Raw genomic sequence first — 429,910 nt, forward strand, 5'->3', positions numbered from 1 at the left:
CATTTGGTTTCGGCCGCGCATTCGCCTCGCCCCATCCGCCGGGGAGGCGCTGCCTCCCCGGACCCCTCCGGAGTATTTTCTGACAGAAAGTGAAGGCGGCGACCCGCATTGCCACTTTCTGTCCGGCAGATAGTCCCACCGGAGGCGATCCGAGTCACCCCGGCCGCGTCCGGGGCGACGCGACCTGTCTTGATCCGGAACGGGCCTCCACGTCGAAGTCGCCCGGACCGTGAGATGTCGCTTTCCGGCTGGACGCGGCGGCGCAGCCCGGATAGCGGAGGACCATGAACCCGACCGACCGCATCCTGACCGGCGTCGTGCTGATGATCGGCTTTTGCATCTTCGCGCCGCTCATCGACGTCGCCTCGAAGCTCGCCGCGCAGGAGGTGCCGGTGGGCGTCGTCACGCTTGGCCGCTTCATCGTGCAGGCTGCGCTTATGCTGCCAGTCGTGTTGCTGATGCGGCTCAGCTTCCGGCTGACGCCGCAGACGCTCGGCCTGACTGCGATCCGGGCCTCGCTCGCCATCGCCTCGACCTATTGCTTCATCGCCGCCGTCAAGGTCATGCCCATCGCCGATGCGCTTGCCATCGTCTTTGTCGAGCCTTTCATCATCCTGCTGGTCGGCAAGCTGGCTCTGTCCGAACAGGTCGGGCCGCGGCGGCTTGGGGCGGCTGTCGTCGGTTTCGGCGGCTCACTCCTGGTCATCCAGCCGTCTTTCGCCGCCTTCGGCGCGGTTGCGCTCTTCCCGCTCGGAACGGCGGTGTTTTTCGCCTTCTACATACTGGTCACGCGCCATCTGTCGCAACGCATGCATCCGGTGACGATGCAGTTTCACACGGCTGTGGTCGCGGCTTTTCTCTGCCTGCCATTTCTTGCAGCAGGTCAAAGCCTCGGCTGGGCGGCGTTGGATTTCATCCTGCCCGAGGGGATCTTCTGGCTCTGGTGCTTCTCGGTCGGCCTCGCCGCCACCATCAGCCATATGGCGATGACCTATGCGCTAAAATTCGCGCCGTCCTCCACCCTGGCGCCGCTGCATTACCTTGAAATCGTGACCGCAACGCTCTTCGGCTATCTCTTCTTCGGCGATTTCCCCGATGCGGTGACCCTGACCGGGGTCGCGATCATCGTCGCCTCCGGACTCTATGTCATCCACCGCGAGCGTCAGGTGGCCCGCGCCGCGCGCCTCACGCTCGATCCCCCGGCGCCAGAGCTGCGATAGCCGCAGCGAGGCAATCACGCGGCAGCATCACCAGCATCCGCGCCGCGTCGAATTCCAGGTCAACGGGGCCCGTCGCCCGGTTCGACGTGCCGATGCGGCCATCGGGGGCAAAGCCGATACCGTCGATGGGCCAGAACAGCCCCTCCGACCGCCCGCTGACCGCGCCCATCGGAAAGAGCGACACCCGCGCGCCCTCGGCCAGGTCAAGGCGAAGCTGCCGCGGCGACAGGAAAACCACGTCCTCCCGCCCCAGAATCAGGCAGCGCCGGTCCGGATAGCGCGCCAGCACCGTCCAGACCGCCGCGACATGATCGAGCCGCCCGCCCGCGAATCCGACGCCAAGGATCAGCGGCGCCGCGATCCGTGAAAGGCATTTCTCGAAATCCGTGCTATCCTGTTCGGCAATGTGCCAGAGTCGGTCGCCGGGAACGGCCGATCGGGTTTCCGCGCTGATCGAATCGAAGTCGCCGATCACGACGTCGGGAACATGACCGGCGGCAAGCGCCACATTCGCGCCACCATCCGCGGCTACAAGAAATGGTGCGTAAGCAAGGGCTTCGGCAAGACAGCCACCCGTCGAGTCGCCGGCACCGAGAAGCGTAACAGGTGAATCGGCCCGGACGACTTGATCATACATGGCGCATTGATGACGATTTTGAAGAAATGACACAATATGGGCCGAAAATTATCCTTCAATTAACCTCTTTTTATCCACGTATTGAAACATGGTCGGACTGATCAAATTGGCAGGCAAGGCAGAAAGCAGGTAATCCATGGTCGGTGCAAGCAAGATCCTCACGGTCTCGTACGGCACATTCTCCTGTACGCTGGAAGGGTTTGACGATCCTTTCACCACGATGAAGGCAATCGCGGAATATTTCCGCGAGTTGGCCGCCGATGACCGGTTTTTCGGTGCCGAGCCGCCCACGCCGGATGCCAACATGCTGCACCGTATTGCCGAGCGTGAGATTCAGCGCCGGGTGGAGGCAAAGGTCAGCGACAAGGGTGTCGTTCTGCGCGCCGAACGCGCGCCGGACACGACGGCTGCGCAGGCCGAACCCACCGCTTCCACACGACGCCCCGCGATGGACCTCGCCGCAGTCCTTGCTGCCCGCGCCCGGTCCGTGGCTCCGGCCGCCGCGCCTTCTTCCACCACAGACACCGATGCTGACAGCATCGCCGCGAAGCTCAACCGCATCCGCGCCGTGGTCAACACCGAGCACGATGTCACCGACGCCGCCGGCAGCGCGTTCGAGGATGACGACCAGACCGGCGATCTTGCCGTGGCGGACCCCGAACCGGCAGGTGATTTTGATTTCGAGATCGACCTCGGCGATGCCGTAGCACTCGACGCGGCTGCGGCCATTGACGAGACCGTGGCAGAGACCGACCCCATCGGGGGCGATCAGACCGAGGATGAGGGTTACGCAGCCGAGGTTGCCGCCGACACAGCAGAAATCGACGCGCCCGAAGCGCCCCCCGTCACCGCGGGTGCGGAGGCCATGGAAGCCTTGGACGAAAGCATCGACTCGGAAATCGACGATCAGGCAGATGTCGCTTTGACTGCCGGGGAAACCGCCGAAGCGGATGTCGCGCTTGAGATGGAGGCGCGGATTGCCGATATCGAAGACTCGCCCGCCGCCGGGGCACTCGAAGCCGTGCAGGCAGAAGACGCTGTTGCCGAGGGTGTAACTGCCGAGGATGACGGAATCGCGGAAGAACAAGCCGGGGAGGCGACGGCGAGCACCGACGGCGTACTCGATCTCGGCGCGTGGCGGATGGATGACGACGCGCCCGACATGACCGGCGCAACCCCGGAAGCTGCCCCCGCCGACGAAACGCCCGCCCCGAAGGGCCGCGTCTTCAAGATCGAGCGCGCCGACACGGCCCCGATCGCCGAAGCAGCGGAAGACACCGCCCAGGCAGACGAGGCCGCCAGTGCCGAAGATCAGAGCCGCACCGCAATCTTTGCCGCGCTCGCCGAAGATATCGGTGTGGACGAAGAAGAGCAGACCAACGAACCGCAAAACGAAGAGCTGGAGGCGACCGAGGATAACGACGATGCATTGCTCGCCGGAATCGGCGCCGCAATCGGCTCGAGCGGTCTTGAACCGGATGCCGAAGATGCGCTGCTGCGCGAACTGGCCGCGGTCGCCCGCGAGGCCCGCCGCGACGCCCATGAGGGCCGCGCCATCCTTGAAAGCACATCGCGCGATGACGGTGCGTCGGTCGAACGGCTCATGGAAGAGGCGAAGTCCAAGCTTGAGGGCGACGAAAACCGCCGCCGCTTCTCGGCAATCTCTCATCTGAAAGCCGCCGTGGCCGCTACCGTCGCCGACCGGCAGATGAAGTCGCAGGGCGCACAGGCCGAATTGCCGCACGACGACCGGACCGACCTCGACCGCTACCGCGACGATCTGTCCAAGGCCGTCCGTCCACGCCGGTCTGAGACCGAGCAGGCCCCGGCTGCCGAGCAGGCGCCTGCGTCAGAACAGGCCGCACCGGAAGCGCGGCCGGCGCCGCTGGTTCTGGTTTCGGAACAGCGCATCGACACGCCGCAAAGCGACAACACAAGCGGCGCCGTGCGCCCCAGCCGTGTCGACACTGCCAAGTTCATGCGCGATGAGGAGAGCGATCTGGACGATATCTTCGTCCCCGTCGCCGAAACCCCGGTCTCGCCGGGCGACGCCAAGAACTTCGCGGAGTTCGCTGAACGACTGGGTGCGACCAGCCTGCCCGAGCTGCTTGAAGCCGCCGCTGCCTACACGGCTACGGTCGAAGGCCAGCCGCATTTCTCGCGCCCGCAGATCCTGCGCAAGGTGGCGCATGTCTCGGAAGATGCCGATTTCAGCCGTGAAGACGGGCTGCGCTCTTTCGGGATGCTCCTCAGAGAAGGCAAGATCCAGAAGATCAGCCGTGGCCAGTTCATGATCACGGAAGGCTCGAAATTCCTGTCGGAAGACCGGACAGCTTCCCGTTAGCATCGCCCGCTAATTGAGAAGTGCCAGCGGAGCGGCCCTAGGACCGCTCCGTTTTCTTTTCCGTATCCGGATTGGGCTTGCCAATGCCACGGAACACCGCCCTGAAAGGCAGGATCCAGAGGAACCCAAGGACAACATAGATCAGCGCCTCGGCCCAGATTGGCTGTCGTCCCCAGGTCGCATCCATCCAGTTCACCGCCGTGATCGCGACGACCAGATAGGCGGGCAGCCCGACCAGCAGGATCAGAAGCGCAAGGCGGCGGCGGGCGCGATAGCTCAGCATCAGTCGGCAAACGGGTCGGTGACGAGGATCGTGTCGTCGCGCTCGGGGCTGGTTGACAGCATCGCCACCGGGCAGCCGATCAGTTCCTCGACACGACGAACATACTTGATCGCTGCGCCTGGCAGATCGGCCCAGCTCCGCGCCCCTTCAGTCGATTCCTTCCAGCCCTCGATTTCCTCATAGACCGGTTTGCACCGGGCCTGCTGGTCGGCGGCGGTGGGCAGGTAATCCAGCATGGTGCCATCGAGATCATAACCCGTGCAGATACGGATCGTGTCGAAGCCATCGAGCACGTCGAGTTTCGTCAGCGCGATGCCATTGATCCCGGAAATCGCGCAGGTCTGGCGCACCAGAACCGCGTCGAACCAGCCACAGCGGCGCTTACGCCCCGTCACGGTGCCAAACTCGCGCCCCCGCTCGCCCAGCCGCTGGCCATCACCATCGAAAAGCTCGGTCGGGAACGGCCCCTCGCCCACACGGGTCGTATAGGCCTTGACGATACCAAGGACGAAGTCGATCGCATTCGGGCCAAGACCCACACCGGTCGCCGCCTGACCGGCAATGACATTCGACGAGGTCACAAAGGGATAGGTGCCGAAGTCGATATCCAGAAGCGAGCCCTGCGCCCCTTCAAAAAGGATACGCTTGCCGGACTTCCGCGCCTCGTTCATCACTTTCCAGACCGGCGCCGCATAGGGCAGGATCTCAGGCGCGATGGCACGCAGATCGGCCAGCAGCGCGTCGCGGTCGATGGGGCCGAGCCCGAGACCATTGCGCAGCGCATTGTGGTGAACGAGTGCCCGGTCAACGCGCAGTTCCAGCGTCGCTTCATCGGCAAGATCCGCAACCCGGATCACCCGGCGTCCAACCTTGTCTTCATAGGCCGGGCCGATGCCGCGCCCCGTGGTGCCGATCTTGGCGACCGAGTTCTGACCCTCGCGCGCCCGGTCCAGCTCGCCGTGGAACGGCAGGATAAGGGGCGTGTTCTCGGCGATCATCAGCACGTCGGGGCTGATCTCCACCCCCTGCTCGCGGATCGAGGCGATTTCCTTGACGAGATGCCAGGGGTCGAGCACGACGCCATTGCCGATGACCGAAAGCTTGCCGCCGCGCACCACACCCGAGGGCAGCGCATTCAGCTTGTAGACCTTACCGTCGATGACCAGCGTATGGCCCGCATTGTGCCCGCCCTGAAAGCGCGCGATGACATCGGCGCGCTCGGAAAGCCAGTCGACGATCTTGCCCTTGCCCTCGTCGCCCCACTGGGCTCCAACCACCACGACATTGGCCATCCGTCACGCTCCCTAAAAGGCAAACCCGGCACGGTATAGCGGGCTGTGCCGCCGGGCGAAACCGGATTCTTGCCCGCAGGGCAGAACGGCCGGGCAAAGGAAGACTTTTCAAAAAGTCTTCCGACGGAAGATCATTTTCGGTCGGCCCGCTGGACAGGCCGGGCGCAAGGCGGTAGCCCAAGAAAAAAGGGAGGCCGATCATGGGATTTCTTCTGCGCTGGCTCGCCGCATTCGGGCTCCTGTCGGCCACCTATAACCCGACCGGATGGAGCTTCATCCATTGGGCGCGGGACTCGTTTTCGGGCCAGATGCCGATGATCGTCCTCGCCGGGCTGCTGCTCTTCGTGGGCTACGTTATCTATCTCAGGGCCACGATCCGCTCCATCGGCGCTTTCGGCATGCTTCTGGTCACGGCTCTCGTGGCGGCCCTTGCATGGGTGCTGATCGATCAGGGTCTGCTCCGGCTCGACAATCCCTCGCTCAATGCCTGGCTCGGCATCCTCGCGCTGTCGGTCGTTCTCGGCACCGGGCTGAGCTGGAGCCATGTGCGCCGCCGCCTCTCCGGTCAATCCGACATGGACGATCTCGGCGACTGAGGGGTTGCGGTGCCGACAGGTTGCGCCTAGATAGGCGCGTCACGACGATATTTGGATACCGGGCCCAGATGGAAAACGTTCTGCTCACCGTTCTGCTGATCCTCGCGCTCCTGCTGATTGGGGTCGTGCTGCTGCAGCGGTCCGAAGGCGGCGGTCTTCTCTCGGGCGGCGGTGCGATGTCGGCACGGGGCGCGGCCAACGCACTGACCAAGCTGACCTGGCTTTTCGGCGCGGGCTTCATGGCGACCTCGCTCGCCCTGACGATTATCTCCGCGCAGAACAACGGGGGTGGGTCGATCCTCGACACTGCCGGTGACGCCCCGGCTGAAAGCGCCGACGCACCGGCCCTCCCGGCCCTGCCCGAGGGCGATCTTCTGCCGCCGACCACCGGTGACGCCCCGGCCTCTCCGCCCCCGGCTGAATAATCTGACCACCACGATTTGACCTCAAGGTCAAAGACCACCACAACACCTTGCGGTCTGGTTGCGGGCAGCTCGCGAATCTGTTACTTGTTAAATCCCGTGATGCAGCGTCGCGAAAAGACGCCGCAAACCCAAGAAACTTGAGGCACTCACGGGGAGTTTTCACCAATGGCGCGTTACGTATTCATCACCGGCGGTGTGGTCTCCTCGCTTGGCAAGGGGCTCGCCTCGGCCGCCCTCGGGGCGCTCCTGCAGGCGCGCGGCTATTCGGTGCGGCTGCGCAAGCTCGACCCCTATCTGAACGTCGATCCCGGCACCATGTCGCCCTTCGAACATGGCGAGGTTTTCGTCACCGATGACGGGGCGGAAACCGACCTCGACCTCGGCCATTACGAACGCTTCACCGGTGTCCATGCCCGCAAGACCGACTCGATCTCCTCCGGCCGCATCTATTCCAACGTCTTGGAGAAGGAGCGTCGCGGCGACTACCTCGGCAAGACGATCCAGGTCATTCCCCACGTCACCAACGAGATCAAGGACTTCCTGAAGATCGGCGACGATGAGGTCGATTTCATGCTCTGCGAAATCGGCGGCACCGTCGGCGATATTGAGGGGCTGCCGTTCTTCGAGGCCATCCGCCAGTTCATCCACGAACGCCCGCGCGGCCAATCGATCCTGATGCACCTCACGCTGCTCCCCTATCTCGCGGCGTCGGGCGAGTTGAAAACCAAGCCCACCCAGCACAGCGTCAAGGAACTCCAGTCCATCGGCCTCGCCCCCGATGTCCTCGTCTGCCGGTCTGAACATCCGATCCCGGAAAAGGAACGCGCCAAGATCGCGCTTTTCTGCAATGTCCGCGAAGAGGCGGTCATCCCCGCCTATGACCTGAAGACAATCTACGAGGCGCCCCTCGCCTATCACCGCGAAGGGCTCGATCAGGCGGTTTTGGACGCCTTCGGCATCGCGCCCGCGCCCAAGCCCAACATGGACCGGTGGGAAGACGTGATGGACCGGCTGACCAATGCCGAGGGCGAGGTCCGCGTCGCCATCGTCGGCAAGTACACACAGCTTGAGGACGCCTACAAGTCGATCGCCGAGGCGCTGACCCATGGCGGCATGGCCAACCGCGTGCGCGTCAAATCCGAATGGATCGATGCCGAGATCTTCGAACGCGAAGACCCGGCACCTTATCTTGAACGCTTCCACGCGATCCTCGTCCCCGGCGGCTTCGGCGAACGGGGCACCGAGGGCAAGATCAAGGCCGCCCAGTTCGCGCGGGAAAAGAACATCCCCTATCTCGGCATCTGCCTCGGCATGCAGATGGCGGTGATCGAGGCCGCGCGGAACAAGGCTGGCGTGACAAAAGCCGGGTCGGAAGAGTTCGACCACGAGAAGGGCGCCAAACGGTTCGAGCCGGTCGTCTATCACCTGAAGGAATGGGTGCAGGGCAACCACATGGTCCAACGCAAGGCTGATGACGACAAGGGCGGCACGATGCGGCTCGGCGCCTATACCGCGCATCTGAAAGAGGGCTCCAAGGTCGCCCAGGTCTATGGCGACACGGTGATCGAGGAACGCCACCGCCACCGTTACGAGGTGGACGTGAAATACCGCGAGAAGCTGGAAAACTGCGGGCTGGTCTTTTCCGGGATGAGCCCCGACGGACGGTTGCCCGAGATCGTCGAATGGAAGGACCACCCGTGGTTCATCGGCGTCCAGTTCCACCCCGAACTAAAATCCAAACCCTTCGCGCCCCATCCGCTCTTTGCGGATTTCGTCCGGGCGGCGAAGGAGGTTGAGCGGTTGGTGTAGATAATTTGCACCCCGGCGACGGTGACAATCCCAATCCGCACCCAAGTTCGTTCAGATTCTCGGAACGAAAAAGATGGAATAGTGCCGGTGTTTCCCTGCACCATCACGAAAGAATTGACAACCTCCGCTGGTCGGCTAACAAAAATGTCAGATCAAAGTTAAGATAGTTTAAGTTGTCACGACCTACCGGTTGGCGACAGAATCCTCGGAAGATTGATGGTCGCATGCTGATCGGGGTACAGTACCTACGCGCTGTCGCGGCCAGCCTCGTCGTAGTTTCTCACATTACCTATCTAGTCCCGGGCGGGAAGTGGCATTTCAATGGCAACTTCGGCGTCGATATTTTCTTTCTGATATCAGGATTTGTTATCTGGGTGTCTGGTGCCAAAATTCCGGCCGGTGCATTCGCGCTACGACGTATCATCCGGATCGTACCGATTTACTGGATGGTAACACTCTATGCTTCATTGGTTGACGTAAGGAATGGGCTTGAATTCGGTTTCTGGCCGGAAACGGAGGACTTTTTACGCTCGCTTTTGTTCATTCCATATCAGAACGCAGAGCGGGGGGGCGACATATCACCAATATTAGGTGTCGGCTGGTCGCTGAACCTGGAGATGTATTTCTACGCGTTGTTCACGGTCGGCATTTTTGTCGCGCGAAAGCACCTTCTTGCCTTTGTTGTCTGCATACTTTGCCTGGTTCCAGTGCTCGTAAATCTTGGCGGAACAACCGATATCATTTTTGCCTTTTATTCGCGTAACATTACGCTGGAATTCGCGGGCGGCATGATTTTGGGGGCAACTTATGTGTCAAGGGGCCAACTCGGTGGGCCAATTCATGGGGCAACAGCACTCTTCATAGCATTTGCGCTTCTTGCCTTCGCGCCTTCCGTCGGCTTTCGTGCCATCGACTCTGGCGTTCCGGCAGCCCTCATCTTGATCGCTGTGATCGCGCTTGAGCCACTATTCCGGATACGCCCTCAAAGGTGGGGAGTGTTGCTGGGCGACAGCTCCTATTCGCTCTACCTACTTCACGGCCAGGTGCTTTTTTTCTTCGGCCCGTTGGTAAGCATGGGACTATTGCCGAGGATTGGCTGGGTCACGCGCCCTCTTGCATTCGTCGCATGTGTTCTTACCGCGATAGCGCTACATCTGATGTTCGAGAAACCAGCGACCCGCCTGTTACGTCACATGCTCGCGAGGTGGAAACGCAACGGCGATGGAACTGAGGCCCGCGATCGCGCGTAGTCGCGACGCACAGCGAACCGTAGGGTGCTTGCTCGTACGCACCGTATCTGCACATTCCCCCACCGCCTCCCCCCTCACGATTAGACCCCCGGCAAGTCAAGGCACTGCCTCAACGACCACGCCTCCCCTCACCCTCGTGGGGAGGGGATGGGGGGGGCAGCGAGCCGCAAGATAGCCGCGTAGGGTGCGCATTCATTGCGCACCGCTGTTACCCCCCACGCGCTTTGCAGAATCCGTTCAAAGACCGCACGCCGCCATCCGAACAGCCCATCCCGGCCCCATTGCCGCCTCTATTCAACAATAGGTTTCCCCAACGGAAACGGATGAGATCGGCATGAGATATGTTCAGGCCCTCATTTCGCTCGGCCTTTTCGGCTGGCTGTCATGGTCGGTCGCGACCGGCGCCTTTCCCGGCGGGGATGGCGGGTCGTCGAAGACACGGGCGCTGAAATCCATGGTCGGCTCGGCCACGGACAATTTCGGCGTGATGCCCACCGCAGCAGGCCTTGCCGTCATCGGAATCGGGCTGGCGCTCTTCTTCCTTCTCCGTCGCGGAGAGGAAGCAGAGGCCTGATCCGGCCCCGGGCGGGTCCGTCTGGCCGACATGGACCCGCCCGCACTCCCCACAGCCGTTCATCCGGAATTCACATATTTTCCCGACCTCGCCCCGGCTCTTCCCAAATCCCGCCACATTGCAGGCGCCCAATGCTTGTCAGGGGATAGGACGAAAGGGGCCGACATGGTCATCGGGGCCGTCATCGCAGGAACAATCGCCGGCATCGCCGCCGCCATCGTCGCCGTGATGGGCTTTGGTCTTCCGGTCTGGGCGGGAATTCTGATCTGGTCCGGCTTCGGATCGCTCGTGACGCTCCTGCCGCTGATCGCGCTCGCGCTCCTGCCCGAGGACGATATGCCCGACGAGGCGCTCGCCACCGCCTGACCGGCAGGTCCGACGCTTGCCATACGTTTTGCCGACATTTCGCATGCGCTTTGCAGACCTCTGAAAACCAGCCTATATGGCGGGCATGTTCGGACGTCTCCTCACCCAGTTACTCACCCCGGAACCCACCCCCCTGCCCGCACCCGAGGCGCGGCTGGCGCTGGCCGCGCTTCTCGTTCGTCTGGCGAGGGCGGACGAACACTACACCGATCCAGAACGCGCCCGGATCGACCGGGTGCTAGCCAACCGCTACGGGGTCTCCCCCTTCGAGGCGGCAAAGATCCGCGCCGAGGCCGAGGTGCTGGAGGCCGAAGCCCCCGACACGGTCCGCTTCACACGCGCACTGAAGGACGCCGTGCCCCATGAGGACCGGATGAGCCTGATGGAGGCGCTGTGGTCCGTGGCGCTGATCGACAACGACCGCGACCCGCGCGAGGACGCCATGATCCGTCAGGCGGCCGATCTTCTGGGCGTGTCTGACATGGACCGCGCCATCGCCCGCCAAACAATTGAGAAAAAACAGAAATGATCGCCAGCCTCGCGATGTATGACTGGCCGCAGGTCGCGGCCGAACATGACCGCCTGTGGTCTCTGATCCGCGCAGCCCTCGCCGATGAGGGGATCGACGCGCCAGAGGCGCTGACCCGCAACGGCAGCCTGTGGGATATCTGGGAAAGCCCGGACCTGCTGCTCGGCCAGACCTGTGGCATGCCCTACCGGACCCGGCTGCATGGCCATGTGACGCTGGTCGGAACGCTCGACTACGCCCTGCCCGACGCGCCGCCGGGCTACTATTATTCGCAGCTCATCACCCGCGCGGATGAGCCGGGCGACGTTCTGGATTTCATCGACCGGACGCTCGCCTTCAACGGGCAGGACAGCCAGTCGGGCTGGGCCGCGCCGCAGAATCACGTGGCGCCCCTGATCTTCAAACACACCCGCCATACCGGTGCCCACCGCGACAGCGCCCACGCCGTCGCAACCGGCCGCGCCGACATCGCCGCAATCGACGCTGTGACCTGGCGGCTTATCGGGACCCACATGCCGGAGCTTGCCGCAAAGCTTCGCGTCATTGGCCATACCGCGCCCACACCCGGCCTTCCGCTGATCACCGCCGCCCACCGCGATCCCGCGCCGATCGCCCGCGCGGTGACGAATGCCGTGACGTCACTTTCGCCTGCGGACCGCGACATGCTTGGCCTTTGCGGCCTCGTGATGATCCCGGCAAGTGCCTATATTTCCGTGCCAACCCCACCGCCGCCATCGCAAGATGTGCCGGTGAACTGAGCGGATCGCCGGGAATTTCCTGCAAGACCGATCAAAAAGCGCGTTGTAAAGCGGCAAAATTTCCGCACTACTCTCCGCCGGGGAGTACCGAACGTGACAGAACAAGAAATACCGGTCATCGAAATCCGGAACCTGCACAAGGCGTATGGCAATCTTGAGGTCATCAAGGGGGTTTCGCTTGCCGCGCATCGCGGCAAGGTCATCTCGCTTATCGGGTCGTCAGGATCCGGCAAATCGACCATCTTGCGTTGCTGCAACCTTCTGGAGGACAGCCAGCAGGGCGATGTGATCTTCAAGGGCGAGAAGGTGATCTGGAAGGGCGAGGGGTTGGGACGCCATCCCGCCGACCGCGAACAGATGATCCGCATCCGCACGAATCTTTCGATGGTCTTCCAGCAGTTCAACCTTTGGGCCCATATGACGATCCTTCAAAACGTCATGGAAGCGCCGCTGACCGTCCTGAAGCGAGACCGGGCAGAGGTTGAGGCGGCGGCACGCAAATATCTCGACAAGGTCGGCATCGGCGACAAATGCGATGTCTATCCCGCGCAGCTTTCCGGCGGCCAGCAGCAGCGTGCTGCCATCGCGCGGGCGCTCTGCATGGAGCCGACGGCACTTCTTTTCGATGAGCCGACCTCGGCCCTCGACCCTGAATTGCAGCAGGAAGTGGTGAAGGTGATCAAGGCTCTGGCCGAAGAACACCGCACAATGATCATCGTGACCCACGACATGCGGCTAGCGGCCGACGTCTCGGACCACGTCGTCTTCCTCCATCAGGGCAAGATCGAAGAGGAAGGCCCGCCTGCCGAGCTTTTCGGCAACCCGAAAACCGAACGCCTGCAAGGGTTCCTGAGCGCGACCGTTGCGGCCTGACCAACCAAAGCAGCTCAATAAGAAACTGGGAGTAACCTAATGAACAAGTTGATCCTTTCCGTCGCCGCACTGGCGCTTAGCGCCGGACTTGCCTCGGCCCAGACCGTGCGCATGGGGACCGAGGGCGCCTATCCTCCGTACAACTTCATCAACGATGCGGGCGAAGTGGACGGGTTCGAGCGGGAACTGGGCGACGAGCTTTGCGCCCGCGCCGAACTGACCTGCGAATGGGTGACCAACGACTGGGATTCGATCATTCCTAACCTCGTCTCGGGCAACTACGATACGATCATCGCCGGCATGTCGATCACCGACGAGCGCGACGAAGTCATCGATTTCACCCAGAACTACACCCCGCCGGCCGCTTCGGCCTATGTCGGGCTCTCGGCCGATGCTGATGTTACCGGAATCGTCGCCGCGCAGGCCGCTACTATCCAGGCCGCCCATGTCGCCGAAACCGGCGCCACTTTGCTCGAATTCCCGACGCCGGACGAAACGATCGCCGCCGTCCGCAACGGCGAAGCCGATGCGGTTCTTGCCGACAAGGACTTCCTCGTCCCGATCGTCAACGAATCGAACGGCGAACTGGCCTTCGTCGGCGAGGATGTGCCGCTCGGCGGCGGCATCGGCATGGGTGTGCGGGAATCGGACGGTGAACTGAAGGGCAAGTTCGACGCCGCGATCCAGTCGATGAAAGATGACGGCACGCTGAACGCCATGATCAAGAAGTGGTTCGGCGACGAAGCACTCGTCTTCTGAGGATAATGGGCGGGGTTCGTGAGGACCCCGCCCGATATGACCCATGTTCAGCTATTGCACCGATCCCGGTACGCTTGAGGGCCTGACCTGGCTCAGCTGCTACCTGACAACAGGCAAGCACCAGTCGATCTATTGGGCCGTGGGAACGGTGCTGCTGCTACTGGCGATCACCGCCCCCACAGCGCTTCTTTTCGGCTTCGGCGGCGCCTCGGCGGCCCGCAGCCGGTTCGCGCCGCTGTCATGGTTCGGCAAGATCTATATCTCGGTCGTACGCGGCGTGCCCGATATCGCCTTTTTCCTCTTCTTCGTCATCGCGCTGGACCAGGCCTTCGAATGGGTTCGCCACAAGGTGAAATGCCCCGACTGGGATCAGGAAGTCTGGCAGGGCAACGATTTCGTGGTCTGCGCCGAGGCCAAACTGCCGCTCGGCAATGCTGCGCAATGGGTGCATGAGACTTATGGGTTCTTCCTTGCCGTCCTGACCTTCGCCATCGTCTTCGGCGCCTTCGCCGCCAACGTGCTCTACGGCGCGATGCAGGCCGTGCCGCGCGCCCAGATCGAGACGGCCGAGGCTTATGGGATGAGCAACCGGCAAGCCTTCTGGCGCATTCTCGTGCCGCAGATGTGGGTCTATGCCCTGCCCGGCCTTTCCAACCTCTGGATGGTGCTGATCAAGGCGACGCCCCTGCTGTTCCTGCTCGGGGTCGAAGACATCGTTTATTGGGCGCGCGAGCTTGGCGGGTCCAAGACCGCACAGTTCACCGACTACCCGCATCCCGACTGGCGGATGTGGTATTTCGCGGCACTTCTGATCTTTTATCTCGGCTTCACCCGCGTCTCTGAAATCGTCCTCGACAAGATCATGCGGCGTCTGACCAAGGGGCAGGCGACGATGGCTGGCGAGGCACAGCGAAAGGCGGCGGCATGAGTTGCTGGGACACGATCGCGGATTACGGGCTGCGCAGCCTTGGCCACGGCGAACGGCTGCTGCCGCGCTCCGACTTCACGCTCTGCCAGCAGTTCACGCTGATCGGCTCGGGCATGATCTGGAATATCTATTTCGGTACGCTGGCGCTGATCTCGGGTTTCGTCCTGGCCACGGCTGTCGCCATGGGAAAGGCTGCGCGCAACCCCTGGCTGCGCAAGCCCGCCGAATGGTTTGTCTTTGTCTTCCGCGGTTCGCCTCTCTTCATCCAGTTCTTCTTTGCCTATTTTCTGTTTCTCAGCCTCAAATCCACCTATCCGGTCTTTTCTCCCCTGACGGCCGCGGCTTTAGGCGCGCTGATCGTTCTCTTTCTCAACACCGCCGCCTATTCGGCCGAGATTTTCTACGGCGCGCTGCAATCCATTCCCAAAGGCGATATCGAGGCCGCTGACGCTTATGGCATGTCGGGTTGGAGCCGTTTTCGCCGGGTGATCTGGCCGACCATGCTGCGGCTTGGCTGGCCCGCCTATACGAATGAGGCGATCTTTCTCTTCCATGCCACGACGCTTGTGTTCTTCTCGGGATTCCCGACGATCAAGCAGAAGGGCGACGCGCTCTATTACGCCAGCTATTTCGCGGACAAGACCTTCAACCCGTTCATCCCCTATCCGATCCTTGCCTTCTACTTCATCCTGCTGACGCTTGCGGTCATCTTCCTCTTCGGTCGCGTGAATGCGCGGCTCAACCGCCACCTGCCTCAGGAAACGCGCAGCAGAATTCGCTTGCGTCCACAGCTGATCCGGTAGTATCTCTTATTTGATCAAATTATTGGCGCGAGCGGCGGCCCTGTTTTCCGTCACTTGGCGGCGCACAAAGCCCCCCGCCTGTGATTTGATCATAAACAGCTAAGGCCCAAGGGCATGGGCCGATGCTGCCGGGCGGACTGACGTCCCAACCAAGGCGGTTTCGGAACCACGGCTCGGACCCGTTCAGGTGAGACGATGAAGAACTGGCTCAGAAAACACCCCGAGGTGCGCACGATCCGTGTGGCCGCCGCGGACCTCAATGGACAGCCGCGCGGCAAGCGCGTGCCGGTCCGCTTTGCCGATACCGTTGTTGAAAACGGCACCCGCTATCCGATGTCGGTCCTCAATCTCGACATCTGGGGTGAGGATATCGAAGACAGCCCGCTGGTCTTCGAATCGGGCGACAAGGATGGCATCCTGATGCCCACGGAACGCGGCTTCATGCCAATGCCGTGGCTCGACAGCCCCTCGGCGCTTCTGCCGATCTGGATGTTCCGAGAAAGCGGCAAACCCTACGAGGGCGATCCGCGCCACGCGTTGTCACGCATCGTCAAGCGCTACAAGGCGCTTGGCCTGACGCCAGTCTGCGCGATGGAACTGGAATTCTTCCTGATCGACGACAGTGGCAAGACGCTTCAGGTTCCGACTTCGCCCCGTTCGGGCAAGCGCCGCAAGGCGGCCGAGATCATGTCGATCCGGGCGCTCGACGCCTTCGACACGTTCTTCACGGACCTCTATGACGCCTGCGAAGAGATGGACATTCCGGCCGACACCGCGATTTCCGAATCCGGTCTCGGACAGTTCGAAATCAACCTGATGCATTGCGACGACGCGTTGCGAGCCGCAGACGATGCGTGGCTGTTCAAGATGCTCCTGAAAGGCATGGCCCGCCATCATGGCTTTGCCGCCAGCTTCATGGCCAAACCCTACCCCGAATATTCGGGCAATGGGCTGCACACCCATTTCTCGGTCATCGACAAGGACGGCGACAACGTCTTCGACAACGAGGGGCCGGAAGGCTCGGACATGCTGAAACATGCCGTTGCTGGCTGCCTCGCCGCGATGCGAGACTGCACGCTTCTGTTTGCGCCTCATTCCAACAGCTACGACCGGCTTATCCCCGAATCGCATGCCCCGAACGCCATCTGCTGGGCCTATGAAAACCGCACCTCGGCGCTGCGTATCCCGTCCGGGAACCCCAAGGCGCGACGGATTGAACATCGTGTGGCAGGTGGCGACGTGAACCCCTACCTCATGCTGGCCGGCATCCTCGGAGCCGCCCTGATCGGCATCGAGGACCAGATGGAACCGCCCGCACCGATCACCGGCAACGCCTATGCGATCGAGGATCTGCCGCTTCTTTGTGAGACCTGGGAAGAGGCCATCGACGCGTTCGAGAACAGCGAGATGGTCGCCCGGATCTTCCCCAAGGAACTGATCCGCAACCTCGTCATGACAAAGCGCCAGGAACTGCACTACATGGCGGAACTGTCGCCCGAGGAGAAGACCGAGATCTACCTCGACACCGTGTGACCCGCACGGGCCGCTTGCAAAGCCATGCGGCCCGGCGCACCCTTCCCGACAAACCCGCGAACCAAGAGACCAAAATGCGTATCGGCATCCTTCAGACCGGCCAGGCCCCCGACATCCTTCGTGAAAAGATGGGCGACTACCCGGACATGTTCATCCGGCTCCTGGCCGGGCGCGGGCTCGACTTCACGTCCTACCATGTGGAGGGGATGGAGTTTCCCGAAAGCGTCCATGACTGCGACGGCTGGCTGATCACCGGGTCGCGCCACGGCGCTTACGAGGATCATCCTTTCATCAAGCCTTTGGAGGATTTCATCCGCAAGGCCTATGCCGAAAAGGTGCCAATGGTCGGCATCTGTTTCGGTCACCAGATCATTGCGCAGGCATTGGGCGGCAAGGTCGAAAAGTTCAAGGGCGGCTGGGCCGTGGGTCCGCAGGACTATCAGTTCAACGGCGAGACGGTGAATCTGAATGCGTGGCATCAGGATCAGGTCGTCGAAAAGCCCGCCGTCGCCGAAACCATCGGCACCAATGCCTTCTGTGAACATGCAGCACTTCTCTACGACGACCGCGCCTATACGGTTCAGGCCCATCCCGAATACGGCAACGACTTCATCGACGGGCTGATGACAACGCGCGGCAAGGGCCTTGTCCCCGAGGAGATCATGGACGCCGCCCGCGCCCGCTTTGCCCCCACCAATTCATCCGCCGCGATTGCCGACCGGATCGCGGATTTCTTCAAGCAAACCCGAAACTGAAAGCAGTGTGACTCATGTCCGACTGGACCCAGAAACTGCCCGAAGCTGCCCAGGAATACATCGCCGGCCGCCGTCTGGATGAGGTCGAATGCCTCGTCTCCGACCTTGCCGGCGTGGCCAAGGGCAAGGCGATGCCCGCCTCTAAATTCGGCAAGCAGAAATACTTCCATCTGCCCAATTCGATCTTCGCCCAGACGATCACGGGCGATTATGCCGACATGCCGGATGAAAGCGAGTTTACCGAGCCCGACATGGTGCTGGTGCCCGATTTCTCGACCGCGACGGCAGTGCCGTGGACGGCGGACTGGACCTTGCAGGTCATCCATGACGTGCTGGACCAGAAGGGCGAGCCGGTACCAATGGCCCCGCGCAACGTCCTTAAGCATCTGGTTAAGCTCTATGCCGATCAGGGCTGGCGGCCCATCGTGGCGCCCGAGATGGAGTTTTACATCGTCGCGCGCAACATCGACCCGAACCAGCCGGTCATTCCGCCGATCGGCCGCTCGGGGCGCCGGGTGATGGCCAATCAGGCCTATTCGATGTCGGCCGTCGATGAATACGGCAAGGTGATCGACGACATCTACGACTTTGCCGAAGCTCAGGGGCTGGAGATCGACGGCATCGTGCAGGAAGGCGGCGCGGGACAGGTCGAGCTGAACCTCAGCCACGGCGATCCGGTCGTACTGGCCGACGAAGTGTTCTACTTCAAGCGGCTGATCCGCGAGGCGGCCCTGCGCCACGACAGCTTCGCCACCTTCATGGCGAAACCGATAGAAGGTGAACCCGGGTCGGCGATGCATATCCATCAATCGGTCGTCGACATCAAAACCGGCACGAACATCTTTGCCGACAAAAAAGGCGAAGAGACCCCGGAATTTATGCATTTCATCGCCGGGATGCAGAACTACCTGCCTGCCGTCGTCGCCCTGATGGCACCCTACGTGAATTCCTATCGCCGCTACGTCCCCGATTTCGCCGCCCCCATCAACCTCGAATGGGGCCGCGACAACCGGACGACGGGCCTGCGCGTGCCGATCTCGGAACCTGCCGCACGGCGTCTGGAAAACCGCCTGCCGGGCATGGATTGCAACCCGTATCTCGGCATGGTCGCCACGATGGTTTGCGGCTATCTCGGCCTGATGGAAAAGAAGATGCCGCGACCGGAGAAATCCGGAAACGCCTATATCGATTCCGACGAACTGCCGACCACGCTCGGTGATGCGCTCGACCTCTTTTCCGAGTGTCAGCCGGTGCGCGACGTCCTGGGGACCGAGTTCTGCGACATCTACGAGGCGGTCAAGCGCAATGAATACAAGGAATTCCTGCAGGTCATCAGCCCGTGGGAACGTGAGCACTTGCTCCTGAACGTCTGATTGCAACATTCCGCTGATTTTAGCAGGCCGCCTTCGGGCGGCCTGTGGCGTTCGCGGTTGGGCTAAGGTAAGGAATAGTGAAATTCGAGATTTCAAAAAGGTGAAACATGGCCACCGCCACCCTCGCCACTCCAAAGGCCCCGGACCCCTATCAGGCCGAGCCGATCCCCGAGGCCGCACGGGTCGAGATCGACCGGCTTCTGACCACGGGTGACCTGTTCCGTTACACCGCGCCCGAAGGTGCGCCGGTGGCGCTCCTGGAGGCTGAATTTGCCGCCTTCATGGGCACGCGGTACGCGCTTGCCGTCTCGTCCTGCTCGGCGGCCCTGTTCCTGGCGCTGAAGGCGCTGGACCTGCCGCGCGGCGCGCGGGTGCTGATCCCGGCATTTACGTTCGCTGCCGTGCCCTCTGCGGTCGTCCATGCCGACTGCATCCCGGTACTGGTGGAAGTCGGATCGAACTTCCGCATCGATCTCGACGATTTCCGCGCCAAGCTCGACGGGGCCGACGCAGTTCTGATCAGCCATATGCGTGGCCATACCTCTGACATGGACGCGATCATGGCCGAATGCGCGACGCGGGGCCTGCCGGTTGTGGAGGATGCCGCCCATTCGCTCGGCACTCTCTGGAACGGTCGCAAGATCGGCACGATCGGCAGGATCGGTTGTTTCTCGTTCCAGTCCTACAAGCTGGTGAATGCGGGCGAAGGAGGCATGTTCGTCACCGACGATCCCGAACTGGCCGCCCGCGCGGTGATCATGTCCGGCGCCTATGAACATAACTGGAAGAAACATCCCGGCCTGCAGAACAGCTTCCTGAACTGGCAGAACAAGCTGCCGCTTTACAACATGCGGATGCAGAACCTTTCCGCCGCCGTGATCCGGCCGCAGATCGGCGAGATCAATGCACGTGTCGCCGCCGGGCGCCGCAATCATGACTATGTCGCAGAGCGGCTGAATACCTCCCCCTGGATCGACGTGCCACCCGCCCTGAAACAGGAAGAGCGCGCGCCGGATTCGCTCCAGTTCAACCTCACAGGCTTCGACAGCGATGATGAGGCCCGCGCCTTTCAGGACGCCGCCAAAATGCGGGGCGTCAGCGTGCAGGTCTTTGGCCTTTCAGCCGACAATGCCCGCGCCTACTGGAACTGGCAGTTCCTCGGCGACCTTCCCGACCTGCCCAAAACCCGCGAGATGCTGATGCGTGCGAGTGATGTGCGCCTGCCCGCGCGCCTGACGAGGCCCGAGCTTGACATCATCGCAGATGCGCTGATCGCAGCCGCGCAGGACATCAAGGGCACCTGACCCGCCCCACTTTCTGTCCCAAAATACTCCCGCCGGAGGCTCCTGACCGGGCCACCGGCGAAACACTCAGAGTTTCGAAAGCTTGGACTGCAACTCGGCAAGCTGCTTCTTGATGGCTTCCAGATCTTCCCCGCCCTTGGGTTTCGCCTTCGACTTCGACGGCGCTTCCTCTTCCTCCGGCTCGGGCCCAGACGATCCCGAGAAGCCGCCCATGATCGACTTCAGGAAGGCCTGCTGCTGGCGCTGAAGCGCATCAAAGCCCGGCATCGAGGCCATGGGATTGGGGAAGGTAGAGAGGTTTTCCAGCATCTTGGACTGGCCCTCGCGTAGCATCTCGAAGCTCGCGGCCAGAAATTGCGGTACGACGCTTTGTGCATTCGTCGTGTAGCTGCGCACCAAGTCGGTCAGTACGTCTATGGGCAGAACGCTTTCGCCGCGACTTTCATGCTCGGCGATGATCTGCAACAGGTATTGCCGGGTCAGGTCGTCGCCCGACTTCAGATCGACGATCTGCACTTCGCGCCCGTCGCGGATGAAGGCGGCGATATCCTCCAGCGTCACGTAGTCGCTGGTCTCCGTGTTATAGAGCCGTCGGCTCGCATAACGTTTAATCAGCAGCGGCTTGGCGTCGTCGGCCATTAGCCATCCTCCCCAGGATCATTCTTTTGCGTTGCAGCGAGATTAAGCCGCGCGGCAGAAAACACAACCAAAAGAAAAGGCGGGCACAATGTGCCCGCCTGAGTGCGGTCTCACCGACAGGGAGGAGTGAGGAGACCGTAAAACTTTACTCGTTACCGAATTCGAACTTACTTCACCGAAGCGGTGGCTTTCTTCGCGGCAGCGGTCACTTCGGCCTGGGCCTTCTTGACGGCAGCAGTCGCGTCTTCCGAGAAGTCCTTGCCAGCGGCAAGCATCAGTTCGACGGTTTCCATCTGGGCTTTCTTCGCGACTTCAGCGAAGGCAGCGAGGTTCGCAGCGGCTAGTTCGGCAGCGGACGAAGCGAAGTCCGAAACGGCTTTCGAATAGTCGGCCGGCTCGTCCTTGACGGCGGTCAGCGTGCTGACCTTGCCGAGCGTTTCTTTCGTCCACTTGGACGAGATCTCGTTCGACTTTTCGGCAGCTTCGAGAGCAACCTTGGCGACCTTCTCACCGAGAACGGCGGAGGTCTTGAACGTGTCCTGTAGAGCTTTCGCGTCGAACGGGAAAGCGGCAGCCATGTCGTTCATGACTTTGGTAAAGTCCTGAGTCTTCTGCATCTGTCTATCTCCTTGCATCGGGCGGGGGGTGCCCTTTCTGCGTCTGTAATGAAGATAGATGCTGCGCCGCAGCATTTCAAGTGTTTTTGCTGCAGTGCAGAAAAAAGTTTTTCGGCTTATTTTTCAGATGATTGGTGTCTCGGTGACATAGGTACCGGGCGCTGGCGCCAGAACTGGGTGCTTCGAATCACCCAAGTCACGCGCCTCAATCATCTTGCCTGCGCGAGGTTTCATCCATGCTTCCCAGCGCGGCCACCAGCTGCCGTCATGGAATGTCGCCGTGGCCAGCCAGTCATCGGCCTCGCCCATTTCAGTATCGTTTGTGTAATGGCCATACTTGTTCTTCGAGGGCGGATTGATGATCCCCGCGATATGGCCGGATTGCGAAACGACAAAGGTCTTGTCCTTCGAGCCATATTGCCGGATGCCGTTGAACGACCCTTTCCACGGCGCGATGTGATCGGCCTCGCAGGCCACAGCGAAGAGCGGGATCTTCACATCCTTTAACCCGATCGTCTCGCCGCAGATCTCGATCGTGCCATCGGCAAGCCGGTTCGCCTGACAGATCCAGCGCAGATATTCGACCGCCATCTTGGCGGGCAGGTTGGTGCCGTCACCATTCCAGTAGAGAAGATCGAAGGCCGGCGGCTTGTCGCCAAGCATGTAGTTGCGGATCGCGGGCGCATAGACGAGGTCATTCGAGCGCAGGAAGGAGAAGGTCCGCGCCATGAAATACTTGTCGAGATAGCCGTCGCGGCCGACCTGTTCCTCGATCCCGTCGATGAAGTCGTCGTCAAGGAAGACCGACACTTCGCCCGGATCGGAGAAATCCGTGAGCGTGGTGAAGAAGGTGGCCGATTTGACCGACTTGTCGCCACGCTTGGCCAGAACCGCCTGCGTCAGGGTCAGGGTCGTTCCGGCAATGCAGTAGCCGACCGCATTGACCTGCTTTTCGCCAGTGATCTTCTTGGCCTCTTCGATGGCCGCGATGAACCCTTCCTCGACATATTCGTCGAGGCCGACATCGGCATAGCTCTTGTCAGGGTTCTTCCAGCTGACCACAAACAGCGTATAGCCCTGATCGACGATCCACTTGATCAGCGAGTTCGAGGGCTTGAGGTCCATGATGTAGAACTTGTTGATCCAGGGCGGGAAGATCACGATCGGCGTTGCATGCACCTTCTCAGTCGTCGCCTTGTACTGGATCAGTTCGATCATCCGGTTGCGATAGACAACCGCGCCTTCGGTCGCGCCGATATTGTCGCCGAGCACAAAGGCATCAGGATCGGCCAGTCGCACCAGGAAATCGCCGTGATTGCTCTCGATGTCGTGGACGAGGTTCTCGAGCCCCTTAACAAGGCTTTCGCCATCCGTCTCGACCGCACGTTCCAGCGCATCGGGATTTGTGGCGAGGAAATTCGTCGGCGCCAGCATGTCCATCAGCTGATGCGCGAAATGCTCCACGCGCTTCCTTTCATGCGGTTCCAGATCATCGATATCCGACAGCGCCATCTCCATCGCTTCGACATTGCGGAAATACTGCTGCTTGACGAAGTTGAAATAGGGATGGGTCTTCCACAGCGGGTTCGAAAACCGCCGGTCGGTCGGCGTGTCGTCGTCGGGCGCGGTGAATTTTCCCGAGGCAAGCGCATGCTGCGCGTCGATATAGTGCTTGAGCGTCTTGCCCCAGAGCGTGGCCTGCTGTTCGATCAGCTTGCCGGGGTTTTCCATCGCCTCTTTCCAGTAGGCGGTTACCGCATGGGTGAACAATCCCATCCCGGGCGCTTCCACGGCGGGATTCGGCGTGCGCTTCTGCGACACGGCCTGGACCAGACGCTGAGTCAATTCTTCCAATCTGGTGAGATTTGACGCCAGTTTCTCAAGATTCTCGGAAGGGACGTTGAGATCGGTTGTCATATTAACCTTTCCTTCCTACTCTGTTGCAGTGCAGCATAACGATGTTGCGACCGCAGGAAAAGCGACGATTCGGTAACGGTGCCGGCAAAGGAGACGCCATCATGAAGAGTATGTTCTCTTACGACCTGATGGAAAGTGCCCGCAATACCAATGAATGGCTGGGCGCTTCGGCCCGCGCCATGGCCTCATACCCGGTCTGGGGACTGGTGCCGCATCCGATGTTCAAGGTCATGTCCGCCTGGGGCCGGGTGACCGAACGCAGCTTTGCCCGCATGGTGATCAAGCCAGACTGGGGCATCCGCACCGTGGTGGGCGAGGATGACCGCGATCATCTGGTCGAGATCGAGACCCTTGTCGACCGCCCCTTCGGCAGCCTCATTCATTTCAAGGTCGTCGGCCGCGATCCGATGCCGCGCCGCGTTCTTCTGGTCGCGCCGATGTCGGGCCACTATTCCACGCTGCTGCGGTCGACCGTTAAAAGCCTTCTGCCCGATTGCGACGTCTATGTTACCGACTGGCACAATGCCCGCGACATTCCCGTCAGCGCCGGAAAGTTCGATATCGAGGATTATGCCGCCTACCTCGTGGACTTCATGCGCCATCTCGGCCCTGACATCCACGTCGTCGCGGTCTGCCAGCCGGTTCCGATCACGCTCGCCGCGACCGCGCTTCTGGCCGAAACCGACCCGGCCGCGCAACCACGGACCCTGACGCTGATCGGTGGCCCGGTCGATCCGGATGCGGCGCCGACCGAGGTCACGGATTTCGGCCGCCGCCTGACCATGGGTCAGCTTGAACATCTCGCGATTCAGCGGGTGGGCTTCAAATATGCCGGGGCCGGACGTCTGGTCTATCCGGGGCTGTTGCAGCTCGCCTCCTTCATCTCGATGAACATGGACCGCCACGCCCAGGCATTTTCCGACAAGATCACCGCCGCAGCGAAGGGCGAAGACGGCGAACGCGACGCCCATAACCGGTTCTATGACGAATATCTCTCGGTCATGGACATGACGGCGGAATTCTACCTCTCGACGGTCGAACGTATCTTCAAGAACCGCGAGATCGCGCAGAATACCTTCTCGGTCGCCGGTCATCAGGTTGATATCGGCAAGATCACCGATGTGGCGGTGCATGTCATCGAGGGAGAGAAAGACGACATCTCAGCCCCCGGCCAGTGCCTTGCAGCACTTGGCCTCTGCACCGGCCTGCCAGAGTCGAAAAAGGCGAGCCACGTAGAACCCGGCGCAGGCCATTACGGCATCTTCGCGGGCAAGTCCTGGCGCAATAATATCCGGCCGCTGGTGCTGGATTTCTTCGACGCCAATTCCAGCGCTCCGCGCCGCCGCTCAGCCGCCAAAACGGCCATTCGCGCCGTCTGAAAGGTCAGGCTGCCTCACCGATCCGCTGGATTACCTTCAGCACGCTGAGCTCGATCAGCTTCAGGCATTCGGGTGTGGAAAACCGGTGGTCGGCATCCTTGACCAGTGTCAGCCTGATATCCGGCCCCGTCGCATGGTCGATCAGCCGCACCGCGACCGAGACCGGCACATCTGCATCGGCCGTTCCCTGCAGCATCCTGACCGGCATCGGCAGAGTGAGGGCTGAGCGCAGCACCAATCGCTCACGCCCCTCCTCGATCAGCCGCTTCGTGATGATATAGGGCTCATCGGAATAATCCGACGGCAGGGCCACCTGCCCCGCCTCGATCAGCTCCTGCCGCTGGGTATCGGAAAACTCCTCCCACATCCCGTCCTCGGTAAAGTCCGGGGCGGCGGCAATCGTCACCAATCCCGCAACCTTTTCAGGGCATTCCCGCGCCATCAGCAGCGAAATCCAGCTGCCCATCGACGATCCCACCAATACCTGCGGCCCTTCGGTCAGTTCCAGAATCGCGGCCCGCGCATCCTCGAACCAGTCACCGATGCACCCGTCGAGAAAATCGCCCGAGGATTGCCCGTGCCCGGAATAGTCAAAGCGCAGGAAGGCGCGGCCATGGCGCTTCGCCCATGCCTCCAGTGCCAGCGCCTTGGTGCCTTCTTTGTCCGATCGGAACCCGCCCAGAAACACCACGCCCGGCCCGGCGCCTTCTATGCGGTCATAGGCAATATCGCGGCCGTCAGGCGTCTTCAGCATCTCACTCATCGGCGTCCCCCTGCTTCTTCTGTTCCCAAATACCTCCGGGGGTCCGAGTGTGGAACCCCCGGCCGTTGACTTCCCGCACGCGATCTACCAATAAGCCCAAGACATAACCCGCAACCGGGCGTTCCGTGGGCGCCAAACCGACGAGGAGCTGGGCCATGAGCCAGATTTCCCTGACATTCCCCGATGGCAATGCGCGTGACTACGCCAAGGGCGTGACCGCCGCCGAAGTGGCGCAGTCCATTGCACCGTCGCTCGCCAAGGCCGCAATCTCGGCCAGCATCGACGGCCAGCACTGGGACCTTCAATGGCCCATCGAGGTCGACGCGAAAATCGCCATCCATACGATGAAGGACGACGCGCAGGCGCTGGAACTCATCCGCCACGACTTCGCCCATGTCATGGCGCGCGCGGTGCAGAAACTCTGGCCCGAGGTCAAGGTCACGATCGGCCCGGTGATCGAGAACGGCTGGTACTACGATTTCGACCGCGATGAACCCTTCACGCCCGAGGATCTCGGCGCGATCGAAAAGGAAATGAAGGCGATCATCAACGAACGCGACCCGGTCCGGACCGAGGTCTGGGACCGGTCGCGCGCGATCAAGCACTATGTCGAGAAGAAAGAGCCCTTCAAGGTTGAACTGATCGAGGCGATCCCGGGCGATGAGCCCCTGCGCATGTATTGGCACGGCCATTGGCAGGACCTCTGCCGTGGCCCGCATCTTCAGCATACGGGCCAGTTGCCCGCCGACGCCTTCAAGCTGATGTCGGTGGCCGGCGCCTATTGGCGGGGCGATCACACCAAGAAACAGCTTCAGCGCATCTACGGCGTCGCCTTCAAGAACCGCGACGATCTGAAAGCGCATCTGACGATGCTGGAAGAGGCCGCAAAGCGCGACCACCGCAAGTTGGGGCGCGAGATGGAGCTGTTCCACCTTCAGGAAGAAGCCCCCGGCATGGTCTTCTGGCATCCGAACGGCTGGACCATCTACCGCGAGCTTGAGGACTATATGCGCCGCCGTCTGCGCACGGCGGGCTACAAGGAAATCAAGACCCCGCAGGTCGTCGATCGTGTCCTCTGGGAACGGTCGGGCCATTGGGAGGCCTACCGCGAAAACATGTTCATCGTCGAGGTCGAAGAGGAACACGCCAAGGAAAAGCGCACAAATGCGCTGAAGCCGATGAACTGCCCCTGCCATGTGCAGGTCTACAATCAGGGCCTGAAGTCCTACCGCGACCTGCCGCTCAGGCTAGCCGAATTCGGCTCCTGCCACCGTTACGAATCGTCGGGCTCCATGCACGGGCTGATGCGGGTGCGCGGCTTCGTGCAGGACGACGCGCATATCTTCTGCACTGAAGATCAGATCGAACAGGAATGCGCGGGCTTCATCGGGCTTCTCTCGTCGATCTACAGCGACCTCGGCTTCACCCAGTTCGACATCAAGCTCTCGACCCGCCCCGATGTGCGGGTGGGCAGCGACGAGATCTGGGACAAGGCTGAAACCGCGCTGGAAAGCGCGGTCCGAAAGGTCACGAATGATTACGAGGTCGATCCCGGCGAAGGCGCCTTCTACGGGCCGAAGCTCGATTTCAAGCTGACCGACGCGATTGGCCGCGAATGGCAATGCGGCACCTTCCAGGCCGATTTCAACCTGCCGGTCCGACTCGGCGCGGAATATGTGGGCGAGGATGGGGCCAAGCACCGCCCGGTCATGCTGCACCGCGCGATCCTCGGCTCGTTCGAGCGTTTCCTCGGGATTCTCATCGAGAACTATGCAGGTAAGCTGCCCTTCTGGCTTGCCCCCCGTCAGGTCGTCGTCGCCTCCATCGTCTCGGATGCGGACGATTACGTGGCCGAGGTCGTGGCCAAGCTGCGCGCGGCGGGCATCCGGGCCGAGGCCGATACGCGGAACGAGAAGATCAACTACAAGGTGCGCGAACACTCGGTCGGTAAAGTCCCCGTGATCATGGCCATCGGCATGAAGGAGGTCGAGACCCGGACTGTTTCAGTCAGACGGCTCGGCGAGAACCGGACTGAGACGATGGACCTTGCCGCGGCGCTTGATACCTTTACCGCCGAGGCGACACCGCCGGACCTGAAAAACAAATAACAACAATATTTTACGGGCGTTCCTTCGGGGACGCCCTTTTGGTTTTCGGTGATTTCCCCCCAGCCAAAAGTGTTTCAAAACATCACGCAGCTGTGGCCCCACAGCTTCGTGAATGGCCAAAGACAGACCCATCCAGCTACGTTCCTGACTGTCGCAAGAACGACAATCTGAACATTAACAAGGGAAGTACCCATGTCTCACTCGATGAAGACCCTCGCCGTTGCCGGTTCGCTCGCCGCCGCTCTCTCCGCGCATTTCGTGACGCCTGCCGCAGCTCAAGACGACAAGGAAAAGTGCTTCGGTGTCGCACTCGCCGGTCAGAATGACTGCGCCGCGGGCCCGGGCACGACCTGCGCCGGCACCTCGAAAGTGGACTATCAGGGCAATGCCTGGAAACTCGTCCCGGCTGGCACTTGCGCCACGATGGAACTGCCGGATGGCCGCATGGGCGCACTCGAAGCGCTTGACCGCGACCTGCCGCAGGGCTGAGACTGATCTGGCGCCTCCGGCATATGGCCGGGGGTGCCCACCACGACCCAAGACCAAAGCTGACAAAGGGGGGGACACCATGCTCGACCAATCCGCCAAGCGTGAGCTGCCGCCCCGGCCCGGCATCGGTTACAAGCCCCAGCACTTTTCGAACATTTTACAGGATGCAGAGCCGGTGAAATGGCTCGAAATCCATGCAGAAAACTACATGGGCGACGGTGGCCGCCCGCTTGCGCAGCTTCGCCATCTCGCCGAACGCTTTCCAATCTCGGTCCACGGCGTCGGCCTCTCCATCGGCGGAGAAGGCCCCCTGAACCGAGATCACCTCGCCCGCCTGAAGCATCTCTGCGACTGGCTTGATCCGGCTAGTTTCTCCGAACACCTCGCTTGGTCCACACATGGTGCGGAGTTCCTGAACGACCTTCTTCCCCTGCCCTACACGCCCGAGACGCTTTCCCGTGTCGTGGATCATATCGATGAGGTGCAGGATCATGTCGGTCGCCGGATGCTGCTCGAAAACCCCTCGGTCTATGTGAACTTCACCGAGACGAATATGGGCGAGATCGAGTTTCTGACCGAGATCGCGAAACGCACCGGCTGCGGTCTGCTTCTCGACGTCAATAACGTCTATGTCTCCTGCACCAACCGGCAGACGAATCCTTACGACTATATCGACCGCTTCCCGCACAATCTGGTGGGTGAAATCCATCTCGGCGGACATGACGAGGACACCGACGACATGGGCGCGCCTTTGCTGATCGACGCCCATGGCAGCGAAGTCGTTGATCCGGTCTGGCAACTCTACGCCCATACGATCACGAAATCAGGTCCGAAGCCGACACTGATCGAGTGGGACAATGACGTGCCCGACTGGCCCGTCCTGGCTGAAGAGGCCAACCGCGCCGCCCGCATTCTCGACAAGGTAATCGCATGAGCCAGACCGAGTTCCGTGCGGCATTGCTGGACCCTGAACGTCCGGTCCCGGCAGGTCTGACCGACCCGCAGGGCCGCCCCGCCGGGCGCCGCTTTGATGTCTACCGCAATAATGTCACCGTCTCGCTGACCGAGGCGCTTCGTCAGGCCTTCCCGGTGATCCGCAAACTGGTCGGCGAAGAGTTTTTCACCGCAATGGCGCGCGAGCATGTCCGCGCCCATCCGCCAACCTCGCCCATGATGATGCATTACGGCCGCAACATGCCGGTATTTCTGGAAAACTTCCCGCCGGTGCAGCATCTTGGGTATCTGCCCGACATCGCGCGGCTGGAACTGGCCTTGCGTGAAAGCTACCACGCCACCGACGCCGCCCCCGTCCCCGCAGAGGCGCTTCAGGCGCTTTCCGCCGATGTGCTCACGGCGTCGCGACTCATGCTCGCCCCCTCGATCCGGCTGATCCGTTCGCGCTGGCCGATCCATGCGATCTGGTCGGCGAATATGCGCGGCACCGACGCGCCAAAGGCGGCCGTGGCCGAAGATGTGCTGATCGCGCGGCCGGACTATGACCCAGAACCGCATTGCCTGCCCGATGGTGCTGCCCCCTTTATTGCCGCTCTCATAGGCGGTGAAACGGTGGCCGACGCGCTGGAGGCGGGGCCAGAATTCGACCTGATCGCGATGCTCGGACTGCTGCTCGCAACCCGCGCCATCGTTGAAATCACACCGGGAGACAAGACGTGATCGCCCTTTATGACCGCCTCGCCAACGGCCTTTCGCGCCTCGCCCCTGTCGCCTTGCCGACGCTCGCCCGGCTGACCTTTGCCGGCGTTCTCCTGATCTATTTCTGGAACTCCGCCCGCACCAAGTTCGGCGAGGGCTTTGCCGGGCTCTTCACCCCGTCTGACGGGGCCTATTACCAGATTTTCCCCAAGGCGATCGAAGCGGCGGGATACGATTTCTCGCAACTGACCACGTTCCACTGGGCCGTGGTCATGGCCGGAACATGGGCCGAGGTGTTTCTGCCGCTCTGCATCATCATCGGGCTGTTCACCCGGCTCGCGGCACTCGGTATGATCGGTTTCGTCATCGTGCAAAGCCTGACTGACATCTATGGCCACGGGGTCGGTGGCGACGACCTCGGCCGCTGGTTCGACGCAGCCTCGGGCGCTCTCATCCTCGATCAGCGGGCGCTCTGGATCACGCTGCTCATGACCCTCGTTCTGATGGGGGCGGGTCCGCTGTCTCTCGACCGTATCCTCGCCAGCAAACGGTCCTGAACCCCCTCTCCCGTCAACAATCTTGATTTTTTAAGGGAATCGCTCATCATTCGGCGTGCGTGACCGCAGACTTTCCTACCGCCTCCCTCGATCATGGGGCAGCCGGAAGACCCGAAAGACCTGGCTGCACGACCCCGGCAATGGCGCCGGGGACTTACGACGGAGGAGAAACGGATGGCCACTGGCACCGTGAAATGGTTCAACACCACCAAGGGCTTCGGCTTCATCGCGCCGGACGATGGCGGCAAGGATGTGTTTGTACACATTTCCGCCGTCGAACGCGCCGGTCTGAAGACGCTCGCCGACAATCAGAAAGTGTCCTACGAGATGCAGTCGGGCCGCGATGGCCGGTCCTCGGCTGGCGATCTCAAACTGCTCTGAGCCCTCGGGATCAGGACCATCGAGGCCCGCGCTTGTCGCGGGCCTTTTTCATGCCAGCAGGTCGGCCTGCACATCCTTGCCCCAGCCGAGCGTAAGGTGACCGTCCCGCTCGATCACCGGGCGTTTCATCAAGGCAGGGTGCGCGGCCAGCAGCGCCTCGGGCGGGCCGCCGCGTTCGGCCTCGGACAGCCCGCGCCAGGTGGTGGAGGCGCGGTTGATCAGGCGGTCTCCGAAGGCGGATTGAAAGACCGCGATCTCGGCCTGTGACAGCGGGGTGTCCCGGACATCGCGGAACGTCACCTCATGCCCCGCCGCGGCAAGCGCCTTCAGCGCCTTGCGGCAGGTGTCACAGTTTTTCAGCCCGTACAGGATCATCGCCAGCCCCCTCAGTCCCCTATCCGTAGACACCGAAACGTCGCGTAACACAACCACTGGGCGGAACTTTGCCAGTCGGGGCTTGATGGGCCGCCCGGATCGGCGGAAATCCGATCACCGTCGGCAGCTTTTCGTCGTTTCCGTGATGTCAACATTTCGTGCCATTGCGAGAATCTTCATGGCGTTTTAGCAACAGTACAGGTGGGCAGTACGAGTCTCGTTTCACAGCAACTAAGGACGAAATGCGTTCCGCGCCCCTGCCCTCACGGGGTGCGCGGAAGGGGGCACAATGACAGTATCAAATGACCTGATCGAGCGGTTGTCGACCGAGACCGGACGCCGCATGATCGACACGGCGCGGCAGGGGCGGCGCCGGGCTCTGGCGACGATTTCGCATATCTGCGTGACGGTTACGACCGACGGGCAGACCACGCGGGAAGAACTTTTCGACGAGAGGCCGACCCTTGGCCAGATCGTCGACCGGGTGGGGCCCAAGGCCTATGTCGTCTCGATCACGCTGAAGCGCAAATCGCTGCGCGACCGCATCCGGCTGGCGCTTCTGGCGGCCTGAAAACCGCGTCGGATCCGCGTCTGCAAAACGTATGGCAGGCGTATGGCATCCGTCCCGACAAAGTCAGTCGCCGGTTTCCGGCGGGTCGGTGCGGACGATCTCGATCTTCACCTTGGTGACGAAGGCGGCAAGCGCGCCGATCACCGCCAGAAGGGGTGCTGCCAGCACGACCGCGCCCCCGGCCAGCGCGCCGATGGTCAGTGGCACTTCCAGAACCAGATCGCCATCGGGTTCGGTGATGCGGATGCGCTTGACCTCCGCCTCGGCGGCAAGCTCCTTCACCCGCGCCACAAGCTGATCGCCCGCGACCTCGATCTCTTCGGTCCAGGTCCGCTTCTTCGGGTCTTTGGGGTCGGTGTCGGGCATGTCTCTGCCTCCTCATGATGGCTGGCGGCAGGTTGGGCCGAGTCGGCGCGGCTGTCGTTGACGGGGATCAAGAAGAACGCGCCTCCCATCCCGAAGAGAGGGCACGGGTATTGCGGTTTACCTGCCATTAACCCTGCAGCGCCGATCATCGGCCATGTCCCGCTACCGTCGCCCGACCATCCCCGGCGCCACGGTCTTCTTCACCGTCGCGCTCGCCGACCGCCGCTCGGACCTTCTGGTCCGCGAGATCGGGACGTTGCGCAAAGCCGTGCGGGCGACACGGGCGGAGCGGCCCTTTGCGATCGATGCATGGGTGGTCCTGCCCGATCACATGCATTGCGTTTGGACCTTGCCGAAAGGCGACGCGGATTTTTCGACGCGCATGGCCGCGATCAAGGCCCGGTTCACGCGTGACATCCGTAGGTCGGGGTTCACCCCGACTCCGCCCGCCAATCCATATGGTGCGAGGGCCGGACGGAAGAGAGTCGGGGTGAACCCCGACCTACAAAAGGATGAAGCGCCGGTTTGGCAGAAACGGTTCTGGGAACATCACATCCGGGACGAGGCGGATTATCAGGCGCATGTCCGGTATTGTTGGATCAACCCCGTCAAACACGGATTGGTCGAACGGCCCGAGGATTGGCCGTATTCGTCATACCACCGCGACGGCGGTGTAATCCCGTAGGGTGCGCATTCATTGCGCACCCGGGGTGATGGGAAGCGGGGGCGGGGATGACGGAAAAAAGGGGCAAATTTGGAAGCGGTCCCGAAGGTGTGGTGCGCAATGAATGCGCACCCTACGGCTGGCTACGGCTTGCTCTCACGAGCCAAGCAGCTTTCTTGCGATTCCGACAAACTCAGAGACCCCAACATTGCACTTTTTGTCGTATGTATTCCAAGCGGTTAGAGACATTTTCCGATCTTTCGATTCAAGCGCAATATCCTTATCGACTAGGGAGCTGTGCATCGCGTCCGCCACGTCGCGCAGTTTCGAGTAGATTTCTTCGGGGAAGAAAAGTTCGTTACGACGAACCAAGGCATCAAATTTCGTAAACGCCGCGATGGCTTCACTCAATCGCAAACGGTCAATCATTGCCGTAAAGGCTTCTTGTATGTTTGTAGATCCGAGTACTTCCTTTTTTTGCCACGCTTGGAGCGCAAAGGAATCCATGTACTCTTCTCTCGCGTCGTTATCCATCTTTCTTAGGTCGGCGTATGACTGCAGCGGGGAAAGGCTCGCGACAATCTTAGTTTGCGCGTCTTTGAGGGAATCCCAAATATCTCGAAGTGACTCGAATTGCCTCTCCTGAAGTCGGACCTGCGCCTTCAGGCTTCCGTCAATTTCAGCGCGTAGCTTCTCAAGGTCTTTTGCATTCGAGTGTCGAAACATCTCAAGCTTTTGGGAGAACTTGGAATCGAGCCACGTTTCCCCGAAGTGCCTGAAGACATAGTAGGCGACTACCGCACCGCCGCCGCCAGCGCTGACAATTGCCCAAAAGAGTTTTGCGACATCAACGTCCAAAACTCACCCCCAAACGCCCTCAAACTCGCGCCATTCGCCCTTGGACATGCCGGAGTTTTCCTGCGTCACGACCTCTCCGGCCAGCCGACGCTTCAGCACCTCGACCCCCTTGCCCGACAGGTTCACCCCGCCCATCCGGTAGTCCTCGAACGCGCCGTAGGCCAAGGGCACCCAGTCGCGGACGATGTCGCACATCACCTCGGCATAGGCGCGGATTTCGTATTGGGCGTGGGTGTCGGCGCGCAGGCGCAGGAAGTGGAAGAGGTTGTGCAGGTCCACCTTCCAGTACCATTGCGTATAGACATTGGCGGGCAGGTTCATGCGGGCGAGTTCGCGGGCGAGGCCCTTCTGGCCCTCCTGGCTCAGCATATCCTCGTAATGGTCATAGGCCCGCGTGGCGTCGTCGCGCAGGATGTCGAGGACGCGCTGCGCCTCTTCGCCCTGCAAGAGCTCCCCCCGCCCCTGATTGTTCACCGTCGATTGCGCCGCCAGATGCTCCGGCGCGGGGATGTAAAACTCGCGGTCGAGGATCGAGTAGCGGGCGCTGTATTCGTTCACATTGGCGGTGCGGTGGCGGATCCACTGGCGGGCGACGAAGACCGGCAGCTTGACGTGGAACTTGACCTCGCACATCTCGAAGGGCGTCGAGTGCCAGTGGCGCATGAGGTAGCGGATGAGGCCTTCGTCATTCGTGACATGCTTGGTGCCCTTGCCATAGCTGACCCGCGCGGCCTGGGTGATGGCGTTGTCGTCGCCCATATAGTCGATGACGCGGACAAGGCCGTGGTCGAGCACTTCGTGGGCCACGTAGAGGCGCTTTTCCATCCCCTCGGAGGTGACGCGCAGCGTCGGTCTGGTCTCGGCGCGGGCCTCTTCGATCTCGGCCTTCTGTTCGGGGGTGAGTGTCATGGCGTCCTCCGGCATCTCGAATCGTCACCCACTATATCTATGGGTTGGCCGGGCGGTAAACGCGATAGAGTGTATCAGGGGCACATTTTCTGTCCGGTCACGATTTTCTGTGGATCGGGCCGCTTGGCGGCGGGGTAGCGGGGCTGTTAGGCTGCGGAAAAATAAGGGAGCGACGCATGGGCCTGAAATATCTGCACACGATGGTGAGGGTGAAGGATCTGGACGCCTCGATGGCGTTTTACCGGCTTCTGGGGCTGGAAGAAACGCGGCGCTGGGACAATGAGGGGGGTCGGTTCACGCTCGTGTTCATGGCGCCGCCGGGGCAGCCGGAGTGCCCGGTGGAGCTGACGTATAATTGGGACGGGGATGAGGGGCTGCCCTCGGACAGCCGCCATTTCGGGCATCTGGCCTATGAGGTCGACGACATCTATGCGACCTGCGCCCATCTGAAGGCCAATGGCGTCACGATCAACCGGCCGCCGCGCGACGGGCGGATGGCGTTCGTCCGCTCGCCCGACAATGTGTCGGTGGAGCTGTTGCAGGCGGGGGAGGCCAAGGCGCCGGCGGAGCCCTGGGCGAGCATGGAGAATACCGGTCATTGGTGAGGCTTTCGCTGACGCTGGTTCTGTGTCTGACAGCGTGGCCAGCGATGGCCGCCTGTCGGCTGGCCCTGCTGCTGGCGCTCGATGTCTCGGCCTCGGTCGACAGGGACGAGGACCTGTTGCAAAGGCAGGGACTGGCGCGGGCATTGCTGGCCCCGGCGGTGGCGGACGCATTCCTGGCGTTTGGCGACGAACACGTGGCGCTCGCCGTCTATGAATGGAGCGGGCGGCATCAGCAGGATCTTCTGCTGGACTGGACTTTGGTCACGGGGCCAGAGGATCTGGCGGTGGTGGCGGCGACGGTGGCCACGAGCGAGCGGGGCCATGACGACATGCCGACGGCGCTTGGCTATGCGCTGGGCCACGCGGCGGGATTGTTCGAACGGGCGCCGGATTGCGTGGCATGGAAGCTCGACGTGTCGGGCGACGGGCGCAACAATGAAGGCTTCGGGCCGGATCTGGCCTATCGCGAGTTTCCGCTGGACCGGGTGACCGTGAACGGGCTGGCGATTTCCGAAAGCGACCGGGAGATCGCGGATTATTACCGGCGGGTGCTGATCCGGGGGCCGGGGGCGTTTGTCATCGAAGTGACGCGGTTCGAGGATTACGAGGCGGCGATGACGGAAAAGCTGCTGAGGGAGCTGGAAGGCCCGGTGATCGGTATGCTGATCCCGCAGGCGCCCGGATGATCCGGGCTGCTCTTTCGGCCTTTCTACTGGCCACAGCTCCGGCGCATGCCGCCTGCCGTCAGGCGCTGGCCATAGGTCTCGACGTTTCCGGTTCGGTCGATCAGCGGGAATTTGTCCTGCAGGTGCAGGGACTTGCCGCCGCGCTTACATCGGATACGGTGCGCGGGGTGCTCTTGGAGGCACCGGGCTATCCGGTCGCTTTGGCGGTCTATGACTGGTCGGGGGCCGAACACCAGCGGTTGATCCTCGACTGGGTGGAGATCACCGACGAGGCTGTGCTTGAGCGGGTGGCGGGTGTGATCGCGACGGCGGTCCGGATCGAACGGTCGCCCGCGACCGGCGTCGGCGCGGCAATGCTTTACGGTGACGCGCTTCTGGCGCAGCGGCCCGATTGCCCGCGCGCGGCGCTGGATCTGACGGGTGACGGGCTGTCGAATTCCGGGCCACAGCCGCGCGATGTCGTGCTGCCGGGCCGCGTGCCCGAGGTCACGGTCAATGCGCTGGTGATCGGGGTGAACCGGGACGAGGGCTGGGATGGCGGCGATCCCGGCGTGGCGGAACTGACCGCGTGGTTTACGTCGGAGGTGATCCGGGGGCCGGATGCCTTTGTCGAGGTCGCCCTGGGATTCGAGGATTTCGCAGCGGCGATGGAGCGGAAGCTCTTGCGTGAACTTGCCGGGCTGACGGTCAGCGCATTTCCCGGGCCGGATGACAGGGTGGCGCTCAGCAATCGGGGCGCCGCCCCGCGAATATTCCGGGAACGATGAATGTGGCGCTCAGTAGATGTACCGGATCTGGTCGGTCCAGAACCGTTCCATCCGGCGCAGGAGCGCGTTCATCTCTTCAGTCGCGGCGAACCCGATGACACCGCGCGCCTGCATCACCTCGGCATGGCGAGCGAAGAGATCGGCAACGGCGTCATGCACCCTTCTGCCCTTTTCCGTCAGCCGCACCCGGACCGAGCGGCGGTCGGCCTCGCAGCGTTCGTGATGCATGTACCCGGCATCAACCAGCTTCTTCAGATTGTAGCTGACATTGGAGCCCTGATAGTAGCCGCGCGACTTCAGCTCGCCCGCCGTCACCTCATGTTCGCCGATATTGAAGAGCAGGAGCGCCTGCACCGCGTTGATCTCGATCTGGCCGAGCCGCTCGAACTCATCCTTGATCACATCCAGAAGCAACCGGTGCAGCCGTTCGACCAGCCCAAGCGTTTCGATATAAGAACCCAGGAGGCCTTTCTGCCGGGTCTCGTCGACCTGAGCGTGAACCGTCATCTCTTTCTCCGCCGTTTCTGCTGCTGGCCACAGCGTCAACGGAAAGAGGAAAATTTCGGTTAAAAGCGAACGAGTTCAGGACCGGGCGCGGTTCCGGTCCTGGGCAAACCCGGAGATGTCCGCAACCAGGGACGCAAATCTGCCCGGCGCAGGCGCGGCGCCGGTCATCCATTGGTAGAGATCCTGATCGTTCTCCCCCAGCAGCGCGTCGTAAAGCGCGAGGCGCTCGGTCGGCATGGTCGCCAGATGAGCATCGGCATATGGCCCGAGGATCAGATCCATCTCTTTCGTGCCGCGCCGCCATGACCGCATGGCGACGCGCTTCAGCCGGGCTTCAGGTGTTTCGCTCACGCGGCACCCTGTTCGAGCCCGTGGCGGAGCTTCTTTTCCAGCCGTCCCAGGCGTCCGGTCATCGCGGTCATCGCGGCGCGCAATTCGCGGATTTCGGCAAGCACGCCCTTGACTTGCGCGCTGTCGTCGCCGTCTTCGGTCATCTCGACGCCATCGCCCTCGCCGGTCAGCAGCCACATCAGCGATACGCCCAGCATACCGGCCAGCATCTGCAGCCGGTTGGCGCGCGGTTCTTTCGCATCGGCCTCCCAATGCTCGACGACCCTGGTTTTCACGCCCAGTCTCTGCGCCAGGTCAGCCTGACTCAAACCGGCGGCCTCACGCGCGGCAGCCAGCCGGTCACCGAAGGTCGCAGCCTCGTTGCTGTACCAGTTCTCGGCGGTTTCTGCTGTCTTTTCGAGCGTATCGGCGGTCATCTCAATTCCTTTTCGAAGTCGCTTGCGGGAGAAGAGGGGTCTATCTATGACATGGGCCCGGCAATTACAAACCGGAGTTCCGAAAAATGCCCTTCATTTCCGACACGCTGGCCCGCGTCAAACCGTCGCCCACCATCGCGGTGACCACGAAAGCGCAGGAATTGAAAGCCGCCGGGCGCGACGTGATCGGCCTTGGCGCGGGCGAGCCGGATTTCGATACGCCCGACAACATCAAGGCCGCCGCCAAACGCGCGATCGACGAGGGCAAGACCAAATACACCGCCGTCGATGGCATTCCTGAACTGAAAAAAGCGATCTGCGCCAAGTTCGAACGTGAAAACGGCCTCAGCTACAAGCCGAACCAAATCACGGTGGGCACCGGCGGCAAACAGACACTCTACAATGCGCTGATGGCGACGCTGAATCCCGGCGACGAAGTGATCATCCCCGCGCCCTACTGGGTCAGCTATCCGGATATGGTGCTGCTGGCCGGCGGCACACCGGTGCCGGTGGCCTGCGGGATCGAGAGCCAGTTCAAGCTGACGCCCGCGCAGCTTGAGGCGGCAATCACGCCGAAGACCAAGTGGTTCATCTTCAACTCGCCCTCGAACCCCACCGGGGCGGGTTACAGCCGGGACGAGTTAAAGGCGCTGACCGATGTGCTGATGCGCCACCCGCATGTCTGGGTGATGTCGGACGATATGTACGAACACCTCGTCTTCGACGATTTCGAGTTCGTGAGCCCCGCGCAGGTCGAACCCGGCCTCTACGACCGGACGCTGACCTGCAATGGCGTCTCCAAGGCCTATGCGATGACCGGCTGGCGGATCGGCTATGCGGCGGGACCGGTGGAACTGATCAAGGCGATGGGGACGATCCAGTCGCAATCGACCTCGAACCCCTCGTCAGTTTCGCAATATGCGGCTGTAGAGGCGCTGAACGGGCCGCAGGATTTCCTGGCCGAGAACAAGGTGACCTTCCAGCGCCGCCGCGATCTGGTTGTGTCGATGCTGAACCAGGCCAAGGGGATCAACTGCCCGCGCCCTGAAGGCGCGTTCTACGTCTATCCCGATATTTCGGACTGCATCGGCAAGACCTCGGCCGGGGGTACGAAAATCACCGATGACGAAGCCTTCGCCACGGCACTGCTGGAAGAGACCGGCGTCGCCGTCGTCTTTGGCGCGGCCTTCGGGGTTTCGCCGAACTTCCGCGTCAGCTACGCTACTTCGGACGCGGCGCTGGAAGAGGCCTGCCGCCGGATCCAGTCCTTCTGCGCGGGGCTGAACTAGGGGGAAACCATGGCGGGCGATCTGCCGGACTATTACTTCCGCATCCGCGAAAATGGTGCTGCGGTCTTTCGGGTGGATACCGAAAACCGCCAGCGGCGGATCGAGATGGACCAGATCGCCGTCGTCAATGTGAAGAACGGCGAGATCAAGCCGCAGGGTGACCGCAAGCTGTCGCCCGAGGACATGGCGACGATCCGCGACTGGCTGGAGGCGCGGCGGGCATTGCTGGCCCGCCGGGATGTCGACGATATCCTCCGCGCGGTCGATCACCTCAACCTCACCACGCAATGGGCGCAGTCAAAGGCGACCGATGCGCAGCTGGAGGACGTGACCGACGCGCTCCTGCTTGCGATGCATGACCTGCGGTCGGTGCTGGTGCGCAAGAAATCCGAGCGGGTCCTGGCATCGCAGGGCGACAAAGCGACCGGCAGTTCCTGATCACGCTGTTTTCAGATTGTGGCGCCCGTTCCGGGCGCCAAGACATATCTCGCCCCCGCAAGAGCGGGGGCTCGGGCCTGCCTCCGGCGGGAGTATTTCCGGACAGAAAGTAACAGTCCTTTATCCACTTTCTGTCGGAAAAAAACTCCGGGGTTTGGGGCAGCGCCCCAACCGGCCGCGCCGATGCGCGGCCCCAGTAAAGGAATGGCCCGGAACGGGCCGCCTTGGGATCAGGCCAGTTCCACCTGCCCCCAACGCCCCCAGAACCGCCACATCAGGAGGATTGCGGCGACCGCAAGCCCGACGGTGAGCCCCAACCAGAGCCCGGCCCCGCCGAAGCCCATAGGGAAGGCCAGAAGATAGCTCGCCGGGATGCCGATCACCCAGTAGCTGATCACCGTGATCCAGAGTGGACCGGCCGTATCCTGCACCCCGCGCAGAAGCCCAAGCGCCATGACCTGTGCGGCATCGAACATCTGGAAAAGCGCCGCGAAGGCCAGAAGCACGGTTCCGAACGCGACGATCGCCTCCACCTCCGGCTTCGCCTCGTCGAGGAAAAGCCCGATGATCGGCCCCGGCAGGATCAGGAAGACCGCCACGACGACAAGCCCGAAGAGAAGCGACATCGCGATCGCCGCAACGGCCCCGTCGCGCAGCCCGACAAAGTCGCCCCGCCCCTCGGCATGGCCGACCCGCACGGTCGCGGCATTGGAAAGCCCCAGATGCACCATGAAGGCCAAAGCCGCGACCTCGATCGCGATGCCATGGGCGGCCAGTTCCACCGTGCCGACCCAGCCCATCATCAGCGCCGAAGCGTTGAAAAGCCCACCCTCGGCGAGCCCCGTCAGCCCGACCGGCCAGCCGAGCCGCCAGACCCGTTTGAAGGCTGGCCAGTCCGGCCGCCAGAACCGCTGGAAGAGGTGGAACCGCCTGAGATCGGGTTGCCGCGCTGCGTAAAGTGCCAGGAGGAGCGCCGTGACGCTCTGCGTCACCAGCGTCGCCACCGCCGCGCCGCGCACGCCAAGCTCGGGCGCGCCCCAGTTGCCGAAGATCAGCATCCAGTTGAGCGCCACGTTGACACAGGCCCCCGCCATCGTGGCCCACAGCACCACCCCGGTCCGTTCCAGTGCCGACAGATAGCCGCGGAACGTATTGACCAGCAAAGCCGGGATCAGGCCGAAGCCCGCGATCCTCAGGTAATCCTGCGCCAGCGCCGCAAGCTCCGGCTCCTGCCCGAGTGCGGCAAGGACCGGGCCGGACCACCACATCACCGGCAGAACCGCCACGCCGAAAAGGATCGAATGCCACATCGTCATGCGTGTATCGCGGCGGACCTGCGTCTCGTCCCCCTTGCCGAGCGACGAGGCCACCATGCCCATCATCGCGATGGAATACCCCGCACCGAGAATGAAGAGGATGAAGAAAGTTGAGGCGCCAAGGACGACCGAGGCCAGAGCCTCGACCCCGTACCAGCCCAGCATCACCGTATCGGTGACATGCAGCACCATCTGCGCAAGGTTCGAGCCGATGAGCGGCAGTCCGAGCGCAAGAAGCGCCCGCATATGGGCGCCGTATGTAAGCCGTTCCGTCATCCCCGAGCCTTACGCCCGACCGGGGGTAAGGTCCAGAGGCTGTCTCAGGCTGCGATATGCGCCGTCACGACAGCCGGATCACGCTCCGGCAGGCGGATGAAACCCGCCCGGTCGGAGATCCTCCGGATCGCGGTATTGGTCCTCAGGAAATGGATCCAGATGTCACGCAGCCCGCGCCGCCGCGCCTCGCCCACGACGCCGTCAAAGAGCGCACCGCCGATTCCGGCCCTTCGCGTGTCCTCATCGACCGAAAGCGCGATCTCCGCTATCGGATCGCCGCCCTCGCCGATATGCAGTTCGGCAAGGCCGCACAATCGCCCATCAATCCGTGCCCCGAGGATGAGTGCCGGACGGGTGGCTGCCGCGTAGCGCATGACGGCCGCGTCCGAGGACCAGACGAGGAACCGGTTCAGCCGCGATTCCGGGCCAAGATGCAAAAGATGGGCCCGCAGGACGGGTCGCCACACCGGGTCGTCCTGCCGCCAGGCGTCAAAGTTCAGCCGGGATAAAACTGGATCGGACATCCTGCCCGCCCCTGATTCTGCGCATGCATTGCCGCAATGCAGCATCAAGATGGGGCTTCAATGGCGTCAGGGGAATACCCAGTAACCGCAATTCCGGTCTGCAGGGCAAACAAGTCACGCCCCCTGCGCCCGGTTCATGCCTTGCTTGTCGCGGCAGCCCTCCGCCTTGGTGCCGGCTTCGCGGCGGTTTCAGCCGCTACCGGTTCCTTGCCGTTCTGACCGGGTTTGCGGCGCAGATTCGGATGCATCGACGCGCCGAGGATATGGTCTGAGCCGTGGACGACATGGCTCGCCCGGCCGACGATCAGGGGATCGGGTGCGCCGACAACCTCATTGTCCTTGTCGGGATAGTCGAGCGAGGCGAGGAAATGGCGCATGCAATTGAGCCGCGCCCGTTTCTTGTCATTCGACTTGATGATCGTCCAGGGCGCATCGGCAGTATCGGTGTAGAAGAACATCGCCTCTTTCGCCTCGGTATAATCGTCCCACTTGTCGAGCGATGCCTTGTCGATCGGCGACAGTTTCCAGCGCTTCAGGGGATCGGTTTCCCGCGACTTGAACCGGCGGCGCTGCTCCGTTTGCGTGACCGAGAACCAGTATTTGTAAAGCCGGATGCCAGAACGGACGAGCATTCGTTCCATCTCGGGCGCCTGGCGCATGAATTCGAGGTAATCGGTGGGCGAGCAGAAGCCCATCACCCGCTCCACGCCTGCCCGGTTGTACCAACTCCGGTCATAGAAGACCATTTCGCCCGCCGTCGGCAGGTGTTCGATATAGCGCTGGAAGAACCACTGGCCGCGTTCCTCGTCTGTCGGCTTGTTCAGCGCCACGACGCGCGCGAAGCGGGGGTTGAGATGCTCCATGAACCGCTTGATCGTGCCGCCCTTGCCCGCGGCGTCGCGGCCCTCGAAGAGGATGACGAATTTCTGACCCGTCTCCAGCGCCCATTTCTGGACCTTCAGCAGTTCAGCCTGAAGCCGGGCTTTCTCGGCCTCGTAATCGCGGCGGATCATCTTGCGGGAATAGGGATAGCGGCCGCTTTCAAAGGCGTGCCGGATCGCGTCTGCATCGACGACAGGAAAGCTCTTCAGCCCAGGTTTCCGCTCGACTGGATCAGACGGCACATCCGCGCCATTACCCGCCTCAGGCGTCGTGGCAGGGGTTTCAACAACGGTTTCAACAAGGGCTTCCTGTTCGGTCATGCCGGTCCTCCGTCCTGTTCGATGATCTGCGGATTCTAGATGACCTGCCAACCGCACGCCTTGACCCGTGTCAAAAACCCTGAAGGAATCCTTCCCCCTGCCCCAAGGTCGCGCTACCGATAGGATCAGCAATCCCACCGGAGGCCCCAATGCTCACGATCTACGGCGTCTATCGCAGCCGCGCGTCGCGCAACTTCTGGCTGCTGGAGGAACTGAACATGGAGTTTGACCATGTTCCGGTGATCCAGGGCTACCGCCTGCCCGATCCCGAGGCAGCGGACGCGCCCTTCAACACGCTCTCGCCCGGTTTCGTCGCGATCAGCCCTGCAGGTGCCGTGCCAGTTCTGAAGGACGGCGACTTCGTGCTGTCGGAATCGCTCGCGATGAACCTTTACATCGCGCGCAAGGCGGGCGGGCCGCTCGCCCCGGCGGATGCCCGGGAAAACGCGCTGATGGAGCAATGGGCGCTTTACGGCATGACCGCGATCGAGACCCATGCGCTCGCCATCATGTACGCCCATGCCGAGGGACGGGCGAAGACACCGGCAGGCGAGGCCGAGATCGCGATGGAGACGGCCCGCCTCCGCCGTCCGCTCAAGGTCCTCAACGCGCATCTGCGCGAAAACGGCCATATGGTCGGCGACCGTTTCACCGTCGCGGACATCAACATGGCCGAGATCATCCGCTACGCACAAGCCGAGCCGGGGTTGGTCGACCAGTTCCCCGCCATCGCGGGCTGGATGTCAGCCTGCCAGGACCGGCCTGCGTTCAAGTCGATGTGGGCGAAACGGCTGGCCGAACCGGCGTGAGGCGTTGCTGGCTTCAACCCGAAGCGGGCCTTGGTTCCGGACCGAGTTCGCACCGAAACAGAGATCACTAAGGCGTTGTGTGTTCCAGCATCAAGATTTTTGCCGGATCTTCTTTGGTGCGGTGATAGAACCAACGATCCATGGTTCGGGCCAGAAGCGCGTCACCACTCAGAAAGAGCCGACCGGTCTCAATCTCGCGGGGGATAGTTGTCCGTCCCAGCAGAATTGAAGAAATCGAAAATCGATCGGTTTCGATGAACAGGTCAACGTCAAAACCGGGGATCGACGAACAGATTTCTATCGGCAATCCGGGGCGGATAAGCACCCAATATGTATCATATTCAAGACCCGGATCGCTAAACCGGAACTGAATGACCACCTGACGCTTTGGCAGTTCGTCCAAGTCGAAGTAATTCCGCATCTGCCACATCAGGTTGGAGACAGAGAGTTTTTCGAGCGCCTGTCGGGCCTCGATGTTGCACTGTGCCCAGTTCCCAAGTGCGTCCAGCGCGGGTTCCAGATCGATCGCGCGTTGCGTGCGCACGTAGTGCACCTCGCCCGTCGCCCGGTCCTCGAGCCTCTCGACCAGCCCGTGCGCCTCAAGTTCCTTCAGACGTTTCGACAAAAGGGTTGGTGAGATACTGCCGACCCCGCGCTTGATGTCGTTGAACTTGGTCGATCCGCCCCACATCTCGGTCAGGATCGGGATCGTCCAGCGCGGCTCCAGAATTTCGCAGGCATGTGATATCGGGCAGATCAGTCCATAAGGCTTGACGCTCATCGGGCAAATTCCTCCGGAATTCAGCCTAATGAAGGCTTGGCCTTTGGGTCCAGTACACAATCTGTATTGGGTGTGGTTCTCTTTTTATACTACCCGGTCCTCGCTTTGTACTGGCAGCATCTGCAAATCACCGAAGTTGCGAAGGCAGATAGCCAGAGAAAGGAAGGATGATATGCGTCGATTTGTTATTGAGCGGGAGATCCCGACCGTCGGAAGTTTTGATCGCGGCCAGCTTCGCGACGCTTCACGGACATCTAACGATGCTTTGGCCAAGCTTTCGCCGAAGGTTCAGTGGGAACACTCCTATGTCGCTGATAACAAGACATTTTGCGTCTATCTTGCTGATGACGAGGACGCCATCCACGAACATGCCAAGCTGAGCGGGTTTCCGGCAAACCGCATCACGCCGATTTCGTCGGTTATCGATCCGACGACAGCCAACTGACGTGGTAGATTTGGCCGGTGTGCTTTCTCCCAGCCACCGGTCAAATACCGATGCGTCTCAAAAGCGCACGTGCGCTGTCTCCTACATTCGCACTGTTCGTCTGTCTTATCTGAGCCTGTCTGGAATCTCGCAGACCGGAATCGGCACCATCTTGTGCTGGTTGGCCCGGTTCAGGCGGCGGTAGATCGCCATGACCTCGGCCTGCCTGCCGGTCAAGGCGGCCTCGTCACCCGTGAAGCTCATCGCCCATTCCAACTCGGGATAGCTCGCGCCGATCTGGTCCTCGTCGGTGCGGCTGTCACCCCAGAGCCCATCTGTGGGTGGCGCGCCGAGAATGGCGTCATTGACGCCCAGCGCCCGGCCGATCTCATAGACCTCGGACTTCATCAGATCGGCAATCGGGCTCAGGTCCACCCCGCCATCGCCGTATTTGGTAAAGAACCCGACGCCGAAATCCTCGACCTTGTTGCCAGTGCCGACAACCAGACGGCCATGCTGGCCAGCAAGGTAGTAAAGCGTGGTCATCCTCAGTCGCGCACGAGTATTGACCAATGCCATCTCGCGCGCGGCACCCTGCGGTTCCCCAGGCAATGCGGCGACAAGACTGTCGAAGACGCCGGTCAGCTCCACCTCGACACCGTCAACCGCCGGATGCCGCGCCTTCAGCATTGCGATATGGTCGCGCGCCCGGCTGACCTGATCCTTGCTTTGGTGGATCGGCATCTCAACCACCAGGGTCGGCCGTCCGGTCCGTGCCGCAAGCGCCGAGGAGACGGCGGAATCGATCCCGCCCGACACGCCGACGACGAAACCCTTCATTCCGGCCCGGGCGCAATAGTCCTCAAGCCAGCCTGTGATGTGGTCAATGACCGCCTCGGTCTTCATCTAATTCTCCCTTCAGGGTTCATCGATATGGCGTCCCCGCCTGAATTCAAGCAGCGCCCGGCTTTCGCGCCACGAAATCAATCAGCGCCGAGCGTCCCGAATGCCCCGTGCCTTCGTCGACATCGGCATCGAAATCCTCGGCCCGCAGCACTTCATACCCCGCGAAGGCGTCGTGCAGGAGGTCGAGCGTATACATATTCGCGGAATCGGGCGGGCCACCCGTGCCGTAGCCCACCTGACGCGGGGCATAACCGTGAAGCAGAAGCAGCCCGCCCGGCTTCAGCGCCCGGTCGATGCGGCGGAACAGCTCCGCCCGGTCGGCGGGGCCGACGAACTGGATGAAGATGCCCGCGACGGTGTCGTATTGCCGCGACCAGTCCCAGCCATCGAGATCGGTCACATGAAAGGTGACCTCAGCCCCTTTTGCCGCTGCAAGAAGCCGTGCCTTGGCCACCGCGTTCTCCGCCGGATCGAAGGCGGTGACGCGCATCCCCTGACCGGCCAGCCAGACTGATTTCCGCCCCTCTCCGTCGGCGATGCAGAGCACCTCGTCGCCCGGCACCAGCCAGCCTGCCGCGCGATGCAGGAAATCCGCTGGTTCCGTGCCGAAGAGATAGTCGTCGCCCGCATAGCGTTCATTCCACATCCCGCTCTCCTTGGTGGCGCAACTTTTCCCGACCGCAATATTTCGTGGATATCCGCCCGGCGCAAGGGCAAGCCCGCTTGCCCCGCCGCCCCCCGCATGGTCTAATCGCCGACCAATCAAGAAGACGAGCAGCACCATGGCGAACGACATCTTCTCCGGCCAGCCGGACGACTACAACGCCTCTTCGATCGAGGTGCTTGAGGGGCTGGAACCCGTCCGCAAGCGGCCCGGCATGTATATCGGCGGCACCGACGAACGGGCGCTGCATCACATGGTGGCCGAGATTCTCGACAACTCGATGGACGAGGCCGTCGCGGGTCATGCCAACCGGATCGAGGTCGAACTCAACGCGGATTTCGCCGTCACCATCCGCGACAATGGCCGCGGCATCCCCATCGACCCGCATCCGAAATTCCCCGGCAAGTCGGCGCTGGAGGTGATCCTCTGCACGCTGCACGCGGGCGGCAAGTTTTCCGGCAAGGCCTATCAGACCTCGGGCGGCCTGCACGGCGTCGGCGCCTCGGTCGTCAACGCGCTCTCCGATTCCATGGTGGTCGAGGTCGCCCGCAACAAGGAGCTTTACGAACAGCGCTTCTCGCGCGGCCTGCCCCTCGGCCCGATCAAAAAGACCGGCGCGACCCAGAACCGGCGCGGCACCACGATCACCTTCCATGCCGATGAAGAGATCTTCGGCCATCACCGCTTCAAACCCGCGCGGCTTTTCAAGATGGTGCGGTCCAAGGCCTATCTCTTCTCGGGCGTCGAGATCCGCTGGAAAAGCGCCATCGATGACGGCGAAACCCCGGTGGAGGCCACGTTCCACTTCCCCGGCGGCCTTTCCGATTACCTTTCCGAACAGCTCAACGGCTCCACCACCTATGCCGACCGCCCCTTTGCCGGAAAGGTCGGGTTTCAGGAGAAATACGGCGAACCCGGCAGCGTCGAATGGGCGATCAACTGGACCCCCTCGCGCGACGGCTTCATCCAGTCCTATTGCAACACCGTCCCCACGCCCGAGGGCGGCACGCATGAGGCGGGCTTCTGGGCCGCGATCCTGAAGGGCATCCGCGCCTACGGCGAGTTGGTCAACAACAAGAAGGCGGCGCAGATCACCCGCGACGACCTTCTGACCGGGGGCTGCGCGCTCGTCTCCTGCTTCATCCGCGACCCGGCCTTTGTCGGCCAGACCAAGGACCGGCTGTCGACCGAGGCGGCGGCGAAGATGACCGAAGGCGCGGTACGCGACCATTTCGACAACTGGCTGGCGGCGGATACGAAATCCGCGGGCGCCATCCTCGATTTCCTCGTCCTGCGCGCCGAGGAACGCCTGCGCCGCCGGCAGGAAAAGGAAACCGCGCGCAAATCGGCCACCAAGAAACTGCGCCTGCCCGGCAAGCTCGTCGATTGCTCCGCCACGGCGCGCGAGGGCACCGAACTCTTCATCGTCGAAGGCGACTCGGCGGGCGGTTCGGCCAAGATGGCGCGGGACCGCAAGACACAAGCCCTCTTGCCCCTGCGCGGCAAGATCCTCAACGTGCTTGGCGCCGCCTCATCGAAACTCGGCACCAATCAGGAGATCAGCGACCTGACCCAGGCGCTCGGCTGCGGGCTGGGGACACGGTTCAATATCGACGATCTGCGCTATGACAAGATCATCATCATGACCGATGCCGATGTCGACGGCGCCCATATCGCGTCCCTCTTGATGACCTTCTTCTTCACCCAGATGCGGCCGATGATCGACAAGGGGCACCTCTACCTCGCCTGCCCGCCGCTCTACCGGCTGACCCAAGGCGCCAAACGCATCTATGTGGCCGATGATGCCGAGAAAGAGCGCATGATGGCCAAGGGCCTTGGTGGCAAGGGCAAGATCGACGTCCAGCGCTTCAAGGGTCTGGGAGAGATGGACGCCAAGGACCTGAAAGACACGACCATGAACCCCGAGACCCGCAAACTGATCCGCGTCTCCATCGACGACGAGTTCCCGGGTGAGACCGGAGACCTCGTGGAGCGGCTGATGGGCAAGAAGCCGGAACTGCGGTTCCAGTATATCAGCGAGAACGCGCGGTTCGTGGAGGAGTTGGATGTTTGAGTGAAAATGTCAAAAGACGCACGAACTCCTTAGGATGGATCGGAATTCTCTCATCTCTTTGTTACGTCGTAGCGGTCGCCTTCTTTCAATGGGAAAACCTGCTCGGGATTCGACAGCTTCAACTCAATGAATTCGGCGATTTCCTTGCAGGTATTTTTGGGCCACTTGCGATATTCTGGCTAATACTCGGATTCTTTCAGCAGGGAGAAGAACTGAGAAACTCAGTCGAAACATTGAAACTACAAGCAAAGGAACTTGCAAACTCGGTCGAGCAACAACGTGAATTAGTTAGCGTGACCAGGGAAACTCTCGAACATGAACGGAACATGTTGGAGGAAGAGCGAAAAACTCGAAAAAGAAGCATTCAACCAAGGTTTGCCGTCATTAGCGCAGGCGGTTCACAAAGTGGTGGCAAGTACACCAACCGAATTCACATAACGAATACAGGAAATGAAGTGTCACTCGTTTCTGTATGGATGGAACCAGCGCCAGAAGATGGATCTACAATTAGACGAGATCATTGGCCGAATGGACTTAGGCAAGAGTGGAGCGTTCGACTTGAAGAGATTGGTCCAAACTCCCGTGAACGCGTTTTGTTCATAGAATTCAATGACCGCGATGGCTCGGTGGGCAGGTCATCATTTAAAGTTGCAGTGGCAAAAGAAGACTCGCCATTCCAACTTGATTGCGAAGAACTTTCCAGCGGGCTGTAGGGTGCGCTTCAATGCACCATCCCGCCGCGTTGACCACACCCAACGCCTACTCTTTCTCTCGACATCACCATTCCCCCGCCCGATTTGTCCCGCGACAAGTCGAGGCACTGCCTCGACGGCCGCGCCTGCCACCCGGCCCGCCCGACGCGGGCGGGCGTTCGACCGGGGTGAGGAGGACAAGCAAACGCTCCGGTGGAGCGTTTGCCCGACGAACGTCCACCGGACCGTTTCTGATCCGGTCTCACCCCCCGGCAGGCGCGTTACCGCGCCCGCCAAGTCAGGCGCGCCCCGGTTTACAACCGATGGAGCCAGCCGCACCCCCCTTTGCCCTCCGGCTCGCGCCTCCGGGCAATCGGACCTACCGAAGGTCCACTGGACCTTCGGCTGACGGTCCTCGGACGCTTCCGCCGCCCTATTTCTTCAACAATGTCGCCCCGGTTTCGGTCCTCAGGATCTTGCCGTCCTTCAGCGTATGGACCCCCATCACCGCCTCGCTCGTGCCGTCGGGGAAATCCATCACTGAATGCTCAACGAGAATGTCGCCGTTTTCATAGATCAGCCGCTGGTCGCGGATCGCCATCTTGTCGCTGGCCATCATCCGCCGGACCATCTCTGCCATCGCGGCCTTGCCCATCGTCTCGCCGCTCTGGTGGCGAACGAAAGTGAAGTCGTCGTGCATGAGGTCGATATAGGCCTCGGCGTCACGGGCCTCCATCGCCTTATCGAGCATCTGGTAAAGTGCCATCGCATCCTCCCTCGCTGTGCCGATGTCCAAGGGTGAACCTCGGCCGCCCGTGGGGCAAGGAGAAAGGCAAGTGTACGACTCGCCCGCCCCTCGTGCGAGGGAGGGTGTCTTCCCCAAACGCCCACAAGTCGATTTCCGCACAGGACCCGCACATCCCCCTTGCGGACCACCACAGCCGCACTAGATTCCCCTTGCAGGCCCGGGCCACGACGCCCCCTGCTGCCCATCGGGATCATCGCCCTGTCCGACAGACAGGCTCCCCTGCCCCCCTGAGCACCGATCCGGACGGCATCAGCCGCCCGGTCCTCACGCGATAAGGGAAGACAAATGTCCAAGGAAAAAAGCCGCGGTAACCGCGAAGCCAAGAAGCCGAAGAAGGAAAAGCCGAAGGTGCTCGCCACCGCCAATTCCGGTGCCGCCAAGGCCGACACCGTGATCGCCGGCAAGAAGGTCAAGTGACCCCGAGGCGGGCGGGCCTGCCCGGCCCGCCCCCTCCGATTGCATTGCCGCCCGCCTTGGCCGAAACTGCCCCTCGAACGCAATCAAGGGGGCAGGCATGACCGAGGTCACCGGCGGATGCCAATGCGGCGCGGTGCGGATCGCCGCGCGGGGGGAGCCTCTGCGCGTCGGCATCTGCCATTGCCTCGACTGCCGCAAGCATCACGGCGCGCTCTTCCACGCCTCGGCGATCTTTCCCGAAGCCGCCGTCACGGTGACGGGTGAGACGCGCGCCTATAAGGGCCGGCATTTCTGCCCCACCTGCGGCTCCTCGGTCTATTCCCGGTCGGGGGACGAGATGGAACTGCATCTCGGCATGTTCGACGCGCCCGACAGGTTCCGCCCGACTTACGAGCTCTGGACCATCCGCCGCGAGGGCTGGCTGCCATCCTTCCCGACCGACCGCCTGTTCCCACGCAACCGCGAGGAGTGACTTCACTGTAACGACATCTGTCGGGACGGAGGCTGTACGCAGGCCATACGCTTGCGGTACGGATACCATACCGGGTTTGCGGCAAGACGGGCGGGCATCATGGATTTCATCACCGACAACCAGCTGCCGCTGATCCTGATGTGTTTCGTGGTCGGCTGCCTTTTCACCTCTTACCTTTTCCGCCGCCATGTCTCGCAGAAAGCGTGGAAAATCGCCGATCTGGTGTGGATCTGCCTCGGCGGGATCGGGGCATTAACCGCAGTGATTGCAGGGGTTTACGCCGAGGATTCGTCCCGCCTCTCGCGCCAGATCGACATCGCCTATGCCACCACCCGCGAATTCGACCGCGACGCCGCAAGGTTCCGGCTGGCCCATTGCGAGGTAAACCACCCCGCCGCCACCTTCCGCACCGCCATCCGCGACCTCTGCGACAAGGTCGAATTCCTCTCCGCCTCCACCGCCGGCAACGCCCAGTTACCGCTCTTCATCGCCGTCACCGAACGCGCCGCGCCGCTGCAGGGGTTGAACCTGTTTTTCGGAAGTAAATCCAGTGATATGGAGGACGAAGTTGAGAGCTTTGATATGGCTGAATTCCTCGCCTTTGAACCGCGCGACGCCATGACAGAGGCGGCTGTGGCGCTGCTTCGTCAGGCCCCCAGCGTCGCTGGGATCGCCGCCGAGTTTCAGGTCATCGCCAAGGCCTATGAGGACCTGATCGGCGAGGTCATGCATCTGAGGGATGAATGGCAGGTGCTGGAGGACAGTGCGGGCATCCTGACGCTTCAGATCCTCGCGCTCTGTCTCGTCGCCTTTGCGGCCCCCTTCCGGTTAGGCAAATCCATCGTCGATCTGATCTGAACTTATTCCTGCAAGCCCTTTAGATAATTGGCTAATGCCACGAGATTGGCTGGTGTGGGCGTCGCGATCCCGTCGCCGGTATCGACCCGCACCAGAGGCCCTTCCTGCAAGGCAACGCCCAGTTCCGGCATCACCGAACTGCGGTCGCCGCGTCGGGAATAGCCGTCAATAACCGACATCACCTGCGCCATCGGGAAAGTGCCGCCATTGCGCGCCGAGATGGTCGTCAGGTCAGCCGGGGCCTTGCCAAGCCCCTCCGCCGCCGGACCGTCACCCCGACCGCCCGCCCCGTGGCAGGACAGGCAATAGTCCTGATAGAGCGCCCGGCCTGATACCTGCCGCTCGGGCGCGCAGGCCGTTAGTGCGCAGGCTGCCGCGATGGGTATGAGGATCCGGATCATGGTTTGTCCTTTCGTGACGGTGTCGTCATTCTTCCACCTGTATCGCAGCCAGATAGTCTACGACAGCCAGAACCCGTTCGGAGGTGATGACCGGCGTGCCGTCACGGGCATCGGCCACGGAGGCATCGCCCGCAAAGACCGTGCCGAACAGAGGCATCGGCCCACCATGGCCACGCAGACCAGTGCGGCCGTCGATGATATGGACCACCTTCAGCCAGGGGAACTCCCCGCCATTGCGCGCGGCGATGCGGGTCAGATCGGGAACCGGTATCGTGATCAGATCGCGCATTGGCCCGTCACCTGTCGCCTTTTCCCCGTGACAGGCGGCACAGGCACCGGCAAAGACCTCGGCGCCAAGCGTGATGTCGGTTGCGGCTTGAGCCGGGTATGCGAAGAGGCAGAGAATGAGGACGAGGGGGCGCATTTCGCGGTCTCCTGTTGCGTCGGTCCCATCCTGCGGCGGGCCTGACGCCTGCACCTTGATCAGGATCATATCGGCCGCTCAGAGCGGTTGCAGTCCCGCCGGATCATAGCCGTTGAAGCGCAGCACATCCCGCGCCGCCTGCATCAGGTCGGGCCGCACCTCCGGCGTGCGCGACAGGATGCGGGCAAAGTGCCGCGACGGGGTACCGATCACTGCAATCCGGTAATCGGCATCGGTCCAGAGCACCCAGAGTGCCTCAGTTCCCTCCGGCATCCGTCGCTCTATACGGCCGGGGCCGGTGACCGCCGCTTCGGTCGCGAAAGTCCGCGATCCGGACGGCCCGCAGACCGTGCCGGTGACGCGATAGCGCCCCGCGCCGGTCACGTCCCAGGTCTCCGCGTGCGGACCGCAGGCCGGGTCGCCGATTGTCGCCGCGACATGCCAGACATCCGCGAACCGTCCCGCGTCGAAAAAGGCCGCCGAGGACATTCCGGGGGGCTCCGGTGCGGGCGGCGTCCGGTCGCATCCGGCAAGCGCAGCCAGAACAAGAGGCAGCAGCACGGCAAGATCTGTCAGGCGGGGCATTCAAGGAGTTCCGGGCGAAGGGGACGCCTCGTCACCCTTATCGAGACCGGCCCGATGCGCAAGGCGGCTTGCCGGCCAGAGCTTGACCGAATACGAAACGAATTGATGAAACGCGAAAAGCCGATCTTTGCCCCGGACCCCGCGCCGCTCGACGTGGCGGTGCTGGTCATGGCCGATACCAACGCCCTGTCGCTCGCCGCCGCGGTCGATCCGATGCGGGCGGCAAATCGCCGGGCGGGACGAACGCTCTTTACCTGGCGCTATTACAGTGCGGCGGCGGGCGCGATTCCGGTGACGACCGGGTTCCGGATCGACGCGGACGCGCTGCCGGACCGGATCGAAGCGGACATCCTGCTGATCGTCGCGGGCTTTCGGCTGATCGAACAGGCAACGCCGCCGCTGCTGGCCCGGCTGAGGCGTCTTGCCCCGCGGCTCAGGGCGATGATCGGGGTCGATGGCGGTCCGTGGTTCCTTGCGCTCGCGGGGCTCCTAGATGGGCGGTCGGCGACGGTGCATTGGGAAGACCTCGAAACCTTCGCCGACCGGTTTCCCGCCGTCGACGTCCGTCAGGACCGCTACGTGATCTCGGGGCCTTTTGTGACCACCGGGGGGGCGGCGCCCTGCCTTGATATGATGCTGGAACTGATCCGCACACGGCACGGCGCAGAACTGGCGCTAAGGGTCGCGGGGGCCTTTCTTTACGAGCCGGTCCATGCCGCGACCGTGCCGCAGCAGGCAGTGTCGGCCGCAAGGCTGGCCAAGGGCGATCCCGCACTTGGCCGCGCGATCGCGCTGATGGAACGAGGCGTGGAGAACCCGATCCCCATTGCCGCCATTGCCCGGCGCATCGGCCTGTCGCAACGGCGGCTTGAGATGCTATTCGCCGAAAGGCTTGGCACCAGCCCGGGCCGGTTCTTCCTTGACCTCAGGCTTGACGAGGCGCGGCGCATGGTCGTCGATACACGGCTTCCCCTGCAGGAGGTCGCGCTCAGAACCGGGTTTTCCAGCCAGATGGCCTTTGCCCGCGCTTTCCGGGCGCGGTTCGGCGCACCGGCCTCGGCGCTCAGACGGTCAGCGGGGGCGGTTCAGGCAAAGACACCCTGACAGAACCAGCCGCCTGACACTGCCCCGCCATGGGCGTAGTAGAGCCAGAGCCTTTCGCCCGTCGTCACCTCCACCCGCCAGTAATCGCGGGTGCCCGAACGCCAGCCGGGTTCATCGAGCCACCATTCCGGTGCGATCCGTTCCGGGCCGGTGGCCGAGGCCGTCACCAGAACGCGTCGGCGCCAGCGGAAGCGGGCGGGCACCATCGGGTCGTCATGGGCCTGAACCGGCTCGCAGCGGAAAAGCACGACGGGCCGGGGGTTGCGGGGCGGCGGCCATATCTCGGCCGGTTTCGACCAGGCGACGGGCAGGATTTTCGCGGTCTTCTCGGGGATATGGGTATCGACCGGGACGAGCCGGGTGATCGCCTCCATCCCGACCCGGGTCCCGAGCCGCGAGACCAACCTTTCGAACTCCTCCCCTTCGGGGCAGCCCTCGACCGGGTCATAGGGGCCGCGATGCTGACGGGCTTGGACCGGTTCGGTGACATGCGCCTCCAGCCGGAGCGTGTCGATGCCGAACCCCGCCTCCACCCCGGCCAGCTTCAGCACCAGAAGCGGGCGCAGCATGGCGGGGTCGGCGCTGGCCCGGGCCAGACCGATCTCGATCTCCTGCATCCTGTGATCGGCGTGGAAAAGCTGCAGCCGGACCCGCCGCGCGCCCTGCCCCCGCGCCTTCAAGCGATCGCAGAGCGCAGGCAGAAGCCGGTCGATCCCGGCCATGATGTCCTCGGTGAGCCCGATCGGATCGGGCAGCGTCAGGCGCACCGCGAAATGCAGGGGTGGACGGGCGGGCGAGACCGGCTCCTCCTCCAGCCCCAGGGCCTGATCGAGACGGCGGACCAGTTCGCGGCCAAAGCGCCGCGTAAGAGGCGCGCGCGGCGTGCCGAGGACATCGCCGACATGGCGCAGGCCGAGGCGCGCAAGCCCGTGGACTGTCTTCTCATCGATGCGCAGGGCTGCGAGCGGCAGGGGCGCCAGCGCCTGCCGGGTCTGGCCCGGCGCGGCAACGCGGGCGACGGGTGCGGGCGGGGCGATGGTGACCGGCGCGGCCCCGCCCCTGATCCAGTGCCGTTTCGCCGAGCGCGACCGGGTCGCCCGCGCCTCCTGATCAATGGCATCGCCGTTGCGGGTCACCGCACCGGGCTTGCCGGCATACCGCGCAAGCCCCCAGGCAGTGCCGACCGTATCGGCGATACCTGCCTCCACCGTCAGCCCGAGACCCTCGCAATCCGCGGCCACGGCCGCAAGCACGCCCTCCTCGCCGCCGAAAAGATGGGCGGCGCCGGTCAGGTCGATGACCAGCCCGTCTGGCGCCTCCTCACCCACCCAGGGGCTGAACCGGCCCGCCCAGCGCCGAAGCGCGGCCAGAAAGGCCGCCTCCACTTGCGGATTGCGGATGCGGGTGACAAGGTCGGGGCACATCGCGCGCGCATCCGGCAAGGGCTGACCGAGATAAAGTCCCTTCGCTTCCGCCTCCGCGCTCAGTGAGGTCAGGACCTGACGGTTGGCCTCTTCCCCGACAATGGCGAAAAGTTCAGGCGGCAGGCCACGCATCCGCCGCAGCAGACATTCCGCCCCGAGGCGGGGGAACCAGAGGGACAGAATCCGGCGGCAGCGCATAGCAGAATGTTCCTGATATGTTCCACTCTATGCCCCTTCGGCCGCCGAGTCGAGTCGCCCCGGAAAGCCGGAACGTAAGGTGAGTTTAAACCCACCTTACCCGGGAAACCCTCAACCGCAGCGGATCGCGGCGATGCGACCTTCCGCGTCGATTTCGACATTCAGGCGTTGCAGGCTGAAGTCCATCGTGACCGCATCACCGGGATGGATGACACGGACGGGTTCGTCGAATCCGCTTGGGTCAAAGGCGGATTCCGGTTGTCCGACAAGATGTTGCAGCCCTTCGGCCGAACAACTTGCAATTGGTGGATCAGGTCGGTCCGCCACGTCCTGAACGCAACCGCACAGCCCGACCAGAACCGAAAAAACGGCAAAAGCTTTCATTTTCATGTCGTTTCCCGAATTGCATTGCGAGCCACTATCGCACAGGGTCGATGAAAGAGAACGAAGGAATTGGGAGGATCTCTTATGCGCACCCGTGCCGCCGTGGCCGTTCAGGCCGGCAAGCCCCTGGAAATCATGGAGGTGAACCTCGCAGGCCCCAAGGCGGGCGAAGTTATGGTGGAAATCAAGGCCACCGGCATCTGCCATACCGATGAATTCACGCTGTCCGGCGCCGATCCCGAAGGGTTGTTCCCGGCAATTCTCGGCCATGAGGGCGCAGGCGTCGTGGTTGAGGTCGGCGAGGGTGTAACGAGCGTGAAGAAGGGTGACCATGTGATCCCGCTCTACACGCCGGAATGCCGGACCTGCCCGTCCTGCCTTTCCCGCAAGACCAACCTCTGCACCTCGATCCGGGCGACGCAGGGCCAGGGCGTGATGCCCGACGGCACCTCGCGCTTCACCACATTGGATGGGGATCCGATCCTGCATTACATGGGCTGCTCGACCTTTTCAAACTACACGGTCCTGCCTGAAATCGCGGTGGCGAAGGTCCGCGAGGACGCGCCCTTCGACAAGATCTGTTATATCGGCTGCGGCGTGACCACGGGCATCGGCGCGGTGATCAACACCGCGAAGGTGGAGATCGGCGCGACGGCGGCCGTCTTCGGCCTTGGCGGTATCGGCCTGAACGTCATTCAAGGCCTGCGGCTTGCCGGGGCCGACAAGATCATCGGCGTCGACATCAACCCCGACAAGAAGCCGATGGCCGAAAAGTTCGGCATGACCCATTTCGTCAACCCGAAAGAGGTCGAGAACACGGTTCAGGAGATCGTCAACATCACAAAGACCCCCTTCGACCAGATCGGCGGGGCCGATTATTCCTTCGACTGCACCGGCAACGTTAAGGTGATGCGCGATGCACTGGAATGCACCCATCGCGGCTGGGGCCAGTCGATCATCATCGGTGTGGCACCCGCAGGTGCGGTGATCGAGACGCGGCCGTTCCAGCTTGTCACTGGCCGGGTCTGGAAAGGCACCGCCTTTGGCGGCGCGCGGGGCCGGACGGATGTGCCGAAGATCGTCGACTGGTACATGGACGGCAAGATCGAGATCGACCCGATGATCACACACACGCTGAAGCTCGATGACATCAACAAGGGCTTCGACCTGATGCATGCAGGTGAATCGATCCGCTCGGTCGTCGTTTACTGAGCCACGGAGACACGCAAACGAAGGGGCAAGGCGGTGGCCTTGCCCTTTTTCGTGGCGACGCGTCCTTCGCGCTGCAATCAGGTCCGCCAGAGGCGGCTATCATCGGAGCCATTGAGGTTCCATTATTGGAAACTGCGGGTAATCTGGTCCCATGGGGAACAAGACCAGCTTCACGACAACAAAGGATCGGGTCTGGTCTGCATATGCCGTTCTCGCCGGATGGCTGGCGCGTCAGCCTCAGCTTGTCCGGAAACTCGGCTATAGTCTTTTCGGACTGGCCCTTTGGATCGCTTACCTGCTACCGGGAAATCTGGTGCGACCGACATTCGCCGCTTTGGCAAAACAGACGAAGGCCGGGAATGCTCTGCGCCTTTTCGCAAGGTACGTGCGCGAGTTCTGCCGAGGCATAGACAGGCTCGAGCAGGTGCGGCACGGCCGCACCGATGCGATCGACCGTATGTTCCGGATCCCCGAGGAACAACGATTCCGGACGATCACGGCAGAACGTGGGTGCATTCTGGTGCTTCCCCACACCCAAGCCGGTTTTCCCATGGGCCGCGGGTTCTCTGCGCGCTACCCGCTTCTGGCCCTGGTGCGCTCGGCGACGGACAAGCGACGTGCCGCGGCCGAATGGGAGGTCTATCAGCACCTCGACGCCGAGGTCCTGGATGTCCGCGTGGAACAACAGACGACCGTCGCGCGGAAGGTTCTTGGCACGCTCAGGCAGGGAAAACTGGTGCTTGGTGTGGTCGATCGCATCCGAACGGCGCCACCGCCTGAAGCACCGGTAGATCCGTCAACAGATACTGTACGCGCCACCGCCTTCGGCCAACCCGTCGGGATCACTGGCTGGCCCGCCCGGTTCGCACGCAAGGCCGGTGCGCCCATCCTGCCCGCCATGGTGGTGCAGACGAAGGATGCGATTTCGCTGCAGATTGGAGCCGCCATAGAACCCGGCGTCGATCTGGTGGCCACGACGCAGGCTTGGCTTGCGGAGATGGAACGGCTGATCAGGGAATATCCGGAAGAGTGGACCTTCGCGCTCGACAAGCACTGGTCTCGGGTCCTGCGCGCAGATGCTGACAGCTGAATGGCCAAAGCCAAGAACCTGGCTGTATGATCCTGTCTATTCAGAATCCAAATAGTCGCGGCAGAAAGCAAACCCCATCAGCCCACGCCCGGCCATCTGCCTCGCAGACCTGTCTTCCCACATATCGCAGCCCGATCAATAAGGCATCGGGTGCGCCTTGTGCGCCTCCGCGATCTCGGCCAGCACCTCGTCGGTGAGCTTTATCTCCACCACGTCCAGCGCCGGGGCAAGCTGATCAAGCGTTGTCGCGCCAAAGATCGGCACCGTCGGGAACGGCCGCGTCAGCGTCCAGGCCAGCGCCATCTGTGCGGGGTCGAGCCCGTGGCGATGCGCGATACCGAGATAGGCCGAAACCGCCTCCCAGACCCGCGGCGAGATGCGGCCGCCCAGCGCTGGGTTCGCCTCGCGCCGCGACCCGGCCGGGATTACGTCGCCTGCATATTTTCCAGTCAGGAGCCCCGCACCCATCGGCGAGAAGGCGAGGAGCGTCACCTGCTCGTTATGGCCAAGCTCCGCCAGGTCGGTGTCGTAGAGGCGGCAAAGCAGCGAATATTCGTTCTGCAGCGAAACCGGACGCGGCCCCCTGCCCTCATCCGCCAGCCGGATCCATTGCGCCATGCCCCAGGCGCTTTCATTCGACAGACCCCAATGGCGGATCTTGCCCTCGGTGACGAGCGCGCAGAGTGTCTCCAGACACTCCTCCATATTCGCGATCACCGCCGCCCGGTCCTGTTTTGATGGATCAAAGCGCCAGTTCTGGCGGAACATGTAGCTGCCGCGATTGGGCCAGTGAAACTGGTAGAGATCGACGTGATCGGTCCGGAGCCGCCGCAGCGAGGCTTCGAGTGCCTTGCGGATAGACCGCCCGTCGATCACCTCGCCCTTATCGCGCGCAATGGACCCTTCGCCGGCGATCTTGGTCGCAATCACCCAGTCGCCGCGATTGCCGCCCTTCGCGATCCAGTTGCCGATGATCTCCTCGGTCCGGCCCAAGGTCTCCTTGCGGACCGGGTTGACCGGATACATCTCGGCCGTATCCATGAAATTCACGCCGCGTTCGGAAGCCATGTCGATCTGGGCATGGGCCTCGGCTTCCGGCGTCTGGCTGCCCCAGGTCATCGTCCCAAGGCAGAGGGCGGACACCTCAAGGTCGGTCGCTCCCAATGTGACGCGTTTCATGATGCCTCCTTGCGCTGACCCGGCGGACCTTGGCCCGGTGGGGGGCGGGCGTCAAGCGATGGCGGATTGAGAACATAAAGAGAACACGTTATTCTTTCCCCATGACGACCCAGGATCTCGCCCGACTCATTTCGCGCCAGAACCGGCGGCCCCGCCCCGGCCTGCCCTTTCTCGGCGCGCTGTCGCTTGCGCGGGCGCGGGTGCATGAATTTTGCGGCCCCGCGCGGCGGGTGCTGGCGCTGATGGCAGCTCGCGGGACGCAAGGGCCGGTCCTCTGGCTGCGGCCCGGCTGGCTGCCCGAACGGCTTTTCCCCGAAGGGGTCGTGCCTTTCATAGAGCCGGGGCGGCTGATCTTCGTTACCCCGGGCCGGATCGAAGACCTTCTGTGGTGTTTCGAGGAAGGCCTGCGCGCCGGAGCCACACCCCTCGTCGTTGCCGAACTGCCCGAACCACCGCGCCTGACCCCGGTGCGGCGGCTGCAACTGGCCGCCGAAACCGGCGCCGCCGAGGGCAGGATGGTGCCGACCGGGCTGATGCTGACCCCCGGAGCGGGCGGCGCGCCGGGGGTTGAAAGCCGCTGGTCCCTCGCGCCCGATCACGGGATGGGCCGGACCCGCTGGCAGCTCGACCTGCTGCGCGCCCGCGCCGACCCGCCGCAAAGTTGGGCGCTCACCACACGCACGGACGGGGCGGGGTTTGCCCTTGCCCGGGTGAAATCCCAATATCCCGATCACGGGGAAATGAGCGCGACCGGACAAGGGCAGGTATAGACTGGGCCGGACGCCATGACCCGGAGCCCGCATGCGCCACGCCCGAAACCGAACGGCATTGCTTTTTCTCTTCGCACTGCTTGCAGCCTTGCGGCTTTGCAGCATCGCAACCGGCCATTCCCTGATCCCAGCCGCCCATGCGGCGGCCCTGACCTACGTGCTCGACAGGGAAGGCTCCGCCGTGGGATTCGAGACCGATTTCGGCCAGACCCCGATCCGCGGCCGGATGCCGGTCACATCGGCCGATCTCAGCCTCGATTTCGACCGGGCGGCGGCCAGCCATGTCGAGGTCACGCTGAATGCCGATGCCGCGCGGGCAAGCTTTCCCTTCGCCACACAGGCGATGAAAGGAGGGAGCGTTCTCGATACAGGCCGCTACCCCGAGATCCACTTCGAAAGCACGCGGGTCCGCCCGACCGATACCGGCGCTGCCGTCACCGGGCTCCTCACGATCCGGGGCGTAACGCGCGAGATCACGCTCGACGCCCGGCTCTACCGGCCCGAGGGCACGGAGGTGGGCCATCGCGAAAACCTCTCAATCCTGCTCACCGGAAAAGTCAGCCGATCCGATTTCGGCGCGACCGGTTTCGCCGATATGGTCGGCGACGAGGTGCGGCTGAAGATCCTCGCCCGTATTCGTCGCGCGGGCTGAGCCGCCCGCGATCCGATTGAGTGCCCACGAAACGCGGGCACACGCCTTCTGGCACTTCGTTCAGTTCAGCTCCGCTCGGGAGGTATTTAAGAACGGAAGAAGTCAAAGGGCCTATCTGCTTCTCCTTTTCTCAAAGACCTCCCGCCGGAGGCAATCCGAGTGCCCGGTGCCTTGCACCGGGTACGAGATATATCTTGCGCCCGCTTGCGGGCGCTCCGCCGGATCACACCTGGCCAAAAAGCACACGGCGCGGTGTTTTACGCTGGGCTTTCCCGGCCCGGGAGGCCAAGGTGCCGGTGACATTCCGGACCTGTCCAATGCGCCTTCTGATCTCCTTCGCTGCCCTGTTTCTGTCGGTCGTCCTTTTGCAGCTCGGCACCGGCGGCGTGGCGCCGCTCGATGCGCTTTCGGGTGTGGAGCTTGGCTTTTCCACTGCCGAAATCGGCACACTGGGTTCAGCGCATTTTTTCGGCTTTTTCATCGGCTGCTGGTGGGCGCCCCGGCTCATGGGCACTGTCGGCCACTCCCGCGCTTTCGCGGCCTTCACGGCCGCCGGCACGATCGGGCTTATCGCCCATATGATGATCGTCGACCCCATCGCATGGGCGCTTCTGCGCATGGCCTCGGGCGCTTGCGTCGCGGGCTGCTACACGATCATTGAGGCCTGGCTGCAGGCCAAGGTCACGAACGAGACGCGCGGCCGGGCGATGGGTATCTACCGTATCGTCGATGTCGGCGGCTCGCTCGCCGCACAGCTCGTCATCGGGGTCCTGAGCCCCGCTACCTATTTTTCCTATAACCTCCTTGCCATCATCTGCTGTGCCGCCCTTCTGCCCCTCACCGTCAGCCGCGCCGAACAGCCGGACACGCCCGAGGCCCCGCGGCTCAGGCCTTCAATGGCCTGGGCAAAGTCGCCGCTCGCCGCCGCCGGTGTCATCGTCTCCGGCGTCTCCACCGCCGCCTTCCGCATGGTCGGCCCGATCTACGGGATCGAGGTCGGACTTTCGGCCGACATGATCGCGCTTTTCCTTGCCGCCTTCGTCCTTGGCGGCGCCGTGGCGCAGTTCCCGGTCGGCTGGCTGGCCGACAAATACGACCGCCGCACGGTTCTCATGTGGCTTTCGGTCACGGCCGCCGTTGCCTGCGGCACCGCCGTCGCGCTGTCGGGCCTGGGCATCGTCGCGATCTTTCTTACGGCAGGGTTCTTCGGGATAACCACGATGCCGATCTATTCGGTTTCCACCGCCCATGCCCATGACTTCGCCACCGACGAGGAACGGGTGGAGCTGTCGGCCGCGCTCATGTTCCTTTACGCGCTCGGTGCAATCGCTTCGCCGCTGATCGCCTCCAGCCTGATCGCATGGTTCGGCCCGGCCTCGATGTTCGTCTTCATCGCGACGATTCATCTTGGCCTTCTCGCTTTTGGCGCGCTTCGCATGCGCGCGCGCCCCGCACCCTCCGACCGCACCCGCTATGTCTACACGCCGCGCACGAGCTTCCTGATCGGGCGGCTCCTGAAGCGGAACGGCGAGGACTGAACCCTCTGGCCCTTGCCGCCCAAAGCCGGTAAATCGGCCCGGCGACGGACGGAAAGGCGACAGATGGCTCGGATTCTCATCACTTCGGCAATCCCTTACATCAACGGGATCAAGCATCTCGGCAATCTCGTGGGGTCTCAGCTTCCGGCTGACCTTTATGCCCGCTACATGCGGGGACGCGGCCATGAGGTGATGTTCATTTGTGCCACGGACGAACACGGTACCCCGGCCGAGCTTGCCGCCGCCAAGGCGGGCAAGCCGGTTGCCGAGTATTGCGCCGAGATGTGGCAGGTGCAAAGCGATCTGGCCAAGGGGTTCCGCCTGTCCTTCGACCATTTCGGCCGTTCGTCATCGGCGCGCAACCACACCCTGACCCAGCATTTCGCGAAGAAACTCGCCGAAAACGGCTTCATCGAGGAAGTGACCGAAAGCCAGGTCTTCTCCGTCGCCGACAACCGCTTCCTGCCCGACCGATATATCGAGGGCACCTGCCCGAATTGCGGGTACGACAAGGCCCGCGGCGATCAGTGCGAGAACTGCACCAAGCAGCTGGACCCCACCGATCTGATCGAACCCCGCTCGGCCATCTCAGGTTCGACCGAACTGGAGGTGCGCGAAACCAAGCATCTCTATCTCAAGCAGAAATCGCTGAAGGGTGAAATCGAGGCATGGATCGACAGCCAGCAGGACTGGCCGGTCCTGACCACGTCCATCGCCAAGAAATGGCTGCATGACGGTGACGGGTTGCAGGACCGGGGCATCACCCGCGACCTGAGTTGGGGTGTGCCGGTGCAGTTCGAGGGCGCGCCGTGGACTGGCATGGACGGCAAAGTCTTCTATGTCTGGTTCGACGCCCCCATCGAATATATCGCCGGCACCGCCGAATGGGCCGATGCGAACGGCAAGACCGAGGCCGACTGGGAACGCTGGTGGCGCACCGACAAGGGCGCCGAGGATGTGCGTTACGTCCAGTTCATGGGCAAGGACAACGTGCCCTTCCATACGCTCAGCTTCCCCGCGACGATCATGGGGTCGCGCGAGCCGTGGAAGAAGGTCGATTACATCAAGAGCTTCAACTACCTGAACTACGATGGTGGCCAGTTTTCCACCTCGCAGGGGCGCGGCGTCTTCATGGATCAGGCGCTCTCGATCCTGCCCGCCGATTACTGGCGCTGGTGGCTGCTCAGCCACGCACCCGAAAACTCGGACAGTGAGTTTACGTGGGAGAACTTCCAGGTTTCGGTCAACAAGGACCTCGCCGATGTGCTGGGCAACTTCGTGAGCCGCATCACCAAGTTCTGCCGCTCGAAATTCGGCGAGGCTCTGCCCGAGGGCGGCCAGACCGGCGAACGGGCGCAGGCGCTGATCGAGGAGCTTGAGGCCCGTGTCCGCGTCTATGAGGCGCATATGGAGGCGATGGAGATCCGCAAGGCCGCGACCGAGCTTCGGGCGATCTGGGTGGCGGGCAACGAATATCTGCAATCGGCGGCCCCCTGGTCGGTCTTCAAGGAAGACCCCGACCGCGCGGCGGCGATGGTGCGGCTGGGCCTGAACCTCGTGCGCCTCTACGCGATCCTGTCGGAACCCTTCATCCCCGACGCCTCGGCCACGATGCTGAAGGCGATGGGCTGCGGGGATAAAAGTTGGCCCGGACCCATCGCCGAGGCGCTGACGGCCCTCAAGCCCGGCCACGCCTTCGAAACTCCTGACGTTCTCTTCGCCAAGATTGCCGATGAGGACCGCGAGGATTGGCAGAAACGGTTCAGCGGCGTACGGGCTTAGAGCGGGGTTTCACTTCGCCGTCACTCTGCACCGTGCGGGCGAATGACTTAACTGCGGGACGAAGCAGCCGTTGAAGTTTCTGGAGTTGAGGTCAACTTCGCTTCTAAGGTGGCCTTGACCAAGCCTTTCCGCCGCCGCGCTACTGCTGGTCAGGCTGGACTCTCGCTACTGTTAGAAATCTGAAACTGATGGCAAATTGGTGAGATGCGCGTCTTCTTGGTTGCCGCAATTCTTACTTCCCAAACCATCGTATTTCGCGGTTCTTCGCGAAGGCTTCTTTATGCTTTCGCCCTTCAAGCGAGGGTGGATTGTAAACAACTTTCAGCTTTGGCCCGCTAAGGAAATCTGCATCGGCCCAACTGACACGACCGTCCCCGAGTTCGACCTGACATTCTCCACTGCCCGTGTTGGGCTTTGGAGCTACGCCTTTGATTCTTGAAAGAATGCCGCTGGCAACTGCGCTGGCCTGACTTTCGGCAAATGAACCGGCTTTGGGCAAACCAGTTTTGGCAATGTCGCCAATCGCATAGACATTGGGAAAAGCCGTTTGCATTGAAGCGAGGTCAACCGAAACCCAATCACCGTCGGTCAAGCCGCTGTCGCGGACCACTTGTGGTGCGGCATGCCTTGGCACCCCAAGAAACAGGTCAAACGGCAACTGCTGCCCGTCATCCAGAGTGGCAACGCCACCTTCAACGGACGTAACCATTGTTTTTAGGAAGACTTTCACACCGGCTTCATCGCAGGCGTGCATCAAATCATCTGACAGCTCTTGCGACACAGGGGTCAGGATTGAAAGAGGCGAAACCAAAGTAATCTCGCAGGCATCCCGTAGGCCACGCCGACGCAAATAACTATCTAAGAACAGAGCGCACTCGGTTGGAGCGGGCGGGCATTTGTAGGGAAAGCCACAAATGCCGATTATGGCATGGCCCTTCTTGAAATCAGGCAGCGCCGCGCAAACACGTTCGGCCCCATCGACGCTATAAAAATGTGTGCCAATCTCTGCCAGTCCTGGCGTTGCGGCCGGTATGACTTCTGCCCCGAGCGCAACCACCAGATATTCAGCTGTATAGCTGCCATTTGCGGTCGTCACCTGACGTGACTCGGGATCTATGGCTGTAATCGTATCGTGCACCAGTCGCACGCCGGGCTTGTGGAATTCCCTGTAGGGATGGCGGACATCTTCTAGGGTTTGTTTGCCGAATGCGATCTCCAGCTTGGAAAAGCCAAAAACGAAGTTCTCTCCCTTGTCGATCACAGTTACGTCAGCCGCCTCGCCCAGCGCATCAGACAGTTGCGTGGCAAGTTCCATGCCTCCGAAGCCGGCCCCCAAGATCAAAACTCGTGAAAGCATGGCAGTCCCTTCTCTGTTCACCTGCAACACTTCAACAAGGCCGTCGCTCGAACAAGGTTTTTCATTACTTGGTTCTTCCGCTCATGCCGCATTTTCGCGCTGAGATCGCAACCAACAGGAACTCACAATGATAATATTGGGCTCAAAGCCGCCATTTGCTGCGACAGCGCGAGAAAACCCATCCGATGCCTCTTGCAAAATGATTGCCCCCTTCCCCTCGGCGCACATCCTGCTACGCTTCCGCTGCCAAACCGGAACCGTCACATGCTCCAAAAGACCACCTTCCCCATCGACCGCGTCCGGGTGCCCGTGAAGCGCGCCAAGACGCTCGATCCGGCCAAGGTCGCCCAACTTGCCGAGAGCATTCTGGAAGAGGGGCAGCTTACGCCGATCCGGGTCCGGGCGGATGGAGAGAACTTCGTGCTGGTCGAGGGGCTGCACCGGCTGGAGGCGCTGAAAGCCCTCGGCGAGGAGACCATCGAGGGATATCTGACACAGGCGCGGCTTCACTGACCCTATCCTGAGGGTTTCAGACGTCCTGCCACTCGACACACGACCGATCCCACGTTACACGGCGGGGGATTGCTGTAGACACGACGCCCCGCCCGACCCGGCGGAACCTGTGAAAGTTCGATGTTGCGGCGCAGGGTGGCAGCCAGAAGCTCACCTCAGATGGAACGATGCCGCACGAATGAACAGCATGCCACAAGAGACGACCGTCGCTACCGACCCAAAGGACTGGGTCCGCATCCTGGCGGCCTATCGTGACCCCGACCCGCTGCGCAGCACTTACGAGCTCCTGGTCAGCGTCATTCCCTTCCTCGGCCTCTGGGCCGTCGCCTGGTGGGCGGTGTCGATCAGCGGTTGGCTGGCCCTCACCATCGCGGTCCTGAATGCAGGTTTTCTGGTCCGCCTCTTCATGATCCAGCACGATTGTGGCCATGGCGGATATTTCCGCAGCAGAACGCTCGCAGACTGGGCCGGGCGGGCAATCGGTGTCCTGACGCTCACGCCATACGATGTCTGGCGGCGCACACATGCGATCCATCATTCCTCGGCCGGCAATCTGGACCAGCGCGGCGTTGGCGATATCCATACGATGACAGTCCGGGAATACCGGGCATTGTCGCCGCTGGGGCGGTTTGGCTACCGGCTCTACCGCAACCCGATCACCCTGTTCGTGATCGGGCCGATTTATATATTCCTCTTTCAGAATCGCCTGCCCGTGGGCCTCATGCGCGGTGGCGCACAGTACTGGGTCAGCGCAATGGGCACCAATATCGCACTCGCCGCGATCCTCACCGCGATCATCTATTTCGGCGGGCTGAAAGTCATCGCACTGGTCTTCCTGCCGACTGTACTGGTCGCAGCCTCGGCCGGGGTCTGGCTCTTTTTCGTCCAACACCAGTTCGAGGAAACCCATTGGGAGATGGGTGACGAGTGGCAGTTGCACGACGCTGCCCTGCACGGCAGCTCGCACTATGTTCTGCCACCGGTCCTGCGCTGGTTCACCGGAAATATCGGCATCCATCACGTCCACCATCTGTACAGCCGTATCCCCTTCTACCGGCTGCCTGAGGTTCTGCGTGATCACAGCGCGTTGGCGACCGCGAACCGGCTGACCCTGCGCGAAAGCCTGTCCTGCGCGCGACTGCACCTTTGGGACGAAACGGGGCGGCGACTTCTGTCGTTCGCCGAAGCGCGCAAGCTGCCCTGATGTCATGAGGCTTCGGGGGCCGGGTCGAATACGGCCGAGCCCCGGAAACCTCACGTCAACCTATTGAACGGAAAGCGTCTGGCGAGGTCGTCAACCATGGCCCGGTCAGTGTCGTCCTCTGGCCCGTGGACGCCCGGGCGGAACCGCAAACGGAAGGCGGCCAGAACCGCATCCGGCGCCACATCCGGGTAGCCGAACGTACGGGCTGAGATCCCGAAATCAGCACTGGGATCGCCCTCAGCCCGCGGCCATATGGCAAGTCCGCTTCGCGCCAGCCGCTGCCAGTCGAACCGGGGACCGGGATCGCGCTTGCGCTCGGGCGCCATATCGGAATGACCGATAACGCCTTCGCGATGGATCGCCCAGCGCGCCATGATCACGGCAAGCAGCCGTTCCAGCGCGGCCATCTGCGGTTCGGGAAACGGCGCATCGCCGGGATTGGCAAGTTCGATCCCGATGGAGTGGGAATTCACATCCGTTATACCACCCCAAGCCCCTGCCCCGGCATGCCAGGCGCGCCGGGCTTCATCGACCAGTTGGTCGCAGGTCCCATCCTCGGCGATCAGCCAATGCGCCGACACCTCGGCCGCAGGGTCGCAAAGCCGCGCACGCGCCTCGGCGCAGGTCGGCATCGCGGTATAGTGGATCACGATCAGGCTCGGCCGCGCCCCTTCCCGCCTGTCGCCGGAATTGGGCGAGGCAAAGGCCAAAATTCAGCCGCGTGCGTTCTGGAACGGCGTCGGATCCCACCGGCAGGCGAAGCCGTCGCCATCCGGATCGAGGTTCTTCGGATCGCGCTGGGGTCCGCCGGATTTCAGAAAGGCCTCTTGCGCGGCTTCCGGATTGTCATAGCGGCCGCAGGCGCGTTCGTGATTGGCAAGCGCGATGGAGGAGCGGCGGTAGATCGCCTCGCCCAGACGGTTCGGGGCTTTTACCGCATATTCGATGATCAGCGCCGCGTTGCCGCCGCTGCGCGTGGGCAGCGCCCCCGGTTGAATCTGCTGATACTGAGCCCGGTTCTGGGCAATCCGCTCCTTGTCGGATTCGATCGTCTCGCGGGTCGAGACGGCGGAAAAGTCCTGCTCGTCCGAAATACCGGCGCTGTTGACCGCAGGGGCCGCGTCAGGAACGGTCGCGGGCGCAGGGGTCACCGCAGCGGTCTGGGGATAAATCGGCTGCTGCGGTGCCGCCGTGATCTGGCTCTGCGCTAGGGGGGCCGCGCCGCTGACGCCGGCTTGGGCAAGCTCGGCCGCGGTCGGCGCGCCGGTGCCGCTGGACGGGAAAGGCACGGCTGGATTGGCCACCGGCCCCTGCACGGTCTGCGTCGAAGCGTAACGCTGCGCCTGCAAAGCTGCCTGCTGGCGCTGGTATTCATCGTAGTCGCCAAAACCGACCCCGCCGCCACGAGCAGCAGGCTCGGACGGGACGCAGGCAGTGACAAGCAACAGGGCAAGGCAGGGTAACAGGTAACGCATCCGGAACTCTCCGATCCTTTTAAGCGGCGCCACTTACCACCATTTCGCGGGTTTGGAAACAAATCCTGCGGCGCGCTCCAGCACATAGGCGTGATTCAGCAGATCGCCTTCTTCCCACGGACGGCCGATCAGCTGCAATCCAAGCGGCAGACCCTGACGGTCAAGGCCGGTGGGAACCGCGACACCCGGAAGGCCCGCGAGGTTGACCGTCACAGTGAAGACGTCGTTGAGATACATGGCGATCGGGTCGGAATCGGCCATCTCGCCCAACCCGAAGGCGGCCGAGGGGGTCGCCGGTGTCAGGATCGCGTCGATGCCCTCGGCGAAGACGTTCTCGAAGTCGCGCTTGATCAGCGCGCGGACCTTGCGGGCGCGGTTGTAATAAGCGTCGTAGAAGCCGGCGGAGAGTACATAGGTGCCGATCATCACCCGGCGCTGCACCTCATGACCGAAGCCCTCGGCGCGGGTCTTTTCGTACATCTCGGTGATGCCGTCGCCTTGGCTGAGCTTCGCCCGGTGGCCATAGCGCACCCCGTCATAGCGGGCGAGGTTCGACGACGCCTCGGCGGGCGCCACGACGTAATAGGCGGGCAAGGCGTATTTCGTATGGGGCAGCGAGATATCGACAATCTCGGCGCCCGCATCCTTCATCATCGCGGTGCCGTCTGCCCAGAGCTTTTCGATCTCTTCGGGCATGCCATCCATGCGGTATTCGCGCGGGATGCCGATCTTCTTGCCCCGGATGTCGCCTGTCAGTGCCGCCTCGAAATCCGGGACGGGCAAGTCGGCGCTGGTGGAATCCTTCGGATCATGACCGCACATCGCACCGAGCATGATCGCAGCGTCGCGCACATCCTTGGTCATCGGCCCCGCCTGATCGAGCGAGGAGGCAAAGGCGACAATGCCCCAGCGCGAGCAGCGGCCATAGGTCGGCTTGATGCCGGTGATGCCGGTAAAGGCGGCGGGCTGACGGATGGAGCCGCCGGTATCGGTGCCGGTCGCGGCAAGGCAGAGGGCGGCGGCAACGGCTGCCGCCGAACCGCCCGAAGATCCGCCCGGCGTAAGCTGGGCAACGTCATTGCCCCGCCGCCAGGGATTGACGGCGTTGCCGTAGCACGAGGTTTCGTTCGACGAGCCCATGGCAAACTCGTCCATGTTGAGCTTGCCGAGCATCACGGCGCCCGCATCGGCCAGTTGCTGGCTGACGGTGGATTCGTATTCCGGCCTGAAGCCCTTCAGAATGTTCGACGCAGCTTGCGAGGGCACGCCTTTGGTGCAGAAGAGGTCCTTGATGCCCACGGGGATGCCGCACATCGCGGGCGCCTCCTCGTCGGCTTTCAGCCGCTCGTCGGCCGCCTTCGCCCGTTCGCGGGCGATCTCGGGCGTCTTGTGGACGAACGCATTGAGCGCCCCCGCGCCGTCGATGGCTGCCAGGCAAGCCTCGGTCAACTCAACGGACGTGACTTCACCCTTGCGCAGAGCGTCGCGCGCAGCAGCGATGGTCAGTTTGTTCAGTTCGCTCATTCGACCACCTTCGGCACTGCAAAGAACCCTTCGCGCGCGTCCGGCGCGTTCGACAGGATCTTGTCGACCATGTTCCCGTCCGTCACCACGTCCGCCCGCCGCTTCAGCCGCATGGGCGTCACCGACGTCATCGGCTCCACGCCCTCGACATCTACCTCATTGAGCTGTTCCATGAAGGCGAGCACGGCGGACAATTCGCCTGCCAGCGCCGGAAGGTCATCTTCCTTCACGGCAATCCGCGCCAGATGCGCGACCTTGCGCGCGGTATCGGTGTCGATGGACATCGGGCTGTACTCCGTCCTTGGATCGGGGCAGGGTTTACCCGGAGGGCGACCGGCCCGCAAGGGCGGCAACACGCGGAGGATGCCATGAAAATCACCTGGCTTGGCCATTCAGGCTTTCGTATCGAGATCGAGGGAGCTGTGATCCTTCTTGATCCGTGGCTGACCGGCAACCCGATGTTCCCGGATGAAAGGCGGGCCGAGGCGATTGCGGGCGCGACCCATGTGCTGATCACGCATGGCCATGGCGATCACACCGGCGATGCGGTGGGGATCGCGAAAGATGCCGGCATTCCCGTCGCCGGCATCTACGACCTGATCTCGCATTGGGAGGCAGCCGAGGGGATATCGGGTATCGGTTTCAACAAGGGTGGCACGGTCGATCTGGGGGGAGCGAAGGTCACGATGGTGGCGGCGAGCCATTCCTCCTCGCTATCGGGCCGTGACGGGCCGATCTATGCGGGACATGAGGCAGGGTACATGATCGCAGGCGATGGTCACGTCATCTATGTCTCCGGCGACACTGATATCATGGCCGATATGGTCTGGATGGGCGAGTATCACACCCCCGATATCGGCATTCTTGCCTGCGGCGGACATTTCACCATGGACATGAAAAGGGCAGCCTGGGCGGCGAAGAAATATTTCGCCTTCAGAACCGTTATTCCCTGTCATTACAGAACCTTCCCGCTGCTGGCTCAGACAGCGAATGAGCTGAAATCTGGCCTGCCGGGCGTGAATGTGATCGAGCCCGAAGTGCTAAGCCCGATCACGTTCTGACCACGACGCGACGGCCGGGGCATCGTTGCCCCGGCATCACAATTCCCAATAGGCACGGCCCCGCGACAGCGGCTCCAGTCCGACATCGCGCCGGATATGATCCGACAGGTCGGCGTCAAAGCGCCACCTGTAGCGGCGCCTGCGGAAAGCGAGGTTCACCGCCGCCAGGATAACGGCATAGACACCGTAGCGGTGGACGAGCACGGCCACGGCCCGGACATGGGGCCGGTCCTCGGGGCGGACAGGTATGAAATGTGCGTTCATTGTATCACTCCGCCAGGCGCCATTCGGCACACTGGTTCCTTTGGATTAAGTCAGGTTTGGAATACGCGAGACGTCCTTCGCGGACGGGCCGGTCTCCGATTACGGGTTCAGGAAAAAGAGGCGAAGAAACTCGCCTGATTTCTGACTGTTACGAGGCGCTCTGATAGCAACCGCGGGTCAGTGGGCGGGCGGACACAGCCATCCCCCAGACGCCGACACGGGTGCGGAGCGCAGCGAGATCATAATTGTTCATCCAACGCCTCCTTTGTTCGTGTGTCGGGACGGCGCGACAATACACCGATTCAGACGGACAGGAACCGCGGAATTGTACCTTTGATGCGATGAGGATTGTATGTGTCGAGCCCGACACAATCCCGGGGTCACGCCGCGACACATCCCCATTCCAGCCAGCGCACATCCTCCTCCGGCAACAATTCGCGGATGCGCCGGTCGTAAAGGGCGACTTCGTCGGGTGTGAGGTGTTTTTCCCACTTGTTGTTGGTGCCGCTCGCGAAAAACGTCTCGGCATTGTCGAGTACCGATTTCTGGTCCTGAACAGCTTCCCGGGCATTTGCCTTCATCGTGTCGAAACGGGCACCTTCGACGATTTCATCAATCAGGCTTTCGGGATGATCGCAGCAGAGGATGTCCGCGATCCGCAGCACCTGCCCCTTCAGGTCGCGCTTGAGGTCCGCGTAGTGGACGAGATGCACATTCGGCAGATGCGCCCAGCGCCGGAAGGACCGGTAGTGATAGGTGATCGAGTCAAGCGTCATGTCGTCGTTGCCGCCATCTTTCGAGGCATCTTCCAAGTACATGCGGAAGCCTTCGGATATCTTTTCGGGGAAGCGATCCGTCATCAGGTCGACATTCATCGCCAACGCGAAGCGGCGCATGGAGAAATGCACGTCGAGCGGATGGCGGTAGACCGCGAAATAGGTGCAGGCAGGGCCATAGGTAATTCCGTCCAGCGGCGTGTGCGACTTGATGCAGCGCCGGTGGGTCTGGGCGGTCATTGTGGCCGCGCGCTCGTCAACGTCGCGAAACCCGCAATCGACCCAAAGCGATATCTGGTCCAGCACCTTGTCCATGCCAGCTCGCCCATGAATCAGCATCAGGACGATGGCCTGAACCCAGGTGGTGCCGCATTTCGGCGGCGTCACCACCAAAGTGTCATCGGGCCGGAGAGCGAAGCGGTCCCATATGGTCGAATTGGTGATCCGACCCTGATAGACCTTGGAGCGTGTCTGCAAGGCACCTGTCATGTCCCCGTCCCCCTTCCCCGAAAAGGCTACCTCTGAGGGGGATTTCGACCAAGCTTTATGTCAGCCGCGGCGCCCGGCGAAGAAATCCTGCAATATCTGCGCGGCCGCTTCCGCCCCGATCCCGTCATAGACCTCGGGCACATGGTGGCACTGCGGATGGGCATAGACGCGCGCGCCGTGGGTGACGCCGCCGGATTTCGGGTCTTCCGCCCCGTAATAAAGCCGCCCGATCCGTGCGAAGGAAATTGCGGCGGCACACATCGGGCAGGGTTCGAGCGTGACATAGAGGTCGTGCTCCGGCAGCCGTTCAGCCCCGACAGCAGCGCAGGCGGCGCGCAGGGCAAGTATCTCGGCATGGGCGGTGGGATCGTTCAGTTCGCGCGTGCGGTTGCCCGCCGCCGCCACGACCCGGCCATCGGGCGCGACCACGACCGCGCCCACCGGCACCTCGCCCCGCGCCGCCGCCGCCCGCGCCTCGGCCAGAGCCTGATCCATATGGCTGCGAAATCCGCTCATGGCCTCTCATGCCCTGCCCCGCGTGCTCACGCAAGCGCTTCCCCCGGGCGGTGATTCTGTATAGAGGGAGCGCTTTAGTGCCATACCCGGGGGCGGACCCATGAGCGACGAGAAATCCAAGGGCGAACGGATCGCCAAGGCCATGGCGCGTGCGGGAGTTGCCTCGCGCCGGGACGCAGAGAAAATGATCCTTGAGGGTCGCGTCTCGGTGAACGGGAAAAAGGTCGACAGCCCCGCGCTTGACGTCGCACCTGCCGACAAGGTGACGTTGGACGGCAAGCTGATCGACGAACCTCAGCCTGCGCGGCTCTGGCTGTATTACAAACCCATCGGGCTTGTGACCTCGGCCAAGGACGAAAAGGGCCGTCAGACCGTCTTTGACACGATGCCAGAAGGCATGCCGCGGGTGATGAGCGTCGGGCGGCTCGACCTGACCTCCGAGGGATTGCTTCTATTGACCAATGACGGCGGACTGAAGCGGCAGCTGGAACTGCCCTCCACCGGCTGGCTGCGCAAATACCGGGTTCGGGTGAACGGCCGCCCGAACGACGCGACCTTCGACCCCCTCCGCCGAGGCGTGACGATCGAGGGCGAGGAGTTCCAGCCGATGGAAATCACGCTCGACAAGCAGCAAGGCGCCAACGCCTGGCTTACGGTGGGCCTGCGCGAGGGCAAGAACCGGGAAATCCGTCGGGCGATGACCGAGGTCGGGTTGATCGTGAACCGGCTGATCCGCGTCAGTTATGGCCCGTTCCGGCTGAACAAGATGAAGGCCGGCGATGTGGTCGAGGTAAAGGCCAAGGTGCTGCGCGAGCAGCTTGGCGGGCTGATCGGCGAGGAACCGGCTGACGAAAAGCGCAAACCGCGCGACGGTGACGCACCGCGCGACCGCAAGCCACGCACGCCGCGTAGTGGCGACGCCAAGGGTCCGCAGAAACCCCGGGCACCGCGCCGGGCCGACGAGGACGGCGGGGCGAAGGCCCCTCGCTGGACGAAACGCCCCGATCGCGACGGCGATACGGGTCCAGCGCGGCAACGGGACGACCGGCCGAAGGGCGGCAAACCCCGGTTCCCGCGCGCAGAGGACAACGCAGCCCCGGGCGAGCGCAGATTCTCCAAACCCCGCCGTGACGGCGAACGGACGGAGCGCGACGGGGACCGCAAGTTCGGGAAACCCCGTACGAAGTCCGAGGGTTCCGGGACGGATGGCGCGCGCAAGTTCTCAAAACCCCGTTCCGAGGGCGATCAGGGTGAACGCCGGTTTTCAAAGCCGCGGTCGGAGGAAGCACGGGGCGGGCGCAAGTTCCAGAAGCCGCGCGACGAGGGTGGTCGCAGCGAGGGCGCACCGGATCGCAAGTTCGCCAAACCGCGCTCCGGCACGGCGGCGGCCGAACGTGGCGGTGAACGCAAGTTCTCCAAACCCCGCGATGGCGGACCTGCGGGTGCCAAAGGGGGCAAACCCGGACCACGGCGCGACAACAGTCAGGGGCGTGACCGACCGAAGACCGGCGGGCCGCGCAAGGGGCCGCCGGGACGCAAATAACGCTCCAGCGAAACGCGAATTCTTGCCCAGCAGCGTGTTCGGCGGCGGGATGGGCTTGGCGCGCAGCCCTGGGCATGCGAAGCTCAGTCAAAGCGGTGGGTCCTGAACCGGCACGCAACCTTTTGGGAACGCAAGAGGGGACGTGGCGATCGGATATTCCCCCGTGTTCGATCCGTAAGGAGGCCGGTCTGACCACCCGTTCCACCCTGCCCGCCCAGACCGCCTGAGCCACCATGCGCTTTCATTTATCCTGGTCCGTTCTGTACCTCTCGATCCTGACGGTCGGACTGTCGGCCTGCACCATGACAGGCCCCGGTCCTGAGGCGACTGGCACCGCCCCTTCCGACGGGCCGCTAGTCACCGCACCCTCGCGGCAAAGCCAGGTCGAGAGGGCCTATTACGCGCGGGTGGAGGCGAACTATCTGGCCCAGGATCTTCTTCGGGCTGACTCGGGGGCCGAGGATGCCCCCTTCGGCCCACGTGAACTGGCCGAAAACTTCCTGCGCATCGCTTTCTTTGACGAGTTCACCGAACGCGGTGGCCAACTGGTTGCGGAGGCCAGCGAAAACCGGCTGCACCGCTGGCGTCAACCCGTGCGGATCGGTGTGGAATTCGGCGCGTCCGTCCCGCTTGAACAGCGGCGTGCCGATGAGGCGGTGATCAGCGACTTTGCCGCGCGGCTGGCGCGCCTCACCGGCCTGCCGATCCGGGTCAGCGACTGGCGTCCGAACCACGTCGTGATGATCGTCAATGCAGATGAGCGCTCCGGGGCCGTCGACCGGATCCGTGCTTTCGCACCCGAAGTGTCGGAGGCCGCGCTTGACAGCGTGGCCCACATGCGGCCCGACACCTATTGCACGGTCTTTTCTTTCACGCCGGGACAGAGCGCGTCCTATTCCGGCGCGCTGACGGTGATCCGGGGTGAGTTGCCGGAGCGGTTGCGGCTCTCATGCATTCACGAGGAACTGGCCCAGAGCCTCGGCCTTGTCGCTGATCACCCCCGGGCGCGACCCTCGATCTTCAACGACAATGAGGAGTTTGCCCTGCTGACGCGGCAGGACGAACTCATGTTGCGCATGCTTTACGACCGGCGCCTCAGCCCCGGTATGACGCTGGCCGAGGCGCGGCCCATTGTCGAGGCGATGGCGGCGGAACTGCTACCCGGCGGAAGCTGATCCCCGCCGCCAAAGGATCACGCCCTGCCTATCGGCACCTTCCGGGCTTTCGCGACCTCGGGCGCCGCGCGCGCAACGGTCAGCGTCAGTACACCATCCTTCAGATCGGCGCTGATCTTTCCGGCATCGGCGTCGGCGGGCAGGCGGAACGAGCGGCTGAAGCTGCCATATTGGCGTTCGCTGAAGTACCAGGTTTCGCCCTTCTCCTCGCGGCTCTCCTTCTTTTCACCCTTCACCGTGACCATGCCGTCATCGACGGTGATATCGATGTCCTTTTCATCGACACCGGGCAGTTCGACGGCGATCCGGTAGGTCTTGTCGTCCGACGAGGCTTCTGACGCAGGCGCCAGCCATTCGGAAAGCCGTGCGCCGAAATGGCGGAACGGCTCGTAGAAGCTCGGCCAGAAATTGCTGGTGGCGGGGGTTTTCTCAACCATGATGATGCTCCTCATTCTTGGAACTTGGTAAGTCTGCACCTATTGAACTTTCCGCGCCTTGACGTGCGTCAACTTCCGGCGTCACCGGCGTTGCTCCGCTGGCCGGACTCGGTTAAGGAGGGGCCTGTTTACGCTAACATTAACCGGGGGCCAGGATGATCCTGAGTTGCGGCGAGGCGCTGATCGACATGTTGCCCCGAAAGACCGAGGCGGGCGAGGATGCCTTTGCGCCCTATCCCGGTGGTGCGGTCTTCAACACCGCCATTGCGCTCGGTCGGCTTGGTGCACCATCCGCGTTCCTTTCGGGTCTGTCGACGGACCTTTTCGGCGCGGTCCTGACCGATGCGCTGACCGCCTCGGAGGTTGACAGCGCGCTTGCCGTTCGTTCGGCCCGACCAACGACGCTGGCCTTCGTGCGGCTGGTGAACGGACAGGCGAGTTATGCCTTCTATGACGAGAACACCGCCGGGCGGATGCTGACGCCCGCCGACATGCCCGCCCTGCCCGATACGGTAGCGGCGATGTTCTTCGGCGGCATCAGCCTTGTTGGTGACCCCTGCGGCAGTGCCTATGAGGCCCTGATGACGCGCGAGGCGGCGTCACGCGTCACGATGCTCGACCCCAATATCCGCCCGGGCTTCATAACAGATGAATTAGCCTATCGCGCCCGGATCGGACGGATGCTGGCGCTGTCGGACATCGTGAAAGTGTCGGACGAAGATATGCGGTGGCTGGAAGGTCCGGGCGACATTGGCGAAGTCGCCGAACGGCTCCTTGCCCGTGGCCCCAAGGTGGTTTTTGTCACCGAGGGCGCTGAGGGTGCGCATGGGTTCACCGCGCGACATCAGATCTTTGTGCCGGCACGTAAGGTCACGGTCACCGATACGGTCGGCGCAGGTGACACGTTCAATGCGGCCCTGCTTGCGGCACTGCACCGTGACGGCTTGCTGACCAAACCCGCCTTGGCGGAGTTGACGCCCGATGCGTTGGAGGCTGCCCTCACGCTCGGTTGCGCCGCCGCTGCGGTCACGGTATCCCGCGCCGGGGCCAATCCGCCCTGGGCGAGGGAGATCGACTGAGATGCGGGCACTTGTTCAACGGGTCAGCGAAGCGCGCGTAACCGTCGCCGGGCGCGTGACGGGAGAGATCGGGACGGGCCTGATGATCCTTGTCTGCGCGATGCAGGGCGACACGGATGCTCAGGCCGATCAGCTTGCCCAGAAGATCGCGAAACTGCGGATATTCAAGGACGAGGCGGGCAAGATGAACCGTTCCCTCGTCGATACCGGCGGCGCAGCCCTCGTGGTCAGCCAGTTCACCCTTGCCGCGGACACGTCCCGCGGCAACAGGCCGGGTTTTTCCACGGCCGCGCCACCGGATGAGGGCGAAAGACTTTACACCTATTTCTCCGACCGGCTGCGTGCGCTTGGGGTCACGGTCGCCAATGGCGAGTTCGGCGCCGACATGGATGTGAGCCTCGTCAACCAGGGGCCAGTGACGATCTGGCTGGAGGTCTGAGCGGGTTCAGCCCTGCGGCGTCATGGCCCGGCGCTGGCGGTCGCGTTCGAGGCCAAGCTGGCGTTCGCGCCAGATGATCAGGATACCTGCCAATACAACAAGCGCCGCGCCGCCCAGAACGATACGCGTCGGCACTTCGTCGAAGACGACATAACCGACCCCGAGCGCCAGCAGCATCGAGGCGTATTCAAAGGGCGCAATGACCGAGGCGTCGGCATAGCGGTAGGACGAGGTCAGCAGAACCTGCCCCAAACCTCCGAACAGCCCCGCCGCGACCAGCATTGCCGCACTTGCAGGATCCGGCACCGTCCAGCCGAAGGGCAGCGAGATCAGCGACAGAAGCGCGGAGTTGACCGAGAAGTAGAAGACGATGGCGCTGACCTTCTCCTCGGCCACAAGGCGACGCACAAAGACCTGCGCGAGCGCGGCAAAGACCGCCCCCACAAGAACCACGATTGCGCCAAGGGCCTCGGTCGCGCCAAGCTCACCCGCCGAGAGCGCCGTCAGGCGCGGCGAAAGGATGATCAGAACACCTGCCATACCGATCGCGACGGTAAAGATGCGAAACAACCGGACATTCTCGCCCAGGAACATCGCCGCGAAGACGACCGTCAGAAGAGGCGCCGCATAGCCGATGGCCGTGACCTCGGGCAAGGGCAGAAGCCCGAGCCCGGCAAAGCCGAATCCCATGGCCACCGTGCCCATCAATCCGCGCCAGAAATGGCCCAGCGGATTGCGGGTGGCGAGGCCGGATTTCAGCCCGCGCGTCGCGATCAGCCAGATCAGGATCACCGGTATGGCGAAGGCAGAGCGAAAGAACACCGCCTCGCCGGGCGGAACCGCGTCCGAGGCCGCCTTGATCAGGCTCGCCATCGTCATGAACACGGCGACTGAACAGAGTTTGAGAATGATGCCGCGCAACGGATTCATGAGCGCCTTCCTTCGAGCAAGAGAAAGCCGGAGCGGCTGCGAAGTGCAAGATCAAACCACTTGGCCACTCATGACAGCGGCTCAAAAACGAAAAGCCCCGCCGAAGCGGGGCAAATCCATCACCGTTCAAGGGCAATCAGGCCGCGGCCTGCGCCTTTGCGATGTCTTTCTTGATCTTCAGCGCCTTGGAAGACAGCTCTTCGTCCTTCGCCTTGGCGAGGAAAGCGTCCAGACCGCCGCGGTGATCGACCGAGCGCAGGGCAGCAGCCGAGATGCGCAGCTTGAACGACTGGCCGAGCGAATCCGAGATCAGGGTGACATCGTTCAGGTTCGGCAGGAAACGGCGGCGCGACTTGTTGTTCGCGTGGCTCACGTTGTTGCCCGACATCGGGCCCTTACCGGTCAATTCGCAAACGCGCGACATGGTTTCGTTCCTTGTTTCTCGGGCCTCCGGGCCCGTCATCCACATATCATCTACGGGCCCCGCACGGCAGAGCCCCGAATTCCGTCCGCGCCATTTACGGCCTATGCCGGGCGGCGTCAAGCGATTCATCCCCGCCATCACCCCGGCGCGTCGCGCGCGTTCTAGCGACAAATTACCCGCAGCGGTGCCAGGTCTATACCGGTGAATTCAGCGGTCCATTCCGTGCCCGGCGCAACCGGCTGAGCATCGGTCAGGGTTCCGGTAGAGACGATCTCTCCCGCCTGCAAGGGGGCCGGGTGAGGCTCGTCAGCGATCGTCTCGACGAGAAACCGCAGCGCCGATACCGGCCCACCAAGGACGTTCGTCGCGTGCCCCGTCTCTACGCGACTACCGTTCCTGTTCAAGGTCACGGTGAAATCGCCGAGCTGCTTCCCCCATGCCATGCGGTCGCTGCTTATGTCCTGCCACCAGCCGATTGCCAATGCCCCGTGCAACCCAAAGGCCGCCGCCGATTGCGGCGCGCTGAACTTCCAGCCGGGATAGACCGACTGGACAATCTCGAAGCCATGCGCGACGCGGTAGATGCAGCCGAGAAGCTCGTCCTCACTCATGCCGGGTTCCGGGGCCGAGGCCAGGTGCAGTACAATTTCGGGCTCGATCCTAGGTTCGGGAACTCCCTGTAAATCGACCACGGCTTCGCCATCAGCGGTGGCAATTAGGGTCGTGTGCCAGACATAATTCCACATCGGCCGGTCCACGCCGTAAATCGGCCAGATGGTCCGGTTTGAAAACCCGATCTTTCGCCCGATGACGCGTTCGCCGCGGGCTTCGCGCAGCGTCCGGACATGCGCGCAGATCCGGTTGGCGGCTGTCATGTCCGGAACCTCGATATCCTGACTTTGGCGCCCGGATCCGAGCAAGTCGAGAAGCGTCCTCGCCGTCCGTTTCTCTGCCTCTTCGGTCGCCATGGAATGCCTGCCTGATCGTTGCGCGATGTCCCTCAACATCACACCCGAGTGCAGCGAAGCATGCAACAGCGATTCAGAGCAACTGCATCCGCGAAGCCCGCTGGACTTGGCAGCCAACCCTGCGCATCATGCCGTCATGCCGCATGATCATCCAGACCACCCGCATTCGCTACTGCCCTCTGACCCCGCCCTCCGCGTGAAGGCGCTGGAGACGATCCTTGTCCGCAAAGGGCTGGTCGATCCGGCAGCGATGGAGGAAATCCTCGACACCTACGAACGGAAGGTCGGCCCGCATCTGGGTGCCAAAGTCGTGGCGCGTGCGTGGAGCGATCCGGCCTTTCGTGACCGGCTGCTGGCCGATGCCACCGCCGCGATTGCAGAACTCGGCATCTCAGGTCGGCAGGGGGAACATGTCGTCGCGGTGGAGAATACGCCCAACACCCATAACATGGTCGTCTGCACGCTCTGTTCCTGCTATCCGTGGCCTTTGCTCGGCATCCCGCCCGCCTGGTACAAATCCGACGCCTACCGGGCGCGCGCGGTGCGCGAACCGCGCAAGGTGCTGGCCGAGTTTGGCGTCACCCTGCCAGACGGCCAGAAAGTGCGTGTGTGGGATTCGACGTCCGAGGTCCGCTATCTGGTTGTGCCGATGCGCCCCAAAGGATCCGAAGGTCTGGACGAGGCGGCGCTGGCCGACCTTGTCACCCGCGATTCGATGATCGGAACCGGTCTTGCGGGGGCGTCCAGATGAGCCGGGTGCATGACATGGGCGGGCGCTATGGCGATCCTGCCGTTATCCCCGAACCGCAGGGCATCGTGCCCATCGGCCCTGAATGGCACCGCAAGGCGCTGGCGCTGACGCTTGCTGCAGGAGGGCTTGGCGCATGGTCGATCGACACGTCGCGCCATGCCCGCGAAAGCCTGAGCCCCAAGGACTATGCGCGGTTTTCCTACTATGAGAAGTGGATGGCGGCCTTGGCCGATCTTCTGGTGGCGAAAGGGCTGGTCACAGAGGACGAGCTGGCCGCAGGCACCGCCGATCCTGCGGAACCCCATCCGAAACTCTTCAGGGCTGAGGCTGTCGGTCCGGCGCTGAAACGGGGCAGCCCCTATGCTAGGCCCGGCGCCGAACCGGCTTTTGCGCCCGGTGATCGGGTGCGCACCCGCCTGCCCGCCCGCAATACAGATGTCCCGGGCGGCCATACAAGGCTACCCGCCTATGCCGCCGGTCAGACCGGGACCGTTATCCTCAGCCACGGCGCGCATGTCCTGCCCGACGCCAATGCCCACGGGCTCGGCGAACGGCCGGAGCCGCTCTATACCGTCGCCTTCGCCGCCGCCGATTTGTGGGGCGAGGCGGAGCGCGCAGGCGACGAGGTCACGCTCGACCTCTGGCAAAGCTATCTGGTCCCTGCATGACTCCGCCGTCCCGCTTCGACGAACCTTGGCAGGCGCAGCTTTTCGCGCTGACCGTCGCGATGAGTGAGGCCGGACATTTCACCTGGAGCCGATGGGCCGAGGCTTTCGGCGCGACGCTGAAGGCGATGGGCGCCGACCGGCCGCTTGATGGCGGGGCGGATTATTACGCCGCGTGGCTCACGACGCTTGAAGGATTGCTCGACCGTGCGGGCCATGCGCCCGTAGACGAAGCGGAGGCCACAAAGGCCGCGTGGGAGCGGGCCTATCTTGCCACGCCCCACGGTCAACCTGTCCGGCTGCCCGGCTGATCGCGACTACCGCAGCGACCGGAACGCCCCGGGCAGGTTGTTCGCCGGATAGGAACTGCCAACGAGGAACTGCATGCGCGGATTGCCGTCCTCGTATTGCGGGTCGAGCACCTGAACGTTGAAGAAGCAGGCCGGCGCCTTGCCATCCGACCCCTCACTTCGGCCGCAGGCGGTGCGGGTACCGACCCGCACGCGCAATGCGATTGCCTCGCCGCCCGGAATGTTCAGCGAGACATCGACCACCTTGTTGGGATCGGAACTGTCGGTTCCGCCAACGAAGAGCGATGAATCGTTCGCGCGGATCACGGATCGCACCACGACGATCCGGAATTCATCCTCGCGCGGGTGAAGGATGAGGTCGGGATTGTTGCCCGCCGTCACCTGTTCCTGCACATAGTTGGCAAGCGCGGTGATGGTGTTGTTGTAGTCTTCGCGCAGCGCCCCCTTGGCCACGAATTGCGACTTGGCGCCGATTGATGCCTTGATCAGCCCTTCCTTGCCAAAGAGCGATTCCGGCAGGCCGGAGATGCCCATCTCGGCCACGTTGGTCGAGGAGACATCACCCGCCGAAACGCCACCCGGCGTGGTCGGCGTCAGCGCCAGTGTATCGAGGAGTTCCAGCCGGTTGGTAGAGATGTTCCACAGGAAGGTGGAGCCGGGTTCATAGAGACCGGCATTCTGGGTGCCGAGCCCTGCGGCGTTCGAGAACTGGAAATTCGCGCTGACCATAGACGGGTCGTGCCGACAGGCCGAAAGCGCGAGGGCTGCACAGAATACGAGCGGGAAACGGGTCAATGTCATTGGAACCATCCATCAATTTTTTCAAAAAACCGATGGTAGGGTAGCACGAAATCGCCAATTCGTCTTCTTACGGGATTCCCGCCCTTCCGGGCCTATTCCGCGATCCGGAACACCTTGTCGCGGGCGGTTTCGCCACGGATCAGGGTCAGGCGTGACTTGGAAACGCCAAGCGCCTTGGCCAGGAGCTTCACGACAGCGGTGTTGGCCTTGCCGCCCTCCGGTACAACCGTGACATAAACGCGGATCGTGCCATCCTCGGTCACGATGGCATTGCGCGACGCCTTCGGGGTGACACGCACGGTAATCTCGGCGCCGGGCCGCGACAGATGGCTGAGCTCGCACATGCCTTCTGTTAGCCGCTTCGCGCGCCCTGTACCAGTTGTCGCCAAAGCCGCTTGACCCCGCCGCCGCTCTGGCCAAGTGTGCCGCCCGTAACGAACGGAGGCCACAATGCCCGTCCCCAATCCCGCCGCGATGGAGTTCTTCCTGACCCGACGGTCGCGGCCCGCCAAGATCCTGCGCCCGCCCGTGCCGACGCGCGAGGAACTCGCACCGATCCTCACGGCGGCGGCACGGGTGCCTGACCATGGCAAGCTGGAACCGTGGCGTTTCATCGTGCTGGAGAAAGCCGCGCTGACGCGGCTTGCAACGCTCTCCGAAACCCGTGGTGCGGCGATGGGGCTCGACCCCGACCGGGTGACCAAGGGCGTGATGCAACTGGCCGATGCCGATCTGGCCATTGCGGTTGTGCATGTCCCCCGCACGACCGAGAAAGTTCCTGAAATCGAGCAGATCCTGTCAGCGGGGGCGGTCTGCCTGACGCTGGTGAATGCCGCTCTCGCCTCGGGCTGGGGGGCTTCGTGGCTGACCGGCTGGCATATGCATGACCGAGAGTTCTGCCGCGAGGGGCTGGGGCTTGCCGAAGGCGAATGGGTGGCGGGCCTTATCCATATCGGCACTGAGGCCAACACGCCGCCGGATCGTCCGCGCCCTGACATCGCGGCCATAACCACCTGGGTAAGCAAATGATATTCGGAGATTTTCTCAAGGCGTTGGGGCAGCTTGGCGACCGGCGGTTCCTCAAGGTCGTCGGCCTCGGTGTCCTACTGTCGCTGGCCTTGTTGTTCGGGGTCTATGTACTCTTCGTTCAGGCGCTGGACTGGATCACTCCCGATACGCTGACCCTGCCCTGGTTGGGTGAAGTCGCGTGGGTGGATAGCCTGATTGGCTGGGGTTCGTTCTTCTTGATGCTGGGACTATCGGTCTTCCTGATGGTGCCCGTGGCTTCGGCCTTCAGCGGGCTGTTCCTCGACGATGTCGCCCAGGCGGTGGAGGACCGGTACCATCCGGCGTTGCCCCGCACGCCGCGCCTGCCGATCATGGACACTTTGATCGACAGCGTGAATCTCTTTGGCGTTCTGGTCGCGGTGAACCTCCTCGCCCTTCTGCTTTACGCCTTTGTCGGCCCCTTCGCGCCTTTGATGTTCTGGGCTGTGAACGGCTATCTTCTCGGGCGGGAATATTTCCAGATGGTCGCGATGCGGCGGCTGGGACGGCAGGGCGCGCGCGACCTGCGCAAGCGCCATGCCGGTCAGGTCTGGATCGCGGGGATGCTGATGGCGGCCCCCCTGTCGATCCCGCTTGTCAATCTGGTGATCCCGGTTCTGGGCGTGGCGACCTTCACGCATCTCTTTCACCGGCTGAAGAACCAGCGCGGCTGAGCGCATCAGCCGCCCGCGACCTCTTGCTGAAGCGCGATCAGGATCTGCATGGCCTCATCGGCCCTGTCCGACGGGACGAAAACGTGATCGTGGTGAAAGGCCGCTACCATATTGCAGGGGATGCCCTGCCCTGCCAGCGCGTCCGCAACCGCTGCCGTCAGGCCGACACCGTCTAACGCTGAATAGACCTTCAGCGTGATACAGCGCATCGGATTGCCTGCATCGAAACCGGCGCCTTGGGCGATCGACGCCGGCAGGATCAGCGACAACCCCTCATCTTCCCGGTGGGTCGCAATCGCCTTCGGAGCGAGCGCCTGACCGAGAGCTTCATCCGGCGTCGATACAAACACGTATTCGCCGTCCCGCAGAAGCGGCGCCATGTTACCGATCATGTCTTTTGCCGTGTGCGATATAACCGGCATGGCGACCTCCCTCTGTATTACGCCAGCTCGTGAAGCCCGAGTATTCCTTTATGGCAAAAGCAAAGACCGCAGAGGCTGGCCTCTGCGGTCCGTACTTTAACGCTTCAAAATATCAGGCTGCGCGCGACAGGAGGACGTCGTCCACCTTCTTCTGCGCACCGGCCTCATCGACGCCCGACACGGCGGCGACTTCACGGGTCAGACGCTCAAGCGCGGCTTCGTAAAGCTGACGCTCGGAATAGGACTGTTCACGCTGGTCATCGGTGCGGTGCAGGTCGCGCACAACCTCGGCAATCGCCATCAGGTCGCCGGAATTGATCTTCTGCTCATATTCCTGCGCCCGGCGCGACCACATCGCGCGCTTGACCTTGGCCTTGCCCTTCAGCGTTTCAAGCGCCTTGGTCACGAGGTCAGGAGAAGACAGCTGACGCATGCCGATCTCGGTCGCCTTGTGCGTGGGCACACGTAGGGTCATCTTGTCCTTCTCAAACGAGATGACGAAAAGCTCGAGCTTCAGCCCGGCGATTTCCTGCTCCTCGACCGCCATGATCTTTCCGACGCCATGGGCGGGATAGACGACGAAGTCATTCGGGCGGAAATCGGATTTCTTGCTCTTGGTCATATGGGCCTTTCCTCGCACGGTATCTGCCATCGCGGCGAAAAACACTGCCGGGGTCATAGAAGGCTCCGGTCAATGTCCGAAATTTCACCTGTTTTCCCCAATGCTGCGAGGTGGTCGCAGCGGCAATGGTCCAGATATCCTCATCCAGTTGTAACAATAATATAGCAGAAAATGCGCATATCTGAAAGGGTCGCCCCAAGGCGCTATGATCAAATGCGTCATGCATTAGGCTCATAACGCGCTTGCGCGTTACGAAAACCCGGTTTTTTCACGCTGACCGAAAGTGATTCGGTCAGATTTCGCGAATCAGTCGCCCTCGCCCGGCGATTCGGAGAAATACTTCTCCAGCTTACCCGTTTCGCCGTCGCGTTCCTCCGCTTCCGGCAGCGGGTCCTTACGCTGGGTGATAACCGGCCATTTTTCGGAATATTGCCGGTTGAACTCCACCCATTTTTCCAGATCCGGCTCGGTATCCGGGCGGATCGCGTCGGCGGGGCATTCGGGTTCGCAGACGCCGCAATCGATGCATTCATCCGGATGGATGACCAGCATGTTCTCGCCTTCATAGAAGCAATCCACCGGGCAAACCTCGACGCAGTCGGTGTATTTGCAGGCGATGCAGTTGTCGGTGACGACATAAGTCATGGGCGGCGTCCGGGCTTAGGGTCCTGCCGCTACCTAGCCCCAAGGCGGGGATCATTCAAGATAGAGGGCGGCGGAAAGACCAAAGGCGTGAACAGTTCAGCCCGGAAAGGACGATCATTCCCGTGTGGTGGCGTCAGGGGGCACAGTTTCGCCTGATGCGATGTCTTCGTAGAGCAAACGCGCCTCTGTGGCTGGCCCCCGGCGCATACCGCAGGCGAGGATGCGGACAACACGGATTTCGCTCGCCTGCCGGAAGGTCAGCACGTCGCCCGGCCCGACGGCCCGGCCGGGCTTGGCGGTCTTGTCGCCGTTCACGCGCAGATGCCCCGCCGTCACCACCCCGGCGGCAAGGCTGCGGGTTTTGAAGAACCGCGCCTGCCAGAGCCATTTGTCGATGCGGATGCGATCCTCGGCCAAGCCCGCCTCAGATCTTGTCCTTGAGCCCCATCAGCGCGGCGGCGAAGGGGTTGTCGGGATCAATCCGGTCCTTTTTCGGGGGACGGGATTCGAAGTTGCGCCCACCCTGATCGTCACGTTTGCCCTTGGCACCATGCTTGCCTTTCGGCCCCTTGCCACCGCCACGCTCACCCCGGTCGCCGCGCGGCTTGCCGTCGCGACGGTCACCGCCCGGCTTGCCCTCGCGGCGTTCGCCGCGCTGCGGGCGATCTCCTCGCGGTGCACGCGGTTTCGGCGCCCAGGTGAAGGTATAGAAGACCTCCATTTCGGTCACGGTCTGAAGTGCCGCTTCTTCTTCGGTGATGGGATTGGAACTTGCAGCTTCCTCGGCGGGTCTCGCCACGGGCTCGGACCGCACCTTTTCGCGCTCACCCCGCTCCCCCTTGTAGCCAAGTCCGGCCATCAGGTCGGCGAACTGTTCCAGTGTCATGCCGGTGATCGAAAGCATGTCGGGGTTCGCCTCGAACCCAGCGCGGCTGTCCATCGTCCGTAGAATATCTGCCAGCCGTTCCAGCATGTCGATGCGGATCGCGCGGGCGCCCGCCGGGTGATAGCCCGAAAGCGTATAGTAGCCCTTGGGCACATCCGGCAGGTTCGGCACCGTCACCAGCCCCGGCGGCGGGCTTTCGGGAAATTCGTCGAGCCCCTCGTTCAGCGACCAGAGCACCAGACGCAACCGCGTCGGTGCCGGCTTCAGAAGCAGCGGCTGGAAGATCGTGTATTGCCCGAACCGGACGCCGTGCTTGCGCAGTAGCCCCCGCATGTCCTGATCCAGCGCCTTGACCTCATCGGCCACGCCTTCACGCGGCAGAACGCCGAGCGATTCCGCAAGACGGAAGGCGAAACCGCGGGCAAGTCCCGTCAGCGTCTCGTCGCGCTGGAGGTTCAGAAGCGGCTCGAAGAGTGTCGCCACCTTGCGGTCGATGAAATGCTGCAAACGGCGGCGCACCTTCTCGCCCACGTCAAAGCCAGCCTCTTCATCGACGAAGGCTTCGACCTGCGGCTTCATCACATCAGCGCCCTTGACGAGCTTGCCGACAGCCGAGTTGCCCCACATCAGACCACCCTGCTCGGTGAAATCCAGCTCGGTGTCCGGCGCGTTGTAGAACCGGTCAGCGCGCAAGTGGAATTCCGGGCGCAATGCCTCATAGGCCGCCTGTTTCAGCGTCTTTGCCTGATCGGGCGATGCGGTTCCGTCCTGATGGAAGCGAAATCCTTCCAGACGGCCGACGAATTCGCCCTCAACCGTCACTTCGCCCTTGTCGTTCACCTCGGCCACAAGGCTCTCCTTCTGCTTGAGCCGGCGAAGGAGGACACTCGTCCGCCGGTCCACAAATCTTTGTGTCAGCGCGTCATGCAGCGCGTCTGACAGGCGGTCTTCTACAGCGCGCGTTTCCTCGCGCCAATGGCTTTCGTCGGCGACCCAGCCGGAACGCTGCGCGACATAGGTCCAAGTGCGGATATATGCCAACCTTTTCGACAATGTGTCGATGTCGCCCTGAACCTTGTCGATCCGACGAATTTGTGCCGCTAGCCAGTCATCGGGCACATGCCCGTCTTGGAGGAACCCGAAGATACGCTGCAATAGATTGGCATGTTCTTGGGCCGAAATCCCTTGAAAATCGGGGATTCGGCAGACATCCCACAAAAGCCGCAGATCGCGCGGATGGCGCAGCCGGTCGCGGATATGCGGCAGATCTGCGAGTGCCTTCAGCGCCTTCAGATCGTCGGCCTCACGCCCGCGCATCAGCCGTTCCTCGGCTGGCGCGGCCTCCAGCGAGGCGATCAGCCGGTCAACGCCGCCGAAATCCAGATCACTCGCCCGCCAGTTGATTCGGTCAATCGGGCGGAAACGGTGGTTCTCGATCGAGGCAATTACCTCATCGGCCAACGGTACGGCTTCCCCCGTCACGCCAAAGCTGCCCGCTGCGGTGTGACGCCCGGCCCGCCCCGCGATCTGGGCCAGTTCGTGCGGGAAAAGATCACGCATGCGCCAGCCGTCGAACTTCGCTGTAGCCGAAAAGGCGACGTGGTTGATATCGAGATTGAGCCCCATGCCGATGGCATCGGTGGCGACGAGGTAATCGACATCGCCGTTCTGGTACATCGCCACCTGCGCATTGCGGGTGCGTGGGGACAGCGCCCCCATCACCACAGCCGCACCGCCCTTCTGACGGCGGATCAGTTCGGCGATGGCATAGACATTTTCAGCCGAAAACCCGACAATGGCCGACCGTGCGGGCATCCGGCTTATCTTTTTCGAACCGGTGTAACTCAGAGTTGAAAACCGCTCGCGTTTCAGGAACTGCACCTTTGGCACGAGGGCGGCAATGGTGCCGCGCATTGTGTCGGAGCCAAGAAACAGCGTCTCAAACAAGCCGCGCGCATGGAGCAAGCGGTCGGTGAAGACATGCCCCCGCTCAGGGTCGGCACAAAGCTGAATTTCGTCCACGGCGAGGAAGTCACAGCCGATATCGGTCGGCATCGCCTCGACCGTGCAGACCCAGTATTGGGCGCGGGCGCCGACAATACGCTCCTCGCCGGTAACCAGCGCCACAACCGCAGGCCCGCGCGCGGCAACGATCCGGTCATAAACCTCTCGGGCGAGCAGGCGCAGGGGCAGGCCGATGACCCCGGTGCGATGCGCCAGCATCCGTTCGATCGCGTAATGTGTCTTGCCTGTGTTGGTCGGTCCGAGGACCGCCGTGATCCTCGTCTCCGCCGCCATGGGACTGCCCTCAGAGTTCGGTGCCGGTGGTCTTCTGCTCCAGCCGTTCGAGCGCCTGCTTTATCCCCTCCTGATGGGGATGTATAGCAAGCGCCGCGCGATAGGCCGCGATGGCCTTGTCCTCCTGCTCCAACGCCTCAAAAATCTGGCCGAGCCCGGAAAGCGCCCCGAAATGGTGGTCGTTCAGCGCAAGCGTATGCTGGATGTCGGCTATGGACGGCCCGAACTGGCCATTCAGAAAATAGGCTGTCGCCCGCGCATTCCAGCCTTCGGCGAATTCTGGCGCATGATCGACGAGGGCGGTGAAATGCTCGATCGCGGTGGCCAGATCGCCCGCTTCCATGGCCTCCTGCCCCCGTTTCAGAAGCAGATCCATCGACGGCGAGCCCGACTTTGACCACTCTCGCAGAATGTCGGATTGAACCCGACGCCACTCAGGGTTGTATGGATCGGCCAATTCCGCGTATAGATTGTCCAGATATTCAGACGCCGCGAAAACCGGCGCAGACAGAAATAACGCTGCGGCACATGCAGCGAACACGGGATTGAGAAGGGTGGCACACATCCGCATTACAAGGCAGAGTGTAGCCGATCCGCGCCGGAAAGCGAGAGGCTTGGCGCTCACATTTGGAGGAAGAATGAGTGATATTGTAACCGCGGCCGTTGCCGCGCTGAGCGAAAAACTGTCCGGCGGCATCCCTGGCACTGCAAAGTTCGTGATCGAAGGCGAAGGCGCATTGATCATTGACGGATCGGACGTGCGCGCGGGCGATGATGAGGCCGATGTGACGCTGACGGCTGACCGTGAAACCTTCGAGGGCATTCTTTCCGGCGACGTAAACCCCACGGCCGCCTTTATGCAGGGCAAACTGGCCGTTGACGGCGATATGGGCCTTGCCATGCAACTCGGCGCAGCCCTTTCCTGAGGATGGACCGCGCCCCCTTCTACGACGACGTTGCCGATGCGCCCGATGGCGCGACCTGCGTCTGGCTGACGGCTGCTGACGGGGTCCGCATCCGAGCGGCCCATTGGCGCGGCGGCGAGAAGGGGACGGTGCTGCTGTTTCCCGGGCGGACGGAATATATTGAGAAATACGGCCCCGCGGCGGGGGAATTTGCCGCGCGGGGCTATGCCATGGCGACTCTCGATTGGCGCGGTCAGGGCATTGCTGACCGGCTACTCGACGATCGCGCACCGGGCCATGTCGAGTGCTTTTCTGACTACAGCCTTGATGTTGCGGCGTTCATGGCCTGGGTCGAGATGCAAGACCTGCCCCGCCCCTTTTTCCTGATCGGCCATTCCATGGGGGGCTGCATCGGGCTGCGCGCCATCCATGACGGTATTGCCGTCAATGCCGTGACGTTCTCGGCGCCGATGTGGGGCATCCTGATGCAGCCGGTTGTGCGTCCCGTCGCATGGGGCCTGTCATGGCTTGCAACGGTCTCCGGGCAGGGTCACCGGATGGTGCCCTCGACCTCACCCCTGACCTACGTGCTGGAAGCGGAGTTCGAAGGCAACGTGCTGACCCGCAACCGCGAGATGTGGGAGTTCATGCGCCGCCAACTGACGGTGCATCCCGATCTCGCCATCGGGGGGCCGACGATGCAGTGGCTTTACGAGGCGCTGAAAGAAACACACGCGCTGCACCAGATGCAATCACCCGACCTGCCCTGCCTGACGGTTCTGGGGGCAGAGGAACGCATCGTTCATGCCGCCTCGATTCACGACCGAATGTCGCGCTGGCCGGGCTCGGAATTCGATCTTGTCGGCAGCGCAGAACACGAGTTGATGATGGAGGGGCCCGAGACACGGGCCAAGTTCTACGACCGCGCCGCGGCCTTGTTCGACGCCAGTCGGGGGTGATTATCCCTGCACATGCAGCGGGATTTTAGCGAAGCTCGACCTCAGCGCCTTTGACCAGCCGTCACTCATACGCCGGAAATCGGCGTCGCCAGGTTCGATCCGGCGCTGAAAGCCAACCTTGCATTCGTCATTGTGGATAACGGCAAGGTCCAGCGGCATACCGACCGACAAGTTCGACCTGAGCGTCGAGTCCATCGACAGAAGCACCGCCTTCTCGCCATCCTCGATTGAGGTTTTCGGCCGCACGATCCGGTCGAGGATCGGCTTGCCGTATTTATGCTCGCCGATCTGCAGGAACGGCGTGTCCTCGGTCGCTTCGATGAAATTGCCTTCCGGATAGACGAGGAACATACGCATCCGCCCGCCCTTGCGCTGCCCCGCAACGATCATTGAGGCCGCGCCAAACTGGCCGTTCGTTTTCAGCCGCTGATCGTTGGCATCGCGCACAGACCACAAAGTCTCGCCCACAATCTCGGCCACTTTCAGCATCGTCGGCGCCATAAGGATCGAGCTTTCCGGCGTCGCCTCGGGGTTCTCGATCGCTTCCTGAAGTTTCGCCAGCGTCGCCTGCGTGACCGACAGGCTGCCCGCCGTCAGGATCGCTATCACCCGTTCCCCGGGCACCTCGAACGAGAACATCTTACGATAGGATGAGATGTGATCGAGGCCCGCATTGGTGCGGGTATCGGACAACAGCACCATGCCAGCATCCAACAGAAGCCCAACACAATAGGTCATGATCGCCTGTCCTTTCCCTAGACCGCGCCACAGTAAGAGGCCTCGCGAGCGCCCGCAACTGGGCCGATGACGGGGAAATCATCCACCCACCCTTGCCATGCCACCCTGCCCCTGCCATCTCTGTGCGACAGATTTCGAAGGAGTGCCCCATGCCGATCCGCTTGCCCCGCCCGGTCTTTGACGCCAATGCCTCGTCCGGCGGGCTTGGCAATCTGCCGGAATGGGATCTGAGCGACCTTTACGCCGCTCCCGACGCGCCCGAAGTGTCGCGCGACATGGACTGGCTTGAAGAGGCCTGCGCCGATTTTGCAGGACGCTACGAGGGAAAGCTGGCGACGCTGAACGCCGACGCGATGCTCGACTGCATCCACGCCTATGAGAAGATCGAGGCGATTGCCGGGCGCATCATGTCCTATGCAGGCCTGCGCTATTATCAGAACACCATGGATGGCGGCAGAGCCAAGTTCATGTCGGATTGTCAGGACAAGGTGACGGCATTCACCACTCCGCTCGTCTTTTTCTCGCTTGAATTCAACCGGATCGAGGATGAAGTTTACAAAACTGTCTTCACCGCCAATGCCGATATCGCGCGTTACAAGCCGGTCTTCGACCGCATGCGCGCGATGAAACCACACCAGCTGTCCGACGAGTTGGAAAAGTTCCTGCACGACCAGTCCACGGTTGGCGCCTCGGCCTGGAACAAACTCTTCGACGAGACGATGGCAGGGCTCGAATTCGCGGTCGAAGGCGAGGCGGAGCCGATGAACCTGGAGGCCACGCTGAACCTCCTGTCCGAGCAGGACCGGTCACGGCGCGAGGCTGGTGCAAAGGCTCTGGCAATGGTCTTCGGCGAGAACGTCAAGCTTTTCGCCCGTGTCCACAACACGCTCGCCAAGGAAAAGGAAATCGAGGACCGCTGGCGGAAGATGCCCACCCCACAAACGGGGCGGCACCTTTCGAACCATGTCGAACCCGAGGTTGTCGAGGCGCTCAGGAACGCCGTCGTCGCCGCGTATCCGAAACTGTCGCACCGCTACTACCGGCTGAAGGCAAAATGGATGGGGCTGGAGAAACTGCAGGTCTGGGACCGCAATGCACCCCTGCCGATTGAGGAAAAGAAGACCGTGAACTGGGACGAGGCGCGGGAGACCGTGATGTCGGCCTATATGAGCTTCGCCCCGGAAATGTCTGATATTGCAAAGCCCTTCTTCGACAATGACTGGATCGACGCGGGCGTGAAACCCGGCAAGGCGCCGGGCGCCTTCGCCCATCCGACCGTGACCGACGTGCATCCCTACATCATGCTGAACTACCTCGGCAAACCGCGCGACGTGATGACGCTGGCCCATGAACTCGGCCATGGCGTACACCAGGTTCTGGCCGCACCGCAGGGGGAAATGCTGTCATCCACCCCCCTGACGCTGGCCGAAACCGCGTCGGTCTTTGGCGAGATGCTGACCTTCCGCAAGCTTCTGGCACAGGCAAAGACGCAAAACGAACGCAAGGTCCTGCTGGCGGGCAAGGTCGAGGATATGATCAACACGGTCGTGCGCCAGATCGCCTTCTACGATTTCGAATGCAAGCTGCACGCTGCCCGCCGCGCGGGCGAACTGACGCCCGAGGATATTAACGCGCTATGGATGAGCATTCAGGGCGAAAGCCTTGGGGACGCTTTCGAATTCATGGATGGGTATGAGACCTTCTGGTCCTATATCCCGCACTTCGTCCACTCGCCCTTCTACGTCTATGCCTACGCCTTCGGCGACGGGCTCGTCAACGCGCTCTATGCGGTCTACGAGGAAGGCCTGCCGGGCTTCGAGGAGAAGTATTTCGAGATGCTGAAGGCTGGAGGATCGAAGCATCACAAAGAGCTTCTCGCACCATTCGGCCTCGATGCCAGCGATCCAAAATTCTGGGACAAGGGTCTGTCCATGATCGCCGGAATGATCGACGAGTTGGAAGCGATGGAGGGATGACCCCCGCGACGGCGCGCCGTCGCGTCCCACACCTCGGAACCCATTCACATAGTCTGGCGGGCCGATGCGGCCCGGCCTGATCCTGCATGTGCCGCTACATATGTTGGCGTCGGATGGGGTGGGGCTTCCGGGTTTCTTTCAGAAAATCCGATCCGGTTTTATGGCTCGCGGCGCCCGTGTCGAAGTGCGCTGGCGCGACACGGATGTTCTGACGAGCATGGGCGAAACCGAAGACATCCACCTTGTACACAACGGTCGCATCCATCATCCCCGCGTTCTGAACACCGGCTTGGCCTATGTCTTTCCGTTCTGGTACTGCGATCCTGTCGGAAATTACGGTGACTCCAGTCTCGCCACCGGGACCTTCCGGCCCGACTTAGTCGATCCAGATCAAGCGAACATGTTCCACACGCGTCTGTCACGCCGCCTCGTGGACCGGCGACAAAGCCGGTACGATCAGCCGCAGGACCGCCGGACATTTCCCAAAAGCGCGATTGCGATTTTCCTTCAGGGCGACAGCGATCCGGTAAACCGCGCGCGATACATGTCCGAACGGGAGATGTTTGCCGCTGTTCTTGCCGCGCGCGGCGAACGGACGGTGATCGTGAAGCCGCACCCGCGCAATCTGACGGGCGACACCACTCACATTCTTGCGGTTGCCGGGCAAAGCCCCGGAGTAGTGGTCACCGATGCAAATGTGCACGATATCCTGGCCGCTTCGGACATTACGGTGACGACAACCTCGGCCACTGCGCTGGAATCGATGATCCATCGTGTTCCGGTGGTGCTTTGCGGTCGCAGCGACTTGCATCATTGCGCGATAACGGTTCGGCACCCCGATGAAATGCACGGCGCCCTGTGCGCGGCTATGAATGCTTCCTTCCCTTTTTCCACGTTCCTCTATTGGTTTCTCGTCCAAAACACACTGAATGCCGGCAGCGCGACCTTGATCGATGACACACTCGCCCGGATGACGCAGCACGGAGTGGATACAACCGGTTTTGTGCTGGACGGTTGAAGGGATCGCACCCGCGCAGAAGAGTGATGTCGCATTAGGGGAGATACACGAGATGATCCGGATCATACTGAAACTAATCGGATTCTTGTTGGTTGTTGGTATGTTCGGGTTCCTTGCGCTGGGGCCCGAAATCGCCGACCGGATGCAGAACCCTGTTACGAAGCATGACCCCTGGCCAGTGACCCAGGCAGCGCAGGAAATGCATGAACGGCTGATCATCGGCGACATGCATGCCGACACGCTGCTCTGGGATCGGGACCTGACCAAGCGTCAGACACGCGGACATGTCGACCTGCCGCGGCTGGCTGAGGGCAATGTTGCGCTGCAGGTCTTCACCACGGTGACGAAAAGCCCCTCGGGCCTGAATTACGAGAACAACGCTGCCGAGGCGCGGGACGACATCACACTTCTGTATATCGGCCAGCTTCGCCCCTTCCGTGCCTGGCTTGATCTGACCGAACGCGCGCTGGAGCAGGCGCGCCAGTTGGCGATTGCCGAGGAAAATGCGCCCGAGGCGCTGAAGATCATCCGCACCGGCGCCGATCTGGCCGAAGTGTTGCGCCGCCGCGCCGCAGGTGAGCAGGTCGTGGGGGGCATTCTCGGGGCCGAAGGGGGCCATGCGCTTGGCGACGAACAGGCCAATCTCGGCAAGCTATACGATGCGGGATTCCGGCTCATCGGGCTCACGCATTTCTTCGACAACGAGATTGGCGGTTCGCTGCACGGCGAGGCGGGCACCGCGGCCGGCCTGACGCGGTTCGGACGGTCGGTCGTGGAGGAGATGATCGGGCGGCATATGATCATCGACCTCGCCCATGCCTCACCTCAGACTGCGCGCGACGTTCTCGACATGACCGATATGCCGGTCGTTGTCAGCCACACCGGCATCCGCAGCCATTGCGATACTGTCCGAAATTTTCCCGATGACCTGATGCGGGCAATCGCGGCCGAGGGGGGGCTGATCGGCATCGGGTTCTGGGCCGACGTGACCTGTGACGACACGCCTGCCGGCATTGCCGGGGCGATCATTGCCGCGATTGGGGTCGTCGGCGAGGACCATGTCGCGCTCGGCTCGGACTTCGACGGAGCGGTGCGGACAACATTCGACGCATCGGAACTTTCCGCCCTGACGCAAGCCCTGATCGACCGGGGATTGCCCGAGGAGGTCATCGCAAAGGTCATGGGCGGCAACATGGTACGATTTCTTCAGGCCGCACTGCCGACAGAGTGATCAGGCCAAAGCGGGACAATCCCTTTAGATGAACGACCTTGTGAATGGGAAGCGGCATCTCGAATGAAATCGTCGTGGCGACGTTGAGGCTTCCTGAGCGACATTCTTAATTCATGCCGCCGAGCACCATTCTTCAGAAGGCTTCGCTCAAACCGGCTCACATCGGTTGGATGTCCGCAAAGTGGCGCGGCAGGTCCTGTGCCGCCACCTTCACGAGGTCCTTTGCCAGATCGGCATGCAGCGCCTGCGCCGACGCCCCGGTCAGCCGCGACCGCAATACGCCGAGCATTTTTGGCCCTGCCGCGATGATCAACCGGTCGGGCTTTATACGAGACCATTCACGGTCCAGTTCCTCCATGACATAACTCGCAAAACGCGACCGTCCAGCCTCATCGGCCTTCTCTCCGGGATCGAAGCCGTGCCGTGCTACGCCACCCGGTCCACCGGTCTGCCGCCCCGGCCGGTCGTCGTATTCGATCTGGGCATCGAGGAACTGTGCCGCCGAAAGCCCAGCCACCTCCTTCAACCCCTTGCCGATACCTTCGTTGATCAGAAAACGCGCCGTCTCGTCGTCGGCGACAAGCACAAGTGTACGGATCGGTTTCATGGCAAACCTCCTGTGTGGCCTGCCATAGATATGGGGACTGAATGCAGGTGCCGCCATGACCTGCGTCAACACGGACCTATCCGGCGGCCAGAACCCGGTCGATCATCGCTTGCGTACCCTTCGCATCCTCGAGAGTCCACGGATACGGCGTACCGTTACGGATCGTCTTCCCCAAGGCCTCGACTTGGTTGCGGTATTGCCGCGCGCCGGGAAAGCGTTCGATGTGATCGGCCTTGTCTTGCCGGAACATGTGCAGTTGCGCCTCGCCGAAGAGGCCCGCATTGAAGGGCGCGGTCAGCCGGATCAGGCCCGTTTCGCCCTGAAATACCACCTCTTGCCGGGGGAAAAGCCGCATCGAGGTCATCGCGTGGTAGGTGAAGCGGCCGCCCGGCCCCTCCATTTCGCCGAAGACGCGGGCGAAGACATCGACGCCGTTCTCGCGCGTGATCTGTGCATTGATCTCCACGGGCTCCGCGCCGGTCGCCCAACGGACAGACCCGTAGGTATAGACGCCGATGTCGGCGATGGAGCCACCGCCCGTTTCGGGTCGGTTGCGGATATTGCCGGGGTCAGAGCGGTTGTCATAGCTGAAATGCGCATCCGCATGCAGGATGCGACCGATGGCGCCCTCCTCTATCAGGACCCGGGCGCGCTGCCATTGCGGGTGGTGAACGATCATATAAGCCTCGGTCGCCAGCAGTCCGGTCCGGTTCCGTGCCGCGATGAGAGCGTCGATCTCATCCGCCTGCATCGCGATGGGCTTTTCCGTCAGCACATGCTTGCCCGCCTCGAGCGCTTTCAACGTCCATTCGACATGGAGGTGGTTAGGCAGCGGTATATAGACCGCCTCTATGTCCGGGTCGGCGAGCAGAGCATCGTACGAGTCATGCACCTTGAGGTCCGGGCAGAAGGCCGCGAATGGTGCAGCTTTCTTCGGATCGGATGTCGCAAGCGCGTGGAACCGCGCGCCTTCGGCTTCGTGTATAGCCCGCGCCATGTGCTCGCGCGCGAATTTCGCAGCGCCGAGCACCCCCCAATTGACCGGTTTCATGCCGCCCCCATGTTCAAGATTGCGCTAACATCTACGCTCCTTGCGGCCGGGGGAGCAAGCCGCAAGGGTAGATTTCGTCGGCTCAGGCGGGGACAACCATGCCTTTTTCGGCGGCCAGCTTGCGCATTTCCGCCTGAAGTTTCTCAAACGCGCGCACTTCGATCTGGCGGATGCGCTCGCGGCTGACATCATACTGCCCGGACAGATCTTCCAGCGTCACCGGCTCATCGACCAGACGACGCTGCATCAGGATGTCGCGTTCCCGGTCGTTCAGCACCGCCATGGCCTGTTCCAGAAGTTCGCGGCGCACCGACAACTCATCGGCCTCGGCATAGTGCCCGGCCTGGTCGGCATCCTCGTCCTCCAGCCAGTCCTGCCACTGGGCGGTACCGTCCTCGGCGCCGACGGTAGCATTCAGCGAGGCATCGCCGCCCGACAGACGCCGGTTCATCGCGATGACCTCATCCTCGGTCACGTTGAGGTCGGTCGCGATCTTCTGCACATGTTCGGGGCGCAGATCGCCTTCCTCCAATGCGCCGATCTTGGACTTGGCCTTGCGGAGGTTGAAGAAAAGCTTTTTCTGCGCCGAGGTGGTGCCAAGCTTCACAAGGCTCCACGACCGCAGGATATATTCCTGAATCGACGCCCTGATCCACCACATCGCATAGGTGGCCAGCCGGAAGCCTTTTTCGGGGTCGAAACGCTTCACGGCCTGCATCAGCCCGACATTCGCCTCGGAAATCACTTCGGCCTGCGGCAGACCGTAGCCACGATATCCCATGGCGATCTTTGCAGCGAGGCGCAGGTGTGAGGTAACCATCTTGTGGGCGGCGGAGCTGTCCTCATGATCCACCCAGCGCTTGGCCAGCATGTATTCCTCTTCCGGCTCCAGAAGCGGAAACTTGCGGATTTCCTGCAGATAGCGGTTCAGCCCCTGTTCCGGGCTCGGCGCGGGAAGGTTTGCATAGTTCGACATCGGCTCTGACCCTCTCTTTCCGGTCGAGGACCCCGAAATCTATTCGCTTGGCCCCCGCTCTGCAAGGCCGTGGCCATAGCAGCGTTTGTTTAACGTCAGATGAGTATGTTTCCGTCGTTTTGCCAGATTTGTGACAGACGCCTCACATCCTTGTCAGGAAACGCGATCAGCAAGGCCCGGTTCCCTGCGCAAAAGGTTAAGGAGCGTCTGGAAATCGTCAGGCAGCGGGCTTTCGAAATCGAGTCTCTCGCCGGTGACCGGATGATCGAAGCCAAGGGTTGCGGCATGAAGCGCCTGACGGGGAAACTTCGCCGCAGCCTCGGCAGCTTCCGCGCCAAGTGCCTTCGCAGCGGGCTTACGCCGCCCGCCATAGACCGGATCGCCGATCAGCCCATGGCCGACATGGGCCATGTGGACCCGGATCTGGTGGGTGCGCCCTGTCTCCAGCCAGCATTCGACAAGGGCCGCGGCAGGCGGGGTGCCGAACCTCTCCACCACTCTAACCCGCGTCACCGCATGACGCCCGCCATGAAACAGCACCGCCTGCCGCTGACGGTCTGTCTTGTGGCGGGCAAGTTGTGTGGTGATCTTGAGGATACCGCCCGTTTCGAAATTCGTGCCCTTCACCCCGTGCAGACGCGGGTCGGCAGCATCCGGCACGCCGTTGGCCAGTGCCAGATAGCGGCGGGTTACCGAGTGTTTTTCAAACTGTTTCGCAAGCCCGTGATGCGCCCGGTCGGATTTGGCGACGACCAGAAGGCCCGACGTATCCTTGTCGATCCGGTGCACGATCCCCGGACGCCTTTCGCCGCCGACGCCGGACAGCGTATCGCCGCAATGGTGCAGAAGTGCATTGACGAGTGTCCCGTCGGCAGAACCCGGCGCGGGATGCACGACCATGCCTGCGGGCTTGTCGATGACGATGAGATCGGCATCTTCCCACACGATGTTGAGCGCGATTGGCTGTGCGACAGTTTCTACCGGCTCCGGCGCGCCGAGCGCGATGGCAAACACGTCGCCCTCCGCCACTTTGGCCTTTGGGTTTTCGACCACCGCTCCGTCCTGCGTAATCGCTCCCTCGGCCAGAAGCTTCGCCAGCCGCGACCGCGACAATGCGGCTTCTTCTGGCACATCGCGCGCCAGCGCCTTATCAAGGCGGTCGGGCGGGTTGGCCCCGATCACCACTTGCAAGGTACGGCTTTCAATGTCCGACATGAACGAGGCTCCGACTGACGCCGAACAGGGCACCCCGCCCGAACTGCGCTTTCTCAAGGTTCTGGTCACGACGCTGGCCGGGACCATGATCCTCGGCCTGATAACGATCATCTTCCTCTTTGTCACCCGGCTGCCGGATGCCTCAGCGCCGCGCCCCGCGCTTCCCGACGGCATCACGCTACCCGATGGCGCAGAGGCGGAAGCCGTCACGATGGGGCGCGGCTGGATCGCGGTGGTGACGAACGCGGATGAAATCCTGATCCTCGACGCCGAATCCGGCGAGTTGCGGCAGACGGTGAAGATCAACGCCGGAAAGTGAGTGCGAGGGGATGGTACCGACGCCCCGGCTCGAACGGGGGACCCCTAGATCCACAATCTAGTGCTCTAACCAACTGAGCTACGTCGGCACTCGGGGGCCATTTAGACCCGTGCCAACGCGAATGCAAGTCCCGGATTGTGCTTGTCGCGGCATTGCGCTTCTTGCCTCGCCCCCCGGTTCCGCTATAGCCAAGTCGGAGTATGAAACGGAGGCCGATCATGGGGATCGACAAGGAAAGCGACATCTCGGCGAATCTGCAGATCGGGCCGACGACGCTCGGCATGGTGCGGATTTATCTTGAGGCCGACGGGCTGGAACTGCCGCTCGATTTCGACCCGGAAGAAGCCGAGGAGATCGCCGAGGAACTGCGCGCCGCGGCCGAAGCCGCGCGGAGTATGGGCAGTCCTAAGGGGAAATCCCCGAAGCGGTGACGCCCGGATCGCGAAAGCCCTGCAGGCGCAGGGCGGCGTGGCGGGCAAATTTTTGCAGCATCACTTTGCGACGCGCCCCGGCCAAAGGCTCCTCAGGTCCCATACGCACAATCTCGGCATCATAGGCATCCGCGAGGATCAGACCGGTGCCCTCGGGCAGCAGCTCCACCGGGAAATCGGCATCCACGGCCCAGAAAAACCGGTCGCCCCATTCCAGATAGTTCTGCCACTTGCGGTCCGAGGTGAAATCGACCCGGCTCGACTTGCATTCGACGATCCACAGCTCTCCCTTCGGCCCCAGCGCAAGCACATCCAGCCTCAGCCCGGAGGTCGGCACCAACTCCTCCACCGTGACAAAGCCATGGTGCAGAAGATGGCGACAAACGCCGCGCGCGAGGAGTTGTCCGGGCATGAGATCGTCCTGCATGGGCGAAATATGAACATAAAGTGAACATGTGTCCAGAGGGGGCACCGCCCCACCGCGAAATGCCGGTTTGTTGGGTTCTGCAACCGGAGTTGTATGGCGCGGATGACCCGACCCGTGCTTCGCACGCGCAGTCAGAGCGAGGAGAGTCGGATGCTACTTGGCGATCACATGCAGCGAACGGGGCAGAGCCTCTTTCGTTGGCGCAGTTATGTACTTCTGGCCTTCGTACCCTTCATCGCCCTGACGCTGTTCAACGGTGAAGCGATCGAACTGCGCTTCGGTGAGGGGTTCGGCGATCTTTACGAAAGCTTTTGCATAGCGCTCGTCGTGCTTGGCGAGGCGATCCGGATCCTGACTGTGGGTTTCGTTCCGGCGGGGACATCGGGGCGCAACACGAAGGCACAGATCGCCGAGGCGCTGAATACGACCGGCGCCTATTCGCTGGTGCGCAACCCGCTCTATCTCGGGAATTGCATGATGTACGTGGGTGTCGTCGCCTACACTCAGAATGTGACCCTGACGCTGGTCTTTGCGCTGGTGCTGATGCTCTATTACGAGCGGATCATCGCGGCCGAGGAAGGCTTCCTCGCCCAGAAATACGGGGCCGCTTACCGAGACTGGGCGGCAGAAGTCCCGGCCTTCATTCCGCGTGTGACCGGCTGGCAGCGCCCCGCCTTGCCGTTCTGCCTGCGCACCGTGATCAAGCGCGAACACGCCTCGATCTTTGGCGGGTTCCTCGCGCTCTGGCTGGTCGATGCCGGGCTGAATGCGTTGTCGCCCGAGCCTGAAGGCATGGGCATGGCCGAGTTCTACATTCTTGGTCTGGCGATGGTCGCTGAACTGACGGTACTGATGATCAAGAAGCGCACGCCAATTCTGCGTGTCGCCGGACGCTGAGAACCCTTGCCGACGGGCCGTGTCGGCCCTATCTGTGGGAACGGCGGGTTCTGCCCCTCTCGTGCGTGGCCCTTTTCCAGTGGCCGATAATCTCTTCCGAGGGAGCTGGCTCTGCCGGGATCGTGGTCCCGGTATCCGGCGCCCACCTGGTTCAGCCAGGCTCTCGGGAAATTCACGCCGCCACGGTTGCCGCGGTTCCCGCCACTACTAAATTGCACAAAAACGTTGTGCGATGGACCAACGGGGTAGATTTGCAAGCCCCTAACGCTCCATCGCGCCCTTTCCAGAAATGATCTTGTCGCGAAATTTCTCGATACGGGCCATGCGTGTCGCGGATTGCTTGGCCTGGTTGAGGTTGAACATGTAACTTCTCTGGCGCCCCGGCGTCAGCGCGTGAAACGCCTCTGCCAGTTCCGGATCGGCATCCAGCGCCTCGGCCAGTTCATCGGGCATGTCAATCTCGCGCACCACTTTCACCGGTTGCGTACCTGCCTCGGCATGATCCATCAACTGACGCAGATAGGACCGGATCACGGGCCCCAATGGTGAGACCTGCCCGACATCCGTAAATCGGATCGTTCCCGGTGTGAGGCTGTTCGGCCCCTGCGGAACCAACACGCCTTCTGTATCGTTCAGAAGGCTCGGATTCATGAAGCTTAGTCGGAAGTCGTCCCGGAAAGCGCTAATAAGAGCTATGTTGCGGCCAGCATGCATGTAAGTTGGATGCGCCCATTTCACGACTTCATCCAATCCCATGTCCAGACAGATGCGGCGCAGATCGTTCAATCCGTCGGTCCACAGGCGAGTCGAACAATCAAGCGTCGCGAACCGGACGCACCGACCACAGCCCTTGCTGAAGAATTCATCCGCGTTGCTGATCATCGCCATAGTCGCTTTTCCCGTCAAACCTAACGCTCATGCTGGCACCGCGCGATGAGATTTATGTGCGGGAAAGGACTACCTGCGCGTCTTTACCGTGACCGGTATGGCCACAGGCTCTACCTGAACAGTGGAACGGCGACCGCCGCCCGGCCCGTCATTGTGTCCGAGCCGCATGACCGCGATCGCGAACTGAACGCCGGCAAAGACGATGCCGTTGAAGACGACGAGCATCACGACCGCGATCCAGCCCTTGGGCGAGGACGAGATGAGGTGCCAGAGATTGGCGACGTTCAGCCACATGAGCAGGCCCACGAAGACCGCCGACAGCAGGAAGCCAATGATCACATTGCGGATGTAAAGGCGGACGAGTGCGGGCATGGGCATCTCCCTTCCCCTTCAATCTAGCGTCGTCCTGTGGATTTCACAGGGACATGCTGTCGCATCGGCTCATGTCAGCCAGACGAATGCAAGCCCGATGAGCGCGGGCAGCGCCTGCACGTAAAAGATACGCCGGGCGGCGGTCAGCGCGCCAAAGATCCCGGCAATCGCGACACATGCGAGGAAGAAGGTGGCAATCCGGGGGGCGGTCGCCGCGTCAGCGAGGAGCGACCAGATCAGCCCCGCGGCGAGGAAGCCGTTATAGAGCCCCTGATTGGCCGCCATCACCTTGGTCGGCGCAAACAACTCTTTCGGAAAACCGCGAAAAACCTTCGGCCCCCGGCTTTCCCAGGCGAACATCTCCAACCAGAGGATGTAAAGGTGCAGGGCCGCGACAAGACCGATCAGGATTTGTGCGGCGATGCCCATCAGAACGCCTCGGGCCGGGCTTCGCGGGCCATGTGATCGAGGACGGCGTTGACGAATTTCGGTTCCTTGCTATCGGGGAAGAAGGCGCGGGCGACATCGACGAACTCGGTGATGATCACCTTGGGTGGGGTCTTTTCATCCGTCAGTTCGGCGCCTGCAGCACGGAAGAGCGCGCGAAGCACCGGGTCGATGCGGCCGATCGGCCATTTCGCCACCAGCGCCCGGTCGGTCATCTGGTCTATCTTGGCCTGCCAGTTCACCGCCTCTTCCACGATCTTGCGGAACAGGTCCGGGTCGCCCTCGGCCATCTCGTCGCCCTCATAGACCGCTCCGAAGCGGAAGCTTTCGAACTCGCGCCGCACCTTGTCGACGGTCTGGCCCGAAGCCTCCATCTGGAATAGCGCCTGCACGGCATAAAGCCGCGCGGCAGATTTCATCTGGCGCTTTTCGGCAGTGGTCGGTTTCGGGGTGGCGTCGCTCATGCGGTCTTGGGTCCTTCGCTGTCGCCGGCGATGCGGAATTCCTCGCCCTGCGGCTTGAACCCGATGCCTTTCGTCCGGCGCGCCCATTTGCGGGAAAGCGAGACAAGATGCAAGGCCGCCGCTGCGGCACCGCCCCCCTTGTTCTGATCGGCCGGATCGGCCCGGACCTCGGCCTGTTTGCGGTTCTCGACGGTCAGAATGCCGTTGCCGACCGCCACGCCCGAAAGGCCGAGCATTGTGAGACCCCGCGACGAGTCGTTGCAAACCGTGTCGTAATGCGTTGTCTCGCCCCGGATCACGCAGCCAAGGGCGACGAAACCGTCGTAATCTGCCATGCGGGAGGCCATGCCGATGGCTGTCGGAATTTCCAACGCGCCGGGCACCTCGACCAGATCGACCTCGGCGCCCGCCTCTTCGGCAACGGCTTTCGCACCCGCGATGAGGTTGTCCGCGATGTCCCTGTAATATGGCGCAACGACAATCAGAAGCCGCACCTTCTTGTCAAACTTGGGCAGATCGAGAATGTAGTGTTGTTCCTGCGCGGCCATGTCTCAGCTTTCGGTGATCGGGCGGGTGCCCGTGATATGCAGATCATAGGCGTCAAGGCCCAGATAGCGCGTCAGCGGCGAATCCGTCAGCAGGATCAACTGCTTCAACCCCATGGAAGACAGGATCTGCGCCCCAAGCCCGGTCTGCTTGATCGTGCGCGGTCCGTCCTCTTCCTCTGCCACCAGCTTCGCCTTCGGGTCGCGGAAGAGGCAAACCGCTCCCCGCCCTTCTTTCGCGATGATCTTCATCGCGCGTGCCAGTTCGCCTTCGGGCGACGGGCCGAGCGCCAAGACGTCTTCGAGAATATTCAGTGCATGGGTACGGACCAGAACCGGCTCGGCCGTGGTGATGTCACCCTTGGTCAGAACGACATGTTCGGTACCTTCGGTCTGATCGGTAAAGATACGCATGGTCCAGTCGCCGCCATGGGCCGAAGTGACAGTTCGGCTGCCAGTTTCGCGCACGAGGTTATCGTGGCGGCGGCGATAGGCGATGAGGTCCGAGATGGTGCCGATCTTAAGGCCGTGTTTCTGCGCGAATGTCACCAGATCCGGCAGCCGCGCCATGGTGCCGTCTTCGTTCATGATCTCGCAGATCACGCCCGAGGGGTTAAGGCCCGCGAGCCGTGAAATATCGGTCGCGGCTTCGGTATGGCCGGCGCGGACCAGCACACCGCCATCGCGGGCGCGCAGCGGGAAAATATGGCCCGGCGTCGCGATATCCTGCGGGCCCTTCGAGGGGTCGATGGCGGTCGCCACGGTCAACGCCCGGTCATGGGCAGAAATGCCGGTCGATACGCCTTCCCGCGCCTCGATGGAGATGGTGAAGGCGGTTTCGTGCCGGGAAGAGTTCTTGGCCGACATCAGTTGCAGGCCAAGGGCCTCGATCCGGGCCGAGGAAAGCGTCAGGCAGATCAGGCCGCGCCCATGGGTGGCCATGAAGTTGATCGCATTCGGGGTGCACATCTGCGCGGGGATGACCAGATCGCCCTCATTCTCGCGATCCTCGTGATCGACAAGGATGAACATGCGGCCATTGCGGGCCTCGTCGATGATCTCCTCGGTCGAGGAAATGGCGGCTGTCAGATCGTCGGTCATGTGATCGGCCCCGGTGAATTCTCCCCGCGAGGCGATAGACGAATGACAGGGCTTTGGCCAGCCCGCAGGCGACATTCACCCCGGCAAGCGCGCCATTTCCGGGCTGATTATATCGCGCCGGAACAAAGCCCGCCGACACTTGCCGGGCAGCGCCCGACCGCGGGTGGGCGCCGTAAGGGTCGTGATAGGCACTTTATGGTGCCGCCAATTCCAACGTGGTTTCCCTTCGCAACGTCGCGGAGAGCCCGCCCATGGGGCGGTCGGGCGCTGCCCGGCGGCGCGCACGCGCGCATTCATTCCGGGCGGTCTTGCACCGGACCTCAGCCCTGCCCGCCCCATTCCCTCAGACGGGCGACATAGCGGGCCAGCGTGTCGATTTCGATATTCACTTGGTCGCCGACCTTGGCCTGCCCCCAGGTGGTGACCTCTTTCGTATGCGGGATGATGTTCACGCCGAACTCTGCCCCGTTCACCTCGTTCACCGTCAGCGAAGTGCCATTAAGCGCGACCGAGCCCTTGGGCGCGATGAAGCCCGCCAGAGCCTCAGGCGCGCGGAAGGTGAAGCGGGTGCTGTCGCCCTCGTCCTTCATCGCCACGATCTCGGCCACGCCATCGACATGGCCCGAGACGATATGGCCACCGAGTTCGTCACCGACTTTCAGCGCCCGCTCAAGGTTGATGCGGTGCCCGACGGTCCAGTCGCCGATATTGGTCTTGGCAACACTCTCGGCCGAGATATCGACGTCGAACCAGCCGCGCGGATCTGCGCCGGTCGCGACGACGGTCAGACAGCAACCGTTGCACGCGATGGATGCGCCAAGGTCGATCCCCTCCACCGGGTAAGCGGTCGCGATCCGAGCGCGCAGGTCACCCTTCTGCTCCAGCGCAAGGATCTCGCCGATATCGGTGACGATTCCGGTGAACATGGGACGCCTCCTTTGCCCCTAAAAGCTCCGTCCTGCCTATCCCGCCCCCCGCTCCGGGGCAAGAGGATCGGCCATTTCGTAACGTCGCCCGCATTCCGCCAACTGGCCGCCGCAATAATGCGTGACAAGAGCGCAGAAACGGCCACAATGGCCTGAAACCGAGCGAGAAACGGTCGAGCAGCATGCCGGTCATCGAAATGCAACCCAGCAGTTCGCGAAAGGTCCTGATGCTTCAGGGCCCGCATGGGCCGTTCTTCCGTCACTTGGGCGACATGCTGTGCCGGGCGGGGGCCGAGGTCTGGCGCGTCGGCTTCAACCGGGGCGACGAGTTTTTCTGGCGGCGCCCGGGTTACATCCCGTTTCGCGGCAGGATCGAGGACTGGCCGGATACGATCAACGAGCTTTTCGCCGACCACGCGATCACCGATCTCATTCTCTATGGTGACGCTCGGCCGGTTCACGCCGAAGCCATCGCAGCCGCGAAACGGCACGGCATCACGGTGCATGTCTTCGAGGAAGGCTACCTGCGCCCCTACTGGGTGACCTACGAACGCGGAGGGTCAAACGGCCATTCCCGCCTGATGTCGATGCCTGTCGCCGCGATGCAGGCGGCCCTCGCGCGGTCGGAAATGGAACAGCCCAAGGCGCCTTCCCATTGGGGCGACATGCGCGAGCATATCTTTTACGGCGCGCTCTATCACTTCATCCTCCTGGCCCTGAACCAGCGTTACTGCAATATGCGGTCGCATCGCAGCATCACGGTATCGGAGGAGTTCCATCTTTACCTGCGTCGGCTGCTTCTGATGCCGCTGCACGCATTGGAGCGACGTATCGCGACCTGGCGTATTCGCGGCGGCGGCTTCCCATACCACCTGGTCCTGATGCAGCTTGAACATGATGCGAGCTTTCGGGCCCATTCCGATTTCGCCTCGATGACAGAGTTCCTAACCCTCTGCCTTGAGGAATTCGCGCGCGGGGCGCCGACGCATCACCACATCGTTTTCAAGGCCCACCCGCTTGAGGACGAACGTGCCTCGGTCACGCGCACCATAAGGGAAACCGCAAGGCGGCTCAGGATCGGCGACCGTGTCCATTTCGTGCGCGGCGGCAAACTTGCGCAACTTCTTGACGGCGCTCGGAGCGCGGTCACCGTGAATTCCACCGCAGGCCAGCAGGTGCTGTGGCGCGGACTGCCGCTCAAGGCGTTCGGTCGCGCTGTCTACAATCAGCCGGAATTTGTCTCGGATCAGCCGCTTGCGGAGTTTTTCGCCAGCCCCCGGCGTCCGGACAGCCGCGCCTATCGCGACTATCGCCACTATCTGCTCGAAACCTCGCAGATACCGGGCGGCTTTTATTCCGCGCGCGGACGCCGACACCTGCTGCGGCAGGTGACCGACATGATCCTGGCCGACGAGGACCCGTATGATGCGCTCGTCGCGGGCAAAGCGGCACCAAGGCAACAGTTGGTCGCGGTGGAATAGCGCGTCTGGAATTGGACGAGCGCATTCAGTAGGCTGCCGCAAAACCAGAGGCAGAAGTCCCGGCGGAGGAGCCGATCTTGAGACCAGTTTCGTCACGCATCACCGCAGCGATGGCCTTGTTTGCAGTGCTTTCCGGCGTTTCTGCCTGTGGCTTGCCGCGATCGGGACCGACGAAGGGAGAGATTCGCGCCGGCTCGGTCGAAGAGCAGGGCGATACATTCATCATCCCCGTCACCGCGCAGGTTGCACGCGCGACCGCCATGGTTCCGCCGCTCGGTTTCACCAACGGGTTTCTCGGGGCTGGTGTCATCGGTTCTGATGGTATTCGCCCGGGTGACGTTCTTGGCCTGACGATCTGGGAGAACGTCGACAACGGCCTTCTGGCAGGTCCGGGCATGAATTCGACTGCATTGCAGGAAATGCAGGTCGATGGCGACGGCTTCATCTTCGTGCCCTATGCGGGCCGGATCAAGGCCGCCGGAAACACGCCCGAAGGTTTGCGCCGAATCATCACGGAAAAACTCGACGCCCAGACCCCCGACCCGCAGGTCACCGTGGCGCGACTCGCCGGGGACGGCGCGACGGTTTCCGTCATGGGCGGGGTTGGCGGCCAGGGTGTCTATCCGATTGAACGTCCGACGCGAACCCTGTCGGCGATGCTGGCCAAGGCTGGCGGTGTGGCCATCGAGCCCGAGATCGCGCAGATCGTGGTGACCCGTGGCCACCATACGGGGCGTATCTGGCTCAAGGACCTTTATTCCAATCCCCAATTCGACATCGCGCTGCGTCCGGGGGACGTGATCCTCGTCGAGAAGGATCAGAGGAATTTCACCGCGATCGGCGCGACCGGGGCGCAAAACCGCGTGCACTTCGAGACCCAGGAACTGTCTGCAATCGAGGCGATTGCCCAGGTCGGCGGCCTGTCGACGAACGCCGCCGACCCGACCGGTGTCTTCGTCCTGCGCGATGAGGACCCGGCGACTGCCAATATCGTACTGGGCCGAACCGATCTCATCGGACCGCAGCGGATTGCCTATATCCTCGATCTGACGGAACCTTCGGGCCTCTTCAACGCCCGGGATTTCATGATCCGCGACGGCGATACCGTGTACGTGACCGAGGCCCCCTATACCCGCTGGCAGAAACTGCTCAGCGCGTTGACCGGAACAGCGGGCTCGGCCAATGCGCTATCAAAGGCCACCGGGAACTGATGGACGGGACGGGGAACGTCCCCCGGAAGCTCTTCGTTTTTTCCGGTGGCTTCCTGACCCAGCCGCGCATCCGGCGTATTCTCACACTCGCAGGCTATGACGTTCGGGTTGGTCGACCGGCCGGGCCCGATGACCGCATAGGTGTCTGGGGTCGCAGCCCCACCGCACCACGCGGGGAAAAGGTGTCGGACTGGACGGATACGCCGGTGGTCCGGGTCGAGGACGCCTTCCTGCGCTCAGTCCGGCCCGGACGCGCGGGCGGCGAACCGCCACTAGGGCTGATGATCGACGAACAGGGCGTGCATTTCGACAGCGCAACCCCCTCTGCGATCGAACAGATCCTTGCCACGCATCCGCTCGACGACACTGCGGTCCTCGACCGCGCGCGGGACGGGATAGCCCGGCTCAAAGCGGCGCATCTGTCGAAGTACAACAATTTCGATCCAACCCTTGCGGTGCCCGATCCCGGCTACGTGCTGGTGATCGACCAGACCCGCGACGACGCGTCGATCCGCCATGGCGGGGCGACCGCCGCGACCTTCCGCGAAATGCTGGTTTTCGCGCAGGAGGAACATCCCGGCGCGCGCATCGTGATAAAGACCCATCCCGATACGCAGGCAGGTCACCGGCTTGGTCATTTCAACGAGGGTCACGCCCATGGCCTAATCTCGGTCGTAACGGCGCCGGTTTCACCCTGGACCCTGATGGAAGGTGCGGTCGGCGTCTACACCGTCTCGTCCCAACTAGGGTTCGAGGCGATCATGGCGGGCCACAAGCCGCGCGTCTTCGGCCAGCCCTTCTATGCCGGTTGGGGTCTGACCCAGGACGAAAACCCCGTCGCGCGGCGAGAACGCCGCCTGACCCGCGCCCAGTTGTTCGCCGCCGCGATGATCCTCGCACCCACATGGTACGACCCCTGCCGCGACCGGCTGTGCAGTTTCGAAGAGGCGGTGGACTATCTAGAGGCGCAGGTTCGCGCGTTCCGCGAAGACCAGGGCGGCCATGTCGCCCTCGGAATGCGGCTTTGGAAACGGGCACATCTGCAAAAGACCTTTGGGCGGGACAAGCGGCTCAGGTTTCAGGAGGATCCGGGCCGCGCCGTTAGCCGCGCGAAGGCCGAGGGGCGCGGCCTGCTCGTCTGGGCCGGGCGCGAGCCCGACAGCCTTTCGGCGCTTGCCCAAAACACTCCAGTCCGACGCGTGGAAGACGGGTTCCTGCGCTCGCGCGGCCTCGGCGCCGAACTCGTGCCACCGCTGTCCCTCGTCGCCGACCGACGGGGGATATATTACGACCCGGCGCGCGAAAGTGATCTGGAGCGGCTGGTCGCGGCCGGACCGCCACAGGGAGGCGAGGTGCGGGCGGAACGTCTGATCGCCCGGCTTGTCCGGTTCGGGCTGTCGAAATACAACCTCGACGCCGGCGCGATGCCGGACCTGCCTAAAGGCCACCGCATTCTCGTGCCGGGTCAGGTGGAGGACGATGCCTCGATCCGTCTTGGCGCGGGCAAGGAGCATACCAATGCTGCCCTCCTCGCCCGGGTCCGCGCCGAGAACCCCGATGCGATCGTGATCTACAAGCCGCATCCGGATGTCGAGGCGGGGCTGCGAACCGGTGCGGTTCCAGAAACCGAGGCGATGTCCCATGCCAACATGATCGTCCGCGGGGCCAGCCCGGCGGCTTTGATCGAAGCGGTGGACGAGGTCTGGACCATCACCTCCACGCTCGGGTTCGAGGCGCTTCTGCGTGGCAAGCCCGTGACCTGTCTTGGCATGCCCTTCTATGGCGGCTGGGGTCTGACCCGTGACCTCTTCCCCACCCCGGCGCGGCGCAAGGCACGCCCGACACTCGCCGCCTTTGTCCATGCCGCCCTGATCGCCTATCCGCGCTACACTGACCCGTTGACAGGCCTGCCCTGTCCGCCCGAGGTCATCGTCGACCGCCTCGCCCATCACGAGATTCCGGCACCCGGCAAGGCCAACCGGCTGTTGTCCAAGCTTCAGGGCCTTTTCGCCAGCCAGTCCTGGCTTTGGCGGTAGCCTCTGTGACCATGGGGACGTGCGTGAAAAGATGCGTTTTCCTTAACGGTGGAACGACAGAAATGCGGGACTTTTCTGCAACTCTTTCGGACCTGCTCGACTGTCTACCCCTACCGTCCGGCCCGAACCGCGGAAACAACAACTGACGGAGCTGGGACAAGATAACCGGCGCCATTCCTCTTTCCCTGCTTGCGCGTTCGTGCAGCAAGGTACTCTCGAATGGCGTCCCTTTGGGGTGAAGACTGTCCCCCAAGCAAAGAAGCCGCTCGGACTGCGCCTTTGTCAAAAACATCAAACAGGGCTTCCGGGCGTTCAACACGCAATTGGGAATTCACTTCCGAGACCTGGACATCAACGAAGCCAGCCGATGTTACGATAGATTTGGCATTTTTACTGTCGGCAAGAAGGTGCGCGTCAGGCCCGTCAGGCAGGATTACAGAAGGATCTCCCAACCGACCCACAGCGTCAAAAAGCCAACCGAAAGCCCCATCAGACCCTTTCCCATGCCAGATCGAAAACGCTAAGTTTCCCCCGGGTTTCAGTACGCGGGCGACTTCGCTCAAACCAGCCAGAGGGTCAGAGAAGTGCGGGACGCCGAAACCGATGGTAACGGCGTCAAAGCTCGCATCGGGAAAGTCCATCGCCATGGCGTCGCCCCGTACAAATCGGGCCTGCGGAACTGCAGAGCTCGCCAATTCGATCATGGCATCGGAAAAATCCAACCCTGTAACAGCCGCGCCGCGCGAGACAAGTCTTGCCGCGACGACGCCATGCCCGGTGCAAAGATCAAGCACTTGCATTCCCGGCTCTGCCGAAACTGCATTCGCAAGTTCTTCAGCCACCAGTGCAGTGGCAAAGGCGAACCCATCCGCATAACCACTGGCGATGTCAGGATTGCCCCAGCCATCGAACTCCATCTTCTCAAAGTCAGCCGTATCAGCCATTCCCCCCCCAGTCGCTCCGACATGAAGTCTACAGCGATGCATCCTGAGAAGGAAAGCAGGGCACTCAGCTGTCCTTCTCTTCGATCTCGTAGTCCCGGAACACACGCCCCTGCGCCATAAAGAAAAGGAAGATCGCCGCTGTCAGGCCGAATGTCTTGAAGTTTACCCAGGCCTGATCGGACATCGTGCGCCAGATCACCTCGTTCAGCACCGCAAGGCTTAAGAAAAAGACCGTCAGGCGGCGGGTCAGGATCATCCATCCCTCATGCTCCAGCGGCATCGCATCCTGCAGCACCAGCGCAAGGTAGGATTTGCCCTTCATGAGTCCCCAGCCCAGCACGCCTGCGAAGATGAGGTAGATGAGCGTCGGCTTCATCTTGAAGAACCGCTCATCGTTGAACCAGACCGACAGCCCGCCAAAGACGACGACCAGCACAAGCGTCGCGATCTGCATGGCTGACAGTTTGCCTGTCAGCCGCCACAGGATCAGCGTCGACAGGACCAGAAGCGGCACGAACCCCGCCGTGGCAATGATGAAGCCGCCATAGTCGGTGCCGCCAATGGTCACCGTCTGATCCTTCAGCCGGACAAAGGCCACGAAGAACGCGATGACAGGGCCAAGCTCCAGCCCCAGCTTCAGCCACGGATTGATCTTCTTTCCGGCCATTGGCCCTACCCCGTCAGTTTCACGATCACAGCGCCCGCCGCAATCAAAGCCATCAACGTCAGCCTGCGCGGCCCGACCCGGTCACCGAGCATCAGCCAGGCAATGAGGGCGGCAAAGACTGTCGAGGTCTCGCGCAGCACCGCCGCCTCCCCCACATTATCGAGCCGCGTGGCCAGAAGGATGGCCCCGAAGCTGAAATAGGCGGTGAAGGCCCCGATTACACCCCGCGTCATCAGCGGCACGATCTCGGACGACGGCAGGCGCCGCCAGCGCCGCCACGTATAGACCGGCATGAAGAGCCCGTCGATGAGGAAGAACCACGCGAGGAAGGTGAACGGGTCCGCGGTCGCGCGGATGCCGTAGGCGTCGTAGGTCGTGTAGAGCGCCACGAACATGCCGGTGACAACCGCCCAGAAGAGTGCGGGCACCATCGTTTCGCGGTCCACGGTGATGGTGCGCAAGTTGTAGACGGCAAGCCCGAAGATGCCGGTCAGCAGAACCGCGACACCGGCCCACTGACCGGCGGTGAAGTGTTCGCCGAAGAGAATCCCCGCGCCGATGACCGCGAAAAACGGCCCCGTGCCGCGCACGACCGGATAGACCACCGCATATGCGCCCCGGCTGTACGTCATGGCCTGCGAAAACTTGTAGCCGATATGGATCACGAATGCGCCCGCGAAGATGAGCCACATATGCGGCTCGGGCCAGGGCACGACAAACAACGCGAAGGGCAGCGCGATGACCGCATAGGAGATGTCGATTGCCGCCCGGCTCAGCCAGGGATCGTGACGCCCCTTTTGCAGCGCACCGAACAACGCATGGGTGAAGGCGGCGAAGAGTGCGAGCCCCATCGCCACCTGACTGCCAAGGTCCGTGCCTTCAATCGAGCCGAGCCAGGCGGTCATCCGCGCGGTCAGCCGTCACTGCCGACAAGCGCACGGGCAAACTCCTCGGGGTCGAAGGGCGACAGATCGTCGATCTGCTCACCAACGCCGATTGCATGGATCGGCAGGCCGAACTTGTCGGCGAGCGCGACGAGGACGCCGCCCTTGGCGGTACCGTCGAGCTTGGTCATCACAAGACCCGAGACATCGGCGATCTTGCGGAAGATATCGACCTGGCTGAGCGCGTTCTGTCCCGTCGTGGCGTCGAGGACCAGAAGCGTGTTGTGCGGTGCGTCCGGATCTTTCTTGCGGATCACCCGGACGATCTTGGCCAGCTCCTCCATCAGGTCCTGCCGGTTCTGCAACCGCCCGGCCGTGTCGATCATCAGAAGGTCGGCACCCTCGGCCTGCGCCTTCGTCATCGCATCGAAGGCAAGGCTCGCGGGATCGGAGCCTTCGGGCGCGGTCATGACCGGGACCCCTGCCCTCTCTCCCCAGACCTGCAATTGTTCGACGGCGGCGGCGCGGAACGTGTCGCCCGCAGCGATCACCACCTTCTTGCCCGCGGCACGGAACTGGCTGGCGAGCTTGCCGATTGTCGTGGTCTTGCCCGAGCCGTTGACGCCGACGACCAGCACCACTTGGGGTTTGGTCTTGTAAAGCGGCATGGGCTTGGCGACCGGTTCCATGATCCGGGCGACCTCGCCGGCTAGCAGATCCTTGATCTCGGGCACCGAAAGCTTGCGGCCCATCCGCCCCTCAGCGAGGTTCGCGGCAACGCGTAGCGCGGTGTCGACGCCCATATCGGACTGGATCAGCAGTTCCTCAAGGCTTTCGAGCATCGCGTCATCGAGAACCCGGCGCGGCGCGGACGGGGCGGCAGGACGCTTGAACAGGCGGCCAAGGAAACCCGGGCGTTCAGCAAGGGGCTCGTTCGACACCGAAGGTGACGGCGACGGGATTTCGACGGGGGCAGGTTCCGGCAATTCGACCGGTGCGGGCTCCGGCAGTTCCGGCGCTGCTGGCGGTGCCTCCACCGGGGGTGCCGGTTGCACTTCGGGCGCGGCTGGGGGGAGTTCGACCGGGTCCGGCACAGGGGCTGGTTCGGGTTCAATCTCCGGCTGAGGTTCCGGCTCCGGTTCGGGCTCCGGTTCAGACTCTGGTTCGGGCGCCGGGATCGGCTCGGGTTCCGGCTCCGGTTCGGGTTCGGGGATCGGCTCGGGTTTGGTCGTGGGCTCCGGCTGCGGCTCGGGTGTCGCGGCCTGCGCTTCCACCTCCTCCTCAGCCCCTTCGGCAACAATCGCCTCCAGCCCCTCTTCAAGCTTCGAGGAGGATTTAAAAAGCTTGTCCTTGAGCTTCTTGAAGAACGACATAAGCGGCCCCGGCTGGTGGTCTTGTCCCCACCTAGTCGTTTCGCGCTCTCGATGGAAGGGTCAGAAGGGCGGGTTGGCGGCCATTCCCAGAAGGATCAGCGCCTGACCCGACCAGTAGGCCGCCCAGAGCGCATGGCTCAGGAGCCGGTTCAGGCCGGGGCTTTTGACCACGAAGAGGTCAAGCGACAGAAAAAGATCGGACAAGACGAAAAGGACCGCGCCCCACAGCGTGACCTGCCGGTCCTGGCCGAGCGTCAGGGCCGCAAGCGCCATGAGGGTGATGACACCCACATAGGCCCGGACCGGCCAGCGCAGCGCTCCGGTTCGGGGTGCGAGCCAAAACTCGGTCGATATGCCAAGCGCCAGAAGCACCAGCGCGGGAACAAGGGGCGGCAGCGTGCCCGGCGTCCAGAACTCAGCAGCGTAGGCGAGGTGGCCGGCAGCGAAGGCCGCCATCCCGGCAAGGAATGCCTTTTCCCCGGGGCGCGAGAGAAAGAAGTCGCCCAGCGCCCCAAGGGCCAATCCCGCGACGATAAGCATGGGGGCGGCGAGACCCGGCGCGGCGAGGGCCAGCACCGCGACCGAGCCCGTTTTGATCACGCTCTTAGGCCAGGAGGTTTCGCGCCAGCAGAAGGCGATTTCGTAAAGGGTGGCCAGAAGCGCGGCGAAGATCAACAGGGTGGTCGCGGTCATGGTTCCTCCGGGTTTGGCAGGAGAAGGTCATGGCACCCGGCCCCGGTCAACCGGTCACGGGGTCTGACGTGGCGGCACGAACAGGGGTCGACGACGGCGGCGGGATTTGCCAGATTTGCGCCTGCAAGGATGTATCGCCCATGGTTCTGAACCCGCTGTCCCGACTGACCCGACGCCGTACCGGTGACAACCCGAAGCGGCCGGACATGGACGACCAGTCTGGCGCAGACGATGCAGCGATCGCCTCGGTCCTTTCGGCCCTCTCAGAGGACACCGCTCCAGCGACCTCACAAGAGCGAAAGATCGAACCGGAACGACTCGAGCCCGCTCCGGCCGGTCCGGATGCAGATGCGCGGCCCCACCCCGCCGCTGCTTCATCCGAGACCTGGCAGCAGAAGCTGAAGACCGCGTGGGCGCCATGGCGTCCTTTGCGTCCCTTCCTGCTGGCAACGCTCGCGCCGGTGACTCTTCTAATCCTTGCCGCCGTTCTGGGCGGGGTTTGGAGTCTGCCTGCCCTGCTGTCGATGACCCTTGTTCTTCACGTCGCCGACGAAGTTGCCCGGGAACGTGGACAGACTGGGCCCGAGCCAAAGAGCGTCGATGTGGCCGACCGGCTTTCAGTCCTGCTCGCTGCAGTGCATTTCCTGCTCCTCGTGATCGGCCTCTGGGCGCTTTCCGGTGGATCGGGCCTCGGCCTTTTCGACGGTATCGCCACTTTCCTCGCCTTCGGCCTCTGGTTCGGGCAGGTGTCGAACTCGAACGCGCACGAACTCATTCACCGCTCCGACCGGCGGCTCTTCGGGTTGGGCATGGCGGTCTATATCTCGCTTCTCTTCGGCCATCACACATCGGCCCACCGTTTGGTGCATCACCGTTTCGTGGCAACGCCTGACGACCCGAACACCGCCGCCGAAGGGGAAAACTTCTATGCATTCGCCGCCCGCGCCTGGCCGGGTGCCTTCGTGGCGGGATATGAGATGGAAAAAAACCGCCGCGAAAAGGCGCGGCTGACGGGGCTTGCTGGCATTAACCCATATTCGATCTACCTCGGCGGCGCGGCACTAGCGCTAATCTTGGTGCTGTCCCTCTTCGGCATTGACGGGCTTCTGGCCTATCTGCTGCTCTGCGCCCATGCGCAGGCGCAGCTTCTTCTGTCGGACTACGTGCAGCACTACGGCCTTTTGCGCCGCGAACTACCCTCCGGCGCACTGGAGCCTGCGGGACCCGGCCATAGCTGGGACGCACCCCATGCCTTCTCGGGCATGATGATGCTGAACGCCTCGCGCCATGCCGATCACCACGCCCACCCCGCACGGCCCTATCCCGAACTGGGGCTGAACCCGGTGACCGAAACACCTCGCCTTCCGCATTCACTACCGGTCATGGCCACGATCGCGCTGATCCCGCCGGTCTGGCACCGGCTCATGGACCGGCGGCTTGCAGCCATGCGCCGCCGTATCGAGGCTTGAGCGCCACACTGGCCTAAGCATGCGCTTTCTGGCACTCTGGCGCGGCAGATCGAAAGGCCCCGGAATGACCCACCTGCCACGGATCAGCGGAACCGCACTTGCCCTGTTGCTGGGAACGGCGCTCATCGCGGCCGAGCCCGGCGGGCCACTGACGGCGGAGGAGTTCGAGGCGGCGACGGTGGGACGCACGCTTTTCTACAATTCCGGCGGCGAACCCTACGGCGTCGAACAGTACCAGCCGGGCCGTCAGGTGGTCTGGGCCTTTCTCGGCGACGATTGCCGCAAGGGTGAATGGTACGAGGATCAGGGCTTTATCTGCTTTGTCTATGAGGACAATTCCGAGCCGCAATGCTGGACGTTCTGGCAAAGCGATGAGGGTCTTCTGGCCAAGTTCCGGGGCGATCCCTTCGGCCTGCCGCTGATCGCGGTCGAGGAAAGCCCCGAACCGATGGCGTGTCTGAACCCCAATCTCGGGGTCTGACCGGGTCGGAGCCTCCGCTCTGTTCCAGACCGTCAGACCTCGACCGCGATCACCGCGACACAGTCGCCCGCCTTGACGAGGCCGGGGAAGTGCCGTGCAGTCAGAAGCCCCGCACGTTTTGCCGAAATCGTAACGGGCGGAACGCCGGTCCTGTCAGGAGCCCATATCCGGGCCAGCGGTTGGCCCCGAGCGACGGCGTCGCCCAGATCCGCCATCGGTTCGATCAACCCGTCATCTTCGGCGAAGTGGAAGCAGTCGCCATCCGGCATGTCGAGGTTCACCGTCGGCCCGGTCTCCAGCGTGCCCTTCAAGATACCGGCATGGATCAGGAGATTGCGCACCCCCTTCTTCGCGATACCGATCGTGCGCGCGGTGGCTGTGCCACCGCCGCCGAGCTCAGTCGTGACAAAGACCTTGCCTTGTTCCTCCACAGCCGTATCGAACATACCAACCGCGTCGATCTCCAGCATCATCATCGACCAGGGCGCATTGAAGGCCTGCATCGCGGCGACTGAGGCCGCCTCCTGCGCCTTGTCCTCTAACACATGGACAGCGGCGAAAGGCAGGAAGTCGAGCGTTTTGCCACCCGAATGGTAGTCGAGGACGATATCGGCCAGCGGCACCAGCGTGCGCTGGACATAATCCGCGATCTTCTGCGTCACGCTGCCATCGGGCGCACCGGGGAAAGACCGGTTCATATTACCCTTGTCGATGGGCGAGGTGCGGGTGCCCGCGCGGAACGCCGGGTAGTTGAGGGCGGGCACGATGATCACCCGACCCGTGACCTCGGCCGGGTCGAGCGTTGCCGCCAGATCCATCAGCGCCACCGGCCCTTCATATTCGTCGCCATGATTGGCGCCGGTCAGAAGCGCGGTCGGGCCATCGCCGTTGCGGATCACGGTGATGGGCATCATGACAGACCCCCAGGCGCTGTCGTCGCGGCTGTAGGGCAGGCGCAGGAAGCCATGGTGGGCACCGTCCTGATCGAACGGAATGGTGGGCGAAATGGGGTTCGGTTTCATGGGCTATCCCTTCACCACCATTTGCCGGGGCACATCGGCCAGAAGCTCGGGCGCGCCCTTGCCGATGACGATGCTTTCGGTGATCTCAAATCCCCAATCCTCCATCCAGAGGCCGGTCATGAAGTGGAAAGTCATATTCTCTTCCAAGACGGTCTTGTCGCCGGGGCGGAGCGACATGGTGCGCTCGCCCCAGTCGGGCGGGTAGGAAATGCCGATCGGATAGCCGGTGCGGTTGTCCTTGGTGATCCCGTATTTCTTCAGCACTCCGAAGAAAGCGTGCGCGATGTCCTCGCAGAGGTTGCCCGCCTTCGCGGCCTCGAGCCCAGCCTCCATCCCTTCCAGCACGGCCTTTTCCGCATCGAGGAAGGTCTGCGTCGGCTTGCCCAGGAATACGGTGCGCGACAGCGGGCAGTGATAGCGGTGATAGGCCCCGGCGATTTCAAAGAACGTGCCCTCGCCCGACTTCATCGGCTTGTCGTCCCAGGTCAGGTGCGGCGCGGATGCATCCGCGCCCGAGGGCAACAGGGGCACGATGGCGGGATAGTCGCCGCCCGCGCCGATCCCTTCGTCATAGCGCAACCCGGCATCGTAGATCTCGGCCACGAGATCGCATTTGCGCATCCCCGGCTCGACCGTCTCGAAGATGCGCCGGTGCATCTTGCTGACGATCTTGCCGGCGACACGCATGTAGTCGAGCTCCTGCTCGGACTTCACCGCACGCTGCCAGTTCACAAGGGCCGTCGTGTCGGTGAAACGGGCGTTTGGCAGGTGCTTCTGCAAGCTCGCGAAGGCAGCAGCCGAGAACCAGTAATTGTCCATCTCGACACCGATCCGGGCCCTATCCCAGCCACGCTCAGCGATACGCTCCGACAGGTAATCCATCGGGTGCCGTTCTGTCGATTGCACGTAGTGATCCGGATAGCCGATGATATCGTCATGGGACATGAAGACGGTGCGCTTCGCCCCGTTCGCGTCCTGCCCGCGTCCGAACCAGACCGGGTCGCCCTCCATCCCCAGGAGCACGCATTGATGGACGTAGAAGGACCAGCCGTCATAGCCCGTCAGCCAGGCCATGTTTGACGGGTCCGAGACGATGATGAGGTCGACCCCCTTCGCCGCCATCGCCTTGCGCGTCTTGGCGATGCGGGCGGCATATTCCTGCCGGGTGAAGTAAAGCGTGGCCATGGTCATCTGAGGCTACTTTCGCGGTTAGCTGTTGAAATCTGTGCCGATGCCCGCCTTGTCGGCACGTTGGCGGGCAAAGGTGGCGATGGCGGTGTCCTGAACGCCGGTGCCGGTCAGGTCGGCGATGGTGATCTGATCGGGCGAGGTGCGGCCCGGGGCCTTGCCCGCGACGATATCGCCAAGCTCGGCGAAGGTGCGGTCGGGCGGGATCAGCCCGGCCTCGATAGCGGCGCGAAGTTCGCCCATGGTCGCGGTCTGGCTCTGGCGGTCGGGCACGTAAAGATCGGCACGGATCAGGCAGGCGGGGTCAAGCTCTGCCTTGTGATGCTGGTCCGAGCCCATCGCGGTCACATGCTGGCCGGGGCGCAGCCAGTCGGCCTTGATCAGCGGCTCGGCGGCGGGGGTCGTGGTCACGATCACATCGGCACCCGAAACCGCGCCGGCAAGATCGCCCGACGCCGTGACCGGAAAGCCAAGGTCAGCGGAAAGCTCCTTCGCCGCTGCAGCAGCCTTGGCCCCGTCCCGCGCCCAGATCACTGCCGAGGTGATCGGCCGGACAAGGCAGAGCGCCTTCAGCTGAAGCCGCGCCTGCATCCCCGCGCCGACGATGCAGGCGGTCGCGGCGTCCTCGCGCGCCAGCGCCCGGGCCGCGACGGCCCCGGCGGCGGCAGTGCGCACTTCCGTCAGATAGCCATTGTCCAGAAGCAGCGCCTCGACCTGCCCGGTCTTTGCCGAGAACACCACCATGATCCCGTTCGTGGTTGGCAGGCCGATCGCGGGATTGTCGTAAAATCCCGGCGACATCTTGATCGTGAAGCTTTCGGCCCCGGCAATATGGGCGGTCTTTACATCGACCTCGCCGTTGTTTTCCCGAATGCCCATGGACAGGATGGGAGGCATCTCGACCGTGCCGCCCCCCAGCGCGGCAAAACCCTCCGCCACGCAGTTCACGGCCGCAAGATCGAGCGGAATGGCCCGCCGCAGTTCCGTTTCACTCAGTATCCGTATCCCCGGCATCTCTATCCTTTCGCCACGTCGACATCCTCGCCCGAAACTAGGCGGTGATGCAGGCCCATGTCGATATTGCCACCCGAAAGCAGCACCACTGTCTTGCCCGAAGGCCGTACCTTACCGGCCAGCAGCGCCGCGATCCCGACCGCGCCCGCGCCCTCGACGATCTGGCGTTCCTTCCAATAGGCGTGGCGGACACCTTCGGCGATCTCCGCCTCGGACAGAAGCACGACTTCATCCACCAGATCGCGCACCATCGCGAATGTGTGGCGGTTCTCCAGCCCGATCCCGCCGCCAAGACTGTCAGCCAGCGTCGGCAGTTCCTCCACCTCAACCGGGCGGCCCGCCGCCAAAGACGCCTGCATCGCCGCCCCGCGTTCCATTGAGATGCCGATGACACGAATACCGGGCCGCATCCCCTTCAGCGCTGCTGCCACGCCTGCGATCAGGCCCCCGCCGGACAATTGCACCAGAACCGTCTCCACGTCAGGCACCTGTTCCAGAAGTTCGAGCCCGAGTGTGCCCTGCCCGGCTATGATATCGGCATGATCGAAGGGCGGCAGCATGACCATGCCCACCTCAGCCACCAGCCGGTCAACCTCTTCCTGCGCATCGTCCTGCGAGTGTCCGACAATGCGGATCTCGGCGCCGAGCGCGCGGATTGCCTCGACCTTGTTCGCGGGCACAAGGTTGGACATGCAGATGACAGCAGGCAGACCGGCCTCGCGCGCGGCATGGGCTAGCGCCCGCCCGTGATTGCCGGTAGAGGCCGCGACGACCCCCTTCGCCCGGTCTGCCGGGGCCAGACGGCGCACGGCATTGGTGGCGCCCCGCAGCTTAAAGCTGCCGGTGATCTGCTGGTGCTCCAGCTTCAGATGAACCGGCACGCCCATCATCTCCGACAGGCTCGTCGACATCTCGATCGGCGTCCGGCGCAACGCCGTCCCGATCCGATCCCGGGCGGCAAGTATTTCGTCGAGCGTCACGGACGCGGAGGACATCTCAGCAGCCCTTTCCGAATTTGACCTTGGACCTTCGCACCGAAGTCCAATATGTCTGACCTCCACGGTAACGTGACCGGGAGGCGGTGTCTTTGCTGAAACTCGACAGGCGGGATATCGCCATACTGAAGGTTCTCTCGACAGAGGGCCGCATCACCAAGGCTGAACTCGCGTCACGCATCAACCTGTCCCCCACACCCTGCTGGGAACGGCTGAAACGCCTTGAAAAGGCGGGGATCATCGAAGGCTATCACGCGGCCATCTCGCTCAGAAAGCTCGGCCCCAACGTGACCGTCTTCGTCACCGTCGAACTCGCCGATCACGGCGCCAAGGCGCAGCGCGACTTCGAAGAAACCACCCGCCGCCATGACGAGATCACCGCCTGCTGGGCGCTGGGGGGCGGATTCGACTACCTTTTGCAGATCGTCACCCGTGATATCGACGCCTATCAGCACTTCATCGACGACCTTCTGAACGGCGATGCCCGCATCGCCCGCTATTTCACCTATGTCGTGACCAAACCGGTCAAGGGGCCCTCGGTGCCGCCCATCGAAGCTCTGGTCGAAGGGCTCGGCTGACCCCGGCCGCCCGGCAGAACCCTAGAACAAACCGACCCAAAAGTTTGACTGAAATTGCAACCGATTTCAGATGAATCGTCTGCCAGAACCGGGAAATTCAGACCCGGTCCCACCCGCTCCCGGGCGATACTGCCCTCCGTAAGCCTGACCGGCACACGGTTGACGTCGGCTGGAAACTGCGGAGCACCGAAGATGAACGACATAAGCGCCATCGGCACTGACCTGCGGGCGGACACATCCCTCCTGCGAACCTCCTCCTATGTCGGCGGCCAGTGGATAGAGGCCCGCGACGGCGCGACCTTTCCCGTCACCGATCCTGCCACCGGACAGGTCGTCGCCAGCGTGTCGAAGCTGACAGGGGCTGACGCGATTAGGGCAGTCGATGCGGCTGCCCGCGCCTTTCCGTCCTGGGCCGCGCGCCTGCCGCAGGACCGGTCGCACCTTCTGCGGCAATGGTTCAACCTGATCACGGCCCACCGCGAAGAGCTTGCGCGGATCATGGTCGCCGAGCAGGGCAAACCGCTTTCCGAGGCGCGCGGGGAAATCGACTACGCCGCCTCCTTCGTGGAGTTCTATGCCGAAGAGTCCAAACGCCCGAATGTCGAAGGCGTCACCTCGCACCTTGCCGATGCGGAGGTGGAGGTCTGGCGCGAACCAGCCGGGGTGGCCGCCCTCATCACGCCGTGGAACTTCCCCGCCGCCATGCTGACCCGCAAGGCCGCCGCCGCGCTGGCCGCAGGCTGCACAATCGTCGCGCATCCCTCGGCCGAAACGCCGCTGTCAGCGCTGGCACTGGCCGAACTGGCCGCCCGCGCTGGCCTTCCCGCAGGCGTCTTCAACGTCGTCACCGGCGACGCCCCCGAGATCGTCGGGCCGTGGACCGAAGACCCGCGTGTGCGTGTCCTGTCGTTCACCGGCTCGACCGAGATCGGCCGGTTGCTCTACCGTCAGTCTGCGACAACGGTAAAGCGTCTGGTGATGGAGCTTGGCGGCCACGCGCCGGTCCTCGTGTTCGCGGATGCCAATCTTGAGATCGCGGTGGCCGAGGCCATCAAGGCGAAATTCGCCACCTCCGGGCAGGATTGCCTTGGCGCGAACCGGATATTCGTCGAGCGCCCTGTTTATGACGCGTTCTGCCGCAGCTTCACGGCAGCGACGCAAAGCCTTTCCATCGGGCCGGGGCTGGAGGATCGCGATATCGGTCCGCTGATGAACGAAAAGGCTGTCGCCAAGCAGGAAGAGCAGGTTGCGGACGCGCTGTCCAAGGGCGCGACGCTCGCCTGCGGCGGCAAGCGCCATCCGCTCGGCCCGCTCTTCTATGAGCCGACCGTCCTGACCGACGTGCCCGCCGATGCCGCGATCCTGCACGAAGAAACCTTCGGTCCCGTCGCCGCCATCGTGCCTTTTGATACCGAAGAGGAGGCGCTGACCCGCGCCAACGACACTGAATACGGGCTGGTCGCCTATGTCCACACGCAGGACCCGCGCCGCATCTACCGTGCAAGCCGTGCGCTTCAGTTCGGCATGGTCGCAGTCAACCGGACCAAGGTGACCGGCGCGCCGATCCCCTTCGGGGGCATGAAACAATCCGGCCTCGGCCGCGAGGGATCGCGTCTGGGCATGGAGGAATTCACCGAAATCAAGTACGTCTGCCGTAACTGGGCATGAGAAGGGAAAGACCGATGCTGACGAATGACCAAATCGACCGCTGGGACCGCGAGAACTTTTTTCACCCTTCGACCCATCTTGCCCAACATGCGCGCGGCGAAAGCCCGAGCCGGGTGATCAAGACCGCCTCGGGCGTGCATATCGAGGATCGGGACGGCAACCGCCTTCTGGACGCGTTCGCCGGGCTCTATTGCGTGAACGTGGGCTACGGGCGACAGGAGATCGCCGAGGCGATTGCCGCGCAGGCAAAGGAACTGGCCTATTACCACTCCTATGTCGGCCACGGCACCGAGGCCTCGATCACGCTCGCCAAGATGATCCTCGACCGGGCGCCGTCGAACATGTCCAAGGTCTATTTCGGGCTCGGCGGGTCCGACGCGAACGAGACGAACGTCAAGCTCGTCTGGTATTTCAACAACGTCCTCGGACGGCCCGAGAAGAAAAAGATCATCTCGCGCTGGCGCGGCTATCACGGCTCTGGCCTCGTGACCGGCTCGCTGACCGGGCTGGAACTGTTCCACAAGAAGTTCGACCTGCCGCTGGCGCAGGTCATCCATACCGAGGCGCCCTATTACTACCGGCGCAAGGACCTCGCCCAATCCGAGGCCGATTTCGTGGCCCATTGCGTGGCCGAGCTTGAGGCTCTGATCGAGCGCGAAGGCGCGGACACCATTGCCGCCTTCATCGGCGAACCGGTTCTGGGTACGGGAGGCATCGTGCCGCCGCCCGCAGGCTACTGGGCGGCGATCCAGAAAGTGCTGAAAAAGCACGATATCCTGCTGATCGTGGATGAGGTCGTGACCGGCTTTGGCCGTCTCGGCACCATGTTCGGGTCGGATCACTACGGGATCGAGGCCGATATCATCACCATCGCCAAGGGCCTGACTTCGGCCTATGCGCCGCTATCGGGCTCCATTGTCTCGGACCGGGTCTGGAAGGTGCTGGAACAGGGTACGGACGAAAACGGCCCCATCGGCCATGGCTGGACCTACTCCGCCCACCCGATCGGCGCGGCGGCGGGGGTCGCGAACCTTCAGCTCATCGACGATCTGAACCTCGTGCAGAACGCAGGTGAGGTCGGGGCCTATCTGAAAAAGACCATGGCCGAGGCGCTGGCCGATCATCCCCATGTCGGCGATATCCGCGGCGAGGGCATGCTCTGCTCGGTCGAGTTCGTCGAGGACAAGGCCGGGCGCGGTTTCTTCGACCCCGCAAAGAAGATCGGCCCGCAGATTTCGGCCACGCTTCTGGCGCAGGACAAGGTCATCGCGCGGGCCATGCCGCAGGGCGACATCCTCGGCTTCGCGCCGCCCTTCTGCCTGACCAAGGCCGAAGCCGATACGGTCGTCGCGGCGACTGCGCGGGCGGTAAAAACCGTTCTTGGCTGATCCGGCGGAAGCAGGCAGCCAGAAGGCAGAGGCTGAAAGTGGCTAGAAGAGACTGCCCTGATCGGGCGGTGGGTCGGATTTCTGGCGTTTCGGTTTCGTTGGGCTGCCTGCAAGTACAGGCAATTTGCCGTCGTAGAACTCGATATCGAGGGCGGCGGCGCTTTCAGCCGCAGCTTTCGTCGTGACGACTGCGCCTTCGGCCCGGATCACCGCATAGCCGCGTTTCAGTGTTTCGGTATAGCCGAGTGTCTGCCGAATGCGGTCGGTTGCCGCCAACCGTTCGATCAGCGCATCAAGGCGCTGGCGCTGAGCAGCGGCGAGACGCTGGGTGATTGTATCGAGGTCGGCGCGGCGGCGACTGTTTTCTCGGTCCGCATCGCGGGTCAGGCGGGCCAGCGCGGGGGCGAGGCGCTCGGCGAAGGTGGTGAAATGCCGACGCTCACGGGCAATGAGGCCGGTAAGTGTGGCGGGATGCAGCCGCCCGGCGACCGTGTTGAAACCCGCGCGTTTGCGGGTGGCGGCGGCATGGAGTGCCGGGCCAAGCCGGTCGGACCACTGGTCGAGGCCCTGCCTTGCCGGGTCCAAAAGCGTCTCCGGCCGTCCCAAGGCGCGGGAAAGGTCGGCAAGCCGCTGGCGGCGTTGATCGAGGCGCTGGGTCAACGCGCGGGAAAGACGCGCGCCCTGATCGGCGGTCCAGCTCAGAAGTTCCAGCCGCACCGGCACCGCCTTTTCCGCCGCCGCTGTGGGGGTCGGCGCGCGGTAATCGGCCGCGTGATCGATGAGTGTCGTGTCGGTTTCGTGGCCCACAGCCGAGATCAGGGGGATGGCGCTGTCGGCGGCCGCGCGAACGACCACTTCCTCATTGAAGCCCCAGAGGTCTTCCAGCGAGCCGCCACCGCGCGCCACGATGATCAGGTCGGGACGTGGCACCGACCCGACGGGTGTCAGCGCGTTGAATCCCCGGATCGCGGCTGCAACCTCAGGGGCGCATTTCTCCCCCTGAACCGCGACGGGCCAGATCAGGACCTTACGGGGAAAGCGGTCGCGCAACCGGTGCAGGATATCGCGGATCACGGCGCCCGAGGGCGAGGTGACGACGCCGATGACCTCGGGCAAATAGGGGATCGGCTTCTTGCGGTCCGGCGCAAAAAGCCCCTCCGCCGCAAGCGCCGCCTTGCGTTTTTCCAGCATCAGCATCAGGGCACCCATGCCCGCAGGCGCGATATCCTCGACGATCAGCTGGTATTTTGACTGGCCCGGGAAAGTGGTGAGGCGACCCGTGGCGATCACCTCCATCCCCTCTTCCGGCCGAACCGACAACCGTGCCGCCTGTCCCTTCCACGAGACGGCGGCGATGACCGCGCGGTCGTCCTTCAGATCGAAATAGAGATGCCCCGAGGCGGGCCGCGAGACGCGGCCGATCTCGCCCCGAACGCGGACATGACCGAACTCGCCCTCGATCATACGCTTCACCGCGCCGGAGATTTCCGAGACGGTGAATTCATGGGCATTGCCGCCCGGGGCGCTGTCTTCAAAGATGTCCATGGGCCTGCTTGTATCCTCTGGTCCCCGACCTTAGAACGCCCGGCAAGCGAGGCCAAGCGGGGGACGGCGATGAATATTCTCATTCTGGGCGGCGGTGGTCGGGAACATGCGCTGGCCTGGGCGGTGAAGCAGAACCCCAAATGCGACCGGCTGATCGTGGCGCCGGGCAATGCCGGGATCGCGATGCTGGCCGAATGCGCTGATCTCGACATCATGGACGGGACAGCAGTGGTGAGCTTTGCCGAGGAAAACGCGGTCGATTTCGTCATCGTGGGCCCGGAAGCTCCCTTGGCGGCAGGTGTGGCCGATGCCCTGCGCGCGGCAGGCATCCTGACCTTCGGTCCTTCGGCCGAGGCGGCGCGGCTGGAGGCGTCAAAAGGGTTCACCAAGGAAATCTGCGACGCGGCGAAGGCACCCACGGCAGGTTACGCGCGCTTCAGCGAAAAGGCCGCCGCAGCGGCTTATGTCCGGGCCGAGGGTACCCCGATCGTGGTCAAGGCCGACGGTCTGGCCGCCGGCAAGGGCGTGATCGTGGCGATGACGGTCGAGGAAGCTTTGGCCGCGCTTGATGACATGTTCGGGGGCGAGTTCGGCGACGCGGGCGCCGAGGTGGTGATCGAGGAGTTCATGGAGGGCGAAGAAGCCTCACTCTTCGTCCTTTGCGATGGCACGGATGTGCTCGCCGTCGGCACCGCGCAGGACCACAAGCGGGTTGGCGACGGCGATACCGGGCCGAATACCGGGGGGATGGGCGCCTATTCGCCCGCACCCGTCCTGTCGGACGCGGTCATGGCGCAGGCGATGGATCAGATCGTGCGTCCGACCGTGGCCGAGATGGCCCGGCGCGGCACGCCGTTTCAGGGCGTACTTTATGCCGGGCTGATGATCCTGGACGGGCAGGCGCGGCTCGTTGAATACAATGTGCGTTTCGGCGACCCGGAATGTCAGGTCCTGATGATGCGGCTGGGTGCGCAGGCCTTCGATCTGATCCATGCCTGTGCCGAAGGGCGGCTGGGTGAAGTGCAGGTCAACTGGGCCGAAGATCACGCGCTGACCGTGGTGATGGCCGCCAACGGCTATCCCGGGGCTTATGCCAAGGGCTCGCAGATCCGGGGGCTGGAGGAGCTGCCCGAAGATTCGTCGCACATGGTCTTTCATGCCGGAACGGTGGAACGCGACGGGTCGGTCGTGGCCTCGGGTGGCCGCGTGCTGAACGTCACCGCGCGGGGAACGACGCTTTCCGAAGCGCGGGACCGGGCCTATGCGATGGTCGACCGGATCGACTGGCCCGGCGGATTCTGCCGCCGCGATATCGGCTGGCGGGCACTTTAGAGTTTCGTCCCGCCTTCGGCGGGCCGACCCGCCGGGGAGGCGCTGCCTCCCCGGACCCCTCCGGAGTATTTTCAGACAGAAAGTGAACCGGTGGTCAGTTGCAGTTGACAACCCGGTCGAAGCTCGACTGTCCCTCATACGGTGCGATGTCACGGCTCTTGAGTTTGCCATCCGCGAGCGTCGTGCCGGTAATCCGGGTCCAGTCGGCATTGGCTGTGAGGATGGTCAGGCGACCGGCGCAGGTGGCTATGCGGCCCTGAATGAACGGATCGCCGATCCTGTGGTTGGTCAGGCCATCGCGCGATGCGATCTCGGTCAGGCGACCGGCGCTGAAGCGCCACACCCGCAGCGTCTTCGCAAGGTGCGGACGGTCGATATAGACGATCTCCACCGCACCGTCACCGTCGAGGTCGGCCTCGCCGACAGGCGCAAGCCAGCGGTGGCGGCGGCCGATAAAGGGTGTGGCCGCGACGAGCCCCTCTTCGTCGTAGATGGCGAGGCGGGCGCCAGCCTGCAGATCCGATTCAACGGTTATCACTTCGGGTGCGCCATCGCCATCGACATCGGCGAGGCGGGGGGCGATGTCTTCGAAGACGCGCGACGGCGGCAGGGTGATACGGCGCGAGGGCCCTGTCTTCACCTTCAAAACAAGCGCCCCGTATTCCACCGCGTCACCGAGCACGCCGTGGTCGTAGCGCATGGTTGGATCGTCGTAGCGCGCGGCGACAATCTGCGCCTGCGCGGCACCGGCCACAGCCATCAGGGCTGCAACAAGCACCGATCGGAGAACCATCAGATCTGCTTTTCCGGCATGAAGACCTTCAGACCGTCCAGCGCGTCCGAGACTTTCAGCTGGCAGGTCAGGCGCGAGCGGGCCGGGTCGGGCTCATAGGCGAAATCCAGCATGTCCTCTTCCATCGCGTCCTTGGCGGGCAGCTTTTCCACCCAGGCCGGATCGACATAGACATGACAGGTCGAACAGGCGCAGGCGCCGCCGCAATCGGCCTCGATTCCCGGAATGCCGTTGTCGCGCGCGCCCTCCATCACCGTGAGCCCGTTCGCCACATCGACGACATGCTCGGTTCCGTTGAATTCGACATAGGTGATCTTGGCCATCGACTCGTTCCATCCCGTTCGGAGTTTCTGCGTATCTAGCCGCTCCGTGCGACATGCTCCACCCCTTTGGCATTTCCGTGTTAACCTGTGGAAATTCTGCAAGGGTGAGGGGAACATGCTGAAAGTGATCGGGGCCGGGTTCGGCCGGACGGGGACGGATTCGATGCGCGAGGCGCTGAACACACTGGGGGTGGGCCCCTGCCACCATATGTTCGAGGTTCTGCCGGATGACAGGCAGCGAAAGATGTGGCTGGCGCTGGTGCGCGGGGCTGCACCGGACTGGCCGGAAATATTCAGGGGATTTGCGTCCTGCGTGGATTGGCCTTCGGCGGCTTACTGGCGCGAACTGGCGGAGTTCTACCCGGAGGCCAAGGTTATCCTGACCTGGCGGACGGCGGAAAGCTGGTGGGCCAGTTTCGAACGCACGATCCTGACCGTCATTGATGCTGGAAATCCCGACTCGCTCGGCGCGGCGATACTTGCCGAACGCGTGTTCGGCGGGCGTCTTGGCGACCGCGACCATGCCATCGCGACCTATGAAGCCCATGTCGAGGAGGTGAAGGCGACGATATCGCCGGAGCGGCTTTTGATCTATCCTGTCGGGTCCGGATGGGAGCCTCTGTGCCGGCATCTGGACCTGCCCGTGCCGGATGCGCCTTTCCCGAGGCGCAATGCGAGCGATGATTTCCACGCTGCGGTCGAAGCGGCCGAAAAGCGATAACAGGATTGCGGCATCCCCATAATGTTCTACTATTGTTCTCATGTTGAGCGACTACACCCCTCGGAAAGACTGGCCGCGCCCACCTGCCGCCCTGCCGCATGCGCGGCTGAACGAACCGCCTTCGGGGGCGCGGGTCACCGTGGCGGGGCTGGTGCTGGTGCGGCAGCGGCCGGGCACCGCGAAAGGGGTGGTCTTTGTCACGCTGGAGGATGAGACCGGGGTGGCCAATGTCGTCGTCTGGCAGAAGGTCTTCCAGCGCTTCCGCCGCGCGGTCGTGGCCGGGCGGCTTTTACGCGTGACCGGGCGGCTTCAGCGCGAATCGGAGGTCGTCCATATCGTCGCCGAGACAATCGAGGACATCACCGATATGCTCGACGACCTGCTCGCACCGCCGACGCCCAGCCATGATCGAACGGATCAGGAGACCGGCGTCAGATCGCAGACGATCGCCGTCGCGGGGGCGTCGGTGCGGTTATAGAACCAGTGCACCGTATCGCCATCCTCGATGATCGCGTCCGCGCCATCCTCTGAAAACTCCGTCTCGCCCGTCGCGCGGCCTTCGACCGTCGCCCCGGCGATGATCTTGACGAGGCCCGGGCGTTTTTCGTGCGAATGCTCGGCGATCTGGCCGCCCGGCGCGATGGTAATGGCACGAAGCTGCATGAAATAGCCCTCGAGCCCGGTCTGACGCCGCAGCATCTCCTCCTCGATCACGCCAAGCTTGTCGACGGTCAGGCCCTGATGCTCGGTCGGGCCGGACATCTGCGCAAGCGCCGCTCCGGCAACCAGACCAAAGATGACACATCCGGTCGCCGGGACAAAACCGATGCTCCGGCCTTCCGTGTTGCGGTTACGCTCGGTCATTTGTTCCCCCTGATTTTGCGAATTTCCTTCATTCAGCGTAAAATCGAAGCCGGAGCGCCTTCAAACGAAGAGATTTCACCCGGGGCTGAAGGAAATTCACGTCGATGAAACGCAAGCTGCCGCCGTTCCCCGCGCTGCGCGCCTTCGAGGCGGCGGCGCGGCTTGGCAGCTTCAAGGCGGCGGCAGACGAGTTGTGTGTCTCTCCCTCGGCGATCAGTCATCAGGTCCGCCTGCTGGAAACCTATCTCGGTCGGCCGATGTTTTCGCGCGGTCCTCAGGCCGTCCGCCTGACCCAAGCCGGGCAGCGCTACCTGTCCCGCATCGGGCCGCTTCTTGATGACATCGACGCCAGTACGCGCGAGATCACCGGCGATGCCGCGCGTGGCCAGCTGCGGCTGAAGATGACCGAGTGGTTCGCGAAAAGGTGGCTGATCCCGCGACTGCCACGGTTCATGAGCGTTTGCCCCGAAATTGATCTGAAGATCGAAACCGGGCTGCCGCCCACCGACTTTCGCAATGGCGCGCTTGACGTGATCATTCACTGGGGCGATGCGCCGGTTGAGGGCGTGGTGATAGAGCCCTTTTTTGCCTCGACCCGCACGCCCGTCTGCAGCCTGGCCTATCGTGCAGCGCATCCCGAACTCAGAACACCGACGGACCTTGCCGGCCATGTCCTATTGCGCGACGAGACGGATGACGGCTGGGCTGAGTGGTTCGCCGCCGCCGGCTGCGCCGAGGCCTGTCCGGAACACGGGCCGGTCTTTTCCCATTGCGAACTGTCAACGGCTGCGGCCTTAAGTGGAACCGGCGTGGAGCTTGCCTACCGCGAACTGCTGATCGACCTGATCCGCGGCGGCGAACTGGTCCAGATCTTCGATATTGTCTCACCGGTCCGCACCATCTACTCACTCGCCTACGTGGCGAACCGGGCGACCGACATGCATATCCGCATGTTCCGAAGCTGGCTTTTCACGGAAATTCTGCTCGATGCCGCGGCGCAGGATAACGTGCTGATGCCGCTCACGGCGGCGCAGTAGCGCGTCAGGACCATGGACAGCAGGGCTCCGCTCGCCTAGCCATAGGACAAATCACCCCGGAACTCGCATGATACGCCATCCCTTATTCGGCCTCGGCCTCGCCGCCTTCGGGGCGCTTATCCTGACGCCGGACACGATGTTCATGCGTTGGTCTGGACTCGAGGGTTTCGCCATGCTGGCCTGGCGGGGCTTGCTGATGGGCAGCCTTCTGATCGCCGTCTGGTTCGTGACGGCCCGGACGCGGCGGCGCGACCTTCGCGCGATGATGTGCGTCTCCGGTTTCGGCGTCATGTGTTGTCAGGCGGTGAATGGCACCCTCTTTTCACTCGGCATCGCGCATGCGCCGGTCGCGATCGTGCTTTTTGGCGTGGCGACGATGCCGGTCTTTTCGGCCCTCCTGTCGCGCTGGCTGTCGGGCGAACAGACCCGCGGTACGACGTGGATTGCGATGGCGGCCGTGATGGGCGGCATCGCGATCGCCGTATTCGGCGACGGGGCCGAGGGTTTGGGTTTCAACCGCGCCTCGCTTCTGGGGGCTCTGGCGGGGTTGGGCGTGGCAGCGATGCTGGCGCTCGGCTTCGTGCTGATGCGCCGGGCGCGTGACCTGCCGCTTCTGCCAACCATCGGCACCGGCGCGCTGATGGCCGGAACGATCGGGTTTGCCCTGTCCCCGGTCGGCACGCTTGCCGCGGGCAATGTCTGGGCCATCGCCGTGACAGGCGCGGTGATCCTGCCCGTCTCCTTCCTCGCGCTCAGCTATGCCTCACGCCATACCGAGCCCGCCAATGTCAGCCTGCTGATGCTTCTCGAAACCGTTCTAGGCCCGGCCTGGGTCTGGGCCGGGGCGGGAGAGGCAATGACGGTGCCTATGATGCTTGGTGGCGCTGTGGTGGTGACCAGCCTCGCACTTTACATTCTGGCGACCGGCCGGCGGAGCCGGACGCCACCTGCGGGACACATCTGACCCGTCCGACCGCCCTGCCATTGCGATGTCACAATCTTCGCTATCCTGCGCCCCATGCGGATACTGACCCAAAGCGATGACCAACTGATCCTTGAGGAAAAGCCCTGGTTCTGGGCGCTGTGTTTTGTCTTCATGACTTTGTCCTGTGCCGCCTGGGTGATCGACGCCTTGTCGAAGGGTAACCTCTTGATGACCGGCGCGGCGGTGGCTTCAGCACTTGGCTGCCTCACGCTGACCGCCTTCGCGGTGGAGCGGGTCTGGCTGATCCTCGACCGGCGCGCCGGTACGGTGGAGCTGCGCCGCCGCAACTGGCGGGGATTTCGCAGCGAGACCTTTCCGCTGAGCGATCTGGATCCGGATGGTGTCCTGTTGCAAAGCAACGACGACATGTGGCGCAATGCCCTGCAATTCAGCTCGCGCGAGAAACCTGTGCCACTGACCGGTTACTACCAGACCGGCACCAGTACCCGGCGTTGCGCCGAAACTGCGCGAAAATGGCTGGGACAGGTGGCCTAGAGCGCCGCGGCAATCGTCGCGACGAAACGCTCAATCCGGTCGGCTGTGGCATCGGCAAAGCCGGTCACGAGGCCGTGGTGGCCTCCGGTCAGACTGTAGCCTGACAGGGCGGCAGCCCCGAATCCCGCCCGTCCAAGCGCGGCGAGGGCGGCGCTTTCCTCTGACCCCGTCTCAAGCCGTATCGCCAGTTGCACGCCGCCATCTGGCAGAGCCACACTAGTCCGGTTGCCAAGCCGCGCCTTCAAGGCGGCGACCAACGCCTCACCCCGCTCGCGGTTGAGCCGCGCGATGCGCCGCAGATGCGCGCGGTACTGGCCCGACCGCATCAGATCGGCAAGGGCCGCCTGCGCGTGCAGATTGGCCGCAAGGCCGAGGTTGCGTTGCGCCACACGCATCGCTGCGACCAGTGCCGGGGGCAGCACCATCCAGCTTAGCCTGAGGCCGGGCATCAATGCCTTTGCCGCCGTGCCGAGATAGATGACCTCGCCCGCCTTTGCCTCGGCCTGCATCGCCGCAATCTCCTGCCCGCGCCACTGAAACTCACCGTCATAGTCGTCCTCCAGCACCACAGCCCCCACCGCGCTTGCAGCGGCGAGAATGGCCTGTCGGCGGCCAAGCGGCAGCCGGGCGCCAAGCGGGAACTGGTTCGATGGCGTCAGGTAGATCAGCCGCAAATCGCGCATAGCGGTCAGCGCGGACGGGTCGGCCCCCTGATCGTCTACCGGCAGCGGCTGCAGGCGCAGCCCGGCCCCAAGAAATGCCGCCCGCGCCCCGAAATAGCCCGGCTCCTCAATCGCCGCTGTCTGGCCGGGATCGGCCAGCGCGGTGGCGGCCAGCGTCAGCGCCGCCTGCGTGCCCGGCAGAACCAGTATCTGATCCGCATCCACCGTCATGCCGCGATCCATGGCCAGCCGCTCGACCAGTTCGGCGCGGAGCGCGGCGAGCCCGTGAAAGTCGCCATATCCAAAGCTGGCCCCGTGGCGATGCCGCGCGGCACGGCGCAGGGCCCGCCCCCAGAGTTCGCCGGGAAACTCCGTCTCGTCCGGGCAGCCCGGCGCCATCACAAGGGTGGCCGGGCCACGGTCCCGCGCAGGCGCCGAGAGGGCCGCGCCTCGCGTCGACAATCCCGGCCCGGCGGCCGCGACCGGCACAGGCACGGCAACTGGACGATATGTGACGACCGGCGCCCGGCCCGGATGGAGCGCGACCAATCCGTCGGCGCGCAGGAGGTCATAGGCGGCAATCACCGTATTTCGCGACACATCCAGCCCCTCGGCGGCCTTGCGCGAGGATGGCAAGGCGCGACCATCGGCCAGCCGCCCCTCGCGGATCGCGGCAGCAAAGGCGCGGTAGAGCCGGGTGACAAGCGCGCCCTCCCCCTCTTTCGCACCCTCCGTCCAGCCGATGGCCCGCCGCCAAACTGGTTCCATGATAATCTCCAGAACTGGAGCTTCTTTGGAACCATATCGACTGCTATGCCACGAGCACAAGCGAAAGAGAGAGCCATGCCGCGCAAGACCCCGCCCCAGCCCGCCTACAACCGTGTCCGCAATCCCAAGCGGGCAAGCTATGACCGCGCGCGGATCGACCCGATCCTCGATGCCGGGCTCGTCGGTCATTTCGGCTTCGTGGCGGAAGACCGGCCGATGGTGATCCCGATGGCCTATGCCCGCGACGGTGACGTGGTCTATCTGCATGGCGCGACTAAGACCCGGGCGATGAACAGAACGGACGGTCTGAAGGCCTGCCTCACAGTGACGATCCTTGACGGAATCGTCGCCGCGCGCTCGGCCTTTCACCATTCGGTCAATTACCGCTCAGTCGTCATTCATGGCACCGCCCATATCGTCACCGACCGCGCCGAACGCGACCGGGCGCTGCAACTGATCACCGAACACCTGCTGCCGGGGCGGTATGAGGAGGTGCGGCCCATAACCCCGCAGGAAGACAAGGCGACCGGCGTGCTGGCCCTTCATATCGAAGCGGCAAGCGCCAAGATCCGCTCCGGCCCACCCGTGGATGACGACGTCGACCTGTTGCTCGGTCTCTGGGGCGGGGTCCTGCCCATCACCACCGCTCTTGGCCGGGGTGTGCCCGACGGTCACACGCCCGAGGGGATGGCCGAACCACCCTCTTTCGCCGAGGCGCGCGTCCGGTTCGCCCGTTAACGCGTTTCGGGATCAGGGCGAGATCACCGTCAGACCGAGAAGCCGCCAGCTTTGCATTCCGCCGCGATAGTAACGAATGCGTTCGGCCGGATAGCCGAGCCCGACCATCACCCGGATCGCTGATGGCGACTGCCCGCACCAGAGCCCGTTGCAAAAGAGCGCGACCTCCTTCGCACCGGCGCAGTCCCATCCATCGAAATCCGGCTCGCAGCCGAGGTCACCCAGCCTGTCGGCGATTTCGGTATAGGGTATGTTGATGGCACCGGGGATGGTGCCGCCGCTGAACCAGTCCGGGGTTCGGCTATCGATGACCACGGCTTCGCCGCCTTCCAGAAGGTCGAGAAGTTCCAACTCCCCGATCGGCGTGACCCCGTCTGCCGGCACCATCGGTTGGATGCAGAAAGGCGGGCATTCGCGTGAGGTCAGCGCCCAGTCGCCCTCAAGCACCGCGCCGGTATCCTGGTTCCGGGTGATCGTTACCGGCCCCTCTTCGGTGACGACCGTGACAGAGGGACGGTCGGGGCCGATCCCGACCTTGACCTGCTGCGCCCCGGCAGTGGCGACGGCGGCCCATATCAAAACAACCGCTCCGGCAATTCCCTGACGCAGCATGACACACCTCATTCATCTTATTGAATATGTCTTCACATTGCCTGCCGGGTCCCTGTCACGCAAGTCCACCCGCTGCATTGGCCCGAACTGCGACAATTGGCGCAGCGTCATTCGCGCGTGGGGAAGACTTTCACCATCAGGACGAGGTCCAGCCAGCGCCCGAACTTTCGCCCAGCCTCGGGTAGCCGCGCGACATGGGCAAAGCCCATCCGGGTATGAAAGGCGACACCGTCCGGATTTTCGCCCGATATTCCGGCAAAGAGCGTATGGGCGCCACCGGCGCGGGCGTGATCCTCAATCCGCGCCATCAGGGCCCGGCCTGCCCCCCTGCCCCGCGCTTCCGGCGCCAGAACGATCGTATGCTCCATCGCATGGGCATAGCCGTTGCCGCCCCGAAACTGGGCATAGGTCGCAAAGCCCATGAGCTGCCCGGCCTCCTCGGCCAGCAGGAACTCGCGCCCAGCCGCGCGCCGCTCGTCGATGATCCGGGCGAGGCTTTCGGGCGTCTTCTCCTCGCTTGAGAAGGTAATCGTCGTGTCGCGGATCACCGGGTTCCAGAGGGCGATGAGCGCGGGAATATCGGCATCGCAAGCCGGGCGGATATTCATGTCAGCACCCTTTCCCCATGCGGTGTGGCGATTGTGGCGCGCATCTCCTTTGCCCCCGGGACCACAACGATGCGCGGATCGGACAGCGGCAGCGCGGCGCCAAGAGCCTCCGCTTCGGGATGCGCAATCTCCAGCCGGATGAGGCGGCATCCGCTGTCGGTCAGACGGTCGGCGGGATGCGCGCTTTGCCATTCGATCAGTGCCGGAAAAGAGTTGTCATAGGGCAGATACCCGTCCTCCGGCACCGCGAAGCGCCAGCGGAAATCGCCCCGCGCCAGATCGGTCGGCCGCCCCGCGCCTCTCGGCGCTCCGGCAAGGGCGGCGTTGAGATCGTCGACCCTTACGATCCAGTTCGTCAATCGTGGCACGCCCGCGAAATCATCCAGCGCAAACCAGCGCGGATGGGCGGGCTTCGTCGCGTCGGGGTCGATTGCGATGACCTCGAAGTACTCCCCGGACCCAAGGCTCAGGAGCCGGTTGTGGGTGCCCATATGCGGGTGTTTTCCACCCACTTCCAGCGAAACGCCCAGGATTTCCTCGACATGGGCCACGCCAGCCTCAAGCGTTTCAGCCGAAACCGCGATATGGTCGAATGCCGCCATCTGGCCCCTCCTGCCGCCTGAGCGGCATCCTAGAGGCACCATTCGCCCCCGCAAGTGCCGAAATCGGAACACGAAAACTTGAAAGCTGCTAATAAGGCCCCATCTGGACCCCAAAGATAACGAAAACAATCGGGATTGATGAATGAGCCTTGCGCGCGCCCTTGACCGCTTCTTCCGCCATGACGCCGCCGGGGGCGTCCTTCTCATGGCCTCGGCCCTACTGGCGCTGATCGTCGCGAATTCCGCCCTGTCGGGCGGCTACCACGAGTTGCTTCTGAAGAAATTCTCGATCCTGCTGGATGGGGAAGGCCTGTCGAAGCCGCTGATCCTGTGGATCAATGACGGGCTGATGGCGATCTTCTTCTTCCTGATCGGGCTGGAACTGAAGCACGAGATGGTCGAGGGCAAGCTGAAGAACCCGCGCGACGTGATGTTGCCGGGCATGGCGGCGGTGGGCGGCATGGCGCTGCCCGCCCTGGTCTTTCTGGCCTTCAACTTCTCCGATCCTGTCACGCGCGGTGGCTGGGCGATCCCCGCGGCAACCGACATCGCCTTCGCGGTCGGCGTTCTGGCGCTGCTGGGCAAACGGGTTCCCGCCGCGCTGAAGATCTTCCTGCTGACACTGGCGATCCTTGATGACCTTGGCGCGATCCTGATCATCGCGCTTTTCTACACCAAGGAACTGCATGTCGATTACCTCTATGTAGCGCTTTTGCCGCTTGCCGGCCTGTTCCTGCTCAATCGTGCGGGGGCGCACCGCATCGCACCCTTCATCCTGCTCGGAACCGTGCTGTGGGTTCTGGTGCTGAAATCCGGCGTCCATGCGACGCTTGCGGGCGTGGTCACGGCCTTCTTCATCCCGCTCAAGGACAAATACGGCAAATCACCGCTGCATGCGCTGGAACACGCGCTGTCGCCCTATGTTCTCTTCCTGATCGTGCCGGTCTTTGCCTTCGCCAATGCCGGTGTCGTGTTGCAGGGCCTGACCTTTGCCGACCTCTTCGCGCCCCTGCCGATGGGCATCGCCGCCGGTCTGGTGATCGGCAAGCAGCTGGGTGTGTTCGGCGCGACCTGGCTCGTGGTGCGGGCAGGCTGGGCGCGGTTGCCCCATGCGGTGACCTGGGCGCATATCTACGGGCTTTCCTGTCTTGCCGGGATCGGCTTCACCATGTCGCTTTTCATCGGCGGGCTAAGCTTTGATGATCAGGCGCATATGAACGCGGTGCGGTTGGGGGTTCTGGCGGGATCGGCGATCTCGGCGATCATCGGCTATGCGGTCCTGCGCTTTTCACCCGCAGATCAGGAGGATAGCGAAAGCACAACTCCGGCGGTGGCCGAATAGCGGCGCGGCGCGGTGGCCGGTTGACCAGCCGCCGCGCCTGATTCTAGGCTCGCTTTCAGGATTGGAGGCCATGCCATGGCAGGCGGTTGGGCGCGCGACGGTGCGGTGAACGAACAGATCGACGCCTCGATTGAGGATGAGCTGAAGCGCATGAAGGCGCGGCGGCGGCCCGAGGGCGAGAGCCTTGCCGAATGCGCCGAGTGCGGCGAAGCCATCCCCGAACGGCGGCGGCAGGCCATTCCGGGTGTCAAGCTATGCGTCGACTGCCAGAACGAACGCGACGCCCGCCCGACCTTGCGCGGCGGTATCAACCGGCGCGGCTCGAAGGACAGCCAGTTGAAGTAGGTGCGTACCGGGCAGCGCCCGACCGCGGGTGGGCGCAGTCACATCAGTGTCGGGCACTTTATCGCGCCACCACATCGGACGGCAGTTCAGGGTGAAACGTTGCAGGAGCGCCCGCCCAGGGGGCGGTCGGGCGCTGCCCGGCGGCGCACGTTCCGCGCGCCTTGATTCCGGGCGGGTTTTCCCTTCGCCCCTTGGTCACCCCCCCCGCGCCGCGCGGATCAGGCCGAGGATGTCCTTTGCCGCTGCCGGGATATTCGTGCCCGGCCCGAAGATCGCCTTGACGCCGGCCTTCTTCAGGAAGTCGTAATCCTGCTGCGGGATGACCCCGCCGCAGATGACGATGATGTCGCCCGCGCCCGCGGCCTCCAGCGCCTCGATCAGCTTTGGCGCAAGCGTCTTGTGGCCCGCCGCCTGAGACGAGATGCCGATCACATGCACGTCATTGTCGACCGCATCCTGCGCGGCCTCCTCCGGCGTCTGGAAGAGCGGCCCGACATCCACGTCGAACCCGATATCGGCGAAGGCGGTGGCGATGACCTTGGCGCCCCGGTCGTGGCCGTCCTGCCCCATCTTGACGACCAGCATCCGGGGGCGGCGGCCCTCTTCCTCGGCGAAGGCCTCGACATCCTTCTGGATCGCGGCAAAGCCCTCATCGCCCTCATAGGCCGCGCCATAGACCCCAGCGAGCGTCTTCACCTCGGCCCGATGACGGCCGAACACCTTTTCCATCGCCATGCTGATTTCTCCTACGGATGCCCGTGCCCGCGCGGCCTCCACAGCCGCTTCCAAGAGGTTGCCGCCCTCGCCCGCGCGCCGCTCCAACTCGGCCAAAGCCGCGTCGCAGGCCGCCTGATCGCGGGTTCCCCGGATGCGTTCCAGCCGCGCGATCTGGGCGTCGCGCACCTTCATGTTGTCGACATCGAGAATGTCGATCGGGTCCTCATTGTCCTTGCGGTACTTGTTGACGCCGACCACGACCTCCTCGCCCCGGTCGATCATCGCCTGTCGCCGGGCCGCACTTTCCTCGATCCGCAGCTTCGGCATACCGGAGGCGACGGCCTTGGTCATGCCGCCCATCGTCTCGACTTCCTCGATCAGCGCCCAGGCCTTCTCAGCCAGTTCGGCCGTCAGGCTCTCGACATAGTAGGAGCCCGCTAGGGGGTCGATGACCTTCGTCACACCCGTTTCTTCTTGCAGGATCAACTGGGTATTCCGCGCGATCCGGGCCGAGAAATCCGTCGGCAGCGCGATAGCCTCATCGAGCGCGTTTGTATGCAGCGACTGGGTGCCGCCCAGAACCGCACTCATCGCCTCATAGGCCGTGCGGATGACGTTGTTGTAGGGGTCCTGTTCCTGCAAGCTGACGCCCGAGGTCTGGCAATGGGTGCGCAGCATCGACGAGCCCGGTTTCTTCGGATTGAACTCCGACATGATCCGGTGCCACAGCATCCGCGCGGCGCGGAGCTTCGCGGCCTCCATGAAGAAGTTCATGCCGATGGCGAAGAAGAAGCTCAGCCGCCCGGCAAAGGCATCCACATCCATGCCTCGCGCGATGGCGGCGCGGACATATTCACGCCCGTCGGCCAAGGTATAGGCGAGTTCCTGCACAAGGTTCGCGCCCGCCTCCTGCATGTGGTAGCCGGAGATGGAGATGGAGTTGAATTTCGGCATCTCGGACGCGGTGTATTCGATGATGTCGGCGACGATCCGCATCGAAGGTTCGGGCGGGTACACATAGGTGTTCCGCACCATGAATTCCTTGAGGATGTCGTTCTGGATCGTGCCCGACAGAAGCGCCCGGTCCACGCCCTGCTCCTCGCCCGCGACGATGAAACTGGCAAGGATCGGGATCACCGCGCCGTTCATCGTCATGGAAACGCTGATCTTTTCCAGGGGAATGCCGTCGAAAAGGATCTTCATGTCCTCGACCGAGTCGATGGCCACGCCCGCCTTGCCGACATCGCCCACAACGCGGGGGTGGTCGCTGTCATAGCCGCGATGGGTTGCAAGGTCGAAGGCGACCGAGACGCCTTGCTGCCCGGCGGCGAGGTTGCGGCGGTAGAAGGCATTGCTTTCCTCGGCGGTCGAAAACCCGGCATATTGCCGGATCGTCCAGGGTCGGCCCGCATACATCGTGGCGCGGGGGCCCCGGGTGAAGGGCGCGATGCCGGGCAGCGTGCCCATATGGTCCAGCCCCTCGGTATCCGCCCCAGTATAGAGCGGCTTGACGGCAATGCCCTCCAAAGTATCCCAGGTCAGGCTGTCCGGGGTCTCGCCCCTCAGTTCCTTCTCTGCCAGCTTGCGCCAGGCCCCGATCGCGTCCGTCATTCCACTTTCCTTTCGTCCATCGCCGAAAAGCCGCCATGGGCTTCGGCATAACCCTTTGGTGATCCGTCTGTTTCACCTATATCTGAGGCAAAGGAGATCACATGAAATCCGCCATCGCCCTGATCCTGACCCTCTGTCTCGCACCGGCCGCGCTGGCGGATGACCCCGCCGCAACCGTTCTGGAGCCGGTTCCGGCGACCGAAGTGACGCTGGCCGACCTGCTCTGGCTCAAACGGCCGATCGTCGTCTTTGCCGACAGCCCGAACGACCCCGCATTCCAGACCCAGTTGAGATACCTCGCCGAGGACCCCGGTGAATTGCTCAAGCGCGATGTCGTCATCCTGACCGACACCGATCCCGCCACCCTGTCCGAAGCCCGCCGCAAGCTGCGTCCGCGCGGCTTTTCCATCGTGTTGCTGGACAAGGACGGCGACGTGAAGCTGCGCAAACCGCTCCCATGGAGCGTGCGCGAGATCGTGCGGGCGATCGACAAGTTCCCGCTGCGTCGGCAGGAAATCCTCGACCAGAGGCGTGGTTCGGGTGGGTAGGCGCTGCTCATTCCACACCCTCCGCTGCGAATTCGGGTTCCGCTGTGACGCCGGTGATCTCACCTTTCCGCAACGCGGCCCAATCCGACTCATAGGCGGTGGAAAGACGTGCCGTCTCAGCAGCCGAAAAGGGATTGTTGAGCGGTTTTGCTGCCTTTCTGTGCGCGGCGATCCTTGCGGTACGCGCAGGCCCCGCTGGCACTGCCGCGATATCGGCCAAAGCCTCAGGCCCGAGCGAGGCGTTACCCGTCGTCCCGGCCTGCATATCCACCGTGAGCATGTGTCCCAACATGGCCGCACTCAGCCGCCCCACTATCGCATTTTCATAGTGCATCACATTGATCGGAGTATCGGCAAAGACAGTCCGAACCGCCCGCAGGAAAGGCAGCCAGCTATTGCCCTCTGACGCCGCCAGCCGTGTGCTGTCGATGCTGCCCCGGACCACGCCCCTCAAGGCAAGATGGGCGTGAACCGATCGCCAGTAACCGGCGAAATCACGGATCGTGACGAAGATCGCAGAGGGTTGCTCGGGCACAAGCTCGGCCACAGCGGACAGGCGGACCAGTGCATCGGGATAAAGCGCGGCTTGGGCATAGTTGACCCGCATGGCACCGGCGAGGTTCTCATCACTGATCACAACCTTCCCGCAGCCATGGGCTGTCCGGACATGAAGGGCCAGCGCGGCACGCGCATTCGCCAGGCCGGTAAGGGGCGCCTGCCCCGCAACGTGACTGGAAACGAAATCCTTCAGCCCGGCCGAGCGCATGACATCGGGCCCCCAGAATGCGACGCCTGCCTGACGAAGCCGCGCCTGATGGCGGACGAACAACTGCTGCATGGCCGTCGTCCCGGTCCGGTGTGCGCCGATATGCAGGATGTAGTCCAACCTTCGCCGCGCCCCGCTTATTCGAATTCCATGATCACATCATCGACCTTGAGGCTCGCGCCTGCCGCCGCGTTGATCTTTTTGACGACGCCCTTCTTTTCGGCGCGCAGGATGTTTTCCATCTTCATCGCCTCGACGGTGGCCAGCGCCTGACCTTCCTGCACCTCCTGCCCTTCCTCGACGCTGATCTTCACGATCAGGCCGGGCATGGGGCACAGAAGAAATTTCGACGTGTCGGGCGGCAGTTTTTCCGGCATCAGCCGCGCAAGCTCGGCCTGACGCGGGGTGCGGACATAGACCTTCAGGTCGGCTCCGCGTGTGCGGATACGCTGACCCGCCGGGATCTTGTCGACCTTCAGGACGACCGGCTCGCCATCCACCTCCAACCGCGCCAGCGACTGGCCCGGCGTCCAATCCGATGTCACGCGATGGGCAACGCCATCAGCGAAATGCACCGTTGCACCATCACGGTCGGCGGCAACTTTCACCGCAATCTCTTCGCCCTGAAGGACCACCACCCAGTCGTCGCCGACATGGCGTTCATGGTTGCCAAGCCGCCCGGTGATGCGGGTGCGGCGGATCTCGGCCACCCGGTTCATCGCGGCGGCACAGGCCGCAACCCGGCGCAACTGGCCTTCCGAAAGCGTCACGCCGTTGAACCCATCGGGGAACTCCTCGGCGATGAAGGCCGTCGTCATGTCGCCCGAGACGAATTTCGGATGATCCATCACCGCCGAACAAAACGGCAGGTTATGCCCGATCCCCTCCACTTCGAACGTATCGAGTGCGACGCGCATCCCCTCAATCGCCTCGCCCCGGGTCGGTGCCCAGGTGCAGAGCTTGGCGATCATCGGGTCGTAATACATGCTGATCTCGCCGCCCTCATAGACGCCGGTATCGTTGCGCACGACGCCCGTCGAAGTGGCCGCCTCAACCGGTGGGCGGTAGCGGGTCAGGCGCCCGATGGAGGGCAGGAAGTTGCGATACGGGTCCTCGGCGTAAAGGCGGCTTTCGATGGCCCAGCCGTTGATCTTCAGGTCCTTCTGCGTAAAGGGCAGCTTTTCGCCATCCGCCACGCGGATCATCTGCTCCACAAGGTCCACGCCGGTGATGAGTTCGGTAACGGGATGCTCCACCTGCAAACGGGTATTCATCTCAAGGAAGTAGAAATTCTTGTCGCCGTCGACGATGAATTCCACGGTCCCGGCGCTCGTGTAGCCCACGGCCTTGGCAAGCGCGCAGGCCTGTTCACCCATCGCCTTGCGGGTCGCCTCATCAAGGAAGGGACTTGGCGCCTCTTCGATGACCTTCTGGTTCCGCCGCTGGATCGAGCATTCGCGTTCATGCAGGTAAACGCAGTTACCGTGCTTGTCGGCCAGCACCTGAATCTCGATATGGCGCGGCTGGGTCACGAACTTCTCGATGAAGATGCGGTCGTCGCCGAAGGAGTTCGCGGCCTCGTTCTTCGAGGATTGGAAGCCGTCACGCGCCTCCTCATCATTCCAGGCGATGCGCATTCCCTTGCCGCCGCCCCCGGCCGAGGCCTTGATCATCACCGGATAGCCGATCTCGCCCGAGATCTTCACCGCCTCATCCGCGTCCTCAATGAGCCCCATATAGCCCGGCACGGTGGAGACATTGGCCTCCTGCGCCAGTTTCTTCGAGGTGATCTTGTCACCCATCGCCTCGATCGCCGGTGACGGCGGGCCGACGAACACGACGCCTTCCTTCTCCAAAGCCTCGGCGAATTTCATGTTTTCCGACAGGAAGCCATAACCGGGATGCACTGCCTCCGCACCGGTCTGGCGGATCGCGTCCATGATCTTGTCGATCACGATATAGGACTGATTGGCGGGCGGCGGGCCGATATGAACGGCCTCGTCAGCCATCTTCACGTGCAGCGCGTTGCGGTCGGCGTCGGAATAGACGGCCACCGTCTGAATGCCCATCTTGCGGGCCGATTTGATGACGCGGCAGGCGATCTCGCCCCGGTTCGCGATCAGGATCTTCTTGAACATTATTGTCCCCCTTCAGGCCGCGCCGGGTTGGTCCCGGTCGTGCAAAACAAAAGACCACCGCGGCACGGGGCCACGGTGGTCCGATTGATGGCATCGTGGGCCGCAGAAGCAGCCCGGATCAGGTAATCAGTTACAGACGCCGACGTCGTCGCAGAAGACGCCAGCCGCGCCGCCGACGACCGCGCCGGTAAGGGCGTTGCCGCCAAACGCATCGGCCACGACCGCGCCACCGGCAGCACCGGCGAGGCCGCGCTCCGTGTCCGTGTCAAGGCAGGCCGAGAGGGCGAAAGTGGCGACTGCCGCCGCAAGAATGGTTCTGATCGACATGTAGTTGTTTCTCCGCAGTTCAGGGTCGTGACAAGTGCCCGGTCAGGCTCTGTCAGACCGCCTTGATAGGCAATAACGTCAGTAGCTGCGCTGGCAAAGACCCACGTCGTCGCAAACCGCGCCGCCGGCCGCACCGATGGCCGCACCGGTGACGACACTGTTGTCTGTTGCATCAGCGATAAGCGCACCGGCTGCGGCACCGGCCAGCGCCCGTTCGCCATCGGTCTGCATGCACCCGGCCAGCGCCGCCGCAGCGACCAGGCCGAGAATGATCTTGGAAATACGCATTCTGCTCTTCCTCCAGCAAGGTTTGTTTTATGCGCGGAGTCTAGCGAAAACGCGGGGACGTAAAAGTGAATTCGACGTGATTTCCGGGCTTCGGCAGGGCATTGCCGACGGCCTGAAGCGCCGGCTCCACAACCTTGCATACACGAGAAAAGTGGCCTGACCCCTGAAGGGCCAGGCCGTAGAGAAGGGGAAGGGTAACGGTTTTGACAAATCGGGGCGTTATGCTTGCTGTAGGGTGACGCCCCACACTCAGCATGTGCGCTCAAAACGTCCATGGCAAACCCAAAGTTTCCGTATGGGAAACTATCGGCGGGATCGCGCCCAAACGCCCAATGGTTGCGCAAAAACATGCCTATTCGCCCTCACCAAAAGCTTCAGGAAAGGCGGCTTTGGCCTTGGCCAGATCGATTCTGAGCAACGCTTCGTAACTCTCTGGGTCAAAATCATCTTCCGCCGGAATCACTTCGCGACCGAAAAGCCAGCTCAGCCGACCGGCGTCGAGATTGCCGCGCTCAAAGGGTTCTTCGCCAAAATGTTCCCAAAGGGCCGCCATAAAGCCCAGGTCGGCACGACGGTCGACCGCGCCACGGTCGCGAAAGCGTTCGCGCGCGATGAGTCGGGTGACACCCTTGGGGTTGCCGCGCCGGATTGTGAACTGAAAATCGGTGCCCGGAAGGCGGCCCGGAAAGCCGCGATGTTTCAGCATGCCACACCCTCCGGGAGAAGGTGCGGGGCTGGAGGGGTCGATCCGCCAAGGCGGATCGACCCGAAAGCATTAGCTGCCGTACTTGCCGGTGAAGACGGGCTCTTCCGAAACCGGCTGCTCGACGACAACTTCTTCCTGCTGGGCGCAAGCAGCCGCGAAAGCGACGAGGGCGCATGCGAGAAGCACTTTATAGGACATCTGTAACTCCTGCTCAGATGGGCGGGCGAACGGTCTTCCGTATTGAGCCGCCACAGTTTTTCAAGTTCGGCGGCCCTGCGGCCACCTGCGATAATCATAGTGCATGCCACATTCCTGGCCCATCGCGCCATAGTCAAGTTCACGAATTGTGGCAGGCCCGCATCACTTTTGGGCAGGTATCCGCCTACAGACACAACCTGTTGTGGTTTCATCAGAACGCCTCCCAATAACATGTGGCGTCCTCGACGCTGAAGGCCTCGAAAAATTGTGTTGCTTCGGGGGCTGGCGCGCCAAATTCCACGGGCCTGTCCGACAGCGAAATCACCACTTGTTCCGGTACGGGGCCGGTCGTTGGCAAACGCGGCAGCGCGTAGTGCTGACAAAGCCACTCCATATCCTCCTGTGCGGCCTCTGCCGTCACCGTTCCGCCCGCTCTGGCAATCGCGGGGGCGACGAAGCGGAAACGGATAGTCAAGCCTTGCGAACCGGGCGCTGTCTGAATCGTATCGAGATAGGTCACGACCTGTCCGGACGGCACCGGCAGCCCGCCAGTCGCGACTGGCGCCTCCGGCACCGGTCGAAACAGCATCCATATGGCCACAGCGGCCATGCCCGCAAACCCTGCAATGATCCAACGCAGCATCCCCCTCATCGGCTCAAAGCGGAATATTGTCGTGCTTTTTCCAAGGGTTGGACAGCCTCTTCGTCCTCAGAGACGCGAAGGCCCGCGCCACCCGCTTGCGCGTCGAATGCGGCATGATCACTTCATCGATAAAACCCTTTTCGGCGGCCACGAAGGGGTTGGCAAATCGGTCCTCATAGTCCTTTGTCCGCGCCGCAATCTTCTCTTTATCGTCCAACTCAGACCGATACAGGATTTCCGTCGCACCCTTGGCGCCCATCACCGCGATTTCTGCCGTTGGCCAGGCATAGTTGAAGTCACCGCGCAGGTGTTTCGACGCCATAACGTCATAGGCGCCGCCATAGGCCTTGCGGGTGATCACCGTGACCTTTGGCACCGTCGCCTCGCCATATGCAAAGAGCAGTTTTGCCCCGTGCTTGATGACGCCGCCATATTCCTGGCTGGTGCCCGGCAGGAAGCCCGGCACGTCAACCAGCGTCAGGATCGGAATTTCAAACGCATCGCAGAAGCGCACAAAGCGCGCGGCCTTGCGGCTGCTGTCGATGTCCAGACAGCCCGCCAGCACCAGTGGCTGGTTGGCGACAACACCCACGGTCTGCCCCTCAAGCCGGATGAAGCCGGTGATGATATTGCCCGCGTAATCCTTCTGGATCTCGTAAAAATCGCCCTCATCCGCGACCTTCTGGATCAGTTCCTTCATGTCATAGGGCTGGTTCGGGTTGTCGGGGATAAGTGTGTCGAGGCTGTCTTCCATCCGCGCGACGTCGTCGAAGAAGGGCCGCGTCGGCGCCTTGTCGCGGTTGTTGAGCGGCAGGAAATCGACCAGCCTACGGACCTCAACGAGCGCCTCGACATCGTTCTCGAACGCACCATCGGCGACAGAGGATTTCTTGGTATGCGTCGACGCGCCGCCCAGTTCCTCGGCCGTCACCACCTCATTCGTCACGGTTTTTACGACATCAGGGCCCGTAACGAACATGTAAGACGTGTCCTTCACCATGAAGATGAAGTCGGTCATCGCGGGGGAGTAGACCGCGCCACCGGCGCAAGGCCCCATGATCAGGCTGATCTGAGGGACTACGCCCGAGGCCATTATGTTGCGCTGAAAGACCTCGGCATAACCGGCAAGCGAGGCGACGCCTTCCTGAATGCGCGCACCACCGGAATCGTTGATACCGATGACCGGCGCGCCGTTCTGCATCGCCATGTCCATGATTTTGCAGATCTTTTGCGCATGGGTTTCTGACAGCGAACCGCCGAAGACGGTGAAATCCTGGGAAAAGACATAGACCATGCGGCCATTGATCGTGCCCCAGCCGGTGACGACACCGTCACCCGAAGGCCGATCCTTTTCCATCCCGAAATCGGTGCAGCGATGGGCGACGAACATGTCGAATTCCTCGAACGAGCCTTCGTCGAGCAGAAGTTCGATCCGTTCGCGCGCAGTCAGCTTGCCCCGTGCGTGCTGCGCATCGATACGGCGCTGGCCTCCGCCGAGCCGGGCCGTGTTGCGGCGCGATTCCAACTGTTCAAGGATGTCTTTCATGATGTCGCCCTCCAAGTCGCTGGCAACCTAGCCTGCGCACCGCTTCGCGCAAAGCGGATTTGCGAAAATTTGCAACATTAATGCCGATACATCTGTGCAAATTGAATATTTGCGAAGTTCATCTGAGGAAACGCACAGCGACGCCGGTCTGAACGCGCCGGAACGTCCGCTCCACACAGCTTGCGAACCCCTTTTCGGATTTCGCACGCTGGAGTATCAGCAACAAACCTTCCTTCGCGAGCACCCCCATGACATGGCTGCCTGTTCCCGTTGTCACGATCGGCCTTCTCATCGCGTCGAATGTCTTCATGACTTTCGCATGGTACGGCCATCTCAAGTTCAAAGCCGCCCCACTCGTAGTCGTGGTCCTCGCGAGTTGGGGCATTGCGCTGTTCGAATATCTGCTGCAGGTACCCGCGAACAGGATCGGCCACGGTTATTTCAGCGCGGCTGAGCTTAAGTCCATCCAGGAAGTCATCACTCTCGTTGTCTTCGCGATCTTCTCGGTGACCTATCTGCGGGAAAGCCTCGGCTGGAACCATGCGGTCGGATTCGGCCTGATCGCACTCGGGGCGTTCTTCATTTTCCACAAATGGGGATAGGGACCGCACAGAGCCCTGTGCATATGCGCCGCTGGACAAGCCGCAACTTCGCCCATAGGCGATGAGGATGAGCCAGCAGTATCAGCCCCCGGCAGTCCGTTTTCTGAACCGGTCGACGCCGCCCCATATCGTGACGCTGGTCATGGTCACGGGGCTTTCGACGCTGGCGATGAACATCTTCCTGCCCTCCCTGCCCCGGATGACCGAATGGTTCGGCACAGAATATCGGGTGATGCAGCTCTCGGTATCGCTCTACCTCGGCTTCAGCGCGCTTCTTCAGATCGTGATCGGGCCAATTTCTGACCGGTTTGGGCGGCGCCCGGTTCTTCTGTGGTCGGTCGTCCTGTTCCTTGTCGCCACCCTCGGCACTTTGATCGCGCCGACGGTTGGGGTCTTTCTGGTCTTTCGCATGCTTCAGGCGGTGATCGCGGCGGGCATGGTTCTCAGCCGAGCAGTCATCCGCGACATGGTGCCCGGCGAACAGGCCGCCTCGATGATCGGGTATGTGACAATGGGCATGTCGGTCGTTCCGATGATCGGCCCGGCCATCGGAGGCGTATTGGATGAGGTCTTTGGCTGGCAGGCGAATTTCGCCCTGCTCGTCGTATTGGGCGGAATGGTCCTGTGGCTGATCTGGGCCGATCACGGCGAAACTGCCATAGGCCGCACCGCACGTTTTGCCGATCAGGTCCGGCACTATCCCGAACTGCTGACCTCGCCGCGGTTCTGGGGTTATTGCCTGGCCGCCGCGTTTTCATCCGGCGCTTTCTTTGCCTATCTCGGCGGCGCGCCTTACGTCGGGTCTGAGATCTACCATATGTCATCCGGCATGTTGGGCATCTACTTCGCCGCACCGGCCTTGGGATACGCCTTCGGAAACTTTGTGTCCGGGCGGTATTCGGTCGCAATCGGCCTAAACCGGATGATCCTGACCGGCACGGTGATCACCGCATTCTGCATGGGGCTGCTGGCGCTGCTCGATTTCGCCGGACTGACCGGACCGAACCTGTTCTTCGGTCTGATCATCGCCGTCGGTCTTGGCAACGGAATGGCACTGCCCAACGCCAATGCCGGGATGCTCTCGGTGCGGCCGGAACTGGCGGGTACCGCCTCGGGTCTTGGTGGCGCCATAATGATCGGTGGCGGTGCAGGCCTGTCGGCGCTTGCTGGCTGGGCCCTTGGATTCGGCGGCGGAGCCCTGCCACTCACACTCCTGATGTTGATCTCTTCGGTCTTTGCCGTCATCGCCATCGTCTTGGTCATTCGCCGCGCAGGACGGCTTGGACTCTAGTGCTCCAATGACTTCGCTCTGCGGCCCAGAGCAGAAATTTGCGCGCGAAAACATTATATGCCATTCATGAAGGACGCTCCGACCGTCCGATAGGAACGCCTCGAACTGATCGCAGACGCTTGCAAGGCACAACAGAATGAACGATCCGAAGATCCGGAACATGGAAGAATTCGCAAGCGCCAGCGGGATCTCGCGGCCGACGGTTTCGAAATACTTCAACGATCCGCAAAGCGTGCGGGAATCCACCCGGCAACGCATCGAGGCGGCGCTGGAGCAGTACGACTATCGCCCCAACATCTATGCGATCAACCAGAACCGGCGCCTGACCAAGAACATCGGCATTGTCGTGCCCTATCTCGCCGATCCGTTCTTTGCCGAGATCGCCCGCAATATCGAAAACCTTATTATCGCCTCTGGCTTCCGCACGATCCTGCTCAGTTCACATGGCGATCCCAAGCAGGAGTTGGACAACCTCGACTTGCTGCGATCCATCAAACCGGCAGGTGTCCTGCTTGCGCCTCTCGGGCGCGCTTCGGATCCGGCTGCGGTGAAGGCTTTCTGTGACGATGTGCCAACGGTTCTATTCGACTGTAATATCAGTGATTTGGGCGAGGCTTTTATAGGGCACAACAACGTACAAGCGACGGAGCAGATCTGCGAATACCTGTGCCGGACCGGGGAACCGCCGGTCTTCTTCGAGATGCGCACCCCGCCCAATCCCAACGCCTATCGCCGCCGCAAAGCCTATTGCGAAGTCATGGAAAAGCTCGGCTTTCCTACCCAGCTGATCCAGGTTGACGGAGAGGGCTGGAACTTCGAGGAGATCGGCTATGTCGAAGGCAAGCGGGTGATCTCGCAACGCCTGCTAACCACGAACACCGTACTGTGCAGCAACGACCGCCTCGCCATCGGCTTTTTGACCGCCGCCTTTGAGACGGGACAGCGCGTCGGTCGCGGCGAAGACTGCGCGCTGCGGGTCGCCGGTCACGATAACCACCCCTACTCACGTTTTACCTGCCCACCGCTCACCACCATCTCGCATGACTATGTGCTGATTGCCGAAAAAAGCGTCGAAACACTTCTGTCCTTTATCGAATCGGGCGAGCGGGCGCAAAGTCGCGAAACCACCCTGTTCGACGGCAAGCTCATGATGCGCAGTTCCGCGTAAGCGATTGGTTTCCCCTCGCTTCCATTTTTCTTTACGCGCGTAAATTTTTAATTTGACGGAGCGACAGGATTCTCGTTATCGTTAACAGGTCACATCCAATTACAGGGAGGAGTCGGATGTACCTGAGGAACGCACTTTGTGCGGCAATGGCGCTTACGCTCGCAGCGGGCGGCGCGGCACAAGCCGAAAGCATCACGATCGCGACCGTGAACAACGGTGACATGATCCGCATGCAGGGTCTGACCGAGGATTTTACCGCCAAGACCGGTCACACCGTCGAATGGGTCACGCTGGAAGAAAACGTCCTGCGCCAGCGCGTCACGACTGATATCTCGACCAACGGCGGTCAGTTCGACATCATGACGATCGGCATGTACGAAACGCCGATCTGGGGTAAGAACGGCTGGCTCGTGCCGCTTGACGATCTGTCGGCCGACTACGATGTGGCCGATATCCTGCCGGCGATGTCCGGCGGACTTTCCTACGAAGGCACGCTTTATGCCGCGCCCTTCTATGGCGAAAGCTCGATGGTCATGTATCGGACCGACCTGATGGAAAAGGCCGGTCTATCCATGCCCGAGGCTCCGACCTGGGAGTTCATCCGCGAAGCGGCTGCAGCGATGACCGACCGCGACAACGACATCAACGGCATCTGCCTGCGCGGCAAGGCCGGTTGGGGTGAAGGCGGCGCCTTCATCACCGCGATGTCCAACTCGTTCGGCGCGCGCTGGTTCGACGAAAGCTGGAAGCCTACTTTCGACAGCGAGGCATGGGCCAACACGCTCAACTTTTACAAGGGCATGATGGATGAATCCGGCCCGGCCGGTTACGCCACCAACGGCTTCAACGAAAACCTGTCGCTCTTCCAGCAGGGCAAGTGCGGCATGTGGATCGACGCCACCGTCGCGGCCTCTTTCGTGACCAATCCGAACGACTCCACGGTGGCCGACAGCGTCGGCTTTGCGCTGGCGCCGGATAACGGCCTCGGCAAGCGGTCGAACTGGCTCTGGGCCTGGGCACTTGCCATCCCGGCCGGCACCCAGAAAGAAGCTGCTGCGAAAGAGTTCATCGAATGGGCGACGTCAAAATCGTACATCGAACTCGTCGCCGCCAAGGAAGGCTGGGCCAACGTGCCCCCGGGCGCCCGGACCTCGCTCTATGAGAACCCGGACTACCTGGCCGTTCCCTTCGCCAAGATGACGCTCGAGTCGATCCTCTCGGCTGATCCGAACAACCCGACGGTCGACCCGGTCCCCTATGTCGGCATCCAGTTCGCCGCCATTCCGGAATTCGCGGGTATCGCGACCGATGTGAGCCAGGAATTCTCGGCCGCCTATGCCGGTCAGCAGACCGTCGAGGAAGCCCTGGAAAAAGCCCAGGCGATTGCCACGGACGCAATGGAAGCCGCCGGCTACTGAGCCCCGGCACGTCTGATCCAGAGGGCGGCAATCCGCCCTCTGGCACCCCATAAATCCTTGCCAGGCCAAAGTCACCGCAAGCACTGTGCTTCGTGCACAATCAAGGGAGGTTTGCCCGATGGCCACGAAAGCTTCACGTTCCGCTGCCCGGATCATGATGGCCCCCGCCGTCATCCTGCTTCTTGGCTGGATGCTCGTCCCCCTGATCATGACCCTGTGGTTCTCGTTCCGCACCTATCTGCCGCTCCGCGGCGGTGATCTGGGATTTGCCGGTATCGACAACTACATCCGCTTTGTCACCTCGTCGGCCTTTTGGCCTGCAGTTGTGGCGACCATGACCATCGTCGTCGGTGCATTGCTGATCACGGTTGTCTTCGGCGTGCTTCTCGCGCTTCTGCTTGACCAGCCGATGTGGGGTCAGGGGATCGTGCGCATCCTTGTCATCGCGCCCTTCTTCGTCATGCCGACCGTCTCGGGCCTTGTTTGGAAGAACATGTTCCTCGACTCGGTCAACGGCCTCTTTTCTCATGTTTTCAAGTTCTTCGGGGCGACGCCGGTCGAATGGATGATCGACAAACCCTTCTTCAGCATCATCCTGATCGTCAGCTGGCAGTGGCTGCCTTTCGCCACGCTGATCCTCCTGACCGCGATCCAGTCGCTCGACAGCGAACAGCTCGAAGCCGCCGAGATGGACGGCGCGCCGCCCCTGAAGCGGTTCTGGTTCATCACCATCCCGCATCTGAGCCGCGCGATTACCGTCGTCCTCCTGATCGAGACGATCTTCCTGCTGTCGATCTTTGCCGAGATCTTCGTCACCACCGCCGGTGCATTCGGCACCAAGACGCTCACCTACCTGATCTTCCAGCGCGTGCTGGAAAGCCAGAATGTGGGTCTCGGTTCCGCCGGTGGTGTCTACGCAATCGTCCTTGCCAACATCGTTGCCTTCTTCCTGATGCGCATCGTCGGCAAGAACCTGGACGCGTGAGGTAAATCATGGCCCGTGCAGTCACCAGCCGCCGCAAGACGATCAACACCGCCCTCGCCTGGGGTGTCGGCCTGATCATCTTCTTCCCGATCCTCTGGACGATCCTGACCAGCTTCAAGACCGAGGGCGACGCCATCGCCTATCCGCCGAAGTTCCTGTTCTTCGACTGGACGCTGGAGAATTATTCCGTCGTGCAGGAGCGTTCGGACTACATGCGCTATCTGTGGAACTCGGTGATCATCGCCGGAGGGTCCACGCTGCTCGGCATCATCATCGCCGTGCCTGCCGCATGGTCGATGGCCTTCGTGCCGTCGAAGCGGACCAAGGACATCCTGATGTGGATGCTCTCCACCAAGATGCTTCCGGCCGTGGGTGTGCTCTACCCGATCTACCTGATGTTCATCAAACTCGGGCTTCTCGACACCCGCATCGGCCTTGTCATCGTCCTGATGCTCATCAACCTGCCGATCATTGTCTGGATGCTTTACACCTATTTCAAGGAAATCCCCGGTGAGATCCTTGAAGCTGCGCGGATGGATGGCGCAACGCTGAAGGAAGAAATCCTGCACGTTCTGACGCCGATGGCGGTACCGGGCATCGCCTCGACCATCCTTCTGAACGTCATCCTTGCATGGAACGAAGCCTTCTGGACGCTCAACCTGACCGCCGCCAAAGCCGGTCCGCTCACGGCCTTCATCGCCAGCTATTCCAGCCCTGAGGGCCTTTTCTACGCAAAGCTCAGCGCGGCCTCGACCATGGCAATCGCACCGATACTGATCCTCGGCTGGTTCAGCCAGAAGCAACTCGTACGCGGCCTGACTTTTGGCGCAGTGAAATAAGGACGACTGATATGGGACGCATCGTACTTGAGAAAGTCACCAAACGTTTCGGCGAGGTGGAGGTCATTCCACCCCTGGACCTGACCATCGAGGATGGCGAGTTTGCAGTCTTCGTTGGCCCGTCGGGCTGCGGCAAGTCCACGCTCCTGCGGCTGATCGCGGGGCTGGAGGACGTGTCGAGCGGCAACATCGCCATCGACGGGCAGGACGCGACCAGCACACCACCGGCCAAGCGCGGTCTGGCCATGGTGTTCCAGTCCTACGCGCTCTACCCGCACATGTCGGTGCGCAAGAACATCGCCTTCCCGCTCAAGATGGCCAAACTCGATCAGGCCGAGATCGACAAGCGCGTGAACGGCGCGGCCTCGGTTCTCAACCTGTCGGATTATCTCGACCGTCGCCCCGGCCAATTGTCAGGCGGTCAGCGTCAGCGTGTCGCCATCGGCCGCGCCATCGTGCGGGAACCGGCGGCATTTCTCTTTGACGAACCGCTGTCAAACCTCGACGCGGCGTTGCGCGTCGGTATGCGGCTGGAGATATCCGAGCTGCACAAGCGCCTTGAGACGACGATGATCTATGTCACCCACGACCAGGTCGAGGCGATGACCATGGCCGACAAGATCGTGGTTCTGCGGGCTGGCAATATCGAACAGGTCGGTTCGCCTCTGGAACTGTACCACTCACCCCGGAACATCTTTGTCGCGGGTTTCATCGGGTCGCCCCGGATGAACTTTATCGAAGGCGATGTGGCCGCGAAATACGGCGCACATACAATCGGCATCCGCCCCGAACATATCGCTGTGTCGGAGAGCGAGGGCACATGGTCCGGCACCGTCGGTGTCGCGGAGCATCTCGGCTCCGACACCTTCTTTCACGTCCACCAGACCGGACTGGCCGAGACGATGACCATCCGCGCCGACGGTGAGGTCGGCTTCCGCCACGGGGACCGTATTCACCTGACCCCGCGCGAGGACGTCATCCATAAATTCGACGCGAAGGGCCTTCGGATCGCATGAAACGGCTTGACGGCAAAACCGCGCTGATCACCGGCGCTGCGCGCGGCATCGGTCGCGCCTTTGCCGAAGCCTATATCGGCGAAGGCGCCCGCGTCGCCATCGCCGATATCGACTTCGCGCGGGCCCGGGAAACAGCGCGGGACCTTGGCGATGCGGCGATCGCGGTCGAACTGGACGTGACCCGGCAGGACAGCATTGACGCCGCTGTCGCCGCCGCCGCTGACCAGCTTGGACAGATCGACATCCTGATCAACAATGCTGCGATCTTCACCGCCGCACCGATTGTCGAGATCAGCCGTGCCGACTACGCCCGCACCTTCGAGATCAATGTCGCAGGCACGCTTTTCATGATGCAGGCCGTCGCCCGCCACATGATCGACCGCGGTATCCGCGGGCGCATCATCAACATGGCCAGCCAGGCCGGCCGGCGCGGCGAAAGCCTCGTCGCCGTTTATTGCGCCACCAAGGCCGCCGTCATCAGCCTGACCCAGTCAGCCGGGCTGAACCTTATCCGCCACGGGATCAACGTGAACGCCATCGCGCCGGGCGTGGTCGACGGCGAACACTGGGACGGTGTCGACGCCTTCTTTGCCAAATACGAAGGCAAGGCCCCCGGTCAGAAAAAGCGCGAGGTGGGCGAGGCCGTCCCCTATGGCCGCATGGGCCGCGCCGGGGACCTCACCGGCATGGCGATCTTCCTTGCCAGCGACGAGGCCGAATATGTCGTGGCCCAATGCTACAACGTCGATGGCGGCCAGTGGATGAGTTAATGAACAGCATGATGCGGGAACCCCGACCGATGAAACTCTCCAACGCGACGCTTGCCTCCCTGCCCGATGGCGTCGTGCGGCCGAATTACGATCGTGCGGGCCTGACGCCGGGCATCGTGCATATCGGCCTCGGAAACTTTCACCGTGCACATCAGGCCTGGTACCTGCACCGACTCATGCAGGAAGGACGCGCACTGGACTGGGCGATCATCGGCGCCGGTATCCGCCCCTATGACGCTGCCATGCGTGACAAGCTTCTCGCACAGGATTGTCTGACCACGTTGATCGAACTGGCCCCCTCGACACGGTCGGCCGAGGTCACCGGAGCAATGATCGACTATCTGCCCGTGGAAGACGGCAACGGACCCCTGATCCGCGCAATGGCCGACCCCCGAATCCGCATCGTCTCCCTGACTGTGACCGAAGGGGGGTACTACGTCGATCCGGCGAGCGGCGAGTTCGACACCAGCCATCCCGATATTCAGCATGACATCAATCATCCTGACCGACCTTGCACCGTCTTCGGAACAATGGTCGCGGCCTTGAAGAAACGCAGGGCAGCGGGGCATCCCCCTTTTACCTGCATGAGCTGCGACAATCTCCAGGGCAACGGCAACATCCTGCGCCGCACACTCGTCCCTCTCGCCCGCCTTACGGACCCGGGGCTGGCAGACTGGATCGAGACCGAGGGGGCGTTTCCGAACTCCATGGTCGATTGCATTGTCCCTGCAACCGGCACCCAGGAGGTCGCTCTGGCCCGGTCGCTCGGCATTGATGACGCGGCGCCTGTGACCCACGAACCCTTCCGGCAATGGGTGATCGAAGACCGTTTCTGCGCTGGACGCCCCGATTGGGACAGTGTCGGTGCGACGTTCACCGACCGTGTGCATGACTACGAGGCCATGAAAATCCGCATCCTCAATGCCGGTCATCAGGTTCTTGCCAATGTGGGCGAACTTCTTTCGGTCCCGACGATCAGCGGCTGTATGGCGGACCCCCTTATCAGCACCTTTTTCGACAAGGTGGAGCGGGAAGAGATCCTGCCCTATGTCTCGCCCGTGCCGGGAATGACACCTGCGGTCTATCTTGACCTGATCAAAAGCCGCTTTGCCAATCCGGCGATCCATGACACGACCCGTCGGGTCGCGTTCGACGGATCGTCCCGGCACACCGGTTTCGTGCTGCCGATCCTGCGCGATGCGCTGGCCGCCGGGGGACCGGTCAAGGGGCTCGTCCTTGTCGAGGCGCTCTGGGCCCGGATGTGCGCGGGTGTCCGCGAGGACGGCAGCCGGATCGAGGCAAATGACCCCCACTGGGCGGATCTTCTTGCAGCCGCGAACGCTGCCCGGACGTGTCCGCGGGCATGGCTTGAACAGAGCCAGTTCTACGGTGATCTGACAGACGAGGCCGGCTTTGCCGATGCCTTCGACGGCTGGCTCCGCCTGATCTGGAGCGAGGGTGCCAGCGCCGCGCTTGCGAAGTACACCGCCTGACCCGCCCCCTATCGCCCGATCCCGCTCGCGCATATAAGATCATCAGCGCGAGGACGCGGCGACGAACGGGCAGCAGATCTTGAAACAGCAATCCCCCGATATGCCCGAAAAGGGTCCGGCCCCGGCCGGGCTCGACGGGCTGATCGCCTGCCCAACCTGCGATGCGCTTCATAACATCGCACCGGTTCCGCCGGGATCAAAGGCGCGTTGCCATCGCTGCCACACGGTCCTGATGACCCCCCGTCAGGGCGCAATGACCCGGATCGTCATGCTGGCGGCGACGGCGGCTGTCCTGATGATCGCCGCGATCTTTTTTCCCTTCCTCGAACTGCAAGTCGGCGGCCTCAGTCGAAAAAGTTCGGTCTTTGACGCGATCACCGCGTTCAGCGCAAGCGGCATGCTGCCGCTATCCATCGCGGTTGCCGCGCTGATCGTCGTCCTGCCATTCGCCCGGCTCGTGGCCATCGCCTATGCGCTGGGGCCGATGGCACTTGGCTGGCATCCGGCGCCACAGGCCGCGCGGGCCTTCCGCTGGGCCGAGGCGACCCGGCCCTGGGCGATGGCCGAGATCTTTATCGTCGGCGTTGCAGTCGCGCTGGTAAAAATCACCGGGCTTGCCAAGGTCACGCCCGGCCCGGCATTCTGGGCCTTCGCGGCCCTGGTTCTGGTCACCGTCCTCAAGGACTCGTTCATGTGCAGGCTGACAGTATGGAAAACGCTCGAAGAACGCAGTCGGTCCTGACCGCGCGCCGGGCGGGGCTTGTGGGCTGCACGACCTGCGGGCGCGTCCATGCGCGGCAGGCGGTGGTCTGCCACCGCTGCGGCAGCCGGCTGGCCAGCCGTGACACGGGCAGCCTGCAACGGGTCTGGGCGTGGCTTTTCGCCGGGATGATCGCCTACATTCCGGCCAACCTTTATCCGATGCTCGTCACCTCAACCTTTGGCAAGACACAGCAGAACACCATCGTCGGCGGTGTAATCGAGCTCTTTGAGCACGGCTCTTGGGGCGTTGCACTGATCGTTTTCGTGGCGTCTGTGCTGATCCCGATCGGCAAGTTCATTGCCATCGCCTATCTGGCAGTGTCGGCCCGCTCCGCCGTGGTCATCCGTGGCCACGGTCGTCAGCACCTTTACGAAGTGGTCGAATTCATCGGCCGCTGGTCGATGATTGATGTCTTTGTCGTTGCGATCCTCGCCGCCCTCGTGCAGCTCGACTTCGTCGCCACCGTCCACCCCGGTATTGCCGCCGCGAGTTTCGCGCTTTCGGTTGCCTTCACCATGATTTCCGCGCAGAACTTCGATCCCAGACTTCTCTGGGACGCCTATGAGGCTGACGACACGTGACCGATCCGAAACCCGCCGACCTCGATATCTCCACTTCGCGTCCGTCGTTCTGGCGGAACCTCTCTTTTGTCTGGCTGGTGCCGGTGCTGGCGCTTGTCATATCGCTTGGCCTCGCGTGGCAGAGCTTTTCCGAGCGCGGCGTCGCGATTACCATTTCCTTTCCCAATGCGCCTGGCGTCACCCCGGGTGAAACCACCCTGCGCTACCGCGACGTGGTGATCGGAACGGTCGAAAACGTCACCTTCAGCGACGACCTGTCGCGTGTGGTTGTCCATGCCCGGGTCGACAAGGACGTGGCCCCCTTTATCGACGACAAGGCACAGTTCTGGATCGTCAGCCCCAAGGTCTCCACGCGCGGCATCACCGGCCTGTCGACGGTCCTTTCCGGCGTCTATATCGAAGGCGCCTGGGATCAGGAGCCGGGGGCGGAGCAATATGCCTTCGTCGGGTCCGATGGCCCACCACTGGAACAGCCCGGCCGGCCGGGGCGGCGCATCACGCTCATGACCACCGACGGCAGGCTGATCTCCGAAGGGGCACCGGTCTACTATCACGGCGTTGAAGTGGGGCGCCTGGAAAAACCGCGCCTGACGGTCAGTTCCGACGCAATCGTCGTCGATGCCTTTATCGAGGCCCCGCATGACCGGCGGCTGAACTCGGCCACCCGGTTCTGGGACACGTCGGGCTTTTCGGTCTCGCTCGGCGGTCAGGGCCTGACACTCGATTTCGACTCCATTGCCTCGGTCGTAGCCGGTGGGGTCAACTTCGATTCGGTCTATGAAGGCGGCGAGCCGGTTAACACCGGCCATGTCTTCACGATCTATTCGGATGAGGCAGAGGCGCGGCGCAATCTCATTGCCCGCTCGACCGCCGATGCGGTCTCCATCGCCGCCGAATTTGGCGAATCCGTCTCGGGCCTCGAGCCGGGGGCACCGGTCCAGTATGGCGGCTTCAAGGTTGGCGAAGTGTCCGCCATTTCTGCCGATATTCAGGAAACCGATACGGGGCCGCAAATCCGGCTTCTGGCCAATCTGGCCATCGAACCCGACCGGCTCGGCCTAGCCGCCGGTGCCGGGCCGGACGAGGTGCTCGATTTCTTCGATGCTGCCGTCGAACGTGGCCTGCGCGCCCGCCTTGCCGCCGCCAACCTCTTCAGCGCCGCCCTTGTGGTGGAACTCGTGGAACTGCCCGACCTGCCGCCCGAAAGCTTCCAGCGCGAGGCAACGCCGCTGCCGATCCTGCCCAGCGTCGAGTCCAACCTGCCCGATTTTACCGCGACAGCCGAAGGGATGCTGGAACGCATCAACTCGCTGCCGATCGAGGAACTTCTGGATCAGGCGATCAGCCTGATGGCCTCGATCGAGGCCGTGGCCTCGGCCGAAAGCACCCGCGCCGCGCCGGATGCGGTCGTGGCGCTTCTCGAAGACACCCGCGCTCTGGTCAATGACGAGGCGACACGCGCCCTGCCCGCCGATATCCGTGCCGCCGTCGCCGATCTGCGCGGGGTCGTGGCCGAACTGAAAGAGGCGGGGGCCTTCGACAATCTCGCCGCCGCCCTGAAACGCGCTGACGAGGTGGCAACGAATTTCGCCACCGCATCGCAGGAATTCCCGGCTTTGGTCGAGGATCTTCGCGCGGTCGCGGCCAAAGCGAATTCGCTGGAGGCTGAGGAGCTTGTCGCCGCCGCGACACGGGTCCTCGACAGCGCCGACAAGGTGATCGGCACCGAAGCCGCGCGCGATCTGCCACCAGCGATCAATGCCGCCCTCGGCGAGATCCGCGCGAGCCTTGCCGAACTGCGCGAAGGCGGCGCGGTGGAGAACGCCAACGCCACCATGGCCTCCGCGCGCGAGGCCGCCGATGCGGTGGCCGAGGCTGCGGCTGGCCTGCCTGAGCTTTCGGCCCGGCTCGAACGGCTGGTGGCGCAGGCCGAAGGCCTGATCGCGGCATACGGCGACCGCTCGCAGTTCAACGACGAAACGCTTTCTGCCCTGCGCGAAGTACGGCAGGCGGCGCGCTCGGTCAGCCAACTGGCCCGCGCAATCGAACGCAACCCGAATTCGCTTCTTATGGGACGGTGATGTGATGCGGTATGCTCCGGTGATTCTTCTTCTGGCCCTTACGGCCTGTGGCGCAAGCAACGAGGCACGGTTCCTGATCGACCCGCCCGCCGCCAGTGCCGAAATCCCGGTCCGGGTCTCGACCATCGAGGTGCGCGAGGCATCGCTGCCGGCCTATGCCGCGGCGGTGGAAATCGCGCAGGCCGATGAGACCGGCGCCCTGCGCAATATCGAAGATACGCTCTGGGCAGACGATCCGGTGCGCGGGGTGACCATGGCCTTTGCCCGCAGCCTGGACGATGCGACCAGCGCCACCGTTGCGGCCGAGCCATGGCCGCTTGCGGAACCGGCGCAGGCCCGGATCGAACTCAGGGTCGAACGCATGCTGGCGAAAGCCGACGGAATGTTCGAATTCACCGGCCAGTATGCGATTGCCGCACCTGATGGCGCTCTGCGTGAGCGGGTGCGGCGCTTCGCCATCCAGACGCAGATCGACGGGACCGGCCCAGCGGCCATTGCTGCGGCTTCGGGCCGGGCCATCGCCGAGCTTGCCCAGACGGTCGCGGCCGAACTTCGCCGCTGACCACCGGCCTCATGGCCAGTCGGGCTCTGGCGGGCCGCAGTCCGGCCCGTCCGTTTCCCCCTCTTCCATGCCCGGAGCATAGATCGTGCAGCGCGCACGCCCCCTGCGCTTCGAGGCATACAGCGCCGCGTCCGCATCGTGCAGCATCCAGTCAGCATCCGGCCGGTCGTAAAACCGCGACAACGTCACACCGATACTTGCCGACACCCGGCAAGTCTGACCCTCGAACACCACCGGCTGTTCGATATCGTCGATCACCCGCCGGGCGATGCGCGTGATCATCGCCTCGTCGATCGGCCCCGGCAGGATTAATACAAACTCATCACCGCCGACCCGCGCGATGATATCGTGTCGCCGGGTCGCCGCGCGCAGGGCATTGGCGACTAACGTCAGAACCAGATCGCCTGCCCCATGGCCAAGCGTGTCATTGACCGACTTGAAATAGTCGAGGTCTATCTGCATCAGAGCGAAGCCCGCGCTGCCCCGCTCCATGCCGTCAATCGCACGCTGAAGTTCCTGATCCAGCGCGCGCCGGTTTGCCAGGCCGGTCAGCGCGTCGGTCAGTGCCTGCGCCTCCGCCGCGCGCTGCGCGACCTGAAGGCGGCGGTTCAATGCAGCAAGTTCCTCCATCACAGCGGCCTTTACCTCGGTGAGGTAAAGCAGTTCTACCGTGAGGTCGGTCGGCGCGAAATCGGCATTGGTCAGCGCATGTTCGCGAACCGCATCGGCGACCGCGATCCCGAAAGACAGGTTGACGAGCACGCCCTGACCCTCCTGCAAAGGCACAACCAGCCCCCGCAGCGGGGTGCGCGGTGGTTCGCGCAAGGCCAGATGCAGCCGCTGCCCAGCAAGCGCCCGCAATTCCTCCATCGACTGAACCCGCGCGGGCTTGCGGATCTCGAAAACCTCCAGAAACCGCATGCCCGTCAGGGCGAACCCGTCGCAAAGCTTCGCCAGCGTGCCGCCGACCGACCGGATATGCCCGCTGGGCGCGACCCAGAGATACATCGGCATCAGGCGGCCAAGATCGGTATCGGCCAAGAGCGCCGTATCGCTGTGCGGATTGCCGTCCATCATGACCGCGCGGGCCCCGCGAGGTCGAAATGCCGCCCGGCCGCGAAGCGCGCTTCCAGCAATTCGATGCTGACACTGGCGGGATCGCTTTCCTCCGTCCCCGCCTCGATCAACACGAGCGCCCCATAATCATCCGCCATCGCCCGCAGAATACCGGCGAAAACCGCCGCGAAACCGCTATGGCGTGCCCGGCATGTCAGCGTATACCGCCCTGCGCCCGCAGGGGTCAGGACCAGATCGGGAATATCGAGTTCCGGCACCGCGAGCCGGACCCGTTCGGGCAGTTCGTCCAGCGATTGCAGGAAATCGACATAGTCGACCCCGCCGAACCGCAGCAACCGGCGCAAGGGTTCCAGCCCGGCAAGATAGATGCCGACATCCTCCAGCAAGGCCTCGCGCGGTTTGCCGAGTCGCCGCGCGGCAGCGACGATGACCGCGTCGGTCAGACCGTCATCATAGCTGAGAAGCGCCTCGAACCCGGCAGCCGGAATTGCTGCCTCGGACGCCACCTTTACCCAAAGCTCCGCGCCGTACGTGTCCCTCAGGAAACACTGGATCGACCGGTTCACCAGACCGTGCATGCTAAGCCTTTCCCTAGTCCCGGGTCAGGCTATGCGCAGTCGAGTTAAGAATTGGCGAAAAAACCCAGTGCGCGGGTCCGGCCCGCGCACATCACGTGGCCGGATCAGTAGTCAGTCGGTGCGCCGCCCTCGGATTTGCGACGGTCGACGAACGCTTTCAGTTCCTCCTGCGCGCCCGCATCCATCGGCGGCGCCTCGAACTCCGCGATGATCGACTTGAAGATGCGATGGGCGCGCTCAGCCGTCCAGACAGCGCCATCGAGTTGCCAAGCCTCATAGTTACGCCAGTCCGACGCGATTGGCTGGTAAAAGGCAGTCGTGTAGCGGTCCTGCGTGTGCTGACAGCCGAAATAATGACCCTCGGCCCCGACCTCGGCGATGGTGTCAATGGCGATCTCGTCCGGCCCCGTCGCCCAGACCTCGGGCTCCATATAGCGCTGCATCATCTGCAACACCTCGCAGTCCATCACGAACTTCTCAGGCGAGGCGATCAGGCCGCCTTCCAGCCAGCCCGCCGCGTGATAGACCATGTTGGTGCCCGACTGCATCGCCGCCCAAAGCGAGTTGCAAGTCTCCCACATCGCCTGACCGTCCGGCACGTTGGCCGCGCAAACGCCCGACGAGCGCAGCGGCAACTTGTAGAACCGCGCCATCTGGCCGGTCATCTGCGTGGCTCGCATGTATTCCGGCGTACCGAAGGCAGGCGCGCCCGATTTCATGTCGACGTTTGACGTGAAAGTGCCGATCCCCACAGCGGCCCCTGGAGCGACGTATTGCAGAAGCGCGATCGCGGCCAGGGCCTCGGCGATTGACAGGGTCACTGCGCCCGACATCGTCACCGGCGCCATGGCCCCCGCCAGCGTGAAGGGTGTCACGATCACCGCCTGCCCGTTCCGCACAAGCCTCAGCGCCCCGTCGATCATCGGGAAATCGTGTTTCAGCGGCGAGACGGAGTTGATGTTGGTATACATATGCGGGGCGGCGCGGAATGCCTCCTGCGAAAGCCCACCCGCGATGCGCACCATCTCCATCCCGTCCTCGACGCGTTCCTTACCCAAGGCATAGGCATGGCAGACCTTGTCGGTCAGCGTCAGCTTTTCATAAAGACAGTCGAGATGGCGGACCGAGGCATGAACGTCCACCGGCTCCACCGGATAGCCGCCCGCGAAGTGGATGCAGTTGAAATACTGCGTCAGCTTTATGAAGTCGCGGAAGCCCTCCATGAACCCCGTGACCTTGCCGCGCTCCAGATCCCAGTAGTTCGGAGGGGAAGATACGTTACCAAACAGGATATGCTTGCCGCCGAAGGGCAGCCTGCGCTCCGGGTTCCGCGGAGTAACGGTGAATTCGGCGGGTGCGCGGCCCACCATCTCCATCACGAAATCTTCGTCCATACGGACGGTATCGCCATCGACCTTGCAGCCAGCCTTCTTGAAAAGCTCCAGCGCCTCGTCGTTCAGAAACCGGATGCCGATCTCGCTCAGGATGCGCATCGCGCCTTTGTGGATGGCCTGAACCCCCTCCGGGCCCATCGGCTCGATCGGGCGGTCAGGGTTGACCGGAATGCGCCACGGCATCTGGTCTACGGCCTTGACCCCGGCCCGTTCGGCATGGCCTGCCCGGCCACCTGCCCGCTTACGCCTGATTTCGCTTGTCATGGTCGCGTCCCCAACTGTCGTTACCGATCACAATCGGATCGGCGGCAACGGGAATCGCATCGCTCCGCGACATCGGGCGTCGTTTTTACACCGCCGCCTTCAGGTCTCGGCCATCGCTTGTCGGTCGATCCAGTCCGGCAGATGACCGATATCGGGAAGCACAGCATCGGCAAGGGGGGCAAGTTCCTCCTTCCCGGCCACACCAGTCAGAACGGCAACCGTCCGCATCCCAGCCTCGCGACCGGCAATCAGGTCGTGGCGGCTGTCGCCGACCATTACGACCTCATCCGGAACCAGCCCCTGCGCCCGCGCGAACGCCAGTAGCGGGCCGGGATCGGGCTTGGCCCCGTATCCGCTGTCAAAACCGGAAACGAAGTGAAAGAACCGACCGACCCCCGCGCTTGCCAGATGCGCGGTCGCCGGTTCCTCGGCATCGTTCGTTGCAAGTCCAATGCGAAGACCGCGCGCCGTAAGGCGTTCGAAGAGGTCCTCCAGCGGCACTGCGGCCACCTGCTCGGTCGTGGCCGAGACGGCATTCATCCGCGCGACCAGCACCGCGCGGTCGGCCCCCGGCAGATGCTCCAGAAGATAGGTGGAAATCTCGGCTGGGGTCCCCGCTATCACCGGGCTGTCCGGCGCAAAGACGCCTGTATCGAGATCGAAGCCCACAGCGCGGCCAAGCACCCCGGCAAGCGCCTCCGATCCCCCGGCAAGTTCGGTCAGCATCACGCGGGCCCAGTTGCTCCAGGTCGCGTTGAAATCGAACAGGGTTCCGTCCTTGTCGAAGACAAGTCCTCGTATCTCAGCCATGGGTATCGTTCCGATCCGAAATGAAGCCAGACACTGCACCAGGACAGGCACCGAAGGCAACGGCGTGTTTCAGGTCCAGTGCGTCTCGGCACCGCCCGGCAGGGCCTGACGCGCAGCCATCGGTTCGGTATAGGCCAGCTCCTCGGCGTCGCAAAAGGCCACCACCCAGGCATCGTCCATCAGGATGAAATCCAGCACCGAGGACAGGAAGACCGGGTCGGAGGCGCGGTTACGAAGGTCATCGGGCGCCGTTCCGCTGGCACCGAGGAAGACCGGAAGAAGGTCTTCATTGCCGACAAGCCAGCTTAGCGCACGCAGTGCGATCGTGTCGGCGATATCCCGCCTGCTGTCCGACTTATTTCCCACGTCCTGCCCCACTCGAAAGTTTTTCTTAACCATTGCAAACAAATGATGAGGGCACCGGATGACGAAGTAAACACGATGGAGCGTCTCGTGGCTGGTAAGGTCCTGATCGTTGATGATGTCGCGACGAACCGCATTGTCCTCAAGGTCAAGCTGGCGGCGGCATTTTACGATACGATTCAAGCATCTGGCGGAAAAGAGGCACTGGATATCGCACGCAAGGTCCGGCCCGACCTCATCCTTCTCGACGTGGAACTGCCCGATCTTGACGGAATCGCCGTTTGCGAGAGTCTTAAGAACGATCCCGCCACCAGCGACATTCCCGTCGTGATGGTCACGGCCTTTCGCGACATGAACCGAAAGATGGAAGCCTTGCGCGCCGGGGCCGAGGATGTGTTCTGGAAACCCCTCGACGAAACCGTCTTGCTTGCCCGTATGCGTAGCCTGCTCAGGGCGCGCGAAACCGCGCAGCAACTCGGGCTGCGCGACAGCACCTATCGTGAACTGGGCTTCTCCGAACCGGCGCAGACCTTTGCCGGGCGGGCGCTCATCGGTGTCGTTGCGGACCGCCCCGAAATCGCGCTACCCCTGAAACGCGAACTTTCGGCCTTTCTCGATGACAGCTTCGTTGTGCTGGACCGCGAAACGGCGCTGGCGCCGCGCCTGAACGGGCCGGTCCCCGATGTGTACCTTATCTCAGCAGACCTCGACCGTCCGGGGGAGGGGTTGCGGCTCTTGTCAGAACTGCGCTCGCGTGCCTCCACCCGCTATTCGTCTGTCTGTGTAATCCTGCCCGCCGAAGCACGCGAGGCCGCCGCGATGGCCTTGGACCTTGGCGCTTCCGACCTGATCGAAGCATCGGCTGACCCCGAGGAAATGGCGTTGCGTGTCAAGACCCAGATCGTTCGCAAACGGCAATCCGACCGGCTCCGGACTTCGCTCGCTGACGGGTTGCGGCTGGCGATGACCGATCCGCTGACCGGGCTGCACAACCGGCGCTATGCCCTGCCGCATCTGGCGCGCATCGCGGACCGCGCGGCAGGGGCCGGGCGTCAATTCGCGGTCATGGTGCTGGACCTCGACCGCTTCAAATCGGTGAACGACACCTACGGCCATCCCGCCGGTGATGCGGTGCTGGTCGAGATCGCCGGACGGCTGCGCTCCAATCTCCGCGCCGTCGACCTCCTTGCGCGGATTGGCGGCGAGGAGTTTCTCGTCGCCCTGCCCGACACGACGCCCGAAGCCGCGCAGGCCACCGCCGAACGCCTGCGCCGGGTGATCGGCGAACGCCCGGTTCCGCTGCCCGGTGGCGCCGGAGCCATTCCGATCACGATGTCGATCGGCCTCGCCCTTGGCCCCGGCCGCCCCGGCGGCACTGTCGAGGACCTGATCGGCCTGGCCGACCGCGCCCTTCTCGGCGCGAAGGCCGAGGGGCGCAATCAGGTCACGGTCGGGCTCAGCGCCGCGTGACCGCTCTTACCGCCGCTTGCGGCGCTGCAGCTCGGCATCAATCCGGTCGGCAAGGGCCCCGCGTTCCGCCGCACTCATCGCCGCGATACGGTCACTGATCAGCCGTCGCCCAAGGTCGAAGCGCTCCGTCATCCGCGCGGAATGCTCGGCGATTAGCGCATCTACGGCAGACGGGTCCCACGGCTCAGCCCGCAAACCCTCGGCCAGCCGGGCCATGTCCTCGCGCGTCTGGGCGCGGTGATCTCGATAACCGGGTTCCGCCGCCATGAAGGCATCGCGCAGCGCCCGCCGATCCTCCCGTGTCAGAACTTCTGTGAAAATCCCCGCGCCGATATCACCATGAGGCCGCCAGCGGTGATGTTTCAGCGCTGCGCCGGCAACCACCGCGACAATGAAGAGGTTGAAGGCAAGCGACAGGATGAGGGTGATCTTCAGCCCCCGCCCCGTGCCTTTCGCTTTTTCGGTCGGCTCTGCCATGCTCATTCCTCCAACTCTGTCGCCAGCGCGAACAATTCGGCCTCCGGCAGCAGGTCGACAACGTCACCAGTCGCGACCAGCCCGCCCGTCAGCAGATCGGGATCGGCGAGCCCCGCATAGCCGAACCAGAGCCCCGCGACAGTCGCCGTGGCCAGCCCGCCCAGCCCCTGCCATCCGCCAAGCAGATCGCCGATCCGCGACAGCAGACCCGGCCCACGCACAGGCGCAGGCTCCGGCCGTGCGGCTTGTGCATCGGCCAGCACTCTTGCCATCAGCGCCTCCGAAGGTTCTGGCGGATACGCACGCGCAGCCGAGAAGAAACCTTCCAGCCCGTCATCATCATGCTTGCGATCAGTCATCGTCATACCCCAGTTCTGCGCGCCGCCCTGCCAAAGCCGCCGTCAAACCACGTTTTCCTCTTGCCGTCAGGCTTTCGACCGCCTCAACGCCCACGCCCATGATCTCGGCGATCTCGGGGTTCGACAGCCCTTCGAGATGGCGCAGGATCACCGCTTCGCGCTGGCGTTCCGGCAGGGTCATCAGCGCGGCATCCAACGCCGCCGCCCGCTCAGCCTCGATCATCCTGCCGACCGCGCCGGGCGTCGTCTCCACCGGTTCCGGCGCCTCGTCCAGGGGCAGGCCGCGCCGTTTTCTCAGGCGGTCTGTGGCAAGGTTGACCGCGACGCGGTAGAGCCAGGTCGTGATCCTCGCCTGCCCGGCCTGCCAGTCCGGCGCCTGACTCCAGAGCCTTAGCATCGCCTCCTGCGCCACATCCTCGGCCTCGGCCCTGTCGCCCAGCATCCGCGCGGCCACGCGAAACGCCAGCGGGGTCAACCGAAGCGTCAGCACCCGTGCGGCCCCGGCATCGCCGCGGCCGTAAAGCGCCAGAAGCGCTTCATCCGATCTGTCATCCTCGGCGTCAAAGGCCATGGCCATCGTTCCCAAGACCTATAGCGTTCAGGCACGGCCCGCAAATTCACCTTTTCCGGGACGGCGCACAAGCACCGTCCCGTCCGTCACTTTCGCAACGCTCACTCGGCGTCCTCGTCGTCCCAGCCGAACCACTGGCCCATGCCTTGCCCCATGCCGTGACCATGACCCTTTCCGTGGCCCTTGCCGCGCATCGACTGGCGGCCTTCGCGCATCTCGGACATCCTGGCCTGCATCGCCTCGGCCTCTTCCGCGCTCACCGCGCCGTCGCCATCTGCATCGGCCCGGTCGAACATGCGGTCATGTGCTGGCGGGGCCAGCATCTCGACCGCACTGATCTTGCCGTCGCCGTCCAGATCGCGCATGGCGAACTGCCGGTCGACCATCGTGGTCACATGCTCCTGCATCTTTGCTGTCATGAAGGCGGTCGCCTCGTCCTTCGAGATCATCCCGTCCTTGTCGCCGTCGAGACCCTCGACCGCCGCCTTGCGGTGTGCGTCCAGTTCTTCCTTCGTGATCTTGCCGTCACCATCGGCGTCGAACTCGGCAAAGTCGAAGCCACCCCCCATCATTCCCGGCATCATCATACCGCCGCCCATCATGCCGCCGCGCATTCCGCCGCGATCATGGGCCGATACGATGGCCGGCACCGCGAGAAGCGCCGCGCCGGAGAAAAGTGCGACGAGCGCATATGATGTCTTGGAAGCCATGTCGTGTCCTTTCGGTTAATCCCGGCGGTGTCCGTCGCCGTCTAATCGTAAAACGGGCACGGCCCCGAATTCCGTCGCCGCCCACCGCAATATCCGCGACATTTTTTCACCCGGCCCGCATCTGCCTTCGCTTTCGCGGTCCGAAATGCTACAGGACAGGCAACAGGAGACGCCCATGACCGATACGCTTGCCCTCCCCGAGGATGACCGCCCCGTACGCCCCGCCATGTGGCGCGGCTGGCGCCTGCGCTGCCCGAATTGCGGCGAGGGGCGGTTGCTGCACGGATATCTGAAGGTCAATGACCGCTGCTCTGCCTGTGGCGAGGACCTGCACCACCAGCGCGCTGATGACGGGCCCGCCTATATGACGATCCTGATCGTCGGCCACCTGATGGCACCGATGATCATGTGGGCCTTTGTCAAGTTCCGCCCCGATCCGCTTGTTCTGTCTGCGGTTTTCGCCATCGGCTGCATTGCGCTGTCGCTCTTTCTCCTGCCGCGGATGAAGGGGATTCTGGTCGCGATCCAATGGGCCAAGCGCATGCATGGCTTCGGCACGGATTCCAATGGCTGACACCGGCGAGGCGACCCCGATCCGCGATGCCTCGACGGTGCTTCTGGTGCGCCGCGACGGCGAAACCGGTCCCTCGATCCTCATGGGGCAGCGTGGCGCGGGCGCGGTCTTCATGCCGAACAAATATGTCTTTCCCGGCGGTGCGGTGGACCGGGGGGATGCCGATATCCCGCTGGCCGCGCCGATCGGGCCGGTCTGCACCGCGCGGCTCGGGCTCGACGCCACCCCGGGGCTGGCAGGCGCGCTGGCTGCAGGGGCGATCCGCGAGCTTTGGGAGGAAACCGGCCTGATCCTCGGGCAGAACGGTGTCTGGCCCGGCGCGGTGCCCGACGACTGGCAGGACTTTGCCGGATCGGGATACATCCCCGCCGCCGCCCCGTTAACCTTCGTCTTTCGCGCGATCACGCCGCCCGGCCGCCCGCGCCGCTTCGATGCGCGGTTCTTCCTTGCCGACGCGACCCATGTCGCGGGCGATCCCGATGATTTCTCGCGCGCTTCAGATGAACTGTCACATCTGCACTGGGTGCCTCTGACCGAAGCGCGGCGGCTGAACCTGCCCTTCATCACCGAGGTCGTTCTGGGCGAGGTGTCGGCCCTCCTGGACCACAATGGGCCACCTGACAGCGTCCCCTTCTTCGACAATTCCGGACCTGTTCCCCGGTTTCGCAGACTGCAGTGACGTCTCAGGCGAAGCTGAGGACAATCATCAGGACTGAGAGCACGACCAGCGCGATCCCCGCCATCTCGCGCGTCAGCAGCCGTTCGCGAAAGACCAGAACCGAGGCGATCATGGTAAAGACGATCTCGGCCTGCCCAAGCGCCCTCACATAGGCCGCATTCTGCAACGCGAAGGCCGCGAACCAGCCGAGGGAACCTAGCATTCCGGTTATCCCGACCAGAACCGTCCTGCGCCAGCGGGTGAGGACACGGGCCAGTTCCCCCGGCTCGCGCCATACCAGCCATGCCGACATCAGGACCGTTTGCAATAGCGTCGCGGCGGCAAGCGCCACCAGCGCCCGGGTGAAGAACGGCAGGGGCAAAAGCTCCAGCGTCGCGCCGCGATAGCCGATGGCCGAAAGGCCAAAAAGCCCTCCAGCCAGAAGGCCGAAAAGAACGGGTCGCCCGACCAGCTTTGCACCGGGCTCCAGCCCGCGCGACAGAATGATCACACCGGCAAAGCCGATCCCGATGGCCAGCCATCCCGCTGGGCTCACCGCCTCGCCAAGGATCACGGCGGAAAACAGCGCGACCTGCACCGTCTCGGTCTTGGTGAACGCAACACCCACCGCGAAGTTCCTTAGCGAGAACAGCGCGACGGTGAGAAAGGTCGCGACGATCTGGGCAATGCCGCCAAGGGCCACGAATGCCAGAAAACGCGGGCTGATCGCGGGTAAAGGGTCCCCCGTCGCCCGCAGGACCAGTACGGCCAGCGTCAGGGCAATCGGTGCTGCGAACAGAAACCGTGAAAACGTCGCCCCGCCGGTCGACAAACCCGCGCCCTTCAACTGCTTTTGCAGCATGAAACGCACGGTCTGCATGGCGGCAGCGGCCAGAGTGAAGATGACCCAGAGGCTCATGCGCCCCTTCTGTCACGCCGGAAGGGCAGAGGAAAGATCAGTTCCCCGGGCGCAACGGATGCGGCACCGGATCCTTTGCCTTCAGGAAATACTGGCGGAAGATCTCGCCATAGGATCGGTACAGATACCCCTCGTTCCGGCGCAGGAACTCCTCACGCCGCTCGGCATAAAGCGCAGGCAGCCTGTACCAGGCAACACCGGGCTTTGCATGGTGCACGGTATGCAGGTTGTTGTTGAGGAACAGGAAGGACAGCACACCCCGCCCCTCGACGATGACCGACCGGCCCCGCGCCAGATCATGGGCGCGGTGTTCAAGGAAGGTGCGGATCTTCAATATAGACATGCCGGCATAGGCCGAGGCGACATAGGCAAGTACCGGCATCTCGGCAGCGGCGATCCAGAGCCCGACAAGGATCAGCCCGGCCACGTGCAAGGCCCAGTCGCGGGCGATCGCGCGATCTCCGTCAAGGATCGCGCGGGCATCGCCGGAATAGAGCGCGTGAACCGACAAAGCCGGGCCGATCAGCATCCGCCCTAGAAGCGTGTTGTTCGCCCGCAAAAGGCGTTGCCGCCAGCGCGGCAGACCTGCCCAGACCACCGGGTCGAGGTAGTTCGATTCCGGATCGTCATAGGGATCGGTCAGCCGCTCGTCGCGGTGATGCTCAAGGTGCAGATCGCGGAACCGGCCGTAGGGGTAGAAAAGCCCGATGGGCAGAAAGACCAGCGCCTCATTCAGCGCCTTCTTGCGGAACGGATGGCCGTGCAGCACCTCATGCTGAAGCGAGGAATGTAGCGTCACCGACAGGATAAGGACCGCGATGCCGAAGGGCAGCCAGAGCGCGGCAAGAACCGTGGTCGCAAGCGCACAGGCGAGGTAACATGCGGCGAGCAGCGCCAGCGTCGGCCATTCAATTGCGGGACGGTTCTCAGACATGCCCGCCCCCGATGCGTCCCCAGGAGATACGGGACCAGACGCGCTCGTAGACGATGTAACAGGTGAGGCCGATCAGCGTGTTGGCAACGGCCATTCCCCCGCCAAGCGCCACCGAACCGGTCATCAAGAAGCCGACAAGCGCCATTGAGGCGAGGCCGAGCAGGTTCCACAGAATTGCCTTCAGAAATGTCCGTTTACGCGTATCCATTCACATCCCTTTCTCCTCAGACCAGCTAAGCGAAGACCGGGAAATTGCGAATTCCGAATATGATTAACAATTCTCATCATTTGTGATTTAATTAACATCATGCGCAAAAATATCGACAAACGCGACCGCGCCGGCCTGTTTCGTGACCGTCTCGTGCAGGCTCTGGCCGAAAAGGGCGAAAACCAAAGCAGCCTCGCCCGCCTGGTGGGCGTGGACCGCTCCACCATATCCCAGCTTCTGACCGGTCAGGGCGCCCGGCTGCCGAACGCGCAGGTCGTGGCCGAATGCGCCACCGCGCTTGACGTTTCGGCCGACTGGCTTTTGGGCCTGACCGAACGGCCTGAACGGCTGGCCGATCTCCTCGCCACCTCGATGACCATGACCGAAGCGCCCCGCGCGCTGATCGACGAAACCATCTTCGGCTGGCATCAGGAGGCGGCGGGCTACAAGATCCGTCATGTCCCGGCCACCCTGCCCGACATGCTGAAGACCCGCGACATGCTGCGCTGGGAATACGAGCCGCAACTGGGCCGCACCGCCGAACAGGCCATCGGCGCGTCGGAGGACCGGCTGAACCTCATGGCGCGGTCGGGCTCGGATTATGAAATTGCGCTGCCGCTGCACGAACTGGAGGCCTTTGCCCGCGCCGAGGGCTATTACCGTGGCCTGCCCGCCCACATCCGCGCCGAGCAGATCGAGCGGCTGCGCCAGCTTTACGGCACGCTTTACCCGGCCTTGCGCATCTATGTCTTCGACGCGCGGCGGGTCTTTTCCTCACCGGTCACGATCTTCGGCCCGCTCCTCGCCGTCCTCTATCTCGGCCGCCACTACATCGCCTTCCGCGACAGCGCCCGCGTGACGAGCTTTTCGGCGCATTTCGACTGGCTGGTGCGCGAAGCGGAACTCGGCGCGCGCGACTTTCCGTTTCTGCTCAACCGGTTGGAACGCGAGACAGCCATCTGACCCCGGTCGGTTACCGCACGACTGGCAAGGAGCACTTCACTTCCCGAAAAGTAGGAATAACAAGGGCACAGGCGCCACCGCCACCAGCACCGAAATCAGATAGGGCCAGAACCGGTAGCACCCAGATATTCCGGCAAAGAAGGCAAGGCCCCCTCCCCCGCCTAAGGCAGAATTTCCGGGCATGTTCAGCAAGATCGCGAGAACCACATATCTGTTGCGCATCAATCCTTTGCCGAACCGCCCGGAGATCTTTCCTGACACAAAATCCGGACGGTCCTGCGGAGAGATACCAGAAAGTTCCACAATAAAGTCGGCGGCCCGTTTCAGCCTCAGCCAGCCCGCCAGCCGCGACAGAACATGCAGCGGAACGAACCTGGCGATGCCGTAGGACAGAAGCAGCGCTCCGACCATGCCGGTGTAAACGATGGGGGACGCCTGCCCACCGAAAACGAAAAGCAAGGTCAAGCCGATCTCGGCACCCGGAACGAAGGGGACCGCCGCGGCCAAGACAAACAAGAAAAGCGCCCACATCATGATGCGATGGATCAGCGGTTCGTTCATCGGGCGCATTTCAGGGATGGCGACACCCAGCAGAACCTTTCCTGCGATCCAGCCAAGAGCAAGAAGACCGACATAGAGACCAATGGCACGCCTTGCCGCCCAAAGGCGCTTCAGAACCGGGCGCACAGCGCGTTTTCTTCCGGGTTCATACCGTCCATCTTCAACAGAATCTGCGTCAGCGTCGCCGGCGAGCCAGTACTTGCATCAGCCCCCCGAAAGGCGATGTCGCGGCGAGAGGTCCAGTACCAGCGCTTTCGCTCCCAACGGATTACCACCTCGATTTGTCCGGCCTCGTCGACAAAACCGTCATATTCAAAGCGCCCCCGGCTGTCGCTTTCAAGAACACCTGTGAAGCGTATCCCGCCATCAACCTCATGCGCCGAGTATAGCCCCGGGACAAAACCGCAGCGTGTACAGATGTCGGACCAGAAATGCCCGTCGCTGAAATACAGGCTGTCGGCAAGATCAGGATTTTCGGCAGGTCCGATCAGCCCGGTGAAGACCCGTCCGTCCAGCGACCCATCTGCCAGGGCTGGAACAAGGCAGGCGAACCAGAGGCTCGCCAACAACACCGGGAATCTGACTGACCTGTGCAACGTCTCCTCGCCGCCCTGCCACCCGGCCACTATAGCAAGGCATCACGACAAGGGAAGGCGCAGCCAAATGCTTGGTGCAGGTTGCATGGCTGTACGCTGGGCCTCTGATTAGCGCAGATGCCCGGCCTCAAGCCGGACCACGCGGTCCATGCGCTCGGCAAGCTCCATGTTATGCGTCGCGATCAGCGCCGAGAGGCCGGTCTCCCGGACAAGCTCCATCAGCGCATCAAAGACCTGATCGGCCGTGCCCGGATCGAGATTTCCCGTCGGCTCATCGGCCAGAAGCAGTTTCGGCCGGTTGGCGAGCGCCCGGCAGAAGGCCACGCGCTGCTGCTCGCCGCCCGAAAGCTCCGCCGGGCGGTGATCCGCGCGGTGGCCGACGCCGACCCGCGCCAGAAGGTCGCGCGCCCGCGCATCGGCCCCGGCCCGTGCCAAGCCATTGGCAAGCTGCGGCAGGACGATATTCTCCTCGGCACTGAATTCGGGCAGCAGGTGGTGGAACTGGTAGATGAAGCCTACATCCTGCCGCCGCGCCGCGGTCCGCGCCCGGTCGGAAAGCCCGGTCATCACCTTGCCGCCGATGGCGACCGTGCCCGTGTCCGCGGTATCCAGTAGCCCCGCAATATGCAGCAGAGTCGACTTCCCCGCGCCAGAGGGCGCGACCAAGGCCACGACCTCACCCCGCGCGACCGTCAGGTCCAGATCGGACAGCACCCGCACTTCGCCCGGCAGGCCCCTGAGATAGGTCTTGGCGACGCCCTTCAGCTCCAGCACCGTCTCACTCATAACGCAGGGCCTCCACCGGGTTCATCCGTGCCGCACGGCGGGCGGGGAAGATGGTGACGACGAACGAGAGAACGAGCGACAGCGTCACGGCGCGGAAGATGTCCCAGCCGCGCAGGTCGGCGGGCAGCCGGTAGATACCGCGCACCGACGGGTCCCATGCGCCGCCCCCGGTCGCATAGTTGATCGCCGACATAATGCCGTCGATGTTGAGCGCCAGAAGGCAGCCAAGGATCACCCCGGCGATGGTCCCGATCACACCGACAAAGGCGCCGCAGAGGAAGAAGACCCGCAGGATCGAGCCTTCGGTCAGGCCCATCGTGCGCAAAATCCCGATATCGCGGCCCTTGTTCTTGACCAGCATCACAAGGCCCGAAGTGATGTTCAAAGCCGCGATCAGCACGATCAGCGCGAGGATCACGAACATCACGTCATCCTCGATGGAAAGCGCGTTCAGGAAGGCGCTCGACGCATCCTTCCAGGTCCACAGAAGCGTGCCATCGCCGCCCGTCTGATAAAGCGCCGGAGCATAGCCTTCGATCGCCTCGGGATCGGTGACGAAAACCTCGATCTCATCGGCGCCGCGTTCGCGGTTGAAGAAGGGTTCAGCCTCGGCATAGGGCAGGTAGATGCGGGTGCGGTCGATATCCCAGCGGCCTGCGCTGAAGATATAGACGACCTCATAGGCATTGACGCGCGGGCTGGTGCCGAAGGCGGTCTTGTTGCCGTTGGGCTGGATCACCTTCACCCGGTCGCCGACGGCAAGCCCCAGATCGCGGGCGATGCCAAGGCCAACCGCCATCCCCTCATCGAAGCGCCCGATATCGCCCATCGCCTCTTCCGAACTGGCAATGCGCGGGATCGCCTTCAGATCGTCGAGCGTGATGCCATAGATCTCGGCCACGTTCGACCGGTCCCCCGCCGTCACCATCGCCTGTCCGCGGATGATCGGCGCGGCGCGGGTCACGCCGGGGATCTCGCGGATTGCGGCGGCAAGGTTCCCGGCCTCGGGGATCGCCCGGCTGGCCACACCATCCTCATCCACCCATGTCGCCCGGCTGACCGAGACATGGGCATTCGCGCCAAGGATCGTATCGACGAACTCTGCCCGGAACCCCGCGCGCACGGCCAGCGTCGCGACAAGGGCCATCACGCCCAGCGCGATGCCGACGAGCGAAATCCACGTCATGACGCTCACGCCCCCCTCGGCGCGGCGGGCGCGCAGATAGCGCCAGGCGATCATGATCTCAAAACGGGAAAACGGCGCTGTGGCCACGCTCTGCTCCTGTCCTCTTTGGGCGGGAGACATGCGCCGAAAGCGGGCGCGGGTCAAGGCGCGGGGTCCTGCCAGGCCGGTCCACACTCACCCGAACGTGATCGTTGCGTGGGGCCAGAGCGGGCATCATGGCACGATAACAGAGGAGAACGACATGAAACGCATCACCCTCTCGCTCGCCGCAGCGCTTGCCCTGACCACCTCGGCCATGGCGCAGGACGCGACCCGCGCGTTCGAGAATGTCACCGGCGATGTCTACCGGTTCCAGAACAACTTCCACTACGCGCTCGTGGTGCCGACATCCGAAGGCACCGTTGTGGTCGATCCGATCAATGCCGAGGCCTCGGGCTGGCTGACCGAGAACCTGAGCCAGATCACCGACCAGCCGGTCACGCATCTGATCTATTCCCACTCGCATGGCGACCATGCCTCGGGTGGTGCAGCGCTCGGCGCCACCACCATCATCGCCCATGACAACGCCCCCGCCGAGATCGACGGCGTGACACCGACCGAACGCTTCGCTGACACCCACACATTCGACCTCGGCGGCAAGACCTTCGAACTCACCTATCTCGGCCCCGGCCATGGCGAGGACATGATCGCCATCGTTGTTCGTCCCGAGAATGTCGGCTTCATCGTCGATGTCGCCTCGCCCGAAAGGCTGCCCTACCAGACGTTCGGCGGCGCCAATATCGACGACTGGATAGGACAGGTCGCCAAGGTCGAAAGCCTCAATTTCGAAACCTTTGCCCCCGGTCATGGCCGGGTCGGCACACATGATGAGGTTGCCCCCAACCGCGAATATATCGAAACCCTGCGCGCGGGCGTGCTCACGGGGCTGAAGGACGGTAAATCGGTCGAAGAGATCACTGCCGAACTAACCATGGACGACTACATGGGCTGGAGCCAGTACGAGGACTGGCGGCCGATGAACATCCAAGGCATGGCCGAGTACCTGACCAATGCGGGGCTCGTAAACTGAGCCGGTCTGCCCGGTCAGTACCGCGCGCGCCGCCGGAACGGTGCGAAGATCAGCGACAAAAGCCCGCCGATCGCCGCCCAACCGCCGACAAAACCCGCGCCTGCGGTCGACAGGCCCGCCGTCGTCACCGGCATGGCCGGTTCGAAATCGGTCCAGGTCGCCTGCAAAAGTGCGGTATCCGTGAACCGGTGCGGCAGCAATATCCGCTCATACGGCCCGGCCTCGCGCAGAAGCGCGAGGTCGGATGACAACCGGTCGAGCCGGGTGAAGGCGCGGCGCATATCCTCCTGCCGGTAGCCGAGGAATTCGGTCCCGCTCATCGAGGCCAAAGCCTCCTCGCGGCTCAGCCCGGCCTTGGTGGCCGAGGCATCAAACTCCGTCGTGACCTCGGTCAGCGCATCGACCTGCCCGGCCAGACGTTGCAGATATTGCTGCGAAAACTCGGGAAATTGCGACAAACCGGCCGCCCCGGCCAGCCCACCCGCGAGGCTCATAACCTTCAGCACGATTTGACCCTTTCCGTCACCATCCCGGGCCCTACTCTGCCCCGGTTGCCCGCCTTGCCGCAAGAAGTTCCGCAACAGGGCCGTGGTGGCGGTTTCAGATGCCCTCGTAGATCGCCTTGATGCGTGCGACGGCGGCCTCGGGCGTCATCTCTTCGCTGTCACCCGTGCGGCGCGATGTCAGTTCCACCTTGCCCGCAGCCAGCCCGCGCGGACCGACGGTGATGCGCCACGGCAGGCCGATCAGATCCATAGTCGCGAATTTTGCGCCCGCGCGTTCGTCGCGGTCGTCGTAGAGCGGCTCCAGCCCGGCCTTGACCAGCGCAGCATAGATCTCGGCGCAAGCCCCATCGGTCGCGGCATCGCCCTGCTTGAGGTTGACGATCCCGCAATGGAACGGCGTCACGCCCTCGGGCCAGATGATGCCCTTGTCATCGTGGCTGGCCTCAATGATCGCGCCGACGAGTCGCGATACGCCGATCCCGTGTGAGCCCATATGGACCGGCACGCGTTCGCCCTTGTCGTTAACGACGGTCGCCCCCATCGGTTCGGAATACTTGGTGCCGAAATAGAAGATCTGGCCAACCTCGATCCCACGCGCGACCCGGCGGCGCGCCTCGGGGATCTGGTTGAAGACCGCCTCGTCATGGGTCTCATCAGTGCGGGCATAGCGCGAGGTGAACTCCTCCAAGACCGCGCGGCAGGCCGCATGATCGTCATAGTCGATATCGCGGTCGCCGAATTTCAGATCGGTGATTTCGCTGTCATAGAAGACCTCGCTTTCACCGGTCGAGGCGAGGACGAGGAATTCATGCGTATCGTCGCCGCCAATGGGCCCGCTGTCCGCCCGCATCGGGATGGCCTGAAGACCCATGCGCTCATAGGTGCGCAGGTAACTGACCAGATGGCGGTTATACGCGTGCAGCGCGTCCTCCTTCGTCAGGTCGAAATTGTAGCCGTCCTTCATGTAGAACTCGCGGCCGCGCATCACGCCGAAACGCGGGCGGATCTCGTCCCGGAACTTCCACTGGACGTGGTAGAGCGTCATCGGCAGGTCCTTGTAGGACCCGACATGGGCGCGGAAGATGTCGGTGATCATCTCCTCGTTCGTGGGGCCGTAGAGCATGTCGCGCTTGTGGCGGTCGGTGATACGCAGCATCTCCTCGCCGTAATCGTCATAGCGCCCGCTTTCGCGCCAGAGATCGGCGGGCTGCAGGGTCGGCATCAGCATCGGGATATGGCCCGCGCGGATCTGCTCCTGATGCACGATCTCTTCGATCCGCTTCAGCACCTTGAAGCCCATCGGCAGCCAGGAATAAATCCCGGCGGCCTGCTGCTTGATCATGCCGGCGCGCAGCATATAGCGGTGGCTGACGATCTGCGCCTCGGCGGGGTTTTCCTTGAGGACGGGCAGGAAATAGCGGGAAAGGCGCATCTCGGTCTCGGATCCTTGAAATTCGGGTTGCCCACCGCTTATGCCAAAGACCGGGTTCAGGCAAGCGGGCCGGTTGGCCTGATCCGGCGGAGACGCCTTCGGCGTCACATCTTTGGTGCGTCCGCGCGGCAAGCGCGCGGACAGTTGGGGGCTGTCAGCCCCCAAACCCCCGAGAGTATTTCCGGACAGAAAGTGAAGCGGCTGCCGGTTTGGGGTCTAAGGGGCTGCCAGCAGCGCCCGTGCGGCATCGCGCGCCGCCTCGGTGACGTTTTCGCCCGAGAGCATACGTGCGAGTTCGTCCACCCGCGCCCCGGGCGCGAGCGGCAGGACGGTGGATGTTGTCACCTCGGCCACGACCTGCTTTTCCACCCGCCAGTGATGCGCGCCTCGTGCCGCAACCTGCGGCGAATGAGTGACAACGAGGATCTGCGCGGTCTCGGCCAGCCGGGCGAGCCTGCGGCCCACGGCATCCGCCGTTGCCCCGCCGACGCCCCGGTCGATCTCGTCGAAGATCATCGTCAGCGCCTCGCCGCCCCGCGCCAGCACCACCTTCAACGCCAGGAGAAAGCGCGAAAGTTCGCCGCCCGAGGCGATGCGGTTCAGGGGCCCCGCAGGCGCGCCCGGGTTGGTGGCCACGGTGAACTCGACCTGGTCCACGCCTTCGGGTCCTGGCTCAGCCTCGGTGAAGGAGGTCGCGAAATGCGCGCGTTCCATCTTCAGCGGCGCCAGTTCGGCGGCAATCGCAGCGTCAAGACGGCCCGCGGCCTCCCATCTCTGGGCGGACATGGCTGAGGCTGCCGCGTCATAGGCGGCATCGGCCGCCTCAACCGCATTTGATAGCGCCCGGATATTCTCCGCACCGCCATCAAGCGCGGCGAGCCGGTCGCGCAAGCCCTCGGCAAAACCGCCAAGATCGTCGGCCAGAACGCCATGTTTGCGCGCCAGCGCACGGATCGCGAAGAGGCGTTCCTCGACCGCCTCCATCTCGCGCGGATCGAAGTTCAACCGCTCAAGGCAGGTCTCCACGCCCTGCGCCGCCTCGCCGAGCTCGGTGATCGCCCGGCCAAGTGCCGCGATCGGTTCATCGAGCGCGCCCTCGGCCTTGTCCGCCGTCCCGTCGAGCCAACGTGCAGCATCGGCCATCAGCCCCTCCGCTCCATCCGGGCCAAGCACCTGCGCGGCGCGGGCAATATCCTCGCGGATGCGTTGACCGGCCTGCATCAGGCGGCGGCGGGCGTCGAGGTCCGCCTCCTCGCCCGGCTGCGGGTCGAGCTTGTCCAGTTCCGCCACGGCATGGCGCAAAAACTCCTCCTCGGCGCGCATCTCGGCCAAAGACGCCTCTGCCGCCGCCAGCGCCTTACGCGCCTCGGCACGCGCGGCCCATGCCCGCCGCAAGGGCACGGGATCGACCCCGGCGAAGGCGTCGAGCAACTGGCGATGGCCGCGCGGGTTCAGGAGCCCCCGGTCGTCATGCTGACCGTGAAGCTCGATCAAAGTCTCCGACAGCGCCCGCAAGACCTCGCCCGACGACCGGCGGTCATTGACCCAGGCGGTCTTTCGGCCATCGGCAGAATTAACCCGGCGCAGGATCAGTTCGTCCCCTGCCTCCAAGCCGGCCTCGGCCAGCACGGCGCGCGCCGCATGGCCTGCTGGCAGATCAAAGGCCGCCGTCACCTCGCCCTGATCTGCACCCGCGCGCACCAGTTCCGCCCGGCCCCGCCAGCCCAGAACGAAGCCGAGGCAATCAAGAAGGATCGACTTGCCCGCCCCGGTCTCGCCGGTCAGCACATTCAGGCCCGGCCGGAACTCAAGGTCCAGCCGGTCGATGATCAGCATGTCGCGTATTTCGAGCGAGCGCAGCATATCCGCCCCGTAGGGTGGGGTTTTACCCCACCGCCCCCATCAAAGCCACTCGCCCTTGATCACCTGACGATAGACCTTGGCCAGCCAGCTGTCGCCCTTCGCCTCGGGCTTCAGACCGTGGCCGGTCAGCAGCGCATAGCTGTCCTCGTACCAGTCGGTGGACTGGAAGTTATGGCCAAGGATCGCGCCCGCCGTCTGCGCCTCATCGGTCAGGCCGAGCGACAGATAGGCCTCCACCAGACGGTGCAGGGCCTCGGGTACATGGGTCGTGGTCTGGAAGTTCTCCACCACGACGCGGAAGCGGTTGATCGCGGCGGTGTAATGCTTGCGTTTCAGGTAATAGCGCCCGATTTCCATCTCTTTCGCGGCGAGATGGTCGAAAGCCAGATCGAATTTCAGGATCGACGAGCGGGCATAGTCGCTGTCGGGATATTCCTCGATCACCGCACGCAAGGCCTGCAGCGCTTGGAAGGTCAGGCCTTGATCACGGCCGACCTCATCAATCTGGTCGTAGTAGGAAAGCGCCAGCAGATACTTGGCATAAGCCGCGTCCTCATCGGCGGGATATGTGTCGATATAGCGCTGCGCGGCGGCGCGGCTTTCCTCGTATTCGCGGTGCTTGTGATAGGCGAAGGCCTGCATGATCAGCGCCCGCTTGGCCCATTCCGAATAAGGGTAGAGCCGTTCGACCTCCGAAAAATACTTGACCGCCTCTTCGCTCTTGCGGCTGTTTTCCAGTTGCCGTTCACCAAGCCTGTAGATCGCCGCCGCATCGAGCTGTTCCAGATCGACCTCGCGGTTGCCACCGCCACAGCCCGCAAGAAACGCGGTCAGCACGAGGCCACCGACAAGCTTTGCCGCTTTACTGCCCCGAACCATTGCCCGCCTACCCCGTTTCTGCATTACATTCCCGGCCCTGGACAGACCGCATCCGAACCCGGTATCCGCCTTCGTCTAGCACAGAAAAATCCGGGGCGCAAAACGCGTTTAGCGCGTGGGAGGGGCTCAGGCAACCGCAGGAATATCGGCGCGGTTGACGCCCGAGCCGGGCAGGCTGCGGCGCGTCGCTTCGTCGCAATCGACGATGCGATAGGCCGAAGGGTCGGCAAAGAGCGCCCGCAACAGGCGGTTGGTCATCGCGTGACCCGCGCGGATACCGGTATAGCGGCCAAGGAGCGGCGCACCGGCAAGAGCGAGGTCACCGAGCGCGTCCAGCATCTTGTGGCGCACAGGCTCATCCGTGCGGCGCAGGCCGCCGGGGCTGACCACCCGGTCGCCATCGAACACGACCGCGTTCTCACCCGGGTTGCCGCCAAGCGCCAGCCCGTTCGCCCGCATCGTCTCCACATCTGCCTGACGGCAGAAGGTGCGGCAGTCGCTGAGTTCGCGCAGGAAGGTGCCGTTGCCCATCTGAAGATGCTTCTGCTGATGCCCGATCGCGGCATCCTCGAAGTCGATGGCAAATTCGATTTCAAGCGCCCGTGCCGGTTCCAGCCGGGCGACTGCCTCGCCATGGCGCACCTCGACCGGCTTCAGGACCTCGAAGCAGCGCAATGGTGCATCCAAAACACGGATGCCGCGCGCCATGATGCCCGACGCGAAGGGCGCCGAAGATCCGTCGAGGATCGGCACTTCCGGCCCGTCGATTTCGATCAGCGCATTGTGGACGCCGCAGCCCGCGAGCGCGGCCATGATATGCTCGATCGTGGAGACCGATGTTCCGGCGGCGTTAGAGACAACCGTGCACAAAGTTGCGTTGCTGACCGAGGCCCAATGCGCCTGAACCATCGCGTCGCGGCCGATCACGTCCGTGCGGCGAAACCAGATGCCGTATTCGGCCGAAGCCGGGTGAATCGTCATCCGCGCCCGCAGCCCGGAATGAAGGCCGACGCCGTTGAAGGTCACTGCGGATCGTATCGTCGTTTGCACGGTTTACCCCGACTTGGCCATGGTTCGGCCTTTTGATAGCGTGGAGGTAATCGTGACCGTCGTGAAAGCCAACTCACTCTTTGCAACGGACTGTAACAATCGTTGCAATTGTCGGCAAAGCGCCGCCTGTGCTCGATATTCTGTCTCTAACTCGTTGCCCTACAAATAAAAAGGGGCGGCTGCCGCCGCCCCTTTTCTGGGAAAATGTTACCGGTTCTCAGTTGGCCTGACGGCGCAGGAAGGCCGGAATCTCGATCCGTTCCTGATCCGGATCGACGTCGTGATCGTCCTCGTAGCTGGCTTGCGTGGTCGGCTGCTGACGCATCGGCGGCATCGTCCGCTCACGCTCCTCGGCCGGGTGGCCGGTCATGCGGTTCAGAAGCGTGTTGATGCCGAAACGCGGTTTTTCGGCTGTCCGCTGCACCGGCTGCGGCCCGCGTGCGGCGGGCTGGGCCACCGGACGCTGCGCCTGTTGCTGGACAGGCGCGCGGTTGACGGCGGCCTGAAGCCGGGCAAGCGCCTCGGGTGACGGCGTGCCCGGCGCGCGGGGACGCGGCGCGACGAAGCTTTGCGGGTCATCTTCGACATGCAGGTTCTGCACATTCGCATTGCGCTCGGGCTGATAGGCGGGCGGCGGCAGGTCGCCCCCGGCCGAGGTCGCATCAAAGAGCGTCCGCTCTTCCTCACGCGCGGCCACAGGCTCGCGGCGCGGCTCTTCCCGGCGCGGTTCCGGCTGGGCGGCAACCGGCTCGGGCGCACGTTCGGCCCGGACCGGCTCCGGTGCGCGAACCGGCTCCGGCTCGGCCACGGCGGCAGGTTGCAGCGGCTCGGCCAGACGACGGCGCGGCGTCGGGATTTCGGTCTGCGCGACATTCGCATCGATGCCAGTCGCCACGACCGACACCCGCATCGTGCCCTCCAGCGAGTCGTCGAGCGTGGAGCCGACGATGATGTTCGCGTCGGGGTCCACTTCCTCGCGAATACGGTTCGCCGCTTCGTCCAGCTCGAAGAGCGTGAGGTCGCTGCCACCGGTGATGTTGATCAGGACACCCTTGGCGCCCTTCAGGCTGATCTCATCGAGAAGCGGGTTGGCAATGGCCTTCTCGGCCGCCTGCACCGCGCGATCCTCACCGGATGCCTCGCCCGTGCCCATCATCGCCTTGCCCATCTCGTCCATCACCGCGCGGACATCGGCGAAGTCGAGGTTGATCAGACCCGGACGGACCATGAGGTCGGTGACACCCTTCACACCCTGATAAAGGACGTCGTCGGCCATGGCGAAGGCCTCGGTGAAGGTGGTTTTCTCATTGGCCAGACGGAACAGGTTCTGGTTCGGGATGATGATCAGCGTATCGACGACCTTTTGCAGGGCCTCGATCCCGTCATCGGCCTGGCGCATGCGCTTGCCGCCCTCGAACTGGAACGGCTTGGTGACGACGCCGACGGTCAGAACGCCAAGCTCGCGCGCGGCCTGCGCGATGATCGGCGCTGCCCCGGTTCCGGTGCCCCCACCCATACCGGCCGTGATGAAACACATATGCGCACCGGCGAGGTGATCGACGATCTCTTCGATCGTCTCCTCGGCGGCAGCCGCGCCGACCGACGGACGGGCGCCCGCGCCCAGACCCTCGGTCACTTTCACACCCATCTGGATGCGCGATTTCGAATGGCTTTGCTGCAGCGCCTGGGCGTCGGTATTCGCCACAACGAATTCCACGCCTTCAAGCTGCTTCTCGATCATGTTGTTGACCGCGTTGCCGCCAGCCCCGCCCACGCCAAAAACAGTGATCCGTGGCTTAAGGTCTTCACGTTCACTCATCATCAGATTCAATGCCATTGATTATCCGCCTGTTTGTCCCCGGCCTGAACCAGCCGCTTTTTTCCGCATTAGTGCGATTTTAGTCACAGAATCGCCGGAGGTCACGAAAAAAACGCAAAAACGCTACAAAATCTGGGGGTTAAATATACGGCATTCAGCGGTATTTCGCCGACACATCAAGATAATGCGGTTACCAGTTGTCTTTAAACCATTTAACCGCGCGACGCAGCGACCGGGCCGGGTAACGTTCGGCCGGAATCTCGAAATCCCACCACTCGTCTTGCGGGTGTGCGGCAAAGAGCGAAAGACCGACGGTTGACGCAAATGCGGCGCCAGTCGCCGCCTGCGGCAGGCCTTGAACGCGCAAGGGGCGACCGAGTCGCACGTTCTGTCCAAGGATTCGCGCGGCCAGCATATCGAGGCCGGGGATCTGGCTCGCGCCGCCCGTCAGGACGATCTGCTGGCTCGGCAACTGGTCGAACCCGGCCGCATCCAGAAGTGCCCTGACCTCCTCCAGAATCTCCTCGACACGGGGCCGCATGATGCCGATCAGTTCCGTTCGGCTCACCTGCCGCCGGTCCTTTTCCCAGTCGCCGCAATCCGCGCCGATCTCGATCATCTCGCGGTCATCCATGCCGGTCGCATGAACCCCGCCATGGATCGTCTTGATCCGCTCGGCGGTGGCCAGCGGCACCTGAAGACCCTTGGAGATATCCGAGGTGACATGGTCACCGCCCAGCCGCACAGAGTCGGCAAAGATCATGTGCTTCTTGATGAAAATCGACAGCCCGGTCGATCCGCCGCCCATGTCTATACAGGCGGCACCCAGTTCCTGCTCGTCCTCGACGAGGGACGACAGCCCGGACACATAGGCCGAGGACGCCAGCCCCGCGATCTCCAGATCGCAGCGCTTGATGCAGTAAAGCAGGTTCTCCACCGCCGTCGTGTCGATCGTCAGCAGATGCATGTCCGCCGACAGCCGGTTGCCGACATGGCCGCGCGGATCGCCAAGGCCCGACCGGTGGTCGATCGCGAAGTTCACCGGATGGGCATGCAGCACCTCGCGCCCCGCGCCGAAATCCGGAACGTCGCAGGCGGCCAATACCCGCGCCACATCCTGCTCGCTGACCTGACCGTCATGCAATTCTATATCGCCCGCCAGCCCATAGCTGCGCGGGCTCGCGCCGGAAAAACAGGCAATGACGTGATCGACCCGCGTCTGCGCCATCTTCTGGGCGGCCTGCACGGCGGTGCGGATCGCGCGCTCGGTCTCGGCCATCGCATCGACCTCGCCGAACCGCACTCCGCGCGAGCGGGTCGTGGCGGCACCGATCACGCGGAACTGCGACTGCCCGGCAAGCGAACCGAGTCCGTCCTCGCGCATCTCCTCAGGCCCGTCGAAATGCAGGACCAGACAGGCGATCTTCGACGTGCCCACGTCAAGGATCGCGACAACGCCCCGTTGCATCGCCGCACGGCGCATGTTCCGCATCGCGCGCTGGGACTGGTAAAGATCGGTCATTGCCCTGTCACCCCGGTTTCAAGACTTGTCAGTTCGGCATTGGCATCGGCCGCGATCCTGATCGTCGGCCGGTTCTGATTGCGCAGATCCACAATGGTCAGATCGCGGCCCAGCATGTCCTCGGCCTGATCGAGCGCGATGACCCGCTGTACGGCCTCGATCGCCTTCGTCTCCGGCAAGAGGATGCGCTGATCGCGGTCCAGCACGATGTCCCAGCGCCGCTCACCGACGCGGACCAGCCCGCGGATACGGTCCCGGATCGGCTCAGCGGCATCTAAAAGCGCCAGCGCCTCGCCCACGCGCGCATCCGCCCCCTCGCCCGCGATCACCGGCAGATCAGGCCGCGCCGCGCGGTTCAGAAGCGTCGCCACCCGGTGGCCGGTCGCGTCCAGCATCTCCAGCCCGGCCTCGGTCCGCCACAGGATCGCCGGCTGACGTTCACGCACCGTGACCTGAAGAATGCCGCCCTTGCGGATATGCAGTTCGGCCGAGGCCACCGCATCGACCTGTTCGATCTCGGCGCGCAAGGCCTCAAGGTCCAGCCGGAAGGATGAGGCAGGCAGCGCCACCGGCAGCATCTTGCGGATCGCGGTCGCGACCGGGGCCGAGGCCCCATCGATCGCCATGAGCTTGACCATGAATTCCGGCCGCGTCTCGACACTTTCACGCAGATCGGCCAGCGATTTCGCGATGCCCGCGCGCCGCGCGTCGTCGGCGAGGTAGCCGCCGACCAGCGACACCGCCAGAACAAAGGGCAGGCCGACGCGCACTGCCAGCCGGAACATCGGCGTCAGCCACAGCCGGTCCATCCGGTAGGCGAGCCGCGACGGCGCCGGATCGCGGCGCACCGGCTCGGCCTGTTCGGCAAACCGCCGTTCCGCCCCGCCTAGCGACCGCATGACGCGTCCTCCACGATCCAGGCGCAAAGCTCGGGGAACGACATGCCCACCGCCGCCGCCTGTTCCGGGCTGAGCGATGTGGGCGTCATCCCCGGTTGGGTATTGGTTTCCAGAATGAAGAGACCCTCCAGCCCCCGGCTGTCATCCCAGCGGAAATCCGACCGCGACAGGCCCCGGCAGCCAAGCGCCCGGTGGGCGCGCAAGGCATAGTCGCAGGCCGCCTTGGCAATCTCGGCGGGAATGACCGCGGGGCAGCTATGGGTCGACCCGCCCGGCGCGTATTTGGCATGGTAGTCGTACCAGCCCGAGGTATGGATCTCGGTCACGCCCAGGGCCCGGTCGCCGAGAACGGAGACGGTCAACTCACGCCCCGGCACATATTCCTCGACCATCGCAATCTCGGGCATCTCCTCACCCAGGTGCGGCGGCGAATTGGCGTCCTTCGCGACGATATAGACCCCGACGGACGATCCTTCGGCATTCGGTTTCACCACATAGGGCGGCGCCATCACGTGCCGCGCCATGACCGCGGCCTTGGGGGCCAGCAGGCTCTCCACCACCGGCAGCCCGACGCCGCGATAGATGTCCTTGGCCCGCGTCTTGTCCATCGACAGGGCCGAGGCCAGCACGCCCGAATGGGTATAGGGAATGGCCAGCCATTCCAGCATGCCCTGCACGCAGCCATCCTCGCCCCAGCGGCCATGGAGTGCGTTGAAACAGACATCGGGTCTGATCTCGGCCAGACGTGCGGCAATATCGCGGCCCGCATCGACCTCGATCACCGTGAATCCTGCCTCCCGGAGCGCTGCGGCGCATTCACGCCCGCTCGACAGCGACACCTCCCGCTCTGCGGAAAGGCCGCCCATCAGTACCGCCACTCTGGAGGCTTGTCTGCTCGACTTGCCTGCCAATTTTGCCTCGAACGGGGCCTTTTCCGGCCCCTTGTCTTATGGTTTCTGCGCGACTGCCTCAGGCGATGTTACGCCCACGCGCATGATTTCCCACTCTAATGTCAAACCGCTGTTTTTGAAAACCCTTTTTCTGACCTCTTCGCCCAATCCTTCAAGGTCTGCAGCCGTCGCGCCGCCGGTGTTGATCAGGAAGTTCGGATGCTTCTCGCTCATCTGCGCGCCGCCCTGCCGCGCGCCGCGCATCCCGGCCTCGTCGATCAGCTTCCAGGCCTTCAGGTCATGCACATCATCCGCCTTGCCGGTCGACGAAAACCCCGCCGGATTGCGGAAGGAGGAGCCTGCCGAGCGGTCTTTGACCGGCTGGGTCGCGTCGCGCTTGGCCAATTGCTCCTCCATCCGCGCGGCCAGTTCCGCCGGATCGGCCAAGGGCCCCTCGAACACCGCCTCGGTGACGATGGCCCCCTCGGGCAAGGACGACGAACGATAGGCAAAGCCCATCTCATCCTTCGTGACCGTCCGCACGGTCCCGTCGCGCGCCACCACCGTCGCCTGAACGAAGTGATCGGCGGTGTAGGACCCATAACAGCCCGCATTCATCCGCACCGCGCCGCCGATGGCGCCGGGAATGGTGCGCAGGAAGGTCAGGTCCACCCCCGCCTCGGCCGCCTTCCGCGCGACATGGGCATCCAAGGCCGCCGCCCCGGCCGTCACCCGGTTGCCTACGACGCTGATCCCGTTGAACCCGCGCCCAAGCCGGATCACCACGCCCCTTATGCCGCCATCACGCACGATCAGGTTCGACCCGACCCCCATCGGAAAGACCGGCACGTCTTCCGGCAGGGCCGCAAGGAAGGTGCAGAGATCGTCGAGATCGGCAGGCTGAAACAACCACTCCGCCGGCCCGCCAACGCGCAGCCAGGTCAGATCGGCCAAAGGCCTGTCAGGGGTCAAAGCCCCCCGGGGAGAGGGAAGGGTCAAACTCATGAGGTGACGGTTAATCCGGCAGGACGACAGGGGCAAGCCTCTCCCGAGGAACGCCCCACAAGAAACCGCACCACCAGATCGCGAACACCTTTCCCCAAAGCGCCTCCCCTCCCCCTCGTGGGGAGGGGATGGGGGTGGGGGCAAACCAGACCCGACACGAGATCAAGCCGGGCAGCGCCCGACCGCGGGCGGGCGCTGCTACGCCAGAGTTGGGCACTTTATGGCGCCGCCACCTCCAACGCCCGTTCCCCTCGAAACGGTTCAGGAGCGCCCGCCCAGGGGGCGGTCGGGCGCTGCCCGGCGGCGCGCAAGCGCGCCTTGATTCCGGGCGGGTTGAAACGGAAACTCCGATTGCATTGGAAGCTCAGCCCAAGCCGCCGCCGTTCCCAAACCAATTACCGGACATGATTTCAGAAGCGACCCAGTGGCCGAAATCCCAAATCTCGCTGGCGTTTTCCTGCGCCACATCGACAATCTTGTCGCCCGCAACGGCAATATCGGCGACGTCCTTGATCTTCTTGGCAACGCCACCCTCTTTCGCCGACTTACGCCCCTCTTCGAAACGGATCGCGGCATCGGCCCCGCGCGGCAACACAGCCGCAAGAAAGTACCACGCGCTTTGCAATTCTTCCTTGGGTCGGCTGGGGTCCTTAATCGTCTTCAACGCCCACGCGGTCGCAACGCGCAGATATCCGCTGCTCCGATCATGCAGGCCCTGACCAAGCGTCAGCGCCTGACGCAACTCTGCTTCGGTGAACAGTTTCACCTGAACCATGGTCCGCCTCCGGATCATTTCCAGAAGCTCCGGGCAGGTTCCGCAAAGATCGGTTTGCTGCCGTGTCCAAGCACCGATCAGGCGTTGCAGCACCGGTTCAGACTGAACGCCTTCCCGCCGGGCAGATGCGACGACCTCCTGAATGGCATCGCCGATTGCATCGTGCAGCTTTAAAGGAGAATCTGCGTATCTCTTCAGGTCACGCCGCAACTCCTTGACGGCTGGGTTCACCGTTTCGCGCAGGGCAAAACCGGGCTGGTTCCCGGTCATCATACCCGCTGTGCGCCGGGTAAAATCGCGCATGGAGGCTGCGACCGCGTCGATGATGTCCGAAAGATCGAATTCTCGAAGTTCATCTGCGACCAGGCTCGCCGACCCAGCATCAACGTCGATTCTTAGAGCGAATGGGTTTTCCCGAATTGCCTCAGCGAGTGCTATTTGAGGATGTGTTAGAAGTGGCCGGTCAATGCCAGCAATTGCCTCCGCAATCGCATCCGGCCCCTGCTGCCATACTACATCGCGTATACAAACTACGTCTCTTTGAAACAAATAGTTGACTGGCTTACCTGCACTAACGCCGTCCCACCATCGCCCCCAAAAACCCCAGGTATCAGGTTTAAGCTCCCATAGCCTGCGCATCGCACGTTCGGATTCGACAAACCAGCTGGGCATTCGCTCAATAGTCCACAAACGTTGGAGGTAGAGCGAGGCTCCTGTGGCCATTGAGTCTGCATCGGCTCGAAGCTGTGCCATAGCCCCGGGGCCAGCTAGAGATATTTCTGAAGCCATACGTATTACTTTTGCGGCGTCATGGCGCGCAGATCGGGCGAGTTCAGACGCTGTCGCGTTGGAGATTTGAAAAGAAGCCGCGGCGTCTGCTGCGTCCGCTGCAACTCGCGCCACATCAACCACTCTTGCAGCGCTCATGCGGTTGGCGGTTTCTGCAATCTGATAAAGAGCCTTTTCCGCCCTAGGGTCTGGAGGTTCAACATACGCATAGCTTGGTGCCTGTTCGTGCACCATGACCATTCCCCATAGACCAAGCCGAAGCGCTGGCAACATCGAAGCATTATTTGCGTTCACCCAAGGCTCAGACATTGCAGCGCCAAGTAGCGGCATCAACCGCAGCACTGCTCGAAGCGCGATGATGGCCGCCTCTTCAGGATGGCGTGTTTCCAGCCACTCAATAAGAGCTTCAACATCTCGGATTTCGTTGGGTTGCGTCATGCTCTCAAGCTGACCGAAACAGCCCTCCCCTTCAAGCACCCGTGTCGGGACGGAAGCCATACGCTTGCCATACGTTTTGCAGACGCTTTGCCGACGGGCTCAGCGGGCCCGTTTCCGCCGCAGCCAGCGCCAGAGATAGATGAGCGGCCAGCGCAGGATCGAGGCGCCTGCGGCCAGCACGATCAGCCCCACCCATGGGCCGTTCTGATAGGTCACATAGCCAAGGATCGGGATGCCCACCGCGATCAGCACATAGGCCGCGCGCCAGTGGCGGTCGCGCGACGGCAGCATGGCGATCAGGGTCGCGGTGATGGCCCAGAGACAGGCGAGGAGGATCGAGATATTCATCCCGTCTGCCCCCCCTGCCCGCCATATTTCTCTTGTACTGCCAATGGCTTACCCTCCGAACCGGGCAGGCAGCGCATTGGCCCAGGCCGAGATTGTCCCCGCCCCCAGACAGACAACCATATCCCCCGGCCGCGCCTGTTCGCGGACCAGCCGTTCCAGATCATCTTCGCTCAGCAGCGCGCGGGCATGGCGATGGCCATGGGCGATGAGGCCAGCCACCAGATCGTCGCGGCTCGCCCCCGGGATCGGCTCCTCACCGGCGGCATAGACCTCGGCGATGGCGACCACGTCGGCCTCGTTGAAGCAGGTGCAGAAGTCCTCGAAAAGACTGGATAATCTGGTGTAGCGGTGGGGCTGATGAACGGCGATGACCCGGCCCTTCGTGGCCTGTCTCGCGGCCTTCAGAACGGCCGCGATCTCCACCGGGTGGTGGCCGTAATCGTCGATGATCGTGACCCCGCCCAAGACTTCGCCCACCTTGGTGAAGCGCCGGTTGACGCCGCCGAAATTGGCCAAAGCCTCGCGGATCTCATCCTTCTTCATGCCCAGATGACGGGCGACGGCGACGGCGGCCAAGGCATTGGAAACGTTGTGATCCCCGGGCATCGGCAGGGTGCAGCCCTCAATGACGGAACCCTCATCCTCTCCGCGCAGGGCAATATCGAAATGAGCAACACCGTTTTCATAACGAAGGTTCACCGCCCGCACATCTGCCTGCGCGTTGAAGCCAAACGTGATGACCCGCCGGTCTGTGACACGGCCCACCAGCGTCTGAACCTCTGGATGATCGGTGCAGCAGACGGCGGCACCGTAGAACGGGATGTTGGAGACAAAGTCGTAAAACCCCTGCCGGAGCTTATCGAAATCGCCCCAATGCTCCATATGTTCCGGGTCGATATTGGTCACGATGGCGATGGTCGCGGGCAGGCGGTTGAAGCTGCCATCGCTCTCATCCGCCTCGACCACCATCCACTCCCCTGCCCCGGCGCGGGCGTTGGAGCCATAGGCATGGATGATGCCGCCATTGATCACGGTCGGGTCAAAACCGCCCTTGTCGAGCAGGGTCGCTACCATGGTCGTCGTGGTCGTCTTGCCATGCGTCCCGCCGATGGCGACGTTCGAGCGCATGCGCATCAGTTCGGCCAGCATCTCGGCCCGGCGCACCACGGGCAGGCCGCGCTTGCGGGCCTCTTCAAGCTCGGGATTGCCCTTCTTGATCGCCGAAGAGATCACGACAACCGCCGCTTCACCGATATTTTCGGCATTCTGACCTTCGAAGAAGGTCGCGCCCAGCTTGACCAGCCGTTCGGTGATCTTCGAGGCCTTCGCATCCGATCCCTGCACCCGATAGCCCAAAGTCATCAGCACCTCGGCGATGCCCGACATGCCGATGCCGCCGATACCGACGAAATGGATGGGGCCCAGCTCTCCGGGCAGTTTGGTGGCGGCGGCGTTCATGTCGTCTCTTTCACGGGCAGGGCCTCGACCATCTGGACCAGACGGTCGGTGGCGTCGGGGATGCCATAGGCAAGGGCCGCCTTGGCCATGCGGGTCGCGGCGGCGGGGTTTTCCAGAACCGTGGCGACATGGCCCGCGAGCGTGGCGGCGTCAAGCCGGGATTCGGGGATCAGTATCGCGGCCTCGGCTTCCACCAGCCCATGAGCGTTCGCGGTCTGGTGGTCGCCGGCAGCCGCAGCGAAGGGGACGAGGATCGACGGGCGGCCGATGATCGAGATATCCGCGACCGAGGAAGCACCCGCGCGGGAAATGATCAGCTGCGCCTCAGAAAAACGGCGCGGCACGTCGTCGAAGAAGGGGCGCACGTCGGCGCGGATGCCCGCCCCGGCATAGGCGGCGACGACGCGGTCGACATCCTCGGGCCGGGCCTGATGGGCGACACGGATGTTGTCCCGAAGTGCTTCCGGCAGGGCTGCCATCGCCTCTGGCACTCGGTCTGAAAGGATACGTGCGCCCTGCGACCCGCCGATCACGACGACGCTCATCGGGTAATCACCGGGTGGGATATACGGCGCACCGGCGCGGTCGAGCACGGCCTTGCGGACGGGATTGCCGGTGTGATGACCCTCGACCCCTTGGGGCAGGGTCGTCGGCCATGTGCCGCAGGCCACCCAGCGGACGCGCTTGGCGAAAAGCTGGTTCACGCGGCCAAGGATGCCGTTCTGTTCGTGGATCATTCGCGGGATGCGCAAGGCGACGGCCGCGGCAAGGGCCGGGATCGTCGGATAACCGCCGAACCCGATCACCGCGTCAGGCTTGTCGCGCATCATGCCGAGGATGGCGCCAGCCACGCCGCCCGCGATCCGGAACGGCACGGCAAGTTTCGCGGCAACACCGCCGCGCGCGAAGGTCGCTGCGGTCACTGTCTCGACCGTTACCTCTTTCGGATAGCCGCCCGCATAACGCGCACCACGTTCGTCTGTGGACAGCTTCACCCGCCAGCCACGGCTCAGCATCGCCTCTGCCAAGGCCTGCGCAGGAAACATGTGCCCGCCGGTTCCCCCGGCTGCAATGAGAAGCAGAGGCGCCGCCATCAGCGCCCCCGTTTGATCAGGTAATCACCGATCTTGCCCTGCGGCCGCGCGCGGGTGAACGCCAGAAGCATGCCGAGCGCGATGCCCGAGGCGATGACCGAAGAGCCGCCATAACTCACGAAGGGCAGCGTCATCCCCTTGGCGGGCAGAAGCCGCACGGCAACGCCCATATTAATCAGCGCCTGCACCCCGAAAGCGCAAGCCAGCCCCGTTCCCGCAAGCCGGATGAACGGGTCACGTTCCCGCATCAGACGGAAGAGCGACCGCGCGGTGATCGCGCCGTAAAGCGCAATGATTACGAGGACGAGGACAAGCCCGTATTCCTCGGCCGCGACCGCGATGATGAAATCCGTATGGGCGTCAGGAAGCGACCATTTGACAGTGCCCTCGCCGACGCCGACACCGAAGAAGCCGCCTTCCTGAATGGCGTTGGTGGCGTAGCCGATCTGGGTTCTGGGGTCGATATCGGCCGCGAGGAACCCGTCGATACGGCGGGCAAAGTGTTCCGACACGTCATATGCAAAGATGCCGCCCGCAACGACGAGGCCACCGATCACGGTCAGAAGCGTAATCGGGGCGCCCGCCACGAAATACATCACGCCCCAGGCGAAAAGGATCAGGCAGGCCTGTCCGAAATCGGGCTGAAGCGCGAGGAAAAGGACGATGACGATGGTGAGGACGAAGGAATAAAGCCGCCCCGGGGGGCCGTTGATCTCCTGCGCCGCCGCCATCAGCCAGGCCGAGATGATGACGAAACCGGGCTTGAGGAACTCCGATGGCTGGAAGCTGGCGAAGCCCAGCGAATACCAGCGCGTTGCGCCCTTGCCGAAATCGGTCCCGAAAACCGGCAGCAGCATGAGTGCCACGAAGGCCAGCAGAAATCCGATGACTCCGAGGCGACGTACAAGATCGGGCGACATCATCGAGGTGAACATCATCGCGGCCAGGGCCATGACGCCGAAAAAGCCCTGCCGCGTCACATAGTAGAAAGGATCGAGCCCGTTCTTTTCCGCCAACGGAACCGAAGCGGCGAGGCCCAGCAGGAGCCCGATCCCGAAAAGCACCATCACGCCAGAGAGCGACCATTTGTCGATCGTGCGCCACCAGCGGGGGAGAACCGGCTCACCTGCCCGCGCGGGGATGGAGCCATAGACCATTTCAGTCATGGGATACCGCTTTCACTGCCTCGAACCGCCCGTTTGCCGGGTCTGACAGGAAGTGTAACGAAGATCGCGCCTCAGTGCCAGTGAAAGAAGGGCAACAGGCGGAATTTCCGCGTATTTTCAAAGCGCGGTGATGCGCACGATTGAGCTGTCACCCAATGGGTGGATCGACCGCCTGTGTCGGACAGAATGCGCCTACAGCAGGAAGATATCGTCGATGTAGAACTCGTCCCCGGCTCCGGCGATCACGCTGAACTGGATCACATCGGTGGCGTTGGTGAAGCTCAGGACGCCATTCGCATCGAGATCGGCGGATGTGACCGTCACCTGCCCGACCGCATTGCCGTTGACATCCGAGAAGACGATGGTCGCCGTTTCCCCCGGATCGAAACCGGTCATGGTGAAGCCGCCGAGATCGAAGGGCGAGTGATCCTGATGGGTGACGTTAATTTCGTGCGTGTCACCGTTCGGATCCGTCCAGACGCGGAATTCGTCGTCACCGTCACCGTCATAATCGAAGCTCGCCGCCCCTGCGTCGCGCTCCTCGAAATAGTTCGTCGCCGAGGAAAGCTGGCTGATCCAGTATTGGCCGTTGGGCCCGTCCTGATAGATCCAGATACCGGTGATCGCCGCTGTGATGGGATCATAGACGCTGGTCATATTCTCGAACTCGATATCGCCCACCGGCGCCGGATAGGTCACCTGGAAGGTGACGTCGCCATAGGCGAAATTGCCCGCACCGTCGGTCGCCTCATACCAGAATTGGACGACCGGTGTGGTGCCGCCTGCCGTGTCGTAAACGCCATTCGGATCCCAGGTCAGCGTGCCGTCGGGATTGAGCGTCAGGATCGACCCGTCATTCAGCAGCCCGCCACCGGTGTAGTAAGACAGCGGCTGGCCATCCGGGATCAGGTCGACATCGTTGATCCCGTCCTGGTCGAGGTCGATCTGGACGTCGACGATCGCCGACAATGTAAGCCCCGCGCCGGGTTGCCCGCCTTCGACGTAGTCGTTGGCCAGCGGATCGAGTGTCACCGTGCTGTCGAAGGCAACCAGATCAAAGTCGCCCTGCGTGATGATATCGCCCGCTGAGGGCAGTTCGACGAAGATCAGCTCATCGACATTGGTGATGATATCGACATCGCCCGACCCGTCGAGCGCGGTCACGGTGAACCCCGTGACCACGGTCTGCTGGTTCTTGCCCTTGCCGACGGTCGTCGTCTGGATCGTATAGTCGTAATCGACGCCAACCTCGCCGTAATAGATCACCGTGTCGATACCGCCGCCGGTGCCGCCGTCGATTGTATCGCTGCCCGCGCCGGCGATGATCACATCGCTGCCGTCGCCGCCATTGATGACGTCGTTGCCCGCACCGCCATAGATCGTGTCGTCGCCCGCACCGGCCTCGATCGTATCGTTGCCGTCGCCGCCATGCACCTCGTCATTGCCCTCAAGGCTCCAGATGACGTCGTCAAAGGGCGTGGAAGCCGGAGAGGTCAGATCATTGATCAGATCGTCGCCCGACGTTCCGACAATGGCGCCTGCGGGCGGTGTCGGCGTGGTGTTTTTTCCACCACCTGAACCGGAGGGTTTCGGCATGACATGGCCTCCTTGTGAGGGCCCCGAGGCACTTCAATGGGGCCGGATGATCCTGACTTCACGTCATTTGAGACCATTTCCCGGCGGAAGCGCGAATATTGCGTGGCATTGAACCATGTCGGGGCGCAATGCGCGCTAGCGCCCAGAACTGTGGGGCCACGCGCAACAATTCCGGATACGTGTCGCGGAAATTACCCGATCAGGGCCTGCACGCGCGCCGCGAAATCCTCACCGCGTTTTTCGAAATTGGGATACTGGTCGAACGAGGCCGCTGCCGGGGCAAGCAGCACGACCTCACCCGCCTCGGCCTCTTCCGCCGCGCGCGCCACGGCGCGCTCCATCGTCTCGCAGATCTCATGCTGGGTATCGCCGAGTTCCAGTGCGAAATCCCGCGCCGAATGACCGATGAGATAGGCCTTCACGACCGACCCGAGATGGGGTTTCAGGCTCGCGATCCCGCCATCCTTGCCGAGCCCGCCGGCAATCCAGCGGATCTTCGGGAAGGCCTGCAATGCCTTGGCCGCGCTGTCGACATTCGTGGCCTTGCTGTCGTTGACGAACCGCACCCCGTCCTTCTCGCCCACAAGCTGGCTGCGATGCGGCAGGCCTTCGAAGGAATGCAGCGCCTCTTCGATCAGCTTCGGCGCAAGGCCGAGCGTGCGGGTGGCGGCATAGGCGGCGCAGGCATTCTGGTGGTTGTGGGCGCCGGGCAAACCCCTGACCTCGCGCAGATCAATGGAGGCGACCTGTCGCCCCTTGCGCCATTCGGCAAGGAAACCCTTGCGGGCAAAGACCGACCAGCCCGGCCCTTCCAGCTTCGCCCCCGAAGAAATCCGGATCACCCGGTCGCCCCCCGCGCCCTGCGCCAGTTGATTGGCCAGAAACCGCCCCTCGACTTCATCGACGCCGATGATTGCGCGGTCAGGTCCACCTTCGGCAAAGAGCCGGCGCTTGGCCGCGAAATAGCCGCCCAGCCCGCCATGGCGGTCGAGATGATCCGGCGACAGATTGGTGAAGACGGCGATATCCGGCGTAAGAGAGCGCGCGAGTTCGGTCTGGTAAGAGCTGAGTTCCAGCACCAAGACCTCGCCGTCCTGCGCTGGCTCGATATCCAGCACGCCCCGACCGATATTGCCCGCCATCTGGGTGGGCCTCCCCGCGACCTGTAGGATGTGGTGGATGAGCGCCGTCGTGGTTGACTTGCCGTTCGATCCGGTTACCGCGATCACCTTCGGCACCTGATCCATCTCGTCCCAGTCGGGCGTGGACCACGAGCGGAAGAAAAGCCCGATATCGTTGTCGACCGGCACCCCCGCCGCCATCGCCCGGGCGATGAGCTTGTTCGGTTCGGGGTAAAGATGCGGGATGCCGGGCGAGACGATGAGCGCCGCCACCCCATCCCAGGCAGTGGCGCGGGTCAGGTCGGTCAGCGTGAACCCCGCCGCCTCGGCATTTGCGCGGGCCTCGGGGCTGTCGTCCCAAAGGCAGGGTTCGGCACCGCCCGCGATCAGCGCCCTTGCGGTCGCGAGCCCCGACCGGCCGAGGCCCAGCACGGCGACCTTCCTGCCTTCATATCCCCTGACCGGAATCATGCTGCCCCCATTCCCTTCGCGCCCGCGACAATGCCCTGCCCCCCGCGCGCCTGCAAGGACCCCGCCTTTACGCCTACGCCTGTAGCGTCTAGGGTCGGGCCACGAGAGCACCCGCGAGAGACGCGGCCTCAGAATTCATCCCCCATCCCGAAAGGACGCCATGACCCAGGTAAAAACGGGCGATAAGGTAAGCATTCACTATCGCGGCACGCTGAACGACGGCACCCAGTTCGACAGTTCCGAAGGGCGCGACCCGCTGGAATTCACCGTGGGCTCAGGCCAGATCATCCCGGGCCTCGACAAGGCGCTACCGGGCATGGCGGTTGGCGACAAGAAGTCAGTGCCGGTGCCTGCTGCCGAAGCCTACGGCGCGCACAATCCCGATGCCCGGCAAGCCATTCCACGTGACCAGATTCCCGCTGACATCCCGCTTGAGATCGGAACCGCCCTGCAGATGCGCACACCGAACGGACAGGCGATGCAGGTCACGGTGGCCGAGGTTACGGCCGAGACAGTGACACTCGACGCCAATCACCCGCTGGCGGGCAAGGACCTGAACTTTGACATCGAACTGGTGTCGATCGGCTGAGCTACCAGTCGAAGGGCCGACGGTCGCGGAAGAAACCGCCCGTCGGTCCGTCCTCCGGCAGAAGCGCCAGCCAGATTGCGGTGTCGGCACCTTCTTCGGGACTGCGGTCGGCACCGTCTCCGCCCATTCGGGTTCTGACCCAGCCCGGGCACATCGCATTGACCTTGACGCCCGCGGGCAGGTCGCGCGGCAGCGCTTTCGTCAACGCGTTGAGCGCCGCCTTGGCCACCCCATAAGCACCCGGCCCAGCAAGGCCATGGGCGAAACTGCCCCAGTCGGACGACAGGTTGACGATCCGGCCCCAGCCGGTTTCCCGCCAGTGCGGCAGGTTGAGCCGGATCAGGTCGAGCGGCGCTGACACCATCACCTGCATCGCATCGTCGAAATCGCTCTTGGGGCTCAGCAGCGAGGCGTCGCTGAGGATACCGGCATTGTTGACAAGGATGTCAAAGCCCCCCGCCCCGGTCATGGCGGCGAAATAGCTGTCCGGATCGGTGAGATCGAGCGGAAGAAAACCGCAGCCCAATTCCCCGGCCGCCTTGCGACCAGCGCCTGTATCCCGTGCGCCGATCGTCACCGCGCAACCCTTCTCGGTCAGCCCGGCCGCGATGGCACGGCCAATGCCGCGATTGCCACCAGTGACAAGCGCGGTCGGGCAAGAAGGTCTGTTCATTGGGGCATCCTCGATCATCTGCTGGGTCTTTTGCCGACACGGCCACGGTTTTGCGCCAGCTTGGCCGCATTAATGCTTTATTTAGCAGACACATCCATTCTATGGAAATGTCTGCATCGCCTTCCATTTTGGCCCGTCTGGCCCGGCGCCTGCACCGTGAAACCCGGCTCCTGGGGTTCGTGATCAGCCTCTCGTTCCTCGCCGGGTTCGTGATGTATGTCCGCTATGACGTGATGGTTTTCGGAATGCCGATGCCACTCTTCACCGGTTTGTTATACGCCGGGTTCGTCGGCACCGCCGCGACGCTTGTCAGCCTGCTCCTGCCTGCGCTCCGCGCGATGATCGAGGCGGCCGCAATTTCCCGGCTCGGCATCGCCTTGGCGGCCTACGGTGTGCCGGAATTCGGGCTGAAGCTGGCAACGTCGCCACTACTGAGCGCGACGGTGATCGTTGTGGGCGCGGTTCTCGTACGCAAACTATTCGGCACCGCCACCTTTGCGCACTGGTCGGTCCTGGCGCATGAGACCAGCTATGAAGCGAGCGGCGGCGGCAGAACGGCCGAGGCCAGTTAGTCCGGGCGGACCCGCTCCCCCAGCGCTTCGACGGCACCTTTTGGCGTCAACGTGTAGACGCCGCGCTCCACCCGTTCGAACCAGCCGTAATGATCGGCGCGAAACATTTGCCCGGCGCGTTCGACACCTGTCGTTTTCGCAACCTCGGCGGCCGTGCTCGGCCCGTGGGCGGCCAGATGCGCCGCGCAGAGCAGTGCATCCTGCCGGTAGGCGGTCATGCGTTTGATCCCTGTCGTGCCGCCGGTATTCGGATCGCCGACACGCCGGTCGAACTCGCGGATCAGACGGCCCGCCTTTCGGGCGTTCAGGCGCGGCTGATAGGGTCCGGGATCGAGATGGGCCTCGACCCCGCCATGCTTTACCGCCAGAAGCCCGAGGCCAAGGCGGCGGCAGAGCCGGATAATATCCTTGTAACGCAGCTTCCAACCGCGATCCGACGATACCGGCACCGCCAGATAGACGTGATCAAACATCGTCTGACGCGCGACGCCCTGCATCACCAGCGCCAGCGAAAAGGTCAGCTTCATCTCCACCACAACCGGCGGTTCCTTACCCCTGCGGGCAAGCACATCGCAGTCGCCGATCTCGGCTTTGACCTCATAGCCCTGCGCCTCCAGAGGCGCCTTTACGGGCGCGTAGAGGTCCGCCTCGCGCATCAGCGCAACTTCAGCGTCGCCAGCCCGATCAGCGCGAGGATCAGCGAGATGATCCAGAAGCGGATGACGATCTGCGGCTCGGCCCAGCCCTTCTTCTCGAAATGATGGTGGATCGGCGCCATCAGGAAGACCCTTCGGCCGGTGCGTTTAAAATAGGCGACCTGGATGATGACCGACAAAGCCTCCACCACGAAAAGGCCGCCGACGATGGCCAGCACGATCTCGTGCTTGGTCGCGACCGCGATGGCACCCAGCGCGCCGCCCAAGGCCAGCGACCCGGTATCGCCCATGAAGACCGCCGCCGGGGGCGCATTGTACCAGAGAAAGCCGAGCCCGCCGCCGATAAGGGCCGCGGTGAAGATCAGGATTTCACCTGTGCCGGGCACATAGTGAACGCCAAGATAGTTGGTGAAGTCGGTCCGGCCGACCGCGTAGGCGATCACGCCCAGCGTCGCCGCCGCGATCATCACCGGCATGACCGCCAGCCCGTCGAGCCCGTCGGTCAGGTTCACGGCATTGGCCGCGCCAACGATGACGATCATCGCGAAGGGCACGAAGAAATAACCGAGGTTCAAGAGCGCATCCTTGAAGACCGGGAAAGCCAGCTGGTTGGTGAGGCTGGCCGGGTGGACATAGGCCGCCATCCCGCCCGCAAAGGCCGCGATCACCAGCCCCAGCAACAGTCGCATCCGCGACGACACGCCCTTGGTGTTCTGTTTCGTCACCTTGGCATAATCGTCGGCGAACCCGATCAGCCCATAGGCATAAGTCACGAAAAGCACGATCCAGATATAAGGATTGTCGAGCCGCGCCCAGAGAAGCGTCGCCACAAGGATCGCCGAGAGGATCAGCAAGCCCCCCATCGTCGGCGTCCCGGCCTTGGAAAAATGGCTCTGCGGTCCGTCATCGCGGATCGGCTGACCCTTTTTCTGCTTGCGGCGCAATAAGTTGATCAGCGGTTGGCCGAAGAGAAAGCCAAATACCAGAGCCGTGAAAAACGCCGCCCCCGCGCGGAAGGTAATGTAGCGGAACAGGTTGAAGACATCGCCGCCTTCGGCCAATCCGGAAAGCCAATACAGCATCTATTCAGTCCCCCGTGCCTCGCCCGCACCCGGCTGCCCGAGCTTTCTGAGCGCGTCAACCACAAGGCTGACCTTCGATCCTTTTGATCCCTTCACCAGCACCACATCACCGGCATCCGCAAGGTGATGGGCGCGCTCGGCCAGTTCCCCGGCGCGGTCAAACCATTCGCCACGCTGACGTTCCGGCAGCTTCTGCCAGAGCGCGCGCATCCTTGGCCCGACGCAATGAACAACGTGAAACCGCGCCATCGCCGGGTGGTCCGCCACCGCCTCATGCATGGCGCCCTCGTCGGGGCCAAGCTCCAGCATATCGCCCAGAACCGCGATGCGGCGACCTTCGAGTTTACGGCCGATACCGTCGCGGGGTTCGGTGACCGCGAGAACCTCCAAGGCGGCGGCCATCGAGGCGGGGTTGGCGTTGAAGGCATCGTCGATCAGGTCGAAGCTCAGCGCCTCATCGACGATGTCGAGATAGATGCGCTCGCGCTGGCCCCGGCCTGCTGGCGGGCGCCACTGGCCGATGTCGCAGGCCGCAACAGCAGGGTCCGCACCAACGGCATCGGCGACGGCAAGCACGCCCAGCGCGTTGGCGGCGAAATGGCGTCCTGCCGTCTGGACCTTGAAGAGTACCGGCTCGCCTGCCCTTGTGGCCCGCACAATGGTCGTATCCTGTGCCAGCTTGACCTCGTCCAGCCGATAGTCGCTGTCCTTGACCGGGCCGAACGTGATTACACGGGCGGCCGTCGCGGCGGCACCGGCAAGAATCGGGGTCACATCCAGGCCCGTCGGGATGACGGCCACGCCATCCGGCTCCAGCCCCTCGAAGATCGAAGCTTTTTCGCGGGCGATGCCCTCGATATTCTCGAACGCCTCCAGATGGGCAGGCGCGATCGTGGTGATCATCGCGACATGGGGCCGGGCGAGGCGGGCAAGGGGCGCGATCTCTCCGGGATGGTTCATGCCGATCTCGATCACCGCGAAATCGGCGTCTTGGGGCATTCGGGCCAGCGTGATCGGCACGCCCCAATGGTTGTTGAAACTCGCCACGGCGGCATGGACGCTGCCCTGCCCGGCCAGCACTGCGCGCAGCATCTCCTTGGTGGAGGTCTTGCCCACCGACCCCGTCACCGCAATCACCCTCGCCCGCGTGCGCACCCGACCTGCCGCGCCAAGCGCGGTCAGTGCGGTCAGCACATCCGGCACGACCAGCAGGGGATCGGCTTCCGAGCAACCTTCGGGGTTACGCGATACCAGCGCGCCCGCCGCGCCCTTCTTCAATGCGTCAGCGACGAAATCGTGGCCGTCACGCACATCCTTCAGCGCGACGAACAGATCACCGGGCTGGATCGAGCGGGTATCAATGGAAATCCCACTGGCTTCGAAAGCCTTCGCCGCCTTACCGCCAGTCGCGGCTTCGACCTCGGCCGATGTCCAGAGCACGCCCATCAGATGCGTCCCTCAAGCGCCGCGACCGCGACAGATGCCTGTTCGGCATCGTCAAAGGGATAGACGTCGGTACCGACGATCTGCCCGGTCTCATGGCCCTTGCCGGCGATCAGCAGCGCGTCGCCCGGTTGCAGCGCATCGACGCCGCGCAGGATTGCCTCGGCCCGGTCGCCGATCTCGGTCGCCTCGGGGCATCCCGCCATAACCTCGGCACGGATCGCGGCGGGGTCCTCGGTGCGGGGATTATCGTCGGTGACGATGACCACATCGGCAAAGGCCGCCGCGGCCTCGCCCATTAGGGGACGTTTCAGCCGGTCGCGGTCACCGCCCGCACCGAACACCACAACGATGCGGCCCATGACATGCGGGCGGAGCGATTGCAGGGCCGAGGCGAGTGCGCCCGGCTTGTGCGAATAATCGACAAAGACCGTCGCGCCATTGTCGCGCTTGGCGGCAAGCTCCATCCGCCCCCTAACGGTGACAAGACCGGGAAGCGTCCCGAAAACGGCTTCCGGCTCCTCCCCCGCAGCCATGACGAGGCCGGCGGCGGCCAGAACGTTTTCGGCCTGAAAGCCGCCGATCAGGGCAAGACGCACCAGATGCGGCTTGCCGTCGAAGGTGAAGCGCAGGTCCTGCCCCGTCGCATCGAAGCGCTGAGATGTGATGCAAAGGTCGGCGACCGGATTGCGGCCAATGGTCAGAAGGCGCTGGCCGCGATGGCGCGCGATCTCCAGCATCTCGCGCCCGCGTGCATCGTCGATGTTGATGACGGCCGTGCCCTCTTCGGGCAGGACACGGGCAAAGAGCCCCGCCTTGGCCGCGAAATAGTCGTCAAAATTGGCGTGGTAATCGAGGTGGTCCTGGCTGAAATTCGTGAACGCCGCCGCGTCGAGCCGTACCCCGTCCAGTCGCCCCTGATCGAGCCCGTGGGACGAGGCCTCCATCGCCGCATGGGTGACACCGGCATCGGCCATCTCGCGCAGCACGCGGTGCAACGTGATCGGTTCGGGCGTCGTGTGGGCGAGGGGCGCGGTGAAATCGCCCATCACGCCCATCGTGCCGAGATTGGCGGAAACCCGCCCAAGCGCCTGCCATATCTGCCGGGTGAAGGTCGCGACCGAGGTCTTGCCCGACGTGCCGGTCACCGCGACGACGGTTTCGGGCTGACGCTCGAACCACAGGGCGGCGGTGTAGGCCAGCGTCTGGCGCGGGTCCTCGGTGACGATCAGCGCCGCGTCGGAAGCGTTAAGCTCGGCCCGGGCGATCTCCACACCCTCGCGGTCGGTGAGGATCGCACCTGCCCCCATGCGCAAAGCATATTGAATGAATTCAGCACCATGCATCCGGCTGCCGGGAAGAGCGGCGAAGAGATGCCCCTCCTTAACCTGACGGCTGTCGACGGAAAGGCCGGTGATGCGCGCCTCGCGTCCGCCCTGGGCAGTCAGGCCAAGTTCACCCAGCGATTTGGTCCCGGCCATGAAATTCGTCCCCGCCACATGTCTGCCCTCAGTTGCGGACGCGTATTACCCCGGCCTCTGCCACAGGTTCAAGCTCGGGTCTCAACCCCAGCAAGGGTGCTGCGCGACGGATGATCTCTGCCCCCACCGGCACTGCCGTCCAGCCCGCCGTGCGGCGGGGTTCGGTGCCGGAGGTTTCGACCGGCTCGTCCAGCGACACGACCAACACATATTTCGGATCGTTTGCGGGGAAGATCGAGGCGAAGGTCGCGATGACCTTGTCCTTGTGATAGCCCTTGCCATTGGCCAGCGGCTTGTCGGCAGTCCCGGTCTTGCCGCCGACAGCATAGCCCGGCACCTCGCCAAAACTTGCCGTGCCCCGCACCACGACCTGCCGCAACATGTCCCGGATCGTGGCCGATGTCACCTCGGACACCAGACGCGCGCCGGTTTCCACCTTGTCGCGCTTCAGGATCGTGGGCGTGATCCGCGTGCCGCCATTGACGAGCGAGGCATAGGCCGAGGCCAGATGCAGCGGGCTTGCCGCGACGCCATGGCCGTAGGACACGGTCAGCGTGGTGATCTCTGGCCATTTCGCAGGTCTAAGGGGCTTACCCGTAGGAGCCTCGACAAGTTCGATCGACGTCGCATCGAACATCCCGAGGGCTTGCAGAAACTGCTGCTGCCGCTCGCCGCCGATCAGCTGGGCGATATGTGCGGTGCCGATATTCGAGGACTTCACGATCACATCGGTGACGGAAAGTTGCGGCCCGTAATTGTGGAAATCGCGGATCTTGAACTTGCCCCAGAACATCGGCCCCTTGGTCTCGACCATCGTCGTGGGAGCGACCAGACCCAGTTCCATCGCCTGCGCCACAGCAAAGATCTTGAAGGTGGAGCCCAGCTCATAGACCCCCTGTACCGCGCGGTTGAAAAGCGGGCTGTCAGAAGGATCGCCCTTCAGCAGCGGCGCGGGCCGGGTGTTCGGATCAAAGTCCGGCAGTGAGGCCAATGCCACCACTTCGCCGGAATGCACATCCATCAGAACCGCCGTCGCACCCTTGGCGTTCATCAGTTTCATGCCGCCATAGAGCACATCCTCGACGGTCGACTGGATCGTCAGATCGAGCGAGAGCGCCAGCGGCGCACCGCCATTCGCGGGGTCGCGCAGCCATCCGTCGAACGTCTTTTCAACGCCCGCAACACCAACAACCTCGGCCGAATGCACACCTTCACGCCCGAAGCTCGCACCGCCCAGGACATGGGCCGCAATCGCGCCGTTCGGATAAAGCCGCATCTCACGCGGACCGAAAAGAAGGCCGGGATCGCCGATCTCATGCACGAGCTGCATCTGCTCGGGCGAGATTTTCTTCTTGACCCACAGGAACTTGCGCTTACCGCCGAAGTCGGCTTTCAGGCGCTCCTCGTCGAGGTCGGGAAAGATTGCGACCAGTTCGGACGCCGCGCGTGCGGGATCGACCATGAGCTGCGGCTGGGCATAGAGCGAATGGGTGACGAGGTTCGTCGCCAGTATGCGCCCCTTCCGGTCGGTGATATCGGCGCGCTGCGCGATGATCGATGCGCCGGTCGCGGCCGTCTGCGGTTCGGCCGGTTCGGTCGAGGCCAGAACCCCCATACGGGCGCCGACGGTGATGAAGGCCGCAAGAAAGGCGAGGCCCAGGAGCAAAAGCCGCCCCTCTGCGCGGACACGTGCCTTGTCGCGCATCGCCTCATGCCTGAGGCGGATATTCTCGCGTTCAATCGCGTCCGGGTTCTCACCCTTTTCACGGGCCGACAGGATGCGGGCAAGCGGGCGAAGCGGTGTCCGGGTCATTGTGCGACCTCACTAAGCGCGACCGTATCTACGGGATCGGTAATCGGCGGCAACGCGACTGCAGGATAGCGCACTTCAGATATACCGCCGAACTGCCGGGGATCGAGCGGTAGAAGACCAAGGCGTTCGAAGTTGATATCCGCCAGTCCGCGCAACCGGTCGGGTCGGTTGAGATAGGCCCATTCCGCCCTCAGAACGCCAAGGCTTTCGCGATACTGACCAATTTCGCGCTGAAGCTCGCGTATCTCGGCAAGTTCGGCCTGGGTCCTGTAGTTTTCACGATACGCCCAGAAGGCAAGCGCCATGACGGCGGCGGCGGCAAGGACAACGATCAGGCTGCGCATCAGTTTCGCCCTTCAAGCGCGGGTTTCGGAAGGCCGAGCGCGGCGCGGTCGACTGAACCGGCGGGCGCGTCGGTACGGATGCCGACGCGCAGTTTTGCAGACCGCGCGCGCGGATTTTCTGCAAGCTCGTCATCGTCAGGCCCGGCGGCTTTGCGGGTCTTGAGCGTGAAGGCCGGGGTCACCTGCTCACGCGCAGGGGCATAACGGCTGCCCTGCCCCTTGCCGCCCGAGCGAAGCTGGAAGAATCGCTTGACGATGCGGTCCTCCAACGAATGGAACGTGACAACGGCAAGCTGCCCGCCGGGCTTCAGCGCCCGTTCAGCCGCCTCCAGCCCCTCGGCTAACTGCCCAAATTCGTCGTTCACTGCGATCCGAATCGCTTGAAAACTGCGCGTTGCGGGATGGCTCTGCCCCGGCTTCTGGCGCGGCAGGCACCGTTCGATGACCGAGGCCAGTTCCAACGTCCGCGAAAACGGCCGCGCAGCGACAATGGCGCGGGCGATCCGGCGCGACGCGCGTTCCTCACCATAGTGATAGAGGATATCGGCGATCTCGGACTCGGAAGCCTCGTTCACCAGGCCGGCCGCTGTCGGGCCGCTATCGCCCATGCGCATGTCAAGCGGGCCATCTTTCTGGAAGGAAAAGCCCCGCTCGGCCTGATCGAGCTGCATCGACGACACGCCGAGGTCGAGGACGACGCCATCGACAGGTTCACCAGCCAAGCGGTCCATATCGGAAAACGTGCCTTCGACCAGTTTCAGCCGGTCGCCATATTGCCCGGCCCAGTCTTCGGCCATGCGAAATACCATCGGATCGCGGTCGATGCCAATGACCCTGTCCGCCCCTGCCTCAAGCAGTCCGCGCGAATAGCCTCCCGCGCCAAAGGTGCCGTCGATCCATGTGCCGGAGACGGGTGCGACCGCCTCTAGGAGCGGCCGCAACAAAACCGGGATATGGGGGGCGTCTGATATGCGGGCGGCGGCAGCAGCCATCTCTCACCCTTTCGGCAGGGATGGCAGGAGGCTTCTTGGGTCGAAGTCCTCGGGATACTGATCAGCGAGCTTCGCGCTCCGCCGTGCGGCCTTAGCCTCGTAGGCTTCGGGATTCCAGATGCGGAAATAATCACCGGCCGAGATGAAGAACGCCTCACTCGTCAGTCCGATCTTGTCGCGGTATTTCTGCGGGATGGTCAGGCGGCCGTCATCATCGATCTGGGCCTCAAACGACTGACCGTACATCAGTTCCTCAATCATCAGACGTTCGGGCGAGCCGCGCTGCATCAGGCCGATCTGGTCGTCCATCTCGTGGATCGCTTCCATGGAGAAGACGTCGAGCCAGTTCTGGCTTTCCGGTCCGTAGACAATGACGATGTTGGGGCGGAGGCCCTCAGTCCAGTCGGGGTCGGAGGCCTCGATCACGCGGCGGAACGGCGCGGGGATGGAAACGCGACCTTTCGCGTCCACCTTAAACGTATCCGATCCTCTGAACCTGCGTGCCAAGGGCCCGCGCTCCTTACCTGTCCCCTCCCCCCGAAATCCGCCTTTGGACCCCTGAAACGACAACGGCGGATTGGGCTGCTGCCACTGCCCAATCCGCCGCCCTCGTCCCATCTCTGGGTTGTCCGGCTGCGCATGCCACCTGGGGGGATGTCTGCTCGCTCACGCGCCGGATCTTTGGTTCGATGAAAGCGGGTGCCTGTATGAAACCTGACTTTCGCCTTTTGGGTCTTGATGCCCTTGAGCCCGTCCTCATCGGTGTATTAGGGATGCCATGGGAATTTACGGGAAGCAAGAAAAATCTTACCTCGAAAGGCACCAGAAGTTGCGCCAGGGATTGCTGCAACGCAACAATTAGTAGGAGATGCCCTCGAATTTATCCTACAATTTGCTGAGCAGCTCACAATTGGCGCTATATATAGACATCAAGGCCTCTAGCACCCAGATCCCATAATATCCCAGAAAATTTCACTGATGTCGAAGATCGATTGAAAAACATAGTCCGACGCCGCATTGAGCAGCCAGAATCACGCTGAAACACGAGAAATCACAGCCCGTTGATTCGTTTCATGGTTGGATTTCGACGTTACTCCCATCCATTCCCATGGAGCCGCCAACGGTCCCGTGAATTCCCAGATCAGGCCATGCCGCCCGCGACAAGCCGCTGGGCAAGACGCGCATAGGCCTCGGCGATCGGTCCCTCGCCCGCCGCGATGGGCGTTCCGGCGTCCCCCGCCAGCCGCACGTCGAGACTGAGGGGAATCTCGCCCAGGAACGGAACGCCAAGCTTCTCAGCCTCGGCAGCGACCCCGCCGTGCCCGAAGATATGCGCCTCGTGCCCGCAATTGGGGCAGACATAGGTCGACATGTTTTCGATCAGGCCGAGGATCGGCGTCTTCAGCTTGCCGAACATGTCGATGGCGCGGCGGGCGTCGAGAAGCGCCACATCCTGCGGGGTAGAGACGATGAGCGCGCCGGTCACATGGCTTTTCTGGCAAAGCGTCAGCTGTACGTCGCCTGTACCGGGCGGCAGGTCGACGATCAGAACGTCAAGTTCACCCCAGGCAACCTGACCCAGCATCTGCTGAAGCGCGCCCATCAGCATCGGCCCGCGCCAGACCACGGCCTCATCCTCTTTCAGCATCAGACCGATGGACATGAAGGTGACGCCATGGGCCTGCAGGGGGATGATGGTCTTGCCATCGGGAGAGGCGGGGCGTTTTGACAGCCCCATCATGCGTGGCTGCGAGGGGCCGTAGATATCAGCATCCAAAAGTCCAACGCGGCGCCCCTGCCGCGCGAGCGCTACGGCGAGGTTGGACGACACGGTGGATTTACCCACCCCGCCCTTACCCGACCCCACGGCCAGGATGCGATCCACACCGGCGATCTTGGCGGGCCCCGCCTGCGGCGTCGGATGACCGCCGATCTTCAGCGAAGGCGGCGCGGGTTTCGCGGCAGGCCCATGCGCGGTCAGCAGGGCTGAGACCGTCTCCACTCCGGGCAAAGCCTTCACTGCCGCCTCGGCCGCCTGACGCACCGGCTCCATCCGCCGCGCGATCTCCGGGTCCGGCGCTTCGATCACGAAGCGGATGCTGTCACCCTCGATCGTCAGCGCCCGAACCAGATCGCGCGAGACGAGATCTCCACCATCGGGCAAAGCGAGACGGGATAGAGCGGCGAGAACGGTGTCGCGAGTCTGTGTCATGATGTCTGTCCTTCAGGTCGGACCCAACATGCCCGCTTTCCGGGCAAGGACAAGGGGGACATTGCCGCTTCTTTACGCAGACCCGTAAGCTACCGCTAGGGAAGGTAAATTTCCCGTGATGCGCTATGCAATTGCTGCATGGCAGCATTGATCGCGGCAGGTATTGTGCAATTGCAGCATGGGGTCCATGTTAACGGCAACGGCGCCACAGACGGTGCCAATGATCCGAATGATGAGGCAAGAAAAATGGCTTATTCAACTGTTACCCGTGGCACCCATATCGGCCTCGCCGACCGTGTCGCCGCTTTCTTCACCGCGCTCCGCGACAGCCGTCAGCGTTACCGCATGTATCGCCAGACCGTTAAGGAATTGTCGGTGCTGAGCGACCGCGAACTGCACGACCTCGGCCTGCACCGCTCTTCGATCGACGCGATCGCGCTGGAAGCGGCCTACGGCAAGTAAGTTTCTCTGCGGGCCTCCTCCTCCCCCGGTCTGCGGAACATGCGGCGGCTCCTCCTCCCTGAGGCCGCCGCAGAGATCGGACCCGAAGGGTCCACGACGATGCGCCTCCCCCTCCTCCTCCCTGGGGTTGGCGATGTGAAATGCGGCGGTGGCGTCCTCCTCCCTGCCACTGCCGCATCTTCACCCTGATCCGGCTGACCCACCTCCTCCCGGGACAGCCGCGATGAAGATGGGCGGCGCCCCTCCTCCTCCCTGAGGCGCCGCCCGTTTTCATCCGGATTACGACGGTCCCTCTCTCCCCCTTGGGATCGTGGTTGCGACTGGCGGTGCCTCAGCGGCACCGCCTTTTTCGTTTCACGGATTTAGAAAAATGCGGCCCGCGAAGCGGGCCATTTCCCCTGTCTCGCCTGCGCGCTTGCGCGCTTCGGCTCGGGCTGCCTCCGGCGGGAGTGTTTCCGCGATGAAGAAGCTCAGAACGGAATGTCGTCTGCCGCTTCGGCGCTGACGATGAAGCTTGCCACGACATGTTTGGTGCCCGCCTTGTCGAAGGCGACCTCCAGCTTGTCGCCCTCAATCCCCTCGACGATGCCGTAGCCGAATTTCTGGTGGAAGACGCGGTCGCCCTCGGTGAAGATCGAAACCGCATCAAGGTCGATCACCACACCCCGCGCCTCGCGCGGCTGGCTGACGGGGCGGGTCTGGCTGCGGCTTTGCATGCGCTTCCAGCCGGGCGAGTTGTAGACATCGGCCCGTGCGGCGCGATCCTCGATCCCGGCCGACATGGCAGCGGCCCCGTAGCCGCCGCCATAGAGGCCGGGTGGCGTCAGTACCTCGACATGTTTCGCGGGCAGTTCGTCAATAAAGCGTGAGGGCATCTGGCTTTGCCACTGCCCATAGACCCGCCGGTTCCCTGCGAATGAGATCGTGCACAGCTCTTCCGCGCGGGTGATACCCACATAGCCAAGGCGGCGCTCCTCTTCGAGGCCCTTGAGCCCGCTTTCGTCCATGCTGCGCTGGCTGGGGAACAACCCGTCCTCCCATCCCGGTAGGAACACGACCGGAAATTCCAGCCCTTTCGCGGCGTGAAGGGTCATTATGGTGATCTTCTCCTCGGCATCCTCGCTTTCATTGTCCATGATCAGCGAGACATGTTCGAGGAAGCCTTGCAGGTTGTCGAAGCTTTCCAGCGCCTTCACGAGTTCCTTGAGGTTTTCCAGCCGCCCCGGCGCTTCGGGCGTCTTGTCGTTCTGCCACATCGCGGTGTAGCCGGATTCGTCGAGGATCGTTTCGGCCAGCCGGACATGGTCGTAGTCCGCGACCAGCGTCGCCCGGTGCCAGCGATCGATGTTTTCGACGAAGGTCCGAAGCTGCGCGCCGCCCTTGCCACCGATCTGACCCGAGGCAACGCAATAGCGCGCGCCTTCCAGAAGGCTCACCCCATCTTCCCGTGCCTGACGCTGGATCGTCTGCTGCGCCTTATCGCCAAGGCCCCGCTTCGGCGTGTTGACGACCCGCTCGAAGGCGAGGTCATCGTCGGGCGACACGGCGAGGCGGAAATAGGCCATCGCTTCGCGAATCTCGAGCCGTTCGTAGAAGCGCGGGCCGCCGATGACGCGGTAGGGCAGACCGATGGTCAGGAACCGGTCCTCAAAGGCGCGCATTTGGTGAGAGGCGCGGACGAGGATGGCAGTTTCATTTAGGCTAAAGCGATCAAGCGGACTCTCGAGTACCCTCTGATACATGCGAGAAGAGTTGGCGTCTTTGCTAAGAAGCCACTTTATGAGTTTCTCGACACGCGGATTGTTGTAGGCGCTTTTAGTCTTGAACGCGTTCAGAATAAATTGGCGGCGTGTTGGACGCCCTAAACCTGCTCTGGCAAGTTGCGCAAGCTCCTCATGAATGCCCATTGAGCGCAGATTCAATCTCTCTCTCGCCGCACGGTGCGTGCCAGATTGTAGCCCTCCAACTTCCTCCCCAATCCACCGCGCCTCTTCCTCGCCGTCCCAGAGCCCGATGAGGCGCACCTTCTCGCCGCCGTCGGCCTCGGTCCACAATGTCTTACCGAGCCGCCCTGCGTTGGCCGCGATCAGCCCCGAAGCGGCGGCAAGGATATGTTCGGTCGAGCGGTAGTTCTGTTCCAGCCGGATCACGGTCGCGCCGGGGAAGTCCTTTTCAAACCGCAGGATGTTGCCGACCTCCGCGCCACGCCAGCCATAGATCGACTGGTCGTCATCACCGACGCAGCAGATGTTCTTGTGCTTTGCGGCAAGCAGGCGCAGCCAGAGATATTGGGCGACGTTCGTATCCTGATATTCATCGACGAGGATGTAGCGGAACCAGCGCTGGTATTGTTCGAGAACATCAACGTGGTTCTGAAAGATCGTCACTACATGCAAAAGAAGATCGCCGAAATCGCAGGCGTTCAGCGTCAGAAGCCGCGCCTGATAGGCGGCGTAAAGCTCGGTGCCGACATTGTTGAAGGCCGAAGCCTCGGCCGAAGGCACCTGTTCCGGCCCCCAGGCGCGGTTCTTCCAGTTGTCGATCAGCCCCGCCAATTGCCGCGCGGGCCAGCGCTTTTCGTCGATATTCGCGGCGGCGATGATCTGCTTCATCAGCCGGATCTGGTCGTCGGTGTCGAGGATGGTGAAATTCGACTTCAGCCCCACAAGCTCGGCATGGCGGCGCAGCAATTTTACGCTGATCGAATGGAAGGTGCCCATCCAAGGCATCCCCTCCACCGCATGGCCCATCAGCCGCCCCACCCTTTCCTTCATCTCGCGTGCGGCCTTGTTGGTGAAGGTCACCGCCAGAACCTCATTCGGTCGCGCCACGCCACGCGCCAGCAGATGCGCGATCCGTGCTGTCAGTGCCCGGGTCTTGCCCGTCCCCGCCCCTGCCAGCATCAGGACCGGGCCGTCCAGCGCTTCCACCGCCTGCCGCTGCGCCGGGTTCAGGCCGTCGAAATAGGGGACCGGGCGCGCGGCCATCGCGCGGGCGGACAGAGATGCGCCTTCGAAGGCGTCGGTATCGTCGAAACTGCTCATGGGTGGCAATCTAGCCGCATCGGGGAATGAATTAAAGAGAAGTTCACACTCTGTTCTGGCCCTGAAGCTGGACTTTTTCCCCGCGCACCGGAACAACTTCCCCATGGATCTGCATCAGCGTTACCCCGCGATATCCGACCTGAAGGCCCGCGCAAGGGCCCGCATCCCGCATTTCGTCTGGGAATATCTCGACAGTGCGACGGGGACAGAGGCGACGTTGAAGCGCAACCGGGCGAAACTGGACGAGGTTCTGTTTCGTCCCTCGATTCTGCATGGAGAGTTCACACCCGACCTGTCCACCAGACTTTTCGGCCATGACTTTCCTCTACCCTTCGGCATCTCGCCCGTCGGCATGTCCGGCCTGGTCTGGCCCGACGCCGAGCGGCTCTTGGCCTCGGCGGCGGGCACGCTGGGCTTGCCCTATTCCATGTCGACCGTTGCCAGCCAGACACCGGAATTCGTGGCCCCGGTGCTCGGGGATCACGGCTGGTTCCAGATGTACCCGCCGCGCGATCCGGAGATTCGTGCCGATATGCTGAAGCGGGCGAAGGAGGCGGGTTTCTCTGCCCTCATCCTGACCGTCGACGTGCCCGTGGCCAGCCGCCGCGAACGCCAGACCCGATCGGGCCTGACCCAGCCGCCGAAACTGACCCCGCGGCTGATGGCGCAGGTGGCGATGCGGCCTGCCTGGGCGCTGGGGACGCTGCGGACGGGGATGCCGCGGATGCGGCTGATGGATGGCTATGCGGACACCAAGGTCAGCCTCTCCTCAACTGCCCATATCGGCTATCTTTTGCGCACCTCGCCCGATTGGGACTATGTGAAAGCCTTGCGCGACGCGTGGGAGGGGCCGCTGATCGTCAAGGGCGTGCTGCGCCCCGACGATGCCGCCCGGTTGCAGGACGAGGGCGTCGACGCGATCTGGGTGTCCAACCATGCGGGCCGCCAGTTCGACGCCGCCCCCGCGACGATCGAGGCCCTGCCGCAGGTCCGGGCGGCGACCACCCTGCCCGTCATCTTCGACAGCGGGATCGAGGGTGGGCTTGATATTCTCCGCGCCCTCGCCCTTGGCGCCGATTTCGTGATGCTGGGCCGGGCCTGGCACTATGCGCTTGGCGCTCTGGGTGCCGAGGGGCCTGCCCATCTGACAGATATACTCGCCAAGGATATGGCGGCGAATATGGGCCAGTTGGGGGCAAAGGCGCTTTCCGATCTGCCGGGTTGCCTGCTGCAAGCCTGAACGTCGCTTTCGGCATAATTACTTCGTTTGCGCATCAGATCGTAGCGCTACGGGGCATATAGGGAACGAAACGTTACCGAATCCTGACGGATCGGCCGTTTGGGGGCTTGCGCTGCAGCGCAGCATCCCTACAGTTCGCGCCGCGCCACCCGGGGAGGGACCGATGACCGAGTTCAAGAAAATCCTTGTCGCAAACCGTGGAGAGATCGCGATCCGCGTCATGCGCGCCGCGACTGAACTGGGTAAGCGCACCGTGGCAATCTATGCCGAGGAAGACAAGCTGTCACTCCACCGCTTCAAGGCGGACGAGGCCTACCGGATCGGCGAAGGCATGGGACCGGTTCAGGCCTATCTCTCGATCGCCGAGATCATCCGGGTCGCAAAGGACTGCGGCGCGGACGCGATCCATCCGGGTTATGGCCTCCTCTCCGAAAACCCGGAATTCGTTGAGGCCTGCGCTGCCAACGGCATCACCTTCATCGGTCCGAAGGCCGAGACGATGCGGGCGCTTGGCGACAAGGCGTCTGCCCGCCGGGTTGCGATCGCGGCCGGTGTTCCGGTCATCCCGGCGACCGAGGTGCTGGGCGACGATTTCGACGCGATCAAGAAGGAAGCCGCCGAGATTGGCTATCCCTTGATGCTCAAGGCGTCCTGGGGCGGTGGCGGTCGCGGCATGCGCCCGATCACCAAGCCAGAGGAACTGGTCGAGAAGGTCCGCGAGGGACGGCGCGAGGCCGAAGCCGCCTTTGGCAATGGCGAAGGCTATCTGGAAAAGATGATCCTGCGCGCGCGCCACGTCGAGGTGCAGATCCTCGGCGACCAGCACGGGTCGATCTATCACCTCTATGAACGCGACTGCACCGTCCAGCGCCGCAACCAGAAGGTCGTCGAACGTGCGCCCGCGCCGTATCTGACGGAAGAACAGCGTGCCGAGGTCTGCGAGCTCGGCCGCAAGATCTGCGCCCATGTAAACTACGAATGCGCGGGCACCGTCGAATTCCTGATGGATATGGATGACGGCAAGTTCTACTTCATCGAGGTGAACCCCCGCGTTCAGGTCGAGCATACCGTCACCGAGGAGGTGACCGGCATCGACATCGTGCAAAGCCAGATCAAGATTGCCGAGGGCAAGACGCTGGCCGAAGCGACGGGCATCGCGCGGCAGGAGGATATCCAGCTCAAGGGCCACGCGCTGCAATGCCGGGTCACGACCGAGGACCCGCAGAACAACTTCATCCCCGATTATGGCCGCATCACCGCCTACCGCTCCGCGACGGGCATGGGCATCCGTCTGGACGGTGGCACCGCCTATTCAGGCGGCGTCATCACCCGCTACTACGATTCGCTTTTGGTCAAGGTCACGGCCTGGGCCCCGACGCCGGAACAGGCGATTGCGCGGATGGACCGGGCCTTGCGCGAGTTCCGTATCCGGGGCGTTTCGACCAATATCGCCTTTGTCGAGAACCTCTTGAAGCACCCGACCTTCCTCGACAACACCTATACGACGAAGTTCATCGACACGACGCCGGGGCTTTTCAACTTCAAGAAACGCCGCGACCGGGCGACGAAGATCCTGACCTATATCGCCGATATCACGGTGAACGGGCATCCCGAGACGGCAGGCCGCCCGAAACCCCATGCCGAGGCGCGCGCGCCTAAGCCCCCCGCCCTCCGCGCGGCTCCGGCTAAAGGCACCCGCAACCTCCTGGAGGAAAAGGGTCCGCAGGCCGTAGCCGACTGGATGGCGTCGCAGAAAAAGCTGCTCTTGACCGACACGACGATGCGCGACGGGCACCAGTCGCTGCTGGCGACCCGGATGCGGTCGATCGACATGATCAAGGTCGCGCCCGCCTATGCGGCGAACCTGCCGGAACTGTTCAGCGTCGAATGCTGGGGCGGCGCCACCTTCGACGTGGCCTACCGCTTCCTGCAGGAATGCCCCTGGCAACGCCTGCGCGATCTCAGGAAGGCCATGCCGAACCTGATGACGCAAATGCTGCTGCGCGCCTCGAACGGCGTTGGTTACACCAACTATCCCGACAACGTGGTGCAGGAGTTCGTCCGTCAGGCCGCGACGACCGGCATCGACGTCTTCCGCGTCTTCGACAGCCTTAACTGGGTTGAGAACATGCGCGTCGCGATGGATGCGGTGGTCGAGAACAACAAGGTCTGCGAAGCAGCGATCTGTTATACCGGCGACATCCTGAACCCCGACCGGGCAAAATACGACCTGAAATATTATGTCGGCATGGGCAAGGAACTGAAGGCCGCAGGCGCGCATGTGCTCGGCCTGAAGGACATGGCGGGGCTTCTGAAGCCCGCTTCGGCACGCGTTCTTTTCAAGGCGCTGAAAGAAGAGGTCGGCCTGCCGATCCATTTCCACACCCACGACACCTCGGGCATTGCCGGGGCCACGATCCTCGCTGCCGCCGATGCGGGCGTAAGCGCCGTCGATGCGGCGATGGACGCCTTCTCGGGCGGCACCTCGCAGCCCTGTCTCGGCTCCATCGTCGAGGCGCTGGCCCATACCGACCGCGACACCGGACTCGACATCGGTGCGATCCGCGAGATTTCGAACTACTGGGAAGGCGTTCGCCACCAGTATGCCGCGTTCGAAAGCGGTCTCGAAGCGCCCGCCTCCGAAGTCTACCTGCATGAGATGCCGGGCGGCCAGTTCACCAACCTCAAGGCGCAGGCCCGCAGCCTTGGCCTTGAAGAACGCTGGCACGAAGTGGCGCAGGCCTATGCCGACGCCAACCAGATGTTCGGCGATATCGTCAAGGTGACGCCCTCTTCCAAGGTCGTGGGCGACATGGCCCTGATGATGGTGGCGCAGAACCTTTCCCGCGCGCAGGTGGAAGACCCCGCCACCGACGTCGCCTTCCCCGATTCCGTCGCCGACATGATGCGCGGCAATCTCGGCCAGCCGCCGGGCGGCTTCCCGGAAGGGATCATCCGCAAGGTGCTGAAGGATGAAAAGCCCAATACCGAACGGCCCGGCAAGCATCTGAAACCCGTCGACCTCGAAGCGACCCGAGCGAGCGTCACGAAAGAGCTTCTGGGTTTTGCCGTTGATGACGAGGACCTGAACGGTTACCTGATGTATCCCAAGGTCTTCCTCGACTACATGGGCCGCCACCGCATCTATGGCCCGGTGCGCACCCTGCCCACCCGGACCTTCTTCTATGGCATGCAGCCGGGCGAGGAGATCTCGGCCGAGATCGACCCAGGCAAGACGCTGGAAATCCGGCTTCAGGCGGTGGGTGAGACCAATGAGGAAGGCGAGGCCAAGGTCTTCTTCGAACTCAATGGCCAGCCCCGCGTCATCCGGGTGCCAAACCGGGCGATCAAGGCCAAGACCGCGGCCAAACCGAAGGCCGCCGAAGGCAACCCGAACCATATCGGCGCGCCGATGCCCGGCTCGGTCGCCTCGGTTGCGGTCAAGGCCGGGCAGACCGTCAATGCGGGCGACCTTCTTCTCACCATCGAGGCGATGAAGATGGAAACCGGAATCCATGCCGACCGGGCCGCGACCGTGAAGGCGGTGCTTATTCATCCCGGAAGCCAGATCGAGGCCAAGGACCTTTTGGTGGAACTGGAATGATCCACCCGTGAGGGGCGCGGCCATGACGACGCCGGAACTCCGTGTGATCCGGCGTCGGCTCTGACTAGACGAACGTATGCGGCCAACGCAGAGTTACGGTGACCACGTGGCCCGGGCAATTCCAGCCCCTCGGCTGGGAACAACGCTTTAGTTCCGCATTAACCCGTCCCCCCTAGAGTCTTCCGGGACAGAGCGGGGTGACTGATGCCAGATGCGGTAAGACTTGGGCTCGAACAGTTTCTCGTCGAGGATGTGATCCTGACACTGGGGAATATCCGTAGGACCTTCCGTTGGGTCCGCGAATCCGGTCCCGGCGCTGATCCGGCAGAGCTTTACGAGCGACTGGACCGGCTTGACCGTCTTATCGACGTGGTGGAGACGCGGGCCCGTGATGTCTGTCACCGGCTGCACACCGCCGGTGGCCAGCTTGCCCGCTGTTCCCGGGCATCATATCACGAGGAAATCCCGATCTCGGTGGCAATTCTCGATGCTTTGGTCGGTGACGAAGAGCCTCCCCTGTTCCGCAGCCAGCGGCGCTGACAGGCGAAGCCAATGCCGCGCGCAACCCATTGCCGACTGGTGATGCGGCGGTCGAAAAATCTGCCTGCGACATACGATTTTCCTCTTGCAGCCGGTCCTGAGGTCTACTAAATCGCTCCCACCCAAGGACGCGGGCGTAGCTCAGGGGTAGAGCATAACCTTGCCAAGGTTAGGGTCGTGAGTTCGAATCTCATCGCCCGCTCCAAAAAACACGGGGCACCTTCGGGTGCCCTTTGTTTTTTCGCGGCTCTGTCCCTTCGCCATATCGGTGCCGCAATCCTCCGAACTACCGGATTTCCAGCCTTTGCAGGCAAAACCGAAAAATCTAAGATAATCAGCATTCTTTGCAATCAATGCGGAAACTGTTCGCGAGTTTTTGGGACGGTGGCCACATTTGGGACATAGTTGAGACGCTTTTTTGACTTGATGGTCGGCAGGTGCGACCTTTGACCCAGTTCGGTCCCGGCAGCATATCAGCCGACTTTGCCAACGCATTTTTGAAAGGGTGGACAAATGAAACTCGTAACCTTTGCAGCATCCAGACAGGTAATTGCAGCAGTGGCTTTGGTACTACCGGGGCTGGTTGCAACGGGTGCATCCGCACAGTCGGCTGCGCCGTCTCAGGAAGAGCTTCAGGCTTTCTGCGATCGCACCAAATTTACCCGAAGCGAAATCCGCCGCATTCAGCGTGGCAGGTATTTCGACGATATTCTTGAATACACGCTCGAAAACTGTCCGTTCGTTACCGCCGCTCTCACCAGTATCCCGACGGCGACAATTGACGCCGACCCCGAAGAAAAGCGTGACGACAAGCCGCGCCCGCAGCCGACCGGCGGCGGCGGCGGCGGCGGCGGCGGCGGCGGCGGCGGCGGCGGCGGCGGCGAGGAAGAAGAAACAGAAGAAGAGACCGGTGGCGAGGGTGAAGGCGAATCCTGTGGCGAATGCCAACGCGAACCCGGTGGCGAAGGCGAAGGTGAGAAATAGATCGCGCCGGTCGCCAATCTGATTCCACCGGCTGAAAAAGCCGTGGTGCATCGCGGACCGCCCGGAAAGGGCGGCCCGCAACCTGATCTCAACGAAAGACGCCGCCGGCCAGTGCCGCGCTCCATTTGGACGGCGCATCCGGGTTTTGGATTCGAAGGAAGCTGTATCCTGTCTTCCACCATGGAAGAATCTGGTTGCGGACATTGTCGAGGACAAGGTCGCCACGATCTGTGCGCAACACCAGAACCGCGTGGGATGCCTTTCGCCGATCGAGAACGGTGGCAATCAGCAGTTTCCCGGGTGCGACACCGTGCCGGATCAGCTCCATCTTCTTCAGCAAGACAAAGTCCTCGCAATCGCCACCGCGGGCGGTTGGCAATGCCCAGACTTCGTCGTCACCATATTGTCGTCGGTCCGAAATTGACCGGGTCTTCAGGTTGACGGTCCGGTTGACCTGCCTGGCGAGTTTCAGTTCGTCAAGACCCGCGCGTGTCATCACGTTGTCCCGTGCGCAAGCCCACTGGTAACGGTCACATATTCCCGCAAAACCTGCCGGGGCGGCGATTGGTTTCTTCGTGTTTATGTAGGGCTCAGTGGCCGTATTGGCCCGGACTTGCGACGACATCAGGACTGCTGCAACACAATAGAACATCATGCGAGCCGACGCGCCTCTACGCCGTCTCGACACCGCCGCACCAGTGCCTGCAGACCCACAATCCCTGTCCCTGCACCCGACAGGGTGTCGCGCAAATCCTCCGATCATGCGGCAGCCTTTACTGTTCTCATCCCCGAAACTGACTGCCACAAAAGGGCCGTTTGATCATGATATCAAGATTTTTGTTCATGACGCCGCGTAAGCGTGCGGATCGCCGCGCATCTCCTCCCCCTTTTCAGGCGATGCGTCGCCGCCTATAAGCGCCCGGCACGAATGCGGAGGCAGCGATGCGCAAAGCGACGATCACGCGGAAGACCGCCGAGACGGACATTTCTGTCGAGATCAATCTCGACGGCAGCGGCAGCTATTCCAACCAGACAGGGGTCGGTTTCTTCGACCACATGCTGGACCAGCTTTCGCGCCATTCGCTGATCGACATCGCGGTCAACGCCAAGGGCGATCTGCACATCGACGACCACCACACCGTCGAGGATTGTGGCATCGCGCTGGGTCAGGCGCTGACACAGGCGCTTGGCGACAAGAAGGGCATCCGCCGCTATGGCCATTTCGCGCTGGCGATGGATGACGCGCAGGTCACGACCGCGCTTGACCTCTCCGGGCGGCCTTACCTTATCTGGAACGTGGATTTCCCGACCGCGAAAATCGGCACGTTTGATACCGAACTGGTGCGCGAGTTCTTTCAGGCGCTCTCGACCCATGGCGGGATCACGCTGCACGTTGACCGCATCCACGGGATCAACAGCCACCACATCGCCGAGGCCGCGTTCAAATCGGTCGCAAAGGCTTTGCGCATGGCGGTGGAGCCTGATCCGCGTGCGGCAGGCGTGCTGCCTTCGACTAAGGGGGCGCTGTGAGCCTGACGGTCCTTGTCGACTACGACAGCGGCAACCTGCATTCGGCCGAGAAAGCGTTTCAGCGCATGGCGACCGAGACAGGGGCCGGGTCGGTCCTCGTCTCGTCCCGGCCTGAGGACGTGGCCCGCGCCGACAGGGTCGTGCTGCCGGGCGACGGGGCCTTTCCCTCTTGCCGCGCCGCTCTTGACCGGTTCAGCGGACTTTTTGAGGCGATTGAAGATGCGGTGACGGTAAGGGCCCGCCCCTTCCTCGGCATCTGCATCGGCATGCAGATGATGGCCACGCGCGGGCTGGAATACCGCGAAACCCCGGGCTTTGGCTGGATCGGTGGTGAGGTGGTGCGGATCACCCCTTCGGACCCATCGATGAAGGTGCCGCATATGGGTTGGAACGATCTGATCGTCGACCATCCGCACCCGGTTCTCTCAGGCATCAAAACCGGTCAGCATGCCTATTTCGTGCATTCCTACCATTTCCGCGTCGCCGACCCGGCCAATCGCCTTGCCCATTGCGATTACGGCGGCGACATCACCGCCATCGTCGGACGCGACAACATGGTCGGCATGCAGTTCCACCCTGAAAAGAGCCAGGCGACCGGCCTGCGCCTGATCGCCAATTTCCTCAACTGGCGGCCATGACCGATATCCCCACGATCCTGCGCGAGATCCTCGATACGGTCGGGCAGAGCGCAGATCGCGGGCAGGTTGCGGACTATATCCCCGAGCTTGCCAGCGTCGATCCCGCGCGGTTCGGCCTGTCGGTCGTGCTGGCAGATGGAAGCCAGTATTCGGTGGGCGATGCGGGCGTACCGTTCTCGATCCAGTCCGTCTCCAAGGTCTTTGCGCTGGCCTTGGCGCTTGGGCGCCTTGGCGACCGGCTTTGGCTGCGGGTCGGGCGGGAACCATCGGGCCTTGCCTTCAACTCCATCCTCCAGCTGGAGCATGAGCGCGGCAAACCCCGCAATCCCTTCATCAACGCCGGTGCCATCGTCGTGACCGACGCAGTTCTGGCTAGCCACGCGCCACGGGAATACCTCGGCGAACTTCTGCGCTTCATCCGCGCGGCGGCCGAGGATGACGATATCCATATCAATGAGGATGTCGCCCGCTCGGAAACCGAAACCGGCCACCGCAACTTCGCGCTGGCGCATTTCATGCGCGGCCATGGCAATCTGGAGAATCCGCCCGACCTTACGCTCGGCGCCTATTTCCACCAATGCGCGGTCGAGATGAGCTGTGACCAGCTTGCCCGCGCAGGCCGCTTCCTGATGGGAGCGCCGGATGCGCCTCGGCTGGTCTCGCCCGACCGGGTGCGGCGGATCAATGCGCTGATGATGAGTTGCGGGCACTATGACGGTTCGGGCGAATTTGCCTATCGCGTGGGTCTGCCGGGGAAATCCGGGGTCGGCGGCGGTATCCTCGTCATCGCGCCCGGGCGCGCCTCCATCGCGGTCTGGTCGCCGGGTCTGAACGCTCAGGGAAACTCAAAACTCGGCACCGAGGCGGTTGAGATGCTTGCCCGCCGCACCGGTTGGTCGGTCTTTGGGTGACATTACTCTGACCGGTCAATGTCGGCGGAATGGGGAGCCGATTTCTTTTAAAGAAATCGGACCGGAAACTTAGGAAGTTTCCGGCTCCCGATATACGCACCACCCCGCGCCTGGCGGGTTTGCGCCGTGACACAGCCTAGCGCAACCTCTGCCACATCTGCCCGTCGCATACCTTGCCAACGCAGCCAAGGACCCTCAGCCGGTCGCCCGACAGCCGTGCCCTAGCATTGTACTCCCGGTCGAAAAGCGGAACCCAGACCCTTCCGCCGCCGTAATTGCCGCCGCCAAACGCCCGCAGCCCCCAAAACAGGTCACGCCCCATCGCCTTGGTGACAACGCTTTTCCCGTTGCGGTCATGGACCTTCATCACCCGGCCGCAATACGCCTCGCCGCAACGGCGGATGACCACCTGCCCGACCTGGCCCTTGTGATCGGGCTCGACCTGCCATGTGCCGAGAATGGGGTCGGCTGAGGCGGGGCCTGGCCAGACCTGCAGTGCCGCCAGAAGTGCCGCGAAGAGCAATGGACGAAACGCCATCCCGACCTCCATCCGCACCGGGCGGCCCGCGCCGCCTGTCTGACCCTGAAGGTAGGAAGGAAAACGCCCGCGCTCAAGCGCGGGCGTGACAATTTCATCGGTGCGAGAGGGTCACTTCACCCGTTGCCAGCTTTGCTTGGAGCAGAGTAGCCCCCCGGCTATGCAGCCCGCCAGTTTCAGGTTGTCGCCGTTCAGCTGGATCTTGCCGACATAGATCTTGTCGTTCGACGGCCGCCAGACCTTGCCGGCATAGTTGCCCTCGCCGTTCGGCACCATGTCGATGACCAGTGTCTTGCCGAGATTGGGAGAGGCGTATTCGCCCTCCGCCTTGAAGGTGCGCGAGATGACGCCGCAATAGGCCGCGCCGCAGGGCGCGATGGTGATATGGGCATAGGAACCGTCATCGGGTTCGGTCTGCCAGACCCCTTCGACCGGGTCGGCCATGGCGGCTCCGGCGGTAAGGGACAGCAGGGCTGCGATGGCGAGTTTCTTCATGGTGGATGTCCTCCCTGACAGTTGCGCCGGATCATCCGCGAAGCCTTGTTGCCCGTCCAGTGTGACGTGACGTTGCAGCGCCTTTGCAATCCCCTGCGGGCTGTGGCAAGAGGCGCCCGCAACCGGCCGGAGACCGCCCATGATCCTCTATCCCGCCATCGACCTGAAGGACGGAAACTGCGTCCGCCTCCTGCATGGCGAGATGGACAAGGCCACCGTCTTCGGCGACGACCCGGCGGCGCAGGCGGCGAAGTTCGAGGCGGCGGGATGCGAATGGCTGCACCTCGTGGACCTGAACGGAGCCTTCGCAGGCCAGCCGGTCAATGCCGCGGCGGTCGAGGCGATCCTGAAGCGGGTGAAGGTGCCCGCCCAGCTTGGCGGCGGCATCCGCGACATGGCGACGATCGAGACCTGGCTCACGAAGGGTCTCGCCCGGGTCATTCTCGGCACTGTCGCCGTCGAAAACCCCGATCTGGTGCGCGAGGCGGCGCGCGCCTTCCCGGGCAAGGTCGCCGTCGGGATCGACGCGCGGAACGGGCACGTCGCGACCAAGGGCTGGGCTGAGGAGACCGACGTGATGGTCACCGATCTGGCCAAAAGCTTCGAGGATGCCGGGGTTGCCGCCATCATCTACACCGACATCCTGCGCGACGGCGCGATGCAGGGGCCGAACATCGCCGCGACCGAGGAGCTTGCCCGCGCGGTCACGATCCCGGTCATCGCCTCAGGCGGGGTCTCCACCCTCGCCGACCTCACCGCGCTCCGCGACACCGGCGTGATCGCCGGGGCAATCTCGGGCCGAGCGCTCTATGACGGCGCGATTGATCTTGGTAATGCGATTGCCGCGCTCCGCGCCTAGCCGCCTGCCGCCAACCCCGTCAGCTTGGCCAAGGCCCCAGTCATCTTGCCGATGACCTCGGCGTCCTCGGGCACCGCCAGATCATCGAAGGTTTCGGCGGGCGACTCATAGACCAGCCAGACCCCTTCGGCATCCTCGTAGACCAGCACTTTCAGCGGCAGGTAGAGCCCTGCCAGCGGATCGGCTTGAATGGCCGGGGTGCCGAGTGCGGGGTTGCCGAAGATCAGAAGCTGCGAGGCCCCGATCGGCATCCCCACCTTCTCTGCGCCCGCACCATGATCGACCCGAGCGAAAACCGTGGCACCTGCCCCGGTCACGGCGGTCTCCAGCCGGTCCATGACCTCGGCGACGCTGCCGCTGGCAGGCACGCGTGTCACATCGTCTTCGTCCGCTACCGCCGGTACGGCCAGCGCGGCGGCCATGATCACACCTGATATCCACTTCATCATTGGCCCTTCCCTGTTGACTTGGCGATACGGCAATGGTCTGGCCTTCTCCTGCCCATGCCAATAAAACATGCCGTGATCGGCAACGGACCGCCTGAACATGCTCAAGACCCGGATCATTCCCTGCCTCGATGTCGCCGATGGCCGCGTGGTCAAGGGCGTCAATTTCGTCGATCTCATTGATGCGGGCGATCCGGTCGAGGCGGCCAAGGCCTATGATGCGGCAGGGGCGGACGAGCTTTGTTTCCTCGATATCCATGCGACGCACGAAAACCGCGGCACGATGTTCGACCTTGTCACACGGACGGCCGAGCAATGTTACATCCCCCTGACCGTGGGCGGCGGGGTGCGCAGCCATGAGGATGTCCGGGCGCTTCTGCTGGCCGGCGCCGACAAGGTCAGCTTCAACTCCGCTGCTGTCGCCAACCCCGATGTCGTTGCCGACGCCGCCGACCGGTTCGGCAGCCAGTGCATCGTGGTCGCCATCGACGCCAAGACGGTGGAGCCGGGCCGGTGGGAGGTCTTCACCCATGGCGGGCGCAAATCCACGGGCATCGACGCGGTGGAGTTTGCAAAGACGGTCGAGGCGAAGGGCGCGGGCGAGATCCTATTGACCTCAATGGACCGCGACGGCACGCGGGCGGGCTTCAACCTGCCCTTGACCCGCGCCATTGCCGATGCGGTCGATATACCGGTCATCGCCAGCGGCGGCGTCGGCACACTCGACCACCTCGTCGAAGGCGTGACCGAAGGCCATGCGAGCGCGGTTCTCGCCGCCTCGATTTTCCATTTCGGCACCTTTACGATCCGCGAGGCCAAGGAACACATGGCCGCGGCGGGCATCCCGATGAGGCTCGAATGACTACGCTGGAAAAACTCGCCGCCACCATCGCCGCGCGCAAGGGCGCGGATCCCGACACGTCGTGGACCGCCAAGCTCTTGTCCAAGGGGCCTGAGAAATGCGCCGAAAAATTTGGCGAAGAGGCCGTTGAGGCGATCATCGAGGCGGTGAAGGGCGACCGTGCGCGGCTGACATCGGAAGCGGCCGATGTGCTTTACCACCTTCTCGTCATGCTCGCGTCCCGCGACGTGCCGCTTTCCGAAGTTCTGGACGAGCTGGAGCGGCGCGAGGGCACGTCTGGCATCGCCGAAAAGGCCGGACGTTAGGCCCCGGCGGCGCCGGGAACCGAAATCTGGTTCAGGTGCCCGGTCTTGATCCAGACCTGCGCCCCGTCGGGACCGGCCTTGGCGTCGATCACTCCACCCGGCGGAATGCGCACCCAGCTTTGCTTGCGCAGGGCATCCCCGTGTTCGGTGGCTGAACCCTCCAGCACCAGAAGTTCCGCGCCACCCGGCACATCCTGACGAAACGCGGCATGTGCCGACCAGTGTTCCAGCCGCACCGACTCGCCATAGCCGTCGTAAAGCGGCACGGTGGCGGTTCCGGGCCGGGCCGGATCGGGCACGGGTTCCGCGCGGTTCAGATCGACATGAACCTCATCCCGGTCGGAAGGGTCGAACTGCCAGAGCTTGACGAAGATCGTGCAGCCGGGCGCGGAGGCGGGCGTATGGCGCGAGGTTGGCGGGTTGCGGACGTATGAACCCTTGGGAAAATCTCCTGCCTCGTCCTGAAACACCCCGTCGAGCACGATATATTCCTCGCCCCCGCCATGGGTATGGGCGGAAAAGGCGCTGCCCGGCGCGAAGCGCACGATCGTGGTGGCACGGGCGACCTCTTCGCCGATCCGGTCGAGCGGGCGGCGCTCCACCCCGGCCATGGGCGAGGCGAGCCAGTCGATTTCGTCGGCATGAAGCACGACGCGTTTGGTGAAATCGGCGTTGATCTTCATCTGGGTCTCCCGTGCGGACTGGTCGCGAAATCGGTGGTTCGGGACGCAGACTAGCACGGCCGGACGCGGGCACGCCATTCACAGAACCTGTGCGCAGCTTACGAGTTCGGAACCGTCCGGCATTCTGCAAGGCCATGGCAAGGTTGCGCTGCACCGGTCCGAGGCGCATCATTCCCGCGATATTCAGGAGATGACAGATGCGCCCGATTGCCGTTTTCCTCGCCGTCGCCGCTTTCGCGACATCAGGTTTCGCCCAGACCGCAACCGACACCGTCGCGCCCGAGAGCGGGACGTCCACGACAATCACCGCGACATCGCCGGACATCGCGTCGTCGCTCGCGGCAAAGGCGGCGGGGCTGCCCGTTACCGCCGATAACTGGATGGTCGCCGCCGCCAATCCCTTGGCGGTCAGCGCCGGGGCGCGGGTTCTGCGCGAGGGCGGCACGGCGGCCGATGCGATGGTCGCGGTTCAGGCGGTGCTGGGGCTGGTCGAGCCGCAAAGCTCGGGCCTTGGCGGCGGGGCGTTCCTTGTCTGGTACGATGCGGCGAGCGGGAATCTTACGACGCTCGACGGGCGCGAAACCGCGCCTTTGGCGGCAACGCCCAAACTCTTCCTCGACGAAACCGGCCAGCCGCTGAAATTTTTCGATGCCGTTGTTGGCGGGCTCTCCGTCGGCACACCCGGCACGCCGCGCCTTATGGAAGTCGCGCAGAAACGCTGGGGCACGTCCGACTGGTCCGGGCTTTTCGCCGAGGCCATCGCTTTGGCCGAGGACGGGTTCGAGGTTTCGCCCCGGCTTGCGGAACTGGTGGCAGAGGATGCCGAGCGGCTCGGCCGTTTTCCGGCGACTGCGGCTTATTTTCTGCCGGGCGGTACGCCCATTGCTGCGGGCGACAGGCTGAAAAACCCAGCCTATGCCGCCACGCTGAAAGACATCGCATCGGGTGGCGCGGACGCGTTCTATTACGGACCCATTGCCGAGGATATCGTCGCGACCGTGACGGGGGCCGAGGGCAATCCCGGCAAGCTTGCCCCCATCGACCTTGCCACCTACCGGGTGGTGGAACGTGAGCCAGTCTGCGTCGCGTACCGGGCGCATGATGTCTGCGGCATGAGCCCACCCTCCTCCGGCGCGCTGACGGTCGGGCAGATCGTCGGGCTCCTGCGTGGCACGGATCTGGCTGCGCTTGGTCCCACCAGCGCCGAGGCATGGCGGCGCATCGGCGATGCCTCGCGCCTCGCCTTCGCCGACCGGGGCCGCTACATGGCCGACAGCGATTTCGTGCCCATGCCCGGCGGACTGACCGCCGATGCCTATCTGGCCGAGCGCGCGAAACTTCTCGACACCGGCACAGCGCTGGAAGAGGTCGCGCCGGGCGAGCCCGACTGGGATCACGCGATGCTCTGGGGTGACGATCAGTCCATCGAGTTCCCCTCGACCAGCCATATCTCCATCGTCGACGGCTATGGCAATGCGCTGTCGATGACCACGACCATCGAAAATGGTTTCGGCAGCCGCCTGATGACCGGCGGTGGCTTCCTTCTGAACAACGAGCTGACCGATTTTTCCTTTGCCACGCATGAGGATGGCCGACCCATTGCCAATCGGGTGGAGCCGGGCAAAAGGCCCCGATCTTCGATGGCGCCGACCGTCGTGTTGAAGGATGGCAAGCCGGTTCTGGTGATCGGATCGCCGGGCGGCAGCCGGATCATCGGCTATGTCGCGCAGGCGATCATCGCCCATCTCGACTGGGGCATGGATGTGCAGCAAGCGGTCGCGATGGGCCACGCCCTCAACCGGTTCGGCACATTTGATCTGGAGGCGGGAACCGGGGCCGAGGCCCTCGGGCCGGAGCTAGAGGCGATGGGATTCGAGGTTAAGACCGGTGATCTGAATTCCGGTCAGCATGCCATCGCAATCGGTGACGGACTGACCGGCGGCGCCGATCCGCGGCGCGAGGGAATCGCGCTCGGCGGTTAGACTGCTGTAAATGTAAGACAAAAGAAATGTCGCTTTCCGAGCGAGAATCGCGCAAGCTTCGAAGGCGACCAACCAACGCGGAGATCAAGAAAACGCAATTCCACCCGTCCAACCCGGAGGAACGAAATGAATTTGAGACCCGATCCCACCTTTTACCCCTCGGCCAAGCTTGCCATGGAAGGCCCGCCCGAAAAGCTCGCCTTCACACTGATGCTGAGCCCCGACGGATCACAGCCTGATGGCCTTGCCGTCGTCGATGTCGATCCTAAATCCAAAACCTATAGCCAGATCGTTCACAAGGTGATTATGCCCAACAAGGGCGACGAGTTTCACCATTTCGGCTGGAATGCCTGCTCCTCGGCTCTGTCGCCCCTGACCGGTCACGCCTTCCTTGAGCGGCGCTACCTGATCATTCCCGGCATCCGGTCTTCCCGCATCTACGTTGTCGATGTGAAAGAACCGCTGAAGGCCAAGATTCACAAGATCATCGAACCCGAAGAGGTTTTCGCCAAGACCGGCTATTCCCGCCCCCACACCATCCATTGCGGGCCCGAAGGCATTTATGTCTCGACCCTTGGCGGTGGCGGCAAGGACGGGACCGACGGCCCGCCGGGCATCTTCATCATGGATTGCGAGACCTTCGACGTCATCGGCCGGTATGAGATCGACCGGGGCAGCCAGGACAAGCAGTACGATTTCTGGTGGAACCTGCCGCGCGATTACATGGTCAGTTCCGAATGGGGCCTGCCGCCGCAATTTGAAAACGGCATCGTGGCCGAGGACCTTCTGTCCAACAAATACGGCCACCGCATCCATTTCTGGAACCTGCGCGAACGCAGGAACGTCCAGACCATCGATTTCGGCGAAAACCATCAGATGGCGCTGGAAATCCGGCCCGCCCATGATCCGGTCAAGGAATACGGCTTCTGCGGCGTCGTGGTGGACACGACGAACCTCGAAGGTTCGATCTGGACTTGGTGGCGCGAGGGCGGCAAGTGGCATGCGAAAAAGACAGTGACGATCCCGCCGCAACCCGCCGATCCGGATGACCTGCCGGACCTGTTGAAAGGCTTCTCGGCCGTGCCGCCGCTGGTGACCGATATCGACCTCAGCCTCGACGACAAGTACCTCTATGTCGCCTGCTGGGGCACGGGCGAGATGCATCAATACGATGTCTCGGACCCGATGAAGCCGACGCTTGCCGGCAAGGTCGAACTCGGTGGCATCGTCGCCAGACATAAGCACCCCAATGGCAAGGACTTCGGCTATGGTCCGCAGATGGTCGAGATCAGCCGCGACGGCAAACGGGTCTACTGGACCAATTCGCTCTATTCGACCTGGGACGATCAGTTTTATCCGGGCGAACGTGGCGGTGCGATGGTCAAGGCGGATGTCGGTGCCAAGGGCGGACTGACGCTCGACAAGGATTTCTTCGTTGAATTCCCGAAGGGATACCGCAGCCACCAGATCCGGCTGGAGGGCGGCGACTGTTCGACCGACAGCTTCTGCTACCCCTCGGCCTGACCTTTGGGGGACATGATCGGCACCACGGCGGGCCTCTGGCTCGCCGTGGTGGCAAGCGGGCTTTATCACGGGGTCAATCCCGGCATGGGTTGGCCCTTGGCCGTCTCCGCCGCGCTGATGGAGCGGCGGACTGGTGCACTCTGGCGGGCCCTTGCGGGACTGGCGGCGGGGCATCTCGTGGCGATGGTCGCGATCCTGATGCCTTTCGCGGTGATGACCCTGCTGATCGACTGGCAGCGTGAGATCCGTATCGCCGCCGGGATTGTGGTGATCGCACTCGGGCTCTGGATCTTCGTCACCAAGCGCCACCCCCGCTTTCTGGCGCGCGTGAAACCTACGCGCCTTGCGCTCTGGTCCTTTCTCGTGGCGCTCGCCCATGGCGCGGCGCTGATGCTGGTGCCGATCTATCTCGGCCTCTGCCGTGCCGAAGACCTCGATACCGCCCATCGCGCCGCCGAGGCGCTGATGTCGCGCAATCTGACCGTGGCGCTTGGCGTGGCCCTGATCCACACCGCCGCGATGATCGCGGCGGGTGGGGCGGTGGCATGGGGCGTCTATCGCTGGCTCGGGCTTAAGTTCCTGACCCGGGGCTGGTTCGACCTTGAACGGGTCTGGGCGGCGAGCCTGATCCTTGTCGGGGTGCTCGCGCTCGCCACCGCATGACCCGTCAGGTCAGAAGCGTCGACAGATGCGACCCGCGCCGCTTCAGGAAATCCAGAAGTCTGGCGGGATAATCCGTCGCCACCGCACCGCGGACCGAGGCCCGCCCGGCAAGCGCCGACCGCCAGCGGCTGAGCTTCGGCAGGCCCGCAAGTCCGGCAACATCGCCGATCCGGTCAAGCGTGTCGAAATAGCGAAAGACCGGGGCGAAGACCGCATCGGGCAGGGAAAGCCCCTTTGGGTCAAAGGTTTCACCGCCCGGCAAGCGTTCCTCTACCCGCGCGAACTTTGCCCGAAGGGCCTCGGTCTTAGTGGTGAAGGCGCTGGCGTCCGGCGCGTTATAGAGCCCGGCAATGTCGTTCAGGATCGACGAGCCGTATTCCATCCAGCCGCGATGGTCTGCCCGGTCGAGAACGTCTGAGGGATGCAGCGGATTGGGGCCGACTTCTTCCAGATATTCGAGGATCACCGAGGATTCGAAAATCGGCCGCCCGTCCACGACCAGAACCGGGGTCTTGCCCGTGGGCGAGAGTTTCAGGAACCAGTCGGGCTTGTTGGTGAGGTCGATGTCGATCCGTTCGAAATCCATGCCCTTTTCGGCCAGCGCGATCGCGACGCGCTGCACATAGGGGCAGAGGTGATGGCTGATCAGCGTCAGTTTCGGGGTCATGTCGCGTCCTTTCGCAGATAGATGCATATGCATTTATGTAGATTGTAACCGCACCCTTTCAATCCGCATGCAGATGCATATATGTTCAACCATGCACAGCAAATCTGCCCCGAATCCACATGCCGAAACGGTCTGGACCCGGCTGGTCCGGGCCTCCACCCGCGTTCAGGCTGAGATCGAAGCCACGCTGAAGGCGGCAGGTCTGCCGCCGCTCGACTGGTATGACGCGCTGTGGGAGATCGAGAAGGCGGCGCCTGACGGGCTCAGGCAGTTCGCATTGCAGGAACGGTTGCTTTTGCCGCAATACGGGTTGTCGCGCCTCATTGGCCGGATTGCAGAGGCGGGGCTGATCACCCGCACCCCCTGCCCCGAGGATGGCCGCGGCCAGATCCTGGCCTTGACCGAAGCGGGCGCGGCTGCACGCAAGGCGATGTGGCCGGTCTATGCGGCGGCGATGGAACAGGCCATTGGCACGCGGCTAACCGGGGACGACGCGCGCCGCCTCGCCGACATGCTGGCGCGTCTCGTCTAAGTGTCGCCGTCTTTCTTTCGCCGGTCCCCCTGCTGTGCGGCCGCCCAACGGTTCAGCACCGCAAGACCGATCAGCGACAGGCCGAGCGCGAGGAAGGAAAAGACCCGGGTCAGGCCGGACAGCCCGGAAATGTCGATCAGGAAGACCTTGGCGATGGTCAGGGCGATCACGCCCATCGCGATCCGGCGCAGGGTTTGCGACCGCCTTGCGATGGCCTGATAGAGAAGGGCGGCACCCACCGCCATCATCGCGATCGTGTAGCTGTAAAGCTCGGGCTGCGTGACACCCGGCAACGACAGGTCATCACCGCGCCAGAAGCGCCGGATTTCCAACACCGCGTAAAGTGCCAGAAGCGCCGACCCGATGGCGGTCAGCCCCCAGCGCAGGACCTTATGCAGGTGGGCAAGCCGGGTGAGAGCCACCAGCAGCAACAAGCCTGGCAGCGCATAGGCGACGAACAGCGTATCGATGACGAGCGGGCCGTAGACCAGTTCTTCCTTGCCGCCGATCAGACCGACGACGGGATTGGCGGGCAGCACGGCCGCCAGCAGCCCGCCAAAGCCGATGAGACCCGCCACGACCGCGATGGCCCAGCGCAGCCAGCGTAGGACGCCGCCCAGTTGCAGCCGGTAGAACTGCGCCAGCATCAGGATCAGCCATGGCAGTGCGTTGAGCGTCAGCGCCCAGTGCGCGGCGACCCAGTCGCCCCCGCTGTCGACCAGTTGCCGCGTGATCAGCACGTTGACGAAAAGCGCGGCATAGGCCGCCCCTGCGCTTTCGAGGAACACCCGTGCGGCGCGGCGCTCCAGCCCGGCGATCAGCCAGAGCCCCGCCGCCATCGCTGCTGCTGCACCACCATAGGAGGCGATGACCTCCCACAAAGCCGCATCCTCGACCGCCCAGATCAGGCCCGGGTCGACCACCAGCCGCCACGAGATCACGAGGACCCCCGCTTGAATGAACCAGCCCATTTCGGGCAGGCGGAAGCGGCGGTCGAGCCCCGCCGCAACGATCACCAGCGCCGCGAGTGCCAGCGTCAGGGCGCCCTTGGTGGTCAGGAGGAAAAGCGCGAGCGCGATCAAGGAGAGGGCCGACAGCGTCGCATAGGCCGCGCGCCGCATGTCACCGCCGTCCTGACGCGCGAACATCGCGGCCAGCCCGACCATCAGCGCGGCCAGACCGATCACATGCAGCGCCCAGCCATAGGCCCCGATCACGGCAGAGGGGTTCCAGAAAAGCTCCAGCACCAATGCGGTCAGGGGCGCGACCAGCGCCGCTCCCGCCGCCCAGAAGGGCTTCAGCCGCCCCGCCCCGGAACTGGTGAAGGCCGCCATCAGCGACATCGCGGTGGCGAGCGCCAACAGCAGCGCCGCGGTCATCGGTCCGGCGGTTTCGGGTTCGCGGAGATCGATCGCCTTTGCTGCGAAGTCGCGCGCCAGTGGCCAGCGGTCCATCCCCTCGAATCCCAGCCGCAACAGGAATGCGGCTGCGGGCAGGACGGTCAGATCCGAAAGCGCGGGTGCGTCCTTGCCTGCCCAGAGGGTCAGAAGGAGCGTCAAAGCAGCCAAACAGAGAAAGGCCACCGTGCTTTCTGCGGCATTGTCTGCCGGAAGATAAAGAAGCCCTACCGAAGAGGCCGCAACCGCCCCGGCGGCCAGCAGGACCGGAAAGATCGGCCTTTCCGCCTTGCGGGAGCGGAGCGCCGTTACGAGCATCGACCCCTGATGGTCCGGCATGATCCCCCGTGCGGGGATGCAGATCGCGAAGGCGGCAAGGCCGACGAGCGTGAAGGCGAACCATCCCGCCCCACCGGTTCCGGCCAGCACCATCCCTGCACCGGCATAGCCAAGAACCAGCGCCAGGACTGATACCCAGGCCCAGCGCCGCACGGTGTCGATGAAGAGGCCGGAGGCCGCGATGACCGCATAATAGGCGTAAAGCCAGTAGGGCGCGTCGCTTTCGCCGCCGACGAGAAACGGGGCGGCAGCCGCGCCGATCAGGCCGACCGCAGCCAGGAACGGCCCATAGAACCAGCCAAGCACGATGGCGAGAATGGCCGTCGCCACGAGCCCCGCCAGCGCTGCTTCGGGCCCGATCAGGTCATAGAGCTGCCGCCCGGCGATGATGCCGCCGAAGATCGACACCAGCCCCGCGCCGGAAAGCGTCGAGGGCAGATAGGCCGTGAACTCGTTTTCACCGTCGCCCCAGCGGCGGCGGACCCATTCGCCCGCCGCGATCAGGGCAAGGCCGAAGAGGATTGCCGCCATCACCCGCACCGGTGGCGGCAGAAGCCCCTTCTCGATCCCGTACTGGACAAAGAATATCCCCGCGAGCGCCAGCGAGACGGCCGAAACTGCGTAGACCCAGTTCTGCACCAGCCATTCACCCAGAACCGATGTGCGGCTTGGACCGGCAGGCGGGTGCGGGGCGACGGGGCGGGCGGGGTCGGACCACGGACCGCCTGCTGGCATGGCCGATTCCGGACTGTCTGGAACATCGCCCTCGACCCGGACCGGGCTTTCCGAAACGGCTTCGGAGACGGGCGCCACGGGGGTGGGGAGTTCCTCAACCGGCGGTGCTTTGCGCGCCGGGGGCTCCGCCGGCTTCGGCTCTGCGCTCGCGCCACTGGCCAGTCGCCGCAACGTACTGCCGTGCGACGCCAGATCGCTTTCCAGCCGCGCGACCTTGGCCTTGAGGTTAGAGACCCATACCAGAAGAACGATCACCGCAATCGGCGTTGCGATGACGATCAAGCCAGCGATCACGGCCAGAGTCTCAAGCCCGTACATCCGTTACTCCCTCTCTGTCCTGCCCGTCTGCCGGGGCCTTCAGCCTATTCATAGCGCAGGAACGGCGCGGGGCCAGTCAGGATTTCCCGTCGGTATCGTCTGCTTTTGCAGCACCGAAGAGACCGGCGAGGCCACGGCTGACCAGATTTGTAACGCGTGGCTTGGGGAGGGCCGTAAAGGGCAAGGGGCGGCAGACCTCGATCGCGGCGACGCCCACGCGGGCCGTGAGTGCGCCGTTGATGACCCCCTCACCGAAACGGCGCGAAAGTTTCGATAGAAGGCCGCCGCCAGCGACGGACTGGATCAGATCGTCGCCCACAGCAACGGCCCCGGTGGCGACAAGATGGGTCAGGACGGTGCGCAAAAGCCGCCAGCTTCCGAACGCACCCGCCCGACCGCCATAGATCTCGGCAATCCGCCGGATCATGCGCAGATTGGCAATGAGCGCCGCCGCGACATCGGCCAAGGCCAGCGGCACGATGGCGGTGACGGTTGCAACCTGCCGTGCCGCGCCTTCGATCTCGGCCCGCGCGGCGCGGTCGAGGGGCGCCATGAGTTCCGCCTCGGCAAGCGCCAGAAGTGCATCGGCGTCAAAGACATCGCCGCGCCGTTCGGCCAGCCGCGACCGCCCCCAGGCGGTTTCCTCGCGCGCCGCATAGAGCGATGCGAGGTTGTCGACGACGCGGCCAGCCGCTGTCATATCCCCCGATCCCGCCGCCCTGACCGCCGCCGCATGGACCCGGTCAAGGCGGGCCAGCTGCGCATAGGACACCCATTCGCGCAGGGCGATGAGCAGCGCCGCAAAGACGAAGAGACCGACGAGCAGTGCCGCCGTCCAGCCCAGCACCGGGTTCGCCGCCAGAAGCCCCACAACAAAGCGCCAGGCCGCAACCGAAATGATGAAGCCGATAAGGGCGGTCGCCGTCGCCCAGAAGAAGCGGCCGAGCCGTGATCGCGGGCGCGCGCCGAACCCGATCACCGCCTGCATTGCCCGCCCCTCGCCCGGCGCTGGGATGACATCGGGCACCGGCGCTGCACGGTCGGGCCCCTCGGCCACCGGTGCGTCCATCTCGATCAGGACCGGCTTTTTCGGTTTCGTCATTGCCGGGGTCTCCGTTTCATCTGCACCCTCACATCCGGTCCCCGATCAGGAACTCGGCCGCCCGGTCGAGCCGGATGTGCGGCGGCCCCTCGCCGGGTTTGAGGCTGAGCCGCGCGGGCGCGAAGCTCATGATCTCATAATCGGCATCAAGCCACGCAGTCGCACCTTCCCGCGCGGTGGCCAGAAGCTGCCCCGGCGTGTCGGGCAGTTCACCGGGATAGAACGCGGCCTCCTGGCCCGTGATCAGCCGCCCGCGCACGCAGTCGAGCGTGTCGCCATTGTGGCGCACCGTCTCTTCGACCGTGGCGCGGAGCGCGGCGATGGACATCGCCGCCGTTTCGGCCCCGGCAAAATCGGCCCGGTCCTTCGCCTCGCGCATCAGCGCGGCGATGATCTGGGTCAGGCGCGTGTGCTGCGAATGATGCAGATGGTCGGCCTTGGTCGCGGCAAAGAGGATGCGTTCCACGCGGCGCATGCCCAGAAGTCCGGTCAGCCAACCAACCCGCCCCGGCCGGAACGCATCGAGAATGGCCGCCATCGCGCGGCGCATATCCTCAACCGCGCGGGGGCCGGCATGGATCGCGCCCAATGCATCGACCAGCACGACCTGCCGGTCGATCTTGGCGAAATGATCGCGGAAGTAGGGTTTCACGACCTTGGCCTTGTAGGCCTCGAACCGCCGTTCCATCTCGCGCCAGAGCGACCCGCGCGGGGTGGCGGCGGGCTTCGGGATCGGCGCGAAGGTCAGGACGGGCGATCCGGCCAGTTCGCCCGGCAAAAGGAACCGGCCCGGCGTGCAGTCGGAATAACCCGCCGCGCGGGCAGCGGTAAGATAGGCGGCGAACTGGTCGGCCAAGGACTTCGCCTGCGGTTCGTCGAGCGGCGCCGTTCCATCCACATCCTTCACTGCGGTCATGAACCCCGCCGCCTCGGCCCTTGTGGCGATCCTTTCCAGCACCTCCGTCGCCCAGTCCGCATAGTCGCGGTCCATCAGCGCGAGGTCCAGAAGCCACTCGCCGGGGTAATCGACGATATCCAAATGTAATGTCCTTGGGCCCCGGAAAGTGCCGAACATGCCCGCCTCACGCAGCCGGAACGAGAGGCGCAACTCGCTGACGGCGCGGGTGCTTTCGGGCCAGCGCGGTTCGGGACCGGTCAGCGCCGCCAGATGCGCCTCATAGTCGAAGCGCGGTACGGTGTCGTCAGGTTGCGGCTGAAGGAAGGCGGACAGGATGCGCCCCTCTGCCTCGGCCCTCAACCCCGGCATCCGACCCCGATCCATGAGATTGGCGACAAGCGAGGTGATAAAAACGGTCTTGCCCGCACGCGAAAGGCCGGTGACACCAAGCCGGATCACCGGGTCGGAAAACGGCGCGGCCATGCCGCTGCCAATGCCGCCCAGACCGCGCAACAGATCATCCGCGATGTCAGTGATACCCAATCTCTGCCCCTTGCCTTTGGCTAAAAGATAAGCACCCGCGCACGGACTGTGTAGGGGCGATTGCCAAGGTGATGCTTGGCCGCTAGGGAAAGCCATGCCCCGCTACGCGCTGAAAATCGAATATCACGGCGGCCCGTTTGCGGGCTGGCAGAGGCAATCCGGCCAGCTTTCGGTACAGGAGGCGGTGGAAACCGCCCTGCGCAAGCTCGAAGCCGATGCGCCGGGGATCGCGGCGGCGGGGCGGACGGATGCCGGGGTGCATGCGACTGGGCAGGTCGCACATTGCGACCTCTCCAAGGACTGGGACCCGTTCCGGCTGTCGGAGGCGCTGAACTGGCACCTGAAGCCCGCACCGGTTGCGATTCTGAAGGCTGCACGGGTGGATGACGAGTTCCATGCCCGATTTTCCGCCATCGAACGGCGCTATCTGTTCCGGCTTATCTCACGCCGCGCGCCGCTGACGCATGACGCCGGGCTCGCGTGGCGGGTGCTTGGCACCCTGGACGCGGATGCGATGCGGGCGGGTGCGGCCCATCTGGTCGGCCAGCATGATTTCACGACGTTCCGGTCGACCATGTGTCAGGCGCAAAACCCGGTAAAAACACTGGACGAGATCACGATCACGGAACACGAGATCGACCATGGCACCGAATACCGCTTTGTGCTGCGGGCACGGAGTTTTCTGCACAATCAGGTCCGCTCCATCGTCGGCACGCTGGAGAGGGTCGGCGCAGGATCATGGAAACCCGACACGGTCCGCGCCGCGCTGGAAGCGAAAGACCGGGCCGCATGTGGGCCGGTTTGCCCTCCTGAAGGCCTCTATCTAACGGGTGTTGAATATCCTCATTCTCCCTTCGTCTGATCGGTGGATGTGCAGCGTGAATTGCGCTGGAATGCCAACATCTCGGCTCAGTCCCACCAGCGTTCAGCCGATCACATTCTTGGCGTAGACCGGATGCAACCGTGTTTATGCGAAGAACGGCGTTCTAAAGCTTAACCGCAACCGGTGGTGGCGTTACCACCCGCCGCTTAATCTGCGCCTCGCGCCAGGTCATGTAGCTGATCGCGGCGATAATTATGCCGCCCCCGACCAGAACCAGCGGATCCACTGCCTCGTCGAAGACCAGCCAACCCAGAAGCGTCGCCCAGACCAGTTGCAGGAATGTTACCGGCTGCGTCACCGTCAGAGGTGCTGCCACAAAGGCCCGGGCCATCGTGTAGTGGCCGATTGTCGCGAATGCCGCCACTACACCAAGCCAGCCCACCTGCTCCAATGTCGGCGGCACCCATACAGCCAAGGCGAGCGGTGCCAGACCGATGGTGACCATCAACGACAGAAGCGCGATGATCGCGCCGGGTGCGACCAGCACCGACATGCGCTTGGCAATGAGGTAGGAGAGGCCAAAACAGATCGCGGCCCCTAGCTGACCAAGGTGGCCCGGCATCACCTCTCGAAATCCCGGTCTGAGGATAATGATGGCCCCGACGAGCGCGATGGCAATGGCCGCCAAACGCCGGAACGCCAACCGCTCGCCCAAAAACAGCGCCGCACCGACCGTCACCACGATCGGGTTGAGATAGCCGATGGCCGTGACCTCGGCGACCGGAATGCGGGCCATGGCGAAGAACCACAGGATCACCGCCATCACATGCAGCACGCCCCGGCCCAGGGCGAGTTTCCAGACCTGCGGCGATATCCCCCGCTTCAAAGCCGGAAGCAGCGTCGGCGCGAGGAAGACGATCCCGTATAGAAAGCGGATGAAGGCCGACTGCGCCGCGGGCAAGCCCGTGCCGAGATGGCGCACGACCCCGGTGACGACAACAAAGCATAGCCCTGTGACCAGCATCCAGAGGATGCCGACAATGGGACGGCTTTGATCAGGCGCGGTCATGGCCGTGACATGACCCGATCCGATCGGCGGAGGCAAGGTCAGAAGAGAGAGAGCCGGATCGCAATACCCGCCATGATCAGTGCGACGATCCCGTCCAGCACCCGCCATGCGGCAGGCCTGGCAAAGACCGGCGCCAGAAGCCGCGCACCATAGCCAAGCGAGAAAAAGAAGGTGAAAGAGGCCAGCACCGCCCCCGCCCCGAAGGCTGCCTCGCGCCCGGGATATTGCGCCGCGACCGAACCGATCAGCACCACCGTATCGAGATAGACATGCGGGTTGAGCCAGGTGATCGCCGCAAGCGTCAGGACGACCCGCAGCACTGCCGCCGTTCCCGCTGCCCGGGGTTGCAAGGCCTCGCCGCCCCGGATCGCCGCCCATGCGGCACGCAAGGCATAGGCCGTGAGAAACGCCACCCCGCCCCAGCGCAGCACCTCGCCCAGCCATGGGGCAGCGGCACTGGCCATCGCGAAGCCTGCAACGCCTGCGCTGATCAGGATCGCATCGGACAGCGCACAGAACAGCACCGAGATCAGCACATGTTCGCGCTTCAGCCCCTGCCGCAGCACGAAGGCATTCTGCGCCCCGATGGCAAGGATCAGCCCGAGGGAGAGTTGAAAGCCCGATAGCCCGGCAGCAAGCATGACGTTTCCTTTCGCGACTTGCGTAGCGGGCCGGTTCGGCTTAATCAAATTAAAGATCATTGCGTGAATTAAGATTGTCTAATGATTGATCCGGCCCAGCTTCGAACCCTCTCCGCGATCCTCGACGCCGGTTCGTTCGAGGCTGCCGCCGCGCGTCTCGGTGTTACCCCCTCGGCGATCTCGCAACGGCTGAAGGCATTAGAGGACCGTCTCGGCACTGCTCTTATCCTCCGTGAACAACCTGCACGAGCGACCGAGGCGGGTCTGCGCCTCGCCCGCCATGCCGAGGATATGCTGCTTCTGGAACAGGGGCTGATGGCTGATCTTGGTGCTGGACTGGCGGTGGATCGGCCCGTGGTGCGGATCGCGGTTAATGCCGACAGCCTCGCGACCTGGGTCCTGCCCGCGCTGACTGCGGCACCGGATCTGCTCTTTGACCTCGTCATCGACGATCAGGACCATTCCGCCGACCTGCTCAGACGCGGCGAGGTGCAGGCGGCCGTCACCGCCCATGCCGCCCCGGTTACGGGCTGCGATTGCCATCCGCTCGGCGCGCTGCGCTACATCGCCACTGCCAGCCCGGACTTCGTCGCACGCTGGTTCCCGGACGGAATCACTGCGGACAGCCTTGCCCGCGCCCCGGCGATGACCTTCAATCGCAAGGACCGTCTGCAACGCGACTGGGCCACGGCCATCACCGGGAAACGCGTCACTTTACCCAGCCACCACCTCGCCTCAAGTCAGGGGGTTGTCGAAGGTGCCCAGCTCGGCCTCGGTTGGGGCATGAACCCCGAACCACTCGTGCGCGACGACATCGCCCAAGGCCATCTTGTAGCGCTCGCCCCTGACAATCCGCTCGACACATCCCTTTACTGGCAGGTGAACCGCCTGACCACCCGCGCGCTGACTCCGCTCACATCCGCGATCCGCAAGGCCGCAAAAACCAGCCTCCTCCCCGCGCCTTAAACTTCATCTTGCCGAAAATGCTTCCGCTGGAGGCAAAACGGACCGCCCCTTGTGGCGGCCCGCAAGATAAACAGCGACGCCGAAGGCGTCTCCACCGGATCAGGCCAGCTGCGCCGCGACATCCTCGGGGATGTCGAAGTTCGCCGTAACCGTCTGGACGTCGTCGTCGTCCTCCAGCGTGTCGATCAGGCGCATCAGTTTTTGCGCGGTTTCCAGATCAACGTCGGTGCGGTTCTGCGGCTTCCAGATCAGCTTGGCTTCCTCGCTTTCGCCGAGCGCGGCTTCGAGTGCATCCGACACCGCCGACAGTTCGGTATCGGCGCAGTAGATCCAGTGACCGTCCTCGTCGGATTCCACATCATCCGCACCGGCCTCGATCGCGGCCATCATCACCGTGTCAGCATCTCCGACCGTGACCGGATACATGATCTCACCCACCCGGTCGAACATGAAGCTGACCGAGCCGGTCGTGCCAAGATTGCCGCCGAACTTGGAGAAGGTTGATCGCACGTTCGACGCGGTGCGGTTGAGGTTGTCGGTCATCGCCTCGACAATGATCGCGATGCCGTTCGGCCCGTAACCCTCATACCGGATTTCGGTATAGTCCTCGGCATCACCCCCGAGCGACTTCTTGATCGCGCGGTCGATCACGTCCTTGGGGCAGGAAACCGCCTTGGCCGCCTTCACCGCAAGGCGCAGACGCGGGTTCTTTTCGGGATCGGGATCACCCATCTTAGCGGCGACGGTGATTTCCTTCGCCAGCTTCGAGAACAGTTTCGAACGCGCCGCATCCTGCCGCCCCTTGCGGTGCTGGATGTTGGCCCATTTTGAATGGCCCGCCATGACCTTCTCCGTCGGTATTTCCGTTTTCGCGCCTCTATATGTCAGCCCTGCCCCCGCCCGCAAGCCCGGCCGGGTGCTTGCATTGCCGGCGCTGCACCGTTTCACTGTGCGGTGAAAGGCAGGCCCCGACATGACGCAGGACCAGATCATTCTCTTCTCGCTCTTCGGGCTTGTCTTCGCGGCGCTGATCTGGGGGCGCTGGCGCTATGACCTTGTGGCCTTCACCGCGCTGATCTCCGCCGTCGTCCTTGGCGTCGTTCCCGCCAAGACCGCTTTCGAAGGCTTCGGCCATCCCGCAACGCTTGTGGTGGCCTTGGTGCTTGTCGTTTCGGCCGGGCTGACAAGGGCGGGGGTGGTGATGCTCATCACCCGCACCTTCATCGACGCTGGCCGTGGACTTGGTGCGCATATTACAATCATGGGAGCGGTCGGCGGGGTGTTCTCAGCGTTCATGAATAACGTCGCGGCGCTGGCGCTGCTGATGCCCGTGGATGTGGCGAGCGCCCGCAAGGCCGGGCGCAGTCCGGGCCTGTCGCTGATGCCGCTGTCCTTCGCCACCATCCTCGGCGGTATGGTGACCCTGATCGGCACGCCACCCAATATCATCATCGCCACGATCCGAGAGGATTCGCTGGGCGAGAGTTTCGCGATGTTCGATTTCGCACCCGTCGGCGGGGTGGTGGCGCTCGCCGGTCTTGCCTTCGTGGCCCTTGTCGGCTGGCGACTCATTCCACATCGCGGGGACAGCAATGGCGCACGTGAGACGGCGGCCTATATCGCCGAACTGACCCTGCCCGAGGATACGAAACTGGCGGGCCAGGCCATGGGCACGCTTTACGACGAGGGCGACAAGGCCGGGGTCGCAGTCATGGCGCTGATACGCGGCGACAAGCGCCGCTATGGCGCGGCACGTGATACGGAACTGAAGGCGGGCGATGTAATCCTCGTGGAGGCCGGGGCCGAGCCGCTTGACGAATTTCGCGCGGCCCTCGGGCTGGATTTCGCCGACCATCGCCGCAAGCACTATCTGGAGGCGGAAAAGGCAGGCTATGCGATGGTCGAGGCGGTCGTGTCCGCCGATTCCCGTATCCGCGGCAAGACGGTCGAGGGCGTCGGCCTGATCTGGCGCCACCGCACCGCGCTGATGGGTATCTCGCGGCGCGGTCACAAGGTGAAGGGGCCGCTCGGCAAAGCGAAGATCCGCGCGGGCGACATCCTCCTGCTGCTCGCGCCCTCGGACACCGCCGATGATGTCGTCGACTGGCTCGGCTGCCTGCCATTGGCCGAACGCGGGCTGACGGTTACCAAAGAGACACATGGCGCGATTGCCATCGCGATCTTCGCGGCGGCCGTTCTAGCGGCGAGTTTCGGACTGATCGACCTGCCAGTGGCTTTGGGGGCGGTGGCGATCGGTTATGTAGCCGCCGGAGTGCTGCCATTGCCGGAGATCTACGACCATATCGAATGGCCGGTGATTGTGTTGCTGGGCTCGATGATCCCGCTTGGCGCAGCGTTGGAAAGTTCGGGCGGTACGGAACTGATCGCGGGGGCTATCGTTGGACTGACCGCAGGTGCACCAGCCTGGGTCGCACTTCTGGTGCTGATGGTCGTGACGATGACGCTGTCTGATGTGCTGAACAACACCGCGACCGCCATCGTCGCCGCGCCGGTCGGCATTGCCATGGCGGGCGCGCTCGGAGCCTCTCCCGATCCCTTTCTGATGGCGGTGGCGGTTGCGGCTTCTTCGGCGTTCCTCACGCCCATTGGGCATAAGAATAACATGCTGATCCTTGGTCCCGGCGGCTACGAATTCGGCGACTACTGGCGCATGGGCCTGCCGCTGGAAATCCTCGTCATAGCGGTCGGGCTGCCGATGATCCTTCTGGTCTGGCCGCTCTGAAGTGCCGTTTTCTGATTACAAGGGCCAAATCAGCGGGATCAGCGCCGAGGCGAGCAGACCGCAGCTGAGGTTGAGCGGTATACCCACACGCAGGAAATCGGTGAATTTATAGCCACCGGGCCCATAGACCATCATGTTTGTCTGGTAGCTGATCGGCGTGGCAAAAGTCGCGCTGGCCGCCACCATGACGGCAACCACCAACGGGCGGGGATCAACTCCAATCGACAGCGCGAGGCCGATCGCCACGGGCGTGATCACGACCGCGACCGCATGGTTGATCAGCTCCGACAGAACCGAGGTGAGAAGATAGATCGCCCAGACGATCAGAAACGGCGGAAGCCCTGAAAGCTGTGGCGCGATGCTGTCGACCAGAAGATTTATCGCCCCCGAGGTTTCAAGTGCGGTTGCCACAGCAAGCATGGCGAAGATCAGCGCCAGAAGGCGTCCGTCGATGAAGGAAAACGCCTCGTCGGCGTCAATGCAGCGGCTCAGGAACACTGCTGCCATTGCAAGGACCGCCAGGAGTAGGATCGGCGCGACGTCGAATGCCGCCAGCAACACGACCGCGGTCAGAGCCGCGACGGCAATGGGTGCCTGTGAGCGGCGGAACGCGCGCTCGGAAGGTTTCGACACGTCGATCATGTCCATATCGGCGGCCAGCCGCTGGATATCCTCGGGCGCCCCTTCCAGCAGCAGCGTATCGCCGACGACCACGACCAGATCGTCTAGCTGGCGGCCGATATTCTGGTTCCGGCGATGCACGGCCAGCGGATAGACCCCATAGCGTCGCCGCAACCGCAATTCGCCAAGGCTCCGCCCGATCATCCGGCATCCAGGCGAAATGAGCACTTCAACTGTCTCGGTCTGAACCGAACTCAGCTTGTCGACGAGACGGATTTCCTTGTTGTCCTGAAGGCCGAGCAGTTCGGCCATCTCGGTTCTGAGAACCGCCCTGTCACCTGCCTGCAGCTCTACCGAGGCGAGATCGCGGCGGAGCGAGGCATCGCCGCGCAACACGTCGATCAAACGCACGCCCGGCCGCTTGAACAGTTCGACCTCCTGCACATGGCGCCCGATCAGATTGCTTTCGGGTGGCAGTGCTACCTCTGTGAAAAACTTCATCTTTTTACGGTCGCCAAGCATCGACGACATGCTCGACCGTTCCGGCAGCAGGCGCTGCCCAAAGATCCACAGATAGAACATGCCCCAGGCCACCAGAAACACCGCAAGCGGCGTCAATTCGAAAATCGTGAAGGGTTCAAGACCGCTGGCGCGGGCGACACCATCGACCAACAGGTTGGTGGATGTCCCGATCAGCGTCATCGTACCCCCAAGAATGGCGGTATATGACAACGGAATCAAAAGCTTGCTGGCCGACATGCCCAGCTTGTTCGCCAGTTGCACAAAGACCGGAATCATTACGACGACGACCGGCGTGTTGTTGACGAATGCCGAGGCGAAGATGACCAGAACCATCAGCCCGGCAATTGCCAGACGCGGATTGGTATCGGCCTGCGATTCTGCAAGCCGCGTGAACCATTCCAGCGCACCCGTCCTGACCAGGGCGCCCATCACGATGAACATTGCCGCGATCGTCCATGGCGCCGGGTTCGACAGGACGTGCAGCGCCTCATCATAGGGCAGAACACCGAGCGCGAGCAGCGCAGCCGCACCGCCGATGGCGGTGACTTCCGGTGGATAGCTTTCGCGGACGAAAAGCGCGAACATGACCACGACGACCGCCAATGTCAGGAGTGCATCACCGTTCTGCGACACCGCAAAGAAGTCCATCCAGCCTCGCCTCCGCATGTCCTAGGGTTCAACCCTTAACGGGTTTCCGCCCGGCCACAAGCAATTAGGACAATCAGCGGCGAACCATGCGAATGTGTTGTTTCATAGTGGCCAAAAGATCGGGATCATGAAACTCGCCGTCAGTGCAAGCAGGATGTTCAGAGGAATACCAACTTTGAGATAGTCGGTGAAACGATAGCCGCCCGGCCCGTAAACGAGCATGTTGGTCTGGTATCCGATGGGGGTGGAAAAGGCGGCGGAGGCCGCGAACATCACCGCCACGACCAGCCCGCGCGGGTCCATGCCAAGTCTGTGTCCAAGCTCAATTGCGACCGGGGTGAAGATCACGCCGACAGCATTGTTCGATACGATCTCGGTCAGCAGCATCGCCAACAGATAGACCGCGAAGACCACCAACTGCGGCGGCAGATCGGTAAGCGCAGGGCTGATCCAGCCGACAAGCAGGCGCGCCGCACCGGTCTGATCCAGCGCCGCCCCAACCGCGAGCATCGCGAAAATGAGGGCAAGAAGTCGGCCCTCGATGAAAGAAAACGCCTCGTCCGCGTCGATGCACCGCGCCAGCAGCACGATTGCGACACCGGCGACGGACAGGGGCAGGATCGGCGCGACGCCCAGGCCCGACAGGATCACGATACCGGCCAGTACTGCAAAAGCGACCGGCGCCTTGGACCGGCGGTAAGCCTTGACGGCAGGCTTGGCGACATCAACGAGGTCCATATCGGCGGCAAGCCGCTGGATGTCCTCAGGTGCCCCTTCCAGAAGCAGCGTATCCCCAACAACGACGACAAGGTCGTCAAGCTGGCGGCCGATATTCTGGTTCCGGCGATGAACGGCCAGCGGATAGACCCCATAGCGTCGCCGCAACCGCAATTCGCCAAGGCTCCGCCCGATCATCCGGCAACCGGGCGAGATCAGCACCTCAACCGTCTCGGTCCGCACCGATGACAGTTTGTCGACCAGCCGGATGTCCCGGTTTTCCTGCAGGCCGAGCAGTTCGGCCATCTCGGTTCTGAGAACGACGCGGTCGCCTTCCTGAAGCTCTACCGGCGCAAGATCCCGGCGGAGCGAGGCATCGCCGCGCAGGACGTCGATCACGCGCACCCCGGACCGTTTGAATAGATCGACCTCCAGCACGTTCTGGCCGACAAGTTTCGAACCCTCCGGCACCGCGACCTCGGTGAAGAACTTCAGCTTGCGCCGGTCGCTCAGCATGCTCGCCATCGACTGCCGTTCGGGCAGCAGATACCGGCCGACGGTGGCGATGTAGATCATTCCGACGAACACCTGTATCGCGCCCAGAGACGTTATCTCAAAGATCGTGAACGGCTTCAGTCCACTGCTGCGCGCCACGCCGTCGACCAACAGGTTGGTCGATGTTCCGATAAGAGTCAAAGTGCCCCCGAGGATTGCCGCGTAACTAAGCGGTATTAAGAGCTTAGAGGCCGCTATCTTCATCCGTGCAGCGATAGAGACCATGACCGGGATCATCACCACTACAACAGGTGTGTTGTTGAGAAATGCAGATGCCAAGGCAACGAAACCGAAGAGGATCACCAATGTCACAGTCGGGCGATGATCGGCATTGGCCTCGGCGGTATTGGTCAGCCATTCCAGAACGCCGGTTCGGACGAGCGCGCCCATGATCAGAAACATTGCGGTGATCGTCCATGGCGCCGGATTGGTCAGCGCCTGCATCCCCACATCATATGGCAAAAGGCCGAAAACGAGGCACAAGGCCGCGCCCGCAATCGCAACGACCTCCACAGAATAACGTTCGGTCACGAACATCACAAACATCCCCAACACGATCGTCAGTGTCAGGATGGCCTCGCCGTCCGGCGAGAGTGGAAGGTGGATCATTCAATGGTCCTGCATGTCACTCAGCGCGATATTACCCTCGCCCATTGGAAGGGCAAGGACGGTTTGGTCTCGCCGCGCGGGTCGGGGCTGAACCAGAAAGAGGCCAAGGAAAACGACGCTAAGCGCGCCCCAGACCCAGAGCGAATAGCGTTCGCCGAGGATGAGCATCGACCAGAGCACACCTGTCCCGGTCACAAGGTAACTCACCTGCGCAGCAAAGATCGCCCCACCCTGCCCCACGACCCAGACATATCCGGCATAGGCTACCGCATGGATCGCCGCCGTGGCAATCAGAGCGCCATCGGCGCGGCTGAGCGGTAACGCGGGGGTGATCCAGCTATCGGTCAGAAGCGCCAGGATCAGCGCCGGAATCAGCCCTAACAGCGAAGCCCCCGTAAGCAGTTCGACCGGGCCAAGCCCTGCAGTGCCAAGTTTTCCTAGCCCCGTCGCCTCGAAGGCGTAAAAGAACGCGCAAGCCAAGGCCACGGGTACGAAGACCAGAGCCGCGGTGTCCGGCAGGCTTGCGTCGGGCACGACGATCATCAGGATACCGGCGAGACCGGCGAGGATGCCGAGGAAACGGACGGGCTCCGGCCGTTCCAGCCCAAGGACCAGCGCCAGCGGCAGCGCGAACATCGGCACGAGCGCGATGAAGACCGCGACCAGGCCGGCCGGCAGGCCTTCCTGTGCGTAGAAGAAGGCGGCATTGGGCAGGATCGTCCCCATGACGGCAATGAAGGCATAACGGATGAGGGCCGCGCGGTGGAAGGGCAGCGCCCGACCACGAACCATCAGCCAGCCGCCAAGCATCAGGCAGGCGATGACAAGTTGCCAGAAGATGATGCCGAAATGGCGATAACCGCCAAGGATGATGAATTTGGCAAGCGGCGTCGTCAGGCCCCAGCTTGTTCCAATCACGAAGAGCGCGGCAAAAAGCCAGCGGGCCTGCATTAGGGCCGCGCCTCTTCCAGACGCCCGCCGATGCGGACCATCCGCACCCTGGTCGCCTTGCCGGTGCGGTCATCGGTTTCCACATAAGTGCCGCAAAGCGTTGCCTCACCGTTCGCGGGGGTGAAGCGTTCTTTCTGCATACCGGTCACGAAGCGGCGCATCGGTTCCAGCTTTTCCATACCAATGACAGAGTTGTAGTCGCCGCACATACCCGCATCGGACTGGAACGCCGTTCCGCCCGGCAGTATCTGCGCATCCGCCGTTGGAATGTGGGTGTGGGCGCCAACGACAAGGCTCGCGCGCCCGTCGCACCAATGCCCCATGCCCATCTTCTCGCTCGTCGCCTCGCAGTGGATTTCCACTATGGAGGCCTGCACCGCCCCGCCAAGGGGATGAGTCTTTAGAACCGTCTCGATGGCCGAAAACGGGTCGGCAAAAGGCCGTTTCATGAAGACCTGACCCAGCACCTGCGCGACCAGCACTTTACGCCCATTCGTCGCCTCAAAGACTCGCGCACCCTTGCCCGGGGCGGTTTTGGCATAGTTCAGCGGCCGCAGGACACGCGGTTCGGTCTCAATGAAACTAAGCATATCCTTCTGGTCGAAGGCATGATCGCCCAGCGTGACGCAATCCGCCCCCGCCTCCAGCAGTGCCTTGGCATGGGCGGCCGAAAGTCCCGCGCCCGAAGTCGCGTTTTCGCCGTTGACCACGACAAAATCGAGGCCCCAATCCGAACGCAGACCTGGCAGGTGCTGGGTGATCCCCGCGCGACCTGTCCGCCCCACAACATCGCCAAGAAAAAGCAGTTTCATGCGCCCTGCGTAAGGCGCGGCGCGCATAAGGGCAAGGGCCGCGATTGCGCAGGAAGCGGGTCGCGCCACGCGCCGGATCGGACAAAATTCCGGAAAATATCGTCGGAGTTGATGATGGACATTTCGCAGGCGATTGCCTTGGCGGCCTTCCTTTTCCCTCTCGCCTACAGCCCGGGGCCGGGAAATCTGTTCTTCGCGGCAACCGGCGCGCGGTTCGGCTTTCAAAGAACGCTCGCGCCGAGTGCCGGGTATCATATCGCAACATGGTTCGTTACCGCTGCAATCGGTTTTGGCTTCGCGGGTCTACTTGCCAAGGACGCCCGGCTCGGCACCGCGATCCAGTTGGCCGGGGCAGTTTACATCCTCTGGCTGGCCGTCGGTTTTCTTCGGTCCGGCCTGACCGCTGACACGCCCGAGCCACGCCCAGCCGGAGTTGGTACGGGAGCGGTGCTGCTGCTCTTCAATCCAAAAGCCTTTGTGATCATCGGATTGATGTTTTCGCAATTTCTCGACGGCACACAGGGTGACGCGAAACACGTTTTGGCGATTACGACGCTGTTTACGCTGAACAATTTTCTTGCGTTCAGCCTCTATTCGATCGCTGGCGCTCGACTGGGCGCGCTGCTGCGGGTCCCAAAGGCCACACGTCAAATGAACACCGTTTTCGGTGTCATGCTGATCGGCGTAGGGTTGTGGTTTCTGACAGGTCGAATTGGTGGCTAGGAACGTCACCGACCGGGGGCGAACACACCAGCTTCGGTGACGATCAGATCGAGCGGCTGGTCGGTCGCCTCGATCGGAACCTCGTCCACTTCCTGCGCAGAGAAGGCAAAGCCGATGGCGATCACCGGCTTTCGCGATCTGAGCCCCTCAAGCGTCCGGTCATAAAATCCACCGCCGTAGCCCAGCCGGTAGCCGCGCCGGTCAAAGGAAAGGAGCGGCACGATGAGAACGTCCGGCTCCACCCACTCCCCGTTTTCGGGGATGCGTGCGCCGAATTCCCCCGCGATCATCGCCGCGTCCGCGGTCCAGCTACGGAACTTCAGCGGAGTCGCGGCGGCGAGGATCACCGGCACGCCCACCGGCCCGTCATGGGCTTTCATAGCTGGCAGGCAGTCGATCTCGGTCCGCATCGGCATGTAACCCGCCAGGACCTTACCCGCGTGGTCAGCCAGCACCGCTTTCAGCCGGTCGCAATCCGCTGCCGACCGTGCCGCAAAAGCCACTTTGCGCCGGGCGAAAGCCTCTGCCCGCGCGTTCCTCTTGATTTCCGTCAACGTCACAAAAGCACCATCGCCGCCAGTCCGAGGAAGGCGAAGAACCCCACGACATCGGTCACCGTCGTCACGAAAGCGCCCGAGGCCAGCGCAGGGTCCACACCTGCCTTTTCCAGTGCCACGGGAACAAGAATGCCCGCCAGCCCGGCAACGACCAGATTGACCACCATTGCGGCAGCCAGCACCACGCCGATCATCGCCGATCCAAACCAGATCCAGCCGACCGCGCCCATGACGATTGCGAAGATGACGCCATTGACCAAACCCACTGCCGCCTCGCGCCGGACAACCCGCCAGACGTTGGACCCCGTGAGGTCGCGGGTGGCTATGGCGCGCACCGCAACCGTCAGGGCCTGCGTCCCGGCATTGCCACCCATCGAAGCGACGATGGGCATGAGGACGGCAAGCGCCACGATTTGCGCGATCACCCCTTCAAACTGCGCGATGACGATGGAGGCGAGAATGGCGGTCACGAGGTTCACGGCAAGCCAGGGCAGCCGCTGCTTCGTCGTCTCGACCACGCTGTCGGACAAGGACCCTTCGCCCACACCAGCCAGTCGCAGGATGTCTTCCTCATGTTCCTCATCAAGCACGGCCATCGCGTCGTCGATTGTGATGACGCCGACCAGCCGGTCATCGGCATCCACGACCGGGGCCGAGATCAGGTGGTATTGGTTGAAGGCATAGGCGACGTCGCCTTCCTCCTCCATAACGTCGATGGTGCGGAAGCTGTCCTCGGTGATATCGGTCAGCTGCACCGCGCGCTTGGAGGACAAAAGCTTGCCAAGCGTCACATAGCCCGTCGGATGCCAGCGCGGATCGATCAGGATCATATGGTAGAACTGATCCGGCAATTCCTTGGCATTTCTCAGGAAATCAATCGCCTGCCCGACCGTCCAGTCATCTGGCGCCGTCACTACCTCGCGCTGCATCAGACGACCGGCGGAGTATTCCGGATAGGTCAGTGACTGTTCGACCGCGGCCCGGTCACTGTCCTCCAGCGCGCCGAGGATTCGTTCCTGCTGCGGCTCCTCAAGGTCTTCGATCAGGTCGACGACATCGTCGGAGTCGAGTTCCCGCACCGCCTCGGTCAGGACCTCGTGCGGCAGAAGCTCGATCACCTCTTCACGGATGGATTCGTCGAGTTCCGACAGGATCTCGCCGTCAATGCCACGCGACCAGAGACCGATCAGCGCCGCCCGGTCGGTCGATCCGATCTGTTCAAAAAGGTCGGCGATATCGGCCGCGTGAAGGGGTTCCATCAACTCGTCGATGCTCGCCGCATCGCCGGTCTCGACGGCTTCGAGGATCGCATCGACGATCTCGGGATCGAGGGAATAGTCGTCCTCGTCCCGTTCGACGACCTCTTCCTCGATTTCCGCCATGCTGCCCCCTTGCGTGATTACCGCGACATTATCGGAAGGAGTTTCAAAGAAACAGGGGCAAAGGGCGGATTCCCCCGCGCCCGCCAAATGCTTAGACTGTGCGCGCAACGGAAATGCGAAGGCGGGAAAGATGGCGGACCTCCTGATCGGACAGGTGCTGAGCTTCGGGGGTAACCCGATGACCGAGGGCTTGGGCGCGGCACATCACAGGACGCGCGGCGGGGTTCTGGTCGCGGGAGGAAAAATCATCGCTGTTGGCGAGGCTGAAGATCTGCACCGTGCCCACCCACGGGCGCGGGTCACGGATTACGGCGATGCGCTGATCTCGGCCGGCTTCATCGATGCCCATGTTCACTATCCCCAGACCGCGATGATCGCGAGTTGGGGCAAGAGGCTGATCGACTGGCTGCAGAGTTACACCTTCCCCGAAGAGATGAAATTCGCCGATCCGGCCTATGCCGCAGAGATCGCCGCGCGCTACTTCGACCTGACACTTTCGAACGGCACCACAACCGTCTGCTCCTATTGCACGATCCACCCTGAAAGCGTCGATGCCTTCTTTGGCGAAGCACAGAGGCGCGGCCTGCGCGCCTATGCGGGCAAGACCTGCATGGACCGGAACGCGCCCGACGGGCTGACCGATACCGCGCAAACCGCCTACGATGACAGCAAGCGGCTTTTGCAGAAATGGCACGGGGTCGACCGGCTCTCCTATGTCGTGACCCCACGTTTTTCGCCGACCTCGACGCCCGAACAACTGGCGGCGATGGGCGCGCTTTGGGCGGAGCACCCCAGCTGCCTCATGCAGACGCATCTCTCGGAACAGACCGATGAAGTCGCCTGGGTCAAATCGCTTTTTCCCTCTGCGCGCGACTACCTCGACACCTACGAGACGCATGGCCTCTTGGGCCCCGGCGCGCTTTTCGGCCACGCGATCTATCTGGAGCCGCGCGAAATCGACCGGCTGCGCGAGGTCGATGCGAGCCTCATTCATTGCCCGACCTCGAACACCTTCATCGGCTCGGGACTTTTCGACATGGACGGGCTGTCGGCTTCGGGCCACCGGATCGGGCTGGCCACGGATACCGGCGGCGGGTCGTCCTTCTCCATGCTCCGCACCATGGCCGCCGCCTATGAGGTAGCACAACTGCGCGGCCGCCCGCTGCATCCCTCGGAACTCTGGTGGCTGGCCACGCAGGGCGCGGCGCGGTCGCTGCGCGCAGACGACCGGATCGGCAATATTGCAGTGGGGATGGAGGCCGACATCACAGTCATCGACCTCGCCTCTACCCCCGCGATCGCTCAGCGCGCGGCGCGCGCAGGCGATATCTGGGAGGCACTCTTCCCGACGATCATGATGGGCGATGACCGCGCGGTGAGGGCGGTCTGGGTGAACGGCCGCCCGCTCTGACCGGCACAATCACTTTCTGTCGGCAAATACTCCCGGGGGTGAATTGCCGCGCGAGCGGCAAGAGGGGGCAGGAAGCCCCCTCACACCATCAGCCGCCGCGCGAGACGGTTCTGGGTCTCGATAACGCGCGGAAGATCAAGCGTCGCGATATGGCCGTCGCGCACGACCTGCCGCCCCTCGACAAAAAGATCACGCACCCGCGTTGGTCCGCAAAGTAGAAGCGCCGCGACCGGATCCCAACTGCCTGCCGCTTCGATCCCCGACATGTCCCAGATCGCGATATCGGCGCGTTTGCCGGGTTCCAGCGACCCGCAATCCGTCCGCCCCAGCACCTGCGCGCCGCCAAGCGTCGCGATTTCCAGCGCCTCGCGCGCCGACATCGCGTCGGCGCCATTCGCCACCCGTTGCAGAAGCATCGACTGCCGCGCCTCGGCTACCAGATTGCCCGCATCGTTCGACGCCGAGCCATCGACGCCCAACCCCACCTTGACGCCGGCATCGCGCATGGACCTCACCGGCGCAATGCCGGAACCAAGTCGGCAGTTCGAACAGGGGCAATGCGCTACCCCGGTGCGGGACCGGGCAAAGAGACCGATCTCATGCCGGTCAAGTTTCACGCAATGGGCGTGCCAGACATCCGCGCCGGTCCAGCCCAGATCCTCGGCATATTGCCCCGGACGGCAGCCGAACTTTTCCAGAGAATAGGCGATATCCTCGTCATTCTCGGCCAGGTGGGTGTGCAGCATTACCCCCTTGTCGCGCGCCAGCAGCGCAGCCTCGCGCATCAGGTCGCGGCTGACCGAGAAGGGCGAACAGGGAGCGAGACCGACGCGGACCATCGAGCCCTCGGCGGGGTCGTGGAACGCGTCCACCACCCGCTCCATATCCTTCAGAATCGCCGCCTCATCCTCGACGAGACTGTCGGGTGGCAACCCGCCCGCGCTTTCGCCGATGCTCATCGCGCCGCGTGTCGGATGGAACCTAAGTCCGATCTCGCGCGCGGCATCGATCGTATCTTCCAACCGGGATCCGTTCGGGTAGAGATAAAGATGGTCCGATGTCAGCGTGCAGCCTGACAGCGCCAGTTCGGCGACTCCAACAAGCGCCGAAACCCGCATCTCCTCCGGTCCGAAGCGCGACCAGATCGGGTAGAGCGTCTTCAGCCAGCCAAAGAGAAGCGCGTCCTGCCCGCCCGGCACGGCGCGGGTGAGGGTCTGGTAAAGGTGGTGATGGGTGTTCACGAGGCCCGGCGTCACGACACAGCCACGCGCCTCGATCACCTCTCCGGTGGTGGCCAGCTCCTGCCCCACTTCTGCGACGACGCCGCCCCGGATCAGGACGTCGCCCCCGGCAAGCTCGGCTCGCGTGGCATTCATCGTCACCACGGAATCGGCATTACGGATCAGGATTTCAGACATGTGTTCCCCTTGCCACCCCTTCGGCGATGCGGGAACGGCCGGACGACAGAAGGGGGAAGGACTCGCTCCGGCGATCCGGATCATAGACCGGCAGGATTACCCCCGCCAGAGCGCCGGGCGAGAAACGCTTTCAAGATTTTCGGGAAAATTGCCTCAGCGGTTAAGCCGTTCCAATGCCAGTCTGTGGATTTCACCATTTGCGGCGGCAAGCACCCTGCCACCCTGATGGGCCGGTCCACCGGTCCAGTCGGTGACGATTCCACCCGCTGCCTCGATGACAGCGATGGGCGCCTGAATGTCGTAGGGTTGCAATCCCGCCTCGACGACCAGATCGACCTGCCCGGTGGCGATCAGTGCATAGGCGTAACAATCCATTCCGTAGCGGGTCAGCCGGACATCGCCCGACAACCGGTGGAAAGCCGTGCGCTCATCCTCTGTTCCGACCTCGGGGAAAGTGGTGAAGAGGATCGCCTCGCTCAGTGATCGCGACGGGCGCGTCTTCAAAGCCCGGGGCCCATGTGGCCCGGAAAGACCAGCCTGCCCGAACCCGCCCGCAAAGCGTTCCCCGATATAGGGCTGGTCGATAATGCCGAAGAGCGGGCCGTTTTCGTCACCAACCGAGATCAGCACACCCCATGTCGGCGTGCCCGACAGATAACCCCGCGTGCCATCAATCGGGTCGAGTACCCAGGTAAGCCCCGAAGTCCCGGTGCTTGCCCCGTATTCCTCACCAAGGATACCGTCATTCGGCCTGAGCTCGGCAAGGATCGCACGCATCCGTTCCTCAGCAGCTCGGTCGGCAACTGTTACCGGATCGAAATGCGTGTCCACTTTGGTGATGGCCGACAGACCGTCAGAACGAAAATGCTCCAGCGTCGCCGCGCGCGCGGCATCAGCCAGAGCATGGGCAGTCGCGATCAGCGCGGCACGTTCGGTCTCGGAAATCGGGCGCATCGGGGACCTCGGCTGGTTCGCGCCAGCGGTAGCCCCCAAAAGCCCTTCGGGTCAAGCCGCGTCAGGCGACGTCGGACAGAACCTTTGCAAGGTCGAATAACCGGCGGCGCTGAGCCTCGGGGATCGCGTAGTAGGAGCGCACAAGCATCAGCGCTTCCTTGTCCGCGAGAATGTCGCCATCGATCTCTTCGACCAGGTTGGTACGCGAGTCGAGCCCTTCGAAGAAGAAGCTGATCGGCACGCCAAGTGCATCGGAAATGTCCCAGAGCCGCGAGGCAGAGATCCGGTTCATGCCGGTTTCGTATTTCTGAATCTGTTGGAACTTGATGCCCACCTTGTCCGCAAGCTGCTGCTGGGTCATGCCCACCATCCAGCGCCGGTGCCGGACGCGCTTGCCGACATGCACATCAACGGGGTGTTTCATTGTATTCTCCAATATTCCGTCACCACTTAACCAGCAATTTTCTTGCTACATTCACCGTTCACTGACGCCCTCAGCAAAAAACTGCACCATAAGGAATAACTCATCTTAAGGATGTACTCGACCTGTCTTTTTAGACATGACCCGACACTCAATCTGAACGTATTCGTTCAAAATCCGGCTCTCCCGGAGGTTATTTTTCAATTTGCAATGCAATTTGCGACTGTTTGCGTGCTTACATTTACCAATTCGCAATCAGTGACGTAGCGTAACCCTATAGAATCATTTGACCACCCCGGTTAAGGTTCCCATGCGCAACCACACCGCAGCACGACTACCGGAACGGAGAAATTGGATGAAGGCGTTCGGCATCGAGCGGTTTGGCACCGCCCCCTTTCTCAGCGACCGAGCCATGCCGGAACCCGGCAAAGGAGAGGTTCGACTTCGCATCGCCACCTGCGGACTGAACTTCGCCGATCTCCTGATGGTTGAAGGCAAGTATCAGGAACGCCCCGATCCGCCACTGACATTGGGAATGGAGCCGACCGGCTGGATCGACACGCTCGGCCCCGGCGTTGACGGTCCACCTCCGGGCACGCGCGTCGCGGTCTACGCAAATTGCGGCGGGCTGGCCGAATATGGCTGCTTTCCCGCTGCACGTTGCATTCCCCTGCCCGAGGCGATGTCATTCGAGGACGCCGCGGCGTTTCAGATCACTTATGGCACAAGCCATGTGGCACTCGATCACAAGGCGCGGTTGCAACCGGGCGAGACGCTGCTGGTGCTCGGCGCCGCAGGCGGGGTCGGATTGACGGCAGTGGAAATCGGCAAGCGCATGGGCGCCCGTGTAATCGCCTGCGCGCGGGGGGCGGACAAACTGGCGGCAGCGAAAGCCGCCGGGGCGGACCATCTGATCGACAGTGAAGCGGACGACTTGCGAGACGCGATCCGCGCGCTCGGCGGGGCCGATGTTGTCTATGATCCGATCGGCGGCGACCAGTTCGAGTCAGCTTTCCGCGCCACCAAACCCGATGGCCGCATCCTCGTGATCGGCTTTGCAAGCGGCAAGGTGCCGCCAATCCCGGCCAACCACCTGCTCGTCAAGAACATCTCAGTGCTGGGCCTCTACTGGGGTGGCTATCTGAAGTTCCGGCCCGAGGTGCTGACCGATAGCCTATCCACCCTATTCGGCTGGTATGCCGAGGGCGGGCTACGGCCGCATGTCTCTCACATATTCCCGTTGGAGAAGGCGGGTGAGGCATTGGCGACCCTGCGCGACCGCAAATCAACCGGCAAGGTCGTCGTCCGCGTGGCCGAAGCGGAATAGGACTCGGCGATCTCAGTCTTCAGGCACTCCACCACCTCTCCCCGTGTGACCCCGGCATCGTAAAGGCAGATGCCCATGGTGCCGAGCGAGGGCAGTTCACCCGCACCACGGATTTCCGCCGTTCCTTCGGGAAGAAGCCCACGCATCCGCGCTGTCACAGCCAAGTCAGCCGCGACCATCGCCTGAATGGTGTCGTTCGATCGGCCGGAAAACGACATCTCCCACGGGACTCCGGCTTTATCTAGCGCCGCAACGGCGATGGGCCGGAAGCGGCAATTCTCTTCGAATCCAAGCCGCAACGGCCGCTGGTGCCATGCCACACCACCCGGCGCGCCGACCCAGACCAGCGGCAGTTCGCCAATGACACCCCCGCCCTCCCCGGGCGCTTCCTCGGTTGTCACGATCAGGTCGAACTCACCCTTTGCAAATCCCTCCTTCAGCATGTTCGTGAACGAGGAAACGAGGTTGATGCGTGCGCAGGGATAGACCGCGGCAAGCTGCTGCAAGACACGCGGGATCGCCGGATAGACGATATCATGCGGGACGCCGAGCCGGATTTCCGTCCTGCAATCTACGTCCGTCAGCCGCGACAAGGCCTCATCGTTGAGCGTCAGCATACGGCGGGCGTATTGGGCCAGCATCTCGCCTTCCGGCGTGAGTGTCAGCTTTCGCTGAGCGCGGGTGAAGAAGTTCTGCCCCAGCCCTTCCTCCAGCCGCTTGATCTGCATGGAAACAGCGGACTGAGTAAGGTTCAGAAGCCCCGCTGCCCGGGTCACACCGCCGGAATCCGCAACGGCCACGAGGGCGCGCAAAGCCGTCAGGTCCAGATTTCGGGGCATCATCACACTCCTTGATGATTTTCAAAACAATCATTCGTTTTCAGTATCCATCATAGACTGCCATATAAATCAAGTCTCTTGATAGAACGACTTGCAATCATCACGAAACACAAAGGAATGTGACATGGAAAACGCCCTCTCCCGCTCGCATATCGCAGCCCGCCCCGGCCTGATCAGCAAGCTGCGTGCGATGGTGAACCTGCGGCGCCAGCGCCGCGATCTGCACGCATTGAGCGACCACCTTCTCGACGATATCGGCGTCACAGCTGCGGATGCGCGGCGCGAAGCTGAGCGCCCGGTTTGGGATGTTCCGACGCATTGGAAGCGTTAATTGCCCCGGAAATGGTCCGAACCGCTTGAAATCCGTGTCATCCTTGCCGATATTTCCCGCGAGGGGGAAGCGGCATTGCCGTTACCCACAGGGAAACGCATCTGGAGGCTTTGATGGCTGACTTTCAAACGATCCGCACCGGCCAGGTCGGCGCACGGACCGTTGCGATCGACGAGGGGCTTCGCGCCCATATGAACAAGGTCTACGGGCTCATGTCCGCAGGCATGCTGATCACGGCGGCTGCAGCCTGGGCCATCTCAAATCTTGCTCTGACCGCTGATCCGTCCGCCGCCGCAGCCCAGATCGGGGCGGGCCGTTACCTCACCGATTTCGGGCTGACGCTCTACGCATCGCCGCTGAAATGGGTGATTATGTTCCTGCCGCTGGTTATGGTCTTTGCCTTCGGCGCGATGATCAACCGGATCTCGGCGGCCGGCGCGCAGCTCTTCTTCTATACCTTCGCAGCCGCGATGGGCATCTCGATCAGCTGGATCTTCGCCGTCTTTACCGGCTTCTCGATCATCCAGACCTTCCTGATCACCGCAATCGCATTCGCGGGCCTCTCGCTCTGGGGCTACACAACGAAGAAGGACATCTCGGGCTGGGGGTCGTTCCTGATCATGGGCGTGATCGGCCTGATCGTCGCCTCGATCGTGAACATCTTCCTCGGCTCACCGATGATCCACCTCGCGATCTCTGCGATCGGTGTGCTGATCTTCGCAGGCCTGACCGCCTATGACACGCAGAAGATCAAGAACACTTATATCGCCCACGCGCAGCACGGCGATGCAGAATGGCTTGGCAAGTCGGCGATCATGGGGGCGCTGAACCTTTATCTCGACTTCATCAACATGTTCATGTTCCTGCTGCAATTCCTCGGCAACCGCGAGTGAACCGGAACACAGCGAAATAGGAAAGGGCCGCCTTCGGGCGGCCCTTTTCTTTTCTGTTTCTCGTGCGTCCCGCAGTTCTGCGGAATGCGTTCAGGTGAGGTGGATTTGAACCCACCTTACGGCCTACAGCGACCCTTACAGACCTTTCGAGCGATAGCTCTTTGCGACCCGGTCAATGGCGACGATATAGGCCGCCATGCGCATGTCGGTCACGTCGTTGCGGCTGTGCCAGACATCGCTGATCGACTGATAGGCGGCGCGCATTGTGTCGTCGAGACCCGAGCGCACCAGTTCCAGCTCGCCCGCACCGCGCAGGTACTGATCCTTGAAGCCAGGCGACAGCGTCCAGCCCAACCCCTTGTCGGACGAAAGCCGTTCCAGTTCGTCGATAAGAAGCTGGTGGCGGCTTTCTTCCTGACGCCGCTGCATGCGACCGAAGCGGATGTGGCTGAGGTTCTTGACCCATTCGAAATAGGACACAGTCACACCGCCCGCGTTGGCATACATGTCGGGGATGATCAGCGTACCCTTGTTGCGCAGGATTTCATCGGCACCCGCCGTGACCGGGCCGTTCGCGGCCTCGATGATCAGTGGAGCCTTGATGTTCTCCGCATTGGACAGGTTGATGACCCCTTCCATCGCCGCCGGAATGAGAATGTCGCAGGGCTCTTCCAGCACTTTCGCACCGTCTTCGACATAGGTGCCTTCCGGGCAGCCCTTCACGCCGCCATTCGCCGCGATCCAGTCGCGCACCGCCTGAACGTTCATGCCCTTGTCATTCACCAGCGCACCGTCGCGTTCGAGGATGCCAGTGACCAAAGCGCCATCTTCGGTCGAGAGGAAGAGGGCCGCGTGGTAGCCCACATTGCCGAGGCCCTGAACGATGACGCGCTTGCCCTCAAGTTTGCCCGAGAGCCCCGCAGCCTCCATATCCTTCGGGTGGCGGAAGAATTCACGCAACGCATATTGCACGCCCCGCCCCGTCGCCTCGACCCGGCCGGCGATGCCGCCCGCGTTCAGGGGTTTGCCGGTGACGCAGGCCGCGCCGTTGATGTCGGTCGTGTTCATCCGCTTGTACTGGTCGACGATCCAGGCCATCTCGCGTTCACCGGTGCCCATGTCGGGGGCGGGCACGTTCTGGGCCGGGTTGATCAGGTCGCGCTTGATCAGTTCATAGGCAAAGCGTCGGGTGATGAGCTCCATCTCATGCTCTTCCCACTCGCGCGGGTCGATGCAGAGGCCGCCCTTGGAGCCGCCGAACGGCGTCTCCACAAGGGCGCATTTATAGGTCATCAGCGCGGCCAGCGCCTCCACCTCATCCTGATTGACCGAGGTGGCGAAACGTATACCGCCTTTCACGGGCTCCATATGTTCGGAATGAACCGAACGGTAACCAGTAAAGGTGTGGATAGCGCCCCGCAGACGAACCCCGAAACGAACCGTGTAGGTCGAGTTGCAGACGCGGATCTTTTCTTCAAGCCCGGGTGACAGATCCATGACCTTCACCGCGCGGTTAAACATAAGATCTACGGATTGCCGAAAGCTCGGTTCTCCTTTGAAGGCCATCGTTTTCTCCCTGACTTGTCCACGGGCGCTGTTTGATAAATTGGTTTCACGCCGGTCGTCACGGTAGAACAAACGGCCAAGAACCGATCGCCCACCCGATTGCGGCCATGCAACAGCATTACCCTTACGACTTGATTATCAGAGAAGGGTCGAAAGGCAAGCGAGATGCCTGAAGACGATCCGGCTTTCGATCGACCTCGGCGATGCTAACGGCGCAGGAAATACGACTTTGGAGGGCGATTCGGATTGTCACAGGCCCTATGATTGTTTGCCTGTTGGACACGATAGGCGGCATTTTGCACAAATAGGACATCACGCAAGGGCCAATACACGATCCATTCATGTATGCGCCCAAATTTCGCCACAACTTCCACGGTATCTATCCCCTCGGGCCACACACGGGCCTTTTGCTTGTATTGCGCTGCCACCACCAAGCCCGGCGTACGAGGAAGGATAAGGTATGAAACAGCTCGTCAGAGCGCGGTCGAACTCCGCAGATCCCTCTTGCCGTATTCTGGCGCTTCGGTCGGCCATGCAGCGTTTCTCGCGCGAGGAAGATGGGTCTTTGATCATCTTCGGGCTGTTCGCCTTTGTGATGATGCTCCTTCTCGCCGGCATTTCTCTGGACCTCATGCGGTTCGAGGAACGCCGCACACGCCTGCAGGCAACGGTCGACCGGGCTTCGCTCGCAGCTGCTGACCGTCAACAGACCTTGCCGCCCAAAGAAGTGGTCAAGGACTATTTCCGCAAGGCCGGTCTCAAGCCGCCCGCAGACAACGAGATCATCGTGACCGAGGGCGCGTATGGCGAGTTCCGCCGTGTCCAGGTGAATACGTCCGAACAGATGCCGACATGGTTCATGACGCTTGTCGGCGTTGACGAACTGTCGACACCGGCGGCATCCGTTGCTGAGGAAAGCATCGGTCAGATCGAGATTTCGCTAATTCTCGACATTTCGGGATCAATGGGCAGCAACCAACGGCTGGTTAACCTGAAACCCGCCGCCAAGCAGTTCGTGGACCAGATGTTCGACGGGACGGAAGGCGGCAAAGTCTCGATTTCGATCGTGCCGTATTCGACCCAGGTCGCGATGAGCGATGAACTGGCGTCTTACTTCAACCTGTCGAGCGAGCACAGCTATTCGAACTGCATCGAGTTCACTTCAGGCGATTTCACCCGCACATCGCTCGACTTCGGGACAAACCCCGGCGACCGCGTCTATCAGCGCAACGGGCATTTCGATCCGTTCTATAAGAGCCGTCCGACGACCCTCCTGAACTGCCGCAACACATCAAGTGCCGAGATCCTTCCCTTCGGTGGCAACCGTGACGCGCTGAAGGCCCATATCGACGGTCTGAGCGCCGCGGGGAACACCTCAATCGACATCGGCATGAAATGGGGCGCAGCCTTGCTGGATCCTTCGATGGCGGGCGTTGTGGACGGCATGATCGATGCCAACAAGCTCCCGGTAGAATTTTCGGATCGCCCCTATCCGTTCGACACCGAAGGAGGCAACGGCGAGTCCGTCAAGGTCATCGTGCTGATGACCGACGGGCAGAACACGACGGAATATCGGCTCGACGACAACTTCTCCGGCAAGCCGGGTGGCGTTGACAGTCGCCTCTACTCTAACACCTGGTATCAATCCAACCAGCCGGGCGACAAACGGCAGTACTCCTACTACGACCCCAACCGTTCGAGCAGCAACAAGTACTACTCGTTCCACACCCAAAGCTGGCTTGCCGAACCCTTTGGAGACAACAGTGGCGATCTTGGTGATGCAGTCCCCATGACCTGGCCCGAAGTCTGGAACGACATGTCTATCCGGTACTTCGCGGACAATATCGTCTACGACGCTACGGGTTCGAGTTCCCAGCGCAACTACTTCCGCAACGCGCCATACAACGGCTATTCGTCGACCAAGGACTCGACGGTGACGGCAATGTGCGACCTCGCCAAGTCGAAAAAGGTGCGAATCTACACAATCTCGTTTGAGGCGCCGACCTCGGGTCAGCAGCTTCTCCAGAATTGCGCGACCACGACATCGCACCACTTCGCCGTGTCAGGGGCAAGCGGCATCAGTGACGCGTTCTTCAACATTGCGACATCGATTAACAAGTTGAGGCTTACCCAGTGACGATCCGTATAACAGCATCAGTGCGCGACTGGCTCGCGCGCAAGGCCCGGGACGAGGAAGGTTCCTCAACAATCCCGTTCATCATGTTCCTGCCTTTCTTCATGATGCTGATCCTTTCATCGCTTGAGATGGGCGTGCTCATGATGCGGCATGTCATGCTGGAACGGGCACTCGACCTGTCGGTCCGTGACCTGCGCCTTGGAAACTGGAGCAACCCGACACACGACTCATTCAAGAAGGTTGTCTGCAACCGTGCCGGCGTCATTCCCGATTGCATGAACGCCATTCTCGTCGAACTTCGGCCCGTCAGCACGGTGACGTGGCAACCGCTCTCGTCGGGCCCGACCTGCGTGGACCGGGCCGCCCCGATGCTGCCCGAGGATATGCCGGAATTCGACCCGGGCGAAGGCGATGAAATGATGCTGATCCGCGCCTGCATCAAGGTTGATCCCGTATTCCCGACCACTGGGCTCGGGATGCACCTGCCGAAGGACAATACCGGGGCCTATGCGCTGGTTTCGGCTACTGCCTTTGTGAACGAACCGGATCGGGGGACCTGACATGTCAATTTTATCCCGTCTGAAGCTGCGGACATCAAGGTTTGTCGATGAAACCGAGGGCAACATGCCGATCGAGGGGCTTTATGCCGCGATCCTGCTCTTGTGGTGGTATGTCGCTTCGTTTCAGTTCTTCGATGCGTTCCGCCAAAAGAACGTCAACCTGAAGGCCGCTTACACAATCGCGGACCTCGTCTCGCGTCAGAACACGTCGGTCGACGCGGACTATATCGACGGCTTGCACACGCTGTTTGACTACCTGACCTTCTCAAACAAGCCCACTTGGGTACGGGTATCCAGCGTTTCGTTTAACTCGACCGACAACAAATACAAAGTCGCCTGGTCTTACGCGTCTGGCAACACACAGGGTCATTCGGATGCCAGTATCCAGGCCGAAAAGAACCAGATCCCAACAATGCCGGAAGGCGACTTCGTGATCATCGTCGAAACCAACATGGCCTATGAACCGATCTTCAACATCGGGCTCAATGCACACTGGTACACGACCTTTATTCCGACCCGTCCGCGTTTCGTGCCTTGTGTGCCGTTCAACCGCCACGATGGTTCGCTGGAAGCCTGCGTTTACGATACCAGTGTCGACCCGGACGGCGAAGTGCACGATGACGGTGCCATCAACCTGACGGTCGATACGGATGACAGCAGCGGGACCGGCAGCGGAACCTGATCTGACGACCGAAACACGTTTGGCGCCGCCTGCTAAAACAGCGGGCGGCGTTGCCCGTTCAGGAGGCGCCCGCCGCGCCGCGACGCGCTGCAATGATATCGGCCATGGCACGCCCCTCGCTGCCCGAGATAACGCCCCCAACCCCGACCCGCCTTCCCAGACGCCACCAAAGCCCCGGTGCCCAGACCCGCGGCTGCGCGGAGTTCAGACGCAAGACGAAACCGTTCGACGGTTTGAATGCGAAAATACCGCGCTCGACGCTTTCGATCTGATCAAGCCGCGCCACAAGCGTACCGTCGGTGTCCATCAGCGCCTCATCTGTCAGAACCAGCCCGTGTCCGGTCGCCCGGAACATGCGGACGCAACCTGCCAGCGCGATGACGCCGAAAATCACAAGCATGATCTGCAGGCCCGCCGATTCCGGCGGTCGAAGGAAGGCCAACAGTTCCAGCAGCACCCCAAGTGTTGCCATGACACCTGTCGCGAAAAAACGGCGCGGAACTGACGGTGTTATGCTGGCCAATATCTCCGGCTGCCGCTCTTCCATCCGCTTCTCCTCGCGTCGCGCCCTGTGCGCCGAAGCACAAGCCATGTTGAGACCGGGCGCGAAACCCCAATGTGCCGTCGTCGTTTTGCCCCTATATTAGGGCCATCGCAACAGGAGAAGCCCGAATGTCGATCCGTCCCGTTCTCGAAACCCGCGCGGCCCGCCCGACGATGGAAGGCGCAGGCGTGCACTTGCATCGTGCCTTCGGCTTTCAGGACCCGACCGAACTGGACCCGTTCCTGCTGTTTGACGATTTCCGAAATGAGCGGCCGGAGGATTACCTGCGCGGATTTCCATGGCATCCCCATCGTGGGATTGAGACGATTACCTATGTGCTGGCGGGCACCGTCGAGCACGGCGACAGCCTCGGTAATACCGGGCGACTGGGCGCGGGCGATGTACAGTGGATGACCGCCGGGTCCGGGATCATGCATCAGGAAATGCCGCTTGGGAACGCCAAGGGGCAGATGCACGGCTTTCAGCTCTGGGCCAATCTGCCCGCGTCGCTGAAGATGACCGCCCCGCGCTATCAGGACGTGAAATCACCGGATATCCCCGAAATCACCGATGATGACGGCACGGTGGTGCGGGTCATCGTCGGAACTTTCTGGGGTCGGACCGGCCCCGTCGATGGCATAGCCGCCGAACCGCAATACCTCGACATCTCCGTCCCGGCAGGAGTGAAAAAGACATTCAAGGTGGACACTTACCGGCGCGCCTTCGCCTATGTCTTCGAAGGGTCCGGACGCTTTTCTGACGCGTCCCGACCGCAGGGCGTCCTACTGGAAAAGGAGGTGATGGGTGAGGAGGTCAACATCCGCGACATGTCGGGCAATCGTACGCTGATCCGCTTCGGCACCGGCGACGAGGTGACGGTACAGGCAGGCGATCACGGCATCCGGTTCCTGTTGATCTCCGGCGCGCCGCTCGAAGAACCTGTCGCCTGGCATGGGCCCATCGTGATGAACACCAAGGCCGAGCTGATGCAGGCCATGTCCGACCTCAGGAACGGCACATTCATCCGCCCAGCCAAGTAGGGGGAACCGGTGGAAAAGTTATGACCAAAACTTTTCCACCGGACCGGAATAATTTTGATCCAAAATTATTCCGGTCCTTCAGGCCGCAACGGCCTTCCTGACCATGTCCCAGTAGATGTCGCCAACGCTGTCGCGGCTCAACCTTCCGCCTTCCCGGTACCAAGTATTGACCCCGGTCAGCATGGCGATGATGGCGAGGGTCGCGAGTTTTGTGTCCGGAGTTGAAAATGCGCCTGCCTCGTGGCCCGCGCGTAAAATCCGCTCCAGCCGGTTTTCATATTCGCGCCTTAAGCCTTCAATGATTGCGAAATTCTCCTCCCCGAGATTTCGCAACTCCATGTAGGACAGGAAAACCGCGTCCGGCCGGTCGAGATTGAACCGGATATGAAAACGGACGAAGGCCTCAAGCCGGTCCAGTTGCGTCCCGCCAGTCGCCTCCGCGTCCCATGCGACGATCAGATCGTCCATATGGCTTTTCAGAAGTTCGAAAAGCAGCGTCTCCTTGTCGGGCGTGTAAAGGTAGAGCGCCCCCGCCTGAACCCCGACCTCACCCGCGATCTGGCGCATGGACACGGCGGCATACCCATGACGGGCAAATAGCTTCAACGCAGCCGCACGAATGCGGGGACCAGTGATTTCAGAATGCGATCCGGTTTTTCGTGCCATGGCCCTATGTTATATGAACAAACGTTCAATACAAGCGCGATGCGCCACAGGCGCTTGTCCTGAGCGCAGAGCAGAGAGTAAAGTCGCCCCGCCAACCGGAGACCCCGATGCGATCTGTGACCCTTCTCTGCGTTCTCCTGCCCGTTGTTCTTTCAGGCTGCGCCGCGTTGCCCAAACGGGATCGCGCGGCGGCGACCCAGGCGGACTGGCCGGTCCTGCTGACGATCGAGGACCTCACCGCCCCGCCCCCCGCCGAAGCCGACCCGACCGAGGCGCTGGAGGCCCGCGCAGCGGCATTGCGGGCGCGGGCGGCACTGCTCGCCGCCACGGATATCTAGGCCCTAAGGCGCAGTGCGGCACCCGACAGATTGCATGCGCCCGCGCGAAAGGCTAACACCGCGCGACGATTGGCGCTGAGCCGACCCTTTCTGACGGAGTTTCCCATGTCCAACCCCCTGCGTCTTGGCATCGCCGGCCTCGGCACGGTGGGCATCGGCACTGTCAAGATCGTGCAGAACCACGCCGACCTTCTCGCCCGCCGGACCGGACGGGCCATTTCAATTTCCGCTGTCTCGGCCCGCAGCCGCACGAAGAACCGCGATGCCGACCTTTCTGCATACGGCTGGGAGGACGATCCCGTCGCGCTCGCCAAACGCGAGGATGTCGATGTCTTCGTCGAGTTGATGGGCGGTGAAAACGGTGTGGCCAAGGCCTCGATCGAGGCCGCCATTGCTGCCGGCAAAGACGTCGTCACCGCCAACAAGGCGCTTCTGGCCGTCCATGGTCAGGAACTCGCAGTGGCCGCCGAGGCCAAAGGCCGGGTGATCCGATTTGAGGCCGCGGTGGCGGGTGGCATCCCCGTCGTAAAGGCGCTGACCGAAGGGCTCGCGGGCAATGAAATCCGCCGCGTCATGGGCGTGATGAACGGCACCTGCAACTACATCCTTACCCGGATGGAAAATGCCGGCCTGCCTTACGCAGAGGTTTTCGAGGAAGCACGCCAACTGGGCTATCTGGAGGCCGACCCCAATCTCGACGTCGGCGGCATCGATGCCGGTCACAAGCTGAGCCTTCTGGCTTCCATCGCTTTCGGCACCAAGGTGTCGTTCGACGCAGTGGAACTGGAAGGGATCGGCCGCATCTCTATCGACGATATCCGCCGCGCCGCGGACATGGATTTCCGCATCAAGCTTTTGGGCGTCGCGCAGATGACCGGACGTGGCCTTGAACAGCGCATGTCGCCATGCCTCGTTCCCGCCGACAGCCCGCTGGGCCAGTTGCAGGGGGGCACCAATATGGTTGTCCTCGAAGGCGACAGCGTCGGCCAGATCGTGCTGCGCGGTCCGGGCGCGGGCGAAGGCCCGACCGCCTCTGCTGTAATGGCCGATGTCGTCGAGATTGCGCGCGGCTGCCGGGTGTCCACCTTCGGCCAGCCTGCGACCTCGCTTGCCGATCCGGTGCCAGCCAAGGCCACCGCGCCCGCGCCCTACTACCTGCGCATGGAACTGTCCGACAAGCCGGGCGCGCTCGCCAAGGTGGCGACGATCCTTGGTGAGGAAGGCGTCTCCATCGACCGGATGCGGCAATACGGACATGCTGATACTGATGCCCCGGTGCTGATCGTCACGCATAAGACGACCCGCGACTCGGTCAATCACGCGTTCAAACGCCTGCCTGCGACCGGTGTCGTCATCGGCGAACCGGTGGCGATCCGCATCGAAACCGTCTGACGGCGAGTCCCGGGGGCCTTGCCCTGCCGGGCCCTGACCGGCTAGATGCCTGAAACCGATCTTACAGGGACAGACAATGGCCGACGCCCAGGAATTTCACGACCGCATGCTTTCGCTGGGCCTCGCCCGCGTCTCCGAAGCTGCCGCCCATGCTTCCGCCCGACTGATCGGGCGCGGGGATGAAAAGGCCGCCGATCAGGCTGCGGTCAACGCGATGCGCGACCAGCTCAATCTCCTCGACATCAAGGGTACTGTCGTCATCGGCGAGGGCGAGCGCGACGAGGCGCCGATGCTTTATATCGGCGAGGAAGTGGGCACCGGCAACGGGCCGGAAGTGGATATCGCGCTGGATCCGCTGGAAGGCACGACGCTGACCGCAAAGGACATGCCGAACGCCCTGACCGTCATCGCCATGGCTCCGCGCGGCACGCTTCTGCATGCGCCCGATGTCTATATGGACAAGCTCGCCATCGGCCCCGGCCTGCCGAAGAACGTGGTCAGCCTTGAGATGAGCCCGACTGAGCGTGTCGTGGAACTCGCCAAGGCCAAAAAGTGCAAGCCGACCGATATCACCGTCTGCGTCCTCGAACGCCCCCGGCATGAGGATATCGTGACCGAGATCCGCGCCACCGGCGCCGCGATCCGGCTGATCACCGATGGCGATGTCGCCGGTGTCATTCACTGCGCCGAAAGCGAGATCACCGGCATCGACATGTATATGGGCTCGGGCGGCGCGCCTGAGGGCGTACTGGCGGCCTCGGCGCTGAAATGCATGGGCGGGCAGATCTGGGGCCGGTTGCTGTTCCGAAACGACGACGAACGGGGCCGCGCCGCCAAGGCCGGCATCACCGACCTGAACCGCATCTATGCGCGGGACGAGATGGTGCGCGCCGATGTGATCTTCGCCGCGACCGGGGTCACCAACGGCTCCATCGTCCGCGGCGTGAAGCGCGAACCGAACTTCATCGAGACCGAGACGATCCTGATGCGGTCGAAGACCGGTTCTGTGCGCCGCATGATCTATCGTAACCCGATCCGCTGAGCGAGCGGCCCGGCGCTAAGTCCCGCGCCGGCTTAAATGGACCAGGAAGTCGAGGCGGGGCCGGATGGCCCGCATCAGGAGGCGCATGACCGCATTTCTCGGCGTCGAGCAGTCTGCGACCGGTCGCCGCTGGGTCGGCCCCTCGGTGGAGGCTGACCGTCTGGCCGAGGCGATGGTGCAGGAAACCGGCCTGCCCATGGCACTTGCCCGCGTGCTCGTGACGCGCGGCGTGGCGCCTGCGGAAGCGTCGGCGTACCTTGAACCGCAATTGCGCGACCTCTTGCCCGATCCGCGCAAACTGAAGGACATGGAGGCGGCGGCAAGCCGGTTCCTGAAAGCGGTGAAGGGCCGTGAGAAGATCGCGGTCTTCGCCGACTACGATGTCGATGGCGGCTCCTCCGCCGCGCTTCTGATCACCTGGCTGCGCGCCATGGGTCGGCAGGCTACACTCTACATTCCCGACCGGATCGACGAGGGCTACGGCCCCAACATTCCCGCGATGCAGGCGCTGGCGCGGGATCATGACCTTATCCTCTGTGTCGATTGCGGAACCCTCAGCCATGACCCCATCGCAGCGGCGAAGGGGGCAGATGTCGTGGTACTCGACCACCATCTGGGGGCCGAGACCCTGCCCCCTGCCCTTGCCGTGGTGAACCCCAACCGGCAGGACGAGGATAGCTCGCTCGCCCATCTCTGCGCCGCCTCCGTCGTCTTCCTGCTGCTGGTCGAGGCCAATCGGCAATTGCGCGAGGACGGCGTCAAGGGGCCCGACCTTATGGCCATGCTCGACCTCGTGGCACTCGCGACCGTCGCCGATGTCGCGCCGCTTGTCGGCGTCAACCGGGCGCTGGTGCGGCAGGGGCTGAAAGTGATGGCGCGGCGCGAGCGGATCGGGCTGACGAAGCTTTCCGATGTCGCGCGGATGGACCGGGCGCCGACGCCCTATCACCTCGGCTTCCTCCTCGGGCCCCGTGTCAACGCGGGCGGGCGTATCGGGGCCGCCGATCTTGGCGCGCGGCTGTTGTCCACCGACGACCCGCATGAGGCGACGGCGCTTGCCGAGCGGCTCGACGCGCTCAACACCGAACGGCGCGAGATCGAGAACCGGGTGCGGGACGCGGCGCTGGCGCAAGCCGAAGCGCGGGGGCTCGACCAGCCCCTTGTCTGGGCAGCCGATGACGGCTGGCACCCGGGTGTCGTCGGTATCGTCGCGGCAAGGCTGAAGGAGGCGACGAACCGCCCCGCCGTTGTAATCGGTTTCGAGGGAGAGGAGGGCAAGGGTTCGGGCCGCTCGGTCGAAGGCGTCGATCTTGGCGCTGCGATCCAGCGTCTAGCCGCCGAGGGGCTGCTGGTAAAGGGTGGTGGCCACAAGATGGCTGCGGGACTGACGGTGAACCGCGACCGGCTGAAGGCGGCGATGGAACGGCTGTCGGATCTGCTCGCCCGGCAAGGTGCGGACCGTCAGGGCCCGCGAGACCTGCGTCTTGACGGGCTCTTGATGCCCGGCGCCGTGACGCCGGGCCTGATTGAGGAGATCGAGCGCGCAGGCCCCTTTGGTCAGGGCGCTCCCGCCCCCCGTTTCGCCTTTGCTGATATGGTGATCACTCATGCGCGGCGGGTCGGAGAAAGCCATCTGAAGATCAGTTTCTCCGACGGTATGTCGGCCCCAATCGACGCCATCGCCTTCGGTGCATTTGACGGTCCCCTCGGTCCCCTTCTCGACAATCACGGCGGCATGCGATTTCACCTTGCAGGGCGGCTTGAACTGAACCATTGGCAGGGCCGCTCGCGACCGCAGCTCAGGCTGGAAGATGCAGCGCAACGTTGATCTTGGTTTTGCGCAAAATTCTACAAAAACCCTCTTGCGAGTCATCCCGCAACCGCCTAAACACCGCCGCACGCCAAACGTGGCCCGTTCGTCTATCGGTTAGGACGCCAGGTTTTCAACCTGGAAAGAGGGGTTCGATTCCCCTACGGGCTGCCACTTCTCCATGTAAGACATTATTATTCATGGGATTTTCCCGCTTTTCCGTCCAGCGCGTCGGATAGGGTGGACACGCTCGCTAGCTGGGCGAACCCGCTATCTGCCAGTTTCGCCCGGTTCGCCTTCTTTGTGTAAGTGTCAGCCTGCTTCGTATGCTTGTGCGCGAGAAAGGAGGCGATCTCCCAATTCGTGGCACCCGCATCTGCAAGCCGAGCAACACCCGCCTTGCGCAATCCATGAAGGGAGCCGGGCACTTTCGCCTCTTTGCAGCGACCTCGGAACCAATTGTCAAACGTCTCGGGCATGTAACCAATATGACGGGCATCTTGCGTAAGGAACAGAAGCCGGTCTTTCGGCACCTTGGCCAATTCCTCGGCCAGATCGGGCAAGATCGGCAGGTCAGCCGCCACGGAGGTCTTTGCGCGCCGATAGGCGATGCGCGCCCCGCCCTCGGTTTGGCTGGCGTGCTGCCAACCGACGCGACACAAGTCCTGCCGGGATATGCTTGTATTCAGCGCCAGCAAGAGCACAAGACGGGCCTTCGATCCTACCGGATGACGGGCAAGGAAGCGGTCAACCTCGGCGTCAGCTCAAGTACCGACCCCATCGGATCTGCGTGATCTTCGCGAGAACCGCCTCAGATCTGCAGTTCAAAGGTCTCAGCATAAACCGCAGAGCGGAATGCGGGCATTGAACTTGTGAAGCGCGCTAACTGACGACGCTCGCCGGTTGGGAACTTCGGGACTACAAGGAGTTCACAACGACGCTTAACAAGGACATAGTTTCCCAACCTGTCCAAGTGGCGACGCCTCTTGGGCTGTGAATCAGCGGACTTGGAATGGCATTCACCCTCAGACAGCTTCAGTTCTTCGTTGCCGCCGCAGAGCATGGCAGCGTGTCGGGTGCTGCCAAGGCCCTGGCCATCTCACAGTCCTCGGTGACCGAAGCGATAAAGGCGCTGGAAGCCGATCTCGGGATCACGCTTTTTGAACGCCGCGCACGCGGGATCGCCATCACCAATGCCGGCCACCAGTTTTTGCGTCACGCCCGGAAGATCCGGGACGACGTGTCGGACGCCCGCCGCGCCTTCCAGATCGAGGGGGCCGATCGTACGGGGGAGTTGAGGCTCGGGGTTACCTCGCTCGTTGCAGGCTATGGGCTGGCCGAGACCCTGTCGCGGTTCCGGCGAACCTTTCCCGCAGTGACGATTTCGGCGATCGAGGATTCCGGCGAATATCTCGAACACCTGCTGATCGGGGGCGAGATAGACGTGGCCTTCCTTCTGGTCTCGAACCTGCACAACCGCCACGCCTTTCAGGTCGAAAGCATCGCGGCCTCGGCCATGCGGCTCTGGCTGCCGCTTGGCCATCCGCTGGCTGCAAAGGAAGCCATCGAACTTGACGAGGTCGCCCGCGAACCGCTGATCATGCTGTCGCTGGAGGAGATCGAGGAAAGCACCGAACGGCTCATGTCCTCGCTCGGAGCTCGGCCGGAGGTCGCGTTCCGCACCCGGTCGGTGGAAGCGGTGCGCAGCCTTGTCGCGACCGGCGTCGGGCTCGCCATTCTACCCGACCTGATCTACCGGCCATGGTCGCTGGAAGGCGACCGGATCGAGATCCGCGATGTCTCTGGCGATCTGCCAACGGTGCAGGTCGGCATGGCCTGGCGGCGCGGAGCCCCCCTGTCGGAAATCACCCGAGATTTCGTGCGGCTGGCGCAAAGCTCGTTCTGATTTGAGCCGCTGCACTAGGGATATCGGTAAAACCGATAACACTCTTCTGAATTTTGAGTTTGCGAAAATCGCGCAGGAGGGCAGACTTTGCCCAATCCGCGAAGACGGAAAATCCGCGCGCGTTAACACAGCAATCAGGGAGAAATGGGATGTCCGCACGCTTTCTTGTGACCGCGAGTGCTGCTGCGCTGATCGCCGCGCAGCCTGTTCTGGCGCAGATGGCGACCGAGATCGGCGCCGGTGAGGGTCAGGTCGATATCGTCGCATGGCCCGGCTACATCGAACGTGGTGAAACCGACGCCGCCTTCGACTGGGTCACGAAGTTCGAGGAGGCCTCGGGCTGCAAGGTCAACGTCAAGACCGCCAACACATCGGACGAGATGGTGGCGCTTATGAACGAGGGCGGTTTCGACCTCGTCACCGCCTCGGGTGACGCCTCCCTGCGTCTGATTGCCGGCAAGCGGGTGCAGCCGGTCAATGTGGACCTGATCCCATCCTGGGCTTCGGTTGACGACCGTCTGAAAGACGCACCGTGGCACACGGTCGATGGCACCCATTACGGTACGCCCTATATGTGGGGCCCGAACGTGCTGATGTACAACAAGGACGCCTTTGGCGACACGCCGCCGACCTCATGGAACGTGGTCTTCGAAGAGATGACCCTACCCGATGGACAGTCGAACAAAGGCCGGGTGCAGGCCTATGACGGGCCGATCCACATTGCCGATGCGGCGCAATACCTGATGGCGCACAAGCCTGAGCTTGGCATCACCTCGCCCTACGAGCTGAACGAGGACCAGTACAAGGCCGCACTCGATCTTCTGCGCGGACAGCGGGAATTGGTGAACCGCTACTGGCATGACGCTTTCATCCAGATGGACGACTTCAAGAACGAAGGTGTTGTCGCCTCCGGCTCCTGGCCGTTCCAGGTCAACATCCTGCAAAGCGAAGGCCAGCCCATCGCCTCGGTCGTGCCCGAGGAAGGGGCCACTGGCTGGGCCGACACGACGATGATGCATGTCGATGCCGCCCATCCGAACTGCGCATATATGTGGATGGAGCATTCGCTGGCCTCGAACCTGCAATCCGACCTTTCGGTCTGGTTCGGTGCGGTGCCCTCCGTGCCTGCCGCCTGCTCCGACGGGCGCGGAATGCAGAACCAGGAAGGCTGCGACGCCAACGGTCTGGCTGATTTCGAGAAGATCCGCTTCTGGACCACGCCGGTCTCCAACTGCTCACAGGGTGAAGGGGCGTGTGTGCCCTATTACCGCTGGGTCTCTGACTATATCGGCGTGATTGGCGGTCGCTGATCCCGACCGGGGCCTTCCGGCCGTTGTCTCCATCCGGCGAGGGTAAGTGTGGCACGGATCGCCACCACTCAACCCGCATTTTCCCTTCGCACTTCCCTCCCCCAACAAGGGGGAGGGGTCCGATGAAGAACGCCGCCCTTGCATCTCGGAATAGCCAATGTCCTACGCCGTAGAATTCGATCACGTCTCGCGCCATTTCGGCACGGTCCGCGCCGTGGACAACGTCTCTATCGCCATTGAGGAAGGTGGTTTCTTTGCCATGCTCGGCCCGTCCGGATCGGGCAAAACCACCTGCCTGCGGCTGATTTCGGGCTTTGAGCGGCCTACGGCGGGTCATGTCCGTATCTTCGGCGAAACCTCGGAAGATCTGCCGCCGAACCGCCGCCCGGTGAACACGGTTTTTCAGGACTACGCGCTTTTTCCCCATCTGAGCGTGCGCGACAACGTCGCCTACGGGCTGATGGTTCAGGGCATCGACAAACGAACGCGCCACGCCCGCGCGGAAGAGATGCTCGCACTCGTCAAGCTTGACAGCTACGGAGACCGCAAGCCTGCGCAGCTATCCGGCGGGCAACGCCAGCGGGTGGCGCTGGCCCGTGCGCTGGTGAACCACCCGCGTGTCCTTCTGCTCGACGAACCCCTCGGCGCGCTTGACCTCAAGCTGCGCGAGGCGATGCAGGACGAGCTGAAGGCGCTGCAACGGCAATTGGGTATCACCTTCGTCTTCGTCACCCATGACCAGGGTGAGGCGCTGTCGATGGCCGACCGCGTCGCTGTCTTCAACGATGGACGTATCGTGCAGGAAGGCAGCCCCGAGGATATCTACCAGCGCCCCCGCACACGTTTCGTCGCGGATTTCGTGGGCTCGGCCAACGTCCTCTCGCCAGCGCTCAGCCGCAGGGCGGGTGGGCCGGAGGCGTGGCACAGCCTGAGGGCAGAGGCGATGGAAGCGATCGAAGGCGGATCGGGCAGGCTTTCGGGAACCGTCACCACGGTCCGCTACCTTGGCGCCGTCAAGCGGGTCACAGTGGATGTGGGCGGCGACGAACTTACCGTGGCCATTCCCGCCGGTCAGGATGCCCCTGCCGAAGGCGCAACCGTCGGACTGAACTGGACGGCCACCGCAATGCACCGGATGGAGGGAGCGTGATGGAGGCTGTCCGACCCGGCATCGCCGCGCGTCTGTCCGACCTCTTCTGGAGGCGACCGGGAGCGCTTTTGCTGGTCCTCCTGATCCCGCCGCTTCTCTGGCTCGGCGTTATCTATATCGGCTCGCTCGCAGCACTTCTGGTGCAGAGTTTCTTTTCCATCGATGAGTTTTCGGGCCTCATCAATTACGAGTTCACGCTGAAGACCTATGCCGAACTGCTGCGCCCGGCGAATTTCGACATCATCCTGCGCACAACGCTGATGGCCGCCGCCGTCACCCTCGCCGCCGCGGTCATCGCCTTCCCCATCGCCTATTATGCAGCACGCTTCGCCAAGGGGCATATGAAGGCGCTTTTCTATCTCGGCGTGATGCTGCCTTTGTGGTCGAGCTATCTGGTCAAGGTCTATGCGTGGAAGCTGATCCTCGCCAAAGAGGGTATCCTGACCTGGGCCGTCGATGGAGTGGGCGCAAGTGCAGCCCTGAACGCCATCCTTGCCCTGCCGGTCATTGGCGGGGGCTCGCTATCGGTCAGCTATATCGGCACCTTCCTTGTCTTTCTCTATGTCTGGCTGCCCTTCATGATCCTGCCGGTTCAGGCAGCGCTGGAACGGGTGCCCGCGAACCTTCTCGAGGCGTCGAACGACCTTGGTGCGCGGCCCGGCCAGACCTTGCGGCATGTGATCCTGCCGCTCGCCATGCCGGGGATCATCGCGGGCTCGATCTTCACCTTCTCGCTGACTTTGGGCGACTACATCATCCCCCAGATCGTTGGCTCGTCGCGGCTTTTCATCGGGCAGGCGGTCTATGCCCATCAGGGCACAGCCGGGAATATCCCGCTGGCCGCCGCCTTCGCGGTCGTGCCCATCGTGATCATGGGACTCTATCTCTGGATGGCCAAACGACAGGGGGCGTTCGATGCACTCTGACCGCGCGCCCATCGCATTGCAGATCGCGGCCTTCGCGGGGCTTGCCTTCCTGCACCTGCCCCTCTTGCTGATCTTCGTCTATGCCTTCACCACCGAGGACCGGTCCTATCAGTGGCCGCCCCCGGGCCTGACGCTGAAATGGTTCGCCGTCACCTGGAACCGGCCCGATGTTTGGGCGGCGCTCGGTTTGTCGCTGAAGGTCGCCGCGATTTCGACGGTGGTCGCGATGGTGCTCGGCACGCTCTGCGCCGCCGCCGTCAGCCGCGCGAAGTTCTTCGGGCGCGAGGCGGTGTCACTTCTGGTCATCCTGCCTATCGCGCTGCCCGGCATCATCACCGGCATCTCGCTGCGCTCGGCCTTCAGCCTGGGCGAGATCCCTTTTTCCACTCTGACCATCGTGCTGGGTCACGCCACCTTCTGCATCGTCGTCGTCTACAACAACGCGGTCGCGCGGTTCCGGCGGCTTTCGGGGTCCCTCATCGAGGCTTCTGCCGATCTCGGCGCGAATGGGTTCCAGACTTTCCGGCACGTGATCCTGCCGAATATCTCGACCGCGCTACTGGCGGGCGGGATGCTGGCCTTCGCGCTTTCCTTCGACGAGGTGATCGTGACGACCTTCACCGCCGGTCAGCAGCAGACCCTGCCGATCTGGATGCTGGAGGAACTGGTGCGGCCTCGCCAGCGGCCCGTGACCAACGTCGTGGCGATGGTCGTCGTTCTTGTGACTTTCCTGCCCATTCTGGGCGCCTATTACCTGACCCGCGGCGGCACCGACACCGCCGGGGGCGGCAAATGATCCGACCTGCGAGGTATCTGACATGGACACTGAATTCCTGATCAACGGCACGTTCACCGGCGGCACCGGCGCCGCAGAGGCGATCCTCAATCCGCGCACGGGCGAGACGATCCTCGACCTGCCGGAAGCTTCGGCCGATCAGGTCGAGGCCGCCGTCGCTGCCGCGAATGAGGCTTTCGACGGCTGGTCGCGCACCACCCCCGCCGAACGCTCGACGGCACTGCTGCGCATCGCCGACCGGATCGAAGCCGATGCCGAGGCATTCGGCGCGCTCGAGGCGCAGAATTGCGGTAAACCGATCAATGCCGCCATCGGCGACGAGGTTCCCGCCATCGTCGACACCTACCGCTATTTCGCGGGCGCAGTGCGCAATATGCATGGGCCCTTGGCCGGTGAATACATGGAAGGCTTCACCTCGATGATCCGCCGCGATCCGGTCGGCGTCGTCGCCTCGGTCGCGCCCTGGAACTATCCGGCGATGATGATGGCGTGGAAGCTGGCGCCCGCGCTTGCGGGCGGCAATACCGTGGTCTTCAAGCCTTCAGAACAAACTCCGCTGACGGCGCTGAAACTCGCGCGCATACTCGCCGAGGAACTCCCGAAGGGCGTGGTGAACGTCATCACCGGGCGGGGCGAGACGGTGGGCAATACGCTCGTCACCCATCCCGGCATCGACATGATCTCGCTGACGGGCGATGTGGCGACGGGCAAGAAGATGCTTCAGGCCGCGGCGAAATCGGTCAAGCGGACGCATCTGGAACTGGGCGGCAAGGCCCCCGTCATCGTCTTCGATGACGCCGATCTGACCGAGGTGGTGGAGGGAATCCGCGCCTTCGGCTATTACAATGCCGGGCAGGATTGCACCGCCGCCTGCCGCATCTACGCATCCGAAAAGACCTATGAAAACCTCGTCGCCGATCTGACCTCTGCCGTCAGCGGCATCGCCTACGCGCAGGCGGATGACACCACGAACGAGATCGGCCCCCTCATCTCGGCCCGCCAGCGCGACCGGGTGGCAAGCTTCGTCGAGCGTGCGCGCGAGTTGAAGCATATCGAAATCACCACGGGCGGCAGGACGCATGGCGATAACGGCTTCTATTACACGCCAACGGTCATTGCCGGCGCACGTCAGGAAGACGAGATCGTCCAGCGTGAAGTCTTCGGGCCGGTCGTCTCGGTCACACCGTTCAAAGAGGTCGATCAGGCCGTTCAGTGGGCCAATGACAGCGACTACGGCCTCGCCTCATCCATCTGGACCAGGGATATCGGCCGCGCCATGTCCACAGCGGCCCGGCTGCGCTACGGCTGCACTTGGGTGAACACGCATTTCATGCTGGTGAACGAGATGCCGCATGGCGGGCTGAAAAGCTCGGGCTACGGCAAGGATATGTCGATGTATGCACTCGAGGATTACACAGTGGTGCGGCATGTGATGGTGAAGCACTAACCGTTCAGCCCCGGCATCCGGACCGACACGACTCAAGTCGCACTCCGTTTTTTGCCTGTAAGACCGCCGAGGGTTGGGCAGGCTCGGCGGGTGTCGTCTTGGCATCTGCTGACTGACACAAGGAAATACAGTTCCTCCCCACTCCAGAACCTCCACTGAGCTCGGATCACGGGAGTGGAGCGAGTGTGCAGAAATACGCGCTGCGCTACGGCATGACACGTGTGAAGCGGAGGACAGCTTTGGGCCGATCACGGATCGCCGTTTGGTCGCTGGTCGTGTTTCTTTCGCGACGGCGAGCGCGGGTCTGATCACCGAGGCAGCCTGTTCGCGCAGCCAAGGTCGGCAATGCGGAGTGGGGCCGCAGCATCACGATCACCCGCTAAATGTCCGTTCTGGACCGGGAACATAGCCTCAATCGGCAGACTCAAGCTCGCGGTCTTGCCGGGGCGATTTGCCAAACTTGCGCGAGTATTCTCGCGAGAATTGTGCTGAGCTTTCATAGCCGACAGCAAAAGCGATTTCTGAAACCTTGGCGCTGCTCGTCCGCAGGTTGTCTCTGGCCGTCAGCAAGCGCAGGTCTTTCTGGTATTGAAGCGGCGACGTTCCGGTCACCGCTTTGAACTGCTCGAAGAACGATGAGTTACTCATCCCGACCCGATGAGCCAATTCCCCTACTACGATGGCTTCCTGCAGATTTGCCTGAATATCCCGCGTTGCCAGATAGATGCGGCTGGCGGTGCTTTCATGCCAGAGTAGTCGTTGAAGGACCTGAGCATGTTGCCCGATCAGGAGCCGAGCGTGAATCTCGCGGGCCGTGATCGAACCCAACAACAGCCGCGTCTCTTGGTTCTCGCATTGAAGGTAGTAACGGAAAAGCGCGTCGTCCAAGCCGGGATCGGTGTCACACAGGCAGATCGAGAACGGATCGGAGGACGGTCCGTTCAAGACAGGAGGTACCGCAGGGGCTAACGACCTGAGAAGATCGAGATCAAGAGGAAACACCAGCGCCGTGTAGGGCGCCTCGGGGGTGGCCTCTGTGACCCGCGAGATCACGGGCAGAGTATGGCTGACGATCAGCGACTGCCCGGCTCGGACACTCAGTGTCTTGGCGCTGGACCCCACCTGCTTTGCCCCTTGCAAGACCAAACAGAGCAGGGGCCGATAAACGGTCGCATTCAGGTCCGTCGTCGCGTGATGCCGCAGCAGGTGGGTGCCGCTGTGCGCATGATGGACTGCGCCCTCAGCGACGCCTGCCTGATCGAGCAACGCTGTAACTTGCGACAACAGGTTTCGGCTGTTCATTTCGTTGGCCTCCAATATGCCGTTTATCTGTAGCACCCCCACCCTCACTGTCATAACACGAATCCTTAAATCTGGAGGATAAGGCAAGTATTACGGCTAAATATGAAAGAATGATGCCTTCTCTGCGATTAACGTGATCATATCGTAATGGAGGAGACCGACATGCAAAAGGTCATGATCACCGGCATCGCAGGTGGGTTTGGAAAGCCGACTGCGCTCGCGCTGCTTGATAAAGGCTATCAGGTTGCAGGAAGTGTCCGAAGCCGCGAGGGAAAGAACGCCGCCACAGTTGCAGAGCTTGAGACGGCGGGGGCGTCCATCATCGCAATGGACGTGACAGACACGGCCAGTACCGAGCGTGGTATTGCAGAGGCAATCGAACACCTTGGCTGTCTCGACGTCCTGTTCAACAATGCAGGGATCGGCTCCTACGGCATTCAGGAGTTGATGTCGCCCGAGGACATGGCCCGCGTCTTCGACGTGAACGTTATGGGCGTGCAGCGCGTCATGCGCGCGGCGTTGCCTCGTATGCGGGCGCAGGGGCGGGGGACGGTTCTCTATACCTCCAGCCTGATCGGCCGGATCGCGACGCCGTTCTACGGGACCTATTCGGCCTCGAAATGGGCGCTGGAAGCGGTTGTCGAATGTTATCGGACCGAGTTGTCCGGCTTCGGGATTGAGTCCTGCATCATCGAACCCGGGGCCATGCCGACTGCCTTCTTCAACGGCATGGTCGCACCCAAAGACCCGGACCGCGAGGCGCAATTTGGGGAGTTCGCAGCGGTACCCGCAATGTCCGCCACCGGCTTGGCCGAGATGTTAAAGGCGACGCCCGATCAACGCCCTGAGCGGATCGCGGAAGCCGTCGTCGATCTTCTGAAAATGCCATTTGGGCAAAAGCCCTTCCGCACCGTTGTCGATCACGTTGGCGTTGGCCCGCAGATCGAGCGGTACAACGACGTGCTGCACGATGTGACGCGCAACATCATGACCAACTTCGGCATCGAAGACATGCTCAAGCTCAACGCCTGAAGGAGACTTTCCATGAAAACCATTCTGATCACCGGAGCCTCGTCGGGCATTGGAGAGGCCACCGCGAAACACTTTCAAGCCACCGGCTGGAACGTTGTCGCCACCATGCGCAACCCCGACAGCGCCGGTGACCTGGCCGGTCTGGACAACGTCCATGTGGCGCGCCTTGATGTCACCGACGCGGGCTCGATCAATGATGCGGTGGCTGCCGCCATTGACCGTTTTGGCCAGATCGACGTCCTGCTCAACAATGCGGGCTACGGCGCCTATGGTGCGCTGGAAGCCTTCTCGATGGATCGTATCCGACGTCAGTTCGACACCAACGTGATCGGCCTGATGGAAGTGACCAAGGCCTTGCTGCCGCACATGCGGGAGAAGCGGGCCGGTACGATCATCAACATCTCGTCCATCGGTGGTCAGATTACATTCCCGCTCGGCACGCTCTACCACGGGACAAAGTTCGCGGTCGAAGGTTTATCGGAAGCGCTCCATTATGAGCTTGAACCGCTTGGTATCCATGTCCGCATTGTCGAACCCGGTATGATCAAGACCAACTTTGGCGGAAGTTCTTTCGACTTCGCCATGGATGAGGACCTTGCGGACTACGCGCCGATGGCCGAATCCATGGGGCGGGTATTTGGAAAGCTGGCTTCCAGCCCATCCGACCCTGGAACAGTTGCAGAGGTTATCTGGGACGCGGCCAATGAAACCGGTCACCGCCTCCGTTACCGGGCAGGTGCGGATGCAGTGGAGTTGTTGGACAATCGCAAGGCACAGGACGACTCTACCTTCATCGGCGGGATCAAGCAGCTGATGAAGACGTAAGGTTTTGCGAAATCTCAGCGACAGCAAGGTCCGCTTTCGGGAAGCTGCGCTGCGGCATAGCAGGCGTGAATCGGAGGGCGGCTTTGGGCCGCCAGCGGACATGTCGGCAACCGGGCTAATGCGGACTTTGATCGTATCGTCAAGCACTGCAGAGCAGCTTCACCACACCGGCCATTCGTCGCGCTTGTGACATCGTTGGGTTGAACCGCGCTTATAGCTCACGCCGTGCGCTCCGACGAAGTGATCAAACGTCGGATTTCGGGGCGCATTCCCTGCCGCTGCCGGTCGCGCAAGGTGGCGCGGAAGGCGCGAGGGGTCTGGCCGAACTGCTGCTTGAATGCCCGCGAGAAAACCGCCGGATAGGAAAACCCGCAGGAAAGAGCCACGTCCTTGATCGAATATTCCTCATAAAACAGGATGTTCCGCGCCGCCTGTAGCCGGATATGCAGATAGAGCCGCATTGGGGATTCGCCGAAGATCCGGCGGCACATTCGTACTAGAGACCGTTCCGGCATTCCGACTGCCTCTGCGATTTCTTGCAAGCCCAGCGGAAAATCGAGGTTCTGTTCCATCAGGCTGACGATGCGCTCGGCCTGCCTGGCCTGTTTCGACCCGACGCCCGTGTCGCCACGCTGTTCGGTTTCGGACGGGCGGCGGGTGTGGATCAGGGCATTGGCAACCTCATTGGCCAGCGCCTCGTTGTGAAAGCGGGTGATGAGATCAAGCATCATGTCGAGCGTCGCTACCCCGCCCGCACAATGGGCGCGGTTGCCGGAGATGCGGTAGATGCGGTCCTCGGGTTTTGCTGCCGGGAACTCCTCGCGGAAGGAGGCCTCTGCCTCCCAATGCACCACCGTTTCAGGGGCGGTCTCGGTTCCACTCAGCCCCGCCCGCGCCAGGGCAAACGCACCGGTGTCAATGCCGCCCACAATCGCGCCATAACGCCCGGCTTCGCGGAGACGGCCGAGAAGCGCGCGAGAGATGTTCTGCGTGGGCAGGTTCCCTTCGAAAAGCAGATAGACATCCGCCCGCGGCATATCGTCGAGCGCGTGATCGGCCGCGAACCACATCTGGTTGGAGGCGCGGACGGGTGCGCCCGTTTCGCTGACATAGCACCAGCGGAACAGCTCGGCACCGGAATTCTGGTTCGCGATCCGAAGCGCATCGGAGGCCAGAATCAGCGCGTTGAGCGGAAATTCCGGCTGCAGAAGGAAATTGAACTGCGGGATGGCGGCGGATGAAACAAGTGTGCTCATCCCGACAGATTGACGATATTTGGCCGAAAAAATCAACTCGTTGGCTAGAATTATCAATCAATGCGAACGAGAGGGCGCAAGACTGGGGCATCGGGGAAACACCGCGTGTCGTAACCCTGATCCTGAAAATCAAAAAAAGGACCTTTCGGTTCGCGACGGATGACCTGCGTGCTCTCCGTATGTGGAAGAATTGTGCCTTATCAAACGAGGATCGACCGTGACGCCGGATAAGATGAAAAAAGCTCTGGAAGGGTGTTACGTAACGATCCCGACCCCATTCCGGGATACCGCGGCGATGGAGATCGACGAGGCGGCTCTGCGGGCCTATGTGCGCTTTCTCGTCGATGCCGGATTAACGGCGGATTACGCGACCTTCCTTGCCGGCGGCGCGGCGGGCGACTTTTCCACCATGACCTTCGACGAACGCATCCGCGTGGCCGAAATCGTGGTGGACGAGGTCGGCGGCGCCGCACCCGTGGCGATGGGCGCACAGACGACATCGACATTGGAGTTGGTGCGGCTCGCCAAGGCGGCCGAGGCACTGGGAGCCACGTTCATTCAGGTGTCCTGCCCCTTCTACTTCGCTCATACCGAAGCCGATTTTGAAGACTATGTCCGCGCCGCCGCCGAGGCCGCACCGGGTGTGGGGCTGATCATCTACAATACGTTCTGGACCAGCCAGAGCCTGTCGTTCGGCATGATCGAACGGCTGGCTGAGATTCCCAATATCGTCGGTCTGAAATGGGCGACGCCCCGCACCGACGCGATGGAGTTCGAGGATGTGACGTCGAACTTCTCGGACCGTTTCACCATCATCGACAACAACCTTCTGTTCCCCGTCAGCGCCATGCCCGCGCTCGGCGCCCGCGCCTTCGAGGTGCATCACTGCAACTTCTGGCCGGAATGGGGGATCAAGCTGGTCGATGAGGTCAAGGCCGGAAACTATGCCGAGATCGCCCGGATGCTGGTTGAGGAAGGCATGCCCTTCTACAAGCTCTGGGTCGATATCGAACAGAACTACACGTCGGGCGACGGCTATCTCGACAAGCTCTGCATGGAGCTGATCGGCCTGCCGTCGAGCCGCTGCCGCCCGCCGACGCGCGATATCCGTGAACTTTACCGTGACCGCTGCCACGCCATGATGAAAGCCATCGGCGTGCCGCGATTGCTTGAAAAGTGAAATGCAACGACTTCTAGGGAGGAGACTGGAATGACCAAGATAAAAACACTGTTTGCCGCTGCCGTGACGCTGACCGCGTTCACCGGGGCGGCCATGGCCCAGGACGATGTGCGTCTGCGGCTGAACTGGATGTATTATGGCTCCCATGCCGGGTTCGCCTACGGCAAGGATATGGGCATCTACAAGGATGCCGGGATCAACCTCGATATCCGCTCTGGCAACGGGTCTTCGTCGGCCCACCGGCTGGTGGCCAACGGCGACAGCGATTTTGCCTACGGGTCCTGCGGCGCGCTTGTGAACCTCGCCTCGCAGGGGGCCGAGATCGTCTCGGTCGGCGTGATCGACGCGATGGGGTCCGAGGCGATCCTGGTCCGGCCCGACAGCGGCGTGAAGGAAATCGGCGATCTGAAGGGCAAGAAGCTGCTGACCACGGCGAATGCCGGTGTGAACACCTTCTTTCCGATCGTTCTGGCCAATGCCGGGCTGAAGGCAGAGGACATCAACCTGACGAACGTGCCTGACGGCGCGCTGGTGTCGAGCTATCTGCAAGGCGCGGGCGACGCTGTCGGCATATTGGGCGGCATTGACGACAAGCCGGCCGAAATCAAGGCCAATGGCGGCGAGGCGCCGGTGATCTTCCCCTATAGTGATTTTGGGGTGAACCAGGTCGGCTACTGCATCTCGACCCGCAAGGACCTTGTCGCGAACAACCCCGATCTGGTGAAGCGCTTCGTAAGCGCGACGATGAAAGCCTATGCCGCGACCGAGGCAGACCCGGATGCCGCGGTGAACGCCATGGCCGATATCGTCGGCGGCACAATGGCCGAGGACGAGGGCAAGGCGCAGTCGCGTGCCGTGCTCGACGTAACGCTGGGCCTTCTCTACTCGAACGCCAATACCGACCGAAAGATCGGTCTGAACGTGGCGTCCGACTGGGAGGGCATGGTTGCCCTGATGAAGAAATACAACGACCTTGATCCCAACGCGGATCCGGCGTCGTTCTATACCAACGACTTCATCGAGTGACCTATTGCGCCGGGGGCGCGCTCCCTGCCCCCGGCGCCTTCATCAACGGAAATCGGACATGTCGACCCTGATTGATCTCGCCGGTGTGACGAAAGTCTTCGGCTCCGGCGCTGGAGCGGTGCATGCCTTTGGGCCGGTCGACATGACCATCGAAGACGGCGAATTCATTTCGCTTCTGGGCCCTTCGGGCTGCGGCAAGTCAACGCTGATGCTGATGATCGCGGGGCTCTTGGGCATCACCAAGGGCGAAATCACACTCGCGGGCCGCAACGTGACCGGACCGCAGACCGATATCGGCATCATGTTTCAGGACAATACGCTGGTCCCCTGGCGCACCGTGCGCGGCAATATCGACCTGCAACTGGAGATGCGCGGCATCGACCCGGCCAGCCGGGAGGACGATGTCGAGGAACTCTTGCGCTCGGTCCATCTGGAGGATTTTCAGGAGCGCTTTCCACACGAACTGTCCGGTGGCATGCAGCAACGCGCGGCCTTTTGTCAGGCGATGGTGCACAAGCCAAAAACGATGCTTCTCGACGAACCCCTCGGCAAACTCGACGCGATGACGCGTGAAAACATCCGCAAGGACCTGCAATCGCTCTGGATGCAGAAACGGCCCACGGTGGTTTTCGTCACCCATTCGATCGAAGAGGCGATCCAGCTTTCGACCCGCGTCGCGGTCATCACACCAAGACCCGGACGGATCGAGCGGATCATCGACATCGACCTGCCCTTCCCGCGCGACTTCGATGTCAAAAGCTCGCCCGAGTTCACCGCCTATGTGCGCGAAACACAGGAGATTTTCCGCAATTATGGCGTCATCTGACAAACCTTCCCTGCTGATGCGTGCGTCCGACACGATTGTACGGTCGTGGATGTTCATCGCCTTCTTCATCGGCTTTTTCCTGTTCTGGGAATATGCCGTCGTCTGGTTCGACATCCCGCGCTATATCCTGACGCCGCCCTCGCTGATCGTGCAGAAAGGCGCCGCTGACCTCGACCGGCTTCTCTATTACACTTATGTCACGGGGCTTGAGACGGTGCTGGGCTATGTCGTCGCTATCGTTCTTGCCCTGCCCATCGGTCTGGCCATCGCCTTCTCGACGATCCTGCGGCGCACGATCTATCCGTTCCTTGTCTGTATCGAGATGGTGCCGAAGATCGCCTTCGCGCCCTTGTTCATCTCGTGGCTCGGCTTCGGCCTTCTGCCCAAGGTGATCATCGTCTTCCTCGTGTGCTTCTTCCCGATCGTTCTAAACGCCATCCTCGCCTTCAACTCACTATCCGAGGAACTGACCCGCTTCGCCCGCTCCACCGGGGCGAGCGCGTGGACGACGTTCCTGAAGATCCGACTGCCCGCCGCCTTGCCCCAATGCTTCGTCGGGTTCAAATACGCCGCGATCAACGCCACCGTCGGCGCTGCGATTGCCGAGTTCATTGGATCGGACGAGGGGCTTGGCTTCTACATCCAGATCGTGACCGGCAACATGCGGCCCGATCTTGCATTCGCCGGCATCTTTTTCCTGACGCTGCTTGGGCTCGGCCTTTTCGGAATCGTGACGCTCGCCGAACGGCTGCTCATCCCCTGGCACATCTCGGTCCGCCGGACCACTCACTGACAGAAGCGGAGGTTTTCATGTCTCTGACCAAAGCACAGGCGCAGAAAATCGCGTCGGGCCTCAAACCCGAAACCCGCGCCTTCATCGCCGGATCGTTCCGCGACGCCTCAGACGGTGCGACCTTTGCCACGATCAATCCGGCCACAGGCGAGACGCTGGCACACGTCGCCCATTCGACGGGTTCGGATGTCGACCGGGCGGTCGTAGCGGCACGCAGGACCTTTGACGATGGCGCCTGGTCACGCGCGGCGCCAGAAGGTCGCAAGGCGGTCCTTCTGAAACTGGCCGATCTGGTGCGCGAGCATCGTGAGGAGCTGGCAGTTCTCGAAAGCCTCGACAGCGGCAAGACCATCACCGATTGCCTGCACGAGATCGGCAACGAAGTGCCGACCTTCTTCCAGTGGTATGCGGAACTCGCCGACAAGAGCTTTGGCAAGGTCGCGCCCACCGGCGAGGAAAACCTCGCGCTGATCGTCAAGGAACCGGCGGGCGTCGTCGGCCTAGTCCTCCCATGGAACTTTCCGCTACTGATGGCGGCATGGAAACTCGCGCCCGCGCTCGCCGCGGGATGCTCCTGCATCGTCAAACCTGCTGAACAGACACCGCTCACAGCCCTGCGTCTGGCGGAACTGGCGCGCGAGGCCGGGGTGCCGGACGGTGCCCTGTCGGTCTTGCCCGGACTTGGAGAGACGACCGGGCAGGCCATCGGTCGGCACCCCGATATCGACATCGTCTCCTTCACCGGCTCGACCGAGGTCGGCGCCTATTTCCTGCGGTATGCGGGTGAGAGCAACCTTAAGGTCATCGGGCTGGAGATGGGTGGGAAAAGCCCGTTCATCGTTCTCGACGATGCCGATCTGAATGACGACCTTATCGAACACGCCGCCATGTCGGCCTTCTGGAACGGCGGGCAGAACTGCTCTGCCAATATGCGGCAACTGGTCGACGCGACTCTGGTCGAGGATTTCGCAGAACGGGTGATCGCCCGGGCAAAGAATTTCTTTGTCGGCGATCCTCTGGACCCCGAAACATCGATCGGCGCGATGGTAACCGCCGAGCATCAGGATCGGGTCATGTCCTATATCGGCAAGGGCAAGGCCGAAGGCGCGCGTCTTCTGACCGGCGGCGACGCCTTCGGGCCGGGCTGCTTCATCCAGCCAGCCGTCTTCGCGGACCTGACACCTGACATGACGATCTCGCGCGAGGAGATCTTCGGTCCGGTCCTCGGCATCCTGCCGGTCAAGGGCATGGACGAGGCGTTGCAGATCGCCCGGGATTCCGAATACGGCCTGCACGCCTCGGTCTTCACCCGCGACATCGACCGCGCGATCCACATGGCGCGGCGGCTGCCCTGCGGCACCGTCTCGGTCAACGGTTTTTCCGAGGGCAACGTCACCACGCCCTTCGGCGGCTACAGGAAGTCAGGCTCCCTCTCACGCGATAACGGGGCCGAGGCGATGGATCAGTACCTTCAGACCAAGACAATCTGGATCTGCACCTCTCAGCCCGGGGCTGCCTGATGGACATCGCGGTCTGTGTTCCACTGACCGAGGCGCAACAGGTCCGTCTCAGGCGCGGGGCCGAAGACGCGACGCTTCGGCTCTGCGATCCGGCCGATCCTTGCGATGCGCCCATCGTGTTCGGAAATCAGGAACCGGAGGCCATCGCGGCCAATGCCAGCCTGCGATGGCTGCAGCTGGAATCGGTCGGGTTCGGAGAATATGCCGGGCTCGACTGGTCGCGGCCCGGCGGGCCAGCGCAGGTGACAAACCTCGCCGGGTTCTTCGCCGATCCGGTGGCCGAAACCGCCCTTGCCGGCATCCTCGCGCTATGCCGGGGGATCGACCGGCTGACGGGCCTCAGGGCGGCGGGCGACTGGGTCGGCGACCCGATCCGGGCGGAGCTGCGGCTTCTGACCGGGGCGCGGGCGGTTCTCTTCGGACGCGGGGCGATCAATGGGCGTTTGGCAGAGTTGCTGGCGCCGTTCCGCTGCACAATCACCTCCTTTGGCCGCGACTGGACGGAACAGGCGCTCGACGCAGCCCTGGCCGACGCCGACATCGTTGTCGCGACCGTGCCGCACACGCCGCAGACCGCCGGTCTGTTTGATGCCGCGCGGATCGCGCGGATGGCGCTGGGGGCGGTTTTCTGTAATCTTGGACGCGGCTCGCTCGTCGATGAGACGGCGTTGGCCGAGGCCCTGACAGAAGGCCGCCTTGCGGGCGCGGTGATCGACGTCACCCGCGACGAACCGCTGCCGAAGGGCCATGCCTTCTGGTCCACCCCGAACACCATCCTCACGCAGCATTCCGGCGGTGGTTTCGCCGAGGAGACCGACCGCAAGATCGACTGGTTCCTCGACAACCTCACCCGGTTCCGCGCCGGAGAACCGCTGCGCGGGCTTATTGATTTCGCCAGAGGCTACTGATGCACCAAATCACCAATATCCGCTGCATACTCCTGTCCTCGCCCTACGCCGATGCCGACGATCCCGAGATCAAGGAATGCTTTCCCAACGGCCCGAAGCGCACCATCGGCATGGTCGAGGTGACGCTCGACAACGGCGTGACCGGACTTGGCGAAGGCTACCTCGCCGTCTTCGCGCCCAAGGTCTTCCAGTCCATCGTCGAGCTTTGCGCGCCGCAGGTCATGGGCAAGGACGGGTTCGACATCGCCGCGCGGGTCCGGGATCTGCGGTCGCTCTGCGATTACTGGTCATTGCAGGGGGCTGCCCGCCACGTCATCGCCGCCTTTGAGATCGCGCTCTGGGATGCTAAGGGCAAGTCCCTTGGCAAGCCCGTCTACGATCTTCTCAGCGACGGGCCGAAGGCCGACGCAATCCGTATCTATGGTTCAGGCGGCTGCTGCGACCACAAGGAACAGTTCCTGCGCGAACTGGACCTGCTGGAGAGCCTCGGCATCACCATCTTCAAGATTCGCTCGGTCAAGCATGACATCCTGCGCACCGCCTGGGTGCTGGAGGAAGCCGGGCGGCGCGGGATCGAGGTCGGCGTCGACATGTGCCAGAACCTCGCCGATCCGCCGCAGGCTGTGGACGATGTGGTGGGCTTCGTCGAGGCCGTTCATGCGAAGACCGATTTCCGCATGGTTTTCGTCGAGGAGGCGATCGGTCCCGATGCGCCCGAAGGGTTCAAGGAACTGCGTGCCCGCATTGACGTGCCGGTTTGCGGCGGCGAGATCATCACCACGCCGAAGGAGATGATCGAGCGGCTGAACAACGACGTCTATGACTTCGTCCAGCCCGACGCCTCGGTCATGGGCGGGATTACGGCGGTGATGGACGTCTTCGCGGCGGCCAAGGCAAAGGGCACCGATGTGGTCGTCCATGCCTGGGGTGGCGCGGCGGCGATCATGGCCTCCTACCACGCCGCCTTCGCGGCGGGCGGCAAGCTCGTCGAGTTCCCCATGCTCGACTTCCCGCTTGGGCGCGAGATGATGGGCGACCAGGCGCGGATCGTAGACGGTGAACTCCTGCGCCCCACAGCGCCCGGACTCGGCCTGACACTCACGGCAGACATGGAAGCGCGCTATCCGTTCGACGAAACCGCCGTCTATTCCTGCGCGTTGCTGGACTATGGTCCTCCCCCTGACAGCTATTGGTCAGACTAACGACAAGCGGAATAGCGTTGTGGAAGTCCGCCCAAAGACGACCTTGGCGACCGGGTTCGATGCTGTGGCGCAGCTTCCCCGGAGTTGCCGTTGGTAGGGAGTGCAGAAGTCTCGCCAAAGCCGGAGCTTATAGCCGAAACTGCAGTCGCCTGATGTTTCCGTTTCGCGTTGATGCCCTCTGCCGAAACCCTCCGATAGGTTTAGGTGGTAGTCCAAGTTTAGTGAGGCATCGACGAGACCGATTTAGTCGATGTCGCGGTCGCGCCAGAAACCGCAGGGTCACGACAAGTGCCACTAAAAAGCTGCCAAGTATGTTTTCCGTGTCGAGCATCCGCTCCAGCGAGTTTGCAATGTAGTCGCGCCAGCGTTTGCTGACGTCCATTGCGGCGGCGTCGGCCCGGGACAGGTCGAGTTGAAAAACAAGGGGTACATACGTGGATTCCGGGCTGAAAGTCGCACGGTAAGCCCATCAGACACTACTGCAGACACAACAGGATCGAGATCACGTTCCGCGGCTGACCGACTGGCGCAGGATCGCGATCCGCTACAATAGGTGCGCGAATGCCTTCCTCTCCTGCGCCTACTCTCTTCAATCGTCATGTTCTGGCTATGAAGCGAGGAGGCTTCGTTACTCTAGCAAATTCGATTGAACGTTTCCCGAAGCTCTACTGCGGATCACTTCGCTTGGTGGATCACGAAATTTAGGCGTCAACCATCGAAGGCTTACTCCGTTTCCTTCATTCACTTCTATTTTTTGGCAATTCATAAATCTCCTCGCAGTCCCGGCTGAGGTTGCGAAGGTTTGCTTGGCTTCCAGAAGTGAAGCCCGGACGGTATCGCCCGGGCTTTGTTAGAGTACAGTAACCGACGGCTAATTTACTTGAGCTTTTGCACGACGTGGTCCGCGAATGCAGCGATCATCCCGTCGTAGTACTCCTCACTGTCGGTGGTGATTGCGGTAAGGTCAGTTCCCGGCAGGAAGAACGGGCCGGCCTGTTCAAAGGTAACGGTCAGCTTGTAGGCGTCGAACTTCGTGTTGTCGCTGTCATGAGTCACAGCGACGTCTCCAACGAGACGGGAATCTGCCACGCCCATCGCAGACTGGAAACTGTTTGCGAGCTCGACCTCATCGATATCGATCAGGACTTTCGCGCCTTCCTCGCCCGTCATACCTACGAGGTTCGCAACAATTGCATTTTCGAGGTCGTCGGCAAGATTTGTCCAGCGTTCCGCGGCCTCGGCATTTTGAAGCGCATCCATGTCGGCCGTGACTTCGACATCGCGCACGATGGTTTCGGCCGCGACCGGCATTGCGGTGGCAGCAAGGACGAGGGCAGTGATGATGCCTCGGGTCGGGGTCGTGAACATTTTGTTGCTCCTAGACTGTTTCTCGGCGGCGTCAGTGAGCCGTCGTGTGGTCAACGCCACTGGATCACGATGGTTCCGCAGTGACGCTACGTCTCTTCGTTACGCAGCGGATCGTAGCGACCACGGATATTGGAAGAACCGAGGAAACTGCCCAGGACCGACAGCCCGGGCAGATGATCGCAGGTCACCTTGAGGCAGACGAGGAAGGGAACAGCAGTCAGCGCACCGGCAAAACCCCAGATCCATGCCCAGAAAACTACCGTCGAAAAAACTGAAACGGCATTCAATTCAAGCCGCCGGCCGAGAATGACCGGCGTCACGAATTGCCCTTCGACCGATGTTGCAAGAAAGTAGAACAGCGGCGCGAGAAGGGCGTGGCCCAGCGATTCAAAACTCGCGAGCGCGACGGCTCCGCACAGCGCGATACCCGCCGCCGAGCCGATATAGGGGAGAAAATTCAATAGAAAGGCTAGTGTCCCCCAGACCGGCGCCTGCGGCATACCGATAAGCCAGAGCCCGGTGCCGACGGTCAGCCCCAGTCCTGCATTGATGAGTGTGATCGACAGCAGATAATTCGAAATGCTTTGCTCGATCCCGTAAGCAATCTTCAATGCCCGCTTTTTGTCACCAAAGCGGGGGAATGCCTCCACCAGTTTCACATAGAACATGTCGCCTGAGGCCAGCAGGAAGAGTGCGAGGATCAGCGCGACAACAGAGGTTGTCGCGAAGGACGCTATATCCAATACGGTCGAAGTCACGATACCGGGCTGTTCTATGGCGACCTTGACGACATCCGGATCTGATGCCGTTTCCGCGATTTCCTCAACCTGTTGGGACGCATCCTTGACCGAACGGATTGATTCAGTAACCGAACTGAGGCGGGATTCGAGTTCAGAGCGGATTCTCGGCGCATCCTCGATCCATTCCGAAACCGGCCCGCTAAGCATCAGCGCGCCGCTGGCAACCGCAAGTGCCACAGCGCTGATCAGAACGAGTGCGGTCGCAACGGGCGGGATACGATACTTGGCCAATGCCCGCGTCACCGGGCTCAGCGTCAGTGCCAGGAGAATGGCAAGCAAAAACGGCAGTACCATCTGTTTTGCAAAGTAAAGCGCCATACCGGCGCTGATGAAAGCGACTACGGCCACGTATCGCCTAATAGCCGCAATATTCTTGCCAATCGCTTCTCGCTGCGCGTCTTTTTCGGCTTCGGACTGTCGGCTCATCCCAATTCCCCCAAGCGCTGAGCGCCATGCGCCATAACGCGCGACGCACCATTTGGTTCCGTCGCATCACTGCGACCGGGAACCGGAACGGATGAGAGGCGTTGATACAAAAATGGGGGACGAACTGAGGCCATGACTTGGCGGACACCTTTCACGGCGCTCCTGACAGTGCCGGCATCGATTGCCATCTTGATCGGCCTGAGCGGCGCGGGACTTGTTGTATTCGAGCGCGTGGTCGGCACACCGGGCTGGTTGCTGCCGCTGCCGCCCGCAGAGGCGCGGACAATTCTCTCTGCGGTGGCCACCGCGGCTATGACGGCCCTGTCGTTGGCGTATTCCCTGACACTCGTCGTCTTCACGCTTGCGGCGTCAAGCATTGGCCCCCGATTACTGAAACGCTTTACCACTGAACGCGCAAATCAGATCACCGCCGGCCTGCTTGGTGGAACGTTTCTTTATGCGCTGATCGTTCTCGGAACATCAGGCAAGGAGCCCGCCCGGATCGCCACCTTCGTTGCAGGTCTTCTTGCCGCTGCGTCGGTCGTGCAGTTGATCTGGTTTGTCCGAACGGTGGCGCAGTCGGTGTCAATAGACGATGAACTGGCACAGATCGCGCAGCGGCTTAAGGACCGGCTGGCACGCCTCAAACACCACAGCGGCGGCGATGACGATCTGCCAGGCGACAACGAATTCTCGCCTGTGGTTGCGGTCGACAACACCGGCTATCTGGCACGCCTCGACCGGTCCGCGTTGCTTTCGACCGCCATAAAGGATGACCTCATACTAAAAGCGGAACGGAGCGAGGGTGACTATTTGCTACCCGATACCGATGTTCTGAGTGCGAATCGCCCACTCAGTGATGAGTCGTACGTCGCGTTGTGCAAGGCGGTGCGTCAGGAGCCCGCGCGGTCAGATACAGGTACCGTACATTTCTCGATCAATCTGATGGTCGAGATTGCACTTCGGGCGCTTTCGCCCGGTGTGAACGACACGTTCACAGCGCTGGCGGTGTCCGACATGCTGTCTGGCGCCTTGGCCGAAATTGCCAGTTCGGAACCGCGGCCAGAGGTATTGCGTGACCCGGAGGGGCGGACGCGCGTGATCCTTCCGGGCGCCACCTTTCCCATGCTTCTGAACACGGCCTACCATCCCTTACGGCGTGCGGCAGCCGGTAACGTCTTGATGGCCGAAGGTCTGGCACGCGCCCTCTGCCGGCTACATGCAGTTGCGGCACTAAACGGCAGGCGGGCCATTGAGGCGCATGCCCGCCTACTTCTGCAGCAAATGGAACGCGCAGGACACATGCCTGCCGATCTTGACGCCGTGCGCGCCGTTCTGCCGGATACCGCGCTGAAGTGATTTTTTGGGAACCGCAGCCTGCCTTGGACGTTGGCACTTCAAGCGCTGAGGCGCTGGTTAACAATATCGAAATTGGAGAGTATCCCCATGAAAAAATTCATGATTTCTGCCGCTTTTGCGGCACTCGCGACGACGTCTGCAGTGGCTCAGGACGTGATGTTCCGGGCCGAAGGAGATCCGATGGAAATCGCCGCCTCCGACTTCATCGGCAAACGGGTCTATGCAAGCGAAGCCGCCGTCGAGGGTGACGCGTTCGATGGCTTGCAGGACGGATGGGAAGACATTGGCGAGATCAACGATGTGATCCTCTCGCGCGGCGGTTCCGTTGATGCCGTGCTCGTCGACATCGGTGGATTCCTCGGCATCGGCGAACGCCAGGTTGCCGTTGACATGGGCGCCATACGTTTCGTGTCAGACAGTTCGACCGCCGATGACGAGGCCGACTATTTCCTTGTCATGACTGCGGACCGGACGATGTTCGAGGAAGCGCCCGAGTACCACTGGGGCCACGCCTCGATGGAGAAGGTCGAAAACGCTGCGGCGGCGACGGCTGAGGCCGTTGACAATGCAGCCGAAGCGACTGCCGAAGCTGTCGATGACGCCGCTGATGCCACGGCTGAGGCAGCGGGCGAAGCCGCTGACGCCGTCACCCGTGAACCGATCATGCGTGACGGCTACGATCCAGCAGCCGAAGCAGACCTGACCACCGAAATGCTGACCGGTGCGAAGGCATACGACGCGAATGATGAGTGGATCGGCGAGGTGTCGCGACTAATCATCAACGAAAACGGCAAGATCACGCACAGCATCATCGATGTGGGTGGTTTCCTGGGTATCGGCGAGAAACCGGTGGAACTGGCGATGGGCGATGTCGATATCCTTCGCGAAAAGGGTGGCGATGACCTGCGCGTCTACATCTCGATGACCAGGGAAGAGCTGGAAGCTCTGCCGACTTACGACAAGTGATCCGACTTCAGCTCGGTAACGAGTAGCATTCGGCATAACATGCCGAAATCTGGTTGAGTAACAACGGCCCGCCCTTAGTGGCGGGCCGTCGTCCTTCTGACGTAAAGAGCCGGAAATCCGCGCGATGCGATGGAGGGGTTTCGGCAGCCCGATCCCAGCGCTTCTCTTCCATGATTTTGGCGGCGAAGCACCGCATCGTGGCCCTAACGCCTCTTCCCCATCCAACGGCCTCGACCAAACCGGCTTCGGAACGTCCGCGGTCGTCCTTCAGGGTGGAAAACGATAGAGGCCGATACTCTTCACATACCCACTTCGATATGGCGCTGCTCTCTGAAACCGACCTTGTGGCGAACTTCAGAAGTATGAAGGCATAAAGAAAAACCGGAGCAGGTTACCCTGCTCCGGTTCGCTTCTTAGCGCGGGAATACCGCGCTGCGTTGTGTCTGAGCGTGTGTCAAACCGGGGGTTTGCCCTTCGCGGCGCGGGCAATCATCGCGACGACGAAGAGGATAAGGAAGATCACGAAGAGGATCTTGGCGATCCCAGCCGACGCACCGGCAATGCCACCGAATCCGAGGGCGGCTGCGATCAGAGCGATGACGAGAAAGGTAAGGGCCCAACCAAGCATGTCTGTAACTCCTTTGTTGCACTTAAGGGGTGAGTATGCCGGAAGAACGCATAAGCGCTGCTCGAGGTTCCCTCTGCACAAGAAAAGGGAACCAGACCGGCACTTGAGGGTTATTCCCCCGACAACGCGAAAGGAACTTGCCATGGAAATGAACATGCTTTCTCTGTCGGGATTCGGCGGCCTTCTCATACTCGCGCTCGATATCTGGGCGCTCGTCTCCATTTTCGGCTCGACTGCCCCGAATGGACGCAAGGTCCTTTGGGTGCTTCTCGTCTTCTTCCTTCCGATCATCGGCTTCGTGATTTGGCTGATCGCAGGTCCGCGGTCGTCTACCCGTCACGTTTGATCAATACCGGGAACCGGGGCGCAACCTGCGCGTTTTCGCATTGAGCGGAAACGACACGCGACAGTGCCGACACTATCGGTGCGACGCAGGTATTTGACCTGTCACATCTCTTGAAAGAGGCGACACATGACACGCGAGATATTGAAACAGACCATTAAATCCGCAGCAAAAACAACGCGTGAGGCTGGTACCGATGCGCTGAAAGCAGCAACGGAAGAAGCGACAAGCGTGGCATCTTCTGCCACGAAATCGCTGCGTGCCGAGGCGGAAGCCCGCGCGGAAGAAGGCAAGGCGCAGCTTTCGCAGCAGGGAATGAAACTCAACGACGTGCTGCGCAATCGCGCCGAGAATGCTGACTATGAAATTGAGCGGCGGGTGCTCAATGTCGTTGCCGGAAGCGTGGCGGAATTATCGGAGGATCTGCGTAGCCGCAGCATATCGTCGATCATAGATGAGACGGAACGCTTCGCGCGCACCCATCCCGGCGCTTTCGTGGCAGGGGCCGCAATCGCGGGCTTTGCACTCGCCCGCTTCGCGCGGGCCAGCGGTCGTGGACATGCGCATCCGTCGCCAATGCCTGTGGAGACGTCAGAGGCATTGGCCTTCAGCATGGCACCGGGGACGCAAAGCATCGGTGACCAGAGCGGCGGTCTTGAGAAAGAGACGCGGTAGATATCATGGATGCGAATGTCAGATCCACACGAGGCCTGCTATCGGACGCATTCCACGGGATCACGCAGCTCATGCGGGGTGAACTGGCATTAGCGCGGGCAGAGGCCGAGGAAAATATCCGAAGCATCGCAACGGGTGCAAGCCTCGTCCTGTTGGCTGCTACGGTCTTTTTCGTCGGCCTGAATGTCTTGGCCGACGCTGCGGTTGCCGCATTGGCAAACCAAGGTTTCGCGACCGGCTGGGCTGCTCTGATCGTTGCCGCCAGCCTTATTGTAATCGCCGCTGTGTTGGCGGCCATCGGCCGCCATGCATTCTCATCAACCAAAATCATACCTCGCCGCACGGTAATGAACATCCGTCGCGATGCGGACACTTTTAAGGAGGCCATGAGCCATGACACATCACTCTGACGCCCGAATGATCGAAAGCGAACTTGAACGTGACCGCGCCCGCCTTTCGAAGACGCTGGAAGAATTGAACGAACGCGTGTCCGTCGACAATCTCGCGAGAGAGGCGCTGGGCATGATCAAGACGAACGCGGCAGTCTATACAAGTTCCCTCGACAGGGCCGTGCGGTCGAACCCGCTTGCGTTGACAGTTGCGGGTATCGGGCTGGCCTGGCTTATCTTCGGTGGCCGAAAGAACCCGTCCGAACCATCCGCTGCAGTCGTGAACCGCTGGGAAGACGAAGGCGGCAGCGCGATGCCGATCCATGGAGTTGCGGCGGATCACGGTATGGACCCTACCAAGGAATGGTCCGTTAAGCTCGATGCGTTGCGCACGACCGCATCACATGCGCTTCGCCGCCTTGAACAGGACGCGCGGTCCTATGCAGACGATGTCCGCGACTACGCTGCCGATCGCGCTCAGATCATCGCTTCGTTCACGGATGACATGCGCGCGACCTTGCGCGACGGGTTGGACTCGCTTTCCGAAACTGCGCGCGAGCGGGTCGTCAAAGCCCGGGAAGCGGCATACAGCGCCCATCTGCGCACAGCGCAAACGGTGCGGACCGGTGGGCGCGAGGCCGAGCGTCTGATCAACGAGCATCCCATGATCGCTGGCGCGGTGGCGCTGGCCCTTGGCGCCGCTTTTGCTGCCGCGCTTCCCCGGACGCGGGCCGAGGACCGTGCCTTCGGCGAGGAGAGCGATCATTTGATGGAACGCGCGGCAACTTTGCTGAAGGAAGAACGCGACCGCATGACGCGGGTTGCTGAAGGTGTGGCTGACGAGTTGAAGTCCTCGGCCCAGAAAGCGGCGCGCAGTGCGGCCGCGACGGCCGCAGAGATCGGAGAAAGCGTGCGCGAACGCGCGGTCGCCGAAGCGGGCGAAACGCCTTCAAAGACCTAGACACACACCAGACGAGTTAGGCTGCCCGCTTGCCGGGTCGTCCCCTATCCGGCAAGCCTCAGGGCGGACCGGCGGTTGTGAAGCGCAACCGCCGGTTTCGTTTTTTCCGGCGACCGGCTGGGTGAAAATGATGAGGAATCAATAAAAACGCCGCCCCAGGGGCGGCGTTCTCAGGTCACGGAAAGAAGCATGCCAGATGTCAGATGCCGCGCATCCAGTCGTCAACCTCACGTTCGGCCGCTTCCTTGGCATGGCCGTACTTTTCCTGCACGAGACCGACGAGCTCTTCCCGGCGTCCTTCGGCACTGTGCCATTCGTCGTCGGTAATGTCGCCCCATTTGGCTTGGGCCTTACCTTTGAGCTGCTTCCAGTTGCCTTCGATCTGGTCCCAATTCATGAGAACCTCCTTCGATTTGATCTACACGGGAGTGTGCGAGACCAACGTTTCTGTCAGCTCGCGGTTCCAAGAATGTGGGGCCTGATCAGGCTGGCGCGCGGATTTTCGCGGAGGGAACCGAACGGTAGCGTGAGACGTTTAATCCCTGACATATCGGGGGACGATTTTTTTTGGACATGACTACGCGACTTTCCCAGATTTCAATGATCGTCGTCGGGACGATTTCGCTCATAGTTGCGATGAATCTCGGCGAAGACATTCTCGCCCCACTGACACTCGCACTGGTTACTGGCGTAGTGTTGTCGCCGCTTGCCGATTTCTGGGAACGGCACGGCTATTCCGCCGTCTGGGGCGCGCTGATCGGCCTTGTGGCAACCCTGGTGTTGATCGGCGCGCTCATTTTGGCCTTTCACCCGATCATCGCTCAACTCGTCTCGCAGGCGCCCAAGGTATGGGCGGATATGAAGGAAGTGGTGGAAGGGTTCAGAGGCCTTCTGCGCGGATTGTCCGAGGTCACCGACAGCGTCGCAGCCGCCGTCGCGCCCGAGGCGAACGCGGCCCCGGTCACGCAGGTTGCCGAGGACAGCGTTGCGCTTCCCACGGTCACCGACGCACTCATGATCGCGCCGGCGATCCTTTCGCAGGTCTTGATCTTCGCCGGTGCGCTTTTCTTCTTTCTGCTCACGCGGAGTGAAATCTACGATTGGGTGTCGCTGCGTCTGTCGGATCGCGGCGGAAGGGCAGAGCTGGCCCATCGGTTGCGCCGTGCCGACCGCAATGTGTCGCGCTACTTCTCGACAATCACACTTATCAATGCCGGGCTGGGTGCGATAACGGCCGGCGTCCTTCAGGTGATCGGCGTGTCCGACGCGATGATCTGGGGTGTGATCGCCTTCATCGTCAACTTTGTCGTCTACCTCGGGCCGGCGGTCTACGTCGTCACACTGCTTTTTGTGGGAGTTGCCCAGTTCGACGGAGCGTTGTCGCTCGCCCCGGCGGCGTCATTCCTTGTGCTCAACACGCTCGAGGGTCAGTTCGTGACACCTGCACTTGTCGGACGGCATATGTCGGTCAACCCACTGCTGGTGTTCCTGTCGCTGATCTTCGGCCTTTGGCTCTGGGGGCCGATCGGCGGTATCGTCGCGATCCCGCTGCTTCTGTGGGTGCTGGTCCTGAACGACGTGATTGCCGATCGCTCGGTTCCGGACACGGTTCCCGGAGAGACCACTTAGATCAGACCATTTCGGGCGGAACGACCGGAACTTCGGTTGCATCCCGTTCCGCGGCCTTGATGTCGTAGGGCAGCAGAAAGCCCTCCCTCTGGTCAGGTTCTTTTCGGACATTCGCCAGCGCCAACGCGCGCCAGGCCGACACTGCGCGGCCCGGATCGAAATATCCGTCATGCGCGCCATCCGGCAGCCAGTGGCCCATCACCTTGCGACGCAGAATTTGCACCTGGTTCTTGTCGGTCAGAAGCAGGCCCGCCTCGGTGTCCCAGCGCAGGCTCCGGCCATTGAGATTTGCCGAAGATATGATTGCGGCGGAGTCATCAAACACCGACACTTTGGAGTGAATATAGACGATGGGCGCGCCGTGAAGTAAGGCGCGGCCATTTTCGTTTCCGCCGTTCGTGCGTCTTGGCTGCGCCATACCCGCGATAAACAACCGTTTCCCGAAGGCCTTGACCAGAATACGAAGAGCCCGCGCCTGAAGGAACTCTCCGAACCTCGCGTCCAGACCGATCCTCCGCTCGAACGCGATTTCTTCGGGCGCGCCCGGTAGGACCAGAAGCATTGACAGTCCGGGGTTCTCGCTGGCGCGCCGCGCGAGGTAGCGAGCAAAATGCAGGTCGCGGAAGTACTGGGTTTCAAGGTAGATAAGGCGTCGGGCGCGCTTGGCGTAGTGCTCATGCGCAACGGCGATTTCTTCGACAACCGGTTCTGGCCCAAAATGCAAGAGGTTGTTCTTGTGGGGGCGGGACAAGGTTCTCAGGAACCGCCGTTGGCGCGCGGGCTGCCGCCGGCCTGCGGTCACATCGAGAAATGACTCCAGGTGCGACTGTGCCTCGGGAACAGCGGGGCCGGACAGGGTAAGTTGCACATCGTGCCAGGTTTCGTCGGCATTGCGGTCATGAGCCGGGGTGTCGAAGCGCCGCTCATCCAGATCTAGACCGCCGAGGTAGAGCGTCTTGCGATCGAACACGGCCATCTTCTGATGATGGGTGGCGGGATGGAGGGCGGGGATCGGCCAGAGCTTCGGGCGAACCCGACCGTTGGCCGATGTGACAAGGTGTTCTGCCAGACCGGGCATCTCCCTTATAGCGTTTAGACGCTCGGGCTTTGGCCGCAGGTTGAGCCACCGCGCGGCCTTGAACTGCCGGTGCAGGATGGCCGGCCAGAAAAGAAGTCTCGGTAAAAGCCCCGTTCGCGCCGGGTGCATTGCAGCGGTCACATGCAGACGGTCGCTCGCCCCTGCCAGTTCCGCCGCGGCGATCAGCCGCCGCACCGACCGCCAGGTGCCACGATGCAGTGAGGGCCGTGCGACCGGATCAAAGTCAGAGATGACGATATTAATGGCGACCCCACGCGACAAGGTGTGTATGACGAGGTCAAACCAGGTCTCTGCGACACGTTTTGCGGCCACTGATCTGACAAGAGTCGTCAGGTCGAAGACACGAAATCCCGCCCAGATCTCGGACTGTGCATGCAGAAATTCCCGTTCCAGCACAGGGTAAGCCTGATCGGCGGTCAGCAGCACATCGAATTTCGGGGCCGCAACGTATTCGAAGCTCTTTAGCATTCTAATCTAACTGGCGCTTTCCACGTCGGGACAACGCTCACGTCAGCCCGCAGGTTCCAAGGCGGCATCGTCGTCCGGTGCGTGGCGTTGTTCTGCATCTGCCAGCGGCCGGATGACGAATTCGACAGTCAGATCGTGGAAGCCGTCTTCCTGAGTCCGATTGGCCGTGCCGCCGAGCTGCATAGCGAACGCGGAAACAAGCTGGGTGCCAAGTCCGGTTCGCGCCGAAACGCCCGAAGCATCCAATTCGTCCTCAGTCGCGTCGGCTTCATTATCGACAACGGTGTTGCGGACATGAACAACGGCCCGCGTGTCTGAAAGGCGGGTCAGACTGACCGAAAGTTGCGCAGGCCCGCCGTCGGGACCAGCGGCGTATTTGATTGCATTGGTGACCGCTTCAGCGACCAATAGCGCGAGCGGCACGGCCTGATCCGGCGTCATGCGGATGTCGGCGAATTCCGTTTGAACGGTGAACTTGCGATCCGGCCGTTCGGTCATATTGGAGATCTGGCGGACGATGGTCGAGAGCAGCTCATCCGAATGTATGTCTGAAAGCCCGGCCGTCTGGTAAAGCTCACGGTGGATCGTGGCGAGGCTCATCACCCGGTCTTGAAGGCCCTTCAAAGTGCGCTTTGCCTCATCCGAGCGGGTCCGGCGCATCTGCATATTCATGATCGATGCGATAAGCTGAAGATTGTTCTTCACGCGATGATGCACTTCGCGCAACAGGACCTCTTTCTGGTGCACCATGTCCTCAAGCTCCGCCTCGTCGTGCAGGATCGTCTCGGTCATGCTTTCGTAGGCTTCGCCGATTTCGCGGATCTCGATGGCGGCACCCGATACGTTGACGTCACCAACGATCCGGTTTCCACCCGCAAAGGAAATGAGAGAATGCCGCAGCTTACGGATATGGCGAATGACAAGGCGTTCGACGGCCAGCCATGCGACGATTAGACTGGCAAGCCACATGAGTACCGGAAACAGGAAAGGTACAGACGACAGCGAATTGCCGACGCTGCTTGTTCCATCATACGGCCAGGTTCCCAAGGCGTAGAGTTCCCCTCGAACGAGCGGCACGACCGAAAAGACCCGCACCGTGCCGTCGACGGATTTATCGGTGAAGGCTATCGGTTTTTCGCCGGTCAATGCCTTGAGTGATCGATCAACAGGTAGCGCTTCGTCGTAGCCGCTGACCCAGCCCGAAGCGGTCAGGATCTCGCCTTCGGCATCGAAGGTCACTATTTCAAGCGGTCGTTCCGAGAGGCTATCCGCAGGTTCCGGGACAATGAGCGCCTCATGCGGAACCGATACACTGACGGTTCCAAGGCGTTCACCATCCTCTCCGAACACCGGATGCGCGATTCCCAGAATGGACGTGCCGGAAACCGGTGCCCGGCGGTTGACGACAATCATCGGTTCAGGCGATTCATCGATCTGCCGCCAAAGGGAACTGTCAGAGAAGTCATGCGTCTTGCCACTGGATGAACACCGCATGATCCCGTCAGGAGGGATAAAGGCCACCAGCGAGTAACGCGCAGATTCGGTCGCGACCTCGCGCATGATTGTGGAACATGCCTCGACGTCGTCAACAAAGGCGGGAATTGCGCCTGCAAGCGCGGCAACTGTGCCGCGGGCCTCCTGAATGAACTGCAGTTCTCGTGCAGCCGCATGCATAGTTTCGCCGACGAGCGCGGCTTCGGATCGGGCGCGTGCTTCCTTGACCAATGCAGATGACCGTACAACAGACATGGCCGTCAGCGGGAGCAGCACCACCGCAAGAAGAAACGCGATCTGAAATCCAAGTCGTTGCGTTATCCGACTGGTCGGAACTGAGTCAGTCATGCTGCCCGGACTCCGGACGCACTTACCACCGCGATAGTCGCGGCATCTGCGCCGGATATGGGATCTTCACCTTCGGCGAGACCGAGAAGGTCGCACAACCGCGCCCGTGCGCGGTTGACGCGGCTTTTCACCGTGCCGACCGCCACGCCCGTCATTTCGGCAACATCTTCATAGGAAAAACCCGAAGCGCCAGCGAGGATGAGAACCTCGCGATGCTCGGCCGATAGCTGGTTGAACGCGCGGCGAAAGTCATTGAAAGCCAGCCGACCATCATGCGCCGGTTTTTCGCAAAGACGTCCGGCGTGAACGCCATCGGAATCCGCGACCTCGCGTTTACGCTTGCGCCGGATCGAAAAGAACGTGTTGCGAAGTATGGTGAAAAGCCACGCCCGCATGTTCGTCCCGACGGCAAACTTCTCGATATTGGTCCACGCCTTCACGATCGTATCCTGGACGAGGTCATCCGCCGTGGACACGTCGCCGCACAGGCTGATCGCGAACGCACGCAAGGCCGGGAGATGCTCGGGAAGCTCGTCCCTGGGGTCGGGAGCCGAACTCATTTCTTGGCTTCCTTCTGCCGCAACTGATCCAGCAGGTCCTTGAAGCGATCTGGAATGCTTTCTTCCAGCGCCTCCTGATAGACGCGCTTCAGGTTTTCATCGATCTGCGCTTGCAGCTTTGACGTTTGATTGCTTTGCTTCATGTGCCTGCACTTGTCTGGCCAGATTTTTTCACGATCGTATGGAACCTAACGCACTCGAAGCGCGTTGGTTCCCAAGAAAATCGCGATGGGAGAAAAAAATGTCGCCGAACGAAACCTCTGACTTTGCCACATCGGTTGCGGCAAACGTGCCCTTCCTGCGTCGTTATGCGCGCGCGCTGACGGGAAGTCAGGAAAGCGGCGACCGGTTTGCCGCCGCCACGCTGGAGGCCATTCTGCTTGACGACGCTCCCGCAAAGGGCAGGCAGAATGCCAAGATCGGCCTTTTCCGTGCCTTTCATCTGGTTTGGTCGAGTGCAGGTGCACCGGTGGGTGAGGCAGATACGCGTCTGTCGGCGCGCGCGCAGGACCATATGGCAGGGCTGACCGAGAATACGCGCGAGGCGTTGCTGTTGCACGCTATCGAAGGTTTCACTACCGGTGAAATCGGCCAGATCATGGACATCAGTTCTGATGAGGCCGCCGAGCTGATTGATATCGCGCGCCGCGAAATGGAAAGCGCCATTGCCGGCAAGGTCATGGTGATCGAGGATGAAGCCATCATCGCCATGGACATCGTGTCGATCGTGCAGGATGTCGGCCACTCCGTCACCGGCATCGCGCGGACCCGAACCGAAGCGGTGAAGCTTGCATCGTCGATGCGTCCGGATCTGATCCTTGCCGACATTCAACTAGCAGACAATTCGTCGGGCATCGACGCCGTCAATGACATCCTCGCGCAGTTCGACGATATTCCGGTGATCTTCATCACGGCCTTCCCCGAGCGGTTGCTAACTGGCGCCCGCCCCGAACCGGCCTTCCTGATCACTAAGCCGTTTTCGGAAGAGCAGGTGCGCTCGGCAGTCAGCCAGGCGATGTTCTTTTCGTCCACGGAAACGCTCGCGGCCTGAGCGGCCCGAACATAGTGCAACCGGCCGGGTTTTCCCGGCCGATTTTCTTACTCTCAACTATTTCGCGGTCGCTCGCAGCATCCATGCGGCTTGTTCGTGGAAGGCCGACCGCGCTGTGATCAGGTCGGCCGTGACCGGATCATCATGCTCATCGGCAAGTTTGATGACCCTGTGCATCCGCTTCGCGACCGTCTCGTGATCGGCCGCAAGATCTTCAATCATCGCCTGCGCCGAGGGCAGCCGATCAGTATCCTTCACGACTGAAGCTTCGATCACGTCACTCAGCCGCGCCGGTGCGAGTTGTCCCAAAGCGCGGATGCGTTCGGCAATCTCGTCGGCGGCAGCGAACATGTTTTCGTATTGCGCCTCGGTCAGCTTGTGGATCGGATAAAAAAGCGGACCCTCGACATTCCAGTGATAGGCATGTGTCTTGAAGACCAGCCGGTAGGTATCTGCGAGTGCTTCGGCCAGCGACTTGGCGACCGGCTTGACCTTCTGAACCCCGGTTTTGACCGTCTCGGGGGCAGGCACAACATTTAACGCGTCAGTCATGACACTTCCTTTCATCTTGGAACCCATCGGGCGCGTGTTTCAGGTGATCTGCGGGAGCAATTGACGCATCCGCCTCCGGAACCGAACGCCTGACTGAAGTGACGGTTCCCTATCTGCGGCCAGCAATAATGATCGACAGGACGCTTTGGGACGAAAACGGTCGCTGCAATGTTGGCCACCGACGCGGGGACCGGCCTTCGTCCCATTCGTCTTCCGCATCATCGCCAAGCAGCACGATGCGCCCTCCCCGAGCGCGCACCAGTTCATCCATCCGTACTGCCGAGATGTAGACCGGCCCGGCTTCTATAAAGACCATGGCGAGCTGGTCCTGGGTCCTGATCTTCGTGATAGCCTCATCGCAGCTTGTCGTAGTCAGGACGGTCGCGGTCGGATCGAACTCGCGCACCGTATCTTCTAGATCTTTCAGAACGACGAAATCATGCACCGCAATCACGTAGACATCGCCGCGATCGGAACAGTTGTTGTCCATCGCCCCCCCCACGAAAGGTCGAACGATGGAACCATTTCCCGTCAGGCGCATTTAACTGTGACATATCACCAGAGGTTTTCTTCATGCCCGGCACCGCCTGCAAGAACTGCCCATTGCGCAAGCGCAACCTGTTTACGCCGTTCACCGACGAGGAACTGGCATTCATGCATTCGTTCAAGACAGGGGAACTCAATGTCGATCCCGGTACGACCATTCTGATGGAGGGATCTAACAGCCCGCAGCTTTACACGGTGCTTGAAGGGATGGGCACCCGCTATAAAACGCTGGAGAACGGCAAGAGGCAGGTGATCAATTTCCTTTTCCCTGGGGATTTCACCGGCCTTCAGGCCGGTATTATGGGGGAGATGCAGCACTCGGTCGAGGCGACGACACCTATGACGCTCTGCGCCTTTCGCCGGAATGACCTCTGGCAACTCTTTCGCCAGCACCCGGAACGCGCCTACGACCTGACGTGGATTGCTGCCGTCGAAGAGCACTTTCTGGGTGAGACGATCGCCTCGCTCGGCCAGCGTGACGCAACCCAGCGTATCGCCTGGGCGCTCGTGCGCATCTATGAACGCCTGAAAGCCGCAGGATTGGGAAAAGATGGAGACGTGCCTTTACCATTCCGCCAGCAGGATCTCGCGGATGCACTCGGCTTATCTCTCGTTCACACGAATAAAACTCTCAAGGCTCTGCGATCCATGGGGCTCGCGCATTGGAACGACGGCAGCCTTCAACTGAAGAAAATAAAGTCGCTGGCGGACCTCGCGATGATCGACCTTGAACGCCCGCAGCAACGGCCGTTGATGTAAGATCATCAGCCGACAAAAGAATGTTCGAGAACCTTTCAAATGAAGCAGTCTTACACTCAACGGACGCCAAAGCCTCTTATTCGCGCGTTCAATTGTGGTCGTCTTCAACGGGTTCGTCCGGACTCGACGAATGCTTGGTTCAGGGAAGCTCCTTGCGGTGTGTGACGGCACGATGAAGGCCCCCTTTGGCCCGTTGCCATCCTGTCCTCCCTCGGCCCGTTCCTGCCGTTCATCGAGGCGCCCCGCGCTGCCTAGCAACTTCACCGAACCTGCCGTTCGTTCCTTGGCACGGCTTTTCCATGTGACGGGATATCGCGAAGCTGTGCGGAGTGGTTATTCACTTCTGACTTGCACATGCCTGCTTCCGGCATCTTCGGCGCAGTTCGGAAAACTGTGGATGTCCCGCTGAGTCGTACTGTCCTACATCGGGCAAGGCGGTCGCCGTCGGAGAGAGATTGGTACAAGGTTTCCAATTGGGCCGATCTTGATCGTACGATCCCCTTGGCGTGCATTGAATGAAATGATTGAGCGAGAAATTGATCCAGTTGATGCGCAGCTGCGTATCTGAGTTATGTTAGACCTGAATGTCGATATTCCATGCGCCGGTCGGTATGTGCCTTTGGTGCCTCGAATTGAAAGCAGACAGGTGTCGAAACCAATGGCCGAATTATCGCAGCAAACCTTGTGGATGCTGGCCGTAAGGGACAAGCGTGACCGCCAGGCCTTTTCGGCGATGTTCGATCATTTCGCGCCGCGCCTGAAGGGAATGATCATGCGCTCGGGAATCGCTGCGCATCAGGCTGAAGAGATCGTTCAGGACGTGATGCTGACAGTCTGGCGCAAGGCATCGATGTTCGATCCGCACCGCGCGCAGGTATCGGCCTGGATCTACCAGATCGCCCGCAACCGGCAGATCGACATGGTACGCAAAGAACGGCGGCCAGAGCCGGAAGACCTGATCGAGGATCCCGGGGCCGAGCTCGATGCCAGCCAGATCCTGGCATTGGAACAGGAAGCAACAGAACTGAAGAACGCCCTCTCGCGGCTTTCTGGCGAACAGCGCGAGATGATTGAGAAGGCCTACCTCGGCGAACTGACGCATCAAGAGATTAGCACCCAGACAGGGTTGCCATTGGGGACAATCAAATCGCGTATCCGGCTGGGGCTGGAACGGCTGAGGCACGAGCTTAAGGGAATACGTTAAATGTCCGCGATCACCCATCATACACCGGATGCCATGCTGGCGGCCTATGCCGCCGGGTCCCTGCCGCAGCCCTTCGCGCTGGTCGTTGCCAGCCATGTGTCGCTTTGCGTTCATTGCCGTGTGGCGCTTGAAGCGCATCACTCCGCCGGTGGCGCGGTTCTGGAAACCGTCGATCAGGTTGCGGTTTCAGGCAATCTCAAGGCCTATCTCCTCGCCAGGCTTGATACGCCATTCACGCCACAGCCCGTGGTAAAGCGGTCTGGCATCTTTCCGGGACCGGTCATGGAGGCCATGAAAGGGCGCGCGCCGCGGTGGAAGGCGCTGGGTGCAGGTGTGCGCCAGGATATTCTGATGGCCAGTAACGCCGGGTCCGTGCGTCTGCTCTATATCCCTGCCGGTCAGGCGGTGCCCGACCATAGCCATGGCGGACTGGAACTGACTCTGGTTCTGCAGGGCAGTTTTACGGATGAAACCGGGGCTTTCGGAATCGGCGATCTTGAGGTTGCGGATGAGGACCTTGATCACACACCGGTGGCTGGCCCCGGTGAGGCCTGCATCTGTCTTGCGGCGACCGATGCGCCGCTGCGTTTCAACTCGCTCATACCGCGCCTTTTGCAGCCGCTGTTCCGGATCTGATTGCAGTTATACCGTTCGCATGAGAGCCGCCGGTCGATCCGGCGGCTTTCTCTTTTTTTATTATATTCAAATACTTAAATCACAAATTCGTGATCCGATGATCCACCATCCGATCGCCCCCGTACCCCTTGCACGACCTTTGAAACAGACCGGGCAAAAAGGCCCGCCAACACGGAGACCATGACATGAGATCCAATCTGAAAACCGCCGCTGCCGCACTTGCCATCGCTGTTTCGGCCAGCGCCGTACAGGCCGCAAACATCGTTGAGATTGCCGCCGGGGACGAGCGCTTCTCAACCCTCGTTGCGGCAGTAACCGCTGCAGGTCTGGCTGAAACCCTGTCCGGGCCGGGCCCCTTCACTGTCTATGCGCCGCTGAACGACGCCTTTGCGGCGTTGCCAGCGGGCACGGTCGAATCCCTGCTCGAATCCGCGAACAAGGCGCAACTGACCGATGTTCTGCTTTACCACGTGGATGATCGCAAGCTGACGGCTGGCATGATCCCGTCCGGGTCGAATTACTTCAAGCCGCTTCTGGCCAGTGAGCGTCTCTGCATCACCGCAGGCAGCGGTGGCGTCACAATCGCGGACGGAACCGGCGAGATGGCGAATGTCATCGTGGCGGATATTATGGCCGACAACGGTGTGATTCATGTCGTCGACAAGGTCCTGCTTCCGGGCAACCGCCCTGCCTGCCACTGACCGGGTGCATGTCTGGTCAAAGTCGGCCCCATTGCTGAAAAAGACCGGTGCAGCCAGACCAAGGCAGCACCGGTTCCATATTGTATGAAGGCCGGGCGATCTTGCCAGCGCTGCGGTCGCCACAGCTATGCCGCCTATCGTCCGCGGTAGACCAAGACGTCAGGCAGAAAAACCAGGCTTTTCATCAGCCACGAGAACGGCGCTGGAAAATCGGTGCGGAAACGGTTCGATCGCATGGCCCTCGCGACGCGCTCGGCTGCAGCTTCGGGCGACATGATCATCGGCATGCGAAAGCTGTTCTTCTCGGTCAGCCGGGTCTTGATGAAGCCTGGATTGACGAGGCGAACGACAACGCCGGTGCCTCTCAGATCATGCCGCATGGTTTCAGCCAGGCTCACCAGGGCGGCTTTGCTGGCGCCATAGCCGATTGCGGCGGGCAGGCCCCGATACCCGGCCAGTGATCCGATCAGGGTGATATCACCGCGCCCTGCGCGGACCATCTGCGGCACAACCTCGCCCAGCACCCGCATCGCACCGATGAAGTTCACGTCGCACATCGTCTGGGCGGCATCCGTATCCCAGTCGGTCGCCCGCATCGGCGTATAGGCGCCCGCATTGTAGATGATCCCATCGACCGGCCCGACCGCGCGGACAGCACGCTGGACGGCCTCCCGATCGGTCACGTCGAAGGCAATGACACGTGCCGCCGTCAGGTCGGATGCAAGTGTGGTCAACCGCCCCTCGTCCCGCGCCGACAGGATCAGCCGCGCGCCCTCGCGATCCAGCTTCATGGCCAGAGCCCGGCCAAGACCCTCGCTCGCCCCGATCAGCCAGTAGGATCTGCCGCCAAACTCCGTCACTCCGCGCGCCCCTGCAAACTGGTGCTGTCAGAGACAAGCGACACGGGGGGTGCGGGCGGCTTCAGGAACGGCGCGCGTTTCCACCACAGGATCACCGCCTGCCAATGGATCAGCGCAACCACCCGCGCCGCGCCGAACGGACGGCGCAGGGCGGACCAGAGCAGCAAGATGCTGGTCGCGGGACGGCGCGCGCCGCTGAGCGTCGCGACCACCCCGTCTTCCCCATTTCCATAGAATATCCGGATGCGGACGGCATCTTCGGATAAGGCGAAGTTGAACCGATACTCGCCTGCCACCTTCTGAAACGGCGACACGTGCATTATTTTGGCGGCGGTGACCGTGTCGCTGGCGGCGATCGGACGGAAATCGCCATGCGCGCAGAAATAGCAGTGCCGGTGGCCGAACGTATTGTTGACTTCGGCGATGAAAGCACAGGGGCTATCCTGCTTCATCGCGATCCAGAAGCTGACCGGGTTGAAGTGGAACCACAGAAAGCTTGGCTGCGTCAGCAGCAGCAGACGCGCGCCCTCAAGCGGAAAACCACGTTCTGCAAGCTCTTCGCGGAACCAATCAAAACCGTACCCCTCGTTTCGCGGCCCGCCATTGTGCCGGTCCCAGAGCGACCATAGATTGAACCGGTTGCGCGACAGAAGAAACGGATCCGCCGCAGCATCATCATCGATCAGGACATAGTCGACGCCATAGCGGAAAGCGTTCCGTAACGCTCCGCGCCGGACATGCGTGGTTTGACCCTGAATATGCTCAATCATGACGTGCCTTATACGGCGCCAACGCGTCTTTGGATCACACAAAGTCACCCACCGCTTGCCTTTATTGATCCAAAGGCGAAGCTCTTGCGTAGTCTACTGAAAAAGCACGTCGGGATGGGGAAACATGTTCGATCACGAGCACAGGGACCGAAAGCGGATTGCCATTGTCGGGGGTGGCATATCCGGCCTTTCGGCCGCCTATTACCTTTCGCAGCACCATGATGTGACCCTGTTTGAGGCCTCACCTCGCCTTGGCGGGCATGCGCGCACGGTCCTGGCCGGAAAGAATGGCGCCCAGCCGGTCGATACCGGGTTCATCGTGTTCAATTACGTGACCTATCCCAATCTCACCCGACTTTTCCGCGAACTCGACGTGCCGGTCATCAAAAGCGAGATGAGTTTCGGGGCAAGCATTGACGATGGCCGGATCGAGTACGGGCTGAACAGCCTGCGCAGCATCCTTGCCCAGAAGCGCAATTTGCTGCGGCCCTCCTATTATGGGATGATTTCGGACATCATCAGGTTCGGGAAGCAGGCGGAACGGGCGGCAGATGGCGACAACAAGACCATCGGTGAGCTTGTGGATGAACTCCGTCTCGGTCACTGGTTTCGCAACAACTACCTGATACCGATGTGCGGCGCGATCTGGTCAACGCCGTCCGAGGATGTCGAACGCTTCCCGGCCCGATCGCTGGTTCGCTTTTTCAAAAATCACGCGCTGCTTGCAGGAGCTGGCCGGCATCAATGGTGGACGGTCAAGGGCGGAAGCATCGAATATGTCCGCCGCCTTGAAGCAGCACTTGTGCAACGCGGGTGCCGCATCCGCACCGGACAACCCGTCACGGGCATCGAACGGTTTCCCTTCGGTGTGACGGTTCGGGCGGCCCGTTGCGAAGCTGAGGAATTCGATAAGGTGATCTTTGCCTGCCACTCCGATCAGGCTCTGGCCATTCTGAAAGGCGCCGCAACCCCTGCCGAGACCGAGGCGCTGGGAAACATCCGCTACCAGCCCAACCGCGCAGTCCTGCACCGCGATACCAGCCAGATGCCAAGGCGGCGCGCCAGCTGGTCCAGCTGGGCCTATCGGTCGCAGGACGGTATGGTCAGCGTGACCTATTGGATGAACCGGCTGCAGAATATCCCCGAAACCGATCCCCTGTTTGTCACGCTCAACCCGTCCCGAAGCATCCCGCAGCAGGATATCTATGACGAGGTCGAGTTCTCCCACCCGGTATTCGATCAGGCTGCTCTGCGCGCGCAGGATCGCATCCGCGCGATGCAGGGGGAAAACCACACCTGGTTCGTCGGCGCCTATAACCGCTACGGCTTTCACGAAGATGGCATCGCAAGCGCCATGCGCGTTGTCCGCATGATCAACCAAGGCACTCAGCAGAAAGACCCAAAGGATGTATCTTACCAACCGAGCGCTGAAATCGCAGTTCCTGTCGACTTGCGAACGTCTGCGTGACGGGCAACTGACGCTGAGAACGCCCGAAGGCGACACGCATCGGTTTGGCGCGACCGGACCAGAGGCCGAGATGACCATACGGGACTGGTCCGCCGTCTCGGCCATGGCGGCGCATGGGCAGGTCGGTTTGGGCGAAGCCTATGTTCAGGGCCTGTGGGACACATCGTCAATCGAAACGCTGATGACGGTTGCGATGCGCAACCGGGACGAAATGGGCGCCTATGATCATGCCGGCCCGTTCACCCGCGCGAAGTTCCGCCTTGTCGATACGGTGCTGCGCGCCAATTCGCGCCGCGGGGCGACCCGCAACATCCGGTCGCATTACGATGTCGGCAACGAATTCTACCAACTCTGGCTTGATGAGGGGATGACCTATTCTTCGGGCCTGTTTGCGGACGGCGACGATGACCTTGGGCGCGCGCAGCACCGCAAGAATGCCCGCGCCCTGTCCCGGCTGGGCGGCGGTGCGCGGGTTCTGGAGATCGGTTGCGGATGGGGCGGCTTTGCGGAACAGGCGGCGGGGGATGGCCGCGATGTGACCGGTGTCACAATCTCGCGCAATCAGCAGAGTTATGCGGAATGCAGGCTCGATGGACGCGCCGACATTCAGCTGATGGACTACCGCGACATTCGCGGGCAGTACGACAACATCGTCTCGATCGAGATGATCGAGGCCGTCGGCGCACGCTACTGGCCCAGTTACTTTTCAGTGCTGAAACGCAATCTGGCCGAGGGCGGACGCGCGCTTTTGCAGATCATTACTGTGTCCGACGGCTTCTTTGAAACCTACCGGACATCCTCGGACTATATCCGTCAATATGTGTTTCCGGGCGGCATGCTTTTGTCCGACACCGTGATTACCGAACAGGCCGGGAATGCAGGCCTTCAGCTGCGCGACAGTTTCGCATTCGGACCGGACTATGCCCGAACGTGCCGCCAGTGGTCCGAACGTCTGTCCGCGCAGAAGACCCGGATTGACGAACTGGGATACGGCGAGGCGTTCTTCCGCAACTGGAAGTACTACCTTGAGATCTGCGCCGCCTCTTTCGCGGTCGGGCACACCAATGTCGTGCAGGTGGAGCTGGCCCATGCCTAGGCTGCTGCTGTCGCTCGTCCTTCTGCTCTGCCCGATGATCGCGCAGGCCGTTCCGGTATCATCGGCCTTTCCCGGCGCCGAGATGCGAGGTCAGGCGACGCTGCGCTTTTTGGGTCTGCCCTTGTACCAGGCGCGCCTCTACACGCCTGCGGGCCGCGCGCTCGACTGGCAAGAGGACATGGCGCTGGAACTCACCTACCTGCGCAGATTGAGCGAAACCGATCTGGTCGAGGCGACCTTGCGCGAAATCAGCCGCACCGGCGGGCCGCTGCCGCTGCGGGATCAACTGCTGAACTGCTACGACGATGTTGGCAGAGGTGACCGGTATCTTGCGGTCTCAAACGGCCCGGACGAGGTCCTGTTCTGGCGAAACGGCCAGCGCATGTGCGCGCTGTCCCATCCCCGGATCAAGCAACGCTTCATGGCGATCTTTCTGGGCAACAATACCCGGTCGCCCAGCTTCACCCGCAGACTGCGCGGCGAGTGATGGTTTACCCCCGGGTCAGCCTTTATGCGCTCATGCTGGCGGCTGCCGGTATCCCGCTCTATATCCATCTGCCGCGGTTTGCGTCGGTCGAACTTGGTATTGCACTTGGGACGATTGGGACCGTTCTGCTGGTGATACGCCTGATCGACCTTGTGCAGGACCCGCTCATTGGTTGGGCCATCGACAGGTGGTCCCGTGGGCAGAGCCTGTTTGCGCTTGCAGCCGCAACTGGGCTGGCCATCGGATTTCCGCTGCTTTTCATGCTGCGGCCCGGGCCGCATGTGGTTGCCGAACTGGTGGCGGTCCTCATCCTGCTGTTTTCGGCCTACAGCCTTGGTACGATCCTGCTGTATGGACGCAGCGCGACCCTTGCCGCGCGCCCCGACCCGCACGCGCTCATGACGCTTGCAGCCTATCGCGAAGGGGGCATGCTGGGCGGTGTCGTGATCGCGTCGATTGCGCCGTCGCTGCTGTTCGGCATGGGGGCTTCGGGTCAGGGATATCCCGCTTTCGGCATCCTTCTTGGCGCAATCGCGATCATTGCAGCCGTTCTGACCCGGCCGATCTGGCGCCGCAAACCGGTAATTGGTGAAGGGCTGTCCCTGTCCGGCATGGCCCGGGCAGGGGCGCTCAGACTCCTCGCCATCGCGCTGGTGAACAGTCTGCCCGTGGCCATCACCTCGACCCTGTTCCTGTTCTTCGTCGAAGACCGCCTTGACCTTCCCGGAAAGGCAGGCCCGCTTCTGGTTCTCTTCTTCCTGTCTGCAGGGTTAAGCGTTCCTGCCTGGACCCGGGCCAGCCATCGGCTGGGGCCAAGGACGACCATGCTGATTGCCATGCCACTTGCCGTTCTGGGCTTTGTCGGCGCGGCCTTCCTGGCGCCCGGAAACCTGTTCGGTTTCGCATTGATCTGCATCGCATCCGGGGCGGCACTTGGCGCCGACATGGTCATACTGCCAGCCATGTTCTCAATCGCGCTGACTGCGGCCGGACTCAACGCCTCGACTGCCTTCGGCATCTGGTCCTTCGCAGGAAAGCTCAGTCTGGCACTTGCCGCCTTCGCGGTACTTCCCCTGCTTGGCCAGAGCGACTTTGTCCCCGGCCAGCCCAACAGCCCGGAAGCCCTGGCCACGCTCAACATCGCCTATGCCGCCGTGCCCTGCATCCTGAAACTTTTCGCGATTGGCATGGTCCTCGCGCTGCCGTCAAAGGAGTGAAGCTTATGAGAATCGCCGTCGTCATCCTGTTTCTGTTCGTCGTGGGGATTGCCGCCAGATCCCTTTTTCTGAGTTTCCGCGCCCAGTCCCCAGACGACTATACCGATACGGGACCTGCGTTTTCCCTTAAGGAGCATCTGTCGGGTCCTATCCTGTCAGAGGGGGTGATCTATGGGCCAACAGGCAAGATGACCAATACCTTCGTCGCCGAGATGGTCGGCGAATGGGACGGCGATACCGGCACGCTGAGTGAGCATTTCGTCTATTCCAATGGCGTCGAGCAGCACCGCAAATGGTATCTGAAACTCGGCCCCGACAACACGTTCACGGCAACGGCGGATGATATCGTGGGCGAGGCGCAGGGCATCGTGTCGGGGGCGACCGTGATGCTGCGCTACAAGATTGTGCTGCCACCAGACTCGGGGGGCCACACGCTGTCGGCAACCGACTGGATGTACCTGACACGTGATGGCTCCATAATGAACAAGTCCGAAATGCGAAAGTTCGGCATCAAGGTCGCCGAACTTGTAGCCACTATGCGTCCAAGCACCGGCAAGCCTAACTAGGCTAAAGAGTTTGATGTGAACGCGCCCGACATGTCGCCCGCTTCGTTCTCCGCCAACTTCCAACCATCATGTGTAATTCTTATGGCCAAGCCGCTTCCCAATCTCCAATCCAATTGAAGTCCGATTTGGTGAACTGGAAGAACGAAACGTCGTTGCATTCAGCTATATCTCTCCTGAGACGCGGGTTAGGTTGGGCAAGCTACACTCGGCCGATAGCTGAACGTCCGCCAGGAGATCAGCTGGTCGTCGTTCTCGGCCTCGAAGCTGCAATGGAACTCCTGACGGATCTTGCCCTCCGACATCCCTGCCCGGCGCTCGGCCTCGATCCGCTCCGGCGTGATGGGACCCGTGTCGTCGATCGTCAACCGGCTGCAATGCCAACCCTCATCCCCAAGCGCGTTGATGTAGGTCCCGCAGGCATGATTGCGGCCGCGTGGTGTGAAGGCAAGGAGTGCCCAGCCGTCATTCTCGACGAGGATCGGTCGGATGTAATCCCGGGAGTCCGGATGGGCGAGAGACCATTCGGAGAAGACGACGCCCACGGGGTTTGAGCCAACCCCGCTGTTGTAATTGTGCGATCCGGCCATCTGCCAGATCGACCCGTTGACAGTCTCGATCAGCATCTCCTGCGCGCTCGTGCGCCGTTGAACGGCCGACGGCAGCACCTGGTCGATGATCCGACGCCCCTTGTGGTCGACGCCGTTCCAGATCGTCCGCCGTGCCTGGGCCTGCTCGGGGACGAGATGCCATGCCGCCGGCATGCTTCGCCCGGACAATGAGGTTCTTCAACTGGTTATAGACCCGCTCACCCGCATCGAGCATCTCGCGCAGGTGGCGCGAGATGCTCGATGCAGAGCGAGTGGATCGAACCGTCGACCGAGACCTCCGCCATCTGGCTGAAACCTGCATTCGTGAATGCCCGTCTGTTGCCGTTCACCAAGAACGTGAGGTCGCCCATGCTGTCGGCGTCGATGGTGCGTCGCAGCTCCGGGATGATCGGGATGTCCAGCCGGATCTGAAAGAGCCGCGGGGCATTGGTCCGAGATGTGACAATGACGCGCGCAAAGTGACCACTCGGCCGCCCGCATAGCGGTGCGGCGCCCCGCACCGGAGATGCGGGGGGATCATCTGAAACGCGGCGTGGCCTATTTCAGCTTGATCGCAAAGTGCTTGCGCACCGGTTCCTCGATGGTCCAGGTGCCCATGAAGGTCGGCTCGACCACGAAAGCGTCGCCTGGTGTCAGCGTGACCGGGGTACCGCAATCGGGTGTGATGGTGATGCGGCCCTCGATCAGGTGAACGAACTCGTAGAATTGATAGCTCGCGTGCCAAGTCCCGGTGGTGGCTTCCCATGTGCCGGAGATCATGCTGCCATCGAGCGAAGTGTGCTGCACCCAGTAGCGCATTGTCGGATTGCCCTCGGTCTTGATCCAACCCTCCAGATCGGTGGTGATGGGCTCCGGGCCCGGCGCAGGGAAGCGGAAAACCGTATCGCTCATATCAATCCTCATGCGGCGTATCGTTGATCATAGCACTTGGTAGGCGGCACCCGCGCGCAGCGCAAGCAAGATGATCTGAACGCGCGCGATCACCAAGGGGACTGGCGAGCAGTCGCGAAATCAGTCAAAGACCGAAGCGCGCAGAATGCAAAGTCAGGGACGAGAATGAGTATGGAGATCCGGAAGGCCAGAGCATCGGATGCCCCGCATCTGGTACGCTTCATCAACGTGGCGGCCGACGACCTGCCGCTGTATTTCTGGCAAAAGACGGTCGGCCCGGAGGGTGACCCCTGGGCGCACGGTCAGGAACGTGCCGCCCGCGTGACGGGGAACTTTTCCTACACCAACGCGTGGTTGGCCGACCTCGACGGTGAAGTCGCCGCCTGCCTGCTTGGCTATGCCGCCGAAGACGAACCCGGCACGATCGACCCGGACACACCGCCGATCTTCGTACCGCTTCTGGAGCTTGAAGCGCTGGCGCCAGGATCGTGGTATCTGAACGTTCTGGCCACCTACGAAGACTATCGCGGCAAGGGTTTGGGCAGCGCGTTGCTGGGGCATGCTGAATCAATCGCGGTCGCCGCCGGTCACGATACCATCAGTTTAATCGCCGAGGACACGCATCTTGACGCGCTCCGCCTCTACGCGTCCAAGGGCTACCGGCAGGTCGCCCGTCGTCCGGTCATCAAAGGTGATTGGAATGTCGATGCAACCGATTGGATCTTGTTAACGAAGACCGTCCGGACCACCTGATCCCCGCACCAATGGTCAATGCTGCATCTGCCCGACGCGTCAAAGAGTGTTCTGTCGAATATCATCACCGACCGATGCTGTGATGCCGACCGGTTTCCGGAGGTGTTGAAGGACAAGGGCAAAAAAACCGGGCATCCGGGGCCGAAAGGCGATGAGAATAATGCAGAATGTATGGATGCGCGATCTGGCGAACGTCGGTAGTCACGAATTTATTGAAAAACCTTGGAGGCGGGTACCGGAATCGAACCGGTCTTCACGGATTTGCAATCCGCTGCGTAACCTCTCCGCCAACCCGCCGGTCCGAGGCCTGCGTTGTCTAGCGTGGGTAGCAGGCAGCGTCAACGGGCTGCGAAGGGGGTGTTCCGTTTCTTTCCCGGATCGCCTATATGAGGCGATCTTGATCCGCAGGACCCCGCCGATGTCTGACGCCCAACCGACCGCCCCCGTCACGCAGGATGTCGTGACCATTCCCCGCAAGTTGCCTGAAAGCGGGCGGGTGAACCTTGTCGGGCTGACGCGCGACCAGTTGCGCGATGCGCTGATCGCGGCGGGGACGCCGGAAAAGCAGGCCAAGATGCGGGTCGGGCAAGTCTGGCAGTGGATCTATCACTGGGGTGTGCGCGACTTTGCCGCCATGACCAATCTCGCCAAGGATTACCGGTCGATGCTGGCCGAAAGGTTCGAGATCGCGTTGCCAGAAATCGTCACTCGTCAGGTCTCGGCTGACGGCACCCGCAAATACCTTCTGCGCATCGCCGGCGGGCATGAGGTGGAAACCGTCTATATCCCGGAGGAGAACCGGGGAACCCTTTGTATTTCCTCTCAGGTCGGTTGCACGCTGACCTGCTCATTCTGTCATACGGGCACCCAGAAACTGGTCCGCAACCTGACGGCGGCGGAGATTGTCGGGCAGGTCATGCTCGCCCGCGATGATCTGGGCGAATGGCCCGAACAAGGCGCGCCTAAGAACGAGACGCGGCTGGTGTCGAATGTCGTCCTGATGGGCATGGGCGAGCCCCTTTATAATTTCGACAATGTCCGCGACGCAATGAAGGTGGTGATGGATGGCGAGGGGCTGACCCTTTCGCGCCGCCGCATCACGCTGTCGACCTCCGGCGTCGTGCCCGAGATCGCCAAAACCGCCGAGGAAATCGGCTGCCTTCTAGCGGTCAGCTTCCATGCCACGACGGACGAGATCCGCGACCGGCTGGTGCCGATCAACAAGCGCTGGAACATCGAGGCGCTTCTGGCTGCCTTGCGCGACTATCCGCGCCTGTCCAATTCCGAACGCATCACCTTCGAATATGTGATGCTGAAAGGCGTCAACGACAGCGACGAGGATGCGAAACGGCTGGTGAAGCTGATCCGTGGTATCCCTGCCAAGATCAACCTCATCCCCTTCAACGAATGGCCTGGCAGCCCCTATCAGCGCTCGGACTGGGAGCGGATCGAGGCCTTCGCCGACATCATCTACAAGGCCGGCTACGCCTCGCCCATCCGCACCCCGCGGGGCGAGGATATCATGGCGGCCTGCGGTCAGCTTAAATCCGCCACCGAACGCGCCCGCAAAAGCCGGGCCGAGATCGCCGCAGAGGCAGGCCTGCGGGGCGCCTGAGCCGGCGACTGCTTTCGGCATGTACGGCGGCCAGCGCCATTCCGTCGCTGGTATCAAAAATCGACACAGTCAACGCCGCGGAGCCAATTTGTCGGAGCGATGCCGCGCGCATCCGAGCGCACCTTGCCTAGCAGAAGCACACCGGTCTACGCTGCGGACCTTGGGGACGGTGCCGACTTACCGTCTGTACGTGAAGACGCAAAAGTGATTGTCATCGGGTCGTCCGCCCCTGATCGGGACAGAGAATGAACAGATTCCCGCGCGCTCTACGAGTTCCTGTGCTTGCCGGAGGCACGGCGTCAGCGGCCTTTCTTCTCCTGGCCTGCATGCTGATAATCGGGGCACTCGCCGCCGTCTACGGACGCGGCATCAGTCATTCGGCTGTTTTCGTCACTGACTCCTTTGTATTTTTCGACGGAATTCACCGGATCGCCAATGGTCAGACGCCGAATGCCGATTTCTGGTCTCCGGTCGGTCCGCTGCCATACCTCTTTCCTTATTTCGGCTATCTCATCACGGGCACCTATGCCGGTGCCGTCGAGATGGGATCGCTGCTGATTGTGACGCCCACAATGGCCGCTGCCTCCGTGCTCCTGTGGAAGCGAACGCCCCCCATGATGGCGCTTCTTGTACTTGGCACGATTGCCGCAGTGATGGTTGTGCCCCTGGTGCCCGGCATGGATGCCGACCAGGTGTCGCACGCGATGCATTACAATCGCTGGGGCTGGGGGATACTTCTGTCTTTGCTCACAATCGGCTTGCCCGCGCGGAACGGTGCGGTGTGGGGATGCGTCGTCGTAGTTCTTGCGGGCGGTCTCTTGGCCGCGTTGTTCCTGATAAAGATCACTTACTTCCTCGTGGGTTCGGCCTATCTTCTTCTCTTGCTGTTTTATCCTGACCAGCGGCGGTGGCTTGCCCTGGGCTCCCTGATCACGGCTGCGGGAATGCTCGCACTGGCCACGGTTATCTATCCCGAGATGGTCTTCGGCTACATTGCCTCGATTCAGGAAGCCCTCCACGCAGGCAAAGCCGTCCGCGGCCCGTATCTGAGCATCGCGTTCAACGTGCGGGACACGCTTTTGCTGTTGGCCCTCGCGACCTATACGGTTCTCCTTCGCCCCGAAATCGATTGGCGCGATCTGGTGCTTGTTTTCTTTATCGTCGTCACCGGCATCGCCATCATCGACCAGAACTATCAGTTCAAGTTTATCGTTACATTTCCCGCCGCATTCGCGCTTCTGGTTGCCAATGCCCGGACCGGAAGCGATGCGCCAGCCAGGAGCGCCTCGGTCATCATCGCCTGCGCCGCGATAGCTCTTATTCCCTTTGCGCTGGATTGGAGCCGTGTGACGCTCTTGCACATCCGCGCGCCGCAAGGGAACGTCCCCGGGCTGACAGATCCGAAATTTGCAGAATTCTATATCTATGAGAACAAACCGCCGACGCCTACCGTTCCGCCAATCACTGAACCTGTGGATGTCGGCGCGCTGGTGGACGGAAAAGTGCCGATTACACATGTTCGGAAAACGGATTTCCCGTCAGTACTCGAAGACGGGGTGCGACTTCTGAAATCGGCCGGGGCGGATCGGTCCGAAATCACGACACTCGATTTTCTGAACACCATGCCACTGATGGTGGACGCGCCGCGTACCGCCAAGGGTTATTCCTGGCTGCATCTCGGGCGCAATGTCGGCGAAGACACGCTTCCCGACGGTGCCACGATGTTCAAGGGTATCGCCTACATCATGGTCCCGCTGAGGTCGCCGGAACATCCGAGCGTCATCAAACTGCTTGAGATTTACGGGGATTACCTGAAGGCGCATGCCGAAGTGGTCGACCACTCGGCCTCATGGGTCCTTCTGCGCCACAAACCCGCCGGGTGATACCGAACGCCCCGCAGTCCCCGCGAAGTTGCAGCCGGTCGCTATTGCCATTGATGCAGTAGAACATCGACCGCCATGCACCCGTCCCCGGTTACGAAAAGCGGGTTGATCTCAACCTCTGCAATCTTGTCCGAACCGGCCTCAACGGAGGCAGAAAAATCGGCGATCACTTGTGCAAGACGGGGGATGTCCACCGGCCTTGATCCACGATAACCGCCAAGCAGGCGGGCGGCCCGCAATCGGCGAAGTGCTACCTCAATCTCACCGGCACCTGCGGGCAGAAGCAGCGTCGTGCTGTCGCCGACGAGTTCAGTCAGGATGCCGCCGGAGCCGAGCGTCAGGGCCATGCCGAATTGCGGATCCGAACGGATCGAGAGGATCAGTTCAGCAACGGGCTTTTGCACCATGGCCTCAACTAGGAACCAGTCTGTCACAGCCTCCGGGTCATATGCTTTGACCGCTTGCCGCATCGCATCAAGCGCCGCCTGCACGGCGACCGCATCCGTCAGGCCCACGGCGACCGCGCCTGCCTCGGTCTTGTGGGCAAGGCGCGGCCCGATCATCTTCAGCACCACCGGAAAGCCGAGTTTTTCTGCCGCTGCCACCACCTCATTGCCGCTGACCAGATGCCCCTCTGGTACCGGCAGTCCCATTTCGCGAAGATGTGCCTTACCTGCGGCTTCATCAATCATGCGCAGGGCGCTGGAGGGTCGTGCGGGTAACAGCGGTGCAGGTTTCGCCTCGGCAATCCGTCTGCGCATCGCGCTCCAGCGTGTGGCGGCGCGGATCGCGTTTAGCGTCTCGTCGATCCCCTGCATCGGGGCGACACCCGCCGCGATCAGCATCTCGCGGGTCTCGGCGTCAATGTTTTCCGGTAGCGTGGCGCAGATCGCGGCAGGGATTCCGTGACCTCGGGCGGCCTCGGTGAACGCCTTTGCGTCATTGAGATAGTAGACCTTGGATTCGTCCAGCCCCTCAGCCGGGTAGTCCTGTACCAGCAGGGTTGCGTCGGCCTCGGCAAGACCCATGGCTCGGTCAAAAACGGGGCCGGTGGTGGCAGGCTGGCCCCAGATCGGGGTCGTGTAGTCCAAGGGGTTCGAAACCGTGGCGATGGGCGGCAATAGAGCCGCCAGTTCGGCGCGGGCCGCCTGATCGAAGGCGGGAAAGTTCAGACCGATCGTCTCGGCATGGTCGGCAAGCATCGTCGCCCCGCCGCCCGAACAGGTGAATCCTGCCACCCGGTTACCCTTGGGAGCGCCTGCGACGCAAAGGAATTTCAAGGTTTCGAGGAGCTCCGAGGGGTTCTTGACCCGGATCACGCCGCACCGGTCAAAAAGCGCATTGTGCAGGTCATCCGCACCTGAAAGCGAACCGGTATGGCTGACGGTCAGGCTCGCCCCGATCTTCGACGATCCGGTTTTAAGCGCCACGACCGGCACGCCCCGGTCCAGCGCCTTGAGACAGGCGGTCTCGAAGGCGCGGACATCGCGCAGCCCCTCGATATGGATGCCGATGGCACGGACGGCGGGGTGGTCGGCGAGGTGATCGACGAAATCCTCGATGGTCAGAACCGACTGGTTGCCGCCCGAAATCATATGCGTGAACGGCAGCGAGCGTTGGGCCATCGTGATGTCCGACGATAGCATCCCTGACTGGGTGATGATCGCCGCACCCCAGCCGGGGCAACTGCCGCCATGGGCAAAGGGCCAGAGTGCCGCGCGGTCGAGATAGTTGATCATGCCGTAGCAATTGGGCCCGATCAGCGCCATCTGCCCCGTGGCCTCGATCAACTGCCGCTCAAGCTCTGCCCCTCCGGCGCCAGCCTCGCGGAACCCGGCGGTGTAGCAGACGACGCCTCCCGCACCCATCGTCGCAAGCTCCCGCACCGTCTCCACAGCGGCGGTCGCGGGCACGGCGAGGAAGACGGCGTCGGGTGCTTCAGGCAGGTCGACAAGGCGGCGGCGGCAGGGATAACCGCCCAGCGCGTCGCGTTTCGGGTTCACCGCCCAGATATCGCCCTGATAGCCGCGCCGCTCGGCTTCCTTGATCGCGACCTCGGCGTCGCGCCCGCCGACAAAGGCGATGTGGCGCGGGTTCAGAAGGCGGTTCAGATTGGCGCGGCGGTCCGGCGTCATGCCCCAAGCGGCCTCAGGATGGAGCGGGTGATGATATGGCGCTGAATCTCGGACGTGCCGTCCCAGATGCGCTCGATCCGTGCATCGCGCCAGAGCCGTTGCACCGGCATCTCCTCCACAAGACCCATGCCGCCATAGATCTGCACGGTGTCGTCGGCGACCCGGTTCAGCATTTCCGAGCAATAGACCTTGACCATCGCCGCATCCTCATCGCGCATGATGCCCTGATCGGCGCGGCGCACGGTGTCGGCGACCAGAAGTTCGGCGGTGCGCAGCCCGATTGTCATATCGGCGAGGCGAAAGCCCGTGGCCTGAAACTGGCCGATTGGCTGGCCGAACTGCTTGCGGGTGGCGCACCAGTCGGTGGCAAGCGCGATCAGCCGTTCCGCCTTGCCGCAGCACGACGCCCCGATCCAGACCCGGCCCATGCCGAGCCATTTGCCCGCCAGTTCAAAGCCGCGCCCCTCTTCGCCCAGCACCTGACCAGGGCCGAGGCGGACATTGTCGAAGATCAGCTCATAGGTCTTGTAGCCGCGATTGGAGACGCATCTGCTGCCCTCCCGGAAGGTAACACCGGGCATGTCGCGGTCGACAAGAAAGGCGGTCACACGTTTGCGCGGCCCGCGTTTGGTCTCATCCACCCCGGTCGCGGCGAAGACGATGGCGAAGTCGGCCATGGTCGGGGCCGAGATGAAATGCTTCATCCCGTCGAGAATCCAGTCGTCCCCATCCTTGCGTGCGCGGCTTTGCATACCCATCGCGTCCGATCCCGCACCGGGTTCGGTCAGCCCGAACAGCTCGCGCTTTTCGCCCGTCACGCAGGGCATGAGGTATTTGTCGATCTGCTCCCCTTCGCAGGCCAGCAAAAGCTCCGTCGGCCGCGCGATCCAGGAATGAAGCGCGTGGCTCGTGCGCCCGAATTCGCGCTCGATGATCGACATCTGGGTGTAGTTCAGCCCACCCCCGCCAACACGCTCGGGCAGGTTCGCGGCAAAAAGGCCCAGTTCCTTCGACTTCCGCTCAATCTCGCGGCCGATCTCTTCCGGCACCTCTCCGGTCTGATCGACAAGCTCCTCATGCAGGATCACTTCCTTGTCGAGAAAGGCGCGGACCGAGGCGCGCAGGAGTTCGTCCTCATGCGACAGGGCGACGTTCATCAGGTCTCTCCTGAGTTTCGGCTGCGGCGCGCGTTCAGCGCCTGAATGATGAAGAAGATGATGGTGATGGCGATCAGCACGACGGCGGCAGCGGCAACCGTCGGATCGGTGTTTTCGCGGATGCCGTTCCACATGCGGCGCGGCAGGGTGTAGACGTTGAATTTCGACAGGAACAACGTCACGACAATCTCATCCCATGACGCGATGAAGGCAAAGATCGCGCCGGCCAGCACGCCGGGACGGATGGATGGCAGGATCACCCGCCGCATCGTCGTCCAGTTCGACGCGCCGAGGTTGCGCGAGGCCTGTTCAAGGCGCGGATCGAAACCGGCGAGCGAGGCGGAGACGGTGATCAGGACAAGAGGGGCCGCAAGCACCGTATGGGCCAGGATCAGCCCGGCATAGGTGTCGATCAGGCCCAGTGGCACCATGAAGCGATAGAAGGCCATGGCCGAGATGATCGGCGGGACCACCAGCGGCAGCAACAGAAAGGCCCGCACCGCCTCGCCCCATTTCGACGAGACACGCCATAGACCGATGGCGCAGAGTGTGCCGAGCGCGGTCGCAAGCGCCGCCGAGGTCAGGCCGATGACAGCGCTCTGCCAGAAGCTCGACATCCATTCTTCGCTGCCGAAAAGCTTTTCGAAATGGCGCAGCGACAACTCGCCCTTTGGCATCGACAGGAACCGTTTCGGCGTCAGCGAGACGGGGATGGCGATCAGGGCGGGGGCCACGAGAAACAGTAAGAGAAGCCACGCCCAGTAGCGGTTCAGCGTTTCGGAAAAACTGCGCCTCATGCCTTGGCCCCCCCGAAGATGGTCGAAAGCTTCATGAAGCGCGACATGAGGAAGAGAAGCGCCAGCACACCGAAGAGCATCAGCGCCGCCAGCATCGCCGCCGTACCCCAGCGGAGCGTGACGAGGATCTGGACCGAGATGTATTCGGCCACCATCAGCACCTTGCCGCCACCTAGGATCGCGGGCGTGACGTAGAAGCCGAGTGAAAGAATGAAGACCAGAAGCGAGGCGGCGACGAGGCCGGGCCTGGTCAAGGGCAGGTAGACCCGCCAGAACGTCTGTTGCCCGGTGGCGCCGAGGCTGCGCGAGGCCGACAGCACCCGGCCGTCGATATTCTGCATCACGGCCAGAAGCGGCAGGACGGCATAGGGGATCATGTAATGCACCATGCCGATCAGCACGCCAAGCTCATTGCGCATGAATTCGATGGGCTCTGCGATGATGCCGATATTCACCAGCGTTTCGTTCACCAGCCCCTTGCGGCCGAGAAGCATGAGCCAGGAAAAGGTGCGGACAAGGACGGAAATCCAGAAGGAAACGAGCAGAAGGCTCAGCATCTGGTTGCGGCTGCCTTGGGCGACATGGACCATGGCATAGGCGATGGAATAGCCGAAGATGACTGAAAAGGCGGTGGTGATCACGCAGATGCGGATCGTTGTCCACAGGATGCCGACAAGGTTGTCCGACGTGACAAGTGCGGCATAGTTGCCAAGACCCGGTTCTGGGTCGGTCACGCTCAGCCACAGGATATTGACGATGGGACCAAGGAACAGCGCCACCACGAGCGCAAGGAACGGCAGGACAAGAAGCCAGCCGGTGCCGATGCGTCTGAGGGGGGAGCCGTTCATCCGTGAACCTTCGTCAGGAGAGGGAAAAGGGCCGGGCCCGAAGGCCCGTGCCAAGTCTCAGGACCGGCAGCGCGGGAGTGGCGCCGCCGGGTCGAGGATCACGAGATCGCGTCGAGGAAGGCGTTGACGGCATCGCCGCCGTTCTCGCCCCACCACGTCGGATCGTTGTAGACGATGTTGTCGATGTTCATCGCCGAGGTGATCGCATAGGGCTGCTGGTCCTCGGGGATCTGGGCGAAGGCCTCGGGGTTCGAGGGTGTCATGCCAAGGCAGTCGAGCAGCGTCAGCTGTGACGGCACGCCCTGCGCCGTCGCGATGAACTTCATCACAGCCTCGCGCCCTGCCGGGTTGCCCTTCGGCACGATATAGGCGCCGGGCATGGCAAGGGCCTCGTTCATCACCAGCTTGTAGCGGCCATCGGTGTCGTTCTCGATATTACGGCCCCGGTTCTGCCAGACCATGCCCATCGAGACCTCGCCATTGACGACCATCGAATGCGCCTCGGAGCCCGAACCCCAATAGAGGCTGTCATCCTTGATCGATTTGATCTTGGCCAGCGCCCGGTCCATGTCGAGCGGATAGAGCGCGTCCTTCGATACGCCATCCGCCAGAAGCGCGCCCTCAAGCGCCCCGTTGGCCCATTTGTAAAGCGACCGTTTGCCCGGGAACTTGGCCGTGTCGAAGAAATCCGCCCAGCTTTTCGGCGGGTTATCCCCATAAGCCTCGGTGTCATAAACGAAGGCGTAACCGTAAAGGATGATCGAAACGCCGTGCTCCAGCGCGTATTGCGGCAGGGTGCGGTCCTTCGAGACGATGTCGTAGTCGATGGGTTCCAGATGACCCGACGGCCCGAGCGCCACGGCGTCAAAGAGGTCGGCGTCACAGACGTCCGCCGTCACGTTGCCGCTGTCGACCATCTCCTTGATCTTGCCCTGCAAGGGGCCGGACGTGTCGAATTTCAGTGGCATGCCGGTTTCGGCGGTGAAAGGATCGCCGATGGCCGCGCCATGGCATTCCTCGGACTGGCCGCCCCAGTTCCACATGACGATCTCGTTCGCCGCCGCCTCGGCATCGCCCGCGATCACCGATTGGGTCGCGATCCCCGCCATGCCGCACAGGACAAGGAAGCTGCGCCGGTCCATCCGGCCTTCCTTGAACGCCTTGGCGCCTTCCGCGACTGTCTCGCGCATGAATTGCTTGTCGTGCATTCCAGGTCTCCTCCATGTTGGCCGGGCTTGCCGCCCGGTTATTTGCGGGGTCTGTTCCTCCCACCCCGCTATGGGTCTTCAGTCTCTTTCCAGCCTGACCGCCGCCGCGTCGGACCAGCTCAGATCCACCTCGGCGCCCGCGGCCAGGGGCGCGCCGCCGCGCCAGGCATCGGCATCGACTTCGATCTCATCCATGCCCGGCACGGTAACGTCGTATTTCAGAACCGAGCCGAAATAGGTCATCGCGCGAACCGTGCCCGACACCCGATTTGGCCCCTGTCCCGCGCCCTTCGGCGCGATGTCGATCTTTTCGGGGCGGAGCGCATAGAGCGCGCCGTCTTTGGTCAGAAAATTAGACTTGCCAAGGAAGCTGGCCGCGAAACGGGTGCGGGGCTTCTGGTAAAGTTCCTCCGGCGTGCCGACCTGTTCGATGCGGCCCTTTTGCATGATCACGATGCGATCGGACATCGACAGCGCCTCTTCCTGATCGTGGGTCACGTAGATGAAGGTCGTGCCGACGCGGCGGTGGATGTCCTTGAGCTGGTCCTGCACCTCGACGCGCAGCTTCTTGTCCAGCGCCCCAAGGGGTTCGTCCAGCAACAGAACCGGCGGCGCGAAGCAGAGCGCGCGGGCCAAAGCCACACGCTGCTGCTGGCCGCCGGAGAGTTGCCCCGGCAGGCGGTGGCCGAAGTCCTGAAGCTGGACGAGGTCCAGCATCTCATCGACGCGGGCTTCGATCTCGGCCTTGGGGCGTTTCCGCACGTCGAGAGGATAGGCGATGTTCTGGCGGACACTCATATGCGGGAACAAGGCGTAGCCCTGAAACACCATGCCGAAGTTGCGCTTTTCGGGGGGCATTCCGGCAATGCTCATACCGTCCAGCAGGATGTCGCCCTCGGTGATATCCAGAAAGCCTGCGATCATCATCAGAAGCGTGGTCTTGCCCGACCCGGACGGGCCCAGCAGCGTCAGGAACTCTCCCCGACGGATATCGAGATTGACGCTCTCAGCGGCGGTGAAGCTGCCGAACCGCTTGGTCAGCGCCTTAAGCCTGAGCCCCCCGGAGACGGCGCCGTCGATCATGCGTCGGCGCCTCGAAGCTTCAGCTTGTTGCGCGCCTCCTGCGGGGTCAGCACGCGGGCGCCCATCGCCTCGATGATCGTGCAAGCGCGTTCGACCAACTGGGCGTTGGTCGCCAGAACCCCTTTTGACAGGTAGATATTGTCCTCCAGCCCCACCCTGACATTGCCGCCCAGCGAGACAGCGGCCGCGACCATCGGCATCTGCATCCGGCTGATGCCGAAGCTCGCCCAGCTTGCCCCGGCGGGCAGTTGCGCCTTCATCGCCGCCATCGTCTCGACCGTCTGATCCGCCCCCCACGGGATACCAAGGCACAGCTGGAACATCGGCGGGGCGTCGATCAGCCCTTCATCCACCATCGCCTTGGCAAAGCGGATATGGCCGAGGTCAAAGACCTCCAGTTCCGGCTTCACGCCCCATTCCTTCGTCAGCGCGGCCATGCGGCGCAGGATCGGCGGGGTGGAGATATAGATCGTGTCGTCATTGCCGAAATTCAGTGTCCCGCAATCGAGCGAGCAGATCTCCGGCAGGCAATCCTTCACATGGGCCAGCCGCTCATCCGGCCCGATCATGTCGGTCCCCGGCCCGGGCATCGCCCAGTCGTCCTTTGATGGCACCCAGTCGCCGCCCATCCCGGCCGTCAGGTTGATGACGACATCGGTGCCGCTGTCGCGCACCCGGTCCACGACCTCGCGGAACAGCGCCGGATCGCGGGAGCCCTTGCCGGTTTCGGGGTCGCGGACATGGATATGGGCACAGGACGCCCCGGCTTTCGCGGCCTCGATCGCCTCGCGGGCGATGGCCTCTGGCGTCACCGGAACATGCGGGCTGATATGGGTCGTTGCCCCCGCCCCCGTCACCGCACAGGTGAGAACCACCTCGAAATTCATTCCGCGCCTCCCAGACTTTTCTCAATCCTTGGGCCCGGAATGGTCTTTTCCTGTCAGTAATTCGACTGATATGCATATGCCATGTCGAAAATTCGCACCTCACCCGACCCCGCCGCCGTGGCGCCCCCTCCCCGGGAACAAGCCGCACGGCATGTCGCATTCCTCGTCGTGCCGCGCTTTAACATGATGACGATGATGACCATGATCGAGGTGATGCGGATCGCGAATTACCTCTCGCCTGCGCCGCTCTATTCGTGGGAAGTGCTTTCCTTCGACGGAGAAGAGATCACCGCCTCGAACGGTTTCACGGTGGGCACGGCCGCGCCCGACGACCATATTCGCCGGGGCGAAACGCTTTTCGTCCTCGGTTCATGGAACGCCGAAAACTACAAGAACAGCCATACACTGGCCTGGATTCGCAGGCAGGCGCGGGGCGGCGTGCGGATGTGCTCGGTCGAGCTTGGCTGCTACCTACTGGCCCGTGCGGGCCTTCTGTCGGGCAAGCGGGCGACCACTCATTGGTCATGGATGTCGGGATTCGAGGAACAATTCGACGAAGTGACTGTGGCGGAACAGCTTTACACCATAGACGGTCAGATGATGACCTGTGCCGGGGGGCTTGCAGGCGTCGATCTGATGCTGCGGGTTGTCGGCGACGAACATGGCGAACGGCTGGCCGGAGAGATCGCCGACCAGATGCTCTATCACCCGATCCGGCCCGCCAATACCCCGCAACGGCGGACGATGGGGCGAGGGATGGAATCACTCGCCCCCATGGTGCGAGAGGCGATCACGTTGATCGAAAAAAACATCGGCGAACCCCTGACCGTGCCGCAGATCGCCGAAGAGCTTGGTGTGTCGCAGCGCCAGTTGGAGCGCCAGTTCAAGTCCAGCATCGGCTGCACCGTCGTCCAATTCGGTCTGCTGCTCCGGCTGCAGCACGCGCGTGTTCTGTTGATTTCCACCGCACTCTCGGTGCGCGAGATCGCGACGGCTTCTGGCTTCAATACCCTGTCGCATTTTGCCTATTCCTTCGGCAAATGCTTCGGCCGCAGGCCATCGGACTACCGCCAGGCCTGGCCCGAAAAGGATGCGACACCCAGCTGGCCGGGAACCTTGTCGAAATTTCTCGAGGCGCTGGAGCACCGCGGCAGTGCAAAGCCCATGCAGATTTTGCGTAAGACTGGCGGCTGATCCGGTCCGACCGCGGGTCAGTTCAACGACGGCCACCGAAACCGACGGTTCAATGCGACCGCTTTCTCCGGTCTTGGGATCGAATTTCATCGCTTAACCGGTTCTCGCTCCAGCCCTCGGACAGCGCCCGCCGCATCACGTCCTGCTGGCTTGGCGGCGCCATGCCGCCGACCGGCGCGTCGAGGTCGAGATTGGAGGGGAACGGATAGCCCTCGGCCGTCGCGGCCACGACATTGTCCGCCTCTCGCCCCGTCAATGCCCCGCCTTCGGCCAGCGCCTTCAGATGGGGATAGACCGCTTTGCTCAAGCGGCTGCGGTCGACGATCTCGATCGAGCGGCCATAGGCAGACCCGATCTGCATGAGATTGGCAAAACGTTGCACATCCGCCGTCCGGTTCTCGCCCGCCGCATGGAAAGTCGCCGGATTGAAGAAGACCATATCGCCTTTCTCCAGCGGCAGTTGCACATGGTTCGCCTCGAAATAGGCGCGGAAGTCCGGGCGATGAATGGCGATATAGCCCGGCAGGTAACTCTGTGAATAAGGGAGAAGCTTCGTCGGCCCGCTCTCCTGCGGCATGTCGCTATGCGCCACCGCCCCCTGAAGCGTCAACAACGCCGACAGCGCATGCTGCGAGGCTGGATAGTCGCGCAGGATCTCCTCAGTCTGGAACCCCATGTGATAGTCGCGGTGCGGCGTCTGCGCCTTGCCTCCGGGCCGGACGACATTGACTTGCGTGGTGATCTGGTAGCAGGGGCCAAGCCAGGCCTCGGCCACGCGCCGCACGGTCTCGTTCGCGTTGTAGCGCGCGAAAAGTGCGGGATCGCGAACCCCGAGCTTTTCGTGGGCGTTCCAAAGGCGGCTGTTCGCCCCGGCGGCGGCGAAGTGATCGCCCTTGCCGGGCTGGGCCGCCTCTTCCTCGGCGATGATGGCGCTCAGAATCTCCGTCACCTCGTCCAGCAGACCCGTATCGGAATACCCGCCCCGGATCGCGATGATGCCCGGCCCTGATGAGAACACGTGATTGAACTCGGCCATCACCATCCGTGCCCTGCCCTCGTCCGTGAAACCGCGCAACAGCGCCGCCCCGTCATAGATCGGTATGTTCTTCACCACCTCTGCGGCATTGGGATAATCTGCCGCCGGGGTTTCCCGCTCCACATGGGCCGCGAAATCCACGATGTCGCAATCGCCCGTGCCCAGCCAGACGCCCGCCCTGCCAGCTTTCCGATCCAGCATGCTCTCCTCCCGCTCGCATGTTTCCTTGCATCACCCTAGCAGTTTGGAGGATGCTTCCCGCGCATCGGAATCCATCAAAAACGCATCAAAATGGCCCATCGTTTTCTCGTGAAGGACATCGCGATTCAGGCCGGGCTCGGGACCGCCACAGTGGACCGGGTTCTGAACGGACGCGGCGGCGTGCGCCAGCAAACCGCCGACCGCATCCGCCATGCGATAAGCGAACTGGAGGCGCAGGCCGGGCAGCTTGCCGCATCCGGCGTCAAGCTGATCATCGACCTCGTAGTCGAGGCACCGCAAAGTTTCCGCGATGCGCTCGATGGCGCGCTGAAATCCGAACTGCCGCTGATGCGGCCCGCCGCCTTCCGGGTCCGAGCCGATACCCGCACCCATTTCCCCGAACCCGATCTGGAACGGGCCCTTGACCGCGCGGCGCGGTTGGGCAGCCACGGGGTAATCTTCATGGGCCCCGATACGGCACGGGTTCGCAGCGCGATCTCACGTCTGATCGCAAGGGGCGTGTCGGTCGTAACACTCGCGACCGACCTGCCCGACACGCCGCGCACCGCCTATGTCGGGCTCGACAACGCGCTCGCGGGCCGGACGGCGGCCTGGCTCATTCACCGCTGGCTGGGCGCTGCCCGAACGCCGCGCCTCTTGATCACCGTTCGCAACGACCGTTTCAGCGGAGAGGAGGCACGCGAGGCAGCCTTTCGCCAAGCGGTTGCCGCTCTGATGCCGGGCGCGCGGCTCGACAGCATCGTGGAAGGCCATGATACGGTTGAGTTTTCCCGGCGCATTACCGAGGCCGCGCATTCGGCGCCAATCGACGCGCTTTATTCCATCGGCGGCAACAACCACCTGCTTCTGCGCGCGATTGAGGCGGCGGGGCGGCCGCGACCGCATGTCATCGCGCATGATCTCGATGCCGACAACCGGTCCCTCCTCACCGAAGGGCTGATCGACATCGTCCTCTACCATGATATTGCCGGGGATATCCGCAATGCCTGCCGGGCGATCCTCTCCGCCCGCAGCCGGGGCGCGATGCCGGCACCGCCTGACGGGGCGGCACTTCTTCTGGCGCTTCCGCCGATGATGGGCTGAACACCCGCGAAGAAAAACGGCCCCGGTTTCCCGGGGCCGCGAAGGTCACTCTGCCGCGTCCATGTAGCTTTCGACCGGCGGGCAGATGCAGACGAGATGCCGGTCGCCATAGACGTTGTCGACCCGGCCCACGGGCGGCCAGTACTTGTCCACCCGGAACGATCCCGGCGGGAAGCAGCCCTGTTCGCGGCTATAGGGCCGGTCCCACTCCCCGATCAGCGCATTGACCGTATGGGGCGCGTGTTTCAGCGGGTTGTTCTCCGCATCGATCTCGCCCTTTTCAATGGCCGCGATCTCGTCCCGGATCGACAGCATCGCGGTGACGAACCGGTCAAGCTCGGCCTTGGTCTCCGATTCCGTCGGTTCCACCATCAGCGTGCCCGCCACCGGCCAGCTCATCGTCGGCGCGTGGAATCCGTTGTCGATCAGCCGCTTGGCGATGTCGTCGACGGTGACATGGGCACTGTCGGCATAGGGACGGGTGTCGAGGATGCATTCATGCGCGACCCGACCCTTGCCGCCCTTGAAGAGGATGTCATAGGCCCCTTCCAGCCGCTTGGCGATGTAGTTGGCGTTGAGTATCGCCACCTTCGTCGCCTGCGTCAGCCCCTTGCCGCCCATCATCAGGATATAGGCCCAGGAGATTGGCAGGATCGAGGCCGAGCCCCAGGGTGCCGCCGAAACCGGCCCTTCCTCGCCGCCCGTCACCGGATGGCCCGGCAGGTGCGGCGCCAGATGCGCCTTGACTCCGATCGGGCCCATGCCGGGACCACCGCCGCCATGCGGGATGCAGAAGGTCTTGTGGAGGTTGAGGTGGCTCACATCGCCGCCCAGATCGCCCGGCCGGACAAGGCCCACCATCGCGTTCATATTGGCGCCGTCGATATAGACCTGCCCGCCATGGTCATGGGTGATCTTGCAGACCTCGCGCACGGTTTCCTCAAAGACGCCGTGGGTCGAGGGATAGGTGATCATGCAGGCGGAAAGGTTCTCGCCCGCCGCCTCGGCCTTGGCGCGGAAATCCTCCACGTCGATATCGCCGTTCTCGGCCGACTTCACCACGACAACTTTCATCCCCGCCATCTGGGCCGAGGCCGGATTGGTGCCATGGGCCGAAACCGGGATCAGGCAGATATTACGGTGCGCCTCGCCCCTCGCCCGGTGATAGGCCTCGATGGTCAGCAGGCCCGCATATTCGCCCTGCGCGCCGGAATTCGGTTGCAGGCTCATCGCGTCATAGCCGGTGATCTCGCAGAGCTTGGCCGACAGGTCGTCGAACATCTCCTTGTAGCCCTCCGTCTGATCGGACGGCGCGAACGGGTGCATGTTCGCGAATTCGGGCCAGGTGATCGGCATCATCTCGGCCGCCGCATTCAGCTTCATCGTGCAGGAGCCAAGGGGGATCATCGCCCGGTCGAGCGCAAGGTCGCGGTCAGCGAGGCGGCGCATGTAGCGCATCATCTCCGTCTCCGCCCGGTTCATATGGAAGACCGGATGGGTCAGGTAGTCCGACGTGCGCACGAGGTCGTCGGGGATATTGAAGTGATGCGTCAGGTCATCGTCCTTCTGGTCGATCCCGAAGGCGCGCCATAGGCGTTCAATGGTCAGTCGCCGCGTTGTCTCGTCGATGGAGATGCCGACCTTGGTCGCGCCGATCTTGCGCAGGTTGATGCGTTCGTCCCGCGCGGCCTTCAGGATCGCGCCCTGCATCGCGCCGACCTCGACGGTGATCGTGTCGAAGTAATGCTTGGGCTCGATCTTGTAGCCCGCAGCCTCCAGCCCATGCGCCACGCGCACGGTCTTGCGGTGGATGCGCTGGCCGATGGCGCGCAGCCCTTCGGGCCCGTGATAGACGGCGTAGAACGACGCCATATTGGCCAGCAGCGCCTGCGCCGTACAGACATTCGACGTGGCCTTTTCGCGGCGGATATGCTGTTCCCGCGTCTGAAGGCTCAGACGATAGGCCTGACCGCCCTGCGCGTCGATGGACACACCAACGATCCGGCCCGGCATGTTGCGCTTGTGCGCGTCCTTGCAGGCCATGTAGGCCGCCGACGGCCCGCCAAAACCCATCGGCACGCCGAAACGCTGGGTGGAGCCGACGGCGATATCAGCGCCCATCGCGCCCGGCTCCTTCAGGAGCGTCAGCGCCATGATATCGGCGATGACGATGCCCAGCGCGCCCGCCTCATGCAGTTTCGCGATATGGGGGGTGAAATCGGTCAGATGGCCATAGGTGCCGGGGTACTGGAAGATCGCGCCAAAGACCTTGGCCGGGTCGATCTCCTCGGGGTTGCCGACAATGATCTCGATGCCGATGGGGGCCGCGCGGACCTTCATCACCTCGATATTCTGCGGATGGCAGTTCTCGTCGATAAAGAAGGCCGTGGCCTTCGATTTCGACGTGCGCTGCGCCATGGTCATGGCCTCCGCTGCCGCCGTCGCCTCATCCAGAAGCGAGGCATTGGCAATCTCCAGCCCCGTCATGTCGCAAACCATGGTCTGGAAGTTCAGAAGCGCCTCAAGCCGGCCTTGCGAAATCTCCGGCTGATAAGGCGTATAGGCCGTGTACCAGGCGGGGTTTTCAAGGATGTTGCGCTGGATCGCGGGCGGGCAGACGGTGCCGTAGAACCCCTGCCCGATCATCGAGGTGAAAACCTGGTTCTTCTTCGCGACCTGCCGCATGAACCACAAAAGCTCGCGTTCCGACTTGGCCTTGCCGAAATCCAGCGGCTTTTCCTGCCGCAGGCTTTTCGGGATCGTCTGGTCGATCAGTTCGTCGAGGTCCTTCACCCCCAGCACCTTGAACATCTCCTCCATCTCTGCCGGAGACGGGCCGATGTGGCGGCGGTTGGCGAAGTCGTAGGGCAGGTAGTCCGTGGGGGTGAAGGGCATCTCTCGCTCCGTTATCCGATCAGCGCATTATAGGCGGCTTCGTCCATCAGCCCGTCCAGCGCGGACTTGTCGGCAAGCTTCATCTTGAAGAACCAGGCCTTGCCGGTCGGGTCCTCGTTCACCATGCCCGGATTGTCGGCCAGTTCGTCATTGACCTCGACGATCTCGCCATCCAAAGGCGCGCGGATGTCGGATGCGGCCTTGACGCTTTCGATCACGCAGATCTCGTCATCCTTCGACACGCTCGTGCCCGCCTCGGGCAGTTCGACGAAAACAACATCGCCGAGTTGCTCGGACGCATGCGCTGTGATGCCTACGGTGACGATATCGCCCTCGGCGCGGAGCCATTCATGATCTTCGGTATATTTCATGGGTCTTTTCCCCTGCTGGTTAACGTTTGTATTGGTTGGGTTGGAACGGCATGGGCGAGATGGCGGCGGGCAGACGCTTGCCCCGAACCTCGCCGTAAACCACGGTGCCTTCATTCAGGTCGGCGGGCAGATAGGCCATCGCCATCGGCGCTTCGATCGAGGGGCCGAAACCGCCCGAGGTGATGGTGCCGATAGCGGCACCGCCTTCGGGACCGGCAAACACTTCCGTCCCCTCGCGCATCGGCGCGCGGCCCTCGGGGCGCAGCCCCACGCGGCGGCGGGCGGGGCCATCGGCCAGCTCTTTCAGGATGCGCGCCGCACCCGGGAAGCCACCCTCGCGGGCGCCACCGGCGCGCCGCGCCTTCTGGATCGCCCAGGTCACATTGCCCTCGACCGGGCTCGTCGTGGTGTCGATGTCATGGCCGTAAAGGCACATGCCCGCCTCAAGCCTGAGGGAATCGCGGGCGCCGAGGCCGATGGGCGCGACCTCCTCCATCGCCAGAAGCGCGCGGGCAAAGCTGAGCGCGAATTTCTCAGGGACGGAAATCTCAAACCCGTCCTCGCCGGTATAGCCAGACCGCGAAATCCAAAGTTCCGCCGAGTCCCACTGCCGAATCGCAACGTCCATGAACTTCAGGTCGACCACATCCGGCACCAGCCGGGCCAGCGCCGCCTCGGCCGCCGGTCCCTGAAGCGCCAGAAGCGCCCGGTCGGTCACCATGCCCAGATCGCAGGTGTCGCCCAGATGCGCCTTCAGATGCGCAAAATCCTGATCCTTGCACGCGGCATTGACCACGAGGAACAGGTGATCGCCCCGATTGGCGACCATCAGGTCATCGAGAATCCCGCCGATCTCATTGGTGAAAAGCGCATAGCGCTGGCGGCCCTCCTTGAGGCCGAGGATATCGACCGGCACCAGCCGCTCCAGCGCAAGCGCCGCATCCCCGACCGCGCCCGACTTCGCGCTCATCAGGATCTGGCCCATATGGCTGACATCGAAGAGCCCGGCGCCAGAGCGCGTGTGAAGATGCTCCTTCATCACGCCCATCGGATATTGCACCGGCATCTCATAGCCAGCGAAGGGCACCATCTTGCCGCCAAGCTCGATATGCAGATCGTATAGAACCGTACGCTTCAGATCGGCCATGCCGTCCTCCCTCTGTCACGCCGGTCTATGGTGTCCGGCATCGCCAAGGGCGGTCAAGACCGCCCGTTCCGATGCCCCCTCTGTCCTTTCGCCTGAGATCGTTATCCCTTCGGCGCCCCATCGGGGTCTCTCCAGAGTTTCCGTTGCCAGACCGGTCCTTGCGCCTGAGAGTTTACCGGGGCGGTTGCTCCTTCGGCACCAGACGGGGCCGTGCGGCCCCTCCGGATTCTCCCGGATCTGACATAGCCTGAATACCCGGTTCGCCACCGTTCTGGCAAGCCTGTATGCAATGGGATACATTCTTGCGTGTTAGCGCATGTCTGCTGAAACATGCTTGCGCATCCACTGCCGCCGCGCCAAGGATCAGCGCATGGCAAAGGACCTCCACCCCGCCTTTTTCGGCTATGGTTCACTCGTCAACCGGGCGACGCATGACTACGCCCCCGGCGAAGCGGTGACGCTGACTGGCTGGCGCCGGGTCTGGCGGCATACGCGGCTGCGCGACTGGCCTTATCTCTCGGCCGAACGCGCCGAAGCCGAGATCGACGGGCTGATCGCCGCCGTGCCCGATGACAACTGGGCGCTTCTCGACCAGCGCGAGGCCGCCTATCGGCGCCACCCCGTCGCGCACGACCATGTCACCGCCGCGCCCCTCTGGGCGCACCGGATCGAGATTTACGCGGTGGACGACGTCCATGGCGTGGCCGCGAACCACCACCCGATTCTGCTCAGCTATCTCGATACCGTCGTACAGGGGTTCCTGCGCGAATTCGGCGAGGCGGCCGTTGCGCGTTTCTTCAACACCACCGCGAACTGGACATCGCTCCTCGACGACCGTGCATCGCCGCATTATCCCCGGCATCAGAAGACCAGCGCGGCGGAACGGCGACTGGTCGATCATCATATCGACGCCCTCGGCCTCAAGCGCCGAAAGGTTTGACCCGGAGAACGAGGATGAGAACGGATTTCGACCGCGAACTGGAAGAACGTCTTGTGCGCTACACCGCCATCGACACGCAAAGTGACGATAGCACGGGAATTCAACCAAGCACCGCGATCCAGCTCGACCTTCAGCGGCTTCTCCTTGACGAACTGACGGCGATCGGGGCCGTGGATGTGCGGCTGACCGACTACGGCGCGGTGCTCGCCACGATCCCGGCCACGGTGGAAAACGCGCCTACGATCGGCTTTCTCGCTCATGTCGACACCGCGCCGCAATTCAATGCGACCGGGGTCAAGCCGGTTGTGCACCGCAACTACAATGGCGGCGCGATCAGCTTCGCTGACGCGCCCACCCTGACACTGACACCCGAGGTCTCGCCCTATCTCGGCCAGAAGTCCGGCCATGACATCATCACCGCCAGCGGCACGACGCTGCTCGGTGCCGATGACAAGGCCGGGGTCTCGGTCATCATGACCGCCGCGCGCCACCTTATTGCCAATCCGGACATCCCCCACGGGCCGATCCGCATCGCCTTCACGCCGGACGAGGAAATCGGCGCGGGCGTCGACGTGCGCCTGCCCGCCGATCTCGGCGTCGATTTCGCCTATACGTTCGATGGCGGCGAAGTGGGCGAGATCGAGTACGAGACGTTCTCGGCCGATGGCGCAACGGTGACCGTGACGGGCGTCTCGATCCATCCCGGCTGGGCCAAGGGCAAGCTCGTCAACGCGCTCCACCTCGCCGCGAAGATCGTCCAGACCCTGCCCCACGCGACCATGACGCCCGAGACGACCGAGGACCGCGAGGGCTTCATCCATATTTACGAAATGAAGGGCTCGGCCGCCGAGGTGGTCATGAAGATCATCCTGCGGGATTTCGAGCGGGACGGGCTGACCGCCAAGGGCGAGTTGCTGCGGCAGGTCTGCGCGGCCGTGCAGGCGACCGAACCGAGGGCCGAGATCACATGCGAGATCAGGCCGCAATACCGCAACATGCGCTACTGGCTGGAAAAGGACATGGCGCCCGTGGAGCTCGCCCATGCAGCCTGCCGCGATCTCGGGCTTGAACCGGTCTCGATCCCGGTCCGGGGCGGCACCGACGGGTCGCGGCTGACCGAAATGGGTGTGCCCTGCCCCAACCTATTCACCGGCATGCAGGAAATTCACGGACCGCTGGAATGGATCAGCGTGCAGGACATGGCGGTGGCAACGCAACTGTTCCTGAAAATAGCGGAACGGGCGGCGCAAAGGTAAGCAACTGGGTTTCGACCCAGCTTGCCGGACCGATTATAGCGTTTCAGGTTTCCGTTGTTTCAACCACAACCCGAAACGCTTTAGCCCTTCGCCCGCACATTCTGGAGAAGTGGCATCAGCTCGGCCATTTCGGGTCCGTGCGGCTGACCGGTCAGCGCGTGACGCAAAGGCATGAACAGCCCCTTGCCCTTGCGGCCGGTCTTTTCCTTAACCGCCGCCGTCCACTCGCCCCAGGTCGCCTCGGTGTAGGGCGGCTCGGGCAGCAGTGCCATCGCCTCGGCCACGAACTCCGCATCCTCCGGCGCAATCACCGGCTCCGCCCCGTCGCGGCAAAGCACCCACCACGCGCCGAGGTCGTCGAGCTTCGTGATGTTCTGCGACGCGACGCGCCAGAAGCGCTCGGCCATCTCCTCCGGCACGCCGAGCGCCGCGATGCGGTCCTTCACCGCGTCGAAGGGCAGCGCTTGATTGCGGGCGCGGGTCAGCGGCCACAGATCCTCGGCATCGAACTTGGTCGGTGCCGCGCCGAACTGGCTAAGCTCGAACCCGTCGGCAATCTCATCCAATGACATCATCAGCTCCACCGGCTGCGATGAGCCGAGCCGCGCCATCAGGCTCAGAAGCGCCTCTTTCGCCACGCCCTGCGCGCGCAGATCACGCAAGCTGAGTGTGCCAAGACGCTTCGACAGCCCCTCGCCCTGCGGCCCGGTCAGCAGCGAATGGTGCGCGAAGGCGGGCGGGGTTCCACCCATCGCGCGCATGATCTGCACCTGCGTCGCGGTATTGGTCACGTGGTCGGCACCGCGCACGATATGGGTGATGCCCATGTCGATATCGTCCACCGACGACGCGAAAGTATAAAGCACCTGCCCGTCGGCGCGGATCAGCACCGGGTCCGAAACAGAGGCGGTGTCAATCGACACATCGCCCAGAATCCCGTCAGTCCATTCGGTGCGCTGCTGGTCGAGCTTGAAACGCCAATAGCCGTCGCGCTCTGCCCTCAGCTTGTCCTTCTCCGCCGCCGACAGGCCCAGACCCGCCCGGTCATAGACCGGCGGCTTGCCCATGTTCAGCAGCTTCTTGCGCTTCAGATCAAGCTCGGTCGGCGTCTCGAACACCTCGTAAAGATCGCCCGAGCCGCGCAACTCTTCCGCCACCTCGGCATAGCGGCCAAGCCGCTCCGACTGCTTCTCGATCCGGTCCCAGTGCAGGCCAAGCCATTCAAGATCCGCTTTGATCCCGTCTGCATATTCCTGCTTCGACCGTTCCTGATCGGTGTCATCAAGGCGCAGGATGAAGGTGCCGCCGGTCTTGCGGGCGATCAGATAGTTCATCAGCGCGGTGCGCAGGTTGCCCACATGGATATAGCCGGTGGGCGACGGGGCGAAGCGGGTCACGGTCATGGATAGGTCTCCTGTCGCGCCCCCTCTTTCACAGGACGCGCATTTTGTCCATATGAGGGAGGGTTAGGAGAGACGTATGAACGACTGGCTGGGGCGCACCGCGCCCGACCTTTACACGATCGAACAGATGGCTCGGGCGACGGTCTCTGACCTGCCGGCCCAGTTCGCCTCGCCCGCCCGCGCGGTGGTGATCCGGATTGAGGACTTCCCTCCCGAGGATTTCCTCGACGAGATGAACATCGAAAACCCGTTCGAACTGACCGGGCTCTATGACGGTATTCCGCTGACGGAGAAGTCGGTGATGGATGTGGTCGACCGGCCCGACACGATCTGGCTCTTCCGCCGCCCGATCCTCGACGAATGGGCCGAACGCGGTAATGTCTCGCTTGGCCAGCTCGTTGCCCATATCATGGTCCACGAGCTCGCCCACCATTTCGGCTGGTCTGACGATGAGATCGCTGAGATTGACCGCTGGTGGGAATGACGGGCAGCATCGGCACCGCGTCCTCGCCGAGAAAAACGCCTGATTATTGAGCAAAAACACCGCCTCATGGTCAATCGAACGGCAATGACGCAAAGAACGCGCCGACCGAATTGACAAGACAACCCATGCATGCGGCATAATCAGTGCAATGTTGGGGGGTAATCGGCCGCATGATCGCAGATAGTCCGGCAATCCGCGACGCGCTGTCGGCCAACATTTTCACAATTGCCGTACTGGCCTTCACCGAGGCGCTTGAAACACAGGTCTGCGCAGTTCGCACCTGCCTCGTGCTTGGCAAGGACGCCAACGATCAGATTGTCCGTGATCATCACTCGCTTCATCATCCGCCCCTTCGTGGGATCGGACCCTAATTCCAGCTGGAGGAGTATCCCGTGGACGGTCAGACTTCCTTCACTGAATTGTTTGATCCAAACCCGCAACTCTTGCGTAACCCTGTCACCAGACGAGGTGGGATGGGGAAACGTGTTCGATCACAAGCGCATGGATCCGGAAGATGAGAGGAGGCGCGCATTGAGCCGTTTTCGATACTCTATGGCAGAGATGAGGGCGGGCACCCTTCTGATTGTGTGTCTGGCGGCGGTGCCGGCTCAGGCCCAGGACCGGGATCGGATGCTCTTCCACGACTCGAACGGCCTGACCGTGCGCGGTCACCTGCAATTTGGTTTTAACGCCGTCAGCGAGCAGAACCTGTTCTGGGACCTCGCCGCGACGACCGCGCCGGGCAGTGGGTATGACCCTGATACGAACTGGCTGGAAGTGTACATCAAACCCGGTATCAGCTTCGAATATGAGCTCGACGCAGGTGCCGTGCTTTATGGCAAACTCTCGGCCGTATCGTCCTATACTCTGGGCACCGACGCCTTCGACACGGGCGACACCGGCGCCACAACGCTCGAAGAGGCCTATCTTGCCATCCGTGGCGATCAGGGCAGCGGCCTTTCCTACGATGTGTCGCTCGGTGCACGCGAATTGACCCTCGGGACCGGCATGCTGATCGCAAGCGGAGGGACCAGCGGATTCGAACGCGGCGCGCTGAAGTTCGGCCCGCGCAAGGCTTGGGAAATGGCCGCAATCGGACGCCTGACCTACGGGAACGTCACCGGGACGGCGTTCTATCTGGACCCGAACGAGTTGCCATCCACCGACGGCGGCAACCAACTCGCAGGTGTCGATCTGCGCATGGATGACCCAAGGGGCGGTTATCTCGGGGCCACATTCGTGGACGTGCTCAAGTCCGACTCTCCGTACCCCCAGGCAGCACCCGGCGGCGTTGGCGCGCCCACGGTAACGCCCGGCGCTCGGGAAGACACCAAGACCCTGAACATTTACGCCAAGACGAACCCTTTCTCAGGCGACCTGGAAAACTGGACCTTTACGAGCGACCTCGCCTACCAGTGGAATGACCGGATCGACATGGAGGCCTGGGCCGGTCGCGTTACGGCCGGCTATACGTTTGCAGGCCTGCCATGGGCGCCAAACCTCACACTGGGCTACCAGACGTTTTCGGGGGACGATCCGGACACGTCGAAACTGGAACGGTTCGACCCGCTTTATTATCAGGGAAGCCCCAGCGCCTGGGCGACAGGGTCCAAATCGGCCTCGACCTTTATCAACTCTAACGCGAACGCGCTCACGCTGGCACTCAGGGTCCAGCCGACACAGCAGGATACCCTGACACTGAGGTACGCGCATATCCGGGCGAACGAGTTGAACAGCCCGGTCCAGTTCGGTCAGGCGACCCGTGTGGATATCAACGGAAATGTGGTGTCGGGCGTGACGGATGCGCATCTCGCTGATGACATCTTCCTTGAATACAGCCGCATCATCAACCGAAACACTTTTCTGGCGGCCGGCGCTTCCGTCTCCTTCCCAGGTACGGGAATAGACAACGTCATCGGCCAAAACGCTGACCCGTGGACTGGAGGATTCGTAAATGTCGTCTTCAATTTCTAAGGCAGCTCTGATCGCGGTCAGTTTCGGGATCAGCGCGGCGTCAATGGCTACGGCCCAGAACGCGCCGCTTTCGGCCCAAGACTCGGACCCGCGGGTCATGGGCTGGATGGAAGGTTTCCCACCGTCGCCGGACAAGCTCATCACCCAGCCGGACTCAAACTTTTTCAGCTTTCCCAAGTTGCGCTGGTCGGTCTGCCATCTGCGCGAGTTCCTGCCGACCGAAGAAATCAGCCGAGGCCTCGGCGCACCGGTACCGCTCGACTACCTGACGCCCGCCGAGTTCGCCGAGACAGCGCGTGAAATTGATGCGCTGACCTTCACCCCGATCGATGGCGACGCGCCGATGACGTGGGAGCAATCGCTCTACGCCAACTACACCGACGGCATCCTTATCCTGCACATGGACCGCGTGGTCTACGAGCGCTATTTCGGCTGCCTCGCCGAGGACGGCAAGCACGCGGCGATGTCGATGACCAAGTCCGTCACCGGCCTTCTGGGAGAGATCCTTGTGGCCGAGGGTGTGCTCGACGATACGGCACTGGTCCGCGACATCATCCCCGAGATCGGCGACAGCGCCTTTGCCACCGCGACCGTGCGGCAAGTCATGGATATGACGACCGGCGTCCAGTATTCGGAAAACTACTCCGACCCCAATGCCGACATCTGGCTTTACTCCAGGGCGGCCAGTCCGCTACCGAAACCAGAGGACTACGAGGGCCCGGACGGGTATTGGGAATACCTTCAACAGGTGAAGCCCGAGGGCAATCACGGCGATCAGTTCCACTACAAGACCATCAACTCCGATATGCTCGGCTGGATGATCAGCCGCGTTACGGGCAAGTCAGTGACCGAGCTTGCCTCGGAACGGCTCTGGCAGCGCATGGGCGCCGAACAGGACGCCTACCAGACGGTCGACGGCAAGGGCGTGCCCTTCGCTGGCGGCGGCATATCGGCCGGCCTGCGCGACCTCGGCCGGCTCGGTCTGCTGATGCTGAACGGGGGCGAGATCAACGGCGAGCGCCTTTTCCCGGCCGAGGTCGTGGACAATATCCGCGCCGGCGGGGACCCGGCGAAGTTCACGGGCTTCGCCACGATCCCGAATGGCAGCTACACCAGCCAGTGGTGGGTCTTCCATAACGATCACGGCGCCTTTGCCGCACGCGGCGTTCACGGGCAGACGATCTATGTCGATCCGACCGCCGACATGGTTCTCGTGCGGTTCGCCTCGTTCCCGCAGGCGCAGAACGGCTTCATCGACCCGACCTCGCTGCCCGCCTATCAGGCCGTGGCGGAATATCTCATGTCGCGCTGACCATCGCGTCAAACGCAGCCGCGAGACCGGCACAACACAAGAATGTGATGCCGGTGCCGTCTGCGCTGACATAGGCTTTTTGAGTCAAAACGGAGGCTGCCATGACCACCAAACTCACCCGTCGTCACGCTCTGCTGGCCGGGGCCGCCGCACCGCTTGTTGCGCTCGCCGCCACGCCTGCCCGCGCAAAGGCCGACATGAAGGGCATGACCACGCCGCTCTTCAGCCGCTTCAAGCACGGCGATTTCGAGGTGACGACCCTTCTGGCCGGGACAAGGCCGGTGGAAGAGCCGCAATCGATCTTCGGCATGAATGTCAGCGCCGAGGACTTTGCCGCCGTCTCGGACGCCGCGCATCTGCCGACCAATGTCGCCCAGTTTTTCTTCACGCCGACGGTGGTGAATACCGGGGAAGAGCTCGTGCTCTTTGACACAGGCCTCAATGCCGAAGGCATAACGGCCGCTTTGGCAGCCGCCGGATACACGCCCGATCAGGTCGATACCGTCGTCATCACACATATGCATGGCGACCATATCGGCGGGCTGAACTCCGATGCCGGGGCAACCTTCCCCAATGCCCGCTATGTCACCGGATCGACCGAACACAACCACTGGTCAGCGGCGGGCAATGAGGGTTTCGACGGCAAGGTCAAGCCGCTCAATGACAAGTTCACCTTCCTCGACGATGGCGGCAGCGTCGCCTCGGGCATCACGGCGCTTGCCGCGCATGGCCATACGCCCGGCCATATGGGGTACATGATCGAAAGCGGCGGCAAGGGTCTGGTGCTGATCGCCGATACCGCGAACCACTATGTCTGGTCGCTGGCCAAGCCCGACTGGGAGGTGAAGTTCGACATGGACAAGGCCGCCGCCGCACAGACCCGCCGCAAGATGCTCGGCATGATCGCCGCCGACCGGCTGCCCTTCATCGGCTATCACATGCCCTTCCCCGCCACCGGCTTCGTCGAGGCCGATGGCGACGGATTCCGCTATGTGCCGTCCTCATATCAGCTTATGCTTGGCTGACACCGAACGCCGCCGCCCCTTGCCGGGTGGCGGATTTGCGGTCAGGGTCGGGGAAATGATGTAGGCCCATGACCCCGATCCTGACCGTAACCCTCAACCCCGCACTTGATATCGCCACAGCGACCGATGGGGTGCGTCCGGGGCCGAAACTGCGCTGCGATACCCCGCAGGTGGACCCCGGTGGCGGCGGCATCAATGTCAGCCGGGTGATTGCCCGACTGGGCGGCGTCTCGACCACCTTCGTCGCGCTTGGCGGCGCGACGGGAGAGCGACTCTCCGCCGCGCTGGCCGTCGAGAAGATCGCAGCCCATCCCTATCCGGCCCCAGGTGAGACGCGGGAAAGCCTGTCGGTCACCGACCGGGCCACCGGCGCGCAGTACCGCTTCGTCCTGCCCGGCCCGGTCTGGACCCAGGGACAGGGCAAGGCCGTGCTGACGGCCATCGCCGATGCCGCGCCGGAAGGCGCGCTTGTGGTCCTCTCGGGCAGCCTGCCGCCGGGACTGCCCGTCGATCTGCCCGCGCGCCTGACCCGATCGTTAACCCGCAAGGCCGCACGTCTTGTCCTCGACACATCAGGTGCGACGCTGATCCGCGCGGCCGATCCCGTCCGCTCCGCCCATGTCCTGCGCATGGATGAGGCCGAAGCCGAGGCATTGGCGGGTGGGCATCTAAAGACACGGGGCGACAGCGCCGATTTCGCCGAAGCCCTCGTGCGTCGGGGCGCGGCCCGCATCGCGGTCATCGCAAGGGGCGCGGACGGGTCGGTTCTGGCCACGGAACGCGAACGCTGGTTCGCCAAGGCCGCGAAGGTGCCGGTAAAAAGTAAGGTCGGCGCGGGCGACAGCTTCCTCGCCGCGTTCACCCTCGCACTGGCCCATGATCGCGCCCTGCCCCGCGCCTTGCAAGAAGGCATGGCCGCTGCATCGGCGGCAGTGATGACCGAGGCAACGGAGCTTTGCCGCCGCGCCGATTTCAGGCGGTTGGTCAAGGAATGCCCGGTTGAACCCGTCTGAAACCTAACAAAAGTAAGATGGGTTCAAACCCACCTTACGAGGGTTGGCCGATTGAACGGCGCTGGATGCCCAGCCGGGTCACAGCGCCCCCTCGTCCGTCAGCGACATTGGCCTCGTGGTCGACCCGTCGGAATAGGCGATGCATTGCCAGCGCGCCTGCTGCGGCCCGACGCCGACGATGACCTCGGTTCCGGCCTCGGAATAGCTGGATGAGAGCAGAACCACATCGGGGTTGCCTGTCTCGACTGTTACCGCCTGCAAACAAGCCTGATCTGCGGCACTCGGCATTTCAGCGTTCGACGATGGCAGTGCCGAGGCCGACGCGTCTCCGCTGCCCTCGATCAGAAACTCCCCGGCCGCCCATCCCTCGTAACCGGGGTCTGCCAGCGTCGCGACCCGGCACCACCGGCGCCCCTCGGCCATGCGGCAACCGAGATTGCGGAGGTTCGTGCCGTTCGCCAGAAGCGTGACAAGCGCGGCCCCCGCCGAAGGTTCGGCGCGAAGGTTCAGCCCACTGCCCGACGTTTTCACCACGTAAAAATCCGGCCCGCCCGCAAGCCCGTCCGCATAGTCGCCCTGAACCACCTCTCCGGTCGCGCCGGTGATCGCGATGTCGAGCGTGAAGTCCGACCGCTCACCGCGCCGGGCTGCAACCCGCATCATGTAGACCGAAATCGTATAGTTGCCCGAGACCGGCAATGCTACTTCGAAGCGATTGAGATCGGGAACATCGACACCGGTCATGCTGCTGTTTGCGATTGCCTCGCCTCCCGGACCGCTGCCGGGCGCATAGACGTTGAAATAGGTCGCAAGGTTCGAAGGCGCGAGCGCCACCGTCATCTTTTGACCCGCCTCGGCACCGACGACGTAGGAGACCGATTCATATCCAACAATCTGGTCGCGGATCGTGGTGCCGCTTGCCCCCGCAGCGAAATGCACCTGTTCGGTGCGGATATCCTGGGCAAAAGCAGTACACGGAATGCACAGCAGGCAGAACAGTGCGACCCTGGACAAAAAGCGTTTCATTCCCGTCTCCCCGAGATCCGTTGCAAGAATTGGCGCGTCCCGACCCTGTCGATGTAGTCGAATTTTCTCTTAGGGCTCAACCGGCCAATGCGACGCCAGATCCTCCAGACCCGCCCGGATCAGCCGCTTCAGAACCGCCTCATCTATATCGGCTATCTTGTTGATATAGAGACAGGATTTTCCCGTCCGGTGCTTGCCGAGATCCTTCAGGATCAAACCGAAATCCGCATAACCCGGCATGATGTAGATGCTCAGTGCGGCTTTGCGGGGTGAGAAGCCCGTGGCCAGAAAATCGCCCTCGCGCCCCGTGGCATAGCGATAATGATAGCGACCATAGCCGATTATCGACGGGCCCCACATCACCGGTTGAAACCCCGTCACCTCGCGAAAGAGCACGTCGAGGCGCAACGCCTCGTCCCGCCGCGTCGGCGGTTCAACCCCGGCTATGAAGTCCGTCACGGAAAGGGCGGTCGGAACGGTCTTGTTGGCCATAGCGAAGTGTCGGCCGGTCCCGCCGCCCTGTCCAGTCAGAACGACACTTCCGCGAGCGTCGCCCGGTGGTCCGACGGCCAGGGGTCGACCGCCAGATCGCTGCGGGGGCCCGTCTCACCGACGATCCAGGCGCCGGTAACCGTCAGCCCGTCGGCCTTCGCAAAGGCAAAGTCGATGCGGTCGTGATGGTCCTCCGGGTCCGCCTCGTCCCCCTGCGGGGTCCAGGTATAGGCGGGTTTGGCGACCGGGTCGGGATTGGCCGCGCGGTAGGTATCGACGAACCCCGCCTCGGACAGGCGGTGAGTGGTCGGCCATTCGACCTTCACCGGCTGCTGCCCGGCGGCAACCGCCGCATCGGTCCAATCGTATTCCGACGGCTCATTGAAATCGCCGAAGACGAAAACAGCAGCCGCGCCCTCTGCGGCCTGCATATCCTCGAAGAGAATATCCATCGCGGGCCCCCGCGTCTGGTTCGCCCAGTCCTGCGCCTCGGCCTCGGTCTTGATGAACGGGGCGGGCCCGTATTCGATGCCGAGCAGCTGGTAGGGCTGATAGGGCTCGTCATCATGATGGATGTTGAACGCCCAGACAGTGACCCCGTCGACATCGATCGGCACACCGAGGTCATTGCCGGTGGCCGCCCCGATGGGATAGCGCGACAGGATCGCATTGGCCCAGAGCGCCACGTTTTCCTGCGTCTGGTCGTAGTAGTAGTAGCCCAGCGCCTCGGCGATCTCCTTTGCCACGCTCTCACCCACCGCCGCGCAGGCTTCGGCGGTACAGTCCTCGGGCTCCAGCCGGGTTTCCTGCATGCCGATGATGTCGGGGTTTGCGGCCTTCAGCACAGCGACGGTTTCCTCGACGCCCTTGCCCTCGTTCCCGCCGCCGCCCCAGATATTGTAGCTCATAATTCGAAGCGTCGTTTCCGCAGCCGCCGGTACGGCTGCAACGATGCCCACAATCAGTCCCGGTAGAAGCCGACTCAGCATGTGCCACCTCCTGTGTTGAGACCGCGATACATTACCTGTGAATCGGGTTCGTGAAATCTGAATTCCAAGAGGATGGATTCGGGAGGTTTAGTCCCGCAAAGCGCGGAAATCTTCCTGCAGTCGGCGAAAGGCCGAGCGGTAGCGCGCCAGCCGGTCCGCGTCGGCGACCGAATTCAGGAACGGCTTGCGTTTGCCAGTGACCATCACATCCTTGCCGTCGATCGGAGTGGCAAGCGCCGTGTCGGCGGCGAACATCTCGCACTCCGCGTGAGGCAAGCGGACCGAGAGGTAGGCGTAGTCGGCCGTTTCGAACTGGTTCGACAACCACAGATGTTTCAGGGCCCTGCACCCCGCCAGCGGCCGCAACCCGCCCTCCGTCACGCGCAGGTTCAGAAGCCGCAATTCTTCCAGAGATCCAAGCTCTCCGACCGGCGCAAGCGTTGCAGCACGGTGCGCATTCCACATTCCGCCGGAAAAGCTGAATGCGACAAGCCCGACAAGCGACGCGATAGGGTCAAGATCGTTGATCTTCGGGCAATCCTCGAGTGACAGAACACGGACGCCAGACAGTTGCCGCAGAACGGAGATGTCCGAAACCTTCGTCGTGCCGACAAGCATGAGATGCGTCAGACGGCCAAGCCCCGCCAGACCGCCCAGATCACCCGTCCGCAGGTCAAAAAGGCCAAGCTTTGCGACGTCAAGCCGCGCAACGAGCGGCGCAAAGTTCCTCGCATTCGCACCGATGACCGAAGCCACATCGCCCGACAGCACACCATGCTCACGCGCCAAATCGACCTCGCGACCGTCGAGGAAGACTTTGGGCAGCCTGTCGTCGCGCCACTTGCCGTCATTGGCAAGCTCATACATCAGGGTGTCGAGCCTCAGCGCGGTCATGACAGGTCCATTCCGTCTCTGTCCTCAGTTCTCGTCGCGCCAGCGGTTCACGATCGGATAACGCCGGTCGAGCCAGAAGGCCTTGCGCGTCAGCCGGGGACCCGGCGCGGACTGGAAGCGTTTGTATTCAGACAGGTAGATCAGCCGCTCCACCTTCTTCACCATGTCGCGGTCGAACCCCGCCGCGACCACCTCGGCCACCGACTGATCGCGGTCGACAAGCCGTTCCAAAACCGCGTCCAGAACCGCATAGGGCGGCAAGCTGTCCTCGTCCTTCTGGTCGGGCCGGAGTTCGGCCGAAGGTGGCTTGTCGATGACACGCGCCGGAATGACCTCGCCCGCCGGGCCCATCATCCAGGGCCGGTGATTGGCGTTGCGCCAGCGGCAGGTCTCGAAGACCCGCATCTTGTAGAGGTCTTTCAGCGGGTTATAACCCCCCGCCATGTCGCCATAGATCGTGGCATAGCCCACCGCGACCTCGGATTTGTTGCCCGTCGTCAGCAACATCTCGCCGAACTTGTTCGACAAAGCCATGAGCAGCAGACCGCGCAGCCGCGACTGGATATTCTCCTCCGTCAGGCCCGGCTCAGTCCCCTCGAACAAGGGCGCCAAAGCCTCGGTCACCGCCGCGCGGGGGCCGGAGATCGGCACAGTGTCCAACCGGCAGCCCAAGGCCTTGGCAACGCCGTCCGCATCTTCCAGCGAATGGGTGGACGTATATTCCGAGGGCAGCATGACGCAGCGCACATTTTCCGGCCCGATCGCATCGGCGGCAATGGTGGCCACGAGCGCCGAATCCACCCCGCCCGACAGTCCCAGCAACACCTTGCCGAACCCGGTCTTGCCGAGATAGTCGTGCAAGCTCTGCACCATGGCGCGGTAATCCTGCTCCCACTCGTCGGGCCGGGCATCAAGCTCGGTCCGGACCGCCTGCCAGCCCTTCACGCCCTTCTCGAAATCCACATGGCGGATGCATTCGTCAAAGACCGGCAGTTGCGCGGCCAGTTCCGCGCCCGGGTTCAGCACGAAACTGCCGCCGTCAAAGACCTGATCATCCTGCCCGCCGACCATGTTGAGATAGACGAGCGGCAGATGGGTCTCGATGACACGCGCAACCATCACGTTGACCCGCACGTCGTATTTGTTGCGGTAATAGGGCGACCCGTTGGGCACCAGCAGGATCTCCGCCCCGGTCTCGGCCAGCGTCTCGGTCACATCGTCGAACCACGCATCCTCGCAGATGGGGGTGCCGATGCGGACCGGCCCCACCGCATAGGGGCCGCTGACCGGGGCGGATGTAAAAAGCCGCTCCTCGTCAAAGACCGCTTCGTTCGGCAGGTGGTGTTTCAGCACCCGCGCCGCGACCTTGCCACCCCGTAGCACGTAATAGGCGTTGTAAAGGCCGCTCGCGTCTCGGTAGGGCCCGCCGATGCCCAGAACAGGCCCGTCGGCGCAGGCGGCGGCCAGCCGGTCGATCTCTTCCATCGCCGCCTCGGCAAAGGCCGGTTTCAGCACCAGATCCTGCGTCTGATAGCCGGTGATGAACATCTCAGTCAGCGCGACCATGTCCGCCCCGGCGGCGCGGCCCTGTTCCCAGGCGGCGCGGGCCTTGGCGGCATTGGCGGCAAGGGCACCGACAGTCGGATTGAGCTGTGCCAGTGTCAGGCGCAAGGTTTCGGACATGCGTTTTCCCGGGTTCCTGCCCCGTCTTACCAGACCTGCCGCCGAGGGAAAGCCATCGGCTGAACCGCAGGCGGCAGCCCCCCTGCACTGGGTTGTCACAACAGGGTCGGGCAATTAGGCTCCGGAACGGGTGCCGACGACGCGACCGGCCGAGCTTTCGGTATTGCGGTGGTCCGGTCGGCGATTGCAGGGCGAGGTCAACCATGCTGCGCGGCGGTTCGGGAATACCGGCTTTTCTGGTGATGATGACCATCGGCGCGGCCGGAACGGCCACGGCGCAGGAAACGATCACCAAGGAATACGAGAACGGCGGCATCTACGAGGGCACGTTCAAGGACGGCAAGCAGCACGGACAGGGTACCTACCGATTGCCGGATGGCTACGAATATACCGGCGACTGGGTCGAGGGTGAGATTCTTGGCCAGGGCCGGCTGCGGTATGTCAACGGCTCCGTCTATGAAGGGGCGCTCGTGAAAGGCCAGCCGCATGGCAAAGGCAAGATGATCTTCGCCAATGGCGGCAGCTATGAAGGTGACTGGGTCGCAGGCGCGATCGAAGGGCAAGGCACGCTGGAATACTTTGACGGATCAGTCTATTCCGGCACGTTGAAAATGGGGCGTCCCAACGGCAAGGGCGCGCTTCGCCTGCCAAACGGCGCGACCTATGAGGGCGACTGGATCGATGGGGTCAATCAGGGCACCGGTACGATCACATTCGCAGACGGTTCGATCTACGAAGGCGACATGCTCGGCGGAACGATGGCGGGACAGGGTCGGCTGACCCGTCCGGACGGATCGGTCTATGAAGGTGGATGGGCTGGCGGCAAGCTGAACGGCGCAGGCAAGTTCACCCGGCCGGACGGGTCAAGCTATGAAGGCAGCTTCGTGAATGGGAAACGCAGCGGTCACGGGCGGGCGATCTATGCCAACGGCAATATTTACGTGGGCGATTTTGCTGATGACGTGTTCCACGGCAAGGGGACGCTGAGCTTCCCGAATGGATATATCTATGAGGGCGATTGGGTCGAGGGGCACAAGCTTGGCTCCGGCAAGGCGACCTATCCCGACGGCACCGTATACGAGGGTGCATTCCGTGAAAACCGCTTCAACGGCATCGGCACGATGACAGCCCCCGATGGCGTCAGCTTCACCGGCTCTTGGGTCGATGGCGTCATCGGTGAAAGCGGCACCAAGCGACTGCCCGACGGCCGGGTCTACGAGGGCGGGTTCAAGGATGGCAAATATCATGGCCAGGGCACCATGACCTATCCCAGCGGCCAGACCTATACGGGCGACTGGGTAGAAGGTATGCGCAGCGGTCGTGGCACCGCAACATATGAAGACGGATCGGTTTATACGGGCGAGTTTGCAAATGACCAACGCCACGGAATGGGCGAAGCCGTCATGCCGGACGGTTTCCGCTATTCCGGCGGCTGGCAGGCGGGACAGATGCACGGACAGGGGACCGCAACCTATTCCAATGGCGATGTCTACGAGGGGGGCTTCGTGGGCGGTCAGCGCGAAGGCGAGGGTATCTTGCGATACGCGACAGGCGAGGTTGAATCCGGCACCTGGACCCGCGGCGCCCTGACCGCACCCACGCCCGATCCCGAAACGCCGTCCCCCGACGCATCCGCCCCCCCGGCGGACGAAACCGCCCCAGCCAGCCCGGATGCGGCAGAAACCGCGAACTGACCGGCGGCGTCGATCGTTTTCATATCCCGGCCCTGAACCGGCACCGGCGATCAACCCGACGCTGGTCGGCGTCACGCGGCGGCCATACGATTTGCCGACGCAACGCCGACACTTTGCCGATCAGGTTTGATACCCCGAACGGAGTGCGCTGAAACCTGCCCTTCTATTCCGCTCCGGCTATCCGAATTTTCCGCTTTTCCTTTCCCGTCTCATCGCTATAGTCGCGCCCCATGACACGGAGCTTTTATATCCCGACCGCCCAATGTGCTTCGCGCGCCCGGTCGCTTCGTGCCCTTCTCCTCCTTAGCCGCCTCTGAGCGTGCCTTCCGGCGCGACCGCTCAGAGGTGACCCTGCGCCAGGCAAAGCTAAGGTAGACAAGTGAGATCAGGACAATGACCGACAAGACCAGCCAGGACCGCGTGGTGATTTTCGACACCACCTTGCGCGACGGGGAACAATCACCCGGCGCGACCATGACGCATGAGGAAAAGCTCGAAATCGCCGAGATGCTCGACGAGATGGGCGTCGACATCATCGAAGCCGGGTTCCCCATCGCGTCCGAAGGGGATTTTGAGGCCGTCACGGCGATCGCCAAGCAGGCGAAACAGTCCGTCATCTGCGGCCTCGCCCGGGCCAACTTCAAGGATATTGACCGCTGCTGGGAAGCGGTGAAACACGCGAAACGCCCGCGCATTCACACCTTCATCGGCACCTCGCCCCTGCACCGCGCCATCCCCAATCTGGACATGGACCAGATGGCCGAGCGCATCCATGACACTGTGACCCATGCCCGCAACCTCTGCGACAACGTGCAATGGTCGCCGATGGATGCGACGCGGACCGAACACGACTATCTCTGCCGGGTGGTCGAAATCGCGATCAAGGCGGGTGCCACCACGATCAACATCCCTGACACTGTGGGCTATACAGCCCCGCGCGAAAGCGCCGACCTGATCCGCATGCTGATCGAAAAGGTACCCGGCGCGGACGACATCATCTTCGCCACCCATTGCCACAACGACCTTGGCATGGCAACGGCCAACGCGCTGGCCGCCGTTGAGGCCGGCGCGCGGCAGATCGAATGCACGATCAACGGTCTGGGTGAGCGCGCGGGCAATACCGCGCTGGAAGAGGTCGTGATGGCCCTCAAGGTCCGTAACGACATCATGCCCTATCAGACCCGGATCGACACGACGAAGATCATGAACATCTCGCGCCGCGTCGCCGCCGTCTCGGGCTTTCCGGTGCAGTTCAACAAGGCCATCGTCGGCAAGAACGCCTTCGCCCATGAAAGCGGCATCCATCAGGACGGGATGCTGAAGAACGCCGAGACGTTCGAGATCATGCGCCCGCAGGATATCGGCCTGGCCGGAACCTCGCTGCCCCTGGGCAAGCATTCGGGCCGTGCGGCGCTCAGGTCGAAGCTGAACGATCTGGGCTTCGACCTCGCCGACAACCAGCTCAATGATGTCTTCGTGCGGTTCAAGGCGCTCGCCGACCGCAAGAAGGAAGTCTTCGACGAGGACATCATCGCGCTGATGAGCGATCAGGCCTCGGAAGGGGCAGACGATCACTTGCAGGTTAAGTTCCTGCGGGTGATCTGCGGCACCGAGGCGCCGCAATCTGCCGATCTGATCCTGACCGTGGACGGCAAGGACCAGCAGGTGACGGCGCAGGGCGATGGACCGGTTGACGCGACCTTCAACGCGATCAAACGGCTCTTCCCGCACAACGCGCGGCTCGCGCTCTATCAGGTCCATGCGGTGACGGAGGGCACGGACGCGCAGGCCACCGTGTCCGTCAGGCTGGAGGAAGACGGCAAGATCGTCACCGGTCAGTCGTCAGATACCGATACGGTTGTGGCCAGCGCCAAGGCCTATATTAGCGCACTGAACAACCTGATCGTAAGGCGGGCAAAGACGAAGCCTGAAGAGTTTAAGTCGGTTTCTTGATATTTTGCCCCAACCTGATTGGATAATTGACTCAGAAATGTTCGATAAATGAAACTCGGCGGAATGCCGCAACGGGCGTTCCGCCGCCCCCTTTCGCATTGTGCCGCCCAAGCCTATAAGTATGTCCGGCCTGCGACGCCCGAGTCGCGGGCCGCAATCTGTTTGGAGTGGGAAGATCGATGGCAAGTTGGGGTGGGCTGTTTTCGTCGGATATGGCGATTGACCTCGGGACGGCGAATACGCTCGTCTACGTAAAGGGCAAGGGGATCATCCTGAATGAACCCTCGGTCGTGGCCTACCACGTCAAGGACGGCAAGAAGCAGGTGCTCGCCGTCGGCGAGGATGCCAAGCTGATGCTGGGGCGTACCCCTGGTTCCATCGAGGCGATCCGGCCGATGCGCGAAGGCGTGATCGCCGATTTCGACGTGGCCGAAGAGATGATCAAACACTTCATCCGCAAGGTCCATCGCCGCACCACCTTCTCCAAGCCGAAGATCATCGTCTGCGTCCCCCACGGCGCGACCCCGGTTGAAAAGCGGGCAATCCGCCAGTCGGTCCTTTCCGCCGGTGCACGGCGCGCCGGGCTGATCGCCGAACCCATCGCGGCGGCCATCGGCGCGGGCATGCCGATCACCGATCCGACCGGGTCCATGGTCGTCGATATCGGCGGCGGCACGACCGAAGTTGCAGTCCTCTCGCTCGGCGACATCGTCTATGCGCGGTCCGTCCGCGTCGGCGGCGACCGGATGGATGAGGCGATCATCTCGCACCTGCGCCGCCAGCAGAACCTGCTGATCGGAGAAAGCACGGCCGAACGGATCAAGACCTCCATCGGCACGGCACGGATGCCGGATGACGGACGCGGCGCGTCGATGCAGATCCGCGGCCGCGACCTGCTGAACGGCGTACCTAAGGAAGTAGAGATCAATCAGGCCCAGATCGCCGAGGCGCTGGCCGAACCGGTTCAGGCCATCTGCGAGGCGGTGATGATCGCGCTGGAAGCGACGCCCCCCGACCTTGCAGCCGATATCGTCGACCGGGGCGTGATGCTGACGGGCGGCGGCGCGCTTCTGGGCGAGTTGGATCTGGCGCTGCGCGAACAGACCGGCCTGTCGATCTCCATCGCCGACCAATGTCTGAATTGTGTTGCCCTCGGCACCGGCAAGGCATTGGAATATGAAAAACAGCTCCGGCATGTGATAGATTACGACAGCTGAGACCTGACCCCAGCGCCCGAGAACGAGGCCGACTGTGGCACGAGACCGCAACACCGAAGCCGAATTCAAGCGCCCGCTGCGTCGGGTACTGACGGCTGCGCTCGTCTTCCTGCTGGCTGTCATCTTCCTGATCTGGCGCATTGACAGCCCGCGCGTGGAACGGTTCCGCGCGGCTGTCATCGACCGCGTCGTGCCAAACATGGAATGGGCACTGGTGCCGGTAACCAAGTTCATGGACATGGTGGACGGGTTCCAGTCCTATGCCGCGCTCTACGACCAGAACCAGGAACTGCGGCGCGAGCTGCAGCAGATGAAGGCGTGGAAAGAAGCCGCCGTCCAACTGGAACAGCAAAACGCCAAGCTTCTGGCGCAGAACCAGGTCCGACTCGACCCCAAACTGACCTCGGTTTCGGGCGTCGTGCTCGCCGATGCCGGGTCACCCTTTCGCCAGTCGGTTCTTCTGAATGTCGGGTCACGCGATGGGATCGTCGATGGCTGGGCGACGATGGACGGGCTCGGCCTTGTCGGCCGCATCTCGGGTGTCGGGCAGACCACGGCGCGGGTGATCCTTCTGACCGACGCCTCCAGCCGAATCCCGGTCGTGATCCAGCCCTCGGGTCAGAAGGCGATGCTCGTGGGTGACAATTCCCACTCTCCGCCGGTTGAGTTTCTTGAAGCCCCGGAGCAGGTCCGCCCCGGCGATCGGGTGATTTCCTCGGGCGATGGCGGGGTCTTCCCGGCAGGGCTGCTCGTCGGGCAGGTCACGCTTGGCACCGACCAGCGGCTTCGCGTGGCGCTTGCCGCTGACTACGAGCGGCTGAACTTCCTGCGCGTTCTGCGCAGCCACCCGGCCGAGCAGATCACCGAAGCGGGCCGCCTGATCCCGCCGCCGGTTGCGCCGGATGCAGAGGCTGCGGAGACCCCGGCACCAACGGAGGCCGGAGATGGTTGATCCGGCCGCCGCCACGAGGTTCAGCTATCGCAGCCTGTTTCTTGCCCTTGCCGCTGTGATCCTTTTCGTGCGGCTCCTGCCACTCAGCGCCCTGCCCGCGCGGTTCCCGGGGCCCGACCTCATCTTATGTCTCGCGCTGGCCTGGGTTCAGCGGCGCCCCGACTATGCGCCCGCGCTGCTGATTGTGATCGTCTTTCTGATCGAAGACATCCTCGCGATGCGGCCACCGGGTCTCTGGGCGCTGATCGTACTTCTGGGCACTGAATTCCTGCGGTCTCGCGAAGCGCTCTTGCGTGACCTTCCCTTCATTGTTGAATGGGCAGCGACAGGTGCCCTGATCCTGGCCATGGCGATCGTAAATTGGCTTGTGCTTGCGCTGTTCCTCGTGCCGCAGGCAGATTTCGGGCCAGTCATGCTTCAGGTCATAACCACGATCGTCGCCTATCCTTTGATTGTACTGGCCACCCTCTTCGTCCTTGGGGTCCGCAGGACCGCAACCGGTGAGGTCGACACATTGGGGCGTCGGATATGAGACGTTCCCCACGCGACGCACAGGAAAGCCACCGCCGCATTGGCCGCCGCGCAATGCTGCTTGGGTCGCTCCAGGCGGTCTTCGTCGGCACGCTGGCTTTCCGGATGCGCTACCTTCAGGTCGACCAAGCCGACGAGTTCCTGCTTCTTGCCGAGGAAAACTCGATCAAGGTCCGCCTTCTGCCACCCGCCAGGGGACTGATTCAGGACCGTAACGGCACCGTGGTTGCTGGAAACGAACAGAACTACAGGATCACGATCATCCAGGAGGATGCGGGCGATACCTCGGCGGTTCTCGACGAACTGGCCCAGCTCATCCCACTCACGGATGATGACCGCGAGCGGACCCTCAAGGAGGCGGCGCGAACGCCGACCCTGCCAATTACCATCGCCGACCGCCTGAGCTGGGAGGAATTTTCGCGCGTTGCCGTCAACGCCCCCGCCCTTCCCGGCATCACAACCGAGGTCGGACTGTCTCGGTTCTATCCGCAAGGCGCCGATTTCGCCCATGTCCTCGGTTATGTCGGCCCGGTCAGCGATTACGACCTGTCGAAGATCGAGGACCCGGACCCGCTGCTGAAGATCCCGCGGTTCCAGATTGGCAAGATCGGAGTTGAGGCCAAGCTGGAGGCCGACCTGCGCGGAAAAGCCGGTTCGCGACGGATTGAGGTCAACTCCTCAGGCAGGGTCATGCGCGAACTGGGGCGGCAGGAGGGCGACCCCGGCGCCAACGTCCGCATCACCATCGACCACCGCCTGCAGAATTATGTACAGGCGCGTCTGGGCGAGGAAAGTGCCGCCGCTGTCGTCGTCGACGTGAATACCGGCGATATTCTTGCCATCAACTCCGCCCCCAGCTTCGACCCAAACCTGTTCGTGCGTGGCATTTCCGGCCCTGATTATCGGGCGCTGACAGAAAACGATCACCGTCCGCTTGCAGACAAGACCGTTCAGGGCGCTTATCCGCCCGGCTCCACCTTCAAGATCGTGACCGCGCTGGCCGCGATGGAGGCCGGTGTCATAAACCCCGGCGAGACGGTCTATTGCCCCGGTTACACCCAACTTGGCAATCGCCGGTTTCATTGCTGGAAACGTGGCGGCCACGGTTACGTTCGCATGACCGAGAGCCTCGAGAAATCCTGTGATGTCTATTACTATGAAGTCGCCCAGCGCGTCGGCATCGACAAACTGGCCGAGATGGCCCGGCGGTTGGGGATAGGCGCCCGGTTCGATCTGCCGATGTCGGCGATTTCCGAAGGGCTTGCGCCGGACAAGAACTGGAAACTGGCGAAATATGGCAAGTCCTGGCTGGTCGGCGATACGCTCAATTCCGGCATCGGTCAGGGCTATGTGCTGGCCTCTCCGCTGCAGCTTGCGGTGATGACAGCACGGGTAGCGAGCGGCCGAGCAATCGAGCCGCGTCTGGTAAGGGCTGTTGACGGGCTCGACGTGCCGCTGGCTGAGGCCCCGCTACTTGGCCTAAGTGACGCGGCATTGCGTGCAGTCCGCCAGGGCCTGTTCGACGTCTCCAATTCGCAGAGCGGCACCGCCTACCGCTCGCGCATCGTCGACGATACGATGCGGATGGCCGGCAAGACCGGCACCAGCCAGGTCCGCAACATCACTGCTGCCGAACGGGCGCGCGGGGTTTTCCGCAATGAAGACCTGCCCTGGGAACGCCGCGACCACGCGCTTTATGTCTGCTATGCGCCCTTCGACGCGCCCAAGGTCGCGGTTTCGGTCGTGGTAGAGCATGGCGGAGGCGGCTCCACGGCCGCGGCCCCCATCGCCCGCGACATCGTACTTCATGCGCTTCACGGCGGGATACCGCCCCTTACCGCCTATCCAGCTGATCAGCGCAACCGGATCGAGGCCGAACGTGAAAAGCTGCAGCTTCTCGATCCCGAAGGCCCCAGCGGAGGGCGGTCGCGCGCATGAGTTATCTTGAGTACAACGTCAAGACGGTGCCAACGGGTCTGCGCAAGGTACTGCATGTGAACTGGCCACTCGTCCTGCTTCTGGCTGCAGTCGCATCGGTCGGGTTCCTCATGCTCTATTCGGTCGCGGGCGGCCGGATCGACGTCTGGGCCGAACCGCAGATGAAACGTTTCGCAATTGGACTTGTCGGCATGCTGGCGATCGGATTCGTCCCGATCTGGTTCTGGCGAAACGTTTCCGCAGTCGCCTATCTCGGCTCGCTTCTCTTGCTCGTGGCCGTGGAATTATTCGGCGATATCGGCATGGGCGCGCAGCGATGGCTGGAAATCGGCCCCCTGCGCCTGCAGCCGTCGGAACTGATGAAGATCGCGCTCGTGATGCTGCTTGCGGCCTATTACGACTGGCTCGACGTCAAGAAGGTGTCGCATCCGCTCTGGGTGATCATTCCGGTCGTGATGATCCTCGTCCCCACCTTCCTCGTCCTGAAGCAACCCGACCTTGGCACCGCGATCCTGCTTTTGGCCGGGGGGGGCATCGTGATGTTCGTCGCGGGCGTCAGAATTTGGTATTTCGGCACCGTCATTGCGCTTGGCGTGGCGCTGATCTTTACCGTGATCGAAAGCCGCGGCACCGACTGGCAACTGATCAAAGACTACCAGTTCCGCCGGATTGATACCTTCCTTGACCCGTCGGCAGACCCCCTTGGCGCGGGCTACAACATCACGCAGGCGCAGATCGCACTCGGCTCGGGCGGCTGGGCCGGTAAGGGCTTCATGCAGGGCACCCAGTCGCGGCTGAACTTCCTGCCGGAAAAGCACACCGACTTCATCTTCACCACGCTTGCCGAAGAGTTTGGTTTTATCGGTGCTTTCTCTTTGCTCATGCTCTACGTCATGATCCTTCTCTTCTGTATCCAGTCAGCACTCGCCAACCGCGACCGGTTCTCGGCGCTTCTGATCCTGGGGATCAGCAGCACCTTCTTCTTGTTCTTCATGGTGAACATGTCGATGGTGACAGGGCTGATGCCCGTTGTCGGCGTGCCGCTGCCACTTGTGTCCTATGGCGGAACGGCGATGATCATCCTTTTGGCCGGGTTCGGCCTTGTGCAAAGCGCCCATATCCACCGTCCGAGGTAACATGCCCGCCACCGTCTTTTTCGCCGCCGGTCCCGCGAACTGGGAGGAATACCGTAATCCCCTGAACGCGGCCTTCACCGCTGCGGGGCTTGATATCGTGATGTCGGACCGGACGGATGACCCGGCTTCGGTCGACTACATCGTGTTCGCGCCGGGCGGGGTCATCGAGGATTTCGGACCTTACGTGAACTGCAAGGCGGTTCTGAACCTCTGGGCGGGGGTAGAGCGTCTGGTGACGAACCCGACCCTGACCCAGCCTCTTGCACGCATGGTCGACTGGGGCCTGACCGAAGGCATGGAGGAATACGTGGTCGGTCACGTTCTGCGCCATCATCTGGGGATGGATGCCCATATCCATGGACAGGATGGCGTCTGGCGCAATTCGGTTCTGCCGCCTTTGGCCCGTGAACGTCCCGTCGCCATGCTGGGCCTCGGCGAACTGGGGCAGGCCTCTGCCCGCGCGCTGACCGCACTGAACTTTCCGGTGATGGGATGGAGCCGCAGCCCGAAGGCCATTGACGGCATCGAATGCCGATCGGGCGAGGACGGTCTTGCCCATGTCCTGTCGCGCGCCGAAATCGCGGTCCTGCTTCTACCGCTGACCGAGAACACCCGCGACCTGATGAATGCCGACCGTTTGGCACTGATGCCGGAAGGTGCGGTGATCATCAATCCCGGACGCGGCCCCCTGATCGACGATACCGCTTTGCTTGCCGCGCTCGATGAGGATCGGATCGGCCATGCCACGCTTGACGTGTTCCGTACCGAGCCGCTGCCGCCCGATCATCCCTTCTGGGCACATCCGAGGGTTACCGTGACCCCGCATATCGCGGCCGACACGCGACCGTCCAGCTCGTCTCAGGTCATTGCCGAGAACATCCGACGCGGTGAGGCGGGCGAACCCTTCCTGCACCTCGTGGACCGGTCGCGCGGATATTGATGCGGCCGGGTCGGCCTATCTGATCTTGGGCGGTCTGGCCGGGTCCATCCCCGGTGCGGCCGGTGTTACCACCTGCGCCGTGTCGACCTCGGGCTCAGGCAGGTCGAAGCGCAACGACACCCGGGCAACGCGTGCCGTGAGTTGATCGCCCGCTCCCGGAAAGGCTACGTCGATCTCGCCCGCCTCGATCCCGGAAAAGACCAGCGCTTCGGACACCGCCTTGGCCAGCGCCGCCTCAGCCCCCTCCACAGCACCTTCAAAGGCCAGAAGATGGCCGCGCCGCCCGTCGCCGTAACTGACCGCCACCAGATGCGCGGCGCGTGCGAGCCCCGCCAACCCGGCAAGCTTGGCATCCAGCGCCGCCACGACCGCCTCAGGCAACCGCGTCGGAGCCGCGACCGATGTGATCTGCCCCTGGGCCTGTTCGGGCGTGTGATCTAGCGTTCCGGCCAGCCAGCCCAGCGCCGCTGCCGGCATCAGGAAGGTGGACGGCACCACGCCGAGATTGAGGCCAAGCCCCACACCCTCGCCTGCCAATCCCCGTGCAATTACCCGCCCCGGCAGTGCGGCATAAGGCGCGGGCGCGCCTGTAAATTCAGCCAGCCGTTCTTCTGTATCGAAGGCCAGTGCGAACCGCCCTTCGTCAAGCGGGAAAACCTGCGGAGCGATGGTTTCACCGATCGGTTCGGCCTCCAGCAGGAGAAAGAGTTCGGCGTCGGCCAGCCGCTCATAGAATCTTAGCCGCGCCGCATCGTCCTCGGGTGCCGCCTCCATTGCCGCATGGGCGCGGTCGAGCATCGTTTCAGTCGTCATCCATCACCTCGGACAAGCGCGCCCGTGCCTCGGGCAGCAGTTCCGCCTCGAACCAGGGATTGCGTTTCAGCCAGCCGGTATTGCGCCAGGAGGGATGAGGCAAGGGAAAGACGCGCGGCGCATGGTCGCGCCAGTGCTTCACGGTTTCCGTAACGCCGCCCTTTGCCGCCGCCACGCCGAGATGCCAGCGATGCGCATAGCCGCCAACGAGGAAGGCGATCCGGACATTCGACAAGACCGACATGACCCGTTCGTGCCAATGTTCAGCGCAGCGTTTCGGCGGCGGCAGGTCGGACCCTTTGGCGTCATAGCCCGGAAAACAGAAGGCCATCGGCACGATGGCCACCTTCTTGCTGTCATAAAAACCCTGCGGATCGAGCCCGAGCCAGTCTCTCAACCGGTCGCCAGACGGATCGGTGAAGGGCTGACCGCTGTCATGCACCCGCGCGCCCGGCGCCTGCCCGGCGATCAGCACCCGCGCCGAGGGGCGAAACCAGACCACGGGGCGCGGTTCGTGCGCCGTCGCGGTCCGCGCGAAATCCTCGGCACAGAGACGGCAGGCGGATATGTCGTCGGTCAGAGCCATGGCCCGCACTCTGCCGCGACGCCCAGGTCAGGAAAAGGCGCAATCACGTTATTTCGATGTTTATCGAAATTTCTCTTGTGCGACTCAATCATTTCTATAATTCTAGAAACATGAAACATATGACCACCGATGACCTTTCCGTCGAAATCGCCGCCTCGACCTTCGCGGCGCTTGGTTCCGAACAACGGCTCGCCGTCCTGCGCACACTGGTGCGCGCGGGGCCGGACGGGCTGACGATCGGCACGCTGGGTGAACGCGCGGGCGTGACCGGATCGACATTGACCCACCACATGAAGATCCTCGCCCAAGCCGGTCTGGTGACACAGACAAAACAGGGTCGGTCGATCATCTGCGCGGCCGTGGCCTACGAACAGGTCCGGGCCTTGTCGCGATTTCTTCTCAACGAATGCTGTGCCGACAGCGGCCAACCGGGGCACCATCATGGCTGAGACCACCCATTCCCACGACCACGGCCATTCGCGGCTGCCGGTTGACGGGGCCTGGATCGCGCTGGCGGTTCTGCTGGCCGCTGTCACAATCTTCGACTTGCCCGCGCTGTGGCCAACCATCCGCTTCACCGGAGGTGCGCTTTTATCGACCGCTCCATTCATCGGCTTCGCCGTCCTGGCCATCGGCTATCTGAAGGCGACCGGTGCGGAAGCGCTGGTTGCCCGCGCCTTCGAGGGGCGCGAGACGCGGATGATCGTGCTTGCAGCCCTGATGGGCGGGCTCGCGCCCTTCTGCTCCTGCGAGGTCATCCCGTTCATCGCGGCGCTTCTTGCCCTTGGCGCGCCCCTGAGTGCAGTGATGGCTTTCTGGCTGGCATCCCCTCTGATGGACCCGGCGATGTTCGCGATCACGGCGGGTACGCTCGGCTTCGGCTTTGCCCTCGCCAAGACGGCGGCGGCTATCGGGCTGGGACTCATGGGCGGGTTCGGAACGATGGCTTTCGCGTCAACTCCCGTCTTCCGCGATCCCCTTCGCAAGAAACCGGCACCGGCCTGCGGAAGCTCTTGCTGCGGCACGGAAAAGCCCATGTCGGGCAAGCCGGTTTGGCGGTTCTGGAGTGATCCGGACCGACGCGACACATTCCGTTCGGCCGCCACCGAAAACGCCGTTTTCCTTCTGAAATGGCTGACACTGGCCTATGCGGTCGAGGCAGTGATGATTCGCTATGTCCCAGCCGACTGGATCGCGGGCGTACTTGGCGGCAGCGGCATCGGTCCCATTGTCCTTGGCGCACTGGTCGGCGCACCCGCCTATCTCAACGGCTATGCCGCCGTGCCGCTTGTTGACGCACTCCTGGAACAGGGCATGTCGAACGGTGCGGCGATGAGTTTCATGCTCGCTGGCGGCGTCAGCTGCATCCCGGCCGCCATCGCCGTCTGGGCGCTCGTGAAACCCCGCATCTTCGCCGCCTATCTCGGCTATGCTTTCGCGGGTTCCGTCATTGCCGGGCTGGTCTGGCAGGCCATCGCCTGACGTGTCCACGACCGTTGCTCCTAGGCCTGTTTTCCGATAAGTCCGGGAAAACAGGGCCAAAGCGGGAGGGGGCACGCGTATGTATCGCGTCTGGAATTACGTCACCAACTATTCTCTGCTGTTGATCGCCGGGGCCCTGATCGCGCTGATCTGGGCCAATATCGACGCGTCGAGTTACCATCAGTTCGTCGATTTCGTGATCGTCGATCACTTCTTCATCGGCCATGCACATGAGGAAGGCGGCCACATCACCCGGACGCTGACGCTGCACTACCTCGTCAACGACATCGGCATGGCCTTCTTCTTCGCCATCGCAGCGAAGGAAGTGTGGGAGGCGATCATCCTCGAAAACGGCTCTCTGCGCGGTAAGAAGGCGATGACGCCCCTGATCGCGACCGCAGGCGGCATGTTCGGCCCGATCGCCGTGTATCTTGGCCTCGCCGCTGTTCTGGGTGTCTATGAGACGGTGAGCCGTGGCTGGGCGATCCCGACCGCCACCGATATCGCGTTTTCGTACCTCGTTGGCCGCATGGTCTTTGGCGCCGGACACCCGGCGATCCGCTTCCTTCTGCTGCTGGCTATTGCCGACGATGCGGCGGGGCTGATCATCCTGGCGATCTTCTATCCATCTGGTGATCTTGCACCGGAATGGCTGATCCTGTCCTTCGGCGCGGCCTTTGCCGTCTTCGTGCTGGCCAACTGGCTACCGCGTCGCCTTGACCGGGGCAACCAGTTGCGCCCGAACTCCACCTGGGTTCGGCAGAAGCTGTCGTTCTGGCCCTATCTCATCGCCGGCTGCCTGAGCTGGTACGGTTTTCAGGAATCGGGCATCCACCCCGCGCTTGGCCTTCTGCCCATCGTGCCGGCGATCCCGCATGCTGATCGCGCCTTCGGTATCTTCGCCGAGGCCGAGCAGTATCTCACCGACCTTCTGAACTGGATCGAGCATCATCTGAAATACCCGGTGGAGTTTGTCCTGTTCTTCTTCGGTCTACTGAACGCGGGCGTGGAGTTTTCGGCGATTGCCGAGCCGACGTGGCTGGTGCTCCTGGGGCTGATCATCGGCAAGCCTGTCGGTATCTTCCTGTTCGGCTGGTTCGCCGCCTATCCGATGAAACTCGGCCTGCCGCAGGGCATGCGGTCGGTCGACCTCGTCGTAATCGGTTTCGTCGCCGCCATCGGCTTCACCGTTGCGCTCTTTGTCGCCTCGGTCGCCTTCCCGGCCGGACCGGTTCAGGATGCCGCCAAGATGGGTGCGCTCTTCTCCTTCGGCGCGGCGGTCCTGTCCATCATTGCGGGTAAGGCCTTCCGGGTCGAGAAGGTCAACGGCTGACATTTGCGGCACGGGCGCCCTTTAAAATGCGCCTGTGCCGCCATAATCCGGGCAAGATGTGATTGTAGCTGCTATGTTAACGATCATCGCCTAACGATACAGGCAGGCAGAGCAGCGCCAGGGCCAACGGATGCTCGAATTCGAGAATGTCAGCAAGTCCTTCTGGACCGGAAAACAGCGCAAGGTCATTCTTGATCAGGCGTCCTTCCGCGTGGAACTAGGCAATTCTTTGGGCATCCTTGCCGAGAACGGCGCGGGCAAGACCACGATCATCAACATGATGGCAGGGCTGGAAAAACCCGATGAGGGGACCGTTCGCAAATCCTGCCGCGTTTCCTTCCCGCTTGGCTTCATGGGCGGCGTTGTCGGCAAGCACACCGCCCGCGAAAACGCGCGGTTCATTGCCCGTCTCTACGGGCTCGACCCCGACTATGTGGAGGCGTTCAGCCGTTGGCTCTGCGGGATCGAGGAGTACTTCGACATGCCGGTCGGAACATTCAGTTCCGGGATGAAGCAGCGGTTCACGTTCTCGCTTCTGCTCGCCATGGAATTTGATATCTACCTGATCGACGAAGGGATGCCCGGTACGACAGATGTGGAGTTCAACCGTAAGGCGGGTACGGTTCTGCGCGACCGGCTCAAGACGGCAACTGTAATCGTCGTCTCGCATCAGGCCGCGACGTTGGAAAAGTTCTGCCGCAGTGCCGCTGTGTTACGACACGGCCGGTTGCACATGTTCGATACACTGGAAGAAGCGAAACGGATGTACGACTATGCTTAAAGCTCAGAGGTTTCGCATTCGTCCAAGTGACCGGCCGCCGGCAAAACCGGCCTCCGAACCGCTCGCGCCGCCCGATGATGGTTTCGGCGATCAGAAATTCCCGACGGCCGAACATCCCACGGAACCGAAAAGTTCAGCTGAGGAACTGGCCGCAATTCGCGCCGAGGGGTTGACCGGGCGCCAGCTCAGAACCGCCCGGCGCGTCGCCCAGAAGAATGGTATCGAAGCGGCCGACGATTTCGATGCGGTGCGACTGCTGCGGAAACGTGGGATCGATCCGTTCCAACCGTCGCAGGTCATGCAACTCATCGAAGGGGACCGGCCAGGTCCGGATCAGGCGGGGCGCATTCAGTTGCCTCAGACCCTTCCCGAACAGCCGGGCGTTCCGGGCCGCCCCATTGAGCCGGATGATCGCGCATCGGCGATCCTGCAGATTCAGCGCGATATTGTCCGCCGCCGTCGCCGCAACTTCAGGATGCTGCTTGCCCGGCTTGCCGCTTTCGTACTGGTGCCGACCATCGTCGTCGGCTGGTACTATTTCAAGATGGCGACGCCCCTCTACGCGACATACAGCGAATTCATCATCCAGCAGAGCGAAGGGCAGGCCGCGAATATCGGCTCGATGTTCCGGGGAACCCAGTTCGCCACATCGCAGGATTCGATCAACGTCCAAGGCTATCTGCAATCGCGGGATGCCATGCTCCGTCTCGATCAAGACCATGGCTTCAAGGCGCATTTCAGCCAGCCGTCCATTGACCCGCTGCAGCGGCTGGACGCAGACGCGACGAACGAGGCCGCATACAAACTCTACAAGCGCAACGTCAAGATCGGCTACGACCCGACCGAGGGTATCATCAAGATGGAGATCATCGCAGCCGATCCCAATGTCAGCGAAACCTTCTCCAAGGCGCTGATCGGCTATGCCGAAGAGCAGGTGGACCAGCTTTCGTCCCGGCTGCGCGAGGATCAGATGCAGGGCGCCCGCGACAGTTATGACGATGCAGAGAATAAGGTTAGCGAGGCGCAACAGCGGGTCTTGGCCCTGCAGGAGGAGTTGGGCATCCTCGACCCGGCGACCGAAAGTGGTTCGGTGATGACGCAGATCAACGGGTTCGAAATCGAACTGCAAAAAAAGCGGCTGGAATTGCAGCAGCTTCTCGACAACGCCCGCCCCAATCAGGCCCGCGTGAAGGGTGTGGAAGGCGACGTCCAAAGGCTTGAACAACTGATCGCGGGCCTGCGCGCGCAACTGACCGAAGGTGGCGCTGGCGGCGTCTCACTTGCACAGGTGACCGGCAAGCTGCGGATCGCCGAGGCCGATCTGCAGACCCGTCAGCTTATGCTGGCGCAGGCGCTTCAGCAGCTGGAAACTGCCCGGATCGAGGCCAATCGCCAGGTCCGCTATCTTGAACCCAGCGTCCGGCCGGTCGCCCCCGACGAGGCAACCTATCCCCGCGCTTTCGAAAACACGGTCTTGGCCTTTCTGATCTTCGGTGGCATTTACCTCGTGATGTCACTGACCGCCTCGATCCTGCGGGAACAGGCGACCTCGTAAGGAGCCGGAAATGACCGAGATGAAGGAAGTGGCCGTCGGCGGGCTGACCGTCGGCAACGACCGGGTGTTGACCGTGATCGCGGGCCCTTGTCAGCTGGAAAGCGCCGATCACGCCCAGATGATCGCCGGGACGATGGCCGATGCCTGCGCGAAGGCCGGGGCGCAGTACATCTTCAAGGCCAGTTACGACAAGGCCAACCGCACCTCGTTGAAGGGTAAGCGCGGGATCGGGATGGAGGCGGGCCTTAAGGTGCTTGAGGGCGTGCGCGCCGCACTTGGTATGCCGGTCCTGACCGATATCCATGATGCCGAGCAGGCGCGCATCGCAGCCGAAGTGGTCGACGTCATTCAGATCCCGGCCTTCCTCTGCCGCCAGACCGACCTGCTGCTTGCGGCGGGCGAGACCGGCTGTGTGATCAACATCAAGAAGGGCCAGTTTCTTGCCCCCTGGGACATGGACAATGTCGCAGCCAAGGTCGCAAGCACGGGCAATGAGAAGATCCTTCTGACCGAACGTGGCGCGAGCTTTGGTTACAATACGCTGGTCGCCGACATGCGCTCGCTGCCGCGGATGGCCAAGACAGGCTATCCGGTGATCATGGACGCGACCCATTCGGTCCAGCAACCGGGCGGTCAGGGCGGTTCCAGCGGCGGCCAGCGCGAATACGCCCCCGCCATGGCCCGCGCCGCCGTCAGCCTCGGTATCGCCGGGGTCTTTATCGAGACCCATCAAGCGCCTGATGCCGACCCGTTGATTTCCGACGGGCCAAACATGATCCCGCTCGACCAGATGCCGAAACTCATCGACACGCTGATGGCGCTCGATCGGATTGCGAAGGCTGATCCGGTGCGGGTGTAGTGCCACCGGCGGACTGGTTACACCGCCTGCCCCGCCGCCCAACCCGACGACCAGGCCCACTGGAAATTGTAGCCGCCAAGCCAGCCGGTCACATCCACCGCCTCGCCGATGAAATAGAGGCCCGGAACCGTGCGGGCCTCCATCGTGCGCGCGTCGAGCCCGCCCGTATCGACACCGCCCAGCGTCACTTCGGCGGTGCGGTACCCCTCTGAACCGACCGGTTTGACTTGCCAGCGGTTCACCGCATCGCCAATCTGGTCGAGTACGGCATTCGACTGATCGGCCAGCCGCCCGGAAACCCCGGTCGCCTCAAGAACGATGCCAGCGACCTTCTCTGGCAAGTACCGGCCAAGCGCAGTCTGCACCGCGATGCGTCCACCAGCGCCCCGCAGCGCCTTCAACGCGGCGGCAACATCGCAGCCCCGCGCCAGATCGACCGTCAGGCTGTCGCCCTCGCGCCAGTAGGAACTGATCTGAAGAATCGACGGGCCCGACAGACCGCGATGGGTGAACAGAAGCCCCTCCTCAAAGGCAGTCCGGCCAAGCGTCACGCGTGCCTCGACCGACACCCCGGCAAGGGGGCGTAGTTTCTCAAGATCCTGTTCCGCGAATGTCAGGGGTACCAAAGCGGGGCGGATTTCGGTGACAGCCAACCCGAACTGCTCGGCAATCCTATATGCGAATCCCGTTGCCCCCATCTTCGGTATGGACTTGCCCCCCGTGGCCAGCACGAGGCTTTCCGCCCGGATCATGCCGCCCGAGGTTTCGACCAGAAAGCCACCATCCCGGGAGACCGTCGATATCCCGGTCCCCAGCCTCAGATCTACGCTCACATCTGCCATGTCGCGCACCAGCAGATCAACGATCTGCCGCGCGCTGCCGTCACAGAAAAGCTGGCCAAGCGTCTTTTCATGCCAGGCGATTCCGGCCGCATCGACGCGGGCAATGAAATCAGCCGGTGCAAAGCGTTTGAGGGCCGAGATCGCAAACCGGGGATTGCCCGAAAGAAACCGCTCAGGCGGAGCTTCCAGATTCGTAAAATTGCAGCGGCCTCCGCCCGATATCCGGATTTTTTCACCCGGATTGCGGGCATGATCCAGAACGACCACTCGCCGCCCGCGACGCCCGGCCTCCACCGCGCACATCATTCCGGCGGCACCAGCCCCAATGATTATAACGTCTGTCGTTTCCATGCGGGCCGGTATACCGGAAAACCCCGACGCACAACGGCACAATTCAGCGAATTTGGTCTTGCAGGGCAGAGCCGCCTTGGGTAAGAACCCGCACCGTTGGGGCGTAGCCAAGTGGTAAGGCACCGGTTTTTGGTACCGCGCACCGTAGGTTCGAATCCTACCGCCCCAGCCAACACCCACTAAGTCATTGATATAATGCAGAAATTAGTATTTCAGCGCGTAGTTTCGGGACTACTCTGAGGTATAATAAAACCCCAGACACCAACATTACCGAAATTCTGCCCGTTTCCCTGAAAAGTCTGGAATCGCGATTTTCGCGGTAGCAGTTTGGGCGAATGTGATGGCGATAGCATCGCATTCCAAGCGGTGAGAATTAAGCGGATCTGCCGATCGATATTCAAAAAATATCTTCTCCTTCCATTTTGCCAGTGGCAATAGTCAGTATGAACCAGACGTGGCATTCCACTGCTTTCGCCTTGTCCGGGTCTAACTGCTACCACCCAGACTGCAACGATGGAAAGTGAATCGTAACCTTCTGATTTTACGGCGGTATTTCGGCACCATCAAAAGATGTACTGGAAATTCGAATCCTACCAGCCCAGCCACCGCAAATAACCAATTGATATTAATGGATATTATGTGAAATAGCCGCCTGCATTCAGGGGCATTCGCAGGTTCCAGAATTGCCCAGACCGCCGATCTGGCGGAATAGCGACAGAATCTGCCGAAAGTCTGGAAACGCCATTTCGGCGGTAGCAGTTTGCAGGCGGGATGTTCAGTAAAGGAAGGTCTGGCGATTTCGCAGCGGCGGCAACGGTTCGTGCGATCAGAGCGATTTGAACTGCGCCCGCTGTTCCTTCCAGATTGACGGGAATGCGTGGGATTTCAGCCAGTCAGACGTGAGGCCGGTCGGTTGCCGGCCCTCGAATACATCGCGGATAACGTCCGGAGCCAGAAAAGCCAGTTCGAGAAGATGCTGGATACGCCGTTTCGAGGCGCCTTCAGCTTCCGCGATTTCCGCATAGGTTTGACCGGAACGGATCATGCCGAAGTAACGATGCGCCAGAGCGATGTTTCTGAAGAGAGTCTCGTCGCGGGTGCCGGCAGCATCTGCGAGGATGAGCTTTGTTTCGACGCCGCGTTTTCGGTGCCTGAACGCGTACTCAAGGATCAGGTGATCCGCAGAGATGCGTCCCTGTTCGGTGCGCAGGCGCGCTGCGACTTCCTTCGCTGAGAGGACAATTCCGATCTTCCCCGGCGCGATTTGTACGCGTTCGACAAGGCAAAGGAGTTCCCCGCCTTTCTCGTCGCCGGTCTCGATCTCACCACCGGCCAGTTCTGTCAAAAGCTTGACACTTGATGCCACTTCTTCCGTCGTAGCATCGCTGACGATATTAGCCTGTACCGTCGGCACACGCAGGTGGTTCCTGACCAGATCGGCAAGCAGCGTTTCAAGTTCAGGCGCCGGCAATCGCCAACCACCGGGATCTTTCGGATCAGAACTGCGGATCAGACGATGGGACACATAGTACCGGAGCCTGCGGCCCTTTGCGGTTTGGGTATGGCTGGGCGTCAGCCGGTCGCCGGTTTCGTCAAACACCTTTCCGGTCAGTAGGGAAACATGGCGTTTCGCACCATCGCTGTTTCGTCCTTTGCCCGAGCGCAAAATGACTGCACCAGCCTTCAGCAGTTCCTGCAACGCGTCCCAGACAGCAGGGTCTATGAGTGGCGGATGCTGGCCAGGCCAGACCTTTGCCTTGTGCCGGATGCGGCCTGCATAGATCGGGTTGGTCAGAATGTGATAGATGTGGCCGAAGCTGAACGGCGTTCCGCCCTTCAGCCGGCCTGACGACAATGTCCGGATTGCTGTCCTCAGACCCAACTTATCCGCCTCGGCTTTGACGACCCGGATATTGCGATGCTGGCGGTAGAGATCGTAGATGGTCCGGATCGTTCGCGCGTCCGCCTCCCGGATCTTCAGCGTTCTGCCAGCGGGTTCATAGCCCAGAGGCACATTGCCCCCCATCCAGAGCCCCTTCCTTTTGGACGCCGCAATCTTGTCCCGGATGCGCTCGGCCGTCACCTCGCGCTCGAACTGGGCAAAGCTCAGCAGCATGTTCAACGTGAGCCGCCCCATGCTGGTGGCCGTATTGAACGATTGCGTGACAGACACAAACGACGCGCCGGAGGCATCGAGGATATCGACGATCTTGGCAAAATCGGCCAGTGACCGGGTCAGCCGGTCGATCTTGTAGACCAGGATCTGATCGACTGCTCCCCGGTGAATATCCGCCAAGAGCCGCTGCAGACCGGGTCGTTCCATAGTGCCGCCGGAGATACCGCCGTCATCATAGCGATCCGGCACCTGCACCCAGCCTTCGTTCTTCTGGCTGGTGATAAAGGCGGCGCAGGCTTCGTGCTGAGCATCAAGCGAGTTGAAGTCCTGTTCCAGCCCGTCGTCCGAGCTCTTGCGGGTGTAGATCGCGCAGCGGATTTTTTTCATGCGCTGCTGCCGGTTGCTTTGTTCAGCCCGAAAAAGCGCGGTCCTGACCAACTCGTCCCCGTAATGTGCAGAGCAATGGCCGACAGCGATTTGTAACACTTGTCATTCAGCACAAAGCCGTTCTCTGTCGCATCAACCTGATACCGGCGGCCGTTCCATTCCCGGATCAGCTGCGTCCCGGGTCGGATCGCCAGAGCCGGGTCACGAACCGACTTGCCGTCTGCCACCGCATTCAGGGCGCGCTTCAGGTCCGGGGGCAGCCCCCCGAACCTTCGGCATTGCTCATGCCAGATCAATGCCTTGCGCATGAAGATCATCGACAGGAAATGCGGTGGCGCTGCACCGAATGCCTCCGCCCATGCCACGCGGAGGGCGGAGCGATCCATTGCGCTCAGGCCCGCCCACCGTGCCTCTATCACATCATCTGCCGTCATCAGGTCGCATCCGCATCCGGCATGGCAATTATCTGGTACCGCGAAGATTTCCCGTTGCCCGGCTTGGCGGACGTGACCTCATAGCCAGCCTTGCGGAGGCCCGTCAGAGCCGCACGCGTGGTGTGCGGCAACCAGCCGAGATTCTTGCTGATCGTCGCCACGTCGGCCCCGTCCTTCCGGCCGAGCAAGGCGATGAGTCTGGCTTTCTTTGTTACCGCCCGAGGCGCAGATACCGGCTTTGGGTTTTGCTCGAACCTTGGCTTAGCAGCTGTCGTCGGTTCTGACTTTTTTGATGGTCTGGTCATGATTGTCTCCGTTCTGATCCCGCAGACCCAATAGGGCTCCTGCTACTGACCAAAGCCCGGCAATCCGGGCGGAGACATTTGCGCCGCCGCATGGGGGCGACGCTGTCGACAGTACCGCTCTCCTCAACAGGCAAGTCCAGTGAAATATCCGGCAAAGATCTAAATTTAGTACGTAAATCCACCATCAAATGATGGTCTCTGGTTCGAATCCGACTTGCCCAGCCACACACTTCCGCAAATCGAGACGGTGCGACGTTCACTCCCGAAATTCGCGCGTTTTCCGCGGCTTGCGCGGAGGGCCCGTTTGCGCAGACCGTCAATGCACGGCCGATGGCCGCGCAAATCACAAGAAGTCTGCGTTTGGCAATTTCGCGGTGCGAGGTGTGGAGAGGGTGGATCAGAGTGCCGCGACCATGAGGCGCTGCGCTGTCCAGTCGGATGGAAGCACATGGGTCTTGCACCAGTCTGAGGTGAAGCCGAGCGGTTGCCTGCCATCGAGAACGTCACGAACCATCGCCTGCCCGATCGCATCCGGGCCCACGCCCTGATCTGTTTCCTCGCCCTTGTGCGCTATCGCGTCATGCGCATGCGCCTGAAAGCCAAGGGCCATCTCGCGAGCCCGCGCACCGCGCTGGATCTGCTGGTCCGCATCCAGAAACACACCACCCATATCGGCCCCAGAACCTTCACCGGAACCTCGAAAGTCCAGCACGAACAACTCGAACTCTTCGACGCCCTGAACCTCCCGAAACCCGCCTAAGCGCCGCCGTTGTGGCAAAACCACAATTCCGGACGCACAATATCAATGGCTTATAAATTTAGCTGTCGAAGGTGGGGGAACCGGACATAGAGCATCACTGCCAAGCGAATGACTTCGGGGCTCGTTCGGAAGCCACGGAAAACGTGCGATCTTGTCATCCTTGAAGGCTACGCTACGCCCCTGCAACCATCAAGGTGCTCAACTTGACACCGTCCGCTCGACTTCATTGCCCCGCTCGGTGGTCGGGCTTTTCGTCAGCTGGATTCGCCCCAAATCGCCGAAACTTTATCGGAGTCACGCCAAAAGCCCGCTTGAAGGACTTGTTGAAAGTGGAAGTTCCACGAAATCCGCAAGCGAGGGCGACCTCGACTATCGGCATTGAGCTTTGTTCCAACAATTTCATGGCATGTTTCAACTGTGTCTGACGAGTGTATCTTTGTGGTGAGGTTCTGATATACTTGGCGAAGAGGCGTTCCAGCTGACGGGGAGAAATATTGAGGGACGAGGCCAACTTACTCAGCGGCAGCGGATATTCAATACTGGCTTCAATCTTATCTATCGCGGCGCTTAAGGTACGCGGAATGCCTCGAAACCTGTTCGCGGCAAAGCGTGGCTGTTGACTCAGTCCGGTTCGAACCGTCCCAGCCAAAAGCTGCGCTGCAACTTCGCCTGCCAGGCTGTGGCCAAGTCGTTCGCGGATCAGCGCCAAAGTAAGATCGAGGGCCGCCGTCTCGCCGGGACTCGTCACGACTAGACCGTCGCGACAAAAAATTGTATCTGACACCGACACGGTCGACACAGTTTCTTGCAATGCGGTTGCGCGGTTCCAGTGTTCGGTGCAGCGCAGGACATGTCCACTTTCGGCAAGCGTACGAATTGCAGCGCCAATCACACAAATCGACTTGCCGTGTCTTTTTGCAATGCGCGCGACAAGACGCACGGCACGTTCGTCGTCCACAGAGAGCGTATTACCAGTGCAAAGAATCATGGCGTCGTAGGACTTGGCTAAAGCAGATACACCCTCTGCTTCGGACAACGCTTGACCGACCGTGATCTGGATTCCGGATCGAGAGCGCAATTCAGTGCCGTTGATGCCAAACAGGAGTGACTGAACGAAACGCTCTCCGCTTAAGCGTCCAGCCAACGACAGCGCCTCGGCAATGGCTCCAAGAGCCAGCATTGAAAATCCGTCAGACAAGACAATGGCGATACGCAAACGCACATCCAGATCTTGCGATTCACGGCGCGTAAGTGTGCTGGACAGCAGATTGTCATCGAAGGAAGAGTACAAGGCCATTAATCAGACTCCGATAGCGCTAAGAACGGCGGGCATCCGGAGGCGAGATGTGCGTGTTTCCATTTCATTATCTGCGGAGTGCCGAGCAGCAAAGATCGCTTCTCGGGCCGAAAGCGGATGGAAACCGGTACGAGGATATTGCGGCCGCTGAGAATTCCGTTATTGAGTACCTGCTTCATCGTACGACCGTTGTTCATCTCAGAATTCGACGGCAGACAGTCCCGATGCGCTTGGACTCCCGATCCGCTTTGTAATCACCCCCGGTCAATGGGAGGATTGCCCAGACACCGCCTAAAGCGCGAAATGGAATGCCGGTCGGCAACTTGCAGCGAGGACGTCGACGTAGTTGATCTGATAGGGGTCCGGCTTGACGGAATTTGATGGCGATCGCACGATCTGGAATGTTCCGGCGTCCTCCATCACACCGATTCGTGGCCACTGGTAGGTGTGATTGTTCTCACAATCGACTTTTATCCGGCCTTGAGGCGCATTCACCTCTACCCGATAAATTTCCTCGCGAAGACGGTTTGCGTCCATTCCGTCAAGTGACCTCATCGCATTCGCAAACAAATGCACTTGGGAATAGGCCGCTTCGGCGCAGGTATCAATCGGCACCGAGCGGCCGAAGCGCTCAACAAATCGTTTGCAGAACAGACTGTTCTCCGGCGTCTCAATCGACGCGAAATACGGGGAAGAGGTGACATGACCCGAGAGTGGCAGATGTTTCATTTTCGAAAGATCCAGTTCACTAGCTGTCAGGCTGGCGATTACGATATCATTCGGAGTTATACCTCGCTCGTGAAATGCATCGTAAAGTCGAGTGGATCCTGATCCGACAACAGTCGACAGCACAACATTTGCTTTCGTCGACATTATGTCCGAGACGATATCGTCGATCTGACTATCAGCGCAATCAAGTGGAACATATCTCTCTCGAACGACCTTTCCGTTGCTTTGGGCAACGAGGTCCTTGATGACGCGGTTCGACTCCTGTGGGAACACGTAATCCGACCCCAGCAGATAATATGAAGCACGGCCCCTTTCGCACAGGTATCGGTGCAACTCTAGGTGCAGTTGATTGGGACAAGGTCCGGTAAATATTATGTTTGGTGAGTAATCAAACCCCTCATAGCATGTCGGATAAAACAGTATTGCGTTTCGTTTTTCCACACATGGTGTGACTGCTTTCCTGCTGAATGAGGTGGTACATCCGAAGATAACCGAAACCCCATCGTCCAACAGCAGCTTGTTCGCCAACTTGCTATATTGCTTGGGATCCGATCCCGGGTCGCAAATGATCGGATCAATCATTCGGCCGTCTAAACCACCGTTCAGGTTTATCTCGTCGATTGCGAGTATCGTCCCCCTAAGTTGCGAGCTTCCATACCACCTACTGAAACCCCGCTGTGAAAACAGAACTCCAACCGTCAAACTTTCCATTTTGCTGCTCCGAATTACTTGGCGTGTTTTGTGGCGATGTAGCACTCTGCGCTTGTCTACCCATTTCAAAACCGTTGGTCAGAACAAAAAGTTCTTCCCCTATTTTGCCGACCTTAGCTGGATCGTGTTGGCAGGCTTCTGAGTATCCAAAGTTAGCAGTTCGCTGGTATTTATTATTGACTCGGCAATAACGCACATCGATAGCCTTTTGCTCGTGGCCTGCCTTCGGATCAGTTCGTACGCTTCTCCTTCGCCAATGTCGTTGGCCCTGCAAAGAGTTTGGACAGCCTGCGCTATGACACGGTGAGATTTCAGACTTTCCTTTAACTTGGCGATTTTGGCAGATTGTATGCGTTCATACCGATGAATAGAACGTGCCATGATAAGCGCAGTCAGAACTCCGAATGTACGAATGGGCTTTCCGATAAATCCCGTGACGCCAATCTCGAGTAACGAGCGGATGACAGTAGGGTGTTCGAACTGGGCGATCGCGACAACCGGAACCGCGAGATGCGGTCGAACCCAGGGAAGGGTCTCAATGGACGCATCTTCGACGAGACAGAAAATCGTGTCGATTTCGGGGTCTATCGTAGTTGGAATCGGCCATTCGACGCTAACCGTACAGCCAATGCGTTTCAATTGATTAACGAGTTCGGAGCGTTCCTGGTCCGAGGGGTGAAGGACAAGAACCCGCAAACTGCGCAGTTCTCTCAGCAAAGCCTCGCCAGCCTTTGACATCGAACACCTTCCTTTCCTAGGTCGAACCGAGATTCAATCAATCGCCTCGTTTCGCGGAACGTCCCGGCCCAGTCAAGAACTCGACCGGGCGCTTAGTCCAATACTCCTGTCCAACCACGCGTCAGACAAATTATGCCAGTTCTGAGCAGGAAATCGCAAGCCTTGAACGCGGGGGTGGTGTGCGACCAGCCCTCTGCGAATTGTCAGAAGCGGTATGACAGGGGCGTCAAGCATTATCAGCCGATGCGCTGTTTGATAAAGCATCGCCCGTTTTTCAGGCTCGAGCTCGCGCCTTGCGACGTCGAACATCTTGTCTACCTGCTCGTTATGATAATAGCCGGTATTGAATCCACGTGGCGATGCATTGCGGGAATGCAATACCTGCTCTACCCAGACGTCGCACGACATACCCCAACTCATTTCGGATGCGTCGACTTCGCTATTCATGCCTTGGTGCCAGTCTTCACAGTACTCAACCCAGTCTTCGTTTATCCGCAAATCGACACCGATTCCGACGTTTCCCAGATTCCTGCGAATGCGTTCGGCAATGCCAACCGGATTCAATTGCCCGGAACCTGCGCGGGCGATACTGAATGTAAAGGTGAACCCGTCATTTACGCCCGCAGCGGCCAGAAGCTCACGCGCGCGCTGCGGCTGAAACGGGTACAAATCGGGAAAGCCGGGTTCATATGACGGCGAGGCGGGCGGCAGAATTCCGTTCATGGGTGCAGTGGCCGAACCGAAAAGCTCCTCACTCAAGCTCTTGCGGTCGATGGCGTGTAGCAATGCGCGTCGAACGCGCACGTCGTCGAGGGGCGCCTTGTTGATGTTCAAGGCGATGTACCAGACATAGGGAATAGGCCGTTCGGAAACAATGAAGCCAAGTCTGGAAAGTTCATCCAATGATGAGGGGTCGGGGCCATAGACGATATCCGCAGAATCACGAATTAGCGCCTCCGATCTATTTTCGCCCGAAGGGATCGGAGTAAACTCGATGAATTCTGTCGCCGCCGGCCGCCCCCAGTATCCCGAATACCGTCGTAACAGGGCACCATCGCCGTGCGGGGTCTCGAAGCGTTTCTCCAAAGCGTAAGGGCCGGTCCCGGGAGCTGACGCTCTTTTGCCGATGTTGGTACGGATGTATTCCGGACTGACCATAACGAAAGCGCCGGGCGCGTCCTCCTGCGTCGCGTAGCGCAGGAACTCGGGAAAAGGATCGGTGAGTTCGAGCTCGATCGTTCGAGCATCTGATACTCGGACACTTTTCAACGTTTCGATCGCCATTCTATTGTAGTCGAATGCCCTTTCGTCGAAATATGGAGACGACGTGTCCCACATTCTCTCAATGTTCATCCGCACCGCGTCGGCGTCGCATGTCGCACCGTCATGAAAGGTTACCCCTTCGCGCAGTCTGAACGTGTACCGCAACCCGTCCGGCGAAACCGAATGGCTGACTGCCAGAGACGGCACAAGCGATGTCACTGCCCCGATTTCCGAATTAAGGTTGTCTTCTACAAGACTATCGAACATTTGCTGGACCACGCGACCGGTGTTCCAACCACCGAAAGAACAAGGCGGATCAATATGGTCCACCTCCCAGTCCAGAGCGACCCGAATCACATCTTGTTGCACCTTTAAACCTCCAGAATTCTAAACTTTGGGCGCTGACTGTGGAATGTCACTCGGAACCGACCTCGGCAAAGGCGGCGGAACTGGCCATCGTCAGTGCGGTTGTAAGGCTCAATGCGGCCAACAGTCTGTTCATAGCTTGCGCTCCCTGAATAAAGACAGGCAGGACCAGACTCGTGGCGGAAATTTCATTGGGAACAATCACAAAGGAGTCCGCTAGGGCGTCAACGTCCAGCTTTGTCGCTTGGTGATTTCATGTGCTTCCTAGCACGCGATCATGATCCGCGCTTTTCATTGGCTTTGTCAAGTAGCTTCCCAACTTCGACAGTTAAACCGGCAAACCATTGATATTGCTTAACTGCCATTGCGGGTTTTGCCACAACGCGGCGGCTCAGGCGGGTTTAGCGAGGCTCAGGGCGTCGAAGAGGTCGAGTTGTTCGGGCTGGGTTTTCGATATTTCGGTGAAGGTTCTGGGGCCGATGTGTGTGGTGTGTTTCTGGATGCGCGCCAGCAGATCAAGCGCCGTGCGCGGGCTGGCGCTGTGCCCCTTGGCTTTCAGCCGCATGCGCATCACGCGGTAGAGCACCAGGGCCAGGAAACAGATCAGGGCATGGGCCCGGATGCGGTCCGGCAGGCGGTGATGCACCGGGGCGTTCTCGATGTCGGATTTCAGCACCCGGAAGCCCCGTTCGATGTCGGCGAGGGACTTGTAGCGGGCGACGGCTTCGGCGGGGGTGAGGTCGGGGGCGTTGGTCAGCAGCGCGAGCTTGCCGTCAAAGAGTTCGGCTTCGGCAATCGCCGCCTTGTCCAGCGACCAGGAGAACCGATCGGCGGTGTAATCGGCCTTGAGAAAGCGGGTGAGTTCCGCTTCTGCGACGGCGCGGGTGAAGCGACTGTAGGCGCCGCGATCGGAGGCCCGGCGGCCCCGGGCTGTCTTGCCCTCATCCTGAGCGTCGAGCCGTGTGGTCATTTTCTCGGCCATGGCCTCGAGTTCACCGATCCGGTCCCGGCGGCGCGCCGATTGCAGAGCGGCACGATCGGGGTCATGCGCCACGATCAGGCGGTGGTCGGCGAAGCGCGCCTCGGCCAAACCATCTTCGGAGAAGGCAAGCCCGTGGAAGGTCCCGACCAGTTCGGTGTAGCGCCGTGCCGGCACGGCCAGAATGAACTCGAGCTTGCGACCGTCCTGATCGGCAAGCGCGGTGAGTTCGCCGATGTTCTCAAAGCTCAGCAGCCCCCGATCGGCCACCAGGATAACACGCTGCACCGGAAAGCGCTGCAGCACCGTCTTGAGCATCGCTTGGAGTGTCTTCGTCTCGGCGACATTGCCGGGATGGACCGTATGCATAAGCGGCAGCCCCTCGGCGGTCTGCACGACGCCGAGCACGAACTGGCGGGCGATGCCGCCGGTTTCCTTGTTCATGCCAAAGGCGCGCAGGTCGTCGTCGACCTCTCCCTCGCCATGGATGCGCACGGTGGTCAGGTCATAAAAGACAATCGCCAGATCATGATCGACGAGGGGGCGGATCTGGCGGGCAAGTTCGATCTCCACGACCTGCGCATGATCCATCAGCGCATCCATCGCGCGCAGCAAATGCTGATGGGTCACACCCTCGGGCATCGCGGGCATGGCCACCGTCTCCAGCCAGCGCAGGCAGCCCAGCTTGCTGTCCGGGGCGCAGAGGCGGTTGAACACCATGGCGCGGATCAGCGCCTCGGCATCGATCTCGCGCCGTCCCGAGCGCAGCACACGCTGCAAGGCGCGATCAAAGCCGAGGTCTTTCCAGAGCTCGTGCAGGGTAAAGACGTCGCCATAGGACTTGGCGCTTTCGGGGATGATATCGAAAGCCGTGTTTTCTGTTCGCCCGAGCACCCTGTTCAGCCCGTTGATGAGCGGGTCGAGCTTTTGTGGGGTAAGGTCATCGATCCGACCGAGACTGGCAACAACGCGATGTCGGACCTTTCCGGCATCGTCGCGGAAGCCCTCGACGAGTTGGAGATAGCGGCGTCCGCCGGATTGCGTGATCTTGGTATACATGCCGCAACCATATCATTCCGCAACCTCACCAATCAATGCTATAAATGAGGATGGCGTGCCACAACACTACCTTTCGTATTAGGACCTCTCGGCGCCGCGAACGCGTTGATTTTATTCACACGCAACATCGCCGCGCCTCGGAAATCGACCGCTAACTGTCGAAGTTGGGTAGCTTAGGTGGAGTTGGAGTTCCGCCGACTTTGAACTGATGCGGTGGATGCCCTCACAATCGGCATCTTGTGAGCTACTCCCCGATCGTTGGACAGGATCTGGCGTAATTTAAGCTACTCGTTGCACCTGCTGATCGGGTTGGTTGATATCATTTCTCTGCCAGTAGACCAGCGCCGGTGGCTTGCCGCCGAGGGCCGAGTGAGGGCGCTGGTGGTTGTAGAAGGTCATCCATTTCCGGATGGCCGCCTTCGCTTCTGACCCGGTTTCCCAAGCGTGCAGGTAGACGCATTCGTATTTCAGCGTCCGCCACAGTCGCTCGATGAAGATATTGTCGAGAAACCGGCCTTTTCCATCCATTGAGATGCGCACGCTGGATCGGCGCAAGCGGTCCGTCCAGGCGAGGGTGAAGACCATCAGCTTGACGGTCTTTTGCGACAATGCGCCTTTCGTGCGCACGGTGCGATGGCGGACCGTGGAAAAGACGCTCTCGATGGGGTTGGCGGTTCGCAGATGCTCCCAGTGTTCGGCGGGATAGTCGAAGAATGCCAGCAGCGCCTCGAGGTCCTTGGTCAGGCAGGCGACCGCCGGGGCGAACTTGGTGCCGTATTTTTCCTTGAAGGTGTCGATGGCCGCCAAGGCGGCGGCCCGGGTCTCGCCGTGATGGATGTCGCGCAGATCAGAGCTCACGGTCGGTGCCATCGACTTCGGGAACTTGTTCAGAACATTTGCGACCTTGTGGAACCAGCAGCGCTGGTGGCGGGTTCCCGGGAAGACCTCGTCGAGGGCCTTCCAGAACCCGAGCGCCCCGTCTCCCATCAGGGCCATGTAGCTGGCGGCCGATGTGGTCTCGACATTGGCGCGTGGCAGGTAGGGGTAAACGTCGAGGTCGAGCTTCGGAGGCCGTTTCTCGACATGGCACAGAACGAGGTGCTTCACGGCATCGAAGCCGACGGCGCCCAACTGCAGGGCCCTCTTCACGGCGGCGTGCAGATCGTCGATGTCGAAAGTCTCGAGCAGGCGCAAAACCTGGACATACTCGCGGCGTCCGGCCTTGATCATCCGTGCCTCCATCAGGCGGCGCAGGGTTGCGAACTCTGGCGGCAAATCCCATTCAGCCAAGGGCGCTGCCTGATCCAGGGCATTGATCTTACGCTCGACCAGCGGAAGGTAGTGAACCGGATCGAAGACCATGTCCTCGCGATCGTGGCAGCGCGAGTGACGCGCGATGACCTCGCCACCGCAGCCGATGACCACCTCTCCGACATAGCCGCGGATCCAGACGTCGCGGTGACCGTAGGCGACCGGCACCGAATAGTCATTGGTCTTGTAGCGCACCAGTGCCTGGGAACTGACCCGTCCGGTAGCCTGATCGCAGGCATCGAATGGCGCCGCGGGAAGTTCGGACATCGCCGCCAAATCCCGCGCGAGGCGTTGACCGATGGTCTCGGACTGGCCGCGCAGAACATCCGCCTGGCGCTTGCGGCACTGATCCTCCAGGTCGGCGTTAAATGCGTCCCAGGACGCGAACTGCGGGATCGGCACCATGAAGTTGCGGCGGGAGTAGCCGACCAGGCCCTCCGCGTTGCCCTTGTCGTTACCCTTGCCCGGCCGCCCGTAACGATCGCGGAACAGGTAATGCGACAGGAACCCGCCGAAGAGCGTGGCCCGCTGACGCGTACCGTCTGGCAGGATCTTCGCGACCAGGCATCTGTCATTGTCGTAGAGCACCGAGACCGGCACCTTGCCGAAGAAGGCAAAGGCGTGAACGTGGCCATCGACCCAAGCCTCGGCAGTGGCCGCCGGATAGGCTCGCACGAAGCAGGCATCGCTGTGAGGCAGGTCCATGACAAAGAAATGCGCCTTCTGCTCGACACCGTCGATGACGACTACCGCCTCGCCGAAGTCGGCCTGGGCATGTCCGGGCGGATGCGCCAGCGGCACGAACATCTCGCGGCCCCGCCGTTCACGCTGGCGCATGTAATCCTTCACGATCGTGTAGCCGCCGGTGAACCCGTGCTCATCGCGAAGCCGCTCGAACACCCGCTTCGCCGTATGGCGCTGCTTCCGGTGGACCTCCCGATCGCCGTCCAACCAGCCGTCGATGATCTCGGTAAATCCATCCAGCTTCGGCCGCTTCACCGGTGCCGTCCGCCGATACCCGGGCGGAACCGAGAACGCCATCATCTTGGCTACGCTGTCGCGCGAGATGTTGAAATGCCGGGCCGCCTCTCGCTGGCTCATACCTTCCGCACAAGCCAGACGAACCTTCCGATACAAGTCCACGGTGAAAATCCTCCCACCCTCCCTGCCGCCAGAAAGGGTAAAGGTGGACGACTATTCCGCCGCCCGCAGCAGGTTCATCCCGCCGCTACCGTGGCCGACTTTTGCACCGCCGTTCTCATCGATCCGCCGCATCAAGCCGAGGTTCCGCTCGGTCTCGCCCTTCGGCGTATAATAGAAGGACGAGCGCGCGATCGACAGCAGCTTGCACTGCTGACCGATCGATAAATCCGGGTGATCAGGCTCGATCATGCCGCGCCTCACTTCCCGCCCCAGGGCTTGAGCTTTCGTTCCAAAAAAGAGTTGGCCACCGCCAGCTCCCCGATCTTGGCGTGCAATTCTTTCACCTGCTCCTCATCAATCTCGGGCTTCTTGCGACCGCCGCGCTCGAACACGCCGGACGCGCCCTCCAGCAGCGCACGTTTCCATTGGTGGATCATCGTTGGATGGACCCCGAACCGGCTCGCCAGCTCGGCGGCGGTCTCCTCGCCCTTCAGGGCCTCCAGCGCGACCTTCGCCTTGAACTCGGGCGCGTGCTGCTTGCGTTTAGACATCTCTGATCTCCTTCTCGTCGAAGATCAGCAGACTGCAAAGCGTAGCTTATGTCAGTGTCCGAATTTCGGGGGGTAGCTCACCGTGGCGTCATGGAAGGCCACATTCAGAGGCCTGACACACGTCCGATCGAAGACCCTGCCGAAAGACCGAAGATAACGCTTGCCAAACAGGAGGCATCTACACACGATCTTGCCACAAAAAACGCAGAGCGCCGAGGGTCGATGTGATCATCCGGGATGGAACAATTACCCTGCGGCAATCACCCACACGCCACCGAGTGTTGTTGCCCAGCCCAGTCCCCGAATGGCTTTTGTTCCGGTCAGCGCGCGACCTGCCGCGACGGCCAGGGCAACACCGATCCCGTGCAAAAGAGCCGTCGAAAATGCGAACCCGACTCCGAAGCTAAGCGCTGCGGCTGTCCCCAGTTCACCGCCATGCGCATGGCCGTGAAACAGCGCGAACACTCCGACAATACCCGCTGCCGCAAAGACCGGCAGAGATAGGGACAGGGCAACTGCAAGCCCCAACGCAAGGACGGATAACAGTATCATCGGCTCCACGAACGGCAGACCATACCCGAACACCGCCGCGACGTAGCCCAGCATCATAACGCCGACAAACGACGCAGGAAGCGCCCAAAGCGCGCGTCCCCCGAGCACGGCAGCCCAGAGGCCCACTGCTATCATCGCAAGAATGTGGTCGAGACCGAACACAGGATGCGACAGGCCCGCGGCAAACGAGCCATATTGTTCCGGGCTGAGATGTGCGACTGTCGGGGTTGCACCAAGCGCGAGTATTGCAGTTGTGAGAATTCGTTTCATGGTCGGTTCCTTCCTGTTTGGGTCGGTCAGCACACCCACAATACTGCCCGTCGCGTTGAGTTCTTCGATTGTGAGTGGCGTTCCTATCAGCAGGGCCTGTTCCGTGACGGCAATGGCCAAATTGAGAAAATAGCTCCTCACCAAATTTCTGCCTCTGCCAGAGGCTACGGCCTTTTGTCAAATCGCCGTGCGATATCCAGTAGAACCTCGTCTTTCCCTGGCCTGCCCATCAACATCATCCCAATGGGAAGACCATTTTTCGAGACGCCTGTAGGCAGACTGATACAGGGCAATCCTGCAAGGTTACCAAGCCAGCAGAACCACGTCATACTATCTTGTGTAGTGACATTGCGTCCGCCGAATTTCTGACGATCCTCGCCGTGGCGCGGTGCGACGACAGGCAGCGTCGGGAGGGCCAAGGCATCCCAGTCGCCGAGTCCATTCAAGAGAAGGTCGCTAAACCGCGCGCGCAGTTTCTGGGCATGCAGTGCCTCTTGCGCTGTAAGTTGTTTCCCTGCTTCCAAATGTGCTCTTGTGACTGACGAGAAGCCGCTGTCAGTGCGGGAAAGCAGGGCTTCGTGAAAGGATGACGCCTCGACATGCAAAATGGTCTCCCAAGCCGCAAAGTAACTGCACATGTCAGGCAACGAAGCATCAGCCACAGTGACATCCGGCGCAGACAATGCGCTGCACACGACTCTGTTCACCTCGTCAGCACGCTCCAGCCCTGCACCGGTGAGGTGGAAAACCCGGAGCTTTTCCGGGGCGGTCTCCGGGCTGAACGGCTTTGCCAGCGTGGTAGACGCATCCCGCTTGTCGGCTCCAAGAAAATAGGGCAGCAGAAGGGCGATGTCATCCAAACCAGCTGCGATCGGCCCCGGCGCGTCCAGCGACCAACTCAGTGGCAGAACGCCATGCCGAGACGCCCTCCCGTAAGTGGGCTTGAACCCGTAGACACCACAGGCAGATGACGGAATCCGTACAGACCCGCCTGTATCACTGCCAAGGGCCGCTCCGACAATGCCAGCGGCAACCGCCGCTGCTGAACCGCCGCTGCTGCCACCAGTGATATGCTCCTGGTTATGCGGGTTGCGCGTCGCACCGATACTCGACGTGGAGTTTGTCGCGCCGAATGCCCATTCGTGCATGTTCGTCTTGCCAAAGATGACAGCGCCAGCGGCACGGAGGTTGGCGACAATAGTTGCGTCCATACCCTTTGGCTCCAACGGCAGAGCGTTCGAGCAGGCAGTGGTGGAATAGTCCTTCGTAAGATAATTGTCTTTGACCGCGATTGGCACACCATCGATGGGACTGAGGGGTTTGCCCGTCTTTCGCCTCTGGGTTGCCGCTTTGGCTTGAGCGATGACGATTTCTTCGTCTATTGCGACGAACGCATTCAAGTCGGCCAGTTGCGTTGCGCGCTCAAGAGACTGCTTTGCCAGGGAGTCGGGCGTTTGCCGTCCCTCTGCCAAAGCGACAACAAGCTCGGATAAGCTCTCACTTTTCGACACTGCTTAGAGCCTCCGGTAAAAAAATATGGGCCGGTTCACTGAACTGATCAACTTTCAACTTCGAAAGCCCACTGCGAATGCGTGCCAGAGTTGCCTTGATGCGCTTGAGCTGATCCTCGCTGAGTTGATCTGGCATCTCACACACCCAACAATTCCTGTTGCAGCTCTTTGTCAGCGCGCAGGCTGTCGCGATCCGTCTCTATACTGATCGTGCCTTTTTCCATCACGTAGGCGCGTTCCGAAATCGACAAACAAAAATCGAGGTTCTGTTCAGCGACAAGAATTGCAATTTTATGCTCTTCGTTGATCCGTTTTAAAACCCCGGCCATTTCGTCGATGATCGAGGGTTGAACACCCTCGGTCGGTTCATCGAGCAGAAGAATTTTCGGTCGTGTTGCGAGGGCCCGGGCCAAGGCCAGGACCTGTTGTTGTCCGCCGGACAATCCGCCCGCGAGATCGTTGGCCTTGGGTTGCAAGAGGGGAAAATCCTCCAGTATCGCCGCGACGGTTTTCTTTGCCTCAAAGCCATTTGATGCTGCTGCAACGGCGATGTTCTCGGTCACAGACATCCGCGGGAAGACGAACCGGCCTTGAGGTACGTAACCCAATCCAAGGCGGGCCCGTTTTGCCGGTGATGGCGGCGCTGTTTCACCGGCAATCTCGACCGAACCTGACGTCGCCTTGATAAGTCCTGTCGCGTAGCGCATCAGAGTGGATTTCCCGACCCCGTTACGCCCAAGAAGGGCAACGATTTCAGCGGCGTTCACGTGTATGGAGACATCCCGAATGATAGTGGTCTTTCCATATCCACCAGTGGCGTTCTTGATCTTAAACATGCTCGCCTCTCCCCAAATAGATATCGAGGACAGCATCGTTCGCTCTGAGCGTCTCAATATCCCCTTCTGCAAAAAACTCGCCTTGGTGGAGCACAGTCACATGTCCTTCCAGCGTGCGCACGAATTCCATGTCATGCTCGACGACAACCACCGTCGTATGCTTGGCCAAGGTACGGACCAGCAAGGACAGCTCGCGAGTTTCCTCATTTGTCATGCCCGCGGCTGGTTCATCCAGAAGCACGACACGAGGTGCAAGACAGAGCACCATTCCGATATCGAGCCACTGCTGCTGACCATGTGAAAGAGCTGAGGCCTGCACAGACTTCTGTTCTTCCATGCCCAACATCCCGAGAATGCGGGTCGCGGTTTTATCGGCTTGTACCGTGTCTCTTGTGCGTGCAAAAGCTGCGATCCAGAGGTTTTCCATCACGGTGTTTTCACCAAAGACCTGGGGTTTCTGGTTCTTGACGCCCATCCCCTTGTGAACCCGCTCGAAGATTGCCGTCTTCGTAATGTCGTCCTTGTCGAGAAGGATCTTGCCACCTTCGGGGCGATAGATGCCCACGCAGGTTTTCAAGAACGAGCTTTTACCCGCACCGTTTGGCCCGATGAGTGAATAGGGCCGACCGGATGCAAAGTCGAGCGAGACCTTGTTGACCGGAATTACGCCGCCAAATCGCTTGAAGGCTTCATCGGTCGAAAGGTTCTTCGCGGGACCGGCCTGGGCTGCGGCCTCTTCGAGAATGCTGTCGAGCACTTCGGTGTCGATCTTCACTGCCCCTGCACTACGAGCGGCATCGTTGGGATCAGCCAGGAACTTCTTCCAGAGAGTATCCAGTGCACCCAGAAACCCGTTATGCAAAAACATTACCAAGAGGATGAGTGTCGTGCCGAGGATCAAAGTCGTTTGACCGCCTGCTGCTCCACCGCCAAGCCAGAATGAAAGACCCCCGATGATAAGGGCACCCAAGAAAGGCCCGGCGAGTGTTCCCAGGCCGCCCACCAAGACATAAATCGGAACGAGAAGTGCTTCCTGGACGGAGAAAATCGATGGGTTAAGGTAGTTTGCCCACAATGCGAAGAGTGCGCCCGAAAGCCCTGCAACGGCACCTGAATAGGCAAAGTTCAACAGCTGATATTTGCGGATATCGTAGCCCAGAAGCTCCGTTTTCTCGATATCGATGCGAATGCAATCCACGATCTTGCCGAAGTTGCTTCGCATTAGCCAGCGCGTGAAGAAATAGACTGCTGCGGTGACGACGACGACAGTTGCGAAGGCCTCGTTCGGACCAAGCTTTTTGGCTTCGGAGCCAAACCCCAGAATGATCCCGGGGATGTTTGAGAGTCCGTTGTCGCCGCCGATACGGGCTTCACCCACGTCCAATTTGAAAGTCTGGGTCACCGACCAAAGCAACAGGGTAAAAGTGTAGGACAGGATCGTGCTCTGCAACTCACCCATGCGAGAGTAGAAGATAACATAGCCGAGGGCGACCGCGATCAGAGCGCCGAAAACAGCCGCGGATGGTAAGGCCCAGATCAAAGTCATGCCGGACGACGGCGCTAAGTTGATCGCAATGACTGCGCCAAAGTAACCGCCCAATCCGTAGAAGGCCGTCTGAGCCAGGCTGAGCAGACCTCCACGCCCCCAGATGACATCCAGGCTCAGACCCAAAAGGCCAAAGATAACCCAGGATGTGGCAACGAAAGCGAGGTATGGATTCAAGGTTCCAGACAGAGCCAGTGCGATAATTGTGGCAAGCGCTGGAAAGATCAGGCCTGCATTTTTATGGAGTTTTTCAAACATATCCGATGGCCTCTAAAGCTTTCGGCGCCATTTGGCGGAAATACCCATCGGGTAGAGCCAAAGCAGAATGGCGGTCACGAGGAAGAAGAAGACATCGCCAACCACGGATGTCATGAAACTGGCGGTCACGGATGCACCGCCGCCGAGGCCAAGGGCTGCAAGAGCACTCCCCGTCAATGTGACCGGCCCGGCTACGACAACCGTAAGGAAGCCTTTTACAGCGAAGAAAAGGCCCATCGAAGGCGTTGCCGGAATGATTGGAAGCAGGATTGCACCCGCAAGCCCGGCGAGGCCACTCCCGATCGCAAAAGTCATAGTATTGACCCGAGACGAGTCGATGCCAATCGCCTGAGCCATTTGCGGCTGCTGGATTGAGGCTCGGGCCTTCATTCCATAGACCGTGTGCGTCATGAGCAAATAGATAAAGGCGAGCATGACTGCCGCCACGAAAATCATCAGGATCGGGTATACTGCGAGGCTGTAGTCACCGACTTTGAAACTCCACTGCGGCATCCCGATGCCGGGCGACACAGTTCCGAACAATAGAATCGCAACCTGGTTGAAGACCATGCCAAGGCCCCACGTTGCCAGCATTGTGTCAAAGAGCCGTCCATAGAGCTTGCGTATGATCAACAACTCGACCACTGCGCCGATAATCATGGTCGTGACCACGGCAAAGGGTATGGCCAGCAGAAATGGAAGCCCGATCTGTGTCGCGGTCAGTGCCGAATAAGCTCCGACCATGATAAACTCGCCATGCGCGAGGTTGATCACTCCCATCAGGCCATACACAACGGCAAGGCCAAGCGTGGCGATCAACAGAATGGATGCGCTAGATAAAGATGACAGCAAAACTGTCGCCAAGAAATCGAGTTCCATGGATCCTCCCGAAGCTGGGGCAACCTTCGAGGCCGCCCCTTTTGTTGTGTGGTGTCGTTTAGTTTTCTGGGGTGAAGTGCTCTACCACATCAGGATTATCCACCAAGTTGCAGATCTCATTTTCAAACGTCGGTGCAGTGTCCGTGAAGGTCTCGACGATATCGAAACCGTTATTGGCGTTGCCACGCGCGATGTACATATTCTGCCGCAGGTGGTGCGAACCTGGCTCAAGCGTGACCGTGCCGTTTGGGGCTTCGTAAGAAATCCCACTTTGCAGTGCCGCGATCACCTCATCGGTGTCGGTCGTTCCGGCCTGATTCGCAGCCGCGGCCCAAAGATGGACAGCGTTCCAGACGTCTACGGATCCGGTAACCACCGGCGTGTCGGTTCCATAGGCTTCTTCCCATGCTGCGAGAAATTTGGCGTTGGTCTCGCCTGAGGCAGAAGGGAAGTAATTCATCACTGACATATAGCCCTCGCCCGCCTGTGGTGACACGACGATCTGCTGGTTGCCCGAGCCGTAATTCGTGGAGATAAGGCCGATGTCTTCTTTCAGACCAGCCGCCGCGAATTGTTCAAGGAAACCCGTTTGCGCAGAACCCACGGGAATTGCGACGACAACATCTGGTTTCGCGGCCTGAATTTTCTGTATGGTTGGCGCATAGTCTGTCATGGAGAGGGGGAGATAATCTTCTCCAACAACCTCGGCACCGAGCTCTTCCGCATACTTGTGAATCCAGTAACCGGAAATCGTGCCAAAATTGTAGTCAGGAGCCATGATATAGACGCGCGGACCATAATTTTCGACAGCCCATTTCATCAGAATGCTCAACTGCTGGGAGGCTGACGAACCGGTCACGAACGTGTTGCGATCGCAGGCACCGCCCTCGTAGAGCGACGAATAGAAGTAAGGGATGTTCGCCTCGCGCAGAATCGGGCGGAGGGCCTCTCGCGAGGAACTGGTCAAACCCGCGAACATGGCCGAAATTCCATCCCGCAGGACGGCGGTTTGTGCGAACTGAGTGTATTTGGAAAGTTCAGACTGAGCGTCATACCCGACGACAACGATGTCTTCGCCATTTACTCCACCGGCTTCGTTGATGCTGGCAACAGCCAGATCAAGCGCTTGGTCTTGTTGTATTCCGTATATGTTCAATCCACCGGAGAGGTCGAATATCGCGCCGATCTTGACCTCGGCAAAGGCGGCGGATGTGGTCATCGTCAGTGCGGTTGTAAGGCTCAATGCCGCTAGCAGTTTGTTCATAGCTTACGCTCCCTGAATAAAGACAGGCTGAACCAGACTCGCGGCGGGAATTTCATTGAGGATAATCACAAGCGTCCCGCTAGGGCGTCAACGTCCAGCTGTGTCGCTTGGTGATTTTATGTGCTTCCTAGCACGCGGCGATGATCTGCACTTTTCATTGGCTTTGTCAAGTAGCTTAACTTTGTCAAGTAGCTTAAGCGCCCGGTCGCGACTGATGCCATGCCGAGTGGATCTAAGAAGGCTTCGGCGGCGTGCTCCAGGTCGACGGCTATGCTGGCTACAACCGGTTGCTCGCCCCTGATCGGGTCGGCCCCGATATCCGGCTGGCTTTCTGTTGGGCGCTCGCCCGGCGCAAGCTGGTCGAGATCACCCGCACCGGCCCGGCGCCAATTGCGGAAGAGGGCGTGAAGCGTATCGGCGACCTCTACCGCGTCGAGGCTGAGATCCGGGGGCGTGATCCCGTCGCCCGCCGCGCGGCGCGACAGGAACGCTCCGCACCGATCGTCGCAGACCTCGAAGCCTGGCTCACACACCATCGCGCCCGTGTCGCGACTAAATCGACACTGGGCGAGGCATTGAAATACATGGCCAAATACAGAGACGGCCTCTGCCTGTTCCTGACCGATGGCCGGATCGAACTCGATAACAACACCGTCGAGCGGACAACGCGTCTCATCGCGTTGAACGTAAGCGTTCGGTCTGACCGCTATCCGTTCCAGAGCCAGGGCAGCAGATCGTCGACCTTGGTGATCTTGTAGTCGGGGATGCAGGCGTGTCAACGCCGCCTGAACTTTCCCCAGAAGTGCCGAAGTAAAATTCCCCACTCTGACGGGTCCGGTAATCAGCCGGTTTCAGGGATTGGCGGCCCCGTTCTTGGGTGGGCGACCGCGGCGCTTCGGCGGCGGTGGCGGTGTGATGCGGGCGTTGGCCCTGACATGCTCGGGGATGAGGTCCGCCCTCCACGGCGCAACAGATCCGTCAGTGGGTCGGCGGAAAATCCTTCTGGCGCGCGAAACGCGACAACCGTATCCTTCGTCATGTGGCATATCCTTTTCTCTGCGAGAACTGCGGCGCGTCAACAACGCCTTGATATGCCACCCAATCTCCCCGTCACCAACTTTCAGCTATAGCTCCCTTCGTGATCAGGGAGATGGCTGGGCCTGTCTCGCTTTCGTTCCGCCTCAAGTGCTCGTTTCGAATGCGACAGCGCTTTTCCATTGATGCATTCGAAGATCGCCATCTCAGCTTGCCGCCTCGTTTCCCATGACCGCCGCCAGATCAGTTCGGCCTTGATGGTTTTGAAGAACCCAAGGCGCGGTCTTGACATACCGCAAGGTGAATGGTCTATTGTTCATCGGGCTGGGAAGCCGATCAAATTCCGACCGGCAGTCAGCGCGTCGCACGAAGTGATGGCAGGTCAATTTGGTCCTGCGGCTGCGCCGCTCCCGAAATCCCAAATCTCTCTCGCCATTTCTTTGTGCTAGCTGCGTGTCGCTTACTTCACGAAGCCAAAGAGGAACACATCATGGCAAAAATCCAGAAAACCCCGTTTCACGCAGTTGGCGAGAAGATGGGAGCGGATATGAGAGAGCTTTTCGGTTACTATCTTCCGTGGCACTACAACCCGGGACCGGAGGCGGAACACCTTGCGACCCGTGACAAGGCAAGCCTTTGCGATCTTCATTATATGGCGGAATTTTCGGTCTCTGGACCGGACGCTTTGAAATTTGTCCAGCAGGTGGCCACGGCGAACGTGTCTGAGCTGAAACCGGGCTCGATCAAGTACTCGACCTTTTGCAACGCCGAAGGCCAAATGATAGATGACGGAACGATCTGGTGTTTCGAGCCTGATGAATACATGCTGATCACGGGGGACGAGACCGATTTCTCATGGTTTCAAGAACAGGCCGATCGCTTTGACGTCAGTATTAAGAACGTGACCGATCAACACACCACACTTGCGCTGCAAGGACCGAACTCGCGTCAGGTCTTGCAGCAGGTCACGTCTGCGCCGATAAATGACATCAAATACTACAAATTCATCAAGGGCGACGTGGCCGGTGTTGCCTGTGTGATTGCGCGTATGGGCTACACTGGCGAGTTCGGGTTTGAATTGCACTGTGATCCTGAAGAGGCCGAGAAGGTCTGGAATGCTCTGTTCGAAGCCGGAGAGAAACACGGTCTTGTTCCTCTGGGGCAGTGCGGGCTGGAAAGCGTCCGTCAGGAGGCCGGCTACGTCCTGGTCGGCAACGAGCATAACAAGCAGACCAATCCGTTGGAAGCCGGCCTGGGCTGGACGGTCGATTTCAACAAACGCGATTTTTGCGGAAAGGCCGCGCTGGAGAAAATCCGGGATCAGGGGATCAACCGCACGCTGGTATGGTTCGATGTTCTGGACGGTACGGTCATAAGCACCGGTGATGCCGTAATCGCCGGTGGAAAGGAAATCGGCCGGGTCACAAGCGGATCGTACTCTCCGGGCCGGAAGAAGGGCACCGCGATGGCCTATGTCGCGACGGAATACGCAATAAGCGGTGTTTGCTACGATCTGAAGGACAAGGCTGCCAGCCATTCTGCGAAACTGTCCCTAGTGCCCCTGTTCGACCCTTGCAAGGTCAGAAGCAGAACGTTCGTTCGGTAATTGACAAATCAGGCGGGCGGATAAAACTCTATGTACTTGTCATCAAAAGACGAAGAGCGACTGCGCTTGTTTCTTGCGGCAGAACTCGCCCGCCGCCGAAAGGCTCGCGGATTGCAACTCACTTACCCCGAGGCCTATGCCCTTATCGCAGACGACATTTGCGAGGGTGCCCGAGACGGCAAATCGGTTGCGGAACTGATGTCACTGGGCACACTAATCCTGACCGAAAGCGATGTGTTGCCAGGCGTTTCGACACTCCTGGAAACCATCATGGTCGAGGCTATGTTCGAGGACGGTCAGAAACTGGTTTGTGTTCATAATCCGATACAGAAAGCAGATCTTCCGGCCTCAACGGAAATACCGGGAAAAATCGAGTTCGCCGACACGGATATAGAGATCAATTCCGGCCGAAAGGCAGTCGAAGTTACTGTTGTGAACACTGGTGATCGCCCGATCCAGGTGGGTTCGCATTTCCACTTTTTCGAAGTGAACAGCGCTCTCCGGTTCGATCGGTCATTAGGGTACGGTCGTCGGCTTGCAATCCCCGCGGGCACGGCCGTTCGATTCGAACCTGGTGCGGACATGACCGTACAACTGATTGAGTTTGGAGGGAAAAAGGCTTTTAGCAAGCCAGAAACGATTGAAAAGGGCGACGCTGAAACGACTTGAGCCATGCCGGACGGAAGATGTCGTTCCTATGACTTCCCGAAAGCATGGCGGTGATAACAGAAAAGAAAAATCAAGATGAAAATCACACGCCGCCAATATGCTGATCTCTATGGTCCTACCCGTCGAGACAAAATAAGACTCGGAGATACGTCTCTTTGGATCGAAATCGAAGAAGATCTGACGGGAAAAGGCGATGAATTGGTATTTGGCGCTCCCAAAACCTTGCGAGCGGGTGCAGGCGCAAACGTAGACACCTTATCGCGCTGCGGTGCACTGGACCTTGTCATCACAAATGCGATCATCGTTGATCCGATTTTGGGAGTGATCAAGGCCGATATTGGCATAAAGAACGGACGTATCGCAGGTATCGGGAAGGCTGGCGACCCCAACATAATGGATGGCGTGGCTCCGGACCTCATTGTCGGCCCGTCCACGGATGTTCGTGCGGCCGAGGGGCTGATCGCTACCGCCGGGGGAATTGACTGTCATGTTCACTTTATCGATCCAGGACAGTGTGGAGAGGCGCTTTCGTCCGGAATCACCACGCTCATCGGCGGTGGTCTGGGCGCGACCACGGTACCCATTGCATCGACCGGCGTTCAAAATCTGGCAATCATGCTCAGAGCCGCAGAGGATTTTCCGCTCAATTTCGGTTTCTTCGGAAAGGGCGGCTCATACACGGTAGAACCGTTGGCCGAGCAACTTCGAAGCGGTGCCGGCGGGCTGAAGATTCACGAAGACTGGGGGGCCATGCCTCCGGTAATCAATGCATGTTTGGAGGCCGGCAATGAATTCGATGTTCAGATACAGTTACACGCGGATACCCTGAATGAAGCCGGCTATCTGCAGTCAACCATGGAAGCGATAGCGGGCAGAACGATCCATGCCTATCACGTCGAAGGGGCGGCAGGCGGACACGCGCCTGATATTCTTGAAATTTGCGGATACGAAAACGTACTTCCCTCGTCAACCAATCCGACCAATCCATACACAATAAATACGTTCGATGAACATTTTGACATGACGATGACAAGTCACCACCTGAACCCGAGGGTTCCCGAGGATATTGCGTTTGCTGAGTCGCGCATCCGTCATGAGACCATAGCCGCCGAGGACGTTTTGCACGACATGGGGGCTATCAGCGCAATGGGGTCCGATTCCCAGGGCATGGGGCGCATCGCAGAGACGATCTGCCGGACTTGGCAGCTTGCATCGCACATGAAATCCCAGCGCGGTGCGCTGGACGAGGATCGGCCCAACGGAAACGATAACCAGCGCGTGCTTCGCTACATTGCGAAGTACACAATCAACCCGGCAATAATTTTCGGCATGGCGGGTGAGGTTGGCTCACTTGAAGTCGGCAAGATGGCTGACATAGTGCTCTGGAAGCCCAAGTTTTTCGGAATTCACCCCGAGATCGTTTTCAAGGGCGGTTTTCCGGTCTGGGCGGTTATGGGCGAGCCAAGCGCTTCGTTGATGACTTGCGCACCGCTGCAATACAGGCCTCAATGGGGGGCATTCGGCCTTGGCAACGCCGAATTGTCGGCCACATTCATGGCAAAAGTGGCCATCGATGACGGAATTCCGGAAAGGCTTGGACTACGCAAGAAATGTTTGCCTCTGAGTGGAGCGAGGCAACTCTCGAAGAGAGATATGATAAGGAATTCCACCCTGCCGAAAGTACGGGTCGACCCGGAAACCTATCGGGTTACAATTGATGATATCGAATGCGATCACAAGCCCATGGCCAAAGTGCCACTTGGCCGCCTTTATAGCCTCCGGTGATGGACAACATGAAAAACGAGTTGATACGAATAGGAATTGGCGGGCCAGTGGGAGCTGGGAAAACCCTTCTGATCGAAAAGCTGTTACCAAAGATGATTGCGGACGGCCTGAACGTCGTCGTGGTCACAAACGATCTCGTGACGAAAGAGGATGCCGCTCGGTTGAAAGACAGCGGCCTGATAGATCCCGATCGCATCGTGGGAGTGGAAACTGGAGCATGTCCACACACCGCGATCAGAGAAGACCCGGCGGCGAACTTGTGCGCCGTCGAGCGTTTATCCAGTCTCTACGATCCCGATATCGTGTTTGTCGAAAGTGGCGGTGACAATCTGGCATCGACGTTCAGCCCGGACTTGGTCGATTACTGGATTTTCATGATAGATTGCGCGGCCGGTCACGATATCCCGCGCAAGCGGGGGCTGGGAGTCCTGAAGGCCGATCTGGTCCTCGTGAACAAGGCGGATATCGCCGCTTTTGTCGGTACCTCGCTGGAAAAGATGGCGCAGGGTATGGAAGAAGTACGACCCGATCGAGCATGGCTGATGTCCAGTCTCCTGAACGACGAAGACGTTCATTCGATCTACGAGACACTGCGGCAGCAACTCCCGTTTAAGAGGCGGGCCGATGCTGCCACAACTTGACCTGCACTATTCAACGATAAAAGAAGGGCGTACTGTCCTTCGGTCCGGTTATTCGCGATTTCCCCTAAGGCACAGTCCCGAGTTACACCTTTCAGAGTCATTGCCGAGTTTGGCGACGTGCTTCATCACCAACAGCAGCGGAGGGATGTTCGAAAGGGATCAGCTTGAGGTCTGTGTCAGACTGGACGCCGACTCAAAGCTTCAGCTTTTGAACTTGTCAGCAACGCTTCTTCACAAATGCAACCAACTGGCATCACGTGAAACTTGTCGGTTCGAAATCGGAGACAACGCGTACTTTGAAATGGTCAGGAAACCGCTCATTCCAACATCAGGTTCCGACTACGAGCAGAACAGTTATCTGGAAATCGGGCGCGGGGCCATCGCGGTTATAGCCGACACGGTTTTCTCGGGGCGGTATTCTTCTGGCGAACGTCATCGTTACAAGGCAATAAAATTAGGACTGGATGTCGTCTTTCAGGGAAAGCGACTTGTGTCTGAACGAAGTGGTATGCGCCCGTGTGGTGGTATTTCCGCTCTGAGGTCTGAATCCGGGTGGAATTGCATGAGTACGGTTTACTGCATCGGTATCGGTCCCGACTGGAAAGCGGTCGAGCGCGAGACAATCCAAGCTCTGAACGATCCGATGTTGGAAGTCGGCTGTCTTCCAAACGACTCTGGCTTGATAGCGAGATTTTTGTGCCGCTCGTCGGGCGCCGCCTCGGATCGCATTGAAATGTTCGTAAATTATTTTCGGGAGCGTTTCGCCGAAAGTCTCGTGAAAGGAAATGACACGCAATGATCATCGTTAATCGAATTGAATTGAGCTCCGAGCAACGTGGTCCACTAGAGACAGATGACCGAGTTGCCATCGACTGCTTTCAGGCCTGCCGCAACCGGCTGGCGGTGAAGTCCGAGGCTGGGCGCCAGCTGTTCATTGAGCTCGATAAGGACGCCTATCTGGAAGATGGCTGCTGTCTTGTCTGCGAGAACGGACAGCGCGTCTTGGCGTTTCGCCCGAAGGAAGCCGCGTTTCGCCTGGGTTTTTCAGATGCACTGGACGACGAAAAACGAGAGGAGATGTATTTCGCTATAGGACACCAGCTTGGGAACTTGCACCTTCCCTCCGAGGTCGTTGACGGTGATGTTCTTGGTCCATCAGTAACCGGTCGCGACTCGATTAGCCGTGTGGCGGAAGCGTTCTCGGAACTCTTGAGTTTGACATTTCTGGATACCCAATTGGGGCTTTACCGGCCGCTTTTTGGAATCCGGGGAGGGCATCATTGAATAGCTCCTCGGCGTTACAAGTGCTGTTGCATCTCAGCGACAGCGCGTTGCCCATTGGCAGACTTGCGCATTCTTTTGGATTGGAACCGTTAGTCATGTCGGCGCTGATTGACTGCGAGGAAGCGGTGCATGACTATCTGGTCAGCAAACTGCGCGACTGTATCGCGCCTCTCGATGGCGTTGCCGTATCCTGGAGCCACAGGTATCTGTGTCAAGGCGATCTGCCGGCTATCCATACGCTCGACGAGTTGGTAACGTGCCGAAAACCTGTTCCTTCGATGAGGGCAGCGTCTGAAAACTGCGGTCGCGAATTGCTCCGTCTGTTGGCTGATATTCCGATCTCACCGGATTTCGCACTTTTTTCAGATCAGGTTAGACTAAAAAAATGCGGGGTAAACCTCTCCGTCGTGATTGGTTCGGCCTCTGCCGCAGCAGGCATTGGACTTCGTGACTGCGTGGTGATGGAAATGCGGTCGGCCGCTTCGGGACTGTTGTCGGCAGCAGTCAGGTTGGGCACCCTGTCCGCTTCGAATGCTCAAAGCATGCTTTGGCAACTGGGTGGAAGTATCGAAGAAGCCGCCGATATCGCACTGAGTTTGGAGCTGGAAGCAATGGCGGGCTGGCTTCCCGATGCAGATGCCTATTACCTAAAACACAAGCAGCTTTTGGGTCGAAATTTCGGCAGTTGAGTAAGCGATATCTAGGCAGCAGCTAGTGTTGAGCACCTGACACAAGATTCCCATCGGCGTTCTGGTGTGCCATTGTCGCGTCATGAGACGCGATGACATCTGCCTTTACCTGAATCCCGATGACCGTGCGCAGCTGCAAGCCCTGGTCACCGATCGCAACACCCCGCGCAAGCTCGTCTGGCGGGCCGAGATCGTGCTGGCGACGGCGGACGGCCATAGCACTTTCGAGATCATGCGGCGCGCGAAGACCTCGAAGCCGACCGTCTGGCGCTGGCAGGAACGTTTCCTCGACGAAGGCGTGGACGGGCTCAGGCGCGACAAGACCCGGCCGTCGCGGGTGCCGCCGCTGCCTCGGGAGACGCGCCTGAAGGTGATCGCGAAGACGGTGCAGGAGAGCCCTCCGAATGCCACCCACTGGAGCCGCAATTCGATGGCCGCGGCCGTGGGCATCTCGCCGTCGAGCGTGGGCCGCATCTGGGCCGAGGCCGGTCTGAAGCCGCATCTGACGAAGTCTTTCAAGGTCTCGAACGACCCGATGTTCGAGGAGAAAGTCACCGACATCGTGGGGCTCTACCTCGACCCGCCGGAGCGGGCGGTGGTGCTTTGCGTCGACGAGAAATCGCAAATCCAGGCGCTCGACCGGACCCAGCCGGGGCTCCCGCTCAAGAAGGGCCGAGCGGCGACCATGACCCATGATTACAAGCGCCACGGCACGACCACGCTGTTCGCAGCACTCGATGTGAAGTCGGGCATGGTCATCGGCGACTGCATGCCGCGCCACCGGGCCAAGGAGTTCTTGGCCTTCCTGCGCCGCATCGATCGCGCCGTCCTCAAGCCGCGCGACATCCATATCGTGCTCGACAACTACGCGACCCACAAGACGCCCGAGGTGCAGGCATGGCTGGAGAAGCATCCGCGGTTCAAGCTGCATTTCACGCCCACCAGCGCGTCCTGGCTGAACCTGGTCGAGCGCTTCTTCGCCGAGATCACAACCCGGCGCATCCGCCGGGGCAGCTACTCCAGCGTCGACGATCTCGAGACCGCGATCTACACCCATCGCCCACCCCGGCCCAGGCTGTGCGGTGAAGAAGCCCTTCATTGCCGGAATCGACGAAACGGGAAGATTCCGAAAGCTCGGTGAGCTCAATCCCGTTACCGTTCAGGTCGATGAGGATGGGGTGGTTCTTCGCACCATGTGGATCATGCGGGTCGACGTCATCGCCCCTTTGCGATGGATCGCTCCATCTTCCCGACGATCCGCCGCTTGAGCCGCCTGTTAGGTTGTCCGGACGCGGCATTGGACGTGGCGATGTAGCCGGCGCTGATGGGCCATACCCCATCGGACTCTGTGCAGTTGCTCCCTCACCAGGACGCGAATACGCGCCTTGAATTCCCACGTTTCCATCAAAACCAAGTAAATCTGCAAAAGCACGAAGATGGCCGCCAATGCTCGCACGAGCCGCGCCGTCTGCCGACACCGTTCCATAGTGATCAAGGAAATCTTTTGAATAGGCAGAGCCCGGACCAGTATGGCCTCCGTACCACCTGTCCACATATCCATCCGCCCGAAACGATACATCACTAATTGGAACACGGAAGGGGCGGTGGACATGTACCGGAGCCGAGGCCGGGGATGAAATCGGGGCAGTGACGCCAATCTGGTAGCCGATTGACAAACTGCTTAAGCTTACCGACGGGACGCCATATGACAACACGACCGGGGCGGTCAGTGAAGAAGGAGCCCCGCCGACAAAGGGGCCATCGTATGGTCCTACGCCAGTGCCAGCCACGTAGCCGGGACCACTCGTGGCAACGACGCCAACTGAGGTCGGCGCCCCGCCATAATAGGGCCCATCATAAGGGCCCACACCGGTTCCGGCGACCCAGCCGGACCCGGAGGTTTGGGTGCCTGAATAATCATAGTGAGCGCTGGGATTGACCCGCTGCGTCCCGGCAGGTGTCTCTACCGCAATCGAGCGTGCATAGTCATGACGAGCTTGAGGAAGGGAATATTCCGGAAACGTACCGTCATCGAACTCAATCCCATTGTAATTTGAAGCCGCACCTGCAATGGAATCTTCCGGTCCCGCATTAGGGTAATTGCCGAGCCTATGTCTCAACTCAAATTCCGCCGACAATCGAATTCCGATAGCCGATTCACTCAAATAGGAATCTAATTCAGCGCCAGTTTCTAAGTGCTGTTGAATTGCTGAATTGGCCAACTCTACGCTCATTTTTTTAATTACTGAGCGAGATGCCCCGGAAGGGGTAGCACCATAGATCTCATCGACAAGAGAAGCTAATTCTTTTCCTATATTTTTTATTGTGTCTCCAGTTCTGTAATATCTCTCGACAGCATGTGAGAATGATACGACATCCTTCAATTCCGTGTCCGTCATGCTTCTCATGCGCGATATATCGGTTGAAAAAAATCTATCTCTATTCATCTACTTCTTGGCGATATTATATTTGACAAACCCAAGTCGGAGGCTTAGATTGGTGGCATAGAAGGAAGGCCACCATGTCCGTCCTCAGCAAAGCCTACATGTATGACGAAGCCGCTGCGTTCGCGCACGTCGAGGCGATGCTCTGGCCGCAAGGTCCGGTCTGCCCGCATTGTGGCAACAGCGAGCGCATCTATGTTCTGGCGGGTGTCCGCTCCAAGGCCAGCAGGAAGCACCCGGAAGGTATCGAGCGCCACGGCCTGAAAAAGTGTGGCATGTGCCGCAAGCAGTTCACTGTGCGGATCGGCACGATCTTCGAAGAGAGCCATGTCGCCCTGCACCTGTGGCTGCAAGCGATCCATCTGATGTGTTCCTCCAAGAAGGGCATCAGTAGCAATCAGCTACACCGCACCCTTGGCGTGACGCTCAAGACGGCATGGTTCATGTCTCACCGCATCCGCGAAGCGATGCGCGACGACACGCTCGGCACCTTCGGCAACCGCGGTGGCGTGGTCGAGGTTGACGAAACGTTCATTGGCCGCGAGCCGGGCAAGGAAGTTAAGCGTGGTGTCGGCCACAAGATGAAGGTTCTGACCCTTGTTGACCGCACGACCGGCAAGGCCAAGTCCGTTGTCGTGGACGACCTTAAGATCAAGACGCTACTTCCGATCCTTAAGGCCAACATCGCCGCAGAGGCTACCGTCTACACCGACGAGGCGATGCAGTATGACAACCTGCGCGACCACTTCGCCGCGCACGAGTCCGTCAATCACGGCGCTGAGGAATACGTCCGTGGTGGCGTGACCACCAACACCGTCGAGGGCTACTTCTCCATCTTCAAGCGCGGCATGAAGGGCGTGTATCAGCACTGCGGAAAGAAGCACCTGCACCGCTACGCTGCCGAGTTCGCGTTCCGCTACAGCAACCGTGTCGCGAACGGCCCGACTGATACCGTTCGCGCCGGTTTAGCACTTAACGGCGTGGTAGGGAAAAGACTGCTTTACCGGGACTCACTCGGCGCATAGAATCTGCGCCACAGGCGCAGGAGCTATGCTTGGCCAAGCTAAGGATCAGATTCGTCATCAACAAGGGCCGCCAAGGCGCGCCCCTGGGGAAGCTTGGCTCGATACAGATTCAGGCCGACAAGTTCCTTCGGGCCATCTCGGTGGACTGTGGCGTTCCGGCGAAGCCTGGAGAGTGGCTGGCCGCTGATTTCGCAAATGGCTCGGTGATGTTCGATGCTACCTACCAAGGAGCGGTAGACCCCGGCATAGCGCAGGTCTTTGAGTACAAGATGGAAGTCTTGGCGGACTTTGACTCGGAACGGGACGGCCTCAATGGCATCATCAGGGAAAGCACCGCGCTCGAATATGCCAAGATTGGGCGCCTAATCGACCCTGACGAGGAAATTGGCATTGAAATCTTCCCCCACCGTGGCGGCATGCCGAAGCGGCGCACTATAACCTACCAGAAGTCTCAAACGCTGACTGCAAAGGTAGAAGCGCCAATTCCTGCTTATGGATCGGTGCAGGGGGTTATTCATGCGTGGGTCAAAGGCGCTGCTCAGCCCTACGTGCAGATTCGAGAGCTTTCCACCAATGAGCTTGTAAAGGTCGAATATTCGCAAGCGCACTATTCGCAGATTTCCAAGGCGATGGAAGAAAAGAACGCCGTTGTGATGGTTTCCGGTGAGTGTTCCTACGATCAAATCACCCACGACATTCTCAGAATGCGGTTAGATCGCCTTTCCAAAACGGCCAACCTGACCACTTTGGACTTTGACGCTCTATTCGGTTCTTTCCCAGAGTTTGACCAAGGCGATCTCTGGGAAGACGCGTCGTAATGAGCGATCAAACTCACGTCTACATGGATGCCTGCTGCTTCATCGAGGCCGTGAAGTCTGATGCGTCAATAAGCATGTCATCGGAACGCGAGGGCGAGGTTTGGTATATCAAAAAGCTGCTCCAGGCTCACCGTGACCGGGAGATAACCGTCTACACGTCTGTGATCTCGATTGCGGAAGCTGTCCATGCCGGTACCACGCCGGTGCCTGATAACGTCCAACGAGGGTTAGAAGCTCTTTTGACGTCCGGACAGTACGTGCATCTTGTGCAAGCCACTCCGTTCATTTGCATTGATGCGAGAAATCTTCGGTGGGTAGACGGCCTAACACTCAAAGGGGCTGACAGTGTGCACCTTGCATCGGCGATAGATCGGTCTTGCGCCGAGTTCTTGACTTTGGACGGTCGTTTCGAACGCGTCGAAAAGCACCGTGATGCCCTTTCAGGTAAGGGCCTTTCAGTGGCATTGCCTTCTCAAGGGCGGTGTCTTCCTGAAAAGTATCTTCAGGGGAGTTTACTCGATGGCCAACAAATCCAGTAGTACACAACCTGACCGCTTCCGCGAAGCCGCTCGCGCCCTTGAGTGCGACGACGACGAAGATCACTTCGACGCCAAACTCAAGAAGGTCGCCAAGGCCCAGAAGCCGAAGGACGATGAAGGGAAAAAAGACTGATGGCAGGTCAAATCTACCACTTGGCGGAGCAATATGTGGCGGACAATGCAGCGTCCTATGATGGGCAGCCGGAGGAGCAGGCTGTCGTTTCGTTGGCGGATGCCTGTCGCAAGTACCTCGATGGAGAAGGCTGGAATGCCGCAGACTATGGCGTCGATCTACACCAGATCGCTCGTGAAGGCTTGAAGCGGCGCCGATACGGCTGACTGGTCGGGTTTGTCAAATATAATATCGCCTACTTCTTTCCAGCTAATAAAATGACTCATGCTTTATTTGTGTCTTTAATTTTCGCAAACCGCTATAATATAATCTCGTAACAAAGCAGAAAAACTTTCACGCCCCGGCATTTCGATAAAAAGAGTCGGATCATTGGCTGGAGTATCCTCTAATCGATCCCCGCTGCAATACTCGATGTCTTCTCTTGCAAGTACATGATCTGTCGGCGCGCTGTCAGCCCTCGAATCTCTAGGATAAAAGGTTATTGCGTATAAGCCATTGAATTCACTCTGATAAACTTCTCCAACCGACCGCAAATCAATTGTCTGAGATACGGATTGAATTTTTGTCGGGATGCAATACTCAACTTTGTACTCATATTTGATTCTGAGATTGCACTCTTGTATTTCAGCAGAAATGCTGGGCTCATTGACAGATAGCTTGCTCGAAGTTGACGAGATCAGGCTCGAAATCTGCCGCGAAAGTTCGTCATCCTTCCCAAAAGAAATAGATATTGACGAAACAAAAAAGGCAGTCGCTAAAAAGAAATTAGCCCATATGTTGCGCGTCAAGATGAAAGGCCTTTTAGTAAACAAGTTTCGCTCCACTGCTACTATGGGATTAAGAGCACGGTGATTTTGAACCTCAGCCTGTCAAAAACCTGTACTTCTTCGTTTCCACACTCCGCGAACACGTGGAAACGGAATGCCGCGCCCTCAAATTCATTGCCTTCAACCTTCGATCACAATCTGCCCCACACCACAGCGTGTGGCAATACCCATATTTCCCGCATACAGAGAATTTCCGATCCGGAGACAATCCCGCCCGCCCCGCACCGCTGTCCGGCGCGCCGCATCCCGCCTGAACCCGTCGCTGCACTTGCTTGCCCCCCCCAAGGCGGCCTCCTCGCCGCAAAGCCAGACGGCAAGGCGTCTGCAATGTGGATCGGCGTGGAATAAGGGCTCTGTCTGACCACTCTGCCATGCGCACTCCATCAGCCTCATACGCAACATAACATCTATTCAAATTAGATCAACACAATTGTTGTTTTTGTGATTACTGATAGACGGACCGCACCGGGACTGATGTGGTGATCTACGATGCGCTCATTGGTGCAGCCGCAGCGAAAGCCCTCAAATTCGCGCGATCTGTGAGTTCGCCAGACACCAGACTTTGTCGCTGCTGCGAATGGCGTCTAAGCGGGTTGCGGCCGCAGCATTCATGAGGAAGGTCGAGTGACCGGAACGGGCCGGGACACGCCTGATCGGGTGTTCAGTTCCGCCCACAACACTGCTTGTACTTACGGCCCGACTCGCAGGAACACGGATCGTTCCGCCCTGGCCGGGGACCGGCCTTGAACGGCATTTCCGAGCGTTTGGCGGGGCTCTGTTGCACAAATCCCTTAAGGGATTCATCTTGTGAATCCAGCGTGGTAGATGGGATGCATGAGCAGACCCACACCCCCGACCTACAAGACCAGGAACTGGCCGGCCTACAATGAAGCGCTCAAGCGCCGTGGCTCGCTGACCGTCTGGTTCGACCCCGAGATGAGCTGGGAGGCCGCGGCGTCAGGCAGGCGTGGCCGCCGGCAGAGTTACAGCGATGCTGCCATCCAGACTTGCCTTTCAATGAAGGTGCTGTTCGGCATGGCGTTGCGCCAGACGACCGGGTTTGTCGAGAGCCTGCTGCGCCTGATCGGCCTGGACTGGACGGTGCCGGACTTCAGCACCCTGTCCCGCCGCCAGAAGACCTTGGCCGTCAACATTCCCTACCGTGGGGCCAAGGGACCGCTGCACCTGCTGATCGACAGCACCGGCATCAAGGTCGAGGGCGAAGGCGAATGGCACGCGCGCAAGCACGGCGGCGCCAAACGGCGCGTCTGGCGAAAGATCCATCTCGGGATCGACGAGCAGACGCTGGAGGTTCGGGCCGTCGAGATCACCGGGAGCCATATCGGCGATGCACCCGTCCTGCCTGACCTGCTCAGCCAGATCCCGGCCGAGGAGGAGATAGCGAGCGTCACCGCAGACGGTGCCTATGACACCCGCAAATGCCATGATGCCATCGCCGAGCGCGGTGCTCATGCTGTCATCCCACCGCGAAAAAATGCGAAGCCGTGGAAGACCGTCACCGCGGGTGCGGTGGCCAGAAACGAGGCCCTACGGGCGGCGAAATACCTCGGCCGCGCGATCTGGCGAAACTGGAGCGGATACCACCGACGAAGCCGTGCCGAAACCAAGATGCACTGCATGAAACTGCTGGGGCAGCGCCTCATGGCGCGAGACTTTGACCGGCAGGTCGCGGAAGTTCAGCTCCGTATCGCCGTCATGAACGCCTACACCGCGCTTGGCATCCCTGTCACAGAGGCCGTGGGCTGAATCCGTCCGGGGAAAGGGGAACCTCGGACATCAGAGGCTTTGTGCAACAGAGCCCCAAATAGCCATCAAGTTCGCTGAGCGTCATGGGCATGTTCTCGACGGGCAACGCATGCAACAGCGCGCTGAGACGATCGAGCTCCTGGTCGGACTGGTCCATGACAAACTCCCGGTGACGCAGTGAACTTTTACTCAGTGCAGAGCGAGCCCGCAATCCGCGCAAGATCGACCTCAAGCACTGGCCCAAAACCGCTGCGAACACCATCAATGTCTGGTATGATGAAGCTGCGATGTGGCGTTCGATTGAATGGTCAAGGTCCGCTCCGGGCCGATTGTTTCAGCGGCTAGTAGAGGCAGGCTGGAGCAGGCGCCCGGTCTTCGCGTTGGTGCTGTTGGCTATTGCCTTGCGCATGCGCTCGGCCGGCGTCTTGGCCGGTGGATTGATGTGCGCCAGCGGCGCTCCGAGCGCCTTGGCGATGCGTGTCAACGTATCGTCGCGACCGGCACCTGTCGGTCCGGCTTCGATCCGGGCAATGGCCGCCTGGGTTACGCCAACTTTGTCTGCAAGCACCGCCTGGGTCACGCCTGCATGGCGCCGCCACGCAGCAACGGGGTTGAGTCCCAGCTTCAGATACTGCTCGACATCGTCAGGGATATTCATTGCTTCCTCCTCGATCTTGGCCACCGCGCTCTCGGCAAGAGAACAAACGGCGTCCCAATCTTTGCGCCGGACGATCACCATTTCCGTCCCGTCAGGTGTTATGAAACCCTGCGTCTCGAACTCTGACCACTCTGCCATGCGCACTCCATCAGCCTCATACGCAACATAACATCTATTCAAATTAGATCAACACAATTGTTGTTTTTGTGATTACTGATAGACGGACCGCACCGGGACTGATGTGGTGATCTACGATGCGCTCATTGGTGCAGCCGCAGCGAAAGCCCTCAAATTCGCGCGATCTGTGAGTTCGCCAGACACCAGACTTTGTCGCTGCTGCGAATGGCGTCTAAGCGGGTTGCGGCCGCAGCATTCATGAGGAAGGTCGAGTGACCGGAACGGGCCGTACATCGAAGCAATCTTTGGGGCCGCGCCTCAACGCGGCCCCATATTGTCGTCCTCACCCAGGCATGATCTTGCGAACCAATACGAGCTTTTCTTCGCCGAGGGCAATGTATCGAAGGTTGTCCGCGATCTCCTCGGGATCGGTCTCGGTTTCGTTGGCTTGGCGGAGCTGGGCGACGCTGTCCTCGAGCACCGCCTTCTCAGCGAGAATGGCATCCCACTCGGCCTTCTCCTCCTTGGTGGCTGGGCCGACCATGCGAACGGTGCCGTTGCGCACATCGACGATGACATGATCGGGATGCGGTAAAGGCGGCGGCTGGTCGGTGATGCCGAGCGCGTCGCGTCGGGCGAGTTCCCGCTCCCAAGCGATCTTGTAGTCGAGGGCCGCCCCGATGTAGCGCTCCTGCAGGTCCGCCCGCGACCGCTCAGTTGCCGCGAGCAGTTCGGCGAACAGCCGCTGCGCCCGGTGCTGGCCCCTGGCGGCGTTGACGGCAAGCGACCGCATGATGGCCTGCGCCATCGGCACCGTGACGTTGCGGTCGCCGTCGCGGACCGTGATCGTGCGGTAGGCCTCGTCAAGGATGATGTCCTTCATCCGCTCCTCGTGAAGTGCAGGGCGCCTGTTCTTCGTGCCCTTCGGCCTCCCGAGCGGATTGCCAGACTGGCCCGGCCTGAACCGCGATGCCTCGGGGGGCTTTGCATAACCCACCTCGTAGCCCGGGCGCAGGGCGAGCGCCCGGGATTGCTTGTCTCCCCCCTGCCCGCTCATTCCGCCGCCTCCAGCCGCGCGACGGGTTTCGGCCAGCCGCAGGCGAGGCACTCGGCCTCGTCTTTCGCATAGGCCTCCCACCGCGTGAGAATGCGGTCGCAGTAGATCGGGTCGAGTTCAACGAGATAACCCCGCCGCCCGGTCTTCTCCGCCGCGATCAGGGTCGACCCGGAACCGCCGAAAAGGTCGAGCACGATCTCGCCGCGCCCCGAGACATCGCGGATTGCGTCGGCGATCATCTGCACCGGCTTCACCGTCGGGTGCAGCGCCAGTTCCTCCATCCGCCCCGCCCGCATCGTGTTCACGCCCCGGTAGTTCCAGACATTGGTGCGGTAGCGGCCGTGCTGGCCCAGCTCGAACGTGTTGACATGCGGCGCCTCGCCCTTCTTGAAGGCGAAGATCAGCTCGTGGCGCGAGCGGTAGAAGGTGCCCATGCCGCCATTGTCCTTGGCCCAGACGATGAGGTTCTTGAGTTCCGCGTAGACCCCCTGCCCCGCTTCCAGCATCTCGCCCATATGGCGCCAGTCCATGCAGAGATAGTGGATCGAGCCGTCCATGCTGTGATTGGCCATATTGCGGAAGGCCCTTGTGAGGAACTCCGCAAACTCAGACACCGTCATCTCGCCCGAAGCCATCGCGAACTCGCGGTGCTTGGTCTTGCCCGAGCCGCCGACATGGCCATAGATCTTCACGTTGTAGGGCGGGTCCGAGAAGACCATCCGTGCCTGCTCGCCATCCATGAGCATCGTCACGACCTCCGGATCGAGCGCATCGCCGCAGACGAGCCGGTGCCGCCCGAGCTGCCAAACATCACCGGGATGAGCACGCCGGGGCGCCCCAGTTGGGAGGATATCATCCTCCGGATCGCCCGGCTCCTCGACCGAAAGCCCGCTGATTAGTGTGTCGATCTCGCCCAGATCGAAGCCCGTCACGCCGATGTCGAAGCCGAGATTCTCGACGCCCAACAGCGCCTGAAGCTCCTCGGCCAGCAGTTCCTCGTCCCAGCCGGCATTGAGCGCCAGCTTGTTGTCCGCCAGCACATAGGCGCGCTTCTGATCGGGAGTCATGTGTTCGAGCCGGACACAAGGCACACATGCCATGCCGATGAGCTTCGCCGCCTCGACCCGACCATGCCCCGCAAGGATCGTATTGACCGCGTCGATGAGCACCGGGTTGGTGAAGCCGAAGGTCCGGATACTCTCGCCGATCTGTTTCAGCTGCTTCTTCGAATGGGTCCGGGCGTTCTTCGCCCAGGGTCTCAGATCGCCGACCGCGACCTCTTCGATCTTCAGACCGTACATAGCGGCCTCCTTTCGCTTTCTGCTCGCCTAGGGCGATTCCCCCGACCTCTGACGTTAGATGTATCAGACGTTGAGTCGTTGTTCAACTTGGCTTACGGTGCCGTTCGACACGGGCAATTCAGGAGCACGCGATGAACATCGGAGAGCGACTGTTCGAACTGCGCCAGAAGAGCGGGGAGTCCCTGCAGCAGGTCGCCGATGCGGTCGGCGTTTCTAAACCGCATGTCTGGGAGCTGGAGAAGGGCCGCAGCAAGAACCCGTCGTTCGAACTCGTCCGCGCGCTGGCGCGGCATTTCGGGGTCAGCATTGACGTGCTCGTCGGAGAGGAAACCGCGCCCTCGATGAAGGAGCAGCGCATCGACCGCATTCACCGCGATCTGCAGGGCCTGTCGGACCGTGACCGCCTTGTCGTCGAAGACATGATCAAGTCGCTGCGCGCGCGGATGGACGAGGAGGCTTAGGCAGCTGGACCTCGACCGGATCGACCTTGCCGACATCCACGCGCCTCAGCGTCTGGCGGGCGCAATCCATGATCGGCTAGGATCCCTCGACAGGGCGGTGCCAGTCGAGGAGATCGCGCGCGGCCTGGACATATTGGAAGTTCGAAAGGCGCAGTTGGACGGAGTTGAGGGCATGCTCTTGACCGATCGGGTGCGCAGCTTTGGCGCCATCCTGGTCAACATGGCTCACGGTGCGCGTCGGGCGCGGTTCAGTATCGCCCATGAACTCGGGCACTTTCTCATGGAACGGCACGACCTGAGCAAGGACGACGGCTTCCGCTGCACTGCGAGGGACATGCGGGAAGAGCGTGATGATACGCGTCATCACAAGCAGGAGGCGGAGGCAAACCACTTCGCGATCGCGCTCCTGGCGCCGGTATACAAGATGCTCACGTGCATCGACGATGATCCCGACTTGCGCAAACTTCAGATGAACTCCGACGAACTCGACCTGAGCCTTGAGGCAACGATCCGGCGCTATGTCGACCTGACGGGTGAGCCGGTCGCCGCGATCTGGACCAAGGACGGCAGGATCCGCACGGCCAAGCGCCATCGCGATTTCCCGTGGATCCCGCGCGGCAGGGGCGACATTCTCTCCGACCTGACCCAGGCCTCCCGGGCCATCCGCAACGGTAAGATGGGCTTCACCGACGCGGCGGAGAGCCCGGCTGCGGCCTGGACCGACCGGGACGGCGTGGAGATCTACGAGCAGACACGCGTCGGCCGCGACGGACATGCCGTTACGTTGCTCTGGGCCGATCTGCCCGATGACGATGATGCAAACGATGGCGAGCCCATAGAGATTGGCATGCCAGGATTTGGCAGGAGCAGGCGGCGCAAATAGCCCTGTCCCTGTTCCGCCTGATCCGTTCCCTGTTTTTCCCTGTGAACTTCCCTGATCAGGGATTTCAAATTCCCTGTTATCACGCGCAGGGAGTTTGCTTACAAACCATTGAAAAGGCGTCATTAATCAGGACGGAAATCGCCCCAACGCCCCGAAAACACGCCGATTTCCCTGTAAATTCCCTGTAAACAGGGATTTCTGGGGCGAGACCGGATAGCCCGGGACTGCCAGCACAGCCACCCAGTTCTGCAAATCGAGACGGTGCGAGGTTGACCCCGGATAGTCGCGCGTTTTCCGCGACTTGCGCGGAATCCTTGTTTGCGCAGACCGCCAGGTCACCGCAAACGGTCACGCAAACCGGCCAAAGTCTGCGTTTGCCATTTTCGCGGTGCGAGGTGTGGAGACGGTAGATCAGAGTGCCGAGACCATGCGGCGCTGCTCGTCCCAGTCGGACGGAAGCGCGTGGGTCCTGCACCAGTCGGAGGTAAATCCGAGCGGCTGTTTGCCATCGAGAACGTCGCGGATGATGTCCGGGGCGAGGAAGGCGAGATCGACCATCTGCTGCACGCGGCGCTTCGAGACGCCTTCGGCTATTGCAATCTCATCGAAGCCGCGCCCGGCCCGGATCTCATTGAACCAGCGATGGGCGCGAGCGATGTTGCGGATCAACGTGTTATCGCGCCCGGCAGGGGCATCGGCGAGCACCAGCTTCGTCTCGACGCCGCGCTTGCGGAGCTGGAACGGCACGGATTTCGTAAGGGCATCTGCATCCAGCCGATCCACGTCCAGCGTCAGATGCAGGGCGAGCGCAGCTGCATCGAGGACGAGCATTAAATGCCCCGGCGCAATGTCGATGCGGCCGACGAGGTTCAGAAGATCGGCTCGACCTGCCGCACCGGTCAGCCCTTCCAGCCTGGACCGCAGCCGCGCGATCTCATCCGTGCCCGGCGCGGTCAACAAGCGTCCGGCCAGCGTGACGTCGGACAACATCCCGCGAACGACCGCCTCGATCCGAGCCTCCAGTTCTTCCGCTGGCAGCCGCCATCCGGAGACACCCGCCTCGCCGCTGCGCGCCGCCAAACGGTGCGAGATGTAATAGCGTAACCGTGCACCGGCCCGGGTCCGGGAATGCGAGGGCGTGAACCGGTCGCCGGTTTCATCATAAATCTTGCCGCAGAGTAGCGAACGAGTGGACGATGCCTTCCGGGCGCGGGGTTTCCTTGCCTCGGCCGTCAGCTGCGCTTGCACTTCTTCCCAAAGTTCAGGTTCGATGATCGCGGGGTGTTGGCCGTCATGCACCTGTCCCTTGTGCCGTATCCTCCCGGCATAGAGCGGGTTCGTCAGGATGTGATGGATGTGACCACGATCCAAAGGTATCCCGCCCCGCATGCGACCATCCGCAACGGCCCTGCGTTTCGACCGAAGGCCAAGCCCCGCTGCCGCCTCCTTGACGTCACGAACCGTGCCGTACCCGCGGTAGAGATCGTAGAGTGTGCGCACCGTCTCTGCCTCTTCCGAATTGATCCGGAGCGTGCGCCCGTCGGCGTCGTAACCCAGCGGCACGTAGCCACCCATCCAGAGCCCCTTGCGCTTGGAGGCCGCGATCTTGTCGCGGATCCGCTCGGCCGTCACCTCACGTTCGAACTGGGCGAAGCTCAGGAGCATGTTGAGCGTGAGCCGCCCCATGCTGGTTGCGGTGTTGAAGCTCTGCGTCACCGAGACGAAGGAGGCTCCCGCCGAGTCCAGCCGGTCGACGATCTTGGCGAAATCGGCAAGCGACCGGGTCAGCCGGTCGATCTTGTAGACCACGATCTGATCGACGAGGCCGGCATCGACATCGGCCAAAAGCTGCTGCATCGCCGGGCGCTCCAACGTGCCACCCGAGATCCCGCCGTCATCGTATTGCGTTGGCTGCAATATCCAGCCTTCCGCCTTCTGGCTGGCAATGTAGGCAGCACAAGCCTCCCGCTGGGCATGGAGCGAGTTGAACTCCTGCTCGAGTCCCTCTTCAGAGCTCTTCCGCGTATAGATCGCGCAGCGGATCTTCTTCATCCCTTGCCTCCGGCTCGATCATTGAGTCCGAAGAAGCGCGGGCCGGACCAGGTCGTCCCCGTGATGTGCCGGGCAATGGCCGAGAGCGATGGCCAGGTCCTGCCGTCGAGCCGGAAGCCTTTCTCCTGCACCTCGACCTGGTAGTTCCGCCCGTTCCACTCCCGCAACAGATGCGCGCCGGGTCGCAACCGTCCCCGCGCTGCCTCTTCGACCGGCTTGCCCGACGCAATCTGGCTGAGCGCACGCCGGGTGGCGGCGGGCAGGCCGCCGTATTGCCTCACCTGCGCTTCGTGGGCGAGCGCCTTGCCCAGGAAGGCGACCGAGGCATAGGCGGGCGGAGGAGACCCGAAGGCCTCCTCCCAATCCTGCCTTAGCGCGGCCCGATCCGGATCGGCCTTACCCGGCATCCTTGGACTCCAGAGGGTTCGTGGCAGCGGTGTCCGCCGACACAGTGATGGCTGGCGTTCCGACGATCCGGTAGCGGGCTGGCTTTCCCTGCCCGGACTTCTCGGCAACCACCTCGTGGCCCGCCTTGCGCAAGCCGGTCAGTGCGGCTCGAGTGGTGTGTGTCTGCCAGCCGAGCTTCGTACTGATCGTGATAACGTCGGCACCCGCGACGGCGCCGAGCATCCTGATCAGCTGGTCCTTCTTGGTCGCACGCTTGGCCGGCAGCTTCGCGGACGCATTGCGCCGGGGTTTTACGTTGGTGATCACTGTGGTCATGGTCATCTCCTGTCCTAGGTCACAGGAGCGCCCTGCCCCTGCTACTGACATGAGCCCGGAGGAGCCCGGGCGGAGATGTGGCCGGTCATTCAAGCCAGTGTCACTACCGCTCTTGCACAGCGCGAAGTCCAGTCATTTTGATTGGGGCTGGCGGGATTCCGGGCTTTCGCCGCGGACGCACACTCACCGTGAAGTGATTGCGAAAGCGGCCATTCTGATGCGAACAAGGATCATATTTGCTGCAAACACATGTTAGTGGTCGAACCTTCGGGAAACCGGACTTTCGCTGCAGGAGCAAGAGGGCGGGGCACCGACGGCGAAACCGGACATTCGCCCGACGGTCAGGCCGCGACGGGTTCGATCCGAATGGCCGGGCGGAAAGCGGATGGGGTGGATGGCTCCTGCTCCAAGCGGCGTCGCGATGCGCCATAGTGCAGGTGTCTAAGTCTGCTTATGAGAGGAGCCACCCCATGCAAGTTACCACGATTGGTTTGGATCTCGCCAAGAACGTGTTTCAGGTCCATGGAATTGGCGAGGACAATGCCGTTGCCTTTAACCGGCCGCTACGGCGCGCACAGGTTTTGCCGTTCTTCGCGAAGCTTGAGCCCTGCCTGATCGGCATGGAGTCGTGCAGCAGCGCTCATCATTGGGCTCGTGAGTTGACCGCCTTGGGCCACGACGTGCGTTTGATCCCGCCGATATATGTCAAACCTTACGTGAAGCGCGGCAAATCCGATGCGATTGACGCCGAGGCAATTTGCGAAGCGGTTACCCGTCCGACCATGCGCTTTGTCGCGATTAAGACGGTTGAGCAACAAGCCTTGCTGTCCCTTCATCGTGCTCGCGATCTCTTGGTCAGGCAACGGACGCAGCTCGTCAACGGCCTTCGAGGACTGGTCGCCGAGTTCGGTATTTGCATTCCAAGAGGCCTGGCTCGTGTGATTGGTTTTGCTGAAGACATCACCCTCGGCGAAGTTCTCGACCTACCTGATATTGCCAACGAGGTGATCCGCAACCTGTCTGAACAGCTCATGGCCCTCCACAATAGAATCCGTTGGTATGAAGAGCGTTTGAAGCAGGTCGCCAAGGAAGACGAACGGGTGCGGTTGTTGCGAACCATCCCTGGCGTTGGGGCGGTAACAGCCTCTGCCATCATCGCCAGCATTGGAGACGGGCACCAGTTCAGAAATGGCCGGGAGTTTGCTGCTTGGCTTGGCTTGACGCCTGCGAACAAATCCAGCGGTGGAAAAGAGAAGCTGGGACGGATCACCAAGATGGGCGATCAATACTTAAGATCATTGCTTGTCGTCGGGATGACATCGCTGGTCAGGCAAACCCGATCACATCCGGAGCGCGCCAGCAAATGGCTGACGTCACTACTCGAACGCAAACCTGCCCGCCTGGCTACAGTCGCTATGGCGAACAAGACAGCTCGGATCGTCTGGGCCGTTCTAACCCGAAACGCACCCTACAACCCACATATGGCCTGAGGAGAAAGAACCACGAGTTAGCAAGACCTGCGAAATGATGGTGCATCAGTCAGCCGCCAAAACCAGGACACCCCGTCGAAGGTCCCGGGCGTTACAGCCCGCAAAGCCGTAAAGGACTTGGTTTGCGGAACCCATCAGGGCCAGCGGTCAAAACCGCGCAAACAGGCCGGACACACGACTGCTTCTGACAAATGCACGAAATCAACTCAAAAAGGGCTTGCTATGCAGGAGCCATCCACACAGGACCTTCGCTGCGACTGCGATCAAAACACACACAACCTCAAAAGCTGACGTTCATATGGCTTCGACGGTAGCTTCGGGCTGCCAGCGACGGCGGCCCGGGCTCCTATATTTTCGGACTTTCAGAGATCGCCAGAGCGTCTTCGAACTCGATCCCGAAGTAGCACACCTTGCTGTTTTTCCTGGTATCCCCGAGCAAGAGCTATATAGCCGCAGGTTGCCAGTCTTTCTGCAAATACGGGCAACTTTGCTCCACCGCATGGAATGCTTGCCGTAACCCGTGGAGTGTAGCAACTAATGCGTTGGGGGATCTGTTAATTTGTCAGATCCGCGGCAGCCGCCACGTCGGGATGAGCGCAGAGCGATTGCAGAATGAACGCGTATTGACTCCGGCGAACAATCCGTCGCCTGTGACCAAAACGGTACGCCATCCCCGTGCTGCAGCTCCAAGGATATCGGTGTGCAACGTGTCGCCACACATGGCGATCCTGTGTTCAGGAACGCCCGGAAGCGACGCCTCGATCATCTCGTATACTTCAGGAAACGGTTTGCCGAAAAAGCGGATGTCACCGTGACATTCGTCGGCAAGCAAATGTCCGTAGTAACCTGGTTCCAGTGAGAAGCCGAAATCGCGTGGTGCCACCAGATCCGCGTTCGCGATCACCAGCGGGCGCGGGCGGGTCAGCAGGCTTAGCCTGAGAACTTCCTGATGCTCCGGTCGCCAAGCCTCGGTGGAGAGGAAGAGGAAACCATCGACACGATCATACACCGCAGGATTGTTGCCGAGATGGCAGGTCGAGGCGGGAATGTCGCCCAAGGTATCCGATGGCGCGGCGATGCATCCCCATAGCCGCGCATCCAATCCGGCAAGCGCCGCATCGCGGCTTGTAACGATCTCGTCGCCCGAGATCCGCATTCCAAGCTTACGAAACTTGTCCGTTGCACTCTCGTGGTTGTAACTCGCCGCGTTCGACAGAATCCGGATCTGGTGCCCCGCCGAGCGTAGTTCATCCAGCCGTTCGGCGGCACCCGGAATGGCGGTTTCTCCGACATTGAGGACGCCGAATGCATCAAAGACGAAGGCATCCACCTGTCCCGCGATGTCGAGAAGGGAGCCGATTTCGGTAGTCGCTTCGGCAAAACCAGCGTCGGGAAGCCGGTGCCGCACCGCTTCATAGCGATTGAAGATGGAAAAGACGTCTTCCATTTGGTCCGTCGGTTCCCCCGAAAGATCACGCAATTAGGCCGCGACTCTGCTGAATGGTAACCGCCTCTGCTGGAAATGAAAGCAAAAACTCCAAAACAACATTTTTAACAAGACAGAATTCACGGTATATGGTTGTTATTAAGCGTATTTTTGTCCATCTATCGCGACGGGGGTAGTTTCTAATCCGAATCTGCACAATTTTGTACGAGTTTTTTGTTGTTTTGTGGCTTTTTTGGGGTATCGTTCCACCAAAGACACAGGTGGCTGATGGCATCCAAGAAGATCAGGCGGCGCGACCTTATAGAGCAGGTCGTTCAGGAGCGGGGAGGCGTCAGCGTGGGCGCCTTGGCCGAGATGCTTGGCGTATCAACTCAGACGATCCGGCGCGATCTCGACATTCTAAGCAACAGCCAGGGTTTGCGCCGTGCGCACGGGCGGATCGAATTGGCCGAGGACCGCCTGAACACTCCTTTTGACCAGCGCGCCGGCACCAATCTTGTCGGCAAGCGCGCCATCGCCGAAGTGGCTGCGGCGCAGATCCCCGATGGTGCCACGCTCTTTATCTCCATCGGCTCGACAGTGCTCAGCGTTGCGCGCGCGTTGCATCGGCGCAAGGAACTGACCGTCATCACCAATAACCTTAGCGCGGCGATGGCTCTGAGCGAAGAGGTGTCGAACCGGATCATCATTCCCGGCGGCGAGATTCGGCTGCCCGACCGCGATTTCGTGGGCGAAGAGGTGGTTGATTTTTTCGCGCGATATCGCTCGGAATACGCGATCTTCGGAACAGCGGGCATCGACCTCGACGGTGGACTGCTGGAGTTTCATCAGGCGGAAGTACGCGCGACCGAACGGATGCGGAAAAACGCGCAGAAATCGATCCTAGTCATCGACCAAAGCAAGTTTGGGCGTCTTGCGCCGGCGGCCGGCGGAAATCTGTCTGAGATTGACCTAGTGATCTGCGATCGCCGACCCTCAAAGCCATACACGGACCTCGTGGAAGGGTTGGGCCGACAAATCATCTTTACAGAGGGGGCGGAGTGAGCAATGGCAGAACCGTTCGTTCATGTTGAAAACGTTGCTAAACGCTGGAACGGACAGCTTGGGGTTGAGAATATTTCGCTTTCAATACCGCGCGGGTCATTCGTCGCGCTTTTGGGCCCCTCGGGCTGCGGAAAATCGACAACGCTCCGTCTGCTCTCGGGGCTCGAACTACCCGATGAGGGGCGTATCGTCATCGACGGTCGTGATGTGACCACGGCTGCGCCTTCGGAACGAAACTTGTCGATGGTGTTTCAATCCTACGCCCTGTTCCCGCACCTCAGCGTGGCTGAAAACGTTGTCTTCGGCCTCAAAGTGCGAAAGGTCGGTGCGGCGGAGCGGCGTGAGAAACTTACCCGCGCTCTCGAGATCACCGGTCTGTTGGGCTACGAGAAACGCAAGCCTGGCGAACTGTCGGGCGGGCAGCGGCAACGCGTGGCGCTCGCCCGGGCGATCGTTGCGAACCAGCCCCTGTGCCTGATGGATGAACCGCTGTCGAACCTCGACGCCAAGCTTCGCGCATCGGTTCGCAAGGACATCAAGAAGCTTCAGGTCGATCTTGGGATCACGGTGGTCTATGTCACCCACGATCAGACCGAGGCGATGAGCATGGCCGACATGGTGGTGCTGATGAAGGACGGGCATATCCAACAGACCGGAGCGCCAGAGGACCTTTACTACAAGCCTGTCAATACTTTCGTAGCCGAGTTCGTAGGTGCGCCGCCCATGGCGTTGATCGGAGGCAAGGCGCTGCCGGGATTCGAACAGGCAGCCACCATCGGGCTTCGGGCTGAAAATGTGCGCGTAGCCGAACCTGGGAAAGGCCGTCTGAACTGCCAGGTCACCGATTGCGAGTTCCTTGGGTCCGAAACTTTCATTGGACTTTCGCACCCTTCCGCCACGGGGCTCACCGTAAGCATGCCGGGACTCAAGCAGATTCCCGCAGGCGAAAAGATGGAAATCTCGTTCGCCGACGAAGACCTTCATTTCTTCGACGATACAGGGCGAAGGCTCACGCAACCGGCCTGAGGTCGCCCAACGGATAAAGAAACGATTATCGAAACAACTAGGGAGGAAACCATGAACGCAATTAGGAAAATCGGACTGGCCGCCGTTTCGGCCACAGCTCTCGCCGCTCCGGCATTGGCGGAAACGGAACTGACGATGTACTACCCGATCGCGGTCGGCGGCGCGCTGACCGAGGTGGTAGACGGCATCGTTGCTGACTTCGAAGCCGCGAACCCCGATATCAAGGTCAATGCCATTTACTCCGGCAACTACGATGATACTCGGGTTCGGGCACTGTCGGCGCTTGCCTCTGGCGAACCGGCGCAGCTTGCGGTGATGTTCTCGATTGATGCCTATGACCTGATCGAACAGGATCTCATCGTTGCCTTCGAAGATATCGAGGGCGTGAGCCCCGACTGGTTGAACAGCTTCTATCCCGCGCTCATGGCGAATGGCCGTATCGAGGGCAAGACATGGGGCATCCCCTTCCAGCGTTCGACGATTGTCGCCTATTACAATAAGGACAAGTTCCGCGAAGCCGGCCTTGATCCCGAAAGTCCGCCCGCGACATGGGAAGAAATGGTCTCGATGGGAAAGGCTCTCACCAAAGAGGGCACCTATGGGCTCATGATCCCATCGACAGGCTACCCTTACTGGATGTTCCAGGCACTCGCGATCCAGAACGGCAAGGAAGTCATGTCCGATGACGGCCTGACGACCTATTTCGACGACCCAGCCGTCATCGAAACGCTCGATTTCTGGAAATCGCTGTCCACGGAACATGGGATCATGCCCGAAGGCACCGTCGAGTGGGGAACCCTGCGCCAGGCGTTCCTTGAGGGTCAGACCGCGATGATGTGGCACTCGACCGGCAATCTCACCGCCGTGAAGAACGACGCGAGCTTCGACTTCGGCGTGGCCGAACTGCCTGCGAATGTGCGCAAGGGCTCGCCCACCGGCGGAGGCAACTTCTACGTCTTCAAGGACACCTCGCCAGAGGAGAAGGCCGCAGCACTCAAGCTGATCGAGTTCATGACCGCGCCCGAACAGGCGGCGACATGGTCGATCAAGACCGGCTATATGGGCGTGTCGTCCGCCGCCTACGAAACCGAGGCGCTTAAGGCCTATACTGAGGAGTTTCCTCCAGCGCTTGTGGCGCGTAACCAGCTTGAAAACGCTGTGGCCGAGTTTTCGACCTTTGAAACCGCACGTGTGCGCGAGGGACTGAACAACGCGATCCAGGCGGCGCTCACCGGAACCAAGACTTCGTCAGACGCGCTGGCCGAGGCTCAGGCGGCAGCGGTCCGGCTGCTGAGCGACTACCAATAAGCCAGAAGGATGTCCGGTAGTGGCCGGGCATCCGCATTTCTTGGGGGCGGAAGATGGCGGATCACGTGAATATCGAGCGTCGCAGACAGGCGATCTATGGCTGGATACTCCTGTCTCCTGCGGCAATCCTTCTGACGGCGTTCGCCTTTTATCCTTCTCTGGCCACGCTTTGGTCCAGCTTCTTCAGCCGAGGAACACGACGGCGTCCGAGCGAGTTCATAGGCGGCGAAAACTACGCCGACCTCTTTTCTGATCCGACGTTCTGGAAGGTTGTGACCAACAACCTGATCTACGCAGGCGTCACAATTCCCGTGTCGATCGCCATCGCGCTCGGAATGGCACTCTGGGCCAATTCGAAGATACCAGCACGAGGTTTCGTGCGAACCGCCTATTTCACGCCGACCGTTCTGCCCATGATTGCCGCAGCGAATCTCTGGCTATTCTTTTACACGCCGGGTCTCGGCGTTTTGGACCAGATCGGGTCGCTCTTTGGTCTTCCCAGCGTTAACTGGCTGGGCCAGCCCGAAACCGCGCTCTGGGCCGTGATCATCGTGACGATTTGGAAAGAGGCAGGGTTTTTCATGATCTTCTATCTCGCAGCGCTCCAGACCATCCCCGAGGATTTGAAAGAGGCTGCCGATATCGAGGGCGCGAGTCGCTGGACCTATACCCGCAGGATCGTACTGCCGCTTCTGATGCCGACGACACTGTTCATCATGGTCAACGCCCTGATCAATTCGGTCAAGCTGATCGACCACTTGTTCATCCTGACCAAGGGTGGTCCGAATGACGCTTCTAAACTGATCCTTTATTACATCTGGGAAATGGCCTTCGCTTTCTTTGATGCCCCGCACGCGGCGGCTATGACAATCCTCGTGCTGGCGGTGTTGGGAATAGTGGCCGGGATCAAGTTTTCCTATCTCGACAAGCGGACCCATTACCAATGAGCGCGCTTTCCCGACATATCGAGACACTGGGCGCTCTGCTCCTTGCCGTGATCTGGATCTCGCCCTTGGTCTTCGCCTTCTGGGCGGCGTTTCACACGACGTCGGACGCGGTCAACTTCAATGTTGCCGCCCCCTGGACGCTCGATAATTTTCGTACAGCTTGGGCCGGGGCACCTTGGCTGAGGTATTTCGTCAATACCTTCTTTCTTGTCACGGTTATTCTCATCGGTCAGTTCGTGATCACAACGCTGGCGGGGTTCGCCTTTGCCAAGGTCCAGTTTCCGGGGCGCGACTTCGTCTTCATCCTGGTCCTGATGCAACTGTTCATCCTGCCCGAGGTGCTGATCGTCGAAAACTACGCGATGGTCTCGCGACTGGGTCTTTTCGACACAATCCTTGGGGTGGGCATGCCCTACATGGCCTCGGCCTTCGGCATTTTCCTGATGCGGCAGGCGTTCAAGGGTGTTCCGATCGAGTTGCACGAAGCCGCGCGGGTCGAGGGGTGCGGCTGGTTCGGAATCCTTTGGCGGGTCTACGTGCCTCTCGCGCGGCCCACGTATCTTGCCTATGCGCTGGTGTCGGTTTCAACCCACTGGAACAATTTCCTTTGGCCGCTCATCGTCACCAACTCACCCGATACTCGACCTCTTACCGTCGGCCTTTCTATCTTTGGCGCGCCCGAGAACGGCGTGGACATATCGGTGATCTCGGCGGCAACGATGATGTCCGTCGCCCCCCTTCTGATCGCCTTCCTCGTATTCCAGCGTCAGTTCGTGCAGGCTTTCCTGCGCGCCGGGATCAAGTGACAGGATGGCACGCCTTCTGCAACTCAGCGATCTGCATGTCGTGTCACCCGGTTCGCTGGCATCTGGCGTATTGGATACCGGCGCGATCCTTCGTAGAGCCATAGATCAGCTGGCGAATAAATTGGACGCCCTCGGGCCACTCGACGGTGTCCTCGTGACTGGCGACGTCAGCGACGATGGCAGCCATGAAAGCTATGTCGTCGCCCGCGCCGAGCTTGACCGGCTTGGTCTTCCTCTTCTCGTTGTGCCCGGCAATCATGATGACCGGGCGGCATTCCACGCCGGCTTTTCCGACCTGCCCGCGATGCCGGCCTCGGGTCTGATTGATTGGCTTCAGGAGGTCGGCGATACCTTTGTCATTGGGCTCGACACGCTGGTGGAGGGAAAGGGCGGAGGTGTCCTTCGCCGCGAAAGCCTCGCGTTCCTGTCCGTCGCCCTGTCAGAGGCAGGGTCACGACCAACGGTCGTGGCTCTCCATCATCCACCCTTGCGTACAGGTATCCGGTTTATGGATGCCATCGGTCTTGAGAATGCATCTGCCCTTTGGCCTATTCTGGATGAAGCCGGGGGCTCGGTCACAGTTGTTGCCGGTCACGTCCACGGGATCTACCAGAGACGGATAGGGCGGCATTTGGTGGCGACAGCGCCGTCCATCTGCAGTGCCTTCGCATTGGATATTCGCACTGACGCACCGGTCGGTTTCTTCACCGGCCCAACGGGCTGCGCTCTAATCGATACGGGACCCGAAGGGGTTTGGAGCGCGATACCGTTGGAGACCGGCGAAGGGCCATTCCCCTTTTAAGCCGTCTCGGGTCAACCTGAAGGTCGTTTTTAGGGCGCGAGGTCCACCAAATTAATCGCACAGGTCAGCGCTGAGGGATCAAAGGCAGGTTTGGTCAAACCGGGCTCCAGCAGGCTGTATAGTTGCCAATGACCGCAATGGGCCGTCCGTACCGGGCGCAGGACAACAAGACCACGGAAATGCGGCACCGCCTCAGTTCGGCTCTGAGCGCAATGCGGACGTTTATGCGTGGCGGTTCAGGCCGCTATCGGCCCGAACCTTGGAGTCTCTATCAACCGGCCTTTAGATAAGGGATCGTACCGGCGATGTCTGTGTCGTCAATGACGTGAAAGTTTGACACGCTGCCGGCCTGGCGGGCTCGGCCGTACGGTGCGTAGTCAGGGTCTGCGGCAAACCCATCCAGTGCCTCTCGGCTGGGGAACTCCAGGATGGCTATCAGGGTGCTGTCCTTGTCTGCGCCTTCAAGAGTTTCGATGTTGCCGCTTCGGGACAGGTAACGGCCTCCATGCCTTTGCACTAACTCGTGGACGTTGGTCGCGTACTCGGGGACCCAACCGTCGTCGGTGACCTTGATGTCTGCGATTAAATAAACAGTCATGCGCATTTTCCTTTCATGGGCCGGCCCGGATGGCGCGGCGTGTCTTCGAAATCTGCCAGCGAAGGGAGAACGCCATCCAGTCACGAAACTGGACTGGGTGATACAGTTTCTGGACTAGGCGGCTGCGCGGAACCGATTACTGTCGCCTTAGAGGAAAGAGGAACGAGACATGACCCAAGCCGGTTACAAACAATTCTGCCCGCTAGCCATGGCAGCCGAAGTGCTGTGCACTCGCTGGACAATGGTGCTTTTGCGGGAGCTCATAGCTGGCTCTAGCCGGTTCAATGACCTGCGCCGCGGCGTGCCAAAAATGTCGCCGACGCTGCTGTCACAAAGACTGAAAGATCTCGAAAAAGACGGAATCGTAGAGAGAAAACCCGTTCCGTCAGAGCGGGGCGTATTTGAATATCACCTTACTGAGGCAGGCCGCGATCTCCGCGAGGTTGTCATCGCCATGGGCATGTGGGGTCAAAAGTGGGTTGAATCATCGCTGTCGCTTAAGAATCTCGATCCTTCACTCTTAATGTGGGATATGAGACGCAACTTGAACCCCGACCCTTTGCCAAAGCGGCGCGTCGTAGTTCAATTCTTGTACCACGATCTACCGTCCACAAAGAGCGACTGGTGGCTGGTGATCGAACCGGCAGGAGAAGTCGATCTTTGCTGGGCTGATCCAGGGTTCGAAGTGGACCTGTATGTCCGCACTGACCTCAGAACAATGACGGCAATATGGATGGGCGTGAGCGACGTCGCCGCAGAACGTGATAGATTCGAGTTCACCGGGTCCAAGGAGCTTTCTTCGACCATCCAGACGTGGCTTGGCCTCAGTCCATTCGCCGCACAGAAGAAGCTTGTCGCTTGAGATGATGCAGCTTGGATGCCGCGGCGGCTTGGTCCCGCAATGCGGACACCTATACTCGCAAGCTGCGTCGATGAGCGGTATCAGCGACGCAACGATTGTTCTTTGTTTATGGTTTTGGCGGATATGGTGGCGAGAGGAGGTATCGCATGGAAGCAATTGGAGCTGGGATAGCGGCAATTGGGAACACGCCACTGGTGCGGCTCCGGAAGGTGGTGCCGGGGGGTGCGGCTGAGGTTTGGGTGAAGCTCGAGGGTGGGAACCCGACAGGCTCATACAAGGATCGAATGGCGATCTCAGTGCTGAATGCAGCCCTGGAGCGCGGCGATGTCTCCCCTGGCGACACGGTTGTTGAGTTCACCGGCGGCAGCACCGGAACGGCGTTGGCTTTCGTCTCTGGCGTCCTCGGGTTGAAGTTCACCGCGGTGTTCTCGGATGCGTTCTCGAAAAGTAAGCAACAAGCGATGGAGGCATTCGGGGCCGAGGTGCTCGTCGAGAAGAGCGTGGATGGGGCGATTACTCATGAGTTGGCTGAACGCATGAGACTGCGCGCCCATGCGCTCGCAGACCAACCGGGGCACTACTACGCGGACCAGTTCGGATCACCCGATGTACGCACGGGCTATCAGACCATGGGCCGTGAGATCGCCGAAGCGCTCGATGGAGACATCGACGTCGTCTGCGCAGGCGTTGGGACCGGTGGAGCCTTGATGGGATCGCTCGACGGTATGCGCGAGATGGGTGTAGCTCCGCATGTCGTTGCTCTGGAGCCAAGCCAGTCTCCGTTACTGACCACGGGCAGGTCAGGAGGCCACAAGGTCGAGGGGATCGCCGTGTTTCCCGATCCGCCGTTTCTTGATCGATCGCAAGTGAGTGAGGTCCGCATGGTCAATCAGGAACGAGCATTTGAGATGTGTCGCAAGCTCGCGCGGGAAGAAGGTGTGTTTGGCGGCGGATCGACGGGTTTAAACGTCTGCGCAGCAATTGAACTGGCAATTGAGTTGGGACCGGGCAAACGCGTCGTTACGTTCAATTGCGACAGCGGGGCAAAGTATCTCGGAGGGCCAATCTACAGCCCTTCGCAGCACGGATAGGGCAAGGCGGAAGATATTCAAGACGGACGTCCGCAATGTCCCGCTGAGCGGACTTTCAGTGATCAAAATGGTGCGGTAACGCGCCTTAAGGGCGCAACGCTCGCAAGACAAAGCGACCTCGACGCCCTGTTCCTCTTGCGCGATGATGATACCAGCGCAAGGGG

Annotated in this window: 438 protein-coding genes, 5 tRNA genes, 1 other RNA gene, 5 pseudogenes and 2 riboswitches; of the genes and pseudogenes, 226 read left to right on the forward strand and 223 right to left on the reverse strand. The window is 62.1% G+C overall.

The features are described from left to right. The first annotated feature begins 284 nt into the window (after window positions 1-284). Complete coding sequence (locus tag QKW60_RS02395; protein ID WP_282366144.1) at window positions 285-1,220, forward strand: DMT family transporter; 936 nt, start codon at window positions 285-287, stop codon at window positions 1,218-1,220. Here QKW60_RS02395 and QKW60_RS02400 read toward each other — a convergent pair. Further along, window positions 1,186-1,857 carry a thiamine diphosphokinase gene (locus tag QKW60_RS02400; RefSeq protein WP_282366147.1) on the reverse strand — a complete coding sequence of 224 codons (672 nt, stop codon included), beginning with the start codon at window positions 1,855-1,857 and terminating at the stop codon, window positions 1,186-1,188. The genes QKW60_RS02395 and QKW60_RS02400 overlap by 35 nt on opposite strands. A 136-nt stretch (window positions 1,858-1,993) precedes the next feature. Here QKW60_RS02400 and QKW60_RS02405 point away from each other — a divergent pair, with 136 nt between their 5' ends. Beyond that, complete coding sequence (locus QKW60_RS02405) at window positions 1,994-4,201, forward strand: hypothetical protein (RefSeq protein ID WP_282366150.1); 2,208 nt, start codon at window positions 1,994-1,996, stop codon at window positions 4,199-4,201. Window positions 4,202-4,238: 37 nt separating this feature from the next. On the opposite strand, the gene QKW60_RS02410 is transcribed toward QKW60_RS02405, so the two are convergent. After that, complete coding sequence (locus QKW60_RS02410) at window positions 4,239-4,484, reverse strand: DUF2842 domain-containing protein (RefSeq protein ID WP_282366152.1); 246 nt, start codon at window positions 4,482-4,484, stop codon at window positions 4,239-4,241. After that, a complete protein-coding gene (locus tag QKW60_RS02415) occupies window positions 4,484-5,776 on the reverse strand; it encodes an adenylosuccinate synthase (RefSeq protein WP_282366153.1) in 1,293 nt (430 codons plus the stop codon). Before QKW60_RS02415 ends, QKW60_RS02410 begins: the two co-directional genes overlap by 1 nt. A 200-nt stretch (window positions 5,777-5,976) precedes the next feature. On the opposite strand from QKW60_RS02415, the gene QKW60_RS02420 reads away from it, so the two are divergent. From QKW60_RS02420 to QKW60_RS02495, 16 genes are all read left to right on the forward strand, one after another. Further along, window positions 5,977-6,372, forward strand: coding sequence for a DUF6524 family protein (locus QKW60_RS02420; protein ID WP_282366154.1), 396 nt, complete (start codon window positions 5,977-5,979; stop codon window positions 6,370-6,372). 68 nt (window positions 6,373-6,440) lie between these two features. Continuing rightward, the gene (secG, locus tag QKW60_RS02425) at window positions 6,441-6,797 is read left to right on the forward strand and encodes a preprotein translocase subunit SecG (RefSeq protein WP_282366156.1); all 357 of its coding nucleotides are present in this window, start codon (window positions 6,441-6,443) and stop codon (window positions 6,795-6,797) included. Window positions 6,798-6,962: 165 nt separating this feature from the next. Beyond that, window positions 6,963-8,606, forward strand: coding sequence for a CTP synthase (locus tag QKW60_RS02430; RefSeq protein WP_282366157.1), 1,644 nt, complete (start codon window positions 6,963-6,965; stop codon window positions 8,604-8,606). 224 nt (window positions 8,607-8,830) lie between these two features. Next, window positions 8,831-9,856 (forward strand): acyltransferase family protein, encoded by a 1,026-nt coding sequence (locus QKW60_RS02435; protein WP_282366158.1) that lies wholly within the window; start codon window positions 8,831-8,833, stop codon window positions 9,854-9,856. 334 nt (window positions 9,857-10,190) lie between these two features. Continuing rightward, the gene (locus tag QKW60_RS02440) at window positions 10,191-10,430 is read left to right on the forward strand and encodes a hypothetical protein (RefSeq protein WP_282366159.1); all 240 of its coding nucleotides are present in this window, start codon (window positions 10,191-10,193) and stop codon (window positions 10,428-10,430) included. Window positions 10,431-10,595: 165 nt separating this feature from the next. Continuing rightward, the gene (locus tag QKW60_RS02445) at window positions 10,596-10,796 is read left to right on the forward strand and encodes a hypothetical protein (protein ID WP_282366160.1); all 201 of its coding nucleotides are present in this window, start codon (window positions 10,596-10,598) and stop codon (window positions 10,794-10,796) included. A gap of 85 nt (window positions 10,797-10,881) precedes the next feature. After that, window positions 10,882-11,325 carry a tellurite resistance TerB family protein gene (locus QKW60_RS02450; RefSeq protein ID WP_282366161.1) on the forward strand — a complete coding sequence of 148 codons (444 nt, stop codon included), beginning with the start codon at window positions 10,882-10,884 and terminating at the stop codon, window positions 11,323-11,325. Beyond that, window positions 11,322-12,083 carry a phosphate/phosphite/phosphonate ABC transporter substrate-binding protein gene (locus QKW60_RS02455; RefSeq protein ID WP_282366162.1) on the forward strand — a complete coding sequence of 254 codons (762 nt, stop codon included), beginning with the start codon at window positions 11,322-11,324 and terminating at the stop codon, window positions 12,081-12,083. The genes QKW60_RS02450 and QKW60_RS02455 overlap by 4 nt, the downstream gene beginning before the upstream one ends. Window positions 12,084-12,176: 93 nt before the next feature. Beyond that, window positions 12,177-12,956 carry an ABC transporter ATP-binding protein gene (locus QKW60_RS02460; RefSeq protein WP_282366163.1) on the forward strand — a complete coding sequence of 260 codons (780 nt, stop codon included), beginning with the start codon at window positions 12,177-12,179 and terminating at the stop codon, window positions 12,954-12,956. A 39-nt stretch (window positions 12,957-12,995) separates the two neighbouring features. Then, the gene (locus tag QKW60_RS02465) at window positions 12,996-13,715 is read left to right on the forward strand and encodes a transporter substrate-binding domain-containing protein (protein WP_282366166.1); all 720 of its coding nucleotides are present in this window, start codon (window positions 12,996-12,998) and stop codon (window positions 13,713-13,715) included. A 43-nt stretch (window positions 13,716-13,758) separates the two neighbouring features. Beyond that, entirely contained in the window at window positions 13,759-14,643 is an 885-nt protein-coding gene (locus tag QKW60_RS02470) for an ABC transporter permease (protein WP_282366167.1), read from the forward strand. Further along, window positions 14,640-15,446, forward strand: coding sequence for an ABC transporter permease (locus tag QKW60_RS02475; protein WP_282366169.1), 807 nt, complete (start codon window positions 14,640-14,642; stop codon window positions 15,444-15,446). The genes QKW60_RS02470 and QKW60_RS02475 overlap by 4 nt, the downstream gene beginning before the upstream one ends. 195 nt (window positions 15,447-15,641) lie before the next feature. After that, a complete protein-coding gene (locus tag QKW60_RS02480; RefSeq protein WP_282366170.1) occupies window positions 15,642-16,979 on the forward strand; it encodes a glutamine synthetase family protein in 1,338 nt (445 codons plus the stop codon). Between the two features lie 74 nt (window positions 16,980-17,053). Next, window positions 17,054-17,734 (forward strand): type 1 glutamine amidotransferase, encoded by a 681-nt coding sequence (locus QKW60_RS02485; protein WP_282366171.1) that lies wholly within the window; start codon window positions 17,054-17,056, stop codon window positions 17,732-17,734. Between the two features lie 14 nt (window positions 17,735-17,748). After that, window positions 17,749-19,107: a glutamine synthetase family protein gene (locus QKW60_RS02490; RefSeq protein WP_282366172.1), complete on the forward strand. Its 1,359-nt coding sequence runs from the start codon at window positions 17,749-17,751 to the stop codon at window positions 19,105-19,107. 107 nt (window positions 19,108-19,214) lie between these two features. Further along, window positions 19,215-20,411, forward strand: a complete 1,197-nt coding sequence (locus tag QKW60_RS02495; protein ID WP_282366173.1) for a DegT/DnrJ/EryC1/StrS family aminotransferase — start codon at window positions 19,215-19,217, stop codon at window positions 20,409-20,411. A gap of 66 nt (window positions 20,412-20,477) precedes the next feature. Here QKW60_RS02495 and phaR read toward each other — a convergent pair whose 3' ends face one another. The 3 genes from phaR to QKW60_RS02510 all read right to left on the reverse strand — a co-directional run bounded on the left by phaR (window position 20,478) and on the right by QKW60_RS02510 (window position 23,584). Further along, window positions 20,478-21,050, reverse strand: a complete 573-nt coding sequence (gene phaR / locus QKW60_RS02500; protein ID WP_282366174.1) for a polyhydroxyalkanoate synthesis repressor PhaR — start codon at window positions 21,048-21,050, stop codon at window positions 20,478-20,480. Between the two features lie 167 nt (window positions 21,051-21,217). Then, complete coding sequence (locus QKW60_RS02505) at window positions 21,218-21,667, reverse strand: phasin family protein (RefSeq protein WP_282366175.1); 450 nt, start codon at window positions 21,665-21,667, stop codon at window positions 21,218-21,220. Between the two features lie 123 nt (window positions 21,668-21,790). After that, complete coding sequence (locus QKW60_RS02510) at window positions 21,791-23,584, reverse strand: PHA/PHB synthase family protein (protein ID WP_282366176.1); 1,794 nt, start codon at window positions 23,582-23,584, stop codon at window positions 21,791-21,793. A gap of 101 nt (window positions 23,585-23,685) precedes the next feature. Here QKW60_RS02510 and phaZ point away from each other — a divergent pair, with 101 nt between their 5' ends. After that, the gene (gene phaZ / locus QKW60_RS02515) at window positions 23,686-24,963 is read left to right on the forward strand and encodes a polyhydroxyalkanoate depolymerase (RefSeq protein ID WP_263740632.1); all 1,278 of its coding nucleotides are present in this window, start codon (window positions 23,686-23,688) and stop codon (window positions 24,961-24,963) included. Window positions 24,964-24,967: 4 nt separating this feature from the next. Here phaZ and QKW60_RS02520 read toward each other — a convergent pair whose 3' ends face one another. Then, window positions 24,968-25,726, reverse strand: a complete 759-nt coding sequence (locus tag QKW60_RS02520) for an alpha/beta hydrolase (protein ID WP_282366182.1) — start codon at window positions 25,724-25,726, stop codon at window positions 24,968-24,970. Between the two features lie 155 nt (window positions 25,727-25,881). On the opposite strand from QKW60_RS02520, the gene thrS reads away from it, so the two are divergent. From thrS to QKW60_RS02550, 6 genes are all read left to right on the forward strand, one after another. Then, window positions 25,882-27,834 (forward strand): threonine--tRNA ligase, encoded by a 1,953-nt coding sequence (thrS, locus tag QKW60_RS02525; protein WP_282366184.1) that lies wholly within the window; start codon window positions 25,882-25,884, stop codon window positions 27,832-27,834. Between the two features lie 192 nt (window positions 27,835-28,026). Beyond that, window positions 28,027-28,323: a BufA1 family periplasmic bufferin-type metallophore gene (locus QKW60_RS02530; protein ID WP_282366186.1), complete on the forward strand. Its 297-nt coding sequence runs from the start codon at window positions 28,027-28,029 to the stop codon at window positions 28,321-28,323. A 79-nt stretch (window positions 28,324-28,402) separates the two neighbouring features. Continuing rightward, window positions 28,403-29,257, forward strand: a complete 855-nt coding sequence (bufB, locus tag QKW60_RS02535; protein ID WP_282366188.1) for an MNIO family bufferin maturase — start codon at window positions 28,403-28,405, stop codon at window positions 29,255-29,257. Then, entirely contained in the window at window positions 29,254-29,997 is a 744-nt protein-coding gene (locus QKW60_RS02540) for an HvfC/BufC N-terminal domain-containing protein (RefSeq protein ID WP_282366190.1), read from the forward strand. Before bufB ends, QKW60_RS02540 begins: the two co-directional genes overlap by 4 nt. After that, window positions 29,994-30,533 (forward strand): DoxX family protein, encoded by a 540-nt coding sequence (locus tag QKW60_RS02545; RefSeq protein WP_282366193.1) that lies wholly within the window; start codon window positions 29,994-29,996, stop codon window positions 30,531-30,533. The genes QKW60_RS02540 and QKW60_RS02545 overlap by 4 nt, the downstream gene beginning before the upstream one ends. A 174-nt stretch (window positions 30,534-30,707) precedes the next feature. Next, entirely contained in the window at window positions 30,708-30,914 is a 207-nt protein-coding gene (locus tag QKW60_RS02550) for a cold-shock protein (protein ID WP_105513230.1), read from the forward strand. Window positions 30,915-30,962: 48 nt separating this feature from the next. Here QKW60_RS02550 and QKW60_RS02555 read toward each other — a convergent pair whose 3' ends face one another. Further along, window positions 30,963-31,289: an arsenate reductase family protein gene (locus tag QKW60_RS02555; protein WP_282366197.1), complete on the reverse strand. Its 327-nt coding sequence runs from the start codon at window positions 31,287-31,289 to the stop codon at window positions 30,963-30,965. 289 nt (window positions 31,290-31,578) lie between these two features. On the opposite strand from QKW60_RS02555, the gene QKW60_RS02560 reads away from it, so the two are divergent. Further along, on the forward strand, window positions 31,579-31,860 hold the full coding sequence (locus tag QKW60_RS02560; protein ID WP_282366198.1) for a hypothetical protein: 282 nt from the start codon (window positions 31,579-31,581) through the stop codon (window positions 31,858-31,860). Between the two features lie 63 nt (window positions 31,861-31,923). Here QKW60_RS02560 and QKW60_RS02565 read toward each other — a convergent pair whose 3' ends face one another. Beyond that, a complete protein-coding gene (locus tag QKW60_RS02565; protein ID WP_282366199.1) occupies window positions 31,924-32,226 on the reverse strand; it encodes a DUF4342 domain-containing protein in 303 nt (100 codons plus the stop codon). A gap of 154 nt (window positions 32,227-32,380) precedes the next feature. On the opposite strand from QKW60_RS02565, the gene QKW60_RS02570 reads away from it, so the two are divergent. After that, window positions 32,381-32,911, forward strand: a complete 531-nt coding sequence (locus tag QKW60_RS02570; protein WP_282366200.1) for an REP-associated tyrosine transposase — start codon at window positions 32,381-32,383, stop codon at window positions 32,909-32,911. A gap of 135 nt (window positions 32,912-33,046) precedes the next feature. Here QKW60_RS02570 and QKW60_RS02575 read toward each other — a convergent pair whose 3' ends face one another. Further along, entirely contained in the window at window positions 33,047-33,748 is a 702-nt protein-coding gene (locus QKW60_RS02575) for a hypothetical protein (protein WP_282366201.1), read from the reverse strand. Between the two features lie 3 nt (window positions 33,749-33,751). Further along, on the reverse strand, window positions 33,752-34,657 hold the full coding sequence (gene thyX / locus QKW60_RS02580; RefSeq protein WP_282366202.1) for an FAD-dependent thymidylate synthase: 906 nt from the start codon (window positions 34,655-34,657) through the stop codon (window positions 33,752-33,754). Between the two features lie 176 nt (window positions 34,658-34,833). Between thyX and QKW60_RS02585 the strand changes: the two genes are divergently transcribed. Genes QKW60_RS02585 through QKW60_RS02595 form a run of 3 tightly spaced genes read left to right on the forward strand, consistent with a single transcriptional unit; the run spans window position 34,834 to window position 36,715 of the window. Beyond that, window positions 34,834-35,262, forward strand: coding sequence for a VOC family protein (locus QKW60_RS02585; protein ID WP_282366203.1), 429 nt, complete (start codon window positions 34,834-34,836; stop codon window positions 35,260-35,262). Next, window positions 35,259-35,948, forward strand: coding sequence for a DUF1194 domain-containing protein (locus tag QKW60_RS02590; RefSeq protein ID WP_336619150.1), 690 nt, complete (start codon window positions 35,259-35,261; stop codon window positions 35,946-35,948). The genes QKW60_RS02585 and QKW60_RS02590 overlap by 4 nt, the downstream gene beginning before the upstream one ends. Then, on the forward strand, window positions 35,945-36,715 hold the full coding sequence (locus tag QKW60_RS02595; RefSeq protein ID WP_282366206.1) for a DUF1194 domain-containing protein: 771 nt from the start codon (window positions 35,945-35,947) through the stop codon (window positions 36,713-36,715). Before QKW60_RS02590 ends, QKW60_RS02595 begins: the two co-directional genes overlap by 4 nt. 9 nt (window positions 36,716-36,724) lie before the next feature. Here the strand turns inward: QKW60_RS02595 and QKW60_RS02600 are convergent, their stop codons facing one another. The 3 genes from QKW60_RS02600 to QKW60_RS02610 all read right to left on the reverse strand — a co-directional run bounded on the left by QKW60_RS02600 (window position 36,725) and on the right by QKW60_RS02610 (window position 37,989). After that, window positions 36,725-37,222 carry a MarR family winged helix-turn-helix transcriptional regulator gene (locus QKW60_RS02600; protein WP_282366208.1) on the reverse strand — a complete coding sequence of 166 codons (498 nt, stop codon included), beginning with the start codon at window positions 37,220-37,222 and terminating at the stop codon, window positions 36,725-36,727. A 75-nt stretch (window positions 37,223-37,297) separates the two neighbouring features. After that, window positions 37,298-37,573, reverse strand: coding sequence for an FAD assembly factor SdhE (locus QKW60_RS02605; protein ID WP_282366210.1), 276 nt, complete (start codon window positions 37,571-37,573; stop codon window positions 37,298-37,300). After that, entirely contained in the window at window positions 37,570-37,989 is a 420-nt protein-coding gene (locus tag QKW60_RS02610) for a helix-turn-helix domain-containing protein (protein ID WP_282366213.1), read from the reverse strand. Before QKW60_RS02610 ends, QKW60_RS02605 begins: the two co-directional genes overlap by 4 nt. An 86-nt stretch (window positions 37,990-38,075) precedes the next feature. Between QKW60_RS02610 and QKW60_RS02615 the strand changes: the two genes are divergently transcribed. Continuing rightward, a complete protein-coding gene (locus QKW60_RS02615) occupies window positions 38,076-39,278 on the forward strand; it encodes a pyridoxal phosphate-dependent aminotransferase (RefSeq protein ID WP_282366215.1) in 1,203 nt (400 codons plus the stop codon). 9 nt (window positions 39,279-39,287) lie between these two features. Then, complete coding sequence (locus tag QKW60_RS02620) at window positions 39,288-39,716, forward strand: hypothetical protein (RefSeq protein ID WP_282366216.1); 429 nt, start codon at window positions 39,288-39,290, stop codon at window positions 39,714-39,716. Between the two features lie 230 nt (window positions 39,717-39,946). Here the strand turns inward: QKW60_RS02620 and QKW60_RS02625 are convergent, their stop codons facing one another. The 3 genes from QKW60_RS02625 to ppk2 all read right to left on the reverse strand — a co-directional run bounded on the left by QKW60_RS02625 (window position 39,947) and on the right by ppk2 (window position 43,034). Next, window positions 39,947-41,308: an MATE family efflux transporter gene (locus QKW60_RS02625; RefSeq protein ID WP_282366217.1), complete on the reverse strand. Its 1,362-nt coding sequence runs from the start codon at window positions 41,306-41,308 to the stop codon at window positions 39,947-39,949. A gap of 44 nt (window positions 41,309-41,352) precedes the next feature. Continuing rightward, a complete protein-coding gene (locus QKW60_RS02630; protein WP_282366219.1) occupies window positions 41,353-41,832 on the reverse strand; it encodes a GNAT family N-acetyltransferase in 480 nt (159 codons plus the stop codon). Window positions 41,833-41,966: 134 nt separating this feature from the next. Next, window positions 41,967-43,034 (reverse strand): polyphosphate kinase 2, encoded by a 1,068-nt coding sequence (ppk2, locus tag QKW60_RS02635; RefSeq protein ID WP_282366221.1) that lies wholly within the window; start codon window positions 43,032-43,034, stop codon window positions 41,967-41,969. Between the two features lie 149 nt (window positions 43,035-43,183). Here ppk2 and QKW60_RS02640 point away from each other — a divergent pair, with 149 nt between their 5' ends. Next, the gene (locus QKW60_RS02640; protein WP_282366222.1) at window positions 43,184-43,843 is read left to right on the forward strand and encodes a glutathione S-transferase family protein; all 660 of its coding nucleotides are present in this window, start codon (window positions 43,184-43,186) and stop codon (window positions 43,841-43,843) included. A 67-nt stretch (window positions 43,844-43,910) separates the two neighbouring features. Here QKW60_RS02640 and QKW60_RS02645 read toward each other — a convergent pair whose 3' ends face one another. Further along, window positions 43,911-44,624, reverse strand: a complete 714-nt coding sequence (locus tag QKW60_RS02645; protein WP_282366223.1) for a winged helix-turn-helix transcriptional regulator — start codon at window positions 44,622-44,624, stop codon at window positions 43,911-43,913. Between the two features lie 172 nt (window positions 44,625-44,796). Between QKW60_RS02645 and QKW60_RS02650 the strand changes: the two genes are divergently transcribed. Then, the gene (locus tag QKW60_RS02650) at window positions 44,797-45,069 is read left to right on the forward strand and encodes a DUF4242 domain-containing protein (protein ID WP_263738387.1); all 273 of its coding nucleotides are present in this window, start codon (window positions 44,797-44,799) and stop codon (window positions 45,067-45,069) included. 105 nt (window positions 45,070-45,174) lie between these two features. Here QKW60_RS02650 and nadE read toward each other — a convergent pair whose 3' ends face one another. Then, complete coding sequence (gene nadE / locus QKW60_RS02655; protein ID WP_282366227.1) at window positions 45,175-45,954, reverse strand: NAD(+) synthase; 780 nt, start codon at window positions 45,952-45,954, stop codon at window positions 45,175-45,177. Between the two features lie 46 nt (window positions 45,955-46,000). Continuing rightward, entirely contained in the window at window positions 46,001-46,600 is a 600-nt protein-coding gene (locus QKW60_RS02660) for an SAM-dependent methyltransferase (protein ID WP_282366228.1), read from the reverse strand. 136 nt (window positions 46,601-46,736) lie between these two features. Between QKW60_RS02660 and parE the strand changes: the two genes are divergently transcribed. Together parE and QKW60_RS02670 are read left to right on the forward strand one after the other, a co-directional pair. Next, window positions 46,737-48,692 (forward strand): DNA topoisomerase IV subunit B, encoded by a 1,956-nt coding sequence (parE, locus tag QKW60_RS02665; protein ID WP_282366229.1) that lies wholly within the window; start codon window positions 46,737-46,739, stop codon window positions 48,690-48,692. Beyond that, complete coding sequence (locus QKW60_RS02670) at window positions 48,689-49,405, forward strand: hypothetical protein (RefSeq protein ID WP_282366230.1); 717 nt, start codon at window positions 48,689-48,691, stop codon at window positions 49,403-49,405. The genes parE and QKW60_RS02670 overlap by 4 nt, the downstream gene beginning before the upstream one ends. 412 nt (window positions 49,406-49,817) lie before the next feature. Here QKW60_RS02670 and QKW60_RS02675 read toward each other — a convergent pair whose 3' ends face one another. Further along, complete coding sequence (locus QKW60_RS02675; RefSeq protein ID WP_282366231.1) at window positions 49,818-50,150, reverse strand: nuclear transport factor 2 family protein; 333 nt, start codon at window positions 50,148-50,150, stop codon at window positions 49,818-49,820. Window positions 50,151-50,477: 327 nt separating this feature from the next. Between QKW60_RS02675 and QKW60_RS02680 the strand changes: the two genes are divergently transcribed. The 3 genes from QKW60_RS02680 to QKW60_RS02690 all read left to right on the forward strand — a co-directional run bounded on the left by QKW60_RS02680 (window position 50,478) and on the right by QKW60_RS02690 (window position 51,939). Next, a complete protein-coding gene (locus QKW60_RS02680) occupies window positions 50,478-50,609 on the forward strand; it encodes a hypothetical protein (RefSeq protein WP_282366233.1) in 132 nt (43 codons plus the stop codon). A gap of 97 nt (window positions 50,610-50,706) precedes the next feature. Next, the gene (locus tag QKW60_RS02685; protein ID WP_282366235.1) at window positions 50,707-51,081 is read left to right on the forward strand and encodes a GFA family protein; all 375 of its coding nucleotides are present in this window, start codon (window positions 50,707-50,709) and stop codon (window positions 51,079-51,081) included. Window positions 51,082-51,180: 99 nt separating this feature from the next. Then, a complete protein-coding gene (locus QKW60_RS02690) occupies window positions 51,181-51,939 on the forward strand; it encodes a hypothetical protein (RefSeq protein WP_282366237.1) in 759 nt (252 codons plus the stop codon). 2 nt (window positions 51,940-51,941) lie between these two features. On the opposite strand, the gene QKW60_RS02695 is transcribed toward QKW60_RS02690, so the two are convergent. The 3 genes from QKW60_RS02695 to QKW60_RS02705 form a co-directional block, all read right to left on the reverse strand. Beyond that, entirely contained in the window at window positions 51,942-52,340 is a 399-nt protein-coding gene (locus QKW60_RS02695; protein WP_282366238.1) for a c-type cytochrome, read from the reverse strand. A 25-nt stretch (window positions 52,341-52,365) separates the two neighbouring features. After that, window positions 52,366-52,764 carry a cytochrome c gene (locus tag QKW60_RS02700; protein WP_282366240.1) on the reverse strand — a complete coding sequence of 133 codons (399 nt, stop codon included), beginning with the start codon at window positions 52,762-52,764 and terminating at the stop codon, window positions 52,366-52,368. 78 nt (window positions 52,765-52,842) lie between these two features. Next, on the reverse strand, window positions 52,843-53,349 hold the full coding sequence (locus QKW60_RS02705; RefSeq protein WP_282366241.1) for a lipocalin family protein: 507 nt from the start codon (window positions 53,347-53,349) through the stop codon (window positions 52,843-52,845). Window positions 53,350-53,454: 105 nt separating this feature from the next. On the opposite strand from QKW60_RS02705, the gene QKW60_RS02710 reads away from it, so the two are divergent. Beyond that, a complete protein-coding gene (locus tag QKW60_RS02710; protein WP_282366242.1) occupies window positions 53,455-54,453 on the forward strand; it encodes a GlxA family transcriptional regulator in 999 nt (332 codons plus the stop codon). On the opposite strand, the gene QKW60_RS02715 is transcribed toward QKW60_RS02710, so the two are convergent. Beyond that, complete coding sequence (locus tag QKW60_RS02715; RefSeq protein ID WP_282366243.1) at window positions 54,435-56,075, reverse strand: Y-family DNA polymerase; 1,641 nt, start codon at window positions 56,073-56,075, stop codon at window positions 54,435-54,437. The genes QKW60_RS02710 and QKW60_RS02715 overlap by 19 nt on opposite strands. Window positions 56,076-56,186: 111 nt before the next feature. Next, window positions 56,187-56,465 carry an I78 family peptidase inhibitor gene (locus QKW60_RS02720; protein ID WP_282366244.1) on the reverse strand — a complete coding sequence of 93 codons (279 nt, stop codon included), beginning with the start codon at window positions 56,463-56,465 and terminating at the stop codon, window positions 56,187-56,189. Window positions 56,466-56,543: 78 nt separating this feature from the next. Between QKW60_RS02720 and QKW60_RS02725 the strand changes: the two genes are divergently transcribed. Together QKW60_RS02725 and QKW60_RS02730 are read left to right on the forward strand one after the other, a co-directional pair. Further along, on the forward strand, window positions 56,544-57,671 hold the full coding sequence (locus QKW60_RS02725) for an S-(hydroxymethyl)glutathione dehydrogenase/class III alcohol dehydrogenase (RefSeq protein ID WP_282366245.1): 1,128 nt from the start codon (window positions 56,544-56,546) through the stop codon (window positions 57,669-57,671). Window positions 57,672-57,822: 151 nt separating this feature from the next. Further along, a complete protein-coding gene (locus QKW60_RS02730; protein ID WP_282366246.1) occupies window positions 57,823-58,761 on the forward strand; it encodes an LpxL/LpxP family acyltransferase in 939 nt (312 codons plus the stop codon). A gap of 135 nt (window positions 58,762-58,896) precedes the next feature. On the opposite strand, the gene QKW60_RS02735 is transcribed toward QKW60_RS02730, so the two are convergent. After that, window positions 58,897-59,940, reverse strand: coding sequence for an aldo/keto reductase (locus QKW60_RS02735; protein ID WP_282366247.1), 1,044 nt, complete (start codon window positions 59,938-59,940; stop codon window positions 58,897-58,899). Window positions 59,941-60,041: 101 nt separating this feature from the next. Here QKW60_RS02735 and QKW60_RS02740 point away from each other — a divergent pair, with 101 nt between their 5' ends. The 4 genes from QKW60_RS02740 (at window position 60,042) to metG (ending at window position 64,682) form a co-directional block, all read left to right on the forward strand. Then, the gene (locus tag QKW60_RS02740) at window positions 60,042-60,710 is read left to right on the forward strand and encodes an ImuA family protein (RefSeq protein WP_282366249.1); all 669 of its coding nucleotides are present in this window, start codon (window positions 60,042-60,044) and stop codon (window positions 60,708-60,710) included. 31 nt (window positions 60,711-60,741) lie between these two features. Then, the gene (locus tag QKW60_RS02745) at window positions 60,742-61,362 is read left to right on the forward strand and encodes a YceI family protein (RefSeq protein WP_282366250.1); all 621 of its coding nucleotides are present in this window, start codon (window positions 60,742-60,744) and stop codon (window positions 61,360-61,362) included. A 317-nt stretch (window positions 61,363-61,679) separates the two neighbouring features. Continuing rightward, window positions 61,680-62,900, forward strand: a complete 1,221-nt coding sequence (locus QKW60_RS02750) for an MFS transporter (RefSeq protein ID WP_282366251.1) — start codon at window positions 61,680-61,682, stop codon at window positions 62,898-62,900. Between the two features lie 63 nt (window positions 62,901-62,963). Then, window positions 62,964-64,682 carry a methionine--tRNA ligase gene (gene metG / locus QKW60_RS02755; protein ID WP_282366252.1) on the forward strand — a complete coding sequence of 573 codons (1,719 nt, stop codon included), beginning with the start codon at window positions 62,964-62,966 and terminating at the stop codon, window positions 64,680-64,682. 232 nt (window positions 64,683-64,914) lie between these two features. On the opposite strand, the gene QKW60_RS02760 is transcribed toward metG, so the two are convergent. Beyond that, window positions 64,915-66,039 (reverse strand): NAD(P)/FAD-dependent oxidoreductase, encoded by a 1,125-nt coding sequence (locus QKW60_RS02760; protein ID WP_282366253.1) that lies wholly within the window; start codon window positions 66,037-66,039, stop codon window positions 64,915-64,917. Between the two features lie 264 nt (window positions 66,040-66,303). Between QKW60_RS02760 and QKW60_RS02765 the strand changes: the two genes are divergently transcribed. Together QKW60_RS02765 and QKW60_RS02770 are read left to right on the forward strand one after the other, a co-directional pair. Next, window positions 66,304-66,552, forward strand: coding sequence for a ParB N-terminal domain-containing protein (locus tag QKW60_RS02765; RefSeq protein WP_282366254.1), 249 nt, complete (start codon window positions 66,304-66,306; stop codon window positions 66,550-66,552). 187 nt (window positions 66,553-66,739) lie between these two features. After that, window positions 66,740-67,756, forward strand: coding sequence for a fatty acid desaturase (locus QKW60_RS02770; RefSeq protein WP_282366255.1), 1,017 nt, complete (start codon window positions 66,740-66,742; stop codon window positions 67,754-67,756). 50 nt (window positions 67,757-67,806) lie between these two features. Here QKW60_RS02770 and QKW60_RS02775 read toward each other — a convergent pair whose 3' ends face one another. The 4 genes from QKW60_RS02775 to gatC are packed head-to-tail and all read right to left on the reverse strand — an operon-like array spanning window position 67,807 to window position 71,039. Continuing rightward, entirely contained in the window at window positions 67,807-68,466 is a 660-nt protein-coding gene (locus QKW60_RS02775) for an N-acetylmuramoyl-L-alanine amidase (RefSeq protein ID WP_282366256.1), read from the reverse strand. A 3-nt stretch (window positions 68,467-68,469) separates the two neighbouring features. After that, a complete protein-coding gene (locus QKW60_RS02780; protein WP_282366257.1) occupies window positions 68,470-69,231 on the reverse strand; it encodes a hypothetical protein in 762 nt (253 codons plus the stop codon). 33 nt (window positions 69,232-69,264) lie between these two features. Further along, on the reverse strand, window positions 69,265-70,755 hold the full coding sequence (gene gatA, locus QKW60_RS02785) for an Asp-tRNA(Asn)/Glu-tRNA(Gln) amidotransferase subunit GatA (RefSeq protein ID WP_282366259.1): 1,491 nt from the start codon (window positions 70,753-70,755) through the stop codon (window positions 69,265-69,267). Further along, window positions 70,752-71,039 (reverse strand): Asp-tRNA(Asn)/Glu-tRNA(Gln) amidotransferase subunit GatC, encoded by a 288-nt coding sequence (gatC, locus tag QKW60_RS02790; RefSeq protein ID WP_282366260.1) that lies wholly within the window; start codon window positions 71,037-71,039, stop codon window positions 70,752-70,754. Before gatC ends, gatA begins: the two co-directional genes overlap by 4 nt. A gap of 84 nt (window positions 71,040-71,123) precedes the next feature. Between gatC and QKW60_RS02795 the strand changes: the two genes are divergently transcribed. Continuing rightward, window positions 71,124-71,816, forward strand: coding sequence for a metal-dependent hydrolase (locus QKW60_RS02795; RefSeq protein WP_282366261.1), 693 nt, complete (start codon window positions 71,124-71,126; stop codon window positions 71,814-71,816). A 36-nt stretch (window positions 71,817-71,852) separates the two neighbouring features. Here QKW60_RS02795 and QKW60_RS02800 read toward each other — a convergent pair whose 3' ends face one another. The 3 genes from QKW60_RS02800 to QKW60_RS02810 form a co-directional block, all read right to left on the reverse strand. Next, entirely contained in the window at window positions 71,853-72,080 is a 228-nt protein-coding gene (locus QKW60_RS02800; RefSeq protein ID WP_282366262.1) for a hypothetical protein, read from the reverse strand. 380 nt (window positions 72,081-72,460) lie between these two features. Continuing rightward, window positions 72,461-73,345: a sulfotransferase domain-containing protein gene (locus tag QKW60_RS02805; RefSeq protein ID WP_282366263.1), complete on the reverse strand. Its 885-nt coding sequence runs from the start codon at window positions 73,343-73,345 to the stop codon at window positions 72,461-72,463. A gap of 60 nt (window positions 73,346-73,405) precedes the next feature. Further along, window positions 73,406-73,861: a nucleoside deaminase gene (locus QKW60_RS02810; protein WP_282366264.1), complete on the reverse strand. Its 456-nt coding sequence runs from the start codon at window positions 73,859-73,861 to the stop codon at window positions 73,406-73,408. A gap of 100 nt (window positions 73,862-73,961) precedes the next feature. On the opposite strand from QKW60_RS02810, the gene QKW60_RS02815 reads away from it, so the two are divergent. Together QKW60_RS02815 and QKW60_RS02820 are read left to right on the forward strand one after the other, a co-directional pair. Further along, on the forward strand, window positions 73,962-75,404 hold the full coding sequence (locus tag QKW60_RS02815) for a pseudouridine synthase (protein ID WP_282366265.1): 1,443 nt from the start codon (window positions 73,962-73,964) through the stop codon (window positions 75,402-75,404). Window positions 75,405-75,637: 233 nt separating this feature from the next. Next, the gene (locus QKW60_RS02820; RefSeq protein ID WP_282366266.1) at window positions 75,638-76,579 is read left to right on the forward strand and encodes a DUF2927 domain-containing protein; all 942 of its coding nucleotides are present in this window, start codon (window positions 75,638-75,640) and stop codon (window positions 76,577-76,579) included. Between the two features lie 17 nt (window positions 76,580-76,596). On the opposite strand, the gene QKW60_RS02825 is transcribed toward QKW60_RS02820, so the two are convergent. Beyond that, the gene (locus QKW60_RS02825) at window positions 76,597-77,016 is read right to left on the reverse strand and encodes an Hsp20/alpha crystallin family protein (RefSeq protein ID WP_263738477.1); all 420 of its coding nucleotides are present in this window, start codon (window positions 77,014-77,016) and stop codon (window positions 76,597-76,599) included. Window positions 77,017-77,171: 155 nt separating this feature from the next. On the opposite strand from QKW60_RS02825, the gene QKW60_RS02830 reads away from it, so the two are divergent. Together QKW60_RS02830 and dtd are read left to right on the forward strand one after the other, a co-directional pair. Then, a complete protein-coding gene (locus tag QKW60_RS02830) occupies window positions 77,172-78,095 on the forward strand; it encodes a carbohydrate kinase family protein (RefSeq protein WP_282366269.1) in 924 nt (307 codons plus the stop codon). A gap of 1 nt (window position 78,096) precedes the next feature. Next, complete coding sequence (dtd, locus tag QKW60_RS02835) at window positions 78,097-78,534, forward strand: D-aminoacyl-tRNA deacylase (RefSeq protein ID WP_282366271.1); 438 nt, start codon at window positions 78,097-78,099, stop codon at window positions 78,532-78,534. A gap of 6 nt (window positions 78,535-78,540) precedes the next feature. On the opposite strand, the gene QKW60_RS02840 is transcribed toward dtd, so the two are convergent. The 3 genes from QKW60_RS02840 to QKW60_RS02850 all read right to left on the reverse strand — a co-directional run bounded on the left by QKW60_RS02840 (window position 78,541) and on the right by QKW60_RS02850 (window position 80,856). Further along, the gene (locus QKW60_RS02840; RefSeq protein ID WP_282366273.1) at window positions 78,541-79,464 is read right to left on the reverse strand and encodes a DMT family transporter; all 924 of its coding nucleotides are present in this window, start codon (window positions 79,462-79,464) and stop codon (window positions 78,541-78,543) included. A gap of 136 nt (window positions 79,465-79,600) precedes the next feature. Next, window positions 79,601-79,888: a 50S ribosomal protein L28 gene (gene rpmB / locus QKW60_RS02845; protein WP_263738481.1), complete on the reverse strand. Its 288-nt coding sequence runs from the start codon at window positions 79,886-79,888 to the stop codon at window positions 79,601-79,603. A gap of 161 nt (window positions 79,889-80,049) precedes the next feature. Next, window positions 80,050-80,856, reverse strand: a complete 807-nt coding sequence (locus QKW60_RS02850; protein WP_282366274.1) for a 2-keto-4-pentenoate hydratase — start codon at window positions 80,854-80,856, stop codon at window positions 80,050-80,052. A 136-nt stretch (window positions 80,857-80,992) separates the two neighbouring features. Between QKW60_RS02850 and nthA the strand changes: the two genes are divergently transcribed. The 3 genes from nthA to QKW60_RS02865 are packed head-to-tail and all read left to right on the forward strand — an operon-like array spanning window position 80,993 to window position 82,583. Next, the gene (gene nthA / locus QKW60_RS02855; RefSeq protein WP_282366852.1) at window positions 80,993-81,607 is read left to right on the forward strand and encodes a nitrile hydratase subunit alpha; all 615 of its coding nucleotides are present in this window, start codon (window positions 80,993-80,995) and stop codon (window positions 81,605-81,607) included. Next, window positions 81,604-82,275 carry a nitrile hydratase subunit beta gene (nthB, locus tag QKW60_RS02860; RefSeq protein ID WP_282366275.1) on the forward strand — a complete coding sequence of 224 codons (672 nt, stop codon included), beginning with the start codon at window positions 81,604-81,606 and terminating at the stop codon, window positions 82,273-82,275. The genes nthA and nthB overlap by 4 nt, the downstream gene beginning before the upstream one ends. Then, window positions 82,272-82,583, forward strand: coding sequence for a nitrile hydratase accessory protein (locus QKW60_RS02865; protein ID WP_282366276.1), 312 nt, complete (start codon window positions 82,272-82,274; stop codon window positions 82,581-82,583). The genes nthB and QKW60_RS02865 overlap by 4 nt, the downstream gene beginning before the upstream one ends. 6 nt (window positions 82,584-82,589) lie before the next feature. Here QKW60_RS02865 and QKW60_RS02870 read toward each other — a convergent pair whose 3' ends face one another. Continuing rightward, entirely contained in the window at window positions 82,590-83,384 is a 795-nt protein-coding gene (locus tag QKW60_RS02870) for a hypothetical protein (RefSeq protein WP_282366277.1), read from the reverse strand. 92 nt (window positions 83,385-83,476) lie between these two features. Beyond that, the gene (locus tag QKW60_RS02875; RefSeq protein ID WP_282366278.1) at window positions 83,477-83,728 is read right to left on the reverse strand and encodes a DUF167 domain-containing protein; all 252 of its coding nucleotides are present in this window, start codon (window positions 83,726-83,728) and stop codon (window positions 83,477-83,479) included. 106 nt (window positions 83,729-83,834) lie between these two features. Between QKW60_RS02875 and QKW60_RS02880 the strand changes: the two genes are divergently transcribed. Both QKW60_RS02880 and QKW60_RS02885 read left to right on the forward strand, forming a co-directional pair. Further along, window positions 83,835-84,413, forward strand: coding sequence for a nitroreductase family protein (locus QKW60_RS02880; RefSeq protein ID WP_282366279.1), 579 nt, complete (start codon window positions 83,835-83,837; stop codon window positions 84,411-84,413). Further along, complete coding sequence (locus QKW60_RS02885) at window positions 84,410-85,105, forward strand: EI24 domain-containing protein (protein WP_419762637.1); 696 nt, start codon at window positions 84,410-84,412, stop codon at window positions 85,103-85,105. The genes QKW60_RS02880 and QKW60_RS02885 overlap by 4 nt, the downstream gene beginning before the upstream one ends. A gap of 5 nt (window positions 85,106-85,110) precedes the next feature. Here QKW60_RS02885 and QKW60_RS02890 read toward each other — a convergent pair whose 3' ends face one another. The 6 genes from QKW60_RS02890 to QKW60_RS02915 all read right to left on the reverse strand — a co-directional run bounded on the left by QKW60_RS02890 (window position 85,111) and on the right by QKW60_RS02915 (window position 90,354). Next, a complete protein-coding gene (locus QKW60_RS02890; RefSeq protein ID WP_282366280.1) occupies window positions 85,111-85,527 on the reverse strand; it encodes an ACT domain-containing protein in 417 nt (138 codons plus the stop codon). Window positions 85,528-85,639: 112 nt separating this feature from the next. Continuing rightward, window positions 85,640-86,149, reverse strand: a complete 510-nt coding sequence (locus tag QKW60_RS02895) for a CarD family transcriptional regulator (protein WP_282366855.1) — start codon at window positions 86,147-86,149, stop codon at window positions 85,640-85,642. Between the two features lie 306 nt (window positions 86,150-86,455). After that, the gene (gene fdxA, locus QKW60_RS02900) at window positions 86,456-86,794 is read right to left on the reverse strand and encodes a ferredoxin FdxA (protein ID WP_263738492.1); all 339 of its coding nucleotides are present in this window, start codon (window positions 86,792-86,794) and stop codon (window positions 86,456-86,458) included. Between the two features lie 114 nt (window positions 86,795-86,908). Further along, window positions 86,909-87,211, reverse strand: a complete 303-nt coding sequence (locus QKW60_RS02905) for an RNA-binding S4 domain-containing protein (RefSeq protein WP_282366281.1) — start codon at window positions 87,209-87,211, stop codon at window positions 86,909-86,911. 7 nt (window positions 87,212-87,218) lie between these two features. Next, window positions 87,219-89,978, reverse strand: a complete 2,760-nt coding sequence (locus QKW60_RS02910; RefSeq protein ID WP_282366285.1) for a helicase-related protein — start codon at window positions 89,976-89,978, stop codon at window positions 87,219-87,221. A 10-nt stretch (window positions 89,979-89,988) separates the two neighbouring features. Beyond that, window positions 89,989-90,354: a tetratricopeptide repeat protein gene (locus QKW60_RS02915; protein WP_336619144.1), complete on the reverse strand. Its 366-nt coding sequence runs from the start codon at window positions 90,352-90,354 to the stop codon at window positions 89,989-89,991. Between the two features lie 262 nt (window positions 90,355-90,616). Here QKW60_RS02915 and QKW60_RS02920 point away from each other — a divergent pair, with 262 nt between their 5' ends. Beyond that, the gene (locus tag QKW60_RS02920) at window positions 90,617-90,904 is read left to right on the forward strand and encodes an SCP2 sterol-binding domain-containing protein (protein ID WP_282366289.1); all 288 of its coding nucleotides are present in this window, start codon (window positions 90,617-90,619) and stop codon (window positions 90,902-90,904) included. 2 nt (window positions 90,905-90,906) lie between these two features. Then, on the forward strand, window positions 90,907-91,842 hold the full coding sequence (locus tag QKW60_RS02925; RefSeq protein ID WP_282366290.1) for an alpha/beta fold hydrolase: 936 nt from the start codon (window positions 90,907-90,909) through the stop codon (window positions 91,840-91,842). Here QKW60_RS02925 and QKW60_RS02930 read toward each other — a convergent pair whose 3' ends face one another. Further along, window positions 91,843-92,580: a proteasome-type protease gene (locus QKW60_RS02930; protein ID WP_282366291.1), complete on the reverse strand. Its 738-nt coding sequence runs from the start codon at window positions 92,578-92,580 to the stop codon at window positions 91,843-91,845. A 149-nt stretch (window positions 92,581-92,729) separates the two neighbouring features. Between QKW60_RS02930 and QKW60_RS02935 the strand changes: the two genes are divergently transcribed. The 3 genes from QKW60_RS02935 to QKW60_RS02945 all read left to right on the forward strand — a co-directional run bounded on the left by QKW60_RS02935 (window position 92,730) and on the right by QKW60_RS02945 (window position 96,805). Next, window positions 92,730-94,556 (forward strand): M3 family oligoendopeptidase, encoded by a 1,827-nt coding sequence (locus tag QKW60_RS02935; protein ID WP_282366292.1) that lies wholly within the window; start codon window positions 92,730-92,732, stop codon window positions 94,554-94,556. Window positions 94,557-94,620: 64 nt separating this feature from the next. After that, window positions 94,621-95,574 (forward strand): capsular polysaccharide export protein, LipB/KpsS family, encoded by a 954-nt coding sequence (locus QKW60_RS02940; protein WP_282366293.1) that lies wholly within the window; start codon window positions 94,621-94,623, stop codon window positions 95,572-95,574. Between the two features lie 52 nt (window positions 95,575-95,626). After that, window positions 95,627-96,805 (forward strand): dipeptidase, encoded by a 1,179-nt coding sequence (locus QKW60_RS02945; RefSeq protein WP_282366294.1) that lies wholly within the window; start codon window positions 95,627-95,629, stop codon window positions 96,803-96,805. Window positions 96,806-96,962: 157 nt separating this feature from the next. On the opposite strand, the gene QKW60_RS02950 is transcribed toward QKW60_RS02945, so the two are convergent. The 4 genes from QKW60_RS02950 to QKW60_RS02965 form a co-directional block, all read right to left on the reverse strand. Beyond that, complete coding sequence (locus tag QKW60_RS02950; protein WP_282366295.1) at window positions 96,963-97,412, reverse strand: host attachment protein; 450 nt, start codon at window positions 97,410-97,412, stop codon at window positions 96,963-96,965. A gap of 76 nt (window positions 97,413-97,488) precedes the next feature. Beyond that, the gene (locus QKW60_RS02955) at window positions 97,489-98,463 is read right to left on the reverse strand and encodes a Gfo/Idh/MocA family protein (RefSeq protein WP_282366297.1); all 975 of its coding nucleotides are present in this window, start codon (window positions 98,461-98,463) and stop codon (window positions 97,489-97,491) included. Window positions 98,464-98,545: 82 nt separating this feature from the next. Next, complete coding sequence (gene rpoH / locus QKW60_RS02960) at window positions 98,546-99,439, reverse strand: RNA polymerase sigma factor RpoH (RefSeq protein ID WP_282366299.1); 894 nt, start codon at window positions 99,437-99,439, stop codon at window positions 98,546-98,548. Window positions 99,440-99,592: 153 nt separating this feature from the next. Then, a complete protein-coding gene (locus QKW60_RS02965; RefSeq protein WP_282366300.1) occupies window positions 99,593-100,654 on the reverse strand; it encodes an RluA family pseudouridine synthase in 1,062 nt (353 codons plus the stop codon). Between QKW60_RS02965 and QKW60_RS02970 the strand changes: the two genes are divergently transcribed. Continuing rightward, entirely contained in the window at window positions 100,644-100,973 is a 330-nt protein-coding gene (locus tag QKW60_RS02970) for a DUF6476 family protein (RefSeq protein WP_282366301.1), read from the forward strand. The two genes, QKW60_RS02965 and QKW60_RS02970, sit on opposite strands and share 11 nt — an antisense overlap. 11 nt (window positions 100,974-100,984) lie before the next feature. Here the strand turns inward: QKW60_RS02970 and QKW60_RS02975 are convergent. Continuing rightward, window positions 100,985-101,061: transfer RNA gene (locus tag QKW60_RS02975), tRNA-His, on the reverse strand. Window positions 101,062-101,191: 130 nt separating this feature from the next. On the opposite strand from QKW60_RS02975, the gene QKW60_RS02980 reads away from it, so the two are divergent. Beyond that, a complete protein-coding gene (locus QKW60_RS02980) occupies window positions 101,192-101,404 on the forward strand; it encodes a DUF6324 family protein (RefSeq protein ID WP_282366302.1) in 213 nt (70 codons plus the stop codon). Here the strand turns inward: QKW60_RS02980 and QKW60_RS02985 are convergent. Then, entirely contained in the window at window positions 101,379-101,831 is a 453-nt protein-coding gene (locus QKW60_RS02985) for an MmcB family DNA repair protein (RefSeq protein WP_419762638.1), read from the reverse strand. The genes QKW60_RS02980 and QKW60_RS02985 overlap by 26 nt on opposite strands. 150 nt (window positions 101,832-101,981) lie before the next feature. Between QKW60_RS02985 and QKW60_RS02990 the strand changes: the two genes are divergently transcribed. Both QKW60_RS02990 and ssrS read left to right on the forward strand, forming a co-directional pair. Beyond that, window positions 101,982-102,728, forward strand: coding sequence for a methyltransferase family protein (locus QKW60_RS02990; RefSeq protein ID WP_282366304.1), 747 nt, complete (start codon window positions 101,982-101,984; stop codon window positions 102,726-102,728). A 44-nt stretch (window positions 102,729-102,772) separates the two neighbouring features. Beyond that, a non-coding RNA gene (gene ssrS / locus QKW60_RS02995) (6S RNA) lies at window positions 102,773-102,930 on the forward strand. 59 nt (window positions 102,931-102,989) lie between these two features. Here the strand turns inward: ssrS and QKW60_RS03000 are convergent. The 7 genes from QKW60_RS03000 to QKW60_RS03030 form a co-directional block, all read right to left on the reverse strand. After that, window positions 102,990-103,616 carry a YdeI/OmpD-associated family protein gene (locus QKW60_RS03000; protein WP_282366305.1) on the reverse strand — a complete coding sequence of 209 codons (627 nt, stop codon included), beginning with the start codon at window positions 103,614-103,616 and terminating at the stop codon, window positions 102,990-102,992. 69 nt (window positions 103,617-103,685) lie between these two features. Further along, window positions 103,686-103,988, reverse strand: a complete 303-nt coding sequence (locus tag QKW60_RS03005) for a hypothetical protein (RefSeq protein WP_282366306.1) — start codon at window positions 103,986-103,988, stop codon at window positions 103,686-103,688. Window positions 103,989-104,057: 69 nt separating this feature from the next. After that, window positions 104,058-104,417, reverse strand: coding sequence for a DUF1304 domain-containing protein (locus QKW60_RS03010; RefSeq protein ID WP_282366307.1), 360 nt, complete (start codon window positions 104,415-104,417; stop codon window positions 104,058-104,060). Further along, a complete protein-coding gene (gene nusB, locus QKW60_RS03015; RefSeq protein ID WP_282366308.1) occupies window positions 104,417-104,899 on the reverse strand; it encodes a transcription antitermination factor NusB in 483 nt (160 codons plus the stop codon). The genes QKW60_RS03010 and nusB overlap by 1 nt, the downstream gene beginning before the upstream one ends. Beyond that, on the reverse strand, window positions 104,896-105,447 hold the full coding sequence (locus tag QKW60_RS03020; RefSeq protein WP_282366310.1) for a 6,7-dimethyl-8-ribityllumazine synthase: 552 nt from the start codon (window positions 105,445-105,447) through the stop codon (window positions 104,896-104,898). The genes nusB and QKW60_RS03020 overlap by 4 nt, the downstream gene beginning before the upstream one ends. 3 nt (window positions 105,448-105,450) lie before the next feature. Beyond that, entirely contained in the window at window positions 105,451-106,545 is a 1,095-nt protein-coding gene (ribB, locus tag QKW60_RS03025; protein ID WP_282366311.1) for a 3,4-dihydroxy-2-butanone-4-phosphate synthase, read from the reverse strand. A 320-nt stretch (window positions 106,546-106,865) separates the two neighbouring features. Beyond that, window positions 106,866-107,471 carry a riboflavin synthase gene (locus QKW60_RS03030; RefSeq protein ID WP_282366312.1) on the reverse strand — a complete coding sequence of 202 codons (606 nt, stop codon included), beginning with the start codon at window positions 107,469-107,471 and terminating at the stop codon, window positions 106,866-106,868. 197 nt (window positions 107,472-107,668) lie between these two features. Here QKW60_RS03030 and QKW60_RS03035 point away from each other — a divergent pair, with 197 nt between their 5' ends. The 3 genes from QKW60_RS03035 to QKW60_RS03045 all read left to right on the forward strand — a co-directional run bounded on the left by QKW60_RS03035 (window position 107,669) and on the right by QKW60_RS03045 (window position 112,199). Then, window positions 107,669-108,952: a capsule biosynthesis protein gene (locus QKW60_RS03035; protein WP_282366313.1), complete on the forward strand. Its 1,284-nt coding sequence runs from the start codon at window positions 107,669-107,671 to the stop codon at window positions 108,950-108,952. 77 nt (window positions 108,953-109,029) lie between these two features. Then, window positions 109,030-110,163, forward strand: coding sequence for a polysaccharide biosynthesis/export family protein (locus QKW60_RS03040; protein WP_474001823.1), 1,134 nt, complete (start codon window positions 109,030-109,032; stop codon window positions 110,161-110,163). Next, on the forward strand, window positions 110,163-112,199 hold the full coding sequence (locus QKW60_RS03045; protein ID WP_282366314.1) for a capsular polysaccharide biosynthesis protein: 2,037 nt from the start codon (window positions 110,163-110,165) through the stop codon (window positions 112,197-112,199). The genes QKW60_RS03040 and QKW60_RS03045 overlap by 1 nt, the downstream gene beginning before the upstream one ends. Window positions 112,200-112,309: 110 nt before the next feature. Here the strand turns inward: QKW60_RS03045 and QKW60_RS03050 are convergent, their stop codons facing one another. The 5 genes from QKW60_RS03050 to QKW60_RS03070 form a co-directional block, all read right to left on the reverse strand. Next, window positions 112,310-113,143 carry a class I SAM-dependent methyltransferase gene (locus tag QKW60_RS03050; RefSeq protein WP_282366315.1) on the reverse strand — a complete coding sequence of 278 codons (834 nt, stop codon included), beginning with the start codon at window positions 113,141-113,143 and terminating at the stop codon, window positions 112,310-112,312. Window positions 113,144-113,207: 64 nt separating this feature from the next. Next, window positions 113,208-113,810, reverse strand: coding sequence for an inner membrane-spanning protein YciB (locus tag QKW60_RS03055; protein WP_282366316.1), 603 nt, complete (start codon window positions 113,808-113,810; stop codon window positions 113,208-113,210). 5 nt (window positions 113,811-113,815) lie between these two features. Then, window positions 113,816-114,715: a DMT family transporter gene (locus QKW60_RS03060; protein ID WP_282366317.1), complete on the reverse strand. Its 900-nt coding sequence runs from the start codon at window positions 114,713-114,715 to the stop codon at window positions 113,816-113,818. Between the two features lie 8 nt (window positions 114,716-114,723). Continuing rightward, a complete protein-coding gene (ftsY, locus tag QKW60_RS03065) occupies window positions 114,724-116,067 on the reverse strand; it encodes a signal recognition particle-docking protein FtsY (protein ID WP_282366318.1) in 1,344 nt (447 codons plus the stop codon). Between the two features lie 60 nt (window positions 116,068-116,127). Then, window positions 116,128-116,760 (reverse strand): lysoplasmalogenase, encoded by a 633-nt coding sequence (locus QKW60_RS03070; protein ID WP_282366319.1) that lies wholly within the window; start codon window positions 116,758-116,760, stop codon window positions 116,128-116,130. A 29-nt stretch (window positions 116,761-116,789) separates the two neighbouring features. On the opposite strand from QKW60_RS03070, the gene QKW60_RS03075 reads away from it, so the two are divergent. Together QKW60_RS03075 and QKW60_RS03080 are read left to right on the forward strand one after the other, a co-directional pair. Further along, the gene (locus tag QKW60_RS03075) at window positions 116,790-118,229 is read left to right on the forward strand and encodes an alkane 1-monooxygenase (RefSeq protein WP_336619145.1); all 1,440 of its coding nucleotides are present in this window, start codon (window positions 116,790-116,792) and stop codon (window positions 118,227-118,229) included. 64 nt (window positions 118,230-118,293) lie between these two features. Then, window positions 118,294-118,710, forward strand: a complete 417-nt coding sequence (locus QKW60_RS03080) for a hypothetical protein (protein WP_282366321.1) — start codon at window positions 118,294-118,296, stop codon at window positions 118,708-118,710. A 32-nt stretch (window positions 118,711-118,742) separates the two neighbouring features. On the opposite strand, the gene doeB is transcribed toward QKW60_RS03080, so the two are convergent. From doeB to eutB, 4 genes are read right to left on the reverse strand one after another with little or no spacing between them, the layout of a single operon-like run. Then, the gene (gene doeB, locus QKW60_RS03085) at window positions 118,743-119,732 is read right to left on the reverse strand and encodes a N(2)-acetyl-L-2,4-diaminobutanoate deacetylase DoeB (protein WP_282366322.1); all 990 of its coding nucleotides are present in this window, start codon (window positions 119,730-119,732) and stop codon (window positions 118,743-118,745) included. 3 nt (window positions 119,733-119,735) lie between these two features. After that, the gene (gene doeA / locus QKW60_RS03090; protein WP_282366323.1) at window positions 119,736-120,923 is read right to left on the reverse strand and encodes an ectoine hydrolase DoeA; all 1,188 of its coding nucleotides are present in this window, start codon (window positions 120,921-120,923) and stop codon (window positions 119,736-119,738) included. A gap of 18 nt (window positions 120,924-120,941) precedes the next feature. Next, the gene (gene eutC, locus QKW60_RS03095; protein ID WP_282366325.1) at window positions 120,942-121,934 is read right to left on the reverse strand and encodes an ectoine utilization protein EutC; all 993 of its coding nucleotides are present in this window, start codon (window positions 121,932-121,934) and stop codon (window positions 120,942-120,944) included. 2 nt (window positions 121,935-121,936) lie between these two features. After that, window positions 121,937-122,929 carry a hydroxyectoine utilization dehydratase EutB gene (eutB, locus tag QKW60_RS03100; RefSeq protein ID WP_282366327.1) on the reverse strand — a complete coding sequence of 331 codons (993 nt, stop codon included), beginning with the start codon at window positions 122,927-122,929 and terminating at the stop codon, window positions 121,937-121,939. A 95-nt stretch (window positions 122,930-123,024) separates the two neighbouring features. On the opposite strand from eutB, the gene QKW60_RS03105 reads away from it, so the two are divergent. From QKW60_RS03105 to QKW60_RS03115, 3 genes are all read left to right on the forward strand, one after another. Next, entirely contained in the window at window positions 123,025-123,507 is a 483-nt protein-coding gene (locus QKW60_RS03105; RefSeq protein WP_263741432.1) for an Lrp/AsnC family transcriptional regulator, read from the forward strand. Between the two features lie 192 nt (window positions 123,508-123,699). Beyond that, complete coding sequence (locus QKW60_RS03110; RefSeq protein WP_282366329.1) at window positions 123,700-125,175, forward strand: NAD-dependent succinate-semialdehyde dehydrogenase; 1,476 nt, start codon at window positions 123,700-123,702, stop codon at window positions 125,173-125,175. A 14-nt stretch (window positions 125,176-125,189) separates the two neighbouring features. Continuing rightward, entirely contained in the window at window positions 125,190-126,563 is a 1,374-nt protein-coding gene (locus QKW60_RS03115; RefSeq protein WP_282366331.1) for an aspartate aminotransferase family protein, read from the forward strand. Window positions 126,564-126,605: 42 nt separating this feature from the next. Here QKW60_RS03115 and xseA read toward each other — a convergent pair whose 3' ends face one another. Further along, window positions 126,606-128,108 carry an exodeoxyribonuclease VII large subunit gene (gene xseA / locus QKW60_RS03120; protein WP_282366333.1) on the reverse strand — a complete coding sequence of 501 codons (1,503 nt, stop codon included), beginning with the start codon at window positions 128,106-128,108 and terminating at the stop codon, window positions 126,606-126,608. 69 nt (window positions 128,109-128,177) lie between these two features. Between xseA and purD the strand changes: the two genes are divergently transcribed. Beyond that, a complete protein-coding gene (gene purD / locus QKW60_RS03125; RefSeq protein ID WP_282366334.1) occupies window positions 128,178-129,440 on the forward strand; it encodes a phosphoribosylamine--glycine ligase in 1,263 nt (420 codons plus the stop codon). 94 nt (window positions 129,441-129,534) lie between these two features. On the opposite strand, the gene QKW60_RS03130 is transcribed toward purD, so the two are convergent. Next, on the reverse strand, window positions 129,535-130,233 hold the full coding sequence (locus QKW60_RS03130) for an FG-GAP repeat domain-containing protein (RefSeq protein ID WP_282366336.1): 699 nt from the start codon (window positions 130,231-130,233) through the stop codon (window positions 129,535-129,537). Continuing rightward, entirely contained in the window at window positions 130,233-130,556 is a 324-nt protein-coding gene (locus tag QKW60_RS03135; RefSeq protein ID WP_282366338.1) for a 2Fe-2S iron-sulfur cluster-binding protein, read from the reverse strand. Before QKW60_RS03135 ends, QKW60_RS03130 begins: the two co-directional genes overlap by 1 nt. Window positions 130,557-130,671: 115 nt before the next feature. Here QKW60_RS03135 and QKW60_RS03140 point away from each other — a divergent pair, with 115 nt between their 5' ends. After that, complete coding sequence (locus QKW60_RS03140; RefSeq protein ID WP_282366340.1) at window positions 130,672-131,277, forward strand: sulfotransferase family protein; 606 nt, start codon at window positions 130,672-130,674, stop codon at window positions 131,275-131,277. 40 nt (window positions 131,278-131,317) lie between these two features. Continuing rightward, complete coding sequence (locus QKW60_RS03145; protein ID WP_282366342.1) at window positions 131,318-131,755, forward strand: OB-fold nucleic acid binding domain-containing protein; 438 nt, start codon at window positions 131,318-131,320, stop codon at window positions 131,753-131,755. Here the strand turns inward: QKW60_RS03145 and QKW60_RS03150 are convergent. Next, window positions 131,695-132,141, reverse strand: coding sequence for a cupin domain-containing protein (locus QKW60_RS03150; RefSeq protein WP_282366344.1), 447 nt, complete (start codon window positions 132,139-132,141; stop codon window positions 131,695-131,697). The genes QKW60_RS03145 and QKW60_RS03150 overlap by 61 nt on opposite strands. Before the next feature lie 104 nt (window positions 132,142-132,245). Between QKW60_RS03150 and QKW60_RS03155 the strand changes: the two genes are divergently transcribed. From QKW60_RS03155 to QKW60_RS03165, 3 genes are all read left to right on the forward strand, one after another. Continuing rightward, a complete protein-coding gene (locus tag QKW60_RS03155; RefSeq protein WP_282366345.1) occupies window positions 132,246-133,178 on the forward strand; it encodes a LysR substrate-binding domain-containing protein in 933 nt (310 codons plus the stop codon). A gap of 67 nt (window positions 133,179-133,245) precedes the next feature. Further along, window positions 133,246-134,142 carry a DMT family transporter gene (locus QKW60_RS03160; protein ID WP_282366346.1) on the forward strand — a complete coding sequence of 299 codons (897 nt, stop codon included), beginning with the start codon at window positions 133,246-133,248 and terminating at the stop codon, window positions 134,140-134,142. 54 nt (window positions 134,143-134,196) lie between these two features. After that, window positions 134,197-134,658 (forward strand): hypothetical protein, encoded by a 462-nt coding sequence (locus QKW60_RS03165; protein ID WP_282366347.1) that lies wholly within the window; start codon window positions 134,197-134,199, stop codon window positions 134,656-134,658. Here the strand turns inward: QKW60_RS03165 and pdxR are convergent. After that, window positions 134,655-136,088, reverse strand: coding sequence for a MocR-like pyridoxine biosynthesis transcription factor PdxR (gene pdxR, locus QKW60_RS03170; RefSeq protein ID WP_282366348.1), 1,434 nt, complete (start codon window positions 136,086-136,088; stop codon window positions 134,655-134,657). The two genes, QKW60_RS03165 and pdxR, sit on opposite strands and share 4 nt — an antisense overlap. Window positions 136,089-136,163: 75 nt before the next feature. Between pdxR and QKW60_RS03175 the strand changes: the two genes are divergently transcribed. Continuing rightward, the gene (locus QKW60_RS03175; RefSeq protein WP_282366349.1) at window positions 136,164-136,826 is read left to right on the forward strand and encodes a pyridoxamine 5'-phosphate oxidase family protein; all 663 of its coding nucleotides are present in this window, start codon (window positions 136,164-136,166) and stop codon (window positions 136,824-136,826) included. Window positions 136,827-136,838: 12 nt separating this feature from the next. On the opposite strand, the gene QKW60_RS03180 is transcribed toward QKW60_RS03175, so the two are convergent. The 3 genes from QKW60_RS03180 to QKW60_RS03190 form a co-directional block, all read right to left on the reverse strand. Continuing rightward, window positions 136,839-137,438 carry a rhodanese-like domain-containing protein gene (locus tag QKW60_RS03180; protein WP_282366350.1) on the reverse strand — a complete coding sequence of 200 codons (600 nt, stop codon included), beginning with the start codon at window positions 137,436-137,438 and terminating at the stop codon, window positions 136,839-136,841. Between the two features lie 107 nt (window positions 137,439-137,545). Further along, window positions 137,546-138,046, reverse strand: coding sequence for a GNAT family N-acetyltransferase (locus QKW60_RS03185; protein ID WP_282366351.1), 501 nt, complete (start codon window positions 138,044-138,046; stop codon window positions 137,546-137,548). Continuing rightward, entirely contained in the window at window positions 138,043-138,648 is a 606-nt protein-coding gene (locus tag QKW60_RS03190; RefSeq protein WP_282366352.1) for a VOC family protein, read from the reverse strand. Before QKW60_RS03190 ends, QKW60_RS03185 begins: the two co-directional genes overlap by 4 nt. A 142-nt stretch (window positions 138,649-138,790) precedes the next feature. Here QKW60_RS03190 and nhaA point away from each other — a divergent pair, with 142 nt between their 5' ends. Continuing rightward, window positions 138,791-139,990, forward strand: a complete 1,200-nt coding sequence (gene nhaA / locus QKW60_RS03195; protein ID WP_282366353.1) for a Na+/H+ antiporter NhaA — start codon at window positions 138,791-138,793, stop codon at window positions 139,988-139,990. Between the two features lie 75 nt (window positions 139,991-140,065). Further along, window positions 140,066-140,335: a DksA/TraR family C4-type zinc finger protein gene (locus QKW60_RS03200; RefSeq protein ID WP_282366354.1), complete on the forward strand. Its 270-nt coding sequence runs from the start codon at window positions 140,066-140,068 to the stop codon at window positions 140,333-140,335. A 195-nt stretch (window positions 140,336-140,530) separates the two neighbouring features. Here QKW60_RS03200 and scpA read toward each other — a convergent pair whose 3' ends face one another. Further along, the gene (gene scpA / locus QKW60_RS03205) at window positions 140,531-142,663 is read right to left on the reverse strand and encodes a methylmalonyl-CoA mutase (RefSeq protein WP_282366356.1); all 2,133 of its coding nucleotides are present in this window, start codon (window positions 142,661-142,663) and stop codon (window positions 140,531-140,533) included. Window positions 142,664-142,764: 101 nt separating this feature from the next. Here scpA and QKW60_RS03210 point away from each other — a divergent pair, with 101 nt between their 5' ends. Continuing rightward, window positions 142,765-143,211: a DUF4174 domain-containing protein gene (locus tag QKW60_RS03210; RefSeq protein WP_282366358.1), complete on the forward strand. Its 447-nt coding sequence runs from the start codon at window positions 142,765-142,767 to the stop codon at window positions 143,209-143,211. Window positions 143,212-143,218: 7 nt separating this feature from the next. On the opposite strand, the gene QKW60_RS03215 is transcribed toward QKW60_RS03210, so the two are convergent. The 8 genes from QKW60_RS03215 to QKW60_RS03250 form a co-directional block, all read right to left on the reverse strand. Next, the gene (locus QKW60_RS03215) at window positions 143,219-144,049 is read right to left on the reverse strand and encodes a hypothetical protein (protein WP_282366360.1); all 831 of its coding nucleotides are present in this window, start codon (window positions 144,047-144,049) and stop codon (window positions 143,219-143,221) included. Window positions 144,050-144,114: 65 nt separating this feature from the next. Continuing rightward, the gene (locus tag QKW60_RS03220; RefSeq protein ID WP_282366362.1) at window positions 144,115-146,115 is read right to left on the reverse strand and encodes an acetyl-CoA carboxylase biotin carboxylase subunit; all 2,001 of its coding nucleotides are present in this window, start codon (window positions 146,113-146,115) and stop codon (window positions 144,115-144,117) included. A 126-nt stretch (window positions 146,116-146,241) separates the two neighbouring features. Then, window positions 146,242-146,442: a hypothetical protein gene (locus QKW60_RS03225; RefSeq protein ID WP_282366363.1), complete on the reverse strand. Its 201-nt coding sequence runs from the start codon at window positions 146,440-146,442 to the stop codon at window positions 146,242-146,244. Window positions 146,443-146,520: 78 nt separating this feature from the next. Next, window positions 146,521-146,730 carry a hypothetical protein gene (locus tag QKW60_RS03230; RefSeq protein ID WP_282366364.1) on the reverse strand — a complete coding sequence of 70 codons (210 nt, stop codon included), beginning with the start codon at window positions 146,728-146,730 and terminating at the stop codon, window positions 146,521-146,523. 352 nt (window positions 146,731-147,082) lie between these two features. Then, window positions 147,083-147,436, reverse strand: coding sequence for a hypothetical protein (locus tag QKW60_RS03235; protein ID WP_282366365.1), 354 nt, complete (start codon window positions 147,434-147,436; stop codon window positions 147,083-147,085). 69 nt (window positions 147,437-147,505) lie between these two features. After that, window positions 147,506-147,634 carry a hypothetical protein gene (locus QKW60_RS03240; RefSeq protein WP_282366366.1) on the reverse strand — a complete coding sequence of 43 codons (129 nt, stop codon included), beginning with the start codon at window positions 147,632-147,634 and terminating at the stop codon, window positions 147,506-147,508. 211 nt (window positions 147,635-147,845) lie between these two features. Further along, the gene (locus tag QKW60_RS03245) at window positions 147,846-148,277 is read right to left on the reverse strand and encodes a DUF6497 family protein (protein ID WP_282366367.1); all 432 of its coding nucleotides are present in this window, start codon (window positions 148,275-148,277) and stop codon (window positions 147,846-147,848) included. A gap of 13 nt (window positions 148,278-148,290) precedes the next feature. Next, a complete protein-coding gene (locus tag QKW60_RS03250; protein ID WP_282366370.1) occupies window positions 148,291-149,823 on the reverse strand; it encodes an acyl-CoA carboxylase subunit beta in 1,533 nt (510 codons plus the stop codon). Window positions 149,824-150,071: 248 nt separating this feature from the next. On the opposite strand from QKW60_RS03250, the gene QKW60_RS03255 reads away from it, so the two are divergent. From QKW60_RS03255 to QKW60_RS03315, 13 genes are all read left to right on the forward strand, one after another. Continuing rightward, a complete protein-coding gene (locus tag QKW60_RS03255) occupies window positions 150,072-150,425 on the forward strand; it encodes a DMT family protein (protein WP_282366372.1) in 354 nt (117 codons plus the stop codon). A gap of 67 nt (window positions 150,426-150,492) precedes the next feature. Then, entirely contained in the window at window positions 150,493-151,716 is a 1,224-nt protein-coding gene (locus QKW60_RS03260) for a multidrug effflux MFS transporter (protein ID WP_282366373.1), read from the forward strand. Between the two features lie 136 nt (window positions 151,717-151,852). Further along, window positions 151,853-152,884 carry a LacI family DNA-binding transcriptional regulator gene (locus tag QKW60_RS03265; RefSeq protein ID WP_282366375.1) on the forward strand — a complete coding sequence of 344 codons (1,032 nt, stop codon included), beginning with the start codon at window positions 151,853-151,855 and terminating at the stop codon, window positions 152,882-152,884. 116 nt (window positions 152,885-153,000) lie between these two features. Beyond that, complete coding sequence (locus tag QKW60_RS03270; RefSeq protein WP_282366377.1) at window positions 153,001-154,302, forward strand: ABC transporter substrate-binding protein; 1,302 nt, start codon at window positions 153,001-153,003, stop codon at window positions 154,300-154,302. A 118-nt stretch (window positions 154,303-154,420) separates the two neighbouring features. After that, window positions 154,421-155,287 carry a carbohydrate ABC transporter permease gene (locus QKW60_RS03275; RefSeq protein WP_282366379.1) on the forward strand — a complete coding sequence of 289 codons (867 nt, stop codon included), beginning with the start codon at window positions 154,421-154,423 and terminating at the stop codon, window positions 155,285-155,287. An 8-nt stretch (window positions 155,288-155,295) separates the two neighbouring features. Next, window positions 155,296-156,126, forward strand: a complete 831-nt coding sequence (locus QKW60_RS03280) for a carbohydrate ABC transporter permease (RefSeq protein ID WP_282366382.1) — start codon at window positions 155,296-155,298, stop codon at window positions 156,124-156,126. An 11-nt stretch (window positions 156,127-156,137) separates the two neighbouring features. After that, on the forward strand, window positions 156,138-157,142 hold the full coding sequence (locus tag QKW60_RS03285; RefSeq protein WP_282366384.1) for an ABC transporter ATP-binding protein: 1,005 nt from the start codon (window positions 156,138-156,140) through the stop codon (window positions 157,140-157,142). Beyond that, window positions 157,139-157,912, forward strand: a complete 774-nt coding sequence (locus QKW60_RS03290; protein ID WP_282366386.1) for an L-iditol 2-dehydrogenase — start codon at window positions 157,139-157,141, stop codon at window positions 157,910-157,912. Before QKW60_RS03285 ends, QKW60_RS03290 begins: the two co-directional genes overlap by 4 nt. A gap of 29 nt (window positions 157,913-157,941) precedes the next feature. Next, the gene (locus tag QKW60_RS03295; RefSeq protein WP_282366390.1) at window positions 157,942-159,405 is read left to right on the forward strand and encodes a mannitol dehydrogenase family protein; all 1,464 of its coding nucleotides are present in this window, start codon (window positions 157,942-157,944) and stop codon (window positions 159,403-159,405) included. Window positions 159,406-159,505: 100 nt separating this feature from the next. Beyond that, complete coding sequence (locus tag QKW60_RS03300; RefSeq protein ID WP_282366864.1) at window positions 159,506-160,147, forward strand: paraquat-inducible protein A; 642 nt, start codon at window positions 159,506-159,508, stop codon at window positions 160,145-160,147. Then, entirely contained in the window at window positions 160,114-160,749 is a 636-nt protein-coding gene (locus QKW60_RS03305; RefSeq protein ID WP_282366392.1) for a paraquat-inducible protein A, read from the forward strand. The genes QKW60_RS03300 and QKW60_RS03305 overlap by 34 nt, the downstream gene beginning before the upstream one ends. Then, complete coding sequence (locus tag QKW60_RS03310) at window positions 160,746-162,830, forward strand: MlaD family protein (protein ID WP_282366394.1); 2,085 nt, start codon at window positions 160,746-160,748, stop codon at window positions 162,828-162,830. Before QKW60_RS03305 ends, QKW60_RS03310 begins: the two co-directional genes overlap by 4 nt. A gap of 4 nt (window positions 162,831-162,834) precedes the next feature. Continuing rightward, window positions 162,835-163,392, forward strand: a complete 558-nt coding sequence (locus QKW60_RS03315; protein WP_282366396.1) for a PqiC family protein — start codon at window positions 162,835-162,837, stop codon at window positions 163,390-163,392. 9 nt (window positions 163,393-163,401) lie between these two features. On the opposite strand, the gene QKW60_RS03320 is transcribed toward QKW60_RS03315, so the two are convergent. The 5 genes from QKW60_RS03320 to QKW60_RS03340 all read right to left on the reverse strand — a co-directional run bounded on the left by QKW60_RS03320 (window position 163,402) and on the right by QKW60_RS03340 (window position 167,881). Then, the gene (locus tag QKW60_RS03320) at window positions 163,402-164,469 is read right to left on the reverse strand and encodes a GGDEF domain-containing protein (protein WP_282366398.1); all 1,068 of its coding nucleotides are present in this window, start codon (window positions 164,467-164,469) and stop codon (window positions 163,402-163,404) included. After that, window positions 164,466-165,047: a heme NO-binding domain-containing protein gene (locus tag QKW60_RS03325; RefSeq protein WP_282366400.1), complete on the reverse strand. Its 582-nt coding sequence runs from the start codon at window positions 165,045-165,047 to the stop codon at window positions 164,466-164,468. The genes QKW60_RS03320 and QKW60_RS03325 overlap by 4 nt, the downstream gene beginning before the upstream one ends. A 104-nt stretch (window positions 165,048-165,151) precedes the next feature. Beyond that, entirely contained in the window at window positions 165,152-166,705 is a 1,554-nt protein-coding gene (locus QKW60_RS03330; RefSeq protein ID WP_282366402.1) for a trimethylamine methyltransferase family protein, read from the reverse strand. A 99-nt stretch (window positions 166,706-166,804) separates the two neighbouring features. Next, entirely contained in the window at window positions 166,805-167,515 is a 711-nt protein-coding gene (locus tag QKW60_RS03335) for an HAD family hydrolase (RefSeq protein ID WP_282366403.1), read from the reverse strand. 69 nt (window positions 167,516-167,584) lie between these two features. Next, window positions 167,585-167,881 carry a DUF3572 domain-containing protein gene (locus tag QKW60_RS03340; RefSeq protein WP_282366405.1) on the reverse strand — a complete coding sequence of 99 codons (297 nt, stop codon included), beginning with the start codon at window positions 167,879-167,881 and terminating at the stop codon, window positions 167,585-167,587. Between the two features lie 45 nt (window positions 167,882-167,926). Here QKW60_RS03340 and QKW60_RS03345 point away from each other — a divergent pair, with 45 nt between their 5' ends. Then, window positions 167,927-169,348, forward strand: a complete 1,422-nt coding sequence (locus QKW60_RS03345; RefSeq protein ID WP_282366407.1) for a diguanylate cyclase domain-containing protein — start codon at window positions 167,927-167,929, stop codon at window positions 169,346-169,348. A 6-nt stretch (window positions 169,349-169,354) separates the two neighbouring features. On the opposite strand, the gene QKW60_RS03350 is transcribed toward QKW60_RS03345, so the two are convergent. The 4 genes from QKW60_RS03350 to QKW60_RS03365 all read right to left on the reverse strand — a co-directional run bounded on the left by QKW60_RS03350 (window position 169,355) and on the right by QKW60_RS03365 (window position 171,465). Next, on the reverse strand, window positions 169,355-169,825 hold the full coding sequence (locus QKW60_RS03350) for a periplasmic heavy metal sensor (protein ID WP_282366409.1): 471 nt from the start codon (window positions 169,823-169,825) through the stop codon (window positions 169,355-169,357). Between the two features lie 2 nt (window positions 169,826-169,827). Further along, complete coding sequence (locus tag QKW60_RS03355) at window positions 169,828-170,184, reverse strand: hypothetical protein (protein ID WP_282366411.1); 357 nt, start codon at window positions 170,182-170,184, stop codon at window positions 169,828-169,830. Further along, window positions 170,177-170,761, reverse strand: a complete 585-nt coding sequence (locus QKW60_RS03360; protein WP_282366413.1) for an RNA polymerase sigma factor — start codon at window positions 170,759-170,761, stop codon at window positions 170,177-170,179. Before QKW60_RS03360 ends, QKW60_RS03355 begins: the two co-directional genes overlap by 8 nt. Window positions 170,762-170,856: 95 nt before the next feature. Next, window positions 170,857-171,465 (reverse strand): EF-hand domain-containing protein, encoded by a 609-nt coding sequence (locus QKW60_RS03365; protein WP_282366415.1) that lies wholly within the window; start codon window positions 171,463-171,465, stop codon window positions 170,857-170,859. Between the two features lie 175 nt (window positions 171,466-171,640). On the opposite strand from QKW60_RS03365, the gene QKW60_RS03370 reads away from it, so the two are divergent. Then, entirely contained in the window at window positions 171,641-172,039 is a 399-nt protein-coding gene (locus tag QKW60_RS03370) for a DUF983 domain-containing protein (protein ID WP_282366417.1), read from the forward strand. Next, window positions 172,032-172,718 (forward strand): NUDIX hydrolase, encoded by a 687-nt coding sequence (locus QKW60_RS03375; protein ID WP_282366419.1) that lies wholly within the window; start codon window positions 172,032-172,034, stop codon window positions 172,716-172,718. Before QKW60_RS03370 ends, QKW60_RS03375 begins: the two co-directional genes overlap by 8 nt. 4 nt (window positions 172,719-172,722) lie before the next feature. Here QKW60_RS03375 and QKW60_RS03380 read toward each other — a convergent pair whose 3' ends face one another. From QKW60_RS03380 to QKW60_RS03390, 3 genes are read right to left on the reverse strand one after another with little or no spacing between them, the layout of a single operon-like run. Further along, window positions 172,723-173,616, reverse strand: coding sequence for a DMT family transporter (locus QKW60_RS03380; protein ID WP_282366421.1), 894 nt, complete (start codon window positions 173,614-173,616; stop codon window positions 172,723-172,725). A gap of 37 nt (window positions 173,617-173,653) precedes the next feature. Next, a complete protein-coding gene (locus QKW60_RS03385; protein ID WP_282366423.1) occupies window positions 173,654-174,550 on the reverse strand; it encodes a fatty acid desaturase in 897 nt (298 codons plus the stop codon). Next, window positions 174,543-174,758 carry a DUF2061 domain-containing protein gene (locus QKW60_RS03390; protein WP_282366425.1) on the reverse strand — a complete coding sequence of 72 codons (216 nt, stop codon included), beginning with the start codon at window positions 174,756-174,758 and terminating at the stop codon, window positions 174,543-174,545. The genes QKW60_RS03385 and QKW60_RS03390 overlap by 8 nt, the downstream gene beginning before the upstream one ends. 99 nt (window positions 174,759-174,857) lie before the next feature. On the opposite strand from QKW60_RS03390, the gene QKW60_RS03395 reads away from it, so the two are divergent. Next, window positions 174,858-175,721, forward strand: coding sequence for a helix-turn-helix domain-containing protein (locus QKW60_RS03395; protein WP_282366427.1), 864 nt, complete (start codon window positions 174,858-174,860; stop codon window positions 175,719-175,721). A 36-nt stretch (window positions 175,722-175,757) separates the two neighbouring features. Here the strand turns inward: QKW60_RS03395 and QKW60_RS03400 are convergent, their stop codons facing one another. The 4 genes from QKW60_RS03400 to QKW60_RS03415 form a co-directional block, all read right to left on the reverse strand. Next, window positions 175,758-176,408, reverse strand: coding sequence for a hypothetical protein (locus tag QKW60_RS03400; RefSeq protein ID WP_282366429.1), 651 nt, complete (start codon window positions 176,406-176,408; stop codon window positions 175,758-175,760). After that, complete coding sequence (locus QKW60_RS03405) at window positions 176,393-176,854, reverse strand: hypothetical protein (protein WP_282366431.1); 462 nt, start codon at window positions 176,852-176,854, stop codon at window positions 176,393-176,395. Before QKW60_RS03405 ends, QKW60_RS03400 begins: the two co-directional genes overlap by 16 nt. Before the next feature lie 132 nt (window positions 176,855-176,986). Next, window positions 176,987-177,664 (reverse strand): ABC transporter ATP-binding protein, encoded by a 678-nt coding sequence (locus tag QKW60_RS03410; protein WP_282366433.1) that lies wholly within the window; start codon window positions 177,662-177,664, stop codon window positions 176,987-176,989. Beyond that, a complete protein-coding gene (locus QKW60_RS03415) occupies window positions 177,657-178,970 on the reverse strand; it encodes an ABC transporter permease (protein ID WP_282366865.1) in 1,314 nt (437 codons plus the stop codon). Before QKW60_RS03415 ends, QKW60_RS03410 begins: the two co-directional genes overlap by 8 nt. A 121-nt stretch (window positions 178,971-179,091) precedes the next feature. Between QKW60_RS03415 and QKW60_RS03420 the strand changes: the two genes are divergently transcribed. After that, window positions 179,092-179,919, forward strand: coding sequence for an MBL fold metallo-hydrolase (locus QKW60_RS03420; protein ID WP_282366435.1), 828 nt, complete (start codon window positions 179,092-179,094; stop codon window positions 179,917-179,919). A gap of 14 nt (window positions 179,920-179,933) precedes the next feature. On the opposite strand, the gene QKW60_RS03425 is transcribed toward QKW60_RS03420, so the two are convergent. From QKW60_RS03425 to murD, 17 genes are all read right to left on the reverse strand, one after another. Then, window positions 179,934-180,425 carry a DUF2937 family protein gene (locus QKW60_RS03425; RefSeq protein ID WP_282366438.1) on the reverse strand — a complete coding sequence of 164 codons (492 nt, stop codon included), beginning with the start codon at window positions 180,423-180,425 and terminating at the stop codon, window positions 179,934-179,936. A 94-nt stretch (window positions 180,426-180,519) separates the two neighbouring features. Beyond that, window positions 180,520-181,857 (reverse strand): proline--tRNA ligase, encoded by a 1,338-nt coding sequence (gene proS, locus QKW60_RS03430; protein ID WP_282366440.1) that lies wholly within the window; start codon window positions 181,855-181,857, stop codon window positions 180,520-180,522. Between the two features lie 216 nt (window positions 181,858-182,073). Continuing rightward, window positions 182,074-183,720 (reverse strand): DNA repair protein RecN, encoded by a 1,647-nt coding sequence (recN, locus tag QKW60_RS03435; protein ID WP_282366442.1) that lies wholly within the window; start codon window positions 183,718-183,720, stop codon window positions 182,074-182,076. Window positions 183,721-183,759: 39 nt separating this feature from the next. After that, complete coding sequence (locus QKW60_RS03440; RefSeq protein ID WP_282366866.1) at window positions 183,760-184,599, reverse strand: outer membrane protein assembly factor BamD; 840 nt, start codon at window positions 184,597-184,599, stop codon at window positions 183,760-183,762. Between the two features lie 126 nt (window positions 184,600-184,725). Then, on the reverse strand, window positions 184,726-185,649 hold the full coding sequence (lpxC, locus tag QKW60_RS03445) for a UDP-3-O-acyl-N-acetylglucosamine deacetylase (protein ID WP_282366444.1): 924 nt from the start codon (window positions 185,647-185,649) through the stop codon (window positions 184,726-184,728). 217 nt (window positions 185,650-185,866) lie between these two features. Further along, window positions 185,867-187,486 (reverse strand): cell division protein FtsZ, encoded by a 1,620-nt coding sequence (ftsZ, locus tag QKW60_RS03450; RefSeq protein WP_282366445.1) that lies wholly within the window; start codon window positions 187,484-187,486, stop codon window positions 185,867-185,869. Between the two features lie 172 nt (window positions 187,487-187,658). Then, on the reverse strand, window positions 187,659-188,990 hold the full coding sequence (ftsA, locus tag QKW60_RS03455) for a cell division protein FtsA (protein ID WP_282366447.1): 1,332 nt from the start codon (window positions 188,988-188,990) through the stop codon (window positions 187,659-187,661). Then, entirely contained in the window at window positions 188,987-189,889 is a 903-nt protein-coding gene (locus tag QKW60_RS03460) for a cell division protein FtsQ/DivIB (protein WP_282366449.1), read from the reverse strand. Before QKW60_RS03460 ends, ftsA begins: the two co-directional genes overlap by 4 nt. After that, a complete protein-coding gene (locus QKW60_RS03465; RefSeq protein WP_282366451.1) occupies window positions 189,877-190,800 on the reverse strand; it encodes a D-alanine--D-alanine ligase in 924 nt (307 codons plus the stop codon). Before QKW60_RS03465 ends, QKW60_RS03460 begins: the two co-directional genes overlap by 13 nt. A gap of 36 nt (window positions 190,801-190,836) precedes the next feature. Continuing rightward, window positions 190,837-191,784, reverse strand: coding sequence for a UDP-N-acetylmuramate dehydrogenase (gene murB, locus QKW60_RS03470; RefSeq protein ID WP_282366453.1), 948 nt, complete (start codon window positions 191,782-191,784; stop codon window positions 190,837-190,839). 364 nt (window positions 191,785-192,148) lie between these two features. Then, window positions 192,149-193,846, reverse strand: a complete 1,698-nt coding sequence (locus tag QKW60_RS03475) for a hypothetical protein (RefSeq protein ID WP_282366455.1) — start codon at window positions 193,844-193,846, stop codon at window positions 192,149-192,151. A gap of 39 nt (window positions 193,847-193,885) precedes the next feature. Beyond that, window positions 193,886-194,134 (reverse strand): DUF2484 family protein, encoded by a 249-nt coding sequence (locus QKW60_RS03480; protein WP_282366457.1) that lies wholly within the window; start codon window positions 194,132-194,134, stop codon window positions 193,886-193,888. Window positions 194,135-194,182: 48 nt separating this feature from the next. Beyond that, the gene (murC, locus tag QKW60_RS03485; protein WP_282366459.1) at window positions 194,183-195,592 is read right to left on the reverse strand and encodes a UDP-N-acetylmuramate--L-alanine ligase; all 1,410 of its coding nucleotides are present in this window, start codon (window positions 195,590-195,592) and stop codon (window positions 194,183-194,185) included. After that, the gene (locus tag QKW60_RS03490; RefSeq protein ID WP_282366461.1) at window positions 195,589-196,686 is read right to left on the reverse strand and encodes a UDP-N-acetylglucosamine--N-acetylmuramyl-(pentapeptide) pyrophosphoryl-undecaprenol N-acetylglucosamine transferase; all 1,098 of its coding nucleotides are present in this window, start codon (window positions 196,684-196,686) and stop codon (window positions 195,589-195,591) included. The genes murC and QKW60_RS03490 overlap by 4 nt, the downstream gene beginning before the upstream one ends. Further along, window positions 196,686-197,852, reverse strand: coding sequence for a putative lipid II flippase FtsW (ftsW, locus tag QKW60_RS03495; protein WP_282366463.1), 1,167 nt, complete (start codon window positions 197,850-197,852; stop codon window positions 196,686-196,688). The genes QKW60_RS03490 and ftsW overlap by 1 nt, the downstream gene beginning before the upstream one ends. 192 nt (window positions 197,853-198,044) lie before the next feature. After that, window positions 198,045-199,448, reverse strand: a complete 1,404-nt coding sequence (locus tag QKW60_RS03500; protein ID WP_282366465.1) for a hypothetical protein — start codon at window positions 199,446-199,448, stop codon at window positions 198,045-198,047. Between the two features lie 191 nt (window positions 199,449-199,639). Then, window positions 199,640-201,040: a UDP-N-acetylmuramoyl-L-alanine--D-glutamate ligase gene (gene murD / locus QKW60_RS03505; RefSeq protein WP_282366467.1), complete on the reverse strand. Its 1,401-nt coding sequence runs from the start codon at window positions 201,038-201,040 to the stop codon at window positions 199,640-199,642. 160 nt (window positions 201,041-201,200) lie between these two features. Here murD and QKW60_RS03510 point away from each other — a divergent pair, with 160 nt between their 5' ends. Beyond that, window positions 201,201-201,629 carry an FKBP-type peptidyl-prolyl cis-trans isomerase gene (locus QKW60_RS03510; protein ID WP_282366468.1) on the forward strand — a complete coding sequence of 143 codons (429 nt, stop codon included), beginning with the start codon at window positions 201,201-201,203 and terminating at the stop codon, window positions 201,627-201,629. Window position 201,630: 1 nt separating this feature from the next. Here QKW60_RS03510 and QKW60_RS03515 read toward each other — a convergent pair whose 3' ends face one another. Beyond that, a complete protein-coding gene (locus QKW60_RS03515) occupies window positions 201,631-202,302 on the reverse strand; it encodes an SDR family NAD(P)-dependent oxidoreductase (protein ID WP_282366470.1) in 672 nt (223 codons plus the stop codon). A 101-nt stretch (window positions 202,303-202,403) separates the two neighbouring features. Between QKW60_RS03515 and QKW60_RS03520 the strand changes: the two genes are divergently transcribed. Beyond that, window positions 202,404-202,874 carry a hypothetical protein gene (locus tag QKW60_RS03520; protein WP_282366472.1) on the forward strand — a complete coding sequence of 157 codons (471 nt, stop codon included), beginning with the start codon at window positions 202,404-202,406 and terminating at the stop codon, window positions 202,872-202,874. Here QKW60_RS03520 and QKW60_RS03525 read toward each other — a convergent pair. The 9 genes from QKW60_RS03525 to QKW60_RS03565 all read right to left on the reverse strand — a co-directional run bounded on the left by QKW60_RS03525 (window position 202,871) and on the right by QKW60_RS03565 (window position 212,897). After that, complete coding sequence (locus tag QKW60_RS03525; protein WP_336619146.1) at window positions 202,871-203,530, reverse strand: DUF2161 family putative PD-(D/E)XK-type phosphodiesterase; 660 nt, start codon at window positions 203,528-203,530, stop codon at window positions 202,871-202,873. The genes QKW60_RS03520 and QKW60_RS03525 overlap by 4 nt on opposite strands. Next, on the reverse strand, window positions 203,530-204,612 hold the full coding sequence (gene mraY, locus QKW60_RS03530) for a phospho-N-acetylmuramoyl-pentapeptide-transferase (RefSeq protein ID WP_282366473.1): 1,083 nt from the start codon (window positions 204,610-204,612) through the stop codon (window positions 203,530-203,532). The genes QKW60_RS03525 and mraY overlap by 1 nt, the downstream gene beginning before the upstream one ends. Beyond that, on the reverse strand, window positions 204,613-206,058 hold the full coding sequence (locus QKW60_RS03535; protein ID WP_282366474.1) for a UDP-N-acetylmuramoyl-tripeptide--D-alanyl-D-alanine ligase: 1,446 nt from the start codon (window positions 206,056-206,058) through the stop codon (window positions 204,613-204,615). After that, entirely contained in the window at window positions 206,058-207,536 is a 1,479-nt protein-coding gene (locus QKW60_RS03540; protein ID WP_282366475.1) for a UDP-N-acetylmuramoyl-L-alanyl-D-glutamate--2,6-diaminopimelate ligase, read from the reverse strand. Before QKW60_RS03540 ends, QKW60_RS03535 begins: the two co-directional genes overlap by 1 nt. A 28-nt stretch (window positions 207,537-207,564) precedes the next feature. Beyond that, window positions 207,565-209,349, reverse strand: a complete 1,785-nt coding sequence (locus QKW60_RS03545) for a peptidoglycan D,D-transpeptidase FtsI family protein (RefSeq protein WP_282366476.1) — start codon at window positions 209,347-209,349, stop codon at window positions 207,565-207,567. Next, window positions 209,346-209,693, reverse strand: coding sequence for a cell division protein FtsL (gene ftsL, locus QKW60_RS03550; protein ID WP_282366477.1), 348 nt, complete (start codon window positions 209,691-209,693; stop codon window positions 209,346-209,348). Before ftsL ends, QKW60_RS03545 begins: the two co-directional genes overlap by 4 nt. Continuing rightward, on the reverse strand, window positions 209,693-210,685 hold the full coding sequence (gene rsmH, locus QKW60_RS03555) for a 16S rRNA (cytosine(1402)-N(4))-methyltransferase RsmH (protein WP_282366478.1): 993 nt from the start codon (window positions 210,683-210,685) through the stop codon (window positions 209,693-209,695). The genes ftsL and rsmH overlap by 1 nt, the downstream gene beginning before the upstream one ends. Window positions 210,686-210,688: 3 nt before the next feature. Further along, window positions 210,689-211,192: a division/cell wall cluster transcriptional repressor MraZ gene (mraZ, locus tag QKW60_RS03560; protein WP_282366480.1), complete on the reverse strand. Its 504-nt coding sequence runs from the start codon at window positions 211,190-211,192 to the stop codon at window positions 210,689-210,691. 634 nt (window positions 211,193-211,826) lie between these two features. Beyond that, on the reverse strand, window positions 211,827-212,897 hold the full coding sequence (locus QKW60_RS03565; protein WP_282366482.1) for an Mrp/NBP35 family ATP-binding protein: 1,071 nt from the start codon (window positions 212,895-212,897) through the stop codon (window positions 211,827-211,829). 246 nt (window positions 212,898-213,143) lie between these two features. Here QKW60_RS03565 and QKW60_RS03570 point away from each other — a divergent pair, with 246 nt between their 5' ends. Continuing rightward, on the forward strand, window positions 213,144-213,359 hold the full coding sequence (locus QKW60_RS03570; protein WP_282366484.1) for a DUF1127 domain-containing protein: 216 nt from the start codon (window positions 213,144-213,146) through the stop codon (window positions 213,357-213,359). Window positions 213,360-213,829: 470 nt separating this feature from the next. On the opposite strand, the gene QKW60_RS03575 is transcribed toward QKW60_RS03570, so the two are convergent. Further along, complete coding sequence (locus tag QKW60_RS03575) at window positions 213,830-216,403, reverse strand: ATP-dependent helicase (RefSeq protein WP_282366486.1); 2,574 nt, start codon at window positions 216,401-216,403, stop codon at window positions 213,830-213,832. Between the two features lie 103 nt (window positions 216,404-216,506). Here QKW60_RS03575 and QKW60_RS03580 point away from each other — a divergent pair, with 103 nt between their 5' ends. The 5 genes from QKW60_RS03580 to QKW60_RS03600 all read left to right on the forward strand — a co-directional run bounded on the left by QKW60_RS03580 (window position 216,507) and on the right by QKW60_RS03600 (window position 222,771). After that, on the forward strand, window positions 216,507-217,643 hold the full coding sequence (locus QKW60_RS03580; RefSeq protein WP_282366488.1) for an alpha-hydroxy acid oxidase: 1,137 nt from the start codon (window positions 216,507-216,509) through the stop codon (window positions 217,641-217,643). A 163-nt stretch (window positions 217,644-217,806) separates the two neighbouring features. Further along, window positions 217,807-221,247, forward strand: a complete 3,441-nt coding sequence (locus QKW60_RS03585) for a pyruvate carboxylase (protein WP_282366490.1) — start codon at window positions 217,807-217,809, stop codon at window positions 221,245-221,247. Between the two features lie 204 nt (window positions 221,248-221,451). Next, on the forward strand, window positions 221,452-221,787 hold the full coding sequence (locus QKW60_RS03590) for a hypothetical protein (protein WP_282366492.1): 336 nt from the start codon (window positions 221,452-221,454) through the stop codon (window positions 221,785-221,787). Window positions 221,788-221,917: 130 nt separating this feature from the next. Continuing rightward, a tRNA-Gly gene (locus QKW60_RS03595) sits at window positions 221,918-221,992 on the forward strand. A gap of 308 nt (window positions 221,993-222,300) precedes the next feature. Next, a complete protein-coding gene (locus QKW60_RS03600) occupies window positions 222,301-222,771 on the forward strand; it encodes a hypothetical protein (RefSeq protein WP_282366494.1) in 471 nt (156 codons plus the stop codon). An 88-nt stretch (window positions 222,772-222,859) separates the two neighbouring features. On the opposite strand, the gene QKW60_RS03605 is transcribed toward QKW60_RS03600, so the two are convergent. Beyond that, a complete protein-coding gene (locus tag QKW60_RS03605; RefSeq protein ID WP_336619147.1) occupies window positions 222,860-223,534 on the reverse strand; it encodes a transglutaminase-like cysteine peptidase in 675 nt (224 codons plus the stop codon). Window positions 223,535-223,713: 179 nt separating this feature from the next. Here QKW60_RS03605 and hisB point away from each other — a divergent pair, with 179 nt between their 5' ends. From hisB to QKW60_RS03620, 3 genes are read left to right on the forward strand one after another with little or no spacing between them, the layout of a single operon-like run. Beyond that, the gene (gene hisB / locus QKW60_RS03610) at window positions 223,714-224,301 is read left to right on the forward strand and encodes an imidazoleglycerol-phosphate dehydratase HisB (protein WP_282366496.1); all 588 of its coding nucleotides are present in this window, start codon (window positions 223,714-223,716) and stop codon (window positions 224,299-224,301) included. Continuing rightward, the gene (hisH, locus tag QKW60_RS03615) at window positions 224,298-224,939 is read left to right on the forward strand and encodes an imidazole glycerol phosphate synthase subunit HisH (protein WP_282366498.1); all 642 of its coding nucleotides are present in this window, start codon (window positions 224,298-224,300) and stop codon (window positions 224,937-224,939) included. The genes hisB and hisH overlap by 4 nt, the downstream gene beginning before the upstream one ends. After that, complete coding sequence (locus QKW60_RS03620) at window positions 224,936-225,850, forward strand: glutaminase (protein WP_282366500.1); 915 nt, start codon at window positions 224,936-224,938, stop codon at window positions 225,848-225,850. The genes hisH and QKW60_RS03620 overlap by 4 nt, the downstream gene beginning before the upstream one ends. A 136-nt stretch (window positions 225,851-225,986) precedes the next feature. Here QKW60_RS03620 and QKW60_RS03625 read toward each other — a convergent pair whose 3' ends face one another. Both QKW60_RS03625 and QKW60_RS03630 read right to left on the reverse strand, forming a co-directional pair. Further along, on the reverse strand, window positions 225,987-226,388 hold the full coding sequence (locus QKW60_RS03625; RefSeq protein ID WP_282366501.1) for a DUF2147 domain-containing protein: 402 nt from the start codon (window positions 226,386-226,388) through the stop codon (window positions 225,987-225,989). 111 nt (window positions 226,389-226,499) lie between these two features. Next, the gene (locus tag QKW60_RS03630; protein ID WP_282366503.1) at window positions 226,500-226,883 is read right to left on the reverse strand and encodes a DUF2147 domain-containing protein; all 384 of its coding nucleotides are present in this window, start codon (window positions 226,881-226,883) and stop codon (window positions 226,500-226,502) included. A gap of 139 nt (window positions 226,884-227,022) precedes the next feature. Between QKW60_RS03630 and hisA the strand changes: the two genes are divergently transcribed. Next, window positions 227,023-227,742, forward strand: a complete 720-nt coding sequence (gene hisA, locus QKW60_RS03635) for a 1-(5-phosphoribosyl)-5-[(5-phosphoribosylamino)methylideneamino]imidazole-4-carboxamide isomerase (RefSeq protein WP_282366505.1) — start codon at window positions 227,023-227,025, stop codon at window positions 227,740-227,742. On the opposite strand, the gene QKW60_RS03640 is transcribed toward hisA, so the two are convergent. Then, window positions 227,739-228,191 carry a DUF302 domain-containing protein gene (locus tag QKW60_RS03640; protein WP_282366507.1) on the reverse strand — a complete coding sequence of 151 codons (453 nt, stop codon included), beginning with the start codon at window positions 228,189-228,191 and terminating at the stop codon, window positions 227,739-227,741. The two genes, hisA and QKW60_RS03640, sit on opposite strands and share 4 nt — an antisense overlap. A 97-nt stretch (window positions 228,192-228,288) precedes the next feature. Here QKW60_RS03640 and hisF point away from each other — a divergent pair, with 97 nt between their 5' ends. After that, complete coding sequence (gene hisF, locus QKW60_RS03645) at window positions 228,289-229,050, forward strand: imidazole glycerol phosphate synthase subunit HisF (RefSeq protein WP_282366509.1); 762 nt, start codon at window positions 228,289-228,291, stop codon at window positions 229,048-229,050. Next, window positions 229,047-229,355 (forward strand): phosphoribosyl-ATP diphosphatase, encoded by a 309-nt coding sequence (locus QKW60_RS03650; RefSeq protein ID WP_282366511.1) that lies wholly within the window; start codon window positions 229,047-229,049, stop codon window positions 229,353-229,355. The genes hisF and QKW60_RS03650 overlap by 4 nt, the downstream gene beginning before the upstream one ends. Here QKW60_RS03650 and QKW60_RS03655 read toward each other — a convergent pair. After that, complete coding sequence (locus tag QKW60_RS03655) at window positions 229,352-230,038, reverse strand: cupin domain-containing protein (protein ID WP_282366513.1); 687 nt, start codon at window positions 230,036-230,038, stop codon at window positions 229,352-229,354. The two genes, QKW60_RS03650 and QKW60_RS03655, sit on opposite strands and share 4 nt — an antisense overlap. A 197-nt stretch (window positions 230,039-230,235) precedes the next feature. Between QKW60_RS03655 and ggt the strand changes: the two genes are divergently transcribed. The 3 genes from ggt (at window position 230,236) to QKW60_RS03670 (ending at window position 234,207) form a co-directional block, all read left to right on the forward strand. Then, a complete protein-coding gene (gene ggt, locus QKW60_RS03660; protein WP_282366514.1) occupies window positions 230,236-232,020 on the forward strand; it encodes a gamma-glutamyltransferase in 1,785 nt (594 codons plus the stop codon). A 126-nt stretch (window positions 232,021-232,146) separates the two neighbouring features. Then, entirely contained in the window at window positions 232,147-233,544 is a 1,398-nt protein-coding gene (locus QKW60_RS03665; RefSeq protein WP_282366515.1) for a selenium-binding protein SBP56-related protein, read from the forward strand. 12 nt (window positions 233,545-233,556) lie between these two features. Next, on the forward strand, window positions 233,557-234,207 hold the full coding sequence (locus QKW60_RS03670; protein WP_282366516.1) for a hypothetical protein: 651 nt from the start codon (window positions 233,557-233,559) through the stop codon (window positions 234,205-234,207). Window positions 234,208-234,211: 4 nt separating this feature from the next. On the opposite strand, the gene QKW60_RS03675 is transcribed toward QKW60_RS03670, so the two are convergent. Continuing rightward, a complete protein-coding gene (locus QKW60_RS03675) occupies window positions 234,212-234,874 on the reverse strand; it encodes a glutathione S-transferase family protein (protein ID WP_282366517.1) in 663 nt (220 codons plus the stop codon). A 91-nt stretch (window positions 234,875-234,965) separates the two neighbouring features. Here QKW60_RS03675 and QKW60_RS03680 point away from each other — a divergent pair, with 91 nt between their 5' ends. After that, window positions 234,966-235,406 (forward strand): MarR family winged helix-turn-helix transcriptional regulator, encoded by a 441-nt coding sequence (locus QKW60_RS03680; protein WP_282366518.1) that lies wholly within the window; start codon window positions 234,966-234,968, stop codon window positions 235,404-235,406. On the opposite strand, the gene QKW60_RS03685 is transcribed toward QKW60_RS03680, so the two are convergent. From QKW60_RS03685 to QKW60_RS03695, 3 genes are all read right to left on the reverse strand, one after another. Further along, on the reverse strand, window positions 235,403-238,195 hold the full coding sequence (locus tag QKW60_RS03685; RefSeq protein WP_282366520.1) for a DUF2339 domain-containing protein: 2,793 nt from the start codon (window positions 238,193-238,195) through the stop codon (window positions 235,403-235,405). The two genes, QKW60_RS03680 and QKW60_RS03685, sit on opposite strands and share 4 nt — an antisense overlap. A gap of 76 nt (window positions 238,196-238,271) precedes the next feature. After that, window positions 238,272-239,297 (reverse strand): YcjF family protein, encoded by a 1,026-nt coding sequence (locus QKW60_RS03690; RefSeq protein ID WP_282366522.1) that lies wholly within the window; start codon window positions 239,295-239,297, stop codon window positions 238,272-238,274. Between the two features lie 28 nt (window positions 239,298-239,325). Further along, a complete protein-coding gene (locus QKW60_RS03695; protein ID WP_282366524.1) occupies window positions 239,326-240,738 on the reverse strand; it encodes a YcjX family GTP-binding protein in 1,413 nt (470 codons plus the stop codon). A gap of 94 nt (window positions 240,739-240,832) precedes the next feature. On the opposite strand from QKW60_RS03695, the gene truA reads away from it, so the two are divergent. Then, window positions 240,833-241,600, forward strand: a complete 768-nt coding sequence (gene truA, locus QKW60_RS03700; RefSeq protein WP_282366526.1) for a tRNA pseudouridine(38-40) synthase TruA — start codon at window positions 240,833-240,835, stop codon at window positions 241,598-241,600. A gap of 124 nt (window positions 241,601-241,724) precedes the next feature. Here the strand turns inward: truA and QKW60_RS03705 are convergent, their stop codons facing one another. Beyond that, window positions 241,725-242,630, reverse strand: coding sequence for a DMT family transporter (locus tag QKW60_RS03705; RefSeq protein ID WP_282366528.1), 906 nt, complete (start codon window positions 242,628-242,630; stop codon window positions 241,725-241,727). 38 nt (window positions 242,631-242,668) lie between these two features. Then, window positions 242,669-243,271, reverse strand: a complete 603-nt coding sequence (locus tag QKW60_RS03710) for a LysE/ArgO family amino acid transporter (RefSeq protein ID WP_282366530.1) — start codon at window positions 243,269-243,271, stop codon at window positions 242,669-242,671. Window positions 243,272-243,352: 81 nt separating this feature from the next. On the opposite strand from QKW60_RS03710, the gene QKW60_RS03715 reads away from it, so the two are divergent. Beyond that, on the forward strand, window positions 243,353-244,237 hold the full coding sequence (locus QKW60_RS03715; protein WP_282366531.1) for a LysR family transcriptional regulator ArgP: 885 nt from the start codon (window positions 243,353-243,355) through the stop codon (window positions 244,235-244,237). 99 nt (window positions 244,238-244,336) lie between these two features. Here the strand turns inward: QKW60_RS03715 and QKW60_RS03720 are convergent, their stop codons facing one another. Continuing rightward, window positions 244,337-245,080, reverse strand: a complete 744-nt coding sequence (locus QKW60_RS03720) for a YebC/PmpR family DNA-binding transcriptional regulator (RefSeq protein ID WP_282366533.1) — start codon at window positions 245,078-245,080, stop codon at window positions 244,337-244,339. 130 nt (window positions 245,081-245,210) lie between these two features. On the opposite strand from QKW60_RS03720, the gene QKW60_RS03725 reads away from it, so the two are divergent. Next, window positions 245,211-246,980 carry an SLC13 family permease gene (locus tag QKW60_RS03725; protein ID WP_282366535.1) on the forward strand — a complete coding sequence of 590 codons (1,770 nt, stop codon included), beginning with the start codon at window positions 245,211-245,213 and terminating at the stop codon, window positions 246,978-246,980. Between the two features lie 15 nt (window positions 246,981-246,995). On the opposite strand, the gene QKW60_RS03730 is transcribed toward QKW60_RS03725, so the two are convergent. The 4 genes from QKW60_RS03730 to QKW60_RS03745 form a co-directional block, all read right to left on the reverse strand. Next, window positions 246,996-248,771 (reverse strand): SLC13 family permease, encoded by a 1,776-nt coding sequence (locus QKW60_RS03730; protein ID WP_282366537.1) that lies wholly within the window; start codon window positions 248,769-248,771, stop codon window positions 246,996-246,998. 102 nt (window positions 248,772-248,873) lie between these two features. Continuing rightward, the gene (locus tag QKW60_RS03735; protein WP_282366539.1) at window positions 248,874-250,652 is read right to left on the reverse strand and encodes an SLC13 family permease; all 1,779 of its coding nucleotides are present in this window, start codon (window positions 250,650-250,652) and stop codon (window positions 248,874-248,876) included. Continuing rightward, complete coding sequence (locus QKW60_RS03740) at window positions 250,653-251,603, reverse strand: DMT family transporter (RefSeq protein WP_282366540.1); 951 nt, start codon at window positions 251,601-251,603, stop codon at window positions 250,653-250,655. It lies immediately after the preceding gene. Continuing rightward, window positions 251,603-252,415 (reverse strand): TIGR00282 family metallophosphoesterase, encoded by an 813-nt coding sequence (locus QKW60_RS03745; protein ID WP_282366542.1) that lies wholly within the window; start codon window positions 252,413-252,415, stop codon window positions 251,603-251,605. The genes QKW60_RS03740 and QKW60_RS03745 overlap by 1 nt, the downstream gene beginning before the upstream one ends. A 111-nt stretch (window positions 252,416-252,526) precedes the next feature. On the opposite strand from QKW60_RS03745, the gene QKW60_RS03750 reads away from it, so the two are divergent. Further along, complete coding sequence (locus QKW60_RS03750; RefSeq protein WP_282366870.1) at window positions 252,527-253,138, forward strand: LysE family translocator; 612 nt, start codon at window positions 252,527-252,529, stop codon at window positions 253,136-253,138. 5 nt (window positions 253,139-253,143) lie between these two features. Here QKW60_RS03750 and QKW60_RS03755 read toward each other — a convergent pair whose 3' ends face one another. Continuing rightward, window positions 253,144-253,698: a 5-formyltetrahydrofolate cyclo-ligase gene (locus QKW60_RS03755; RefSeq protein WP_282366543.1), complete on the reverse strand. Its 555-nt coding sequence runs from the start codon at window positions 253,696-253,698 to the stop codon at window positions 253,144-253,146. After that, entirely contained in the window at window positions 253,695-255,077 is a 1,383-nt protein-coding gene (gene mgtE, locus QKW60_RS03760) for a magnesium transporter (protein ID WP_282366545.1), read from the reverse strand. The genes QKW60_RS03755 and mgtE overlap by 4 nt, the downstream gene beginning before the upstream one ends. Before the next feature lie 130 nt (window positions 255,078-255,207). Here mgtE and guaD point away from each other — a divergent pair, with 130 nt between their 5' ends. Further along, a complete protein-coding gene (guaD, locus tag QKW60_RS03765) occupies window positions 255,208-256,488 on the forward strand; it encodes a guanine deaminase (RefSeq protein ID WP_282366546.1) in 1,281 nt (426 codons plus the stop codon). An 80-nt stretch (window positions 256,489-256,568) separates the two neighbouring features. Here guaD and QKW60_RS03770 read toward each other — a convergent pair whose 3' ends face one another. The 3 genes from QKW60_RS03770 to QKW60_RS03780 form a co-directional block, all read right to left on the reverse strand. After that, window positions 256,569-257,906: an 8-oxoguanine deaminase gene (locus QKW60_RS03770; RefSeq protein WP_282366548.1), complete on the reverse strand. Its 1,338-nt coding sequence runs from the start codon at window positions 257,904-257,906 to the stop codon at window positions 256,569-256,571. 153 nt (window positions 257,907-258,059) lie between these two features. After that, the gene (hisN, locus tag QKW60_RS03775; protein WP_282366549.1) at window positions 258,060-258,860 is read right to left on the reverse strand and encodes a histidinol-phosphatase; all 801 of its coding nucleotides are present in this window, start codon (window positions 258,858-258,860) and stop codon (window positions 258,060-258,062) included. Between the two features lie 61 nt (window positions 258,861-258,921). Continuing rightward, on the reverse strand, window positions 258,922-259,284 hold the full coding sequence (locus QKW60_RS03780; RefSeq protein WP_282366551.1) for a helix-turn-helix domain-containing protein: 363 nt from the start codon (window positions 259,282-259,284) through the stop codon (window positions 258,922-258,924). A gap of 352 nt (window positions 259,285-259,636) precedes the next feature. Between QKW60_RS03780 and QKW60_RS03785 the strand changes: the two genes are divergently transcribed. Next, on the forward strand, window positions 259,637-260,608 hold the full coding sequence (locus QKW60_RS03785; protein ID WP_282366553.1) for an NADPH:quinone oxidoreductase family protein: 972 nt from the start codon (window positions 259,637-259,639) through the stop codon (window positions 260,606-260,608). On the opposite strand, the gene QKW60_RS03790 is transcribed toward QKW60_RS03785, so the two are convergent. After that, window positions 260,509-261,447, reverse strand: coding sequence for a LysR family transcriptional regulator (locus QKW60_RS03790; protein ID WP_282366555.1), 939 nt, complete (start codon window positions 261,445-261,447; stop codon window positions 260,509-260,511). The genes QKW60_RS03785 and QKW60_RS03790 overlap by 100 nt on opposite strands. 124 nt (window positions 261,448-261,571) lie before the next feature. Between QKW60_RS03790 and QKW60_RS03795 the strand changes: the two genes are divergently transcribed. Beyond that, the gene (locus tag QKW60_RS03795) at window positions 261,572-261,778 is read left to right on the forward strand and encodes a DUF1127 domain-containing protein (protein WP_282366557.1); all 207 of its coding nucleotides are present in this window, start codon (window positions 261,572-261,574) and stop codon (window positions 261,776-261,778) included. Window positions 261,779-261,891: 113 nt separating this feature from the next. Beyond that, complete coding sequence (locus tag QKW60_RS03800; RefSeq protein WP_282366559.1) at window positions 261,892-262,671, forward strand: Bax inhibitor-1/YccA family protein; 780 nt, start codon at window positions 261,892-261,894, stop codon at window positions 262,669-262,671. 135 nt (window positions 262,672-262,806) lie between these two features. On the opposite strand, the gene QKW60_RS03805 is transcribed toward QKW60_RS03800, so the two are convergent. After that, window positions 262,807-264,237: a Glu/Leu/Phe/Val family dehydrogenase gene (locus tag QKW60_RS03805; protein ID WP_282366560.1), complete on the reverse strand. Its 1,431-nt coding sequence runs from the start codon at window positions 264,235-264,237 to the stop codon at window positions 262,807-262,809. Window positions 264,238-264,802: 565 nt separating this feature from the next. Between QKW60_RS03805 and QKW60_RS03810 the strand changes: the two genes are divergently transcribed. The 3 genes from QKW60_RS03810 (at window position 264,803) to QKW60_RS03820 (ending at window position 267,616) form a co-directional block, all read left to right on the forward strand. After that, on the forward strand, window positions 264,803-266,374 hold the full coding sequence (locus QKW60_RS03810) for a VWA domain-containing protein (protein WP_282366562.1): 1,572 nt from the start codon (window positions 264,803-264,805) through the stop codon (window positions 266,372-266,374). Next, on the forward strand, window positions 266,371-266,934 hold the full coding sequence (locus tag QKW60_RS03815; protein WP_282366564.1) for a TadE/TadG family type IV pilus assembly protein: 564 nt from the start codon (window positions 266,371-266,373) through the stop codon (window positions 266,932-266,934). The genes QKW60_RS03810 and QKW60_RS03815 overlap by 4 nt, the downstream gene beginning before the upstream one ends. Window positions 266,935-266,998: 64 nt before the next feature. Then, on the forward strand, window positions 266,999-267,616 hold the full coding sequence (locus QKW60_RS03820; protein ID WP_282366566.1) for a pilus assembly protein: 618 nt from the start codon (window positions 266,999-267,001) through the stop codon (window positions 267,614-267,616). Between the two features lie 58 nt (window positions 267,617-267,674). On the opposite strand, the gene QKW60_RS03825 is transcribed toward QKW60_RS03820, so the two are convergent. Beyond that, on the reverse strand, window positions 267,675-268,088 hold the full coding sequence (locus tag QKW60_RS03825) for a hypothetical protein (RefSeq protein ID WP_282366568.1): 414 nt from the start codon (window positions 268,086-268,088) through the stop codon (window positions 267,675-267,677). Between the two features lie 200 nt (window positions 268,089-268,288). Between QKW60_RS03825 and QKW60_RS03830 the strand changes: the two genes are divergently transcribed. Further along, the gene (locus tag QKW60_RS03830) at window positions 268,289-269,200 is read left to right on the forward strand and encodes a pirin family protein (RefSeq protein ID WP_282366570.1); all 912 of its coding nucleotides are present in this window, start codon (window positions 268,289-268,291) and stop codon (window positions 269,198-269,200) included. 78 nt (window positions 269,201-269,278) lie between these two features. On the opposite strand, the gene QKW60_RS03835 is transcribed toward QKW60_RS03830, so the two are convergent. Next, window positions 269,279-269,866, reverse strand: a complete 588-nt coding sequence (locus tag QKW60_RS03835; RefSeq protein ID WP_282366572.1) for a TetR/AcrR family transcriptional regulator — start codon at window positions 269,864-269,866, stop codon at window positions 269,279-269,281. A 107-nt stretch (window positions 269,867-269,973) separates the two neighbouring features. On the opposite strand from QKW60_RS03835, the gene QKW60_RS03840 reads away from it, so the two are divergent. The 5 genes from QKW60_RS03840 to QKW60_RS03860 all read left to right on the forward strand — a co-directional run bounded on the left by QKW60_RS03840 (window position 269,974) and on the right by QKW60_RS03860 (window position 274,622). After that, window positions 269,974-270,204: a hypothetical protein gene (locus tag QKW60_RS03840; RefSeq protein WP_282366574.1), complete on the forward strand. Its 231-nt coding sequence runs from the start codon at window positions 269,974-269,976 to the stop codon at window positions 270,202-270,204. 105 nt (window positions 270,205-270,309) lie between these two features. After that, window positions 270,310-271,596, forward strand: coding sequence for a homoserine dehydrogenase (locus QKW60_RS03845; RefSeq protein WP_282366575.1), 1,287 nt, complete (start codon window positions 270,310-270,312; stop codon window positions 271,594-271,596). Window positions 271,597-271,672: 76 nt separating this feature from the next. Continuing rightward, window positions 271,673-272,638: a class II fructose-bisphosphatase gene (gene glpX, locus QKW60_RS03850; RefSeq protein WP_282366577.1), complete on the forward strand. Its 966-nt coding sequence runs from the start codon at window positions 271,673-271,675 to the stop codon at window positions 272,636-272,638. 85 nt (window positions 272,639-272,723) lie between these two features. Then, complete coding sequence (gene recJ / locus QKW60_RS03855; RefSeq protein WP_282366579.1) at window positions 272,724-274,466, forward strand: single-stranded-DNA-specific exonuclease RecJ; 1,743 nt, start codon at window positions 272,724-272,726, stop codon at window positions 274,464-274,466. An 81-nt stretch (window positions 274,467-274,547) separates the two neighbouring features. Continuing rightward, window positions 274,548-274,622: transfer RNA gene (locus QKW60_RS03860), tRNA-Glu, on the forward strand. Window positions 274,623-274,642: 20 nt separating this feature from the next. Here QKW60_RS03860 and QKW60_RS03865 read toward each other — a convergent pair. Beyond that, window positions 274,643-275,164 (reverse strand): annotated as a pseudogene (locus QKW60_RS03865) (tyrosine-type recombinase/integrase); the annotation flags it as partial. 296 nt (window positions 275,165-275,460) lie between these two features. Between QKW60_RS03865 and QKW60_RS03870 the strand changes: the two are divergent. The 6 genes from QKW60_RS03870 to QKW60_RS03895 all read left to right on the forward strand — a co-directional run bounded on the left by QKW60_RS03870 (window position 275,461) and on the right by QKW60_RS03895 (window position 281,983). Next, entirely contained in the window at window positions 275,461-276,354 is an 894-nt protein-coding gene (locus QKW60_RS03870; protein ID WP_282366581.1) for a LysR family transcriptional regulator, read from the forward strand. A 149-nt stretch (window positions 276,355-276,503) separates the two neighbouring features. Further along, on the forward strand, window positions 276,504-277,664 hold the full coding sequence (locus tag QKW60_RS03875) for an ABC transporter substrate-binding protein (RefSeq protein WP_282366582.1): 1,161 nt from the start codon (window positions 276,504-276,506) through the stop codon (window positions 277,662-277,664). A gap of 157 nt (window positions 277,665-277,821) precedes the next feature. Further along, the gene (locus QKW60_RS03880; RefSeq protein WP_282366583.1) at window positions 277,822-278,814 is read left to right on the forward strand and encodes an ABC transporter ATP-binding protein; all 993 of its coding nucleotides are present in this window, start codon (window positions 277,822-277,824) and stop codon (window positions 278,812-278,814) included. After that, on the forward strand, window positions 278,814-279,740 hold the full coding sequence (locus QKW60_RS03885; RefSeq protein ID WP_282366584.1) for an ABC transporter permease: 927 nt from the start codon (window positions 278,814-278,816) through the stop codon (window positions 279,738-279,740). The genes QKW60_RS03880 and QKW60_RS03885 overlap by 1 nt, the downstream gene beginning before the upstream one ends. Then, on the forward strand, window positions 279,730-280,536 hold the full coding sequence (locus tag QKW60_RS03890) for an ABC transporter permease (RefSeq protein WP_282366585.1): 807 nt from the start codon (window positions 279,730-279,732) through the stop codon (window positions 280,534-280,536). Before QKW60_RS03885 ends, QKW60_RS03890 begins: the two co-directional genes overlap by 11 nt. Window positions 280,537-280,558: 22 nt before the next feature. Further along, on the forward strand, window positions 280,559-281,983 hold the full coding sequence (locus tag QKW60_RS03895; RefSeq protein WP_282366589.1) for a gamma-aminobutyraldehyde dehydrogenase: 1,425 nt from the start codon (window positions 280,559-280,561) through the stop codon (window positions 281,981-281,983). A 411-nt stretch (window positions 281,984-282,394) separates the two neighbouring features. Here QKW60_RS03895 and QKW60_RS03900 read toward each other — a convergent pair whose 3' ends face one another. Then, the gene (locus QKW60_RS03900; RefSeq protein WP_282366591.1) at window positions 282,395-283,339 is read right to left on the reverse strand and encodes an AraC family transcriptional regulator; all 945 of its coding nucleotides are present in this window, start codon (window positions 283,337-283,339) and stop codon (window positions 282,395-282,397) included. Window positions 283,340-283,447: 108 nt separating this feature from the next. On the opposite strand from QKW60_RS03900, the gene QKW60_RS03905 reads away from it, so the two are divergent. Then, on the forward strand, window positions 283,448-284,317 hold the full coding sequence (locus QKW60_RS03905; protein WP_282366592.1) for an SDR family oxidoreductase: 870 nt from the start codon (window positions 283,448-283,450) through the stop codon (window positions 284,315-284,317). A 12-nt stretch (window positions 284,318-284,329) separates the two neighbouring features. After that, window positions 284,330-285,142, forward strand: coding sequence for an SDR family oxidoreductase (locus tag QKW60_RS03910; protein WP_282366593.1), 813 nt, complete (start codon window positions 284,330-284,332; stop codon window positions 285,140-285,142). A gap of 218 nt (window positions 285,143-285,360) precedes the next feature. Here QKW60_RS03910 and QKW60_RS03915 read toward each other — a convergent pair whose 3' ends face one another. Next, window positions 285,361-286,398 carry a GlxA family transcriptional regulator gene (locus tag QKW60_RS03915; protein ID WP_282366594.1) on the reverse strand — a complete coding sequence of 346 codons (1,038 nt, stop codon included), beginning with the start codon at window positions 286,396-286,398 and terminating at the stop codon, window positions 285,361-285,363. Between the two features lie 217 nt (window positions 286,399-286,615). Here QKW60_RS03915 and QKW60_RS03920 point away from each other — a divergent pair, with 217 nt between their 5' ends. From QKW60_RS03920 to QKW60_RS03950, 7 genes are read left to right on the forward strand one after another with little or no spacing between them, the layout of a single operon-like run. Continuing rightward, window positions 286,616-287,578: a dihydrodipicolinate synthase family protein gene (locus QKW60_RS03920; RefSeq protein ID WP_282366595.1), complete on the forward strand. Its 963-nt coding sequence runs from the start codon at window positions 286,616-286,618 to the stop codon at window positions 287,576-287,578. Window positions 287,579-287,608: 30 nt separating this feature from the next. Beyond that, window positions 287,609-288,604: an ABC transporter substrate-binding protein gene (locus QKW60_RS03925; RefSeq protein WP_282366597.1), complete on the forward strand. Its 996-nt coding sequence runs from the start codon at window positions 287,609-287,611 to the stop codon at window positions 288,602-288,604. 58 nt (window positions 288,605-288,662) lie between these two features. Next, complete coding sequence (locus QKW60_RS03930) at window positions 288,663-289,430, forward strand: ABC transporter ATP-binding protein (RefSeq protein ID WP_282366599.1); 768 nt, start codon at window positions 288,663-288,665, stop codon at window positions 289,428-289,430. Beyond that, the gene (locus QKW60_RS03935; protein WP_282366601.1) at window positions 289,417-290,223 is read left to right on the forward strand and encodes an ABC transporter permease; all 807 of its coding nucleotides are present in this window, start codon (window positions 289,417-289,419) and stop codon (window positions 290,221-290,223) included. Before QKW60_RS03930 ends, QKW60_RS03935 begins: the two co-directional genes overlap by 14 nt. A gap of 17 nt (window positions 290,224-290,240) precedes the next feature. Continuing rightward, window positions 290,241-291,743, forward strand: a complete 1,503-nt coding sequence (locus QKW60_RS03940; RefSeq protein ID WP_282366602.1) for an aldehyde dehydrogenase — start codon at window positions 290,241-290,243, stop codon at window positions 291,741-291,743. After that, the gene (locus tag QKW60_RS03945) at window positions 291,743-292,651 is read left to right on the forward strand and encodes an NAD(P)-dependent oxidoreductase (RefSeq protein ID WP_282366603.1); all 909 of its coding nucleotides are present in this window, start codon (window positions 291,743-291,745) and stop codon (window positions 292,649-292,651) included. The genes QKW60_RS03940 and QKW60_RS03945 overlap by 1 nt, the downstream gene beginning before the upstream one ends. Then, on the forward strand, window positions 292,651-293,853 hold the full coding sequence (locus QKW60_RS03950; RefSeq protein WP_282366604.1) for a mandelate racemase/muconate lactonizing enzyme family protein: 1,203 nt from the start codon (window positions 292,651-292,653) through the stop codon (window positions 293,851-293,853). The genes QKW60_RS03945 and QKW60_RS03950 overlap by 1 nt, the downstream gene beginning before the upstream one ends. Before the next feature lie 876 nt (window positions 293,854-294,729). Here QKW60_RS03950 and QKW60_RS03955 read toward each other — a convergent pair. Beyond that, window positions 294,730-295,221, reverse strand: a complete 492-nt coding sequence (locus QKW60_RS03955; protein ID WP_282366606.1) for a hypothetical protein — start codon at window positions 295,219-295,221, stop codon at window positions 294,730-294,732. An 86-nt stretch (window positions 295,222-295,307) separates the two neighbouring features. Further along, window positions 295,308-296,447 carry an AI-2E family transporter gene (locus QKW60_RS03960; protein ID WP_282366608.1) on the reverse strand — a complete coding sequence of 380 codons (1,140 nt, stop codon included), beginning with the start codon at window positions 296,445-296,447 and terminating at the stop codon, window positions 295,308-295,310. Window positions 296,448-296,579: 132 nt separating this feature from the next. Here QKW60_RS03960 and QKW60_RS03965 point away from each other — a divergent pair, with 132 nt between their 5' ends. Beyond that, window positions 296,580-297,806, forward strand: a complete 1,227-nt coding sequence (locus tag QKW60_RS03965) for a DUF2254 domain-containing protein (protein ID WP_282366610.1) — start codon at window positions 296,580-296,582, stop codon at window positions 297,804-297,806. Window positions 297,807-297,893: 87 nt separating this feature from the next. Further along, on the forward strand, window positions 297,894-298,772 hold the full coding sequence (locus QKW60_RS03970) for a PRC-barrel domain-containing protein (protein ID WP_282366612.1): 879 nt from the start codon (window positions 297,894-297,896) through the stop codon (window positions 298,770-298,772). 454 nt (window positions 298,773-299,226) lie between these two features. On the opposite strand, the gene QKW60_RS03975 is transcribed toward QKW60_RS03970, so the two are convergent. Beyond that, the gene (locus tag QKW60_RS03975; RefSeq protein ID WP_282366614.1) at window positions 299,227-299,400 is read right to left on the reverse strand and encodes a DUF1328 domain-containing protein; all 174 of its coding nucleotides are present in this window, start codon (window positions 299,398-299,400) and stop codon (window positions 299,227-299,229) included. A gap of 142 nt (window positions 299,401-299,542) precedes the next feature. On the opposite strand from QKW60_RS03975, the gene QKW60_RS03980 reads away from it, so the two are divergent. The 4 genes from QKW60_RS03980 to QKW60_RS03995 all read left to right on the forward strand — a co-directional run bounded on the left by QKW60_RS03980 (window position 299,543) and on the right by QKW60_RS03995 (window position 301,768). Beyond that, window positions 299,543-299,746, forward strand: coding sequence for a PLD nuclease N-terminal domain-containing protein (locus tag QKW60_RS03980; RefSeq protein ID WP_282366616.1), 204 nt, complete (start codon window positions 299,543-299,545; stop codon window positions 299,744-299,746). A 126-nt stretch (window positions 299,747-299,872) separates the two neighbouring features. Then, window positions 299,873-300,418 carry a hypothetical protein gene (locus tag QKW60_RS03985; RefSeq protein ID WP_282366617.1) on the forward strand — a complete coding sequence of 182 codons (546 nt, stop codon included), beginning with the start codon at window positions 299,873-299,875 and terminating at the stop codon, window positions 300,416-300,418. A gap of 5 nt (window positions 300,419-300,423) precedes the next feature. After that, window positions 300,424-300,828 (forward strand): phage holin family protein, encoded by a 405-nt coding sequence (locus QKW60_RS03990; protein WP_282366619.1) that lies wholly within the window; start codon window positions 300,424-300,426, stop codon window positions 300,826-300,828. Then, window positions 300,812-301,768: a DUF3618 domain-containing protein gene (locus QKW60_RS03995; protein WP_282366621.1), complete on the forward strand. Its 957-nt coding sequence runs from the start codon at window positions 300,812-300,814 to the stop codon at window positions 301,766-301,768. The genes QKW60_RS03990 and QKW60_RS03995 overlap by 17 nt, the downstream gene beginning before the upstream one ends. 199 nt (window positions 301,769-301,967) lie before the next feature. On the opposite strand, the gene QKW60_RS04000 is transcribed toward QKW60_RS03995, so the two are convergent. Then, window positions 301,968-302,165 (reverse strand): CsbD family protein, encoded by a 198-nt coding sequence (locus QKW60_RS04000; RefSeq protein WP_282366623.1) that lies wholly within the window; start codon window positions 302,163-302,165, stop codon window positions 301,968-301,970. A 176-nt stretch (window positions 302,166-302,341) separates the two neighbouring features. Between QKW60_RS04000 and QKW60_RS04005 the strand changes: the two genes are divergently transcribed. Further along, complete coding sequence (locus tag QKW60_RS04005; protein WP_282366627.1) at window positions 302,342-303,397, forward strand: AI-2E family transporter; 1,056 nt, start codon at window positions 302,342-302,344, stop codon at window positions 303,395-303,397. Window position 303,398: 1 nt separating this feature from the next. On the opposite strand, the gene QKW60_RS04010 is transcribed toward QKW60_RS04005, so the two are convergent. Genes QKW60_RS04010 through QKW60_RS04025 form a run of 4 tightly spaced genes read right to left on the reverse strand, consistent with a single transcriptional unit; the run spans window position 303,399 to window position 307,509 of the window. Next, window positions 303,399-304,964, reverse strand: a complete 1,566-nt coding sequence (locus tag QKW60_RS04010) for a phospholipase D-like domain-containing protein (RefSeq protein ID WP_282366629.1) — start codon at window positions 304,962-304,964, stop codon at window positions 303,399-303,401. A gap of 42 nt (window positions 304,965-305,006) precedes the next feature. Further along, window positions 305,007-306,806, reverse strand: coding sequence for a sensor histidine kinase (locus QKW60_RS04015; RefSeq protein ID WP_282366630.1), 1,800 nt, complete (start codon window positions 306,804-306,806; stop codon window positions 305,007-305,009). Then, entirely contained in the window at window positions 306,803-307,366 is a 564-nt protein-coding gene (locus QKW60_RS04020; protein WP_282366631.1) for an RNA polymerase sigma factor, read from the reverse strand. The genes QKW60_RS04015 and QKW60_RS04020 overlap by 4 nt, the downstream gene beginning before the upstream one ends. Further along, window positions 307,363-307,509, reverse strand: a complete 147-nt coding sequence (locus tag QKW60_RS04025) for a NepR family anti-sigma factor (RefSeq protein WP_263739839.1) — start codon at window positions 307,507-307,509, stop codon at window positions 307,363-307,365. The genes QKW60_RS04020 and QKW60_RS04025 overlap by 4 nt, the downstream gene beginning before the upstream one ends. A 98-nt stretch (window positions 307,510-307,607) precedes the next feature. Between QKW60_RS04025 and QKW60_RS04030 the strand changes: the two genes are divergently transcribed. Next, entirely contained in the window at window positions 307,608-308,417 is an 810-nt protein-coding gene (locus QKW60_RS04030) for a response regulator (RefSeq protein ID WP_282366632.1), read from the forward strand. A gap of 57 nt (window positions 308,418-308,474) precedes the next feature. On the opposite strand, the gene QKW60_RS04035 is transcribed toward QKW60_RS04030, so the two are convergent. Both QKW60_RS04035 and QKW60_RS04040 read right to left on the reverse strand, forming a co-directional pair. After that, a complete protein-coding gene (locus QKW60_RS04035) occupies window positions 308,475-308,969 on the reverse strand; it encodes a Dps family protein (protein WP_282366633.1) in 495 nt (164 codons plus the stop codon). A 109-nt stretch (window positions 308,970-309,078) separates the two neighbouring features. Then, the gene (locus QKW60_RS04040) at window positions 309,079-309,459 is read right to left on the reverse strand and encodes a hypothetical protein (protein ID WP_282366636.1); all 381 of its coding nucleotides are present in this window, start codon (window positions 309,457-309,459) and stop codon (window positions 309,079-309,081) included. Between the two features lie 83 nt (window positions 309,460-309,542). Here QKW60_RS04040 and QKW60_RS04045 point away from each other — a divergent pair, with 83 nt between their 5' ends. The 4 genes from QKW60_RS04045 to QKW60_RS04060 all read left to right on the forward strand — a co-directional run bounded on the left by QKW60_RS04045 (window position 309,543) and on the right by QKW60_RS04060 (window position 312,815). Then, window positions 309,543-310,274: a Crp/Fnr family transcriptional regulator gene (locus tag QKW60_RS04045; RefSeq protein ID WP_282366637.1), complete on the forward strand. Its 732-nt coding sequence runs from the start codon at window positions 309,543-309,545 to the stop codon at window positions 310,272-310,274. A 658-nt stretch (window positions 310,275-310,932) separates the two neighbouring features. Beyond that, window positions 310,933-311,478: a sigma-70 family RNA polymerase sigma factor gene (locus QKW60_RS04050; RefSeq protein ID WP_419762641.1), complete on the forward strand. Its 546-nt coding sequence runs from the start codon at window positions 310,933-310,935 to the stop codon at window positions 311,476-311,478. Beyond that, complete coding sequence (locus QKW60_RS04055; RefSeq protein WP_282366639.1) at window positions 311,479-312,114, forward strand: ChrR family anti-sigma-E factor; 636 nt, start codon at window positions 311,479-311,481, stop codon at window positions 312,112-312,114. It begins immediately after the preceding gene. A 185-nt stretch (window positions 312,115-312,299) separates the two neighbouring features. After that, a complete protein-coding gene (locus tag QKW60_RS04060) occupies window positions 312,300-312,815 on the forward strand; it encodes a fasciclin domain-containing protein (RefSeq protein WP_282366640.1) in 516 nt (171 codons plus the stop codon). A gap of 134 nt (window positions 312,816-312,949) precedes the next feature. On the opposite strand, the gene QKW60_RS04065 is transcribed toward QKW60_RS04060, so the two are convergent. After that, window positions 312,950-313,675, reverse strand: coding sequence for an SDR family NAD(P)-dependent oxidoreductase (locus QKW60_RS04065; RefSeq protein ID WP_282366642.1), 726 nt, complete (start codon window positions 313,673-313,675; stop codon window positions 312,950-312,952). Further along, window positions 313,672-314,445, reverse strand: coding sequence for a DUF1365 domain-containing protein (locus QKW60_RS04070; RefSeq protein WP_282366644.1), 774 nt, complete (start codon window positions 314,443-314,445; stop codon window positions 313,672-313,674). Before QKW60_RS04070 ends, QKW60_RS04065 begins: the two co-directional genes overlap by 4 nt. 124 nt (window positions 314,446-314,569) lie before the next feature. On the opposite strand from QKW60_RS04070, the gene QKW60_RS04075 reads away from it, so the two are divergent. The 5 genes from QKW60_RS04075 to QKW60_RS04095 are packed head-to-tail and all read left to right on the forward strand — an operon-like array spanning window position 314,570 to window position 319,279. Beyond that, complete coding sequence (locus QKW60_RS04075; RefSeq protein ID WP_282366645.1) at window positions 314,570-315,913, forward strand: NAD(P)/FAD-dependent oxidoreductase; 1,344 nt, start codon at window positions 314,570-314,572, stop codon at window positions 315,911-315,913. Then, the gene (locus tag QKW60_RS04080; protein ID WP_282366647.1) at window positions 315,852-317,009 is read left to right on the forward strand and encodes an SAM-dependent methyltransferase; all 1,158 of its coding nucleotides are present in this window, start codon (window positions 315,852-315,854) and stop codon (window positions 317,007-317,009) included. Before QKW60_RS04075 ends, QKW60_RS04080 begins: the two co-directional genes overlap by 62 nt. Then, a complete protein-coding gene (locus tag QKW60_RS04085) occupies window positions 317,002-317,496 on the forward strand; it encodes a hypothetical protein (RefSeq protein ID WP_282366648.1) in 495 nt (164 codons plus the stop codon). Before QKW60_RS04080 ends, QKW60_RS04085 begins: the two co-directional genes overlap by 8 nt. Next, window positions 317,496-318,713, forward strand: coding sequence for an MFS transporter (locus QKW60_RS04090; protein ID WP_282366650.1), 1,218 nt, complete (start codon window positions 317,496-317,498; stop codon window positions 318,711-318,713). The genes QKW60_RS04085 and QKW60_RS04090 overlap by 1 nt, the downstream gene beginning before the upstream one ends. A gap of 5 nt (window positions 318,714-318,718) precedes the next feature. Next, window positions 318,719-319,279, forward strand: a complete 561-nt coding sequence (locus QKW60_RS04095) for a DUF3833 domain-containing protein (protein ID WP_282366652.1) — start codon at window positions 318,719-318,721, stop codon at window positions 319,277-319,279. 185 nt (window positions 319,280-319,464) lie between these two features. On the opposite strand, the gene QKW60_RS04100 is transcribed toward QKW60_RS04095, so the two are convergent. Further along, complete coding sequence (locus QKW60_RS04100) at window positions 319,465-320,055, reverse strand: hypothetical protein (protein ID WP_282366653.1); 591 nt, start codon at window positions 320,053-320,055, stop codon at window positions 319,465-319,467. A gap of 72 nt (window positions 320,056-320,127) precedes the next feature. On the opposite strand from QKW60_RS04100, the gene QKW60_RS04105 reads away from it, so the two are divergent. Beyond that, window positions 320,128-320,298, forward strand: a complete 171-nt coding sequence (locus tag QKW60_RS04105) for a hypothetical protein (RefSeq protein WP_282366654.1) — start codon at window positions 320,128-320,130, stop codon at window positions 320,296-320,298. Between the two features lie 126 nt (window positions 320,299-320,424). Here QKW60_RS04105 and QKW60_RS04110 read toward each other — a convergent pair whose 3' ends face one another. Then, window positions 320,425-320,778 carry a cupin domain-containing protein gene (locus QKW60_RS04110; protein WP_282366656.1) on the reverse strand — a complete coding sequence of 118 codons (354 nt, stop codon included), beginning with the start codon at window positions 320,776-320,778 and terminating at the stop codon, window positions 320,425-320,427. Window positions 320,779-320,943: 165 nt separating this feature from the next. Between QKW60_RS04110 and QKW60_RS04115 the strand changes: the two genes are divergently transcribed. Continuing rightward, window positions 320,944-321,531: a GNAT family N-acetyltransferase gene (locus QKW60_RS04115; protein ID WP_282366657.1), complete on the forward strand. Its 588-nt coding sequence runs from the start codon at window positions 320,944-320,946 to the stop codon at window positions 321,529-321,531. 223 nt (window positions 321,532-321,754) lie between these two features. Here the strand turns inward: QKW60_RS04115 and QKW60_RS04120 are convergent. Further along, a tRNA-Cys gene (locus tag QKW60_RS04120) sits at window positions 321,755-321,828 on the reverse strand. 121 nt (window positions 321,829-321,949) lie between these two features. Between QKW60_RS04120 and rlmN the strand changes: the two genes are divergently transcribed. Beyond that, the gene (rlmN, locus tag QKW60_RS04125) at window positions 321,950-323,146 is read left to right on the forward strand and encodes a dual-specificity RNA methyltransferase RlmN (protein WP_282366659.1); all 1,197 of its coding nucleotides are present in this window, start codon (window positions 321,950-321,952) and stop codon (window positions 323,144-323,146) included. Between the two features lie 245 nt (window positions 323,147-323,391). Continuing rightward, the gene (locus QKW60_RS04130) at window positions 323,392-325,029 is read left to right on the forward strand and encodes a hypothetical protein (RefSeq protein WP_282366661.1); all 1,638 of its coding nucleotides are present in this window, start codon (window positions 323,392-323,394) and stop codon (window positions 325,027-325,029) included. 41 nt (window positions 325,030-325,070) lie between these two features. Here the strand turns inward: QKW60_RS04130 and QKW60_RS04135 are convergent, their stop codons facing one another. From QKW60_RS04135 to QKW60_RS04165, 7 genes are all read right to left on the reverse strand, one after another. Continuing rightward, on the reverse strand, window positions 325,071-327,164 hold the full coding sequence (locus QKW60_RS04135) for an acetate--CoA ligase family protein (RefSeq protein WP_282366663.1): 2,094 nt from the start codon (window positions 327,162-327,164) through the stop codon (window positions 325,071-325,073). Then, a complete protein-coding gene (locus QKW60_RS04140; RefSeq protein ID WP_282366664.1) occupies window positions 327,161-328,321 on the reverse strand; it encodes an acyl-CoA dehydrogenase family protein in 1,161 nt (386 codons plus the stop codon). The genes QKW60_RS04135 and QKW60_RS04140 overlap by 4 nt, the downstream gene beginning before the upstream one ends. Beyond that, window positions 328,321-329,118 carry an ABC transporter permease gene (locus tag QKW60_RS04145; protein WP_282366665.1) on the reverse strand — a complete coding sequence of 266 codons (798 nt, stop codon included), beginning with the start codon at window positions 329,116-329,118 and terminating at the stop codon, window positions 328,321-328,323. Before QKW60_RS04145 ends, QKW60_RS04140 begins: the two co-directional genes overlap by 1 nt. After that, entirely contained in the window at window positions 329,115-329,966 is an 852-nt protein-coding gene (locus QKW60_RS04150; protein ID WP_282366666.1) for an ABC transporter permease, read from the reverse strand. The genes QKW60_RS04145 and QKW60_RS04150 overlap by 4 nt, the downstream gene beginning before the upstream one ends. Window positions 329,967-330,064: 98 nt before the next feature. Then, window positions 330,065-331,174 carry an extracellular solute-binding protein gene (locus tag QKW60_RS04155; protein WP_282366668.1) on the reverse strand — a complete coding sequence of 370 codons (1,110 nt, stop codon included), beginning with the start codon at window positions 331,172-331,174 and terminating at the stop codon, window positions 330,065-330,067. Between the two features lie 78 nt (window positions 331,175-331,252). Continuing rightward, window positions 331,253-332,257 carry an ABC transporter ATP-binding protein gene (locus QKW60_RS04160; protein WP_282366670.1) on the reverse strand — a complete coding sequence of 335 codons (1,005 nt, stop codon included), beginning with the start codon at window positions 332,255-332,257 and terminating at the stop codon, window positions 331,253-331,255. Then, window positions 332,254-333,144 (reverse strand): beta-keto acid cleavage family enzyme, encoded by an 891-nt coding sequence (locus QKW60_RS04165; protein WP_282366672.1) that lies wholly within the window; start codon window positions 333,142-333,144, stop codon window positions 332,254-332,256. Before QKW60_RS04165 ends, QKW60_RS04160 begins: the two co-directional genes overlap by 4 nt. Window positions 333,145-333,225: 81 nt before the next feature. Between QKW60_RS04165 and QKW60_RS04170 the strand changes: the two genes are divergently transcribed. Next, the gene (locus QKW60_RS04170) at window positions 333,226-334,338 is read left to right on the forward strand and encodes a GlxA family transcriptional regulator (protein ID WP_282366674.1); all 1,113 of its coding nucleotides are present in this window, start codon (window positions 333,226-333,228) and stop codon (window positions 334,336-334,338) included. A gap of 49 nt (window positions 334,339-334,387) precedes the next feature. On the opposite strand, the gene QKW60_RS04175 is transcribed toward QKW60_RS04170, so the two are convergent. Next, window positions 334,388-335,575, reverse strand: a complete 1,188-nt coding sequence (locus tag QKW60_RS04175) for a phytanoyl-CoA dioxygenase family protein (protein WP_282366675.1) — start codon at window positions 335,573-335,575, stop codon at window positions 334,388-334,390. Between the two features lie 90 nt (window positions 335,576-335,665). Between QKW60_RS04175 and QKW60_RS04180 the strand changes: the two genes are divergently transcribed. After that, window positions 335,666-336,679 (forward strand): LacI family DNA-binding transcriptional regulator, encoded by a 1,014-nt coding sequence (locus QKW60_RS04180; protein WP_282366677.1) that lies wholly within the window; start codon window positions 335,666-335,668, stop codon window positions 336,677-336,679. 45 nt (window positions 336,680-336,724) lie between these two features. Here the strand turns inward: QKW60_RS04180 and gcvP are convergent, their stop codons facing one another. Genes gcvP through gcvT (QKW60_RS04195) form a run of 3 tightly spaced genes read right to left on the reverse strand, consistent with a single transcriptional unit; the run spans window position 336,725 to window position 341,092 of the window. Continuing rightward, complete coding sequence (gcvP, locus tag QKW60_RS04185) at window positions 336,725-339,574, reverse strand: aminomethyl-transferring glycine dehydrogenase (protein ID WP_282366679.1); 2,850 nt, start codon at window positions 339,572-339,574, stop codon at window positions 336,725-336,727. Between the two features lie 11 nt (window positions 339,575-339,585). Beyond that, window positions 339,586-339,945 (reverse strand): glycine cleavage system protein GcvH, encoded by a 360-nt coding sequence (gene gcvH, locus QKW60_RS04190; RefSeq protein WP_282366680.1) that lies wholly within the window; start codon window positions 339,943-339,945, stop codon window positions 339,586-339,588. A gap of 19 nt (window positions 339,946-339,964) precedes the next feature. Then, a complete protein-coding gene (gene gcvT, locus QKW60_RS04195) occupies window positions 339,965-341,092 on the reverse strand; it encodes a glycine cleavage system aminomethyltransferase GcvT (RefSeq protein WP_282366682.1) in 1,128 nt (375 codons plus the stop codon). 70 nt (window positions 341,093-341,162) lie between these two features. Further along, window positions 341,163-341,234, reverse strand: a riboswitch (glycine riboswitch). After that, window positions 341,235-341,336: riboswitch (glycine riboswitch) on the reverse strand. 126 nt (window positions 341,337-341,462) lie between these two features. On the opposite strand from gcvT (QKW60_RS04195), the gene QKW60_RS04200 reads away from it, so the two are divergent. Further along, window positions 341,463-342,032, forward strand: a complete 570-nt coding sequence (locus QKW60_RS04200; protein WP_282366684.1) for a gamma-glutamylcyclotransferase family protein — start codon at window positions 341,463-341,465, stop codon at window positions 342,030-342,032. A 14-nt stretch (window positions 342,033-342,046) separates the two neighbouring features. Beyond that, window positions 342,047-343,288, forward strand: coding sequence for a peptidase T (pepT, locus tag QKW60_RS04205; RefSeq protein WP_282366687.1), 1,242 nt, complete (start codon window positions 342,047-342,049; stop codon window positions 343,286-343,288). An 80-nt stretch (window positions 343,289-343,368) separates the two neighbouring features. Here the strand turns inward: pepT and gltX are convergent, their stop codons facing one another. Continuing rightward, a complete protein-coding gene (gene gltX, locus QKW60_RS04210) occupies window positions 343,369-344,691 on the reverse strand; it encodes a glutamate--tRNA ligase (protein ID WP_282366689.1) in 1,323 nt (440 codons plus the stop codon). 76 nt (window positions 344,692-344,767) lie between these two features. Here gltX and QKW60_RS04215 point away from each other — a divergent pair, with 76 nt between their 5' ends. The 6 genes from QKW60_RS04215 (at window position 344,768) to QKW60_RS04240 (ending at window position 350,499) form a co-directional block, all read left to right on the forward strand. Beyond that, window positions 344,768-345,175, forward strand: coding sequence for a metallopeptidase family protein (locus QKW60_RS04215; protein WP_282366691.1), 408 nt, complete (start codon window positions 344,768-344,770; stop codon window positions 345,173-345,175). A gap of 170 nt (window positions 345,176-345,345) precedes the next feature. Next, window positions 345,346-345,546 (forward strand): hypothetical protein, encoded by a 201-nt coding sequence (locus QKW60_RS04220; protein WP_282366692.1) that lies wholly within the window; start codon window positions 345,346-345,348, stop codon window positions 345,544-345,546. 160 nt (window positions 345,547-345,706) lie between these two features. Beyond that, window positions 345,707-347,149, forward strand: coding sequence for an alginate export family protein (locus QKW60_RS04225; RefSeq protein WP_282366694.1), 1,443 nt, complete (start codon window positions 345,707-345,709; stop codon window positions 347,147-347,149). Next, window positions 347,130-348,461 carry a serine hydrolase domain-containing protein gene (locus QKW60_RS04230; protein ID WP_282366695.1) on the forward strand — a complete coding sequence of 444 codons (1,332 nt, stop codon included), beginning with the start codon at window positions 347,130-347,132 and terminating at the stop codon, window positions 348,459-348,461. The genes QKW60_RS04225 and QKW60_RS04230 overlap by 20 nt, the downstream gene beginning before the upstream one ends. A gap of 101 nt (window positions 348,462-348,562) precedes the next feature. Beyond that, window positions 348,563-349,486 carry an MBL fold metallo-hydrolase gene (locus tag QKW60_RS04235; protein WP_282366697.1) on the forward strand — a complete coding sequence of 308 codons (924 nt, stop codon included), beginning with the start codon at window positions 348,563-348,565 and terminating at the stop codon, window positions 349,484-349,486. Between the two features lie 68 nt (window positions 349,487-349,554). Further along, on the forward strand, window positions 349,555-350,499 hold the full coding sequence (locus QKW60_RS04240; protein WP_282366698.1) for a 1-phosphofructokinase family hexose kinase: 945 nt from the start codon (window positions 349,555-349,557) through the stop codon (window positions 350,497-350,499). Window positions 350,500-350,577: 78 nt separating this feature from the next. Here QKW60_RS04240 and QKW60_RS04245 read toward each other — a convergent pair whose 3' ends face one another. The 5 genes from QKW60_RS04245 to QKW60_RS04265 all read right to left on the reverse strand — a co-directional run bounded on the left by QKW60_RS04245 (window position 350,578) and on the right by QKW60_RS04265 (window position 355,583). Next, a complete protein-coding gene (locus QKW60_RS04245) occupies window positions 350,578-351,525 on the reverse strand; it encodes an SH3 domain-containing protein (RefSeq protein ID WP_282366699.1) in 948 nt (315 codons plus the stop codon). 69 nt (window positions 351,526-351,594) lie between these two features. Continuing rightward, entirely contained in the window at window positions 351,595-352,017 is a 423-nt protein-coding gene (locus QKW60_RS04250; RefSeq protein WP_282366701.1) for a DUF1801 domain-containing protein, read from the reverse strand. 35 nt (window positions 352,018-352,052) lie between these two features. Next, complete coding sequence (locus QKW60_RS04255) at window positions 352,053-353,006, reverse strand: endonuclease/exonuclease/phosphatase family protein (RefSeq protein ID WP_282366702.1); 954 nt, start codon at window positions 353,004-353,006, stop codon at window positions 352,053-352,055. Window positions 353,007-353,093: 87 nt separating this feature from the next. Beyond that, window positions 353,094-353,900 carry a hypothetical protein gene (locus tag QKW60_RS04260; RefSeq protein WP_282366704.1) on the reverse strand — a complete coding sequence of 269 codons (807 nt, stop codon included), beginning with the start codon at window positions 353,898-353,900 and terminating at the stop codon, window positions 353,094-353,096. 24 nt (window positions 353,901-353,924) lie between these two features. Further along, window positions 353,925-355,583 carry an NAD+ synthase gene (locus tag QKW60_RS04265; RefSeq protein ID WP_282366705.1) on the reverse strand — a complete coding sequence of 553 codons (1,659 nt, stop codon included), beginning with the start codon at window positions 355,581-355,583 and terminating at the stop codon, window positions 353,925-353,927. 203 nt (window positions 355,584-355,786) lie between these two features. Between QKW60_RS04265 and QKW60_RS04270 the strand changes: the two genes are divergently transcribed. The 8 genes from QKW60_RS04270 (at window position 355,787) to QKW60_RS04305 (ending at window position 365,944) form a co-directional block, all read left to right on the forward strand. Further along, on the forward strand, window positions 355,787-357,277 hold the full coding sequence (locus tag QKW60_RS04270; protein WP_282366706.1) for an MORN repeat-containing protein: 1,491 nt from the start codon (window positions 355,787-355,789) through the stop codon (window positions 357,275-357,277). A gap of 393 nt (window positions 357,278-357,670) precedes the next feature. After that, complete coding sequence (locus QKW60_RS04275) at window positions 357,671-359,230, forward strand: 2-isopropylmalate synthase (RefSeq protein ID WP_282366707.1); 1,560 nt, start codon at window positions 357,671-357,673, stop codon at window positions 359,228-359,230. 179 nt (window positions 359,231-359,409) lie between these two features. Further along, window positions 359,410-360,447 carry a rod shape-determining protein gene (locus QKW60_RS04280; protein WP_282366708.1) on the forward strand — a complete coding sequence of 346 codons (1,038 nt, stop codon included), beginning with the start codon at window positions 359,410-359,412 and terminating at the stop codon, window positions 360,445-360,447. 34 nt (window positions 360,448-360,481) lie between these two features. Then, window positions 360,482-361,399 (forward strand): rod shape-determining protein MreC, encoded by a 918-nt coding sequence (mreC, locus tag QKW60_RS04285; protein ID WP_282366709.1) that lies wholly within the window; start codon window positions 360,482-360,484, stop codon window positions 361,397-361,399. Then, on the forward strand, window positions 361,392-361,931 hold the full coding sequence (locus tag QKW60_RS04290) for a rod shape-determining protein MreD (protein ID WP_282366710.1): 540 nt from the start codon (window positions 361,392-361,394) through the stop codon (window positions 361,929-361,931). Before mreC ends, QKW60_RS04290 begins: the two co-directional genes overlap by 8 nt. After that, window positions 361,928-363,868 carry a penicillin-binding protein 2 gene (gene mrdA / locus QKW60_RS04295; protein ID WP_282366711.1) on the forward strand — a complete coding sequence of 647 codons (1,941 nt, stop codon included), beginning with the start codon at window positions 361,928-361,930 and terminating at the stop codon, window positions 363,866-363,868. The genes QKW60_RS04290 and mrdA overlap by 4 nt, the downstream gene beginning before the upstream one ends. After that, complete coding sequence (gene rodA, locus QKW60_RS04300; protein ID WP_282366712.1) at window positions 363,865-365,004, forward strand: rod shape-determining protein RodA; 1,140 nt, start codon at window positions 363,865-363,867, stop codon at window positions 365,002-365,004. Before mrdA ends, rodA begins: the two co-directional genes overlap by 4 nt. A 1-nt stretch (window position 365,005) precedes the next feature. After that, entirely contained in the window at window positions 365,006-365,944 is a 939-nt protein-coding gene (locus QKW60_RS04305; protein ID WP_282366713.1) for a 2-hydroxyacid dehydrogenase, read from the forward strand. A gap of 15 nt (window positions 365,945-365,959) precedes the next feature. Here QKW60_RS04305 and QKW60_RS04310 read toward each other — a convergent pair whose 3' ends face one another. Beyond that, window positions 365,960-366,757: an SseB family protein gene (locus QKW60_RS04310; RefSeq protein WP_282366714.1), complete on the reverse strand. Its 798-nt coding sequence runs from the start codon at window positions 366,755-366,757 to the stop codon at window positions 365,960-365,962. Beyond that, on the reverse strand, window positions 366,747-367,343 hold the full coding sequence (locus QKW60_RS04315) for a uracil-DNA glycosylase family protein (RefSeq protein WP_282366715.1): 597 nt from the start codon (window positions 367,341-367,343) through the stop codon (window positions 366,747-366,749). The genes QKW60_RS04310 and QKW60_RS04315 overlap by 11 nt, the downstream gene beginning before the upstream one ends. A 110-nt stretch (window positions 367,344-367,453) precedes the next feature. Here QKW60_RS04315 and QKW60_RS04320 point away from each other — a divergent pair, with 110 nt between their 5' ends. The 6 genes from QKW60_RS04320 (at window position 367,454) to kdsA (ending at window position 373,353) form a co-directional block, all read left to right on the forward strand. Continuing rightward, a complete protein-coding gene (locus QKW60_RS04320; RefSeq protein WP_282366717.1) occupies window positions 367,454-367,792 on the forward strand; it encodes an ArsR/SmtB family transcription factor in 339 nt (112 codons plus the stop codon). Next, complete coding sequence (locus QKW60_RS04325) at window positions 367,785-368,825, forward strand: permease (protein ID WP_282366719.1); 1,041 nt, start codon at window positions 367,785-367,787, stop codon at window positions 368,823-368,825. The genes QKW60_RS04320 and QKW60_RS04325 overlap by 8 nt, the downstream gene beginning before the upstream one ends. A 79-nt stretch (window positions 368,826-368,904) precedes the next feature. After that, window positions 368,905-370,158 (forward strand): Na+/H+ antiporter NhaA, encoded by a 1,254-nt coding sequence (locus tag QKW60_RS04330; RefSeq protein WP_282366721.1) that lies wholly within the window; start codon window positions 368,905-368,907, stop codon window positions 370,156-370,158. Window positions 370,159-370,288: 130 nt separating this feature from the next. Continuing rightward, window positions 370,289-370,939 (forward strand): ABC transporter ATP-binding protein, encoded by a 651-nt coding sequence (locus QKW60_RS04335; RefSeq protein WP_282366722.1) that lies wholly within the window; start codon window positions 370,289-370,291, stop codon window positions 370,937-370,939. Further along, complete coding sequence (locus QKW60_RS04340; RefSeq protein WP_282366724.1) at window positions 370,932-372,494, forward strand: KpsE/RkpR family capsule polysaccharide export protein; 1,563 nt, start codon at window positions 370,932-370,934, stop codon at window positions 372,492-372,494. Before QKW60_RS04335 ends, QKW60_RS04340 begins: the two co-directional genes overlap by 8 nt. Before the next feature lie 19 nt (window positions 372,495-372,513). Next, window positions 372,514-373,353 carry a 3-deoxy-8-phosphooctulonate synthase gene (kdsA, locus tag QKW60_RS04345; protein ID WP_282366872.1) on the forward strand — a complete coding sequence of 280 codons (840 nt, stop codon included), beginning with the start codon at window positions 372,514-372,516 and terminating at the stop codon, window positions 373,351-373,353. Between the two features lie 17 nt (window positions 373,354-373,370). Here kdsA and QKW60_RS04350 read toward each other — a convergent pair whose 3' ends face one another. Then, entirely contained in the window at window positions 373,371-374,546 is a 1,176-nt protein-coding gene (locus QKW60_RS04350; RefSeq protein ID WP_282366725.1) for a BaiN/RdsA family NAD(P)/FAD-dependent oxidoreductase, read from the reverse strand. 97 nt (window positions 374,547-374,643) lie between these two features. Between QKW60_RS04350 and QKW60_RS04355 the strand changes: the two genes are divergently transcribed. Next, window positions 374,644-374,718: transfer RNA gene (locus QKW60_RS04355), tRNA-Gln, on the forward strand. A gap of 654 nt (window positions 374,719-375,372) precedes the next feature. Here the strand turns inward: QKW60_RS04355 and QKW60_RS04360 are convergent. The 3 genes from QKW60_RS04360 to QKW60_RS04370 are packed head-to-tail and all read right to left on the reverse strand — an operon-like array spanning window position 375,373 to window position 377,788. Beyond that, window positions 375,373-377,049: a recombinase family protein gene (locus tag QKW60_RS04360; protein ID WP_282366726.1), complete on the reverse strand. Its 1,677-nt coding sequence runs from the start codon at window positions 377,047-377,049 to the stop codon at window positions 375,373-375,375. Further along, window positions 377,046-377,483 (reverse strand): DUF2924 domain-containing protein, encoded by a 438-nt coding sequence (locus QKW60_RS04365; RefSeq protein ID WP_282366727.1) that lies wholly within the window; start codon window positions 377,481-377,483, stop codon window positions 377,046-377,048. The genes QKW60_RS04360 and QKW60_RS04365 overlap by 4 nt, the downstream gene beginning before the upstream one ends. Continuing rightward, window positions 377,483-377,788, reverse strand: coding sequence for a DUF3489 domain-containing protein (locus QKW60_RS04370; RefSeq protein ID WP_282366728.1), 306 nt, complete (start codon window positions 377,786-377,788; stop codon window positions 377,483-377,485). Before QKW60_RS04370 ends, QKW60_RS04365 begins: the two co-directional genes overlap by 1 nt. A 508-nt stretch (window positions 377,789-378,296) precedes the next feature. Here QKW60_RS04370 and QKW60_RS04375 point away from each other — a divergent pair. Continuing rightward, window positions 378,297-378,548 (forward strand): annotated as a pseudogene (locus QKW60_RS04375) (IS1634 family transposase); the annotation flags it as partial. 223 nt (window positions 378,549-378,771) lie between these two features. Here QKW60_RS04375 and QKW60_RS04385 read toward each other — a convergent pair. The 16 genes and pseudogenes from QKW60_RS04385 to QKW60_RS04460 form a co-directional block, all read right to left on the reverse strand. Continuing rightward, complete coding sequence (locus tag QKW60_RS04385; protein WP_282366729.1) at window positions 378,772-379,845, reverse strand: GlxA family transcriptional regulator; 1,074 nt, start codon at window positions 379,843-379,845, stop codon at window positions 378,772-378,774. A gap of 291 nt (window positions 379,846-380,136) precedes the next feature. Next, window positions 380,137-381,285, reverse strand: a complete 1,149-nt coding sequence (locus QKW60_RS04390) for a transporter substrate-binding domain-containing protein (protein WP_282366730.1) — start codon at window positions 381,283-381,285, stop codon at window positions 380,137-380,139. Window positions 381,286-381,384: 99 nt separating this feature from the next. Further along, window positions 381,385-382,023 carry an ANTAR domain-containing response regulator gene (locus tag QKW60_RS04395; RefSeq protein WP_282366731.1) on the reverse strand — a complete coding sequence of 213 codons (639 nt, stop codon included), beginning with the start codon at window positions 382,021-382,023 and terminating at the stop codon, window positions 381,385-381,387. A gap of 72 nt (window positions 382,024-382,095) precedes the next feature. Beyond that, window positions 382,096-383,655 carry an ABC transporter substrate-binding protein gene (locus QKW60_RS04400; RefSeq protein ID WP_282366732.1) on the reverse strand — a complete coding sequence of 520 codons (1,560 nt, stop codon included), beginning with the start codon at window positions 383,653-383,655 and terminating at the stop codon, window positions 382,096-382,098. A 388-nt stretch (window positions 383,656-384,043) separates the two neighbouring features. Further along, window positions 384,044-385,690: an IS1634 family transposase gene (locus tag QKW60_RS04405; protein ID WP_282366735.1), complete on the reverse strand. Its 1,647-nt coding sequence runs from the start codon at window positions 385,688-385,690 to the stop codon at window positions 384,044-384,046. A gap of 279 nt (window positions 385,691-385,969) precedes the next feature. Beyond that, window positions 385,970-386,275 carry an integrase core domain-containing protein gene (locus QKW60_RS04410; protein ID WP_282366874.1) on the reverse strand — a complete coding sequence of 102 codons (306 nt, stop codon included), beginning with the start codon at window positions 386,273-386,275 and terminating at the stop codon, window positions 385,970-385,972. 51 nt (window positions 386,276-386,326) lie between these two features. Next, window positions 386,327-388,144, reverse strand: a pseudogene (gene istA / locus QKW60_RS21060) (IS21 family transposase); the annotation flags it as partial. Window positions 388,145-388,195: 51 nt separating this feature from the next. Continuing rightward, window positions 388,196-388,393, reverse strand: coding sequence for a hypothetical protein (locus QKW60_RS04420; protein WP_282366737.1), 198 nt, complete (start codon window positions 388,391-388,393; stop codon window positions 388,196-388,198). 8 nt (window positions 388,394-388,401) lie between these two features. Further along, window positions 388,402-388,695: an IS3 family transposase gene (locus tag QKW60_RS04425; RefSeq protein ID WP_007195955.1), complete on the reverse strand. Its 294-nt coding sequence runs from the start codon at window positions 388,693-388,695 to the stop codon at window positions 388,402-388,404. A gap of 246 nt (window positions 388,696-388,941) precedes the next feature. Beyond that, window positions 388,942-389,637, reverse strand: a complete 696-nt coding sequence (locus QKW60_RS04430) for a HupE/UreJ family protein (protein WP_336619148.1) — start codon at window positions 389,635-389,637, stop codon at window positions 388,942-388,944. 44 nt (window positions 389,638-389,681) lie between these two features. Next, window positions 389,682-391,028 carry an amidase gene (locus QKW60_RS04435; protein ID WP_282366763.1) on the reverse strand — a complete coding sequence of 449 codons (1,347 nt, stop codon included), beginning with the start codon at window positions 391,026-391,028 and terminating at the stop codon, window positions 389,682-389,684. Continuing rightward, window positions 391,015-391,164, reverse strand: coding sequence for a hypothetical protein (locus QKW60_RS04440; protein WP_282366765.1), 150 nt, complete (start codon window positions 391,162-391,164; stop codon window positions 391,015-391,017). Before QKW60_RS04440 ends, QKW60_RS04435 begins: the two co-directional genes overlap by 14 nt. A gap of 1 nt (window position 391,165) precedes the next feature. Then, window positions 391,166-391,864 (reverse strand): ABC transporter ATP-binding protein, encoded by a 699-nt coding sequence (locus tag QKW60_RS04445; RefSeq protein ID WP_282366767.1) that lies wholly within the window; start codon window positions 391,862-391,864, stop codon window positions 391,166-391,168. Continuing rightward, the gene (locus QKW60_RS04450; RefSeq protein ID WP_282366769.1) at window positions 391,857-393,668 is read right to left on the reverse strand and encodes an ABC transporter permease subunit; all 1,812 of its coding nucleotides are present in this window, start codon (window positions 393,666-393,668) and stop codon (window positions 391,857-391,859) included. The genes QKW60_RS04445 and QKW60_RS04450 overlap by 8 nt, the downstream gene beginning before the upstream one ends. Window positions 393,669-393,680: 12 nt before the next feature. Next, complete coding sequence (locus QKW60_RS04455; protein WP_282366770.1) at window positions 393,681-394,547, reverse strand: branched-chain amino acid ABC transporter permease; 867 nt, start codon at window positions 394,545-394,547, stop codon at window positions 393,681-393,683. A 58-nt stretch (window positions 394,548-394,605) separates the two neighbouring features. Beyond that, window positions 394,606-395,811, reverse strand: coding sequence for an urea ABC transporter substrate-binding protein (locus tag QKW60_RS04460; protein WP_282366772.1), 1,206 nt, complete (start codon window positions 395,809-395,811; stop codon window positions 394,606-394,608). Between the two features lie 236 nt (window positions 395,812-396,047). Between QKW60_RS04460 and QKW60_RS04465 the strand changes: the two are divergent. The 14 genes and pseudogenes from QKW60_RS04465 to QKW60_RS04530 all read left to right on the forward strand — a co-directional run. Then, window positions 396,048-396,497, forward strand: a pseudogene (locus QKW60_RS04465) (IS66 family transposase); the annotation flags it as partial. Window positions 396,498-397,336: 839 nt separating this feature from the next. Then, window positions 397,337-398,452, forward strand: coding sequence for a glycine cleavage system aminomethyltransferase GcvT (gene gcvT, locus QKW60_RS04470; RefSeq protein WP_282366774.1), 1,116 nt, complete (start codon window positions 397,337-397,339; stop codon window positions 398,450-398,452). A 30-nt stretch (window positions 398,453-398,482) separates the two neighbouring features. Further along, window positions 398,483-399,121 carry an urease subunit beta gene (locus QKW60_RS04475; protein ID WP_282366776.1) on the forward strand — a complete coding sequence of 213 codons (639 nt, stop codon included), beginning with the start codon at window positions 398,483-398,485 and terminating at the stop codon, window positions 399,119-399,121. 75 nt (window positions 399,122-399,196) lie between these two features. Further along, window positions 399,197-400,906, forward strand: coding sequence for an urease subunit alpha (gene ureC, locus QKW60_RS04480; RefSeq protein WP_282366778.1), 1,710 nt, complete (start codon window positions 399,197-399,199; stop codon window positions 400,904-400,906). A gap of 8 nt (window positions 400,907-400,914) precedes the next feature. Continuing rightward, the gene (gene ureG / locus QKW60_RS04485; protein ID WP_282366780.1) at window positions 400,915-401,547 is read left to right on the forward strand and encodes an urease accessory protein UreG; all 633 of its coding nucleotides are present in this window, start codon (window positions 400,915-400,917) and stop codon (window positions 401,545-401,547) included. Beyond that, on the forward strand, window positions 401,531-402,346 hold the full coding sequence (locus QKW60_RS04490; protein ID WP_282366782.1) for an urease accessory protein UreD: 816 nt from the start codon (window positions 401,531-401,533) through the stop codon (window positions 402,344-402,346). Before ureG ends, QKW60_RS04490 begins: the two co-directional genes overlap by 17 nt. Continuing rightward, entirely contained in the window at window positions 402,343-402,831 is a 489-nt protein-coding gene (locus QKW60_RS04495; RefSeq protein ID WP_282366784.1) for a UreE family protein, read from the forward strand. Before QKW60_RS04490 ends, QKW60_RS04495 begins: the two co-directional genes overlap by 4 nt. Then, window positions 402,828-403,520, forward strand: coding sequence for an urease accessory protein UreF (locus QKW60_RS04500; RefSeq protein WP_282366786.1), 693 nt, complete (start codon window positions 402,828-402,830; stop codon window positions 403,518-403,520). Before QKW60_RS04495 ends, QKW60_RS04500 begins: the two co-directional genes overlap by 4 nt. Window positions 403,521-403,602: 82 nt before the next feature. Next, a pseudogene (locus QKW60_RS04505) lies at window positions 403,603-404,568 on the forward strand (IS630 family transposase); the annotation flags it as partial. A 1,473-nt stretch (window positions 404,569-406,041) separates the two neighbouring features. Next, window positions 406,042-406,989 carry an IS1595 family transposase gene (locus QKW60_RS04510; protein ID WP_282366787.1) on the forward strand — a complete coding sequence of 316 codons (948 nt, stop codon included), beginning with the start codon at window positions 406,042-406,044 and terminating at the stop codon, window positions 406,987-406,989. A gap of 29 nt (window positions 406,990-407,018) precedes the next feature. Next, the gene (locus tag QKW60_RS04515) at window positions 407,019-407,807 is read left to right on the forward strand and encodes a hypothetical protein (protein WP_282366789.1); all 789 of its coding nucleotides are present in this window, start codon (window positions 407,019-407,021) and stop codon (window positions 407,805-407,807) included. After that, window positions 407,807-408,346 carry a type II toxin-antitoxin system VapC family toxin gene (locus QKW60_RS04520; RefSeq protein WP_282366790.1) on the forward strand — a complete coding sequence of 180 codons (540 nt, stop codon included), beginning with the start codon at window positions 407,807-407,809 and terminating at the stop codon, window positions 408,344-408,346. Before QKW60_RS04515 ends, QKW60_RS04520 begins: the two co-directional genes overlap by 1 nt. Then, the gene (locus QKW60_RS04525) at window positions 408,327-408,479 is read left to right on the forward strand and encodes a hypothetical protein (RefSeq protein WP_282366791.1); all 153 of its coding nucleotides are present in this window, start codon (window positions 408,327-408,329) and stop codon (window positions 408,477-408,479) included. The genes QKW60_RS04520 and QKW60_RS04525 overlap by 20 nt, the downstream gene beginning before the upstream one ends. Next, window positions 408,479-408,685 (forward strand): hypothetical protein, encoded by a 207-nt coding sequence (locus QKW60_RS04530; protein ID WP_282366792.1) that lies wholly within the window; start codon window positions 408,479-408,481, stop codon window positions 408,683-408,685. The genes QKW60_RS04525 and QKW60_RS04530 overlap by 1 nt, the downstream gene beginning before the upstream one ends. A gap of 75 nt (window positions 408,686-408,760) precedes the next feature. On the opposite strand, the gene QKW60_RS04535 is transcribed toward QKW60_RS04530, so the two are convergent. Further along, the gene (locus tag QKW60_RS04535) at window positions 408,761-409,267 is read right to left on the reverse strand and encodes a hypothetical protein (protein ID WP_282366793.1); all 507 of its coding nucleotides are present in this window, start codon (window positions 409,265-409,267) and stop codon (window positions 408,761-408,763) included. 700 nt (window positions 409,268-409,967) lie between these two features. Further along, entirely contained in the window at window positions 409,968-410,060 is a 93-nt protein-coding gene (locus QKW60_RS21025; protein WP_419762642.1) for an SEC-C metal-binding domain-containing protein, read from the reverse strand. A gap of 80 nt (window positions 410,061-410,140) precedes the next feature. On the opposite strand from QKW60_RS21025, the gene QKW60_RS04540 reads away from it, so the two are divergent. Continuing rightward, complete coding sequence (locus tag QKW60_RS04540; protein WP_282366794.1) at window positions 410,141-411,073, forward strand: IS5 family transposase; 933 nt, start codon at window positions 410,141-410,143, stop codon at window positions 411,071-411,073. Window positions 411,074-411,407: 334 nt separating this feature from the next. Here QKW60_RS04540 and QKW60_RS04545 read toward each other — a convergent pair whose 3' ends face one another. The 3 genes from QKW60_RS04545 to QKW60_RS04555 form a co-directional block, all read right to left on the reverse strand. Beyond that, window positions 411,408-411,869 carry a helix-turn-helix domain-containing protein gene (locus tag QKW60_RS04545; RefSeq protein WP_282366795.1) on the reverse strand — a complete coding sequence of 154 codons (462 nt, stop codon included), beginning with the start codon at window positions 411,867-411,869 and terminating at the stop codon, window positions 411,408-411,410. 322 nt (window positions 411,870-412,191) lie between these two features. Beyond that, entirely contained in the window at window positions 412,192-412,905 is a 714-nt protein-coding gene (locus tag QKW60_RS04550; RefSeq protein ID WP_282366796.1) for a DUF5681 domain-containing protein, read from the reverse strand. Continuing rightward, the gene (locus tag QKW60_RS04555) at window positions 412,902-414,206 is read right to left on the reverse strand and encodes a site-specific DNA-methyltransferase (RefSeq protein WP_282366797.1); all 1,305 of its coding nucleotides are present in this window, start codon (window positions 414,204-414,206) and stop codon (window positions 412,902-412,904) included. The genes QKW60_RS04550 and QKW60_RS04555 overlap by 4 nt, the downstream gene beginning before the upstream one ends. A gap of 131 nt (window positions 414,207-414,337) precedes the next feature. Here QKW60_RS04555 and QKW60_RS04560 point away from each other — a divergent pair, with 131 nt between their 5' ends. Both QKW60_RS04560 and QKW60_RS04565 read left to right on the forward strand, forming a co-directional pair. Then, entirely contained in the window at window positions 414,338-414,667 is a 330-nt protein-coding gene (locus tag QKW60_RS04560) for a helix-turn-helix domain-containing protein (protein WP_282366798.1), read from the forward strand. A 172-nt stretch (window positions 414,668-414,839) separates the two neighbouring features. Continuing rightward, window positions 414,840-415,550: an ImmA/IrrE family metallo-endopeptidase gene (locus QKW60_RS04565; RefSeq protein ID WP_282366799.1), complete on the forward strand. Its 711-nt coding sequence runs from the start codon at window positions 414,840-414,842 to the stop codon at window positions 415,548-415,550. A 411-nt stretch (window positions 415,551-415,961) separates the two neighbouring features. Here QKW60_RS04565 and QKW60_RS04570 read toward each other — a convergent pair whose 3' ends face one another. Genes QKW60_RS04570 through QKW60_RS04580 form a run of 3 tightly spaced genes read right to left on the reverse strand, consistent with a single transcriptional unit; the run spans window position 415,962 to window position 418,325 of the window. After that, window positions 415,962-417,602, reverse strand: a complete 1,641-nt coding sequence (locus QKW60_RS04570; protein WP_282366800.1) for a recombinase family protein — start codon at window positions 417,600-417,602, stop codon at window positions 415,962-415,964. Then, window positions 417,599-418,009, reverse strand: coding sequence for a DUF2924 domain-containing protein (locus tag QKW60_RS04575; protein WP_282366801.1), 411 nt, complete (start codon window positions 418,007-418,009; stop codon window positions 417,599-417,601). Before QKW60_RS04575 ends, QKW60_RS04570 begins: the two co-directional genes overlap by 4 nt. Beyond that, complete coding sequence (locus tag QKW60_RS04580) at window positions 417,999-418,325, reverse strand: DUF3489 domain-containing protein (RefSeq protein ID WP_282366802.1); 327 nt, start codon at window positions 418,323-418,325, stop codon at window positions 417,999-418,001. Before QKW60_RS04580 ends, QKW60_RS04575 begins: the two co-directional genes overlap by 11 nt. A 470-nt stretch (window positions 418,326-418,795) precedes the next feature. Between QKW60_RS04580 and QKW60_RS04585 the strand changes: the two genes are divergently transcribed. Beyond that, on the forward strand, window positions 418,796-419,815 hold the full coding sequence (locus QKW60_RS04585; protein ID WP_282366804.1) for an IS110 family RNA-guided transposase: 1,020 nt from the start codon (window positions 418,796-418,798) through the stop codon (window positions 419,813-419,815). 562 nt (window positions 419,816-420,377) lie between these two features. Here QKW60_RS04585 and QKW60_RS04590 read toward each other — a convergent pair. Continuing rightward, entirely contained in the window at window positions 420,378-421,262 is an 885-nt protein-coding gene (locus tag QKW60_RS04590; protein ID WP_282366819.1) for an HAD-IIA family hydrolase, read from the reverse strand. A gap of 267 nt (window positions 421,263-421,529) precedes the next feature. Here QKW60_RS04590 and QKW60_RS04595 point away from each other — a divergent pair, with 267 nt between their 5' ends. Genes QKW60_RS04595 through QKW60_RS04620 form a run of 6 tightly spaced genes read left to right on the forward strand, consistent with a single transcriptional unit; the run spans window position 421,530 to window position 427,195 of the window. Next, complete coding sequence (locus QKW60_RS04595; RefSeq protein ID WP_282366820.1) at window positions 421,530-422,306, forward strand: DeoR/GlpR family DNA-binding transcription regulator; 777 nt, start codon at window positions 421,530-421,532, stop codon at window positions 422,304-422,306. Window positions 422,307-422,309: 3 nt separating this feature from the next. After that, window positions 422,310-423,332: an ABC transporter ATP-binding protein gene (locus QKW60_RS04600; RefSeq protein ID WP_282366822.1), complete on the forward strand. Its 1,023-nt coding sequence runs from the start codon at window positions 422,310-422,312 to the stop codon at window positions 423,330-423,332. Between the two features lie 51 nt (window positions 423,333-423,383). Beyond that, window positions 423,384-424,640, forward strand: a complete 1,257-nt coding sequence (locus tag QKW60_RS04605; protein WP_282366823.1) for an ABC transporter substrate-binding protein — start codon at window positions 423,384-423,386, stop codon at window positions 424,638-424,640. A 53-nt stretch (window positions 424,641-424,693) separates the two neighbouring features. After that, the gene (locus QKW60_RS04610; protein WP_282366824.1) at window positions 424,694-425,587 is read left to right on the forward strand and encodes a carbohydrate ABC transporter permease; all 894 of its coding nucleotides are present in this window, start codon (window positions 424,694-424,696) and stop codon (window positions 425,585-425,587) included. Further along, complete coding sequence (locus tag QKW60_RS04615) at window positions 425,584-426,393, forward strand: carbohydrate ABC transporter permease (protein ID WP_282366826.1); 810 nt, start codon at window positions 425,584-425,586, stop codon at window positions 426,391-426,393. The genes QKW60_RS04610 and QKW60_RS04615 overlap by 4 nt, the downstream gene beginning before the upstream one ends. Window positions 426,394-426,397: 4 nt before the next feature. Then, window positions 426,398-427,195 carry a phosphodiesterase gene (locus QKW60_RS04620; RefSeq protein WP_282366828.1) on the forward strand — a complete coding sequence of 266 codons (798 nt, stop codon included), beginning with the start codon at window positions 426,398-426,400 and terminating at the stop codon, window positions 427,193-427,195. 271 nt (window positions 427,196-427,466) lie between these two features. Here QKW60_RS04620 and QKW60_RS04625 read toward each other — a convergent pair whose 3' ends face one another. Continuing rightward, the gene (locus QKW60_RS04625; RefSeq protein WP_282366829.1) at window positions 427,467-427,793 is read right to left on the reverse strand and encodes a DUF1330 domain-containing protein; all 327 of its coding nucleotides are present in this window, start codon (window positions 427,791-427,793) and stop codon (window positions 427,467-427,469) included. A 169-nt stretch (window positions 427,794-427,962) separates the two neighbouring features. On the opposite strand from QKW60_RS04625, the gene QKW60_RS04630 reads away from it, so the two are divergent. Together QKW60_RS04630 and QKW60_RS04635 are read left to right on the forward strand one after the other, a co-directional pair. Then, a complete protein-coding gene (locus QKW60_RS04630) occupies window positions 427,963-428,655 on the forward strand; it encodes a winged helix-turn-helix transcriptional regulator (protein ID WP_282366830.1) in 693 nt (230 codons plus the stop codon). Window positions 428,656-428,801: 146 nt separating this feature from the next. Further along, a complete protein-coding gene (locus QKW60_RS04635) occupies window positions 428,802-429,746 on the forward strand; it encodes a PLP-dependent cysteine synthase family protein (protein ID WP_282366831.1) in 945 nt (314 codons plus the stop codon). The last annotated feature ends 164 nt before the right edge of the window (window positions 429,747-429,910 follow it).

It is taken from the genome of Albidovulum aestuarii, assembly GCF_029961185.1.
GTDB lineage: Bacteria > Pseudomonadota > Alphaproteobacteria > Rhodobacterales > Rhodobacteraceae > Albidovulum > Albidovulum aestuarii.

Coding starts and splice junctions, on each gene's coding strand:
- QKW60_RS02395 (WP_282366144.1), top strand. CDS start 285: ATGAACCCGACCGACCGCATCCTGACCGGCGTCGTGCTGATGATCGGC.
- QKW60_RS02400 (WP_282366147.1), bottom strand. CDS start 1,857: ATGTATGATCAAGTCGTCCGGGCCGATTCACCTGTTACGCTTCTCGGT.
- QKW60_RS02405 (WP_282366150.1), top strand. CDS start 1,994: ATGGTCGGTGCAAGCAAGATCCTCACGGTCTCGTACGGCACATTCTCC.
- QKW60_RS02410 (WP_282366152.1), bottom strand. CDS start 4,484: ATGCTGAGCTATCGCGCCCGCCGCCGCCTTGCGCTTCTGATCCTGCTG.
- QKW60_RS02415 (WP_282366153.1), bottom strand. CDS start 5,776: ATGGCCAATGTCGTGGTGGTTGGAGCCCAGTGGGGCGACGAGGGCAAG.
- QKW60_RS02420 (WP_282366154.1), top strand. CDS start 5,977: ATGGGATTTCTTCTGCGCTGGCTCGCCGCATTCGGGCTCCTGTCGGCC.
- secG (WP_282366156.1), top strand. CDS start 6,441: ATGGAAAACGTTCTGCTCACCGTTCTGCTGATCCTCGCGCTCCTGCTG.
- QKW60_RS02430 (WP_282366157.1), top strand. CDS start 6,963: ATGGCGCGTTACGTATTCATCACCGGCGGTGTGGTCTCCTCGCTTGGC.
- QKW60_RS02435 (WP_282366158.1), top strand. CDS start 8,831: ATGCTGATCGGGGTACAGTACCTACGCGCTGTCGCGGCCAGCCTCGTC.
- QKW60_RS02440 (WP_282366159.1), top strand. CDS start 10,191: ATGAGATATGTTCAGGCCCTCATTTCGCTCGGCCTTTTCGGCTGGCTG.
- QKW60_RS02445 (WP_282366160.1), top strand. CDS start 10,596: ATGGTCATCGGGGCCGTCATCGCAGGAACAATCGCCGGCATCGCCGCC.
- QKW60_RS02450 (WP_282366161.1), top strand. CDS start 10,882: ATGTTCGGACGTCTCCTCACCCAGTTACTCACCCCGGAACCCACCCCC.
- QKW60_RS02455 (WP_282366162.1), top strand. CDS start 11,322: ATGATCGCCAGCCTCGCGATGTATGACTGGCCGCAGGTCGCGGCCGAA.
- QKW60_RS02465 (WP_282366166.1), top strand. CDS start 12,996: ATGAACAAGTTGATCCTTTCCGTCGCCGCACTGGCGCTTAGCGCCGGA.
- QKW60_RS02470 (WP_282366167.1), top strand. CDS start 13,759: ATGTTCAGCTATTGCACCGATCCCGGTACGCTTGAGGGCCTGACCTGG.
- QKW60_RS02475 (WP_282366169.1), top strand. CDS start 14,640: ATGAGTTGCTGGGACACGATCGCGGATTACGGGCTGCGCAGCCTTGGC.
- QKW60_RS02480 (WP_282366170.1), top strand. CDS start 15,642: ATGAAGAACTGGCTCAGAAAACACCCCGAGGTGCGCACGATCCGTGTG.
- QKW60_RS02485 (WP_282366171.1), top strand. CDS start 17,054: ATGCGTATCGGCATCCTTCAGACCGGCCAGGCCCCCGACATCCTTCGT.
- QKW60_RS02490 (WP_282366172.1), top strand. CDS start 17,749: ATGTCCGACTGGACCCAGAAACTGCCCGAAGCTGCCCAGGAATACATC.
- QKW60_RS02495 (WP_282366173.1), top strand. CDS start 19,215: ATGGCCACCGCCACCCTCGCCACTCCAAAGGCCCCGGACCCCTATCAG.
- phaR (WP_282366174.1), bottom strand. CDS start 21,050: ATGGCCGACGACGCCAAGCCGCTGCTGATTAAACGTTATGCGAGCCGA.
- QKW60_RS02505 (WP_282366175.1), bottom strand. CDS start 21,667: ATGCAGAAGACTCAGGACTTTACCAAAGTCATGAACGACATGGCTGCC.
- QKW60_RS02510 (WP_282366176.1), bottom strand. CDS start 23,584: ATGACAACCGATCTCAACGTCCCTTCCGAGAATCTTGAGAAACTGGCG.
- phaZ (WP_263740632.1), top strand. CDS start 23,686: ATGAAGAGTATGTTCTCTTACGACCTGATGGAAAGTGCCCGCAATACC.
- QKW60_RS02520 (WP_282366182.1), bottom strand. CDS start 25,726: ATGAGTGAGATGCTGAAGACGCCTGACGGCCGCGATATTGCCTATGAC.
- thrS (WP_282366184.1), top strand. CDS start 25,882: ATGAGCCAGATTTCCCTGACATTCCCCGATGGCAATGCGCGTGACTAC.
- QKW60_RS02530 (WP_282366186.1), top strand. CDS start 28,027: ATGTCTCACTCGATGAAGACCCTCGCCGTTGCCGGTTCGCTCGCCGCC.
- bufB (WP_282366188.1), top strand. CDS start 28,403: ATGCTCGACCAATCCGCCAAGCGTGAGCTGCCGCCCCGGCCCGGCATC.
- QKW60_RS02540 (WP_282366190.1), top strand. CDS start 29,254: ATGAGCCAGACCGAGTTCCGTGCGGCATTGCTGGACCCTGAACGTCCG.
- QKW60_RS02550 (WP_105513230.1), top strand. CDS start 30,708: ATGGCCACTGGCACCGTGAAATGGTTCAACACCACCAAGGGCTTCGGC.
- QKW60_RS02555 (WP_282366197.1), bottom strand. CDS start 31,289: ATGATCCTGTACGGGCTGAAAAACTGTGACACCTGCCGCAAGGCGCTG.
- QKW60_RS02560 (WP_282366198.1), top strand. CDS start 31,579: ATGACAGTATCAAATGACCTGATCGAGCGGTTGTCGACCGAGACCGGA.
- QKW60_RS02565 (WP_282366199.1), bottom strand. CDS start 32,226: ATGCCCGACACCGACCCCAAAGACCCGAAGAAGCGGACCTGGACCGAA.
- QKW60_RS02570 (WP_282366200.1), top strand. CDS start 32,381: ATGTCCCGCTACCGTCGCCCGACCATCCCCGGCGCCACGGTCTTCTTC.
- thyX (WP_282366202.1), bottom strand. CDS start 34,657: ATGACACTCACCCCCGAACAGAAGGCCGAGATCGAAGAGGCCCGCGCC.
- QKW60_RS02585 (WP_282366203.1), top strand. CDS start 34,834: ATGGGCCTGAAATATCTGCACACGATGGTGAGGGTGAAGGATCTGGAC.
- QKW60_RS02595 (WP_282366206.1), top strand. CDS start 35,945: ATGATCCGGGCTGCTCTTTCGGCCTTTCTACTGGCCACAGCTCCGGCG.
- QKW60_RS02600 (WP_282366208.1), bottom strand. CDS start 37,222: ATGACGGTTCACGCTCAGGTCGACGAGACCCGGCAGAAAGGCCTCCTG.
- QKW60_RS02610 (WP_282366213.1), bottom strand. CDS start 37,989: ATGACCGCCGATACGCTCGAAAAGACAGCAGAAACCGCCGAGAACTGG.
- QKW60_RS02615 (WP_282366215.1), top strand. CDS start 38,076: ATGCCCTTCATTTCCGACACGCTGGCCCGCGTCAAACCGTCGCCCACC.
- QKW60_RS02620 (WP_282366216.1), top strand. CDS start 39,288: ATGGCGGGCGATCTGCCGGACTATTACTTCCGCATCCGCGAAAATGGT.
- QKW60_RS02625 (WP_282366217.1), bottom strand. CDS start 41,308: ATGACGGAACGGCTTACATACGGCGCCCATATGCGGGCGCTTCTTGCG.
- QKW60_RS02630 (WP_282366219.1), bottom strand. CDS start 41,832: ATGTCCGATCCAGTTTTATCCCGGCTGAACTTTGACGCCTGGCGGCAG.
- ppk2 (WP_282366221.1), bottom strand. CDS start 43,034: ATGACCGAACAGGAAGCCCTTGTTGAAACCGTTGTTGAAACCCCTGCC.
- QKW60_RS02640 (WP_282366222.1), top strand. CDS start 43,184: ATGCTCACGATCTACGGCGTCTATCGCAGCCGCGCGTCGCGCAACTTC.
- QKW60_RS02645 (WP_282366223.1), bottom strand. CDS start 44,624: ATGAGCGTCAAGCCTTATGGACTGATCTGCCCGATATCACATGCCTGC.
- QKW60_RS02650 (WP_263738387.1), top strand. CDS start 44,797: ATGCGTCGATTTGTTATTGAGCGGGAGATCCCGACCGTCGGAAGTTTT.
- nadE (WP_282366227.1), bottom strand. CDS start 45,954: ATGAAGACCGAGGCGGTCATTGACCACATCACAGGCTGGCTTGAGGAC.
- QKW60_RS02660 (WP_282366228.1), bottom strand. CDS start 46,600: ATGTGGAATGAACGCTATGCGGGCGACGACTATCTCTTCGGCACGGAA.
- parE (WP_282366229.1), top strand. CDS start 46,737: ATGGCGAACGACATCTTCTCCGGCCAGCCGGACGACTACAACGCCTCT.
- QKW60_RS02675 (WP_282366231.1), bottom strand. CDS start 50,150: ATGGCACTTTACCAGATGCTCGATAAGGCGATGGAGGCCCGTGACGCC.
- QKW60_RS02680 (WP_282366233.1), top strand. CDS start 50,478: ATGTCCAAGGAAAAAAGCCGCGGTAACCGCGAAGCCAAGAAGCCGAAG.
- QKW60_RS02685 (WP_282366235.1), top strand. CDS start 50,707: ATGACCGAGGTCACCGGCGGATGCCAATGCGGCGCGGTGCGGATCGCC.
- QKW60_RS02690 (WP_282366237.1), top strand. CDS start 51,181: ATGGATTTCATCACCGACAACCAGCTGCCGCTGATCCTGATGTGTTTC.
- QKW60_RS02695 (WP_282366238.1), bottom strand. CDS start 52,340: ATGATCCGGATCCTCATACCCATCGCGGCAGCCTGCGCACTAACGGCC.
- QKW60_RS02700 (WP_282366240.1), bottom strand. CDS start 52,764: ATGCGCCCCCTCGTCCTCATTCTCTGCCTCTTCGCATACCCGGCTCAA.
- QKW60_RS02705 (WP_282366241.1), bottom strand. CDS start 53,349: ATGCCCCGCCTGACAGATCTTGCCGTGCTGCTGCCTCTTGTTCTGGCT.
- QKW60_RS02710 (WP_282366242.1), top strand. CDS start 53,455: ATGAAACGCGAAAAGCCGATCTTTGCCCCGGACCCCGCGCCGCTCGAC.
- QKW60_RS02715 (WP_282366243.1), bottom strand. CDS start 56,075: ATGCGCTGCCGCCGGATTCTGTCCCTCTGGTTCCCCCGCCTCGGGGCG.
- QKW60_RS02720 (WP_282366244.1), bottom strand. CDS start 56,465: ATGAAAATGAAAGCTTTTGCCGTTTTTTCGGTTCTGGTCGGGCTGTGC.
- QKW60_RS02725 (WP_282366245.1), top strand. CDS start 56,544: ATGCGCACCCGTGCCGCCGTGGCCGTTCAGGCCGGCAAGCCCCTGGAA.
- QKW60_RS02730 (WP_282366246.1), top strand. CDS start 57,823: ATGGGGAACAAGACCAGCTTCACGACAACAAAGGATCGGGTCTGGTCT.
- QKW60_RS02735 (WP_282366247.1), bottom strand. CDS start 59,940: ATGAAACGCGTCACATTGGGAGCGACCGACCTTGAGGTGTCCGCCCTC.
- QKW60_RS02740 (WP_282366249.1), top strand. CDS start 60,042: ATGACGACCCAGGATCTCGCCCGACTCATTTCGCGCCAGAACCGGCGG.
- QKW60_RS02745 (WP_282366250.1), top strand. CDS start 60,742: ATGCGCCACGCCCGAAACCGAACGGCATTGCTTTTTCTCTTCGCACTG.
- QKW60_RS02750 (WP_282366251.1), top strand. CDS start 61,680: ATGCGCCTTCTGATCTCCTTCGCTGCCCTGTTTCTGTCGGTCGTCCTT.
- metG (WP_282366252.1), top strand. CDS start 62,964: ATGGCTCGGATTCTCATCACTTCGGCAATCCCTTACATCAACGGGATC.
- QKW60_RS02760 (WP_282366253.1), bottom strand. CDS start 66,039: ATGCTTTCACGAGTTTTGATCTTGGGGGCCGGCTTCGGAGGCATGGAA.
- QKW60_RS02765 (WP_282366254.1), top strand. CDS start 66,304: ATGCTCCAAAAGACCACCTTCCCCATCGACCGCGTCCGGGTGCCCGTG.
- QKW60_RS02770 (WP_282366255.1), top strand. CDS start 66,740: ATGCCACAAGAGACGACCGTCGCTACCGACCCAAAGGACTGGGTCCGC.
- QKW60_RS02780 (WP_282366257.1), bottom strand. CDS start 69,231: ATGCGTTACCTGTTACCCTGCCTTGCCCTGTTGCTTGTCACTGCCTGC.
- gatA (WP_282366259.1), bottom strand. CDS start 70,755: ATGAGCGAACTGAACAAACTGACCATCGCTGCTGCGCGCGACGCTCTG.
- gatC (WP_282366260.1), bottom strand. CDS start 71,039: ATGTCCATCGACACCGATACCGCGCGCAAGGTCGCGCATCTGGCGCGG.
- QKW60_RS02795 (WP_282366261.1), top strand. CDS start 71,124: ATGAAAATCACCTGGCTTGGCCATTCAGGCTTTCGTATCGAGATCGAG.
- QKW60_RS02800 (WP_282366262.1), bottom strand. CDS start 72,080: ATGAACGCACATTTCATACCTGTCCGCCCCGAGGACCGGCCCCATGTC.
- QKW60_RS02805 (WP_282366263.1), bottom strand. CDS start 73,345: ATGACAGGTGCCTTGCAGACACGCTCCAAGGTCTATCAGGGTCGGATC.
- QKW60_RS02810 (WP_282366264.1), bottom strand. CDS start 73,861: ATGAGCGGATTTCGCAGCCATATGGATCAGGCTCTGGCCGAGGCGCGG.
- QKW60_RS02815 (WP_282366265.1), top strand. CDS start 73,962: ATGAGCGACGAGAAATCCAAGGGCGAACGGATCGCCAAGGCCATGGCG.
- QKW60_RS02820 (WP_282366266.1), top strand. CDS start 75,638: ATGCGCTTTCATTTATCCTGGTCCGTTCTGTACCTCTCGATCCTGACG.
- QKW60_RS02825 (WP_263738477.1), bottom strand. CDS start 77,016: ATGGTTGAGAAAACCCCCGCCACCAGCAATTTCTGGCCGAGCTTCTAC.
- QKW60_RS02830 (WP_282366269.1), top strand. CDS start 77,172: ATGATCCTGAGTTGCGGCGAGGCGCTGATCGACATGTTGCCCCGAAAG.
- dtd (WP_282366271.1), top strand. CDS start 78,097: ATGCGGGCACTTGTTCAACGGGTCAGCGAAGCGCGCGTAACCGTCGCC.
- QKW60_RS02840 (WP_282366273.1), bottom strand. CDS start 79,464: ATGAATCCGTTGCGCGGCATCATTCTCAAACTCTGTTCAGTCGCCGTG.
- rpmB (WP_263738481.1), bottom strand. CDS start 79,888: ATGTCGCGCGTTTGCGAATTGACCGGTAAGGGCCCGATGTCGGGCAAC.
- QKW60_RS02850 (WP_282366274.1), bottom strand. CDS start 80,856: ATGGCGACCGAAGAGGCAGAGAAACGGACGGCGAGGACGCTTCTCGAC.
- nthA (WP_282366852.1), top strand. CDS start 80,993: ATGCCGCATGATCATCCAGACCACCCGCATTCGCTACTGCCCTCTGAC.
- nthB (WP_282366275.1), top strand. CDS start 81,604: ATGAGCCGGGTGCATGACATGGGCGGGCGCTATGGCGATCCTGCCGTT.
- QKW60_RS02865 (WP_282366276.1), top strand. CDS start 82,272: ATGACTCCGCCGTCCCGCTTCGACGAACCTTGGCAGGCGCAGCTTTTC.
- QKW60_RS02870 (WP_282366277.1), bottom strand. CDS start 83,384: ATGACATTGACCCGTTTCCCGCTCGTATTCTGTGCAGCCCTCGCGCTT.
- QKW60_RS02875 (WP_282366278.1), bottom strand. CDS start 83,728: ATGTGCGAGCTCAGCCATCTGTCGCGGCCCGGCGCCGAGATTACCGTG.
- QKW60_RS02880 (WP_282366279.1), top strand. CDS start 83,835: ATGCCCGTCCCCAATCCCGCCGCGATGGAGTTCTTCCTGACCCGACGG.
- QKW60_RS02885 (WP_419762637.1), top strand. CDS start 84,410: ATGATATTCGGAGATTTTCTCAAGGCGTTGGGGCAGCTTGGCGACCGG.
- QKW60_RS02890 (WP_282366280.1), bottom strand. CDS start 85,527: ATGCCGGTTATATCGCACACGGCAAAAGACATGATCGGTAACATGGCG.
- QKW60_RS02895 (WP_282366855.1), bottom strand. CDS start 86,149: ATGACCAAGAGCAAGAAATCCGATTTCCGCCCGAATGACTTCGTCGTC.
- fdxA (WP_263738492.1), bottom strand. CDS start 86,794: ATGACTTATGTCGTCACCGACAACTGCATCGCCTGCAAATACACCGAC.
- QKW60_RS02910 (WP_282366285.1), bottom strand. CDS start 89,978: ATGGCGGCGGAGACGAGGATCACGGCGGTCCTCGGACCGACCAACACA.
- QKW60_RS02915 (WP_336619144.1), bottom strand. CDS start 90,354: ATGGATCTGCTTCTGAAACGGGGGCAGGAGGCCATGGAAGCGGGCGAT.
- QKW60_RS02920 (WP_282366289.1), top strand. CDS start 90,617: ATGAGTGATATTGTAACCGCGGCCGTTGCCGCGCTGAGCGAAAAACTG.
- QKW60_RS02925 (WP_282366290.1), top strand. CDS start 90,907: ATGGACCGCGCCCCCTTCTACGACGACGTTGCCGATGCGCCCGATGGC.
- QKW60_RS02930 (WP_282366291.1), bottom strand. CDS start 92,580: ATGACCTATTGTGTTGGGCTTCTGTTGGATGCTGGCATGGTGCTGTTG.
- QKW60_RS02935 (WP_282366292.1), top strand. CDS start 92,730: ATGCCGATCCGCTTGCCCCGCCCGGTCTTTGACGCCAATGCCTCGTCC.
- QKW60_RS02940 (WP_282366293.1), top strand. CDS start 94,621: ATGCGGCCCGGCCTGATCCTGCATGTGCCGCTACATATGTTGGCGTCG.
- QKW60_RS02945 (WP_282366294.1), top strand. CDS start 95,627: ATGATCCGGATCATACTGAAACTAATCGGATTCTTGTTGGTTGTTGGT.
- QKW60_RS02950 (WP_282366295.1), bottom strand. CDS start 97,412: ATGAAACCGATCCGTACACTTGTGCTTGTCGCCGACGACGAGACGGCG.
- QKW60_RS02955 (WP_282366297.1), bottom strand. CDS start 98,463: ATGAAACCGGTCAATTGGGGGGTGCTCGGCGCTGCGAAATTCGCGCGC.
- rpoH (WP_282366299.1), bottom strand. CDS start 99,439: ATGTCGAACTATGCAAACCTTCCCGCGCCGAGCCCGGAACAGGGGCTG.
- QKW60_RS02970 (WP_282366301.1), top strand. CDS start 100,644: ATGTCCGACATGAACGAGGCTCCGACTGACGCCGAACAGGGCACCCCG.
- QKW60_RS02965 (WP_282366300.1), bottom strand. CDS start 100,654: ATGTCGGACATTGAAAGCCGTACCTTGCAAGTGGTGATCGGGGCCAAC.
- QKW60_RS02980 (WP_282366302.1), top strand. CDS start 101,192: ATGGGGATCGACAAGGAAAGCGACATCTCGGCGAATCTGCAGATCGGG.
- QKW60_RS02985 (WP_419762638.1), bottom strand. CDS start 101,831: ATGCAGGACGATCTCATGCCCGGACAACTCCTCGCGCGCGGCGTTTGT.
- QKW60_RS02990 (WP_282366304.1), top strand. CDS start 101,982: ATGCTACTTGGCGATCACATGCAGCGAACGGGGCAGAGCCTCTTTCGT.
- QKW60_RS03000 (WP_282366305.1), bottom strand. CDS start 103,616: ATGGCGATGATCAGCAACGCGGATGAATTCTTCAGCAAGGGCTGTGGT.
- QKW60_RS03005 (WP_282366306.1), bottom strand. CDS start 103,988: ATGCCCGCACTCGTCCGCCTTTACATCCGCAATGTGATCATTGGCTTC.
- QKW60_RS03010 (WP_282366307.1), bottom strand. CDS start 104,417: ATGGGCATCGCCGCACAAATCCTGATCGGTCTTGTCGCGGCCCTGCAC.
- nusB (WP_282366308.1), bottom strand. CDS start 104,899: ATGAGCGACGCCACCCCGAAACCGACCACTGCCGAAAAGCGCCAGATG.
- QKW60_RS03020 (WP_282366310.1), bottom strand. CDS start 105,447: ATGGCCGCGCAGGAACAACACTACATTCTCGATCTGCCCAAGTTTGAC.
- ribB (WP_282366311.1), bottom strand. CDS start 106,545: ATGACCGACGATCTGACAGCCGCCATTTCCTCGACCGAGGAGATCATC.
- QKW60_RS03030 (WP_282366312.1), bottom strand. CDS start 107,471: ATGTTCACCGGAATCGTCACCGATATCGGCGAGATCCTTGCGCTGGAG.
- QKW60_RS03035 (WP_282366313.1), top strand. CDS start 107,669: ATGCAACCCAGCAGTTCGCGAAAGGTCCTGATGCTTCAGGGCCCGCAT.
- QKW60_RS03045 (WP_282366314.1), top strand. CDS start 110,163: ATGGACGGGACGGGGAACGTCCCCCGGAAGCTCTTCGTTTTTTCCGGT.
- QKW60_RS03050 (WP_282366315.1), bottom strand. CDS start 113,143: ATGGCTGATACGGCTGACTTTGAGAAGATGGAGTTCGATGGCTGGGGC.
- QKW60_RS03055 (WP_282366316.1), bottom strand. CDS start 113,810: ATGGCCGGAAAGAAGATCAATCCGTGGCTGAAGCTGGGGCTGGAGCTT.
- QKW60_RS03060 (WP_282366317.1), bottom strand. CDS start 114,715: ATGACCGCCTGGCTCGGCTCGATTGAAGGCACGGACCTTGGCAGTCAG.
- ftsY (WP_282366318.1), bottom strand. CDS start 116,067: ATGTCGTTCTTCAAGAAGCTCAAGGACAAGCTTTTTAAATCCTCCTCG.
- QKW60_RS03070 (WP_282366319.1), bottom strand. CDS start 116,760: ATGACCGCGACCACCCTGTTGATCTTCGCCGCGCTTCTGGCCACCCTT.
- QKW60_RS03075 (WP_336619145.1), top strand. CDS start 116,790: ATGGCACCCGGCCCCGGTCAACCGGTCACGGGGTCTGACGTGGCGGCA.
- QKW60_RS03080 (WP_282366321.1), top strand. CDS start 118,294: ATGACCCACCTGCCACGGATCAGCGGAACCGCACTTGCCCTGTTGCTG.
- doeB (WP_282366322.1), bottom strand. CDS start 119,732: ATGAAACCGAACCCCATTTCGCCCACCATTCCGTTCGATCAGGACGGT.
- doeA (WP_282366323.1), bottom strand. CDS start 120,923: ATGACCATGGCCACGCTTTACTTCACCCGGCAGGAATATGCCGCCCGC.
- eutC (WP_282366325.1), bottom strand. CDS start 121,934: ATGCCGGGGATACGGATACTGAGTGAAACGGAACTGCGGCGGGCCATT.
- eutB (WP_282366327.1), bottom strand. CDS start 122,929: ATGTCCTCCGCGTCCGTGACGCTCGACGAAATACTTGCCGCCCGGGAT.
- QKW60_RS03110 (WP_282366329.1), top strand. CDS start 123,700: ATGAACGACATAAGCGCCATCGGCACTGACCTGCGGGCGGACACATCC.
- QKW60_RS03115 (WP_282366331.1), top strand. CDS start 125,190: ATGCTGACGAATGACCAAATCGACCGCTGGGACCGCGAGAACTTTTTT.
- xseA (WP_282366333.1), bottom strand. CDS start 128,108: ATGGACATCTTTGAAGACAGCGCCCCGGGCGGCAATGCCCATGAATTC.
- purD (WP_282366334.1), top strand. CDS start 128,178: ATGAATATTCTCATTCTGGGCGGCGGTGGTCGGGAACATGCGCTGGCC.
- QKW60_RS03130 (WP_282366336.1), bottom strand. CDS start 130,233: ATGGTTCTCCGATCGGTGCTTGTTGCAGCCCTGATGGCTGTGGCCGGT.
- QKW60_RS03135 (WP_282366338.1), bottom strand. CDS start 130,556: ATGGCCAAGATCACCTATGTCGAATTCAACGGAACCGAGCATGTCGTC.
- QKW60_RS03140 (WP_282366340.1), top strand. CDS start 130,672: ATGCTGAAAGTGATCGGGGCCGGGTTCGGCCGGACGGGGACGGATTCG.
- QKW60_RS03145 (WP_282366342.1), top strand. CDS start 131,318: ATGTTGAGCGACTACACCCCTCGGAAAGACTGGCCGCGCCCACCTGCC.
- QKW60_RS03150 (WP_282366344.1), bottom strand. CDS start 132,141: ATGACCGAGCGTAACCGCAACACGGAAGGCCGGAGCATCGGTTTTGTC.
- QKW60_RS03155 (WP_282366345.1), top strand. CDS start 132,246: ATGAAACGCAAGCTGCCGCCGTTCCCCGCGCTGCGCGCCTTCGAGGCG.
- QKW60_RS03160 (WP_282366346.1), top strand. CDS start 133,246: ATGATACGCCATCCCTTATTCGGCCTCGGCCTCGCCGCCTTCGGGGCG.
- QKW60_RS03165 (WP_282366347.1), top strand. CDS start 134,197: ATGCGGATACTGACCCAAAGCGATGACCAACTGATCCTTGAGGAAAAG.
- pdxR (WP_282366348.1), bottom strand. CDS start 136,088: ATGGAACCAGTTTGGCGGCGGGCCATCGGCTGGACGGAGGGTGCGAAA.
- QKW60_RS03175 (WP_282366349.1), top strand. CDS start 136,164: ATGCCGCGCAAGACCCCGCCCCAGCCCGCCTACAACCGTGTCCGCAAT.
- QKW60_RS03180 (WP_282366350.1), bottom strand. CDS start 137,438: ATGCTGCGTCAGGGAATTGCCGGAGCGGTTGTTTTGATATGGGCCGCC.
- QKW60_RS03185 (WP_282366351.1), bottom strand. CDS start 138,046: ATGAATATCCGCCCGGCTTGCGATGCCGATATTCCCGCGCTCATCGCC.
- QKW60_RS03190 (WP_282366352.1), bottom strand. CDS start 138,648: ATGGCGGCATTCGACCATATCGCGGTTTCGGCTGAAACGCTTGAGGCT.
- nhaA (WP_282366353.1), top strand. CDS start 138,791: ATGAGCCTTGCGCGCGCCCTTGACCGCTTCTTCCGCCATGACGCCGCC.
- QKW60_RS03200 (WP_282366354.1), top strand. CDS start 140,066: ATGGCAGGCGGTTGGGCGCGCGACGGTGCGGTGAACGAACAGATCGAC.
- scpA (WP_282366356.1), bottom strand. CDS start 142,663: ATGACGGACGCGATCGGGGCCTGGCGCAAGCTGGCAGAGAAGGAACTG.
- QKW60_RS03210 (WP_282366358.1), top strand. CDS start 142,765: ATGAAATCCGCCATCGCCCTGATCCTGACCCTCTGTCTCGCACCGGCC.
- QKW60_RS03215 (WP_282366360.1), bottom strand. CDS start 144,049: ATGCAGCAGTTGTTCGTCCGCCATCAGGCGCGGCTTCGTCAGGCAGGC.
- QKW60_RS03220 (WP_282366362.1), bottom strand. CDS start 146,115: ATGTTCAAGAAGATCCTGATCGCGAACCGGGGCGAGATCGCCTGCCGC.
- QKW60_RS03225 (WP_282366363.1), bottom strand. CDS start 146,442: ATGTCGATCAGAACCATTCTTGCGGCGGCAGTCGCCACTTTCGCCCTC.
- QKW60_RS03230 (WP_282366364.1), bottom strand. CDS start 146,730: ATGCGTATTTCCAAGATCATTCTCGGCCTGGTCGCTGCGGCGGCGCTG.
- QKW60_RS03235 (WP_282366365.1), bottom strand. CDS start 147,436: ATGCTGAAACATCGCGGCTTTCCGGGCCGCCTTCCGGGCACCGATTTT.
- QKW60_RS03240 (WP_282366366.1), bottom strand. CDS start 147,634: ATGTCCTATAAAGTGCTTCTCGCATGCGCCCTCGTCGCTTTCGCGGCT.
- QKW60_RS03245 (WP_282366367.1), bottom strand. CDS start 148,277: ATGCTGCGTTGGATCATTGCAGGGTTTGCGGGCATGGCCGCTGTGGCC.
- QKW60_RS03250 (WP_282366370.1), bottom strand. CDS start 149,823: ATGAAAGACATCCTTGAACAGTTGGAATCGCGCCGCAACACGGCCCGG.
- QKW60_RS03255 (WP_282366372.1), top strand. CDS start 150,072: ATGACATGGCTGCCTGTTCCCGTTGTCACGATCGGCCTTCTCATCGCG.
- QKW60_RS03260 (WP_282366373.1), top strand. CDS start 150,493: ATGAGCCAGCAGTATCAGCCCCCGGCAGTCCGTTTTCTGAACCGGTCG.
- QKW60_RS03265 (WP_282366375.1), top strand. CDS start 151,853: ATGAACGATCCGAAGATCCGGAACATGGAAGAATTCGCAAGCGCCAGC.
- QKW60_RS03270 (WP_282366377.1), top strand. CDS start 153,001: ATGTACCTGAGGAACGCACTTTGTGCGGCAATGGCGCTTACGCTCGCA.
- QKW60_RS03275 (WP_282366379.1), top strand. CDS start 154,421: ATGGCCACGAAAGCTTCACGTTCCGCTGCCCGGATCATGATGGCCCCC.
- QKW60_RS03280 (WP_282366382.1), top strand. CDS start 155,296: ATGGCCCGTGCAGTCACCAGCCGCCGCAAGACGATCAACACCGCCCTC.
- QKW60_RS03285 (WP_282366384.1), top strand. CDS start 156,138: ATGGGACGCATCGTACTTGAGAAAGTCACCAAACGTTTCGGCGAGGTG.
- QKW60_RS03290 (WP_282366386.1), top strand. CDS start 157,139: ATGAAACGGCTTGACGGCAAAACCGCGCTGATCACCGGCGCTGCGCGC.
- QKW60_RS03295 (WP_282366390.1), top strand. CDS start 157,942: ATGAAACTCTCCAACGCGACGCTTGCCTCCCTGCCCGATGGCGTCGTG.
- QKW60_RS03300 (WP_282366864.1), top strand. CDS start 159,506: ATGCCCGAAAAGGGTCCGGCCCCGGCCGGGCTCGACGGGCTGATCGCC.
- QKW60_RS03305 (WP_282366392.1), top strand. CDS start 160,114: ATGGAAAACGCTCGAAGAACGCAGTCGGTCCTGACCGCGCGCCGGGCG.
- QKW60_RS03315 (WP_282366396.1), top strand. CDS start 162,835: ATGCGGTATGCTCCGGTGATTCTTCTTCTGGCCCTTACGGCCTGTGGC.
- QKW60_RS03320 (WP_282366398.1), bottom strand. CDS start 164,469: ATGATGGACGGCAATCCGCACAGCGATACGGCGCTCTTGGCCGATACC.
- QKW60_RS03325 (WP_282366400.1), bottom strand. CDS start 165,047: ATGCACGGTCTGGTGAACCGGTCGATCCAGTGTTTCCTGAGGGACACG.
- QKW60_RS03330 (WP_282366402.1), bottom strand. CDS start 166,705: ATGACAAGCGAAATCAGGCGTAAGCGGGCAGGTGGCCGGGCAGGCCAT.
- QKW60_RS03335 (WP_282366403.1), bottom strand. CDS start 167,515: ATGGCTGAGATACGAGGACTTGTCTTCGACAAGGACGGAACCCTGTTC.
- QKW60_RS03345 (WP_282366407.1), top strand. CDS start 167,927: ATGAGGGCACCGGATGACGAAGTAAACACGATGGAGCGTCTCGTGGCT.
- QKW60_RS03350 (WP_282366409.1), bottom strand. CDS start 169,825: ATGGCAGAGCCGACCGAAAAAGCGAAAGGCACGGGGCGGGGGCTGAAG.
- QKW60_RS03355 (WP_282366411.1), bottom strand. CDS start 170,184: ATGACTGATCGCAAGCATGATGATGACGGGCTGGAAGGTTTCTTCTCG.
- QKW60_RS03360 (WP_282366413.1), bottom strand. CDS start 170,761: ATGGCCATGGCCTTTGACGCCGAGGATGACAGATCGGATGAAGCGCTT.
- QKW60_RS03365 (WP_282366415.1), bottom strand. CDS start 171,465: ATGGCTTCCAAGACATCATATGCGCTCGTCGCACTTTTCTCCGGCGCG.
- QKW60_RS03370 (WP_282366417.1), top strand. CDS start 171,641: ATGACCGATACGCTTGCCCTCCCCGAGGATGACCGCCCCGTACGCCCC.
- QKW60_RS03375 (WP_282366419.1), top strand. CDS start 172,032: ATGGCTGACACCGGCGAGGCGACCCCGATCCGCGATGCCTCGACGGTG.
- QKW60_RS03380 (WP_282366421.1), bottom strand. CDS start 173,616: ATGAGCCTCTGGGTCATCTTCACTCTGGCCGCTGCCGCCATGCAGACC.
- QKW60_RS03385 (WP_282366423.1), bottom strand. CDS start 174,550: ATGTCTGAGAACCGTCCCGCAATTGAATGGCCGACGCTGGCGCTGCTC.
- QKW60_RS03390 (WP_282366425.1), bottom strand. CDS start 174,758: ATGGATACGCGTAAACGGACATTTCTGAAGGCAATTCTGTGGAACCTG.
- QKW60_RS03395 (WP_282366427.1), top strand. CDS start 174,858: ATGCGCAAAAATATCGACAAACGCGACCGCGCCGGCCTGTTTCGTGAC.
- QKW60_RS03410 (WP_282366433.1), bottom strand. CDS start 177,664: ATGAGTGAGACGGTGCTGGAGCTGAAGGGCGTCGCCAAGACCTATCTC.
- QKW60_RS03415 (WP_282366865.1), bottom strand. CDS start 178,970: ATGTCTCCCGCCCAAAGAGGACAGGAGCAGAGCGTGGCCACAGCGCCG.
- QKW60_RS03420 (WP_282366435.1), top strand. CDS start 179,092: ATGAAACGCATCACCCTCTCGCTCGCCGCAGCGCTTGCCCTGACCACC.
- proS (WP_282366440.1), bottom strand. CDS start 181,857: ATGCGCCTTTCCCGCTATTTCCTGCCCGTCCTCAAGGAAAACCCCGCC.
- recN (WP_282366442.1), bottom strand. CDS start 183,720: ATGCTGCGCTCGCTCGAAATACGCGACATGCTGATCATCGACCGGCTG.
- QKW60_RS03440 (WP_282366866.1), bottom strand. CDS start 184,599: ATGGTTCGGGGCAGTAAAGCGGCAAAGCTTGTCGGTGGCCTCGTGCTG.
- ftsZ (WP_282366445.1), bottom strand. CDS start 187,486: ATGGCATTGAATCTGATGATGAGTGAACGTGAAGACCTTAAGCCACGG.
- ftsA (WP_282366447.1), bottom strand. CDS start 188,990: ATGACCGATCTTTACCAGTCCCAGCGCGCGATGCGGAACATGCGCCGT.
- QKW60_RS03460 (WP_282366449.1), bottom strand. CDS start 189,889: ATGCGGTCGCTAGGCGGGGCGGAACGGCGGTTTGCCGAACAGGCCGAG.
- murB (WP_282366453.1), bottom strand. CDS start 191,784: ATGAGTTTGACCCTTCCCTCTCCCCGGGGGGCTTTGACCCCTGACAGG.
- QKW60_RS03475 (WP_282366455.1), bottom strand. CDS start 193,846: ATGGCTTCCGTCCCGACACGGGTGCTTGAAGGGGAGGGCTGTTTCGGT.
- QKW60_RS03480 (WP_282366457.1), bottom strand. CDS start 194,134: ATGAATATCTCGATCCTCCTCGCCTGTCTCTGGGCCATCACCGCGACC.
- murC (WP_282366459.1), bottom strand. CDS start 195,592: ATGAACGCCGCCGCCACCAAACTGCCCGGAGAGCTGGGCCCCATCCAT.
- QKW60_RS03490 (WP_282366461.1), bottom strand. CDS start 196,686: ATGGCGGCGCCTCTGCTTCTCATTGCAGCCGGGGGAACCGGCGGGCAC.
- ftsW (WP_282366463.1), bottom strand. CDS start 197,852: ATGACTGAAATGGTCTATGGCTCCATCCCCGCGCGGGCAGGTGAGCCG.
- QKW60_RS03500 (WP_282366465.1), bottom strand. CDS start 199,448: ATGCCGAAACCCTCCGGTTCAGGTGGTGGAAAAAACACCACGCCGACA.
- murD (WP_282366467.1), bottom strand. CDS start 201,040: ATGATTCCGGTCAGGGGATATGAAGGCAGGAAGGTCGCCGTGCTGGGC.
- QKW60_RS03510 (WP_282366468.1), top strand. CDS start 201,201: ATGACCCAGGTAAAAACGGGCGATAAGGTAAGCATTCACTATCGCGGC.
- QKW60_RS03515 (WP_282366470.1), bottom strand. CDS start 202,302: ATGAACAGACCTTCTTGCCCGACCGCGCTTGTCACTGGTGGCAATCGC.
- QKW60_RS03520 (WP_282366472.1), top strand. CDS start 202,404: ATGGAAATGTCTGCATCGCCTTCCATTTTGGCCCGTCTGGCCCGGCGC.
- QKW60_RS03525 (WP_336619146.1), bottom strand. CDS start 203,530: ATGCGCGAGGCGGACCTCTACGCGCCCGTAAAGGCGCCTCTGGAGGCG.
- mraY (WP_282366473.1), bottom strand. CDS start 204,612: ATGCTGTATTGGCTTTCCGGATTGGCCGAAGGCGGCGATGTCTTCAAC.
- QKW60_RS03535 (WP_282366474.1), bottom strand. CDS start 206,058: ATGGGCGTGCTCTGGACATCGGCCGAGGTCGAAGCCGCGACTGGCGGT.
- QKW60_RS03540 (WP_282366475.1), bottom strand. CDS start 207,536: ATGGCCGGGACCAAATCGCTGGGTGAACTTGGCCTGACTGCCCAGGGC.
- QKW60_RS03545 (WP_282366476.1), bottom strand. CDS start 209,349: ATGACCCGGACACCGCTTCGCCCGCTTGCCCGCATCCTGTCGGCCCGT.
- ftsL (WP_282366477.1), bottom strand. CDS start 209,693: ATGCGCAGCCTGATCGTTGTCCTTGCCGCCGCCGCCGTCATGGCGCTT.
- rsmH (WP_282366478.1), bottom strand. CDS start 210,685: ATGGCTGCTGCCGCCGCCCGCATATCAGACGCCCCCCATATCCCGGTT.
- QKW60_RS03565 (WP_282366482.1), bottom strand. CDS start 212,897: ATGACACAGACTCGCGACACCGTTCTCGCCGCTCTATCCCGTCTCGCT.
- QKW60_RS03570 (WP_282366484.1), top strand. CDS start 213,144: ATGGCTTATTCAACTGTTACCCGTGGCACCCATATCGGCCTCGCCGAC.
- QKW60_RS03575 (WP_282366486.1), bottom strand. CDS start 216,403: ATGAGCAGTTTCGACGATACCGACGCCTTCGAAGGCGCATCTCTGTCC.
- QKW60_RS03580 (WP_282366488.1), top strand. CDS start 216,507: ATGGATCTGCATCAGCGTTACCCCGCGATATCCGACCTGAAGGCCCGC.
- QKW60_RS03585 (WP_282366490.1), top strand. CDS start 217,807: ATGACCGAGTTCAAGAAAATCCTTGTCGCAAACCGTGGAGAGATCGCG.
- QKW60_RS03590 (WP_282366492.1), top strand. CDS start 221,452: ATGCCAGATGCGGTAAGACTTGGGCTCGAACAGTTTCTCGTCGAGGAT.
- QKW60_RS03600 (WP_282366494.1), top strand. CDS start 222,301: ATGAAACTCGTAACCTTTGCAGCATCCAGACAGGTAATTGCAGCAGTG.
- QKW60_RS03605 (WP_336619147.1), bottom strand. CDS start 223,534: ATGATCGGAGGATTTGCGCGACACCCTGTCGGGTGCAGGGACAGGGAT.
- hisB (WP_282366496.1), top strand. CDS start 223,714: ATGCGCAAAGCGACGATCACGCGGAAGACCGCCGAGACGGACATTTCT.
- QKW60_RS03620 (WP_282366500.1), top strand. CDS start 224,936: ATGACCGATATCCCCACGATCCTGCGCGAGATCCTCGATACGGTCGGG.
- QKW60_RS03625 (WP_282366501.1), bottom strand. CDS start 226,388: ATGGCGTTTCGTCCATTGCTCTTCGCGGCACTTCTGGCGGCACTGCAG.
- QKW60_RS03630 (WP_282366503.1), bottom strand. CDS start 226,883: ATGAAGAAACTCGCCATCGCAGCCCTGCTGTCCCTTACCGCCGGAGCC.
- hisA (WP_282366505.1), top strand. CDS start 227,023: ATGATCCTCTATCCCGCCATCGACCTGAAGGACGGAAACTGCGTCCGC.
- QKW60_RS03640 (WP_282366507.1), bottom strand. CDS start 228,191: ATGATGAAGTGGATATCAGGTGTGATCATGGCCGCCGCGCTGGCCGTA.
- hisF (WP_282366509.1), top strand. CDS start 228,289: ATGCTCAAGACCCGGATCATTCCCTGCCTCGATGTCGCCGATGGCCGC.
- QKW60_RS03650 (WP_282366511.1), top strand. CDS start 229,047: ATGACTACGCTGGAAAAACTCGCCGCCACCATCGCCGCGCGCAAGGGC.
- QKW60_RS03655 (WP_282366513.1), bottom strand. CDS start 230,038: ATGAAGATCAACGCCGATTTCACCAAACGCGTCGTGCTTCATGCCGAC.
- ggt (WP_282366514.1), top strand. CDS start 230,236: ATGCGCCCGATTGCCGTTTTCCTCGCCGTCGCCGCTTTCGCGACATCA.
- QKW60_RS03665 (WP_282366515.1), top strand. CDS start 232,147: ATGAATTTGAGACCCGATCCCACCTTTTACCCCTCGGCCAAGCTTGCC.
- QKW60_RS03670 (WP_282366516.1), top strand. CDS start 233,557: ATGATCGGCACCACGGCGGGCCTCTGGCTCGCCGTGGTGGCAAGCGGG.
- QKW60_RS03675 (WP_282366517.1), bottom strand. CDS start 234,874: ATGACCCCGAAACTGACGCTGATCAGCCATCACCTCTGCCCCTATGTG.
- QKW60_RS03680 (WP_282366518.1), top strand. CDS start 234,966: ATGCACAGCAAATCTGCCCCGAATCCACATGCCGAAACGGTCTGGACC.
- QKW60_RS03685 (WP_282366520.1), bottom strand. CDS start 238,195: ATGTACGGGCTTGAGACTCTGGCCGTGATCGCTGGCTTGATCGTCATC.
- QKW60_RS03690 (WP_282366522.1), bottom strand. CDS start 239,297: ATGACGAAACCGAAAAAGCCGGTCCTGATCGAGATGGACGCACCGGTG.
- truA (WP_282366526.1), top strand. CDS start 240,833: ATGCCCCGCTACGCGCTGAAAATCGAATATCACGGCGGCCCGTTTGCG.
- QKW60_RS03705 (WP_282366528.1), bottom strand. CDS start 242,630: ATGACCGCGCCTGATCAAAGCCGTCCCATTGTCGGCATCCTCTGGATG.
- QKW60_RS03710 (WP_282366530.1), bottom strand. CDS start 243,271: ATGCTTGCTGCCGGGCTATCGGGCTTTCAACTCTCCCTCGGGCTGATC.
- QKW60_RS03715 (WP_282366531.1), top strand. CDS start 243,353: ATGATTGATCCGGCCCAGCTTCGAACCCTCTCCGCGATCCTCGACGCC.
- QKW60_RS03720 (WP_282366533.1), bottom strand. CDS start 245,080: ATGGCGGGCCATTCAAAATGGGCCAACATCCAGCACCGCAAGGGGCGG.
- QKW60_RS03725 (WP_282366535.1), top strand. CDS start 245,211: ATGACGCAGGACCAGATCATTCTCTTCTCGCTCTTCGGGCTTGTCTTC.
- QKW60_RS03730 (WP_282366537.1), bottom strand. CDS start 248,771: ATGGACTTCTTTGCGGTGTCGCAGAACGGTGATGCACTCCTGACATTG.
- QKW60_RS03735 (WP_282366539.1), bottom strand. CDS start 250,652: ATGATCCACCTTCCACTCTCGCCGGACGGCGAGGCCATCCTGACACTG.
- QKW60_RS03740 (WP_282366540.1), bottom strand. CDS start 251,603: ATGCAGGCCCGCTGGCTTTTTGCCGCGCTCTTCGTGATTGGAACAAGC.
- QKW60_RS03745 (WP_282366542.1), bottom strand. CDS start 252,415: ATGAAACTGCTTTTTCTTGGCGATGTTGTGGGGCGGACAGGTCGCGCG.
- QKW60_RS03750 (WP_282366870.1), top strand. CDS start 252,527: ATGATGGACATTTCGCAGGCGATTGCCTTGGCGGCCTTCCTTTTCCCT.
- mgtE (WP_282366545.1), bottom strand. CDS start 255,077: ATGGCGGAAATCGAGGAAGAGGTCGTCGAACGGGACGAGGACGACTAT.
- guaD (WP_282366546.1), top strand. CDS start 255,208: ATGGCGGACCTCCTGATCGGACAGGTGCTGAGCTTCGGGGGTAACCCG.
- QKW60_RS03770 (WP_282366548.1), bottom strand. CDS start 257,906: ATGTCTGAAATCCTGATCCGTAATGCCGATTCCGTGGTGACGATGAAT.
- hisN (WP_282366549.1), bottom strand. CDS start 258,860: ATGCGCCCGATTTCCGAGACCGAACGTGCCGCGCTGATCGCGACTGCC.
- QKW60_RS03780 (WP_282366551.1), bottom strand. CDS start 259,284: ATGAAACACCCCGTTGATGTGCATGTCGGCAAGCGCGTCCGGCACCGG.
- QKW60_RS03785 (WP_282366553.1), top strand. CDS start 259,637: ATGAAGGCGTTCGGCATCGAGCGGTTTGGCACCGCCCCCTTTCTCAGC.
- QKW60_RS03790 (WP_282366555.1), bottom strand. CDS start 261,447: ATGCCCCGAAATCTGGACCTGACGGCTTTGCGCGCCCTCGTGGCCGTT.
- QKW60_RS03795 (WP_282366557.1), top strand. CDS start 261,572: ATGGAAAACGCCCTCTCCCGCTCGCATATCGCAGCCCGCCCCGGCCTG.
- QKW60_RS03800 (WP_282366559.1), top strand. CDS start 261,892: ATGGCTGACTTTCAAACGATCCGCACCGGCCAGGTCGGCGCACGGACC.
- QKW60_RS03805 (WP_282366560.1), bottom strand. CDS start 264,237: ATGGCCTTCAAAGGAGAACCGAGCTTTCGGCAATCCGTAGATCTTATG.
- QKW60_RS03820 (WP_282366566.1), top strand. CDS start 266,999: ATGCCGATCGAGGGGCTTTATGCCGCGATCCTGCTCTTGTGGTGGTAT.
- QKW60_RS03825 (WP_282366568.1), bottom strand. CDS start 268,088: ATGGCAACACTTGGGGTGCTGCTGGAACTGTTGGCCTTCCTTCGACCG.
- QKW60_RS03830 (WP_282366570.1), top strand. CDS start 268,289: ATGTCGATCCGTCCCGTTCTCGAAACCCGCGCGGCCCGCCCGACGATG.
- QKW60_RS03835 (WP_282366572.1), bottom strand. CDS start 269,866: ATGGCACGAAAAACCGGATCGCATTCTGAAATCACTGGTCCCCGCATT.
- QKW60_RS03840 (WP_282366574.1), top strand. CDS start 269,974: ATGCGATCTGTGACCCTTCTCTGCGTTCTCCTGCCCGTTGTTCTTTCA.
- QKW60_RS03845 (WP_282366575.1), top strand. CDS start 270,310: ATGTCCAACCCCCTGCGTCTTGGCATCGCCGGCCTCGGCACGGTGGGC.
- glpX (WP_282366577.1), top strand. CDS start 271,673: ATGGCCGACGCCCAGGAATTTCACGACCGCATGCTTTCGCTGGGCCTC.
- recJ (WP_282366579.1), top strand. CDS start 272,724: ATGACCGCATTTCTCGGCGTCGAGCAGTCTGCGACCGGTCGCCGCTGG.
- QKW60_RS03870 (WP_282366581.1), top strand. CDS start 275,461: ATGGCATTCACCCTCAGACAGCTTCAGTTCTTCGTTGCCGCCGCAGAG.
- QKW60_RS03875 (WP_282366582.1), top strand. CDS start 276,504: ATGTCCGCACGCTTTCTTGTGACCGCGAGTGCTGCTGCGCTGATCGCC.
- QKW60_RS03880 (WP_282366583.1), top strand. CDS start 277,822: ATGTCCTACGCCGTAGAATTCGATCACGTCTCGCGCCATTTCGGCACG.
- QKW60_RS03885 (WP_282366584.1), top strand. CDS start 278,814: ATGGAGGCTGTCCGACCCGGCATCGCCGCGCGTCTGTCCGACCTCTTC.
- QKW60_RS03890 (WP_282366585.1), top strand. CDS start 279,730: ATGCACTCTGACCGCGCGCCCATCGCATTGCAGATCGCGGCCTTCGCG.
- QKW60_RS03895 (WP_282366589.1), top strand. CDS start 280,559: ATGGACACTGAATTCCTGATCAACGGCACGTTCACCGGCGGCACCGGC.
- QKW60_RS03900 (WP_282366591.1), bottom strand. CDS start 283,339: ATGACAGTGAGGGTGGGGGTGCTACAGATAAACGGCATATTGGAGGCC.
- QKW60_RS03905 (WP_282366592.1), top strand. CDS start 283,448: ATGCAAAAGGTCATGATCACCGGCATCGCAGGTGGGTTTGGAAAGCCG.
- QKW60_RS03910 (WP_282366593.1), top strand. CDS start 284,330: ATGAAAACCATTCTGATCACCGGAGCCTCGTCGGGCATTGGAGAGGCC.
- QKW60_RS03915 (WP_282366594.1), bottom strand. CDS start 286,398: ATGAGCACACTTGTTTCATCCGCCGCCATCCCGCAGTTCAATTTCCTT.
- QKW60_RS03925 (WP_282366597.1), top strand. CDS start 287,609: ATGACCAAGATAAAAACACTGTTTGCCGCTGCCGTGACGCTGACCGCG.
- QKW60_RS03930 (WP_282366599.1), top strand. CDS start 288,663: ATGTCGACCCTGATTGATCTCGCCGGTGTGACGAAAGTCTTCGGCTCC.
- QKW60_RS03935 (WP_282366601.1), top strand. CDS start 289,417: ATGGCGTCATCTGACAAACCTTCCCTGCTGATGCGTGCGTCCGACACG.
- QKW60_RS03940 (WP_282366602.1), top strand. CDS start 290,241: ATGTCTCTGACCAAAGCACAGGCGCAGAAAATCGCGTCGGGCCTCAAA.
- QKW60_RS03945 (WP_282366603.1), top strand. CDS start 291,743: ATGGACATCGCGGTCTGTGTTCCACTGACCGAGGCGCAACAGGTCCGT.
- QKW60_RS03950 (WP_282366604.1), top strand. CDS start 292,651: ATGCACCAAATCACCAATATCCGCTGCATACTCCTGTCCTCGCCCTAC.
- QKW60_RS03955 (WP_282366606.1), bottom strand. CDS start 295,221: ATGTTCACGACCCCGACCCGAGGCATCATCACTGCCCTCGTCCTTGCT.
- QKW60_RS03960 (WP_282366608.1), bottom strand. CDS start 296,447: ATGAGCCGACAGTCCGAAGCCGAAAAAGACGCGCAGCGAGAAGCGATT.
- QKW60_RS03965 (WP_282366610.1), top strand. CDS start 296,580: ATGACTTGGCGGACACCTTTCACGGCGCTCCTGACAGTGCCGGCATCG.
- QKW60_RS03970 (WP_282366612.1), top strand. CDS start 297,894: ATGAAAAAATTCATGATTTCTGCCGCTTTTGCGGCACTCGCGACGACG.
- QKW60_RS03975 (WP_282366614.1), bottom strand. CDS start 299,400: ATGCTTGGTTGGGCCCTTACCTTTCTCGTCATCGCTCTGATCGCAGCC.
- QKW60_RS03980 (WP_282366616.1), top strand. CDS start 299,543: ATGGAAATGAACATGCTTTCTCTGTCGGGATTCGGCGGCCTTCTCATA.
- QKW60_RS03985 (WP_282366617.1), top strand. CDS start 299,873: ATGACACGCGAGATATTGAAACAGACCATTAAATCCGCAGCAAAAACA.
- QKW60_RS03990 (WP_282366619.1), top strand. CDS start 300,424: ATGGATGCGAATGTCAGATCCACACGAGGCCTGCTATCGGACGCATTC.
- QKW60_RS03995 (WP_282366621.1), top strand. CDS start 300,812: ATGACACATCACTCTGACGCCCGAATGATCGAAAGCGAACTTGAACGT.
- QKW60_RS04000 (WP_282366623.1), bottom strand. CDS start 302,165: ATGAATTGGGACCAGATCGAAGGCAACTGGAAGCAGCTCAAAGGTAAG.
- QKW60_RS04005 (WP_282366627.1), top strand. CDS start 302,342: ATGACTACGCGACTTTCCCAGATTTCAATGATCGTCGTCGGGACGATT.
- QKW60_RS04010 (WP_282366629.1), bottom strand. CDS start 304,964: ATGCTAAAGAGCTTCGAATACGTTGCGGCCCCGAAATTCGATGTGCTG.
- QKW60_RS04015 (WP_282366630.1), bottom strand. CDS start 306,806: ATGACTGACTCAGTTCCGACCAGTCGGATAACGCAACGACTTGGATTT.
- QKW60_RS04020 (WP_282366631.1), bottom strand. CDS start 307,366: ATGAGTTCGGCTCCCGACCCCAGGGACGAGCTTCCCGAGCATCTCCCG.
- QKW60_RS04025 (WP_263739839.1), bottom strand. CDS start 307,509: ATGAAGCAAAGCAATCAAACGTCAAAGCTGCAAGCGCAGATCGATGAA.
- QKW60_RS04030 (WP_282366632.1), top strand. CDS start 307,608: ATGTCGCCGAACGAAACCTCTGACTTTGCCACATCGGTTGCGGCAAAC.
- QKW60_RS04035 (WP_282366633.1), bottom strand. CDS start 308,969: ATGACTGACGCGTTAAATGTTGTGCCTGCCCCCGAGACGGTCAAAACC.
- QKW60_RS04040 (WP_282366636.1), bottom strand. CDS start 309,459: ATGGACAACAACTGTTCCGATCGCGGCGATGTCTACGTGATTGCGGTG.
- QKW60_RS04045 (WP_282366637.1), top strand. CDS start 309,543: ATGCCCGGCACCGCCTGCAAGAACTGCCCATTGCGCAAGCGCAACCTG.
- QKW60_RS04050 (WP_419762641.1), top strand. CDS start 310,933: ATGGCCGAATTATCGCAGCAAACCTTGTGGATGCTGGCCGTAAGGGAC.
- QKW60_RS04055 (WP_282366639.1), top strand. CDS start 311,479: ATGTCCGCGATCACCCATCATACACCGGATGCCATGCTGGCGGCCTAT.
- QKW60_RS04060 (WP_282366640.1), top strand. CDS start 312,300: ATGAGATCCAATCTGAAAACCGCCGCTGCCGCACTTGCCATCGCTGTT.
- QKW60_RS04070 (WP_282366644.1), bottom strand. CDS start 314,445: ATGATTGAGCATATTCAGGGTCAAACCACGCATGTCCGGCGCGGAGCG.
- QKW60_RS04075 (WP_282366645.1), top strand. CDS start 314,570: ATGTTCGATCACGAGCACAGGGACCGAAAGCGGATTGCCATTGTCGGG.
- QKW60_RS04080 (WP_282366647.1), top strand. CDS start 315,852: ATGTATCTTACCAACCGAGCGCTGAAATCGCAGTTCCTGTCGACTTGC.
- QKW60_RS04085 (WP_282366648.1), top strand. CDS start 317,002: ATGCCTAGGCTGCTGCTGTCGCTCGTCCTTCTGCTCTGCCCGATGATC.
- QKW60_RS04090 (WP_282366650.1), top strand. CDS start 317,496: ATGGTTTACCCCCGGGTCAGCCTTTATGCGCTCATGCTGGCGGCTGCC.
- QKW60_RS04095 (WP_282366652.1), top strand. CDS start 318,719: ATGAGAATCGCCGTCGTCATCCTGTTTCTGTTCGTCGTGGGGATTGCC.
- QKW60_RS04105 (WP_282366654.1), top strand. CDS start 320,128: ATGCAGAGCGAGTGGATCGAACCGTCGACCGAGACCTCCGCCATCTGG.
- QKW60_RS04110 (WP_282366656.1), bottom strand. CDS start 320,778: ATGAGCGATACGGTTTTCCGCTTCCCTGCGCCGGGCCCGGAGCCCATC.
- QKW60_RS04115 (WP_282366657.1), top strand. CDS start 320,944: ATGAGTATGGAGATCCGGAAGGCCAGAGCATCGGATGCCCCGCATCTG.
- rlmN (WP_282366659.1), top strand. CDS start 321,950: ATGTCTGACGCCCAACCGACCGCCCCCGTCACGCAGGATGTCGTGACC.
- QKW60_RS04130 (WP_282366661.1), top strand. CDS start 323,392: ATGAACAGATTCCCGCGCGCTCTACGAGTTCCTGTGCTTGCCGGAGGC.
- QKW60_RS04135 (WP_282366663.1), bottom strand. CDS start 327,164: ATGACGCCGGACCGCCGCGCCAATCTGAACCGCCTTCTGAACCCGCGC.
- QKW60_RS04140 (WP_282366664.1), bottom strand. CDS start 328,321: ATGAACGTCGCCCTGTCGCATGAGGACGAACTCCTGCGCGCCTCGGTC.
- QKW60_RS04145 (WP_282366665.1), bottom strand. CDS start 329,118: ATGAGGCGCAGTTTTTCCGAAACGCTGAACCGCTACTGGGCGTGGCTT.
- QKW60_RS04150 (WP_282366666.1), bottom strand. CDS start 329,966: ATGAACGGCTCCCCCCTCAGACGCATCGGCACCGGCTGGCTTCTTGTC.
- QKW60_RS04155 (WP_282366668.1), bottom strand. CDS start 331,174: ATGCACGACAAGCAATTCATGCGCGAGACAGTCGCGGAAGGCGCCAAG.
- QKW60_RS04160 (WP_282366670.1), bottom strand. CDS start 332,257: ATGATCGACGGCGCCGTCTCCGGGGGGCTCAGGCTTAAGGCGCTGACC.
- QKW60_RS04165 (WP_282366672.1), bottom strand. CDS start 333,144: ATGAATTTCGAGGTGGTTCTCACCTGTGCGGTGACGGGGGCGGGGGCA.
- QKW60_RS04170 (WP_282366674.1), top strand. CDS start 333,226: ATGTCGAAAATTCGCACCTCACCCGACCCCGCCGCCGTGGCGCCCCCT.
- QKW60_RS04175 (WP_282366675.1), bottom strand. CDS start 335,575: ATGCTGGATCGGAAAGCTGGCAGGGCGGGCGTCTGGCTGGGCACGGGC.
- QKW60_RS04180 (WP_282366677.1), top strand. CDS start 335,666: ATGGCCCATCGTTTTCTCGTGAAGGACATCGCGATTCAGGCCGGGCTC.
- gcvP (WP_282366679.1), bottom strand. CDS start 339,574: ATGCCCTTCACCCCCACGGACTACCTGCCCTACGACTTCGCCAACCGC.
- gcvH (WP_282366680.1), bottom strand. CDS start 339,945: ATGAAATATACCGAAGATCATGAATGGCTCCGCGCCGAGGGCGATATC.
- gcvT (WP_282366682.1), bottom strand. CDS start 341,092: ATGGCCGATCTGAAGCGTACGGTTCTATACGATCTGCATATCGAGCTT.
- QKW60_RS04200 (WP_282366684.1), top strand. CDS start 341,463: ATGGCAAAGGACCTCCACCCCGCCTTTTTCGGCTATGGTTCACTCGTC.
- pepT (WP_282366687.1), top strand. CDS start 342,047: ATGAGAACGGATTTCGACCGCGAACTGGAAGAACGTCTTGTGCGCTAC.
- gltX (WP_282366689.1), bottom strand. CDS start 344,691: ATGACCGTGACCCGCTTCGCCCCGTCGCCCACCGGCTATATCCATGTG.
- QKW60_RS04215 (WP_282366691.1), top strand. CDS start 344,768: ATGAACGACTGGCTGGGGCGCACCGCGCCCGACCTTTACACGATCGAA.
- QKW60_RS04220 (WP_282366692.1), top strand. CDS start 345,346: ATGATCGCAGATAGTCCGGCAATCCGCGACGCGCTGTCGGCCAACATT.
- QKW60_RS04230 (WP_282366695.1), top strand. CDS start 347,130: ATGTCGTCTTCAATTTCTAAGGCAGCTCTGATCGCGGTCAGTTTCGGG.
- QKW60_RS04235 (WP_282366697.1), top strand. CDS start 348,563: ATGACCACCAAACTCACCCGTCGTCACGCTCTGCTGGCCGGGGCCGCC.
- QKW60_RS04240 (WP_282366698.1), top strand. CDS start 349,555: ATGACCCCGATCCTGACCGTAACCCTCAACCCCGCACTTGATATCGCC.
- QKW60_RS04245 (WP_282366699.1), bottom strand. CDS start 351,525: ATGAAACGCTTTTTGTCCAGGGTCGCACTGTTCTGCCTGCTGTGCATT.
- QKW60_RS04250 (WP_282366701.1), bottom strand. CDS start 352,017: ATGGCCAACAAGACCGTTCCGACCGCCCTTTCCGTGACGGACTTCATA.
- QKW60_RS04255 (WP_282366702.1), bottom strand. CDS start 353,006: ATGCTGAGTCGGCTTCTACCGGGACTGATTGTGGGCATCGTTGCAGCC.
- QKW60_RS04260 (WP_282366704.1), bottom strand. CDS start 353,900: ATGACCGCGCTGAGGCTCGACACCCTGATGTATGAGCTTGCCAATGAC.
- QKW60_RS04265 (WP_282366705.1), bottom strand. CDS start 355,583: ATGTCCGAAACCTTGCGCCTGACACTGGCACAGCTCAATCCGACTGTC.
- QKW60_RS04270 (WP_282366706.1), top strand. CDS start 355,787: ATGCTGCGCGGCGGTTCGGGAATACCGGCTTTTCTGGTGATGATGACC.
- QKW60_RS04275 (WP_282366707.1), top strand. CDS start 357,671: ATGACCGACAAGACCAGCCAGGACCGCGTGGTGATTTTCGACACCACC.
- QKW60_RS04280 (WP_282366708.1), top strand. CDS start 359,410: ATGGCAAGTTGGGGTGGGCTGTTTTCGTCGGATATGGCGATTGACCTC.
- QKW60_RS04290 (WP_282366710.1), top strand. CDS start 361,392: ATGGTTGATCCGGCCGCCGCCACGAGGTTCAGCTATCGCAGCCTGTTT.
- mrdA (WP_282366711.1), top strand. CDS start 361,928: ATGAGACGTTCCCCACGCGACGCACAGGAAAGCCACCGCCGCATTGGC.
- rodA (WP_282366712.1), top strand. CDS start 363,865: ATGAGTTATCTTGAGTACAACGTCAAGACGGTGCCAACGGGTCTGCGC.
- QKW60_RS04305 (WP_282366713.1), top strand. CDS start 365,006: ATGCCCGCCACCGTCTTTTTCGCCGCCGGTCCCGCGAACTGGGAGGAA.
- QKW60_RS04310 (WP_282366714.1), bottom strand. CDS start 366,757: ATGACGACTGAAACGATGCTCGACCGCGCCCATGCGGCAATGGAGGCG.
- QKW60_RS04315 (WP_282366715.1), bottom strand. CDS start 367,343: ATGGCTCTGACCGACGACATATCCGCCTGCCGTCTCTGTGCCGAGGAT.
- QKW60_RS04320 (WP_282366717.1), top strand. CDS start 367,454: ATGAAACATATGACCACCGATGACCTTTCCGTCGAAATCGCCGCCTCG.
- QKW60_RS04325 (WP_282366719.1), top strand. CDS start 367,785: ATGGCTGAGACCACCCATTCCCACGACCACGGCCATTCGCGGCTGCCG.
- QKW60_RS04330 (WP_282366721.1), top strand. CDS start 368,905: ATGTATCGCGTCTGGAATTACGTCACCAACTATTCTCTGCTGTTGATC.
- QKW60_RS04335 (WP_282366722.1), top strand. CDS start 370,289: ATGCTCGAATTCGAGAATGTCAGCAAGTCCTTCTGGACCGGAAAACAG.
- QKW60_RS04340 (WP_282366724.1), top strand. CDS start 370,932: ATGCTTAAAGCTCAGAGGTTTCGCATTCGTCCAAGTGACCGGCCGCCG.
- kdsA (WP_282366872.1), top strand. CDS start 372,514: ATGAAGGAAGTGGCCGTCGGCGGGCTGACCGTCGGCAACGACCGGGTG.
- QKW60_RS04350 (WP_282366725.1), bottom strand. CDS start 374,546: ATGGAAACGACAGACGTTATAATCATTGGGGCTGGTGCCGCCGGAATG.
- QKW60_RS04360 (WP_282366726.1), bottom strand. CDS start 377,049: ATGAAAAAAATCCGCTGCGCGATCTACACCCGCAAGAGCTCGGACGAC.
- QKW60_RS04365 (WP_282366727.1), bottom strand. CDS start 377,483: ATGACGGCAGATGATGTGATAGAGGCACGGTGGGCGGGCCTGAGCGCA.
- QKW60_RS04370 (WP_282366728.1), bottom strand. CDS start 377,788: ATGACCAGACCATCAAAAAAGTCAGAACCGACGACAGCTGCTAAGCCA.
- QKW60_RS04385 (WP_282366729.1), bottom strand. CDS start 379,845: ATGGCCTTGTACTCTTCCTTCGATGACAATCTGCTGTCCAGCACACTT.
- QKW60_RS04390 (WP_282366730.1), bottom strand. CDS start 381,285: ATGGAAAGTTTGACGGTTGGAGTTCTGTTTTCACAGCGGGGTTTCAGT.
- QKW60_RS04395 (WP_282366731.1), bottom strand. CDS start 382,023: ATGTCAAAGGCTGGCGAGGCTTTGCTGAGAGAACTGCGCAGTTTGCGG.
- QKW60_RS04405 (WP_282366735.1), bottom strand. CDS start 385,690: ATGTATACCAAGATCACGCAATCCGGCGGACGCCGCTATCTCCAACTC.
- QKW60_RS04410 (WP_282366874.1), bottom strand. CDS start 386,275: ATGGTCTTCACCCTCGCCTGGACGGACCGCTTGCGCCGATCCAGCGTG.
- QKW60_RS04420 (WP_282366737.1), bottom strand. CDS start 388,393: ATGATCGAGCCTGATCACCCGGATTTATCGATCGGTCAGCAGTGCAAG.
- QKW60_RS04425 (WP_007195955.1), bottom strand. CDS start 388,695: ATGTCTAAACGCAAGCAGCACGCGCCCGAGTTCAAGGCGAAGGTCGCG.
- QKW60_RS04440 (WP_282366765.1), bottom strand. CDS start 391,164: ATGCCAGATCAACTCAGCGAGGATCAGCTCAAGCGCATCAAGGCAACT.
- QKW60_RS04445 (WP_282366767.1), bottom strand. CDS start 391,864: ATGTTTAAGATCAAGAACGCCACTGGTGGATATGGAAAGACCACTATC.
- QKW60_RS04450 (WP_282366769.1), bottom strand. CDS start 393,668: ATGTTTGAAAAACTCCATAAAAATGCAGGCCTGATCTTTCCAGCGCTT.
- QKW60_RS04455 (WP_282366770.1), bottom strand. CDS start 394,547: ATGGAACTCGATTTCTTGGCGACAGTTTTGCTGTCATCTTTATCTAGC.
- QKW60_RS04460 (WP_282366772.1), bottom strand. CDS start 395,811: ATGAACAAACTGCTAGCGGCATTGAGCCTTACAACCGCACTGACGATG.
- gcvT (WP_282366774.1), top strand. CDS start 397,337: ATGGCAAAAATCCAGAAAACCCCGTTTCACGCAGTTGGCGAGAAGATG.
- QKW60_RS04475 (WP_282366776.1), top strand. CDS start 398,483: ATGTACTTGTCATCAAAAGACGAAGAGCGACTGCGCTTGTTTCTTGCG.
- ureC (WP_282366778.1), top strand. CDS start 399,197: ATGAAAATCACACGCCGCCAATATGCTGATCTCTATGGTCCTACCCGT.
- ureG (WP_282366780.1), top strand. CDS start 400,915: ATGAAAAACGAGTTGATACGAATAGGAATTGGCGGGCCAGTGGGAGCT.
- QKW60_RS04490 (WP_282366782.1), top strand. CDS start 401,531: ATGCTGCCACAACTTGACCTGCACTATTCAACGATAAAAGAAGGGCGT.
- QKW60_RS04495 (WP_282366784.1), top strand. CDS start 402,343: ATGATCATCGTTAATCGAATTGAATTGAGCTCCGAGCAACGTGGTCCA.
- QKW60_RS04510 (WP_282366787.1), top strand. CDS start 406,042: ATGTCCGTCCTCAGCAAAGCCTACATGTATGACGAAGCCGCTGCGTTC.
- QKW60_RS04520 (WP_282366790.1), top strand. CDS start 407,807: ATGAGCGATCAAACTCACGTCTACATGGATGCCTGCTGCTTCATCGAG.
- QKW60_RS04525 (WP_282366791.1), top strand. CDS start 408,327: ATGGCCAACAAATCCAGTAGTACACAACCTGACCGCTTCCGCGAAGCC.
- QKW60_RS04530 (WP_282366792.1), top strand. CDS start 408,479: ATGGCAGGTCAAATCTACCACTTGGCGGAGCAATATGTGGCGGACAAT.
- QKW60_RS21025 (WP_419762642.1), bottom strand. CDS start 410,060: ATGCCGTTCAAGGCCGGTCCCCGGCCAGGGCGGAACGATCCGTGTTCC.
- QKW60_RS04540 (WP_282366794.1), top strand. CDS start 410,141: ATGAGCAGACCCACACCCCCGACCTACAAGACCAGGAACTGGCCGGCC.
- QKW60_RS04545 (WP_282366795.1), bottom strand. CDS start 411,869: ATGGCAGAGTGGTCAGAGTTCGAGACGCAGGGTTTCATAACACCTGAC.
- QKW60_RS04550 (WP_282366796.1), bottom strand. CDS start 412,905: ATGAGCGGGCAGGGGGGAGACAAGCAATCCCGGGCGCTCGCCCTGCGC.
- QKW60_RS04555 (WP_282366797.1), bottom strand. CDS start 414,206: ATGTACGGTCTGAAGATCGAAGAGGTCGCGGTCGGCGATCTGAGACCC.
- QKW60_RS04560 (WP_282366798.1), top strand. CDS start 414,338: ATGAACATCGGAGAGCGACTGTTCGAACTGCGCCAGAAGAGCGGGGAG.
- QKW60_RS04565 (WP_282366799.1), top strand. CDS start 414,840: ATGCTCTTGACCGATCGGGTGCGCAGCTTTGGCGCCATCCTGGTCAAC.
- QKW60_RS04570 (WP_282366800.1), bottom strand. CDS start 417,602: ATGAAGAAGATCCGCTGCGCGATCTATACGCGGAAGAGCTCTGAAGAG.
- QKW60_RS04575 (WP_282366801.1), bottom strand. CDS start 418,009: ATGCCGGGTAAGGCCGATCCGGATCGGGCCGCGCTAAGGCAGGATTGG.
- QKW60_RS04580 (WP_282366802.1), bottom strand. CDS start 418,325: ATGACCACAGTGATCACCAACGTAAAACCCCGGCGCAATGCGTCCGCG.
- QKW60_RS04585 (WP_282366804.1), top strand. CDS start 418,796: ATGCAAGTTACCACGATTGGTTTGGATCTCGCCAAGAACGTGTTTCAG.
- QKW60_RS04590 (WP_282366819.1), bottom strand. CDS start 421,262: ATGGAAGACGTCTTTTCCATCTTCAATCGCTATGAAGCGGTGCGGCAC.
- QKW60_RS04595 (WP_282366820.1), top strand. CDS start 421,530: ATGGCATCCAAGAAGATCAGGCGGCGCGACCTTATAGAGCAGGTCGTT.
- QKW60_RS04600 (WP_282366822.1), top strand. CDS start 422,310: ATGGCAGAACCGTTCGTTCATGTTGAAAACGTTGCTAAACGCTGGAAC.
- QKW60_RS04605 (WP_282366823.1), top strand. CDS start 423,384: ATGAACGCAATTAGGAAAATCGGACTGGCCGCCGTTTCGGCCACAGCT.
- QKW60_RS04610 (WP_282366824.1), top strand. CDS start 424,694: ATGGCGGATCACGTGAATATCGAGCGTCGCAGACAGGCGATCTATGGC.
- QKW60_RS04615 (WP_282366826.1), top strand. CDS start 425,584: ATGAGCGCGCTTTCCCGACATATCGAGACACTGGGCGCTCTGCTCCTT.
- QKW60_RS04620 (WP_282366828.1), top strand. CDS start 426,398: ATGGCACGCCTTCTGCAACTCAGCGATCTGCATGTCGTGTCACCCGGT.
- QKW60_RS04625 (WP_282366829.1), bottom strand. CDS start 427,793: ATGACTGTTTATTTAATCGCAGACATCAAGGTCACCGACGACGGTTGG.
- QKW60_RS04630 (WP_282366830.1), top strand. CDS start 427,963: ATGACCCAAGCCGGTTACAAACAATTCTGCCCGCTAGCCATGGCAGCC.
- QKW60_RS04635 (WP_282366831.1), top strand. CDS start 428,802: ATGGAAGCAATTGGAGCTGGGATAGCGGCAATTGGGAACACGCCACTG.